The organism is Williamsia herbipolensis, assembly GCF_036153515.1.
Lineage (GTDB): Bacteria > Actinomycetota > Actinomycetes > Mycobacteriales > Mycobacteriaceae > Williamsia_A > Williamsia_A herbipolensis.
The window spans coordinates 1,266,800-1,728,172 of record NZ_CP108021.1; the positions used below are offsets into that span (position 1 = coordinate 1,266,800).

Annotated in this window: 391 protein-coding genes, 2 tRNA genes, 1 other RNA gene and 1 pseudogene (2 of these 395 only partly in view); 154 read left to right on the forward strand and 241 right to left on the reverse strand. The window is 69.7% G+C overall.

Annotation, left to right across the window (positions count from 1 at the left end):
• Positions 1–175, forward strand: partial view of a M13 family metallopeptidase gene (locus OG579_RS05765; RefSeq protein WP_328859167.1) — the 3' portion only. The gene continues 1,901 nt to the left of window position 1, outside the view; 175 of the gene's 2,076 nt are visible here — the last part of the coding sequence; its start codon lies beyond the left edge, outside the window; the stop codon is at positions 173–175.
• Positions 176–188: 13 nt separating this feature from the next.
• On the opposite strand, the gene OG579_RS05770 is transcribed toward OG579_RS05765, so the two are convergent.
• From OG579_RS05770 to ctaD, 6 genes are all read right to left on the reverse strand, one after another.
• Complete coding sequence (locus OG579_RS05770; RefSeq protein ID WP_328858407.1) at positions 189–1,016, reverse strand: NUDIX hydrolase; 828 nt, start codon at positions 1,014–1,016, stop codon at positions 189–191.
• Positions 1,013–1,882, reverse strand: coding sequence for an ABC transporter ATP-binding protein (locus tag OG579_RS05775; protein WP_328858408.1), 870 nt, complete (start codon positions 1,880–1,882; stop codon positions 1,013–1,015). The genes OG579_RS05770 and OG579_RS05775 overlap by 4 nt, the downstream gene beginning before the upstream one ends.
• A 75-nt stretch (positions 1,883–1,957) precedes the next feature.
• Positions 1,958–2,413, reverse strand: coding sequence for a cupin domain-containing protein (locus OG579_RS05780; protein ID WP_328858409.1), 456 nt, complete (start codon positions 2,411–2,413; stop codon positions 1,958–1,960).
• 13 nt (positions 2,414–2,426) lie between these two features.
• Positions 2,427–3,239, reverse strand: coding sequence for an aminoacyl-tRNA hydrolase (locus OG579_RS05785; RefSeq protein ID WP_328858410.1), 813 nt, complete (start codon positions 3,237–3,239; stop codon positions 2,427–2,429).
• Positions 3,240–3,257: 18 nt separating this feature from the next.
• A complete protein-coding gene (gene serB / locus OG579_RS05790; RefSeq protein ID WP_150116526.1) occupies positions 3,258–4,481 on the reverse strand; it encodes a phosphoserine phosphatase SerB in 1,224 nt (407 codons plus the stop codon).
• Between the two features lie 43 nt (positions 4,482–4,524).
• Positions 4,525–6,291: an aa3-type cytochrome oxidase subunit I gene (gene ctaD, locus OG579_RS05795; protein ID WP_045823411.1), complete on the reverse strand. Its 1,767-nt coding sequence runs from the start codon at positions 6,289–6,291 to the stop codon at positions 4,525–4,527.
• Positions 6,292–6,509: 218 nt separating this feature from the next.
• Between ctaD and OG579_RS05800 the strand changes: the two genes are divergently transcribed.
• From OG579_RS05800 to OG579_RS05810, 3 genes are all read left to right on the forward strand, one after another.
• A complete protein-coding gene (locus tag OG579_RS05800) occupies positions 6,510–7,490 on the forward strand; it encodes an ABC transporter substrate-binding protein (RefSeq protein ID WP_328858411.1) in 981 nt (326 codons plus the stop codon).
• A 63-nt stretch (positions 7,491–7,553) separates the two neighbouring features.
• On the forward strand, positions 7,554–8,045 hold the full coding sequence (locus tag OG579_RS05805) for a beta-class carbonic anhydrase (protein WP_045823447.1): 492 nt from the start codon (positions 7,554–7,556) through the stop codon (positions 8,043–8,045).
• Positions 8,046–8,176: 131 nt separating this feature from the next.
• Positions 8,177–8,515: a hypothetical protein gene (locus tag OG579_RS05810; RefSeq protein ID WP_328858412.1), complete on the forward strand. Its 339-nt coding sequence runs from the start codon at positions 8,177–8,179 to the stop codon at positions 8,513–8,515.
• A gap of 109 nt (positions 8,516–8,624) precedes the next feature.
• Here the strand turns inward: OG579_RS05810 and OG579_RS05815 are convergent, their stop codons facing one another.
• Complete coding sequence (locus OG579_RS05815; protein WP_328858413.1) at positions 8,625–9,065, reverse strand: MarR family winged helix-turn-helix transcriptional regulator; 441 nt, start codon at positions 9,063–9,065, stop codon at positions 8,625–8,627.
• A gap of 60 nt (positions 9,066–9,125) precedes the next feature.
• On the opposite strand from OG579_RS05815, the gene OG579_RS05820 reads away from it, so the two are divergent.
• Positions 9,126–9,866 carry an SDR family oxidoreductase gene (locus OG579_RS05820; protein WP_328858414.1) on the forward strand — a complete coding sequence of 247 codons (741 nt, stop codon included), beginning with the start codon at positions 9,126–9,128 and terminating at the stop codon, positions 9,864–9,866.
• Between the two features lie 111 nt (positions 9,867–9,977).
• Here OG579_RS05820 and nrdF read toward each other — a convergent pair whose 3' ends face one another.
• From nrdF to OG579_RS05845, 5 genes are all read right to left on the reverse strand, one after another.
• Positions 9,978–10,982 (reverse strand): class 1b ribonucleoside-diphosphate reductase subunit beta, encoded by a 1,005-nt coding sequence (gene nrdF / locus OG579_RS05825; protein ID WP_045823414.1) that lies wholly within the window; start codon positions 10,980–10,982, stop codon positions 9,978–9,980.
• A gap of 52 nt (positions 10,983–11,034) precedes the next feature.
• Positions 11,035–13,236: a class 1b ribonucleoside-diphosphate reductase subunit alpha gene (gene nrdE / locus OG579_RS05830; RefSeq protein WP_045823415.1), complete on the reverse strand. Its 2,202-nt coding sequence runs from the start codon at positions 13,234–13,236 to the stop codon at positions 11,035–11,037.
• A 124-nt stretch (positions 13,237–13,360) separates the two neighbouring features.
• A complete protein-coding gene (gene nrdI / locus OG579_RS05835) occupies positions 13,361–13,864 on the reverse strand; it encodes a class Ib ribonucleoside-diphosphate reductase assembly flavoprotein NrdI (protein WP_328858415.1) in 504 nt (167 codons plus the stop codon).
• Positions 13,865–13,908: 44 nt separating this feature from the next.
• Entirely contained in the window at positions 13,909–14,142 is a 234-nt protein-coding gene (locus tag OG579_RS05840) for a redoxin NrdH (RefSeq protein WP_045823416.1), read from the reverse strand.
• Between the two features lie 370 nt (positions 14,143–14,512).
• A complete protein-coding gene (locus tag OG579_RS05845) occupies positions 14,513–15,070 on the reverse strand; it encodes an NAD(P)H-dependent oxidoreductase (RefSeq protein ID WP_045823450.1) in 558 nt (185 codons plus the stop codon).
• 260 nt (positions 15,071–15,330) lie between these two features.
• Here OG579_RS05845 and OG579_RS05850 point away from each other — a divergent pair, with 260 nt between their 5' ends.
• Positions 15,331–15,915 carry a TetR/AcrR family transcriptional regulator gene (locus OG579_RS05850; RefSeq protein ID WP_045823451.1) on the forward strand — a complete coding sequence of 195 codons (585 nt, stop codon included), beginning with the start codon at positions 15,331–15,333 and terminating at the stop codon, positions 15,913–15,915.
• Here the strand turns inward: OG579_RS05850 and manA are convergent.
• The 3 genes from manA to OG579_RS05865 are packed head-to-tail and all read right to left on the reverse strand — an operon-like array spanning position 15,899 to position 19,747.
• A complete protein-coding gene (gene manA / locus OG579_RS05855) occupies positions 15,899–17,206 on the reverse strand; it encodes a mannose-6-phosphate isomerase, class I (RefSeq protein WP_328858416.1) in 1,308 nt (435 codons plus the stop codon). The two genes, OG579_RS05850 and manA, sit on opposite strands and share 17 nt — an antisense overlap.
• Positions 17,206–18,324, reverse strand: a complete 1,119-nt coding sequence (locus OG579_RS05860) for a hypothetical protein (protein ID WP_328858417.1) — start codon at positions 18,322–18,324, stop codon at positions 17,206–17,208. Before OG579_RS05860 ends, manA begins: the two co-directional genes overlap by 1 nt.
• Before the next feature lie 4 nt (positions 18,325–18,328).
• A complete protein-coding gene (locus tag OG579_RS05865; protein WP_328858418.1) occupies positions 18,329–19,747 on the reverse strand; it encodes a phosphomannomutase/phosphoglucomutase in 1,419 nt (472 codons plus the stop codon).
• 77 nt (positions 19,748–19,824) lie between these two features.
• Here OG579_RS05865 and OG579_RS05870 point away from each other — a divergent pair, with 77 nt between their 5' ends.
• The gene (locus OG579_RS05870) at positions 19,825–20,958 is read left to right on the forward strand and encodes a phosphatase PAP2 family protein (protein ID WP_328858419.1); all 1,134 of its coding nucleotides are present in this window, start codon (positions 19,825–19,827) and stop codon (positions 20,956–20,958) included.
• Here OG579_RS05870 and OG579_RS05875 read toward each other — a convergent pair.
• On the reverse strand, positions 20,938–21,393 hold the full coding sequence (locus OG579_RS05875) for a DUF3499 domain-containing protein (RefSeq protein WP_328858420.1): 456 nt from the start codon (positions 21,391–21,393) through the stop codon (positions 20,938–20,940). The genes OG579_RS05870 and OG579_RS05875 overlap by 21 nt on opposite strands.
• A gap of 97 nt (positions 21,394–21,490) precedes the next feature.
• On the opposite strand from OG579_RS05875, the gene OG579_RS05880 reads away from it, so the two are divergent.
• A complete protein-coding gene (locus OG579_RS05880) occupies positions 21,491–22,006 on the forward strand; it encodes a metallopeptidase family protein (RefSeq protein WP_082080275.1) in 516 nt (171 codons plus the stop codon).
• A 69-nt stretch (positions 22,007–22,075) separates the two neighbouring features.
• Here the strand turns inward: OG579_RS05880 and OG579_RS05885 are convergent, their stop codons facing one another.
• Positions 22,076–22,357, reverse strand: a complete 282-nt coding sequence (locus OG579_RS05885) for a WhiB family transcriptional regulator (RefSeq protein WP_055790977.1) — start codon at positions 22,355–22,357, stop codon at positions 22,076–22,078.
• A gap of 493 nt (positions 22,358–22,850) precedes the next feature.
• Here OG579_RS05885 and cofD point away from each other — a divergent pair, with 493 nt between their 5' ends.
• From cofD to OG579_RS05900, 3 genes are read left to right on the forward strand one after another with little or no spacing between them, the layout of a single operon-like run.
• Complete coding sequence (gene cofD / locus OG579_RS05890) at positions 22,851–23,858, forward strand: 2-phospho-L-lactate transferase (RefSeq protein ID WP_328858421.1); 1,008 nt, start codon at positions 22,851–22,853, stop codon at positions 23,856–23,858.
• Positions 23,848–25,218, forward strand: a complete 1,371-nt coding sequence (locus OG579_RS05895) for a coenzyme F420-0:L-glutamate ligase (protein ID WP_328858422.1) — start codon at positions 23,848–23,850, stop codon at positions 25,216–25,218. The genes cofD and OG579_RS05895 overlap by 11 nt, the downstream gene beginning before the upstream one ends.
• Positions 25,215–25,796, forward strand: coding sequence for an NUDIX hydrolase (locus OG579_RS05900; protein ID WP_328858423.1), 582 nt, complete (start codon positions 25,215–25,217; stop codon positions 25,794–25,796). Before OG579_RS05895 ends, OG579_RS05900 begins: the two co-directional genes overlap by 4 nt.
• On the opposite strand, the gene glgC is transcribed toward OG579_RS05900, so the two are convergent.
• Positions 25,783–27,000: a glucose-1-phosphate adenylyltransferase gene (glgC, locus tag OG579_RS05905; protein ID WP_082080278.1), complete on the reverse strand. Its 1,218-nt coding sequence runs from the start codon at positions 26,998–27,000 to the stop codon at positions 25,783–25,785. The genes OG579_RS05900 and glgC overlap by 14 nt on opposite strands.
• A 128-nt stretch (positions 27,001–27,128) precedes the next feature.
• Between glgC and glgA the strand changes: the two genes are divergently transcribed.
• Positions 27,129–28,301 carry a glycogen synthase gene (gene glgA, locus OG579_RS05910; RefSeq protein ID WP_328858424.1) on the forward strand — a complete coding sequence of 391 codons (1,173 nt, stop codon included), beginning with the start codon at positions 27,129–27,131 and terminating at the stop codon, positions 28,299–28,301.
• A gap of 25 nt (positions 28,302–28,326) precedes the next feature.
• On the opposite strand, the gene OG579_RS05915 is transcribed toward glgA, so the two are convergent.
• The 11 genes from OG579_RS05915 to dapE form a co-directional block, all read right to left on the reverse strand.
• Positions 28,327–29,151 carry a putative RNA methyltransferase gene (locus OG579_RS05915; RefSeq protein WP_328858425.1) on the reverse strand — a complete coding sequence of 275 codons (825 nt, stop codon included), beginning with the start codon at positions 29,149–29,151 and terminating at the stop codon, positions 28,327–28,329.
• 38 nt (positions 29,152–29,189) lie between these two features.
• The gene (locus OG579_RS05920; RefSeq protein WP_082501978.1) at positions 29,190–29,360 is read right to left on the reverse strand and encodes a DUF3117 domain-containing protein; all 171 of its coding nucleotides are present in this window, start codon (positions 29,358–29,360) and stop codon (positions 29,190–29,192) included.
• Positions 29,361–29,487: 127 nt separating this feature from the next.
• On the reverse strand, positions 29,488–29,829 hold the full coding sequence (locus OG579_RS05925; RefSeq protein WP_328858426.1) for a DivIVA domain-containing protein: 342 nt from the start codon (positions 29,827–29,829) through the stop codon (positions 29,488–29,490).
• Positions 29,830–29,836: 7 nt separating this feature from the next.
• Positions 29,837–30,571: an acetoacetate decarboxylase family protein gene (locus OG579_RS05930; protein WP_328859168.1), complete on the reverse strand. Its 735-nt coding sequence runs from the start codon at positions 30,569–30,571 to the stop codon at positions 29,837–29,839.
• A gap of 54 nt (positions 30,572–30,625) precedes the next feature.
• Positions 30,626–31,495: an SDR family oxidoreductase gene (locus OG579_RS05935; RefSeq protein ID WP_328858427.1), complete on the reverse strand. Its 870-nt coding sequence runs from the start codon at positions 31,493–31,495 to the stop codon at positions 30,626–30,628.
• 79 nt (positions 31,496–31,574) lie between these two features.
• On the reverse strand, positions 31,575–32,588 hold the full coding sequence (locus OG579_RS05940; RefSeq protein WP_408068753.1) for a glucosyl-3-phosphoglycerate synthase: 1,014 nt from the start codon (positions 32,586–32,588) through the stop codon (positions 31,575–31,577).
• A complete protein-coding gene (folP, locus tag OG579_RS05945) occupies positions 32,585–33,496 on the reverse strand; it encodes a dihydropteroate synthase (protein ID WP_328858428.1) in 912 nt (303 codons plus the stop codon). Before folP ends, OG579_RS05940 begins: the two co-directional genes overlap by 4 nt.
• A gap of 4 nt (positions 33,497–33,500) precedes the next feature.
• Complete coding sequence (locus OG579_RS05950; RefSeq protein ID WP_238981303.1) at positions 33,501–35,240, reverse strand: long-chain-acyl-CoA synthetase; 1,740 nt, start codon at positions 35,238–35,240, stop codon at positions 33,501–33,503.
• Positions 35,241–35,323: 83 nt separating this feature from the next.
• Positions 35,324–35,860 (reverse strand): LOG family protein, encoded by a 537-nt coding sequence (locus OG579_RS05955; protein WP_328858429.1) that lies wholly within the window; start codon positions 35,858–35,860, stop codon positions 35,324–35,326.
• On the reverse strand, positions 35,857–36,579 hold the full coding sequence (locus OG579_RS05960) for an LOG family protein (RefSeq protein ID WP_082080283.1): 723 nt from the start codon (positions 36,577–36,579) through the stop codon (positions 35,857–35,859). The genes OG579_RS05955 and OG579_RS05960 overlap by 4 nt, the downstream gene beginning before the upstream one ends.
• Positions 36,580–36,687: 108 nt before the next feature.
• Entirely contained in the window at positions 36,688–37,797 is a 1,110-nt protein-coding gene (gene dapE, locus OG579_RS05965) for a succinyl-diaminopimelate desuccinylase (protein WP_328858430.1), read from the reverse strand.
• On the opposite strand from dapE, the gene OG579_RS05970 reads away from it, so the two are divergent.
• The gene (locus OG579_RS05970) at positions 37,796–38,554 is read left to right on the forward strand and encodes an SDR family NAD(P)-dependent oxidoreductase (protein ID WP_328858431.1); all 759 of its coding nucleotides are present in this window, start codon (positions 37,796–37,798) and stop codon (positions 38,552–38,554) included. The genes dapE and OG579_RS05970 overlap by 2 nt on opposite strands.
• 69 nt (positions 38,555–38,623) lie before the next feature.
• Positions 38,624–39,022 (forward strand): VOC family protein, encoded by a 399-nt coding sequence (locus OG579_RS05975; protein ID WP_328858432.1) that lies wholly within the window; start codon positions 38,624–38,626, stop codon positions 39,020–39,022.
• On the opposite strand, the gene OG579_RS05980 is transcribed toward OG579_RS05975, so the two are convergent.
• A complete protein-coding gene (locus OG579_RS05980; RefSeq protein ID WP_328858433.1) occupies positions 38,956–39,723 on the reverse strand; it encodes a helix-turn-helix transcriptional regulator in 768 nt (255 codons plus the stop codon). The two genes, OG579_RS05975 and OG579_RS05980, sit on opposite strands and share 67 nt — an antisense overlap.
• Positions 39,724–39,754: 31 nt before the next feature.
• Between OG579_RS05980 and dapD the strand changes: the two genes are divergently transcribed.
• The gene (gene dapD, locus OG579_RS05985) at positions 39,755–40,711 is read left to right on the forward strand and encodes a 2,3,4,5-tetrahydropyridine-2,6-dicarboxylate N-succinyltransferase (RefSeq protein WP_328858434.1); all 957 of its coding nucleotides are present in this window, start codon (positions 39,755–39,757) and stop codon (positions 40,709–40,711) included.
• A 90-nt stretch (positions 40,712–40,801) separates the two neighbouring features.
• Here the strand turns inward: dapD and dapC are convergent, their stop codons facing one another.
• Both dapC and fdxA read right to left on the reverse strand, forming a co-directional pair.
• Entirely contained in the window at positions 40,802–41,920 is a 1,119-nt protein-coding gene (dapC, locus tag OG579_RS05990; RefSeq protein WP_328858435.1) for a succinyldiaminopimelate transaminase, read from the reverse strand.
• Positions 41,917–42,243, reverse strand: a complete 327-nt coding sequence (fdxA, locus tag OG579_RS05995; RefSeq protein WP_045823463.1) for a ferredoxin — start codon at positions 42,241–42,243, stop codon at positions 41,917–41,919. The genes dapC and fdxA overlap by 4 nt, the downstream gene beginning before the upstream one ends.
• Positions 42,244–42,433: 190 nt before the next feature.
• Between fdxA and OG579_RS06000 the strand changes: the two genes are divergently transcribed.
• The 4 genes from OG579_RS06000 (at position 42,434) to OG579_RS06015 (ending at position 45,472) form a co-directional block, all read left to right on the forward strand.
• Complete coding sequence (locus tag OG579_RS06000; RefSeq protein ID WP_328858436.1) at positions 42,434–43,657, forward strand: NupC/NupG family nucleoside CNT transporter; 1,224 nt, start codon at positions 42,434–42,436, stop codon at positions 43,655–43,657.
• Positions 43,658–43,838: 181 nt separating this feature from the next.
• Entirely contained in the window at positions 43,839–44,411 is a 573-nt protein-coding gene (locus OG579_RS06005; RefSeq protein WP_082080281.1) for a cysteine dioxygenase, read from the forward strand.
• A 42-nt stretch (positions 44,412–44,453) separates the two neighbouring features.
• Positions 44,454–44,816, forward strand: a complete 363-nt coding sequence (locus tag OG579_RS06010; protein WP_045823466.1) for a rhodanese-like domain-containing protein — start codon at positions 44,454–44,456, stop codon at positions 44,814–44,816.
• Complete coding sequence (locus OG579_RS06015) at positions 44,813–45,472, forward strand: hypothetical protein (RefSeq protein WP_328858437.1); 660 nt, start codon at positions 44,813–44,815, stop codon at positions 45,470–45,472. Before OG579_RS06010 ends, OG579_RS06015 begins: the two co-directional genes overlap by 4 nt.
• An 82-nt stretch (positions 45,473–45,554) precedes the next feature.
• Here the strand turns inward: OG579_RS06015 and OG579_RS06020 are convergent, their stop codons facing one another.
• Genes OG579_RS06020 through typA form a run of 6 tightly spaced genes read right to left on the reverse strand, consistent with a single transcriptional unit; the run spans position 45,555 to position 54,151 of the window.
• Positions 45,555–46,352 (reverse strand): hypothetical protein, encoded by a 798-nt coding sequence (locus OG579_RS06020; protein WP_328858438.1) that lies wholly within the window; start codon positions 46,350–46,352, stop codon positions 45,555–45,557.
• A gap of 16 nt (positions 46,353–46,368) precedes the next feature.
• Complete coding sequence (locus OG579_RS06025) at positions 46,369–48,990, reverse strand: bifunctional FO biosynthesis protein CofGH (protein ID WP_328858439.1); 2,622 nt, start codon at positions 48,988–48,990, stop codon at positions 46,369–46,371.
• 31 nt (positions 48,991–49,021) lie between these two features.
• Entirely contained in the window at positions 49,022–49,381 is a 360-nt protein-coding gene (locus OG579_RS06030) for a facilitated glucose transporter (RefSeq protein ID WP_328858440.1), read from the reverse strand.
• 5 nt (positions 49,382–49,386) lie between these two features.
• Positions 49,387–50,286 (reverse strand): N-acetyl-1-D-myo-inositol-2-amino-2-deoxy-alpha-D-glucopyranoside deacetylase, encoded by a 900-nt coding sequence (gene mshB, locus OG579_RS06035; RefSeq protein WP_328858441.1) that lies wholly within the window; start codon positions 50,284–50,286, stop codon positions 49,387–49,389.
• Positions 50,283–52,208: an ABC transporter family substrate-binding protein gene (locus tag OG579_RS06040; protein ID WP_328858442.1), complete on the reverse strand. Its 1,926-nt coding sequence runs from the start codon at positions 52,206–52,208 to the stop codon at positions 50,283–50,285. Before OG579_RS06040 ends, mshB begins: the two co-directional genes overlap by 4 nt.
• Positions 52,209–52,240: 32 nt before the next feature.
• A complete protein-coding gene (typA, locus tag OG579_RS06045; protein ID WP_045823470.1) occupies positions 52,241–54,151 on the reverse strand; it encodes a translational GTPase TypA in 1,911 nt (636 codons plus the stop codon).
• Between the two features lie 150 nt (positions 54,152–54,301).
• On the opposite strand from typA, the gene OG579_RS06050 reads away from it, so the two are divergent.
• From OG579_RS06050 to OG579_RS06060, 3 genes are all read left to right on the forward strand, one after another.
• Positions 54,302–54,481: a hypothetical protein gene (locus tag OG579_RS06050; RefSeq protein WP_055790494.1), complete on the forward strand. Its 180-nt coding sequence runs from the start codon at positions 54,302–54,304 to the stop codon at positions 54,479–54,481.
• A 102-nt stretch (positions 54,482–54,583) separates the two neighbouring features.
• Positions 54,584–55,813 (forward strand): DUF4185 domain-containing protein, encoded by a 1,230-nt coding sequence (locus OG579_RS06055; protein WP_328858443.1) that lies wholly within the window; start codon positions 54,584–54,586, stop codon positions 55,811–55,813.
• Between the two features lie 180 nt (positions 55,814–55,993).
• Entirely contained in the window at positions 55,994–57,292 is a 1,299-nt protein-coding gene (locus tag OG579_RS06060; RefSeq protein ID WP_045823472.1) for a DUF4185 domain-containing protein, read from the forward strand.
• 32 nt (positions 57,293–57,324) lie between these two features.
• Here OG579_RS06060 and OG579_RS06065 read toward each other — a convergent pair whose 3' ends face one another.
• Genes OG579_RS06065 through OG579_RS06085 form a run of 5 tightly spaced genes read right to left on the reverse strand, consistent with a single transcriptional unit; the run spans position 57,325 to position 62,039 of the window.
• Entirely contained in the window at positions 57,325–57,855 is a 531-nt protein-coding gene (locus OG579_RS06065) for a PASTA domain-containing protein (protein WP_328858444.1), read from the reverse strand.
• Positions 57,856–57,867: 12 nt separating this feature from the next.
• On the reverse strand, positions 57,868–58,278 hold the full coding sequence (locus tag OG579_RS06070) for a (deoxy)nucleoside triphosphate pyrophosphohydrolase (RefSeq protein WP_328858445.1): 411 nt from the start codon (positions 58,276–58,278) through the stop codon (positions 57,868–57,870).
• Positions 58,275–59,333, reverse strand: a complete 1,059-nt coding sequence (locus OG579_RS06075; protein ID WP_328858446.1) for an ABC transporter ATP-binding protein — start codon at positions 59,331–59,333, stop codon at positions 58,275–58,277. The genes OG579_RS06070 and OG579_RS06075 overlap by 4 nt, the downstream gene beginning before the upstream one ends.
• Complete coding sequence (locus tag OG579_RS06080; protein WP_408068754.1) at positions 59,330–60,991, reverse strand: ABC transporter permease; 1,662 nt, start codon at positions 60,989–60,991, stop codon at positions 59,330–59,332. Before OG579_RS06080 ends, OG579_RS06075 begins: the two co-directional genes overlap by 4 nt.
• Before the next feature lie 22 nt (positions 60,992–61,013).
• Complete coding sequence (locus tag OG579_RS06085; RefSeq protein WP_328858447.1) at positions 61,014–62,039, reverse strand: thiamine ABC transporter substrate-binding protein; 1,026 nt, start codon at positions 62,037–62,039, stop codon at positions 61,014–61,016.
• A 113-nt stretch (positions 62,040–62,152) separates the two neighbouring features.
• On the opposite strand from OG579_RS06085, the gene OG579_RS06090 reads away from it, so the two are divergent.
• From OG579_RS06090 to OG579_RS06100, 3 genes are all read left to right on the forward strand, one after another.
• Complete coding sequence (locus OG579_RS06090; RefSeq protein WP_328858448.1) at positions 62,153–62,473, forward strand: 4a-hydroxytetrahydrobiopterin dehydratase; 321 nt, start codon at positions 62,153–62,155, stop codon at positions 62,471–62,473.
• A gap of 292 nt (positions 62,474–62,765) precedes the next feature.
• Positions 62,766–63,533, forward strand: a complete 768-nt coding sequence (locus tag OG579_RS06095) for an Rv1157c family protein (RefSeq protein WP_328859171.1) — start codon at positions 62,766–62,768, stop codon at positions 63,531–63,533.
• Between the two features lie 222 nt (positions 63,534–63,755).
• Positions 63,756–64,583 (forward strand): hypothetical protein, encoded by an 828-nt coding sequence (locus OG579_RS06100; RefSeq protein WP_328858449.1) that lies wholly within the window; start codon positions 63,756–63,758, stop codon positions 64,581–64,583.
• 79 nt (positions 64,584–64,662) lie between these two features.
• On the opposite strand, the gene OG579_RS06105 is transcribed toward OG579_RS06100, so the two are convergent.
• Positions 64,663–66,111 (reverse strand): sugar porter family MFS transporter, encoded by a 1,449-nt coding sequence (locus OG579_RS06105; protein WP_328858450.1) that lies wholly within the window; start codon positions 66,109–66,111, stop codon positions 64,663–64,665.
• A 171-nt stretch (positions 66,112–66,282) separates the two neighbouring features.
• Here OG579_RS06105 and OG579_RS06110 point away from each other — a divergent pair, with 171 nt between their 5' ends.
• The 4 genes from OG579_RS06110 to OG579_RS06125 all read left to right on the forward strand — a co-directional run bounded on the left by OG579_RS06110 (position 66,283) and on the right by OG579_RS06125 (position 69,459).
• Positions 66,283–66,852 carry an HhH-GPD-type base excision DNA repair protein gene (locus OG579_RS06110; RefSeq protein ID WP_055790516.1) on the forward strand — a complete coding sequence of 190 codons (570 nt, stop codon included), beginning with the start codon at positions 66,283–66,285 and terminating at the stop codon, positions 66,850–66,852.
• A gap of 79 nt (positions 66,853–66,931) precedes the next feature.
• Positions 66,932–67,786, forward strand: coding sequence for a hypothetical protein (locus OG579_RS06115; RefSeq protein WP_045823480.1), 855 nt, complete (start codon positions 66,932–66,934; stop codon positions 67,784–67,786).
• A 51-nt stretch (positions 67,787–67,837) separates the two neighbouring features.
• Complete coding sequence (locus OG579_RS06120) at positions 67,838–68,524, forward strand: transketolase (protein ID WP_328858451.1); 687 nt, start codon at positions 67,838–67,840, stop codon at positions 68,522–68,524.
• Positions 68,521–69,459, forward strand: coding sequence for a transketolase family protein (locus OG579_RS06125; protein ID WP_328858452.1), 939 nt, complete (start codon positions 68,521–68,523; stop codon positions 69,457–69,459). The genes OG579_RS06120 and OG579_RS06125 overlap by 4 nt, the downstream gene beginning before the upstream one ends.
• 284 nt (positions 69,460–69,743) lie before the next feature.
• Here the strand turns inward: OG579_RS06125 and OG579_RS06130 are convergent, their stop codons facing one another.
• Together OG579_RS06130 and OG579_RS06135 are read right to left on the reverse strand one after the other, a co-directional pair.
• Positions 69,744–71,069, reverse strand: a complete 1,326-nt coding sequence (locus tag OG579_RS06130) for a WS/DGAT/MGAT family O-acyltransferase (RefSeq protein ID WP_328858453.1) — start codon at positions 71,067–71,069, stop codon at positions 69,744–69,746.
• Positions 71,070–71,099: 30 nt separating this feature from the next.
• Positions 71,100–72,341: an acyl-CoA dehydrogenase family protein gene (locus OG579_RS06135; protein ID WP_408068804.1), complete on the reverse strand. Its 1,242-nt coding sequence runs from the start codon at positions 72,339–72,341 to the stop codon at positions 71,100–71,102.
• A 91-nt stretch (positions 72,342–72,432) separates the two neighbouring features.
• Here OG579_RS06135 and OG579_RS06140 point away from each other — a divergent pair, with 91 nt between their 5' ends.
• Together OG579_RS06140 and OG579_RS06145 are read left to right on the forward strand one after the other, a co-directional pair.
• Positions 72,433–73,296 carry an LLM class flavin-dependent oxidoreductase gene (locus tag OG579_RS06140; RefSeq protein ID WP_328858455.1) on the forward strand — a complete coding sequence of 288 codons (864 nt, stop codon included), beginning with the start codon at positions 72,433–72,435 and terminating at the stop codon, positions 73,294–73,296.
• Positions 73,297–73,527: 231 nt separating this feature from the next.
• Positions 73,528–73,731, forward strand: coding sequence for a cold-shock protein (locus OG579_RS06145; RefSeq protein WP_045823485.1), 204 nt, complete (start codon positions 73,528–73,530; stop codon positions 73,729–73,731).
• Positions 73,732–73,811: 80 nt separating this feature from the next.
• Here OG579_RS06145 and OG579_RS06150 read toward each other — a convergent pair whose 3' ends face one another.
• A complete protein-coding gene (locus OG579_RS06150) occupies positions 73,812–74,765 on the reverse strand; it encodes an ROK family protein (RefSeq protein WP_328858456.1) in 954 nt (317 codons plus the stop codon).
• Positions 74,766–74,868: 103 nt separating this feature from the next.
• On the opposite strand from OG579_RS06150, the gene OG579_RS06155 reads away from it, so the two are divergent.
• On the forward strand, positions 74,869–76,971 hold the full coding sequence (locus OG579_RS06155) for a RecQ family ATP-dependent DNA helicase (RefSeq protein WP_328858457.1): 2,103 nt from the start codon (positions 74,869–74,871) through the stop codon (positions 76,969–76,971).
• A 26-nt stretch (positions 76,972–76,997) separates the two neighbouring features.
• On the opposite strand, the gene OG579_RS06160 is transcribed toward OG579_RS06155, so the two are convergent.
• From OG579_RS06160 to OG579_RS06170, 3 genes are all read right to left on the reverse strand, one after another.
• Positions 76,998–78,086, reverse strand: coding sequence for an NADH:flavin oxidoreductase/NADH oxidase (locus OG579_RS06160; protein WP_328858458.1), 1,089 nt, complete (start codon positions 78,084–78,086; stop codon positions 76,998–77,000).
• A gap of 87 nt (positions 78,087–78,173) precedes the next feature.
• Positions 78,174–78,551: a cupin domain-containing protein gene (locus OG579_RS06165; protein ID WP_045823489.1), complete on the reverse strand. Its 378-nt coding sequence runs from the start codon at positions 78,549–78,551 to the stop codon at positions 78,174–78,176.
• A 37-nt stretch (positions 78,552–78,588) separates the two neighbouring features.
• Positions 78,589–79,716, reverse strand: coding sequence for an FAD-dependent oxidoreductase (locus OG579_RS06170; protein ID WP_328858459.1), 1,128 nt, complete (start codon positions 79,714–79,716; stop codon positions 78,589–78,591).
• Between the two features lie 61 nt (positions 79,717–79,777).
• Between OG579_RS06170 and OG579_RS06175 the strand changes: the two genes are divergently transcribed.
• The gene (locus OG579_RS06175; protein ID WP_328858460.1) at positions 79,778–80,350 is read left to right on the forward strand and encodes a TetR/AcrR family transcriptional regulator; all 573 of its coding nucleotides are present in this window, start codon (positions 79,778–79,780) and stop codon (positions 80,348–80,350) included.
• 1 nt (position 80,351) lies between these two features.
• On the opposite strand, the gene OG579_RS06180 is transcribed toward OG579_RS06175, so the two are convergent.
• Complete coding sequence (locus OG579_RS06180; protein ID WP_328858461.1) at positions 80,352–80,897, reverse strand: hypothetical protein; 546 nt, start codon at positions 80,895–80,897, stop codon at positions 80,352–80,354.
• Positions 80,898–81,234: 337 nt separating this feature from the next.
• On the opposite strand from OG579_RS06180, the gene OG579_RS06185 reads away from it, so the two are divergent.
• Positions 81,235–81,711, forward strand: coding sequence for an NUDIX hydrolase (locus tag OG579_RS06185; protein WP_328858462.1), 477 nt, complete (start codon positions 81,235–81,237; stop codon positions 81,709–81,711).
• A gap of 10 nt (positions 81,712–81,721) precedes the next feature.
• Here OG579_RS06185 and OG579_RS06190 read toward each other — a convergent pair whose 3' ends face one another.
• From OG579_RS06190 to OG579_RS06215, 6 genes are all read right to left on the reverse strand, one after another.
• Positions 81,722–83,164, reverse strand: a complete 1,443-nt coding sequence (locus OG579_RS06190; protein WP_328858463.1) for an alpha/beta hydrolase — start codon at positions 83,162–83,164, stop codon at positions 81,722–81,724.
• A gap of 96 nt (positions 83,165–83,260) precedes the next feature.
• Entirely contained in the window at positions 83,261–83,920 is a 660-nt protein-coding gene (locus OG579_RS06195) for an isochorismatase family protein (RefSeq protein ID WP_328858464.1), read from the reverse strand.
• A gap of 37 nt (positions 83,921–83,957) precedes the next feature.
• Positions 83,958–85,847 carry a hydantoinase B/oxoprolinase family protein gene (locus OG579_RS06200; protein ID WP_328858465.1) on the reverse strand — a complete coding sequence of 630 codons (1,890 nt, stop codon included), beginning with the start codon at positions 85,845–85,847 and terminating at the stop codon, positions 83,958–83,960.
• 47 nt (positions 85,848–85,894) lie between these two features.
• Positions 85,895–87,952, reverse strand: coding sequence for a hydantoinase/oxoprolinase family protein (locus tag OG579_RS06205; RefSeq protein ID WP_328858466.1), 2,058 nt, complete (start codon positions 87,950–87,952; stop codon positions 85,895–85,897).
• Positions 87,953–88,002: 50 nt separating this feature from the next.
• Positions 88,003–89,238, reverse strand: coding sequence for a CaiB/BaiF CoA transferase family protein (locus OG579_RS06210; RefSeq protein ID WP_328858467.1), 1,236 nt, complete (start codon positions 89,236–89,238; stop codon positions 88,003–88,005).
• Entirely contained in the window at positions 89,235–89,975 is a 741-nt protein-coding gene (locus OG579_RS06215) for a GntR family transcriptional regulator (protein ID WP_328858468.1), read from the reverse strand. The genes OG579_RS06210 and OG579_RS06215 overlap by 4 nt, the downstream gene beginning before the upstream one ends.
• Positions 89,976–90,103: 128 nt before the next feature.
• Here OG579_RS06215 and OG579_RS06220 point away from each other — a divergent pair, with 128 nt between their 5' ends.
• The 3 genes from OG579_RS06220 to OG579_RS06230 all read left to right on the forward strand — a co-directional run bounded on the left by OG579_RS06220 (position 90,104) and on the right by OG579_RS06230 (position 92,579).
• Positions 90,104–91,012, forward strand: a complete 909-nt coding sequence (locus OG579_RS06220; RefSeq protein WP_328858469.1) for a hydroxymethylglutaryl-CoA lyase — start codon at positions 90,104–90,106, stop codon at positions 91,010–91,012.
• 30 nt (positions 91,013–91,042) lie between these two features.
• Positions 91,043–91,534 (forward strand): metallophosphoesterase family protein, encoded by a 492-nt coding sequence (locus OG579_RS06225; protein WP_328859172.1) that lies wholly within the window; start codon positions 91,043–91,045, stop codon positions 91,532–91,534.
• A gap of 73 nt (positions 91,535–91,607) precedes the next feature.
• Positions 91,608–92,579 (forward strand): homocysteine S-methyltransferase family protein, encoded by a 972-nt coding sequence (locus OG579_RS06230; RefSeq protein WP_328858470.1) that lies wholly within the window; start codon positions 91,608–91,610, stop codon positions 92,577–92,579.
• On the opposite strand, the gene OG579_RS06235 is transcribed toward OG579_RS06230, so the two are convergent.
• Together OG579_RS06235 and OG579_RS06240 are read right to left on the reverse strand one after the other, a co-directional pair.
• Positions 92,570–93,247, reverse strand: a complete 678-nt coding sequence (locus OG579_RS06235) for a hypothetical protein (RefSeq protein WP_328858471.1) — start codon at positions 93,245–93,247, stop codon at positions 92,570–92,572. The two genes, OG579_RS06230 and OG579_RS06235, sit on opposite strands and share 10 nt — an antisense overlap.
• Positions 93,248–93,402: 155 nt before the next feature.
• Complete coding sequence (locus OG579_RS06240) at positions 93,403–94,131, reverse strand: hypothetical protein (RefSeq protein WP_328858472.1); 729 nt, start codon at positions 94,129–94,131, stop codon at positions 93,403–93,405.
• A gap of 189 nt (positions 94,132–94,320) precedes the next feature.
• Between OG579_RS06240 and OG579_RS06245 the strand changes: the two genes are divergently transcribed.
• Positions 94,321–95,274 (forward strand): SDR family NAD(P)-dependent oxidoreductase, encoded by a 954-nt coding sequence (locus OG579_RS06245; protein ID WP_328858473.1) that lies wholly within the window; start codon positions 94,321–94,323, stop codon positions 95,272–95,274.
• Positions 95,275–95,287: 13 nt separating this feature from the next.
• Here OG579_RS06245 and OG579_RS06250 read toward each other — a convergent pair whose 3' ends face one another.
• From OG579_RS06250 to OG579_RS06270, 5 genes are read right to left on the reverse strand one after another with little or no spacing between them, the layout of a single operon-like run.
• The gene (locus tag OG579_RS06250; protein WP_328858474.1) at positions 95,288–95,698 is read right to left on the reverse strand and encodes a DUF6992 family protein; all 411 of its coding nucleotides are present in this window, start codon (positions 95,696–95,698) and stop codon (positions 95,288–95,290) included.
• Complete coding sequence (locus OG579_RS06255) at positions 95,695–96,987, reverse strand: MFS transporter (protein ID WP_408068755.1); 1,293 nt, start codon at positions 96,985–96,987, stop codon at positions 95,695–95,697. Before OG579_RS06255 ends, OG579_RS06250 begins: the two co-directional genes overlap by 4 nt.
• Positions 96,984–97,283: an MGMT family protein gene (locus OG579_RS06260; RefSeq protein ID WP_328858476.1), complete on the reverse strand. Its 300-nt coding sequence runs from the start codon at positions 97,281–97,283 to the stop codon at positions 96,984–96,986. Before OG579_RS06260 ends, OG579_RS06255 begins: the two co-directional genes overlap by 4 nt.
• Entirely contained in the window at positions 97,280–97,804 is a 525-nt protein-coding gene (locus OG579_RS06265; protein WP_328858477.1) for an AAA family ATPase, read from the reverse strand. Before OG579_RS06265 ends, OG579_RS06260 begins: the two co-directional genes overlap by 4 nt.
• 55 nt (positions 97,805–97,859) lie before the next feature.
• A complete protein-coding gene (locus OG579_RS06270; RefSeq protein WP_328858478.1) occupies positions 97,860–98,402 on the reverse strand; it encodes a putative immunity protein in 543 nt (180 codons plus the stop codon).
• Between the two features lie 70 nt (positions 98,403–98,472).
• Between OG579_RS06270 and OG579_RS06275 the strand changes: the two genes are divergently transcribed.
• On the forward strand, positions 98,473–98,967 hold the full coding sequence (locus OG579_RS06275) for a hypothetical protein (protein WP_328858479.1): 495 nt from the start codon (positions 98,473–98,475) through the stop codon (positions 98,965–98,967).
• Here the strand turns inward: OG579_RS06275 and OG579_RS06280 are convergent.
• Genes OG579_RS06280 through OG579_RS06305 form a run of 6 tightly spaced genes read right to left on the reverse strand, consistent with a single transcriptional unit; the run spans position 98,948 to position 103,379 of the window.
• A complete protein-coding gene (locus OG579_RS06280; RefSeq protein ID WP_328858480.1) occupies positions 98,948–99,118 on the reverse strand; it encodes a KOW domain-containing RNA-binding protein in 171 nt (56 codons plus the stop codon). The genes OG579_RS06275 and OG579_RS06280 overlap by 20 nt on opposite strands.
• A gap of 16 nt (positions 99,119–99,134) precedes the next feature.
• Positions 99,135–100,214 carry a redox-regulated ATPase YchF gene (ychF, locus tag OG579_RS06285; protein WP_328858481.1) on the reverse strand — a complete coding sequence of 360 codons (1,080 nt, stop codon included), beginning with the start codon at positions 100,212–100,214 and terminating at the stop codon, positions 99,135–99,137.
• A 56-nt stretch (positions 100,215–100,270) separates the two neighbouring features.
• The gene (locus OG579_RS06290) at positions 100,271–101,515 is read right to left on the reverse strand and encodes an AI-2E family transporter (protein WP_328858482.1); all 1,245 of its coding nucleotides are present in this window, start codon (positions 101,513–101,515) and stop codon (positions 100,271–100,273) included.
• A gap of 41 nt (positions 101,516–101,556) precedes the next feature.
• Positions 101,557–102,525 (reverse strand): TIGR03557 family F420-dependent LLM class oxidoreductase, encoded by a 969-nt coding sequence (locus OG579_RS06295; RefSeq protein ID WP_328858483.1) that lies wholly within the window; start codon positions 102,523–102,525, stop codon positions 101,557–101,559.
• Between the two features lie 5 nt (positions 102,526–102,530).
• Complete coding sequence (locus OG579_RS06300) at positions 102,531–103,088, reverse strand: type 1 glutamine amidotransferase domain-containing protein (protein ID WP_328858484.1); 558 nt, start codon at positions 103,086–103,088, stop codon at positions 102,531–102,533.
• 12 nt (positions 103,089–103,100) lie between these two features.
• The gene (locus OG579_RS06305; protein WP_328858485.1) at positions 103,101–103,379 is read right to left on the reverse strand and encodes a DUF7218 family protein; all 279 of its coding nucleotides are present in this window, start codon (positions 103,377–103,379) and stop codon (positions 103,101–103,103) included.
• A gap of 185 nt (positions 103,380–103,564) precedes the next feature.
• Here OG579_RS06305 and OG579_RS06310 point away from each other — a divergent pair, with 185 nt between their 5' ends.
• The gene (locus OG579_RS06310) at positions 103,565–104,758 is read left to right on the forward strand and encodes a PQQ-dependent sugar dehydrogenase (RefSeq protein ID WP_238981310.1); all 1,194 of its coding nucleotides are present in this window, start codon (positions 103,565–103,567) and stop codon (positions 104,756–104,758) included.
• A 4-nt stretch (positions 104,759–104,762) separates the two neighbouring features.
• On the opposite strand, the gene OG579_RS06315 is transcribed toward OG579_RS06310, so the two are convergent.
• Positions 104,763–105,026, reverse strand: a complete 264-nt coding sequence (locus tag OG579_RS06315; protein WP_328858486.1) for a hypothetical protein — start codon at positions 105,024–105,026, stop codon at positions 104,763–104,765.
• 168 nt (positions 105,027–105,194) lie between these two features.
• Between OG579_RS06315 and OG579_RS06320 the strand changes: the two genes are divergently transcribed.
• The 6 genes from OG579_RS06320 to OG579_RS06345 all read left to right on the forward strand — a co-directional run bounded on the left by OG579_RS06320 (position 105,195) and on the right by OG579_RS06345 (position 112,173).
• Positions 105,195–107,477: a carbon starvation CstA family protein gene (locus OG579_RS06320; protein ID WP_328858487.1), complete on the forward strand. Its 2,283-nt coding sequence runs from the start codon at positions 105,195–105,197 to the stop codon at positions 107,475–107,477.
• On the forward strand, positions 107,474–107,701 hold the full coding sequence (locus OG579_RS06325; protein ID WP_328858488.1) for a YbdD/YjiX family protein: 228 nt from the start codon (positions 107,474–107,476) through the stop codon (positions 107,699–107,701). Before OG579_RS06320 ends, OG579_RS06325 begins: the two co-directional genes overlap by 4 nt.
• Positions 107,702–107,780: 79 nt before the next feature.
• Positions 107,781–109,334: an AlkA N-terminal domain-containing protein gene (locus tag OG579_RS06330; RefSeq protein WP_328858489.1), complete on the forward strand. Its 1,554-nt coding sequence runs from the start codon at positions 107,781–107,783 to the stop codon at positions 109,332–109,334.
• Positions 109,331–109,849 (forward strand): methylated-DNA--[protein]-cysteine S-methyltransferase, encoded by a 519-nt coding sequence (locus OG579_RS06335; protein ID WP_328858490.1) that lies wholly within the window; start codon positions 109,331–109,333, stop codon positions 109,847–109,849. Before OG579_RS06330 ends, OG579_RS06335 begins: the two co-directional genes overlap by 4 nt.
• A 41-nt stretch (positions 109,850–109,890) precedes the next feature.
• On the forward strand, positions 109,891–111,006 hold the full coding sequence (locus tag OG579_RS06340; protein ID WP_045823514.1) for a DNA recombination protein RmuC: 1,116 nt from the start codon (positions 109,891–109,893) through the stop codon (positions 111,004–111,006).
• A gap of 87 nt (positions 111,007–111,093) precedes the next feature.
• Positions 111,094–112,173, forward strand: coding sequence for a DUF6542 domain-containing protein (locus OG579_RS06345; protein ID WP_328858491.1), 1,080 nt, complete (start codon positions 111,094–111,096; stop codon positions 112,171–112,173).
• A gap of 6 nt (positions 112,174–112,179) precedes the next feature.
• Here OG579_RS06345 and OG579_RS06350 read toward each other — a convergent pair whose 3' ends face one another.
• Complete coding sequence (locus OG579_RS06350) at positions 112,180–112,953, reverse strand: fructosamine kinase family protein (protein WP_328858492.1); 774 nt, start codon at positions 112,951–112,953, stop codon at positions 112,180–112,182.
• A 40-nt stretch (positions 112,954–112,993) separates the two neighbouring features.
• On the opposite strand from OG579_RS06350, the gene nadE reads away from it, so the two are divergent.
• Positions 112,994–113,824 (forward strand): ammonia-dependent NAD(+) synthetase, encoded by an 831-nt coding sequence (gene nadE / locus OG579_RS06355; protein WP_045823515.1) that lies wholly within the window; start codon positions 112,994–112,996, stop codon positions 113,822–113,824.
• Here the strand turns inward: nadE and OG579_RS06360 are convergent.
• The 4 genes from OG579_RS06360 to OG579_RS06375 all read right to left on the reverse strand — a co-directional run bounded on the left by OG579_RS06360 (position 113,810) and on the right by OG579_RS06375 (position 117,398).
• Positions 113,810–114,727 carry an SDR family oxidoreductase gene (locus OG579_RS06360; protein ID WP_328858493.1) on the reverse strand — a complete coding sequence of 306 codons (918 nt, stop codon included), beginning with the start codon at positions 114,725–114,727 and terminating at the stop codon, positions 113,810–113,812. The genes nadE and OG579_RS06360 overlap by 15 nt on opposite strands.
• A gap of 28 nt (positions 114,728–114,755) precedes the next feature.
• Positions 114,756–115,886 carry an N-acetylmuramoyl-L-alanine amidase gene (locus tag OG579_RS06365; RefSeq protein ID WP_328858494.1) on the reverse strand — a complete coding sequence of 377 codons (1,131 nt, stop codon included), beginning with the start codon at positions 115,884–115,886 and terminating at the stop codon, positions 114,756–114,758.
• A gap of 214 nt (positions 115,887–116,100) precedes the next feature.
• On the reverse strand, positions 116,101–116,361 hold the full coding sequence (locus OG579_RS06370) for a DUF3253 domain-containing protein (RefSeq protein ID WP_328858495.1): 261 nt from the start codon (positions 116,359–116,361) through the stop codon (positions 116,101–116,103).
• The gene (locus OG579_RS06375; protein ID WP_328858496.1) at positions 116,358–117,398 is read right to left on the reverse strand and encodes a CobW family GTP-binding protein; all 1,041 of its coding nucleotides are present in this window, start codon (positions 117,396–117,398) and stop codon (positions 116,358–116,360) included. The genes OG579_RS06370 and OG579_RS06375 overlap by 4 nt, the downstream gene beginning before the upstream one ends.
• Positions 117,399–117,478: 80 nt before the next feature.
• Here OG579_RS06375 and OG579_RS06380 point away from each other — a divergent pair, with 80 nt between their 5' ends.
• The gene (locus tag OG579_RS06380) at positions 117,479–118,021 is read left to right on the forward strand and encodes a DUF4190 domain-containing protein (RefSeq protein WP_328858497.1); all 543 of its coding nucleotides are present in this window, start codon (positions 117,479–117,481) and stop codon (positions 118,019–118,021) included.
• Positions 118,022–118,131: 110 nt separating this feature from the next.
• Here the strand turns inward: OG579_RS06380 and OG579_RS06385 are convergent, their stop codons facing one another.
• On the reverse strand, positions 118,132–119,523 hold the full coding sequence (locus OG579_RS06385; RefSeq protein ID WP_328858498.1) for a DEAD/DEAH box helicase: 1,392 nt from the start codon (positions 119,521–119,523) through the stop codon (positions 118,132–118,134).
• Positions 119,524–119,998: 475 nt separating this feature from the next.
• Here OG579_RS06385 and OG579_RS06390 point away from each other — a divergent pair, with 475 nt between their 5' ends.
• A complete protein-coding gene (locus OG579_RS06390) occupies positions 119,999–120,340 on the forward strand; it encodes a histone-like nucleoid-structuring protein Lsr2 (protein ID WP_045823520.1) in 342 nt (113 codons plus the stop codon).
• 280 nt (positions 120,341–120,620) lie between these two features.
• Here the strand turns inward: OG579_RS06390 and OG579_RS06395 are convergent.
• The 3 genes from OG579_RS06395 to pgm form a co-directional block, all read right to left on the reverse strand.
• Positions 120,621–120,693 (reverse strand) — tRNA-Ala (locus tag OG579_RS06395).
• 110 nt (positions 120,694–120,803) lie between these two features.
• Positions 120,804–121,550 carry a DsbA family protein gene (locus OG579_RS06400; protein ID WP_328858499.1) on the reverse strand — a complete coding sequence of 249 codons (747 nt, stop codon included), beginning with the start codon at positions 121,548–121,550 and terminating at the stop codon, positions 120,804–120,806.
• A 91-nt stretch (positions 121,551–121,641) separates the two neighbouring features.
• The gene (pgm, locus tag OG579_RS06405) at positions 121,642–123,282 is read right to left on the reverse strand and encodes a phosphoglucomutase (alpha-D-glucose-1,6-bisphosphate-dependent) (protein WP_328858500.1); all 1,641 of its coding nucleotides are present in this window, start codon (positions 123,280–123,282) and stop codon (positions 121,642–121,644) included.
• Between the two features lie 169 nt (positions 123,283–123,451).
• Between pgm and OG579_RS06410 the strand changes: the two genes are divergently transcribed.
• On the forward strand, positions 123,452–124,030 hold the full coding sequence (locus OG579_RS06410; protein ID WP_052688937.1) for an alpha/beta hydrolase: 579 nt from the start codon (positions 123,452–123,454) through the stop codon (positions 124,028–124,030).
• Between the two features lie 185 nt (positions 124,031–124,215).
• Positions 124,216–125,604 carry an alpha/beta hydrolase gene (locus OG579_RS06415; protein WP_328858501.1) on the forward strand — a complete coding sequence of 463 codons (1,389 nt, stop codon included), beginning with the start codon at positions 124,216–124,218 and terminating at the stop codon, positions 125,602–125,604.
• Positions 125,605–125,674: 70 nt separating this feature from the next.
• Here the strand turns inward: OG579_RS06415 and OG579_RS06420 are convergent, their stop codons facing one another.
• Both OG579_RS06420 and ssrA read right to left on the reverse strand, forming a co-directional pair.
• Positions 125,675–126,523 carry an aldo/keto reductase gene (locus OG579_RS06420; protein WP_045823524.1) on the reverse strand — a complete coding sequence of 283 codons (849 nt, stop codon included), beginning with the start codon at positions 126,521–126,523 and terminating at the stop codon, positions 125,675–125,677.
• Between the two features lie 150 nt (positions 126,524–126,673).
• Positions 126,674–127,041, reverse strand: a transfer-messenger RNA (tmRNA) gene (gene ssrA, locus OG579_RS06425).
• A gap of 218 nt (positions 127,042–127,259) precedes the next feature.
• Here ssrA and OG579_RS06430 point away from each other — a divergent pair.
• The gene (locus tag OG579_RS06430) at positions 127,260–127,778 is read left to right on the forward strand and encodes a GNAT family N-acetyltransferase (RefSeq protein WP_328859173.1); all 519 of its coding nucleotides are present in this window, start codon (positions 127,260–127,262) and stop codon (positions 127,776–127,778) included.
• 6 nt (positions 127,779–127,784) lie between these two features.
• On the opposite strand, the gene smpB is transcribed toward OG579_RS06430, so the two are convergent.
• Positions 127,785–128,264: an SsrA-binding protein SmpB gene (gene smpB, locus OG579_RS06435; RefSeq protein ID WP_045823588.1), complete on the reverse strand. Its 480-nt coding sequence runs from the start codon at positions 128,262–128,264 to the stop codon at positions 127,785–127,787.
• Positions 128,265–128,370: 106 nt separating this feature from the next.
• Here smpB and OG579_RS06440 point away from each other — a divergent pair, with 106 nt between their 5' ends.
• The gene (locus OG579_RS06440; protein ID WP_328858502.1) at positions 128,371–128,898 is read left to right on the forward strand and encodes a GNAT family N-acetyltransferase; all 528 of its coding nucleotides are present in this window, start codon (positions 128,371–128,373) and stop codon (positions 128,896–128,898) included.
• Here OG579_RS06440 and ftsX read toward each other — a convergent pair.
• The 6 genes from ftsX to OG579_RS06470 all read right to left on the reverse strand — a co-directional run bounded on the left by ftsX (position 128,895) and on the right by OG579_RS06470 (position 133,544).
• On the reverse strand, positions 128,895–129,800 hold the full coding sequence (gene ftsX, locus OG579_RS06445) for a permease-like cell division protein FtsX (RefSeq protein ID WP_045823526.1): 906 nt from the start codon (positions 129,798–129,800) through the stop codon (positions 128,895–128,897). The genes OG579_RS06440 and ftsX overlap by 4 nt on opposite strands.
• Positions 129,800–130,486, reverse strand: coding sequence for a cell division ATP-binding protein FtsE (ftsE, locus tag OG579_RS06450; RefSeq protein WP_045823527.1), 687 nt, complete (start codon positions 130,484–130,486; stop codon positions 129,800–129,802). The genes ftsX and ftsE overlap by 1 nt, the downstream gene beginning before the upstream one ends.
• Positions 130,487–130,565: 79 nt before the next feature.
• Entirely contained in the window at positions 130,566–131,042 is a 477-nt protein-coding gene (locus tag OG579_RS06455; protein WP_328858503.1) for a hypothetical protein, read from the reverse strand.
• Positions 131,039–131,965 (reverse strand): mechanosensitive ion channel family protein, encoded by a 927-nt coding sequence (locus OG579_RS06460; protein WP_328858504.1) that lies wholly within the window; start codon positions 131,963–131,965, stop codon positions 131,039–131,041. Before OG579_RS06460 ends, OG579_RS06455 begins: the two co-directional genes overlap by 4 nt.
• Before the next feature lie 8 nt (positions 131,966–131,973).
• Positions 131,974–133,089, reverse strand: a complete 1,116-nt coding sequence (gene prfB / locus OG579_RS06465; protein ID WP_045823529.1) for a peptide chain release factor 2 — start codon at positions 133,087–133,089, stop codon at positions 131,974–131,976.
• A gap of 74 nt (positions 133,090–133,163) precedes the next feature.
• Positions 133,164–133,544 (reverse strand): hypothetical protein, encoded by a 381-nt coding sequence (locus OG579_RS06470; RefSeq protein WP_045823530.1) that lies wholly within the window; start codon positions 133,542–133,544, stop codon positions 133,164–133,166.
• A 96-nt stretch (positions 133,545–133,640) separates the two neighbouring features.
• On the opposite strand from OG579_RS06470, the gene hisN reads away from it, so the two are divergent.
• Positions 133,641–134,441, forward strand: a complete 801-nt coding sequence (gene hisN / locus OG579_RS06475) for a histidinol-phosphatase (protein ID WP_328858505.1) — start codon at positions 133,641–133,643, stop codon at positions 134,439–134,441.
• Here hisN and OG579_RS06480 read toward each other — a convergent pair.
• Both OG579_RS06480 and OG579_RS06485 read right to left on the reverse strand, forming a co-directional pair.
• Complete coding sequence (locus tag OG579_RS06480; RefSeq protein ID WP_328858506.1) at positions 134,434–134,907, reverse strand: DUF2752 domain-containing protein; 474 nt, start codon at positions 134,905–134,907, stop codon at positions 134,434–134,436. The genes hisN and OG579_RS06480 overlap by 8 nt on opposite strands.
• On the reverse strand, positions 134,907–135,317 hold the full coding sequence (locus tag OG579_RS06485; protein WP_082501991.1) for an NINE protein: 411 nt from the start codon (positions 135,315–135,317) through the stop codon (positions 134,907–134,909). Before OG579_RS06485 ends, OG579_RS06480 begins: the two co-directional genes overlap by 1 nt.
• Before the next feature lie 226 nt (positions 135,318–135,543).
• On the opposite strand from OG579_RS06485, the gene OG579_RS06490 reads away from it, so the two are divergent.
• Both OG579_RS06490 and OG579_RS06495 read left to right on the forward strand, forming a co-directional pair.
• A complete protein-coding gene (locus OG579_RS06490) occupies positions 135,544–136,911 on the forward strand; it encodes an acyl-CoA dehydrogenase family protein (RefSeq protein WP_045823532.1) in 1,368 nt (455 codons plus the stop codon).
• A 45-nt stretch (positions 136,912–136,956) separates the two neighbouring features.
• Positions 136,957–138,174, forward strand: coding sequence for an acyl-CoA dehydrogenase family protein (locus OG579_RS06495; RefSeq protein ID WP_045823533.1), 1,218 nt, complete (start codon positions 136,957–136,959; stop codon positions 138,172–138,174).
• Between the two features lie 114 nt (positions 138,175–138,288).
• Here OG579_RS06495 and OG579_RS06500 read toward each other — a convergent pair whose 3' ends face one another.
• On the reverse strand, positions 138,289–139,776 hold the full coding sequence (locus tag OG579_RS06500) for an MFS transporter (protein WP_328858507.1): 1,488 nt from the start codon (positions 139,774–139,776) through the stop codon (positions 138,289–138,291).
• A gap of 124 nt (positions 139,777–139,900) precedes the next feature.
• Between OG579_RS06500 and OG579_RS06505 the strand changes: the two genes are divergently transcribed.
• The 3 genes from OG579_RS06505 (at position 139,901) to OG579_RS06515 (ending at position 142,016) form a co-directional block, all read left to right on the forward strand.
• On the forward strand, positions 139,901–140,482 hold the full coding sequence (locus tag OG579_RS06505; protein WP_162243428.1) for a TetR/AcrR family transcriptional regulator: 582 nt from the start codon (positions 139,901–139,903) through the stop codon (positions 140,480–140,482).
• A 412-nt stretch (positions 140,483–140,894) separates the two neighbouring features.
• Positions 140,895–141,224: a transglycosylase family protein gene (locus OG579_RS06510; protein ID WP_328858508.1), complete on the forward strand. Its 330-nt coding sequence runs from the start codon at positions 140,895–140,897 to the stop codon at positions 141,222–141,224.
• Between the two features lie 195 nt (positions 141,225–141,419).
• Positions 141,420–142,016 carry a TetR/AcrR family transcriptional regulator gene (locus OG579_RS06515; RefSeq protein ID WP_328858509.1) on the forward strand — a complete coding sequence of 199 codons (597 nt, stop codon included), beginning with the start codon at positions 141,420–141,422 and terminating at the stop codon, positions 142,014–142,016.
• Between the two features lie 30 nt (positions 142,017–142,046).
• Here OG579_RS06515 and OG579_RS06520 read toward each other — a convergent pair whose 3' ends face one another.
• Positions 142,047–142,505 carry a MaoC family dehydratase gene (locus tag OG579_RS06520; RefSeq protein ID WP_045823537.1) on the reverse strand — a complete coding sequence of 153 codons (459 nt, stop codon included), beginning with the start codon at positions 142,503–142,505 and terminating at the stop codon, positions 142,047–142,049.
• 39 nt (positions 142,506–142,544) lie between these two features.
• On the reverse strand, positions 142,545–143,270 hold the full coding sequence (locus OG579_RS06525; protein ID WP_408068756.1) for a glycoside hydrolase family 25 protein: 726 nt from the start codon (positions 143,268–143,270) through the stop codon (positions 142,545–142,547).
• A 78-nt stretch (positions 143,271–143,348) separates the two neighbouring features.
• On the opposite strand from OG579_RS06525, the gene OG579_RS06530 reads away from it, so the two are divergent.
• Positions 143,349–143,984 carry a class I SAM-dependent methyltransferase gene (locus OG579_RS06530; protein ID WP_328858510.1) on the forward strand — a complete coding sequence of 212 codons (636 nt, stop codon included), beginning with the start codon at positions 143,349–143,351 and terminating at the stop codon, positions 143,982–143,984.
• Between the two features lie 13 nt (positions 143,985–143,997).
• Here OG579_RS06530 and OG579_RS06535 read toward each other — a convergent pair whose 3' ends face one another.
• From OG579_RS06535 to OG579_RS06545, 3 genes are all read right to left on the reverse strand, one after another.
• Positions 143,998–144,861, reverse strand: coding sequence for an SDR family NAD(P)-dependent oxidoreductase (locus tag OG579_RS06535; RefSeq protein WP_045823539.1), 864 nt, complete (start codon positions 144,859–144,861; stop codon positions 143,998–144,000).
• 91 nt (positions 144,862–144,952) lie between these two features.
• Positions 144,953–145,660, reverse strand: a complete 708-nt coding sequence (locus OG579_RS06540; RefSeq protein WP_045823540.1) for a GntR family transcriptional regulator — start codon at positions 145,658–145,660, stop codon at positions 144,953–144,955.
• Complete coding sequence (locus tag OG579_RS06545) at positions 145,657–146,172, reverse strand: HD family phosphohydrolase (RefSeq protein WP_328858511.1); 516 nt, start codon at positions 146,170–146,172, stop codon at positions 145,657–145,659. The genes OG579_RS06540 and OG579_RS06545 overlap by 4 nt, the downstream gene beginning before the upstream one ends.
• Positions 146,173–146,268: 96 nt before the next feature.
• On the opposite strand from OG579_RS06545, the gene OG579_RS06550 reads away from it, so the two are divergent.
• The 7 genes from OG579_RS06550 to OG579_RS06580 are packed head-to-tail and all read left to right on the forward strand — an operon-like array spanning position 146,269 to position 152,727.
• Positions 146,269–147,396, forward strand: coding sequence for a TIGR03364 family FAD-dependent oxidoreductase (locus tag OG579_RS06550; protein ID WP_328858512.1), 1,128 nt, complete (start codon positions 146,269–146,271; stop codon positions 147,394–147,396).
• 41 nt (positions 147,397–147,437) lie between these two features.
• Positions 147,438–148,130, forward strand: coding sequence for a phosphonatase-like hydrolase (locus tag OG579_RS06555; RefSeq protein WP_328858513.1), 693 nt, complete (start codon positions 147,438–147,440; stop codon positions 148,128–148,130).
• Between the two features lie 33 nt (positions 148,131–148,163).
• Positions 148,164–149,213: a 2-aminoethylphosphonate ABC transporter substrate-binding protein gene (locus tag OG579_RS06560; RefSeq protein WP_328858514.1), complete on the forward strand. Its 1,050-nt coding sequence runs from the start codon at positions 148,164–148,166 to the stop codon at positions 149,211–149,213.
• 35 nt (positions 149,214–149,248) lie between these two features.
• A complete protein-coding gene (locus OG579_RS06565) occupies positions 149,249–150,400 on the forward strand; it encodes an ABC transporter ATP-binding protein (protein ID WP_328859175.1) in 1,152 nt (383 codons plus the stop codon).
• Positions 150,397–151,317: a 2-aminoethylphosphonate ABC transporter permease subunit gene (locus OG579_RS06570; RefSeq protein ID WP_328858515.1), complete on the forward strand. Its 921-nt coding sequence runs from the start codon at positions 150,397–150,399 to the stop codon at positions 151,315–151,317. Before OG579_RS06565 ends, OG579_RS06570 begins: the two co-directional genes overlap by 4 nt.
• Complete coding sequence (locus OG579_RS06575; RefSeq protein WP_328858516.1) at positions 151,295–152,092, forward strand: ABC transporter permease; 798 nt, start codon at positions 151,295–151,297, stop codon at positions 152,090–152,092. The genes OG579_RS06570 and OG579_RS06575 overlap by 23 nt, the downstream gene beginning before the upstream one ends.
• 20 nt (positions 152,093–152,112) lie before the next feature.
• Positions 152,113–152,727: a Type 1 glutamine amidotransferase-like domain-containing protein gene (locus OG579_RS06580; protein ID WP_328858517.1), complete on the forward strand. Its 615-nt coding sequence runs from the start codon at positions 152,113–152,115 to the stop codon at positions 152,725–152,727.
• An 8-nt stretch (positions 152,728–152,735) separates the two neighbouring features.
• Here the strand turns inward: OG579_RS06580 and OG579_RS06585 are convergent, their stop codons facing one another.
• The 4 genes from OG579_RS06585 to OG579_RS06600 all read right to left on the reverse strand — a co-directional run bounded on the left by OG579_RS06585 (position 152,736) and on the right by OG579_RS06600 (position 156,907).
• Entirely contained in the window at positions 152,736–154,124 is a 1,389-nt protein-coding gene (locus tag OG579_RS06585) for an ankyrin repeat domain-containing protein (protein ID WP_328858518.1), read from the reverse strand.
• 158 nt (positions 154,125–154,282) lie between these two features.
• On the reverse strand, positions 154,283–155,083 hold the full coding sequence (locus OG579_RS06590) for an alpha/beta fold hydrolase (RefSeq protein ID WP_328858519.1): 801 nt from the start codon (positions 155,081–155,083) through the stop codon (positions 154,283–154,285).
• A 43-nt stretch (positions 155,084–155,126) separates the two neighbouring features.
• On the reverse strand, positions 155,127–156,653 hold the full coding sequence (locus OG579_RS06595) for a DUF222 domain-containing protein (RefSeq protein ID WP_328858520.1): 1,527 nt from the start codon (positions 156,651–156,653) through the stop codon (positions 155,127–155,129).
• Positions 156,654–156,781: 128 nt separating this feature from the next.
• Positions 156,782–156,907: a hypothetical protein gene (locus OG579_RS06600; RefSeq protein WP_268810454.1), complete on the reverse strand. Its 126-nt coding sequence runs from the start codon at positions 156,905–156,907 to the stop codon at positions 156,782–156,784.
• Between the two features lie 132 nt (positions 156,908–157,039).
• On the opposite strand from OG579_RS06600, the gene OG579_RS06605 reads away from it, so the two are divergent.
• A complete protein-coding gene (locus OG579_RS06605) occupies positions 157,040–157,495 on the forward strand; it encodes a limonene-1,2-epoxide hydrolase family protein (RefSeq protein WP_328858521.1) in 456 nt (151 codons plus the stop codon).
• Between the two features lie 39 nt (positions 157,496–157,534).
• On the forward strand, positions 157,535–157,936 hold the full coding sequence (locus tag OG579_RS06610; protein WP_328858522.1) for a VOC family protein: 402 nt from the start codon (positions 157,535–157,537) through the stop codon (positions 157,934–157,936).
• A 65-nt stretch (positions 157,937–158,001) separates the two neighbouring features.
• Here the strand turns inward: OG579_RS06610 and OG579_RS06615 are convergent.
• The 3 genes from OG579_RS06615 to OG579_RS06625 form a co-directional block, all read right to left on the reverse strand.
• Positions 158,002–158,075: transfer RNA gene (locus tag OG579_RS06615), tRNA-Met, on the reverse strand.
• Between the two features lie 64 nt (positions 158,076–158,139).
• The gene (locus tag OG579_RS06620; RefSeq protein ID WP_328858523.1) at positions 158,140–159,105 is read right to left on the reverse strand and encodes a prenyltransferase/squalene oxidase repeat-containing protein; all 966 of its coding nucleotides are present in this window, start codon (positions 159,103–159,105) and stop codon (positions 158,140–158,142) included.
• A gap of 54 nt (positions 159,106–159,159) precedes the next feature.
• Positions 159,160–162,213 (reverse strand): UPF0182 family protein, encoded by a 3,054-nt coding sequence (locus tag OG579_RS06625; RefSeq protein ID WP_328858524.1) that lies wholly within the window; start codon positions 162,211–162,213, stop codon positions 159,160–159,162.
• Positions 162,214–162,359: 146 nt separating this feature from the next.
• Here OG579_RS06625 and OG579_RS06630 point away from each other — a divergent pair, with 146 nt between their 5' ends.
• A complete protein-coding gene (locus OG579_RS06630; RefSeq protein ID WP_045823555.1) occupies positions 162,360–162,962 on the forward strand; it encodes a PPA1309 family protein in 603 nt (200 codons plus the stop codon).
• 20 nt (positions 162,963–162,982) lie between these two features.
• Here OG579_RS06630 and OG579_RS06635 read toward each other — a convergent pair whose 3' ends face one another.
• The 5 genes from OG579_RS06635 to OG579_RS06655 form a co-directional block, all read right to left on the reverse strand.
• A complete protein-coding gene (locus OG579_RS06635; protein WP_328859176.1) occupies positions 162,983–164,020 on the reverse strand; it encodes a YlbL family protein in 1,038 nt (345 codons plus the stop codon).
• A 62-nt stretch (positions 164,021–164,082) separates the two neighbouring features.
• A complete protein-coding gene (locus OG579_RS06640; protein WP_328858525.1) occupies positions 164,083–165,024 on the reverse strand; it encodes a hypothetical protein in 942 nt (313 codons plus the stop codon).
• A gap of 53 nt (positions 165,025–165,077) precedes the next feature.
• Positions 165,078–165,938, reverse strand: coding sequence for a hypothetical protein (locus OG579_RS06645; protein WP_328858526.1), 861 nt, complete (start codon positions 165,936–165,938; stop codon positions 165,078–165,080).
• Complete coding sequence (locus tag OG579_RS06650) at positions 165,935–166,981, reverse strand: hypothetical protein (RefSeq protein WP_328858527.1); 1,047 nt, start codon at positions 166,979–166,981, stop codon at positions 165,935–165,937. The genes OG579_RS06645 and OG579_RS06650 overlap by 4 nt, the downstream gene beginning before the upstream one ends.
• Before the next feature lie 43 nt (positions 166,982–167,024).
• On the reverse strand, positions 167,025–167,996 hold the full coding sequence (locus tag OG579_RS06655) for a hypothetical protein (protein ID WP_408068805.1): 972 nt from the start codon (positions 167,994–167,996) through the stop codon (positions 167,025–167,027).
• A 282-nt stretch (positions 167,997–168,278) separates the two neighbouring features.
• On the opposite strand from OG579_RS06655, the gene OG579_RS06660 reads away from it, so the two are divergent.
• The 3 genes from OG579_RS06660 to OG579_RS06670 all read left to right on the forward strand — a co-directional run bounded on the left by OG579_RS06660 (position 168,279) and on the right by OG579_RS06670 (position 172,093).
• Entirely contained in the window at positions 168,279–169,745 is a 1,467-nt protein-coding gene (locus tag OG579_RS06660) for a zinc-dependent metalloprotease (RefSeq protein WP_328858529.1), read from the forward strand.
• A gap of 91 nt (positions 169,746–169,836) precedes the next feature.
• Positions 169,837–170,742 carry a hypothetical protein gene (locus OG579_RS06665; RefSeq protein WP_328858530.1) on the forward strand — a complete coding sequence of 302 codons (906 nt, stop codon included), beginning with the start codon at positions 169,837–169,839 and terminating at the stop codon, positions 170,740–170,742.
• A gap of 34 nt (positions 170,743–170,776) precedes the next feature.
• Complete coding sequence (locus OG579_RS06670; protein WP_045823559.1) at positions 170,777–172,093, forward strand: ABC1 kinase family protein; 1,317 nt, start codon at positions 170,777–170,779, stop codon at positions 172,091–172,093.
• A 69-nt stretch (positions 172,094–172,162) separates the two neighbouring features.
• On the opposite strand, the gene OG579_RS06675 is transcribed toward OG579_RS06670, so the two are convergent.
• Positions 172,163–172,489 carry a WhiB family transcriptional regulator gene (locus OG579_RS06675; RefSeq protein WP_082080300.1) on the reverse strand — a complete coding sequence of 109 codons (327 nt, stop codon included), beginning with the start codon at positions 172,487–172,489 and terminating at the stop codon, positions 172,163–172,165.
• A 516-nt stretch (positions 172,490–173,005) separates the two neighbouring features.
• The gene (locus tag OG579_RS06680) at positions 173,006–175,081 is read right to left on the reverse strand and encodes an ATP-dependent DNA helicase UvrD2 (RefSeq protein ID WP_328858531.1); all 2,076 of its coding nucleotides are present in this window, start codon (positions 175,079–175,081) and stop codon (positions 173,006–173,008) included.
• A gap of 83 nt (positions 175,082–175,164) precedes the next feature.
• Here OG579_RS06680 and OG579_RS06685 point away from each other — a divergent pair, with 83 nt between their 5' ends.
• The gene (locus tag OG579_RS06685; protein ID WP_045823561.1) at positions 175,165–175,416 is read left to right on the forward strand and encodes a mycoredoxin; all 252 of its coding nucleotides are present in this window, start codon (positions 175,165–175,167) and stop codon (positions 175,414–175,416) included.
• A gap of 31 nt (positions 175,417–175,447) precedes the next feature.
• On the opposite strand, the gene nudC is transcribed toward OG579_RS06685, so the two are convergent.
• A complete protein-coding gene (nudC, locus tag OG579_RS06690) occupies positions 175,448–176,395 on the reverse strand; it encodes an NAD(+) diphosphatase (protein WP_328858532.1) in 948 nt (315 codons plus the stop codon).
• A 9-nt stretch (positions 176,396–176,404) separates the two neighbouring features.
• Entirely contained in the window at positions 176,405–177,067 is a 663-nt protein-coding gene (locus OG579_RS06695) for a lysophospholipid acyltransferase family protein (protein ID WP_045823563.1), read from the reverse strand.
• A 36-nt stretch (positions 177,068–177,103) separates the two neighbouring features.
• On the opposite strand from OG579_RS06695, the gene OG579_RS06700 reads away from it, so the two are divergent.
• Complete coding sequence (locus OG579_RS06700) at positions 177,104–177,667, forward strand: TetR/AcrR family transcriptional regulator (protein WP_328858533.1); 564 nt, start codon at positions 177,104–177,106, stop codon at positions 177,665–177,667.
• On the opposite strand, the gene OG579_RS06705 is transcribed toward OG579_RS06700, so the two are convergent.
• Positions 177,643–178,707 (reverse strand): potassium channel family protein, encoded by a 1,065-nt coding sequence (locus tag OG579_RS06705; RefSeq protein ID WP_150116533.1) that lies wholly within the window; start codon positions 178,705–178,707, stop codon positions 177,643–177,645. The two genes, OG579_RS06700 and OG579_RS06705, sit on opposite strands and share 25 nt — an antisense overlap.
• Before the next feature lie 108 nt (positions 178,708–178,815).
• Here OG579_RS06705 and OG579_RS06710 point away from each other — a divergent pair, with 108 nt between their 5' ends.
• Complete coding sequence (locus OG579_RS06710) at positions 178,816–179,217, forward strand: DoxX family protein (protein WP_045823601.1); 402 nt, start codon at positions 178,816–178,818, stop codon at positions 179,215–179,217.
• Between the two features lie 22 nt (positions 179,218–179,239).
• Here OG579_RS06710 and OG579_RS06715 read toward each other — a convergent pair whose 3' ends face one another.
• Complete coding sequence (locus tag OG579_RS06715; RefSeq protein WP_045823566.1) at positions 179,240–180,274, reverse strand: aldo/keto reductase; 1,035 nt, start codon at positions 180,272–180,274, stop codon at positions 179,240–179,242.
• A gap of 164 nt (positions 180,275–180,438) precedes the next feature.
• On the opposite strand from OG579_RS06715, the gene OG579_RS06720 reads away from it, so the two are divergent.
• Positions 180,439–180,960 (forward strand): TetR/AcrR family transcriptional regulator, encoded by a 522-nt coding sequence (locus OG579_RS06720; RefSeq protein WP_408068806.1) that lies wholly within the window; start codon positions 180,439–180,441, stop codon positions 180,958–180,960.
• On the opposite strand, the gene OG579_RS06725 is transcribed toward OG579_RS06720, so the two are convergent.
• Both OG579_RS06725 and OG579_RS06730 read right to left on the reverse strand, forming a co-directional pair.
• A complete protein-coding gene (locus tag OG579_RS06725) occupies positions 180,950–184,429 on the reverse strand; it encodes an ATP-dependent helicase (protein ID WP_328858535.1) in 3,480 nt (1,159 codons plus the stop codon). The genes OG579_RS06720 and OG579_RS06725 overlap by 11 nt on opposite strands.
• A complete protein-coding gene (locus OG579_RS06730; RefSeq protein WP_328858536.1) occupies positions 184,422–187,808 on the reverse strand; it encodes an ATP-dependent helicase in 3,387 nt (1,128 codons plus the stop codon). Before OG579_RS06730 ends, OG579_RS06725 begins: the two co-directional genes overlap by 8 nt.
• Positions 187,809–187,966: 158 nt before the next feature.
• Between OG579_RS06730 and OG579_RS06735 the strand changes: the two genes are divergently transcribed.
• Entirely contained in the window at positions 187,967–188,758 is a 792-nt protein-coding gene (locus OG579_RS06735; protein WP_328858537.1) for an alpha/beta fold hydrolase, read from the forward strand.
• A 63-nt stretch (positions 188,759–188,821) separates the two neighbouring features.
• Here OG579_RS06735 and OG579_RS06740 read toward each other — a convergent pair whose 3' ends face one another.
• From OG579_RS06740 to OG579_RS06760, 5 genes are all read right to left on the reverse strand, one after another.
• A complete protein-coding gene (locus tag OG579_RS06740; protein ID WP_045823569.1) occupies positions 188,822–189,541 on the reverse strand; it encodes a sirohydrochlorin chelatase in 720 nt (239 codons plus the stop codon).
• Entirely contained in the window at positions 189,538–190,758 is a 1,221-nt protein-coding gene (locus OG579_RS06745; protein ID WP_275041755.1) for a uroporphyrinogen-III synthase, read from the reverse strand. The genes OG579_RS06740 and OG579_RS06745 overlap by 4 nt, the downstream gene beginning before the upstream one ends.
• Positions 190,752–191,117: a nitrite reductase small subunit NirD gene (nirD, locus tag OG579_RS06750; RefSeq protein WP_328858538.1), complete on the reverse strand. Its 366-nt coding sequence runs from the start codon at positions 191,115–191,117 to the stop codon at positions 190,752–190,754. The genes OG579_RS06745 and nirD overlap by 7 nt, the downstream gene beginning before the upstream one ends.
• A gap of 130 nt (positions 191,118–191,247) precedes the next feature.
• The gene (nirB, locus tag OG579_RS06755; protein WP_328858539.1) at positions 191,248–193,770 is read right to left on the reverse strand and encodes a nitrite reductase large subunit NirB; all 2,523 of its coding nucleotides are present in this window, start codon (positions 193,768–193,770) and stop codon (positions 191,248–191,250) included.
• A gap of 51 nt (positions 193,771–193,821) precedes the next feature.
• A complete protein-coding gene (locus tag OG579_RS06760; RefSeq protein ID WP_328858540.1) occupies positions 193,822–195,261 on the reverse strand; it encodes a nitrate/nitrite transporter in 1,440 nt (479 codons plus the stop codon).
• Positions 195,262–195,545: 284 nt separating this feature from the next.
• On the opposite strand from OG579_RS06760, the gene OG579_RS06765 reads away from it, so the two are divergent.
• Complete coding sequence (locus OG579_RS06765) at positions 195,546–196,379, forward strand: glycine-rich protein (protein WP_328858541.1); 834 nt, start codon at positions 195,546–195,548, stop codon at positions 196,377–196,379.
• A 33-nt stretch (positions 196,380–196,412) separates the two neighbouring features.
• On the opposite strand, the gene OG579_RS06770 is transcribed toward OG579_RS06765, so the two are convergent.
• Positions 196,413–197,087 (reverse strand): response regulator, encoded by a 675-nt coding sequence (locus tag OG579_RS06770; protein ID WP_045823572.1) that lies wholly within the window; start codon positions 197,085–197,087, stop codon positions 196,413–196,415.
• A gap of 51 nt (positions 197,088–197,138) precedes the next feature.
• Positions 197,139–198,398: a sensor histidine kinase gene (locus OG579_RS06775; RefSeq protein WP_328858542.1), complete on the reverse strand. Its 1,260-nt coding sequence runs from the start codon at positions 198,396–198,398 to the stop codon at positions 197,139–197,141.
• Positions 198,399–198,567: 169 nt separating this feature from the next.
• On the opposite strand from OG579_RS06775, the gene OG579_RS06780 reads away from it, so the two are divergent.
• Positions 198,568–199,248, forward strand: a complete 681-nt coding sequence (locus OG579_RS06780; protein ID WP_045823573.1) for a DUF4352 domain-containing protein — start codon at positions 198,568–198,570, stop codon at positions 199,246–199,248.
• 45 nt (positions 199,249–199,293) lie between these two features.
• Here the strand turns inward: OG579_RS06780 and OG579_RS06785 are convergent, their stop codons facing one another.
• The 5 genes from OG579_RS06785 to OG579_RS06805 all read right to left on the reverse strand — a co-directional run bounded on the left by OG579_RS06785 (position 199,294) and on the right by OG579_RS06805 (position 205,355).
• Positions 199,294–200,148, reverse strand: a complete 855-nt coding sequence (locus tag OG579_RS06785; protein WP_328858543.1) for a TIGR02569 family protein — start codon at positions 200,146–200,148, stop codon at positions 199,294–199,296.
• A 28-nt stretch (positions 200,149–200,176) separates the two neighbouring features.
• On the reverse strand, positions 200,177–201,688 hold the full coding sequence (locus OG579_RS06790; RefSeq protein WP_328858544.1) for an MFS transporter: 1,512 nt from the start codon (positions 201,686–201,688) through the stop codon (positions 200,177–200,179).
• Between the two features lie 2 nt (positions 201,689–201,690).
• Positions 201,691–202,899: an adenylyltransferase/sulfurtransferase MoeZ gene (gene moeZ / locus OG579_RS06795; RefSeq protein ID WP_328858545.1), complete on the reverse strand. Its 1,209-nt coding sequence runs from the start codon at positions 202,897–202,899 to the stop codon at positions 201,691–201,693.
• Between the two features lie 23 nt (positions 202,900–202,922).
• Positions 202,923–203,969, reverse strand: a complete 1,047-nt coding sequence (locus OG579_RS06800; RefSeq protein ID WP_408068757.1) for a DUF3152 domain-containing protein — start codon at positions 203,967–203,969, stop codon at positions 202,923–202,925.
• Between the two features lie 369 nt (positions 203,970–204,338).
• On the reverse strand, positions 204,339–205,355 hold the full coding sequence (locus tag OG579_RS06805) for an alpha/beta fold hydrolase (protein ID WP_328858546.1): 1,017 nt from the start codon (positions 205,353–205,355) through the stop codon (positions 204,339–204,341).
• 47 nt (positions 205,356–205,402) lie between these two features.
• On the opposite strand from OG579_RS06805, the gene OG579_RS06810 reads away from it, so the two are divergent.
• On the forward strand, positions 205,403–206,092 hold the full coding sequence (locus OG579_RS06810; protein ID WP_082080304.1) for a TetR/AcrR family transcriptional regulator: 690 nt from the start codon (positions 205,403–205,405) through the stop codon (positions 206,090–206,092).
• 155 nt (positions 206,093–206,247) lie between these two features.
• Here OG579_RS06810 and OG579_RS06815 read toward each other — a convergent pair whose 3' ends face one another.
• Both OG579_RS06815 and OG579_RS06820 read right to left on the reverse strand, forming a co-directional pair.
• Positions 206,248–206,487, reverse strand: coding sequence for a DUF3107 domain-containing protein (locus tag OG579_RS06815; protein ID WP_045823609.1), 240 nt, complete (start codon positions 206,485–206,487; stop codon positions 206,248–206,250).
• A 135-nt stretch (positions 206,488–206,622) separates the two neighbouring features.
• Positions 206,623–207,396 (reverse strand): ferritin-like fold-containing protein, encoded by a 774-nt coding sequence (locus OG579_RS06820; protein WP_408068758.1) that lies wholly within the window; start codon positions 207,394–207,396, stop codon positions 206,623–206,625.
• Between the two features lie 336 nt (positions 207,397–207,732).
• Between OG579_RS06820 and OG579_RS06825 the strand changes: the two genes are divergently transcribed.
• Together OG579_RS06825 and OG579_RS06830 are read left to right on the forward strand one after the other, a co-directional pair.
• A complete protein-coding gene (locus OG579_RS06825) occupies positions 207,733–209,358 on the forward strand; it encodes a DEAD/DEAH box helicase (RefSeq protein WP_328859178.1) in 1,626 nt (541 codons plus the stop codon).
• Positions 209,355–210,659 carry an Rv3212 family protein gene (locus OG579_RS06830; protein WP_328858547.1) on the forward strand — a complete coding sequence of 435 codons (1,305 nt, stop codon included), beginning with the start codon at positions 209,355–209,357 and terminating at the stop codon, positions 210,657–210,659. Before OG579_RS06825 ends, OG579_RS06830 begins: the two co-directional genes overlap by 4 nt.
• A 3-nt stretch (positions 210,660–210,662) precedes the next feature.
• Here the strand turns inward: OG579_RS06830 and OG579_RS06835 are convergent, their stop codons facing one another.
• Positions 210,663–211,457, reverse strand: coding sequence for a ParA family protein (locus OG579_RS06835; RefSeq protein WP_045823610.1), 795 nt, complete (start codon positions 211,455–211,457; stop codon positions 210,663–210,665).
• A 164-nt stretch (positions 211,458–211,621) separates the two neighbouring features.
• On the opposite strand from OG579_RS06835, the gene OG579_RS06840 reads away from it, so the two are divergent.
• Positions 211,622–212,260 carry an acid phosphatase gene (locus OG579_RS06840; protein ID WP_328858548.1) on the forward strand — a complete coding sequence of 213 codons (639 nt, stop codon included), beginning with the start codon at positions 211,622–211,624 and terminating at the stop codon, positions 212,258–212,260.
• Between the two features lies 1 nt (position 212,261).
• Here the strand turns inward: OG579_RS06840 and OG579_RS06845 are convergent, their stop codons facing one another.
• The gene (locus tag OG579_RS06845) at positions 212,262–213,764 is read right to left on the reverse strand and encodes an HNH endonuclease signature motif containing protein (RefSeq protein WP_328858549.1); all 1,503 of its coding nucleotides are present in this window, start codon (positions 213,762–213,764) and stop codon (positions 212,262–212,264) included.
• Positions 213,765–214,097: 333 nt separating this feature from the next.
• Positions 214,098–214,538: a hypothetical protein gene (locus tag OG579_RS06850; RefSeq protein ID WP_045823613.1), complete on the reverse strand. Its 441-nt coding sequence runs from the start codon at positions 214,536–214,538 to the stop codon at positions 214,098–214,100.
• Between the two features lie 113 nt (positions 214,539–214,651).
• On the opposite strand from OG579_RS06850, the gene OG579_RS06855 reads away from it, so the two are divergent.
• Together OG579_RS06855 and OG579_RS06860 are read left to right on the forward strand one after the other, a co-directional pair.
• Positions 214,652–215,647, forward strand: a complete 996-nt coding sequence (locus OG579_RS06855; RefSeq protein ID WP_328858550.1) for a diacylglycerol/lipid kinase family protein — start codon at positions 214,652–214,654, stop codon at positions 215,645–215,647.
• Between the two features lie 285 nt (positions 215,648–215,932).
• Positions 215,933–216,190 carry a WhiB family transcriptional regulator gene (locus OG579_RS06860; protein WP_045823614.1) on the forward strand — a complete coding sequence of 86 codons (258 nt, stop codon included), beginning with the start codon at positions 215,933–215,935 and terminating at the stop codon, positions 216,188–216,190.
• 79 nt (positions 216,191–216,269) lie between these two features.
• On the opposite strand, the gene OG579_RS06865 is transcribed toward OG579_RS06860, so the two are convergent.
• Complete coding sequence (locus OG579_RS06865; RefSeq protein WP_045823615.1) at positions 216,270–217,760, reverse strand: sensor histidine kinase; 1,491 nt, start codon at positions 217,758–217,760, stop codon at positions 216,270–216,272.
• 47 nt (positions 217,761–217,807) lie between these two features.
• Positions 217,808–218,023: a biotin/lipoyl-binding carrier protein gene (locus OG579_RS06870; RefSeq protein ID WP_045823616.1), complete on the reverse strand. Its 216-nt coding sequence runs from the start codon at positions 218,021–218,023 to the stop codon at positions 217,808–217,810.
• Between the two features lie 232 nt (positions 218,024–218,255).
• On the opposite strand from OG579_RS06870, the gene OG579_RS21960 reads away from it, so the two are divergent.
• Entirely contained in the window at positions 218,256–218,330 is a 75-nt protein-coding gene (locus OG579_RS21960) for a 50S ribosomal protein bL37 (RefSeq protein ID WP_369758845.1), read from the forward strand.
• An 85-nt stretch (positions 218,331–218,415) separates the two neighbouring features.
• On the opposite strand, the gene rsrA is transcribed toward OG579_RS21960, so the two are convergent.
• Together rsrA and OG579_RS06880 are read right to left on the reverse strand one after the other, a co-directional pair.
• Positions 218,416–218,730: a mycothiol system anti-sigma-R factor gene (gene rsrA, locus OG579_RS06875; RefSeq protein ID WP_082080308.1), complete on the reverse strand. Its 315-nt coding sequence runs from the start codon at positions 218,728–218,730 to the stop codon at positions 218,416–218,418.
• Positions 218,727–219,431 carry a sigma-70 family RNA polymerase sigma factor gene (locus tag OG579_RS06880; RefSeq protein WP_045823640.1) on the reverse strand — a complete coding sequence of 235 codons (705 nt, stop codon included), beginning with the start codon at positions 219,429–219,431 and terminating at the stop codon, positions 218,727–218,729. The genes rsrA and OG579_RS06880 overlap by 4 nt, the downstream gene beginning before the upstream one ends.
• A gap of 275 nt (positions 219,432–219,706) precedes the next feature.
• Here OG579_RS06880 and OG579_RS06885 point away from each other — a divergent pair, with 275 nt between their 5' ends.
• Positions 219,707–220,228, forward strand: a complete 522-nt coding sequence (locus OG579_RS06885) for a YbaK/EbsC family protein (RefSeq protein WP_328858551.1) — start codon at positions 219,707–219,709, stop codon at positions 220,226–220,228.
• 8 nt (positions 220,229–220,236) lie between these two features.
• On the opposite strand, the gene OG579_RS06890 is transcribed toward OG579_RS06885, so the two are convergent.
• Positions 220,237–221,088, reverse strand: coding sequence for an SOS response-associated peptidase (locus tag OG579_RS06890; protein WP_328858552.1), 852 nt, complete (start codon positions 221,086–221,088; stop codon positions 220,237–220,239).
• Between OG579_RS06890 and OG579_RS06895 the strand changes: the two genes are divergently transcribed.
• Together OG579_RS06895 and OG579_RS06900 are read left to right on the forward strand one after the other, a co-directional pair.
• Positions 221,087–221,659 (forward strand): hypothetical protein, encoded by a 573-nt coding sequence (locus tag OG579_RS06895; RefSeq protein WP_328858553.1) that lies wholly within the window; start codon positions 221,087–221,089, stop codon positions 221,657–221,659. The genes OG579_RS06890 and OG579_RS06895 overlap by 2 nt on opposite strands.
• A gap of 15 nt (positions 221,660–221,674) precedes the next feature.
• Positions 221,675–222,082 (forward strand): DUF5313 family protein, encoded by a 408-nt coding sequence (locus OG579_RS06900; RefSeq protein ID WP_328858554.1) that lies wholly within the window; start codon positions 221,675–221,677, stop codon positions 222,080–222,082.
• Between the two features lie 21 nt (positions 222,083–222,103).
• Here the strand turns inward: OG579_RS06900 and OG579_RS06905 are convergent, their stop codons facing one another.
• A complete protein-coding gene (locus OG579_RS06905) occupies positions 222,104–223,222 on the reverse strand; it encodes an SMP-30/gluconolactonase/LRE family protein (RefSeq protein ID WP_328858555.1) in 1,119 nt (372 codons plus the stop codon).
• Positions 223,223–223,382: 160 nt separating this feature from the next.
• Here OG579_RS06905 and OG579_RS06910 point away from each other — a divergent pair, with 160 nt between their 5' ends.
• Positions 223,383–224,498: a hypothetical protein gene (locus OG579_RS06910; RefSeq protein WP_328858556.1), complete on the forward strand. Its 1,116-nt coding sequence runs from the start codon at positions 223,383–223,385 to the stop codon at positions 224,496–224,498.
• A gap of 9 nt (positions 224,499–224,507) precedes the next feature.
• On the opposite strand, the gene soxR is transcribed toward OG579_RS06910, so the two are convergent.
• Positions 224,508–224,984 carry a redox-sensitive transcriptional activator SoxR gene (soxR, locus tag OG579_RS06915; protein ID WP_045823623.1) on the reverse strand — a complete coding sequence of 159 codons (477 nt, stop codon included), beginning with the start codon at positions 224,982–224,984 and terminating at the stop codon, positions 224,508–224,510.
• 90 nt (positions 224,985–225,074) lie between these two features.
• On the opposite strand from soxR, the gene aroA reads away from it, so the two are divergent.
• Positions 225,075–226,328: a 3-phosphoshikimate 1-carboxyvinyltransferase gene (gene aroA / locus OG579_RS06920; RefSeq protein ID WP_328859179.1), complete on the forward strand. Its 1,254-nt coding sequence runs from the start codon at positions 225,075–225,077 to the stop codon at positions 226,326–226,328.
• On the forward strand, positions 226,292–227,332 hold the full coding sequence (gene rsgA / locus OG579_RS06925; protein ID WP_238981326.1) for a ribosome small subunit-dependent GTPase A: 1,041 nt from the start codon (positions 226,292–226,294) through the stop codon (positions 227,330–227,332). Before aroA ends, rsgA begins: the two co-directional genes overlap by 37 nt.
• A 38-nt stretch (positions 227,333–227,370) precedes the next feature.
• Here the strand turns inward: rsgA and OG579_RS06930 are convergent, their stop codons facing one another.
• The 5 genes from OG579_RS06930 to OG579_RS06950 form a co-directional block, all read right to left on the reverse strand.
• Complete coding sequence (locus tag OG579_RS06930) at positions 227,371–228,612, reverse strand: fatty acid desaturase family protein (protein WP_328858557.1); 1,242 nt, start codon at positions 228,610–228,612, stop codon at positions 227,371–227,373.
• Between the two features lie 153 nt (positions 228,613–228,765).
• The gene (locus OG579_RS06935) at positions 228,766–230,076 is read right to left on the reverse strand and encodes a fatty acid desaturase family protein (RefSeq protein ID WP_328858558.1); all 1,311 of its coding nucleotides are present in this window, start codon (positions 230,074–230,076) and stop codon (positions 228,766–228,768) included.
• A gap of 194 nt (positions 230,077–230,270) precedes the next feature.
• Positions 230,271–230,786 (reverse strand): DUF6912 family protein, encoded by a 516-nt coding sequence (locus OG579_RS06940; protein ID WP_328858559.1) that lies wholly within the window; start codon positions 230,784–230,786, stop codon positions 230,271–230,273.
• A 31-nt stretch (positions 230,787–230,817) separates the two neighbouring features.
• Entirely contained in the window at positions 230,818–232,287 is a 1,470-nt protein-coding gene (locus OG579_RS06945) for a wax ester/triacylglycerol synthase family O-acyltransferase (RefSeq protein WP_328858560.1), read from the reverse strand.
• A 62-nt stretch (positions 232,288–232,349) separates the two neighbouring features.
• Positions 232,350–232,937 carry an Rv3235 family protein gene (locus OG579_RS06950; RefSeq protein ID WP_328858561.1) on the reverse strand — a complete coding sequence of 196 codons (588 nt, stop codon included), beginning with the start codon at positions 232,935–232,937 and terminating at the stop codon, positions 232,350–232,352.
• Between the two features lie 138 nt (positions 232,938–233,075).
• Here OG579_RS06950 and OG579_RS06955 point away from each other — a divergent pair, with 138 nt between their 5' ends.
• Positions 233,076–233,705 (forward strand): DUF4232 domain-containing protein, encoded by a 630-nt coding sequence (locus tag OG579_RS06955; protein WP_328858562.1) that lies wholly within the window; start codon positions 233,076–233,078, stop codon positions 233,703–233,705.
• A gap of 97 nt (positions 233,706–233,802) precedes the next feature.
• Here the strand turns inward: OG579_RS06955 and secA are convergent, their stop codons facing one another.
• From secA to mtrA, 7 genes are all read right to left on the reverse strand, one after another.
• The gene (gene secA, locus OG579_RS06960; protein ID WP_328858563.1) at positions 233,803–236,628 is read right to left on the reverse strand and encodes a preprotein translocase subunit SecA; all 2,826 of its coding nucleotides are present in this window, start codon (positions 236,626–236,628) and stop codon (positions 233,803–233,805) included.
• Between the two features lie 213 nt (positions 236,629–236,841).
• Positions 236,842–237,540, reverse strand: a complete 699-nt coding sequence (gene hpf / locus OG579_RS06965) for a ribosome hibernation-promoting factor, HPF/YfiA family (RefSeq protein WP_052688952.1) — start codon at positions 237,538–237,540, stop codon at positions 236,842–236,844.
• 610 nt (positions 237,541–238,150) lie between these two features.
• Entirely contained in the window at positions 238,151–238,861 is a 711-nt protein-coding gene (locus OG579_RS06970) for a ComF family protein (RefSeq protein ID WP_328858564.1), read from the reverse strand.
• A 92-nt stretch (positions 238,862–238,953) separates the two neighbouring features.
• Positions 238,954–239,328: a hypothetical protein gene (locus OG579_RS06975; RefSeq protein ID WP_328858565.1), complete on the reverse strand. Its 375-nt coding sequence runs from the start codon at positions 239,326–239,328 to the stop codon at positions 238,954–238,956.
• Positions 239,329–239,368: 40 nt separating this feature from the next.
• Positions 239,369–241,132, reverse strand: coding sequence for an MtrAB system accessory lipoprotein LpqB (gene lpqB / locus OG579_RS06980; RefSeq protein WP_328858566.1), 1,764 nt, complete (start codon positions 241,130–241,132; stop codon positions 239,369–239,371).
• On the reverse strand, positions 241,125–242,747 hold the full coding sequence (mtrB, locus tag OG579_RS06985) for an MtrAB system histidine kinase MtrB (RefSeq protein ID WP_045823648.1): 1,623 nt from the start codon (positions 242,745–242,747) through the stop codon (positions 241,125–241,127). The genes lpqB and mtrB overlap by 8 nt, the downstream gene beginning before the upstream one ends.
• 29 nt (positions 242,748–242,776) lie before the next feature.
• A complete protein-coding gene (gene mtrA / locus OG579_RS06990) occupies positions 242,777–243,463 on the reverse strand; it encodes an MtrAB system response regulator MtrA (protein WP_203225470.1) in 687 nt (228 codons plus the stop codon).
• Positions 243,464–243,605: 142 nt separating this feature from the next.
• On the opposite strand from mtrA, the gene OG579_RS06995 reads away from it, so the two are divergent.
• On the forward strand, positions 243,606–244,241 hold the full coding sequence (locus tag OG579_RS06995; RefSeq protein WP_045823649.1) for a dTMP kinase: 636 nt from the start codon (positions 243,606–243,608) through the stop codon (positions 244,239–244,241).
• On the opposite strand, the gene OG579_RS07000 is transcribed toward OG579_RS06995, so the two are convergent.
• On the reverse strand, positions 244,231–244,968 hold the full coding sequence (locus OG579_RS07000) for an SDR family oxidoreductase (protein WP_328858567.1): 738 nt from the start codon (positions 244,966–244,968) through the stop codon (positions 244,231–244,233). The two genes, OG579_RS06995 and OG579_RS07000, sit on opposite strands and share 11 nt — an antisense overlap.
• 74 nt (positions 244,969–245,042) lie before the next feature.
• On the opposite strand from OG579_RS07000, the gene OG579_RS07005 reads away from it, so the two are divergent.
• Positions 245,043–245,411: a MerR family transcriptional regulator gene (locus tag OG579_RS07005; RefSeq protein WP_328858568.1), complete on the forward strand. Its 369-nt coding sequence runs from the start codon at positions 245,043–245,045 to the stop codon at positions 245,409–245,411.
• A gap of 101 nt (positions 245,412–245,512) precedes the next feature.
• Here the strand turns inward: OG579_RS07005 and ahcY are convergent, their stop codons facing one another.
• The 3 genes from ahcY to OG579_RS07020 form a co-directional block, all read right to left on the reverse strand.
• The gene (gene ahcY, locus OG579_RS07010; protein ID WP_045823650.1) at positions 245,513–246,982 is read right to left on the reverse strand and encodes an adenosylhomocysteinase; all 1,470 of its coding nucleotides are present in this window, start codon (positions 246,980–246,982) and stop codon (positions 245,513–245,515) included.
• A gap of 205 nt (positions 246,983–247,187) precedes the next feature.
• Positions 247,188–248,669 (reverse strand): APC family permease, encoded by a 1,482-nt coding sequence (locus OG579_RS07015; protein ID WP_408068807.1) that lies wholly within the window; start codon positions 248,667–248,669, stop codon positions 247,188–247,190.
• A 168-nt stretch (positions 248,670–248,837) separates the two neighbouring features.
• Positions 248,838–249,752, reverse strand: coding sequence for a cation diffusion facilitator family transporter (locus OG579_RS07020; RefSeq protein WP_045823651.1), 915 nt, complete (start codon positions 249,750–249,752; stop codon positions 248,838–248,840).
• Between the two features lie 235 nt (positions 249,753–249,987).
• Here OG579_RS07020 and OG579_RS07025 point away from each other — a divergent pair, with 235 nt between their 5' ends.
• Positions 249,988–252,099, forward strand: coding sequence for a MinD/ParA family ATP-binding protein (locus OG579_RS07025; protein WP_328858569.1), 2,112 nt, complete (start codon positions 249,988–249,990; stop codon positions 252,097–252,099).
• Positions 252,100–252,115: 16 nt separating this feature from the next.
• Here OG579_RS07025 and OG579_RS07030 read toward each other — a convergent pair whose 3' ends face one another.
• On the reverse strand, positions 252,116–252,796 hold the full coding sequence (locus OG579_RS07030) for a DedA family protein (RefSeq protein ID WP_328858570.1): 681 nt from the start codon (positions 252,794–252,796) through the stop codon (positions 252,116–252,118).
• A 232-nt stretch (positions 252,797–253,028) separates the two neighbouring features.
• Between OG579_RS07030 and OG579_RS07035 the strand changes: the two genes are divergently transcribed.
• Complete coding sequence (locus tag OG579_RS07035) at positions 253,029–254,093, forward strand: alpha/beta fold hydrolase (RefSeq protein WP_045823652.1); 1,065 nt, start codon at positions 253,029–253,031, stop codon at positions 254,091–254,093.
• The gene (locus tag OG579_RS07040; protein WP_328858571.1) at positions 254,090–254,518 is read left to right on the forward strand and encodes a TM2 domain-containing protein; all 429 of its coding nucleotides are present in this window, start codon (positions 254,090–254,092) and stop codon (positions 254,516–254,518) included. The genes OG579_RS07035 and OG579_RS07040 overlap by 4 nt, the downstream gene beginning before the upstream one ends.
• 5 nt (positions 254,519–254,523) lie before the next feature.
• Here OG579_RS07040 and truA read toward each other — a convergent pair whose 3' ends face one another.
• The 10 genes from truA to OG579_RS07090 form a co-directional block, all read right to left on the reverse strand.
• On the reverse strand, positions 254,524–255,426 hold the full coding sequence (truA, locus tag OG579_RS07045) for a tRNA pseudouridine(38-40) synthase TruA (protein ID WP_328859181.1): 903 nt from the start codon (positions 255,424–255,426) through the stop codon (positions 254,524–254,526).
• 45 nt (positions 255,427–255,471) lie between these two features.
• On the reverse strand, positions 255,472–256,098 hold the full coding sequence (gene rplQ / locus OG579_RS07050) for a 50S ribosomal protein L17 (RefSeq protein ID WP_328858572.1): 627 nt from the start codon (positions 256,096–256,098) through the stop codon (positions 255,472–255,474).
• Positions 256,099–256,154: 56 nt separating this feature from the next.
• Positions 256,155–257,210 (reverse strand): DNA-directed RNA polymerase subunit alpha, encoded by a 1,056-nt coding sequence (locus tag OG579_RS07055; protein WP_045823654.1) that lies wholly within the window; start codon positions 257,208–257,210, stop codon positions 256,155–256,157.
• Positions 257,211–257,333: 123 nt separating this feature from the next.
• Positions 257,334–257,939, reverse strand: coding sequence for a 30S ribosomal protein S4 (gene rpsD, locus OG579_RS07060; protein WP_045823655.1), 606 nt, complete (start codon positions 257,937–257,939; stop codon positions 257,334–257,336).
• A gap of 23 nt (positions 257,940–257,962) precedes the next feature.
• A complete protein-coding gene (gene rpsK, locus OG579_RS07065) occupies positions 257,963–258,373 on the reverse strand; it encodes a 30S ribosomal protein S11 (RefSeq protein ID WP_045823656.1) in 411 nt (136 codons plus the stop codon).
• Positions 258,373–258,741 (reverse strand): 30S ribosomal protein S13, encoded by a 369-nt coding sequence (gene rpsM, locus OG579_RS07070; protein WP_045823657.1) that lies wholly within the window; start codon positions 258,739–258,741, stop codon positions 258,373–258,375. The genes rpsK and rpsM overlap by 1 nt, the downstream gene beginning before the upstream one ends.
• A gap of 200 nt (positions 258,742–258,941) precedes the next feature.
• Entirely contained in the window at positions 258,942–259,055 is a 114-nt protein-coding gene (gene rpmJ / locus OG579_RS07075) for a 50S ribosomal protein L36 (RefSeq protein WP_013127970.1), read from the reverse strand.
• 90 nt (positions 259,056–259,145) lie between these two features.
• Positions 259,146–259,367, reverse strand: coding sequence for a translation initiation factor IF-1 (infA, locus tag OG579_RS07080; protein WP_007616247.1), 222 nt, complete (start codon positions 259,365–259,367; stop codon positions 259,146–259,148).
• A gap of 215 nt (positions 259,368–259,582) precedes the next feature.
• Positions 259,583–260,416 carry an LLM class F420-dependent oxidoreductase gene (locus OG579_RS07085; protein WP_328858573.1) on the reverse strand — a complete coding sequence of 278 codons (834 nt, stop codon included), beginning with the start codon at positions 260,414–260,416 and terminating at the stop codon, positions 259,583–259,585.
• Between the two features lie 51 nt (positions 260,417–260,467).
• A complete protein-coding gene (locus tag OG579_RS07090) occupies positions 260,468–260,908 on the reverse strand; it encodes a hypothetical protein (protein ID WP_150116547.1) in 441 nt (146 codons plus the stop codon).
• Positions 260,909–261,024: 116 nt separating this feature from the next.
• Between OG579_RS07090 and dtd the strand changes: the two genes are divergently transcribed.
• Positions 261,025–261,462, forward strand: a complete 438-nt coding sequence (gene dtd / locus OG579_RS07095; RefSeq protein WP_328858574.1) for a D-aminoacyl-tRNA deacylase — start codon at positions 261,025–261,027, stop codon at positions 261,460–261,462.
• 8 nt (positions 261,463–261,470) lie between these two features.
• Positions 261,471–262,001, forward strand: coding sequence for a dihydrofolate reductase family protein (locus tag OG579_RS07100; protein WP_328858575.1), 531 nt, complete (start codon positions 261,471–261,473; stop codon positions 261,999–262,001).
• Positions 262,002–262,005: 4 nt separating this feature from the next.
• Here the strand turns inward: OG579_RS07100 and OG579_RS07105 are convergent, their stop codons facing one another.
• From OG579_RS07105 to OG579_RS07170, 14 genes are all read right to left on the reverse strand, one after another.
• The gene (locus OG579_RS07105; protein ID WP_328858576.1) at positions 262,006–263,088 is read right to left on the reverse strand and encodes an ABC transporter ATP-binding protein; all 1,083 of its coding nucleotides are present in this window, start codon (positions 263,086–263,088) and stop codon (positions 262,006–262,008) included.
• A gap of 3 nt (positions 263,089–263,091) precedes the next feature.
• Positions 263,092–264,408, reverse strand: coding sequence for an ABC transporter substrate-binding protein (locus tag OG579_RS07110; RefSeq protein WP_328858577.1), 1,317 nt, complete (start codon positions 264,406–264,408; stop codon positions 263,092–263,094).
• A 28-nt stretch (positions 264,409–264,436) separates the two neighbouring features.
• A complete protein-coding gene (locus tag OG579_RS07115; protein WP_328859182.1) occupies positions 264,437–265,222 on the reverse strand; it encodes a carbohydrate ABC transporter permease in 786 nt (261 codons plus the stop codon).
• Positions 265,223–265,260: 38 nt separating this feature from the next.
• Positions 265,261–266,217 carry a carbohydrate ABC transporter permease gene (locus tag OG579_RS07120; protein ID WP_408068759.1) on the reverse strand — a complete coding sequence of 319 codons (957 nt, stop codon included), beginning with the start codon at positions 266,215–266,217 and terminating at the stop codon, positions 265,261–265,263.
• Positions 266,218–266,328: 111 nt separating this feature from the next.
• Positions 266,329–267,120 carry a type I methionyl aminopeptidase gene (gene map / locus OG579_RS07125; protein ID WP_328858578.1) on the reverse strand — a complete coding sequence of 264 codons (792 nt, stop codon included), beginning with the start codon at positions 267,118–267,120 and terminating at the stop codon, positions 266,329–266,331.
• An 11-nt stretch (positions 267,121–267,131) separates the two neighbouring features.
• On the reverse strand, positions 267,132–267,677 hold the full coding sequence (locus tag OG579_RS07130) for an adenylate kinase (protein ID WP_045823663.1): 546 nt from the start codon (positions 267,675–267,677) through the stop codon (positions 267,132–267,134).
• Positions 267,674–268,999, reverse strand: coding sequence for a preprotein translocase subunit SecY (gene secY, locus OG579_RS07135; protein ID WP_045823664.1), 1,326 nt, complete (start codon positions 268,997–268,999; stop codon positions 267,674–267,676). Before secY ends, OG579_RS07130 begins: the two co-directional genes overlap by 4 nt.
• A 273-nt stretch (positions 269,000–269,272) precedes the next feature.
• On the reverse strand, positions 269,273–269,713 hold the full coding sequence (gene rplO, locus OG579_RS07140) for a 50S ribosomal protein L15 (protein WP_328858579.1): 441 nt from the start codon (positions 269,711–269,713) through the stop codon (positions 269,273–269,275).
• Positions 269,714–269,715: 2 nt separating this feature from the next.
• On the reverse strand, positions 269,716–269,895 hold the full coding sequence (rpmD, locus tag OG579_RS07145; RefSeq protein ID WP_045823666.1) for a 50S ribosomal protein L30: 180 nt from the start codon (positions 269,893–269,895) through the stop codon (positions 269,716–269,718).
• Positions 269,896–269,900: 5 nt separating this feature from the next.
• Complete coding sequence (gene rpsE, locus OG579_RS07150; protein WP_045823667.1) at positions 269,901–270,587, reverse strand: 30S ribosomal protein S5; 687 nt, start codon at positions 270,585–270,587, stop codon at positions 269,901–269,903.
• A 49-nt stretch (positions 270,588–270,636) separates the two neighbouring features.
• Complete coding sequence (gene rplR / locus OG579_RS07155) at positions 270,637–271,041, reverse strand: 50S ribosomal protein L18 (RefSeq protein WP_045823668.1); 405 nt, start codon at positions 271,039–271,041, stop codon at positions 270,637–270,639.
• A gap of 1 nt (position 271,042) precedes the next feature.
• Complete coding sequence (rplF, locus tag OG579_RS07160) at positions 271,043–271,579, reverse strand: 50S ribosomal protein L6 (protein ID WP_045823669.1); 537 nt, start codon at positions 271,577–271,579, stop codon at positions 271,043–271,045.
• 12 nt (positions 271,580–271,591) lie between these two features.
• The gene (gene rpsH / locus OG579_RS07165; protein ID WP_045823670.1) at positions 271,592–271,990 is read right to left on the reverse strand and encodes a 30S ribosomal protein S8; all 399 of its coding nucleotides are present in this window, start codon (positions 271,988–271,990) and stop codon (positions 271,592–271,594) included.
• Between the two features lie 320 nt (positions 271,991–272,310).
• Positions 272,311–272,976 carry a hypothetical protein gene (locus tag OG579_RS07170; RefSeq protein ID WP_328858580.1) on the reverse strand — a complete coding sequence of 222 codons (666 nt, stop codon included), beginning with the start codon at positions 272,974–272,976 and terminating at the stop codon, positions 272,311–272,313.
• Between the two features lie 199 nt (positions 272,977–273,175).
• Between OG579_RS07170 and OG579_RS07175 the strand changes: the two genes are divergently transcribed.
• On the forward strand, positions 273,176–273,769 hold the full coding sequence (locus OG579_RS07175) for a DUF4262 domain-containing protein (RefSeq protein ID WP_328858581.1): 594 nt from the start codon (positions 273,176–273,178) through the stop codon (positions 273,767–273,769).
• A 49-nt stretch (positions 273,770–273,818) separates the two neighbouring features.
• Here OG579_RS07175 and OG579_RS07180 read toward each other — a convergent pair whose 3' ends face one another.
• The 6 genes from OG579_RS07180 to rplN all read right to left on the reverse strand — a co-directional run bounded on the left by OG579_RS07180 (position 273,819) and on the right by rplN (position 276,259).
• Entirely contained in the window at positions 273,819–274,070 is a 252-nt protein-coding gene (locus OG579_RS07180; RefSeq protein ID WP_328858582.1) for a hypothetical protein, read from the reverse strand.
• Positions 274,071–274,134: 64 nt separating this feature from the next.
• Complete coding sequence (locus OG579_RS07185) at positions 274,135–274,596, reverse strand: type IV toxin-antitoxin system AbiEi family antitoxin domain-containing protein (protein ID WP_328858583.1); 462 nt, start codon at positions 274,594–274,596, stop codon at positions 274,135–274,137.
• Between the two features lie 205 nt (positions 274,597–274,801).
• A complete protein-coding gene (locus tag OG579_RS07190; RefSeq protein ID WP_045823673.1) occupies positions 274,802–274,987 on the reverse strand; it encodes a type Z 30S ribosomal protein S14 in 186 nt (61 codons plus the stop codon).
• A gap of 1 nt (position 274,988) precedes the next feature.
• Complete coding sequence (gene rplE, locus OG579_RS07195; protein WP_055792507.1) at positions 274,989–275,570, reverse strand: 50S ribosomal protein L5; 582 nt, start codon at positions 275,568–275,570, stop codon at positions 274,989–274,991.
• Position 275,571: 1 nt separating this feature from the next.
• Entirely contained in the window at positions 275,572–275,889 is a 318-nt protein-coding gene (rplX, locus tag OG579_RS07200) for a 50S ribosomal protein L24 (RefSeq protein WP_045823675.1), read from the reverse strand.
• 1 nt (position 275,890) lies between these two features.
• A complete protein-coding gene (rplN, locus tag OG579_RS07205) occupies positions 275,891–276,259 on the reverse strand; it encodes a 50S ribosomal protein L14 (RefSeq protein ID WP_045823676.1) in 369 nt (122 codons plus the stop codon).
• 269 nt (positions 276,260–276,528) lie between these two features.
• On the opposite strand from rplN, the gene OG579_RS07210 reads away from it, so the two are divergent.
• The 4 genes from OG579_RS07210 to OG579_RS07225 all read left to right on the forward strand — a co-directional run bounded on the left by OG579_RS07210 (position 276,529) and on the right by OG579_RS07225 (position 280,845).
• Positions 276,529–277,386 (forward strand): ABC transporter ATP-binding protein, encoded by an 858-nt coding sequence (locus tag OG579_RS07210; RefSeq protein ID WP_328858584.1) that lies wholly within the window; start codon positions 276,529–276,531, stop codon positions 277,384–277,386.
• Positions 277,383–279,002 carry a hypothetical protein gene (locus tag OG579_RS07215; RefSeq protein WP_328858585.1) on the forward strand — a complete coding sequence of 540 codons (1,620 nt, stop codon included), beginning with the start codon at positions 277,383–277,385 and terminating at the stop codon, positions 279,000–279,002. The genes OG579_RS07210 and OG579_RS07215 overlap by 4 nt, the downstream gene beginning before the upstream one ends.
• A gap of 121 nt (positions 279,003–279,123) precedes the next feature.
• A complete protein-coding gene (locus tag OG579_RS07220; protein ID WP_328858586.1) occupies positions 279,124–279,399 on the forward strand; it encodes an excalibur calcium-binding domain-containing protein in 276 nt (91 codons plus the stop codon).
• 78 nt (positions 279,400–279,477) lie between these two features.
• Positions 279,478–280,845 carry an AIM24 family protein gene (locus OG579_RS07225; protein ID WP_328858587.1) on the forward strand — a complete coding sequence of 456 codons (1,368 nt, stop codon included), beginning with the start codon at positions 279,478–279,480 and terminating at the stop codon, positions 280,843–280,845.
• Positions 280,846–280,912: 67 nt separating this feature from the next.
• Here OG579_RS07225 and OG579_RS07230 read toward each other — a convergent pair whose 3' ends face one another.
• The gene (locus OG579_RS07230; RefSeq protein ID WP_328858588.1) at positions 280,913–281,218 is read right to left on the reverse strand and encodes a hypothetical protein; all 306 of its coding nucleotides are present in this window, start codon (positions 281,216–281,218) and stop codon (positions 280,913–280,915) included.
• Positions 281,219–281,438: 220 nt separating this feature from the next.
• Here OG579_RS07230 and OG579_RS07235 point away from each other — a divergent pair, with 220 nt between their 5' ends.
• From OG579_RS07235 to OG579_RS07310, 16 genes are all read left to right on the forward strand, one after another.
• On the forward strand, positions 281,439–282,866 hold the full coding sequence (locus OG579_RS07235) for an O-antigen ligase family protein (RefSeq protein ID WP_408068760.1): 1,428 nt from the start codon (positions 281,439–281,441) through the stop codon (positions 282,864–282,866).
• A gap of 5 nt (positions 282,867–282,871) precedes the next feature.
• Positions 282,872–283,828: a glycosyltransferase family 4 protein gene (locus OG579_RS07240; RefSeq protein ID WP_328858590.1), complete on the forward strand. Its 957-nt coding sequence runs from the start codon at positions 282,872–282,874 to the stop codon at positions 283,826–283,828.
• A gap of 13 nt (positions 283,829–283,841) precedes the next feature.
• Positions 283,842–285,386 carry an oligosaccharide flippase family protein gene (locus tag OG579_RS07245; RefSeq protein WP_328858591.1) on the forward strand — a complete coding sequence of 515 codons (1,545 nt, stop codon included), beginning with the start codon at positions 283,842–283,844 and terminating at the stop codon, positions 285,384–285,386.
• A complete protein-coding gene (locus tag OG579_RS07250) occupies positions 285,383–286,486 on the forward strand; it encodes a glycosyltransferase family 4 protein (RefSeq protein ID WP_328858592.1) in 1,104 nt (367 codons plus the stop codon). Before OG579_RS07245 ends, OG579_RS07250 begins: the two co-directional genes overlap by 4 nt.
• A 127-nt stretch (positions 286,487–286,613) precedes the next feature.
• Entirely contained in the window at positions 286,614–287,813 is a 1,200-nt protein-coding gene (locus OG579_RS07255) for a YveK family protein (RefSeq protein ID WP_328858593.1), read from the forward strand.
• Positions 287,803–288,921 carry a glycosyltransferase gene (locus OG579_RS07260; protein WP_328858594.1) on the forward strand — a complete coding sequence of 373 codons (1,119 nt, stop codon included), beginning with the start codon at positions 287,803–287,805 and terminating at the stop codon, positions 288,919–288,921. Before OG579_RS07255 ends, OG579_RS07260 begins: the two co-directional genes overlap by 11 nt.
• A 31-nt stretch (positions 288,922–288,952) precedes the next feature.
• Entirely contained in the window at positions 288,953–290,218 is a 1,266-nt protein-coding gene (locus OG579_RS07265; RefSeq protein ID WP_328858595.1) for a hypothetical protein, read from the forward strand.
• A gap of 79 nt (positions 290,219–290,297) precedes the next feature.
• Positions 290,298–291,086: a GAF domain-containing protein gene (locus tag OG579_RS07270; RefSeq protein ID WP_328858596.1), complete on the forward strand. Its 789-nt coding sequence runs from the start codon at positions 290,298–290,300 to the stop codon at positions 291,084–291,086.
• Positions 291,087–291,158: 72 nt separating this feature from the next.
• Positions 291,159–292,649, forward strand: a complete 1,491-nt coding sequence (locus OG579_RS07275) for a sugar transferase (protein WP_328858597.1) — start codon at positions 291,159–291,161, stop codon at positions 292,647–292,649.
• A gap of 64 nt (positions 292,650–292,713) precedes the next feature.
• Positions 292,714–293,994, forward strand: coding sequence for a competence/damage-inducible protein A (locus OG579_RS07280; RefSeq protein WP_328858598.1), 1,281 nt, complete (start codon positions 292,714–292,716; stop codon positions 293,992–293,994).
• A 62-nt stretch (positions 293,995–294,056) separates the two neighbouring features.
• Positions 294,057–294,569 (forward strand): DUF4878 domain-containing protein, encoded by a 513-nt coding sequence (locus OG579_RS07285; RefSeq protein ID WP_328858599.1) that lies wholly within the window; start codon positions 294,057–294,059, stop codon positions 294,567–294,569.
• A gap of 5 nt (positions 294,570–294,574) precedes the next feature.
• Entirely contained in the window at positions 294,575–295,618 is a 1,044-nt protein-coding gene (locus tag OG579_RS07290) for a heme/hemin ABC transporter substrate-binding protein (protein ID WP_328858600.1), read from the forward strand.
• 71 nt (positions 295,619–295,689) lie between these two features.
• Entirely contained in the window at positions 295,690–296,709 is a 1,020-nt protein-coding gene (locus tag OG579_RS07295; protein ID WP_456243463.1) for a FecCD family ABC transporter permease, read from the forward strand.
• The gene (locus OG579_RS07300; RefSeq protein ID WP_328858601.1) at positions 296,706–297,503 is read left to right on the forward strand and encodes a heme ABC transporter ATP-binding protein; all 798 of its coding nucleotides are present in this window, start codon (positions 296,706–296,708) and stop codon (positions 297,501–297,503) included. Before OG579_RS07295 ends, OG579_RS07300 begins: the two co-directional genes overlap by 4 nt.
• Before the next feature lie 315 nt (positions 297,504–297,818).
• Positions 297,819–299,369 (forward strand): HNH endonuclease signature motif containing protein, encoded by a 1,551-nt coding sequence (locus tag OG579_RS07305; protein ID WP_328858602.1) that lies wholly within the window; start codon positions 297,819–297,821, stop codon positions 299,367–299,369.
• 205 nt (positions 299,370–299,574) lie between these two features.
• Complete coding sequence (locus OG579_RS07310; RefSeq protein ID WP_328858603.1) at positions 299,575–300,816, forward strand: glycoside hydrolase 5 family protein; 1,242 nt, start codon at positions 299,575–299,577, stop codon at positions 300,814–300,816.
• A gap of 34 nt (positions 300,817–300,850) precedes the next feature.
• Here OG579_RS07310 and OG579_RS07315 read toward each other — a convergent pair whose 3' ends face one another.
• The 3 genes from OG579_RS07315 to OG579_RS07325 all read right to left on the reverse strand — a co-directional run bounded on the left by OG579_RS07315 (position 300,851) and on the right by OG579_RS07325 (position 350,603).
• Positions 300,851–340,684, reverse strand: a complete 39,834-nt coding sequence (locus OG579_RS07315) for a non-ribosomal peptide synthase/polyketide synthase (RefSeq protein WP_328858604.1) — start codon at positions 340,682–340,684, stop codon at positions 300,851–300,853.
• A gap of 56 nt (positions 340,685–340,740) precedes the next feature.
• Entirely contained in the window at positions 340,741–348,885 is an 8,145-nt protein-coding gene (locus OG579_RS07320; RefSeq protein WP_328858605.1) for a non-ribosomal peptide synthetase, read from the reverse strand.
• 335 nt (positions 348,886–349,220) lie between these two features.
• Positions 349,221–350,603 carry a condensation domain-containing protein gene (locus OG579_RS07325; protein WP_328858606.1) on the reverse strand — a complete coding sequence of 461 codons (1,383 nt, stop codon included), beginning with the start codon at positions 350,601–350,603 and terminating at the stop codon, positions 349,221–349,223.
• Between the two features lie 102 nt (positions 350,604–350,705).
• Between OG579_RS07325 and OG579_RS07330 the strand changes: the two genes are divergently transcribed.
• Positions 350,706–351,326, forward strand: a complete 621-nt coding sequence (locus OG579_RS07330; RefSeq protein WP_328858607.1) for a DUF4190 domain-containing protein — start codon at positions 350,706–350,708, stop codon at positions 351,324–351,326.
• 97 nt (positions 351,327–351,423) lie between these two features.
• On the opposite strand, the pseudogene rpsQ reads toward OG579_RS07330, so the two are convergent.
• From rpsQ to rpsJ, 11 genes and pseudogenes are all read right to left on the reverse strand, one after another.
• Positions 351,424–351,690: pseudogene (gene rpsQ / locus OG579_RS07335) on the reverse strand (30S ribosomal protein S17); the annotation flags it as partial.
• A 23-nt stretch (positions 351,691–351,713) separates the two neighbouring features.
• Positions 351,714–351,962 (reverse strand): 50S ribosomal protein L29, encoded by a 249-nt coding sequence (rpmC, locus tag OG579_RS07340; protein WP_045823697.1) that lies wholly within the window; start codon positions 351,960–351,962, stop codon positions 351,714–351,716.
• Positions 351,962–352,378, reverse strand: coding sequence for a 50S ribosomal protein L16 (rplP, locus tag OG579_RS07345; RefSeq protein WP_045823698.1), 417 nt, complete (start codon positions 352,376–352,378; stop codon positions 351,962–351,964). Before rplP ends, rpmC begins: the two co-directional genes overlap by 1 nt.
• Positions 352,379–352,381: 3 nt before the next feature.
• Positions 352,382–353,221, reverse strand: coding sequence for a 30S ribosomal protein S3 (rpsC, locus tag OG579_RS07350; RefSeq protein WP_045823699.1), 840 nt, complete (start codon positions 353,219–353,221; stop codon positions 352,382–352,384).
• On the reverse strand, positions 353,221–353,679 hold the full coding sequence (gene rplV / locus OG579_RS07355; protein ID WP_328858608.1) for a 50S ribosomal protein L22: 459 nt from the start codon (positions 353,677–353,679) through the stop codon (positions 353,221–353,223). The genes rpsC and rplV overlap by 1 nt, the downstream gene beginning before the upstream one ends.
• Positions 353,676–353,957 carry a 30S ribosomal protein S19 gene (gene rpsS / locus OG579_RS07360; protein ID WP_045823701.1) on the reverse strand — a complete coding sequence of 94 codons (282 nt, stop codon included), beginning with the start codon at positions 353,955–353,957 and terminating at the stop codon, positions 353,676–353,678. The genes rplV and rpsS overlap by 4 nt, the downstream gene beginning before the upstream one ends.
• Positions 353,958–353,974: 17 nt before the next feature.
• Entirely contained in the window at positions 353,975–354,811 is an 837-nt protein-coding gene (gene rplB, locus OG579_RS07365; protein WP_045823702.1) for a 50S ribosomal protein L2, read from the reverse strand.
• 43 nt (positions 354,812–354,854) lie between these two features.
• Positions 354,855–355,160, reverse strand: a complete 306-nt coding sequence (gene rplW / locus OG579_RS07370; RefSeq protein WP_045823703.1) for a 50S ribosomal protein L23 — start codon at positions 355,158–355,160, stop codon at positions 354,855–354,857.
• A 1-nt stretch (position 355,161) separates the two neighbouring features.
• Positions 355,162–355,851, reverse strand: a complete 690-nt coding sequence (gene rplD / locus OG579_RS07375; protein ID WP_045823704.1) for a 50S ribosomal protein L4 — start codon at positions 355,849–355,851, stop codon at positions 355,162–355,164.
• Positions 355,848–356,504 carry a 50S ribosomal protein L3 gene (rplC, locus tag OG579_RS07380; protein WP_045823705.1) on the reverse strand — a complete coding sequence of 219 codons (657 nt, stop codon included), beginning with the start codon at positions 356,502–356,504 and terminating at the stop codon, positions 355,848–355,850. The genes rplD and rplC overlap by 4 nt, the downstream gene beginning before the upstream one ends.
• A gap of 35 nt (positions 356,505–356,539) precedes the next feature.
• Entirely contained in the window at positions 356,540–356,845 is a 306-nt protein-coding gene (gene rpsJ / locus OG579_RS07385; protein ID WP_003938093.1) for a 30S ribosomal protein S10, read from the reverse strand.
• Positions 356,846–357,423: 578 nt separating this feature from the next.
• On the opposite strand from rpsJ, the gene OG579_RS07390 reads away from it, so the two are divergent.
• The 10 genes from OG579_RS07390 to OG579_RS07435 all read left to right on the forward strand — a co-directional run bounded on the left by OG579_RS07390 (position 357,424) and on the right by OG579_RS07435 (position 367,482).
• Positions 357,424–358,170, forward strand: coding sequence for a response regulator transcription factor (locus OG579_RS07390; RefSeq protein ID WP_328858609.1), 747 nt, complete (start codon positions 357,424–357,426; stop codon positions 358,168–358,170).
• A 29-nt stretch (positions 358,171–358,199) separates the two neighbouring features.
• Positions 358,200–359,174 (forward strand): HAMP domain-containing sensor histidine kinase, encoded by a 975-nt coding sequence (locus OG579_RS07395; protein WP_328859185.1) that lies wholly within the window; start codon positions 358,200–358,202, stop codon positions 359,172–359,174.
• An 86-nt stretch (positions 359,175–359,260) separates the two neighbouring features.
• The gene (locus OG579_RS07400; RefSeq protein WP_328858610.1) at positions 359,261–360,787 is read left to right on the forward strand and encodes a DUF4153 domain-containing protein; all 1,527 of its coding nucleotides are present in this window, start codon (positions 359,261–359,263) and stop codon (positions 360,785–360,787) included.
• 17 nt (positions 360,788–360,804) lie between these two features.
• Positions 360,805–361,308, forward strand: a complete 504-nt coding sequence (locus OG579_RS07405; protein WP_328858611.1) for a hotdog fold domain-containing protein — start codon at positions 360,805–360,807, stop codon at positions 361,306–361,308.
• A gap of 159 nt (positions 361,309–361,467) precedes the next feature.
• On the forward strand, positions 361,468–362,181 hold the full coding sequence (locus OG579_RS07410) for a GntR family transcriptional regulator (RefSeq protein WP_328858612.1): 714 nt from the start codon (positions 361,468–361,470) through the stop codon (positions 362,179–362,181).
• Between the two features lie 99 nt (positions 362,182–362,280).
• On the forward strand, positions 362,281–363,846 hold the full coding sequence (locus OG579_RS07415; RefSeq protein ID WP_328858613.1) for an NCS1 family nucleobase:cation symporter-1: 1,566 nt from the start codon (positions 362,281–362,283) through the stop codon (positions 363,844–363,846).
• Between the two features lie 18 nt (positions 363,847–363,864).
• On the forward strand, positions 363,865–364,605 hold the full coding sequence (locus tag OG579_RS07420) for an aspartate/glutamate racemase family protein (protein WP_328858614.1): 741 nt from the start codon (positions 363,865–363,867) through the stop codon (positions 364,603–364,605).
• A gap of 101 nt (positions 364,606–364,706) precedes the next feature.
• On the forward strand, positions 364,707–365,504 hold the full coding sequence (locus OG579_RS07425; RefSeq protein WP_408068761.1) for a glycosyltransferase family protein: 798 nt from the start codon (positions 364,707–364,709) through the stop codon (positions 365,502–365,504).
• Between the two features lie 85 nt (positions 365,505–365,589).
• Positions 365,590–366,396, forward strand: coding sequence for a glycosyltransferase family protein (locus OG579_RS07430; RefSeq protein ID WP_328858616.1), 807 nt, complete (start codon positions 365,590–365,592; stop codon positions 366,394–366,396).
• A 183-nt stretch (positions 366,397–366,579) separates the two neighbouring features.
• Positions 366,580–367,482, forward strand: coding sequence for an esterase/lipase family protein (locus OG579_RS07435; protein WP_328858617.1), 903 nt, complete (start codon positions 366,580–366,582; stop codon positions 367,480–367,482).
• Between the two features lie 39 nt (positions 367,483–367,521).
• On the opposite strand, the gene OG579_RS07440 is transcribed toward OG579_RS07435, so the two are convergent.
• From OG579_RS07440 to OG579_RS07455, 4 genes are all read right to left on the reverse strand, one after another.
• Complete coding sequence (locus OG579_RS07440) at positions 367,522–401,574, reverse strand: non-ribosomal peptide synthase/polyketide synthase (RefSeq protein ID WP_328858618.1); 34,053 nt, start codon at positions 401,572–401,574, stop codon at positions 367,522–367,524.
• 313 nt (positions 401,575–401,887) lie between these two features.
• Positions 401,888–402,292, reverse strand: a complete 405-nt coding sequence (locus OG579_RS07445) for a hypothetical protein (protein WP_328858619.1) — start codon at positions 402,290–402,292, stop codon at positions 401,888–401,890.
• A 298-nt stretch (positions 402,293–402,590) separates the two neighbouring features.
• Positions 402,591–402,812, reverse strand: a complete 222-nt coding sequence (locus OG579_RS07450; RefSeq protein ID WP_045823710.1) for an MbtH family protein — start codon at positions 402,810–402,812, stop codon at positions 402,591–402,593.
• Positions 402,813–402,909: 97 nt separating this feature from the next.
• A complete protein-coding gene (locus tag OG579_RS07455) occupies positions 402,910–403,302 on the reverse strand; it encodes a hypothetical protein (RefSeq protein WP_150116551.1) in 393 nt (130 codons plus the stop codon).
• A gap of 271 nt (positions 403,303–403,573) precedes the next feature.
• Between OG579_RS07455 and OG579_RS07460 the strand changes: the two genes are divergently transcribed.
• The 4 genes from OG579_RS07460 to OG579_RS07475 are packed head-to-tail and all read left to right on the forward strand — an operon-like array spanning position 403,574 to position 407,571.
• On the forward strand, positions 403,574–404,623 hold the full coding sequence (locus OG579_RS07460) for an ATP-binding cassette domain-containing protein (RefSeq protein ID WP_328858620.1): 1,050 nt from the start codon (positions 403,574–403,576) through the stop codon (positions 404,621–404,623).
• Positions 404,620–405,435, forward strand: a complete 816-nt coding sequence (locus OG579_RS07465; RefSeq protein WP_045823712.1) for an ABC transporter permease — start codon at positions 404,620–404,622, stop codon at positions 405,433–405,435. Before OG579_RS07460 ends, OG579_RS07465 begins: the two co-directional genes overlap by 4 nt.
• Positions 405,432–406,667, forward strand: a complete 1,236-nt coding sequence (locus OG579_RS07470) for an ABC transporter permease (RefSeq protein ID WP_328858621.1) — start codon at positions 405,432–405,434, stop codon at positions 406,665–406,667. Before OG579_RS07465 ends, OG579_RS07470 begins: the two co-directional genes overlap by 4 nt.
• A gap of 40 nt (positions 406,668–406,707) precedes the next feature.
• On the forward strand, positions 406,708–407,571 hold the full coding sequence (locus OG579_RS07475) for a glycosyltransferase (RefSeq protein ID WP_328858622.1): 864 nt from the start codon (positions 406,708–406,710) through the stop codon (positions 407,569–407,571).
• 23 nt (positions 407,572–407,594) lie between these two features.
• On the opposite strand, the gene OG579_RS07480 is transcribed toward OG579_RS07475, so the two are convergent.
• Genes OG579_RS07480 through mftE form a run of 4 tightly spaced genes read right to left on the reverse strand, consistent with a single transcriptional unit; the run spans position 407,595 to position 411,742 of the window.
• Positions 407,595–408,047: a PPOX class F420-dependent oxidoreductase gene (locus OG579_RS07480; RefSeq protein ID WP_328858623.1), complete on the reverse strand. Its 453-nt coding sequence runs from the start codon at positions 408,045–408,047 to the stop codon at positions 407,595–407,597.
• Positions 408,044–409,390 (reverse strand): mycofactocin system GMC family oxidoreductase MftG, encoded by a 1,347-nt coding sequence (gene mftG, locus OG579_RS07485; protein ID WP_328858624.1) that lies wholly within the window; start codon positions 409,388–409,390, stop codon positions 408,044–408,046. Before mftG ends, OG579_RS07480 begins: the two co-directional genes overlap by 4 nt.
• Positions 409,391–409,397: 7 nt before the next feature.
• Positions 409,398–411,029: a mycofactocin biosynthesis glycosyltransferase MftF gene (gene mftF, locus OG579_RS07490; RefSeq protein ID WP_328858625.1), complete on the reverse strand. Its 1,632-nt coding sequence runs from the start codon at positions 411,027–411,029 to the stop codon at positions 409,398–409,400.
• Positions 411,026–411,742 carry a mycofactocin biosynthesis peptidyl-dipeptidase MftE gene (gene mftE / locus OG579_RS07495; protein WP_328858626.1) on the reverse strand — a complete coding sequence of 239 codons (717 nt, stop codon included), beginning with the start codon at positions 411,740–411,742 and terminating at the stop codon, positions 411,026–411,028. The genes mftF and mftE overlap by 4 nt, the downstream gene beginning before the upstream one ends.
• Positions 411,743–411,945: 203 nt before the next feature.
• Between mftE and OG579_RS07500 the strand changes: the two genes are divergently transcribed.
• On the forward strand, positions 411,946–413,064 hold the full coding sequence (locus OG579_RS07500) for a CaiB/BaiF CoA transferase family protein (protein ID WP_328858627.1): 1,119 nt from the start codon (positions 411,946–411,948) through the stop codon (positions 413,062–413,064).
• Positions 413,065–413,080: 16 nt separating this feature from the next.
• Here OG579_RS07500 and OG579_RS07505 read toward each other — a convergent pair whose 3' ends face one another.
• The 5 genes from OG579_RS07505 to mftA are packed head-to-tail and all read right to left on the reverse strand — an operon-like array spanning position 413,081 to position 416,744.
• Positions 413,081–413,893 (reverse strand): mycofactocin-coupled SDR family oxidoreductase, encoded by an 813-nt coding sequence (locus OG579_RS07505; protein WP_328858628.1) that lies wholly within the window; start codon positions 413,891–413,893, stop codon positions 413,081–413,083.
• Between the two features lie 31 nt (positions 413,894–413,924).
• Complete coding sequence (gene mftD, locus OG579_RS07510; RefSeq protein WP_328858629.1) at positions 413,925–415,145, reverse strand: pre-mycofactocin synthase MftD; 1,221 nt, start codon at positions 415,143–415,145, stop codon at positions 413,925–413,927.
• Between the two features lie 30 nt (positions 415,146–415,175).
• The gene (mftC, locus tag OG579_RS07515) at positions 415,176–416,381 is read right to left on the reverse strand and encodes a mycofactocin radical SAM maturase (RefSeq protein ID WP_328858630.1); all 1,206 of its coding nucleotides are present in this window, start codon (positions 416,379–416,381) and stop codon (positions 415,176–415,178) included.
• Positions 416,378–416,686: a mycofactocin biosynthesis chaperone MftB gene (gene mftB / locus OG579_RS07520; RefSeq protein WP_328858631.1), complete on the reverse strand. Its 309-nt coding sequence runs from the start codon at positions 416,684–416,686 to the stop codon at positions 416,378–416,380. The genes mftC and mftB overlap by 4 nt, the downstream gene beginning before the upstream one ends.
• A 1-nt stretch (position 416,687) precedes the next feature.
• Entirely contained in the window at positions 416,688–416,744 is a 57-nt protein-coding gene (gene mftA / locus OG579_RS21965; protein WP_408068809.1) for a mycofactocin precursor MftA, read from the reverse strand.
• A gap of 173 nt (positions 416,745–416,917) precedes the next feature.
• Here mftA and mftR point away from each other — a divergent pair, with 173 nt between their 5' ends.
• Both mftR and OG579_RS07535 read left to right on the forward strand, forming a co-directional pair.
• Entirely contained in the window at positions 416,918–417,511 is a 594-nt protein-coding gene (gene mftR / locus OG579_RS07530) for a mycofactocin system transcriptional regulator (RefSeq protein ID WP_408068762.1), read from the forward strand.
• 129 nt (positions 417,512–417,640) lie between these two features.
• On the forward strand, positions 417,641–418,693 hold the full coding sequence (locus OG579_RS07535; protein WP_328858632.1) for a ferredoxin--NADP reductase: 1,053 nt from the start codon (positions 417,641–417,643) through the stop codon (positions 418,691–418,693).
• Positions 418,694–418,702: 9 nt separating this feature from the next.
• Here OG579_RS07535 and OG579_RS07540 read toward each other — a convergent pair whose 3' ends face one another.
• From OG579_RS07540 to OG579_RS07570, 7 genes are all read right to left on the reverse strand, one after another.
• Positions 418,703–419,350: a hypothetical protein gene (locus OG579_RS07540; protein ID WP_328858633.1), complete on the reverse strand. Its 648-nt coding sequence runs from the start codon at positions 419,348–419,350 to the stop codon at positions 418,703–418,705.
• 88 nt (positions 419,351–419,438) lie between these two features.
• Positions 419,439–420,134: a DNA alkylation repair protein gene (locus OG579_RS07545; RefSeq protein WP_328859187.1), complete on the reverse strand. Its 696-nt coding sequence runs from the start codon at positions 420,132–420,134 to the stop codon at positions 419,439–419,441.
• 43 nt (positions 420,135–420,177) lie between these two features.
• Complete coding sequence (locus OG579_RS07550) at positions 420,178–421,371, reverse strand: NAD(P)/FAD-dependent oxidoreductase (RefSeq protein WP_328858634.1); 1,194 nt, start codon at positions 421,369–421,371, stop codon at positions 420,178–420,180.
• 50 nt (positions 421,372–421,421) lie between these two features.
• Positions 421,422–422,150 carry a hypothetical protein gene (locus OG579_RS07555; protein ID WP_328858635.1) on the reverse strand — a complete coding sequence of 243 codons (729 nt, stop codon included), beginning with the start codon at positions 422,148–422,150 and terminating at the stop codon, positions 421,422–421,424.
• On the reverse strand, positions 422,147–422,752 hold the full coding sequence (locus OG579_RS07560) for a hypothetical protein (protein ID WP_328858636.1): 606 nt from the start codon (positions 422,750–422,752) through the stop codon (positions 422,147–422,149). Before OG579_RS07560 ends, OG579_RS07555 begins: the two co-directional genes overlap by 4 nt.
• A complete protein-coding gene (locus OG579_RS07565; protein WP_328858637.1) occupies positions 422,749–423,384 on the reverse strand; it encodes a hypothetical protein in 636 nt (211 codons plus the stop codon). The genes OG579_RS07560 and OG579_RS07565 overlap by 4 nt, the downstream gene beginning before the upstream one ends.
• Complete coding sequence (locus OG579_RS07570) at positions 423,381–423,938, reverse strand: hypothetical protein (protein ID WP_328858638.1); 558 nt, start codon at positions 423,936–423,938, stop codon at positions 423,381–423,383. Before OG579_RS07570 ends, OG579_RS07565 begins: the two co-directional genes overlap by 4 nt.
• A gap of 246 nt (positions 423,939–424,184) precedes the next feature.
• Here OG579_RS07570 and OG579_RS07575 point away from each other — a divergent pair, with 246 nt between their 5' ends.
• Positions 424,185–425,600: an amino acid permease gene (locus tag OG579_RS07575; RefSeq protein WP_045823821.1), complete on the forward strand. Its 1,416-nt coding sequence runs from the start codon at positions 424,185–424,187 to the stop codon at positions 425,598–425,600.
• Entirely contained in the window at positions 425,597–426,478 is an 882-nt protein-coding gene (locus tag OG579_RS07580; protein WP_328858639.1) for a universal stress protein, read from the forward strand. Before OG579_RS07575 ends, OG579_RS07580 begins: the two co-directional genes overlap by 4 nt.
• 15 nt (positions 426,479–426,493) lie before the next feature.
• Here OG579_RS07580 and OG579_RS07585 read toward each other — a convergent pair whose 3' ends face one another.
• Positions 426,494–430,375, reverse strand: a complete 3,882-nt coding sequence (locus OG579_RS07585; RefSeq protein WP_328858640.1) for an nSTAND1 domain-containing NTPase — start codon at positions 430,373–430,375, stop codon at positions 426,494–426,496.
• A gap of 160 nt (positions 430,376–430,535) precedes the next feature.
• Here OG579_RS07585 and OG579_RS07590 point away from each other — a divergent pair, with 160 nt between their 5' ends.
• Positions 430,536–430,847, forward strand: coding sequence for a LuxR C-terminal-related transcriptional regulator (locus tag OG579_RS07590; protein ID WP_082080324.1), 312 nt, complete (start codon positions 430,536–430,538; stop codon positions 430,845–430,847).
• Positions 430,848–430,930: 83 nt separating this feature from the next.
• On the opposite strand, the gene OG579_RS07595 is transcribed toward OG579_RS07590, so the two are convergent.
• The 4 genes from OG579_RS07595 to OG579_RS07610 form a co-directional block, all read right to left on the reverse strand.
• A complete protein-coding gene (locus OG579_RS07595; protein WP_328858641.1) occupies positions 430,931–431,788 on the reverse strand; it encodes an SDR family oxidoreductase in 858 nt (285 codons plus the stop codon).
• A 97-nt stretch (positions 431,789–431,885) separates the two neighbouring features.
• On the reverse strand, positions 431,886–432,494 hold the full coding sequence (locus tag OG579_RS07600) for a TetR/AcrR family transcriptional regulator (protein WP_045823740.1): 609 nt from the start codon (positions 432,492–432,494) through the stop codon (positions 431,886–431,888).
• Entirely contained in the window at positions 432,491–433,828 is a 1,338-nt protein-coding gene (locus OG579_RS07605) for a cytochrome P450 (protein ID WP_328858642.1), read from the reverse strand. The genes OG579_RS07600 and OG579_RS07605 overlap by 4 nt, the downstream gene beginning before the upstream one ends.
• 72 nt (positions 433,829–433,900) lie before the next feature.
• Positions 433,901–434,812, reverse strand: coding sequence for an o-succinylbenzoate synthase (locus tag OG579_RS07610; protein ID WP_408068810.1), 912 nt, complete (start codon positions 434,810–434,812; stop codon positions 433,901–433,903).
• A 100-nt stretch (positions 434,813–434,912) separates the two neighbouring features.
• On the opposite strand from OG579_RS07610, the gene OG579_RS07615 reads away from it, so the two are divergent.
• Positions 434,913–435,857 carry an oxygenase MpaB family protein gene (locus OG579_RS07615; protein WP_328858644.1) on the forward strand — a complete coding sequence of 315 codons (945 nt, stop codon included), beginning with the start codon at positions 434,913–434,915 and terminating at the stop codon, positions 435,855–435,857.
• Positions 435,858–435,940: 83 nt separating this feature from the next.
• Here OG579_RS07615 and OG579_RS07620 read toward each other — a convergent pair whose 3' ends face one another.
• On the reverse strand, positions 435,941–437,446 hold the full coding sequence (locus OG579_RS07620) for a carboxylesterase/lipase family protein (RefSeq protein WP_408068811.1): 1,506 nt from the start codon (positions 437,444–437,446) through the stop codon (positions 435,941–435,943).
• Positions 437,447–437,495: 49 nt separating this feature from the next.
• Between OG579_RS07620 and OG579_RS07625 the strand changes: the two genes are divergently transcribed.
• Complete coding sequence (locus OG579_RS07625) at positions 437,496–437,792, forward strand: antibiotic biosynthesis monooxygenase family protein (RefSeq protein WP_328858646.1); 297 nt, start codon at positions 437,496–437,498, stop codon at positions 437,790–437,792.
• Here OG579_RS07625 and nicT read toward each other — a convergent pair.
• The 5 genes from nicT to rpsL all read right to left on the reverse strand — a co-directional run bounded on the left by nicT (position 437,765) and on the right by rpsL (position 443,401).
• Positions 437,765–438,907 (reverse strand): Nickel transporter NicT, encoded by a 1,143-nt coding sequence (gene nicT, locus OG579_RS07630; RefSeq protein WP_328858647.1) that lies wholly within the window; start codon positions 438,905–438,907, stop codon positions 437,765–437,767. The genes OG579_RS07625 and nicT overlap by 28 nt on opposite strands.
• A 190-nt stretch (positions 438,908–439,097) precedes the next feature.
• Complete coding sequence (gene tuf / locus OG579_RS07635; RefSeq protein ID WP_045823745.1) at positions 439,098–440,288, reverse strand: elongation factor Tu; 1,191 nt, start codon at positions 440,286–440,288, stop codon at positions 439,098–439,100.
• Between the two features lie 118 nt (positions 440,289–440,406).
• A complete protein-coding gene (gene fusA, locus OG579_RS07640) occupies positions 440,407–442,512 on the reverse strand; it encodes an elongation factor G (RefSeq protein ID WP_045823746.1) in 2,106 nt (701 codons plus the stop codon).
• A 44-nt stretch (positions 442,513–442,556) separates the two neighbouring features.
• Positions 442,557–443,027 (reverse strand): 30S ribosomal protein S7, encoded by a 471-nt coding sequence (rpsG, locus tag OG579_RS07645; RefSeq protein WP_045823747.1) that lies wholly within the window; start codon positions 443,025–443,027, stop codon positions 442,557–442,559.
• Complete coding sequence (gene rpsL, locus OG579_RS07650; RefSeq protein ID WP_045823748.1) at positions 443,027–443,401, reverse strand: 30S ribosomal protein S12; 375 nt, start codon at positions 443,399–443,401, stop codon at positions 443,027–443,029. The genes rpsG and rpsL overlap by 1 nt, the downstream gene beginning before the upstream one ends.
• A 374-nt stretch (positions 443,402–443,775) precedes the next feature.
• Between rpsL and OG579_RS07655 the strand changes: the two genes are divergently transcribed.
• The 6 genes from OG579_RS07655 to OG579_RS07680 all read left to right on the forward strand — a co-directional run bounded on the left by OG579_RS07655 (position 443,776) and on the right by OG579_RS07680 (position 449,801).
• Positions 443,776–444,768 carry a helix-turn-helix domain-containing protein gene (locus OG579_RS07655; RefSeq protein WP_328858648.1) on the forward strand — a complete coding sequence of 331 codons (993 nt, stop codon included), beginning with the start codon at positions 443,776–443,778 and terminating at the stop codon, positions 444,766–444,768.
• Positions 444,769–444,876: 108 nt separating this feature from the next.
• Complete coding sequence (locus tag OG579_RS07660; protein WP_045823749.1) at positions 444,877–445,989, forward strand: NDMA-dependent alcohol dehydrogenase; 1,113 nt, start codon at positions 444,877–444,879, stop codon at positions 445,987–445,989.
• Positions 445,990–446,116: 127 nt separating this feature from the next.
• Positions 446,117–447,904, forward strand: coding sequence for an N-acyl-D-amino-acid deacylase family protein (locus OG579_RS07665; protein WP_328858649.1), 1,788 nt, complete (start codon positions 446,117–446,119; stop codon positions 447,902–447,904).
• Entirely contained in the window at positions 447,894–448,343 is a 450-nt protein-coding gene (locus OG579_RS07670) for a nuclear transport factor 2 family protein (protein ID WP_045823751.1), read from the forward strand. Before OG579_RS07665 ends, OG579_RS07670 begins: the two co-directional genes overlap by 11 nt.
• Positions 448,344–448,352: 9 nt before the next feature.
• The gene (locus tag OG579_RS07675) at positions 448,353–448,724 is read left to right on the forward strand and encodes a DUF427 domain-containing protein (protein ID WP_328858650.1); all 372 of its coding nucleotides are present in this window, start codon (positions 448,353–448,355) and stop codon (positions 448,722–448,724) included.
• Positions 448,725–448,838: 114 nt separating this feature from the next.
• Positions 448,839–449,801: a DMT family transporter gene (locus OG579_RS07680; protein WP_328858651.1), complete on the forward strand. Its 963-nt coding sequence runs from the start codon at positions 448,839–448,841 to the stop codon at positions 449,799–449,801.
• 1 nt (position 449,802) lies between these two features.
• On the opposite strand, the gene OG579_RS07685 is transcribed toward OG579_RS07680, so the two are convergent.
• The gene (locus OG579_RS07685) at positions 449,803–451,185 is read right to left on the reverse strand and encodes an outer membrane protein assembly factor BamB family protein (RefSeq protein WP_328858652.1); all 1,383 of its coding nucleotides are present in this window, start codon (positions 451,183–451,185) and stop codon (positions 449,803–449,805) included.
• A gap of 66 nt (positions 451,186–451,251) precedes the next feature.
• Here OG579_RS07685 and OG579_RS07690 point away from each other — a divergent pair, with 66 nt between their 5' ends.
• From OG579_RS07690 to OG579_RS07700, 3 genes are all read left to right on the forward strand, one after another.
• Positions 451,252–452,028, forward strand: coding sequence for a phytanoyl-CoA dioxygenase family protein (locus OG579_RS07690; RefSeq protein WP_328858653.1), 777 nt, complete (start codon positions 451,252–451,254; stop codon positions 452,026–452,028).
• A gap of 113 nt (positions 452,029–452,141) precedes the next feature.
• On the forward strand, positions 452,142–453,452 hold the full coding sequence (locus OG579_RS07695; RefSeq protein ID WP_328858654.1) for an HNH endonuclease: 1,311 nt from the start codon (positions 452,142–452,144) through the stop codon (positions 453,450–453,452).
• Between the two features lie 28 nt (positions 453,453–453,480).
• A complete protein-coding gene (locus OG579_RS07700) occupies positions 453,481–454,629 on the forward strand; it encodes a glycosyltransferase (protein WP_328858655.1) in 1,149 nt (382 codons plus the stop codon).
• Here the strand turns inward: OG579_RS07700 and OG579_RS07705 are convergent.
• The 6 genes in view from OG579_RS07705 to OG579_RS07730 are tightly spaced (at most 8 nt apart) and all read right to left on the reverse strand, a layout consistent with a single transcriptional unit that may run on beyond the window.
• Entirely contained in the window at positions 454,592–455,209 is a 618-nt protein-coding gene (locus OG579_RS07705; RefSeq protein WP_045823756.1) for a TetR/AcrR family transcriptional regulator, read from the reverse strand. The two genes, OG579_RS07700 and OG579_RS07705, sit on opposite strands and share 38 nt — an antisense overlap.
• Positions 455,182–456,012: an enoyl-CoA hydratase family protein gene (locus tag OG579_RS07710; RefSeq protein WP_328858656.1), complete on the reverse strand. Its 831-nt coding sequence runs from the start codon at positions 456,010–456,012 to the stop codon at positions 455,182–455,184. Before OG579_RS07710 ends, OG579_RS07705 begins: the two co-directional genes overlap by 28 nt.
• Before the next feature lie 5 nt (positions 456,013–456,017).
• Positions 456,018–457,217 (reverse strand): acyl-CoA dehydrogenase family protein, encoded by a 1,200-nt coding sequence (locus OG579_RS07715; RefSeq protein WP_045823758.1) that lies wholly within the window; start codon positions 457,215–457,217, stop codon positions 456,018–456,020.
• A complete protein-coding gene (locus OG579_RS07720) occupies positions 457,214–459,262 on the reverse strand; it encodes an ATP-binding protein (protein WP_328859188.1) in 2,049 nt (682 codons plus the stop codon). The genes OG579_RS07715 and OG579_RS07720 overlap by 4 nt, the downstream gene beginning before the upstream one ends.
• A gap of 8 nt (positions 459,263–459,270) precedes the next feature.
• A complete protein-coding gene (locus OG579_RS07725) occupies positions 459,271–460,869 on the reverse strand; it encodes an acyl-CoA carboxylase subunit beta (RefSeq protein ID WP_328858657.1) in 1,599 nt (532 codons plus the stop codon).
• A protein-coding gene (locus tag OG579_RS07730) for an acyl-CoA dehydrogenase family protein (protein ID WP_328858658.1) crosses the window boundary here: on the reverse strand, positions 460,866–461,373 show its end. Its footprint extends 653 nt past the window's final position; only the last 508 of its 1,161 coding nucleotides appear in the window; its start codon lies off the right edge, out of view — the gene reads right to left on this strand; its stop codon occupies positions 460,866–460,868. The genes OG579_RS07725 and OG579_RS07730 overlap by 4 nt, the downstream gene beginning before the upstream one ends.

A 461,373-nucleotide genomic window follows, 5' to 3' on the forward strand; every position in this document is an offset into this window, starting at 1 on the left:
GAGCAAGGACCGGCCCGCCGCCCTGGCCGAGCAGCTCGCCACCGACCCGCACTCACCCGGCGAGTTCCGATGCAATCAGGTGGTGCGCAACCTCCCCGACTTCTACTCCACCTTCGGCGTGACCCCGAGTGACGCGCTGTATCTGCCCGAGGCGCAACGGGTTCGGATCTGGTGAGGAGTCTCCGGCGTCACAGGTCGCCGTAGCGGTCCGATCCGTCGAACTCGATGCGCACCGCGCTGCCGTCGGAGATCAGTGTCGGCGTGATGGTCTCGATCGTGCGGGGCGCGGCCATGAGATCGGCGACGGTGTCGAAGCGCGCGAGGTGATCGAGTTGGGCCCATGTCGGCGGTAGCAGGAACGCCTCGCGAGCCCGCCAGCGCGCCATGACGGTGTCGATGCGGTGCCAGCCGGCCGAGGCGGCCTCGGTGGTGCGGTCGTCGGCAACCTGTCCCGGCGGCAGCACGGCGAGGAAGAAGCGGGTGTCGTAGCGGCGCCGCTCCCCCAGCGGGGTGATCCAGTGCGCCAACGGCGCCAGGAGATCGGCCCGCAGCACGAGGTCGTTGTCGCGCAGGAACCCGGCCAGCGAGATCGTCTTGTCGACGAGGTCGCCGCGGGCCGGATCGTGGACCGAGGTGTCCGAGAGCACGTCGTGCGCACCCGAGCCGGCGAGCAGTACGCCGCACTCCTCGAATGTCTCGCGCACGGCCGCACACACCAGAGACTGGGCCAGCGGCTCGCTGTCGCCGGAGCCGAATTGCGCTGCCCACCAGTCAGGTTGGGGTCCAGACCAGGCGATGTCGGCCTCGGCGTCGCGCGGATCGACGCCGCCACCGGGGAACACCGTCATGCCACCGGCGAACGCCATCTGTGCCACCCGCTGGATCAGGAACACCTCGATGCCCGCACCGTGGGTGTCGTCGGCGGGAGCATCGCGCACGAGGACCACGGTCGCGGCGTCGCGCACCGGCACCGACTCGGGATCGTCGACGGGCCGGAAGTCGCCCGGGCCGCTCATTCGCGGGCCCGCCGATGGCCTCCCGCACGGCGGGCACGACGTGCGAACCACCGACCGTCGATGCGGTCGAGGGCGATCGTCTGACTGAAGGCGGCGGTCAGGTTCTCGGCCGTGAGCACGTCGTCGAGCAGTCCCTGCGCCACCACCGCGCCCTGCGAGAGCAGCATGGCGTGGGTGAAACCCTCGGGTATCTCCTCGACGTGGTGGGTGATGAGAACGGTCGCGGGCGCGTCGGGATCGGCGGCCAGGACACCGAGTCGGGCGACGAGTTCCTCGCGCCCGCCGAGGTCGAGTCCCGCGGCCGGTTCGTCGAGCAGGAGCAGCTCCGGATCGGTCATCAGTGCCCGGGCGATGAGGACCCGTTTGCGCTCCCCCTCCGACAGGGTGCCGAAGCGCCGGTCGGCGAGGTGCTCGGCACCCATCGACTCCAGCGTCTCGACCGCCTGGGAGCGGTCGACATCCTCGTACTGCTCGCGCCACCGGCCCAGCACCGAGTACCCGGCGGAGATGACCAGGTCGGTCACCACCTCGTCGTCGGGGATGCGTTCGGCCAGCATCGACGACGTGACGCCGATCCGGGTCGAGAGGTCACGGATGTCGGTGTGGCCGAGGCGTTCACCGAGCAGGTTCGCGGTACCCGAGGTCGGGTGCGTCTCGGCCGCGGCCATCCGCATCAGCGAGGTCTTGCCGGCACCGTTGGGTCCCAGGACGACCCATCGTTCGTCGAGTTCCACCTGCCAGGTGATGGGCCCGACGAGTGTCGTCCCACCCCGGACCAGCGTGACGTCGGTGAAGTCGACGAGCAGATCGGGATCGGGCGTGGGCGGCGGGGTGAGATCGGTGTGGGGCGCAGCGGGGTCGGGCACGTCCCCATCGTGCCGCACCGCGGCGCGTGTGTCGGGTTCCGACTCGGGTGGGCGGTGGTTTTCGCCGGTGGGTCGTCAGGCGAGGGCGAAGTCGGCGAAGTCGAACCCGGGGACCACGATGCAGCTCACCAGGGAGGCCTCGTCGTCACCCGAGCGCGCCCGTTGCCAGACGCCCGGGGGCACCACGTGCTGCGGGGTCTGGCCGCCGGCGATGTCGGGGCCGAGGAGCACCCTCGTCTCGTCCGCGGGGGCCTGCCCCGCCTCGCCGAGCACCAATTCCACCGGTGCGCCCCGGTGGTGCAGCCAGATCTCGGCGCCACGTACGGTGTGCCACGCCGATTCCTCGCCCGCGGGCAACAGGAACAGGATCGCGGTACCGGCGGCGCGGTCGCCGACGTATCCCCCGGGGGTGGCCGCGGCCAGGACCGATTCGGGCAGCACGAGGTCGCTGCGCCACGTCTCGCGGAACCAGCCGCCCTCCGGGTGTGGCTGCAGATCCAGGTGATGCGCCCAGTCGGGCAGTTCGCTCATGTCCCGAACCCTCTCATCCTCGAGGCGAGGATGTGTGGCCGCGGTCTGCGACGGGCATGAAGGCGCCACGCGCGGCGACGACGGTGACCGATCCGGGCTCCACCTCGGTGAACCCTGCGTCGCGCACCGCGATGGTGTCCCGGCCGTCGGCGTCGAGGGCACGCGCGAAGACCTCGGGTGTCGGGACGGCGACCGTGAGCGGACACCCTGCACGCCACCAGGTCTCGCAGTCGTCGACCGGGTACAACGCGGCCGCGAGCATTGCGCCGTGACCCACCTGGGCGGCGAGCTTGCCGACGGTCATGTCGAGACCGGGGTTGACCCACAGGACGAGGTCCTCGATGTCGGCGGTGACGGAGTCGAGGTCTCCCTCGACGTCGGTGCCGCCGATCTGCAGTCGGGCGATGCGGCGGTCGAGATCACCGACGGGTCCCGGCACGATCGCGCGGGCCTGCGCCGCACCGGAGGTGACGGTGAGCCCATCGACCTCCTGCGCCGCGATCCAGTGCGCGCCGCGGGCCCGGCGGCTGATCTTGCGGATTCTCGCCCCACACCAATCCGCGACGGGATCGTGCCACGGCCCCGGTCGAGGTGCGGTGTCGAAGTCAGCAGCAGGGTCGGGATCCGTCACGGGGTCGACGCGGTCGTCGAGGCAGAGCAGCACGCTCGCCCGTGCGGCCGCGGTGAGCAGGTCGCGGCGGGGCGGCGGATCACCCTTCTCGATACGCAGCACGAGCGGCATCGCGAGCACGCGGCTGGGGTCGGCGGGGTCGCGTGCGCCCCCGTGCCGCCGGGACACCAGTCGATACCGATCGGCGAAGGTCATGGGTCTGAGAGGGCCGTGTCAGGTGAGCGGGACGCGGCGCAGCATGCCGTCGAGGGCGTCGGCCGCCTCGATCTCGTCGCGGGTGACGCCGAGGATGAACAGGACGGCGTCGAGGAAGGGGTGCGACAGGGCGGCGTCGGCGACCTCCTGCAGCGCGGGTTTGGCGTTGAAGGCGATCCCGAGGCCGGCCACGGTCAACATGTCGATGTCGTTGGCGCCGTCGCCGACGGCGACGGTCTGCTCCATCGGCACGCCCACCTGATCGGCGAACGCACGCAACGCGATCGCTTTGCCGGGGCGGTCGATGATCTCGCCGATCACGCGTCCGGTGAGCTTGCCGTCGACGATCTCGAGGGTGTTCGCGCGCACGAAATCGAGTTCGAGGTCGTGGGCCAGCGGGTCGATCACCTGGCGGAAACCGCCCGAGACCACACCGCAGTGGTAGCCGAGGCGGTGCAGCGTGCGGATGGTGGTCCGCGCGCCCGGCGTGAGTTCCAGTGACGCCGCGACCTCGTCGATCACCGCGGCATCGAGCCCGGCCAGGGCCGCCACCCGCTGGTGCAGGGACTCAGCGAAGTCGAGTTCCCCGCGCATGGCGGCCTCGGTGACCGCGGCGACCTCGGCCTCACGACCGGCCTTCGCGGCGAGCATCTCGATGACCTCGCCCTGGATGAGCGTCGAGTCGACGTCGAACACGATGAGCCGCTTGGAGCGTCGCGCCAGCCCGGCGCGCTCCACGGCGACGTCGATGCCGTGACGCGTGGCGATCTTGGCCAGCCCCTTGCGCAGGGCCGCGTCGGCGGCCACGTCGTCGCGGCTGACGCTGATGAGCAGTTCGAGACCGGTCAGCGGGTAGTCGGCGATCCCGCGGATGGAGTCGATGTTGCCGCCCTGGGCGGCGAGATCGGTCGCGACGGCGCTGAACGCCCTGGCGGTGACCGGGTTGCCCAGCATCACCACCGCGTGCGACGACACCGTCCGTACACCGGGATCGGCACCGACATCGACGCTGACGTCCATGTCGATGGAACTCATCGCCTGCTCGACGGTGTCCTGCAGGCTCTCCGGGTCGCCGGAGCACAGCACCAGCACACCGAGGGTGAGGCGTCCGCGGATGACGACCTGCTCGACGTCGAGCAGGTCGACACCGTGCCGCGACAGCGCCCCGAGCAGCACCGAGGTGACGCCCCGACGATCCGGACCGGTCACGGTGATGAGCACGGCCGTACCCGGCGAGGTCATCGGAGTGTCTCCATCGGTGCCCGACGCGAGGTCGGGTGACATGTCAGCTCGGGTCGGAGTCCGCTGACGACTCGTGCGAGCCCACGGTGACCGGATCGCGCTTGGCCTCTTCCATGTGCTTGCTCGCCTGGCCGACGTGCGCCTCGGCGTGCATCCGCTCGATCATGTGCGGGTAGTGCAGCTCGAAGGCCGGACGCTCCGAACGGATCCGGGGCAGCTCGGTGAAGTTGTGACGCGGCGGCGGGCAGCTGGTGGCCCATTCGAGCGAGTTGCCGAAGCCCCACGGATCGTCGACGGTCACGACCTCGCCGTAGCGGTAGCTGCGGAACACGTTCCACAGGAAGGGCAGCGTGGACAGGCCCAGGATGAAGGCACCGACCGTGGACACGACGTTGAGCGTCGTGAACCCGTCCGACGGAAGGTAGTCGGCGTAGCGACGCGGCATGCCCTCGTTGCCCAGCCAGTGCTGCACCAGGAAGGTCGTGTGGAAGCCGATGAAGGTGAGCCAGAAGTGGATCTTGCCCAGCTTCTCGTCCATCATGCGGCCGGTCATCTTCGGGAACCAGAAGTAGATGCCCGCGTAGGTGGCGAACACGATGGTGCCGAAGAGGACGTAGTGGAAGTGCGCCACCACGAAGTAGCTGTCGGACAGGTGGAAGTCCAGCGGCGGGCTGGCGAGCAGCACACCGGTGAGGCCACCGAAGAGGAACGTTACGAGGAAGCCGACGGAGAAGAGCATCGGCGTCTCGAACGTCAGATGCCCCTTCCACATCGTGCCTATCCAGTTGAAGAACTTGACCCCGGTGGGCACCGCGATCACGAACGTCATGAAGGCGAAGAACGGCAGCAACACCGCGCCCGTGGCGTACATGTGGTGCGCCCACACCGCGACCGACAGCGCCGCGATGGCCAGCGTCGCGTAGATCAGCGTCGAGTACCCGAAGATCGGCTTGCGCGAGAACACCGGGAAGATCTCCGAGACGATGCCGAAGAACGGCAGCGCGATGATGTAGACCTCCGGGTGACCGAAGAACCAGAACAGGTGCTGCCACAGGATCACGCCACCGTTGGCGGGGTCATAGAGATGGGCGCCGAACTGTCGGTCGACCTCCAGGCCCATGAGCGCGGCGGTGAGCAGCGGGAACGCGAGCAGGATCAGGACGCTGGTCACGAGGATGTTCCACGTGAAGATCGGCATGCGGAACATCGTCATGCCGGGTGCACGGAGGCAGACCACGGTGGTGACCATGTTGACCGCGCCGAGGATGGTGCCGAGACCACCGACCGCGAGGCCCATGATCCACAGGTCGGCGCCCGCGCCGGGTGAGTGGATGGCGTCGGTCAGCGGGGTGTAGGCGGTCCAGCCGAAGTCGGCGGCACCACCGGGGGTGATGAAGCCGGCGAGCACGATGAGGCCACCGAAGAGGAACAGCCAGTAGCTGAAGGCGTTGAGGCGGGGGAACGCGACGTCGGGCGCGCCGATCTGCAGCGGCAGCACCACGTTGGCGAAGCCGATGACGATCGGGGTCGCGTACAGCAGCAGCATGATCGTGCCGTGCATCGTGAAGAGCTGGTTGTACTGCTCGGTGGAGAGGAACTGCATGCCCGGGTGGGCGAGCTCGCCACGGATCAGCAGGGCCATGAGGCCGCCGATCAGGAAGAACGCGAAACAGGTGACGAGGTACATGATGCCGAGCATCTTGTGGTCGGTCGTCGTGATCATCTTGTAGATGAACGACCCCTTGGCACCCGTGCGGTCGGGGTAGGCCCTAACCGGAGCCACCTGGGTGGGCTGGTCTACGGCGGTCACAGATCCTCCTGCCTGCGCGCGGCCCGAGAGCCCGCGACAACAAAGTGCACTGGGTTGATCGTAAACCCTCAGACCCCTCTGAGCCGAGCGGGTCCTACGTTCTGTCGTACTACGGAGGCGGCCCGCGCGGCGGAGCCACGGGACGATCCGGACACGGTGCTAGCGTGAGCGTCGACATGAGGGTGGTCGACCCTCGGGCCCGGAGCGGAAGACTGCAGGTGAACGGTATTTCCAAGCGTCGATCGACGATCGTGGCGGCACTCGCGGTCGCGACCGCGACGGCCCTGACCGTGACGGCGTGCGGCGACACCGGCACCCCGCCCGGAGAGGGCAACGTCACCACCACGACGACCAAGATCGCCAACGCGTACCTCGTGGCACCCGAACGCAACTTCGACAACGCCTGCGGCGCACCGTCGACACCCGACTCCGGGCAGTCCGATGTCGCCCGTATCGCGGTCACCGATCCTGCCCTGCTCGACGCCGTCTGCGCCCTCGGGATCCAGTCGAAGGTGGTGGCGGTCGCCGCCGAGCGCGGATCCATCGCCCGCAACCTCGGCCCCTCGGTGTTGTCGCTGCCCACGATCGGTACGAACCCGTCGCCCGCCGCGGCGCGCGCCGCCGACGCCGATGTCGTCCTCGGCTACGACGCGTCGCGCGCGACCGCGTTCGGTGGCCGGGCGGTCACCATCGACCGCAACCTGGGCTGGCGCGAACAGTTCGCCGCCGTCGCCGACGGCCTGGGCCGCGCCGAGACCGGGCAACGGCGCCTCGACACCTTCGCCGAGCAGGCCCGCCGCGCCGGACTGCGGGTCGACGCCTCGCACTCGCAGGTCGGGCTGGTGCGCTTCGGTGAGAACAGCGAGACCATCGAGGGCACCGGATCGTTCGCGGGCACCATCCTGTCGGCGATGGGTGTCCAACGCCCGGCGACGCAGCGCGGCGCCGGCGCGATCACGGTGAACGACGACAATTTCACCGACGCCGACGCCGACCTCATCTACGTCAGTTTCCGGACGAAGGCCGCCCAGGAACACGGCTCGTCGGTGATGCGCAGCGACCGCTGGCTCGACATGGGCGCCCCCGGCTACAGCCGTGTCCTCGTCGTCGACGACGACATCTGGTACGGCACCGGTGGACTCGCCGCGGCGGCGGTCGTGCTGGGCGACGCGACCCGTTCGCTGAACTCGTCGAGCTGACCCCTTAGACCCCCGGTGGGTCGAAGGGTGTTCCACGACACATGAGCCGATGAGCATGTGTGCATGACTGTCACCGATGACCTGCTGAGCAACAACGCCGACTACGCCGCCTCCTTCTCCGGACCTCTCCCCCTGCCGCCGAGCAAGCACGTCGCGGTGGTGGCCTGCATGGACGCGCGACTCAACGTCTACGGCATCCTCGGTCTGAACGAGGGTGAGGCGCACGTGATCCGCAACGCCGGTGGCGTCATCACCGACGACGAGATCCGCTCGCTCGCGATCAGCCAGCGACTGCTCGGGACCACCGAGATCATCCTGATCCACCACACCGACTGCGGGATGCTCACGTTCACCGACGACGAGTTCAAGCGCGGCATCCAGGACGAGATCGGTCAGAAGCCGAACTGGTCGGCCGAGGCGTTCCCCGACCTCGACGAGGACGTCAAGCAGTCCCTCACCCGTATCGAGAACAGCCCGTTCGTCACCAAGACCACCTCGCTGCGCGGTTTCGTCTTCGACGTCGCGACCGGCAAGCTCAATGAGGTCGTCCGCTGAGCCGACTCCCGCTCGCCGCACTCGGCGTCGGGGTCGGTACCGCGTGGGCCGCCGCGGCGTGGCTCGGCGCGGGGGCGTCCTCCGCGGATGTTCTGCAGCCGGATCCGACACAACCCGCGAACGGGCTCGGCGTGGCCGAACGCGTGGTGACGCCGTCGTTCTCGCCGATCCACGTCCCGGCGCCGGTGGTGACCCGTTCGGGAGAGTCGACCTCGGTCACCGCGCACCCCTACCTCTCACGCGCGGTGCATCAGGCAATAGTCGCGCCGCCGGGCACCGCGATCGAGCTCCGCGGGGCGGTCCGCGCCGATCTGAGGGCAGTTGGCGGTCCGATCGTGACCCTCTTCGGTCATTGCCTGTTCGACGACGCCCGCGGAACCACCACCGATCACACGGTGTCCCTCCCGCCACTGCGGGGGAGCACAGCGCCACTGTCGTTCGTGATCGAGCCTGTCGTGCATCGCCGCTGACAGAACGCATCGCGGGACCGGATCGGCGGGACGGCTCCCGGCGCTCCGCTTACACAGAGACGCTCCGCTTGTAAGCGGAGCATCTCCTCAGAAGTGGAGCGTGTGTCGTTCAGTCGGGGAGAAGCGACTCGAGAATTGACGCCAGTGCCGCTCGCTGATCCGCCGTCAGCTTCTCGGTGAGGTGTGCGCGGATCGATGTCGCGTGCGCAGGCCGGGCCGGACGCAGTGCACGCTCGCCGGTGTCGGTGATACCGACCGTGACCACCGACGAGCCCTCGGCCGTGCGGGTCACCAGACCTCGCTTCTCCATGCGGGTGATCTGATGCGACAGCCGGCTCTTGTTCCAGCGCATCGACATGGCCAACTCCCCCTGGCGCAGTGTGCCGTCGCCGAGATCGACCAGACGGGTCAGCACCCCGAACTCCGGTCCGGTGAGGTCGGATGCCGCGAGGATGTCGCGCTCCACCGCGGCGTTCACCTTCTCCCCCACCAGCTTGAACTGGTGCCACAGGGCGAGTTCCGTCGAGGTGAGGCGCGCGCTGGAGGTCATGGGGCCACCGTATCGACCGGCCGGTTGTCGTGACAACCGTACCGGTCTACCGTGGTTGTCATGACAACCAACGACTGCCCCGCGGCCATCGTCACCGGAGGATCCCGCTCGATCGGCCGCGCCATCGCAGAACGACTCGCCCGCGACGGACACCCGGTGCTGGTGAACTACGCCCACGGGGCGGCCGCTGCCGACGCCACCGTGCAATCCATCGTCGGGGCGGGTGGCAGGGCGATCGCCGCGCGGGGTGACGTGGCGTCGCCCGAGGACGTCGAGCAGCTGTTCGCTGCGGCGCGAACGGAATTCGGCGAGGTCGGGATCCTGGTCAACAACGCCGGCGTCAGCGTCCTGGGCGAACTGTCCGAACTCGACGACGACGCCTACGACCAAGTCTTCGACGTCAGCGCGCGCGGAACCTACAACGGGTTGCGGGCGGCGGCCCGCCATCTCGCCGACGGTGGGCGCATCGTGAACCTCTCGAGCACCGCGATCGCGGTGACCACTCCGCGGATGGGCGTCTACCTCGCCGCGAAGTCGGCGGTGGAGACGTTCACCCGAGTCGCGGCGAAGGAACTGGCGCCACGCGGGATCACGGTCAATGCCGTCGCACCGGGCCTGGTCCAGTCGGAGATGTTCGCCGATGGCAAGACCCTCCAGCAGCTGGCCGCGATCGAGAAAGCCTCTCCCGCAGGCCGACTCGGCCAAGTGAGCGAGATCGCCGACGCCGTCGCACTGCTCACGTCACCCGGGGCCAGCTGGATCAGTGGACAGATCATCCGCGTGAACGGCGGTGTCGTCTGAGTCCCTTCGCAGACGCTCCGGATACGAAGAGACGCTCCGCCTACAAGCGGAGCGTCTCGTCGAAAGTGGAGCGTGTGTCGCTGGGGCCTAGAAGTCCCAGCCGAAGGCTGCCTAGAAGTCCCAGTCGTCGTCTTCGGTGTTGACGGCCTTGCCGATGACGTACGAGCTGCCCGACCCCGAGAAGAAGTCGTGGTTCTCGTCGGCGTTGGGTGAGAGCGCCGAGAGGATCGCCGGGTTCACGTCGGTCTCGTCCCGCGGGAACATCGCCTCGTAACCCAGGTTCATCAGGGCCTTGTTGGCGTTGTAGCGCAGGAACTTCTTGACGTCCTCGGTGAGCCCGACCTCGTCGTAGAGGGTCTCGGTGTAGTCGGTCTCGTTGTCGTACAGCTCGAACAGCAGCTCGAAGGTGTAGTCCTTGAGCTCCTGGCGACGCTCGGGGGTGCACACCTCCAGCGCACGCTGGTACTTGTAGCCGATGTAGTAACCATGCACGGCCTCGTCGCGGATGATCAGACGGATGAGATCGGCTGTGTTGGTGAGCTTTGCGCGGCTCGACCAGTACATGGGCAGGTAGAAGCCCGAGTAGAACAGGAACGATTCGAGCAGCGTCGAGGCGACCTTGCGCTTGAGCGGGTCGTCGCCACGGTAGTAGTCCATGACGATGTTGGCCTTGCGCTGGACGTTGACGTTCTCCTCCGACCAGCGGAACGCCTCGTCGATGTCCTTGGTGGAGCACAACGTCGAGAAGATCGAGCTGTAGCTCTTGGCGTGCACCGACTCCATGAACGCGATGTTGGTAAGCACCGCCTCCTCGTGCGGGGTGGCCGCATCGGGGATCAGCGACACCGCGCCGACGGTGCCCTGGATGGTGTCGAGCAGCGTGAGGCCGGTGAACACCCGCATCGTGAGCTGCTTCTCGACCTCGGTGAGCGTGCCCCACGACGGGATGTCGTTGGACACCGGCACCTTCTCGGGCAGCCAGAAATTACCGGTCAGGCGCTCCCAGACCTCGGCGTCCTTCTCGTCGGGGACGCGGTTCCAGTTGATCGCCGAGACCCGGCTGACCAGCTTGATGGGCGCGCCATCGGCAGGCGAATGGCTCTGGGTGGACGTCATCGTGCGCTCCTGCTGATCGAGTCGGTGGTGAGAGTGGTTGCAGAACAAGCGGTCACAACATGCACGAGACGCAACCCTCCACCTCGGTGCCTTCCAGCGCGAGCTGGCGCAGGCGGATGTAATACAGCGTCTTGATGCCCTTGCGCCATGCGTAGATCTGCGCCTTGTTGACGTCACGCGTGGTGGCGGTGTCCTTGAAGAACAGGGTGAGGCTCAGGCCCTGATCGACGTGCTGCGTCGCCGCGGCGTAGGTGTCGATGATCTTCTCGTAGCCGATCTCGTACGCGTCCTGGTAGTAGTCCAGGTTGTCGTTGGTCATGTACGGCGCCGGGTAGTACACGCGGCCGATCTTGCCTTCCTTGCGGATCTCGACCTTCGCGGCCACCGGGTGGATCGAGCTGGTGGAGTGGTTGATGTAGCTGATCGATCCGGTCGGCGGCACGGCCTGCAGGTTCTGGTTGTAGATGCCGTGCTCGCGCACCGACGCCCGCAGCTGACGCCAGTCGTCCTGGGTCGGGATGTGCACGCCGGCCTCCGAGAACAGCTCGGCGACACGGGCGGTGGCCGGCTCCCAGGCGCGGTCGGTGTACTTGTCGAAGAACTCGCCGCTGGCGTACTTCGACTTCTCAAAGCCGCCGAACGCGTGTCCGCGCTCCTTGGCGATCAGGTTCGAGGCACGGATCGCGTGGAACAGCACCGTGTAGAAGTAGATGTTCGTGAAGTCGATGCCCTCCTCGCTGCCGTAGTGGACGCGCTCACGGGCGAGGTAGCCGTGCAGGTTCATCTGGCCGAGGCCGATCGCGTGAGAGCTGTTGTTGCCCTCCTGGATCGACGGGACCGAGGTGATCGCGGTCTGATCGCTCACCGCGGTGAGGCCGCGGATGGAGGTCTCGATGGTCTGCCCGAAGTCCGGCGAGTCCATCGTCTTCGCGATGTTCAGCGACCCGAGGTTGCACGAGATGTCCTTGCCCACAGTCGAGTACGACAGGTCGTCGTTGAACGTCGACGCGGTCGAGACCTGCAGGATCTCCGAGCACAGGTTCGAGTGGGTGATCTTGCCGTCGATCGGGTTGGCGCGGTTCACCGTGTCCTCGAACATGATGTACGGGTAGCCCGACTCGAACTGCAGCTCGGCCAGCGTCTGGAAGAACTCGCGCGCCTTGATCTTGGTCTTGCGGATCCGGCGGTCCTCGACCATCTCGTGGTACTTGTCGCTGACGTTGATGTCGGCGAACGGCACGCCGTAGACGCGCTCGACGTCGTACGGGCTGAAGAGGTACATGTCGTCGTTGCGCTTGGCGAGCTCGAAGGTGATGTCGGGGATCACGACACCCAGCGACAGCGTCTTGATGCGGATCTTCTCGTCGGCGTTCTCGCGCTTGGTGTCGAGGAAGCGGTAGATGTCGGGGTGGTGCGCGTGCAGGTACACCGCGCCGGCACCCTGACGGGCACCGAGCTGGTTGGCGTAGCTGAACGAGTCCTCGAGCAGCTTCATGATCGGGATGACGCCCGAGGACTGGTTCTCGATCTTCTTGATCGGCGCGCCGTGCTCACGGATGTTGCTGAGCAGCAGCGCGACTCCGCCGCCGCGCTTGGACAGCTGCAGCGCGGAGTTGATCGACCGACCGATCGACTCCATGTTGTCCTCGATGCGCAGCAGGAAGCACGAGACCGGCTCGCCGCGCTGCTTCTTGCCCGAGTTGAGGAAGGTCGGGGTGGCCGGCTGGAAGCGGCCGGAGATGATCTCGTCGACGAGGTTGCGCGCGAGGTCGGTGTCGCCGTCGGCCAGGGTCATCGCGACCATGCAGACGCGGTCCTCGAACCGCTCGAGGTAGCGCTTCCCGTCGAACGTCTTCAGCGTGTACGAGGTGTAGTACTTGAACGCCCCCAGGAACGTGGGGAACCGGAACTTCTTCTTGTAGGCGTAGCCGAAGAGGTCCTTCACGAACTCGCGGTCGTAGCGCTCGAGGACCTCGGGCTCGTAGTAGTTCTCCTCCACCAGGTAGTCGAGCTTCTCGTCCAGATCGTGGAAGAAGACGGTGTTCTGGTTGACGTGCTGCAGGAAGTACTGGTTGGCCGCCTCGCGATCCTTCTCGAACTGGATCTTCCCGTCCGCGTCGTACAGGTTCAGCATCGCGTTGAGCGAGTGGTAGTCCATCTCGGCCGGCTCGTGTCCGGCCGGACCGGGATGCACACCCGAACTGCTCGCCGAGGCGTCGGTCGCGTCTTTGACGGGGGTAACGGTTGGCGACACTGGAGAACTCCTGTTTTCGGGGATGGCGTACGAGGTCGGGGCATCACGCGGGGGGACGTGACAAGAAGCTGTGTGTGCGAGGCGATCTGATCGACGGCGGCCCTTCAGGGCGGGACGTCGGCGGTCAGCAGGCGGGCATCGGTTGCCGGTCGGCGGCGAAGCGCGCCAGACCGGCTCGGACGCGCTCGACGTCCTCGACGGTGCCCATCAGTTCGAAGCGATAGAGATACGGGACCCGGCACTTGGCCGAGATGACATCTCCGGCGTGGCAGAACTCCTCGCCGAAGTTCGTGTTCCCCGCGGCGATCACACCGCGGATCAACGAACGGTTGTGCTCGTCGTTCAGGAATCTGATGACCTGCTTGGGCACGAAGCCCCCGGTCGCACGGATCGGTCCGTCACCGGCGTCCGACGGCTTGCCGCCGCCGTAGGTCGGACAGATCAGCACGTACGGCTCGTCGACGGCGATGACGTCGGCGGTGACCGGGATCCGCATCGAGCGCATCCCCAGCTTCTCCACGAACCGATGCGTGTTCTCCGAGACGCTCGAGAAGTACACGATCAGCGGGTCGGGCGCGATCGCCGACGACTCGGTGATCACCGGGAGGTCGCGGGTCGTGACAGGCACGATGGACCTCCTCGAGCGGGTGGGGCGACGGACGTGGGGAGCGATCAGGCAGCGACGGTGGCGAGCGCCTTGATGCGATCGGGACGGAAACCCGACCAGTGATCGTCGCCGACCACCACGACGGGCGCCTGCAGGTAACCCAACGCCATCACGTAGTCGCGGGCCTCGTCGTCGACGCTGATGTCGACGATCTCGTACTCCAGGCCCTGCTTGTCCAACGCCTTGTAGGTGGCGTTGCACTGAACACATGCCGGCTTGGTGTAGACGGTGATGCCCATGGATTTCTCCTCGAGATAGTGACGCTGCGGTGGTCGCGACGGTGATGACAACGGCCCGGGGGTCTAGCGGTGATGACAGTTATGTGATTCGGGCGAGAGGGGGTCGTCGTGACGCGTGGCTGACGTGCTCTCTCGGTCTGCAAAACACTACACCTAGTGGGTGACATCTGTCAGCAACACAACAGGTTGCGAATGACATTCATGGAAGTCCCAGGTCGCAGCCCTTTCGCCCGACGCGCCTTCGGCGTGTCACGCGTCACAGTAGGCCGGACATACGACAGTGGCGGCACCACATGTCGTGATGCCGCCACAGCGTTCGCGTCGGCGACCCCCACCGCGTGCTGGTCGGGGGCCGCGAGGGGGCCTCGGGTCAGGCCGCGACACCCACCGCGCTGGTGAGGTCGGCGACCGCGCCGCGAACCTGCTCGACGATCTCGGGAACCTGCGAGACGGTCCGCTCACCCAACTCCGAGGTCGCGATGCCCACCTCGACGCTCTCGACGACGCGGCCACCCGCGACACCGAGCGACTTGCGCGCGTCGTCCTGCGACCACTTGCCGGCATAGCGCCCGAGTGAGGCGCCGATGGCCGCCACGGGCTTGCCCTTCAGCGCGCCCGCGCCGTAGGGCCGAGACGCCCAGTCGATGGCGTTCTTGACCACCGCGGGCATCGTGCCGTTGTACTCCGGGGTGACGATCAGCACCGCGTCGGCGGCGTCGATCGCCGCGCGCAGATCGGCCACGGCCGGGTCGAGGGGCTCGACGTCGAGGTCCTCGTTGTAGAACGGCACCGCCGCGAGACCCTCGACGATCTCGACCTGCACCGATTCCGGCGCGGTCGCCGCGGCGACCTCCGCCAGCTCCCGGTTGATCGACCCTGCCCGCAGGCTTCCCACCAACACCGCGATCCGCGTCGTGTTCTCCGACATCGTCACCACTCCTTCTCCTGCCGGTCGTCGTCCGGCCCGTCGTTCTCCGCTGTTCCTGATACGAGCGTGCCGCGTTGCACCGTCGTATAAACGGACTCGGGTCCGAATGCATTCCGCGTCGAGGTGCCCGATACGCTCGGGGTGTGTCAGGTGAACGCACGTCCAGTGCCCGGGGGGCCATGGGCGACCCCGCGGAGCGCCCTCGTGCGCGCTCCACGGCCCCGCTGCCGGACCTGCCGATCGGGGTCGCGGCGTTGCCGATGGCCGGGCCCGGCGAGGGAGAACGCGCCGACGCCGGTCGCAACCGACTGCTGCTCCTCGACGCCGCGAAGCGCCTGATCGACAACCACGGTGCCGCCGCGGTGACGATGGACGAGGTGGCCCGCGCCGCCGGGGTCGGCAAGGGCACGGTGTTCCGGCGTTTCGGCAGCCGCGCGGGCCTCATGCTCGCGCTCCTCGACCATTCCGAATCGGAGATGCAGCGGGCCTTCATGAGCGGACCCCCTCCCCTGGGGCCGGGTGCGGCACCACGCGAACGACTCGTCGCCTACGGCCTGGCCCGACTGGCGATGGTCTGCGCCCATCTCGACGTCCTGGTCGAGGCCGACGACGCGGCCGGACCCGACCGCCTGTCGCACCCCGCCCGACAGGTGTCGGTCATGCACGTCCGGGCCCTGTTGCGCGACATGGGTTTCGCACCGGTCGACGAGGCGTTGAGCCTCGCGGTGCTCGCCCCGCTGGAGGCGGCCGCGATCTTCCACCTGACCGAACACGAGGGACTGACCATCGACGAGATCGGTCACCAGTGGGAGCGGTTGGTCGGCTCGCTCACGCCCGCGAACTGAGCCCCGCACCGCCGGCGGACCGCTCGGCGTGGGCGGTGCCACCGAGGCCGTCCGCCACGGGACGTGGGGCGGGCACCAGCGCACGGAAGAACACCGCCGAACTCGACGCCGCGCGCACCACCACGTCGGGATCGGCGTCGCCCAGCCACAGTGAGTGCCCGGCCGAGACCGACACCACCTCACCGGTGTGCGACCGCACCTCGATCGTGCCGTCGATGACGGTGAGGATCTGTGGGCCCGCGGCGTCGAGGGAGATCGACGACGATCGCTGCAGACCGGTCCCGTCGAGATCGATCCGCGAGAGCCGGAACTCGGGAGCGGGTGTGCTGTAGATCTTCTCGGCGCCGAGCACGTGGATGTGCGGGTGCAGGTCGGCCGGGGCCGATGTCGCGAAGTCGAGGACCGCGAGCAACTCGGGCACGTCCATGTGTTTGGGGGTCAGCCCACCACGTAACACGTTGTCGGAGTTGGCCATCACCTCCACCGCCGTACCGCGGAGGTAGGCGTGCAGGTTGCCCGCCCCGAGGTACAACCCCTCGCCGGGGCTCAGCCGCAACCGGTTGAGCAGCAGGACGGTGAGGACACCGGGGTCCATCGGATAGGCCTCGCCGAGCTCGAGGACGGTCTGCAACTCGGTGGCGAACCGGCGGTCACCGCGGTTGAGGTAAGCGATCGCCCCGTCGAGGACGGCCGGGATGAGGGCGTGCAGAATCGCGTCGGGCAGGGTGATCCACGTGGTGAAGAGCGCACGCAGACCGTGCGAATCCGGCTGTCCCGCCAGCAGACCCAGGTAGGGGTCCAGCTCGGCGACCTGCAGGTCGCGCAGGAGGTCGACGGTCGTGGCGGGGTCCCGGAACCCGGCCAGGGCGTCGAACTCGGTGAGGGCCACCACCAGCTCGGGCTTGTGGTTGTCGTCGCGGTAGTTGCGGTCCGGTGCGTCGACGGGGATGCCGGCGGCGTTCTCGCGGGCGAATCCCGCGCGCGCCTGCGCGAGGGTGGGATGGGCCTGCAACGACAGGGGTTCGTCGGCCGCGAGCACCTTGAGCAGGAACGGCAACCGGTCGCCGAAGGTGTTCGCACACGCCGCACCCAGTTGCGCGGCGGGATCGGTCTCGATCACCGACAGCAGGTCCACGTCGTCGTCGACCGCGCGGGCCGGGGCGGCGGGATGGGCGCCGAACCACAGTTCGGCCTCGGGGTGCGCCGAGGGTGTCGGCAGACCGCGCAGTGCCGCCAGCGCGGTCCGCGACCCCCACGCGTAGGGCCGCACGACCCCTTCGAGCACGTGCATCACACCGCCCCGATCAGTCGGAGGTAGACCGCCGCCATCTCGATCCGCAACGCCGTCACCACCAGTGGCGCGATGTCCTCGGGCGTGTCGATCCCCTCGACACCGCCCGGCGCGCCGGGCTCGAGGGGGGCGGCGGGCCCGGCGCCGGTGGTGGGGCCGACCTCCACCACGTCGGCGTCGGCGAGCACCGACATCCGCTGATGCAGCGACCACTCGCGACCCGGGGTGGTGATGACCTGCACCCGTACCGCGGGACCGCCTGCGGGACCGTCGAACTCGGGATCGTGGAAGATCGAGTCGGCGACCGCGCCCGAGGACTCCGGTCGCGCGGCCTGGGCGGCGACGGCCTCGAGGAGATCGCATCCGACGCCGCCGACGCCGGCCACGGCGTGCAACGTCCGCGAGGCGTGCACGGCGAGCACCGTCGACGCCGGGGTGTCCCCCGCCCACGTGACGGGCCGCCCGGAGATCCGTGACGCGAGGCCCTTGGCCGCGTTGTGGAAGACCTCGTTGTCGGGGTGGGCGGCCCCCGCCTCGTCGTCGAGGGCCTCGGCCAGCGCCGAGAGGTCGAGGGCGGTGCCCGCGGTGCGTACCGCGCGCAGCGCGCGGATCACCGAACTCAGCGCGACGACGTGGCCGATGAAGCGGAACTCCGGGCGGACCGGGACCCGGGGCGACAGGTCGAGGGCCGAGCCCGCCGCGGCGTCGCGGATCGGGCCCTCCATCGGCGCGTCGACGACGACCTCGGCGCGTCGACGGACCGACCGCGCCACGGCATCGGCCAACGCCATGTCGCCCGCGTCGTCACCGGACACCACGACGACGTCGAGGGGACCGATCCATCCGGGGAGGCTGTCGGCGACCACGATCGGCACGTCGGTGCGGGCGGCGAGGGTGGCCACGATGAGGTCGGCGGCGCGGCGGGCGGTCCCGTGACCGGTCACGATCACCAGCGCGCGGGGCCGCAGATCGGCGAGCGGCGAGAGGACCTGTTCGTCGACGGCGGCCGCGACGGCCCGCACCTGCGCGCCGGCGAGCGCGGCGGCGCGCAGCAACCCGTGGACATCGGCGGACTGCAGCCGCGTGACGTCGTCGAGGTCGGGTGCGCCGGTGAGCATCAGATCAGCGTATCGGCGCGGTCGGGCGGACGATGGCGAGAATGCGGTCGACGAGCTGATCGACCCGCGCCGCGTCGGCGGCCTCGGCGTTGAGGCGCAGCAGGGGTTCGGTGTTCGAGGCACGCAGGTTGAACCACGATCCGTCGTCGAGGCTCACCGTGACACCGTCGAGCGAGTCGACGTCGGCGGTCTCGGCGGTGAAGTCGGCGACCACCGCCGCGGTGCTCGCGGCGGCGTCGGCGACGGTCGAGTTGATCTCACCGGAGGCGTGGTAGCGCTCGTAGGAGGCGAACAGCTGCGATGCGGGGACGTCGGTCTCACCCAGGGCGGCGAGCACGTGCATCGCGGCGAGCATGCCCGAGTCGGCGCCCCAGAAGTCGCGGAAGTAGTAGTGCGCGGAGTGTTCGCCGCCGAACACCGCGCCGGTCTGCGCCATCCGCGCCTTGATGAAGGAATGGCCGACCCGTGTCCGCACGGGCGTCCCCCCGAGTTCGGAGACGAGCTCGGGGACGGCGCGCGAGGTGATGAGGTTGTGGATGATCGTCGCGCCCGGGTTCTTGGCGAGTTCTCGCGCGGCGACGAGCCCGGTCACCGCCGACGGCGAGACGGGATCGCCCTTCTCGTCGACGACGAAGCATCGATCGGCGTCGCCGTCGAAGGCCAGCCCGATGTCGGCGCCGGTCTCACGGACGTAGGCCTGCAGGTCCACGAGGTTCGCCGGGTCGAGGGGGTTTGCCTCGTGGTTGGGAAAGGTGCCGTCGAGTTCGAAGTAGAGTGAACGCACGGTGAACACCGGGGAATCACCCAGGACCGCCGGGACGGTGTGTCCCCCCATGCCGTTCCCCGCGTCAACCGCGACCGTCAGCGGTCTACTACCGGAGAGATCGACGAGTTCGTGCAGATACGCCGCATAGTCCGTGAGGACGTCCTGCTCGCTGATGGTGCCGCGCGCACCGTCGTACGGGTCCGTCCCGGTGACAAGCTCGGCGGCGATCGTCGCCAGTCCCGTGTCCTGGCCGACCGGCTTGGCCCCGGCCCGGCAGAGCTTGATGCCGTTGTAGGCGGCGGGGTTGTGACTCGCGGTGAACATGGCGCCCGGTTGATCGAGGCGACCCGACGCGAAATACAGCTGATCGGTCGACGCGAGACCGATGAGGATCACGTCCACACCCTGCTCGCAGACCCCGTCGGCGAACGCCCGGGAGAGCTCGGGCGAGGAGTCGCGCATGTCGTGTCCGACGACGATCGACGTCGCGCCGTCGGCGCGCACCAGGCGGGCGAACGCGCGCCCCACGTCGGCGACGAACGGCGCGTCGATCTGCTCGCCGACCAGGCCACGGACGTCGTAGGCCTTCACCACCGCGGCGACGGACTCGGTGGTCCGGTCGGTGGCGACGCTGCGGTCCCCGGTCGGGTCAGGCACGGTGGCTCTCCTCGGTGTGACATCGGTGGTACGGACTTCGCACTCGCAGGGGTCAGCTTAGTCGCAGGGACCTGCCGGTGACCGACCTGCGATCCCCGACGCAGACCGGGACCGACACCACTACCGGGACATCGTCGCCGGGGGCGGTGAGGTTACGCCGGGCCGCGATCGCCGTGTGGGCGTTGGTCGTTGCGACCCTCGCCGGCACACGGGTGATGTCGTTCGGGTTCGTCCCGATCATGGTCGTGGTCGTCACCGGCCTCGCCGCCGCGAGCATCGGGCGCCGCAACCCGCTCCTGGTGGTGCGCGACTGGCTCCCGTTCGGTCTCGTGCTGTTCGCCTACGAGAGCACCCGCGGCACCGCGGCGTTCCTCGGGATGCCCACGCGATGGCATCTCGCCGTCGACGCCGATCGCTGGATGTTCGGTGTGGTCCCCACGGTGTGGCTGCAGGAACATCTCAAACACGCCGACCCGCAGTGGTGGGAGATCATCACCAGCGTCGTCTACATGTCCTACTTCATCGTCCCCTACGCCCTGGCGGGGTGGCTGTGGCTCCGCGACCGGACGGCGTGGAAGAAGTTCGTGACGCGTTTCGTCGCGCTGTTCTTCCTCGGTCTCGTCGGCTACATCCTGGTGCCTGCGGCGCCGCCGTGGGCCGCGGCGCAGTGCACGGCCGAACAGGTCGTCGGCGGCCCGGCGTTCCCACCGTGCATCACCGGTACACCCGAGAACGTTCCCGGCGGTGGGGTGTTGGGTCCGATGACCCCCGACGATCCGGCCGCGAAGCCCTTCATCGAGCGGATCTCCAGTCGCGGCTGGGACGTCCTGCACATCGGGCCGGTGCGCGACGTCATCGAGGTCGGCCAGGAGCGGTCGAACCAGGTCGCCGCCATCCCCTCGCTGCACGCCGGGCTGACCGGCCTGCTGGCGATGTTCATGTGGCGCCGGGTCGGTCCGCGCGGTCGGATCCTCTGGGTGGGCTACGCCGCGGCGATGGCGTTCACGCTGGTGTACTCCGCCGAGCACTATGTGTTCGACCTGATCCTGGGGTGGTCGCTGGCCGCGCTGGTGATGGTCGGGTGCGCGGCCGTCGAACGCCGATGGGCCCGACGCACGACACGACACGGCGTCGACGAGGGCCGTGACCAGGACGACCCCGTCGGTGCGACACAGGCCGCGGGGGAACCGTCAGTCGATCGGGTCGGGTAGCACCCTGAGATGACCGCGGCGGCCCGGGCGCGGCCGTGAGCGCGGCGTCCCGGTTCCGGCCGAGCCGGTGTGGGTCGACCCCGGCGATCCCGCCGCGGTGGTCGAGGACCCCACGAACGGCGACCACGAGCGGATCGATTCCGACGACGAGCCCGCGGCCCGCAGTCCACCGGCCTCGCGGACCGCCTCGGCGAGCGCGGTGAGATCGTCCTCGTCGGCGGCGGGGGTCGCCCACCCTCCGGCGCTGCGCATCATCTCCCAGCCACGTGGGACGGTGATGCGGCTGGCGTGGTCGTCGCAGAGATCCCACGAGTGCGGCTCGTCGGTCGACGCGAGCGGGCCGACGACGGCGACCGACTCGGCGTAGACGAAGGTCAACGTCGCGACAGCGGGTTGGGCACAGCCGGGCCTGCTGCACTGACGGGGGAGCCTCACCACGCGAGATTATCCCGACCGACCCCGACGGGGCAGCAGACACACCGCCGCGCGCCGTGTCGACAGGTCTCGATCACGGCACGCTTACACTCTCGCCATGGCACGCAGGGTCCCTCCGGTCGTCTCCCGGCATCGCGGCACCACATCGGGTCCGGGCCCCACGCGGCGCCGACGTCGTGACCGTCGCGGGCGGGGATTGCGATCGAGCCTCCTGCCGCCGCAGGTCCCCGCGGCGAACACACGCTCGGAATCGTTCGATCTCGTGGTGCTGGAGGCGTTCGCCGAGATCGACGCGCGCTGGCATGAACAGCTCGGTGATCTCGACCTCGCGGTCGACGAGATCCCGCGGGTCCTCCCCCGCGATCCCGAGACCGTGCAGTGGCCCGACGAGGTGACCGCCGACGGCGCCATCCCCCTGGCCCGGCTGCTGCCGGCGGGTATCGACGCGAACGGGCGTCCGTCACGGGCGCGGATCGTCATCTTCCGTCGGCCGTTGGAGAGTCGCGCGGACAAGGGAGCCGATCTGCTCGACCTCGTCCACGAGGTCCTGGTCCATCAGGTGGCCACACATCTCGGGCTCGACGAGGACACCATCGATCCCGAACCGCACTGACCCGAGAAGCACAGCCACGGAGAGGTTCTCGAGGCGGTCAGGCGCGCTGTCGCGGGACGCGGTGCCCGGTCAGATGATGCCGCGCTTGAGGCGGCGGCGCTCACGCTCGGACAGTCCGCCCCAGATGCCGAAGCGCTCGTCCTTGTGCAGTGCGTACTCGAGGCACTCGGCCTTCACCTCGCAGCCCGAGCAGATGCGCTTGGCCTCGCGGGTGGAGCCGCCCTTCTCCGGGAAGAACGCCTCGGGGTCGGTCTGCGCGCACAGCGCGCGGTCCTGCCACTGGTCCTCGATGTCGTCGAAGAGGGCATCGAAGTCGTCGGTGACGAGGCTCAGGTGCGGGGTGGACGGCATGGCGGGTGCGAACGCGGGCGCGGACTCCGCGGCGCTCTCCGCCGACGGGTAGGCGTGGTTCGACGGGAATCCGTCACCCATCCGGTGCTCGAAAGTCATCGCCGGGCTCCTCGTGAATTCGTTTGCGGCCGCAGGGCGACCGAGGTGGGTGATGACCGTCGCCGCAGGGGCGCAGCCGGTGCGAGAATCGTGGTGCATGGGTACAGCCGGTGCCACCGCGTACGAACCGGGCCGTCGGGCCTGTTCGAACGTGTGATCGAACACGAAGTCGCTCAACGATTCTCGATCACAAAACGCTAATGACACTGGTGTGATTAGACACGTACGCCGGTGTCTCGGTCAAGCGAAACGGCGAAATTGCCAATACCACTGCCGGTCCGGTATTCCGCGACACGACACCACCGGAGTGTCGCACCACTGGCGTGTCGGATGTCTCGGTCGGGTCTCGATGGCCACGGGCCGGTCGTCACCACGCCCATTAGAGTGGGCGGTCGTGAAGGCAACGGTTCTCGTCGGTGGCGTCGGTGGCGCCCGATTCCTGCAGGGTGCGCGCCATCTGTTCGGCCGCACCCCGTTTCCCGCCGGAGCCGAGTCCACGTCGTCGGACTCCGGCGTCACCGCCATCGTCAACGTCGGCGACGACGCGTGGATGCACGGGGTGCGCATCTGTCCCGATCTCGACACGTGCATGTACACCCTGGGCGGGGGCATCGATCTCGAACGCGGGTGGGGTCGCACCGACGAGACCTGGAACGCCAAGGAGGAGCTGGCCGCCTACGGCGCCGATCCGGACTGGTTCGGGCTGGGCGACCGCGATCTGGCCACCCATCTCATCCGCACGCAGATGCTCGACGCCGGCTACACCCTCACCGACATCACCGAGGCCCTGTGCAAGCGGTGGCAGCCCGGTGTGCGACTGCTCCCGGTGACCGACGATCGCCACGAGACCCACGTGGTGGTCAACCGCAGCGGCGACCCCGACGACGCGAAGGTGGCGATCCACTTCCAGGAGTGGTGGGTCCGTTACCGGGCCCAGATCCCCACCCACGGCTTCGCTCAGGTCGGTTCGGAGAAGGCGACGCCGGCCGCCGGCGTCCTCGAGGCGATCGCCGACGCCGACATCGTCTTGCTGGCGCCCAGCAACCCCGTCGTCAGCATCGGCGCCGTGATCAGCGTTCCCGGCATCCGCGCCGCCCTGCGCGCGACGAAGGCTCCGGTGGTGGGGATCTCGCCGGTGATCGGCGGGGCTCCCCTGCGCGGCATGGCCGACGAGTGCCTGTCGGTGATCGGGGTCGAGACCACGTCGGAGGCCATCGGCGCCCATTACGGCGCACGATCGGGCACCGGCATCCTCGACGGCTGGCTGGTCGCACCGGGCGACGGCGCCGACATCCCCGGCATCGCCACCCGCGAGGTGCCGTTGGTCATGAGTGATCCGGAGACGACGGCCCAGATGGTCCGCGACGCCTGCGATCTCGTCGGTGTCGCACATGACCGCTGATCCCCGCCCGCCTGCGACCGGCGATCACGCGGCCACCGGCACGCTCGAGATCATCGGGGTCCGTGGTCTCCCCCGCTTCGTCGAGGGGGACGATCTGGCCGCCGCGATCGCCGGCGCCGCACCGGATCTGCGCGACGACGACGTCGTGGTGGTGACGAGCAAGGTGTTCTCGAAGATCGAGGGCCGCATGGTCACCGCACCGATCGATCCCGAGGAACGGGACACGTTGCGGCGCACGCTGATCGACTCCGAATCGGTGCGCGTCCTGGCACGCAAGAACCGCACGCTGATCACGGAGAACGCGCTCGGCATCGTGCAGGCGGCGGCCGGGGTGGACGGCTCGAACATCGACACCGACCAGCTGGCGCTGCTGCCCGTCGATCCCGACGCCAGCGCCCGACGATTGCGCGACCGACTGGCCGCCGATCCCGGTGTGCGCGTCGCGGTGATCGTCACCGACACCATGGGACGCGCCTGGCGCAACGGCCAGATCGACGCGGCCATCGGCTCGGCCGGCATCGCGGTGACCCACCCCTATGACGGCAGCGTCGATCCGCACGGGAACCCGCTGATCGTCACCGACATCGCCGTGGCCGACGAGATCGCCGCGGCCGCGGATCTGGTGAAGGGCAAGCTGATCGAGACGCCCGTCGCCATCGTGCGCGGCCTGCGACCCCACGACGACGGCTCCGGCGCACGCGATCTCGTCCGCCCGGGTGACGAGGACCTGTTCTGGCTCGGGACCACCGAGGCCATCGACCTCGGTCGACGTCAGGCCCTCCTCACCCGCCGCTCGGTGCGCGCCTTCACCACCGAACCCGTGGAGCCGGAGGTCATGGACGCGGCGTTCGCCGAGGCGCTGACCGCCCCCGCGCCGCACCACACCCACCCGGTACGTCTGGTGTGGGTGCGTGACCGGGAACGTCGGATCCGCCTGCTCGACGCGATGGCCGATCGCTGGCGTCGGGACCTCGCGGCCGACGGACGTGACGAGGAGTCGATCGAACGCCGCGTCGCGCGCGGACAGCTGCTTTACGACGCCCCCGAACTCGTGATACCCATGCTCGCCCTCGACGGCGCACACGACTACCCCGACGCCGCACGCACGCGTGCCGAACACACCATGTTCACCGTTGCCGTCGGGGCCGCGGTGCAGGGGCTGCTCGTCGCGCTGTCGGTGCGCGGGGTGGGCAGCTGCTGGGTGGGGTCGACGATCTTCGCCGCCGACATCGTGACCGACATCCTCGAGGTGCCCGCCGACTGGGAACCGTTGGGCGCGATCGCGATCGGACACCCGCAGGATGCCGACACCGGCCCGCGTCCACCGGCCGACCCGACCACCGCGGTGGCGATCCGATGAGCGCGGCGAGCCTGCACCGCTCGGCGGTGGAGATGCTGACCGGGTGGTCGACGACCGACCCGCATCAGGATTCCATGCGCCACACCGTGCTCGCGTTCCTCGCCGCGCGCGACGACGCCTGCCTGCGCGCCTGCGCGCCCGGCCATCTCACCGCCTCGACGATGATCCTCGACCACACCGGGGCTTTCGCCCTCCTCACGCTGCACCCCCGCGTGGGCGCGTGGATCCAGGTCGGTGGGCACTGCGAGCCCGAGGACGACGGCATCGCCGACGCCGCCATGCGCGAGGCGACCGAGGAATCCGGGATCGCCGGACTGACGTTGTCGCATGAGCCGATCGCGCTGCACACCCACCCGATCACATGCTCGCTGGGAGTGCCCACCCGCCACCTCGACGTGCGATTCCTCGGGGTGGCCCCGCCCGGACCCGACGGCGGTCTGCCCGAGATCATCCGCAGCGACGAGTCGGTCGACCTGCGGTGGTGGCCGGTCGATGCGCTGCCCGAGGGCACCCACCACGCGGAGATGGCCGCGCTGGTCGCCACGGCGCGCCGGGCGAAGGGCCTCAGCCCAGCCTGACGCCCTTGCCGACGGCCACCACGCCGCCGGCGCTGATGGCGTACTTCTCGCGGTCCCGCTCGAGTTCGACCCCGAGGATCTCACCGGGGCCGACGACCACGTTCTTGTCCAGGATCGCCTTGCGCACGACCGCACCCCGGCCGATGCGCACACCGGGCATGAGGACGCTGCCCTCGACGGTAGCGCCGTCCTCGATGATGACGTTGGAGCTGAGCACCGAATTGCGCACGGTCGCAGCGGAGATGATCGACCCGGCGCCGACGACGGATTCCTGCGCGAGACCGCCGTGGACGAACTTGGCGGGTGCGAGGTTCTCGGCCGCACCACGGATCGGCCAGCGGCGGTTGTAGAGGTTGAACACCGGGTGCACCGACACGAGATCCATGTGGGCGTCGTAGAACGCGTCGAGGGTCCCGACGTCGCGCCAGTAGCCCTTGTCGCGCTCGGTGGCGCCGGGGACCTCGTTGTCCTTGAAGTCGTAGACGAACGCCTCGCCGCGGTTGACGAAGCCGGGGATGATGTCGCCGCCCATGTCGTGGTCGGAGTCGCTGTCCTCGGAGTCGGCGCGGATCGCCTCCACCAGCGCGGAGGTGGTGAAGACGTAGTTGCCCATCGAGGCGAAGGTGGCCTCGGGATCGTCGGGGGTACCCGGTGGGTCCTTGGGCTTCTCCAGGAACTGCGTGATGCGACCGGACTCGTCGGCGTCGATGCAGCCGAACGCGAACGCCTCGCTGCGCGGGACGCGGATCCCCGCGACGGTGGCCGCGGCACCCGAGGCGATGTGCGCCTCCACCATCTGCTCGGGATCCATCCGGTACACGTGGTCGGCGCCGAAGACCACGATGTAGTCGGGCTCCTCGTCGTAGACGAGGTTGAGCGACTGGAAGATCGCATCCGCGCTGCCGGTGTACCACCGCGGCCCGAGACGCTGCTGCGCCGGCACGGGCGTGATGTATTCGCCGTTGAAGCCCGACATGCGCCACGTCTGCGAGATGTGGCGGTCGAGGGAGTGCGACTTGTACTGGGTGAGCACGCACAACCGCTGGTATCCGGCGTTCACGAGGTTGCTCAGTACGAAATCGATGAGCCGGTACGCCCCGCCGAACGGGACCGCGGGCTTCGCCCGGTCCATGGTCAAAGGGAACAAGCGCTTTCCCTCACCGCCGGCGAGAACAATTCCGAGCACGTGCGGCTGTGATCTCACCCTCACAACCTATCCGCGTTCTGTGCGAACGGCCACCGGTTCGGCGCCCGGCGATCCGCCACACGTACCCGACGCCGAGACGACGGGCAGGGGTGCGGGTGACGGCGCGCGGGTCTAGCGTCGTCGGTATGCGAGTGGCGATGATGACCCGCGAGTACCCACCGGAGGTCTACGGCGGCGCCGGGGTCCACGTGACCGAACTGGTGCGGCATCTGCGACCGTTGGCCGAGGTCGACGTGCACTGCATGGGCGCGCCCCGCGATACCGCCCACGTCTACACCGCCGATCCCGGATTGACCGGTGCCAACGCGGCGTTGACGACGATGTCGGCCGATCTGCGGATGGTCGCCGGCGCGTCCGAGGCCGACATCATGCACTCGCACACCTGGTACACCGGGCTCGCCGGACACGTCGCCGCGCAGCTCTACGGGGTGCCCCACGTGCTTACCGCCCACTCACTGGAACCCCGGCGCCCGTGGAAGGCCGAGCAACTCGGCGGCGGGTACCGACTGTCGAGCTGGGCCGAGCGCAACGCCGTCGAGTACGCCGACGCGGTGATCGCGGTCAGCGCGGGCATGCGCGTCGACGTCTGCGACGCCTACCCCCGACTCGACCCGGCGCGAGTACACGTGGTGCGGAACGGCATCGACACCGCGACGTGGTTCCCCGCCGACGAACCGTTCGGCGAGCAGTCGGCGCTGCGGTCGCTCGGCGTCGACCCGGACCGCCCGATCGCGGTGTTCGTCGGCCGCATCACCCGGCAGAAGGGCGTGCGGCATCTCATCGCCGCGGCACACTCCTTCGATCCCGACCTGCAGCTCGTGCTGTGCGCGGGTGCGCCCGACACACCCGAGATCGGTGCGCAGACCGCCGAGGCCGTCGCCGAGCTCTCCCGGACGCGCGATGGCGTGTACTGGGTGCAGGAGATGCTGCCCACCGAACGGGTCCGCGAGATACTTTCCGCAGCAACGGTATTCGTATGTCCGTCGATCTACGAGCCGCTGGGGATCGTGAACCTCGAGGCCATGGCGTGTGGCACCGCGGTCGTGGCGTCCGACGTCGGCGGCATCCCGGAGGTGGTGCGCGACGAGGTCACCGGTCGCCTCGTCGCCTACGACGAGTCCGATGAGTCGGGCTTCGAGGCGGGACTCGCCGCCGCGGTGAACGCCGTCGTCGCCGACCCGACACGGGCCGCCGAGATGGGCGCCGCCGGACGGTCGCGCGCAATCGAGGAGTTCTCGTGGGAGTCGATCGCCGAGCAGACGATCGCGGTGTACCAGGCCGCGCTCGCGGGACGGTGACCGGAGCGGTCGTGGTGCGATGCGGTCAGACGCGCCGGTAGCGCGACACCGTCACCGAGCACGTCACCTCGACGAGCTCGGGCAACATCGTTGCGCGCGCAGCGATCTCGTCGACCGACGCGTGGTGCGCCGACGGTCCCATCGTGACGAGGTCGGCGACGTTTGACCGTCCGAGGGGCATCGTGTGCTCGACCGCGGTGCGGTCCTCCCGCTCGAACACCCCGGTGAGTGCGTTGCCGATCCGCTCGGGTTTGGTGGGGTCGACCCCGATCATGCCCATGGGGGTGACGATCTCGGCGAGGTGGCGCGGCGTGGGCGCGACCACCACGAGGACGCCGTCGTCGGTGAGCACGCGGGCGAACTCGGCGACGTTGCGGGGCGCGAACACCGACAGGACGGTGTCGATCACGCCGTCGGCGACGGGGAGCCGCTGCCAGGCGTCGGCGACGACCGACCCGATCCGATCGTCGGCACGTGCCGTGGCGCGGGCACACGACTTCGACAGGTCCAGACCGATCCCGCGGGCCGCGGGATCGGAGTCGTCGAGGGCGTGGGCGAGATAGTGACCGGTCCCCGCCCCCACGTCGAGGCAGACCGGTCCCGAGGACGCGTCGGCGACCGCGTCGGCGATCGGGGCGTAGAGACCGGCACCCAGGACGCGTTCACGCGCGGCGACCATCGCGGTCGTATCCGAACGCAGGCCCCCGGTGGAGCCTGCGAGCAGGGAGACATAGCCCTGACGGGCGATGTCGAAAGTGTGTCCACGGTCGCAGATCACCGTGCCCGCATCGATGTCGAGCTCGCCGGTGCACACCGGGCACGCGAGCAGATCGATGATCGCCGACAGCATCGGAATCGAGGTGCTATCGGCGGACCGTCGCGGCGGGGTCAGCCGGCGACGACGCCACGCAGTTCTTCGCCGAGGGCTGCTGCCTCGTCTGCGGTGAGCTCGACGACCAGACGGCCGCCGCCCTCGATGGGGATGCGTACGACGATTCCTCGCCCTTCCTTGGCTGCTTCAAGGGGACCGTCTCCGGTCCGTGGCTTCATCGCCGCCATGTCACAAGCTCCCTCCGACAACGTCGCCGACAATCGGCGCCGGTTCACGATTCTATGCGCTGCGCCACACTCGACGAATTCGGCCGTCGGACGCAGACGCAGGTCAACCTCACAACGATGATACGGCTCAGACGTCCTCGGCCCGGGACGCGTCGGTGTCGGCCCGCGAGAAATCGTTCGCGTCGCGCCCCTGGAGGTCGACGATGACCATGCGGAGTTCGTCGATCTCGCGGGCCAGTTTCTCGAGCGCCCAGTCGACTTCGGACTGCTTGTATCCCCGGGCCACGAGCGCGAACCGCAGGGCGCGGACGTCGTCGCCGGAGACCCCGGCGCGCGGCAACCGGGTGAGTGTCGCGTCGCGTTCGAGCGGCGGGAGGTCCTCGCCGCGTCCGAAGACGAACCACACCACGGCGAACACCGCACCGATGACGAGCACCATGACGACCAGGTAGAGCAAGAGGGTCTGCACCGTGCGATCATCCCAGACCGGATGCCGTGACCGGTCCCGACGCAGCCGACCCGGACACCACGACGGCGTCGCCGAAGGTCATCGACAACGCGCCGATCGACGACGCGAGCAGCGTGCGACCCGGCCGGAGCGCACGCAGTTCGTCGGCCATCGGGTGGTCGCCGAGCTCGAGCCGAGCGCCGCCGGGACGGGTCCGCACGCCGGCGGCACGCATGGTCCAGGGTGTCGCACGTGTGATGCCGTCGAGATGGGCGTAGGCGGTCAACGTGGTCGACGAGTCGGTGTCGGGCACGGCGACACCCTGGCGCACCCGCAGCGACAGCACGGTCGAGGAGTCGGCCCGCAGCGTCCCGGTACGGACCGGACCCCGGTGGTCGACCTCGAACGCGGCGAGCGTCTTCGGGAAGCCCCAGATGCCGCGGCCGGCCGCCAGGGTGAAGTCGCCGTCGACCGGGAGACGGTGGATGAGCGCACACGCCTCGTTGCGCATCACCGACCGGAGATCGCCGACGATCCCGCCGCGGCCGGCGTCGTGGGGACGGACCAGGAAGCAGACCCCGAACTCGTTGTACGGCCCGAGATCGCCGTCGACGTAGTCGACGAACACCAGCACGCACACCGCACGGCCGGGTCGCCACCGGATCACCGAGAGGCCGGTGTGGTCGATGGTCCGTTGCGCCGCGGCAGCCGACACCGACACCATCGCCGCGAACGCGGTCGCCGTCCGGATCTGCACCGGCATCGTGACCGTCCGGCCCGCCACCCGGTGGACGGCCGGGCCGGGGGATGCCACCCCTCAGCCTTCCGTCGCCGGGGCGACGACACCCCGCAACCCGTCGGCACCGAACACCGGCTCGAGCATCGACCCGTAGTCAGGACCCCGGCGCAGCATCTGACCGCCGTCGACGTTGATGACCTGACCGGTGATCCAGGTCGACGCGTCGCCGAGGAGGAACGCGGCCAGCTCGGCGATGTCGGTGACCTCGCCGACCCGCGGCAGCGGCGTCGCCTCGCGGTAGTCGGCGCTCAGTTCCGGCGAGTCGAGGACCAGCGCCACGAGTTCGGTACGTGTCAGGCCCGGTCGGATGCCGTTGACGCGGACGTTGCTCGCGCCGAGCTCGTCGGCGGCGAGCGCCACGAGGTGATCGACGGCGGACTTGGTGACCCCGTACGCCCCGAACCACCGGTGGGTGTTCGACGCGGCGATCGACGAGATGGCCACCATCGATCCACCGCCACCCGACACCAGTTCGCGGGCGGCGTGCTTGAAGGTGTACATCGTGCCGTTGACGTTCAGGTCGACGGTGTTGCGCCAGGCGTTGCTGTCGATCTGGGTGATCGGGCCGATGGTCTCGCTGCCCCCGGCGCACGCGACGACGCCGTCGAGCCGGCCGGTGTGGCCGACCGCGGTGGCGACCGCCGCGACGACCTGGTCCTCGTCGGTGATGTCGGCGACGGCCGCATGGACGCGACCCCCTCCGGTGATCCCCGAGGTGATCTCGTCCGCGGCCGCCTCGAGGCGGTCGCGGTTGCGACCGACGACGGTGACCACGGCGCCGTCGGCGGCGAGCATCTCGGCGATACCGCGACCGATGCCGCTACCCCCGCCGGTGACGAGGATCGACTTTCCCCGCACGGAACCGTCACTGACCGAACCACCGGGCATGCCGGCCTCCATCCGTCGCAGAACTAGAACACGTTCTACTCATGGAAGCACATCCGTCGGATCGACGGCACGGGTTGACCTAGGAGGCGCGGACCTTGTCCACCGCGCCGGGCCGCAGGGTGTCCATCGGCGGTCGGTCGGCGAGGTAGACCTCGGTCGTGTGCGGCGTGAAGGTGCCGTCGGTCTCGGCGGTGAACTGCGTGAGCCCGACCCCGGAGTCGGCGATCCCGCACCGGTTCATCAGGGTGCCCACGATCTGCCTGCTCATCACCCCGAGCTCGATCAGCGGTCGGTTGCGGTGGGTCCGCACACCCAGGTTGACCTGGCCGATACCGGCCATGCCGTAGCGGTCGTAGGTGTCGACCAGCAGACCGATCTCGACGCCGTAGCCGGGCGCGAACGGCACCGCCGACAACAGTTCCCGGGTGCCCGCGTACTCACCACCCAGTGGCTGCAGCACGGCGGTCAGATCGGGCTTGAGCGACGCCAGCAACGGGCGGGCGACGAGTTCGGTGACCCGGCCGCCCCCGTTGGGGTCCTGCGCGCCACCGGTGCGCAGCGGTCGACGGTAGTAGCCCTTCACGAGCTGGATCTCGGGGTTCATCAGCAGCGGACCGAGCAACTTCGGCACGAACATCGGGTCGGGATCGATGAGGTCGGAGTCGACGAAAGCGATGAGGTCACCGGTGGTCGCGGCGATCGACCGCCACAGCACCTCACCTTTGCCCTTGACCGGCGACAGCTCGGGGACGGCCTGCTCGCGGCTGACGACCCGCGCGCCCGCGGCGATCGCACGCTCGGCGGTGGCGTCGGTGGATCCGGAGTCGAGGACGATCAGTTCGTCGACGAGGGTGCCCAGCAGCGGTCGGATCGAGGCGATCACCTCGGCGACGGTCTCCTCCTCGTTCAGCGCGGGCAGCACCACCGAGACGGTGCGGCCACGCTTGTGGGCGACGAGCTCGTCGAGGTCGAACACGGGGTGCTCGAAGGTGTGTGTCTCCGACCAGGCGAGGGTGGTCGGGTCGGCGTCGGCCGGAGCGGGCCACATCTGCGTCGCGCGTCGCGGCGCGGACCCTGTGTGCTTGGCGGTCATGCGAGTCCCCTGACTGTTCGTTGGGGCGGACGGGTCCCCGCTATCGCGGCGACCATGTCCACCACACGCCGGGTGGCGGCAACCTCGTGGACCCGGAACACACGCGCGCCCTGTGCGGCGGCGAGTGCGGTCGCGGCCAGAGTTCCCTCCAGCCGGTCCTCCAGACCCACACCCAGAGTCTCCCCCACGAAATCCTTGTTGCTCAGTGCCATCAGCACCGGCCAGCCCGTATTAACGAGATTGTTCACATGCCGTAACAGGGCGAGCCCGTGGTGGGTGTTCTTGCCGAAATCGTGCGTCGGATCGATGAGGATGTCGGCGCGCGCGACCCCGGCCCGCTCGGCACGACGGGCACCGGCCACCACGTCGGTGACCACCGCGTCGACCACGTCGGGGTAGCGCACGCGGTGCGGTCGGGTGCGCGGTACCGCTCCCCCGGTGTGCGAACACACGATGCCCGCACCCGCGTCGGCGGCGGCGTGCACCAGATCGGGGTCGGTGCCCGCCCAGGTGTCGTTGATGAGGTCGGCGCCGGCCGCGCACGCGGTCACCGCGACCTCCGCCCGCCAGGTGTCGACGCTGATGATGACGTCGGGGTACGCCGAGCGCACCCACTCGATGAACGGCACCACACGGTCGGCCTCCTCCGCGGCGTCGACCGCCACCCCGGGACCGGCCTTCACACCGCCGATGTCGACGAGGTCGGCGCCCTCGGCGACCACCCGGTGCACGCGGTCCATCGCGGCGTCGTCACCGAAGTCCGCACCCCGGTCGTAGAACGAGTCGGGGGTGCGGTTGACGATCGCCATCACCAGCGCCCGGCCGGTGTCGACCGGTCGGCCGCACAGGGTCGGGAACCACGACGACGGCACCCCGAGATCGGGTGCGGCGACGGCCGCGTAGTCCATACGCCTAGTTGCGCGGGGCTTTGGCGCCCGACACGTCGTCGACGTATCCGTCGTAGTACTCGACGTATCCGTCGGACTTGCCCGCGAGGACGTACAGCGGGTCCTCGCCGACCTCGGAGTAGCCCTGATCGCGCAACTCCACCTTCATGGTCTTGAACGTCGAGGTCTGCTCGAGCTGCTCGACCACGCGCACGAACAGCGGCAGCGCGTACGAGGGCAGGGCGTCGTAGAGGTGCTTGGCCAGCTGCGACCCGTCGAGCTTGTCGCCGTTCTTCAGCGTGACCGCCGCCATGCCGGCCTTGCCGTCGGTGTCGGGGATCTCGACGCCGAACACCACCGACTGCCCGATCTGTCCGTCGGCGTCGAGCGCGCCCTCGACCTCGGTGGTCGCGACGTTCTCGCCCTTCCACCGGAAGGTGTCGCCGAGACGGTCGACGAAGGCCACATGCGAGAAGCCCTGATCGCGCACCAGGTCGCCGGTGTTGAACCACTGGTCGCCTTCGGCGAAGGCGTCCTTGATGATCTTCTTCTCGGTCGCCTTCGGGTCGGTGTAGCCGTCGAAGGGGATGCGGTCGTTGATCTCGGAGATCAGCAGACCCGGCTCACCCTTGGCGGCCTCCATCGCGCGGCCGGCGTCGTTGCGCAGCGGCTCACCGGTCTCGCCGTCGTACTGCACGATCTTGTACGGCAGCGGGCAGAAGCCGACGGTGCGCTTGACGTTGAAGATGTTGATGAACGCGAGGTTCGACTCGCTCGCCGCGTAGAACTCGACGATCCGGTCGATGCCGAAACGCTCGGCGAAGGTGTCCCAGATCTCCGCGCGCATGCCGTTGCCGACCGCGACGCGCACCGAGTGGGCCCGGTCGGTGTCCTTCTCGGGCTGCGCCAGCAGGTAGCGGCACAGCTCACCGATGTAGCAGAAGGCGGTGGCGCGGTTGAGGATGATGTCGTCCCAGAACTTCGACGCCGAGAACTGCTTGCCGATCGCGAGACAGGCACCCGCGCCGAGCACCGACGACAGCGACACCGTCAAGGCGTTGTTGTGATACAGCGGCAGACAGGCGTACATCGTGTCGTCGTGACGCAGACGGACACCCATGCCGCCGATGCCCGACAGTCCGGTGAGCCAGCGGAAGTGCGACATCACGCTGGCCTTGGGCATGCCCGTCGTGCCGGAGGTGAAGATGTAGAACGCCTTGGTCGACGCGGGCAGCGTCTCGGTGATCGAGGGGTTCTCCTGCGAGAGGTCCGCCGACTTCGCGTCGAGGTCGTCGAAGGAGAGCACGTTCTTCGGGACGGCCTTCTCGGGCACCGAGTCGAGCGCCTCGCGGGCGTCGGGATCGACGACGATCACGTCGGCCTCGAGTACCCCGAGGCTGTGTTCGAGCACAGCGCCGCGCTGGTTGTAGTTCAGCATCCCGGCGACGGCACCGAGCTTCACGATCGCGAGCATGGCGAGCACGGTGTCGGGCTTGTTCTTGGCGAGCACCCCCACCACGTCGCCGGCGACGACGCCGGAGTCGGCGAGCAGTGCCGAGTAGCGGTTGACCCGGCGGTTGCACTCGCCGTAGGTGAACGACTTGCCCTCGAAACGCAGGAACGGGCGATCGGGATGGGCCCCGGCCTTCTTCTGGAACAGGCTGCCGATCGTCATCGTGCTGGTCGGCTTGCGCAGCGCCAGCCCCGGCGCGTTGCGCAACATGACCGTCGCGTCGGAGGCCAGCCCGACGACCCCCTTGGCCATGTCCTTCAATCCGACGCGCGAACGAGACTCAGTGCTCACTAGTGCAGCTCCCCAGGGCAAAGGCGATTGGTGTCGAAGTGAGGTTACCGGCTGGTACACCATTCGATGGCGCGGGTCACAGAATCGGTGACCTGCAGGCGTTCGAGGGCGTGCGCGGAGACGAAACCGTCGCCCTGCAGCGTGGTCAACCACGACATCAGCGGGGCGTAGAAACCGAAGGGGTCGAGCACCACCACGGGCTTGGCGTGCATCCCGAGGTAGCCACCGGTCCAGGTCTCGAACAGCTCCTCCAACGTCCCGATGCCGCCGGGCAGCGTCACGAACGCGTCGGCACGTTCGTCCATCAGCTGCTTGCGCTGTCTCATGGTGTCGGTGACCACGAGTTCGTCGGCGTCGGTGTCGGCGACCTCACGGTCGACCAGCGCGCGGGGGATGATCCCGACGGTCCGGCCACCCGCCTCGCGCGTACCGCGCGCGACCGCACCCATCATCGACACGTTTCCGCCGCCGGAGACCAGGGTGTGTCCGCGCGCACCGATCGCCGCACCCACCTCCGACGCCAACGTCAGGTACCGCTCGTCGACCGGTCCCGATGCGCAGTAGACACAGATGGCGGTCATCGGGTCGAGGCCTCGATATGCGCGCCCGCACGGGTGATGATCTCGACGGTCTCGGCGACGCTGTCGGTGACGTGCAGCAGCGCGACGTCGCTCTGCGACACCGTGCCCGCGGGGACCAGCGTGCCGGTGATCCAGTCGAGCAGGCCCTGCCAGTAGTCGGCGCCGAGCAACACGATCGGGAAGCGGGTCACCTTCTTCGTCTGGACGAGGGTGAGTGCCTCGAACAGTTCGTCCATCGTCCCGAACCCCCCGGGCAGACACACGAACGCCTGCGCGTATTTGACGAACATCGTCTTACGGGCGAAGAAGTACCGGAAGTTCACCCCGAGGTCGACCCACTCGTTGAGCGACTGTTCGAACGGCAGCTCGATACCGAGACCGATCGACCGGCCACCGGCCTGCGCCGCACCACGATTGGCCGCCTCCATCGCCCCGGGACCGCCGCCGGTGATCACCGCATAGCCCGCGGCGGCCAGCGCCCCACCGAGCTCGACCCCGAGCGCGTACTCCGGCGAGTCGGGGGTGGTGCGCGCCGACCCGAACACCGTCACCGCGGCGGCGACGTCGGACATCGCGTCGAACCCGGCGACGAACTCGGACTGGATGCGCAGGACCCGCCACGGGTCGTGTTCGAGACGGTTCGCGCGACGCGCCCCGTCGGGATCGACGGGGTCGGGGTCGCCGGTGTCGAGCAACCGACGGTCGGTCGTCGACTCCATCGACTCGGGATCGAGACGTCTGCGGGTCGCGCCGGAGTAGCAGAGCGGCTGGTCGTGATCGTCGGCTGGCACGCCGCCGACGGTATCCGACACCGGCGTGGAACGAGATCAGGTGGGCGTGCGCAGGTGACGCCGCAGGATGTCGGTCACCTCGGTGATCTGCGCGGTCGGCACGCGCTCGTCGCGGCGGTGCGCGAGGTTCGGGTCCCCCGGACCGAGGTTGACCGCGGGGATGCCCAACGCCGCGAACCGGGCGACGTCGGTCCAGCCGTACTTGGCGCGAACACGACCACCGGCCGCCGCCACGAGCGCCTGCGCGGCGGGGTGCGACAGGCCGGGCAGGGCGCCGGGTGAGGAGTCGGTGAGTTCGAGACCGATTCGGCCGGAGGACAACTCGGCCGCGAACACCTCACGGACGTGGTCGAGCGCGGCGTCGACGGTGCGGTCGGGGGCGAAGCGGAAGTTGACGTCGACCGACGCGAGGTCGGGTACCACGTTCCCGGCCACACCGCCGTCGATGCGCACCGCCGAGAGCCCCTCCCGGTACTCGCATCCGTCGATGTCGACGCGACGGGGCGCATACGCCGACAATGTCGCCAGCACCCCAGACAGCGCGTGGATCGCGTTGTCGCCCATCCACGATCGCGCCGAGTGGGCGCGTGTCCCGGTGGCGGTGAGGCGCACCCGCAGTGTCCCCTGACAGCCCGCCTCGATCTGGCCCGCCGTCGGTTCGCCCAGGATCGCGACGTCACCCCGGAGCCAGTCCGGGAGTTCGCGTTCGATGAACCCGAGCCCGTTGTGGACCGCGGCGATCTCCTCGCAGTCGTAGAAGATCAACGTCAGGTCATGTGCGACATTGCTCATCGTCGCGGCGAGATGCAGGAACACCGCGTCGCCGGACTTCATGTCGACCGTGCCGCACCCGTGCAACACATCGCCCTCGACGTCGTCGACGGTGCGGCGGCTCGGGACGTTGTCGGCGATCGGGACGGTGTCGAGGTGGCCGGCGAGGATCACCCGCGACGGCAGTCCGCGATCGGTCCGCGCCAGCACACGGTCGCCGTGGCGGAGGATCTCGAAGCCCGTGGTCTGCGCGCGCAGTGCGTGTTCGACGGCGTCGGCGAGAGCGGCCTCGTGGTGCGATTCGCTCGCGATGTCGACCAGCGCCGCGGTCAGGTCGATCGGATCGGCGGTCAGATCCAGCGCGGCGGTACCCATGACCGTCGAGGATACGACGATCGGTCGCCGCCGGGCCTCTGCGGCGCCGCCGCCGGGAATAGTCGCCGTCGATCCACCCGTTGCACCGGGCATGACGACTCTCGCGATCATCGGTGCAGGAGCAGGACTCGGGGCGGCAGTGGCACGCAGGTTCGGTGCCGAGGGGTTCTCGGTGGGGCTCATCTCACGCAACCAGTCGAGGGTCGACGCGCTCGCCGACACCCTCGCGAAAGACGGTGTGTCGGCACGGGGTTTCGCCGCCGACGTGCGGGATCCGGCGTCGATCGCGTCGGCTCTGGAACAGGTGACCGAGACGCTCGGGCCGATCGAGGTGTTGCAGTACAGCCCTCTGCCGCAGAAAGACTTCATGCGACCGGTGCTCGAGACGACCCCGGCCGACATGGTGGGGCCGGTCGAGTTCTCCATCTACGGACCGATCGCTGCGGTGCACCAGGTGCTGCCCGGTATGCGGTTCCTCGGCGAGAACACGGGCACCATCCTCTTCGTCAACGGCGGTTCGGCGGTCAAGCCCGGTCGCGCCGTCACCGGCACGTCCATCGCGTTCGCCGGGCAGGCCGCCTACGCCCAACTGCTCCACGAGGAGTTGAAGCCCGAGGGTATCCATGTGTCGCAGTTGATCATCGGGGGTGCGATCTCCGCCGACGACCCGCGCAAGAGCCCCGAGGCGCTCGCCGATCACCTATGGGATCTGCACACCGGTCGCGACCGGTTCCGTCTGCAGGTCAGCGAGGACTGAGCACGCTCGCGCCGATGACGTCCGAAATGTTCATGACCGCGGGGTGCGGGCGGTCCTAACGTTCGTGGCATGACCACCTCCGCACACGTCATCGGCCTCTCCGTCGTCGTCTCCGACATGGCCCGGGCCCTCGCGTTCTACCGCGCCGTCGGCATCGATGTCCCTGACGACCAGGACGACGCCCCGCACGCCGAGGTCGCCCTCGCCGGCGGCTTCCGGTTGATGTTCGACACGGCCGAGGTGATCACCTCGTTCGACCCGGGCTGGACACCGCCCGCGGGCGGTCATCGGGCTGCGCTCGCCGTCGACTGCTCGGACCCCGCGTCGGTGGATTCTCTCTACGCATCGCTGGTCGACGACGGGCACCGGGGGCACCTCGCGCCGTTCGACGCCGTGTGGGGTCAGCGGTATGCGGTGGTGCTCGATCCGGACGGCAACCCGGTCGATCTCTGCGCGACACTCGCGTGACGCGGGGTCGGGCCGACGACGTCGGACGGCGTCGACCCGACCATCGCTCGGAACTCGCGGAACATGTGCGAATAGTCGGAGTATCCGTGGCGGTGCGCGGTGTCGGTGAACGAGAAACCCTCACGCAGTGAGCGACTCGCGTCCTCGACACGCAGGATGCGGTGCAGCGTCTTGGGTCCGTAGCCGAAGGCGTCGTCGGATCGGCGGCGCAGTTGCCGGGCGCTGAGTCCGAGCCGATCGGCGACGTCGTCGATGCGGTCGCCGGCCCGGATCGCGGCAACCGTCGGACCGATCCAGTCGGGCACGCCGTCGCGGCGGCACAGTGCCTCGGCGGCGAGCGACTCCAGCATCGCGCCGGGCGTCGTCGAACCCGCGACCGATTCCTCCCACCGCGATGCGTCCGCACCGAGGACGTCGGTCAGCGACAACTGTCGATCGCGCAGCTCGACCGCGGGCAGCCCCGTCACCACCGGCGCGACGCCGGGCGCGAACCGGATGGCCGTCAACATCACCGGCGCGGTCGTCTCGTGCCGCCGCGCGACGGTGTCGGGGCCCGCGACCAGGACACGCGAGCCGTCCCAGATCAGGTCGATGCAGCCATCGGGTCGCACGATCGACGGGCCCGGTTCGCACCAGCGATTCCACACGGTCGCGGGCAGCGCCGTGGAGCGTCGCTCGCGGTAGCCGGTGGCGTGATCCACCACCCCAGTATCGCCGGTAGGGTGTGCTCCCGTGAGTGAAGCGACATCAGCAGCCGGAACCGGGATCGCCACCATCACCGACAGCGGTCAGGTGCTCGACACCTGGTTCCCCGCTCCGGAACTGGGCGCGGGCGGCGAGTCGGGGACCGTGCAGCACAGCGGTGACGACATCCCCGCCGACCTGCGTCCCCTCGTCGGCAGCGATGAGGCCCGCGGCGTGCGGACCGTCGCGGTGACGACCACGATCGCCGATCTGTCGCAGGCCCCGACCGACGCACACGATGTCTACCTGCGCCTGCACCTGCTGTCGCATCGCCTCGTCGCGCCCCACGGCCTCAATCTCGACGGCCAGTTCGGGCTGCTCGCCAACGTCGTGTGGACCAACCACGGCCCATGTGCCGTCGAGGGTTTCGAGCTGACCCGCGCGCGGTTGCGCGCCCGTGGGCCGGTCGCGGTGAACAGCATCGACAAGTTCCCGCGCATGGTCGACTACGTGGTGCCGTCGGGTGTGCGGATCGGCGACGCCGACCGCGTCCGTCTCGGTGCGCACCTCGCGAGCGGCACGACGGTGATGCACGAGGGATTCGTGAACTTCAACGCCGGCACGCTCGGCAACTCGATGGTCGAGGGCCGTATCTCGGCCGGCGTCGTCGTCGGTGACGGTTCGGACGTCGGTGGCGGCGCGTCGATCATGGGCACGCTGTCCGGTGGTGGCACACAAGTGATCTCGCTCGGCGAGCGTTGTCTGCTGGGTGCCAACTCGGGCTGCGGGATCTCGCTCGGCGACGACTGCGTCATCGAGGCGGGGCTCTACGTCACCGCGGGTACCAAGGTCACCGGCCCCGACGGCACCGCGGTGAAGGCACGCGACCTCTCGGGCACGAACAACCTGCTGTTCCGCCGCAACAGTGTCAGCGGCGCGGTCGAGGTCGTGCCGTGGAAGGGCGACGGCATCGCCCTCAACGCGGCCCTGCACGCGAACGACTGACCCGGGCCCGGGGAGCATCACCGATCCGATGCGATTGTTCTCGCCGAGCGGGAGACATCGCATGGGATCGCGTGGTGGATCCTGCCGGTGTCAGTCGACGGTGAGGCGTGCGGCGGCAGCGGCGATCCGCTCGTCGGTCGCGGTGAGCGCCAGGCGCACGTGCTTCGTGCCGGCGGGGCCGTAGAACTCCCCCGGCGCGGCGAGGATGCCGCGCTCGGCCAGCCACGCGACGGTGTCGCGGCAGGGTTCGTCGCGGGTGGCCCACAGGTACAGACCGGCCTCGGAGTGATCGATCCGGAACCCGGCGTGGCGCACGGCGGTCGACAGCACGACACGACGGTTGAGGTAGCGCTCGCGTTGCACGGCGACGTGGTCGTCGTCGGTGAGTGCCGCCAGCATCGCGGTCTGCACGGGGTACGGGACGATCAGTCCCGCGTGCTTGCGCACCGCGAGCAGCTCGGCGACGAGCGCGGGGTCGCCGGCGAAGAACCCGGCCCGGTAGCCGGCCAGGTTGGAGATCTTCGACAACGAGTGCACGGCGAGCAGGCCGGTGGTGTCGCCGTCGGAGACGCGCGGATCGAGGATCGACACCGCCTCGGCGTCCCACGCGAGACCGAGATAGCACTCGTCGGAGATGACGATGGCGCCCCGTTCGCGGGCCCAGGCGACGACCTTGCGCAGGTGATCGACACCGAGAACCGCGCCGGTGGGGTTCGACGGCGAGTTGATGAAGACCGCACCGGGATTCGTCGGACCGAGGGCGAACAGCGAATCCGAGCGCACCGGACGGGCACCGGCGAGCAGGACCCCGACCTCGTAGGTCGGATAGGCGACCTCGGGGATCACGATGTCGTCGCCGGGGCCGAAGCCGAGGAGCGACACGACCGAGGCGATGGCCTCCTTGGTCCCGATGAGCGGCAGGATCGACGACGCGTCGACGTCGGCGATGCCGTACCGGCGGATCAGTGCGGCGGCCGCGGCGTCGCGCAGCGCGGAGGTACCCGAGGTGGTCGGGTAGCCGGGGAACCCGGCGCCGTCGTCGAGACCGCGACGGATGACGTCGGCGATCTCGTCGACAGGTGTCCCGACCGACAGGTCGACGATGCCGTCGGGATGCGCTGCCGCGGTGGCCTTGGCCTCGGTGAGGGTGTCCCACGGGAAGTCGGGCAGCGTCGTCGCCACCGACCGCCGCGCGGTCTTGTCGGTCACTCTTCGGTGTTCATGGGTGGCAGACCCTTGATGAACGACGGATCGTTCGAGGTCTTGCCGACCTTGCTGGCGCCGCCCGGCGACCCCAGATCGTCGAAGAAGTCGACGTTGGCCTTGACGTACGGCTCCCACTCGTCGGGGACGTCGTCCTCGTAGAAGATGGCCTCCACCGGGCAGACCGGTTCGCAGGCACCGCAGTCGACGCACTCGTCGGGCTGGATGTAGAGCATCCGGTCACCCTCGTAGATGCAATCCACCGGGCACTCCTCGACGCAGGCCCGATCCAGCAGGTCCACACACGGCTCGGCGATGATGTACGTCAACTCGGTCACTCCTTCACTCACGTGGTGCTCTCCGCACTCGCGTCGCGGCACCCGCCGCACGACACCTGAGCTCCAGTATCCCGCCTGACGGGCCCACGGTCACATCCGGGGCGACGGACCGGAGGGCAGCGCCGACACGATGCCCACGAGTTACTGAGCCCAACTAACCGCAAACGGTCAGAATGACCCCATGCACTACGTGATCGGGGTCGTCGGACTCCTCGTGTTCGGACTGCTCGCATGGCTGCCGAGCACGGACCGCTCCCAGGTGAAGCGCAAGCTCCGGCCCATCGCGGTCATGCTCCTCATCGAGGTCGCTCTGAGCCTGGCGCTGCTGAAGACCGGTGTCGGCACCGACGTCATCCGCGGGATCGAGAGCGGCTTCGACCACCTGCTGGGGTACGCCGCCGAGGGCACGACGTTCGTGTTCGGCGACCTCACCGATGTCGACAAGAACCCCTCCACGTCACCGCCGTTCCTGCTCAGCGTGCTGATGCCGATCGTGTTCATCTCGGCGCTGATCGGAATCCTGCAATACACGAAGATCCTGCCGTTGGTGGTCACCGTCATCGGCACCGCGCTGTCGAAGGTGAACGGCATGGGAAAGCTGGAGTCGTTCAACGCGGTCGCCTCGGCCCTGCTCGGCCAGTCCGAGGTGTTCATCTCGGTCAAGAAACTGCTGCCGGTGCTCCCGGCGCACCGGATGTACACCCTCGCCGCGTCGGCGATGTCGACGGTGTCCGCGTCGATCCTGGGCGCCTACCTCCAGCTCATCGACGCGCGGTTCGTCATCACCGCGATCGTGCTGAACCTCTTCGGCGCGTTCATCGTGGTGTCGTTGATCAACCCCTACGACCCCGCGCCCGACTCCGACGTCGACGCGCTGGTCGCCGGCGGTGGACGCGACACGCGGCCCCGGCAGTCGTTCTTCGAGATGCTCGGCGAGTACATCCTCGACGGGTTCAAGGTCGCGTTCACCGTCGGCGCGATGCTGATCGGGTTCATCGCGCTGATCGCGATGCTCAACGGCATCTTCTCGGGCCTGTTCGGCGGCACCACGTTCCAGGACGTCCTCGGCTACGCGTTCTCGCCGTTGGCCTGGCTGACCGGGATCCCGTGGGACGAGTCGGTGGCGGCGGGGAAGTTCATGGCCACCAAGCTCGTGGCCAACGAGGTCGTGGCGATGCTGCAACTCACCTCCGGCGACGACGACCTCTCGGCGCGGACGATCGCGATCGTCTCCACGTTCCTCGTGTCGTTCGCGAACTTCTCCTCGATCGGCATCATCGCCGGCGCCGTGCGCAGCCTCGACGAGAAGCAGGGCATCAACGTCGCCCGGTTCGGGCTGCGCCTGCTCTACGGGGCGACGCTGGTCAGTTTCATCAGCGCCACCATCGTCGGCCTCGTCGTCTGAGTTGTCCGGTTCTTCTGAGCGGTCCGGTCGCATCGAGTCCGCCTTCGAATCAGCGGGCCTGTAACCCTCCCCCGATGGGCGGATCGGCGGGATGGTGCATGGGTGCTTCATCACCCCACCTCCCGACGCTGTCGCGGCTGAGAACACCTCGCCCCCGACCCGCGACCTGAGGAGAACCCCGATGACCACGACCATCTCCCCCTTCACCGCCTCCCCTCTCACCGCCCGCACGCTCCCCCGTCGGCCGGTGCCGACGAGGGTGCTGCCGACGCGACTGTGCCCGGCTGACCTGCTGCGACTGACCGACCAGACCGCCGCCGACATCCTCGACGGCAAACACGACACCGCGTTGCCGGACCAGTGGGATGACGTCGCTCGCTGGTCGACCCGGCTGCACTCCGACGACGACGTCGACATCTGGCTGATCAGCTGGACCGAGGGCACCTCCACCGAACTCCACGACCACGCCGGCTCGCTCGGCGCGCTGACGGTGCTGTCGGGGTCGTTGACCGAGTCCCGCTGGACCGGGCGCGGGCTGCGGGATCGCGTACTCGACGCGGGCGATCAGGCCTCGTTTCCCCTGGGCTGGGTGCATGATGTGATGCGCACACCGGGCACCGCGCCCTCGGCCGACCCGACGTTGAGCGTGCACGCGTATTCGCCGCCGCTCAGCGCGATGAGCTACTACGAGGTCACCGCGGAACAGTCGCTGCGCCGGGTGCGCACCGAACTGACCGACGTGCCCGAGAAATGAGTGCTCACCCACGATGAGACGACACAGGACAGGTGTCACCCCGTGACGACGATCGACGACGTGCTCGCCGCGGCCCGCTCCCGCATCGACCGTCTGCCCGCCGAGCGGGTCGCCGACGAACTCGCCGCGGGCGCGATCCTCGTCGACATCCGACCCGCCGCGCAGCGCGCGGTCGAGGGCGAGTCCCCCGACGCGATCCTCATCGAGCGCAACGTGCTCGAGTGGCGCTGCGACCCGGCCAGCGACGCGCGCATCGACGCCGCGGTGGACCACGACGTGCGCTGGATCATCCTGTGCCAGCAGGGCTACACCTCGAGTCTCGCCGCAGCAGCCCTGCAGGAACTCGGGTTGCACCGTGCCACCGACGTCATCGGCGGTCACGAGGCGCTCGCCGCCCTGCGATGACGCCCACGGCGCCGCAATCGCTCGCGCAGGCGGCCACGCTGTCCTCGGCCGACCTCCTCGCGCTCCACCCCGATCTGCCCGCACCGACGATCGACGAGATCGTCGGCGAACACCCGAGCGCGTTCCCCCACGACACCGACGCCGACACACGGGCCTTCTTCGTGCGGCGGGGCCGTGGGCTCTGGCTCGGCAAGGCATACAGCGCCCCGTGTCACGACGCCGTCGACGGCATCGGCGAGGGCTACAACCTGTGGCGACGCGGGGACACGGTGGTGCGCGCGGAACGGTTCTCGTGGCGGATCGAGCCGTCGGCGACCGACGGGCGTGATGCCCTGGTGATGCGGTACCGGGCGTTCGGATCCGTCTCGGGCGCACTCGATCTCGTCGACGAGGTACGCACACTCGTCCCGGGGTCGTTGTTCCTCGGGATCTATCACACCCGGATCGCACTACCGGGTTTCACCGGTGCGCAGCGCGGCCCCCGCAGCGGGCCCGCGGTCTTCCTCCTCGGCCCCGCCACCGAGCCCACCCGAGGCGTCGACGACGCGTCGGCGGAGACCGGACACCGGTCGCTCGCCCACGTCGCACTGGGCGCGCTCACCGCGCCGCCGCGCATCCGACCGTGGGTCGCACGGGCGACGAGACGGCTCGTCTGACCGTCGGCGGCCGCGACCGCGGGAGAACGCGAGTGCGGCGCCGACAGGCCTCGTCGGTCAGGGTGTCGCCGAGGCGATCGGATCAGACACGCACGGGCGCACGGAGGCTGGCCACCGCGGCCTCGGTCGCGCGTCGCAACGCCGACTGCTCCCCCACGTAGTCCGCGACCGCGCCGACGACGGGCAGTGCACTCAGCAGGCGCCACGGTTGCTTCGGCGACGGGCGGTGCGAGAGGACGTCGGTGATCGAACGCAGCAGGCCGACCACCGACCCGACCGACCTCACCAGACCCATCGGGGTCAGGTCACGGTGCGGATCGGCGGCGACCCGCACCGCCTTCTCGACGCGGGCCACCCCGCGGGCGTCGGCGCCGGTCGGCTTCTGCGACAACACGACCCGCGAGTCGATGATCCGGTCGCACAGCACCGCGATGAGCTGATCGGTCTGATCGAAACGGTCGTGCACGCCGTGCACCCGCTGGACCGCGCAGATGATGAAGGCCTGGTGGGCGAAGCCGAGCAGATCCTGGACGGGCAGACGGTCGGCGAGCACGCCGAACACACCGGGATAGGCGACCAGTGCGGTGCTCAGGCGTCCCACCCGGCCGACCCACCACTCGGTGCGTTGCTCGACACTCCACTTCTCCCACGTCCGCGTCCCCGGGACGCCCGACGAGTCGGTGAACCACTGCAGGGCGCGTGTCGCCGTACCCAGCAGGGAGTCGTCTCCCGGCCGCGGGTCGAACGTCATCTGCTTGATGCCGAAGGCGTCCCAGTGCTCCACCGCGTCGAGCACCGGGTTGATCACGCCGGTCGCGGTGTAGAGGACTCGCGCGATGTCGTGGTCGGAGATCGACGGGTGCGGCGATGTGGGGGCCATGGGTCTCCTCGCGTGGTCAGGCCGCGGATTCGCGGCGCGCGTGCACGGTGGTCCGTTCGCGGGCGGGGCGCCCGATGTCGGTGGCGATCTTCCGGAGCTCGGCGACGGTCTTCTCCGACCCGTGCTGCGAACCGGCCATGCGCGAGATCGTCTCCTCCATCAGCGTGCCGCCCAGATCGTTCGCGCCGCCCTGCAGCATCACCTGCGTACCGGCGGTGCCGAGCTTGACCCAGCTCGTCTGGATGTTGTGGATCCGACCGTGCAGCATCACCCGCGCGAGCGCGTGCACCGCGCGGTTGTCGCGGTGCGTGGGTCCCGGCCGGGATGCGCCCGCGAGGTACAGCGGCGAGCTCTGGTGCACGAACGGCAGCGGCACGAACTCGGTGAAACCGCCTGTGCGATCCTGGATCCCGCGAAGGATGTTGAGGTGACCCACCCAGTGCTTCGGGGCGTCGACATGGCCGTACATCATCGTCGAACTCGAGCGCAGACCCACCTCGTGGGCGGTGGTCACCACCTCGATCCACTCCGCGGTGGGCAGTTTGCCCTTGGTGAGGACCCAGCGGACCTCGTCGTCGAGGATCTCCGCGGCGGTGCCGGGGATGGTGTCGAGGCCGGCCTCACGCAGCGCCGTCAGCCACTCCCGGATGCTCTGGCCACCCCGGGAGGCACCGTTGACGATCTCCATCGGCGAGAAGGCGTGCACGTGCATCGACGGCACGCGGGCCTTCACCGCGCGCACCAGGTCGGCGTACCCGGTGACGGGCAACTCGGGATCGATGCCGCCCTGCATGCAGACCTCGGTCGCCCCGGCCACATGGGCCTCCCAGGCGCGGTCGGCGACCTCCTCGGCCGCCAGTGTGTAGGCGTCGGCGTCCCCCTTGCGCTGGGCGAACGCACAGAACCGGCATCCGGTATAGCAGATGTTGGTGAAGTTGATGTTGCGGTTCACGACGTAGGTCACGTCGTCGCCGTTGACCTCCTTGCGCAGCGAGTCGGCCAGTGCCACAAGCGCTTCGAGGCCGTCGCCGTCGGCGGTGGCGAGCGCCAGGTAGTCCGCGTCGCTGCACGCCGCCGGGTCGGACTCGGCGTGGCGCAGCGCCGTGAGGACCTCGGAATCGAGGCGGGCGGGCGCACCCGCGGCGTCGGCCGACAGCGCGAGCACCTGCTCGCGCACGGTGTCCCAGTCACCGAAGGCGCTGCCGAGATCGCTGCGGGTCTCGGTGTTACGTCCGTCGGTGTCGATGGCGGTGTGCAGATCGACCCGTCCACTCGACTGCCAGTCCTCGTCGGGCTCCTGCCACGGCCGGCCCACGGGGATCACGTCGGCGGCGAGGCCGGTCACCGGGTCGGCCAGCGCCTGCACGTGGCCGGTGATGCGCGGATCGATCCACGGTTGTCCCGCCAGCACGTACTGCGGTTGCGCCGCAACACGTTCGGTGAGGCGGTACCCCGCGGCCGCGGTGATCTCGGCGAGCGCGTCGAGGTTGGGCCACGGCCGTTCGGGGTTCACGTGGTCGGGGGTCAACGGCGACACGCCGCCCCAGTCGTCGACCCCGGCACCGATCAGCGCTGCGCACTCGGCGGCGGAGACGAGGTTCGGCGGGGCCTGGATACGCATCGACGGACCGAGCAGGACGCGGGCGACGGCCACCGCGGCGACGAACTCGTCGATGTCGGCATCGGGTACCGACCGCATGGCGGTGTCGGACTTGGCCCGGAAGTTCTGGACGATCACCTCCTGGATGTGACCGAAGGCCTTGTGGGTCGACCGGATCTCGAGGATCGACTCGGCCCGCTCGAGGCGCGTCTCACCGATGCCGACGAGGATCCCGGTGGTGAACGGCACCGACAGACGTCCGGCGTCGACGAGTACCCGCTTACGGACCTCGGGATCCTTGTCTGGGCTGCCGAAGTGGCACTCACCCTTGTCGGTGAACAGTCGCCGCGAGGTGGTCTCGAGCATCATGCCCATCGACGGTGCAACGGGCTTGAGTCGTGAGATCTCCTGCCAGCTCATCACCCCGGGATTGAGGTGGGGCAGGAGCCCGGTCTCCTCGAGAACGCGGATCGACGCCGCACGCACGTAGTCGAGCGTCGAATCGTAGCCACGCTCGTCGAGCCACTGTGCCGCCTCCGGCCAGCGGTCCTCGGGACGGTCGCCGAGGGTGAACAACGCTTCTTTGCAACCGAGTTCGGCGCCGCGACGCGCGATGTCGAGGACCTCGTCCATCTCCAGGAACGGGCCGTGCCCGTCGCGCGCGAGCTTGCCGGGCACGGTGACGAAGGTGCAGTAGTGGCAGCGGTCGCGACACAGTCGGGTGAGCGGGATGAACACCTTGCGCGAGTAGGTGACCTGACGTTCGCGCCCGGCGGCCACCAGACCGGCGTCGCGCACGCGGGCCGCCGAGGCACACAGATCGGCGAGATCCTCGCCGCGCGCGGCGAGGAGCACCGCGGCCTCGTCGGCGTTGACCGTCGCACCGTCGCGCACCCGACGCAGTGCGCGGCGCATGGCCGAGGCGGTCGGCGCCGGTTCGGTGGGCGTCACCGCGGTCGCGGTGGCGTTCGGGAAGCTCGGAGCGGGCAGAGCGGTGGACTCTTGGTGTTCGGAAGTCACCTGACGATCATGCGCCATTCGCCGTCGACAGAGGCGGTCGAGGCCACCATCACCCTCGTCCCACGGGCAGTCGGCCACTCCAGGACAGCACGACGGGGACCCCGACACCCACCGCGACCAGCAACAACGTGCGCCAATCGCCGAAGAGAAGCGCGTCGCCGCCGGGGCCGCCGAGGAGCCCGACCGCCACGGCCAGCAGCCATCCGGCCAGCGGCAGGTAGCGCAGCGATCCACCGTCGAGGCCCGACGCCAGCCAGATGAGCAGGCCGTTGACCGCACCGCCGATCACCGCGGTGATCGGCATCGGCACCGACCCGACGTAGGAGTTGACGAACGCCAGCGACAGCAGGCCGACGACGAACCCGTCCACCGCGAGCGCGCCGAGCAGCAGTCGGTCCCGGGTGTCCACGGCGCTCACACCTCTCGCGTCGACGGCCCGAACAGGTCGTTCTCGCGTCCGCCCGGCCCGGTCGGCTCGAGGTCGCCGTCCACGAGGATCAGATGCTCCTCGGCGAAGATCGGCTGCAGGATGTTGTTCGACAGGGCGTATTCGGTGCGCGACGGCGACACCGTGACCTGGGTGGCGTGTGCGGCGAGGGCGTCGACCTTGCGGTCGAGGACCGTACTCACGTCGATGGCGGTGGTGATCTGGTCGTCGCGGTAGCGGGGCAGTTCGCCGTGCAGCGGCATCCGCCAGCCCGGGGGGACGCGGTCGACGGCCTCGTCGAGACCTTGCGCGAGTGCCGACGCCTCGGTCACCGACCAGTAGTGCTTGGCGACCGACCATCCCCGCTCGCGGGCCTCGGCGATCGCGGCTCCGCAGATCCGGTGGACCGTGAGGTGATCGGGGTGGCCGTAGGTCCCCGCGGGGTCGTAACCGACGACGACCTGCGGCCGCCGCTCCACGATGACGTCGGCCAGCGCCGAGACCGGTTCGGCGATCGGGGCACCGACGAAGGCCCGCGGGTGTGACGCCGAGGGCGCCCCGGCCATGCCGGAGTCGCGCCAGCGGCCGGCGCCACCGAGGAACAGCGGGGTGAGGGGTTCGGCACCGTCGGGGCTCAGTGCGGCGAGCGCGCGGGTGAGTTCGGCGATGCGGTAGCCGCCGAGCTGGTCGGCGCCGCCGTCGGCGGCGAGCATCGCCCACTGCTCGCCGATGACCTCGCCCTCCTCACCGAGCGTGCAGGTCACCACGGTGACCTCGGCGCCCTCGTCGAGGTACCGGGCGATGATCCCGCCGGTCATGATCGACTCGTCGTCGGGGTGGGCGTGCACCACCAGCAGGCGCGCTCCGGCGCGGTTCACGGTGCTCATCGGTCCGCGAGCCGCCAGCCGCCGGTGGCGCCGAAGATGGCCGTCCCGACCGGGCCCTGCAGCGGCACATCTCGCACGCCGGGCCCGATCGCGGTCAGCATCGAGTCCTGGTAGACGGGCAGATAGACGTGCTGCTCGGCGATCACCGCAGCGGCGGTGCGCAGATCGGCGATCGGGTCGACCGATCCCATCGCCCGGGCGGCGAGACCGACCAGGGTCGGGTCGCACAACCCCGACACGTTGCTGGGGAACCGCACCTGATCGCTGTCGTTGCGCCCGCCGCCCTGATCGGCGGTCGAGGTCCCGGTGGTGGTGGTCGGCACCGACGACGGCGTCGCGCTGCCCGATGCCGGGGCGCCGCTCGAGGCGGTGCCCGACGCGGGTGCGGCGTCGGTCTGGTCGCATTCCACGGCCGAGGCCAACCGCGTCGCGGGCGTCACCGACGCGGTGCGCCAGCCGACGACGAGGTCCACGTCGCCACCGGTGAGGGCGGGACCGTAGAGCTCCGCCGACGTCAGTGCGCGCACCTCGGTGGCGATGCCCGCCGCCCGGAGCTGGTCGGCGACGCTGTCGGCCGCGGCGCGGGTGCGCACGTCGCCGGCGACCACGCCGACGCGGACCGACAGCGTCGACCCGCCGCGCTGCAGCGGCACGACTCCGCTGGGCAGGGACGGTCCCGACGCGGCGTCGGTCGTCGAGGGTGTCGTGGTGGTGGTCGGGGTCGTCGTGGTGGGGGTGGTCGTTCCCGTCGTGGTGCCGCTGCCGGTGGGGGTCGTCGAGACCGCGGACGGCACGGGGAAGTACCCCGCCGACGACAGCAGCGACGAGATCGCCTCGGGAGATGGGCGTGTGGAATCGACGGGTACGTAGCCGGGGTCGGTGGGTACGAGGACCGCTCCCGCGAAGGGGGTCACGGTGGACTCCCCGGCACTGGCGTCGGTGAGCACCTGCGGGTCGATGATCCCCAGCACGGCCTGACGGACCGACGGCAGCGACATCGACGGGGTGCGCGTGTTCACCGTGACGCCCAGCGAACGGCCGACCGGGGTGCGCCCGGTGGCGACACCGGGGATCGCGGACAGGGTGCCCGCGAGCGCGGGTCCGCCGGCGAGGGCGACGACGCGGGTGTCGGTCGACCGGATCGACTCGGCGAGCTGGCTCGCGGTGCCGACGCGGTGCAGGACGATCTGATCGACCACGGCCGGTGTCCGCCAGAAGCGGTCGTTGCGTTGGAGACGGACCTCGTCGCGGCTCGTGTCGATGACGGTGATCGAGTAGCGCCCCGCCGACACCGGGAGACCCACGTCCATCCCGGTCTGGAACCCCTGGGGCACACCCCGCAACACGTGCGACGGCAGCATCGCCGAGAACAGTTCACGCCACGCCGGATACGGGGTGCGGAAGCGCACCACCGCCTCCTTGCCGCCGGCACGCGAGGCGACGTCGTCGATGAGTCGGTACCCGGCGGGGGCGATGGTGCCGGGCTGACGGGACATCTGCTGCCACAGATACGAGAAGTCGTCGGCGGTGACCGGGAGGCCGTCGGACCACTGCGCGTCCTGCGCGATGCGGTAGGTCACGGTGAACGGTGACTGTGAGGTGACCTCGGCGCCGTCGAGGACGGCGGTGTCGAGCGCCCACGACACGCCGCCGGGTCCGGCGCTCGGGATGAAGGCGCTGGGCAGGGTCATCGCCGCGACCGCCGCGGTGACCGGGCTCTGATCGGCCGACAGGTGCGGGTTGAGCCCCACGCCGATGCTGTCGGTCGCGACCGAGATGGTCTGTCCCTGCGGCACGTCGGTGGCCGGGGGCGGGGTCTCGGACTGTTGGACCGGCGGGGGCGGGTCGGCGGTGCACGCCGCGGTCGAGAGCACCGCGACGCAACCGAGCACCACCGCCCACCTGGGCGCGCGTCTGCGCATCGCTGCGACGTCCACCGCCACCGGCCTCGAGATCAGCTGACGCTCTGGTTGCGTGCCTTGGCGCGCGAACGCTCACGGCCGCGGGCGGTCGCGTCGAGCTCCACCTTGCGGACGCGCACGACCTCCGGCGTCACCTCCACGCACTCGTCGCCGGCACAGAACTCCATGGCCGCCTCGAGATCGAGCTGCATGGGCTTGGCGAGGGTCTCCATCACGTCGGCCGAGGACTGACGCATGTTGGTCAGCTTCTTCTCACGGGTGACGTTGATGTCGAGGTCCTCCTGGCGCGGGTTGATGCCCACCACCATGCCCTCGTAGGCGTCGGCGCCGGGCTCGACGAAGAACGTCCCGCGGTCGGCGAGCTGGATCATCGCGAACGGGGTCACCGAACCGGAGCGGTCGGAGACGAGCGATCCGGTGTGGCGTGCCCGGATCTCCCCGGCCCACGGTGCGTAGCCGTCGAAGACGGCGTTGGCGATGCCGGTGCCGCGGGTCTCGGTGAGGAAGTCGGTGCGGAAGCCGATGAGGCCGCGCGAGGGCACCACGAACTCCATGCGGACCCAGCCGCTGCCGTGGTTGGTCATCTCCCCCATGCGTCCCTTGCGGGCCGCCAGGAGCTGCGTGACCGCGCCCAGGTACTCCTCGGGCACGTCGACGGTGAGGTGCTCGAACGGCTCGTGCAGCTTGCCGTCGACCTGGCGGGTGACCACCTGCGGCTTGCCGACGGTCAGCTCGAAGCCCTCGCGACGCATCTGCTCGACGAGGATCGCCAGCGCGAGCTCGCCACGACCCTGGACCTCCCAGGCGTCCGGGCGACCGATGTCGAGCACACGCAGCGACACGTTGCCGACCAGTTCCTGGTCGAGGCGCGACTTGACCATGCGCGAGGTCAGCTTGTGGCCCTTGACCCGACCGACGAGGGGTGAGGTGTTGGTGCCGATGGTGACCGAGATGGCGGGCTCGTCGACGGTGATGCGCGGCAGGGCGACCGGGTTCTCGAGATCGGCGAGGGTGTCGCCGATCATGATCTCGGGCATGCCCGCGACGGCGACGATGTCGCCGGCGACGGCCTTCTCGGCCGGGGTGCGCTCGACGCCGACGGTGGCGAGCAGTTCGGTGATCTTGGACCGCTCGATGACCGGCGCGCCGTCGACCTCGCGCATCCACGACACGGTCTGTCCCTTGGTGAGGGTGCCGTTGTGGATGCGGACGAGTGCGAGGCGACCGAGGAAGGCCGAGGCGTCGAGGTTGGTGACGTGGGCCTGCAGCGGGGCGTTCACGTCGCCCTTGGGGGCGGGGACGTAGCTCATCAGCACGTCGAAGAACGGGTCGAGGTTCTCGCCCTCGGGCACGTTGCCGTTCTCGGGTGCGACGGTGCTGGCGATGCCCGCGCGGCCCGAGGCGTAGAGCACCGGCAGGTCGAGCGCGAGTTCGGCGGCCTCGGCGGCCTCGTCGTCGACGTCGGAGGCGAGATCGAGCAGCAGGTCGTGGCTCTCCTCGACGACCTCGGCGATGCGGGCGTCGGGACGGTCGGTCTTGTTGACCAGCAGGATGACGGGCAGCGACGCGGCGAGCGCCTTGCGCAGCACGAACCGGGTCTGCGGCAGGGGGCCCTCGGAGGCGTCGACGAGCAGCACGACGCCGTCGACCATGGACAGTCCGCGCTCGACCTCGCCGCCGAAGTCGGCGTGGCCGGGGGTGTCGATGACGTTGATGATCACCTCGGTGCCGTCGGGCTGGACCCGGTGCACCGCGGTGTTCTTCGCGAGGATGGTGATGCCCTTCTCGCGCTCGAGGTCACCGGAGTCCATCACCCGGTCGACCACTTCCTCACGCTCGGTGAACACGCCGGATTGGCGAAGCATCGCGTCGACCAGGGTGGTCTTGCCGTGGTCGACGTGGGCCACGATCGCGACGTTGCGGAAATTCGGAACAGCAGTCACTGAGATTTCTTTCGGGTGGTGGACTCGAGGGTCACGACATGGCAAAGAAGGCCGGACTGGTGCGCGACCGCATACCAGGGTATCGGTACCGCGGGTGAGATGACGCTCACGCCCACATCGCAAAGGTAAGGCTCTGCTAACCTGACGCTCGTGTCGAAGAAGATCACGCCGACGACGCTGCACACGGCGAAGTCCAAGAAGAAGTGCTGCCGCAAGTCCATGCGGTGCACCAGCTGCCCCGTCGTCCTGCACCGTCTGCGCAAGATCGACGCCGACGAGTTCACGAACAAACAGTTCTCGAAAGCCCTGAAGAAGGCACGCGCGGCCTGACCTCGGGCCGAAGTCCCCCGAGAAGCCCGTTCGCCTGGGTAACATCGCCCGGACGTTCTCGGGGAGGGTTTCACCGTGCGACCACGTTCGTTTCTCGCTGTCATGACCACCGCCTGCCTGACCGCATCACTCGCGGCGGCGATCGGCGTCGCCGCGCCGGCCTCGGCGGCCCCGTGCGGCAACAAGGGGATCTTCGGCTCCAGCCTGGCGTTCGGGAGCAGTTTCGGCGGGCTGCTGGGCAGCCGGAGCGACCAGAAACCGTTGCCGCGCATCAGCACCGGGACCAGCCGCACCATCGGATGGGTCACCGGCGCGCTGTCGAACAACCGCACCGACACCCGCTTCGGGATCTCCGGGACCGATCTCGGCATCTCGTGGGACAACGGCTCGGGTCAGACCCTCATGGCCTTCGGCGACACCTACGGCGATTGCAACGCGCCCGGTCAGCAGTGGCGCCACAACACGATCATGCGGACCACCGACACCGATCCCGACAACGGGCTCGTCATCGGCCCCGGTATCCCCGGTGACATCCGCTCGGGCGCATCGGTGTCGACGGCCGCGCCGCGTACGGCGTCGGAGGCCGTCGGCTCGCCCGGCGTACCGGGGGTGGCCATCACCTCCATCCCCACCGCGGGCATCGCCATCAACGGCATCCAGTTCATGAACTACATGTCGGTGCGGTCGTGGGGCGCGGCCGGGCGCTGGGTGACCAACTACTCGGCGATCGCGGTGTCGCGCGACAACGGGCAGACGTGGACCACGGCGCAGAGCACCGTGCGCCCCAACCTCCCCGCGCCGTCGCCGGGGGTGCGCGTCGTCGACGACAGCAACGGCAAGTTCCAGCAGAGCGCCTACGTCGACGGGCGCGACGGCTTCATCTACCAGTACGGCACACCCAACGGCCGTTTCGGCGCCGCCTTCCTGGCGCGCTTCCGTCCCGCGGACATCCTCGACCTCGGCAGGTACGAGTACTTCACCGGCGATCGCAAGACCCCGTGGTCGCCCGACAAGACGAAGTCGAACTCGGTGGTGCGCGAGCCGGTCGGCGAGTTGTCGGTGGCGTGGAACGCCCGGATCGGACGCTTCGTGATGCTGACCGGCGACGAGAACCGCGGATCGATCACCCTGCGCACCTCCCGGACGCCGCAGGGCCCGTGGAGCGGCCCGACCACGCTGCTCACCTCGGGGCAGCTCAGCGGCGTGTACGCCCCGTACATCTACGCCGGGACGTCGCCGGACAGCTCGTACCTCTACTTCACGGCGTCGCGGTGGCAGGACTACAACGTCATGATGATGCGCACCGATCTCTCGCTCATCCGGGTGCCCTGACCGAACCCTCACGGCCGTAACGATCCGATGACCGTTCGGCCGCAAACCGATCCTGGATTCCCGCTGCCGTACGGAAGTCGTGGATAGTCGGCGGGTAAACCCCACCCGCCTCACCAGTCACACGCGCACCATCATCGGTGTCGGCTCGTGGCCTGGGGATCCCGCCTCTCGAGGAGCGTCATGCCCGTCCTGCGCCGCAGTGCCGTCCTGTTGACCACCGTGTGCACCGCAGCGGCGACCCTGGTCGGCCTCGGGGTGGCGGGCACCGCGTCGGCGGCGCCGTGCGGCAACGCCGGACTGCTCGGATCGAGCCCGCTGGGCAACGCCATCGGCAACGCGTTCGGCAGCTTCGGCAGCAGCGGCGGCCCGCTGTTGGGCAAGAGCAGCTCGCAGGGGCCGCTGCCGACGGTCAACGGCGGCAACACCACACCGGTCGCATGGGTGACCGGGGCGAAGTCCCCGAACAACACCGAGGCGCGCTTCGGCATCTCCGGCACCGACCTCGGGATCGCCTGGGACAACGGCACGGGTCAGACCCTCATGGCCTTCGGCGACACGTTCGGCAACTGCAACGCCGCCGGCCAGCAGTGGCGCCACAACCTGATCCTGCGCACCACCGACACCAACCCGGCCGACGGCGTGACGATCGGCAACGGCGTCCCCGGTGACGTCCGCTCGGGCGCCGTGGTCGGTTCGGGCGCACCCACGTTCGCCACCGAGTCGATCCCCGCACTCGAGATCGCGGGGGTCGAGGTGACCACCATCCCGACCGCGGCCATCGCGATCGACGGCAAGCAGTACATGAACTACATGTCGGTGCGGCAGTGGGGCGGACCGGGGCGGTGGGTCACCAACTCCTCGGCCATCGCGGTGTCGAGCGACAACGGTCAGACGTGGGCGACACAACCGCAGACCGTGCGCCTGAACCTCCCGGTCACCGTTCCGGGGGTCGAGCAGGTCGACGACAGCAACGGCAAGTACCAGCAGAACGCGTACCTCCGCGGGCACGACGACCCGTACATCTACCAGTACGGGACACCCAACGGACGCTTCGGCGCCGCGTTCCTCTGCCGATTCCTGCCCGGGAACATCCTCGATCTGAGCAAGTACCAGTACTACACCGGCGACAGCGACCCCACCAAGACGTGGTCTCCCGACACCACGAAGTCGAAAGCCGTTGTCACCGAACCGGTCAGCGAACTGTCGGTGGCGTGGAACAACCGTCTCCAGCGTTACGTGATGCTCTACGGCAACGAGACCACCGGCAACCTCGTGATGCGCACCGCGACGGCACCGCAGGGACCGTTCAGCGCACCGACCACCCTGCTCACCAGCCAACAGCTCGGCGGGGTCTACGCGCCGTACATCTATCCCTCCAACGGCGGCAACGACCAGTACCTGTACTTCACCGCCTCGCGATGGCTCGACTACAACGTCATGATGATGCGCACCGACCTGTCGCGGATCCCCGTCGGCTGAACCGACGCCGACCTGTTCGGCGACAACCGTTCCTAGCAGGGGTTGGGCTCGTCGGTCTTGACCACCGACAGCACCGCGTCGCCCTCGCCGATGCGCGCACCGGCCGCCGGTGACTGCGCGACGACGATCCAGTTGCGGTCGACGATCTGCGCGCGCCCGGCGCCTGTCGCGTCGCGGCTCCGGGAGTAGAAGACACCGGTGCGCTGGATGAGATCCTGGGCCGCCTGAAGGTTCATGCACACGACCTGCGGCATGATGCCCTCGCCGGACGCCGCGGTCGTCGACCGTGGCGCGTCGGTGGTCGAGTCCGGGGACGCCGATGAGGGGGTCGACGACGGGGTGCTGACCGTGGTGCTCGGCGCGACGGTGACCGTGACCGGCGGCGCGGCGACCGGATCGTCGGATCCGCCCGTCCCCACCACCACGGCGATCACGATGACGAGCAGGATCACCGCCGCTCCCAGGATGATCCAGGCACCGGTGTTCGGCGACCGACTGGGGGGTTTCGCGAACGGATCGGTGTCGTCGCCGGGATCGAATCCACGTGTCGGGGGCAGGGACATGGTCGCTGATCCTTACTGGGCGTCGGGCGCGTCGAGGAGCGCGAGGAGGTCTGGGAGCCACGCGGTGTCGGCGGGGACCACCGCCCCGGCGTCGGCGAGGGCGCGCAGCCCGTCGGCGTCGACCCACCGGACGGCGAGATGTTCGGTCGCCGTGGGTGTCCCGTCGCGGAGCACGCAGCGCATCGCGATCAGGTCGACACCCGGCGCCACCTCGACGCGACCGCCCACCGTCTCGTGGACGGTCACCTCGATGCCGAGTTCCTCGCCAAGCTCGCGGGCCAGTGCCTCCTGCGGCGACTCCCCCGGCTCCACCTTGCCGCCGGGCAGCTCCCACAACCCCGCGAGCTCCGGTGGTCGGGAGCGCTGCGCGACGAGCAGCCGTGGTCCGTCGATCACCGCGCCGGCGACGACCGTGCGGGTCATCCGATCACCGCGATACGGTCGGGATCGATGGCGACCCCGACGGTCTCACCCACCGACAGAGCGGGTGTGGACACCGCCGACACGATCGTCCCGTCGTCGAGGGCGACCGACAGGAGGTGTTCCTCGGGCAATGCCGCGACGCTGCGCACGATCGCGCGCACCCCGCGCTCCTCGCCGCACACCACCACCGATCGAGGTCGCAGACCCACGACGACCTCCCCGCCCGCACCGTCGGATCCACCGTCGAACAGCCGCCCGGCGAGGGCGACGGTTCCGAGCACGGTCTGCACCGCCGTCGAACCGGTGTCGGCATCGCGCACGAGGTGCCCGCCGATCAGGGTGGTGCATCCGACGAACCGGGCCACCCACTCGTCGACCGGTCGACGCCAGATCGTGTCGGGCGCAGCGGATTGCACGATGCGACCCTCCGACATGACCGAGATCCGGTCGGCGATGACGGCGGCCTCCTGGTGATCGTGTGTCACGAGGATCGCCGGGGTCCCGGCGACGCGCAGGATCTCGGCGATCTCGGCGGCGAGCCGCTCACGCAGCCGGCGGTCGAGCGAGGAGAGCGGTTCGTCGAGCAGCAGCAACCGTGGGCGCGGCGCCAGCGCGCGGGCCAGCGCCACACGTTGGGCCTGCCCGCCGGACAACTCGGTGACCGCGCGGTCGGCGAGACCGGAGAGCCCGACGAGATCGAGCAACTCGGCGACCCGTTCCGCGGTCGCCGCGCGTGACCACCGGCGCGCGCGCAGGCCGTAGGCGATGTTCTGTCCGACCGTGCGTCCCGGCAGCAGCTGGCCGTCCTGGAAGACCACGCCGAAGTCGCGTCGGTGGGTCGGCACGGCGGCCAGGTCGACACCGTCGAATCGCACGGTGCCGCCGGCGATCGGTTCGATCCCCGCGATCGCCCGGATGAGCGTCGACTTCCCGCACCCCGACGGGCCGAGCAGAGCGGTCACCGGCGCATCGGCGGTGCCGATGTCGAGGTCGATGTCGTCGATGACCACCTCGTCGTCGTAGGTGACGCGCAGCGAACGCACCTCGAGCGTCACAGGTCACCGCCCGAGACGGTGCGGAACGACTCCATCACGACCACGGCGATCGCGGTGGCGACGATCATGAGCACCGAGCACGCCATCGCGGTCGCCAGATTGTCGGCGCCGGGGCGGTTGAGTGCCGAGCCGATCAGCACCGGCAGCGTGGTGGTGCCCGGCCGGGCCAGGAATCCGGTCGCCCCGAACTCGCCGACGGCGATGATGAAGGCGAACGCCCCCGACGCCGCCAGCGGACGCCAGATGAGCGGCAGGTCGACCGTGCGCCACACCCGCCACGGTCCGGCACCCAGGGTCGCCGCCGCATGGCGCAGCCGAGGCGGGATCGCCGCGAGCGCGGGGGCGATCACACGGATCACCACCGGTACCGCGATGAGTGCCTGTACGGCCGGGATCAACCCCGGCCACGACGCGACACCGGCGGGCAGCGAGGCGAGCACGATGAGATAGCCGAAACCGACGGTCACCGCACTGACACCGAGCGGGACCAGGGCGAGCGCCGAGCCCACCGTGGACGCCGTCCCCCGGGCGCGTTGCAGCGCGATCGCCGCGAGCAGGCCGATCACCACCGACAGCACCATCGCCCACAGTGCACTGACGACGCTGTACTGCAGTGTCTGCAGGGGTGTCTGACCGTTGACCGCGCGGGTCAGCGACCGATAACCCGACAGCGTCCACTCCCCTCCGGCGGTGGGACGCAGCGATCGGATCACCACCACCGACAGCGGTCCGACCAGGACGACCACCGCCCACACCGCGACGAGCGCGGCCACCGCCCGCGACGCCCGGCCGCGGACCCGCGCCGTGGCCTCGCGCGCGACGACCGCGACGGTCCGCGGCGTCACCCACCCGGAGATCGCGACGACGACGATCACCACGATGATCTGCAGCAGCGACAGGGTCACCGCCGCGGGGAGGTCGAAGTAGCCGATCGCCTGGGTGTAGACGGCGGTCTCGATGGTCTGCCAGCGGCCGTTGCCGAGGATGAGGACCACGCCGAAACTGGTGGAGCAGAACAGGAACACCAGCGCCGACGCGGACAGGATCGGGACGATCAGACGCGGCAGCACCACGGTGGTGAAGGCGCGCCACGGGGTGGCCCCGAGGGTGCGGGCGGCCAGTTCGGCGCGAGGATCCTGCGTGCGCCACGCCGACCCGACCACGCGAACCACGACGGCGATGTTGAGGAAGGCGTGGGCGGCGACGATCGAGGCGACGCTGCCGTCGAGGCCGAGACCCGACAGCGGCCCACCCGGGGACACGATGGCGCGAAACGCCATGCCCACCACCACCGTCGGCAGCACGAAGGGAATGGTCACCCCGACCATCAGCACGGTCGAGGTGCGCGCGCTGCAGGTGGCGACCAACCAGATGATCGGCGCCGCGACCACGAGGGTCACCAGCGTCGAGCCCGCGGCCTGGGCGAGGGTGAACCCGAGCAGACCCCAGGCGTCGGTGCGACGGGCCAGGTCGAGCAGACCCTCACCGTCGGACACCCTGACCGCGCGGACGACCAACGCTCCGACCGGCCACACGAAGAAGACGCCGATGAAGGCCAGGGGGATCACGGTCAGGACCGCGACGACGCGGCGGTGGCCGGTGTCGCCGGTCTCGCCGCGGCGGCGCCGGACCGGCCGCAGCCGTCCCGCGCCGGTCACCGCGTTCGCGGTGGCCGTGACCTCAACGCCCCAGGATCGTGCGCCACTGCTTCTGCCAGTCCTCGCGGTTCCGTGCGATCGAGGCCGCCGACAGCTCCACCGTCGAGGTGGGCAACGGCGCGTACTTCTGCCACGTCTCCGGCAACGTCACGCCGTCGCGGACGGGATAGACGTACATCGAGTCCGGCAGCGCCTGCTGCACCTGCGGACTCAACATGAAGTCGACCAGCTTCTTCGCCCCGTCGGTGTTGGCCGCACCCTTGAGCACGCCCACGTACTCGACCTGTCGGAAGCATCCGTCGAGCAGCGCCTTCGTCGCGGGGTTCGCCGCGGGCGACGAGGCGTACGACACGACGATGGGCTTGGGGCCCTTGCCTTCTCCGCCGGAGAACTGCTGGTTGTACCCGATCTCCCAGCCCGACACGACGGTGACGTCGTTGGCGCGCATGGCGCGCCAGTAGTCCCGCCAGTTCGACGGGTCGGCGGCGATCGTGGCGAGCAGGAAGCCCATGCCCGGCGACGAGGTCGCCGGGTCCATGACCACAGTGTCACCGCGGTAGCGGGCGTCGGTGAGCTGGGCGATCGAGGTCGGGGCGGGGATGTTGCGCTGCGCGAACCATGCCGTGTCGACGTTGACGCAGACGTCGCCGCGGTCGACCGGCGTCAGCTCGTCCTTGTCGCCGTTGAGCGCGTACTGCGCCGCGCCGCCGACCAGCGCCGGGGAGCGATAGGACTCGAGCGCGCCGGCCTCGATGGCGCGCGAGGCGAAGGTGTTGTCGATGCCGTAGACCGCGTCGGCCTTGGGCCGCCCCGGGGTCAGCGACACCTCCGAGGTCAGCTGTCCCGCGTCGCCCGACTGCGACACCTTCAGCTCCAGGCCGGTCTGCTTGCGGAAGTCCGCGATCACCGAGTCGGGCAGGGCGAAGGAATCGTGGGTGAGCAGCGTGACCGACGCCGTCGAGTCGGAGTCACCGCACGCGGTCGCCATCGACGCGGTCAGCGCCGCACCCATCACCACGATCATCGCCCTGCGACCCCACCGCTGCACCCCGATCGACCTCCTCCACCCACCAGCGCTCCGGACACGGCGTCCGGGCGCGGAGTTCTTCTTCCGCGATCTAACCAGCACGCTGCAGGCGGGGCGGGGTGCACCATGGATGCATGGCATCCGACGACTCCGCCACCGGACCTCGACCGCTCGATCCCGACGAGATCGAGGCAGCGCGCCCGACCCTGCCCCTGTGGGAGTGGGGCGACGGCGTGATCCGACGGTCGGTCGAGGCACCGTCGTTCCCCGCGGCGATCGATTTCGTGCGGCGGGTGGCCGAGGTGGCCGAGCGCCGCGACCACCATCCCGACATCGACATCCGCTGGCGCACGGTCACGCTGGCCCTGAGCACACACTCAGCGGGAGGATTGACCGTTCTCGACCTGGAATCGGCGCGGGAATACGACTCCCTCGCGCCGGAGCCGAGTGTCTGAACTGCCGGTGTCGATCGTGTGTGCAGCGCGTAACAATCGCATCACCAGTCACATGGGTCACTCTGGTATCACGCTATGGTCCCTGGACGGTTGTCGACACGCGGTGACCGCCTAGACTCACCCGCGGCGCCCCTCGAGGTCGCCGACGGGGACGACAAGATTCGACGGCGACCACGGTTGTGTCGCCACAGACGGGAAGTACCACGCTGTGAAGGGTGTTCTAGTGCGAAACGCAGGCGCGCGTCCCGGGTCGTTGACCCGTCGGGCCGTCTCCATCACGGCGTTCGCCGTGATGACCGCCCTGGCCGCACCGGCGGTCGCCACCGCCGCTCCGGTCGCCGCAGCTCCGGCCGCCGGCGCGCCGAAGGTCGACCAGCAGACGCTCGATTCGGTCGGCGCCTTCTTCCCCGCGATCATCGGATCGGTCGCCACCCCCGGTCCCGACGGCAAGGCCAACCCGGCCCTGATCTCGCAGGCCACCGCGCTCGCGACCGCGAAGGGTGTGCCCCCGCAGGTCGGGGCCATCTGGGACCAGGTCGTCGGATTCCTGAACAACACCGCCAAGCCGTCGCAGGTCGCCAAGGTCGCCGCCGCGAACAACAAGGCGGCGAACAACGATCCGATCATCCCGACGGGCCCCAACGCCCCGAAGATCCAGCAGTTCCTCTACCCCACCATCGGTTTCGGTTGCACCCCCGCCGGGAACTCGGTCGGCACCGCACTGGTGACCGCGGGTCCGCAAGCCGCCCCGGCTCCGGGCCCTGCCCGCGGACAGGCCGGCTACGTCTACACCAGCCTGGGCACCGGCCCCGCCGTCGACAACGCACGCAACCCGCTGATCGCGATCTGGATCAACATCGACACCGGCAGGACCGGGCAGATCAACCTCAAGCGCAACGCGAAGATCAACGCCGTCAACGGTCCCGGCACCTTCACCGCGATCGCCAACACCGGCCGGGGTCGCGTCCTCTCCGCCATCTACGGCGCGGTGACGACGAAGAACAACAACCGCGTGAACAGCTGCACCATCGTCCCGACCGTGGGCCTGTCCTACATCTGACCCAGCGCTCGACGAACTCCCATTCACCCGCCACGGCACACGCCGTCGGCGGGTGAATTGTTGTGCGCACCAGTACCAAACGCGATTCGGTCCCGGTCGCGTCTCATCTCGATCACGTGCGTTGCGGCTCGCGGACACTCGTGCGAATGTTCACTCGTACCCCCCTGGCCACTTCTGTCACACTCCCTCGGCGCGTCGACCGACACCTCGCCGAGACCGGCCATGAGCTTCGAGGAGCCCGACCCCATGCCGATCCACACCCGCGCGCGCCGCGCCGCTCTGCGCACCGGCGTCGCCGCCGCGATCAGTGCCGCGGCCATCGCCGTCGCAGCCGCACCGGCCGGCGCCGTGCCCACCACCACCACCGTGCCGGCCGGCCAGAGCACGCCCGTCGACTCGGTCGCCGCGGCTGCCCTCTCGGCGCTGACCGGCAACTCCACCGCGACCCAACAGCAGACCCCCACCGCATCGGGTCAGGACATCGGCGCACTCCTCGCCCAGGCCAACGACACCCTGCGCAAACTCGGCATCCAGCCGTTCCTCAACCCGTCGGTGGCGTTCAACTGCGTCGCGCCGACCTCGACCAACCCGTTCGGCCTCGCCCCCGCTGTGGGCGGCGCGGTCGCCGGGCCCTACTCGGCACCGGGGCTCCCGGCGCTGCCGATGATCAACGGGATCGACCCGAACATCGTCAAGAGTGGTGAGACGCTCTACGGCTTCGTGCCCGCCGGCATCACACCCGACGCGAACACCGCGGGCATGCAGGTCGCCTGGTTCAACATCAACTCCGGCAAGGGCGGCTTCGCCCAGATGGGTGACGCGTCGCAGACGATCATCGACCGGTACCTCGCGGGGGTCCCGGCCGGACCGATCCGCGACGTCGCCGTCGCCACGGTGAAGACCGTGCTCACCACCATCGCGCCCGCAGGAACCCGGCTGGCCCCGGTGGCCACCGGCAAGGGCACCGTTCTCTCCGCGGTGTTCGGAACGGTGAACAGCGGCGGCCGCAGCTGCTTCTTCCTCCCGATGGTGGGCATCACCAACGCCTGACGCACGACGACGACGGCCGGTCGAGGGAGCCCCTCGGCCGGCCGTCGTCGTGTCGGGAACGGGTCGCGTTGAACTCGGGTCAGGAGACCTCGGTCGGTATCGTCTTCCCGCTGCGGAGGTCGCCCATGTCCTCGAGTTCCATACCGTTCGTCTCGGGCACCTTGAACTGCACGTAGAAGTACGAGATCGCCGCGCACAGTGCGAAGAACCCGTACACGTAGGCCAGGCCCAGGCTCTGGCTCAGCTGCGGGAACAGCAGGGAGATCGCGAAGTTGGCGATCCAGTTCATCGCCGTGCACACACCGAGCGCGACACCGCGGATGCGGTTGGGGAACATCTCGCCGAGCATCACCCACATCACCGGGCCCCACGTCGCGGCGAAGGCGACCACGAAGAGGTTGGCGCCGATCAGGGCGAGGGTGCCGTAGGTGTCGGGCAGGGTGACCGAGTCACCCGAGCCCTGCTGCTGGGTGAACGCGATCGCCGCGAGCACCAGGCCGATGAACATGCCGACCGAGCCGATCTTCAGCAGACGGCGACGACCGATGCGGTCGACGAACAGGATGGCCCCGAAGGTCATCACGACGTTGATGACACCGGTGATCACCGATGTCTTGAACGACTCGCTCTCGGAGAACCCGACGGACTGCCACAGGGTGGTCGAGTAGTAGAAGATCGCGTTGATGCCGACGAACTGCTGCAGCACGGCGATCCAGATGCCCACCCACACCAGGGGGTGCAGACCGAACGACGGGCCGCGGATGTCCTTGAGCGACACGTTGGATTCACGCTTGAGCGTCAGGCGGATCTCCTTGACGCGGTTGAGCGGATCCTTCTCACCGGTCACCTCGCGCAGGATGCGGGCGGCCTCCTCGTCGAGGTTGTTGCCGACGAGGTAGCGCGGCGACTCGGGGATCATCAGGGCGAGGACGCCGTAGACGATCGCCGGGATGACGCCGACGAAGAACATCCAGCGCCAGGCCTCGATACCGAACCACAGGTCGTTGGACGCGCCGCCGGCACTGTCCTGCAGCAGGGAGTCCGAGAGCAGGGCGATGAAGATGCCGATGGTGATGGCGAGCTGCTGCATCGACCCCAGCGCGCCGCGGAACTTCGCGGGCGCGATCTCGGCGATGTAGGCCGGTGCGATCACCGAGGCGATACCGATGCCGAGGCCGCCGAGGATGCGCCAGACGATCAGATCCGGGACGCTCCAGGCGAATCCGGTCCCGATCGAGGAGATGAGAAACAGGAACGAGCCCACGAGCATCACCGGCTTGCGGCCCCACTTGTCGGCGAGGCGACCGGCGAACCACGCGCCGAGTGCGCAACCGAGCAGGGCCACGGCGACAGCGAAGCCCTTGAAGAACTCGCTCAGCTCGAAGTGTGACCCGATGGAGTCGACGGCGCCGTTGACCACGGAACTGTCGAACCCGAAGAGGAAGCCGCCGACCGCCGCGGCGACGGTGACGCCGATGACCTTGGCGACGTGTTGGTCTTGTTTGGTGTCCTGAGCCGATGTGCTCACCTGACCACCCCGATCTGCTTCGTGGAGAGTGGGATCGGCGCCGAGGGCCCCGCCGTTTCCGGACCACCCTGTGCCGTGGGGAACGCTACTCCCCACCCACCCCGCCGAGTCGGCGATCGACGCAGGTGTCGCGAGGCGGACCGGTGCGGCGGCAAAAGTTAGACTCCCGACATGGTCACACTGCAGATCGCCCAGGACCCGGCCGCCGACGAGCTGTTGTCGAACGATCCGTTCGCCCTGTTGGCCGGCATGCTGCTCGATCAGCAGTTCCCGATGGAACGTGCGTTCGCCGGGCCGGCGAAGGTCCTCGACCGGTTCGGCACGCTCGACCCGGAGAAGATCGCGACGGCCGATCCCGACGCGTTCGCCGACCTGTGTGCCACTCCACCGGCGATCCACCGCTACGGGCGGTCGATGGCCAAGCGACTGCAGGACCTGGCGAACGTGATCGTCGCCGAGTACGACGGCGACACCACGCGCATCTGGACCGAGGCCACCAGCGGCGCCGATCTGGTGAAGCGGATCAACGCACTACCCGGATTCGGTGAGCAGAAGGCCAAGATCTTCACCGCCCTGCTGGCCAAGCAGCTCGACGTCAAGCCCAAGGGCTGGACGACCGCGGTCGGCGACTACGGCAAGAAGGGATTCCGCTCGGTCGCTGACGTCGTCGACGAGGAGTCCCTGAACAAGGTCCGGGCGTTCAAGAAGGAACAGAAGGCCAAGGCGAAGTCGGAGGCCTGACCGCCCGCTTCGGCGAGCCCGGACAGGGGAACCCGGTGATGAGTTCTCCGTCACACCGCGATGGCATAACCTGTCATCCATGGATGTGAGAGTCGGTTACACGCTGCCGTTCAAGGTCGGCTTCGCCGTGACCGGTGTGGCACTGGCCGCGGTCGAGTCGAGCGTGACCATCGCGCGCCTGACCTTCGAGAACGTCGCCCACGAGGTCAACAACGTCTTCGGCGTCGAGGACACCACCAACTTCTCGGCGCGGACGCCGCTCGCCCTCATCGGGCAGATCGCCGAGATGCTCGGCCCCGACCGTCCCATCGGCAAGATGCTGGCGCAGGACGGCGCCCTCGACCGCCTGTTGTCGCCCGGCGGCGTCGTCGATCGGCTCACCGAGGCCGACGGCTCACTCGAACGCCTCACCGCCCGCGACGGTCTCCTCGACCAGATGGCCGAGGAGGACGGGATCCTCATCCGCCTGGCCTCCAAGGGCGGACCGCTGGATCGTCTGTCCCGCAAGGGCGGCGTCATCGACCAGTTCACCGAGAACGAGGGCATACTCGAACGCCTCACCGGCGAGGGCGGGGTGGTCGACAAGCTGACCGCCGAGAACGGGCTGCTCAACAAGATGACCGAGACCGGCGGCATCATCGACCGACTCGTCGACGACGGCGGACTCCTCGACCAGCTCGTCGGCGAGGGCGGTGCCGTCGAGCGCGCGATCGCCCCGGGCGGCACCATCGACCGCATCACCGAGCTGACCGAGGTCATCAGCCAGCTCGCCCCCAGCATCGTCGCGATCCAGGAGACGGTGCACGAACTGCGCGACGCCGTCGACGTGCTGAACAACGCGGTCACCCCGCTGTCCGACCTCGCCGGCCGCCTGCCCAAGCGCCTCGTCCGCGGCAACGGCAAGCAGGCCGAGCTCAACGGGCACCAGCACTGAATCGACGCGAGCGCTTGACCTGAACAAAGGTCGAGGTTGCATCGTGGTCGCATGACCACCACGACACCCCTGGGTCGTCGGGACCTGACCGCGCTGATGGCGCGGATGACCGGCGACGAGAAACACGACGCAGCCGCACTGTCCACCCTCGACGTGGTGTGGACGCTCTACCACCACGTCCTCGACATCTCCCCCGACCGCCTCGACGATCCCGACCGCGACCGGTTCTATCTGTCCAAAGGCCATGGGCCCATGGCGTTCTACGCGACGCTGGCCGCACACGGCTATTTCCCGGTCGAGTGGCTCGATCACTGGACGTCGGTCGACTCCCCGCTCGGTGCGCACCCCGACCGGGCGCTGATCCCCGGATGCGAGATCTCCTCGGGATCGCTCGGCCACGGGCTGCCGCTCGCCGTCGGCACCGCACTCGCGTTGCGTGCCCGCGGGAGCCGTGCCCGTGTGCTCGTCCTCGTCGGCGACGCCGAACTCGACGAGGGGTCCAACGACGAGGCCATCGCCTTCGCCGGCGCCATCGGGCTCGACGGTCTGACCGTCATCGTCATCGACAACGCCTCGGCCACCCATCGCCGACCGCACCGCCTCGCGGCGCGATTCGCGCTCGAATCGTGGTCGACCGCCGAGATCGACGGACACGATCCGACCGCGATCCTCGGCGCACTGCAGCCGTCCGAGCCGGGTCCGCGGGCGGTCGTCGCCAGGGTGGAGGCGAAGTCATGACCGATCCACGAACCCGATTCGCGGACACCGCCGTCGACCTCGTCGACCGCGACCCCGACACCGCACTCGTCTACGCCGAGATCGGCGGACAGTTCTTCGGCGGCGCAGCCGCGCGCCACCCCGACCGCGTCGTCAATGTCGGCATCCGGGAACAGCTCCTGGTGAATGTCGGTGCCGGGATGTCGCTGGCCGGCATGTTCCCGATCGTGCACACCTTCGCGCCTTTCCTCGTCGAACGCGCCTACGAGCAGATCAAGCTGGGCTTCGGCCACCAGGACGTCGACGGCCTCCTGGTCTCGACCGGCGGATCGGTCGACATGTCGACCACCGGACGCACCCACCAGACCGACGCCGACGTCGCGCTGATCGACGCGATCCCCGGCGTCGCGATCCACGTACCGGGCACCGCCGCCGAGGTCGAGGCGGTGATGCGTGCGGCCCACCGGCGCCGCGGACGCCACTACGTTCGCGTGACGGCACAGCAGAACTCGGCCACCTTCGACGCCGCCGACGGTCAGCTGCACATCGTGCGGCCCGGATCGTCGAACCTCGTGATCCTCGCCGTCGGCCCTGTTCTCGACGCCGCACTGGCCGCCGCGGCGGAGATCGCCCACACCGAGGGCGTCGAGGCGACCGTCTGCTACACCGCGACCGTCCGACCCCTCGACACCGACGGGCTGTCGAGAGCATTGGCGCACAACACATCCGGCAAACACCCCGACGTGGTGTTGGTCGAGCCGTACCTGGCCGGCACGTCGGCGCACGTCGTGTCGAGTGCCCTCCTCGACCGGCCGCACCGACTCCTGTCGTTGGGTCACGGCCGCGCCGAACGACGGCTCTACGGAACCCCCGAGCAGCACTTGCAGGTCTCCGGGCTCGACGCGGCAGGGGTGGCGCGATCCGTCCGGGCCCTGATCAGGGCACACGCGGCGTAGCGTGAACGGCACACGCCTGCGACGGGAGATGCACATGGGACAACCGATACCTGCGCCTTCGCCACCGGAACCGCCGGATCCCGGCCCGCCGATACCGACGCCCGTGCCCGTGCCCGAGCCCGGTCCCCCGATGCCGGACCCTCCTGCGCCCACTCCTCCTGGGCCCACTCCCCCTGCGCCCACTCCTCCCGGGCCCACTCCCCCCGGGCCCACTCCCCCTGCACCGCCTTCCCCGGGGCCGACGCCGGATCCGGCACGGCCGACGGTGATCTGACCGACGTGGTCTAGGTGTTCAGTCGCGCGGCCAGACGGTCTCGGTAGGCGTCGACGTCGGCGAGACCGGTCGGTGACGAACAGATCGAGATGACCACGCGGTCACCGATGCCGTGCACGCCGTGCGTCAGCGTCTGCATCGGCGACAGCGCCGGGAAACCCGTCGTGAACACCAGGCGCCCGCCGCCGAGAACGAGGTCGGCGGGTCCGCGGTTCACGCTGGACACCACGACATTGCCGGTCATCGTGTCGGGGACGACATCGGCGTCGAAACCCGCCACACCCCAGCGGATCAGTGCCGCCGGTACCGACGCCATGGCCCTCGACTCGGCCACGGTGGCGGGGTGGGCGGCGCGCAGGACCGCCGCGTCGATCTCGTCGCCGATGCGTCGCGCACGAACGGCACGGTCGGGCTCGGTGATCCACAGGTCGATTCCCGCATTGCGGAAGTGGTTGCGCGCCAGACGGACACCGGGTTTCGCGACGGTGATCTCCGCACGTAGACCGACCGACGGGTCGACGTCGAGGTGCTCGGCCAGGGCTTCGGAGATCACCACCAGGGCACCGCGGGTCACCGATCCACCGATCGCCCGCAGCGCGTCGCGGTCGGTGTGGACCGTCCGCAGCTCACGGCGGTGGTCAGGTCGGGTGTTGACGGCGACCAGCGGCCCGCCGGCGGGGGCGGCCGACACCCGCCCCTCGGCGATGTCGCGCTCGCGCCATCGATGCGCGCGGTGGGCGCCGACGGCGGCCACCGCCAGACGCCCGGCCCGTACCGGCATCGAGACCACCGCGCGTGCGACCGCCCTCGTGGGCGAGAAGGTCCCGATGTCCGCGACGGAGCCGAGGGAGTCGGACACGAGGGGGTCGGGGCCGAACAGTCGCCGGGCGATGTCGGAGGCGAGGGTGCCGTCGGCCAGGGCGTGCGCGATCTGCAGCACCGCGACGACCGTGGCGCCGTGCACCCCGGGGGCATCGGAGATCGGATCGAACAGATGTACCCGCCAGCCGTGGTCGGTGAGGTCGATCTGGTCCGCCATCTCGGCACCGAGGATGCGCAGACAGTCGTCCCATCCCTGGGCCCGATGCCGTCGCAGCTGCCGCGTCGACACCGGCGCGTGCACCCAGTACGGGAAGTCGAGACCGTGCGGGACCTCGACGATCCGCAGCATCAGATCGTCGATGCCGGCCGCCCGGCCGAGGAGCGCCGACCCGATCTCGTCGATCGAGTCGCCGGGTCCCACACCGCGATCGAAACAGTAGAGCAGGAACTGGTCGCTGGGGATCGTGGCCGACATCCAGTACGCCTGGGCGTCGGTCGCGGTCATCAACTCCACGCGCCGCACGCTAGCAGCGCGGTGAACCGATCAGCTGGTGGGACGCTTGCCGGCACTCCACGCGTACGGCAGGTCGTCGCCGTTGAGCTCGAACGCTCCGACCGCCTGCAGCTTGTAGATGAGCGGGTTGTGGGTGGCGATGGTCCGCGCGTTGCGCCAGTGCCGATCGAGACGCAGCCGCTCGGACACGATCGAGGCGCCGCCCACCTCGAACAGCTGCGTGGTGGCCTCGAGGACCTGTGGGATGACGGTGGCCTGCGCCTGCGACGACGCGAGTTCGGCCGCGTCGAGGAGGGCGTCGTCGAACTGCCCGCGGGTCTGCGCGTCGTCGAGCGCGGCGTCGAGGGTGTCGGCGACGGCGAGCACCGTGGCGCGCGCGGCGAAGGCGGCACTGGACAGGCGGCCGACCACCTGCTGGACCAACGGATCCTCGCGGGGCAGGTCGGCGGCGGCGTGGGTGTAGCTGCGGGTACGCGACCGCACCCAGTCGATCGCGTCGTCGGTCGCGCGGCGGGCGATGCCGGCGAGCACCGCGAGCTGCACCAACTGCAGGTACGAGGTGCCGTAGGTGCGGCCCGCCTGGCCGTAGCCGGCGCCCAGGAGGCGATCCTCCCCGACGCGGACGTCGGTGAACTCGGTTGTGCCGCTGGCGGTCAGGCGCTGGCCGAAGCCGTCCCAGTCGTCGTGCTGGCTCACGCCGTCGGCGTCACCGTCGACGAGCACCGACACCCGCTCGCCGTCGAGGTCGGCCGCGACGAGGATGTGGTCGGCGTAGAGGCTGCCGGTGCTGTAGTACTTCGTCCCGTTGACCACCAGCCCGTCACCGTCACGGCGCACGGTGGTGCGGTACCGGTCGACGGCCCCGACACCGGGCTCGGTGATGGCGTTGCCGACGAGTCGACCGTCGGCCACCGCCCGCAGCCAGCGTTCGCGCGCCTCGGTGTCGGTCGAGAGCCGCTGGTCCTCCACGAAGCTCCAGTGCACCCGAAGGGCCTGCGGCAGGTTCGATTCCGCGGCCGCGAGATCGATGAGCAACCGGAACAGCTGACGAACCGTCGCGCCCGAGCCGCCGAACTCGACCGGCACACGCAGCGCCCCGAATCCCGCCTCCTTGAGCCATCCCGCCTCGTCGAACGCGAGGCGGCGATCCACCTCGCGCTCGAGTGCACCCTCTGCGATGCGGGCGAAGACGGGTGCGAAGCGTGCGTCGAGATCGGCGTCGGACGTGGTGGTCGCGCTGGAGGCGAGAGAGCTGGTCACGCGGCCACTCAACTCCGGGCGCGCGGGCGCAGGAAGATCTGGACTCACGATGGGCCTAATCATCCGCACACCCCGAGCCGGCCGGGCGGTAGCGTCGGGACCCATGCGCCACGGAATCGCCATCCTGCCCGAACACCCCTGGCGCGAGGCCCGTCCACTGTGGGTCGAGGCCGAGGAACTCGGGTTCGATCACGCGTGGACCTACGACCACGTCGTGTGGGGCGGTCTCCCCGAATCGCGGTGGTTCGGGGCGATCCCCACCCTCACCGCCGCCGCGACGGCGACCTCGCGCATCGGGCTCGGCGTGTTCGTCGCGTCGCCCAACTACCGGCACCCCGCGCCGTTCGCGCGCGACCTGCAGGCGCTGGCCGACATCTCCGACGATCGACTCCTGCTCGGACTCGGTGCCGGTGGCGACCCCGACTCCACCCTCCTCGGCGGCCCGGCCCCCAGTCCCCGCGATCGCGTCGACCGCCTCCAGGAGTTCACCGATCTCCTCGACCGGGTGCTGTCGACCGACCACGTCACCACGAACGGACGGTGGTTCTCCACCACCGACATGCGACTGCGCGACGAGCCGATCCGACCTCGCAAACCGTTCCTGTTGGCGGGCAACGGCCCCCGATCGATCGACTACGCGGCACGCACAGGCGACGGCTGGATCACCACCGGACCGAAGGCCGACGACATCGAGGCGTGGTTCGCCGGCGTCGCGACCTCGGTGGGGCATCTCGAGGCGTCCCTGGAGCGGGCCGGTCGCGACCGAGCGTCGTTCCCGAGCTACCTGAGCATCGACACCTCACCCGCCGTCTCCCTGTCGAGCACCGAGCTCTACATCGAGATGGTCGGGCGGGCAGGGGAACTGGGCTTCAGCGACGTGATCTGTCACTGGCCGCGGGACACCGCGCCCTACGACGGCTCGCTCGAGGTGCTCCATGACATCGCCGACCGGGTCATCGGGAGGTGACACCGATCGGGTGTCGATGATTCCGCGACGCGCGGGCACATCGGGTTGACACGACCCCGCGTTACCTGTTGACTTGTCGTCGGTACAAGTTTTTGTGTTCGATAGTCGCTCGCAAGAATTTACACGCGAGGGCGTCGGGACATTCGCAAGATTTCCTTCCGCACCCGTAGTTGTAACCCGAGATGGCGTGAGCTGCGCCTTCTCGCACACTGGAAACAAAGGAAATCTCCCATGACTCAGGGAACTGTCAAGTGGTTCAACGCTGACAAGGGCTTCGGCTTCATCACCCCCGACGACGGCGGCAAGGATGTCTTCGTCCACTACAGCGAGATCCAGGGCGGCGGATTCCGCAGCCTGAACGAGAACGATCGCGTGAGCTTCGAGACCGAGCAGGGCAACAAGGGCCCGCAGGCCGTCGGCGTCACCGCGCTCTGATCTCCACCTGATCTCTTCCAGTCAGCCCCGTCCCGAACCGATCTCGATCGGTGGACGGGGCTGATTGCTGTTCGGGGTGCTCACCGCGCCGCGGGCAGCCGATCGGCCAGGTGGACGAAGGCCGCGGCGCCGGCGAGCGGCGCCTCGTCCTCCAGGCCGGCCTCGATCACCCGGACCCGTGACACGTAGTCCAACGGGTGTCGCGCGACGTGCGCCCCGATCCGGTCGATGAGATCCGGCGCCACCCGCGAGAACCCGCCCCCGATCGCGACGACCTCGATGTCGAGCAGCGCCGCGGCACTGCAGACGCCCTGGCCCACCAGCGCCGCCAACCGTTCCACGGCGCGCACCGCGACATCGTCGCCCGCGGCGAACGCGGCTGCCAACTCCTCACCGGTGGTCCCCGGCCACCCCTGGCCGCGAGCCCACGCCACGGTGTGCGGCCCCGAGGCGACCGATTCCAACGTCGTCCGACTCCCCAGGCTCAACTCCCCTGTCGCACCGGACACCTCGATCTGACCGATGTGCCCGGCATTGCCCGTGACGACCCGGCCGTCGAGTATGATGCCGCCGCCGATACCGGTCGAGATGACCATCCCGATCATGTTCGCCACACCGTGCGCCGCACCGACCCAGTGCGCGGCGAGCGCGATCGCCACGCCGTCGCGGTGGAACTCCAGCGGAACACCGGGTAGACGTTCGGCCTTGCGTGCGGCGATCACCGCGCGTAGCGGATGCTCGTGCCAGGCAGGGAGATTGATCGGGCTCACCGTTCCCGCCCGCTCGTCGATCGGCCCGGCGACACCGACCCCGACCCCCACGATCGAGTCCTCGGCGACCCCCGCGGCCGCCGCGCGATCGAGGGCACCGTCGACGACCTGGACCACCGACGTATCGAGCTCGGCCGCCGAGCGTTCTCCGCCGGTACCCGCCCGGCATCGCGTCGCACCGAGCACGGCGCCACGGTCGTCGACCAGCGCACCCTCCACCTTGGTCCCGCCGATGTCGATCGCCAGCGCCCACCGATCCGTCATGCGGCCCAGTCTCGCATCGCGACGTCCACCTGTGGACACAGAACATGGTGACCCCGGCGCCGGCACCGTCGGTGTCGTGCGTCGCCGGTAGCGTCGGAAGACGATGGACACCGAAGCGAACACCTGGACCACGGCACGCGCCGCCACCGCCACCACCGTCATCGAGGCCCTGGCCGGGCCGGGCGCCACCCTGCGCGAGGACCAGTTGACCGCGGTCTCGGCGCTCACGACACCGGGGTCGCGGGTCCTGGTGGTGCAGGCCACGGGCTGGGGCAAGTCGGCGGTGTACTGGGCGGCGACGGCCATCCTGCGCTCCGAGGGTGCCGGTCCGACGCTCATCGTCTCGCCCCTGCTGTCCCTGATGCGCGACCAGGTCGCCGCGGCCCACCGGGCGGGCCTGCGGGCGGCAACGGTCAACTCCGCCAACATCGGTGACTGGTCGGCCATCGAGGACGATCTCCGCAGCGGTGCGCTCGACGTGTTGTTGGTGTCGCCCGAACGCCTCGCCAACCCCGGCTTCGGTCGTCGGGTCCTCGACGCCGTCGCCGACACCCTCGGCCTGCTGGTGATCGACGAGGCGCACGCCATCTCCGACTGGGGCCATGATTTCCGTCCCGACTACCGCCGCGTCGCCGATGTCCTCAAGACGGTGAATCCCGCGATGCCGGTGTTGGCGACCACCGCCACCGCCAACGCCCGCGTCACCGACGACGTCGCCGGTCAGCTCGGTTCGGCCACCCTGGTGCTGCGCGGCCCCCTGGCGCGACGCTCGTTGCAGCTCAACGTTCTCGACGCGATGACGCCGATCGAGCGTTACGGCTGGGTGGTCGACCACATCGACCGGCTGCCCGGATCGGGCATCGTCTACGTGCTCACCGTCGCCGACGCGCAGCGGCTCGTCGACGCGATCGTCGCGGTGCACGGTGAGGGGATCGGTGTCGCCGCCTACACCGGGCAGCTCGATGCCGATCGTCGGCACGTCCTCGAGGACGGTCTGCGGGACAACGACCTCAAGGCGTTGGTCGCGACGTCGGCGCTCGGGATGGGCTACGACAAGCCCGATCTCGGGTTCGTCGTGCACGTCGGTTCGCCTCCGTCGCCGGTGTCGTATTACCAGCAGGTCGGTCGTGCCGGGCGCGCCATCGACGACGCCGTGGTGGCGCTGCTGCCATCCGGGGCGGACGCCGGAATCTGGGACCACTTCGCGACCGCGACGATCCCCGACCCGAAGCAGATGGCGGCGGTGCTCGACGAACTCGACCGCTCCGACGAGGCGCCGTCGGCGATCGCGATCGAGGCCTCGACCGGGATCCGGCGTACGCGAGTGGAGTTGATGCTCAAGCAGCTCGCGGTCGACGGCGCCGTCGACCGCGTCGACGGCGGGTGGCGATCGACGGGCACGCCGTGGTCCTACGACGCCGAGCACTACGACGGGATCATCGACACACGCCGTCGCGAGGCCGACATCATGCGCGCCTACACCCGCGGCGAACGCTGCCTGATGGCGCTGCTCGTGGAATCCCTCGACGACCCGGAGGTCGCCGCCTGCGGCCGGTGCTCGGTGTGTCGCGGAGCCCTGTCCGACGGCCTCACGGCGGCCGCCGATCCTGAGACGGTGCGCGCGGTGTCGGCCACCCTACGCTCGGGTGCCCACGATCTCGACCCGCGGAAGATGTGGCCGGGCGGTGCTTTCGGCGCCAAGGGACGCATTCCCGGCCATCTCGCGACCGAACCGGGGAAGGTCCTGGTCCACGCGGATGCACCGGAGTGGACCGACACCCTGACCGCGGCGCGCCGCGGTGACGCCGATGCCCTCGGGGAGATCTCCGCGGCGGCCGTGGCGGCTCTGTCGGCGTGGCGCACCACCTGGGTGCAGCGGCCCGAGATCGCGGTGTCCCTCACCACCGGCGGATCGGGACGGTCGATCGCCGACCACGTGGCCGACCACCTCGCGTCGGTCGGTTCGTTGGACCGCGCGACGCAACCGATCGACACCTCGGGCGATCCGGGTCGTGACGCGTCCGGCGCCGACGAGGCCGCCCACTGGCGGGCGGCGATGCAACCGGCGCCCGACGTGGCGGGCAGAACTGTTCTGCTCGTGGTCGATTCGTCACGGTCGGGGTGGCCCATCACCGTGGCGGGCGCGCACCTGCGTGACGCCGGCGCCGCGGCGGTCCTCCCGCTGCTCATCCACCGACCGGCCTGACCGGGCCCCGGCCCGACACGACACCGTCAGTCGCGCCAGGCGCCCCGCTGGTACTGCGGCCGGTACGGCGCGTCGTGGTGTCCGATGCCGAGTTCGTGGGCGGCGCGCAGCGGCCAGGCCGGGTCACGGAGTGCACCACGGGCGAGGAACACCGCGTCGGCCTGTCCGGTGGCCAGGATCGTCTCGGCCTGCTGCGGGTCGGTGATCATCCCGACGGCGGCGGTCGCGATCTGGGCCCCACCGCGGATCCGGGCGGCGAACTCGACCTGGTAACCCGGCCCGACCGGGATGTCGGCGATCACGTTGCCGCCGGTCGATGCGTCGACGAGGTCGACGCCGTGCTCACGCAGCATCTCGGCGAGCGTCACCGAATCCTCGGCGCTCCAGCCACCCTCGGTCCAGTCGGTCGCGGAGATGCGGAACAGCACCGGCACCGCGTCACCGACCGCGGCGCGCACTGCGTCGGCGATCTCGATCGCGAGTCGGGTGCGGCCGGCGACGTCGCCGCCGTAGGCGTCGTCGCGGTGATTCGACAGCGGCGAGAGGAACTCGTGGATCAGGTAGCCGTGGGCGGCGTGGATCTCGACGGTGTCGAAGCCGGCCGACGATGCCCGCCGGGCCGCGTCGCCGAATGCCGTCACCACGTCCCCGATCTCGTCGACGGTGAGCGCTCTCGGGGTGGCGTACCCGTCGAAGGCGACGGCCGACGGTGCCACCGCCTCCCAGCCACCCTCGGACTCCGGAACCGAACCCTCGCCATCGGCGAACGGCGAGTAGGTCGAGGCCTTGCGGCCCGCGTGCGCGAGCTGGACACCGATGAGCGAGTCCTGGGTGTGCACGAAATCGGTGACTCGACGCCACGCGGTGGCCTGCTCGTCGTTCCACAGACCCGCGTCCTCGGGGCTGATACGCCCGTCGGCGGTCACCGCGGCCGCCTCGGTCATGATCAGTCCGAAGCCACCGATGGCGTGCGATCCGAGATGCACGAGATGCCAGTCGGTGGGCACGCCGTCGCGGGCGAAGCAGCTGTACTGGCACATCGGCGACAGCCAGACACGGTTGGGGACGGTCAGCGATCGCAGGGTGAGGGGCTCGAACAGCGCGGGGGTGGTCACGGGAGAGATCAACGACGGCCGGGGCGACGATCATTCCGCCTGTGAGGGATCTCCCCTCGGACGTCCCCGCCGGGTGCGCCTGCGATCTCAGGCGTCGGCCCGGAACCCCACATCGGTGTCGTCGGCGAGCACGACGTAGGCGCGGCGCCACGCGGTGTCGGGGTCGAGATGCCACACGTGACCCGTGCCGGTGGTGTCCTCGGCCAGCAGCACCACCCCCGGGCGGAGCGTGAAGCCCTCGTCGTCGCGGGTCCGGAAGTGCAGCACGCCGCTGAGCGTGATGACGAGCTGGCGTCGCGGCGCCGGGTGCCACCCGAGGTCGGCCCCGGGAGCGGTCTCGGCGAAGTGCACACTCGTCGCCGACGCCGTGCTACTGGTGAGGTGCTCCGGGTGGAGGTCGATGACCCCGCGTTCGGTGTGCGAGTCACCGTCTTCGCCGGTCCACAGACGCCAGGTCTCGATCACGACTCTCCCCTTCGGACGACACTCGGGTGCGACGCGGTCAACGATAGGCGAGCTCCGAGATCTCCATCGCGATGCGGTGTCGGATGGGTGGGACGCTCAGGCCGGCGCGGATGACGGTGTTGCGGACGGCCCGGGCACCGGTCACGTCGACGGTCGCCGCGCGGGTCATCCGGTCGGTGAGTCGCAACACGCGGCGGGCAACCGGGCGACGACGGCGTTCGTAGGAGTCCGGATCGACTCCCGTGGTGAGGATCTCGGCGAGCACCAGCGCGTCCTGGATCCCGGTGTTCATCCCTTGCCCGCCTGCCGGCGAGTGGACGTGTGCGGCGTCGCCGGCCAGGAAGACCACGCCACGACGGTAGCTCTCGGCCAGACGGTGGTGGACCCGGAACCGACCGCTCCAGGCGACGTCCCCGACCTCCGCGGCGCCCGCGCGAGCGCGCAGCAACGACTCGATGTCGGCGCCGGCGGGGTGCTCGGACGGATCATCGGCCGTCGCGACGACGCGAAAGCGGTTGTCGGGCAGTGGCGCGACGACCGCGAGACCCTCGGGTGCGAAGGTCAACGACACGGTGTCGCGGGGAACCGGCCACGCCATCGACACGTCGGCGAGGACGAACGACTGCTCGTACCCCGATCCGGGGAAGCCGATCGCGACGGCGTCGCGCACCGCGCTGCGCATTCCGTCGGCACCGATCACCGCATCGAACCGCGTCGTCCGCGACACACCCGCGGGATCGCGCAGGCGGGCGTGCCCGTCGGCGTCGAGATCGTCGAGTCGGGTGTTCCACTCGACCGCGACACCGCTCTCGGCGAGCCGGTCGCGCAGGATCGCCTCGGTGTCGGCCTGGGAGATCATCGCGGTGAACGGGTAGTCGGTGCGCAGCGTCGAGAAATCGAGCTGCGCAATCGAGTTCGACCCGTCACGGATGTCGAAGCGGGGCACGCGTACGGCGCGTGCGAGGATCCGACGCGTCACGTCCACCGCCTCGAGCACCTCGAGGGTCCGAGGGTGCACCACCGCGGCGCGGGAGGTGTTGGCCCCCTCGCTCGCGGCGTCGACGATCCGGACGGTCACACCGCGTGCCGCCAGAGCCGTTGCCGCGGTCAGGCCGGTCGGGCCCGCGCCGACCACCAGAACCGACGACCGCATAGAAGTCAACATGCGTTGACTTTAGCTTCGGTCCACCGCCGGAGTCAACGGTCGTTGACATACACTTCTTCCCATGCCCGATCCGACCACTCGCGGCGACACCGCCCGCAACGCCGAGCGCACACGCGCCGCGCTGATGTCGGCGGCTCGGCGTCGATTCGCCTCCGAGGGATTCGCCGCGACGACCGTGCGGGCGGTCGCGGGCGACGTCGGCGTGGATCCCGCGCTGGTGATGCGCTACTTCGGCAGCAAGCGCGGTCTCTACGAGGCGGCGACGTCGGTCGACCTCCACCTGCCCGACTTCACCGAGGTCCACCGGCGCCGCCTCGGCGCGGTGATCGTCGAGACGTTCCTGGACCGCTGGGAGGGCCCGCACGGCGAGTCCTTGCAACTCCTGCTGGCGTCAGCGGCCACGGAACCGGCTGCGGCCGAACAGATGCGGACCATCTTCGCCGCGCAGGTGCGGCCGGCGGTCGACGCGGCGGGCGCCGACAGCGACGTATCGGTCGAGGTGATCGCCTCGACCCTCATCGGTATGGCGATGATGCGCTATGTGCTGCGCGTCCCCAGCATCGTCGACCTCACTCCGGCACAGGTGGTGTCGATGTACGGCCCGGCACTGCAACGCCTGCTGGCCCGGCGCTGATTCAGAGCTGGGGCCCCTTGGCCCGAAGGGTGTCCACGGAGTCCATCGCCTCCCGCAGTTCGGCGAGCCAGGCCTCGGTGTGCTCACCGACGAGCTTCACCGACCACACCACCGCGTCGGCACGCGACCGCGCCACGCCGGCGTCGACGAGGGTGTCGAGGACCTGCCGCTCGGACTGACGCAACCGCGTCATCACCGGAACGGCCAGATGGGTGAACAGGATTCGCTGCTCGCCGACCTGCACGCCCCACGACACCTTCCGGGCGTACCGGGCCTGAGCTTCGTCGGCGATGGTCATCCGCTGCTCACGGGTGTCCTCGCGGAACCGGGAGGCACGCCCTTCTGCGGCCGCGCTGCCCCCGTCACCGTTCGGCGCCGTCAGGGTGCCGACGACGGTGATCTCGTCACGATCGACGACGACCTCGGGCGCGCCGTCGAACCATTCGTCGGGCAGACGCCCGACGAACCATGCCGATGCGTCGCTCGCATCGGGCAGTTCGGCCTGTTGCCATCCGCCACGACGACCGCCGCGGTTGTGTTCCTTCATGTCTCCACTCCTTCGTTGGGTGATTACATGATTACATGATTACATGCTTACACACCACCTCGCCGTGGCTTCGCTCACAGCAGACCCCAGTTGGGCACGTAACGACCGCAGCTGGGCACGTAACGACCACAGTTGGGCACGAGATCACCGAGGCAGCCGACCCACCGGGACCGACGTGCCGTCGGGTGTCCAACCGGGGCATTGACGTGCCCAACCGGCGGGTTCAGGTGCCCAACTGGCGGGTTTACGTGCCCAACTGGCGGGTTTGCGTGCCCAATCGAGGGCCGGGACCGCACGTGAACGGTCATGTCGGGCGCGGCCGAATACAGTCGGCGCCATGCCCACTCCCGATTTCATCCTCGATCTCCGTGAACGGATCGGTCATGCACCCCTGTGGTTGTCCGGGGTGACCGCGGTCGTCCTCCGAGACGGGCACGTCCTGCTGGTCAAGCGCAGCGACAACGGGGCCTGGACCCCGGTCACCGGCATCATCGACCCCGGCGAGGAACCGGCCGTCGCGGCGGTGCGCGAGGTGCTCGAGGAGGCCGGGTGCGTGGTGGAACCCGAGCGGTTGGCCTCGACGCACGTGACGAAGCCGGTGACCTATCCCAACGGCGACGTGTCGCAGTACCTCGATCTGACGTTCCGGATGCGGTGGGTGTCGGGCGAACCGACGGTCAGCGACGACGAGAACACCGACTGCGGGTGGTTCCCGCTCGACGATCTACCGACCATGTCCGACGAGATGACCTACCGGCTCGACGCCGCCGTCGCCGACCGTCCCGACGCGCAGTTCCGCACCGGGCCGGCCTGACCTCGACGCGTCAGTTGACCGGCGCGCAGGTCGGCACCGCGGACGTGCTCGCAGCGGGGCTTGCCGACGGGTCGACCGAGGCGCACACCGGCGTGCTCGCCGGAGCCGAGGCAGGGGTCGACGCGTTCGACGGAGCCGGAGCGGCCGACGGGGTGGTGCTGACCGAGGACTCTGACGACGGTGCCGACGACGACGGCGCGGCCGACGATGACGCCGACGACGAGGCGGGCGAGGAGGACGAACTCGTCGACGGGGCGGCCGACGCACTGCTCGACGGCGCGGACGACGCCGCCGAGGAGGAGGACGCCGCCGACGACGACGCCGAGGCGATCCGCGCGGCGGCGAGCACCGTGGTCTTGTTCGTGACCGGCGGCGCGGCCTTCATGCCCTCGATGACGCTGGTCTTGCCTGCCTGCAGGGCACGGTTCCAGTTGTCCCAGTCGTGTCCGCCGTAGTTCGGGATGGTGATGACCGAGACGCCGGCCTGCGCGGCCTGCAGCTGGAAGAGCACCGTCGAGACCGCCGAGAGCGCCTCGAGCAGGATGGCACTGATCTGATCGGCGGGCTTGAGCTTGGCCATCTCCTGCGGCGACAGGAAGGCGTTGCCGGAGGAGACGATCAGGACCTGACCGTTCTCCTTGAGCTTGGCGAGGTTCTGCGAGGCGTCGTTCTGCTGCCACTGCGCGCTGCCCGGCGCACCCCACATGTTGATGATGCCGTTGGTGTAGTTCGACACCATCGTCTGTGTCGCGAAGACACCGAGCGCGCCCAGCGGGTTGTTGGTCTGGTAGTACCCCGACATGGCCTGCACGACCTTGAACTGCTCGGGATGCTTCTCGGCCAACGTCACCGCGGGACCGGCCGACATCGACAGACCGACGATCGCGTTCCCGCTCTTGGCGACACCGAACTCACGGTTGAGGTAATCGGGCAGCTCCGAGGTCAGGAAGGTCTCCTGCTTGATCGGGGTGTTCGCCGCGCCGGCGCCACCGTTCCAGTCGGTGTAGAACGACGACGCGCCACCGACCGGCATCACCAGCGTGGTGTCGGACTTGCCGTCGTAGACCTTGGCGGCCTGCACGTCGGTGGTCCAGGCCGAACGGTCGTCGCGGGCGCGCATACCGTCGAGCAGGTAGACGCCCTGGGTGCTGGTGTTCGAGGCGCGGATCTGCACGATGACCCACCGGTTGTTCGACGGCGACCACACCTTGCAGTTCTGGACGTAGTTGCCCGACGAATCCCACGTGCAGCCGGGGCGCAGCTTCTCCGGGTGTCCGATGAGCGCGCCCGCCTTGTTGTTGCTGACCAGCAGTGTGGCGAGCGCGAACAGGACGACACACACCGCGAGGACGATGGCCACCGGGCGAAGCACCGCCGGTCGCAGCCATGCCGGTCGCGTCGCGGCGCCCGAGGAGTCGGGTGCCGGGAAGTGGTCGGTGGGGATCCAAGCCATGCGTGGTGTCCTTCGAGATAGAGAACGCGTCGCACCTATCTCGTCGCGAGCCCGCAGAACGTTACCGACGAGATCGACACACCCTCCGCCCGCGGGTCAGCCGGTGGCGGTCCCCGCGAGCAACGACACGGCACGCTCGAGGTCGACGACGTCGGCGTACTTCGCCTGCAGGTCCATGAGGTTGGCGGCCTGGATCTCCGCCGTGCGGTCGCCGCAGGCGTCGGCGACGACGATCGGACGGAACCCGAGCTGCAGGGCGTCGGTCGCGGTCGCGCGGACGCAGCCGCTCGTCGACAGGCCACAGATCACGAGGGTGTCGATCCCCCGCGAACGCAGGGTCGCCGCGAGCGACGTTCCGCTGAACGCACTCGCGTACTGCTTGGTCACCACCACCTCGGCCCCGACCGGCCGCGGGTCGTCGACGAAGTCGGCCAGCGGCGAATTCTCGGCGAACACCCGCAGCGACGGGATCTTCTCGACGAACAGTCCGCCGTCGACGATCTCCCCGGTGTCGGGGTCGACGCGATAGCTCACGCGGGTGAAGACGACGGGGACCGACAACTCACGCGCGGCCGCGACCAGGCGGGCCGACGCCGCCACCGACGACTCCACCGGCGCACGCAGCGGCGAGGAGTCGTCGACATAGGCGCGGGCGAGGTCGATGGCCAGGACCGCGGGCCGCGCACCGAACCCCACCGAGCCAGCGAAACCGGACCGTCGGTAGTCGTCGAGCGGGTCGGCCCCCTCGGTGGTCATCGCGCCGCAGACCGGGCCACGCTCACCGGCGGCGCGCTCACCGGGCCGCCGACTTCGCGACGCTCACCGGCGGACGTGGGGCCGGCAGACCGGTCTCGGCCTCGCAGCGTTCCAGGATCTCCGGGATCGACGGACCCATGTCGAAGGTCTGCAGGGCACCGCGCCCGGCACGGATCTCGCCGCGACGGGAGTCGGTCGCCGCGGAGTCGACGACACCGCGCTCGTCGCACACCACCCCGTAGCCACCGACGGCCCCGTCCACGGTGACCAGTCCGCGGCGCACCTCGAGGGCGACCAACTCCGGATCGCGCTCGAGGGGATCGCCCCATCCCCCGCCACCCCAGGTGACGAAGTGCAGTACGTCACCGGGATACACCGGTGCGTCGTGGATCTTGCTGGGCAGGATGTCGACGTCGCCGTTCGCACGCACGATCCACTTGCGGCCGCGCGCACCGGGCTTGCCGCCGTTCACGCCCCACGGATAGGTCAGCCAGCGGTCGTCGTGGATGGCGATCGTGCCCGGCTGCTCGAAGTGGTAGGCCACGTCGACGCCGTTGCCGCCGCGGTGCACGCCCGCTCCGCCGGTGTCGGGCAACGTCTCCCACCGCTCGACCCGCAGTGGATAGTACGACTCGAGGTACTCGCAGGGGATGTTGACGAACGACGGCCACAGCGAGTGGCCGTCCGGGCCGTCACCGATCGGGCGGCCGGGGATACCGCCGAAGCCGATGGAGTACAGCTGGAACCACTCTCCGTCGCGTGGACCGCCGTCGTAGTGGCCGGAGTACATGAAGTGCGGTGACGACGAGAACCCGGCGGCGTTGAGGATCTCCGGGTTGTTCTGTCCGAGAAGCCCTCCGAACAGGTCGAAGACGCGACCGATGCCGTGGTTGCGGCCGTTGAGCGCCGCCGGGTAGGCCGGTTTCCAGAACGAGTTGTCCGGGATCGTCACGTCGATGAGCGGATAGAACCCGTCGTTCCACAGGATCTGCGGGTCGGCGATGGTGATCACGTAGATGCCGAAGAACATCCGGACGAGATTCTCGTTGATGAAGTAGTTGATCGGCCCCACCGCCTGCGGCGCGTGTTCGGAGAAGTCGAGGTGGATCTTCTCTCCGTGACGGGTCAGTTTGATGGTCAGTTCGTAGGGGCCGTAACCACATCCGTCGTCGCAGATGTAGTCGCTGAACTCGATGGTCTCGCCGTCGACGAACAACGTCGCGAGCAGCACCTTCATGGCCTGGTAGTTGCGGTCGAGCAGGGCGTCGAGAGCCGAGAGGTACACCTCGACGCCGAACCGGTCGCACAGCTCGACGATGCGTCGCGACGCTGTGGTGCACGCCGCGACCAGACCGTTGAGGTCGGCGCGGTTCCAGTCGGGCATGCGCACCTGGTTGAGGATGATGTCGAGCGCGGTCTCGTTGAGCGTGCCCTGGTCGTAGAGCTTGAACGGCGGGATCACCACGCCCTCTTCGAAGATGGTGCGCGCATCGGCGGGCATCGACGACGGCGTCTTGCCTCCCACGTCGGACATGTGGCCGAACATCGACGACCACCCGACGACCCGCCCGCTGTGGAAGATCGGCAGCACGATGAGCCAGTCGTTGGCGTGGCTGATGGCGGCGCCGCACGCGTACGGGTCGGAGGTGAGCAGGATGTCGCCGTCGCCGACGGTCCCGTCGAAGTTGTCGAGGAAGTCGGGAACCGACAGTCCGAACTGACCGACGACCATCTTGCCGCTGGGGTCGGCGATGAGCGGGAACTCGTCGTGCTGTTCCCGGATGCCCGGTGACAGCGCGGTGCGAAACAGCACCTCGTCCATCTCGTAGCGGGCGTTGCGCAGAGCATTCTCGATGATGTCGAGGGTGACCGGGTCGACCGTGGTCTTCTCGACAGGGTCGGTGGCGGTTTCGATGATGGTGGCCATCGTGGTTCTCCTGTGGTGGGAGGGGAGGTGTGTCGGTGCGGGGAGGGTCAGACCGGTCGGATGATGAGGCTGCCGCTGGGATCGACGGTGGCGGCGTGGCCGGAGAGCACCAGGGTGGTGGAGTCCATCTCGGTGACGATGGCCGGACCGGTGATCACGTTGCCCGCCAGCAGTTTCGCGCGATCGTAGATACCGGCGGTCGTGTGGGCGCCGTCCATCCACACCTGCGAGGAGTTCAGCAGCGCCGCCGAGGGATCCTCGGACCCCTGGTCCAGTTCGGTCCATGCCACCTCGGGGCGGGGACCGCTCACGGTGACGCGCAGGTTGATGACCTCACGCTCATTCTTGAGCAGGAATGAGAACAACCGCTTGTGCTCGGTGTCGAAGGCGGTGCCCAACTCCGCCAGCAGGTCTCCGCCGGCGGTCAGCACATCGGGATCGAGGTCGACGGGGATCTCGAATCCCTGTCCGTGGTAGCGCAGGTCGACCTGATAGGTCGCCGTCTGTTCGGCGCGCGGCACCCCCTCGGTCTCGAGCCGTTCGGTGGCCACCTCGGCGAGATCGGATATCACCGAACGCAGTTCGCCGCTGTCGAGTTCGTTGAAGGCCCGCACCAGGGTGCGCGCGCTCTCGGCACGCAGACAGGTCGTGGCGTCACCGTAGGCGCACAGCACCCCGGGTGACGGCGGGATGATGACCGGCCAGGCACCGGTGAGGCGGCCGAGTGCGTTGGCGTGCAGGGGTCCCGCGCCACCGAACGACACCAGCGCGAAATCACGCGGGTCGTAGCCCTGTTGGACACTGACGAGTCGCAGCGCGCCGAACATGTTCTCGTTGACGATGTCGATCACTCCGGACGCCGCCGCCTCCGGGGAGTCGAGACCCATGGCGTCGGAGATCGTCGCGACCGCGGTGCGGGCGGCGTCGACGTCGAGCGTCACCTCGCCGCCGGCGAGGTCGCTGGGCAGATAACCGAGCACGACGTTGGCGTCGGTGACCGTCGGCTCGGTGCCGCCGTTGCCGTAGGCGGCCGGGCCGGGATCGGCACCGGCCGACTGCGGTCCGACGCGCAGGGCCTTGGTCAGCTCCGGCACGTGGGCGACCGAACCGCCGCCGGCGCCGACGGTGCGGACGTCGACGCTGGTCGCACGCACCGCGAGGTCGCCCACCTTCGTCTCACGACCGATCCGGGGTTGACCGTCGAGGACCAGCGCGACGTCGGTGGAGGTGCCGCCCATGTCGAACGTGAGGAAGTCGGAATACCCGGCCTGCTGGGCGAACCACACCGCGCCGGTGACGCCGCCGGCCGGACCCGAGAGCAGCAGCGACACGGGGTCCTCGGCGGCCTTGCCCGCCTGCACCAGGCCGCCGTCGCTGCGCAGGATCGACAGCGGGGCATTGATCCCCTTCTCCTTGAGCGACGAGTCGAGGTTTCTGACGTAGCGCGAGACCTCGGGCTGCACATAGCTGTTGGCGACGGTGGTCAGTGTGCGTTCGTACTCGCGCATCTCCGGCAACACGTGCGACGACAACGAGATCGGGATGTCGGGCAGCTCCTCGGCGACCCACCTGCCGACCTGCTCCTCGTGGGCGCTGTTGGCGTAGGAGTTGATGAGCGACACCGTGATCGCCTCGACGTCGGCGCCTTTGAGCTTGCGCAGTTCGGCGCGGGTCTGCTGCTCGTCGAGCGGGGTGATCTCACCACCGTCGGCGCCGATGCGGCCGACCACCTGCACGGTGTGTTCGAGCTTGGCCAACGGCTCGGGTTTCGGCCAGATGATCCAGCCCGCGAGTCCACCCGGGACGAACGATCGTGCGATCTGCAGGACCTGGCGGAAGCCGTCGGTGGTCACCAACCCCACACGGGCGCCACGGCCCTGCAGGATCGCATTGGTCGCGACGGTGGTCCCGTGCAGCACCTGATCGATCTGTCCCGGGTCGATGCCGGCATCGGTGCACACCTTGGTGACGCCGTTGAGGACTCCGACGGACTGGTCGGCCGGCGTCGACGGGGTCTTCGCGCGGAAGGTGCTCCCCGAGGTCTCCTCCAGCAGCAGCACATCGGTGAACGTGCCGCCGACGTCCACTCCGAGTCGGTATCGCATGGGGTCTCCTAGGTGTCGTGTCGCCGGTGGTGGGGTCGAGGTGGGGTGGATCAGATGATGGATCGGGCGGTGAGATCGGCGGTGCGCTCGTCGGACAGACCGAGCAGACCGCGATAGATCTCGTCGTTGTGTTCGCCGAGTTCGGGTCCGAGGTGCCGCACCGCGCCGGGGGTGTCGGAGAGCTTCGGGAAGACGTTGTGTGTGGGGAACTCGCCGAAGTCGCGATGGGCCAGACGCACGATGGCGTCGCGGGCGGCGAAGTGCGGGTCGTCGAACATGTCGCGCGCGGTGTAGATCCGACCGGCGGGCACACCGCCGGCGTGAAGGGTCTCGAGCAGCTCGTCGGTCTCGAGGTCGGCCGTCCAGGCGGCGATGATGCCATCGAGTTCGACCATGTTCTCCCCGCGGGCGGCGTGATCGGCGAAGCGCGGCATCGACACCAGGTCGTCGCGCCCCATCACCGCGGCCAGGCGCGCGAAGACGGTGTCCTGGTTCGCGGCGATGAGGATCATCTCGCCGCCACGCGTGGGATAGACGTTGCTGGGTGAGACGTTCGGCAGCACCGATCCCGTGCGCTCGCGCTGATAGCCGGCCACCGCCCACTCGGGCAGCATGGACTCCATCATCGCCAGCACCGACTCGTAGATCGCCGCGTCGACGAGTTGTCCGCGACCGGTGACCGAGCGGCTGTGCAGCGCGGTGAGGACCCCGATGGTGGCGAACACCGCGGCGAGCGAGTCGCCGAGAGAGATCCCCGCCCGCGACGGGGCGTTGTCGGGATCACCCGTCACGTAACGGATCCCGCCCATGGCCTCGCCGATCGACCCGTATCCGGCGCGCGTGGAGTACGGACCGGTCTGTCCGTAGCCACTGACGCGCGCCATGATGAGCCCCGGGTTGTCGGCGCGGAGCTCGTCGAAGCCGAGATTCCATCGCTCCAGGGTCCCGGGCCGGAAGTTCTCGACGACGATGTCGGAGCGAGAGATGATGTCGCGGGCGAGTTCCTGACCGTCAGGGGTGCGCATGTTGCACGTGACCGACTTCTTGTTGCGGGCCACCACCGGCCACCACAGCGACTTACCGTAGGGCTTCTCCCGTCCCCACTGACGCATGGGATCCCCCGTTCCCGGGGCCTCGAGTTTGATGACCTCGGCCCCGAAGTCGGCGAGGAGCTGTCCGCAGAACGGTCCGGCGAGCAACTGGCCCATCTCGACGACCCGGAGATCGGCGAGCGGGCCGGCCGCGGCGACCATCGTGTCCGGTGTTGCCTCGGGGGCTGTGGTCATCGGAGGACTCCGCTCTGAGCCGGTGGGGCCGTTGTGTGCATCGGTGGGGCCGTCGTTGCCGCCGACTGTGCCGTGGTCGCCATCGGTCGGGCAGCCTCCTCGTCGGCGCGGATCGAGGCGAGCAGGACGGCCTTGGCCGCCCGGACATGCGACCGCATCACCGCATCGGCCCACACCTCGTCCCGGGCACGCAGGGCGGCGATCAGCTCGCGGTGATGCCCCGCGCTGCGCTGCAGATCCTCGGGCGCATAGCGGTGAAAGGTCCGCATCATCAGTGGCAGCTGAATCACGGCGCTGAGCATGGAGGTGAGTCGTGTACTCGCCGAGGCGGTTCGGACGATGCCGTGGAACTCCATGTTGGCCGTGGCGACCACCTCGAGGTCGTCGACGCGCGCGGCCGCCTCCATCCGATCGCACAGCCCGGCCATCTGATCGAGCTGCGCCTGCGTGATCCGCGACGCCGCACGACCGGCCGCCAGGGCCTCCAGCGTCATGCGCAGGTCGTAGATCTCCTCGAGATCGTCGGAGGTGAACTGGTAGACGCGGGCGCCGCGGTGCGGCAGCACCTCCACGAGCCCCTCGACCTCGAGTTGCCGCAGCGCCTCACGCACCGGTGTGCGGCTCGCGCCGGTCACCTCGGCGAGCTCCGCCTCACCGAGGCGATCGCCCGGCCGGTGCCGCCCGTCGAGAATGGCGGCACGGATGTGGGTGTACACCCGGTCGACTGCTCGTTCCACCGATTCCTCGTTTCCTCAGTTGTATGCAAAGTAGGCCACGATGAGCCATCGTGCGCGGCTTTATCCCAGAATTAACAGAGTCCGACCGCTTCCTTGTATGCAAAAGCTGCAGGGGCGATGATGGACACATGGCAACTGCAACGGGCTCGGTCGCGCATGTGGTGGAAGTGGGTCCCCGTGACGGACTCCAGAACGAACGCAAGGCGCTGTCGGTCGACACGCGCGTCGAGTTCATCCGTCGGGCGGTCTCGGCGGGGCTGAAGCGCATCGAGACCGTCAGCTTCGTCAACCCCGCGCGTGTACCGCAGATGGCAGGGGCCGAAGAGGTCATGGCCGCGCTCCCCCGACTCGACGACGTGAACTACATCGGGCTGGTCCTCAACGAACGCGGGCTCGACCGCGCGCTGGCCGCCGGCGTCGACGAGGTCAACGTCGTGGTCGTGTGCTCCGACGAGTTCAGCCTCCGCAACCAGGGCTGCGACGTCGCCGAGGGCCTCGCGCGATGGGAGCGGATCGCCGAGAGGTCCCGCGCTGCAGGCGTGTTCACCACCGCGACCCTGGCCGTGTCGTTCGGCTGCCCGTTCAGCGGCGAGGTACCCGCCTCACGCGTCATCGAGATCATGGACCGCGTGGCGCAATCGGGCCCCGACGAGATCGCGATCGCCGACACCATCGGGGTGGGTGTGCCCGCACAGGTGCGTGAACTCGGGGCCGGGCTCGCCCGTGTCGCACCGGGTGTCGCCCACCGCTGGCACTTCCACAACACCCGCAACACCGGATACGCGAACGCCCTCACCGCACTCGACCTCGGTGACTGTGCCCTCGATTCGAGCATCGGCGGGTTCGGTGGATGTCCGTTCGCCCCCGCCGCCACCGGCAACATCGCGACCGAGGATCTCCGCTACCAACTGGAGCGGTCGGGGGTGACCACGGGGATCGACGGCACCAAGGTGGTCGACACCGCGACGTGGATCAGCGCCGAGCTGGAGTCACCGGTGACCGCGCTGCTCGGCCGCGCCGGGCCGTTCCCCGGCTGAGCGATGTCGCCGACATCGGCCGCGGGGCCCATCGCTCTGGTGCTCACCGCCGACACCCATCTACCCAAGCGCGCCAAGCGGTTACCGTCCGCACTCCTCGAGGCGATGGACGCGGCCGACGTGGTGTTCCACGCCGGCGACTGGGTCGACGGGGCCACCCTCGACCTGTTCGAGTCACGCTCTGCGCGCCTCGTCGCGTGCTGGGGTAACAACGACGGCCCCGAACTGCGTGCCCGGATCCCCGAACGTGCCGACGTGACGCTCGGTGGTCTGCGGTTCACCGTGACGCACGAGACGGGTGCTGCGACCGGTCGCGACAGGCGCATGGCGGCGGCCTATCCCGACACCGACGTACTCGTCTTCGGGCACAGCCACATTCCGTGGGACACCCTCGCCGACAACGGGCTCCGCCTGCTGAACCCCGGTTCACCCACCGACCGGCGCCGGCAGCCCCACTGCACCTTCATGACCGCGACCGTCTCCGACGGGGCCCTGCACGACGTGCACGAGCACCAGCTCTGAGTTCGGCGCGGGACGACCCACCGGCACCCATGATGTGCGACAGTCGACTCCACCCGACCGGCGAAGGGGCATCATGGCCGCGCTGTTCCCCGAACCCACGCTCGGACTCACCTACCTCACCGAGGGCGGTCCGGAGACCGAGATCTCCTACGAGCACGGATTCGATCTGCCGCATTTCGTGATGTTCGGATTGCTCGACGACGACCGCGCGGTGGCCGTGCTCCGCGGGATGTACGAGCGATACCTCGACGTCGCGGTCCGCCACGGATTCGGCGTGTTGATGGCCGGGGTGGACTACCGGGCGAGCCCGGATTGGGCAGCGCTGCTGGGTTTCTCATCGCGGCAGTTGGCCGACCTGCAGCTCCGCGCCATCGACTTCCTCCGCGAGGTCGCCGAGCCCCGCCGCGCCGAGGTGCCCGCGTTGCTCTACGCAGGAGTGGTCGGTCCACGTTTCGACGCCTACGACCCCGCTCGGCAGATCACCGCCGTCGAGTCGCAGGCGTACCACTCCGAGCAGATCGCGACACTTGCCCGAGCCGGGGTCGACCTCGTGCAGACGCTGACGCTGAGCTCGATCCCCGAAGCGGTCGGAGTGTGTCGCGCCGCGGCCCGTGCCGGTCTGCCCGTCTCGGTGTCGTTCACCCTCGACAACACCACACACCGGTTGTCGTCGGGACCGTCGCTGCGCGACGCCGTCGAGACCGTCGACCTCGAGACCGGTCCCGACCGACCCGCGTTCTACGGCGTCAACTGCTCACACCCACTCGAGTTCATCCCCGCCGTCGAGCCCGGCGGGTGGTTCCGCCGCGTGCGCAGCCTCCGTCCCAACGCGGCGCTGCTGGACAAGATCGAACTGAGCTCGCTGGGCCACCTCGAACGAGGGAACCCCACGCAGCTCGGCGAACTGATGGGTGACCTGGCAAAACGCCATCCGCACATCGACATATGGGGTGGATGCTGCGGCACCTGGGACACCCACCTCGAGGAGATCGCCGCCAGGGTCGGACCGGCGCGCGAGGCGGGCGTCCCGGGCTCTCACTCCTGAATCGCTACGCGCTTGGCGTTGGTGAGCCGCACCGAGTACGTGTTGCCCGAACCCGCCAGCGCCGCGTTCACGATCGGTGTGAGTGCGCCGCAGTCGGCGAAGGTCGGGATGGTGACCGGCCCCGAAAACGTGGTGTCGATGTTGGGGGAATCGGTCAGCAGGTTCGCGGCGTTGATCGTGCCGGTGAGCGCCACCGTGACCGGTGCCGTGGTGCACGTGGCGGAGGTGGGCACCATGCCGAAGCCGGCGGAGCCGCTGCCCACGCCCGGCATGGTCATGCCGCTGACACGGATCGCGAACGACTGGGTCGCCGAGAGTGTGTAGTTCGTCGACCCCTCCGACACCGCGGTCGAGGTCCCGGTGATCTTCGAGGGGTCGACGAGGGAGAACGTGTACTGCATGCCGCCGACCGTCGCGATGGCGGCCGGCGGCGTGAACGTGCCGTCGAACTGCGCCACGTTGGTGGTGGCCGCCACGATCGAGGTCGGGAACGTGACCGGCTGGTGGCCCGGGCCGACGGTCAGCGTCGCTGCGCCGTCGAACGTGTAGGGCGCCGAGGGGATGTCAGGGAGGTCGTAGGCCGCGGCAGCGCCTGCCGCCACCGTTGCCAGCGCCGCAGCCACCGCAGCGGTTGCCGTGGCGGCAGAGATTCGCCGTGTCATGGTCATGTCATGTCCCCTCGTCCGCGGCGCCCCGCGGCACCGTCCTGACCGGAAACGTTAGCGACCGCACCGGTTGTGAGCGGCGAGATCACGAGAATCGGGACAGATGCCGGTCGATGCCGGTGATGCTTGTGCACCACCGGCATCGAGGAGTCTCGGGGTCAGCGGGCCAGACGTGCACGCAGGGCCGTCGCCGCGTCGGTCGAGTACCGCGGATTGGTCACATGGACGTCGAGGGTGTTGTTCGGCCCGGAGATGATGGCGTTGAGCACCCCGGTGAACAATCCGCAGTTCGCGAACGGCGGGATGGTGTACGTGCCGCGAATGTGGGCGTCGGCCGCCGGTACCTCGGCGAGCAGCTTCGCGGCGTCGATCGATCCCGCCAGCGTCGCCGTGGTCGGCGGCGTCACGCAGCTGCCGTTCGACGGAACCAGGTTGAGATCCACCGAACCGCTGTCGATGTTGAGTGGCTGCACCGAGTCGATGCGGATCTGGAAGGTCTGCGAGGCCTTGAGCTCCAGGGTCTGGCGTCCGTCGGCGGACGTACCCGGGGTGGTGGTGCCGGTCACCTGCGACGGGTTGATGATGGAGATCTTGAAATTGGCCAGCGTCAGCGGCAGGGGCCCGAGGTTCAGATTGGCCGCGGCCTGTGGGAGTTTGAGCGTGCCCTCGAGGATCTGCGTGTCGGTGCGCGCCGCGAGCGTGGTCCGCGGGAAGTTCACCGGCTGCTGGGTTTTCGAGATGATCGTCGTGGTGTCGGCGTCGAAATCGATCCCGATGCTGTTCGTGGGGTCGAGCGCGGCGTGGGCCTGGGTGGCCGAGACGGAGGCGAGTGCGGCCACCGAGAGGACAGACGCGACCGCGGTGGTCAGACGCTTGGCAAGGTTCATGTTCGGCGCTTTCGGATGTCGGGTCGGCGTCATCGTCGGCGCCGGATGCACCGGAAAGCTAGCAACGGCGTGTATCCCCGCTTGACTATTCGACACTATTATTTCTGTTAACTACAGTGATTGTTTGTCCGCTTTGGGGCATGTCACAGCAACCGACCCCGACCGGTGCGGCGACTATCGTCGGGACCTATGAGCCCCCTGACCCGCGCCGTCGACGCCGTCCTCGACCTCACCGTCGTACCGGGATACTCCCGGATCGGTTCGGCTGTGCGACGGCGCTTCTGGGCGCCTGATCCGGCGCCGTTCACCACCCCCACCGAGATCGTCGTCACCGGGGGCTCGTCCGGGCTCGGCGCGGCGACCGCGGTGGGGCTCTCCCGACTCGGAGCGCGGGTGCATCTGGTGGGACGGTCCGCGGAACGCCTCGAGTCGTCGGCCGACACCATCCGGGGCGAGGTGCGCGACGCCGACCTCGTGATCCGCGAGTGCGACATCAGTGACCTCGACGCCGTCGCCCGGCTCGTGACCGACCTGCGCGCCGATCTGACCGGTATCCACGCGGTGGTCCACTGCGCCGGGGTGATGCCACCGGAACGCACCGAGTCGAAGCAGGGCCACGAAGCCGCGTTCGCCACCCATGTGCTCGGGCCGGTCGCGATGACGATCGGCCTGCGCGAACTCTTCGACGCGGACTCCCGCGTGGTGTTCGTGTCGAGTGGCGGGATGTACCCGGTGCCGTTGACCACGACCGATCTCGAGTTCACCGAGGGTGACTACTCCGGACTCACCGCCTACGCACGGACCAAGCGGATGCAGGTGGTGATCACCGAGCAACTCGCACAGCATCTCTCACTCCCCGACGACCCGAAGGTGCACAGCATGCATCCGGGCTGGGCCGACACCCCCGGTGTCACCGACTCGATCCCGGGCTTCGGCAAGGTGATGAAGCCGATCCTGCGCACCGCGCACGACGGCGCCGACACCATCGTCTGGCTCGCCGCCTCCCCCGAGGCGACGAGCACGAACGGGAAGTTCTGGCACGACCGCGCACCCCGCCCCACGCACTACCCGTCGTGGCGCAAGGACTCACCGCACGCGCGAGAGGCACTGTGGCAGGCGGTTGTCGCCGCCACCGACATGTGACTCTGATCGTCGGTCAGGACAGGTCGCAGGCGTGTGTGAGGTCGAGGACGAACAGCGCCGCACCCTGCACCATCACCGCCGTACCGTGCCCCCGCGCCTGCTCGGCGGTGATCCGGCCACCGAAACTCGGCGTCCGTGCGACGAGATGCGCACCGCCCGCGACGTAGCCGACGTCGAGTCCGGTGTTGACGAGCAGCAACCGGCGCAGCTTCGATGACGTCGGCGGCGTCGACTGACGGGTCGAGATCGCGGCGATGGCAACGTCGATCGCGCCCCACATGGCGTTCTGGAGGCCGAAGGCACGCGACCGGGGAGTGGGGCCGGCCACCGCGAGCGCACCACCCGCCACCGTCGAGACCCCACCCCACACGGCGAGTCGACGGGCGAGACGTCGGGAGACCTCCGGGGCGCGATCGATGCTCATCGCTCCATCATGCCGCTCGACGCAGGCGACGTGACCTCGAGCGACGTACGCAGTTCGACGGGCCCGACCCCGCGCGCGAGTGCGGCCAGGAGCACCGCGCATCCGAGACCGGAGAGCACGAAGGCAGAACCGAACATCGCGGTGTAGCCGAACACATCGCCCACCACGCCGGCAGCGAACCCGGCTGCGCCCTGCGAGAACACGACCGCGCACGCCATGAGGGTGTAGTCGCTGCCCGCGTACTCGCGCTGACAGGCGTCCATCATGAGCGCGAACACGACCACCGTGGCGGCGCCGCCGAGGACGTGTTCGGCGACGCTCGCCGACACGAGCAGGGGCAGTCCGCCGACGTCGAACGACGCGACGAGATAGAGCACCAGCGCGACGGTCTGCGCGATCCCCGCGACGGCGAGGGCGTGCCTGCGGCCGTGCCGGAATGCGTACCACCCGCCGAGCGCCGCACCGAACAGCGCCGACACCGACGACAGCGCCCCCTCGATGAGCGCGATCTGCGACAACGAGAGGCCGGCGTCGGACAGGAACGGGCCCACCAGCGCCGATCCCATGGAGTTGCCGAACTTGTAGGCGGCGACCAGGAGGATGAACGCGATCATCCCGGGGCGACGAAGGCGCGCGATCCACGCCACCGACATCGCCGCGGCCGACGGCCTCGTCGCCTCCGTGCCGGCATCGTCGGCGGTGTCGGTCTGTGCGCGCAGGAACCACACCGGGATCGTCGACAGCACCAACAGTGCGGCCATCGCGACGAACAGCACGCGCCACCCGCCGAGGGAGAACAGCCACAGCAGCGCTCCGCCACCGACGATCATGCCGATGCGGTAGGCGCCGACCTGGATCGCGTTGCCGAGACCGCGTTCTCGAGCACCGAGCAACCGGACCGCGAGGCCGTCGGTGACGATGTCCTGCGTCGCGGAGAAGACGTTGACCACCGCGATGCCGATGAACAGCCATGTCAGCGTCGTGGAGAGATCCAGGCACGCGAGGATCAGAGCGACTGCGGCCGAGGCGGATTGGAGGGTGAGCAACCATCGACGACGAGATCCGTAGCGGTCGACGTAGGGCGCCCACAGGAACTTCAACGCCCAGGGCGCGAACAGGATGCCCGTCGCGCTGATGGTGACGAGTGAGTAGCCGGACCTGCGCAGCACCACCGGTAGCGCCTGGGTGAAGAACCCGAACGGCAGACCCTGCGCGAAGTACAGGGCGGTCAACAGCACCAGGGCGCCGGCGGTGAGCGATCGCGCCCCGGCTGCGGGCGTGACGGTCACTCCGGCCACCATCGCGCGGTCTCGATGTCGACGATCCCGCGGCGCAACGGCGTCCCCTCAGAATGCCAGTGCTCCTGTGCGTCGATCATCAGGTGCGCCGGCAGCGTCCCGTTCGCACGCACCACCCGCCACCACGTCACCGCCTCGCCGTCGCGGGCCATCACCCCGCCGACGCCCCGTGGACCGCCGCGCTGCAGGTGTTCGGCAATGGCGCCGTACGTCATCACCCGCCCGGGTGGGATCTGGTCGACGACATCGAGCACCGCCATGGCGAAGTCGTCGCGGTCGGCGCTCATGTCGCGATGACCGCTCTGGCAATGAGTTCGGCGACGACGACGGGGGCGAGCGCAGTGGTGTCGACCACCTCCGCTTCGCGGTGCAACCACGTCCCCGCAGCTTCCTCGTAGTCCGTCAGGTATCCGAGACGGAAAGCCGACGGCCCCAGCGTGGTGTCGTTCATGATCCTGCTGCGCAGGGTTTCACGATTGGCGTGGAGCACGAAGTGCCGCAACGGAATCGAGTATTCGGCCAGTCCGGCGCTGATCTCGCGCCAGTACTCCTCGACAAGGACCGTCATCGGCATGACCAGGACGCCGCCGGTGTAGTCGACCACGCGCCGAGCGGTCTCGACCACGAGCGGCCGCCACGGCGCCCAGTGTTGGAAGTTGTCCGTCTCGGGCAATCCCGGGGTGATGCTCATCAGTGTGGCACCGACCTTCTCGGCGTCGAGCACGCGCGACCCCGGCAACTTCTGCTGCACCAGCGCAGCTGTGGTGGTCTTGCCCACCCCGTGGGTGCCGTTGATCCATACGATCACGGCCCGAGACTAGCCTCCGATCCGGCCGCTGAGCACGGCCGCAGTGGGTGATCGATCACGTCGATGCCGAACCGACGCGCTCCTGGATCTCGCGGATCGTGTCGCCGAGGATGCCGCGCGTCATCAGCCCTGGCCCGAGCGGGCCACCGGATTCGGCGCCGACCGGTGGCAGCAGTCGCAGGATCGCACGCTCGCTCTCGGAGCACTGCGCCAGCTGCCAGTCGATCTCGTCGGCGACCGCGCCGTCGTCACCGGGGTGCGCCAGCGACACCGCCTTCACCGCGTAGGCCGCCGCGCCGTACGCGTGGGCACCCATGTGGGCGACCCCCGATGCCTGGGCCACCGACCGCGCGGCTGCGGCACCGGCGGGGGTCGTCGCGGCCGCGGCCGCCTTCACCGCGATCATCCGCTTCCCTATCTCGACGGCCGCACTGCTCTCCCCCGCACTGAACGCACGCGTTCGGGCCAGCGCGTCGTGGATCGCGTGCGCCGCCTCGGACTCGGCGTCGAACAACGGGAGCACACGCTCCGCGCAGGCGGCCGCCCACCGTGCGATCGCTCGCCTGTCGGCGTCGTCGAGGGTCTGCGTCGAGGTCACGTCTGTATGCGTAGCAGTTCCTCCCGCACAGCGGGAAGAACTGCTACGAATCTGTGTCAGGGTGGGGCGCATGGACGCCGAGCGAATCCTGACCGGTGCACGTCGCCTCCGACGGGCGGCGTGGTGGGTGTACGTGGTCGTCGCTCTGGCCGCTGGACGGGTGTCGTGGTTGGACCTCGGCAACGGACGGACGGTCACCTACCACGGTTCGTACGAACCGCTCGAGGGTGTCGAGATGTCGAAGGCCTACTCCACCTCACTCGAGATCAGCTACGCGGTGCGCGGCGGTATCGAATGGACCGGAATCGTGACCGCCTGTGCGGCAGCACTTGTGGTCGTCGCGGCGATCGTGCAGGCCGCCTACGCGAGACAGCGACCGATGGTGGCCGTCCTCACGGTGCTCGCGTCACCCGTCGCGATCCTCGCCGTGGCCGCCGCCGTGAACGGCATCGGCGGCATCACGTTCCGCCTGTCCCTGGCCGTGCTCATCGTCCTCGCCGCCGCTGCGGTGCACGAGTGCGCGACCTCGGTGGCGGCCGGTCGACTCAGGACGAGAACAACTTGAGGTCGTCGCCGGAGAAATAGTTCTGGGTGACGGCACCGACGCGGACGAGATAGCGACCCCGTCCCTCGTCGACGTCGACCACGGTGCCGACGTTTCCGGTCATCACACTGCCCGTGATCTGCACCGTGTCGCCGATCGCGAAAGCTGCCATGGGGTTGTCCGATCGATCAGACGTTGAAGCGGAACTCGACGACGTCGCCGTCGTGCATGACGTAGTCCTTGCCCTCCATGCGGACCTTGCCCGCGGCCTTGGCGGCGGCCATGGTGCCCGCGGCGTCGAGGTCGTCGAACGACACGATCTCGGCCTTGATGAAGCCCTTCTCGAAGTCGGTGTGGATGACGCCGGCGGCCTTGGGGGCGGTGTCGCCCTTGTGGATCGTCCACGCGCGCGACTCTTTCGGGCCCGCCGTGAGGTAGGTCTGCAGGCCGAGGGTGTGGAAGCCGGCACGGGCCAACGAGTGCAGGCCGGGCTCGGTCTGGCCGATCGAGTCCAGCAGTTCCTGTGCATCCTCGGCGTCGAGCTCGAGCAGCTCGCTCTCGACCTTGGCGTCGAGGAAGACCGCATCGGCCGGCGCGACCGCGGCCCGCAGTTCGTCCTTCTTGGCGTCGTCGGTGAGCACCGACTCGTCGGCGTTGAAGACGTAGAGGAACGGCTTGGTGGTCATCAGGTGCAGGTCACGCAGCGAGGCGAGATCGATCGAGTTCTGCTGCGAGAACAACGTCTTGCCGCTGTTGAGCAGCTCCTGCGCCTTCTGCGCGGCGGCCAACGAATCGGCGAGGCTCTTGTCCTTGCGCGCGTCCTTCTCCAGGCGCGGGATCGCCTTCTCGAGGGTCTGCATGTCGGCGAGGATCAGCTCGGTCTCGATGACCTCGATGTCGGCGAGCGGGTCGACACGCCCGTCGACGTGGACCACGTCGTCGTCGGCGAACACGCGCACCACCTGACAGATGGCCTCGGCCTCGCGGATGTTGGCGAGGAACTGGTTGCCCATCCCCTCACCCTCGGATGCACCCTTCACGATGCCGGCGATGTCGACGAACGACACCGTCGCGGGAAGGATCTTCTCGCTGGAGTGGATCTCGGCCAGGCGACCCAGACGGGAATCGGGCAGTTCGACCATCCCGACGTTCGGCTCGATGGTGGCGAACGGGTAGTTCGCGGCCAGCACATCGTTGCGGGTCAGGGCATTGAACAGGGTTGACTTGCCGACGTTGGGCAGTCCGACGATTCCAAGGGTGAGGCTCACGAGGGTCCAGTCTAGTTTTCGCCGGTCCCCCAGCTCACACCCGTGGGCGTCGGCGGCTACTCCGCGGGACCGTCGGCAGGCTTTTCTGCCCGATCGACGGTGTTATCTGCCCGATCGACGCCGTTATCTGCCCGATCGGTGGGGTCGGGGGTCGCGGCGTCGACGATGGCGGTGTCGTCGGCGAGAACCTTCACGTCGCCGGGGTCGGTCTCGCCGGTGCGCAACGACACCTGCTCGCCGTAGTACCGGATGATCACCGCGGCCGAGGCGGCGACGGGAACCGCGAGAAAGGCACCGATGACACCGAACAGGGTGCTGCCCAACGTCACCGACAGCAGCACGATGACGGCGTGGAGGTTCATCGACTTCGACTGCAGCCACGGCGAGAGCACGTTGCCCTCGAGTTGCTGCACCGCGAGGATGATCGCCAACACGATCAGCGCGGTGACGACCCCGTTGGAGACGAGCGCGATCAGCACCGCCAGGCCGCCGGCGACGAATGCGCCCACGATCGGCACGAAGCCGGCGATGAAGGTGATGACGGCCAGCGCGTAGGCCAGCGGCACCCCGAGGATGACAAGCCCCAGCCCGATGAAGAACGCGTCGACCAGGCTCACCAGGGCCTGCGTGCGGATGAACCCGCCGAGGGTCTTCCAGACGCGGGTCAGCATCTCTGCGAGATGCGGCGCGGCCGGGTTGCCCACCGATCGCCGCAGCCACGGGAGGAAACGCGGGCCGTCCTTGAGCAGGAAGAAGATCACCACGAGCATCGTGAAGACGGCGACCAGGGCGGAGGTGACCGCTCCGACCCCAGTGAACAGCCCCGAGGCGATCTGCTCGCTGCTCGACTGCAACCGATCGGTGAGTGCGCTGACCGCGGTGTCGAGTTGGTCGTCGCTGATCCGCAGTGGCGGGCCCTGCAGCCAGTCCTGCACCTGCACCACACCGGCGGTGGCGCGGTCACCCAGTTCGGTCGTCTGCTCGACGATGGAGGGGGCGATCGCGGCGACCACTCCGGCGATCACGAGCGCGGCCACCAGCAGCACGAGCAGCGCCGCGCCCGCGGGTGGGATGCCCTTGGAACGCAACCACCGCACCGGCGGCCACAGAACGGTGCAGGCGATGATCGCCAGCACCACCGGCAGGAGGATCACCCACAGCTCGCCAATCGACCATCCGACCAGCCACAGCGCCGCGGCGACGGCCACGATCTGCACGCCCACGACGGCGGCGAAGCGGAGATGCCGCGCGTACACCGAACCCCGAGTCGGACGGTCCCCTACCTCTGCGCCATGCGGCATGGGTCAATCGTCACATATCGCCCCACGCGCCACCGACTCGCTCAGCCCGCCACCGACCGGATCTTCCCGATCAGGTCGGACTCGCAGACGGCGAGGAACGCGTCGACATCGGGCCCGGCGTTGAGCAGGGTCAGATGATCGAACCCGGCGTCGGCGAACTCCTTCGCCGACGCGACGTGGGCGTCGATGTCGGGTCCACACGACATGGCATCGGCGACGTCGGAGGGGCGCACCAACGAGGTGGCCGCCTCGAAGTTGATCGGATTCGGCAACTCGGACTGCACCTTCCACCCCGTGAGGCCGAACCGGAACTTCTCGTGGGCCGAGGCCACGGCGGTGTCGACGTCGTCGGCCCACGACATCGGGACCTCGGTGTAGCGGGCTCCGGTGCCCCCGGCGTCGCGGTAGGCGGCGATCAGGTCGGCATCGGGCTCGGTGGTGAACAGCCCGTCACCGGAACGACCGGCGATCTCGGCGGCGTTGGTGCCACCGGCGGCCACGACGATCTCGGGCAACTCGTCGGGGAGGTCGAAGACGCGGGCGTCGTCGAGGGTGATGTGCGTGCCCTGGTAGGTGTGGTAGCCGCCCGACCACAGCAGACGGATCACCTCGATCGCCTCGCGCAGCATCTCGTGACGGATGTGCGCCGAGGGCCAGGTGGCCCCGGTGACGTGTTCGTTGAGACGCTCACCCGATCCGAGACCGAGGGTGAAGCGACCGTCGGACAACAGGGCCGTGGTCGCCGCGGCCTGCGCGATGATCGCCGGGTGGTACCGGATGAACGGGCACGTCACACCGGTTGCGAGACCGAGGGTCTCGGTCTGCACGGCGATCGCCGCGAGCATCGACCAGGCGAACCCGGAATGCTTGTGGCTGTAGAGCCAGGGGTGGTAGTGGTCGCTGATCTCGACGAAGTCGAAACCCGCGCGCTCGGCGGCCACGGCCTGGCGGACGATCTCCTTCGGATCGAACGTCTCGGCCATGAGCTTGAACCCGATCCGGGTGGCCATCGGTGTCAGCCCGCCGCGACGACCGCGGTGAGACGCTCACAGAACGCCGGCAGGTCGTCGGGGTTGCGGCTGGTGACCAGGGTGTTGGGGCCCGCGGTGCACTCGACGACCTCCTGATCGACCCAGGTCGCGCCGGAGTTGCGGATGTCGGTCTGCAGGCTCGGCCACGAGGTCAACGTCCGGCCGGCCAGGACCCCGGCCTCGATGAGAGTCCACGGCGCATGGCAGATGGCCGCGACGGGCTTGCCGAGATCGAAGAACTTCGCGGTGAACGCGACGGCGGACTCCACGGTGCGCAGGTAGTCGGGGTTGGCGACGCCGCCTGGCAGCACCAGGGCGTCGAAATCGGCGGCGCCGACCTCGCCGACGGTGGCGTCGACGTCGAAGGTGTCGGCCTTGTCGAGATGGTTGAACCCCTGCACAGTGCCCGGGTCGGTCGACACCAGCTTCGGGGTGCCCCCGGCCTGCTTCACCGCCTCCCAGGGCTGCGTGAGCTCCACCTGCTCGATGCCCTCGGGAGCCACCAGGAACGCGATCGTCTTGCCGGTCAGGTCATTCGACATGTGTTGTCTCCTCTAGTGCGAACGGAGCAGATCGATGAGATCGCTCTTGTTCTTGTCCGAATAGTTGTGCAGGCCCAGCTCTTTGGCCCGGTCGCGCAGTTCCGCCACGGTCCACTCGTCGTAGGCCGGTGATGTTCCGCCGGAATGCCCGACGGCCGAGCGCCCGCGCTTCGCCGCCGCATTGGAGATGCGCGCGGCCTTCTCCTTGGAATTGCCCTCGTCGCGCAATTCCTCGTACAGGTCAGGGTCTTTCAGCGACGAGTTGTCCTTCTCGGATTTCTTGTCGGCCATGAGGGGCCACCTCCACGACGGATGCGGTTCGACTTCGAGACATCGCTGCGCCGGGCGAGCCGGTCCGCGGACAGTCCTCAGCGCGGGTTCTCGGCTGCGTAGCCGACGCTACACGACGGGGCTCGACGCCCGGGCGCGGTTCGCGGCCACCCGGTCGACGGCCGCGCGCGTGTACCTTCGAGGAGGTGATCGCGTATCGGACAAAGCCGACCACCCAGTCCCGCCGGGCTCTGCCCGTCGCCGTCGCGGCCCTGTCCGCCGGCCTGCTCCTCGCCTCGTGCTCCGACGCGAACCCCACCTCGTCGTCGACCTCGAACGGCACCCCCGCCGCCGGGTCGTCGACCGCCGTGGTCGACGGCCAGGTGCGGGTCACCGAGCTCATGACCGGGCTCGACCATCCCTGGGATGTCGCGATCGACCGCGCCGGCAACATCGTCACCGGCGAACGCGGTGGCCGTATCGTCGTGCGACACAATGACGGTCGTGTCGCCGAGGTCTCCGCCGACACCTCCGATGTCCGTGCACGCGGCGAGGGCGGGTTGATGGCGCTGACGCTCGCCACCGACTTCGACACCTCACGCACCGTCTACACCTGCGCGGCGAGCAACGCCGGCGACGTCCGCGTGGTCCGCTGGAACGCCGCGGCCGACTGGTCGTCGATGCGACAGACCGGCACCGTCCTCCCCGGGATCCCGCTGGGCGCGTCCGGGCGACACAGCGGATGTCGCATCCTGCCCGCGCCCGACGGCACGCTCTGGGTGTCCACCGGTGACACCGCCGATCCCACCGCCCCGCAGGATCTCCGGAGCCTCGGCGGCAAGGTCCTCCACATCAACGCCGACGGGACACCGGCATCGGGGACCTTCCCCGGCACACCCGTCCACAGCCTCGGGCACCGCAACCCGCAGGGCCTCGCGTTCGCGCCCGGTACCGATCGGCTCTATACGACCGAACACGGGCCGACCATCGACGACGAGCTGAATCTGGAACGCCCGCAGGCGAACTACGGGTGGGATCCGAACACCGGCAGCGGTTCCTATGACGAGAACGTCCCCATGACCGACGAGACGCGCCACCCGGGATCGGTTCCGGCGGTGTGGTCCTCGGGAGATCCGACGCTCGCCGTCGCCGACCTCGAGTTCCTCGGCCCGTCGTGGCGGCAGTACAACGGGATGATCGCGGTGGCCACCCTCAAGGCACAGCGCCTGATGCTCCTGCGTCTCGATGCCGCCGGTACCTCGACCACCGAGCGCGTCGACCTCCTGCAGGGTTCGCAGGGGCGACTGCGGTCGATCACCACCGCGCCCGACGGATCACTGCTCATCACCACCGACAACGGTGACGACCAGGACAAGGTGCTGCGCGTGCGCCTCGGCTGACGCGTCAGCGACGACGCAGTCGGCGCACCCGCGCGAGCATCGAGGTGACCGCCTCGAACTCGGTCGCCTCCGTCGAGCCGACCTGCGTCGCGTGTTCGGCCGCGGTAGCCACATCGGAGACAGGCTGTCGCGGTGCATCGTCGGCACATTCGGCCGCGAGGGCGTCGCGCACCTGCTGTTCGCCGTAGAGACCCATCATGATCTCCAGGCCCCACCCCGGGAACTCCGCGAGAGGTCGCTCGTCCCTCTTCTTCCGTGTTACGCGCATGTTACGAGGATGACATGCCCAGCCGGTGGGTGTCCGCGATTTCGCGTCGCCTGGCCGAAATGCCCGCCCTCGTCGACGCCCGCCGGGCCGTCGGTATAGTGACGCGCGCCACACAATGGCCCGCGTCGATGCCCACGGCATCGGTTGCGACATCGGAGAGGACCCACGGTGACAACCACCCGAGAACGCCCGCACCACCCCGACATAGAGCTCATCACCAACGACCCCGCACTCCCGCCGGTCGCCATCGTCGACCGCTCCCCGATGACCGTCGGCAAGCGGATCCTCTTCGCGATCATCGGCCTCGTCGGCGCCGTCTCGTGGGCGGTGATCGCCATCGTGCGCGGCGAGAGTGTCAACGCCGTCTGGTTCGTCCTCGCCGCGGTGTGCACCTACGTCATCGCCTACCGCTTCTACGCGCGACTGATCGAGACCAAGGTCATCAAACCCCGCGATGACCACGCGACACCGGCGGAGATCCTCGACAACGCCAAGGACTACATGCCGACCGATCGGCGGGTCCTCTTCGGCCACCACTTCGCCGCCATCGCCGGCGCCGGCCCCCTCGTGGGACCCGTGCTCGCCGCGCAGATGGGGTATCTGCCGGGGACGATCTGGATCATCGTGGGCGTCGTCTTCGCCGGCGCCGTGCAGGACTACCTGGTGCTGTCGATCTCCACACGGCGTCGCGGCCGGAGCCTGGGCCAGATGGCGCGCGACGAGTTGGGCAACGTCGGCGGCATCGCAGCGATCGTCGCGGTCTTCGTCATCATGATCATCCTGATCGCCGTCCTCGGGCTCGTCGTCGTCAACGCACTGGCCGAGAGCCCGTGGGGCGTCTTCTCGCTCGCGATGACGCTGCCGATCGCGGTGTTCATGGGCGTGTACCTGCGCTACCTGCGACCGGGCCGGATCTCCGAGGTCTCCGCGATCGGGTTCGTCCTGTTGATGCTCGCCATCGTCTCCGGCGGCTGGGTCGCCGAGACCAGTTGGGGCGAGGACTGGTTCACGCTCTCGCCGGTCTTCCTGAGCTGGGCGATCATCATCTACGGATTCGCCGCGGCCGTGCTGCCGGTGTGGCTCGTGCTGGCACCGCGCGACTACCTGTCGACGTTCATGAAGGTCGGCACCATCGCGCTGCTCGCGGTCGGGATCCTCATCGCCCGACCGGTGATGAACGCACCCGCGGTCAGTGAGTTCGCCTCCAACGGTCAGGGTCCCGCGTTCGCGGGCTCGCTGTTCCCGTTCCTGTTCATCACCATCGCGTGCGGCGCGCTGTCGGGATTCCACGCGCTGATCGCCTCCGGTACCACCCCGAAGCTGCTGGAGAAGGAGAGCCAGGCGCGCATCATCGGCTACGGCGGCATGCTCGTCGAGTCGTTCGTGGCCATCATGGCGCTGATCACCGCCTGCATCCTCGACCAGCACCTCTACTTCGCGATGAACGCCCCCAAGGGTGTGACCGGTGGAACCGCCGAGACCGCAGCGCAGTACACGAACACCAAGCTCGGGCTGTCCGGGCCGCCGACCTCGGCCGAACAACTGCAGGCGTTCGCCGACGGCGTCGAGGAACCGTCGCTGATCTCCCGGACCGGTGGCGCGCCGACGCTGGCGATGGGTATGTCGGAGACGCTGCAGCAGGCGTTCGGCGGGTCGTCGCTGAAGGCGTTCTGGTATCACTTCGCGATCATGTTCGAGGCACTGTTCATCCTCACCACGGTCGACGCAGGTACCCGCGTCGCACGGTTCATGCTCTCCGACGGTCTGTCGAACGTGAAGGGCGGCAAACGGTTCGCCGACCCGTCGTGGCGGGTCGGGGCGTGGGTGTGCACGTTCATCGTGGTCGCCGGCTGGGGTTCGATCCTGCTGATGGGTGTGACCGATCCACTCGGTGGCATCAACACCCTGTTCCCGCTGTTCGGCATCGCCAATCAGCTGCTCGCCGCCGTCGCCCTCACCGTGGTGCTGGTGGTCGTGGTGAAGAAGGGCCTGTTCAAGTGGGCCTGGATCCCGGGCCTGCCCCTGGTCTGGGACCTCGCGGTGACCATGACCGCGTCGTACCAGAAGATCTTCTCCTCGAACCCGGCGATCGGGTACTGGGCGAACCACGACGCATTCCAGAACGCGAAAGACTCCGGCGCGACGTCGTTCAAGACGGCCACGACGCCGGAGCAGATGGATGCCGTCATCCGCAACACCTTCATCCAGGGCACTCTGTCGATCGTGTTCGCGGTGCTGGTCATCATCGTGGCGCTCGCCGGAGCGTGGGTGTGCATCAAGGCGTTCCGCGCCGGCGGACTGCCGACCACCGAGGACGAACCGGTCCCCTCGAAGCTGTTCGCGCCCAGCGGCATGATCCCGACCCCCACCGAGAAGGCGATCGAGAAGGAGTGGGCCGAACACCGCGCGTCACCGACACACGACGACCACCCCACGGAGTCGTTGCGGTGACGACACGGGGAGACCGAGCCGCGGGCAACGGGCAGGCGACGTTCGCCGCGGCGGTCCGCACGGCGTGGTCGTATATCGGCGCGGTGATGGGCGATCACGACTACCGCCGCTACGTCGCCCACCACACCGCCCGGCACCCGGAGACGCCCGCGCTGTCCGAACGCGCCTACTGGCGCATGCGGCACGACGAGCAGGAGGCGAACCCCCAGGGGCGGTGCTGCTGACAGACCCGCCCCACCGGGCCGCGACCCACGTGTCCGAAACCCGCCAGTGGGTGATCGGGCGGGCTGACACAGTGGAGTCATGACACCCGCGGTGGCCACCTCGCCCGATCTGGACTTCGAACGCTGCTATCGCGCGGTGTCGGCCCGCGACAGCAGGTTCGACGGTCAGTTCTTCGTCGCCGTCCGCACCACCGGTATCTACTGCCGTCCGTCGTGTCCGGCCGTCACGCCGCGCGCCGAGAACGTCGACTTCGTGGTCACCGCCGCCGCGGCCCAGCAGGGAGGGTTCCGCGCCTGCCGTCGATGTCTCCCCGACGCGGTACCGGGATCGCCGCGCTGGAACCTCTCCGGCGACCTCGCCGCGCGGGCCATGCGGCTCATCGGCGACGGGCTCGTCGACCGCGACGGCGTCGACGGGTTGTCGGCGGCCCTGGGCTACTCGCCGCGCCAGCTCAACCGGGTGCTCACCGAGGAACTCGGGGCCGGACCGCTGGCCCTGGCCCGCGCCAACCGGGCGACGAACGCGCGGATCCTCATCGAATGCACCGCGATGCCGATGGCCGACATCGCCTTCGCGTCGGGGTTCGCGAGCGTACGGCAGTTCAACGACACCGTGCGCGAGGTCTTCGCGAGCACACCCAGCGAGATGCGCCGCCGCCGTGCGGGCACCGTCGCCGCCACGCGTGACACGACAGTCGACACCGACCGCCCCGCCTTGAACGTGCGGCTCAAACTGTCCGTGCGGCAGCCGTTCTCACCGGAATGGCTCACCTGGTTCCTCGCCGGCCACGTGATCGAGGGCCTCGAACACTTCGACGGCACCACCTACCACCGGTCGCTGTCGCTGCCCGCGGGGGCGGCGACCGCGTCGCTGACCATGCACCCCGATCACGTGAGCGCCGACATCAGCGGAGTCGACGTCCGCGATCTCGGCACCGCGGTCCACCGCTTGCGACGGTTGCTCGACCTCGACGCCGACATCGTCGCAGTCGACGAGAGCCTGAGCGGCGACGCCGATCTCGCCCCGCTGGTGGCACGCCGCCCCGGCATCCGGGTACCCGGCGCGGTCGACGGATTCGAGACCCTGATGCGCACCATGCTCGGCCAACAGATCAGTCTCGCCGCCGCACGCACCCACGGTCGGCGACTCGTGGCCGCCCTCGGTGAACCCCTGGGCCCGGACATCGGGACCGCGCCGGTGACACACCTGTTCCCCACACCCGCCGCCGTCGCCGAACACGGCCACACCGTGCTCACCGGACCGAAACGACGCGTCGCGTCGATCATCGCCGTCGCCCAGGCGGTCGCGGAGGACGCGATCCCCCTGCACACCGGGGTCGCGGCCGACGAGATGCGCGAACACCTCATGGCCCTACCCGGCATCGGACGATGGACCGCCGACTACGTGGCGATGCGCGTGCTCGGTGATCCCGACGTCCTGCTCGACACCGACCTCATCCTGCGACGCAGGGCCGACCATCTCGGTCTCGATCTCACCGACGCGCGGCGATGGTCGCCGTGGCGGTCATACGTGTCGATGCACCTGTGGCACGACGCGCTCCGGGAGACGGAACCGTTGCTGCACGGCGAACGTCCGAGTACGACAACCACGACACACGAGGAGACATCATGACCACCGCCCACTGGTCGACCACCACCCTGAACACGGGCGCGTTCACCACCATCGTCCGCGCGGGCACCGTCCTCGCCTCGGGCTGGACCGAGGACCCTGAGTACCTGCTCGCGCTCATCAACACCGAGCTACGTCCCGACGAACTCATGCGCGTCGACGACCTGGGCGTCGTCACGACCGCCCTCCTCAGGTACGACGAGGGCGACCTCGCCGCGATCGACGAGATCCCGGTCCGCCAGGTGTCGGGCCCGTTCGTGACCCACGCGTGGGACGTACTACGCAAGGTCGCGCCCGGCGGCCAGGTGACCTACGCCGAGCTCGCCGAACGCGCCGGCAAGGGCTCCGCCCACCGGGCCGCGGCCGCCACCTGCGCGCGCAACGCCGCCGCGCTCTTCGTGCCGTGTCATCGCGTCCAACGCCGCGACGGCACCCTCGGCGGATTCCGCTACGGGCTCGACCGCAAGGCGGCACTCATCGCCCACGAGGCGAAGTACGCGAGCGTCGACGCGGCCTGAGTCGACCGGCCCTGTCGGACCCCTTGTGCACCATGTGACACATGAGTGTCAGCACAGTCGCCGCCGCCGTCGTCGGCATCGTCATCGGGTTCGCCGCCGGATGGTGGGTGTACGCGGCGCGCTCGGCGGCGATCCGCGAGAGTCACGCACTCCTCTCGCAGGCGCTGGCCGCCGCGAGCGAGGACGCCGCCCGCCGGCAGTCCGGCGCGATCGGCACGCAGGTCGCGTCCATCGTCGGACCCCTGCACGACACCCTCGGCCGTCTCGCCGAGGAGCTCGCACGCACCGAGCGTTCCCGCATCAGCTCGTTCGCCGGGCTGAGCGAGCAGGTGAGCGGGGTGCGGGCCGCGTCGACACAGTTGGGGTCGTACACGCAGCGACTGGCCAATGCCCTGCACACGCCACAGCTGCGCGGGCGGTGGGGCGAGATGCACCTGCAGAAGGTCGTCGAGGCGTCGGGCATGTCGCGCTACTGCGATTTCTCGCCGCAGTTCACCACCGAGTCGGGACTGCGCCCTGATCTCGTGGTGCACCTGCCGTCGGACCGCGACATCGTCGTCGACGCGAAAGTGCCCCTGCAGGCGTATCTCGACGCCGTCGCCACCGACGACGTGAGCCGCGAGCGACGCCTGCTCACCGATCACGCCGCGGCCCTGCGCGCCCATGTCACCGCCCTGGCGGGAAAGCAGTACTGGCGGGCGGTGGCCCGCACCCCCGAGATGGTGGTGCTGTTCGTCCCGGGTGACCCCATCCTGGAGGCCGCCTGTCGGATGGACCCGGACCTCGTCGAATACGCCTTCGGTCGCAACGTGGTGATCGCGACGCCGTCGAGCCTCATCGCACTGCTCAAGACCGTCGCGCTGACCTGGCGCGACGACGCCATGGCCCGCGACGCCGAGCAGATCCACGCCCTCGGCCGTGAGCTGTACCACCGACTGGGCACCCTCACCGGCCACCTCGACCGGCTCGGCGGCTCGATTGGGAAGGCGGTCGAGTCGTTCAACGCGACCGTCGGTGCGATGGAATCTCGCGTGCTGGTCACCGCACGCAAACTGGGCGAACTCGACGCCTTCTACGGCGCGGGCGACGACGCACCGCACACCACCCCGGCCGTCGACGCGACCATCCGGGCGGTGCGCAGCAGCGACGCGAGCTGACCGCGCACCGCGCCCCATGCCGCGAACGGCCACGCCACGCGGGTCGGCCGGAACCGTCATCGACGATCCACCCGGTACCGTCTACCTGTGTTCTCTGCCCAACAGACGCGTTCGGGGATCCCCACCGAACAGCAATCGGTACTGCCGACGGTCCGCGGTGTGCCCTGGTGGGGCGCGGTCCTGATCGCCCTGGTGCCGACCGTCGCGGGCGCGATCATCGACGCATCGAACACCGACGGACTCTCCACCACCTACCGGATCCTGTACTTCATCGGCTGCGTCGTCGCCGTGCTCGCGGTGCGTCGTCGTTCGCTGTTCACCGCGATCTCGCAGCCCCCGCTGATCGCTTTCGGCGTCGCGCTCATCACCCTCTACCTCCTCAAGGCCGACTCCGGTTCCGGCCTGCGGCAGCTGATCCTCAACGTCATGCTGCCCATCGCGAAGACCTTCCCGCTGATGGCCTGGACCTTCATCGCGGTCGCCGTGCTGGGAGTCGGCCGGGCTCTGTTGACCCGTGGCCGCACGGAATCGACCCCCAAGCGTTCGGCCCGCCACCACGCGGCGAAGGCGACCACGCGCACCCGGACCCGAACCGCCGCCACCGCGAAGAGCGATGGCGCGACGACCGAAGCCGGCGCCCGCGCGAGCCGTCGGCCCGGCGCCCGCGGCGCTGCACCCCGCTCGGACGAACCGGACCGGACGCGCGCACGGCGGATCGCCGACGAACCCACGCGCGTCACCAACCGCAGGCCGGGCGCCGAGCGCACCTCCCGCCCCGACCGCACCCCGCCCGAACGTGGACGGTCGACACCGGCACCCCTCGCCGGTCACCGCCGCACCGACGTCGCCCCGACACCGGCCTCGCGGTGGGACTCACCTGCACCACGACGACCCGCGACCGACGACGCCTCCGCGCGCCGCCGCGATGATGAGGCGGCCCGCCGCCGTGACGACGAGGCGGCCCGCCGCCGTGACGACGAGGCGGCCCGCCGTCGGCCGCCGCCGCGGGGAGAACGCGACCTGGCCGTCCCCCGGAGCGAACGCGAGGTCCCGCCGCGCAGCGACGGTACCGGTCGTCGTCGCCCCCCGCCGAGCCGCGACGAGTCACCACGGCCCGGCGATCTGCCTCCGATCCCCCGCGCCCGCTACCGCGGGGTCAATCCCTGATCGTGCTCACGACGTGAGCACCGCACGCGCCGCCTCGCCCAGCGCACGCCCGTAACCCGGCCCGTGCCCGGCGGCATGGACCGCGAGCGGGTGCATCTGGTGCAACGCGACCCGGTCGCGCCACCCCGCCCGCAGCGGATGCACCTGCTGATAGCCCTCGAGGATCGTCTCGAGCAGCGGGCACCCGAACAGCGACAGCATCGCCAGATCGGTCTCGCGATGACCCCCGTGCGCGGCCGGATCGATCATGACGACACCGTCGGGCGTCCACATGACGTTGCCGTTCCACAGGTCGCCGTGCAGACGCGCCGGGGTCTCGTCGTCGTCGAGGTCTCCCGAGGCGATGAGCTCGCAGGCCGCCCGCGTGTCCCGCTCGTCGGCGGCGGTGAGGTTGCCCGCCTCGACGGCGATGTCGAGGAAATCGGCCACCCGTTGGGTCGCGTAGAACTCACCCCACGATCGGGCGGGACGGCACGCCATCGGGCGGCTGCCGATGAACACCTGCCCCTCGAAACCGTCCGGCTTCGCTCCGAACGACACCGCTCCCGCATCGTGGACCGCCGCCAGTGCACGGCCGAACCGCTGCGCCGCGTCGCGGTCGGGTCGCGCCTGCGACAGGCGCGACAGCACGATCCGATCCCGCGCCACCTCCATCACCTCGACCACGGGCGCTCCGGCAGACCCGAGCCAGCGCAGTCCCGCGGCCTCGGCGGCGAAGAAGTCCGGGTGGGCGTCGGGGCGGGTCTTGGTGTGCACCGACGCCGGGTGATCTGCGTTCACGACCTCAGCGTGCCACGCCGACACTCGTTACCATGAAGTGATGCGGCCTCTCCAGAAGTCCATCATCGCCGAACTCGAGGTACTCCCCGAGATCGACCCCGACGCCGAGATCAGGCGCCGCGTCGATTTCCTCACGGGATACCTCGCAGCGAGCGGCGCAGCCGGTTTCGTGCTGGGAATCAGTGGCGGACAGGACAGTTCACTGGCCGGAAAACTGTGCCAACAGGCCGTCGAGGAGATCCGCGCCGGCGGTGGCGAGGCCACCTTCGTGGCGGTCCGCCTGCCCTACGGCGAGCAGGCCGACGAATCCGACGCACAGATAGCCCTGCGGTTCATCGAGCCCGACCGCACGGTCGTCACCAACATCAAACCCGGCTCCGACGCGATCGGTTCGGTCGCGGGCGACGCCCTCGGCGAACCGTTGCGAGACTTCGTGCGCGGCAACATCAAGGCGCGCGTGCGCATGGTGACCCAGTACGCCCTCGCCGGGCAGGACTCGCTGCTGGTGGTGGGCACCGACCACGCCGCCGAGGCGGTCAGCGGGTTCTTCACCAAGTTCGGCGACGGTGGTGTCGACCTCACCCCCCTGACGGGACTGAGCAAGCGGCAGGGCGCGCAGATCCTGCGCCACCTCGGAGCGCCGGACTCGGTGACCGCGAAGGTCCCGACCGCCGACCTCGAGGACGACCGCCCGGCCCTGCCCGACGAGGAGGCGCTGGGCGTGACCTACGCCCAGATCGACGACTACCTCGAGGGCCACGACGTGCCCGACGACGTCGCCGAGACCATCGAAGGACTGTTCGTCCGCACACGCCACAAGCGGACCGTCCCGGTCACACCGTTCGACACGTGGTGGTCAGCGCCGCACTGACCGGTCGCCCCGCGGCGCCGACGTCGCGGTGACGCGGGCGAGTCTGTCGAACTGGTCGTTGGCGATCCGCATGCCGATCTCGTAGGGCCACGCGAACTTTCGCGACAGCCAGTATCCGAGGCGGATGTCGGTCGAGGTGTAGACCATCCATCGGTTTCCGGTGACGCCGGCGATGATCGCCTCGGCCGCACGCTCGGGTGTCACCGCGCGCTTCTCGAAACGACGCACGGCGGCCACGATCCGGGGATCGCTGGTGTCGACGCCGGCGATGTCGACGGTGCCGACCAGCGGTGTGGCCACCGCTCCGGGACACACCAGCGAGACACCGATCCCGTGGCGGCGGAGGTCGAAGCGCAGGACCTCCGAGACGCCACGGATGCCGAACTTGCTGGCGCTGTAGGCGGCGTGCCACGGCAACGCCATGAGGCCCGCAGCCGACGACACGTTGACGAGATGACCACCGGATCCGCGTCGGACCATTTGCGGCACAAAGCATTCGATGATGTGGATGGGACCCATCAGGTTGATGTCCACCATCTTGCGCCACGTCTCGTGGCGGAGATTCTCCACCGTCCCCCACGCCGAGACCCCGGCGATGTTCATCACCACGTCCATCGTGCCGTGGTCGGTCTCGACCGCCGCGGCGAACGCGCTCACCCACTCGTGATCGCTGACGTCACCGGACTGCGAGAACAGGACACGTCCGCCGCGTCCGGTGATCTCGGAGACCGTATCGGCCAGGCGGGGCCCGTCGATGTCGGTGAGCACCATCCGCGCACCGGCATCGGCCGCGGCGATCGCGGTGGCCTTACCGATCCCGCTCGCCGCACCGGTGACGAGAACCGCGCGTCCGGCGAGGGTCGGAACGGGCGTGCGCATGACAAGCAGATCCCGGACGCTCATGGGCCCAGCCTATCGGCACCGATGGGCGTCAGAAGGGGAGCTTGCCGCCGAAGATCGAGTAGATCACCGACAGCAGCGACTTCAGGATCTGCGACGACGCGTCCTGTCCCTGGCCCTGCAACAGGGTGAGGATCGCGGTCGGGTCCTTGCTGTCGATGAGCTGACCGATGAGCGGGACGATCGCCTGCAAACCGCTGAGATCGATGCCGTTGGCATTCGGAGCGGCCGGCGTCTCGCCGGTGGAGGGCGGATTCTGGCTTCCCTGAGGGAGACTCGGGCTCAACCGGTTGGCCGACGGGGTGGACAGCAGGTACTTGACGATGCCGTCGATGATGGCCACCGCGTACTTGACCTGACCCGACTTCGCCGCCAGGGCGTCGGCCTCCTGCGGGTTCGAGAGGTTGCCCATCTCGATGAACACCGCCGGGACCTTCGTGAGGTTGACCGCGGCGATGTCGGCGCGGGTCTGGATGCCGTTGACGACACCGGCGTAGTTGGCGCCGGGGAAGCCGGCCTTCAGGAACGCGTCGCGCATCAGGTTCGCCGCGGCGCGACCGGTGGTCGCCTGCACGGCGCTGACCGTGGCGTCGGGCACCGGGAGCTGCGGCACGATGATGTGGAAGCCCTTCTTGGCCGGGTCGGCGGCCGCGGAGGTCGAATCGGCGTGCACGCTCACCGCGACGTCGGCCTTCGACGCGTTCGCCGCGGCGGCGCGCTCGTCGACGCAGCCGCCCCACCCGGTGTCATCGGGACGACTGAGCACGACCTTCGCGCCCTGGCTCTCGAGGCCCGCCTTCACCAGTGACACCACGTCCCAGTTCACGGTGTGCTCGGCGGCCTTGTTCACGCCGGTCGCACCGGTGGTCTGGCAGTCCTTCTTGCCGCCGCGTCCGTCGGAGACCTGCTTGCGCAGGTCGTGACCGGCCGCCGAACCCTGATGTCCGGGGTCGAGGAAGACGGTCTTGCCGGCGAGTGCATCCTTCTTCTCGGGCGCGGGTGCTGCCGGGGCCGGCGCCGGGCTCGAGGGCACCGGGGCGGGTGTGGCCGGGGCCGCCGACGCGATGGACGGTGCGCAGATCATGCTCGCGGTGATCATCACGGCGGCCGCACCGATCGCCGAACGTCGGGTGCGGGTGAGCTGGCGGGGGGAAGAGATCATGGGCGGGTGCGCAGCGACTCGAACACGGTCGACTGCGGCGCTCCTCTCGTCGATCACGGTTGCCGACGGCACGTATGAGTCACACGTGCCACATCAGTAACAGTGAACCAGTAGTCGAGAGTTACTCCCCCACCCGTTCGGCGACACCGGGTTTTCGTTGCCCGGACGTGACCGAGACGATGCACGATCGTTGGCCGGAGGCGAGGGATCGGCGTCAGTCGCGCGGTCGGCGGATGCGGATCGGACCGCGCGCGGTCGTCGGGTCGACGACCTCACCGCGCTGGGTGATCTGGACCTCGCCGGCCTCCATCAGCCGAGTCGCGGCCTGCCGAACCGGCTCCATCAGCGGTCGCCAGTCGTCCGGTCGCACCGCGCGGGCGACGTCGGACGGACAGATCGACGACGTGACGGCGCGACGGTCGAGCAGGTCGCGGATCGCCTGCTCGAGGTCCAGTTCCCCATCCGCGGAACTCACGACGCCCGCCTGCGTGGTGCGCGGTAGCGGGTGACGGCGAGCATCGACTGCCGGTCGACCGGATCGTCGCCGCGGACCACCGTCGCGAGGTCGCGGCGGACCGCGTCGACGTCGAGCCCGGACCCGATGACGATCAGGTCGGTCGACCGCGGGTGGTCGGCGGGCATGTCGGCCACGGTGACGTGGCCGCCGACGGCGTGGACCGAGAAGGCGCCGCGGTGGCCCGCGACATCGAAGTGCGTCACGCCCTTCACCCGGTAGGTCCCGGCCGGCGGGCGCTCGAGGAAGGCCGCGAGTCGACGGGGATCGAGCGGGTCGTCGACGGTCAGCGCGACGGACTGGTAGCCGTCGTGGAGGTGCCCGTGGTCGTGGGCGGTGTCGTCGAGGAGGTCGGCGAGCTCGAGCTGTCGCGGGCCTGTGTCGGCAGCGCGTTCGACCGGGTCGAACAGCATGGCCGCGTCGACGGCGGCGTGATCGGTCACGTGGAATGCCGCCGTGGGGTTCAGTTCCCGGAGTGAGGTCCTCACGCCGGCGAGCACCTCGGCCGCGACACGGTCGGACTTGTTGACCAGGACGAGATCGGCGATCGCGATGTGACGGTCGACCTCGGGGTGGCGGGCCCGCGTCTGCTCGACGTGTTCGGCATCGACCAGATAGATCAGACCGCCGTAGGCGATCCGGGGGCCGGCGGCGGCGGCCACCATCCGCACGAGCGTCGTCGGTTCGGCGAGTCCACTGGCCTCGATGACGACGGCGTCGAGTCCGGCCGACGGCGCCACCAGGCCGGCCAGCACGGTCTCGAGGGAATCGGCGTCGACGGTGCAGCAGATACACCCGTTGCCCAGAGTGACCGCGCCGTCGACGGCACCGGCGACCAACAGGGCGTCGATCGACACCGCCCCGAAGTCGTTGACCACCACGCCGATTCGGCGACCGTCAGCGGTCCGCAGTACATGGTTGAGCAGTGTCGTCTTGCCGGCGCCGAGGAATCCCGCGACCACGATCACCGGGACGGCCCGGTTCCTCTGCGCGCTCACAGGGTCGAGGATACAAACGACATCGGCCGTATGCTCGCAGGCACCAGACCAGGTCATCCACGACGTCCGAGGAGGACGACATGACATATCCGCCCTCCGACCCCGGGTCCGACGACGCGACGTATCGCCCGTCGCTGGACAAGCAGCCCGACGCCGGTCGCGACGAGCAGACGACCGAGCAAACCGGATACGGATATCCGCCACCTCCGCCGACCAATTACGGCTATCCGCAGAACCCCGGTGCCGGCCAACCGAACCCCGCCTACGGGCAGTCCCCCTACGGCCGGCCGTACGCGGGAACGCCGTATCAACAGGCCGGTGGCGGCGCCCCGGCGTACCTGACCCCCTATGGGGCACCGATGGGGACGACGACCAACGGCAAGGCGATCGCCGCGCTCGTCTGCGGCATCGCGTCGTTTCTCACGTGCCTGCTGTTCGTCGGCATCCCGGCGGTCATCCTCGGCAACATCGCGATCGCAGAGATCGACGCCTCGCAGGGGTCGCAGGAGGGCCGCGGCATGGCGGTGGCCGGTCGTGTGCTCGGGTGGGTCGCGATCGCGTTGACGATCATCGTGCTCGTCATCGTGTTGATCGCACTGATCGCGGCGTCGTCGAGCGCCTGAGCGCAGTGTCGTCGAGCGCCTGAGCGCGACGACCCGCCGACACAGACGACGAACGCCCGGACCCTCGCGGGGCCGGGCGTTCGTCATGCGATCTGTTCGCGGGCGATCGATCAGGCGGTACGGGCGTGATCGGGGCGACGCGAGCCCGATCCGCCGCCGTGCGACGAGGCCGACCGACGGCCACGGCCACCGGCCGAGGAACCGCCACCGCCGCCACCGCGACGACCGGAGCCACCGCGGGCGCCGTTGCGCGGCGCGCCGCCCTGACGGGGACCGCGACCGGCCGCGACCTGGGTCCGGATCGGCTCGGGGGTCGGTGCGATGCGCTCGGCGATGTCGCCCACGAGGTCGGTGACCGCGGCCGACGACGCGGTGACGCGACTCGGGGCGACGTCGATCGCGGCCCGCTTGAGCAGGCGACGCAGGTCGGCGCGCTGCTCGGGCAGGGCGATGGTGACCACGTCACCGGCGTTGCCGGCGCGCGCGGTACGACCCGAGCGGTGCAGGTAGGCCTTGTGCTCGGCCGGCGGGTCGACGTGGATGACGAGCTCGACGTCGTCGACGTGGACACCGCGGGCGGCGACGTCGGTCGCGACGAGCACCTTCACCGAACCCTCACCGAACGCGGCGAGGTTCCGGTCGCGCTGTGGCTGCGAGAGGTTCCCGTGCAGGTCGACGGCCGGGATGCCTGCGCTGGTGAGCTTCTTCGCGAGCTTCTTGGCCTGGTGCTTGGTGCGCATGAAGAGGATCCGGCGACCGGTTCCCGACGCGAGCACCTCCACGAGGTCGTTCTTGGCGCCGGTGTCGGCGACCTCGAACACGTGGTGGGTCATCGCCGCGACGGGCGAGTTCGCCTCGTCGACCGAGTGCATCACCTGGTTGTGCATGAAGCGCTTGACGAGCTTGTCGACCCCGTTGTCGAGGGTGGCCGAGAACAGCAGACGCTGTCCGTTCGACGGCGTCTTCGACAGGATGCGGGTGACCGCGGGCAGGAAGCCGAGGTCGGCCATGTGGTCGGCCTCGTCGATGACGGTCAGCTCGACCTCGTCGAGGGTGAGGTGCCGCTGCTCGAGGAGATCCTCGAGGCGCCCCGGGCAGGCGACGACGATGTCGACGCCGCCGTTGAGGGCATCGACCTGGCGCTTCTGGTTGATGCCGCCGAAGATCGTGGTGGCGCGCATCCCGTAGACGGCGGCGAGGGGCTCGACGACCGCCGAGATCTGGGTGGCGAGTTCACGGGTCGGCGCGAGCACCAGGGCGCGCGGGCGGCCACGACGACGGGTGCCACCGGTGCCGTCGGCCGCGATGCGGGCGACGAGCGGGATCGAGAACGCGAGGGTCTTGCCGGACCCGGTCTTGCCGCGGCCGAGGACGTCGCGGCCGGCGAGGGTGTCCGGGAGGGTGTCGACCTGGATCGGGAACGCGGTGGTCTTCCCGTCGGCCGCGAGAGCGGCGACGATCGGGGCGGGCACGCCGAGCGTGCTGAATTCGGTGTTGCTCACAAAATGCCTTTCGGGCAGTGGACTCCACGGCGGCGCAACGGTGCGCTGGTGCGCACATGAAGTCAGTGGCGAACACGCAGGTGTGCGCGTCCGTTCGCCGTACGAAGGAATCGACTCACCGAAGAATCGGCGGTGAAGAAGCGTTCTACGACGCAAGTCGCCCGGTGACGGGCGAAGCTTTCCTCACCACGATAGCCGACGATCGGCGCGCGCCGCGATCATCGGAGAGTCGCGTGCGACACACCGCGGCGCTCTGCACTATTTGCAAGAACTGATCATTGGTCCAGCTTTTCCCCACCGATTCGTACGATTCGTACGCACAAAGATCAATTGTTCCCGACCGTTGTCGCACACTTCTCCAGCAACATCTCGAACATCGGCGACGCGCGATAAAAGCAATTGATTGCCGAAATGATTGTGGTCATCTAATCTTTTCCAAGACAGACCGAAGAACTTCGAAGGGATTCACCCCAGCATGGCCAAGAAGCAGATAGTTCAGTTCATTGACGACATCGACGGCAAGGTTCTGGACGAATTCGAAACGGTGCGGTGGTCACTCGACGGTCGCCAGTACGAATTCGACACATCGCCCAAACACGCACAGCAGTTCCGTGATTCCCTCGAGAAGTACGCAGAGGTGTCGCGTTCGGTCGCGGGTCGGCGAGCACTGAAGCGTCCGACCGCCACCGGGGGCGCCGCACGTTCCAAGGAGCAGACGCAGGCTATTCGCGACTGGGCCAACAGCAATGGCTACGAGGTCAGCAATCGGGGCCGTATCCCCATCGAGGTCGTCGAGGCCTTCGAAGCCGCCCACTGAGCGACTCCGCACACCGCGACCGGTCGGCGAATGCCGTCGGCGCACACATCGGCCATCCGGCATCATCTCCTGATCCGGATGGCCTTTTTGTGGCGTGGCTGTCGTCGGCGTGGATGTCGGTGATCACAGATCAGTCCGACAATGCACCTGCGCACCGCGTCGGGAATCTCAACAGACGATGAGACCGACCGGGCGGAGTAAAAAGGAAACCCATCGACGAGCCACGCGGATGAACCACGGCGTACGAGTGGGTGAATCCGACGACAAAGAGTCGGAGAAGTGGAGCTAAGGGGACTCGAACCCCTGACCCCCACACTGCCAGTGTGGTGCGCTACCAGCTGCGCCATAGCCCCGTGTTCAGTTGTGTACACGCACCGTTTCCGTCGCCGTTGCGTCCGTGAAGAAATTACACCACCGCGAGTCGGGCGACCAAATCCCCGCCCCGGCGCGACCGCAGGTCTGCTCAGCTCTGGGATTTGCCGCCGACGAGCTGCGCCACCCACTGCGGACCGTCGAGGATGCCGGAGACGGCCTGGCCACCGGAGAGCACCGTCGGTGTACCAGCCTGCCCGCCCAGGGCCTTGCTGAGCTGTGTGAGCGACTGTTGGGCCGAGGTGTCGGCCTCGGCGACGGCAGACCCGTTCGCGATGCACTGCTGGGTCTGTGTCGAGGCACCGACCGCGGCCGCCTTCTGTGCGAGTGCGGCGTTGTCGGGGTCGTCACCGCCCTCGGCGGGCTGCTCGTCGTAGAGCTTGGTGTGGTACTTCAGGAACGTGTCCTGGTCGCCTGCGCGCGCCACACACAGCGCCGCTCCCGCCGCCCTCGACGAGTAGTCACCCGAGCCGGAGTTGCGGTTGAGGAAGGTGAGCAGGTGGTAGCGGATCCGCAGGGTTCCCGCGTTCGCGGCGTCGACCATGGCCTGGCCCGACGACGCCTCGAACTGCTTGCAGTACGGGCACTGGAAGTCCTCGAACACATCGATCGTGTGTGGCGCGTCGGCCCGTCCGATGATGAGGCTCGCGTTCTGAGCGAGCACGTTCTGATCGGCACTGCCCTTGTCGCGCTGGCTGTTCCAGATGACCCCGCCGATCACGACCACGGCGATGACGACCACCGCGACCGCGACCAGGAGGTACGTGCTGCGGCTCGATGTCGCGCTGGGCTTGTAGCTGGGACCCCGCTTGACCGGCGGCCGGTTGGGCTTGCTCATGCCCACACGATAGACAACGCCGACTGAGAAGAATCTGAGTCCTCGTCGACGACCGATCGGCACGAGTCGGCGGGGTCCCTCGGCGGACCGCTCAGGCCTGCAGCACCGAATCCACGAGCGCCTGCGCCTCGGACTGCACGGTGGCGAGATGGTCGGGACCGGTGAAGGATTCGGCGTAGATCTTGTACAGGTCCTCGGTGCCCGACGGTCGCGCGGCGAACCATGCGTTCTCGGTGACGACCTTGAGCCCTCCGATCGCGGCGCCGTTGCCGGGCGCCTCGGTGAGTATCGCGGTGATCGGTTCACCGGCCAGCGACGTCGCCGACACCTGTGAGGCCGACAGTCCGGCGAGCACCGCCTTCTGCGCGCGGCTCGCCGGCGCGTCGATCCGCGCGTAGGACGGGCTGCCGAACTCCTCGACCATCTCCGCGTACCGCTGTGACGGCGACTTCCCCGTCACGGCCAGGATCTCCGACGCCAGGAGCGCCATGATGATGCCGTCCTTGTCGGTCGACCACACACCGCCGTCGCGCTGCAAAAACGACGCGCCTGCGCTCTCCTCGCCGCCGAACGCGATGTCGCCGGAGATGAGTCCGGGGACGAACCACTTGAACCCGACGGGAACCTCCACGAGACGGCGGCCGATCGAGGCGACGACGCGGTCGATCATCGACGAGCTCACGAGGGTCTTGCCGACCGCGGCCGAGGAACTCCAGTCGGGTCGGTGGGTGAACAGGTAGTCGATGGCGACGGCCAGGAAGTGGTTCGGGTTCATCAACCCGCCGTCGGGGGTGACGATGCCGTGCCGGTCGGCGTCGGCGTCGTTGCCGGTGGCGATGTCGTAGGTGTCGCGGACGGCGATGAGCGAGGCCATCGCGTTCGGTGACGAGCAGTCCATCCGGATCTTGCCGTCGGTGTCGAGGGTCATGAACCCGAACTGCGGGTCGACGGTCGGGTTGACGACGGTCAGCTCGGCCAGGCTGTACATGAAGCCGATCTCGGCCCAGTAGCCCACCGAGGCACCGCCGAGCGGGTCGGCGCCGATCCGCACCCCCGCCGAGCGGATCGCGTCCATGTCGACGACCTTCTTCAGGTTGTCGACATAGGTGGTGCTGTACGGGTACTTCACGACCAGGTCGCCGGCGACCGCGCGTTCGAACGGGGTACGCGGCACCGCGTCGACGCCCGAGCGCAGCAACTCGTTGGCCCGAGCAGCGATCCGGGAGGTGATGGTGGAGTCGGCCGGCCCCCCGTCGGGCGGGTTGTACTTGAACCCACCGTCGCGGGGCGGGTTGTGCGACGGCGTCACCACGATGCCGTCGGCCCGCGGACCGGTGCCCGCGTTGTGCACGATGATGGCGTGGCTCAACGCCGGTGTGGGGGTGTAGCGGTCGAGGTCGTCGACCATGACCGTCACCCCGGCCGCGACGAGGACCTCGATGGCCGTACGCCACGCCGGGCGCGACAGGGCATGGGTGTCGAGCCCGATGAACAGCGGCCCGTCGATGCCCGCACCGCGCCGGTAGTCGACGATCGCCGCGGTGGTCGCGATGATGTGCGATTCGGTGAAGGCGGCGTCGAAGCTCGACCCGCGGTGGCCGGAGGTCCCGAACACGACCTGCTGCAGCGGGTCGTCCGGGTCGGGAATCGTCGAGTAGTAGGCATCCTCGAGCGCGCTGACGTCGACGAGATCTTCGGGGAGTGCCGGTGCGCCGGCCCGCTCGTGCGCCATGGGGAGTCTGGTTCCTTCGCTCGTCGTCCGCGCGCGAACACAGCTGCGCTGGCGAGGATTCTGCCAAAGATCGCCACTCGGTAGTGTCGGCACACGGATACTGTCCGGCCAACGACAACCGGGGATGGTTGTGATCGTTCACGGTCGGGCGCACACGAGGGGGGCGGCGATGGCGCCGGAGGCGATCGTTCTGGTGCTGCCGGGAGGCACCGATGTCAGCTACGCACCGTCGTCGTGGCGGTCGCCGTCGGCGCTGCGGATGTACCCGTTCACCGGCTCGATCGCCGCGCGGTTCGGCCGGCGGGTCGCGGTCCATCAGGTCCGCTATCGGGTCTACGGCTGGAACGGTCGACAGGACAGTCCGATGCCCTACGCACGTGCCGCGCTCGACCGCATGACGCAGCGTCACCCCGGTGTCCCCGTGCACCTCGTCGGGCACTCGATGGGTGGCCGGGTGGGCGCGCAGCTCGCCGCCGACGAGCGCGTCCACGGGCTCCTCGCACTGGCGCCGTGGTGGCAGTTCGCCGACTGGCGCCACATCCACGCCGGCGTCCGGGTGGTCGCGATGCACGGCACCGCCGACACCCGCACCTATCCCCACCGCACCGAACGCGGCGTCACCGAGCTGCGCGAACGAGGGATCGACGCGACGTACATCCCGGTCCCCGACGGCGGCCACGCGATGCTCGACCACCTGCTCTGGTGGCAGCGGACCGCGCTCGACTTCGTCACCGAGGCACTCGACTGACGCTTCTGCGGCACTCGACTGAGGCTTCTGCGGCACTCGGCTGACGCTTCTGCGGCACCCGACCGGGACTCCGAGGCGGGTGTCCGTCACCGACGACGCGCGGTGTGATCAGCCCCACCGGCGATGACCACGTTTCCTTCTCGGATTCACAGCATCCGGGCAGCTGACGGTTGCATCATCATCAGGTGAGTTCTGTGGTCACGGTCGGCGCCGACCGTTCGGTGTCGGGTGGTCCGACCAGCGTGCTGGCGTGGTCGTACACCCCACCGGGGCACAGTTCGGGCCTCGTGATCCACCTGCTGTCGGGCTGGTTCCCGACCGTCGTCGAGGTCGTGACCGTGGCGGTGGTCCTGGCCGCCATCGGTTGGCGAACTCGGCGGTGGCGTGTGCTGTGGGTGCCCGTCGCGGCTGCGGTCGGTGCGGTGGTCGCGGTCATCGTCTATGTGATCCTCGACGCGCGCGGCCTGTCACCGGATTCGGCGCCCACCCTGTTCTGGGTGTGGACCGTGGTCGGGTCGGCGGTGGTGATCCTGACCATCGTCGGTGTCCGATCGGGTCGGTGGTGGCAGCACGTGTCGATGGCGTTCGCGATCGTGCTGGCGGTGTTCTGTCTGGCGCTGTCGGTCAATCAGTGGTCGGGCTACTACCCCACCCTCGATCGCGCGGTCGCCGGCCTCACCGCGCAGCCGCTGCCGAACGAGACGACTGTCGCGAAGCTCGTCACCTTCCGGAATCGACCGGAGACGGTGAAGAACGGGCGGGTGGTCGCCATCCGCACCCCGAGTGCGATCAGTCGGTTCCACCCCCGCACCGAGTACGTGTACCTGCCGCCGGCGTGGTTCACCGGCGCGACTCCCCCGGCCCTGCCCGCGGTGATCATGATCGGCGGCGTCGTGAACACCCCGCAGGACTGGGTGCGCAGCGGTGACGCCCTCGCCATCTCCGATGCCTATGCCCGCGACCACGGTGGTCGGGCGCCGATCCTCGTGTTGGTCGATCCGAGCGGGAACCTCACCACCGACACCGAGTGTGTCGACGGTCCGCGCGGCAACGTAGACACCCACATCACCGACGAGGTGCGCCCGTATGTCATCTCGCATTTCGGGGCGGCCTCGGCGGCGCGGAACTGGGCGGTCGTCGGATGGTCGATGGGCGGGACCTGCGCGATCGATCTCGTGGTGCGCCACCCCGAGAAGTTCGCGACGTTCGTCGACATCTCCGGCGACATCGGTCCGAATGTCGGCAACAAACAGAGCACCATCAAGGCCCTCTACGGCGGCGACAGCCGGGCCTGGGACCGCTTCGACCCGGCCACGGTGATGCGCGCCCACGGTCGCTACACCGATGTCGCCGGATGGTTCCGCTCCGAGGGCCACCGCAGCAAGAAGGACGGCGCGATCGTCTCGAGCCAGGCCGAGGCTGCGCGAGAACTGTCGGCCATCGCCCGGTCGGTGGGCATCAGCACCTCCGAGCGCTACTCCGTCGGGCCGCACACATGGGCGTTCGGCGCGCAGTCGTTCGCCGAGGCGCTGCCCTGGCTGCACAACCGGATCGACCCCGGAACAGTGGGCTGATCCGGGGTCGATCGGTGGTGCGGGTCCTCTGACCTATAGGTCAGTCGGGGATGGGTCGGTCTGGGATGGGTCAGTCGGGGATGTAATCGAACGTGTCGGGGTTGGGGCCGGTGCGGCCGTCCTCACCCTTGTCGAGTCCGTCGAGCTTCGCGATGTCGTCGGAGGTCAGCTCGAAGTCGAAGATGTCGAAGTTGTCCTTCACGCGCGACTCGGTGACCGACTTCGGGAACACGATGTTGTCGTGCTGCAGGTGCCACCGCAGAGTGACCTGGGCGGTCGACTTGCCGACGCGCTCGGCGATGGCGCTGATCGTGTCGTCGTCGAGCACCTTGCCCTGAGCGATCGGCGACCATGCCTCGGTCGCGATGCCGTGGTCGGCGCCGTACTTCCGAGCCTCGGTGTTCGCGAAGTACGGGTGCACCTCGATCTGGTTGACCGCGGGCACGACGTCGGTCTCGGCGGCGAGGCGGTCGAGGTGCGCGGGCTGGAAGTTCGAGACGCCGATGGACTTGGCGCGCCCCTCCTTCTGGAACTCGATGAGGGTCTTCCAGGTGGTGACGAAGTCGCCGTCGTACTGCGTGGGCAGCGGCCAGTGGATGAGGAACAGGTCGACGTGATCGAGGCCGAGCTTCGACAGGCTCTCGTCGAACGAGCGCTTCGCGTCGTCGGGACGGTGGAAGCCGTTGTTGAGCTTGGTCGTGACCCAGATGTCGTCGCGGGCGATGCCCGAGTCCTTGATGCCCTCGCCGACCTGCTTCTCGTTGCCGTACATCTGCGCCGTGTCGATGTGGCGGTAGCCGGTCTCGAGCGCGAGGCGGGTCGCCTTCGCGGTGTCGTCCGGCTCGATCTGGAACACACCGAACCCGAGCTGCGGGATGTGGCGTCCGTCGTTGAGGGCAATGGTCGGGACCGAGGTCATGAAGCGTCCTCCAGCAATTCGTTGCCCGCACGGATCTCGCGGGGCACATGTGGTGCAACACGCGCAACCGCCCGGGACATTCCACCGCGGTGTCGAACGCCGGTGACGGAAATGCAGAACGGACCAGGACTGGTGTCCTGGTCCGTTCTGTGGTGGAGCTGCCGGGAATCGAACCCGGGTCCTTCGTCATGTCAGTAGGGCTTCTCCGTGTGCAGTTCGCTACGTCTCTACTCGGATCTCTCGGTCCCGCGAACAAGCCGAGATGACGATCCCAGTCGCTGTTGGTTGTCCCGTCCGACTCCGCGACCGAGCCGGACGGTGAGCCCCCTTGATGATGCCGGTACCCGGGGCGGGAGCACACCCGGGCCGACAGACCAGCACTCGCTCAGGCGGCGAGGGCGTAGTCGCGCTGATTGGAATCGGCGCTTAATTGGTTGCGATGACGCTCACGGTGGTCTCTCGCCTGCACCGACACGCTTCCCCTACTTAGATGAACCAAGTCGAAACCGTTCAGCCCCGTAGGTGTCCGCTCCTGACGCAGCGAACGCTTCATCCTAACAACCCGGAACGACGAATTCATTCCGATTTCACCGCCGGTCACACTCATCAGCCCCGCTTCGCGTGCCCACCGTTCGACCGCGCGCAGAGTTCGGCGCGCGGCTGAGCGCTCGGCGCGCGTTCGTGAGCGGAAAATTCTCTCGCCCGGGACGGGCCGTCCGGATACCGTCGCGGCGTGATGATCCGGCCTCCGGACCCCGTCGAGCAGACGAGCGCGCTGACCGTGATCGCGGCGGCGTTCGCCTCCGAGGCCTCCCCCGACTCCGAGCCGGCGGAGGTCGAACTCACCCGGCGCCTGCTCGCCGGGCCCGACGTCGTGGCCGGCCTGACCCTGGTGGCGGTCCGCCCCGACTCCGACATCGTCGGGGTGGTGGTCGGAACGCGGGCGCGCGTCGGCGATGTCGATGCGATCGGGCTCGGCCCTCTCGCGGTGAGGCCCGACGCCCAGTCGGCCGGCGTCGGCTCGGCACTGGTGCACGCGGTGGTCGCCGCGACCGACGCACTCGGATACCCGGTGGCCGCGCTGCTGGGCGATCCCGCCTACTACTCCCGATTCGGATTCAGCACCGCGGCCGACCTCGGCGTCGAGGCACCGGATCCACGGTGGGGCGAGCATTTCCAGGCCCGTCGCCTGAGTGCGTGGACCGACGCGGCGGTGGGCACCTTCCGGTACGCCGCACCGTTCACCGAGATGTGACGGCTCTCAGCCGGGCATGCCCTTGACGCGGCGACCGAGTTCACGTGTGACCTCGCGTGCGGCGGTGCGCTCGGCGATGGCGCGGCGTTTGTCGTGGGCCTGCTTGCCCTGGGCGAGCGCGAGTTCGACCTTCACCTTGCCGTCGTTGAAGTACATCGACAGCGGCACGAGGGTCAGGTTGCCGGTCTGGATCTTGCCGGTGAGACCGTCGATCTCGCGGCGGTGCAGAAGGAGCTTGCGGTTGCGGCGCACCGCGTGGTTCGTCCACGACCCGTTGCCGTACTCGGCGATGTGCAGCCCGCGCAGCCAGACCTCACCGTTGTCGATGGTCGCGAACGCGTCGACGAGCGAGGCCTTGCCCTCGCGCAGGCTCTTCACCTCGGTGCCGAGCAGCGCGACGCCCGCCTCATAGGTGTCGATGATCGAATAGTTGTGCCGCGCCTTACGATTCGTCGCGATGGCCTTGCGGCCCTTTTCCTTCGTCATCTCACCCACCTCTCGTCGTCGTGAACAGCCTTCCAGCCTACGGACACCGGCGCTGCGACGGTAATCGTTTTCGACTCGGCGGCGACGGCAGGAGACACTAACGCCCATGACCGAGCAGTCCATTCCCCGAGTTCCGCTGCCGACGATGCGCGCCGCCGTGGCCGACGATGCGCAGCCGATCGTCGATCTCCGCGATGATCTCGCTCGCTGGATCACCGCGGGCGGCATCCGACAGTGGGACGAGGGTGATCTGTCGCCGACCGAGGTCGGCGACGGCATCGCCCGCGGCGAGTGGCACGTGGCCGAGGTCGACCGACGGGTCGCGGCGTGCGTGCGGCTGGTCTGGTCGGATGCGGAGTTCTGGGGCGACGACGACGCGCCGGCGGGCTACGTCCACGGCCTCATGGTCGACCGCGCCCACGCCGGCCACGGATGGGGCCGGGCGATGGTCGAATGGTGCGTCGACCGCACCCGAGACGCCGGATACGACGTGATCCGCCTCGACACCGCCGCCCACAACCCGACGCTGGTGGCCTACTACCGGTCATTGGGCTTCGACCCGGTGCGCGAGACCGATCTGCCTGCTCGCTTCGGTCGCGACATGCGGGTGGTCCTGTTCGAACGGGCTGTCTAGATCCGTACGTAGAAGCGCAGTGTCGCGTAGCCGGTGATGGTCGCGAGCCCGATTCCGGCGATCACCAGCCACGGCGAGACGAACACGACGTCGCCGAGGGTGATGCGGGCGAGGATGTTGACGCCGTAGAGGTCGCCGAGTGCGCGGTCGAAGAAGAGGATCTTCGCCCCGAACAGTCCGGCGACGGCGAGCAACGACCCGACGAAGGCCGAGACCACGGCCTCCAGGAGGAACGGTAGCTGGGTGTACCACCGGGTCGCGCCGACGAGGCGCATGATGCCGACCTCGGTGCGCCGGGTGTACGCGGCCACCTGCACCATGTTGGCGATCAACAGGATCGCGGCGAGCGCGAGCACCAGCGCGATGGTGAAGGCGGCGTTGCGGGCACCGTCGAGCACGCTGAAGATCCGTTTGACGAGTTCTCGCTGGTCGAGCACCCCGTCGACCCCGTTGGCCGTCCGGAACTTGTCGAGGACCGCGCCGAACCGGTTCGGGTCGGACATGCGCACCTTGAACGACGCGGGCAGGGTGTTCTCGCGGATCATCGACGCGATGTCGGGACTGTTGGCGAAGGTCTTGGTCTTCGCGTCCCGGAACGCCGCGGCACGGTCGACGTACGACACCGACTCGACACCGGGTTCGTTCTCGATCTGCTTGCGCAGGCTCGCGCACGGATCGGCCCGGCACTCCGGGTCGGCGTCGGCGACGGTGTCGGAGATGAAGAACTGCATCTCGACGCGGTCGAGGAAGATGTCCTGGCTCTTGTCGGCCATCTGCACCACCAGGAGTCCCCCGCCGAACATGGCGAGGGTGATGGCGGTGGTGAGCATCATCGCCAACGTCATGGTGACGTTGCGGCGCAGACCGTTGAGGACCTCGCTGAGGATGAAACTGGCGCGCATCAGCCGACCCCGTAGACGCCGCGCTGGTCGTCGCGCACGAGCCGCCCCATGTCGAACTCGAGGACCCGCCGACGCATGGCGTCGACGATGTGGCGGTCGTGGGTCGCCATCACCACGGTGGTGCCGCGGCGGTTCACCCGGTCGAGCACGTCGACGATCTCCTCACTGGTGGTCGGGTCGAGGTTTCCGGTCGGCTCGTCGGCCAGCAGCAGCAGCGGGCGGTTGACGATGGCGCGGGCGATGGCCACGCGCTGCATCTCGCCACCGGACAGCTCGTAGGGCATGCGGTCGGCCTTGCCCGCGAGTCCGACGTACTCGAGGACCTCGGGGACCACGCGTTCGATGGTCGAGCGCGGTTTGCCGATCACCTCGAGTGCGAACGCCACGTTCGCGGCGACCGACTTCTGCTGGAGCAGCCGGAAGTCCTGGAAGACGCATCCGATCGACTGCCGCAGCAGCGGCACCCGGCGACTCGGCAGCTTGTTGACGTGGAACTGACCGACCTGGATGTCGCCGCTGGTGGGCTTGTCCTCCTTGAGCAGGAGCCGGAAGAAGGTCGACTTCCCCGATCCCGACGGGCCGATGAGGAAGGCGAATTCACCCTTGTCGACGTCGAGGGTCAGGCCCTGCAGGGCGGGTCGGCCGGAGGCCTTGTACTTCATCGTGACGTTGTCCAGGCTGATCACGGCGGCCAGTCTAGCCACAACAGTCACACCGACCCGGTGTCCCGCACCGTGCGGGCGTCGGGCGATCGGGGCGTGCGGGTCAGCGCACCGCCGTGGTGGTCGGTGTCTGCCCGGGCAACACGAGGCCGGGGATGGTGGGCAGCTTAAAACCCGGTGTCGTGGTCGTCGTGGACGGCGACCCGTCGGTCGGCGACGTCTGCTGTTCGCCGGTGGTCGACGAGCTCGACGGCGCACTGCTCGACGATCGCGGCGTGCTGCGTGTCGTGGTGGGCTCGGTGTACTGCTGCGTCTCCTCGGTGGTGCGCGGCGCCGCTGTGCGGGTCGCCGACGCCGCGGCGGCTTCCTCGTCCAGGCGGCTGTAGTAGTCGGCGCGCTGGCCGTAGAGCAGCAACAGTCCCAGGAACACGAGGAGGAGCACCACGGTGCTCGTCCGCGCGCGACCACCGAAGAGGTGGCGCGGCACCCGCGACAGCAGCGTGCGACGGGGAGGCACGGCCGGGTCGGCCTTCGTCAGCGACACCTGCTGACCCGAGGTGTCGGAGCGCTTCTCACTCATTCGCCGCCCTCCCGCTGCGTCGTGGAGACCATCGCGCCGGTCTCGATGCTCTCGCCGGGGGCCAGCGAGATGCCCGCCCGCCCGAAGGCCCGCACGATCCGGGCCCGCAGATCGCGACTCACCTCGAACTGTTTGCCCGGCAGGGTGCGCGCGACGATGCGCACTGTGACGCCGTCGACCTCCATCTCGGTGACGCCCATGGGCGTCGGCTCGTCGAGGAGCAGCGGCCGCATCCGGGGATCGGCGAACGCCTGCTGGCCGATCCGGTGGAGGATCTCGTTGACGCGGCTGATGTCGGCGCCCACCGGCAGCGGGATGTCGACCACCGACCGCGCCCAGTCCTTCGACAGGTTGGTGGCCTTCACGATCTGGCCGTTGGGGACGGTGATGACCTCACCGTCGGCGGAGCGGATCTTGGTGATGCGCAACGTGACGTCCTCGACGGTGCCCTCCGCGGTCGCGACCGACCCGACGATGGTCAGTTCCACCACGTCACCGAAGCCGTACTGCTTCTCGGTGATGATGAAGAACCCGGCGAGGAGATCCTGCACCACGCGCTGCGCGCCGAAACCGAGCGCAGCGCCGAGGACCGTGGCCGGCGCGACGAATCCGGTGATGGGCACGCCGAGTGCACGGATGATGTTGAACACCGCGATGACGTAGACGATCACGATGGCGACCCAGGAGATGACCTGGGCGACCGAGTGCCGGTGTTTGGCCGATTCGGAGCGGACGAGTTCGTCGCTCTCGGTGAACGACTGGTCGATCCGTCCGGTGATGCGGGCGGTGCCCCACTGGATGAACCGGGTCATGATCATCGCGCCGACGATGAACAGGGCGATCTGCACGCCCTGCAGCGACAGGAAGCGGATCAGTTTGTCGGTGCCTGCCGGGGTCGGGGCGGCGAGGAGAACTGTGTGCACCACGGCTCCTAGCTGTCCGCCGAGGCCATCCGCCACCGGATGCCCGACTCGATGAAACCGTCGAGATCGCCGTCGAGGACCGCGGTCGGGTTGTTGACCTCGTACTCGGTCCGCAGGTCCTTGACCATCTGGTACGGGTGCAGGACGTAGGAACGCATCTGGTTGCCCCAGCTGGAGCCGCCGTCGCCCTTGAGGGCATCCATCTCGGCGCGCTCCTCCTTGCGCTTGACCTCGAGCAGCTTGGCCTGCAACACCTTCATGGCGGCGACCTTGTTCTGCAGCTGACTCTTCTCGTTCTGACAGGTCACCACGATGCCGGTGGGGACGTGGGTCAGGCGTACCGCGGAGTCGGTGGTGTTGACCGACTGACCACCCGGACCCGACGACCGGTAGACGTCGACGCGCAGGTCGTTCTCGTCGATGTCGATGTGGTCGGTCGTCTCGACGACGGGGAGCACCTCGACCTCGGCGAAGGACGTCTGGCGCCGACCCTGGTTGTCGAACGGGCTGATCCGCACGAGGCGGTGGGTGCCCATCTCGATCGAGAGGGTGCCGTACATGTAGGGGCCCTTGACCGCGAAGGTCGCGCTCTTGAGCCCGGCCTCCTCGGCGTAGGAGGTGTCGTAGACCTCGACGCCGTAGTCGTGCTTCTCGGCCCACCGGATGTACATGCGCATGAGCATCTCGGCCCAGTCCGCGGCGTCGACGCCACCTGCGCCCGAGCGGATGTTGACCAGGGCGTCGCGGGCGTCGTACTCGCCGGCGAGCATGGTCTTGACCTCCATCGCCTCGATGTCGGCGCGCAGCGAGGCGCGCTCGGCGTCGGCGTCGGCGAGGCCGGTGGTGCGGTCGTCGCCCTCCTCGTCCTCGGCGAGTTCGTAGAGGACGGGCAGGTCGTCGAGTCGGCTGCGCAGCGCGGTGACCCGACGGAACTCACCCTGGGCGTGCGACAACTCGCTCGTCACCTGCTGGGCGTGTTCCTGGTTGTTCCACAGTTCGGGATCGGCCGCCTGGTGCTCGAGTTCGTCGATGCGGCGGGCGAGTTCCTCGAGATCGAGCACCTTCTCGACCGTGGTCAGGGTGGTGTCGAGGGAGTCGAGGTCGGTCTGTACGTCGGGTTGCACGGTTCACCAGGCTACGTGTTGGGCGGCGATGCCACGCCCACAGCGGGGTGAGGGGCGCGGGGACAACTGGAGACTCACGCGGCGGGCGGGACCTCGAGGCTGCCGAATCGCCAGCTGGTGTCGGTCTTGCCGGGCTTGTAGACCACCGGCATGTCGGCACCGATCTGGGGCCACGGCGTCTTGCCGGTGACCACCATGTGTCCGTAGACGTTCGTGGGCGCGGTGTCGGGGCCGATGATCGTTCCCGAGACGGTGCAGTACATCTGGTCGTTGCGGTCGCCCTCGTCGGGACGGTCGCTCACACCGGTGACCGTCAGGGTGCCCTGGACGAAGCCGGCACCGACTCCCCCGCCGCCGAACAGACCGCCGGTTCCGCCGGCGCGACCCCGTCGCCACTGGAGCACCATGAACGTGAGCAGCACCGCGAACATGACGAACAACACGACCGAGACCATCTGCGGGGTCCACCTCTCCTTCGTCCCACCGGCGCATCGCCGGTGGGGAGATTCGGACAATTCGCCTCGCCCGAACTGCCCAGTAGCCTACCGGGCATGGCATCGCACCCGTCTGATCTGCAGCTGGCCCTCGAGATGGCCGACCGCGCCGACGCGATCACCGCGGCCCGTTTCGGTGCACTGGATCTACAGGTCTCGGACAAACCCGATCTGACGCCGGTGTCGGACGCCGATCTCGCGGTGGAGACCGACGTGCGCGCCGTCCTCGCCGAGCGTCGACCCGACGACGCCGTGCTGGGCGAGGAATTCGGCGGTGCGGTCCGTCTCGCGGGTCGACAGTGGGTGGTCGACCCGATCGACGGGACGAAGAACTTCGTCCGCGGCGTCCCGGTGTGGGCCACGCTCATCAGCCTGCTCGTCGACGGCCGACCCGTACTCGGGGTGGTGTCGGCTCCGGCGCTGCACCGACGGTGGTGGGCGGCCGAGGGCGAGGGCGCGTTCGCGACGGTCGGCGCCGGTGAGCCGCGGCGACTCGCGGTGTCGGGGGTGGCCGAGATCGGCGCGTCGAGCCTGGCGTTCTCGAGCTTGAGCGGGTGGGCCGATCGCGGCGCCCGCGACCGGTTCATCGCCCTCACCGATGCGGTGTGGCGGGTCCGCGGCTACGGCGACTTCTTCAACTACTGCCTGGTGGCCGAGGGCGCGGTCGACGTGGCAGCCGAGCCGGAGGTGTCCCTGTGGGATCTCGCGGCGCTCGATGTGCTGGTCCGCGAGGCGGGCGGGGTGTTCACCGACCTCACCGGCGCGCCGGGACCGCACGGTGGCAGCGCGGTGGCCACGAACGGCCTGCTGCACCACGCGGTGATCGACGCCCTCGGTGTCACCGCACCGGTCACGTGACGGGCGGGAACCAGCCGGTGCCCATGCCCGCGTCGATCGCGCGCGCCACGCCGTAGGCGATCCAGAGCCCGGCGACGAGCCACACCACCGGATGGCGCGCGACCCCGGCGACCCGCCCGATGCGCGCGGGTCCGGCAGATGCGACCGCGAGGGTGAGCACGATCATCGCGGCGACGAACGCCATGCTGATCGGTCCGAAGACGTTGTAGGAGAACGCCGTCGCGACATCGCCGTGGCCGAGCGCGATCCAACTCCGCGTGAGGCCGCATCCGGGGCAGGGCAGACCGGTGACCACGCGGAACGGGCACAGCACCGGACCCGACGTGCTGATCGACCGCGGCAGCGCCACGGCGGCGACGATCGCCCCCGCACCGACGGCGGCCGCGATCAGCACCGACACCCTCGCGCCGACACCGTCGTCGCCCTCGGCGGATCGACGGGTGGGCGCAGTGGTCGGCGCGGACATCACCGCAGCGGGACGCCGTTCGAGTCGGGCACCTTGCGCAGGATGATCAGGATGAAATCGATCAGCGACCACACGCCGAGTCCACCACAGGTGATGAGCTTGAGGATGCCCAGACCGGTGTAGCCCAGCCAGAAGCGGTCGATGCCCAGGGACCCGAGGAAGAAGGAGATGAGGACGGTGGTGAGCCAGTCCTTGTCGGAGAACAGCCCCGGCACCTGCGAGACGGGGAACCACGAACTGGTGGTGGTGCGCACCTGCATCTCCGGCTTGAGCTGGCCGGTGCGGGTGAGGTTCTGCAGGTCGAAGTAGGTCATCGGACCCTGCTCCTGACCGAGGATCGCGGCGTAGAAGGTGTCGTTCTGGGGGCCCGACGGCGGCTGCATCGGCGTACCCATGGGTGGTTGCGTCATGCGCAACAGATTAGGTCACACAACCCGGCAAAACGGCCTGGACGACACATTGGATCCCACCCAGATCAGCGACGTCGCGGAAATGGGTGGTGACATCTTCCTTACCGGTCGGTAAGGTGCATCTTACTGCCGAGTAAGATCGGCATCGCCGCAAGTCGGAGCCCTCGGGCCACCCGACACTGCGTCGTCCAGCCCTGAACATCGACCACGAAACTGTAGGTGCGAAATGTCTACTCACACTGAGCCGCGCGACACCTCCGCGGTGGGCAAGAACGCCCCTAAGACGAACGCGATCGGTGCCGCGATGCGGTTCCTGACCGTTCTCACCGGATCGGACATCGCCGAGCGCTTCGGCCTCCGCGAGCCGATCAACCGCGTCGCCTACCAGGGCACCAAGAGCGGATTCCAGACCCTCGGCGCGGCCAGCCGCGCGTTCAAGACCGTGCAGGGCGGTGGCTCACCGAAGCGCCTGAGCACCCCGGGCAAGGACTACTTCAACATCGCCCCGGACGACGAGCAGAAGATGATCGCCGACACCGCGCGCGAGTTCTCCGAGGAGATCCTGCGCCCGGCCGCGCACGACGCCGACGAGGCCGCCACCGCGCCCGAGGAGCTGCTGACCCGGTTCGCCGAGCTCGGCATCACCACCATCAACGTGCCCGAGGAGTTCGACGGCGCGGCCAGCGAGCGCGGCGTGGTCACCAACGGCCTGGTCGCCGAGGCGATGGCCTACGGCGACATGGGGTTGGCCATCCCGCTCCTCGCACCGAGCGGTGTCGCGACCACGCTGACGCAGTACGGCAGCGACGCGCAGCAGAAGACCTTCCTCCCCGACTACGCCGGTGAGAACGTCCCGCAGTCGTCGGTGATCATCGCCGAGCCCCGTGCTCTGTTCGACGCCTTCGACATCAAGACCAAGGCGACCCGCGCGCCCAGCGGCTACAAGCTCGACGGCGTGAAGTCGTTCGTGCCCGCCGCCGGCTCGTCGGAGCTGTTCATCATCGGCGCGAACCTCGACGGCCGCCCGGCGCTGTTCCTCGTGGAGGCCGACTCCGAGGGCCTCATCGTCGAGGCCGATCCCGGCATGGGAGTGCGTGCGGCCGGAATGGGTCGCGTCGTGCTCAACAACGTGTCGGTCCCCAAGTCGGCTCTGCTCGGCGAGGAAGAAGGCGACGCGGCGTTCGCGGCCTACCGCGACGTGGTCCGGTTGTCCCGCCTCGGCTGGTCGTCGCTGGCCGTCGGCACCTCGCAGGCCGTGCTCGACTACGTGGTCCCCTACGTCAACGACCGTGTCGCCTTCGGCGAGCCGGTCTCCAACCGTCAGGGTGTCGCGTTCCCCGTCGCCGTGATGGCCACCGAGCTCGACGCACTGCGCCTGGTCACCCAGCGCGGCACCTCGCGCGCCGAGCAGGGACTGTCCTACGCCCGTGAGGCGGCACTCGCCCGGAAGCTGGTGTCCGACAAGGGCATGCAGATCGGTTCCGACGGCGTGCAGCTCCTCGGTGGACACGGCTTCACCAAGGAGCACCCCGTCGAGCGGTGGTACCGCGACCTGCGCGCGGCCTCCATCGGCGAGGGCATCGTCGTCCTGTAACCGTCCCGACTCCCCCAACGACTTCTTCCTCGAAAAGAGAAAACAATGGCAATCAATCTCGAACTGCCCAAGAAGCTCCTGGTGACCGTCGACCAGGCGCACCAGGCGGCGGCGAACATCTTCCGGCCCGTCTCGCGCAAGTACGACCTGCGCGAACACGATTACCCCATCGAGCTCGACACGTTGGCCAGCCTGTACGACGGTCTCACCGAGACCGGTCAAGCCGGTGCGGGCGCCGACGGCGGACGCAAGCAGCCGCAGAAGGAGCTGCCCGAGGGCGCCGTCGCCAACGGCGGCAACATGGCGGCCTGCCTCAACGTCCTCGAGACGTCCTGGGGTGACGTGGGTCTGGTGCTCAGCATGCCGTACCAGGGTCTCGGCAACGCCGCGATCTCGGCGGTCGCGACCGACGAGCAGCTCGAGAGCTTCGGCAAGGTGTGGGCCGCCATGGCCATCACCGAGCCCGGCTTCGGCTCCGACTCCGCCGCCGTGTCGACCACGGCCGTGCTCGACGGCGACGAGTACGTCATCAACGGCGAGAAGATCTATGTGACCGCCGGCTCGCGCGCCACCCACATCGTGGTGTGGGCGACAGTGGACAAGAGTGCCGGTCGCGCCGCGATCAAGAGCTTCGTGGTGCCGCGTGAGCACCCGGGTGTCACCATCGAGCGTCTCGAGCACAAGCTCGGCATCAAGGTCTCCGACACCGCGCAGATCCGGTTCGAGAACTGCCGCATCCCCAAGGAGAACCTGCTCGGTTCGCCCGAGGTGGACACCAAGAAGGGGTTCGGCGGCGTCATGCAGACGTTCGACAACACCCGTCCGATGGTGGCCGCGATGGCGGTGGGTGTCACCCGCGCCGCGCTCGAGGAGATCCGTCGTCTGCTCGAGGAGGCGGGTGTCGAGATCGACTACGACAAGCCCGCGCAGTCGCAGCACGCCGCGGCGGCGGAGTTCATCCGCCTCGAGTCCGACTTCGAGGGGGCGTACCTGCTGATGCTGCGCGCCGCCTGGATGGCCGACAACAAGGAGCCGAACTCCAAGGAGGCGTCGATGTCGAAGGCGAAGGCCGGACGCACCGTCGTCGACGTGACCACCCGCGCGGTGGAGCTGGCCGGCACCTTGGGCTACTCCGAGCACCTGCTGCTGGAGAAGTGGGCCCGCGACTCGAAGATCCTCGACATCTTCGAGGGCACCCAGCAGATCCAGAACCTCGTCATCGCGCGTCGCGTGCTCAACAAGACCAGCGCCGAACTGAAGTGAGGACGTGCTGTCACCGCTGCCGGTGACAGCAGCAGAGGGGCCCGGACACGCCGAGGGGTGCGTCCGGGCCCTTCTTCGTCTGCGCGCGAGGCGATCACACGCCCACGCGTCGGGTCAGCCGACCTCGACCGGCGTCGCGATCGGTTCGGGCGCGTTGTCGGCGGAGCGCTGACGCCGCTCCCCCTGCGTGAGGGCCATCAGCACCATCCCGGCGCCCAGCAGGATCGCCGAGGCCCAGAACGTCTGCTGCACACCGGCGGTGAAGGCGTGCAGCGGTGTGCCTCCGGCCGCCGCACTCGCCGACCCGAACACCGTCACCAGGACCGCGAGGCCCAGCGTGCCGCCGAGTTGCTGCATCGCGTTGACCATGCCCGAGGCCGCGCCGGCATCGGCCGGGGCCACCCCGCGCAGCGCCGCGGTGGTCAGCGACAGGAACGACGTCCCGCCGCCGAGGCCGATGAGGATCATCGGGCCGATCAGCTCGAGGTAGCTCGACCCCTGGTGGATCTGGGTCAGCCACAGCATCCCGGCGATCGCCAGACCGAAGCCCACCATCAGCAGTGCCCGCCCCGAGAACCGCACCGATGCGTACCGCGCCGAGAACTGGGTCGCGGCGAAGGTCGACGCGGTCATCGGCAGATACGCCAGACCGGTCTGCAGCGGGCCGTAGTGCAGCACGTCCTGCAGGAACTGCGTGAGGAAGAACATCATCCCCATGAAGCCCGCGACCATGACCAGACGTCCGGCGTACGACGCCGAGCGCGGCACGCTGGCGAACAGACGCAGAGGTGTGATCGGTTGGGCGGCCCGACGTTCGGCGACGACGAAGGCGCCCAGCAGGACGACGCCCACGATCAGGGAGACGAGGGTGACCGCGTCCGACCACCCCTTCTCCGCGGCGTTGACCAGGCCGTAGACGACCATGCCGATCCCGACCGTCGAGTAGAGCGCACCCTGCAGGTCGAACGGCTTGCGCGAACGCTCGGTGGCGGGCAGGGACAGCGCGCCGGCGATGAGCACAACGATGCCGATGGGCACGTTGACGAACAGCACCCAGCGCCAGTTCAACCACTGGGTGAGCGCACCACCGAGCACGAGGCCGATCGAGAAGCCGCCGATGGAGACGGCGGTGAACAGCCCCAGGGCCCGATTGCGTTCCCGCCCTTCGGGGAAACGCGTCATGAGCAGCGCGAGGGCCGCAGGCGCGGCGACCGCGGCGCCCACGCCCTGCGCCGCCCGGGCCACCAGGAGCGCGACACCGTCGACGGCGAACCCGCCGGCCATCGAGGCGACGACGAACAGCGCGAGCCCGCCGAGGAAGGTGCGGCGGCGTCCGAGGATGTCGCCCATGCGGGCCCCCAACAGCAGGAGCCCACCGAAGGTCAGGGTGTACGCGTTGAGCACCCACGACAGCGATGTCGACGAGAAGCCCAGTGCGCGTTGGATGTCGGGGAGTGCGACGTTGACGATGGTCGCATCGACGACCACCATCAGCTGGCACCCGAGCACGCTGATGAGCACCAGCGTGCCGAGGTGGCGGGACAGTGCGCCGGGCATCCGGCCCGATGGGGCCGGGGAACGGCGAACAGAGGGAATGGACATGTGTGGTCTCCCTAGAGGGTCGGAGTACACTCGAGCGCGAAACGGAAGCTTCCTCCGGATACGATACGGAGGCTCCCTCCGTTTTGCAACACCTCGTGCTGCCCGCATCGACAAGGAGGTCGGAGTGACGAAGGCGACCCCGGCCGTCTCCCGCGCCCCCCGCGCCGACGCCGTCCGCAATCGCGACAAGCTGGTCGCCGCGGCACGTGCACTGTTCGCCGAGGGTGGTGTCGACACACCGCTCGAGCGCGTGGCCGCCGACGCCGGTGTCGGGATCGGCACCCTGTACCGCAACTTCCCCAGTCGCCAGTCGCTGATCGAGGCCGTCTACCGCAGTCAGTCCGAGGAGATCGTCGCCAACGGCAAGCAGTTCGGCGAGACCATGGCTCCCGACGACGCGCTGGTCGCCGTCTTCGACGAGTACCTCCGCACGGCGGCGTCCAAGCGCGGGATGAAAGAGGTCATCCTCGCCGAGCTCGGTGCCGACGCCCCGGTGTTCGTCGACTCCCGGGAGAACTCCCGCGCCATGATCGAGACGATCCTGGTCGCGGGACAGGAACAGGGTCTGTTCCGTGACGACGTGACCGCCGATCAGGTCTTCCGGCTCATCGGCGGACTGTCGATGACCTGTCACGTCAACGGCGACATCGCCGACAGTCGCCCGCTTGTCCGCGTGGTCATCGACGGGCTCCGTCGCACGCGCTGAGCCTCGGATCGACAGGCTCGCGACCGTCGCCGACGCCGTTCCGGACCCTCGGTCGGGACGTGTCCCCGTTCACATTAACACGGTGTTCCTCGTCACGAGAACACCCGGCTGGGCACCCGTCCACCCCCTTTCCGACACGCCGAGATGACCTGCTCCGACGACGGCCCGACGGCGTCGCGAGCCCCGTCTCGCCGACCCCCCACCACCAGGTTTCTCGATGTGACCGCACGCCGTGTCGGTTTGTAGCGTCGCCTCCGGTTCGAGATCGAGTGCTCTCGTCGCCCTGCGATGACGGCCTGCCGAGCAGACCTGCAGTCGATCTCGACGACCGCCCGAGCGAGTCCACGGGCGGGAGAGAACACCCAGCGCCGCGCACACCGACATCTCGACCGCGGCGCGTTGAGGAGAAACCATGAGCACGACCATCCGCACCCTGACCCTGCGTGCAGGAGTCACCGGCGTCCTGGCCGCTGCATCGTTCGGCCTGATGGCCGGCACCGCGTCCGCCGAGGGCGGGCACAACTGGGACGCGGTCGCCGCCTGCGAGAGCGGCGGCAACTGGGCGATCAACACCGGTAACGGCTACTCCGGGGGCCTGCAGTTCACCCAGAGCACCTGGGAGGCCAACGGTGGCAGCGGCAGCCCGGCGGCCGCCAGCCGCGAGGAGCAGATCCGCGTCGCGGAGAACGTCCTCGCCTCGCAGGGACCGGGCGCGTGGCCGGTCTGCGGCAGCAACCTCTGATCCGAGGAACCGACGCCCGAACGGGCGACACGGGAACCCGGCTTCGCGCGCGGAGCCGGGTTCCTGCGTGTGTGGGGCAGAATGTGTGCAAGTGAGCAGTTCCCGGCGCACACTGTGGATCGATATTGATTCATTAGATATTGTCAACGTGGACCGCAGTCCACATCGGATTGCGTGAGGGTGAGGGATCGACAGATGAACACAGGCCGTTCCACGGTCGCGCGGGGTACCGGCCGCGATGTATTGCTCGAAGCCACGTTGCGGCTGATCGGCGAGCGGGGTCTCCACGCGATCACGCTGCGCGAGGTCGCGGCGGCGGCGGGCCTGTCGCTGGGGTCGACCACATATCACTTCGCCGACCGCGACGCCCTCCTCATCGCGGCCCTGTCGCGCTTCGCCGACTCGGTCGTCGAGCAGTGCGACACCGCGCTGGCCCGGCCCGAGCTCGACACCATGACGCCGCGCGAACTGATGACCGCGGTGTTCGCCGATTTCAGCGCCTCGTACTGCGAGCCGAACCGGATGCTGGCGCAACTCGAGATGTACACCGAGTCGGCGCGCAACCCGACCGTCGCCGCGATCTCGGACCGCTGCATGGCCGCCTACCGGCGTCTGCTGGTCCGCGCGTTCGCCGCAGCCGGTCTGCCCGACGCCGAGACCGACGCGCGTATCGCGCACGTGATGGTCTACGCCGACGGTCTCGCACTGCAGAGCGCCGCGAAGGGCACCCCCTGCGAGTTGCAGGCGGATGCACCGGCGGTCATCTGGGCGCTCGCGACCGCCTCCATCTGATCGGGGGCCGCGCCGCAGGGCGCGAGACGGTCAGAACGCGACGCGGGTGATGGTCTCGGCCACCAACGACGGCTTCGGTGCGTCGCGCACGGTCAGCGTCTGCGTGACCACCATCTCGACCATCCCGTCCTTCGTGGCCTGCGCCGAGGTCAGCACCGCGGTCAGGGAGACCTCGGAGCCGACCGGCACCGGAGCCGGGAAGCGCACCTTGTTCGAGCCGTAGTTGATACCCAGCTTCGCATTCTCGATGCTGTAGAGCTGCCACGCCAGCATCGGCACCAGCGACAGCGTGAGGTAGCCGTGGGCGATCGGCCCGCCGAACGGGCTCTCCGCCTTCGCGCGCTCGACGTCGACATGGATCCACTGGTGGTCGCCGGTCGCCTCGGCGAACTGGTTCACCCGCTCCTGGGTGATCGTCAACCAGTCGGTGGTACCCAGGGTCTCCCCTGCCGCACCGAGGATGTCGTCTGCTGATGTGAACACTCGCATGGGGCAAACCTACCGCCGCGACCGCAGGGCGACCGGTGATCAGCTGTTCGCGTAGGCGCGCAGCGGGCCCTGCGAACCGCTGTACCGGTTCATGTCGGTGCGCCCGGGGATCCCGGGGACCGACGCACTGCTCGTGTACTGCCAGAACGCCCACCGGGTCCAGCCCCCGGGCAGCGGCCCGGGCGCCGAGCGGCCGTTGTAGTCGGCGATCCACAGCGGGTAACCGCGGAAGACGTTCGTGTTGGCCATCGCGGTGCGCCAGAAGGCCGGATAGGTGTAGATGATCGGCATCCGGCCCGTCAGCAGGCGGACGGTGTCGAGGTACTGCTGCGTCCACGCGATGAGCGCGCCGGGCCCCAGGCCACCGGTCTTCTCCAGGTCGAGCACGGGTGGCAGGTCGCCGTATCCGTTGATGCCGAGGGTCACCGTGGCGAACAGAGCCGCCTGCGGCGCGGCGGGCAGAGCGGGGTCGGCGTAGTGGTACGACCCGCGAGCGACGCCGGCCAGCCGCATGCCGATCGAGTCGGGGACGAAGTACGGGTTGACGTAGCTCAGTCCCTCGGTGGCCTTGACCATGGCCATGTCCTGCCCCGATGCCTTCACTGCGAACCAGTTGATGAGGGTGCCGTTGACGTGCTGCCACGACGACACGTCAGGGCCGGTGTCGGCGGCTGCCACCGCCGCGGGTGCCGCCGCGACCATCGCCGTCGCCACAGAAATCGTCGCGACACACCGTCGCAGTCGTTGACTTCGCATCACTCGCATGCTGTGACGGTAGGGCATGAAGTGGCTCGAGGTACAGGTGTGACCCTCGGGCGGTCGCGTTCTCAGTAGGGTGACGGGATGGACGAGGACTTCTGGAACGCCCGGTACGACGAGGACGATCGCGTGTGGAGCGGCGATCCGAACGGCGCCCTGGTCGACGAGATGACCGACGTGGCGCCCGGCCGCGCACTCGATCTGGGCAGCGGTGAGGGCGACGACGCGCGTTGGCTCGCCGCCCGCGGGTGGGAGGTCACGGCGGTGGACATCTCGAGCGTCGCCATCGACCGGGCACGCGCACTGGGCGCGGCCGGCTCCATCACATGGGAGCGGCGCGACGTCGCCGTCGACGGTCCGCCGTCCGGCCCGTTCGATCTGGTGTCGATGCAGTACTTCCCGATGATGCGGGTCGAGGGCGACGGGCCGATGCGCGCCCTGCTCGACGTCGTCGCTCCCGGCGGCACCCTGCTGTGGGTCGCACACGACATGACCGACATCCACCGCCACCAGGCCGAGCACGCCGCGAACGCGGCCGACGACGAACCCCGTTGGCGTGGTCCCGATCTCGACAGCATCTACCACACCGATCACGTCGCGGCCCTTCTCGGCGACGAATGGGCAGTGGTGCGCAACGAGTTACGGCCGCGTAGACACAGTGGCGTCGGCGGCGGGGCCCATCACGTGAACGACGTGGTGCTGCGGGCCGCGCGCGCCTGACCCGGCGTATCGATCAGCCGAGCGGATTGGATCCCGGTGTCGCGGCCGACATGTCGGTGACGGTGGACCACTGCGCGCGCAGGTCGTCGACCGAGGGCGGGGTGTCGAAGTGCACGCCCGCGTTGTGGAAGATCTGCGCACGGGCCACCTGCCCACCGCCGACCTCGAAGATCGACCCGGTGTCGGTGCACTCCTCGCTCATCAGGTGCGCGACGACCGGTGCGACGAAAGCCGGGGAGAGCTTCTCGAGCATCTCCGCGGGCGCGATGTCCTCGGTCATACGCGTGGCGGCAAGCGGCGCAACCGCGTTCGCGGTGATGGAGTACTTGGCGCCCTCGACCGCCAGGGTGTTGATCAGCCCCACCAGTCCGAGTTTCGCGGCGCCGTAATTGGCCTGCCCGAAGTTGCCGTAGAGACCGCTGGTCGAGGTGGCGACCACCACGCGCCCGAAGCGCTGCTCCCGGAAGTGCGGCCACGCCGCGCGGGTCACGTTGTACCCGCCGTAGAGGTGGACCTTGATGACGGCGTCGAAGTTCTCGTCGCTCATCTTGTGGAACGAGCCGTCACGCAGGATGCCCGCGTTGTTCACGACGCCATGGATGGCGCCGTAGGTGTCGAGTGCGGTCTGCACCAGCGCCTGCGCGCCCTCGGCGGTGGCGACGGAGTCGTAGTTGGCGACGGCGCGGCCACCGGCGTCGGTGATCTCGGAGACGACGGTGTCGGCCATGGCCGAACCGCTGCCGGACCCGTCGCGAGCTCCGCCGAGGTCGTTGACCACCACCAGCGCACCCTCGGCGGCGAGCAGCGTCGCGTACTCACGCCCCAGCCCACCTCCGGCGCCGGTCACCACGACCACCCGGTCCTCGACTCCACTCACTGTTCGCTCCTGCCCTCGCCCGACATGTCGTCGCGACGTGTCTACCACCCGAGGTGACCGGCGACACCGACACCTCGCCGACCGCGGCGCGTCACTCGCGCAGGATTGCCTCGAATGCCACGCGATCTCCCCGGTAGAGCGAGCGCACCTTCTCGATCGGGCGTCCGTCGACGTCGAGACTGCGACGATGCATCAGCAGCATGGGCATCGCGGTGGTCGTCTCGAGCAGGGTCGCCTCGCGGGGTGAGGCCAGCACGGTCTCGATCCGCTCGTTCGCGCTGCCGAACGTCACCCCCGCCTCGCGGATCGCCGCGTAGAGCGACGTCGTCGGATCAAAGGTGTCGGTGAACGATCCGAACCGATCCCAGGGCAGGAAGGTGCTCTCCAGGCCCAGCTTCGCGCCGTCGGCGAGCAGTACCCGCTCGAGGTGCATCACCGTCGACCCGCGGGCGATCTGCAGTTCGCCGCAGAGTTCGTCGTCGCCGACGATGTCCTCCCACGTCACCAGCAGACGTCCGGGCACACGTCCGTGGCTGATCGCCCCCTCGGTGTAGGACAGCAGCGACAGCGGTTGGACGAGCTTGGGTGCGGCGACCACAGTTCCTCGACCCCGCCGCTCGATACGACCCTCCACCAGCAACTCGTGGAAGGCCTGGCGCACGGTCTCGCGCGACACCGCGAACCGTTCGGCAAGGTCTCGCTCGGCCGGGACCGCGTCGCCCACCTCGAGGGTGTCGACGATCCGCTCCAGCTCGGTCCGCACCGCGTAGTACTTGGGGACCTTGGGCGCGGCGGTCATCTCCGGGCCACCCGTCGCGCGACGTCCAACGCCTCGTCGATCGACAGCGCCTGTGCACCGGGCACTTTGGCGGCGTCGTCGTAGCGACGCAGCCGGAGCGCGTCGGGCCACCAGACGTGACCGGTGCGAGATGATGTCGCGAGTGCCCCACCCTGATACGCCAACGAGCTGACCGACGTCGGCGACAGCGCGCGCGCATAGTCCTCGTCGGTGGCGGCGAGATACTGCTTGGCCTCCACGTGCGCCCCGGCGAGCCAGCCGACACGAGCGCCGAACCGTGCGGTGAGCCATTCCTGCGCCGCGTCCTCGTGATGCACCGAGGGATCGGTGAGCACCACCGGACTGTGTCCGACGTCGTGCAGCACGCTCGCGAGGACCAGCTCGTCGTCGGCGTCGTCGTCGGCCGCCCGACGTCCCGCCTGGAGCGCGTGGTCGAGTTCATCGACCTCCACCTCGTCCCACACCCCGCGCAGCGACGCCAGCACCTGCGCCGTCTCGTCGATCACGTCCACTCCGTGAGCCTAGCGTATTGGTCTATACCAATTGTTAACCCAGCGTTATCGCCGCGGTCATTGATTGGTCTAGACCAATAATGCGGGCTGGCACCCATGAGAATCGTCATCGTCGGCGGAGGCATCCTCGGCACCTCCCACGCCCGCTCGGCCGTGCTACGCGGCCATCATGTGATCCACCTCGAGCGTGAGCCGGAGGCCCGCGGTGCGACCGTCCGCAACTTCGGCCTGGTCTGGGTGTCCGGGCGTTCCGCGGGAGAACTGGCCGTCGCCAACCGATCTCGCGACCTGTGGGAGGAGATCGGCCGCTCGGTCCCCGGCGTCGGTTTCCGTCCGGCCGGATCGATGACGCTGCTGCGCACCGCGGACGAGGTCGCCGTCGCCGAGGATGTCGTCGCCCGGGCCGACGCCGCCGACCGCGGGTTCCGGCTCCTCGATCCCGACGAGGTGATCGCCGTCAACCCCGCGCTGCGCGGCAAGTACCTCGCCGGGTTGCACTGCACCCGTGACGGGGCCGTCGAATCGCGCGTCGCGCTCCCGGCGATCCGAGATGCGCTGAGCGCCACCGGCCGCTACGAGTTCCATCCGGGGTGTGAGGCGCGCGAGGTGACGTCGTCATCGGACGGGGTGAGCGTGCGTGACGACGCCGGCCGGGTCCACCGCGGGGACGCCGTCGTGCTCTGCGCCGGCGCAGCGCACGGCGGGTTGGTGCGCGAGGTGGCGGGCGACCTGCCGGTGCGTCGCGTGCGACTGCAGATGATGCAGACCGCCCCGCTCGACGAACCCCTGACCACCGCCATCGCCGACGGCGACAGCTTCCGCTACTACCCCGCATTCGTCGGCGACACCCTCGACGACCTGCGAACACGCCAGCCGCAGCCCGAGGTCGCCGCCGAACACCGGATGCAGCTGCTGTGCGTCCAACGCCTGCACGGCGGACTCACCATCGGCGACACCCACCACTACGACGAGCCCTTCGACTTCGACGTCGCCGAGGCGCCCTACGACCACCTCCGCGGCGTCGTCGAGGAATTGCTGGGGCGCGATCTCCCGCCGATCGTCCGGCGCTGGGCCGGCGTCTATTCGCAATGCACCGATCCCGACGAGATCGTCTGTCGCCGTGAGGTGTCGCCCGGCATCTGGGTCGTCACCGGCCCGGGTGGCCGCGGCATGACGCTCGGTCCGGCCATCGGCGAGGACACCGCCGACGCCATGGCGCTCTGACGCATCTCCGATCCCCACTCCTCCCCGCGAAAGGGACACCCTTGTCCACCGCCACACCCCCAGCCATCGCACTCGCCGTGCTCGACATGGCCGGGACCACCGTCGAAGACGGTGGACTCGTCCTGGCGGCGTTCGACGTCGCCGCGACCGCCATCGGCATACCCGCCGACGGACCCGAGCGCGACCACGCGTGGCAGTACGTCATCGAGACGATGGGCCAGTCCAAGATCACCGTCTTCCGCGCCCTCACCGGCGACGACGAGGAGCGTGCCCAGCTCGGCAATCGCGCCTTCGAGGCGGCCTACGACGACCTGATCGGCACGGGCGACATCCGACCGATCGAGGGGGCCGAGAAGGCCATCGCCACACTGCGCGAAGCGGGCGTGAAGGTGGCTCTCACAACCGGTTTCAGTCGTGCGACCCAACACCGGCTGCTCGACGTGCTCGGATGGGCCGATGTCGCCGATCTGACGTTGTCACCCGAGGAGGTGGGCCGTGGGCGGCCTTACCCCGACCTCGTCCTGCGCGCGGTCATCGACCTCGAGATCGACGACGTCGGCGCTGTCGCCGTACTCGGCGACACCTCCAGCGACATCGTCAGCGGCCTCCGGGCCGGTGCGCGCATCGTCGCCGGAACGCTCACCGGCGCCCACGACCGACAGCAACTCGACGACGCCGGTGCGACCCACGTCGTCGACTCCGTCTCCGACTTCACCCATCTTGTTCTGCCCTGATCACCCGTCACACCACACCGCAAAGGACTTCCCATGTTCACTCCATCCCGCCGACTCCGACACGTCGCCGCCGCGATCTCCTCCACCGCCCTGGTTCTGGTCACCGCCACCGCCTGCGGCGGGACTGGGACGGCCACATCGGGCTCCGACACCGTCACCGTCTACAGCGCCGACGGCCTCGGCGACTGGTACAAGACGGAGTTCGCAAAGTTCACCGCCCAGACGAAGATCTCGGTGAACTACGTCGAGGCCGGCTCGGGCGAGGTGGTCTCCCGCGTCCAGAAGGAGCGCTCGAACCCACAGGCCGACCTCGTGGTGACCCTGCCCCCGTTCATCCAGAAGGCCGACGAGTCAGGCCTGCTCGCCGATTCCGGCGTCGACACCTCGGCCGTCGCTGCCGACAACAAGGACGAGGGCGGCAAGTACGTCTCCATCGTCGACAACTACCTGTCGTTCATCCGGAGCCCGCGGGCGACGCCCGCCCCCAGCACCTTCGACGATCTGCTCGATCCGCGCTTCGCGAGCAAGATCCAGTACTCGACCCCCGGCCAGGCCGGCGACGGCACCGCCGTCCTGCTGTTGCTGCAGCACCTGCGCGGACAGCAGGGTGGTCTGGACTACCTGAAACGCCTGCAGGCCAACAACGTCGGGCCGTCGAGCTCCACCGGCAAGCTGCAGCCCAAGGTGAGCAACGGTGAGATCATGGTCGCCAACGGCGACGTGCAGATGAACCTCACGTCCATCCGCGACGACAAATCGGCCTTCGAGGTGTTCTTCCCGGCCGAGGCGAACGGGACGCGCACGACGGTGTCGCTGCCGTATGTCGCCGGTGTGGCGACGGGCGCACCGCACTCCGAGAACGCCAAGAAGCTTCTCGAGTTCCTGCTGTCGGCCGATGTCCAGAAGACCGTCGGGCCCGACGCACTCGGCGTGTCGGTGCGCTCCGACGTCCCCGCCGACACCTCCGCGAACTCACCCGCGCGGGCCATCGCCGGGGTGACCGTCTGGCGACCGGACTGGAACTCGGTGCTCTCCGGTCTCGACGCGAACATCGCCGCGTACCAGAAGGCAACGGGGAGTTGATGATGTCCGACCCCAGAGTGTCGGTGACGCGGCGGATGCGTGGTTCGGTGTCCTCGACACCGACACCTCCCTCCTCGACGACGCCGGCGATCACCTTCGACCGTGTCACCGTGACCTATGGCCGCGGTCGATCCGCCTCGGAGGCGTTGTCGGACTTCAGTCTCCGGGTCGCACCGGGTGAGACGGTGGCCCTGCTCGGTCCGAGCGGGTCGGGCAAGTCGACCGCCCTCAAGGCTCTCGCCGGTTTCGTGCGCCCCTCCTCGGGTCGGGTCCGGCTCGGCGACCGCGACATCACCGATCTCCCACCGGCCCGACGCGGGATCGGTGTGGTCGTCCAGTCCTATGCACTGTTCCCGCACCTGCGTGTCCGCGACAACGTCGCGTTCGGGCTCCGCGCCCACCGTGTGGCCCGGTCGGAGATCGGCGACCGGGTGACCGACGCGCTGTCGATGGTGAGCATGTCGGCGTACGCCGATCGGTTGCCGCGGGAGCTGTCCGGCGGCCAACAACAGCGGGTGGCGATAGCCCGAGCGCTTGCCATCCGCCCCGGTGTGTTGCTGCTCGACGAACCGCTGGCCGCACTCGATGCCGCTCTACGACAGTCGATGCTGACCGAGCTGCAGCAGCTTCGGGCGGCACTGCCGGACACCGCGATGCTCTACGTCACCCACGATCAGAGCGAGGCGCTCGCGCTGGCCGACCGCGTCGCGGTCATGCGCGACGCCCACCTGGTCGATCTCGACACGGCCGACGCCCTCTGGGCGCGTCCGCCGTCGACGTTCACCGCCGCCTTCCTCGGCGGCGCGAACCTGGTCCCCTGCACCGTGGGCCGGGTCTCGGGAACGAGCGCGCTGGTGTCGGTGGGTGATCGCATGCTCAGTGTGACCGCACCACCGCGTCGCGTCGGTGCACCGGACTGGGCGCCGGGCACCTCGGCGATGGTGTGTATCCGACCGCATGAGATCACGGTTGCCGCGACGTCGGGTCATGGATCGATCCGCGCCCGGGTCACCGCCACCGTCTGGCAGGGGTCGACGACCCGGGTGACGCTGGCGGTCGACGGCCTCCCGGACGTGCTGCTCGACGCGGACCTCCCGGGACGCACCGAGCACGACATCGACTCGGCCGTGTGGGTGACCATCGCGCCCGGCACCGGGGTGTTGGTGTCGACGAACGGCGCGCCATGACAGCCGATCTGGCCGAACGCCCGCTCGAGGAGTCGACACCGGAACCCAACCCGGTGATCGGGCGCAGCGCGGCGGCGTGGTGGACGATCGGTCCGCTGGTGATCGTCGCCGTCGTGGCGGTGTATCCCCTCATCCGTGTCCTGGTCAACTCCACCGCGGGACACGGTGCGAGTTCGTGGTCGGGGGTGCTGTCGTCGGAGCTGTTCCAGAACTCTCTGCTCACCACGGCGCGGATCGCGGTCTGCGCGACGCTCGGGTGTCTCGTGCTCGGCACCTTCATCGCGGTGGTCCTCGCCTTCGTGCCGTTCCCCGGTTCACGGGTGGTGGGGCGTCTCATCGACACCGTGCTGACGTTGCCGTCGTTCCTCATCACCCTGGCCTTCACGTTCCTCTACGGCAGCGCGGGCATCGTCAACGCGGCCCTGTTCGAGATCATCGGCTCCCGCCCGGTGAACTTCCTGACCACCGAACTCGGTGTCATCGTGGCCGAGATCACCTTCTTCACCCCTTTCGTCGTGCGACCGCTGCTCGCCGCGTTCGCGATGGTCCCGCGCGATCAACTCGACGTGGCAGCCAGTCTCGGCGCATCGCCCTGGCGTGTGCTGCGTACGGTCGTGATGCCCGAGGCCTGGCCCGCACTGACCGCAGGCGGAGGCCTGGTGTTGCTCCTCACGCTCAACGAGTTCGGGATCGTCCTGTTCACCGGGGCCAAGGACGTCACCACGCTGCCGGTCCTCATCTACACCCGCGGGATCGTCACGTTCGACCTCCCCGGCGCCGCGGTGATCGCCACCGTGCAGATCGCGTTGTCGATCTGCCTCTATCTGCTCTACCGGCAGGCGTTCTCACGCCTGAGCTCGCGGCGCGGCGCGCCCCACCGAAAGGACGACAGCGATGCTGTTCTGGACCCGACGTAGTCGCGCCGCGGTATGGGCACTGTTCGGCGTCGTCGTGGCGATCGTCTTCGTCGCGCCGATCGCCACCGTGGTGCTGGCGGCCTTCTCGGGGTCGTGGAATGGTCCGCTACCCACCGATCTCGGGCTGGCGCGGTTCGGCGACGCGCTCTCCGGTGACGATCTCGCCAGCCTGTCGGTGAGCCTGCAGACCGCGGTGATCGCCGGTGCACTGGCGTTGATCGTCGGGACCTGGGCCGCACTGGCCGCGCGGTCGGCACCGTCGTGGCTGCGCCGCGTCACCGACGCGGCGTTCCACATCCCGATCGCCGTCCCGTCGGTGGCGATCGGTCTGGGACTGTTGATCTCGTTCAACTCGCGGCCGCTGCTGCTCGGGGGGACGAAGTGGATCGTCATCGTCGCCCACATGGTGTTGGTGCTGGCGTTCGCGTTCAGTTCGGTGTCCGCGGCCGCGGAACGTCTCGACCCCGCACTGCGTCAGGCCGCGGAGTCACTCGGCGCCGGCCCTGCGCGCGTGCTGTTCGGTGTCGAGTTGCCGCTGCTGTTGCCGGCACTGGGCGCGGCCGCCGGCCTGGCCATCGCGCTGTCCATGGGTGAGTTGGGGGCCACCATCATGGTCTATCCGCCGACCTGGAAGACACTTCCGGTCAGCATCTTCGGGCTGTCGGATCGCGGGCAGGCCCTCTCTGCGGCCGTGTTGACCACCACGCTGCTGGCGGTGACCCTGGTGGTGCTCGCCGCTGTGAGCAGAGTGCGCACTCGGGCATCTCTGCGCTGACGGTCGCTACATTCGTCGACATGCGACTGTTCCTGACGTGCCTCGGTGTCGATGGACACGACGACCTGCTGGTGTCGGTGACGGGACGCGGCGCGACGATCGGCGTGGTGCTCAACGCCATCGACGACCGACCGTCTGATCGCGCGCTCGCCGGGGAGATCGAGCACGCCGAGATGACCCGACTCGGTCTGCGGCCGGTGGAGCTGGACCTGCGCGAGCACGCCGATGTCGCGCGACTGGCCACCGTCGACGCGCTGTGGGTGCGCGGCGGGAACACCTTCGCCCTCCGGTCCGCGATGGCCGCACACGGCGCCGACACCGTGATCACGCGGCGCATCGGCGACGACTCGCTCGGGTACGCCGGCTACAGCGCGGGCGCCGCGGTCCTCTCGCCCGATCTGTCGGCCGTCGCCGAAGTGGACGACCCGTCGGTGGTCGCCTCCCCGATCACCATTGGACTCGGCGTGCTCGACCGACCGCTGATCCCCCACATCGGTGGGAGCTACGACGACGGCATCGCCTGCACCGCACTGAGTCGACGCCTCGCGGCCGAAGGCATCACGCACCACGCCCTGCGCGACGGCGAAGCCCTGGTCAGTCTCGGCGGCGAGCTGCGCCTCGTGCCCCGCCGCTGACCGACGGGTCAGCTCTCGAACAGCTCGGCGAGGTCGTCGTGGCCGAGATGGCGAGCCCACTGCGCAGGCATCGAGTCGAAGCGGGCGTCACGGATCGTGGGATCGGCACCGAGTTCGAGAAGACGGACGCACATGGCGGCGTCGTCGCGTTCGACGGCCGTGTGCAGGGCGGTCTGCCACGGTTGATCGACCTCGATGTCCGACCGTCCCATCGCGTCGATGTCGAACCCGTTGTCGCTCAGCAATTCCACGGCGGCGACCCGACCGTGGGCCGCGGCCCACACCATCAGGGCCGGGCGGGCGTCGCGCACGGCCGACACCACGTCGGCGGACGTGGCGGTGACCGCGCCCGCATCTCCCGCCAGCACCGCCGCGACGAACGACTCCTCCGGTGACAGCGTCGGCATCGCGGCACCCAGTGCGGTGAGGCGGTGGGCGAGCGCAGCGTGACCGTGTCCGACGGCCACATCGATGGGGAGTCGGCCGTCGGGAAGCGGCGCACCGACGTCGATGCCGTGGGAGGCGAGCAGGTCGACCCGGTCGCGTTGATCGTGGGTCACCGCCCACGCGAGCAGTCCGCCGACGATGTCGCGGGGTGCCGGCAGGACGTCGGGAAGTGCTGCGCGCCAGGGCCCCCCGTCGCCACGGCCGAGGCCGTGCTCGAACAGTAGCGCGTATACGCTGTCATCGGTGCCGAACATGCGGTTGTAGACGGTCTGGCCGTCGTTGGCCTCGGCACCCGCCTCGAGCAGCAGACGCGCGAGGTCGAGGACGTGTGGATGCGGCGGCTGGTCCCGCTCTCCCCCACCGCACACCCCGGTGAGGATCGTGAACGGGGTGGCCAGACCTGCGAAGAATCGCCCGTCGTTCGCATCCGCTCCGGCCTCGATCAGGAGCTGTGCGGCCGCGAGGCAGTCGTCGACGTCGGTGTCGAGGCGACCGTACGCGAGGTACATCAGGGGCGTCCAGCCGAACGGGCCCACTGGTTCGCGCGCCGCTGAGGTGTTGTCTGTCAACATCTCTCGCAGCGCAGCCACATCGGCGGTGACCGCCGCGGTCGCCGTGTTCGTCCGGCTCAGGCTCGGCTGCGCAGCGAGAAGCTCCTCTGCGCGGCCGGCGTTCTGCGACTCGTCGCGCTGATAGGTGAGGCACGCGAGGTCGAGGAACGCATCCGCGGCGGAGTCTGTGGTGCGGTCGGCGAGAGTCCATCGACGACCGGTGATGGCCTGCACGTGCCGTACGAGGCGCGGCCAACTGGCGAAGCCGTACTCGCGGGCCAGGTCGCGCTGCGCGGTGGTCAGCGGATACCCCGGGTCGTCGCGGCGCACCGCGCGCTGCAGTTCTCGTGCGCGCGTGCGCAGTTGATCGAGATCGGGGTTGTCGGGAAAGTGTGCCACGGCAGGCTCCTCTCGTTGCCTGCGGTCCGCGGGACAGGCCGAAAGGAGGTGGGTGGTCGATACTCCGGTGACGCCTACCGAGTGGGCTCAGCCCTGTCCGCGGACCCGGAGGCGCCTCGGCGAGCGCCTGGGATCGATGATAACCGGTGCGCGACCGGTTATCGAGGGCTCGCGGCGGGTTCGCTGCCGGCGAGCAGGATGGACGCGATCAGCTCCGGATTGTCCGACATGGGAACGTGTCCCACGCCGGGCACCGAGATGATGCGTGCGTGGGGGAAGTGTGTGGCCACGTTGTGGCGGTCGCGGTGCGGGAGGATCAGGTCGCGCGTCCCCCACGCGACGGTGACCGGCACCAGCGGTGAGGTGACCGGCGGCAGCTCGAACGGTGCATCGACACCGCCGGCGAGCGTCGTGTTGGTGAGCAGCGAGCCGACGTCGATCACCGCGTTCTCGTAGGAGATGCGGCTGGGGTGGGCAAAGAACGGTGCCAACGACGGGTAGCGAACCAACTTGCTGCGAAACGCCTTCGGCGCCTGATCCCCCATCGCGCCGGCGGCCGCACGCAACGCACGGAACTTGGCCAACCCGCGCGCCTGGGCCGCCGGGGTCTTCCAGAACCCGGCCGGCGACAGCGCGGTCGCCGAGGCGACGTCTCCGCGCGCGGCCAACGCCATGGCGAGGAAGCCGCCGAGTGAGTTCCCGGCGATGTGCACCGGCTCGTCGGGCCCGCCGACCTCGGTGACGAAGTCGGAGAGGCTCTCGATGAATGCGGCCAACCGCTCGGCTCCGAAGACATCGACGTCGTCGGATTCGCCGTGACCGGGCAGGTCGACGGTCACGACCCGCCGATATGGCGTCAGCAGGTCGAGCACCGGATCCCAGGCCTGCCTGCGATGGACCACTCCGTGGACCAAGACCAATGTGGGGCCGTCACCGGCCACGTCGTGTCGCAGACTCATGCGCAGAACAGTAGACGCACGGCTGTGCGCCACCTGCCGCACGTCAGAACGGTGGTGGGCTGTCGTCCTCGGCGTCGCGTGCGGCTTGCTCTTCCGCCTCTCGGGTGCGTCGGTTGTGTTCTCGTTCGGTCTGTCGGCGGGCGTGTTTGTCTGCCAGGCGTGGTCGGCGTCTGGTCGGTGCGGGTTCTGCTGTTGGGTTGGCCAGTGGTGGTGCGTTCTGTGGTGCGGTGAATTGGATGTCTTTGAGGGCGGGGAACAGGTCGGTGCCGTCGAATGCGGGCCCGTCGACGGTGAGGCCTTCGGGGGTGATGATCACCGATTGGATGCGTCCGTCGCGGCCGATGGTCTGGTCGTCGAGGAACGCGGTGTGGGTTTTGAGGTTGTGGTGCAGCCGGCATTTCGACCCGGTGTTGCCCGGGCACGTCTGCCCGCCATGGGCGGGATGGTCGTGGTCGTACTCGTGGATGTGGTCGATGTCGCAGACCCAGGCGGGTCGTTCGCATCCGGCGACGTCGCAGTACAACGACCGCGCCCGGACCACGGTGTCCAGTGCGGTCGACGGCCGATACGGATTCCCCGGGGTGTGTGGTGCGAGCGGATCGTCGGAGTGTCCGATCGGGGCGATCTGTACGCCGGGTTCGGTGAGGAGGTCGTCGAGGTGGGCTGGGGAGATCACCCCGTACCCGTCGAGAAAACACGGTGTCTCCCCGTCCCCGGCGACGGTCTCCAGATCACAGATGACATGCAGGGTCATGTGTGTCCCGGCGCCGGGTAGATCCCGCACTGCAGGCGCTTCGGGGTCGGGAACCGTAGGGGCATCGCACGACTCATCGCCGCCGCACTGGCATTCCCACGCCACCCCCATGACGAGACAGAAATGCGCATCCGACTTCCTCGCCGCCAACGACCGACCGTCCTTGTCGCAGACCGCGCGGGCCAAAGCGTCAACCCGTCGGGATATCTGGATGGCCTTCTCAGCGGTGGAGGTGGCCTCCACCCGCGCCATGCCGTCCTCGAGACGTTCGGTCCAGAACCCCCGCGCATCGACCGCCGCCTTGCGTCGAGCACGCACGGCGTCGGGGTCGACGCGGTAGACGCTGCGGTCAACCATGTCCCGGATCCGTGACGGCGACCACGACCCCCGACGACGCAACGCCGCCGCGATCTCGGTGTCGACGACCTGCTGGGCGTCACGGTCGATCAGCAGGTCGGTGCGTTCGACGATCACCCGCACATACCGCGGTGCGAGTTTCCCGTCCCGGAGACACTCAGCCACCTTCGGGAGCCGGTCACGTAACGCGACGGCGGTGTCGACGATCCGCTCCGCCGCGCCCTGGGAGATCGAGTGGGTGACCGCGATCCGGGCCGCGCACTGCATCGTCGCGTCGAACGTTCGACGATCCGACGCCTCATGGGGCACCACCAACTGCCGGTGCAGTTCACCGGCGTCGCGATACCGCGTCCACTCCAAATAGGCCTGTCCGGCGGCGGCGTGAACCATGTTGCCCAACAACGCGTTCACCGGCGCAGCGACGTGATCGGTGAGCAACCCCACCGACCCCGCATCCACCCCAGCCCAAGCTGTGACAACGGGGGTGGACGCGCCTTCGCTCCGAGCCTCGCTGCGCTCAATTCTCACTCGTCGCACCCCCGCGTCGCGCATGAATCAACCCTAGAACAGGGGTACGACAATCACCCTCAGCCGATGTGGAACACGTACCCGCCGATCAAGATCGCGATGCCCGCGGCAATCGCTCCGATGGCACCGATGCCGATGAACGGCGCTGCGATGATCTGCGCGATGGTGGTGGCGACACTTCCCATGACCGACTCCTCTCGATGAATCGGCGCCATGCCGGTCCGGTACCATAGCGTACCAAGATCCTTACCTCTCCGCACGACCGAATCCGGATCGAGACCTCGCGGGTCGCGCCATCGAAGTGCGATGGTGGACGCATGGACACCGACATAGTCACGGACACCACCGACCACGCGATGGTCGTCACCGATTTTCTCCACGCTCTTCGCGATGAGGACTTCGACGCCGCCGCAGCGCTTCTCGCCGACGACCTCGTGTACGAGAACGTCGGGTTGCCCACCATCCGCGGGTCCCGACGGGCGATGGCCCTCTTCCGACGGATGGAGGGCCGGGTCGCGTTCGACGTGATCGTGCATCGTTCGACGTCGAACGGATCGACGGTGATGAACGAGCGCACCGATGCGCTGACCTTCGGGCCGGTGCGGCTGCAGTTCTGGGTGTGCGGCGTCTTCGAGGTGACCGACGGACGAATCACACTGTGGCGCGATTACTTCGACCTGGCCGACATGACCAAGGGTCTCATCCGCGGCGTCCTCGGCGCTGCCGTGCCCGCTCTGGGGCGGACTCACCAGGGGACCCGGCGCCCAGCCTGACCGTGCCCCTGGGACCTACGCCGTCCCTAGGATGAGCTGATGCGAGCCCTCCCCTTCCTGACCTTCCAACCGTCGTCCGACAGTGTGGCGGCCGCCGCCATGTCCGCCTACGTCCACATCTTCGATGGTCGGGTCATCTCGGATCGTCGCCGAGGCGCGGACGAGCCCGGAGGCGAGGGCACGGTGTTCCTCGCCGAGTTCGAGGTGGCCGGGCTGCGGATCCGGTGCAGCGACTCGGCGATCACCCATGCATGGGATGTCACGCCGGCGATGTCGATCTGGGTCGACTGCCACACCGAGGACGATCAGCGTCGCGTGTTCACCGCGCTGTCAGAAGACGGCCAGGAGTTCATGCCGCTGGGCGACTACGGATTCGGGCCGTTCGGCTGGGTACAGGACCGCTTCGGCGTCAGCTGGCAGATCGGGGTCACCGCGGACTGACCGAGACCACCGATCACATAAACGAAAGAGACCCTCGGAGCGAACTCCGAGGGTCTCTTACCTAGTAGCGGGGACAGGATTTGAACCTGCGACCTCTGGGTTATGAGCCCAGCGAGCTACCGAGCTGCTCCACCCCGCGTCGGGTGAACACAACGTTACACAGCGGCTCGCGCAGACTGCAAATCGCGCCCTGAGCTGCGGCATCAGCGGTGATGGTCGTCCCACCAGGCCAGAACTCGGGTCCCGATGAGCGTCAGCCAGCGGGACGGTTCGCCGGGCGGGACGTCGGTCTGGAACCACACCGCGCCGGGATGCCGGCCACCCTGCAGCCACGTCCCGTCGTCGCGGCGGGCAGCGCGGATGAGAGCGATCGCGTCGGCCATCCGCGGGTCGGGACCGACGCCGTCCACGGAGGCGGCCATCCGGAGGTGATCGGCGGCGCCGAGCACGCTGTAGACCCACCGCGCCGGGTACACGAACCGGGTCGCCCACGGGCCGACGACCTCACCCGTGCTCGCCCTGCGGAACAGGTTGCGCGACAACAGGTACTCCTCGCCTGCTCGACGGATCGACGCGACGCGAATGTCGCCGGTGGCGATCTCGTAGGACAGCAGGCCGCGCAGCGAGTTCAGGGTCGAGTGGAACGAGGAACGCTGCGCGCCCTCGACCCATTCGCAGTTCCATCCCCCGTCGGCGAGCTGGTGTTCGGCGAACCAGTCGACGAGCGCTGCGACGTCGGCCCCGAGCCACTGTCCGTTGGCGAGCGTCATGGCGTTGATGCACGCATCCACCTCACCACCCCAGTAGGGCAGATCGTCGTACTCCCATCGGGCGTTTGCGGCGAGGAGCTCTGCGGTCCCGCGCCGTCGCAGCGGTTCGGCGTCGACGCCCCACTCCCGCAGGGTGGTCAGGCTCCACGTCGTCGCCGTCCACGGCTGGCCGTCACCACCACTGTCGACGAACCCGGCCGGGAAGAACGCACCGCCGGCCCACTGCCCGTCGTGGTCCTGCAGCGACAGCAGACGGGCCCCGTGGCCCTCGACCGTGGTGCGGGCACGTGTCGCCTCCCAGACGGCACTCGGCGCACCGACGACGTCGCGCTCGACCTGCCATCGCAGCGTGGGATCGGCGTCGAGCAGCCAGTCGACTCCGACGTCGGGCATCGCCATCGCAGGAACGCTAGTTCCCGGCCGCCGTCTGATCAACGACGACCGGGAAGGCGGTCACTTGGGGAGTGCTTCGTACCTCTCGGTCGCCGCACGGAGGCGATCGAGCGCCTGCCCGTACTGGGTGAAGTTGCCCGAGTTCTGCGCCTGCTGCAGCGCGTCGATGGCGCCGTTGAGCTCGGCGACCGCGGCGTCCCGGTCGGCGTTCGAGCCGCCGCTGGGTGCGGCGGTCGATGACGGCGGTGTCGAACTCGGGGCCGTGGTGGGCACCTGAGCCTGGCCGTTCTGGCCCGTCTGGCCGTTCTGACCCGTCTGGCCCGTCTGGCCGTTCTGCTCCCCGGTGTCCTGACCGTCCGGGACCGAGCTGGGATCGGTCGCGTTGGCGCGGCTGATGCCGGCCTGGGCGAGCGCCTCACCGATCGTCGGCGCGTAGCCGATGGTGATCGGCTGGTTGCTCGAGGCGCGGTAGCGGACGATCACGCGGTACAGGCGTGGGAACGTCGCGTCGTTCTTCGCCTGGGCGTAGAGGGGCACCACGTTGAGGATCCCGTTCTGCCCCACCGGGAGTGTGAGCAGATTGCCGAACCGGACGTTGGCCGAGCTCTGCAGGTTACGCAGATCCTCGTTGACCTGACCGAACGTCGACATCGCCGAGAACGCCTGCTTCGGGCCCTCGCGCTGTGGGTTGAGCGGGACCTCCCGCACGGTCATCTGCCCATAGCTGTCCGGGTTCGACGACACCGTCATGTACGACGCCAGGAAGTCCCGGTTGAGGGCGTTGAGCACGCTCGTCAGCTGGAAGGTCGCGTTGCCCGTCCGGGGGTCGGCCGCCACGAAGTAGTACGGCGGCTGATCGAGCCCCTGGGTGACGGCGTTCGGATCGGTCGGATCGGTCGGGACCGACCAGAAGGCGTTGCCCTGGAAGAACGTCTGCGGATCCTTCACGTGGTACTTCTCGAGCAGCGTCCGCTGGATCTTGAACAGGTCCTCCGGATACCGCACGTGCTCCACGAGGCTGGTGTTCTTGTCGAAGTCCGCGCGCGACTTGACCGAGCCCGGGAACACCTTCATCCAGGTCTTGAGGACCGGATCCTTGTCGTCGAACTGGTAGAGCGTCACCTTGCCGGTGTACGCGTCGACCGTGGCCTTCACCGAGTTGCGGACGTAGGCGATCTGCTTGTTGATCTGCGTACGACCGGTCTGGCCCTGGTTCAGTTCCTGGGCGTCGGTGGTGGCGTCCTGCAGCGACGTCTTCTGCGCGTACGGGTAGTTGTCGAGCGTGGTGTACCCGTCGACGATCCACTGGATCGACCCGTCGCTCATCACGGCCGGGTAGGTCTTCGAATCGACCGTGAGCCACGGCGCCGCCTTCTTCACACGGTCGCGGGGGTCGCGGTTGTAGATGATCTTCGAGTTCTTGTTGATCGCACCCGAGAGCAGGATATTCCGCTCGGTGTACTTGATGGAGTACGCGAGGCGGTTGAAGATGTTACCCAGCGAGACGCCGGCGTCGCCGGTGTAGGTGTAGCGCGGCGAGTTGGCGGTGTCGTACTCGACGCCCTGGCCGCCGTCCGACCCGACGATCGCGTAGTCGGGATTGACCTTGGAGATCAACTCGCCGAAGTAGATTCGTGGCTGTGTGACCTTGATGGGCGCGTTGGCCTTGTAGTCGGCGCTGTTGATGTTCTCGAGGTCGCTGACGTCGAACTCCGGCTGTCCGCCGTTGTTGACATCGGTGCCCGAGGACGCCGCCTGGGCGGTCCGGTTCGCCGGCGAGGCGACGAACCCGTTGCCGTGGGTGTAGACGGTGTGCTTGTTGATCCAGTTCTGCTGGTTCTCGGCGAACCGGCTCGGATCGAGTTCACGCACCGCGACGATGTAGTCGCGCAGTTCGTTGTTCACGCGGTAGCGGTCGATCGCGAGCTGCGATGGGAACCCGTAGAAGTTCGCGCCCTGCTGCAGCTGCGTGAACGCCTCGGAGATCACGTTCGGGTCGAGCAGGCGGATGTTCGACAGGGTCGCCCGGTCGTTGTCGACGGCCTGCTGCACCGCGGGCTGCTGGGTCCAGTCGGTCTGGTACTTGACGTTGTCGTCGCCGATCTTGTACGCCGCCTCGGTGGCGCTGATGTTGCGCCCGATGAACTCCGATTCCTTCTGCGCTGCGTTGGGCTTGACGGAGAACTGCTCCATCACCAACGGCCAACCGACACCGATCACCAACGCCGACAACAGCATCAACGCCGTCGCGAGGGCGGGGACACGGAGGTCGCGGAGCACGATGCCGCCGAAGAACGCGGCGGCACAGATGACCGCGATGGCCAACAGGATCAGCTTCGAGGGCAACACCGCGTTGATGTCGGTGTAGCTCGCACCGGTGAAGATCTCCTGCTTGCGGGTGCTCGAGAGCAGCGTGTACCGGTCGAACCAGTAGGCAACGGCCTTGAGCAGCAGGAAGAGTCCCGCGATGACGGCCAGCTGGATACGCGCGGCCTTGGTGAGCGTGCCGTTGCGCCCGTTGAGCGCGATGCCACCGAAGATGTAGTGCGTCACCAGACTCGCGATGAAAGCGACGACCAGCAGCACGAACAGGAAGTTCAGCACGAAACGGAAGAACGGCAGATCGAACGCGTAGAAACTGACGTCGTAGTTGAACTGCGGGTCCTTCACGCCGAACGACTCGCCGTGCAGGAACGTCTGGACCGTCGCCCACGACCCCTGCGCCACCAGACCCGAGAGCAGACCGATGATCAGCGCGGGCACGATCGCGAACCAGCGGATGCGGGTCATGACCACGGCGCGGTACCGCGCGATCGGGTCGCCCGGGCCACTCGTGGGCACGAAGACCGGGCGGGACCGATACGCCAGGGCAAGGGCGCCGAACACGATCGCCCCGGCGACGAACCCGACGATGAAGAACAACGCCACCCGCGTCCAGATGATGGTGGAGAAGACATTGCTGTAACCAAGATCGTCGAACCACAGCAGATCGGTGTACAGCCCGATCAGACGCGGCCCCACCAGCAGGATGACCAGGAGGGCGACGGCGACCCCGATCAGAATCTTGCTCCGCCTCGACAGTGTCGGCATTCCTGCCGGACCCCGTACGTTCACGTCTCACACTCCCACTCATGGTCCCGCGCCAGACGGCCACGGAGCTGCTTTGCCAACACTTTACTGACGGCCACCTCGGCGAGGAGGCCTCGTGCTCACGACCGCCGGTGACGGACCTGCCGCGTTCGCGGTGACAGGATGGGCCGGTGACCGACCACAGTCTGCCGCCACTGTCATCCGACGCCCTCGGCGTCGCCGTACGCGAGGTCGTCGAGTTCGTCGACGCCAACGGATGGGGACAGCCTCCCGTGCTGTTCGCGCTCGTGCCCACCGCGCTGGTGATGCAGGCACAGCCCGACCTCGTCGACTCCCTCGACGAGACCGAGTTGACGCTCGTCGAACAGGACCCGCTGCCGGTCTCCGAGGACAGCGGCATGACCGAGCTCGAACACGTCCTGGGCACCACCAGCTGGCCGGGCACCGTCGCGGGATGCGTGCTGGTGCAGGAGATCATCGTGTTGCCACCCGAGGCCGAGACCGATCTCGACGAGGCGCTCGTGCCCCTGCTGGCCGACCGCGACGCCGCCGACGAGGCCGCTCGCCAGACCGCGCTCGAACACCCCGAGGCGAACGAGGCGCGTCTGGTGGCCGCGGTCCTGCGCGGTGGTCAGAACCTGTGTCTGCTGCAGCTGCGGCCGCCGCTCGGCGAGGAGGACGCGCCCGTCGAGCTGCTCGCCCACCCCGAACTCGCGCCCAACCTCATCGCCGCGCTCACGACCACCCTCGAGAACGACCCCGAGGACTTCTGAACCCGGCACCCGCGGTGTGCTCAGCACCGGGTGACGTTCTTTCCGTCGCGGATCGCGGCGAGTTCGCCGATCGCGTCGGACAGGGTGTCGACCCGCACCAGGCGTAGGCCGTCGGGGACGTCGGATCGCGCCTCTGCGCAGTTCCCCGCGGGCACGAGGAAGTCGGTGGCGCCGGCCTCGCGGGCGGCGAGCGTCTTGTGGGTGATGCCGCCGATCTCGCCCACCTCGCCGGAATCGCTGATGGTGCCGGTACCGGCGATGAACTTGCCGCCGGTGAGATCGGTGGTGCCGAGCTTGTCGATGACGGCCAGGGTGAGCATCAGCCCGGCCGAGGGGCCGCCGATGTCGCCGACGTTGAAGTCGATCCGCAGCGACGGGTCGGCGTTGACGACCTCGGGGGTGACGCCCAGATAACCCTTGCCGGTGTCGCCGGGGCGCGCACCGAGGGTGACGCGCCGCTGCTCGACCGGCGTCGGGGTTCCCGCGGGCACGCTCGCGGCGGTGTTCGGCACACCGAGGGTGACCACGGCGCCGGGCTTCAGCTTCGAGACCGCGTCGCGCAGTTCGTCCGAGGTCGAGACCGCCGCGCCGTTCACGCTCACGACCCGGTCACCCGTCTTCAGGCTCGCCGCGGCCGGCCCCTTGGGGTCCACGGTCACCGTGAGCTCCGTCGGCCGCTTCAGGTAGCGCAGCGCGGCGATGGTGGCCGAGTCCTCCGACCCGCCCATCTGTTGCTGATCCTGGCGACGGGTCTCCTCGGTGCTCTGCCCCGGGGGGAAGACCTCTTCACGCGGCTGCAGCGAGTCACGGCCCGAGAACCACATCCCGATGGCCTGGAACAGGGTCAGCTGATCGGTCACCGACACCGTAGTGAGGTTGAGGTTGCCGTCGGTCGCGCGGACGGGGGCGCCGGAGATCTTCACCACGGGGGTCTGCCCGACGGCACCGAGGGTGTTCACGGTGGGGCCCGGTCCGAGGCTGACGTAGGGCACCCGGACGAACGCGCCGACGACGACCAACACCACCAGCAGCACCAGGGTGACGGCCAGCGTCACCATTCGCCGATTCGCCGGGACAACTCTCACGTCGACCACAGTAGAGGTTGCGCGGGACCCGCCCGTCAGCGTCGAGGTCCGAGGGTGACCACGCGCCCCGGGTGCGCCAGCGACGGCGCCGTCACCCGGTTCCCCTTCGCCGAACGGATCAACTGCCCCTCGAAGGCGGTGAGGCAGGCTGCGGCCGGCGACTGATAGGCCGAGGCGAGCGCCGGGGCGACGGCCGCAGCCCATCGCCCCTCGGCGGCGATGAACTGTTCCCGGTAGGGACCGTAGAACGGCAGGATCGCTTGCAGCACAACCGTTCCGGCGCCCGCGATCTGGTTCAGGATGGGGGTGAGCCACGGGAGGTTCTGGTGGATCACCGGTTCGAGTTCGGCGAGGAACGGACCGGCGAACTGCATGAGCGGCTGGATCGCCGGGCCGAGGGCGAAGACCTCGGACGCGAACGGCCCGAACATCGGCGAGAGCTCGACGATCGACGACAGACCGCCGGTCTTGTCGGGTTTCGGCAGTCCGATGGGGCACGCCGCCTGCTCGGTGATCGGTGCGACCGACAGACCCGCCCCGCCCGCACCGATCTGTGTCGATGATCCCGGGGCCCCGGCGCCGGGGGCGATGGGCGTGGCCGGGTTCGCGCCGGTACCGGGCGTGATGGCGGTGGCACCGGGCAGTGTCGCCCCACCGCCACCCGGGGTGATGGCCACCGCGGCGGCCGGGGCGTTCGCGGCAGGCGCCGCCGGTGCGGGCCTCGGCGATGTCGGCGTCGCGGCCCCCTGGGCAGCACCGGCAGGGGGTGACGCGGGCGCCACCATGGCCGCCTGCTGCGCGACGGCCGGTGTCGTGACCACCACCCGCCGACCGGCGTCGGCGTACCAGGTGGCCGAGGCCAGTACGGCGAGGACCGTGATGCCCGACAGCGCACGCACCACCGTCGGCGCCGACGGGCGGCGGCGGGCCGCGGGCTGGGCCGGGATCTCCTCGGTGATCGGGTCGTCGTGGCTCACGTCAAAGCTCTCTCTCGAGTGTTGGGCGGCGGCATCCACGTGGTCGGCGGGGCTCACGCGGACGGCGGTGCGGTCGACGGGGCGGCTGCCTGCGGTTCGTAGACACCCTCGAGGTGCCACACGCCGGTGAAGCCGTTGAACGGACCGCCTACGATGAGGCTGGTCCACTCCAGTGTGTATGCGAGCGTGCCGCTGTCGTAGGTGCCGGTGGCCGGAGGCCCGTCACCGGCCGAGACCGCGCTCTGCCCGAACCACTTCTGCGACACCCAGTCCCACGCGCGGGTGGCCTGCGCGACGCCGGGGACGGCCGGACCGGCTTTCGCCGGCGCCTTCGGGGCGCCCTGGTTGAACTCCTGGTTGTTCCACGACGCCGACCACGCGGTGAGGTTCGCCGTGAGCTTTCCGCCCTCGTTGCGCACCGAGGGCGCCACCACCGCGTTGCGGGTCTGGGGATCGATCGGGTTCGTCGAGGCACCGAACTCCACACCGAAGAACTTGGTGGGCGCCATGATCGACCCCGCGAGGGCGTTCCCGTCCCGGAATGCGGGGGTCGGTTCGGACTGGTAGCCGCCGACGCGCAGGCCGCCCTCGCTCCCCGGGGACAGGAGGGTGACGGTGCCGCCCTTCGCCGGCGAGTCCCCATTCGGCATGAACGGTCCCTTCTCGGGCGTACCGCCGGGTTGCACCATCGAGAACCACGATCCGGTGACCGTGTCGCCGGACACCGCGCCGGGCGTCAGCCGCAGCAGGCCCACGAGGTCGCCGGATTGCGCGGGCGCACCGGAATTCGATCCACATGCGGCGAGCAGGCCGGCGCCGAGCGCTAGCGCCACCACGAACGTCGGCAGCGATCGCCGTCGATGGCTCGTCCGGGCCGAACGCGGTCGCACCCGGGTGAGAAGGGAGAGGGTCATCGTGCTCCTGTCGTGCGTCGTGCGGTGCGCCCGAGCGCGCCCACCGCACCGAGAAGGCCGGCGAGCACGCCTGATCCGATGAGGAACCAGGGCAGCAGGGCGAATGCGCCGACGCCCAGGGCATCGGTGCGGTGGTCGAGCCGGGCGACGCCGGCGTAGTTCTTCACGTTGTCGTTCAGGGTCCCGATCAGACCTGCGAAATCCGACGACATCCGTTGCCACGAGGCGCTGAGATCGTCGACGCCGGCGAGATCGGCGCGCGACGAGACGGGGGTGTCGACCGCGGTGCGATAGCTGCTGTCGATCTGTCCGACCGCCCCGACGAGGACGACGAAGTAGTCCTGGACGTCGCGGACCTTCTCGGCGGTGACGACACCGTCGAAGCGATCGAGCAGCGGACTCGCGGCCCGCGAGTGCGACACCATCGACGTGGCCACCGGGTAGGCGACGAGGCCGACGGCGACCGCGAGGACGAGCGCGGCCGCGCCGATCCGGCCGGGCACGGTGTGTCCGCGACGCAGCCCCCACACCCCGGCCCCGATCAGCAGCAGTCCCGCGCCGACCGGCACGAACGGGATGACGTCCAACGGACGCATCGCCGCCAGGTTCCCGAAATCGCCACGCGCGGAATCGATCCGATCGAGCAGCCCGGTCATGTCGGCGTCGATGTCGCCGTACCGCGTCTGGAACCCGGCGACCTGCGGGAACCGTCCGGCGTCGATCCGGTTGGCCGCGTCAAGACGCACCGTGGCCGCACGTGCGACGGCGAGTCGGTCGAGGTCTGCGCGGAAGCCGTCGAGACGATCGGTCGTCATGTAGGGCTCGAAGGCGCCGATCATGGCCTGGCCCTGGGCTGCCGGGTAGAACATGCCCCCGGCCAGCGGCGCGATGGTCAGCACCGCACCGAGCAGCAGCACGAGAACCCATCGCCACCGGCGCAACCGTGCCCCCGCGTCGCCGGGGACCGGTGTCGGCACCGACTCCGCGTCGCCGCGCCCCTCCCCCGGATACGACGGCAGGACGGCGTCGTGCCGTTCGCTCACGCTCACCGCGGGTGGGCGGTCATCGGGCGCTGCGCGCGAGCGCTCATCGAGCACTGCGCCGGCGGAACAGCCGATCGGCGTTGGTGAGCAGCGCGGTCGCGATCGCGGTCACCACCACCAGCAGCGGCAACAGCCATCGGGGGCTCGACGAGTCCGACACCTCGATCGTCTTCGCCGCCAACGCGGGGTCACCGCTCACCGCCGCGGGTGCGGCTGCGGCTGCGGCCGGCGCGGCGGCCGCAGTGGCCCCGCCCGCCGCCGGTGCAGGCTGCCCGGGTGCCGGTGCAGCGGGTGCCGACGTCGTCGCGGGGGCGCCGGGTACAGGTGCGGAAGCGGGTGCGGCCGCCGCCGGCGCGCCACCGAGGCCCGAGCCCCGGTAGGTGCCGGCGAGGTGCCACAGGCCGGTGAAGTTGTTGAAGGGGCCTCCGACGATCTGGCTCGTCCACTCGATCACGAACGCACCGGTGGTGCGGTCGATGGTTCCGCGGACCGCGGAGGTCTTGCCCGGCAGTCCGCCGCCCGGCTTCGGTGCGCCCTGGTTGAACACCTGCTTGTTCCAGGTGACGCCGAAGCTGCTCAGGTCACCGGTGAGGCTGGTGCCGTCGGCGCGCAGTTGCGGGAGCGCGGCGGCCGAGCCGGTCTGCGGGTCGGTCGGGTTGGTGGCCGTCGCGAACCCGACGCCGTAGAACTTGACCGGCCGGGTGACGCGGCCCGACACGGCGTTGCCGCTGCCGTCGAACGCCTGCGCGGGCTGCGCCTGGTAGGTGCCCGAGGTCAGACCGCCGTCGGTGCCCGCGGCGAGCGGGGTCACCGTCTTGTCGGAGCACCCCGAGTCGCTGTTGGACAGGAAGGGACCGCTGGTGGAGCCGGCGGGCAGGATCATGCGGAAGAAGGAGCCGGTCACCGAACCGCCCGAGCACACGCCGCCGTCGAGGGCGAACAGGCCGTTCAGGGCGACCGGTTGCGCCGATGCCGCCGGGGCGAACAGCCCGGCCGAGGCCGAGACGATGGCCATCGCGGCGGCGAGCGCCGTCAGACGGCTACCCCGTCGGCCACGGGGGAGGTCGAAAAGGGTCTTCACGTGTGGTTCTCCGCCTATCGAGGCCGTCGATCGCGACGGCCTGGTGCACTTCGGCGCTGAAACTACGGACGCGTGCAGCCGGGCAGAACGGTTACGGTCAGCCCGCGCCGAAGGCGACCACCGGCCCGCGGGCGTCATCTCCGCTGACAGCGAAACCCCCGATTGCCGCCTGCTCGTGACCTCGGTGGCGGCGCTTCCGCCGGTACCGTGGACGGCATGAATGACCTGCCCTTCGGTTTCAGATCGTCCAGCGACGACGGCGACGACGACGCCGCGCGCAAACGCGGCGACTCCTCGTCGGGTGGCGCGCCGGGATCGGACCCGTTCGGGTTCGGCGGAGCCGGCGGCGGCGCAGGCGGTTTCGACCCGAATGCGCTGGGGCAGATGCTGTCTCAACTCGGGTCGATGATCAGCGGCATGGGCGCGGGATCGGGCTCGGGCGGCGGTGGACCGGTCAATTACCAGGTGGCCACCAGCCTCGCCCGACAGCAGATCGGCGACTTCACCCCGATCGACGCGGGCCAGGAGTCGGCGGTCACCGACGCCGTCCGTCTCGTGGAGGTCTGGCTCGACGGCGCCACCACCCTGCCCGCCGGTGTCACGACATCGGTCGCCTGGACGCCCGTGCAGTGGCTCGAGGAGACGCTTCCCACATGGAAGGTGCTGTGTGACCCGGTCGCCACACAGATCGCGGGCACGTTGAGTGCGGGTCTGCCCGCCGAGGCCCAGCAGTTCGCCGGCCCGATGATGGGCATGCTGAACCAGATGGGCGGCATGGCGTTCGGCACGCAGCTCGGCCAGGGTCTCGGCCAGCTGGCCAAAGAGGTGCTGACGTCGTCGGATGTGGGCCTGCCGCTCGCGCCGACCGGCACCGCGGTGCTGCTGCCCGAGGCGATCGCCGCGTTCGCCGACGGGCTCGAACAGCCGGCGCAGGAGATCATCGTCTTCTTCGCCGCGCGCGAGGCCGCGCACGTCCGCCTGTTCGCGCATGTGCCGTGGTTGCGCCAGCGTCTGCTCGCGACCGTCGAGGAGTACGCCCGCGGGATCACCGTCGATTTCTCCGGCATCCAGGAGGCCGCGAACGGCATCGACCCGACCGAACTGCTGTCGAACCCCGCCAAGATCGAGGAGTTGATGGCGTCGGGCACCTCGTTCGAGCCCACGACCACGCCCGAACAGAAGGCGGCTTTGGCGCGGCTCGAGACCTTGCTCGCGCTCATCGAGGGCTGGGTGGAACACGTCGTCGCCCACGCCCTCGCCGACCGCATCCCCGCCGCGGGAGCACTCGCCGAGACCGTGCGCCGTCGGCGTGCGAGCGGTGGGCCCGCCGAGCAGACCTTCGCGACGCTCGTCGGTCTGGAACTGCGCCCCCGCAAGCTCCGAGAGGCGGCCGACCTGTGGGAGAAGCTGCTCACCAGCAGCGACGTCGCCACCCGCGACGGCATCTGGGCCCACCCCGATCTCATGCCCGACGGCGACGACATCGACTCACCCGCCGGGTTCATCGACCGGGTCATCGGCGGCGACGTCAGCTCGTTCGACGACCCGATGGCCGAGCTCGAGAAGACGATGGCCGACGAGGCCGCTGCTCGCGAGGCGAAGGCGGAGTCGGAGTCGTCCGGGGAGAAGGACACCGACACCGACGGGGACGATCCGACGGGCTCGGGCGACACCGACCGCTAGCCCATCCACACCACCGGTCGGCGAACGTCGACCTGTGGATAACCCGTGCAGGTCGCGGCGTCGGGCCCGGCGGCGGTGACATCGTCTGCCCATGGCACGACACGACACCCTCACGGCGCTGCGGACGGGCACCCCGGTGGTCCACCGCGGCAACGGTTGTATCCAGATCGGCTGCGACCCCGACCGGGGTCTGGTGATCCAGCTGCCCACCACCCTGCGCGCCGACGACGTCGTCGCGTTCCTGCGGTTCCTCGCCACCGCGCGCACGCCCACCGAGATCCGACGGACCGCGGGCCGATGGGGGCTCGACGAGCAGGTCACGCGCGATCTGCTCGATCGCCTGCGTGACGCCGGGATGGTCGCCGAACCCGATGCCACCGAGCACGCCCGGTCGCTGCGGGTGCGGTTGCACGGCCGCGGCCCGCTCACCACGCGCCTGACGACGTTGCTGCGCGAGGCGTCCATCCCGATGACGGTGTCCGCGCAACGTCCGCGCACGGCCCAAGGGGCGGCCGACGCCCCGTTGGCGTCGTGGGACGAGGGCCTCGTCGTGCTCACCGACCACCTCTCCCACGACCCGGCCATCGTCGGCGGCCTCATGTCACGCGGCATCGCCCACATGCCCGTCCGTCTGCGCGACGGCAGCGGGATCATCGGTCCGCTGGTCCTGCCCGGCCGCACCAGCTGTCTGCGCTGTGCCGATCACCACCGGGCCGACCGTGATCCGGGGTGGCCGCTCGTCGCGGGTCAGATGATCGGCCAGGTGGGTCACGCGAGCGCGGCGACGGTCGCGGCCACAGCGGCCCTTGCGATGGAGCAGATCGAGCAGGTCGGGCACGGTCTGCGGCGGTCACCGCCCGCACCCGACGGTTCCCGCGTCGAGTCCACGGCACCGCAGATCATCGACCACACCCTCGAATACCTGCCGCAGCCTGCGCGATTACGCGTCCGACGCTGGGAGCCGCACCCGCTGTGCAGTTGCTTGTTTCGCCGGTGAACTATCCTGGGGGTCAGTCGGAAGGGATAGGTGCATGGCTGACATCACCGAGGGGCGCGGGCGGCGCAACGCCAAACTCGCGACGCTCCCGCTGGGCATGGCGGGTCGGGCCGCGGCCGGGTTCGGCAAGCGCCTCGCCGGCGGCGACAAGGACGAGATCAACCAGGAATTCATGGAGAAGGCCGCCGAACAGCTGTTCACGGTCCTCGGTGAACTCAAGGGCGGCGCCATGAAAGTGGGCCAGGCCCTGTCGGTGATGGAAGCCGCGGTCCCCGACGAGTACGGCGAGCCGTTCCGCGAGGCGCTGACGAAGCTGCAGGCCGAGGCTCCGCCGATGCCCATCAAGAAGGTGCACCAGGTTCTCGACTCCCAGCTCGGGACCGGGTGGCGCAAGCGCTTCACCGAGTTCTCCGACACGCCTGCCGCCTCCGCGAGCATCGGTCAGGTCCACCGCGGCACCTGGTCCGACGGCCGCGAGGTGGCGGTGAAGATCCAGTACCCCGGCGCCGATCACGCGTTGCGCGCGGACCTGAAGACGTTGTCGCGCATGTCGAGTCTGATGCAGCGGATGACGCCGGGCACCGACGTACGGGCGCTGGTCGACGAGCTCATCGCGCGCACCGAGGACGAACTCGACTACGTGGGTGAGGCGAACAACCAGCGGGCGTTCGCCGCCGAGTTCGACGGTGACCCCGACTTCGTGATCCCGAAGATCGTCGCAAGCGCCCCGAAGGTGGTCGTGAGCGAGTGGGTCACGGGAACCCCTCTGGCGCAGATCATCTCGTCGGGCACCAAGGAGCAGCGCGACGATGTCGCGGCCAAGCTCGCGGAGTTCGAGATCTCCTCACCGGCACGTGTGGGGCTGTTGCACGGCGATCCGCATCCCGGGAACTTCCAGATCCTCGACGACGGACGTCTCGCGGTCTTCGATTTCGGTGCGGTGGGCCACTATCCGAACGGATTGCCCGCGGAGACGGGGAAGATCCTGCGTCTCGCGCGTGATCAGGAATTCGACGGTCTCGTGCAGGCGATGATCGACGCGAAGTTCATCCTCGGCAGCAACCGCGACAAGGTGACGCCGCAGGACATCGAGCGCTATCTGAAGGCGTATGTCGATCCGTTGATGGCGGATTCGTTCCACTTCACGCGAAAGTGGTTGCAGCGCGCGGTCGGCAAGGCGACCGATCTGCGTGGAGATGTGTACAAGACCTCACGGCATCTGAACGTGCCGCCGGAGTACGTCATGGTGTTCCGTGTGCTGGGTGGCTGCGTCGGCATCGCCGCGCAGCTCGACGCCGAGGCGCCGTATCGCCGGATCATGGAGAAGTGGGTGCCCGGCCTGTCGGCCTGAGACATTTCTCGGCCTGTCGGCCTGAGACATTTCTCTGCCTGTCGGCCTGACACCCACTTCTGTGATCCCTCATGCGGCGACCGGGTGCTTGCGTGGCCGCCCACGCGGGCGCTTGCGGGCGATGACGACACCTTCGGAGAAGATCTCGCCACCCCATACGCCCCACGGCTCGCCCCGGTCGAGCGCCGAGTCGAGGCACTCACGCCGCAACGGGCACTCGGCGCAGAGGGCCTTCGCCTGCTCGAGATCGCTGGGGCTCTCGGCGAACCAGAGATCGGGGTCGGCCACCCGGCAGGGCAGACGGGTCTCGGTGACGATCGCGGCGCGGGCCACGGCGAGATCGCCGATCGGGTAGGTGCTGGTCGGATCGGTCGACGGGGTTGTCGGCGCGGTCATCGGTGTGTCCTCCACTGTGTGTGACGTGGTCGTTCGGTTGGATGTGGATTGCCAACCCGCGCGTCACTTGTGGGGTGTTCTCACCGGTTCACAAGAAAGGCCACGGGGTTCGCATCTGCGATTCGCCGTGGCCTCGTGTTCTCGGTCGAGCTGTGCTCAGCTCGTGAGAGGTGGTCGAGGTACGGGAATCGCGGGGCGCTCGGCTCGTGCGTCGTGGGCTGCGTGATTGCCTGCTGCCAGGGCGAAGCGCGGGGCGCCGGCGACGGCGTGTGCCGCCGCGCGAGGCGCGGACACCCAGGAGTAGACGTGACGATGACGCGTGCCTGCGATGCAGGGTTGTGCCGACGCGGTCGATGCCGCGGTGGTGACGATTGCGTTGTTCACTGATCCACTCCCTTCTGTGTGTTCGCTTCTACGCTCGACATCGCTGATGCAACCTCTCCCGTACTGATGTGAGAAAGACTAGAAGATCGTTCGCCGATCGCACAACCTTTTTTTGACCTGCGGTTTCGCCGGTCAACCAGTACTGGCGACCAACCCGAGCAACATCTCGCCGTACTGGTCGAGCTTCTTCGCCCCGATGCCCGGGATGGCGACGAGGGCCGCCACATCGGCCGGGCGCTGTTCGGCGATGGCGATGAGGGTGTTGTCGGAGAACACCACGAACGCGGGCACCTTCTGTTCCTTGGCCTGTTCGCTGCGCCACTCCTTCAGCGCGATGAACAGGTCCTCGTCGAGGTTGCTCGGGCAGCTCTCGCATCGACCGAGCAGTGACGCGGTCTTGCCGAGCAACTGTTTGCCGCACACTCGGCACTGTGGACGCTTGCGCTGGCGCACGGGTTCGGCGATCCGTGAGGCCGGCGAGTCGTCGGGGACGAGGTCGACCAGGAATCGGGATCGGCGGCGGCTCTTGCGTCCTCCCTCGGCACGCGACAGCGCCCAGGAGATGTGCAGGTGCTCACGCGCACGGGTGATCCCCACATAGAAGAGGCGTCGTTCCTCCTCGACGTCCTCGTCGGCGCCGTTGATGGCCTGGTTGATCGGCAGCGAGCCGTCGGTGACGTTGACGAGGAACACCGCGTCCCACTCGAGGCCCTTCGCCGCGTGCAACGACGACAGCGTCACGCCCTGGACGGTGGGCGGTTGCCGGGCCTGAGAGCGGGCGGCGAGCTCGGTGGCCAGGCCGGCGAGGTCGATGTCGGGTACGTCGGTGCGGAGGTCCTCGGCGAGGGTCACCAACGCGCGCAACGATTCCCACCGCTGACGCGCCTGGGTGCCGGTCGGCTCGGCGTCGGTGAGACCCAACGGCACCAGCACCGCACGGACCAGGGTGACCAGGTCGGCGTCCTCGGGCAGGTCATCGCGGGCCGCGGCCGAGGAGATCGCCCGCATCGCCTGTCGGATCTCGGCCCGCTGGAAGAACGCCTCGCCGCCGCGCACCTGGTAGGCGATCCCCGCCGCCGTCAGCGCGTCCTCATGGGCCTGCGACTGCGCGTTCACGCGGTAGAGGATGGCGATCTCCGCGGCCGGGACCCCCTGCGCCAGAAGTTTCTTGATCCGCGCCGTGACCCCGGCGGCCTCGGCCGGCTCATCGTCGTACTCGGCGAACTCGGGGTCGGGTCCCGGTGGGCGCTGACCGACCAGGGCCAGTCGCGTGCCCGCCACCCGACCGCGCGCCGCGCCGATCGCACGGTTGGCCAGCCCGACCACCTGCGGGGTGGAGCGGTAATCGCGTTCGAGGCGCACCATCTCGGCGTCGGGGAACCGACGGGTGAAGTCGAGGAGGTACTTCGGGCTGGCCCCGGTGAAGGTGTAGATGGTCTGGTTCGCGTCGCCGACGACGGTGAGGTCGTCGCGGGCGCCGAGCCACGCGTCGAGCAAGCCCTGCTGCGCGGGGGTGACGTCCTGGTACTCGTCGACGACGAAACAGCGGTAGCGGTCGCGGAACTCCTCGGCGACGCCGTCGTTCTCACGCAGGATGGCCGTCGTCATCAACAGCAGGTCGTCGAAGTCGAGCAGGCGGTCACCGTCGTGGGAGATCTTCGCCTCCTCGTAGGCCTCGTAGACGGCGGCCACCTTCTCCGGGGCCTGCGGCGTCTCGCGGCGGCGCGCCGCGACCGCCGAGGCGTACTCCTCGTAGCCGATGAGCGAGGCCTTGGCCCACTCGATCTCCGACGACAGGTCGCGCAGCGTCTCGGTGGAGGTGTCGAGTCCCGCGCGACGGGCGGCGCGGGAGACCACCGGGAACTTGTTGTCGAGCAGTTCCCAGCGGGTGTCGCCGATCGCCTGGGGCCAGAAATAGCGCAGTTGTCGCATCGCCGCGGCGTGGAAGGTCATCGCCTGCACGGTGTTGCCCGATTCGGCCAGGCCCAGCGACCGCAAACGACCGCGCATCTCCCCCGCTGCGCGTGCGGTGAACGTCACCGCGAGGACCTGACCACCGCGTACGTGTCCCTCGGTCACGAGGTGGGCGATGCGACGGGTGATGGTGCGGGTCTTGCCGGTCCCCGCGCCGGCCAGCACGCAGACCGGTCCGCGCGGTGCGAGGACTGCGGCCTGTTGTTCGGGATCGAGGCCGTCGAGCGTGCTCATGGCTCCCAGTATCGCAACGAGGTGCGACAGCCGGTGACGGCCCACCGGGAACAAGGACACCGTGCCGAGACGTTGGACCGGCCATGAGCAGCGAGAACTCCGCCCTGACCATGTACACGACCTCGTGGTGCGGCTTCTGCGCCCGGTTGAAGACCGGCCTGCGCAGCGAGGGCATCGAATGGACCGAGATCGACATCGAGGCCGATCCCTCGGCCGCCGAGTTCGTCGGCAGCGTCAACAACGGCAACCACGTGGTGCCGACGCTGAAGTTCGCCGACGGCTCCACCGCCACCAACCCCTCGGTGCGCGAGGTGAAGGCCAAGCTCGGCGTCTGAGCGACGCACCGGCCGACCCGCGCGGGGTCGGTCAGTCCTTGTCGTGCGCCCAGGCGGTGACCAGCTGGCGGGCGATCGAGATCGACCCGGGTAGACGCAGGCGCGGCGCATCAGGTCCTGCGTCGGCATCGCTCTGCCCCGGTTCGCCCTGACCGCGGAGCCACTCGTCCCCGCTGGCCAACGCGGCCAACACCTCCTCGCGCGGGAACCAGATGGCCTCGGTGATCTCACCGTCGAGGAAGTTCAGCGGCTGGTCGCGGTCGGCACGGGCCTCGAAGCCGAGCATGAGCGACCGCGGGAACGGCCAGGGCTGGCTGCCGAGGTACCGCGGCTCGAAGACGTCGAGGCCGGTCTCCTCGTGCAGTTCGCGGACCACGCACTGTTCGAGGGACTCACCCGGCTCGACGAAGCCCGCGAAGGTGGAGAACCACTTCTCGGGCCACCCCGACTGCCGGCCCAGCAGGACGTGGTCGGCGCCGTCGTGGACGACGGTGATGATGGCGGCGTCGGTACGGGGGAACTCCTCGCGGCCGGTGACGGTGTTGCGTCGGGTCCAGCCGGCCTTGACCGGCTCGGTGGGATTGCCGTCGACCGGCGAGAAGGCCGCGGCGTCATGCCAGTTCAGCATCCCCAACGCGGTGCTGACCAGGCCCGCTTCGTCACCGCTGAGCCTGCCCGCGCTGCGCCGTGCGTCGGCGGCGCGCCCCTCGACGGAGGGGACCCTGATCGTCCATAGGTACACGCCGTCGTCGATGCCCAACAGGACGGCGGTTGCGGGGATCTCGGGGGCGACATCGAGCGCGGGACGCCAGCGCAGTCCGTTCTCCCCCACGCCGTAGCGGCCATCGGGGTCGATCTCCAGAACCTTCGCCTGCGGCCACGCACCGGCCAACAACTCGGTGTCGTGCCGGATCTCGTCGGCCCTGTCGATCGTCGATCGGGACAGCAGAGGGGACTCGACGAACTCGAATGTGGCCACGCCGAGAGCTTAGTGATCGGAGATCGCGGCGGCGTCGGCGGCCGAGCGCGGACGCGCATACCGATCCACGTACGGCACCCCGACGGACGTCGCGATCATCCGCATGAGCTCGTCGGTCTTCTCGCGCACGTCGTCGGTGGGCGCCACCCGGATCGGGGGCAGCGCACGGATCGTCACGCGCCGTCGTCCCCACCTGCGACCGACGGTGCCGGAGATCGCCACGGGCACGATCGGAGCGCCGGTCAGTGCGGCGACACGGACGGCACCGGTCCGGCCGCGGTGCACCCGGCCGTCGGGCGACCGCGTCCCCTCGGGATGGATCGCCCAGGCCTCGCCGGCGGTGAGCACCTCCTGCGCCGCGGCGAGTGCCGGCGCCGAACCCGATCCACCGGAACGGTCGACGCGGATCTGACCGACCGCCAGAAAGAATCTGCGGCGTAGCGCGCCACCCGTCCCCGGCTGATCGAAGTAGTCGCTCTTCGCCAGGAAGAACACCGGTCGGCGCGCGGCGAGGGCGAGGTGGAACGAGTCGCAGGCGGCGAGGTGATTGGCCGCGAGGATCACCGCACCCCGCCGCCGGAGGTGTTGGCCCCCGATCACCCGGGGGCGATGCCACACCCGCAGCGCGGGCCCGACGAGGACGTGCCGACACCACCACTGAGCAGCATGCATAGACAGTGTCTACCAAAGGTGGTGGACACTGTCTACGTGAAGTCGACACGGGACCGCCTGGTGCGGGTGGGCGTGGAACTGCTGGAGGAGAGCGGGTCGGTCGACATCGGCCTGCGCGAGATCGCTCGACGCGCCGGGGTCTCACACGGCGCGCCCCGGCGATGGTTCCCGACCCATCGCGCGCTGCTGTCGGCGATCGCGGCCGCAGGGCTGTCCGATCTCGCGTCGGCGATCGAGACGTCGGGGCGAGACCTCGACGGCCGCGCGACGCTCGATGCCGCGGCCTACGCCTACGTCGACTTCGCCGCCCGTCGGCCTGCCATGTTCGCCCTGATGTTCCGACACGATCTGCTCGTCGGCGGCGGCGAGGATCTCCGGACCTCATCACGACCGCTGTTCACGTGGCTACGCCGGCAACTCGACGAGTTGGGCTTCGACGACACCGAGCGTCGCGCGGCCATGCTGTGGAGCGGCGTCCACGGAGTGGCGATAGTGCACTCGACCGGCGCGATGGGTGTCGTCGCGCCGGGGGTGGATCACCGAATGGTCGTGCGCGACGTCATCGACTCCGCCTGTCAGGCAGGACCTTTACGGACGTAGAGCAGGCGGTCGCCGGACTCTATGGCGTCGACCTCGCTGTCGTCGACGCGATGCAGCCGCCCCGAGCGCACCACACCGAGGACGATGTCGACGAGGTGCTGCGGCGAGGCCCCGAGCTCATCGTGCTCGACGTCGCGTTCGGCGATGGCGTAGCCCGCGTCGGGGGTCAGCAGATCCTCGATGACCTCGACGACAGCGGGGGTCGAGGTGGCCAGACCGAGAAGACGGCCGGCGGTCTCCGACGACACCACGACCGAGTTCGCACCGGACTGGCGGATGAGGTGGGTGTTCTCGGCCTCCCGGATCGAGGCGACGATCTTCGCGCGCGGCGCCAGTTCGCGCGCGGTGAGCGTGGCCAGCACGGCGGTGTCGTCACGGTTGGTGGCGATGACGATGGCCGAGGCGTGCTGGGCTCCGGCCAGCCGCAACACATCCGAGCGGGTGGCGTCGCCACGCACGGTGACGAGTCCGTTGGACGCCGCGGAGTCGAGGACGGTCTGATTCGAGTCGACGACGACGATCTCCGACGGCTTGGTGCCGTCACCGATCATCGCGTTCACCGCGGTCTTGCCCTTCGTGCCGTAGCCGACGACGACGGTGTGGTTGCGCACCTTGCTCCTCCAACGCTGGATCTTCAGGGCCTGCCGCGAACGTTCGGTGAGCACCTCGAGGGTCGTGCCGACCAAGACGATCAGGAACATCACCCGCAGGGGGGTGATGACGAGCACGTTGATCAGTCGTGCCTCGGGGGCGAACGGCGTGATATCGCCGTAGCCCGTCGTCGACAACGACACCGTCGCGTAGTAGAGGCAGTCGAGAAACGACAGCTCGTTGTCCTGGACGTCGCGGTAGCCGTCGCGGTCGAGGTAGACGATGAAGACCGCCGCGAACAGGGCACCGAGGGCGAACAGGACTCGTCGACTGATCGCCCGGACCGGGCTCTGCTGCATCTCGGGGATGCGCACCACGCCGACGAGAGCGTGATCGGGTTTACCGGTGAGGTCGTCGGACCGCAGACGGCGACGTAGTGGACCAGGCATCACGGCGACCATATATCGCGGCGGGGCGGACCGTGACCGCTCGTGTCCACATGGTCTGTGGACGCGTCATCGGCCACCGCGGCCGGGCGTTGTGCGACAGTGGTCGCCATGGCGACACTCCTCGACAGACTTCCCCACCGCCGCGACGCGGTACGCCGCGACGCCACCGTGATGGGCAGCGCGCTGATCGGCATGGGGACCCTGCACTTCGTGGTCCCGGGTCCCTTCGATTCGATCGTCCCGCAGGAGATCCCCGGTAACCCGCGCACACTGACCTACGCCTCGGGTGTCGCCGAGGCCGCGATCGGGGTCGGGCTGCTGGTCCCCCGCACCCGCAAGCGGGCAGCGCTCGCCGCGGTGGCCCTCTACGTCGCGGTGTTCCCGGCCAACATCAACTCGGTGCGCGTCATGTGGAAGAAGCCCTTGCTGCGCTACGGCGCGATCGCCCGCCTGCCCCTACAGGTGCCGATGATCACCCGCGCGCTGAAGATCTACCGCGCGACCCCCTGAGTCGGTTCGCGGACAACCGCTCTCACACCATCGGCGGCGACAGCCGCGCGAAGCCCTCCTGCCGTCGGTACGGAAAGTACGGATACGGCGCCTCGACGGCACTGACGTGGTCGAGCCGACGGATCTGTTCGGCGTCGAGTTCCCATCCGACCGCGCCCAGATTGTCCAGGAGTTGCGCCTCGGTGCGGGCACCGACGATGACGCTCGAGACCGTCGGGCGCCGCAGCAGCCAGTTCAGGGCGATCTGCGGGACGGTTCGGCCCGTCTCGGCCGCGATGTCGGTGAGGGTGTCGATGACCTCGTGCAGCAGGTCGTCGTCGACGGGAGGTCCGGCGTCGGCGGTGGTGTGCAGTCGACTCCCGGGCGGGATCGGTTGTCCCGCTGTGATTTTTCCCGTGAGGCGCCCCCAGCCCAGCGGACTCCACACGATGGCGCCGACGCCCTCGGCCGCACCCAGCGGCATCAGTTCCCATTCGTAGTCCCGACCCACCAGCGAGTAGTAGACCTGGTGGGCGATGTGTCGCGGCCGGCGGTCGCGATCTGCGTGGGCCAGCGACTGCATCACCTGCCACCCCGAGAAGTTGGACACCCCGGTGTAGCGGATCTTGCCCGCGGCGACGAGCGAGTCCAACGTCGCGAGGACCTCGTCGACCGGCGTGGAGGCGTCGAACCCGTGGAGCGAGAACAGGTCGATGTGATCGGTCCCGAGGCGCCGGAGTGCGTCGTCGACGACGCGGAGCAGTCGCGATCTCGACACTCCGACGTCGTCCGGACGATCCGACATCGGCAGCGCCGCCTTCGTGGACAGCACGAAGTCGTCGCGCCGACCGCGGATCGCCGCACCCAGCACCTCTTCGGATCGGCCCTGCGAATACACGTCGGCGGTGTCGAGGAGGGTGACCCCGGCGTCGCGACAGATGTCGATGAGGCGTCGGGCCTCGGTGACGTCGGTGGCACCCCATGCGCCGAAGAACTCGCCCACTCCCCCGAACGTGGCTGTCCCGAAGGCCAGTTCGGAGACCACCAAACCCGAATCGCCCACACGTCGGTACTCCATAATTTCTCCTTAACGGGTCTGTAGTTCCATTATCTGGATCGACGATAACACGCCTAAGAGAACTGTGAACCCGTTAAGATCGGGGCGTGACCGACCCAGGAACCGTTCGGCCCGGCGGGCGCACCGCGCAGGTGCGCGAGTCCGTCCTCCGCACGGTCGGCGACATGGTGGCCGACCGCGGCTTCGACGCCCTCGAGCTCCCCGTCGTGGCCGAGCGCGCCGGGGTCGGCAAGACGACCCTCTACCGGCGGTGGGGATCGGCGTCTGCGCTGGTGTCGGACCTCCTCGTGGAGATGGCAGCGTCCTCCCGTCCGCGCGCCGACACCGGATCACTGCGAGGTGACCTCACCGCCAACGCCGCACTGGTCGTCGACACCCTGGGGGACGCCCGACAGGGCCGACTGTTCCGGGCCATGTTCGCCGCCGCCGCCACGGATCCGACCACCGCCGAGTCGCTCGCCACGTTCTACGCGGTGCGGGTCACCGAGTGGGCACCGTGCGTCGACGACGCGATCATGCGCGGCGAGGCCCCGGCCGGCACCGACGCCCACGAGGTCATCCGCGCCGTGTCGGCGCCGCTCTACTACCGATTCCTGACGACACCGACGCCGCCGGACGGCGCTGATGCCGACCGCGCCGTCGCTGTCGTCCTCGCCGCGGTGGCGGCCGGCGCCTTCACCGCATGACGTCCCGTCGCCGGTCACCACCGTCGATCATCTGCGCGAGCCGCCGGCGGTCGGGGAGGTCGTCGGGTTCGACGGTGACACCCGAGCGGACGTAGTGGAACGCCGCTCGCACCCGTTCGATCGGAATGCCGCTCAGCTCGGCCCACGCGATGCGGTAGGCGGCGAGCTGGATCTGCACCGATGTCGCCTGTGCCGCATCGGGTTGCGCACCGGTCTTCCAGTCGACGACCACGGCGCCGCCGTCGGGTTCGGCGAACACGGCGTCGATCCGTCCGCGGATCACGGTGTCGCCGATGACCGTCTCGAACGGGACCTCGACCTCGACGGGGTTGCGCGCCGCCCAACCCGAGGCGAGGAACGCGTCGCGTAGGGTCGCGAGATCGGCGTCGGTGTCGGAGGTCTCGTCGGCGGCGCCGGGCAGCTCGTCCATGTCGAGCAGACGTGTAGCTCCGTAGCGGCGCTCCACCCACGCGTGGAACGCGGTGCCGCGACGGGCCAGACGGTTGGGTTTGAAGGGCATCGGTCGCCGCAGCCTGCGGGCGAACGCCGCCTCGTCACGGTCGAGTTCGACGAGATCGCTCACCGAGAGGTGATGCGGGAGCACCACCTCGAGATCGATCGAGTTCGCCGCCGCGCGCTCGGCCAGCAGCGCATCGACCTCGCGGCGCAACACGTCGGCGTCGAACTCGTCGGCGTCGGATCCCGATGTGGACCGATCACAATCGGCCGGCTCGTCACCCCGGGCCGACCCGACCGGTTCGAGGCCGCCGTCGAACAGCGTCGGCTGACCGCGATCGTGCAACGCCTCGAGGACGAGGTCGGCTCCCCTGCGCACCTGCGCACGCCGGTCACCGAGCGGATCGGGCGGCCACGACGCGGTCATCGCATGTGCCGAGAGCGGGTTCTCCGCACCGTCGGCGGGGTCGGGTGCCCACTCGACGAGATGCATCCCGGCCATCGCGCCAGGTCCGGCGGCGAGTTCGGTGACGATCTCTCCGATCTCGGTGAGGAACACCGAGGGGCCCTTCGGTTTGTCGTGCTTGGCCGTCCAGTGGTGACCCGAGATGAGCAGCCGCCGTTGGGTTCTGGTCAGCGCGACGTACAGCAGCCGACGATCCTCTTCGAGTTTGCGGTCGCGCAGGGCCTGTTTGTGGTCGGCGATGACCGTCTCGAGTTCCTTGCGATCGGTGACCGCGGAGGTGTCGAAGCGGGGGAACCCCACGCCGGAGGCATCGGCGAGGTCGCCGCGCAGCGCCGCCGGCAGCTCTCGCGCACTGCCGATCCACGTGCCGTCCGACCGCCCGCCCGGGAAGATGTCGGTGCACAGGTGCGGCACGGCGATCACCTCCCACTCGAGGCCTTTCGCCGCGTGCACGGTGAGGATCTGCACCCGGTCCTCGGCGATCTCGACCGCGCCGGGTTCGAGTCCCTTCTCGATGGCCGCGGCGGATTCGAGGAACGCGAGCAGGCCGGGCAGCGTCGCGGACGACCGTTCGGCGTAGGCCGACACGTGCTCGGCGAAGGCATCGAGATGCTCACGCCCGGTGATGGTCCCGCGCATCCGACGCGCCCGGATCTGGGTCTCGATCCCGACACCGAGCGTCGCCTCGACATCGGCCACGACATCGGGAAGAGACTGGCCGATACGCCGCCGCAGCCCGTCGAGCATGGCGGCGAACTCGACGATCCTGCGGTGGCCCTCCGCGCTGTACTGGGCCTTGTCACCCGGGTCGGCGATGGCGTCGCCCAGGCCGGCCTGATCGACCGCGTCGGTCGGCAAGGCCGAATCCAACGCGTCGTCGAGCGCGGCGAGATCGGCGACCACGCCCGTGACCGCGGCGAACTCGACCGCGGCGAGGTGTCGCGCACGACGCCACAGCGCCGCGAGGTCGGCGGCCCCCAACCGCCACCGCGCCCCGGTCAGCAATCGCATCGCCGCCGTGCCCGCCATGGGGTCGGCCATCAGCCGCAACATCGCGACGACGTCGGAGATCTCGGGCACGAAGAGCAACCCGCCGATGCCGACGACCTCCACCGGGATGCCACGGCTCTCCAACTCCGCGGCCAGAGGGGCCGAGTCCTCGTTGCGGCGCACCAGGATCGCCGTCGTCGGCGGGGACACACCGGCCTCCTCGGCGCGGGTGTACTCGGCAGAGATCTCGTCGGCCAACCACGTGCGCTCGTCGACCACGGTCGGGTGCACCGCCACGTCGACCGCACCGTCGGGGGCGTCGTCGCGGGGCCGCAGCACGCTGACCGGGATCCCGACCGCGCGCAGGTCTTCGGAGATCCGATTGGCCAGCTCGAGTGCCGTTCGTGGGTTACGCCAACTCGTCAGCAGCTCCATCTGCTGTGCAGGCGCCCCCGACGAATCCGGGAAGTCGTCGGCGAAACGCGGCAGATTCGCCGCCGACGCGCCGCGCCACCCGTAGATCGACTGGATCGGGTCGCCGACCGCGGTGACCGCGATCGACGACGCATGCGTGACCGTCGGGTCCTGGTCGGGCGAGGTCGTGTCGGGCGGGGCCTGCAACGGCCGTCCGAAGAGGGTGGAGAGCAGCACGCGCTGGGAGTGTCCGGTGTCCTGGTACTCGTCGAGCAGCACCGCGCGCACGGCCCTGCGTTCGGCGTGCGCGACCTCGGGATGATCGCGAACCAATCTGGCGGCCAACGACATCTGACTGCCGAAGTCGAGGACGTTCTGTTCACGCATGGTCGCCGCCAGGCGTTCGACGAGCGGGACGAAGCGGTGTCGTTCCAGGATCACCTCCTGGATCGCGCGCAACTCCTTCGACGGATCGGCGCGTTGGCGCGGACCCGGCGGCAGCGTGTCGATGAGTTGGTGGAGATCCATGCCGAAGCCGTCGATGTCGCCCGGATCGACGAGATGCTCGGCGGCGTCGGAGTAGAGCTTGAGCACCGATTCGGTGACCCCCAGCGGCGTCTTGGGGGTCTCGAGGTCGTCGGACCAGCCGGTCACGACCCCGAACGCGAGCTGCCACAGTTCGGTCTCCGACAGCAGCGTCGCGGCCGGCTCGACCGGCAGCAGCAGTCCGTAGTCGGCGATGAGGCGACCGGCGTAGGCGTGATAGGTGCTGACCTCGGGGTCGGCGCTGCGCAGCAGCGTGCGCATGGAACCGTCGGGGTCCCACCCGATCATCGCCGACGACGCGGCGAGCATCGCGAGACGGCGACGGATCCGCGCCGCGAGTTCGGCGGCCGCCTTGCGGGTGAAGGTGAGCCCGATGATCTCGTCGGGGCTCACCATGCGGTTGGCCACCAGCCACACCACCCGCGCGGCCATGGTCTCGGTCTTGCCCGCCCCCGCGCCGGCCACCACCAGTAGCGGTTCCATCGGAGCCTCGATGACCGCCACCTGCTCGTCGGTCGGAGCGGGCAACCCCAGTGCCGCCGACAGCGACCGGGCCGAGATGCGTGGGGAGATCGGTGACACCGTCGCGTCAGTCATCGGTCACCGCCTTGCCCGCGATCGACGCCGGGCACGACGCGGTGAGCGGGCACCGCACGCAGCCGCTGTTGACCGTCGCGACGAAACGCGGGCCGACGCTCGCCCGCGCCGCCGACCGGACGAGTCCGATCCACTCCTGGATCTGGTCGCCGGTGAGCGGCGGCTGGACCCGTTCGGTAGCACCGGTTTTCGTCGACGCGCTGTTGACGTAGACCAGTCGACCACCGCCGGGATCGGCCGGTCCGATCTCCGGGGCGCCCCCGAGATGCAGGGCGAGCTGATACGCGGCGAGCTGCGGATGGACGTGCGCGTCGTCGCGGCTGACGATGGTCTTGCCCGTCTTGACGTCGACGACCACCGGTCGTCCCTGCCCGTCGCGTTCGAGCCGGTCGATACGGCCCCGCAGTCGTACCGCGGGTTCGTCGCCGGTGTCGTCGGCGGGGACGACCGCGTCGACATCGACCTCGACCGAGACCTCCTCGAGCTCGTCGCGTGAGCGGGCGAGCCAGTCGGCGAAGTGGGTCAACATGCCTTCGACGCGATCGAGTTCGTGTGCCGAGAACCAGTGCGCGCCCACGTCGACCTGGTCCCACACGCGGTGCAGGGCCTCGGTGACGTGCGTCGGATCGATCTGCCCGGCGAGCGCCTGGACGAGGGTGTGCACCAGCGTCCCGGCCACCGCCGGCGCCGAATCGCCGTCGCGGCCTCCGTTGCGTTCGAGCATCCAGCGCAGCGAACACCGTTGCAGCGCCTCGATCGACGACGGCGACAGGGTCACCGGTCCTCGCTCGGGGTCCCACAGCCCGATGTCGCTGCTCGCCTCGGGCAACCCGAACCACTCGACCGGATGAGCTCCGGGGACACCGGCGTCGGCCAGCCGGGCGAGGAGATCTGCGGCGTGCGCCTTCTGGTCGGTGTTCTCGGCGCCGGGCGTCTCGGGTGCGCACACCTGGGCGCGCAGGGTGGCCACCAACGACGGCAGCGACAGGACGCGCCGGACCGCGGGTGCGACCTCGAGCAGTCCGTCGGCGGACACAGCGGTGTCGGGGTCGAGACCGTCTGCACCGGCGGCCATCTCGATGACGAAGCGGGACGGGGAGGAGTCGCCGCTCCCGTCGTCGACCGCCGACACCATCAGTCGCCGACGGGCCCGGGAACACGCCACGAGGAAGAGGCGGCGCTCCTCGGCGAGGGCCGACGCCGTCCGGGAGACGGTGTCGAGTGCCTCGGTCGCGACACCGTCGAGCAGGTCGACGAGCTGCGGGGTGGCGAGGATGCTGCCACGGCTGCGCAGACTGGGCCACAGTCCGTCGAGGACCCCGGCCACCGCGACGACGTCCCACTCCCGGCCCGCCGCGGCGTGCGCCGAGACGATGGTGACGGCCTCGGCGACCACCGCACGACGCGACTGCTCGCCGGGGATCTGCAGCTTCGCGACGTGATCGACGAAGGCACCGACGGTCGCGGCCGGCAGGTTGTCGGTGAAGCTCGCCGCGACGTCGAACAGCGCGACGACCGCGTCGAGGTCACGGTCGGCCTGATCGGCGGCGGGGCCGCCCCGCAGGGCCGTCGCCGCCCAGCGTCGGGCGGCGCCGGTCGACTGCCACGCCGCCCACAACACGTCCTCGACGCCACCGCCGCGTGCACGTTCGGTGCGCGCCGCCGCCAGCGCCTCGAGCACGCGGGTGAGCGGCGCGCGCTCGGTGGTGGTCAGCGCATCGGTGTGCGCGGCGGTCTCGGACAGGGGCCGCGACACGAGGTCGACGACGATGTCGAGCGAATCGCGTTGTGCCGCCGGATCGTCCGATGCCCCCTCGGTGACGCCGGTCGCGTCGGTGATCGCGGCGTCCACCCGTCGCAGACCGCGGCGGAGCCGACGCAGCGCGGTCGGGTCGGCCCCGCCGACGGGCCCCGACAACAGCATCAACGCATCGTCGGCGGTGAGGATGTCGTCGACACCGCGCATCACCGTCAGCAGCGCCGCGACCGCTCGCTGCCGGTGCAGCGGGATCTCGTTCGCGGGCGTCGCGACGGGCACACCCGCCGACCGCAGGGCGCGGCGCAACGGTGCGATCGCGCGCGGGACCGATCGGACGATGACGGCCATGTCCGACCACGCGACACCGTCGAAGAGGTGGGCTCGGCGCAGGGTGTCGGCGATCGCGGTCGCCTCCTTCGCCGCCGACGAGTACGCGGTGACGCTCACCGCGCCGGCGCTGCCGCCGGCCCCGACCGTCGGCCGCGGCGACCGTGTGCGCGGCAGTCGTGCGGCGATGTCGGCTGCGGCCGTGGCGATCTCGTCGACACTGCGGTGGTTGACCCGCAGCACGATGTCGCGGCGGTCGTCGCCGGCGGGCACCAGTTCGTCGAGGAATCGTGGACTGGCGCCGCGGAACCCGAAGACGGACTGGTCACCGTCGCCCGCGACGACGGTCTCGACCGTGCCGGTGCCGACGAGCCGGATGAGCGCCGCGGCGTGCGGGTCGAGGTGTTGGGCGTCGTCGACCAGGAGGTGTCGGATCCGGGCCCGTTCGCGTTCGAGGAGTACGTCGTCGGTCGAGAGTGCGGTGAGTGCCGATCCGATGAGTTCGGCGGCGTCGACTGCAGGTGCCGACGCCTGGGGTGCCTCGACGCCGACCGCACCGCGCAGCAGAGTCGTCTGCTCGTACTGCCGATAGGCGATGCCGGCCGACACCCACTCGTCGCGACCGTGTTCCCGTCCGAGTGCGATGAGCTGTTCGGGCCCCACCCCGCGTTCGGCCGCGCGCATCATGAGGTCGCGCAGCGCCTGCGCGAAGCCGTCGGTGCCCAGGGCCGGGCGCAGTCGCGCGGGCCAGTTGCGGGCGCCGTCGGCGATGTCGCCGGCCAGCAGTTCGCGGAGCACGGCGTCCTGTTCGGACCCGGTGATCAGGCGCGGCGGCGGGTTGCCCTGCGCCGAGGCCTGCAACCGCAGGACGGCGAACGCGTACGAGTGCACGGTGCGCACCAACGGTTCCCGCGTGGATCGCCGCAGCCCGCTGCCGTCTGTGTCGGATGCGCGCAGCACCCGCCCGCTGATCTCCTCGCGCAGACGCGCCGCGGCGCGGCGGTCCGAGGCGATGACGAGAACCGACTCGGGATCGACGCCGGGGTCGGTGAGACGGGCGACGGCGATGTCGACCAGCAACGACGACTTCCCCGTGCCCGGGCCACCGGTGACCCGTACCGGCTGCCAGGCGTCGCCGCGGTCGGTACCGGCGTGATGCTCGGAGCGCGGTCCGGCCACCAGAGCGGCCGCGGCGGGTTCCCATTCGTGGACGACCGTCGGCATCGGCGGTGCGGCGACGAGCGACGCACGGACCTCGGTCCGCTGTCGAGCCCGCGTCGCCTGCTCGGCCATGCCGCTCGCCTCCCCTGGTTCGTCGCCACCCATGCGTGTGTCGGGTCGATCAGATCATCCGACCCCGACAGCGCCCGGCGCGACCCGACCGTGAGAACGGGCGCGCGGAGACAGGACGCGGCGAACAGGGGGTGAACATCTCGGGCAAGATCGCGGGTATGAGCGAGATGGCGGTCACGATCTTCGGTCCGGCCGACGGGGACACCGTTCTGGCCGTGCACGGCATCACCGGACACGGTCGGCGGTGGCGCGACCTGGCGACCGGACATCTCCCCGAACTGCGGATCGTGGCGCCCGACCTCCTGGGGCACGGGCACGCGTCGTGGGCGGCGCCGTGGACCATCGAACGACAGGTGGGCGCGCTGATCGAGGTACTCGACGACGAGACCGGCGGACCGGTCGTCGTCGTCGGACACTCCTTCGGCGGAGCACTCGCGGTCCACCTCGCCCGGACCGCACCCGAACGGGTGCGGGGACTCGTGCTCCTCGATCCCGCGATCGGTCTCGACGGCGAACGCATGTCGGAGGTCGCCGCGGCGAGTCTCGACAGCTGGTACCTGCGCGACGCCCAGGACGCGTGGGACCGCAAGCGCGCCGAGGCCTGGTGGGAGGTCCCCGACGCCCTGTTGACCACGGAGATCGCCGAGCACCTCACCACCGACGGCCAGGGCCGTGTCACCTGGCGGGTGCATCCCTCGGCGGTGGCGGCGACGTGGAGCGAACTGGCGCGGCCGTTCGTGGTGCCGGCGGTCGCCGTTCCCACTCATCTGGTGATCGCCGACCGCGTGCAACCGCCGTATGTCCGGCCCGAATTCCTCGACGCGATGCACGTCGCGCTGGGCGACGACCTCACCGTGACCCATGAGGACTGCGACCACATGGTCCCGCTGTCGCGCCCGGAACTCACCGCACGACTCGTCCGCGACATCGTCGCCCGCACCGCATCCTGACCCGATCCGTCGATCGTGCACGTGCTCCAGTCGGCGTCGTCACCTGCCCAGTCGACGCGGGGTTCAGTGCACGGCTGCGGGGAGGGCCGCCGCGACGAGGCGGGCCACCACCAGGTCGGCGATCGCGGGATCGGCGCCGAGGGGTTCGGCCACCCCGTCGGCGCCGTAGCCGGCGAGCCGGGTGTGGAACAGGCCGGGCGCCAACAGATACGACGCGATGACCACCCGGCGCGCACCGCGACCCCGTGCGGCGGCGACCGCCTCGGGCACCGAGGGCGACGCGGTCGTGACGTACCCGACATCGACGCGGCCACCGGTGAGGTCGGCGAGCATGTCTGCCGCGCGTCGCACGTCGGCACAGGCGTCGGGGTCCGACGATCCCGCGGCCGCGAGCACGACGGCGTCGCGGGGTCGCCACCCCGCCTCGCGCAACCGGGCGAGCAGCACGCCGGCGATCACGGGATCGGGACCCAGAGCCGGTGCGACGGCGACGTTCTCCCGTCCCACGTCACGAATGTGTTCGGGGAGGTCGACGCGCACGTGGTACCCCGACGCGAGGAACGCCGGGACCACGACCGCGGGCCCGTCGAGATCACGCAGGACGTCGGTGGGGCTCGGTCCGAGGACGTCGACGAACGCGACGCGGGTGGGGCCGATGCGCTGCGCCACCAGGTCGGCGATGGCCGCCACGGTGGCCACACCCACCGGCGACCGCGTGCCGTGGGCGACGACGATCGGCGTCACACCGGCCGGCAGATGTTGTGGGAGAACGGGATCGGTCACCGGACGTCCTCGTCCTCGAGATCGACCGACAGCCGATAGCCGCGTTTCACCACCGTCTGCACCATCTTCGGGTCACCGAGCGCGGTGCGCAGTCGGGCCATCGCGGTCTCGACGGCATGGGTGTCGTCACCCCCACCGGGCAGTTCGGCCAGCAGCGCCTGCCGCGACACCACCCGACCGGGCGTGCGCGACAACCCCTTCAGCAGTGCGAGTCCGGCGGCGGTCAGGGTGCGGACCTCGCCGTCGACGACGACGCTGCGGCTCAGGATGGTGACGTCGTGGCCCGCGACGCGTAGCACCGTCGCGCGGCGCGGGAGCTCGTCGGCGATCAGACGGGCGAGGGCGCCGAGACGGAAACGGTTGGGCTGCACCGTCGGGACCTGCAGGGCGTGCAGCGGTCCCGCGGTGACCGCACCCACGCACATCGGCACCACGGACGTGCGCAGGGCGTGCAGCAGCGGTTCGAGGAGCCCGGTGTCGTGGGCACGTCCCAGCATCGAGGCGACCGCAGGCGCGCTGGTGAAGGTGATGGCGTCGATGCCGCAGCCGATGGCGGCGGCGATCATCTGGTCCATGGGCCCGGTGTCGGCGGGCGGGGTCCAGCGGTAGACGGGGATCGGCACCACGACGGCGCCGGCCTCGCGCAACACCTCGCAGAGGTCGGGCAGCGGCTCCCATTCGGTGGTGGCGCCGTGCAGCTGCACGCCGATCCGCTTGCCCTCCACGTCGCCGGCGAGCAGGTGATCGAGCACCTCGCTCGACGACTCGTTCGGCGGCGACCACTCCTCACGTAACCCGGCGGCGCGGATCGACCCCTTGGCCTTCGGGCCGCGCGCCAGCACGGTGGATCTCGTCAGCGACTCGACGAGGTCCTCGGCGATGCCCCAGCCGTCGGCGGCCTCCATCCATCCGCGGAAGCCGATACCGGTGGTCGCGATCACGACATCGGGCGGGTCGGCGACGATCTCGGCGGTGACGCGTTGCAGTTCGGCGTCGTCGGCGAGCGGGATGATGCGGATCGCCGGCGCGTGCATCACCTCGGCGCCCCGACGTACGAGCAGAGCCTCGAACTCGTCGGCACGACGCGCCGCGGTGATCCCGATGGTGAACCCGGCCAGTGGACGCTCGGCGACGGTGGTCGCCGACGCGGCCGGAGTCGAGGGGCCCGGTGTCGACGGGTCGGGGTCTGCGGTCACGTCGGGGCCGGAGGTCAACACGAACACACGTCGACGACGCCGTCGACCACGCGGACCGCGTGGGTGCCGAGCCCGACACCCTCGTCGTCCAGGCACAGACCTGTGCGCAGTGAGAACACCTGCTTGAGCAGCGGGCTGGCGATGGTGGGCTCACCGGCACGATCACCGACGAGACCCCGGCTCATGACCGCGGCGCGTCCGTACGGGTCGATGTTGCCCACGGCGTACAGCTCGTCGTCGGGCATGCGGAACAGGGCCACCTGCGTGGCATCGGGCAGCAGCACTGCCACACCTCGGCCGGGGACGAGGTCGGTCAGCGCGCACGCACGAGTCCAGGTGTGGGTGGCGATGTCGGGGCTCTGATGGTCGATGACGGTCATGGGGACGCTCCTGCTCGACTGTCGGATGGCCGGTTACCAGTGTGGTCAGGTCATGTGAATGTCGTGTTTCGGCGGTGTCGGTCGCCGGTAAACCCGCAGCTCACGGGGATGCCAGGGTGCCGATCACCACTCAGCTCCGCGCCGGCATGGTCGGCGAACCGAGCAGTACCGGCACCTTGCGACCGGTCGAGGAGTCGAAATCGATGGTCGGATCGGCCTCGGCGGGCGCGTTGACGAACGACACGAACCGCTTGAGTTTCTCGGAGTCGGAGAGCACTGCCGACCACTCGTCGCGGTAGCCGCTGACGTGTGCCTCCATCGCGGCCTCGAGCTGCTCGCAGATACCGAGGCTGTCCTCGACCACCACCTCACGCAGGTGGTCGAGACCGCCCTCGAGCGACTCGAGCCACGGTGCGGTGCGCTGCAGTCGGTCGGCGGTGCGGATGTAGAACATGAGGTAGCGGTCGATGTAGGCGACCAACGTGGCGTCGTCGAGCCCGGACGCCAGCAACTGCGCGTGCACCGGACTCTGTCCCCCGTTGCCGGCGACGTAGAGGTTCCAGCCCGACTCGGTGGCGATCACTCCGACATCCTTGCCGCGGGCCTCCGCGCACTCGCGGGCACAACCCGACACCCCGAACTTGATCTTGTGCGGCGATCGGAGCCCGCGGTAGCGCTTCTCGAGATCGACGGCCATGCCCACCGAGTCCTGGACCCCGTACCGGCACCACGTGCTGCCGACACAGCTCTTCACCGTGCGCAGGCTCTTGCCGTAGGCCTGTCCCGACTCCATCCCGGCCTCGACGAGCCGACGCCAGATCTCGGGCAGCTGCTCCACACGTGCGCCGAACATGTCGATGCGCTGGCCCCCGGTGATCTTGGTGTAGAGCTCGAAGTCCTTGGCCACCTGCCCGATCACGATCAACTGATCGGCGGTCACCTCGCCGCCGGGCATGCGCGGCACCACCGAGTACGAGCCGTTGCGCTGCAGGTTGGCCAGGAAGTGGTCGTTGGTGTCCTGCAGGGCGGCCTGCTCGCCGTCGAGGATGTGGTCGCTGGAGGTCGACGCGAGGATCGACGCCACCGTGGGTTTGCAGATGTCGCATCCGGTCCCGGTGCCGTATTGCGCGATGAGCCCGGAGAACGTGCGGATACCGGTCGCGGAGACGATCTCGAACAGTTCCGAGCGGGACTGGGCGAAGTGCTCGCACAGCGACTTGCTCAGCACCACACCGGATTCGGCGAGGAGCTTCTTGATGCTCGGCAGACACCCTCCGCAGGTGGTGCCCGCGCAGGTCTGCGCCTTCACGGCGGGGACGTCGCAGGCACCGTCGGCGATCGCCGAGCAGATCGTGCCCTTCGACACCGCGTTGCACGAACAGATCTCGGCGGCGTCGGGCAACGCGCCGAGACCGATCGCGGGTCCACCCGAGGGTGCGATGAGATCGGACGGGTCGCCCGGGATCGCCGAACCCACCATCGGTTTGAGCATCGCGTAGGCGTCGGCGTCACCGACGAGGATGCCGCCGAGAAGGGTGCGGGCGTCGTCGGAGACCACGACCTTGGCGTAGGTGCCGGCGACGGGATCGCTGAACACCACCTCGAGTGCCCCCTCGGTGGCGGCCATCGCGTCACCGAAACTGGCCACGTCGACGCCGAGCAACTTCAGCTTGGTGGACATGTCCGCACCGCTGAAGGTCGTCGATCCCCCGAGCAGTTGATCGACGACGACCTCGGCGGTGCTGTATCCCGGCGCCACGAGCCCGTAGCAGCGCCCCTCGATTGCGGCGACCTCGCCGATCGCGAAGATCTCCGGATCCTCGGTGCGGCAACCACTGTCGACCAGCACCCCGCCGCGCTCGGCGACGGGGAGTCCGATCTCGCGGGCGATCTCGTCGCGCGGACGGACGCCGGCGGAGAACACGACGAGAGCGGCGTCGATGTGCGAGTCGTCGCTGAGCGTGACACGCAGCGCCTCGGCGTCGGGTGCGTCGGTGCGTTCGGCGATCGAGGTGGTCGCGACGCCGGTGTGCACGGTGAGACCGAGGTCGGTGACGAGGCCCGCGAGCAGGGCTCCACCGCCCTCGTCGACCTGCAGCGGCATCAGCCGCGGCGCGAACTCGACGACATGTGGGGTGAGTCCCATGAGCTTCAGGGCGTTGGCGGCCTCGAGGCCCAGCAGCCCACCGCCGACGACGACGCCGACGGCACCGGCACCCGCGCGGTCGGCAGTGGTCCGGATGGCGTCGAGGTCCGACAGGGTCCGATAGACGAAGCAGCGGTCGCCGTCGTGTCCGTCGACCGGCGGGACGAACGGGTACGACCCGGTGGCCAGCACCACCGCGTCGTAGGCGACCCGGGCGCCGTCGGTGGCGGCGACGACGTGCGCGTCCCGGTCGATCGAGGCGGCACCCACACCAAGCCGCAGGTCGACGTGGGTGTCGCCGGCGTAGTCGTTGCCGGCCAGCGCCAGTGACGATCGATCCCAGGCGCCGACGTAGGACGACAACCCGACCCGGTCGTAGGCGGCGTCGTGTTCCTCGCCGAGGACGACGATGTGCCACTGGTCGGTGACGTCACGCTCGCGCAGGCCCTGGACGAATCGGTGCCCGACCATGCCGTGTCCGATGACGACGACGGTTTTGCTGCTCATCTTCGCGTTCTCCTCACGCACTGCTGTTCGACGGCCCGGCGACACCCGGGGTCAGGCGACGACCGTCGTACCCGAGGGCGCCTCGTCGGTCTCGTCCGCCGAATCGGATTCCGCGGCAAGGGCGTTGGTCGCCTTCTCGTTGCGGGCGTAGAACCACCATGTGACGACGCCGGCCACGACGTAGAAGGCGAGGAAGATCCAGAACGCGGTGGTGGCGGACTTGTTCTGCTTGTAGCTCTCGCGCAGCACCAGGTTGATGGCGACGCCGCCGAGCCCGCCGAACGCACCGGCGATGCCGATGAGGGCGCCCGACATCGACCGCGACCAGGTGATCTTGCCCAGCGCGTTGAGTCCCTTGTTGGCCTTGGCCTTCGCCTCGAACACGGCCGGGATGATCTTGTAGACCGAGCCGTTGGCGACACCCGAGATCAGGAACAGCAGGATGAAGCCGACGATGAACCCGGTGAGCTGTGCGCCGCCGATCTTGTGGTTGTTCGCATCGGCCGACATGCCGGCGACCACGAGGATCGACGAGGCCGCCACCATGGCCGCGAAACAGTACATCGTGACGCGACCGCCACCGACCTTGTCGGCGAGCTTGCCGCCGATCGGACGGGCCAGCGAGCCGAGAAGCGGACCGAGCCAGGCGATCTGAGCAGCAGCGAGTGCCGGCTTGGCCTCTCCCGACGCCGTGAAGCTGATGTTGAGAACCTGGCTGAAGGCGAACCCGAAGCCGATGAACGAACCGAAGGTGCCGATGTAGAGGAGCGAGATCAGCCAGGTGTCGCGGTACTTGAGGCAGTCGATCATCGCCTTGCCGCTGGAGGTCTGGTGGTCGAGGTTGTCCATGTAGATCGCCGCGCCGACGCCGGCCAGGGCCAGCAACACGAGGTAGATCGCACACACGATCTCGGGGCGGTCGGAGGCGACGGAGATGACGGCGAGTCCGACGAGCTGCACGGCGGGGACGCCGATGTTGCCGCCACCGGCGTTGAGTCCGAGTGCCCAGCCCTTGAGCCGCTGCGGGAAGAAGGCGTTGATGTTGGTCATCGACGACGCGAAGTTGCCGCCACCGAGACCGGTGAGCGCCGCGACCGTGAGGAACCAGCCGAACCCGAAGTCACCCGGGTTGAGCATCAGCATCATGGTGAGTCCGGTGGGTATCAACAGCACGACGGCACTGAAGATGGCCCAGTTGCGACCGCCGAAGCGGGCCGTGGCCTGCGTGTACGGGATGCGCAGGCACGCGCCGAAGAAGGTGGCCGTGGCGGCGATGACGAACTTCTGGTCGAGCGAGATGCCGTACGCCGGTCCCATGAACAGGGCCAGCACCGAGAACAGCGACCACACCGAGAAGCCGACGTGCTCGCAGATCACCGACCAGATGAGATTGCGGTTGGCGATCTTCGCGTTGCCGTTGTCCCAGGCCTCGCGGTCCTCGGGATCCCAATCGGTGATGTGGTGCGAACGTTGACGGGCCGGTGCGGTCACGACGGGGGTCCTCCCTACGGATTCCGACGGGGTGTCGGCTGTTGGTCGGAACAGTAGGAAGCCGGTGTTGCCGGGACTTGTCAGCGCGTGACTCGGCGATCACAGTGTGCTCACGTCCGGGCGGGAGGCCGTGTGAGACGGGTCGGCGGCGGGCCCGGCCGGGCGAGAACGCAGGTCGCGGATAGTTCGGCGCGGGCAAACGAGCGGAAATGCCGGGCGCGCTCGTGCGACATCGTAGAGTCACCGCGAGAGGCTTTGCCGGCACGCGAGGGAGAAACACGTAGATGTTCAGTCGTAGGCGGTTGTCGATGATCGCGGCCGGGATGGCGGCCCTGGCGGCCACGATCGTGACCGCGCCCAGCGCGTCGGCGGCCCCGCTGCCCCGCAACTGCACCCAGGCCCTGTTCCAGTCGACCGTGCTGTGCACCTGGAGCTACACCGGCGCCCAGCAGGTCTTCGTGGTGCCGCGCGGGCTGCGCACCGTCCTGGTGACGGCGGTCGGGGCCGGCGGCGCCGACACCCGGGCATCGGGCAACTACAAGACCCGCGCGCTGCAGATCAGCGCCTATGCGCCCGTGGTCGGCGGCCAGCGTCTCTACATCTACGTCGGCGGCAACGGGCAGCACAACGCGCCCGGCAGTCGCTTCGGCGCCGGCGGATACAACGGCGGCGGCCGCGGCATCCCCAACGGCGGCGGTGGCGCCAGCGACGTCCGCACGGTCGGCGGTCCCGCCCTGTCACCGGCCGGGCTGAACTCGCGGCTGGTCGTGGCGGGCGGTGCCGGCGGTTCGTCGACGACCCGCGGTGGCGACGGCGGTCGACCGGGAGAGAGCAACGGACTCATCGCCGGTGGCGGTGCGGGCAGTTCCGCCCGCGGCGGCACCCCCAGCGGTGACGCCTCGCCCGGTGGACTCGGGGTCGGTGGCAGCGCCTCGGCGTCGACATCCGGTGGCGGCGGTGGCGGCGGTTACTTCGGTGGCGCAGGCGGTTTCCGCGCCGGCGGCGGCGGTGGCGGCTCGGCGTTCCCGAGTGACGTCCCGCCCACGATCACACCGGGTGGCGCACGCGTCACCATCCGCTACAACGGACCCTGCAACGTCTTCTGCCTCGGCAGTTGATCCTCGCCCGGGGCGCGACGTCCCGACCGGGGCTCACGCCACGAGTCCGCCGCGGAGGGCCTCCATCGCCGCCTCGACCCTCGTGGTGACGCGCAGCTTCGTGTAGATGTGCGAGACATGGGTTTTCACCGTGGTCTCGCTCAGATAGAGATCGCCGGCGATGACGGCGTTCGTGGCGCCCGAGGCCAGCGCCCGGAGGATCTCCGACTCGCGAGCCGACAACGTCGTGATCGCCCGCACCGCATCCGCCCACGCGTCCGGCGTCGTCGGGGCGACCGACGTGCCGTCGGTGGCCGCCACGATCTCGCGGAGCGACTGCTCGCTGAACAGCGTCGTTCCCGCTGCGACGGCCCGGACGGCCATCCCGAACGACTGCGGTGGCTCGTCCTTGCGGATGAAGCTGTGCGCGCCCGCACGGATCGCCTCGAGGACCAGGTCGTCGACGTCGAGAGCGGTCATGGCCACCACCCGGGGTGGATCGGGCTGCAACATCAGCGCGGTGATGGCCTCGACACCGCCGACTCGGCGCATCTTGAGGTCCATGAGTACGACGCGCGGCCGGTGTAGCGCGACCTTCGACGGCACCTGATCACCGTCGTCGGCCTCGGCGACGACGCGGATGTCCCCCGCCGCGGTGAGGATGTCGAAGAGTCCGCGGCGGACGAAGGGGTCGTCGTCGACGACGAGGACGTCGATGGGTGTGGTCATGATGAGGAGATCGTAGGCATCGACCCCGACACACTCCTGCGAGGCGAGGCTTCAGGAGTACCAGGGCACCCAGGCGTGCACGACGAACTCGTCGCCGATGTGCTGCGCGCCGAATGTGCCACCGGCACCGCTGACCATCTCGTCGATCCCCTGCAGTCCGGTCCCCGTCCCTCTCGGCGTGGGGGCCGCCGCGGTCCGGCGGGTGCGGATCTCGACACGCAGCCCGCGGTCGGGCGTCCCGTGGACCGACAGGTGGACAGGTGACCCGAAGGCGTGCCGTGACGCGTTGGTGAGCGCTTCGCGCACCACCCGGTAGGCGACGTGTCCCGCCAGCGGGCCCAACGGTTCCGGGGGCACGTCGACGAGCATGGTCACGTGGGCCCCGGCCGATCGGGCTGCCGACACGAGGTCGGTGACGCCGTCGAGATCCTGTGCGCCCGAACCCACGTCGGCCACGGTGCCACCGCGGAGCACGCCGATGATCCGTTTGAGCTCGTCGAGGCCGTCGTGAGCGGTCTTCTGGATCAGCGACGCGGTGTTCGCGACCCGTTCCGGACCCTCGGCGCTGTTGACCTGCAGTCCCCCCGCGGTCAGCGAGATCCGGCTGAGCGTCGCGGCCAACGTGTCGTGCATGTCGCGGGCGATGCGGGCGCGGTCGGCGGCCACCGCCATCTCGGCACGCATCACCTCCGATTCACGCGTGCGGTCATCGAGAGCTGTTGCGACCACGGTCAACTGACTGCTGGTCCGGCGCAGCAGCGACACCACGACCACCAGGGCCACCAACGCCGCCGCGACGAGCGGGGCCACCCACACGGGGAGATTCCACTCCGGCACCGGCTCGCCCTCGGGGACCCGCACCCCGACGGTGAGCGCCGAGTAGTCACGACGGCGGAACGCATCGTAGATCAACGACACCGTGCAAGCCGCCCACACGACAACGGTTGCGGCGACGACCCGCCGGTCGCGGATCCGGGTGACGACCGCGAAGAGGGCGACGAGCGCCGCGGTGGCGTCGGTGGGGAAGAACAACGGCCCGGCGACGGCGACCGTGAGGACGAGCATCGGGTGTTCGTGCCGCCGCACGAGTGCCGCCGCCGCGACGACGTTGAGGATCAGGCCGCAGAAGATCAACCCGTCGGGGGTGCCGGCGCCGGCCGCGAGGCCCACGGTCATGAGGGTCGCGAACAGGCTGACGGTGACCAGCGCGACGGTCGTGAGACGGCGTCGCAGATGACCGGGCGACCCGTCCGGCGCCGGCAGCAGCCACGGCGGCAGCTGCGGTGGCGTGACCGGGATCGTGGGCATCATGGCGCCGACGGTACGGGCGGCCACCGACAGGACACCATCGGGCGATCGGGCCTCCCGGTGACCATCGATCCGACCGATGGGGTGAGCGTGACCGACCGGTCGGAGGATGCGCCGGGCCGGATGGACAGGCTGGAGTGATCGGGTACACCGACAACCGAAAGGCCCTCCCATGAGCCAGAACCCGCCCGATCAGCCCCAGTTCGATTCCTCGCGGACCTCCCCCTACGGATCGCCCTACCCGCCGCCGGCACCGAAGAAGAACGTGTTCGCGCGGCACAAGGTACTCACCGGCCTCGGCGTGCTCGTGCTGGCTGTCGTCGTGATCTCGGTCGCGTCGGGCGGGGGCGGGTCGTCGGACTCCTCGGACACCGCCGGGAGCACGACCACGGCTACCGCTACGGGGTCCGCACCCGGGGGATCGACCGCGGCAGAACGGCCGTCGGCCGCGGCCCCTCGGCCCGGGATCGGCGCCCCCGCGCGTGACGGCAAGTTCGAATTCATCGTGCGCGGGGTCCGCGACGGCGGGACGACCATCGGTCCCGACTTCATGGCCGAGCGCGCGCAGGGCCGCTTCGTGCTGGTCGACCTGACCGTCCGCAACATCGGCAACCGGGCGCAGAGCCTCGACGTCTCGTCACAGAAGGTGCTCTCGACGCAGGGGACACAGTTCTCCCCCAACACGACGGCCACGATCTCCGTCGATGACGCCGCGGTGTTCTACGAGCAGATCAACCCGGGCAACGCCCTGCAGCTCACGATCGCCTACGACCTGCCCGTCGGCGTCGACCCGGCCGAGATCGAGTTGCACGATTCGATCTTCTCCGGCGGGGTCACGGTCGCCCTGCGCTGATCCGCGGCTCGGCAACCGCGGGACACGCCCTGCGTCCGGTGGGGACTAGAGCAGCAACCGCACCACGTCGACGACGTGGGACAGTCCGGCGAGCGCGCCCGACGACGACCGCGGGTGCAGGGCGTGTACCGCGAGCCGGAACATGACCGCCCGCAACATCATCTGCGGCCACTCGGGCTGATCGGCCCAGCGGGAGACGAGGTCCTCGTCGGCCCCGCCCCAGGCCAACGCATCGACGACCACGACGGCCGCGGCCCACGGGGCGGGTCGCCAGTACGGCACGAGATCGGTGATGCCCGGCGCGGCCGCGCCCGCGAACAGCACGGTGCCGAAGAGGTCGCCGTGCACGAGCTGCGACGGTGACTCGATCGGCTTACGCAGGGTGGCAAGGGTTTTGAGCATCTCGATGCTCTTCACCCCGTCGGGCGACGTCGGCTCGCCGAAGCCGGCCGCACGGGCCGAGCGCAGCGGGGTGTCCTCCCACGCGGCGCGGTCGGCGGCGTTGAACACGTCGACGTCGGTGTAGGGCGGTGCCGGTGGTTGCAGCAGGAAACGCGGGCGCTCGAGATCGGCGGTCACCTGGTGCAGGCGGTTGGCGAGCGACACGACCTCGTCGTGACGGGGCTCGGGCGATCCGGCGATGTAGGTGTCGGCACGCCAGCCCGAGACCACGTAGCGACCATCGGTGCCGCGCAGCGGACGGGCGACGCGCACGCCGTCGACGTAGAGGTCCTCGCGGATCTTCGCCGACCACGCGGCGCGTGCGTGGTCGGGCACCAGCGACAGCACCACCTCGCCGATGCGCCAGCCGCCCTCCCACTCGCGGGTGAGGGCGATGGGGGTCGATCCGGCGAGACCGAACGTCGCGATGACGTGTTCGGGCGGATCGGGGGCATTCACGGTCCTGAGATTACCGACCTCGCGCCTGCTAACCGGGGAGGTGCGGGTCGGCCGTGTTCGGAGTCGCGGGCATCGCCCGACCGGCTCGTCGCGACCGATCGATCCTCGAGCCGGTCGGACGCAGGCCGACGAACGCCAGCAGCGCGGCGATCACGAGGGCACCGGCGAACACCGGTACCGCGCGGTCGAAGGTGTCGTCGAAGGCCGGTCCGAGTCCGGCATCGGCCGGGGTGCCGGTGATCAGCGGGATCGCGGCGACCGACAGCAATCCCGCGGCGCGGGCGACGGCGTTGTTCACCCCGCTCGCCAGACCGGCGTGGTCATCGGCCACCGCGGCCAGCACCGTCGAGGTGAGGGGCGCCACCAGCAACACCATCCCGACGCCGAGGGTCGCCGCGCCGGGCAACACGTCAGTCGGATAGAAGGCGTGCGGACCGATCCGCAGCATCAACAGCAACCCCGCCGCGCACAGGAGGGCGCCGACGGTGAGCGGCCCACGCGCGCCGACCCGGGCCGCGAACGCGCTCGACCGCGCAGAGAACAGCAGCATCAGCAGGGTGCCCGGGGTGAGCGCGGCACCGGCCCAGAACGCCGAGTAGCCGGCGACGACCTGCAGCTGCAACGCGGCGATGAAGAAATAGCCGCCGAAGGCGGCGTACACCGCGAACGTCATCACGTTGATGACGGTGAACGGCCGCGATGCGAACAGGGGCGGCGGCACCATCGGTTCGGGTTCTCGACGCTCCACCATCACGAACGCGACACCCGCCGCCACCGCGACGACCCCCACCACGGCGACCTCGACCACGCGGCCCCCGTCCGCGGCCCGGATCAGGGCCCACGTCGCGCCGGCGAGGGCGACCGCACCGAGCACGGCCCCGACGACGTCGAAGTGCTTCGACGCGTGCGGATCCCGCGTCTCGGGGACGTGACGTACGGCCACGGCGACGCACACCGCGGCGACCGGGACGTTGATGAGGAACGCCCACCGCCAGCCGGGACCGTCGGCCAGCCACCCTCCGAGGAACGGGCCGAGGGCCGCGGCGACGCCCCCGAGGCCCGACCAGGTACCGATCGCCCGGGCCCGGTCGGCGGGGCGCAGCGACGACTGGATCATCGCGAGCGACCCGGGTGTCAGCAGCGCGCCGCCGATCCCCTGCAGGCCGCGCGCACCGACGAGCACCTCCACGTTCGGCGCCAGTCCGCACAGCAGCGAGGCACCGGCGAAACCGATCACGCCGACGACGAACACCCGTCGACGGCCGAGTCGATCACCCAGCGATCCGCCCAGCAGGATGAGCGCCGACAGCGTCAACATGTAGGCGGTGACGGTCCACTGCAGGGGCGCGAGCCCGACATCGAAATCGTCGGCGATGCGCGGCAGCGCGACGTTGACCACCGTCGAGTCGAGCAACACCATCGACGACCCGAGCACGGCACAGGCCACCACCCAGCGCCCACGCGCCGACGAGAACTCCACCGACGCACCGGCCGAGGGGGCACCGGCCGGCGGGGAACCCTCGGGCGTGGGTGTGGCCACGATCAGTAGACCGGCATCGACGGGTCGGTCTGTCGCGCCCACTCCATGATCCCGCCGCGCAGGTGGCGCGCGTCGGCGAAACCGGCGCGGCGCAACACCGCCAGTGCCTCGGCCGATCGGATACCGGTCTTGCAGTAGAGCACGGTCGGCCGGTCCTGCGGCAGCGCGGCCAGCGCCTCGCCGGAGACCAACTCCCCCAGCGGGATCAGGGTCGCGCCGTCGATGTGGACGATGTCCCACTCGACGGGCTCGCGGACGTCGATCAGGGCGATCGGCTCACCCGCGTCGAGGAGCCGGCCGAGTTCCGCTGCGTCGATCTCCGAACCGGTGGTGGTCGCGCCCTCGTCGGCGACGATGCCGCAGAACGCCTCGTAGTCGACCAGTTCGGTGATCGGCTCGGCCTCGGGATCCTTGCGGATGCGGATGGTCCGGTACTCCATGGCGAGGGCGTCGTACATCATCAGCCGACCCAGCAGCGTCTGCCCGACGCCGGTGATGAGCTTGACGGCCTCGGTTCCCATGATGGAACCGACGGAGGCACACAGGATCCCGAGGACGCCGCCCTCGGCGCACGACGGCACCGTTCCCGGCGGCGGGGCCTGCGGGTAGAGGTCGCGGTAGTTCAGCCCGCGACCGTCGGGGGCGTCTTCCCAGAACACCGACGCCTGTCCCTCGAAGCGGTAGATCGACCCCCACACATACGGTTTGCGCGCCAGCACGGCGGCGTCGTTCACGAGATAGCGCGTCGCGAAGTTGTCGGTGCCGTCGACGATCAGGTCGTACCGCTCGAACAGGGCCACCGCGTGGTCGGCCTCGAGACGGTGCTCGTGCAGTTCGACGGTGACGAACGGGTTGATCTCGGCGATGGAGTCACGGGCACTCGCCGCCTTCGACCGCCCGACATCGGATTGTCCGTGGATGACCTGACGCTGCAGGTTCGACTCCTCGACGTCGTCGAACTCGACGATCCCGAGTGTGCCGACGCCCGCGGCGGCGAGGTAGAGCAGCGCCGGCGAACCGAGTCCGCCTGCCCCGATGACCAGTACCCGGGCGTTCTTCAACCGTCGCTGCCCGGTCATCCCGATGTCGGGGATGATCAGGTGCCTGCTGTACCGCGCGACCTCGGCGCGCGTCAGTTCCGCGGCCGGTTCGACGAGCGGCGGCAGAGGGGTCTGCGAGGGGGGCATCTGGGAGGTTCCGGTGGTCGCCATGATCACCGCAGACGCTACGCCGCTCAGCTACCGGGGAACGGCCAGGGATTGGCCCGGCACACCAGATCACGGTCGGCCTGCATGTCCGGGTCGATCGCCATGATGTCGCTGTTGGCGACGCCGAAGCTCTGCTGCATCATCACCGGGGCCAACGCGCCCTCCTGGCCACACGGTTGATGCTTCTCGAAGCCGATCGCGTGACCGATCTCGTGATTGATCGCGTACTGGCGGTACAGCAGATCGTCACCCTGATACGACACCGCGCCGCGTACCCATCGCGCCTCGTTGAGGGTCACGCGCGCCTCGGGCGGGTAGTAGCAGGAGGATTCGAGCTTGATCTGGTACCCGCACAGCTCGCGGGTCGTGCCGGTCGAGGTCAGCGACACCCGGAAGTCGGGGGTGCCGGTCTCGATCCGCCGGAACGACACCTTGCCGCCACCGATCCAGCTCTTCGGGTTGGCCAGCGTGGTGTCGACGAGTTTCGCGAAGATCGCGTCGCTGCCGTAATCGGCGGGTGCGAGGCCGTTCTCGACCTCGACGGTGTAGGTGTACACCCGCGGCGCGGTGCCCACGACCCCGGTGGTGCCGGGCACCACGCGCCACGATTTCGCGCCGTTGGTGGTGAACGATCCGCCGTCGGGCAGCTGACCCGCGGGCAGCGTGGCCGCGGCGGCGTCACCGGTCGGCGCGCCGATCGGCGAGGTCTCGGAGTTGACGTCGGTGTTGCGCGAGGCGGCGTCGGGCGCCGGTGCGGCCGGGGTGGGCGACGACGGGGTGCCGGTGAGGGTCACCGCCACGAGCACCACGGTGAGTATCGCGAGGACGGGCAGCGCATAGGCCCGCCAGCCGTAGGTCGCGACGAAGGCACCGATCCGGGTGCGCTTGCGGCGCTCCGGACGCGGACCCCGCCGGCCGCGCGGGTCCTCGGCCGTCGGATCCCAGTGCGCGCGCAGCGGCTGATCGTCGCCGGGCCGGCCGCGTTCGGCCACCTGGCGCGCGATCGGTCGGCGGTCGGGTCGGGGTGCGGTCGGGCGGTCGTACGGGGCGTCGGCGAGCAGATCGTGGTGCACGTCGCGCTGCGGCCGGCCCCGCCCATTCGAACCCCGCCCATTCGCAGTACGCGAAGAGCGTTCCCGCGACGACGGGCGGATCGGCGGCGACGCGCTACCGGGGGGCGCGTACTGCGGCGGCATACGCCCCGCGGGCAGCGGGCCCGACGGATGGGGCGCAAAGGAGTCGGGAACAGGAGGGTGCCCGGGCCCCGGGGCGCCGGCCATGGGCGCATCGCGCGGGTCGGGTCCACCGAATCCCGCTCCGGATCTGGGCGGTCCTCCCCCGCCTGGCGCACTCACGTGTTTCACCATCTCACAGCTCGGCGAGCGTTCCCGGGATGCGCGGCCACGTGCACACGTCCTCGTTCACCCAGGTGTCCCTGATTGTCAGCAGGCCACCAGCGAGGCGGGATCGGCGATCTCGACGTGGCGGGCGATCTCCCGCGCCGTCTCCAGTGGGATCTCCATCTGGCACACGTGCCCGACGGCGCCGAACATCACCAACCGCGACCCCTCGATGGTGCGGATGACGCGCGGTGCGATGGCCGCGCTCACGAGCTTGTCGCGGCCGCCCCACATCACCAGCGTCGGCGAGGTGATCATGCGGGCGCGCCGCCAGTGGTCCCGGCCCGACATCCACAGCCAGCTCGCGACCAGGGCGTTGAGGCTGCCCGACAACGCCGCCGGCGCCCACGGGAGCTCGGCGCGATCGACCGCGTGCTCGACGGCCTGCGCGATCCGGGTGGGCCCGAGGACCTGCGGACGCACCATGATCTCGCGCAGCGTCTGTGCCACCTGCCGTTCGGCATGCACCCGGCCCAGGTAGCCGAACACCGCGGGCCCGACCCGCGGGACCGTCGCCAGGGTCAGCGGCACGAAGGACAGGCGCTTGATCCGCGGCCGCAGATCCGGGAACGCCGGCGAGATGAGGGTGAGGGTGGTGACGAGGTCGGGCCGCTGGGCCGCGACGCGGGAGGCGATCGCCCCGCCGAGGGAGTTGCCGACCAGGTGGGCGCCCCCGAGGTGCTCGAGCACCGCGATCACCGAGTCGGTCATGGCCGTGAGCGAGTAGTCGCCGCCCGGCGGCGGATCGGAGAACCCGAACCCGGGCAGGTCCATCGCGTACCCGTCGAGCACCGGGGCCAACACCTCACCGAGATCGGTCCAGTTCAACGACGACCCGCCGAGTCCGTGCACATACAGCGCCCGGCCGACCGGGGCATCGATGCCCGCGTCACCGGAACCGGTGGGGGTCGGGCCGGGACGGGGCACATGTCGCAGGTGGATGCGCCATCCCGATGCCGTCACCTGCTCCCCCGGCCACAGCGGGGTCGTGCGATCGAGCGGTGCGAGCAGGTCGCGCAGCGAACGCGGTACGGACGGTGTCCGATCGGTGGTCGACACCGCTACAGCATGCCTCACCTCGAGGGGGTGACGCGTAGGGTCTACCCATGCCAGGCGCCGCTGATCGTGTACCCGTCGACTCGTCGGTGCACGCTGCCCCCGGCCGCACCCGCGGCGACGCCGGTCGCCGCAACACCCGTATGCCGCGCAGCGCCCGACGCGTGCAACTGCTCGACGCCGCCAGCGAGATCTTCGTCGAGCGCGGGTACCACTCGGCGGGCATGGACGAGATCGCGGTCCACGCCGGGGTCAGCAAACCCGTTCTCTACCAACACTTCCCCGGAAAGCTCGATCTGTACCTCGCGGTGCTCGAGGAGCACGCGGAGTCGCTCGTCTCCGAGGTGCGCAAGGCGCTCGAGACGACCACCGACAACAAGCAGCGCGTGCGGTCGGCGGTCGGCGCCTTCTTCGACTTCATCGACCAGGACCACCAGGGCTACCGGTTGATCTTCGAATCCGACGCCCTCGACCCCGCCGCGATCCGCCGCGTGGAGAGCGCCACCGAGGCCTGCGTCGACGCGGTCTACGGACTCGTCATGCACGACTCCGGTCTCGACCCCTACCGGTCGCGGATGCTCGCCGCCGGGCTCGTCGGCGCCAGCCAGGTCAACGCCCGCTACTGGCTCGACGCCAAACGCCCCATCAGCAAGCGCGACGCCGTGGAGACGACGGTCGAACTGCTGTGGGGCGGGCTGTCACACGTGCCGCTTCTCGAAGGCGGCGTCAGCGAGGCCTGACGTCAGCTGTTCTTGGCGCCGAATCCGACTTGCACACGAGAGGCGTCGGGATCCGGCGCATTCACGACGTCTGTGACGTCAGCTGTTCTTGGCGCCGAATCCGACTGTCAACACGACAGGCGTCGGGATCCGGCGCATTCACGACGTCTGTGACGTCAGCTGTTCTTGGCGCCGAATCCGACGCGCGGACGCTCGGAGGTGCCGACCTCGACGTAGGCGATCTTGGTGACCGGCACCAGGAATCGCGCACCCTTCTCGTCGGTGAGACGCAGCAGCGCCTCCTTGCCCGACAGCGCGGCCTCGACGGCGGCGTGGACGTCGTCACTGGTCTGCTCGGTCTGCACCACCAGCTCGCGCGGGCTGTCGGTGATGCCGATCTTCACGTCAACCGTCACGGTTGTCCTCCTGCTGTCGATGTCGGGCGCCTTCGACGCCAAGGCTAGTGGAGCGCCGACCCCGCACCGCACGCGCTCCGCTGTGGGCGGAAACGGACGTCGGAGAAGCCGGAGCGGGACGAGGTGGGGCCGAGCTCAGCCCAGTCCGAGTTCCTGCATCCGGGCGGCGTGGCGGTCCTGGATCGACTCGAAGAACGTGGAGATGCGTGTGAAGTCCGACGCCTCGCTGAACAGCAGTCCCGTCAGGTCCTCCTCGGAGGCCAACACGTGCTGGGCCTGCGTGATCGCCTCGCCCAGCAGGCGCCGCCCCCAGAGGCGCAGCGGTGAGGTCAGCGACGGATCGGCGGCGACGGCCGCACGCACCTCGGCGCAAGCGAACTCGGAGTGACCGGTCTCGGCCATCACGTCCTGCACGATGCCCTCCGCGTCGCCGGGAAGGGTGTGGGCGACCTCGAGGTAGAAGTCCGCGGCCAGCCCGTCACCGATGTACGCCTTCACCATCGACTCCAACCACGAATTGGGCGTCGTCGACCCGTGGTACTGGTCGAGGATCGGCGCGTAGTGCGCCACCGTGTCGACCACATCTCGCCCTCGACGCACGAGTTCGGCGGCCAGCACCTCGAAGTGGGCCATCTCGGCCCCGGCCATCTGTGCCATCGCCACCCGCCCGCGGATGTCGGGCGCCATCTGCGATTCCGCGGTCAACCGGTAGAACGCCGCGATCTCACCCGCGAGCAGCACCCCGAACAACGACGTGATCCCGGGGTGGTCGTCGGGCAGCGGCGGCAGCTGCGCGTCGTCGGCGATGTGGGTCGGCGCGAGGTCGGCAGTCGACGGGGGCAGGCCGCCCGGAGCGGGTGTCGCGGAGGTGGGCGTCACAGTGGTCTGGGTCACGGGATGGTCGGCCATGCGCCGATCGTAGGCGACGCGGTCAACCCGCGACGGGCCCCCGTGACCGGCACCGATGCGTGGTCGACACCCCTCACCACGTACCATCGAGGACGACGTGCAGTGCAGGCGCTGCCACTCGGCGGCGCCCCGCCCGCGCGTCCCCAGTAATGTGCGCGCACTTCTTGCCCGACCTCGAGCCGCGAAACACTTTTCGGCTCCCGCCCACCGCGTTCGTCGCCTGTGGCGGTGTGAAGCCTTTTCGTGCGTGCTCCGCGATATCGGAAGGCACCCATCATCAGTACCGACAGCCATACCCACAGCGAGACCACCGCTCCCACCGACCCGGTCGTCGTCATCGCCGAGACGCCCGACGCCGACGGTCCGCAGACCACCGTCGTCGACACCGAGACCCATGTGGCCCCCACCTTCGCCGAGCTCGGCGTCAGCGACGAGATCGTCGCCGCACTGGCCGCCGACGGCAAGACCCACACCTTCGCCATTCAGGAACTGACCCTGCCCCTGGCGCTCGCCGGTGACGACCTCATCGGCCAGGCCCGCACCGGCATGGGCAAGACGTTCGGCTTCGGCGTCCCGCTGATCCACCGCATCACCCAGGTCGCCCCCGGGTCGACCGGACCGTTGCGTCCCCTCGACGGCACGCCGCGCGCACTGATCATCGTCCCCACCCGCGAGCTGTGCATCCAGGTCACCGGTGATCTCCAGGTGGCCGGCGCGAACATCGACGTCGACCCGCAGCCCAACCCGCCGCGCAAGCTGTCGATCGCCTCGATCTACGGCGGTCGTCCCTACGAGTCGCAGATCGCCGACCTGCAGGCCGGTGTCGACGTCGTCGTCGGCACCCCCGGCCGTCTGCTCGACCTGGCCCAGCAGGGCCACCTCATCCTCGGCAAGGTGCAGATCCTCGTCCTCGACGAGGCCGACGAGATGCTCGACCTCGGGTTCCTGCCCGACATCGAGCGCATCATGCGGGCCCTGCCCGACGCCCGCCAGACGATGCTGTTCTCGGCGACCATGCCGGGCCCGATCGTCACCCTGGCCCGCACGTTCCTCAACCGGCCGACGCACATCCGCGCCGAGCACGCCGGCGACTCGGCGGTCCACGAACGCACCACCCAGCACGCCTACCGTGCCCACGCCCTCGACAAGGCCGAGGTGGTCGCGCGCATCCTGCAGGCCGAGGGTCGCGGCGCCACGATGATCTTCACCCGCACCAAGCGCACGGCGCAGAAGGTGGCCGACGATCTGGGCGAGCGCGGCTTCAAGGTCGGAGCCGTGCACGGCGATCTCGGTCAGGTCGCCCGCGAGAAGGCCCTCGGACGGTTCCGCGACGGCAGCATCGACGTGATCGTGGCGACCGACGTCGCCGCCCGTGGCATCGACATCGACGACGTCACCCACGTCATCAACTACCAGTGCCCCGAGGACGAGAAGGCCTACGTCCACCGCATCGGCCGTACCGGTCGCGCCGGACGCACCGGCATCGCGGTGACGCTCGTCGACTGGGACGAGCTGCACAAGTGGGCGGCCATCGACAAGGCGCTCGGACTCGGCATGCCCGAGCCCGTCGAGACCTACTCGAGCTCCGAGCACCTCCGCACCGATCTGAACATCCCCGCCGACGCCACCGGCCGCGTCCCCGGCGCGAAGCCCTCCGAGGACGAGCGGGCCGCACGCGGCGAGAAGCGTGAGCCGCGGGAGAAGCGTGAGCCGCGTGCCGACCGTCAGCGCCGCCGGACCCGTTCGGGCGGCGCGGCGATGGCCTCGGCCACCGCGCAGGCCGAGACCGAGTCGGCTGAGTCGGCCTCGTCGAGTGCCTCGGCGACCTCGAGCGCATCGGCTGACGGTGACACCGCGGGCGGCACGAAGCCGCGTCGCCGGCGTCGCCGCGGCCGCGGTGGTTCGGGTTCGTCGAACGCCGCGGCCGGCGAATCGACGTCTGCGGGTTCCGCCGAGCAGTGAGCGACGCCCGGACGGAGACCCAGACGCCCCCGGGCGGTTCCCCGCGGGGGCCGATCCGACCTGAGCGGCGCACCCGCCTCGACCTGGCGATCAGCGCGCTGATCGTCGTCGTGGTGATCGTCGTCGCCGCGGTCATCTGGTACGTCAGTCCGTCCCGGCACACCACCTCCGACCAGGCGGGGGTCCCGCTCACCGCGGTCACCCCGGCCGCGGTCGTCCCGGCCGGCTTCACCGAGGGATGGTCTGCGCCCTCGGGCGCGAGCACCACCGCGATCGTGACCGACAGTGCGGTCGTCACCGCCGACCGCGGCACCGTCGAGGCCCATGACCCGGCCACCGGGACGGTGCGGTGGAGCTATCGACGCAACCTCGACCTGTGCGGCGCGATCGCCGGCTGGGAGGCCTCCCCCGGTGTCGTCGCGGTGTACCGGAACAGCCGCGGGTGCGGCGAGGTCACCTCACTCGACCCCGACGACGGCCACCGCGCCGACACCCGCAGCAGCGACGCCGACGACAAGATCACGCTGTCCGCCAACGCCGACTACGTCGTCTCCCAGGGTCCGACGCGCCTCGAGTCCTGGGGGTCGACCCTGGTGCGCGGCGTCGAGTACGGCCGCGTCTCGGCGCCGGTGAAACCGGGCACCCAGCCCCGCGCGGGATGCCGGATGTCGTCCAGCGCCACCGGAGCCGACCAGATCGCGGTCATCGAACGGTGCGGCGACGAACCGGGATACCGCCTGTCGATCTTCTCCGCCGCCCAGGACAAGGACGAGAAGGTCAAACAGCTCGGGTCGCGGATCATCACCAGCGGCACCGCGTCACCGCCGCCTCGCGTGGTCGCGGTGTCGTCGTCGTCGGTCGCGGTGTACCTCGGTTCCGGTGGCGCCATCTCCGGCGGCAGCGGTGGCCCGCAGATCCAGGTGTTCACCACCGGCGCGGTGCTGAGCAGTTCGCACGAGGTGCTCGGTGACGTGCCGGCACCCGCCGACTCGGTTCCCGTCCGCAGCGATGGCCTGCTGTCGTTCTTCACGGGCAAGGGCACCGTCATCCTCGACGCCTCGGCTCTCACCCCGCGCTACCAGGTACCGGGCACCCTCGGCCCGGCCGCGGCCATGGGTACCGATCTCATCGTGCCCGGGCCGTCGGGGATCACCGTGCTCGAGGCGGCCACCGGGCGGCAGTCCCGCACGATCGCGCTGGCACGCCCGGGATACAACGGCGGCACGGTGACGCTCTCGCCCATCGGCGACGACGTCGCGATGTTCTACGGCGGCGCCGTGCACATGTTGATCGGGAGCTAGGCGCTACACCGCGGTCTCGAGGGTGGCGAGCGCCTTGCCGCCATCCCAGTGCTGCCACAGGTTGTCGGCGAGTTCGCGGTAGGCCTGCGATCCCTTGTTCTTGCGACCGGTCATCACCGTCGCGCCCGACGCGGACGCCTCGGCGAACCGCACGGTGCGCGGGATCGGTGGGCTCAGCACCGGCATCTCGTAGCGGTCGGAGACGTCGGCCAGCACGTCACGGCTGTGTGTGGTGCGCGAGTCGTAGAGCGTGGGGATCACACCGAGCAGCGTGAGCGCCGGGTTGGTGATCTGTTGGACCTCGGTGACCGTGCGCAGCAGCTGACCCACCCCGCGGTGGGCGAGGGTCTCGCACTGCAGCGGTACGGCGACCTCGTCGGCGGCGGTGAGACCGTTGAGGGTGAGCACCCCGAGCGACGGCGGGCAGTCGAGCAGGATCACGTCGTAGTCCTGCGTGACCTGCGCCAGCGCGCGCTTGAGCGCGTATTCGCGTCCCGGCCGCATCAGCAGCAGGGCCTCGGCGCCGGCGAGATCGATCGTCGCGGGCAACAGGGTCATGCCGTCGTCGGTGGACACCAGCGCGTCGACGATGTCGCTCTCGCCGAGCAGCACCTCGTGCACCGACACCTCGAGGTGGTCGGGGTCGTGGCCGAGGGAGAAGGTGAGACATCCCTGCGGATCGAGGTCGACCACCAGCACCGACAGGTCCATCGCGGCGAGAGCGGCGCCGATGGAGGCGACGGTGGTGGTCTTCGCGACGCCACCCTTCTGATTCGCGACGGCGAGGATCTTGCTCATCGGAGGGCCCGATCGGTGTGCAGGATGATCATGACTGTCCCATTCCCCTCGGTGGCCTCGTGGCGATGGCCGTGTGTGCGCACCGCGCACGTTCTCTGCGGCGGCTCGTGAGATGAGGATATGCCCCCGACGTCGCGGCGCGGCGGCGGTGGGAGGATGACGGCGTGGCCACAGCGACGCATCGACTCATCGTCATCCGACACGGCGAGACCGAGTGGTCCAAGAGCGGTAAGCACACCGGTTCCAGCGACATCGACCTCACCGACACCGGAGTCGAGCAGGCCCGCAGCCTGGCCGGTCGGGTGGAGGAGTTGTCGCTCACCGACCCGCAGGTCTTCAGCTCCCCGCGGTTGCGCGCCCGCCGCACCGCCGAGCTCGCCGGACTGCACGTCGACACCGTCGAACCGCTGCTCGTGGAATGGGACTACGGCGACTACGAGGGACTGACCAGCCCGCAGATCCACGAGACCGACCCCGGCTGGACGGTGTTCGCCGACGGCGGCCCCGACGGCGAGTCGCCCGACGAGATGAGCGACCGCGTCGACACCGTCATCGAGAAGCTCACCCCGCTGCTCGACCACGGCGACGTCGTGGTGGTGACACACGGACACTTCTCGCGATCGTTGCTGGCGCGATGGATCGGCTCGCCGATCGCGCGCGGACGCCACTTCACGATGCTGCCCGCGTCGATCGCCGTCCTCGGGTTCGACGGCGAGTCCCGTCAACTCACCGCACTGGGAATCACCGGCTACCGCAGCGCCGATTATGTCGACGCAGGTCGGCCGACGCGCCCCCTGAGCTGACTCAGGCCGCGTAGTCGATGGGGTGCCTTGACCAGACGACATCGACGCGCGGGGCACGCGGGAGCCGCTCGGCCACCAGCTGATGTTCGATGTCGAGGACCGGTGGCGATGGTGCCTCGTCGGTGTCTGGCGAATGCGGGTGCAGCAGTTCGTCGATGCGGTGTAGGTGGTTGGCGCGGAGTTTCTCCGGTGGGTCGGTGTTACGACGCCAGCCGTAGCGGCCCTTGTCGGGGCCGTCGGTGATCTTCTCGGTGCTCCATTGGTGGGGTTCGGGTCCGACGGCGCGGTTGTGGCGTCCGCAGGCGGGTGCCATGTCTGTGGCGTCGGTGAGTCCGCCGTCGGCCCAATCGGCGTGGTGCATTTCGGTGTGGGCGAACGGTGTCGCGCAGTCGTCTTTGCTACAGCCCCTGTACTGGGCGAAAGCCATCAACCGCTGCGCCTGCGACGCGAGACGCCGGCCGCGGCCGAAGAACAACGGTTCGCCTGTGACATCGCTGAACACCGCGAGGTGGGGCTGCGCGTCGGCGGCCAGTGTGATCACGTCGCTAATCGGCAAGTCGGCGCCGGTGGCGGTGCGCGCTACACCGGCGTGCTCACGAAGTTGTGCGTCGGTGATGGACACGATGATCTGTGGCGGCAACCCTCGATGCGACCCACCGAGGAGCCCACCGTTCACCGCGACATCCAGCAAAGCCTTCAACGCGTCGTGGTTCCGCTGACTCTGCGATCGATGGTCCCGATCCGCAGCTTCGCGGAGGAGGTTGGAGTCGATGTCACTGCCGTCACCGATCGGGGACAGCTCGTCATCGGGGTTGTTCATCCCGGGTGCGGCCCACTTCGCCAACACCACGTCGAACAATGCGCGAGTGATCGGATCCAACGTGGCCGTGAGTTTCGACATCAACTGCGAGTCCTGGCACCCGAGGTTCAGTTTCCGGTTCCGTGCGCGGTCGCGATCATCAGTCAGTTGTCCGTCGGGGTCGAGGTGCGCAAGGATTCGGACGCCGGCGGCGGTGATCTCTTTGGGCGTCAACGTCGTCGCGAACTCAGCGAGAGTCTGTTCGGCGAACGCCCGCTGTTCGGCACCGACCGCTGACGGGATCTTCTTCATTACGTCGAGGACCGCGTGGACATGGTCGGGGCCGATGGTTCCGGCGGCCAACTCGCGAGCGGTGTTCGAGCAGACGGGTGGCAGTTTCTCGCCGGTCATCGCGTGCATGGGTTCGAGCGATCGGACTGCGTCGAGGCGCTTCTTGGGGTGGGTGATGCGCAGTTTCGTCTGCAGGAACTCGGTGACGGTCACGCATCCCGCGGTCCGGTGGGCGTCGCGGTCGGAGACCTCGAGGATGCGCTGGTTGCCGATGGATTCCACTCGGCGGATGGTGTGTTCGTGGCGGATCGCCAGCTCGGTGACGGTCTCCTCGTCGCACGCTGTGGAGTCGGATGCAGCGATCTTGTCCAAGATCTGTTCCAGGGCAGCGTAATCCGCTACGAGATCGCTCACGGTGACGCTCCTCCCCAGGTGTGACTGTACGTCTATTCTAGCACGCGTGTTCGAAGGGTGGGAGGTTGATTATCGTGAATAGTGTTGAACGTGAGTGTATTTCGGGTGGGTGGTTGTGTTTTACTGCCGCTGACGGTGCGGAAGCCGGACGCCGAGTGTGCGTTGTCTCGTCGTCGGCGCGCGTGACGCCGTCAGCACACTCGACGACCGTTTCCACACAGTCAGCACCGCCAGGACAGTCGACGACCGTTTCCACACAGTCAGCAACCGCGGGTCAGGCACTCGACGGCCGTTTCCACACAGTCAGCACCACCGACGGTCTCAGCGGCTGTGTCAGTCCTTCGGGGGCTCCGCGTCGGGGGCGTAGTCGTCGGCGAGCCAGCGGACCGACTTCGGCGAGAACAGCAGACCCAGCACGATGACCACCACCACGAGCAGCGGCGCACCGAGCCAGGGCTGACCGCTGTCGGTGAGCAACGCGAAGGCGACGGGGATCAGCAGGATCTGTGCGACCACCGCGATGGCGCGACCCCACCGTCGGCCGGTGCACAGCGCGACGCCGCCGGCCACCACACCCGAGCCGAGGATCGCGAACCATCCGGCCGTTCCGTAACTGCTGATGAAGCTCTCGTCGGCGCCGGTGGCGCCGTGCACGGCGAGCACGATCGCGATGACCACGGCCACGACGCCCTCGAGCGCGACCACCACACCGGCGCGCCGCACGGCGGTGGGGGGACCGGTGTCCGGACGACGCTCGGCAGGTGTACGACTCACCGGTCCAGCGTAGTTCGTCGGGCGCCCACGCCGAGAGGCCGCCGATCGGCGGCGGTGTCGCGGCCCCCGACGATTGTGTCCCCCCTCGCGGCACCCTCTAGGCTCTGCAGATCGTGCGTGCCCTGCTGATCGTCAACCCGTTCGCGACGTCGACCACCGACGCGGGGCGCGACGCGCTGGCCGACACCCTCTCGGCGAAGATCGATCTCTCGGTCGAGCTGACGACCCACCGCGGCCACGCCGGGGAGATCGCGGCCCGCGCCCGGGCGCAGGGCTGCCCGATCGTGATCGTCCACGGCGGCGACGGCACGGTGAACGAGGTCGTCAACGGCCTGCTCGACGCCCCCGGCGACCCGATCGGTCCGAACCCGGCGCCGGCCCTGGCCGTCATCCCCGGCGGCAGCGCGAACGTGTTCGCGCGTTCGCTGGGCATCGACCCGGACCCCATGAAGGCGACGGCGCAGTTGCTGACGTTGCTCGCCGAGCGGTCACGGCGCCGGATCAGCCTCGGTCACCTCTCCGCCGAGGCCCCGAAGCGCCCGGGGTCCACGCCCTCCCCCGCCGCCGCGTCGGGCCGGTGGTTCCTGTTCAACGCGGGGATGGGTGTCGACGCGGAGGTGGTGGCCTCGATCGAGGACCAGCGCAACGCGGGGAAACCGGCCAGCGACGCACGCTACATCGCGACCACGGTGCGCCGTTTCATCAGCGCGTCCCGTCGCCCACCGCAGCTGTCGGTGTCACTGCCCGGTCGCGACACCATCGACGACGTCCACTTCGTCTTCGTCTGCAACGCCAACCCGTGGACCTTCATCGGCCCGCGGCCGGTGTGGACCAATCCCGACACCACCTACGAATGCGGTCTCGGCGTCTTCGCGTCCTCGTCGATGAGTGTCACGCGCAACCTCGGCATCTTCACCCAGCTGCTCACCGGTCGAAAGCCCCACGCGCGGCACGTCCTGACCGACGACGACGTCGCGTCGGTGCGCCTGACCGCGCGCGCCCCGACGGACGTGCAGATGGACGGCGACTATGTCGGCAAGGCGACGACCGCGGCGTTCGGGTGTGTAAGCGACCGACTCGAGGTCGTCGCACCACCGCTGTCCGCCTGAGCCGACACGAGCGCAGACCGACACGGTTCGAGGGTGTGAGTTTCTGCATGAATGTCGTGAAGACAGCGCAGGATGTTCCCGACAGTAGTACAACGGTGCAGGGAGTTCGCCACGGACCCCCGTTGTCGCAGTGACATTGCCCACGTGTTAACGCGACACCATTGACTTCATCGTGATTCGTGAAAGCATTCACAAGCAACAGTGCGGAAACATTGAGTACGCACAGATGAACGACAAGTGACAACCGGCGCGATCACACACGCGCGAAATCGAAGGAGCACGCACATGGACTGGCGTCACAATGCAATCTGTCGCGATGAGGACCCGGAGCTGTTCTTCCCCGTGGGGACCAGCGGACCGGCCATCGCCCAGATCGCCGACGCGAAGCTCGTCTGCAACCGCTGCCCGGTGACCGCCGACTGCCTCTCGTGGGCACTCGAGTCGGGCCAGGACGCAGGGGTCTGGGGCGGCATGAGCGAGGACGAGCGTCGCGCACTGAAGCGTCGCAACGCGCGCAACCGGACGCGCAGCACCACGGTCTGACGCGTTCACCACGCACCAGGGCCCGGCGGGAAACCGCCGGGCCCTGTGCTGTGTGGGGGCACCCGGCATCCGGCGGGTCTCAGCGCAGCGGCACCGTGAGGACCGCCGCCGTGCCGCCGCCGTCGGCGGGCGCGAGATCGAGGGTGCCGCCGAGTTCGATACGGACCAGCGTGTGCACGATCTGCAGTCCGAGACGTTCCGAGGCGCGGATGTCGAAGCCGGGCGGTAACCCGACCCCGTTGTCGCGCACGGTGACCACGAGTCGGCGGGTGTTGCGGTCGGCCTCGATCACCACCTCGCCGTCGCGGTGCTCATCGGTCCCGAAGCCGTGTTCGACGGCGTTCTGGATCAACTCGGTCAGCACCATCACCATCGGCATCGCGAGATCCGACGGCAGCACGCCGAGGGTGCCGCCTCGGCGGACCACGGCGTTGCTGTCCCCGGAGGCGACGTCGGCCATCACCGGCACCAGCTGATCGACGACGACGTCGAGATCGACCTCTTCGTCGACACTGCCCGACAACAGCTCGTGCACCAGGGCGATCGCGGCCACCCTGCGGACCGCCTCGGTGAGCGCTCCGCGCGCCTCCGGGTTCTCGGTGCGGCGGGCCTGCAGTCGCAGCAGCGCCGAGACGCTCTGCAGGTTGTTCTTCACCCGGTGGTGGATCTCGCGGATCGTCGCGTCCTTGCTGATGAGCGCGCGATCTCGGCGTTTGACCTCGGTGACGTCGCGCACGAGGACCGCCGCACCCGACGGTTGACCCCGCGGACGCAGCGGGACGGTGCGGATCAGAACGCTCGCCCGCCGCGCGTCGGCCTCGATCCGACGCCCCGAACCGCCGGCGACGGCCTCACGGATCATCGCCACCGTGTCGTCGGCCTCGAAACGATCGGTGAGCAGCTCACCGAGGACGTCGGTGAGGTGGTTGCCGGTCAGGTCGGTCGTCCACCCCATCCGGTGCACCGCCGACAGGGCGTTGGGACTCGCGAACACCACGACGCCCTCGTCGTCGACGCGGATGAAGCCGTCGCCGGCGCGCGGCGTCGACAGCCCGCGGGAATTGGCCTCGTTCTGCGGATACGCACCGTCGGACATCATCTGACACAGGTCGTTCGCGCAGTCCTGGTAGGCGAGCTCGAGATGCGAGGGCATCCGCAGCTGCGCCAGGTTCGCGGTCCGACTGATCGCGGCCACCACCTCGCCGGCGAACCGGACGGGCACGGCCTCGCGGCGGATCGCGGTGTGCCCCAACCACGTCGGGTCCTCCTCGCGGAGGATCCGTCCGCTGGTGAACGCCCGACGGACCTGCGGGTTGGCGTCGGGCGAGCGGTCGTCGTCCTCGACGACGACGCGACCGACCTGATCGAACGGGAACACCGTGGGAGCGGTGTTCGGCCGGCACTGGGCGACGCAGATCAGGTCACCGGACTCGGTGGGGACGTACATCAACAGATCGGCGAACGACAGATCCGCCATGAGTTGCCACTCGGCGACCACACGCTGCAGGTGTCCGGCATCGGCACCCGACAGCGAGGTGTGGTCGGCGAGGAGATCGGTGAGCGTCGACATCTACCGGGGTCCCGCGCCGCGGGAGGGCACCGACACGTGGCGGTGGATCAGTCGATGGTGGCGATGAGGTGGCCGGCCTGGATCACGTCGCCGACGGCGACCTTCACGTCGGTGACGGTGCCCGCCTCCTCGGCGAGGACCGGGATCTCCATCTTCATCGACTCGAGCAACACGATGGTGTCGCCGACCTCGATCTGCTGACCCGGTGACACGACCACCTCGAGCACGCTCGCGACGATCTCGGCCACGACCTCTTCTGCCATGACGACCTCCAGTGCTCTCGGCTCTCCGGTGGCGGCGACTCGGCTCTGCTCGCTGCCGAGGACAACCTATCGCAGTCCACGGCGGCACGATCGGAGCCGGGCATCCCCGTCGCGCGTCCGCGCGATTGGGGTCTCACGCGGTGGTCGTGGGAGAATCGATCCCCTGTACCCACCGACGCGGGTCGCGCCGCTCGGATGCCATCACATCGCAGTGCACGGGAAGGAGAACACCATGGGAAAACGTGGACGCAAGAAGCGCGCGCGCAAGAAGAATGCCGCCAACCACGGCAAGCGCCCCAACGCCTGACGGTTCGCACACGAACAGGGCCGGACGACCACCTCGCGGTGGTGTCCGGCCCTGTTCGTGTCTGTAGGTGCGTCCGTCTGGGCGATCAGCCCTCGACTGCACGCCCGATCACGGTCTTGCGGATCTCGAGGGTGAGTCGATCGCGCAACCCGCTGGGTGCCTGGTCGCCACCACACTTGCGGCTAATCAAACTCTTGAGCTGCGACTCGATGCCGTAGTGCTCGAGGCAGCTCGAGCATCCGTCGATGTGGGACTGCAGGCGACCACGCACCTGCTGGTCGCATTCGTTGTCGAGCAACAGCCACACGTCGGCGATGACCGCCGAGCAGTCGAGCTGCTCGAACTCGGCCGCCTCGTCCGCTGTCTGCTCATCGGGGCGGGCCCGTCCGGTGTCGCTCATCGGGTCGCCTCCTTCGCTGCGTCGGTGCCCACGGGATCGGCACGCCGGAATCCCCGCTCCAGGGCGACATCGGCCAGCAGCTCACGCAGCTGCTTGCGGCCACGGTGCAGGCGCGACATGACGGTCCCGATGGGGGTGTCCATGATCTGCGCGATCTCCTTGTAGGGCAGGCCTTCCACGTCGGCGTAGTAAACCGCCATCCGGAAGTCCTCGGGCAGCGCCTGCAGCGCCGACTTGATGTCGTCGTCGGGCAGGGCGTCGAGGGCCTCGATCTCCGCCGAACGCAGACCGGTCGAGGTGTGCTCGGCAGTGGCCGCGAGCTGCCAGTCGGTGATCTCGTCGGTCGGGTACTGCGCGGGCTGACGCTGACGCTTGCGGTAACCGTTGATGTAGGTGTTCGTGAGGATCCGGTACAGCCACGCCTTGAGGTTGGTGCCCGCCTTGAAGGAGTGGAAGGCCGAGAACGCCTTGACGTACGTCTCCTGGACGAGATCCTCGGCATCGGCGGGGTTGCGCGTCATCCGCAGGGCCGCGCCGTACATCTGATCCAACAGCGGCAACGCGTCGCGCTCGAAGCGGGCACCGCGCTCCTCGGTGGTCTCCGCAGGCGTCGAATCGCCGTCTGCCACCACCGATGGATCGGATTCGGTCACGAGGGTCCCTCCGCGATCTGCCCCGTAGCGGGACGTCCGAGGCGCCATGGTGTGCGGGCGCCCGTCGTCCGAGCCTACCGATGGGCTCGTCTCGACGAACATCAGCACCGGCGCACCCCCGCCCACGGGGCGTTCCAACACCTGCGTACTCATATGCTCCCTTTCGCGTCGACACGGTCACACATCTCGTTTCGATAACGGTGCGGTGAACGGATCGTCCGCGTTCGCCTCGAAACGGTGTCGATGGCTTCAACCCGTGCCCGCGCACGATTGTTCCGTTTCGGTTCACCCCGCGTGTAACCCCGGCGCTAGCGTTGCCGATCATGAGCGCGATGACCCCGGCGGTGGCCGCCGCCCGACGGGCCGGCGTCGAGCACCGCATCCACCGTTACCGAGCCGATCCGCGGGCCAGGTCGTACGGCGACGACGCCGTCGATCACCTCGCAGACACGCTCGGGGTCGATGCCGCTCAGATCTTCAAGACCCTGGTGCTGTCGCTGTCGGGCGGCGGGGACGCGGCCGGGTCGCGCGCACGATTCGCGGTCGCGGTGCTGCCCGTACCGCGGCGACTGTCGCCGAGAGCGGTGGTCGCGGCGCTGTCGGATCCGTCGGTCACCCGGGCAGCACTGGCCGAGCCCGCCGCGGCGCAGCGGGTGACCGGGTACGTGCTCGGCGGGGTGTCGCCCCTGGGCCAGCGCACGGCGTTGCCCACCGTGATCGACGCCTCGGCGCTCGCGTGGCCGACGATGCTGTGCAGCGCGGGACGCCGGGGACTCGAGATCGAACTCGCGCCCGCCGACCTGCGACTACTCACCGACGCGGTGGTCGCCGACATCTGCTCCTGAGAGGCCCGCTAGAGCAGCGTCCCCTGCTCGGGCAGATCCTGCGCCGAGCTGTCGACCGGATCGAGGAGTTCGGGTCCGTTGTTGGCCACGCGGTTCACCAGGGGAGCCACCTCGCGGCGGTCGATCGCGTCGACCAGTTGCGCCGACGGCGGTGCCAACAGGGCGGGCGGCGGCGGGTTGTCCGGGTCGAGCCAGGCGTCCCAGTGATCACTGGGCATCACCAGCGGCATGCGGTCGTGGATGTCGCGGAGCGGCCCGACCGCGTCGGTGGTGATGATCGTGCAACTCATCAGCGGGGGTGCGTCGCGGTCGGCGTCCTTCGGTCGCCACGTGGTCCACAACCCCGCCATGAACAGACGGGTCCCGTCGACCGGGGACATGAAGTACGGCGTCTTCGAGGGCTTGCCGTCGGGTCCGGTCCCCTTGCGCCACTCGTACCAGCCGTCCATCGGCACCAGGCACCGTCGGCCCTTCAACGAGGTCTTGAACGACGCCTTCTCGGCGACGCTCTCCGCGCGGGCGTTGAACAGCAGTGGGCTATTCGCGAGATCCTTCGTCCACGCCGGGACGAGACCCCATCGCATCGCGCGCACACGCAACGCGGGATCCCCAGAGGAATCCTCACCGTCGGGGTCGTCGTGACCATGACGCCGGACCACCGTCATCACCGTGGTGGTGGGCGCCACGTTGTAGTTCACCCCGGGCACCGAGCGAGATCGTGCGGTGTCGGGGTCTACTGCGTCGGAGTCACCGGGGTCGGAGTCACCGGGGTCGGGCCGGTGCGGGGTGACCTCGTCGATGGCGTCGAGTTCGGCCGCGAGCAGCGCGGGATCGGTCGTCACCGCATAACGTCCACACATGAGCTCCATGGTGTCACCACGACCGGGGAGTGTCCGCCGCAGATTCCTCGATCGCGCGGCGGGCCCGTTGTCCCCGGAACGGGCGTCGGCGCGCTTGTCGGCCTACATCTACGGCACCCTGCTGGCGTTGGCCGCGGTCGTGGTCGTCGGTCCCGCGGCCATCGAGAACGGCTCGGCGGTGCTCGTCGTCCTGGGCACCACCGCGACGACGTTCCTGGCGCACGTGTTCGCCGAGATCGTCGCGGGCCACAGCATCCCCGAGGCGACCGCCCACCTCGAGGAGCCGATGCGTCGCCGCCTGGCCCTCGAGGAGTTGCGCGACGCCGTGCCGATCGCTTCGGCCGGCGCCTTCCCCGCGTTCTTCCTCGCGCTGGGGTGGCTCGACGTGCTGAACCCGACCTGGGCGCTGGTACTGGCCGGGGCCGGCCCGATCCTGCGAATGGCGTTGCTGGAGATCATGATCCAACGTGTCCGCGGGCAGCGGGCGACCCTGCGCGTCCTCCTCGGCGGCATCGCGACCGCGGTGGTGGCCGCGGCGATCGTCGCGGTGAAGGTGATCCTCACGCACTGACGTATCGTTGCGCCGATGTCGGACACCGCATCGTCGCCCCCGCCCGCCCGTCCCGGGCCGGTGGCGTTCCTGCGATATCTCGCGGGACGACCGCTACCGGAATCGATGCGGGCCTGGGTGCGGCGCGACGTGGTGGGGCCGGGACACGTGCGGCGCTACGTCACCCGGGGGTTGCTCCCGTTCGTCCCGATCTTCGTCGCGTTCGCCTTCGTGCCCGGACCCGTCATCTACCGCCTCGGCATGATCGGCATCCTGCTGTTCCCACTGGTGTATTTCCAGATCGCCCTGACACCGTTCTATCGCCGACACCTGTTGCGCAGCAACGGACTCGATCCCGAGCTCGTCGGCGCCCGAGCACAACGCCGACGCGATGCCACGCGCGCGGACTACGACGCCATCTACCGCGACCGTCGCGCGCCCTGACCCGATCCGACCGGTCGCGCGTCAGGCGATGCCGACCGGGAAGTTCAGGGGCAGGCCGGTCTCGCCGACCCCGACCTCGATGAGCTCGTAGAGGCTGGGCAGCGGCGTGAAGTTCGCGTGGTTGGTGACGATCAACGAGGTCCCGCGGAAGGCGGCCGACGCCGGGGTGGAGAACGGTGTCGAACGCAGGTATCGCTGCGGCAGCGGCGGGAGGGCGTCGAGGGTCGCGCCGGTGTCCGGGTCGACCACGGTCACCGAGTTGTCCAGCGGATTCGAGATGGGCAGGTAGATCTTGCCGCTGCGCCCGATGACGAGCCCGTCCCCCAGTCCGGTGATCGCCACACGGTCGAGTCGCCCCGGGGCGCCGGAGGCGGTGACGGGGAGTCGGTACACCACGCCGTGACCGGCGGTCTGCAGACTCGACACCGACAGCGTGTTGACGAACACCAGACGACCGCGGGCATCGAACTGCATGCCGTTGAGACTGTAGATCGACGCGAAATCTGGGTTCTGATACCAGATCTGGGCCGCGCCACCGCCGGCCGGCACCTTCCAGATCGTCGCCTGATTCAGATCGGAGACGTACATGGAGCCGTCGGCGGCGAAGGTCGCCCAGTTGGGCCACGCCTGGCGGTCGAGTATCCCGGGCTCGCACGGCAGGCCCCGCGCCGCCGAGCACAGCGGGAGGTCGGCGAAGGTGGCGTACACCTTCTGCGCGCCTGTGGCCGGATCGATCCGCACCGCCCGCGCACCGCTGTAGTCCAGGGCGTAGACCCGACCGTCGCCGTCGAGGGTGATGCCGTTGACGCCGTGCTCGGCGGGGCGGTGACCGATGAGGCTGTAGGTCTGCAGGAGCCTGCCCGCGGCGTCGTAGTGCCACACGTCGGCCGAGGAGTTCGGCCGGTTGGAACCCGTCCACACGCTGCCGTCGGTGGGGTCGACGGCGATGCCCTCGGGCTGCCCCGGCGATGGCACGTGGGCGAAGTCGCGGGCCTGACCGTAGGCCGGCGGGGGGCCGAGGTCGGGCGACGCGGCCGCGGGTGCCGCACCGATGGCGAGCGAGGCCACGACGGAGATCGCTTCCGCGACAAGAGAAGTGGTGATCGAACCGAAGATTCGCTGGGCGCCTCGGAGAGTCATGGGGGCTGACGCTACCCCGGGTGTCGCCCCGCGGTCTCTGCGCCGACGCCCAGACATCGCGAGACCGTGTTGTGCTCTTTGACAGCTTTTCTCAACATCTGTCACGTATCTGGCATCGTGAGCGCGACCACTGTCCGGATCGAATGTCGGGAGACAAACAATGAGATCGCTGTCGCGCGCCGTCGTCGTCGTGGCGTTGTCCGTCATCACCATCGTCGGATCGGTGACCACGACCGCCTCCGCCGCGCCCACGGTCGCCCCGGCCACCGTGTTGGGCTCGATCTCCGACGGGCCGGGCAGCTTCAGCGTCTATCGCACCGTCGACTCCGGCAAGCAGGCCACCGCCGTCGACGACGACGCGTGCAACGCCTATTTCGGCTTCCCCCGGCGGTTCACCGTCCTCCAGCGCCTCGATGCCCGGCTCTACACCTTCGCCAACAGCGCCACCACCGGGTTCCTGACCGATCCGACGAGATCCGACGTCGGTCCGATCTACGTCTGCGGCACACTCGGTCTCGACGGCCAGTCGATCTACGAGCAGTACTCGCGGGCCACCGCGCCCGGCATCGGACCGCTGACCATGAGCGGGCCTTGCGGCCTCACGCCCTACATCGCCGAAGGTCGCGGCGGGGCCGACTGCGTGCAGCGCATCAACCCCAACGCCAACGGCGTGACCGGCGGTGTCGCGAGCAGCAACTCGGTCACCAACCCGATCCGCCTGCCCGGCGGTACCACCGGATCGTTGTGGACCTTCTACACCACCGGCACCCCCCGGGCGCCGGTGAACGCCCCCACCGCACCGCAGGCCCCCGACACCGGATCGGTGAAGTATTCCGTGGGCCGCGAGGTCGACTCGATCTCGGCCGGGACCAAGGCCGGCTGCCCCGGCGGTGTCCGCACCACCACGATCCATGCGATCTCCGTCGACGCGGCCACCGGCGCCATCGCCGGCGAACCCTCGGCGACCTCCGCCGCCGACGCCACGATCTGCTACCAGAAGGTGGGGCTCCCCGACTTCGGCGCGACGCTCACCATCTCCATCCGCGGCATCGCCCTGACCACCACGAACGGCGGCCACTGCCGACAGAGCGCGTTGCCCGGCACCGCGTCGCGCCAGCAGACCTGCGGCTTCGCCCTCCCGGCGAACTACGGCCGCGGCCTCACCGGCGGTCTGGTGACCCTCAACGGTGTGGTGCCGCCGAACGATCCGGCCGGTTCGGTCAACTCCGCGGTCTGGACCATCAGCGTGCTGGGATCGATCAAGCCGGCGTTCTAGACCGCGGTCTCAGACACCTCGACGATCGGGCTCCAGCGGGTCGAACACCCGCTGGGGCCCGATCGCGTTGTGGCCCAGGCGATCGCCCGGATTGGCCAGGGCGCAGGTGCTCAGGGACAGACATCCGCAGCCGATGCAGTCGGTGAGGTTGTCGCGCAGGCGGGTCATCTCGTCGATCCGCGCCGTCAGATCCGACTCCCACGACCGTGAGAGTCGGGCCCAGTCACGCTTCGTCGGCGACCGACCCGACGGGAGTTCGTCGAGTGCGGACCGGATCGACGCCAACGGGATGCCCACGCGCGCCGAGATCCGGATGAAGGCGATGCGGCGCAGCGTGTCGCGGCCGTAGCGACGCTGGTTACCCGACGTGCGCCGACTCGAGATGAGGCCCTCGCGCTCGTAGAAGTGCAGCGCCGACACCGCGACACCACTGCGGGCGGCGAGTTGCCCGACCGTGAATTCCTTGCTCTGCGCAGGTGTGCTCATCGGCGACGATGCTACGACTTCTCCCGCACCTGCGCGTGGGACAATCGGTTCGTGATCTCGACGAACCCGCGCGCCCCGTACACCGCACCGATGGCCGTTCGCCCGGTCGCCGCCACGGTGAGCGTGCCCGGTTCGAAGTCGATCACCAACCGCGCGGTCGTCATCGCCGCACTCGCCGACACCCCGAGCACCCTGACCGGCGTGCTGCGCAGCCGCGACACCGACCTCATGCTCGACGCGGTCGCCACGCTCGGCGTCGGGGTCTCCCCCGATCCGGCCGACCCGACCACCGTCACCATCACCCCCGACGCGCTGACCGGTGGACACGTCGACTGCGGGTTGGCCGGGACCGTCATGCGCTTCGTGCCGCCGATGGCCGCGCTCGCCCACGGCACGGTGACCGTCGACGGCGACGAGCAGATGCGCGCCCGTCCGGTCGACACCATCCTGTCGGCTCTGCGCGACCTGGGTGTCGCGGTCGAGGGGCGGACGCTGCCCTTCGGCATCGCGGGCACCGGCTCGGTACGCGGCGGCGAGGTGACCATCGACGCGTCGTCGTCGTCGCAGTTCGTCTCCGGGCTGCTCATCTCCGCGGCCCGGTTCGATGCGGGTGTCACCATCCACCACGTCGGGAAACCTGTTCCCTCCCAACCGCACATCGACATGACGATCGAGATGCTGCGGACGGCCGGGGTCACCGTCGACGCCGGTGTCGCGAACACGTGGCGCGTGGTCCCCGGACCCGTCGCGGCCGTCGACTGGCGGATCGAGCCCGACCTCTCCAACGCGGCGGCGTTCGTCGCCGCGGCGGCGGCCACCGGGGGCGAGGTCTCCATCCCGCTCTGGCCCGACCACACCACCCAACCGGGTGCGCAGATCGTCGACGTCCTCGTGGAGATGGGAGCCACCGCGCAGATCGACGGGGGCGTGCTGACCGTCCGCGGCCCGCACCAGCTGTCGGGTCTCACCGCCGACCTGCGCGACATCGGTGAACTGACGCCGACGATCGCGGCCCTGTGCGCGCTCGCCGACTCGACCTCGGTGCTGTCGGGGATCGCGCACCTGCGCGGTCACGAGACCGATCGACTGACCGCCCTCGCCACCGAGATCACCCGGCTGGGTGGTCGGTGCACCGAGACCGCCGACGGACTGCGCATCGAACCCGCCCCCCTGCACGGCGGTCTGTGGCACGCCTACGCCGATCACCGCATGGCCACGGCGGGAGCCCTGCTCGGCCTCGTCGTCGACGGCGTCGCCGTCGACGACATCGCCTGCACGGCCAAGACCATGCCGGACTTCCCCGCGATGTGGCAGCGGATGCTCGCCGGGACGGATCAGCCCTGAGCGGCCGCCAACTCGACGAGACCGACGTCCGGATACGTCCGGGCAAGGGCAGCCGACCGCGCACCAAGACGCGGCCGGCACACGACGACGCCCTCGAGGGGATGGTCATCTCCGTCGACCGCGGGCGCTGGGGCTGTGTCCTCGACGGACCCGACGCGACGCGCGTCGTCTGCATGCGCGCCCGCGAACTGGGCCGTACCCCGATCGTCGTCGGCGACCGCGTCGGGGTGGTCGGCGACCTCAGCGGAACCGTCGACACCCTCGCGCGGATCGTGCGCGTGGACGAACGCTCGTCGGTGCTGCGACGCACCGCCGACGACACCGATCCCTACGAGCGGGTCGTGGTCGCCAACGCCTCGCAACTGTTGATCGTCACCGCCCTCGCCGACCCGCCGCCGCGGACCGGCTTCGTCGAGCGCGCCCTCGTCGCGGCCTACGTCGGCGGGTTGTCGCCCATCCTCTGTCTCACCAAGTCCGACCTCGCCGACGCCGACGAGTTCCGCGCGGCGTTCGCCGACCTCGACCTGCCCGTGCTCATCGCCGGGCGTGACGATCCCCTCGAACCGGTCCTCGACACGCTGCGGGGCCACGTCAGCGCACTCATCGGTCACTCCGGGGTGGGCAAGTCGACACTGGTCAACCGGGTGGTGCCCGACGCCTATCGCGCGGTCGGGGTGGTGTCGGGGGTCGGCAAGGGACGGCACACCTCGACGCAGTCGGTCGCGCTGGAACTGCCCGGACGCCAGGGCTGGGTCATCGACACCCCCGGCATCCGATCCTTCGGACTGGCCAACGTCGCGCCCGACGACCTCGTGAACGCGTTCGGCGACTTACGCGACGCGATCGACGAATGTCCGCGCGGCTGTACGCATCTGGGGCCGCCGACCGATCCCGAGTGTGCGCTCGACACGTTGACCGGCGAGGCCGCACGGCGGGTCACCGCGGTGCGTGCGCTGCTCTCGGCGGTGGTGCACACCGACGGGCACGACTCCCCGCGCGGCTAGACCCCGCGGTCACCGGCGGTGGTGCCGCGGGGACGCCGTCAGGCCGAGGCGGCGACGGTGCGACGGCTTCGACGCGCGTCGGCGATGGCCGTCTTGAGACCACGGCGCAGGTTCCCGCCGTGTTCACCGACCGCCGCCGTGACGGCGGGCACCGCGAAGCGCCGCTCGGATGCGGTCTCGGGGGCGTCGTCGGCGGTGGCCGTGAGGAAGCGGTCGGGCAGCGCCAGCTTCCAGATGGTGCGCAGCGACAGCCAGTACTGCCGCGGCAGCGAACCCGTCGTGTAGGGCAGGTCGTAGCGGGCGCAGATCTCGCGGATCTCGCGGCTCATCTCCGCGTACCGGTTGCTCGGCAGGTCGGGGAAGAGGTGGTGCTCGATCTGGTAGCAGAGGTTGCCGCTCATGAACGCCATTGCCTTGCCGGCCTTGAAGTTGGCCGTCCCCAACATCTGACGGAGGTACCACTGACCCGGCGTCTCGTTCTCGATGGACTCGAGGGTGAACTTCTCCGCACCGTCGGGGAAGTGGCCGCAGAAGATCACGACGTAGGTCCACAGGTTGCGCGCGAGGTTGGCGGTCAGGTTCGCCGAGAGGGTGCGTCCGGCACGCTTGCCCGACAGCGCGGGGAACAACACGTAGTCCTTGGTGAGCTGGCGACGGACCTTGTGCAGGAACGGCATCACCTGGGGCTTCGCGTCGGCCCACGAGCGCTTGCCCGACACGACGTCCTTCAGGGCGAGATCGTGCAGGGCGATGCCCCACTCGAACGTCGCGGCGAGGAAGACGTTGATGAACGGACCGCCGAGGTGCTTGGCACGCCACGGTTCGTCACGGGTGATGCGCATGACGCCGTACCCGAGGTCCTCGTCCATGCCGATCACGTTCGTGTACTTGTGGTGGACGACGTTGTGCGAGTGCTTCCAGTCCGGCGCGGCGCACACCATGTCCCACTCCCAGGACGACGAGTGCACCTCGGGATCGTTCATCCAGTCCCACTGCCCGTGCATCACGTTGTGCCCGAGCTCCATGTTCTCGATCATCTTCGCGACGGCGAGCAACGCGGTGCCCACGACCCATTCCGACCGGGTCTTGTTGTTCCACAACACGAGTCGGCCGGCGGCCTCCACGAGGCGCTGCGCGGTGATGGTGCGACGGAGATACCGGGCATCGCGCTCGCCGCGGTCGGCCTCGATCCGGCGACGCATCGCGTCGAGCTCACGTCCGAGCTCGGCGACGTCGGCCTCGGAGAGGTGGGCGTAGGTGTTGATGTCGGTGATGGCCATGGGCCGGGCTACTCCTTGTGGCGTGCTCCGCACGGTGTGCTCGCACGCGGATCGGGTGCTCGATTCATTGTCCACACCGCGCGGTCGTTACGCCACCGTGACCTCGAGACGGCCGTGTCAACCTGCGGTGAGTTCGGGCGTGTCACGCCTCGGTCAGGCGGCGCGATCGGTGCCCCGGGCCGCCGGGACCAGACGCGACACCTTGGCGAGTGCGCCGTCACGTCGACGCGCCCGTGCGGTCGCCATGGCGCTGCGCAGACCCCGCCGCTTGCCGGTGACCGGGTCGATGGTGGCGACCAGACGGACGGCGGAGTCCTCGCGGAAGCGCTCCTCCGACGCGGTCTCCGGTGCATCGTCGCGGGTGTCGCGCAGGTATTTGTTCGGCAGCGACAGCTTCGCGATGGTCCGCCACGACTTGGCGTACTGCACCGGGAACGGGCCGATCGTGTACGGCAGGTCGTACTCCTCGCACAGCGCCTTGACCTCGTGGGAGATCTCGCGCAGACGGTTGCTGGGCAGGTCCGGGAACAGGTGGTGCTCGATCTGGAACGACAGGTTGCCGCTCATGAACGCCAGCACCGGGCCGCAGTGGAAGTTGGCGCTGCCCAGCATCTGCCGCAGGTACCACTCGCCCTGGGTCTCGGAGTCGACATCCTGCTTGACGAACTTCTCGGCGCCGTCGGGGAAGTGACCGCAGAAGATGATCGCGTTCGACCACACGTTGCGGATCGCGTTGCCCATCAGGTTCGCCGTGAGGGCGGCGCGCCATCCCGACCTCGACCGGGTGACCGCACCGGCGAGCGCCGGGTACACCACGTAGTCCTTGAGGATCTGGCGACCTACCTTCTCGCCGACCTCGCCGAGCTTGCGATCGAGTTCGGCGCGGTCGAAGTCCTTCCGACCGATCTTGCCGAGCTCGAGGTGCTGCAGCGCCACGCCGTATTCGAAGCCGAGCGCCAGGGCGGTGTTCGACAAGATGTTGGCGAGGTAGATCGGGTGCCACCGCTGGTCGCGGGTGACGCGCAGCAGGCCGTAGCCCACGTCGTCGTCCATGCCCAGCACGTTCGTGTACTTGTGATGCAGGTAGTTGTGGGTCTGCTTCCAGTGCTCGGACGGACCCGCGTTGTCCCACTCCCAGCCGGTCGAGTGGATCTCGGGATCGTTCATCCAGTCCCACTGGCCGTGCATGACGTTGTGGCCGATCTCCATGTTCTCGACGATCTTGGCGACACCGAGCGCCGAGGCGCCCAGCCACCACAGCGGCCGGCGTCGAGCGCCGACGGTCAGCGCGCGACCGGTGACCTCGAGGGCGCGCTGGAACCGGATGGTGTTGCGGATGTACTTCGCATCACGCTCTCCGCGGACCTCTTCGATGCGGGCACGGACGGCGTCGAGACGGCGTCCGAGTTCGGCGACGTCGCTTTCGCTGAGGTGCGCGTACTCGGGGACGTTCTTGACTGCCACGATGACTCCTTCGGCGCCGGAACTGCTGACCTACGAAAGCGTAGGTTACGGAACCGTAGGCGTCCAGGGGTTGTCGTGGATGTGTACGACAACACACCGTCCACGCAGGGTTCTTGGCGTCGAACCCAACCCCTTCGGCGTGCGTCGGTGCAGCCCGGGATGCACCCTGCATCCGCACCTGCAGAGGAGGGGCGTCAGAGGAGTTCGAGGAGGAACGGGAGCTCCTGCGTGGCGTACCAGGCCAGGTCGAAATCGTCGACGTCGCCGATCGCGAGCTCGGCGTCCTCGTCACCCAGGTCGGCGTCATCGATCACCTCGACCGCCGCGGCGACAGCGGTCTGGGCCTCGGCCACGTCGACGTGCACCGATGCGATCGCCGAGCGTGGAACCGACGGGTCGATCCTGACCACGGCGACGTCGAGGTCGGGGCGCAGGGTCACCGGTTCGATGTCGGCGGCGACCACCACCCGCCGCAGCGGCAACGCCGGCTCGTCGGGGGAACGCGTGTCCGCCTCGGCCGCCATCAGGCGCAGCGACGCCCGCGCGGCCTCCCGCATGGCGGCCTCGGAGAGTTCCTCGTCGTCACCGGCGGTGTAGGACTCCCGCAGCGCCGGGGTGAGGGCGAAGCCGGTGCCGCCGACGGACTCGAACCGCCCCGAGGACTCGATCGTGGCCACCATCGCCAACGTGGCCGGTAGGTACACCCTCACTCGACTGCTCTCCTCGCATCTGGTTGATCGGTCACCGGGTGGTCACCGGCAGCTCGTCGAACGACTCGGCGAGGAATTCGGTCATGGCACCGAGATCCCACATGATGTCGCGGTCGGCGTTGAAGGCGAAGAACACCTCGCCGTTGTAGGAGTTCAACCCGATCGCGAGCGCGCGCTGCGGTACCAGCGCCGGCACCGGGTAGATCTCGGTGATGCGGTTGCCCGCCAGGTACTGCGGGGCACCGGGGCCGCGCGCGATGCTGATCGGGACGTTGAACGATCGCCCCGACATCGACGCCGCGGCACGCGAACTCATCGCGTGGAACGTCGCCGGTCCCACGCGCTGAGTCGCCGCGACGGTGAACTCCGGCAACCAGGCGCGTGTCCCCATCGACATGCGGCGAGTCGAGTGGGAGTGCCGCTCGGTGAGGTGGGCGATCTGCGACAGACGCACGGTAGGGTTGGGCTCCCCCACAGGCAGATCGGTGACGAATCCGCGCAGACCCTCGGCCATCCACTCGGCGTCGCTGCTCAATTCGTCCGACCGCGAGGAACCGGCCTCGCCGCCGGCGGAGTACGCGCTCAGCGGCACCATCACCCGGACCGTGGCGTGGGCGTCGACGGCGAGATCACGCGACAGCAGCCAGCGACGCAGGGCACCGGCGATGGCCGCGAGCACGACGTCGTTCACGGCGCAGTCGTGCGCGCGGGCGATCTGGAGACATCGCACCGCGGGTATCGAGGCCACGGTGAACCGGCGGGTGCCGGTGGTCGCGCCGTTGAGCGGGCTGTCGGGCGCGGAATCGGTCGCCAGCTGCATCACCGAGCCGATGCGGCGCAGCGAACCGGCCACCACCGAGGTGACGGTCGCCACCGGAGCCGAGGCGACCCGCGCGACCGGCGCCGACCGCACCGTCTCGATCAACTCCCACGGCCGCGTGACCACGTCGGCGATCGCGTGCACGACCAGTGCGCCGCTGCTGGGTTCGGCGTCGGGCAGCCACAGGTCCTGCGGGGTCTCGGGGTGCACCGGTTCGTCGTCGACGATGACCTGGTTGATCTCGAGGGCGTCGCGACCGTCGACGAGGGCGCGGTGGGTCTTGGTCAGCACCGCCATCCGGTTGTCGGCCAACCCCTCGACGAGATACATCTCCCACAGCGGCCGGTGCCGGTCGAGCGGCCGCGACATGAGTCGCGCGACGAGGTCGTGGAGCTGGTCATCGGTCCCCGGGGTCGGCAGCGCCGAACGACGCACGTGGTAGGTGATGTCGAAGTCGTTGTCGTCCACCCACACCGGGCGGGCGAGGCCCAACGTCACCTCGCGGACGCGCTGCCGGTACCGCGGCACCGAGCCCAGGCGGCTCTCGACGGTGGCCAGCAGCCGGTGGTACTCGAGGTGGGTCGCACTGCGTTCGAGGACGAGCAGCGATCCGAGATGGGTCGTCGAGCCCTCTTCGTCGCGGTAGTAGAAGGTGGCGTCCTGGGGGGAGAGTCGGTTCACCGGGGTCCACACCGCCTTCCTGATCCTTGTGCGATCCCATCCTCCCAGATCGACCGCCCGGCTCAGACGGTGGTGACGTTGACCAACGTCCACCGCAGCTCGGTTACGCGCGGTCCGCCCGGGACCGTCGGACGGATCCGCGTCGGCACCCGCGCCACCCTCGCGGCGACGGCGTGGACCCGGTTGCCACGGCTGTAGCTCGCGGTCACCTCGGCGGCATCGGGACCCGACCACTGCAGATGCACCCGCAGGAGCGACGCCGTCGGCGGCCGCCGACCGCCCGGCGCCGACGACGCGGCGGATCGGTGCATCAGGGCCGTCACCTGATCGACGATGTGGGGCGCGGCCACCGCCGCGAGGTGGGCGACGGGGCGGCGGCGGTCGATGACCTCGAGCACGCGGGTGAGTGCGGAGACGGCGAACGCACGTGCCGAGGGGTCCACCCGGTCGGCGACCGGGGCGCCCACCGCGGGAGCCGGCGGGCGCTGCGGTGATGTCGCCGGACGACCGACGCGCGCGGTTCCCGCCCGCCGTGTCACCGGTGTCTCCGACAGCGGCTCGGGTTCGCACTGCGGGATGGGGCCGATCAACCATCCGGTGTCGGTCCCGACCTGCCGGTCGCGCACCGCGACGCCGCCTGAATCCGTCATGAGCCCCACCCATCGTCCGTGGCGAGCCGACCGGCAGGGTGTCTCCCGCCGACGAGTCGAGTTCGCGCACCTCTTACGACGCGGCGGCTGCGGCAACGGTTCCGGCAAGGGCCGGGAATTCTCGTTAGCATCGCGCACATGAAGGCACGTGTGACCCCCGCACTCGCGCTCTCGATCGCGGCGATCGGTGTCGTGGCCGGCTGCTCGTCCGGATCCGACACCGCGTCCACGACCACCACATCGACCGTGGTCGTCTCGTCGACGGCCGCGGCACCGCCGCGATCGACCGAGGACCCGGGCGGAGGGTCGGGCCAGGCCGGGGGCACGACCGCGCCCGGCGGCGGCCCCGACGCGGCGTGCCGCGCCGGCCAGTTGTCCGGCGCGGTCACCGCCGACCCCGACGGCGGCACGGCCGGAGCAACGCACTCGACGATCACACTGACCAACACGGGGTCCTCGACGTGCACCCTGACCGGCTACCCCGGGGTCTCCTTCGTCGGCGACGGCAACGGCACCCAGCTCGGCGCCGCCGCCCGTCGTGACGGCTCGACCGCGACCACGGTGACGGTGGACCCGGGCCGGTCGGCGAGCGCCGCGCTGCGGATCGCGCAGGCCGGCGCGGTCGGTGGATGCGACCCGGTCCGCGCGGACGGTCTGCGGATCTACCCTCCCGACGATCGCGCCGCCGTCTTCGTCCGCACCACGGCCTACACCGCCTGCCGGTCGACGACCGCACAACCGCTGCTCACCGTGGGGACCCTCCGCTGACCCGATCCGTCTGACGCCGGGACCCGTCCCGCCATACGACACCGCTCCCGCGACGCCGGTGGTGTCCGCGGGAGCGGATCGGTGATGCGGGAGGGCGTCAGCGCTTCTTGCGCGCCTTCGGCGGCTTGGTACCGGCCGTGCGGGTCCCCGACCGTGCGGCGGCACGACGCTCGCGACGACTCGCCGAGACGCCCGCTGTGTCGGCGCCGTCCGCGATCTGACGGGTGCTGCCGTCCTCGGCGGGACCGGTGTAGACCAGGTCCTGCTGCTCGTCGTCGAAGCCGCGTGCCCGCAGCGCCGTGGGGGCCGCCGACTTGGTCATCGCGACCGCGCTCTGCGCCTCCTCGGTGGGCAGGGGGCGCGGGGCGACCGGCGGGGCGACGGGCGCGGCGGCCGGCGCCGGGGCCTGCTCGGACGGCGCGGCCTCGACCGCGACGTTGAACAGGAAGCCCACCGACTCCTCCTTGAGGCCCTCGAGCATGCCGGAGAACATGTCGAAGCCCTCGCGCTGGTACTCCACGACCGGGTCGCGCTGGGCCATCGACCGCAGGTGGATGCCCTCGCGCAGGTAGTCCATCTCGTACAGGTGATCGCGCCACTTGCGGTCGAGGACGCTGAGCAGGATGGTCCGCTCGAGCTGACGCATCGCACCCTCGCCGGCCATCGCGTCGATCTCGGCCTCACGCTTGGCGTACGCCTCACGCGCGTCGGCGACCAGCTTCTCGGTCAGCTCCTCGGCCGAGACGTCCTCGCGCTCCCCGAACTCGTTCTCGCCGACGATCTCCTTGTAGTCGAGCTCGATCGGGTACAGCGTGCGCATCGCGGTCCACAGCTGCTCGAGATCCCAGTCCTCGACATATCCGACGGCGGTGGCACCGGCGACATACGCCGAGACCACGTCGTCGATCATCCGCAGCACCTGCTCGCGGTGGTCCTCGCCCTCGAGGATGGTGCGGCGCTCGCCGTAGATGACCTTGCGCTGCTCGTTCATCACCTCGTCGTACTTGAGGACGTTCTTGCGGACCTCGAAGTTCTGCTGCTCGACCTGGGTCTGCGCGCTGCGGATGGCCTTGCTGACCATCTTCGCCTCGATCGGGACGTCGTCGGGCAAGTTGACGCGGTTCATGATCGACTCGAGGGCGGCACCGTTGAACCGACGCATCAGCTCGTCGCCGAGGGACAGGTAGAACCGCGACTCACCCGGGTCGCCCTGACGACCCGAACGGCCGCGCAGCTGGTTGTCGATGCGGCGCGACTCGTGACGCTCGGTGCCCAGCACGTAGAGACCACCGGCCTCGCGGACCTTCTCGGCGTCGGCGGCGACCTCGGCCTTCACCGATTCGATGACCTCGTCCCACGCCGCCTCGTACTCCTCCGGCGTCTCCACCGGGTCGAGACGCTGCTTGCGCAGACGCACGTCGGCGATGACGTCGGGGTTGCCGCCGAGCACGACGTCGGTGCCACGACCGGCCATGTTGGTGGCGACGGTGACCGCGCCGGACCGGCCGGCCTCGGCGATGATCTGCGCCTCCTGCTCGTGGAACTTCGCGTTGAGGACCGTGTGCGGGATGCCGCGCTTGGTGAGCTGGCGCGCCAGGTACTCCGACCGCTCGACGCTGGTGGTACCGATCAGGACCGGCTGGCCCTTCTCGTGCCGCTCGGTGATGTCGTCGACGACCGCGGCGAACTTCGCCTCCTCGGTCTTGTAGATGAGGTCGGTCTGGTCGGCGCGGATCATCGGCTTGTTGGTCGGGATCGGCAGCACACCCAACTTGTAGATCTGGTCGAGCTCGGCGGCCTCGGTCTGCGCGGTACCGGTCATGCCGGCCAACTTCTCGTACATGCGGAAGTAGTTCTGCAGCGTGATGGTCGCCAGGGTCTGGTTCTCGGCCTTGATCTCGACGCCCTCTTTGGCCTCGATCGCCTGGTGCAGACCCTCGTTGAACCGGCGTCCGTCGAGCACACGGCCGGTGAACTCGTCGACGATGAGGACCTCGCCGTTGCGGACGATGTAGTCCTTGTCGCGCTCGAACAGCTCCTGGACCTTGATCGCGTTGTTCAGGTAGCTGACGAGCAGCGAGTTCGACGCGTCGTAGAGGTTCTCGATGCCGAGCTGGTCCTCGACGAACTCGACCCCGGCCTCGTGCACACCGATGGTCTTCTTGCGGATGTCGACCTCGTAGTGGACGTCCTTCTTGAGGTGCGGCGCGATGCGCGCGAACTCGGTGTACCACTTGCTCGAGCCGTCGGCCGGGCCCGAGATGATCAGCGGGGTGCGGGCCTCGTCGATGAGGATCGAGTCGACCTCGTCGACGATGGCGTAGGCGTGGCCGCGCTGCACCAGGTCGGCCAACGAGTGCGCCATGTTGTCGCGCAGGTAGTCGAACCCGAACTCGTTGTTGGTGCCGTAGGTGATGTCGGCGGCGTAGGCCTCGCGACGCTGGTCGGGCGTCATGCCGGTGAGGATGACCTCGGTCTGCAGGCCGAGGAAGCGGTGCACGCGTCCCATCCACTCGGCGTGGAACTTCGCGAGATAGTCGTTGGTGGTGACGACATGGACGCCCGCACCGGTCAGAGCGTTGAGGTAGGCCGGGAGAACACAGGTCAGGGTCTTTCCCTCACCGGTCTTCATCTCGGCGATGTTGCCGAAGTGCAGTGCCGCGCCGCCCATGATCTGGACGTGGAACGGCTTCTGGCCGAGGACGCGCCAGGCGGCCTCACGGGCGACGGCGAACGCCTCGGAGAGCATGTCGTCGAGCGCCTCACCCTCGCTGTAGCGCTCGGTGAACTCCGCGGTCTTGGCGCGCAGTTCGGCGTCGGTGAGCGCCTCGATCTCGTCGGACAGCGACTCGACGTGTGTCGCGATCGCGTCCAGACGTTTGACCATCCGGCCCTCGCCGACTCGCAGCATCCTGTTGAGCACTGTTGATCCCTCTGTCCGAATTTCGTGGCTGTGTGGGTATGTGGGTTGCGCGCGCACCCCGACGGGCGCGGCCGCAGATCCCCACCATGGTACTGACGGGGTCCCGGCACGACGCAGCCGCGACGGTTCTCACCGCCGCGGCTGCGTGTCAGGGGTGCTCAGGCCAGACGGACCGACACGAAGGCCGGAGGCCGGAGCTGGCGCTTCTCGCCGCTAGGCGAGACGGATCAGTCCGTAGTCGAAGGCGTGGCGGCGGTAGACCACCGAGGGTCGGTCGCTCTCCTTGTCGTGGAACAGGAAGAAGTCGTGGCCGACGAGTTCCATCTCGTAGAGCGCGTCGTCGACGGTCATCGGGACCGCCTCGTGTTCCTTGACGCGCACGACCTGTCCCGGCGCGTGGTCGGCCGTCGCGACACCATCTGCGGCCTCGGCGGGGTCGGTGGAGACGGAGGCAGCGGTGTCGGTGAGGTCGAGTGTCTCGATGTCGGCGGTCGCCTCGGCCACCGACACCGGGGTGCGCAGGCCGTGGTGGACGCGGCGGCGGTCCTTGGTGCGTCGCAGTCGCGACTGCAGCCGGTCGACCGCGGATTCGAGGGCGGCGTAGAAGTTCTCCGAGCACGCCTCGGCACGCACCACGGGGCCCTTGCCCCGCACGGTGATCTCCACGCGCTGGCAGACCTTGGCCTGACGGCGGTTGCGCTCGTGGTGCAGTTCGACGTCGAAGGCGTAGATCGTGGGGTCGAAACGCTCGACGCGGGAGAGCTTGTCGCCGACGTGCACACGGAAGTGGTCGGGTACCTCGACGTTGCGGCCGGTGACGGTGACGGTCGCGACCGGCTGACCGGGGATGTGGTCAGGGTCGGCGGACACGAAGGCCGAGCTGCGGTCGAAGGGGTCGGGGGCCGCGGGCACCTGATCGGCGCGGGGCGGGGTGTGCGGGGTGGACGGCTCACGGGGGGTCGGTACGGGACGCTGGGCGGGGTTGCTCGCCCGGGGCGCCGCATCAATACCTGCGCGGGGGGTCGTATTCAACACGGTCGACACTCGGTTACCTCCTGGTCTGGGGTGTTCCGCGGGCGTCGCGACTCGGGCGAACGAGATGTCGCCCGAAAGGGATCGCGGTCGGCCACGGTCGGGGTCGGTGCCGCTGCTCGGCGGGGCCGGTGTCCGACCTCCGTGGTCGCGCAGACGTCTCACGAACGGGCGTGAGATCGATTGCATCGCAACGACACTACTGGGGGGAGCGGCCTCACCTCCACAGGTCGGGCGATGGTGTTCGATCACCGCCGACGTGCACCACGCCGTCAGCGTGGGCTGGTCGTGAACACCGGCCGGCACGATGCGTGACGTCGACGAGTGTGATTCCTCAACGTAGTCGCTGCGCCATGGTGTCGCCATGATTTGCGGGTCAACATTTCATCGAGTTTTCATGTCGTTTCGTTGACCTCACCGCGTGTCGTGCGGTGTGTCGCGCCGGACATGTCGCGTTCGGGCGCAGTCACCGCTCGGCTCGGGACCCGGCTCAGGCGCCGGCGATCACGAGCACCGCATGGACCCCGACGCCGGCCGCGGCGAGCACCCGCAGCGATTCGGTCGCGGTGGCGCCGGTGGTGAGGACGTCGTCGAGCAGGACGACGGCGGTGTCGGGTGCACGCAGCCGGGCGAGCGAGGCCCGACGCGCGGTGAGGGAGATCGCGTGGGCGAGGTTGTCGACGCGGTCGCGCGCGGACAGCCCTGCCGAGTCCTGCGCCCACATCGACGTGCGGAGCGCACCGACGACGGCGACCCGCGGGCCGAGGAGGTCGGCCGCGGCCCGCGCGATGGCGGTCACCGGATCGCCGCCGCGGCGACGCGCCGCCCACCAGCGCGTCGGTGCCGGCACCAGGATGAGCGAACCGGTCGTGTGTGGCAGTTCCGACCACACCGCCAGCCGGACGAGATCGCGCGCCACGGCCGCGCCGAGGATCGGCACCAGGTCACCCCGGCCGTGTTCCTTGAGCGCCAGGACAGCGCCTCGACACGGTCCGACGTAGCGGCCGACGGCCCAGGTGCTCACCGGCGGCGGTACGCGCGGGGTCAGTGCGACCGGATCGTCGCGCAGGGTCGCCTCGCACCGGTCGCACCATCGCGTGCCCGGGCGCGAGCAGCCGCCGCAGTGCAGCGGCACCGCGAGATCGGCGGCGGCGTGGGCGACCGCGCGGCCACCGGCGAGCCAGGTGGACCATCGCGACATGGCTCGATCCTCGTCGCGCCGATCCGGCGGCCCTCTGCCGTCGGCCGCCGGCGCCGGGGGTTGTGCACAGATGCGTCCAGGACGTCGTCGGGTCACACGATCCAGCGGGCCGCGGCCTCGTAGGTCGTCGCGGGGCCGCTGTTGAAGGCGATCGCCGCGGAAGGGGCGTGGCGCCGAACGAGATCCACCACGAGTCCGAGCAGCTCGACGTGGTCGTCGGAGTGTCGCAGTCCCCCGCCGATGGTGACGCACTCGAACGGGTGGGCCCGGAGCGCCTCGGTCACCACCGCCTCGATGTCGTCGCTGCCGTCGAGACCGAACAGGCACGTCGTCACCGCGACACCGTGCTCGGCGAACGCGGCCAGACCGGCCTCGATCCCCTGCGCGACCGGCTCGGGATCCCACGATCCGCCGACCCGGTACGGGTCGAACCCGATCACCATGACGCGGGGCGCGGGGCTGCTCACACGCGGACGGTACCGCGCGCGACGACACCGACGAGAGCGATCACTGGGGCAGGACCGGGATGGCCTGCGACCCCATCGTCGGGGCGACCTCGTTCCAGTACTGGTCGGGTTGACCGTCGGTGCTGCCGAGTCGCAGGACGCCGCGGCTGTCGGCGGCGTAGAGCGTCGAACGATCCCCCACCACCGCCGTGACCGGCGGGGTCAGGTTGCCGCTGAGCAGACCGACCGCAGGCGTCCCGTCGACGCTCACCTGCACGATCGGCGAGTCGGTGGTGCCTCGTGCCACGACGACGGTGTCACCCGACACCCAGTCGAGGGAGACGGCCTGGCCCCCGATGTTGAACGCGGCGTCGCGCGCACCGGTCAGCGCCTGCGTGTCGGCGCCGGTGGTCGAGATGACGGCGAGAATCGGTGTGCCGCCCACGATCACGGCGGCGCGAGCACCGTCGCGCGACACCTGGACCTCGGTGATGTCGCCACGCGCCACGAGCGACAGTGCGCCGGTGTCGACGAGCTTCGGCGCCTGCAGGGCACCGGTGGCGTCCCGCGACCACCGCTGCAGGCGGCCGTCGACGACGGCCCACACCGTGTCGTCGTCGGGACCGAACGACGGCCGCGAGATCGTGCGTCCCGACGCCACCGTCACCGGTGTCGCCCCGAGATCGCCGAGTTGCAGCTGCATCGCCGGCCCGCCCGCGGCGCCGCGGGTGACGGCCGCGACACGCTTGCCGTCCGACGACACCGACGCCGAGAGAACGGCGCCGGAGGTACCGAGCGGTCCCTCGACAGGGGTGAGACCGGTGCCCGTCACGCGATCGAGCGATCCCGACCGGATGACCATGAGGCCCACCGAGGACTGCGCGGTGCCCGAGGGATCGAGCGACGCGACGTCGCCGGTGGTCCAGCCCGACGAGTACCGCTCGTTGAGCGGCGCGCCGTCGGCGTCGATGACATAGGGACCGGGGACGTCGGCGCGATCGAGGGTCCAGACGACCTGCGCGGCGAGCAGGGTGCGGTCGCGGTCGGACAGCGAGCTCACCCCGGTCAGCTGCAACCGCTTGCCGCCGGATCCGAGGGTCTCGATCGATCCGCGCAGTGCCGCCGCGGATCCGAAGGCGGAGTCGACCGCGCGGGACAGCTCATCGGAGGGGCCGGAGATCAGCATGTCGACCAGCTGGTCGCTGACGTCGTTGCCGGTGGAGTACAGCCACCGCGGATCGGCGACGAGCCGGTCACCCGACACCGACGGGAAGTAGACGTTGCGGGCGCGGTAGCTCGACACGAACTGGGTGCGGTCGACCATCGCCCCGGCGGGAAGCTGACCGTCGATTCGCCACTGCCCGTTGACCAGTCGCATGGTCAGACGCGACTCCACCTTGCCGGTGGCGGGGATGAGATGACCGTTGGGCTGCAGGACGCCGGTGTTGTCGGCGATCAGTCGCGCGGTGAAGGTGTCGTCGGTGCGGCCGTCGGTCAACACGCTGATGGAATCGAGGATCAGCGAGCCACCACGGTCGTCCCAGTTGTCCGACGCCGACGCCGTCAGGTACTGCCGGGCCGCCAGGTGACCCGAACCGGGGTTCGCCGAGGCCTTGAGGAAGTCGCGGACCAGGGCCTCAGGGCTCATCCCGGGTACCGGGCTCGGCACCGACACCGCCGGTGCCCGGCTGGGCAGCGTGCCGATCGGCTGCGGGCTCGAACTGGTCGGGATCGACACGCATCCGGCGCTCACGGTCACCGCGACGCAGATCGCAGCCAGCGCGGCGATCGGCGTGCGACGCCGACGTCGTGGGGCATCACTCACGGCCGGTGGCCTTCCGTGCACCGAGGGGCTTGAGCGGCAACGGACTTCCCAGCACCTTGTGCCCGCGCACCAAAGGCAGCGTCAGCCGGAAGCTGGCGCCGGCGCCCGGTTCGCCCCACGCCTCCAGTCGACCGTTGTGCAGGCGCGCGTCCTCGATGCTGATGGCCAGGCCCAGCCCGGTGCCGCCGGATCGACGGAAACGCGAGGGGTCCGAACGCCAGAACCGGTTGAAGACGAGCTTCTCCTCACCGGGCCGCAGACCGATGCCGCGGTCGCGGACGGTGATCGCCACCGCGTCGCCGTCGCTGCGCATCGTGAGCGTCACGGGCTTCTGTTCACCGTGATCGATGGCGTTGGCCAGCAGGTTGCGCAGGATGCGTTCCACACGGCGCGGATCGATCTCGGCCATCACCGGTTCGGTGGGCAGATCGAGGACCAACGGGGTGTCGGTGTCGGCGGCGAGGTGCCGGACGGTGGCGAGCGCACCGTCGATGGGGATGCTCATGGGGATCTTCTCGGCGGCCAGTTCGGCGACGCCGGCGTCGTGGCGGGAGATCTCGAGGAGTTCACCGAGCAGCGTCTCGAAGCGGTCGAGCTCGCTGTTCATCAGCTCCACCGACCGCTTGTTCACCGGGTCGAGGTCGTCGCGCGACTCGTAGAGGACGTCGGCGGCCATCCGCACGGTGGTGAGCGGGGTGCGCAGTTCGTGGCTGACGTCGGAGGTGAACTGCCGTTGCAGTCCGCCGAACTCCTCGAGGCTGCTGATCTGCTTGGACAGGCTCTCGGCCATGTCGTTGAACGACATCGCCAGCCGGGCCATGTCGTCCTCGCCGCGCACCGGCATGCGCTCTTTGAGTCGACCGTCGGCGAACCGCACCGCGATCCGCGACGCCGACCGGACCGGGATCACCACCTGCCGCGACACCAGCATGGCGATGGCCGCCAGCAACACGATCAGCACCAGACCGCCGGTGAACAGGGTGCCGCGGACCAGCGAGACGGTGCTCTCCTCGTTGGTCAGGGGGAACACCAGGTACAGCTCGAGCCCGGCCACACCGGTCGCCGTCGGTGTACCGATGATGAGCGCGGGTGACCGTTTGCCGCCGTTCTCGGCGACCGAGGAGTACCGATAGGCGATGCGACCGCCGCGGACCATGGCGCGCAGGTTGTCGGGGATCTCGTCGGCCGGGCCGACCGACGCCGAGTCCTGGGGACCGGCGGGCACCAGCAGGACGGTGTCGAAGGTGCCGACCACTCCCGACGCCGGGGTGGTGCCGACGTCGCGGTCGGTGAGGATCGACCGGGTCTGCTGCAGCCGGTTGGTGATCGAGGCGTTGGTGTCGCCGCCGGCGAGGTCGCGTTCGACCGAGGTGCGGGCCCGGTCGATCTCCTCGGTGGCCGCCCGCAGTTTCTGTTCGAGCAGCCGGTCGGTGATCTGGCTGGTCAGCACGAAACCCAGGATCAGCAGGACCACGAGCGAGAGCACCATGGTCGACACGACCACCCGCAGCTGCAGCGATCGACGCCAGAGACGTCCGGTGACCCGGCCGGCCGCCGACCACCGGCGCAGGAAACGCGGGAAGGTCGGGTTGATGCGGCGACGGCCGCGCCCCATGCGGGCCGGTCGGGAGGGGTGCGTACGGATCACGGCGGGCCGGCCTTGTAGCCGACCCCCCTCACCGTGAGCACGACCTCGGGATTCTCCGGGTCGAGCTCGACCTTGGCGCGCAGGCGCTGGACGTGGACGTTGACCAACCGGGTGTCGGCGGGATGCCGGTAGCCCCAGACCTGCTCGAGGAGCACGTCGCGGGTGAACACCTGGCGGGGTTTGCGGGCGAGCGCGACCAGCAGGTCGAACTCCAACGGCGTCAACGAGATCGGGTTGCCGTCACGGGTCACCTTGTGTGCGGGGACGTCGATCTCGATCGGGCCGATGGACAGCAGTTCGGCGGGCTCGTCGTCGGTGCGGCGCAGCCGGGCGCGCACGCGGGCGACGAGTTCCTTCGGCTTGAACGGCTTCACCATGTAGTCGTCGGCGCCGGATTCGAGGCCGAGGACGACATCCACGGTGTCGCTCTTCGCGGTGAGCATCACGATGGGGACGCCGGAATCGGCGCGCAGGACGCGGCACACATCGATGCCGTTCATCCCGGGCAACATCAGGTCGAGCAGCACCAGATCGGGCCGGATCTCGCGGACCGCGGCCAGCGCCTGGGTGCCGTCACCGACGACGAACGGTTCGAAGCCCTCACCGCGCAGCACGATCGTGAGCATCTCGGCGAGCGCCGCGTCGTCGTCGACGACGAGAATCCTGGGCTTCATGACACCCATGGTGACATTGCGACCGGTGAACCGGCGGGTGGCGCGCCGACGCCCACCGGTCCTCTGACCGGCACATCGCCACACGTCGCCGACGGCGCGCCCGTGTGCAGATGAGCGCAATTGCCGTGTGCGGCTGGCTAGCATCGGCGGTGTGGGAGTTCTCATCGCGGTGGAAGGGCTCGACGGCGCCGGCAAGCGCACGCTTGTCGACGGGTTGACCCAACGGTGGACCGCGACGGGTCACCGCGTGGCGACGATGGCGTTCCCCCGCTACGGGGAGTCGGTCCACGCCGACATCGCCGCGGAGGCGTTGCACGGCGAGCACGGCGACCTACGGTCGAGCCCCTACGCGATGGCGATGCTGTTCGCCCTCGACCGACGCGGCGCCGCCGGGCTGATCCGGGAACGTCTCGCCGGGTGCGACGTCCTGCTCCTCGACCGTTATGTCGCCTCGAACGCCGCCTACACCGCCGCGCGGTGCGAGCAGGACGCCGACGGGGAGGCCGTCGCCTGGGTGGCCGAGGTCGAGTACCACCGGTTCGGTCTGCCCGTCCCCGACCACCATCTGCTCATCGACGTCACCGCCGAGGTCGCGATGGGTCGCGCACGCTCACGCGCCGACCTGGACTCGTCGCGCGCCCGCGACGCCTACGAACGCGACGGCTCACTGCAGAACCGCGTCGACGAGCTGTATCGCGCTCTGGCACAGCGTGACTGGATGTCGCCGTGGACGGTGGTCGACAACGCAGGCGCGCTCGCCATCGCCGACGACCTCCTCACCGAGTAGACGTCGCCCCCTGCTCGGTACCCCGCACGAGGAACGGGTAGCGCTCGGACACCGACGCCGAGAGCAGCGCCTTCGCGGTCACACTCGTGTCGTCGGCGAACACCTCGTCGTCGCCCGCCTCGATGGCCCGGAGAACGGCCGTCGCGACGTCGGCCGGGTCGTTCATGGGGATGTCGTAGCCGGCCATCATGTCGGTGTCGGTGGCGCCGAGGAAGGCCGTGAGCACCCGGGTGCCCTGCGTCGCCAGCTCGATCCGCAGACCGTCCGCGGTGGACCAGGCCGCCGCCTTCGACGCCGAGTACGAGCCCGCGCCGGGGTAGGTCGCCAGCGCCAGGGCCGAGGTGAGGGTGACCACGACACCACCCCCACGTCGGGCCAGGGTGGGCGCGAACGCGCGGGTGACGATCAACGGGCCCCAGTGGTTGGTGTCCATCTCGCGACGCATGACGTCGAGGTCTCCGGTGAGCAGCGACTGGCCGCTGGTGACGCCCGCGTTGTTCACGACGATGTCGACGTCGTCGGCGACACTCGCGGCGGCCTCCACCGACGCGGGATCGGTGACGTCGAGGACCAGCGGGACGACGCGGTCGTCGTCGATCGGCACCTCGCCCGATCGTGACGTCGCGTAGACGCGGGGCGCACCGACGTCGAGGAGAGCGCGGACGAGGGATCGTCCGATCCCTCGGTTCGAACCGGTGACGAGGACTGTGGCGGTGGTGAGTTCCATGATTCGACCGTACGATCTGACATCGATGTGAGGTTCAAGGCCTCGCGTGGAGACGTGTGTCACAGGAGGCGACGATGCGGATCGGAGAACTGGCCGCGACGACGGGCGCGTCGGTGCGGTCACTGCGGTACTACGAGGAGCAGCAGTTGATCTGCTCGCGGCGTACCGACGGTGGCCACCGGGTGTTCGCCCCCGACACCACACCGAGGGTCGCCATGATCCGCTGCCTCATCGACGCGGGGGTGCCCACGCGCGACATCGGCGCGATGCTGCCGTGCGTCCACACGGGCACCACCACCCCGACCACGCTGTCGCTGCTCGCGACGGCCCACGCACGGCTGTCCGCCGAGATCGACGAACGCCTCGCGACCCGTGACCGTCTGGAGGCCATCATCGCGGGCGTGCGCGACAACGCCTGCACGTCGGCCTCGACCCCGGCCTGATCTCGTACTCCTGCGACAACGAAACGCTCCCGCGACTGTGAGCACAGTCGCGGGAGCGGATTCGTGTCGCGGGAGCGGTGTTCAGGCCGCGCCGGGGTGACTCAGTACCGGTAGTGGTCCGGCTTGTACGGGCCCTCGACGTCGACGTTGATGTACTCGGCCTGCTCCTTGGTGAGCTTGGTGAGCGTGCCACCGAGTGCCTCGACGTGGATCTTGGCGACCTTCTCGTCGAGGTGCTTGGGGAGGCGGTAGACCTCGTTGTCGTACTCGTCGTTCTTGGTCCAGACCTCGATCTGCGCGATGACCTGGTTCGAGAAGCTGTTGCTCATCACGAACGACGGGTGACCGGTGGCGTTGCCGAGGTTGAGCAGACGACCTTCCGAGAGCACGATGATCGACTTGCCGTTGTCGAAGATCCACTGATCGACCTGCGGCTTCACCACGACGCGCTTGGCGCCGGAGCTCTCGAGGCCGGCCATGTCGATCTCGTTGTCGAAGTGGCCGATGTTGCCCAGGATCGCCTTGTCCTTCATCTGGCGCATGTGATCGAGGGTGATGATGCCCAGGTTGCCGGTGGAGGTGATCACGATGTCGGCCTTGCCGATGGCGTCCTCGACGGTGACGACGTCGTAGCCGTCCATGAGCGCCTGCAGAGCGTTGATCGGGTCGATCTCGGTGACCTGGACGCGGGCGCCCTGGCCGGCGAGCGACTCGGCGCAGCCCTTGCCCACGTCGCCGTAGCCGGCGATGAGGACCTTCTTGCCGCCGATGAGGACGTCGGTGGCGCGGTTGATGCCGTCGATCAGCGAGTGGCGGGTGCCGTACTTGTTGTCGAACTTGCTCTTGGTGACCGAGTCGTTGACGTTGATCGCCGGGAACGCGAGCTCGCCGGCGGCGGCGAACTGGTACAGGCGCAGCACGCCGGTGGTGGTCTCCTCGGTGACACCCTTGACGGACTCCGCGATGGTCGACCACTTGGTCTTGTCGGTCTCGAAGCGCTCACGCAGCTGGTTGAGGAAGATCGTGTACTCGGCGGAGTCGTTGTCCTCGACCGGCGGGACGACGCCGGCCTTCTCGAACTGCGCGCCGCGCAGGACCATCATGGTGGCGTCGCCACCGTCGTCGAGGATCATGTTGCAGGGCTCGCTCGGCCAGGTGAGCATCTGCTCGGCGCACCACCAGTACTCCTCCAGACTCTCGCCCTTCCACGCGAACACCGGGATGCCCTTGGGCTCCTCAGGGGTGCCGTGCGGGCCGACGACGATGGCCGCGGCGGCGTGGTCCTGGGTGGAGAAGATGTTGCACGACGCCCAGCGCACCTCGGCGCCGAGCGAGGTCAGCGTCTCGATCAGCACCGCGGTCTGCGTGGTCATGTGCAGCGACCCGGAGATGCGGGCACCCTTGAGCGGCTGCACATCGGCGTATTCACGACGCAGCTCCATCAGGCCGGGCATCTCGGCCTCGGCGAGGTCGATCTCCAGCCGGCCGTACGCGGCGAGCGACAGGTCCGCGACCTTGAAGTCGATCCCGCCGAGATTGTCCGCACTGAGGCTTGTCTGCACCGATGTCATCTATCACTCCTGGTTGGCGATCGGACCGGTCGGGCCCGAGTGTCACGTATGAGGCTAACGAACTCGCCGCTCAAGCGCGAAAAACGGCCGGTGAACGACCGGATTCGCCGGTGATGATGACCGCGGACGGCCGACGGCCCTGTGAATCCCCACAACCGCGGGCCGCTGTCCGCGCGACCGCCCGGCCGAGCCGAGCCCGGACCGATCAGACCGGAGGCGACTTCGACAGCGCCTGCGAGTCGACCGACGCCACCTCTCCCCGCTCGCGCCGGCCGACCATCGAATGCCGTCGGCTGTAGAGGAAATAGAACGCGACACCGATCACCATCCAGATGACGAAACGGATCCAGGTGAGCGCCGAGAGGTTCAGCATCAGCCAGACACACGACACGATCGCGAGGATCGGGATGACCGGCATCCACGGCACGGTGAAGCCGCGCGACAGGTCCGGTCGTGTGCGTCGCAGCACGAGGACGCCCGCGGCGACGACGACGAACGCGAACAGCGTGCCGACGTTGACCATCTCCTCGAGCTTGTTGATCGGGAAGAACGCCGCGACGACCGCGACCACGCCACCGACGATGAGCTGAATGCGCGCCGGCGTACCGAACTTGCTGGTCTTCGACAGACCACGCGGCAGCAGACCGTCACGGGCCATCGCGAACAGCACCCGCGACTGGCCGAGCATCAGGACCATGACCACTGTCGTGAGACCCGCCAGGGCACCGATCGAGATCGCCTTCTCGGCCCAGGTGATGCCGTTCAGGCCGAATGCGTAGGCGAGGTTCTTGGCCTCACCGTTGCCGGCCGACGTCGCGAGGTCCTTGTAGCTGACCATGCCGGTGACCACGATCGTCACGAGGACGTACAGGACGGTGACGATGCCCAGCGAGAACAGGATGCCGCGCGGCACGTCGCGCTTGGGGTCCTTGGTCTCCTCGGCCGTGGTCGCGACCACGTCGAAGCCGATGAAGGCGAAGAACACGATCGACGCCGCGGCGAGCAGTCCGTACCAACCGTAGTTGGAGTCGCCGCCGCCGGTCATGAGCGAGAACAGGGTCGACTCGACCGAACTCCCGCCGCTCTCGGTCGGCTCGGACTTCGGGATGAACGGGCCGTAGTTCGAGGTCTTGATGTAGAAGAAGCCGACGACGATCACCAGCAGGACCACGGTGACCTTGATCGCGGTGATGACCGCGCTGACGCCCGACGACAACTTCGTGCCCAGCACCAACAGCGCGGTGATGGCCACGACGATCAGCAGTGCGCCCCAGTCGACGTCGAGTCCACCGATCTCGGCGGTGCCCCCGGAGAATCCGAACACCGTGCCGAGGTAGCTCGACCACCCCTTCGACACCACGGCCGCGCCGACGGCGAACTCGAGGATCAGGTCCCAGCCGAGGATCCAGGCGAGGAACTCACCGAACGTCGCGTAGCCGAAGGTGTAGGCCGATCCGGCGACCGGCACCGTCGAGGCGAACTCCGCGTAGCAGAGCGCGGCGAGACCGCAGGCGATCGCGGCCATGATGAACGAGACGGAGATGGCGGGCCCGGCCTTGTCGCCCGCGGTCGACGCGGTGATGGTGAAGATGCCGGCTCCGATGACGACCGAGACACCGAAGACGGTGAGGTCCCACCACGAAAGACTCTTCTTCAGCTGCGAACCGGGTTCGTCGGTGTCGGCCATGGACTGCTCGACCGACTTGGTCCGGGTGAGGGAGTGTCGCAGTGACCGCGACGGCTGGGAGGACTGCGATCGCGTCACGACGATCTCCTGACGGTAGTGCGAGCGAGAAGGGTGCGAAACGGACGGGACATGGTGTCGACGACACTGCCATGCCGAGCCCTCGCGGTGTCAGTTTCCGCGGTCGATATCGGGTTCCAGATAGATAACGCGCGCGATCGGCAGCGATGACCGGATGCGCGCCTCGGCGGAGTTGATGGTGTCGGCGATGGTCACCGCGGTCGCCCCGGCGGGGATGCCCAGCTTGGCCGCGACGAGCAACTCGTCGGGGCCGAGGTACTGCGTCTTCATGTGGATGACGCGATCGATGCCGGGTTCGGCCTCCAACGCCGCGAACAGCGCGGTCTCGTCGGCGGCGGTGGCGCCCTCGCCGATGAGCAGGCTGTGCATCTCGACGATGAGGATGACCGCGATGACGCCCAGCAGGATGCCGATGGCGAGGGTCCCGATGCCGTCCCAGACCGGGTCACCGGTCAGCGTCGCGAGCCCGACACCGCCGAGGGCGAACGCGAGGCCGATGAGCGCGCCGGTGTCCTCGAGCAGGACCACCGGCAGCTCGGGATTGCGGGAGTTGCGGATGAACCGCCACCACGACGCCGAGCCCTTCAGCGGCTTCGATTCACCGAAGGCGGTCCGAAAGCTGTAGCCCTCCAGACAGATCGCGACCGCCAGGATGATGACGGCCACGATCGGCGACTCGAGTTCGTGCGGGTGCACGATCTTCTCGTACCCCTCGTAGATCGCGAACAGCGAGCCGAGGGTGAACAGCACCATCGCCACGACGAACGAGTAGAAGTAGCGACTGCGGCCGTATCCGAAGGGGTGCAGCCGATCGGCCTTCTTGGCGGCCTCGCGCTGTCCGAGCAGGAGCAGTCCCTGGTTGGACGTGTCGGCCACGGAGTGCACCGCCTCGGCGAGCATCGACGACGAGCCCGTGACGGCGAAACCCACGAACTTCGCGACCGCGATCCCGGCGTTGGCGGCCAGCGCCGCCACGATCGCCTTCTTCGAACCCTCTGCCGACATCGACGTCCCTCCTGCGCACAGCGGACGCGCCCGCCCGTGGTGGCCGCCGCGACATGGGATGACCCTACTGCCGCGCGACGACCTGTCTCACTACACCGAGGGTGTGCGGTAGTAAACTGGCGGTCGCCTGTACGCGGAGCACGCTTCGCGGTACGGGCAGGGGAGGAACCGTGCGACGCGGTCGTCGAAGCCGACGGCGGCGTCGCCGATGACCGCACGACTTAGGGGATGTCCGTTGAGCTACGACAAGAGTGCTATCTCGTCGACCCCGCCGTGGCTGCAGCAGCCGCCGCGGGATGACGCCGATACCGATGACCCGGCCGCACGCGCCGCCGGGCGTCACACCGATCACGAACCGAACGACGACGCCGACGCGGCGGCCGCGGTGGGGCGCGGCACCGGTCACCGACCCCCGCCGCCCTCGTGGCTGGCCGGGTCGCCCGACCCCGCACCCGCCCAGGATGCGCGCACCGACGACGACGTCGCCGACGCGACGCGGTGGGTCACCACACCGGCGCCGCAGCCGCAGGTGCCCGGCGGCCACGACCGTCACGACGGGGGGCCCACCGAGGGCACTGCTCCCCCGCAGCCCGATCCGGCTGTCGCGCCGGCGCAGGGCTTCGGCCCCCCGCCGGGGGCACCGACCCAGCCGCCGTCGACCCCGCCGCCGTGGGCCGCACCCGACGCCGACCGGCAAACCGCGCAGACGCCACCCGCACCGTGGGGCCAGCCCTTCGCGCCCCCGCAGTTCGCGGGGCCGCCGCAGCAGTTCGACGGACCCCCGCACCAGGACGGGCCACCACCGTTCCAGGGACCCCCTGCGCAGTTCGGTGGACCGCAGCAGTTCGAGACGCCCCAGCAGTTCGAGGCACCGCAGCAGTTCGAGGCACCGCAGCAGTTCGGTGCCCCGGCGCCGTTCGACGGGCCGCCGCCGTTCCAGGGCGCGCCCCCGCAGTTCGGTGGGCAACCCCGGTTCGACCCGGCCCCGCCCCACGGTTCGCAGCAGTTCGACGGGCCCGCGCCCTACCAGAGCCCGCCGCAGCAGTTCGATCCCCAGCCCCGGTCGGGGCCGCCACAGCAGTTCGAGTCGCCCCGACAGTTCGAGGCACCCCAGCAGGGTCCGGCGCCCGAGCCACCCGCCAACCCGTGGCCCGCACCACCGGTGACGAACGGTGGGCCGCCCCCGATCAGTCCGGCGTCGGATCCCTTCGCCGCGCCGGGAGGCTTCGCACCCTCCGGTCCCCCGCCGGGGTACGCCCCACCCGGTTACGCGCCCAACGGGTACGGCGCGCCGCAGACCGATCATCACCCGAACGGTCACGGCCAGCCCGCTCCGTCCGGATACGGCCAGCCCGGCTTCACCCACACCACTCCCGGCGACGGCCCGTACCCGCCCGCGAACGGCACCGCGTCCCTCGATCAGGTCGCGCTGCTGCGCAAGGCGCGGCGCGCGCCGAACAGCGGATGGCGTCGTGCGGTGCACCGGATGTCGGCGGGTGCGATCAACCCGGGTGACTCCCCCGACGATCTCATCCACAACCAGCTCATCGAGCGGGTCAACCGCCCGGTGCGCGGCGATTACCGGATCGCGGTGCTGTCGCTCAAGGGCGGTGTCGGCAAGACGACGACCACCGTGGGTCTCGGTTCGGTGTTCGCGTCGCTGCGCGGCGATCGCGTGATCGCGGTCGACGCCAACCCCGACCTGGGAACACTGGCGCAACGCATCCCGCAGCAGACACGGTCGACGGTGCGCGATCTGCTCGCCGACAACTCGATCTACCGCTACAGCGACGTGCGCGCACACACCTCGCAGGCGCCGAGCCGCCTCGAGGTGCTCGCCTCCGAACGCGACCCCGCGGTCGCCGAGGCGTTCAGCGAGGACGACTACCGCGGCGTGATGAAGGTGTTGCAGCGCTTCTACAACATCATCATCACCGATTGCGGTACAGGACTGAGCCATTCGGCGATGAACGGCGTCCTCGACCTCGCCAACGCGCTGATCCTGGTGAGTTCGCCGGCCATCGACGGTGCGCGCAGTGCCGGGGCCACCCTCGACTGGTTGCAGGCCCACGGTTACGGCCACCTCGTCAGCCGCGCGGTCGTGGTGCTGAGCTCGTCGCGCTCGGGTGCGTCGACGATCGACACCAACCAGCTGAGCCAGCACTTCCTCACCCGCTGCCGGGCGGTGCAGTCGATCCCGTTCGACGACCACCTGGCCGAGGGCGCCGAGGTCGATCTGGACCTGTTGGGCAAGGGCGCCCACCGGGCGTTCGTCGAGTTGGCCGCCACGGTGGCCGACGATTTCTCGGCGACCAACCTGCGACGCGCGGAGCCCTACCTGCGCTAGCGGCTCGACGGAGAGGTCAGCGGCCGGCGTCGACGGTGACGTCGGCCGCTTCGCCGGGCGTCGACTGCGACGACGAGGCATCGGCACGGCGTGCGCGGCGACGCAGCACGGCGCGGCGGACGAGATGAGCCGACAGCGGGATGACCACGGTGCAGGCCGAGGCCAGGATCATCCAGTCGATGTTGTCGGCGATGAACGAGACGTTGCCGAGCAGGTAGCCGAGCACGATGATGCCCGCACCCCAGAACGCGCTCCCGAGCACGCTGAACACGGTGAACGCCGCCCACCGCATGCCGGTGAACCCGGCCAGGAGGGGGACGAGCGTGCGCACGACGCCGATGAAGCGACCGAAGAACACGGTCAGGGCGCCGTACCGGTCGAAGAAGCGACGGGTGCGGTCGACGGGTTCGGGCCCGATGAACCGCATGACCCGGCCCTGCATCACGCCCTCGCCGAGCCGGCGACCGATGAAGAAGCCGCACTGATCGCCCAGAGCCGCCGCGATCGGCACCACCACGCACGGCAGCCACAGCGGGGCATACGGATCGGGCGCGGCGGCGAGGATGCCGGCGGTGAACAGCAGCGAGTCACCGGGGAAGACGAACCCGATGAGCAACCCGGTCTCGAAGAACACCAGGACGCACAGGCCGATCAGGCCGCCCGTCGCCAGGAAGGAGTCCACGTCGAACGGGTTCACGTCCACCGACGATACGCACGCCCACACGCACTCCCCGGGCCGCGAGAGCGGTTTCACCGCCCGACCATCGGGAGTTCACCGCGTGTCCATCGGAGCCGAAACGACGCATGGGTCGGCGAAGTGGCCGAACCTGCGGTTTACTCGAAACACCCCGCCGCACACACGTGCTCCACGCCCGAACACCACGTGCTCCACACCCGAGAGGTCGTCGATGCAGCCCAGGAACCGAATCGTGACGCGCAAGCGGCGGTCGCCGCTGCGTCCGGTCCCGACGCGGGCGCAGACACAGCGGGTCGAATACCGCACGATCCACGGCTACCGCCGCGCCTACCGCACCGCGGGCAGCGGTCCGGCGGTCCTGCTCATCCACGGCATCGGCGACAACTCCTCGGCCTGGACCGAGGTGATCGACCTGCTCGCGCCGCACTTCACCGTCATCGCACCCGATCTGCTCGGCCACGGTCTCTCGGACAAGCCCCGCGCCGATTACTCGGTCGCCGCCTACGCCAACGGCATGCGCGATCTGATGTCGGTGCTGGGGGTGCGTCGGGTGACGGTGATCGGGCACTCTCTCGGCGGTGGTGTCGCGATGCAGTTCTGTTACCAGTTCCCTGACCTGGTGGAGCGACTCGTCCTGGTCGCCGCGGGCGGCGTGACCCGCGACGTCAGTCCCCTCCTGCGGGTTCTCGCCCTGCCCGGCGTACACCAGGTGATAGCCGGGCTGCGCATGCCCGGACTGTTGCCGGCCGCGCAGGCGGTGGGACGCCTCGCCCTCCTCGGGGCCGTCGTCGCCCGCGTACAAACGCTGCCCGCACCCACCGCGGTGCGGTCACAACTGCACGACGCGACCGAGGTGATGCGGATCGTCAACGGTCTCGTCGACCCGACCGCGCACGCCGCGTTCATGCGCACGCTGCGCGCGGTGGTCGACTGGCGTGGACAGGTCGTCACCATGCTCGACCGGTGCTACCTCACCGAGCGGTTGCCGGTGCTCCTGGTGTGGGGCACCGCCGACACCGTGATCCCATACGAGCACGCGCTTCTCGCGCACTCGGCGATGCCGCACTCCCTGCTCGAGACCTTTGAGGGCGCAGGCCATTTCCCGTACCACGATGATCCCGATCGATTCGTATCCGCGGTGGAGGCGTTCATCGCCGGGACCACGCCGATGGTGCACGACTCGAACGAGTGGAGCCGCCTGCTGGCGCAGGGTCCCGTCGACGACGACCTCACCGGCGGCGTCGCGGTCCAGATGGCGGTGCTCGACGCGATGGCCGACGAGCGCAGCGCGACATGAGCGATCGCGACGCCGACAGGGACGAGATCGACTGGGATCCGTGGTGGGACAGCCCGGAGTTCCCGCCACGGGCTCCGCGTAGCTCGAGTGGTTATGCGCTGCCCGGGCTGGCCGGTGTCGACGACCCCTGGGCCCCGTGGGGACGGGATCCGGCGACCGGCACGCCGCTGTCGTCGCGGTCGAAGCGCACCGCGGGACTCCTGCAGCTCACGCTCGGCGGTTTCGGTGCGGGTCGGTTCTACCTGGGGCACATGGTGATCGGGGTCTCGCAGCTGCTCAGCCTGATCCTGGCCTGGTATCTCGCGCTGACCTACCCGCTGGGCGTCTACGCCCTCCTGGGACTGGCCACCTGGACGCTCGTCGACTCCATCACGATGCTCTCCGGCGGCACCCGCGACGCCCACGGTCTGGTGCTACGCCCCTGACCGGGTCACTCTGACCGGACGTCGTCGCCTCGCGCATCGCCGCAGCACCCGACGGCGTCGCGGACGTCACGGGTGACCGCGCCGCGCGCCGCCCACTGATCCGGCGGCGGGTAGTCGACCCCGACCAACGTCAGACCGCACGCCGGGGCCACCGGTACCGCGCTCGCACGCGAGGTCTCCTCGAGCAGACCCGCACACCATTGCACCGAACGCCTGCCCTCTCCGACGGTGGCGACGGCCCCGACGAGCGAACGCACCATCGACCAGCAGAAGGCATCGGCGCTGACCTCGGCGACGGCGATGCCGGCCTCGTCTCGGCTCCACGAGAACCGTTGCAGGTCACGGACGGTGGTGGCGCCGTCGCGGCGTTTGCAGAACGCCGCGAAATCGTGCAGGCCGATCAACGTCGCACTGGCGTCGTTCATCGCCGACACGTCGAGCTGACGCGACCACGTGGCGGTGTCGCGCGCGGCCACCGGCTCGGCGCCCCACGCGGCATCGGTCAGTCGGTACCGGTAGTGCCGGCGCAGGGCCGCGAATCGGGCGTCGAAGTCGGTCGACACCACCGCGGCGGCCTTGATGCGGACGTCGGCGGGCAACATGCGGGCGGTGCGGCGGACCAGCTGTGCCGGGTCGTTCTGCAGAGATCGGGTGTCGAGCGCGGCCGCCGCGACGTCGCAGTGCGCGACCTGTCCGGTCGCGTGGACGCCGGCGTCGGTGCGGCCGGCCACGGTCAACACGACGGGTTCGCGCAGGATCACCGACAGCACCGCCTCGATCTCACCGCACACCGTGCGCTGACCGGGCTGGCGCGCCCACCCCGCGAAATCGGTTCCGTCGTAACCGATGTCGAATCGCAGTCGGAGGCGATCGGCTGCAGCGCCGACGACGAACCCGCCGCTGACCATGTCAACGGCGGGTTCGTCGGGATACATCATGTGTGAGCGATCAGCTCACTTGTCGTCGGCAGTTTTCTCGTCCGACTTCTCGTCAGCAGCCTTGCCGTCCTGGATCTCCGCGGCGCTCTCGGCCCACGACTCCTCGGTGGTGCCCTCGGCGACGGCGTCGGCGTTCTCGACCGCCGCGTCGTCGGCGTCGGCCTCGACCTGTGCCACCACGTTGTTGTCGTCGGCGGCAGCGGCCTCGGCGGCCTCGGCAGCCGGGGTCGCGGCCTTCTGCGACGCGGCCACACGGGTCGCGCGGCTGGCCTCACTCGACGCGGTGGCGCCGGTGACGAGCTCGATCACGGCCATGGGGGCGTTGTCGCCCTTGCGCGGCAGTGTCTTGATGATGCGGGTGTAGCCGCCCTCACGCTCGGCGAACGACGGACCGATCTCGGCGAACAGCTTGTGGACGACGTCCTTGTCACGGATGTCCTTGAGCACCTCGCGACGGTGGGCCAGGTTGCCCGCCTTCGCGTGGGTGATCAGCTTCTCCGCGTACGGACGCAGACGCTTGGCCTTCGACTCCGTGGTGGTGATCCGCTCGTGCTCGAAGAGCGACGTGGCCAGGTTGGCCAGCATCGCCTTCTGGTGCGAGGCCGAACCGCCGAGGCGGCGCCCCTTTGTGGGCTTGGGCATTGATATCTCCTGTAGGTCCGGTCTCCGCGCGTCACGCGCAGACCGAGAAAAGTGGGTTAGAGCTGCTCGGTCTCTGCGTAGTCTTCGCCGGAGTCCGCGTCGCCGAAGGCGGCGGGATCCGACCAGGTGCCGGTGGCGGCGTCGTATCCGGCGACCTGCGACGGATCGAAGCTGGCCGGGCTGTCCTTGAGTGCGAGGCCGAGCGCGTGCAGCTTGACCTTCACCTCGTCGATCGACTTCTGACCGAAGTTGCGGATGTCCAGGAGGTCGGACTCGGTGCGGGCGACGAGCTCACCCACGGTGTGCACACCCTCACGCTTGAGGCAGTTGTACGACCGGACGGTCAGCTCCAGATCCTCGATCGGGAGGCTGAACGACGCGATGTGGTCGGCCTCGGCGGGCGACGGGCCGATCTCGATGCCCTCCGCCTCGACGTTGAGCTCGCGAGCCAGACCGAACAGCTCCACCAGGGTCTTGCCGGCCGAGGCCAGCGCATCCCGTGCGGTGATGGAGTTCTTGGTCTCCACGTCGAGCACCAGACGGTCGAAGTCGGTGCGCTGCTCGACACGGGTGGCCTCGACCTTGTAGGTCACCTTGAGGACCGGCGAGTAGATCGAGTCGACCGGGATGCGGCCGATCTCGGCGCCGGACGCCTTGTTCTGCACGGCGGGGACGTAACCACGACCACGCTCGACGACGAGCTCGACCTCGAGCTTGCCCTTGTCGTTCAGGGTCGCGATGTGCAGATCGGGGTTGTGCACGGTGACACCGGCCGGGGGCACGATGTCGGCACCGGTGACAGCACCCGGTCCCTGCTTGCGCACGTACATGGTGACCGGCTCGTCCTCTTCGGAGCTCACCACGAGGCCCTTGAGGTTGAGGATGATGTCGGTGACATCCTCCTTGACCCCGGGGACGGTGGTGAACTCGTGGAGCACACCGTCGATGCGGATGCTGGTGACCGCTGCGCCGGGGATCGACGACAGCAGCGTGCGCCGCAGCGAGTTACCGAGGGTGTAGCCGAAACCGGGCTCGAGGGGCTCGATGACGAACTTCGAGCGATCCTCGGCGACGATCTCCTCGGAGAGTGTGGGTCGCTGTGAGATGAGCATGGGTGTTTCCTCCTGTGTGGACGACCGCTATATGACGCCCTCGCGGATGCCGGGCGGCGGTGTGCCGCCCGGCGGGTCAGGTCGAACCGACCTGTTGCAAACGGTGAGGTCTCCGACCTCGTGTTACTTCGAGTAGTACTCGACGATGAGCTGCTCGGTGAGCGGCACGTCGATCTGCGCACGCGACGGAACCGAGTGCACCAGGATCCGCAGCGTCGACGGGACGACCTGCAGCCAGCCCGGCACCACCCGATCGCCCTGGATCTCGCGGGCGATCTGGAACGGCACGGTCTGCAGCGACTTCGGGCGGACGTCGACGATGTCGTACTGCGACACCCGGTAGCTGGGCACGTCGACCTTCACACCGTTGACGGTGAGGTGGCCGTGGGTGACCATCTGACGCGCCTGACGACGGGTCCGCGCGAGGCCCGCACGGTACACGACGTTGTCGAGACGGGTCTCGAGGATGGCGAGCAACTCGTCACCGGTCTTGCCGTTGCGACGGTTGGCCTCTTCGTAGTAGCGACGGAACTGCTTCTCCATCACGCCGTAGGTGAAGCGGGCCTTCTGCTTCTCCTGCAGCTGCATCAGGTATTCGCTCTCCTTGATGCGCGCGCGGCCGTGCTGGCCCGGCGGGTAGGGGCGACGTTCGAATGCCTGGTCTCCGCCGATGAGGTCGACGCGCAGACGGCGCGACTTCTTGGTTGCGGGTCCGGTATAGCGAGCCATTGTTTTTCCTTAACCTTTCCCGCTTAGACGCGGCGCCGCTTGGGCGGGCGGCAGCCGTTGTGGGGGGCGGGGGTGACGTCGGAGATCGTGCCCACCTCGAGGCCGGCGGCCTGAAGCGAACGGATCGCGGTCTCTCGGCCCGAACCCGGGCCCTTCACGAAGACGTCGACCTTCTTGACGCCGTTCTCCTGGGCCTTGCGGGCAGCGTTCTCGGCAGCGAGCTGCGCGGCGAACGGGGTGCTCTTACGCGAACCCTTGAAGCCGACGTGGCCCGAGGACGCCCATGAGATGACGTTTCCGGCCGGGTCGGTGATCGACACGATCGTGTTGTTGAACGTGGACTTGATGTGCGCCTGCCCGAGCGGGACGTTCTTCTTCTCGCGGCGACGCGACGTGCCCTTCTTGGGGCCCGCGGTACGTGACTTGGGGGGCATTACTTCTTCTTCCCGGCGATGGTCTTCTTGGGTCCCTTACGGGTGCGGGCGTTGGTCTTGGTGCGCTGTCCACGGACGGGCAGACCGCGGCGATGCCGGATCCCCTGGTAGCAGCCGATCTCGATCTTGCGACGGATATCGCCCTGCACCTCGCGACGCAGGTCACCCTCGACCTTCACCGAGGCCTCGATGTACTCGCGAAGCTTCGCGACATCGGCGTCGGTCAGGTCCTTGGCGCGCAGGTCCGGGCTGAGCCCGGTGCCGGCCAAGATCTCCTTGGAAGTGGTACGACCCACCCCGTAGATGTAGGTCAGTGCGATCTCCAAGCGCTTCTCGCGCGGGAGATCGACACCAGAAACACGTGCCATCTGGCATTCCTTTTCGTTTCGAAGGTCTGCTCCCAGTCCGTCCCCGCGAGTCGAGATTCGGGGCTCCGGCCTTCGTTCCGGAGGTGGGCGAGGGCGCATGTGCCCTTGCTGGTGCTGGAAGTTTCATGGTGGTGCTCGATATTCAGTTGTTCGTACTCAAGCGATCTGTGATGCGACGCGGTGGTCGTATCGAGTGCAGATCAGCCCTGACGCTGCTTGTGGCGCAGGTTGTCGCAGATCACCATGACCCGGCCGTTGCGGCGGATCACCTTGCACTTCTCACAGATCGGCTTGACGCTCGGGTTGACCTTCACGTCGTTGTGCCTCTCGGTGGTGGGGTTCCTCGGGCACGCCGCAGCGAGCCGTCGGGGGTGGTGCCACCCGGGTGGATACCCGGGAAGTCGCTACTTGTAGCGGTAAACGATCCGACCGCGGGCGAGATCGTAGGGCGAGAGCTCCACGACCACGCGGTCCTCGGGCAGGATGCGGATGTAGTGCTGCCGCATCTTGCCGCTGATGTGCGCGAGCACCTTGTGACCGTTCTCCAGCTCGATGCGGAACATCGCATTCGGCAGGGGCTCGACCACGCGGCCTTCGACCTCGATGGCGCCGTCTTTCTTGGCCATGTCCTCCACAATCTCTGCCGCCGCACGAGGCGACGACATCTCGTTTACCGTGTCGGTACGCACGTCGGCCGGTGATGTGAGCGAGACTGCTGATCACCGAGCCGATTCGCCGGAACCGAGTCCACTGTCGACAACCTGTGGACACGGCAGTACCGGCGCGAAGCGCACCAGCGATCTACTTTACGCTCTCTGCGCGCGCCCCTCCAAATCGCAGGTCAGCCCGCGGGCAGCAACTCCAGCACATCGGTGATGTCGTCAGCACCGAGCACCTGGATCGCGACATGGTCGGCGCCGGCCGCGAGATGCGCGTCGACCTTGGCACGCACGGTGTCGGCGTCGCCGTGGGCGACCAGGTCGTCGATGAGGGCGTCGCTCCCGCCGTTGTCGATGTCGGCGTCGGTGTAGCCGAGTCGCTTGAGGTTGGCCACGTAGTTGCGCAGGTGCAGGTAGGGGTTCTCCACCGGCGGGCGACCGATCTCGCGGGCGGTGACCGCGTCGGTCTCGAGCACGATCTTCTGTTCGGGTGCGAGGAACGCGCCGTCACCCATCTGCTCGCGCGCGTACCGCGTGTGGTCGGGGGTCGTCAGGTACGGGTGGGCGCCCAGCGATCGGTCGGCGGCCAGGCGCAGCATCTTCGGTCCCAGCGCGGCGAGCACGCGACGCCCGACGGGCAGTCCGTTCGCGTCGAGGACGTCGAGGTAGTCGACCATCGAGTCGTACGGCGAGGCGTACTCCTGCGTGGCCTCGCGGTGGCCGACACCCACACCCAGGTAGAACCGGCCCGGGAAGTCCTTGTCGAGGTCGGCGAACTCCCTCGCGATGGCCGCGGGGTCGGTGTTCCAGATGTTGGTGATGCCGGTGGCCACCCGGATGCCCGACGTCGCCTCGAGCAGGCGCCGTGCGGGGGTCAGCGACGTCGGCGACCCGCCCAGCCAGATGGTGCCGTAGCCGAGTTGCTCGATGCGCCCGGCCTGATCGCCGGTGACCCCGGAGAAGGGGGCCCAGATGCCATGGGTGCCGAACGCGTGTCTTCCGGTCGCTGTGGTCATGTCATCACTCAACCCCGGGTCGGGTCGTTTGCTTCCGTCGCCGGCGTCGGGTCAACCGACGTGCAGGTGGGCGACGAGCACCTTCGGCGACGTGACCAGTGCGGCGTCGAGTGCGGTGGCCAGATCGGTCGACAACGCGTGGGCGTCGCCGGCCTCGGTCCCGTCGGCGAGGACCACCAGCAGATCGTCGACCGAACTCATCACGTGCACCCAGTCGGCGATGAGGGTCGCGGCCCGCTCGTGGGGTCGCGCGTCGATGATCACGAGGTCGACCAGCGGGTGCGCGGTCTGCCAGCACCGTCGCAGCTCCTGATGATCGGCACCGGCGGGACACACGTGCACCGCACGGACCATCCGACCGAAGCACCGTGCGCGCACGATGGCCTCGTGGCACGGCGCCGCGACGTCGTCGACGGGGACGACCACCACCCCGCGCGCCGACAGCGCGATGTCGGAGGTGCAGGTCGGACGGATGCGCTGCGCGGTGGTCACGGTCTCACGATCACCCCCGGCCCCGGGCGGGCGCCAGGATCTGAACGGGATCCTGACGCGGGGCCGCGCGATCTTGACGCGATCGGAGATTTCGACACGGGCTAGCGTCGGTTCCCATGCGCGCAGTGGTGACACGGGTGACGGCGGCACACGTCGAGGTCGACGATCAGATCGTCGGACGGCTCGACCTCGAGGGCGGCGCCCAGGGACTGGTGGCACTGGTGGGCGTCACCCACGACGACACCGACGACACCGCGAACGCGCTGGCCGACAAGGTCTGGCGGCTGCGCATCCTCGACGGCGAACGATCGGCGGCCGATCTCGACGCACCGATACTCGTGATCAGTCAGTTCACCCTGTACGCCAACGTGACGAAGGGGCGTCGACCATCGTGGAACGCCGCGGCCCCGGGCGCGGTGGCCGAGCCCGTCGTCGACCGATTCACGACCGCTTTGTCCGATCTCGGCGCTACGGTGGCCACCGGCCGGTTCGGTGCCCACATGCGCGTGCACAGCGTCAACGACGGACCGGTGACCATCCTGATCGAGATGTGAGGTCCCGTGTGTCGACGATCTACTACACCGCATCGAGCCTCGACGGCTTCATCGTCGACGACGACGTCAGCCTCGACTGGCTGACCTCGCGCGACATCGACACCGACGGGTTCGGCGGCTACACGCCGTTCATCGCCGGCATCGGCGCGATCGTGATGGGTGCGACGACGTATGAGTGGGTGGTCGAGCACGAGGACGGCGCCTGGCCGTACGAGATGCCTGCGTGGGTCGTGACGCACCGACCCGAGATCGTCCGCCGCGATCACGATGGCGTGCAGGCGTTCTCCGGCGCGGTCACCGACCTGCATCCCCGCCTACTCGAGGCCGCTGGGGAGAACAACGTGTGGGTGGTCGGCGGCGGCGACCTCGCCGCGCAGTACGTCGCGGCGGGTCTCATCGACGAGATGTGGGTGCACTTCGCACCCTGCACGCTCGGCTCCGGACGCCCGGTGTTGCCGGTGCGGTCGGAGTGGACTCTGGCCGACACCGGACGCAACCGCGACTTCGTCGGGGCACGGTGGCTACGGGCCACCGACTGACCGCTCAGCGGATGCGGTCTCCTGACGACGCGTCGAACCAGTAGCTCGTGTCCGCGTCGGGCACCTGCAGCCCGATCCTGTCGCCGACGGCGACGCTGCGGCGGTGGTCGATGCGCACGACGACCTTCCCGCCGCGTACCCCGACGGCACGGTCGAGCGGGGTGCAGTGCACGAACTGTTCTGCGCCCAGTTCTTCGACGAGATCGATGCGGCAGTCGAGGGTGTCGGTCGAGGGAGAGGTCAGCTCCCACGACTCCGGACGGACGCCGACCGTCACCGACGACGTCGCCACCGCCGACGGTGCGTGCAGGGCCAGCCCGCCCAGTGTCGCGGCTCCCTCGGTCACGACGACGTCGTCGAGCAGGTTCATCGCCGGCGATCCCATGAAGCCGGCCACGAACGCGTTGTCGGGATCGAGGTACAACTGCCGCGGCGGAGCCACCTGCTGCAGCACCCCGTCGCGGAGCACCGCCACCCTGTCCCCCATCGTCATCGCCTCCACCTGGTCGTGGGTGACGTAGACGGTGGTGGTCTCGAGACGTCGTTGCAGCGAGGCGATCTGGGCGCGTGTGCTCACCCGCAGCTTCGCGTCGAGGTTGCTCAGCGGCTCGTCCATGCAGAACACCTTGGGACGCCGAACGATCGCCCTACCCATCGCAACACGTTGCCGTTGACCGCCCGACAACGCCGACGGCTTCCGTCCGAGGACGTCGGTCAACTCCAGCATCCGCGCTGCCTCGTCGACGGCGGTCGCGGTGTCGCCCTTGCTCATCCCCGCGTTGCGCAGCGCGAAGCCCATGTTCTGCGCGACGGTCATGTTCGGGTACAGGGCGTAGTTCTGGAACACCATCGCCACGTCGCGGGACTTGAGTGCACGTCCACTCACGTCGACGCCGTCGATGAGGACGCGCCCCGACTGGATCGGCTCGAGGCCGGCGAGCATTCGCAGGCTGGTCGACTTGCCGCAACCGGACGGGCCCACGAGGACGAGGAACTCACCGTCGGTGATGTCCAGCGACAACTGGTCGACGGCAGGTCGTCCGGAGCCGAAGTCCCGGGTGACGGAGTCGAATTCGACGGATGCCACGGCTTACTTCGGCAGCTTCGGCGTGATCTGCCGGTCGATGATCTGCTGGATCTGCGACTGCACCGACGACATCGTCGAGTTCACGTCGGCGTTGCGCAGACCGATCTGCTCGAAACCGGTGCCGATGATCTTGTCGCCGCCCGGCACGAACACCCGGGCGTAGTCCTGCGACGTCGTCTTCGGCAACTGGTTCACCGCCGTCGCGAAGTTCGGGTTCTTCGCCAGGAACTGCTCCGTCGCCGACGACGACAGCGCCGACTTCCGCACCGGCATGTACCCGACCTTCTGCGAGAAGTACGCGGTGTTGTCGGTGTTGGTGATGAAGTCGATGAACTTCAGCGCGTTGAGCTTGCGCTCGTCACTGATCTTCGCCGGGATGGCGAGTCCGGTTCCACCGGTGACACATCCGGGGCCGTTCGGCGCCGGCAGGAACGCGGTCCCGACGTCGAACTTCGCGTTCTTCACGATGCCGGACAGGTCGCCGGTGGAGGCGATCGTCGACGCGATGATGCCCGCACCGAAGTCGTTGGCGATGTCGTTGGAGATCGCCGCGTACTTCTTCTCGTGGATGGAGCTGCGCAGATAGTTCGCCGCCGCGATACTGCCCGGCTCGGTGAACTTCAGATCGAAACCGTCCGAGTAGCGCCCGCCGAAGGTGCGGACCGGTCCCTGGAACGTCCAGCCGAGGTAGTCGGTGGCGTTGCCCCAGCCGTGCGCGAGCTTGCCCGACCCGACGACGTTCTGCAGCCGCGGGCCCCATTCGTCGAACTCCTGCCAGCTGGTCGGTCCCCGGTCGGGCAGTCCCGCCTGCTGCCACACGGCCTTGTCGTAGTAGAAGAGCGGGGTCGACCGCGCGTACGGCAGGGCCCAGTGCCTGTTGTTCCAGTTGTAGTCGCTGTACAGCGAGTCGACGTAGTCCGAGGTGTCGACCGACGCCTTCCCGAACAGGTCGTCGAGGGGCGCGATGGCGCCGATGAGCGCGAAGTTGAACCACCAGACGTCAGACAGCATCACGACGTCGGGGACGGCACCGCCGGAGAGCGCGGCGTTGAACTTCTGCGCCACCTCCTCGTAGTTCTTGCCACCGTCGACCAGCTGGACCTTCAACGAGGGGTTCGCCTGCTGGAACCGGTTGATGAGTTCTTTCTCGACATCGGTCGATTTACCGGGATGGCTCGACCACCAGGTGATCGTGTTCGCGTCGCCTCCGGACGACGATCCTCCGCCCGAGTTCCCGGACCCGACGCACGCGGTGAGCGCGGCGCCGGCGGCGGCGGTGATACCGGCGGCGAGGAAGCCGCGGCGACTCAATTCGACCATGTTCGTGTCACTTTCGTTGTGGGAGGTGTCATCCCTTGACGGCACCGGAGGTCAGACCACGGATCATCTGGCGCTGCAGCACCAGGAACACCGCCAGGACAGGGAGCATGGCGAGGACCGTCGCGGCCATCACCGGTCCCCAGTTGGTGAGCCCGTCACTGTTCTGCAGTTTGGTGAGTCCCACCGGCAGGGTCGCGACGGACGAGTCGTCGGCCATCAGGAACGGCCACAGGTACTCGTTCCACTCGTTGACGATGGTGATCACGGCGAAGGCGACCATCGTCGGACCCGACAGCGGTAGGACCACCCGCAGGAGCAGACGCAGGTGGCCCGCACCGTCCATCCGAGCGGCCTCGATGATCTCGGGCGGGATCGACAGGAAATGGTTGCGCATGAGGAAGGTGCCGAAGGCGACGCCCGCGAGCGGGATGATGATGCCCAGCAACGTGTTCCGATATCCGAGTTGGGCGACGAGCGAGTAGTTGACGATCACGGTGATCTGGTTGGGCACCATCAGCGCGGCGATGATCACGACGAAGATGAACCGCTTGAAGGGGAAGTGCAAGAACACCAGACCGTAGGCCGAGGCGATGCCGAGGACGAATTTGATGATCCCGAGGGCGCCGGTGACGATCACCGAGTTGAGGAGGAAGCGCCCGAACGGCACCGACGTCGTCGCGTCGGAGTAATTCGACGCCGCGAAGATCCTCGGCCACCAGATCGCGGGCTGCACGTAGATGTCGCCGCGCTCCTTGAACGAGGTCAGCACCACCCACGCCAGCGGCACCGCGATCAGGAGGACCACGAGCACCATCGCCGCGTACCCCGCGACCTGCGCTGTGCGCGTGCGGGTCACGCGTCCCGCCCGCGGTCCATGGTGCGCACCTGCGCCACCGTGACGACGAGAAGGACCACGAACATGACGGTGGCGACGGTCGCCCCGTATCCCGCGCGGAAGTTGACGAACGACTCCTCATAGACCTGGTAGACCATCGTCGTCGTCCCGGTGCCCAACGGCCCGCCGCGGGTCATGACGTTGATGATGTCGAACACCTGCAGCGAGTTCAGCATCACGGTGATGGAGAGGAAGTATGTCGTGGGCCGCAGCTGCGGCAGCAGGACGCGCCGGAAGTAGGTCCATGACGACGCGCCGTCGATCGAGGCGGCCTCGGCGAGATCGTCGCGACGCCCCTGGAGCGCAGCGAGGTAGATGACGAAGGCGTAACCGACGTTCTTCCACAGGTAGGTCACCGTGATCATGAACAGCGCCCAGTGCGGGTCCTGATAGAAGTCCGGTGGTGTACCGAGTCCGAGGCGGTGCATGAGATCGCGGATCAGGCCGAAGTTGGGGTCGAAGACGAACTGGAACGCGATACCGATCGCGGCGCCGGAGATCACGAACGGCGCGAACACGATCGACCGCACCAGGTTCCGGCCACGAAGAGCGCGGTCGAGCAGGAGCGCGAGAGCCAGTCCGACAGCCATGGATCCCAGAACCGCTGCGACGGTGAAGATCACGGTGTTCGCGACGATCGTGCGGGTGTCGTCGCGGGTGAACCACTCGACGTAATTGTCGACGCCCAGGAACCTGATGGTGTCCGACGAGATGTTCCAGTCGTAGAACGACAGTCGGATGTTCTCGATCAGCGGTCGGTAGGTGAAGACACCCAGAAGCGCCAGGTTCGGGCCGACGATGACGAGGAAGAGGACGTAATCGCGCCAGGGGCGACCGCGCCACCGGAACCGTCCGCGCGAGCCCGCCCCCACTGAACCCGCATCAGGCAGGGTTCGGTCGGTGACGGAAGGCACCCGCAGAGAGTCGCGGCCCGGAGAAAACGAACGGTGACGTCACGTGTGTTCACACGTGAACACTCGGTGCGCAGCCGGCTCGAATCGCTCGAACCGGTCGCAGACGACGCCCTACGGCCGCGGGGTGAGGATGCGCGGGCCGTCCTCGGTGACCGCGACGGTGTGCTCCCAGTGGGCGGCACGCGAGCCGTCGTCGGTGACGATGGTCCAGTCGTCGTCGAGGACCGAGGTCTCGACGGTGCCGAGGGTCAGCATCGGTTCGATGGCCAGCGTGCTGCCGACCACGAGCCCGGGGCCGCGGTTGGGCTTGCCCTCGTTGGCGAGGAACGGCTCCATGTGCATCTGCGTGCCGATGCCGTGTCCGCCGTAGCCCGCGACGATGCCGAACGGGCGGCCGTGGGTCTTCTCGGCCTCGCGCGTGGCGACCTCGATCGCGTGGGAGACGTCGGTGAGCTTGTTGCCCGGGATCATCGCGGCGATACCGGCGAGCATCGACGTCCGCGTCGCCTCGCTGAGCGCGGAGTCGGCCTCACTGAGGTCGCCGACGCCGAACGTCCACGCCGAATCGCCGTGCCAGCCGTCGAGGATCGCACCGCAGTCGATCGACACCAGATCGCCCTCGGCGAGCACGATGTCCTTCGAGGGGATGCCGTGCACGACGACGTCGTTCACCGAGCTGCAGATCGAGCCGGGGAACCCGTGGTAGCCCTTGAACGACGGGACGGCGTTCGCCTCGCGGATGACGGTCTCGGCGATCTCGTCGAGCTCGAGTGTGCTGACGCCGACCTTCGCGGCCTCACGGACCGCGACGAGCGCCTGTCCGACGATCCGGCCAGCCGCCTCCATGGCGTCGAGCTCACCGGCGGACTTGAACGGTACGACCTTCTGTTTGCGCAGACCCATGGCGTCGTGACTCAGGGGTTGAGCGCGCGCAGTACGCGCTGGTGGACCTCGCCGACGTCACCGATCGCGTCGATGACGGTGACCTGCTCGCCGTAGTAGTCGAGCAGCGGCGAGGTCTCCTTGAGGTAGACCTGCATGCGGTTGCGGATGACGTCCTCGGTGTCGTCGGCGCGACCGCGGGCGAGCATGCGCTCGACCACGACGTCCTCGTCGACCTCGAACGACAGCACGGCGTCGAGCTTCGAGCCCGCGTCGTCGAGGATCTGACCGAGGGCGTCGGCCTGCTCGGTCGAGCGGGGGAACCCGTCGAGGATGAAGCCACCCGTGGCGTCGGGCTCGGCGACCCGGGCACGCACCATGTCGACAGTGATCTCCGACGGCACCAGGTTGCCGGCGTCGAGGTACTTCTTGGCCTCGATGCCGACCGGCGTGCCCTCGGTGATGTTCGCGCGGAACAGATCACCGGTGGAGATGTGCGGGATGCCGAGGCTCTCCGAGAGCATCTCGGCCTGCGTTCCCTTGCCGGCGCCGGGAGGGCCCAGGATCACGAGTCTCACTTCAGGAACCCTTCGTACTTGCGCTGCATCAGCTGGCTGTTGATCTGCTTCACGGTGTCGAGTCCGACACCGACCATGATCAACACCGCGGTGCCACCGAACGGCAGGTTCTGCACACCGCCGCTGTTGCCGATCTCGAGGAACAGGTTGGGCAGGACCGCGATCACGCCCAGGTAGATGGAGCCGGGCAGCGTGATGCGGCTGAGCACGTAACCGAGGTAGTCGGCCGTGGGCTGGCCCGGACGGATGCCCGGGATGAAGCCGCCGTACTTCTTCATCTCGTCGGCACGTTCCTGCGGGTTGAACGTCACCGCCACGTAGAAGTACGTGAAGAAGATGATCATCAGGAAGTACACGGCGATGTAGACGCCGTTGCTGGGGTTGACCAGGTAGGTCTGGATCAGCCGCTGCCACGTGGGCTGCTCGCCGGTGCTGCTCTGCGTGAGCTGCACGATCAGGTTGGGGAGGTACAGCAGCGACGACGCGAAGATGACGGGGATGACGCCGGCCTGGTTCACCTTCAACGGCAGATAGGTCGAGGACCCGCCGTACATCTTCCGGCCGACCATGCGTTTGGCGTACTGCACGGGTATTCGGCGTTGACCCTGTTCGATGAACACCACGCCCGCGATGATGGCCAGGGCCGCGACGAGCACCAGCGCGAACACGAGGCCGCCACGGGTGTCGAGGATCTGCTTGCCCTCGGCGGGGATGCGTGCGGCGATGCCGGCGAAGATCATCAGCGACATGCCGTTGCCGATGCCGCGCTCGGTGATCAGCTCGCCGAACCACATGACGACACAGGCGCCCGCGGTCATGACGAGCACGATGATGATGAGGCCGAAGATCGACTTGTCGCGCAGGATCTCGCTGCCGGTGGAGCAGTCACGGAGCAGATCGCCACGATCGGCCAGGGCCACGATGCCGGTCGACTGCAGCAGCGCCAGCGCCACCGTGAGGTAGCGGGTGTACTGCGTCATCTTGGCCTGGCCGGACTGGCCTTCCTTGCGCAGCTGCTCGAACCGGGGGATCACCACGGTGAGGAGCTGCACGATGATGCTGGCGGTGATGTACGGCATGATGCCGATCGCGAACACCGACAGCTGCAGGAGAGCGCCGCCGGAGAACATGTTGATCAGCGAGTAGATGCCGGCCGAATCGCCGCGCGATACCTCGTCGAGGCAGGAACGCACCTGGCGGTAGTCGACACCGGGTGAAGGGATGGTCGCGCCCAGGCGGTACAGGATGATGATCCCGATGACGAAGAGGATCTTCCGTCTCAGGTCCTGTGTCCGGATGGCCGAGACAAAGGCGGAACGCACTAATTCCTCCTGCCGAACGAGCACGCGCCTGCCTGCGGCATCACGCCGGAGCCACGGGAAACCGTGGTCGACGCAGTCGCACAGGGGTGATCAGTCGTTATGGTCGGCCGAACTCCTTGCGCGGGGCGCGAGGACGATCGGCGGTGATCACGGTGGTCTCCGTTCCGGCCCCGAACGAGTCGGGTGTCGGGCGGTGACCGGACAACTCTTGAACTCTAACAGTGGTCCCCGTGGTGCCCGTCTGAACGTCGGACACCACGGGAGACCTCGGTGTCACAGCACCGTGGTGCTGCCACCTGCTGCGCTGATCTTCTCGGTTGCCGAGGAGGAGAACTTGTTGGCGGTGACCTGCACGGCAACCGACAGGTCGCCGTCGCCGAGGACCTTGACCAACTCGTTCTTGCGGACCGCACCCTTGGCGACGAGGTCGTCGACGCCGATGGAGCCCCCCTCGGGGAACAGCCGCGCGATGTCACCGAGGTTCACGACCTGGTACTCGACGCGGTTGCGGTTGGTGAAGCCCTTGAGCTTGGGCAGCCGCATGTGGATCGGCATCTGCCCGCCCTCGAAGGCGGCCGGGACGTTCTTGCGCGCTTTGGTGCCCTTGGTGCCGCGACCGGCGGTCTTACCCTTGGATCCCTCACCGCGACCGACGCGTGTCTTCTCGGTCTTCGCACCCGGAGCGGGGCGAAGGTGGTGGAGCTTGATGGTCATGACTAAACCTCTTCGACTGTCACGAGGTGGCGCACCACGTTGATGAGGCCGCGGTTGGCCGGGGTGTCCTCGCGGGTGACGGTCTGACGGATCTTCCTCAGTCCGAGGGTCCGCAGGCTGTCACGCTGGTTGCTCTTGGTTCCGACCGTGCCCTTGATCTGGGTGATCTTCAGCTCTGCCATGTCGGTCACACTCCCTGTCCGGCGCGCGCCCGCAGCATGCCCGCGGGTGCGACGTCTTCGATGGGCAGGCCGCGGCGGGCCGCGACCTCTTCGGGACGCTGCAGCATCTTCAGTGCGGCCACGGTGGCGTGGACGACGTTGATGGCGTTGTCACTGCCGAGGCTCTTGGCGAGGACGTCGTGGACGCCCGCGCACTCGAGCACGGCACGCACCGCGCCGCCGGCGATCACACCGGTACCGGGCGAGGCCGGACGCAGCATGACGACACCGGCAGCCGCCTCACCCTGGACCGGGTGGGTGACGGTGGAGCCGATCAGCGGGACGCGGAAGAAGTTCTTCTGAGCCTCTTCGACGCCCTTCTGGATGGCGGCCGGGACCTCTTTGGCCTTGCCGTAGCCGACGCCGACCATGCCCTGGCCGTCACCGACGACCACGAGGGCGGTGAAGGAGAACCGACGTCCACCCTTCACGACCTTGGAGACGCGGTTGATGGCGACGACGCGCTCGAGCCGGTTCTTGTCCTGCTCGCGTCCGCCGCGCTGGCCGTCGCGGCCACCGCCACGACGGTCGCCGCCGCCACCGCGACGGTCGCCGCCGCCTCGGTTGTCGGCTGCGCCCGCGGTCGCGGGTGCGTTCGGATCGGTGCTGGTGGCGGGTCCGGTTCCGCCGTCACGCCGTTGACGTCCCGGCATCAGATGGTCCTTCCGTGTGCACTGTGAGTGCTGGTGTGTGTGGTGGTCATCAGAACTGCAGGCCTCCCTCGCGGGCGGCGTCGGCGAGTGCCGCGATCCGTCCGTGGTAGTCGTGCCCGCCACGGTCGAAGACGACCGTCTCGACACCCGCGGCCTTGGCGCGGGCGGCGATCAGCTCGCCGACCTTGCGGCTCTGCGCCGACTTGTCGCCGCCGGCACTGCGCACGTCGGCCTCGATCGTCGACGCGGCGGCAAGGGTGTTGCCGGCCAGGTCGTCGATCAGCTGGACGTGGATGTGCCGCGACGACCGCTTGACCACGAGACGCGGTCGCTGCGGGGTGCCGCTGATCTTCTTGCGCAGCCGGAAGTGGCGACGGCTCGTGGACCGACGGCGGCGGGTCGACACATCTTTGCCGACCGGCACGCGCTTGGTGGTGGTGCTGGTTTCAGTCATGTCACTTACCCGTCTTTCCGACCTTGCGGCGGATCTGCTCACCCTCGTAGCGGATGCCCTTGCCCTTGTATGGGTCCGGACGCCGCAGGCGGCGAATGTTGGCCGAGATCTGCCCGACCTGCTGCTTGTCGATGCCCGAGACCGAGAACTTGGTCGGGGACTCCACCGCGAAGGTGATGCCCTCGGGGGCCTCGATCGGCACCGGATGGCTGTAACCGAGGGCGAACTCGAGGTCCTTGCCCTTCAGCTGCACGCGGTAACCGACACCGAAGATCTCCATCTTCGTGGTGTAGCCCTGGGTCACGCCGGTGACCAAGTTCGCCACCAGGGTGCGGCTCAGGCCGTGCAGCGAGCGGTTGCGGCGCTCGTCGTTGGGGCGGGTCACCACGATGGTGCCGTCCTCGTTGGCGATCGAGATGGGCTCGGCCACGGTCAGCGAGAGCTCACCCTTGGGGCCCTTGACCGAGACGGCCTGCCCGTCGATCTTCACGTCGACTCCGGCCGGGATGGCGACCGGGTTCTTTCCAATACGCGACATTGTGTTGGCCCCTTACCAGACGTAGGCGAGGACTTCGCCGCCGACGCCCTGGTTGGCTGCCTGGCGATCGGTCAGCAGGCCCGAGGACGTGGAGATGATGGCCACGCCGAGGCCGCCGAGCACCTTCGGCATGTTGGTGGACTTTGCGTAGACCCGCAGTCCGGGCTTGGAGACGCGGCGCAGGCCGGCGATGCTCCGCTCACGGCTGGGGCCGTACTTGAGGGTGACGACGAGGCTCTTGCCCACCGCCGCGTCCTCGGTACGGAACTCGGTGATGTAGCCCTCGCGCTTGAGGATCTCGGCGATGTTCACCTTGATCTTCGACGACGGCAGGGTCACCTCGTCATGGAACGCCGAGTTGGCGTTACGCAGACGTGTCAAGAAGTCTGCGATCGGATCAGTCATGGTCATGAGTGACCGTCAACCTTTCTCGTGGCGGTTCCCATGCAGCACGCGCGTGTCGGTTCCGTCGTCGCCCTCGGGGCGCCCGGCGGCCTCTCACGTCACGTCGTGGGCCTGCTACGAAGCGTGTTGTGCATGTCCTCACCGGCGATCGCCGGTGAGGGGTGGTACCCCGGTGGTGCGTGAGCACCACCGGCACTTTCGAGCTGTGACGTTCGAAAATTGTGTGGTCACCTCGAACGGTGGCGGGCACGCGAGAGCGCGCCCGAGTCCGGGCAACCGTTCTAGTGTAGGGATCGGCGCCGACCACGCCAAATCGCACGTCAGGACTAGAACACGGTACGCCGCGTCGGCACGACGTCGATGTTCTCGTGGGCGCCGATCCGGACGACGCTGTCGAGCATCGCGGTCATCCGGCGGGTGAGCTCGGCGTCGTCTCCTCCGCTGCCGTAGAACGCGTGGAGGTCGCGGGCCGCGGCGAGGGGGAACAGTTCCTCCACGATGGCGTCGACCTGTTCGGTGTCGGCGGTGACCGATCGCATCACGATGTTCTGGATGTAGCCGGAGGTGGCCTGGGTGGCGATCGCGACCGGCGTGTGGTCGTCGAGCCAGCGGCGGAGCCACTCGTCGCGGTCGACCGACGCCGGTCGTCGCAGGAAGGCGACGTTGGCCATCGCGTCGGCCGGTTCCCCGTCGGGTGTCGGCGGCGGTTCGATCGGCCGACGTTCGACGACCTCCCACCCGACGACGCGGTCGGACCGGCCGGCGAGAACGTCGGCCACCGGTGTCGGGTCGGCGTCGGTCCACACGCTCACCACGGCATCGATCGGCGGCGTGAAGGTCGACAGCGTCATCGCGCCATCGAGTTCCGGCGTGCCCCCGATGTTGATCTGCAGCCGCGTCGCACCCGCCGCCCGCAGCGCCGCGCGGGTGGCGGTATCGGTCAGGACCCCACCGACGCCACTCCCCCACACCACGTAGATCAGCTTGGCCATGGTCTGAACCTACGGAGATCGTCCGAGCAGCGGGCCGTTGTGGGCAACACAACCACGGCGTCGCACCGTTCGGACGATCTCCGCGCTGGATATCGACAACAGCCGATCTGTGGACAACCCGATCCGAACCGGCTGCCGGACGGTTCGATTCGTCGGTGGCCGATGGTCCGCTCGAGCTCCCCGAACGAAGGAGACCGACATGACCGACCCGCAACCGAGCTTGCCCGGAATGCCCCGCTGGCACGACGATCCCGTGGTGCGCGACACGATCAGCCGCATCCGGAACTTCGGCCTGGCGATCACCGTGGCCGAGGATCTGTGTGCAACGCACGCGAAGGATCCGGAAGCGCGCGCCGCCGCGTGTCCGTATGCGTACACCAGTGGCCGGTCGCTCATCGGCGAGCCGGAACTCGCGGTGTACGGACTCGGCGCCGAGGACGCCGTCGAGGTGCTCTGCGATGTCACCGAAGAACTCGACGTGCGGTCGTGGAAGCGCCTGGTGGCCGAGAAGACCGAGATCTACACCGAGAGCGTCGACCTCGCGGTGACACTCGTCGAGGCCGTCGACACCACCGATCTCCGCGTGCACCGTGCGCTCTTCCCGAACAGTCCTGTGCTGCAGGTGGTGTGGCCCGACGATCACGGGTTCTATCCCTGGGAGCAGCGGTACTCGCTGCGGCCGGCCGACCAGTATCTGAAGGGGGTCGAGGGATTCGCGCGTGACGTCGGCCCACGCGTCATCTCGAGGGCGACCGGCCCCAACCGCGCGCAGCGGCGCAAGAAAAAGCGCTGACGCAGGGCATCGCCGCGGAGAGTGTCGGCGATGCGGGCCGTCGTGGTCGTCATGGACACGCCGGCCCGCCCGTCGGACGATCCCGGTCACCGGATGCGATGACGGCGGGGGCGTAGACGACGTCCTCGTACGTCAGCCGCATCTTCAGCCACCCTCGAACCAGGGCACACCGGTCGCGGCGCCGATCATTGCGGTAATTCGCCATGCTCGTGTGGTGCGCCTTGCTGTCGCACTCGATGAGCAGCTTGCCCACCCGCAGGTCGACGCGCCCGACGCCCTCGATCCGAGGCTGCACGATCACCGAGAACCCCATCGCCCGCAATCGGACCCGGACCAACGACTCGGTTCCCGATTCCGCACGGGCCTCACAACGGTCCAGTAACCCGCGGCCCTGCGGTCCGAGCGGCAACGATGTCGGCGCGATCCGCGAGACGCAGGTGCAAGACCGAGTCGCAGACCGCGATCCAGTCCTCGGCGCTCATGCATCGCACGGCGCAGCCCAGGGCGATCGAGACCGGGTCGACCGCGGTGACTGTCGGTCGCGGTGATCCGACGCCCTTGCAGCCGGGACGCGCCCCGTCCTGGAGCGCCTTGCTCCGACGAACATGGAGTGCGGGATATCCGGGCGCCGTCCACACCCCGTGAAAGGCGAGCGCCGACACGCATCCGAGCACTCCGCCCGACGACACCGCCTCCTTCACGCCCGGATCCGCGTCGGGGCGGGCGTACCAGCCCGAACGGAGACGGAAGAGATCACCATCGGCCACCGCACGACGAAGCCGGTTCTCCGATGCGCCCACCGCCAGCAGCTCAGCCGTCGTGAACACCCCGTGGTCCATGACAGTACGACGGGGCGCGTCAACAATCGGATCCACCGAGATCGTCCGATTCGGGGCGGGGTGCGGCCGTAGTGTCCACGACGCCCCTGACTCCGGACGATTTCCGCGAGGCACCGACGACAAAGGCCCGAGTCCTCGTGGACTCGGGCCTTCGTCGGTCGATCAGTGGTGCGTGTCTACCGGTGGTGCGGTGTCACCAGCTCGACTTCTGCACACCGGGCAGCTCGCCGGCGTGCGCCATCTCGCGCAGGCAGATTCGGCACAGGCCGAACTTGCGGTACACCGAGTGCGGGCGGCCGCAGCGGTTGCACCGGGTGTAGCCGCGGACCTTGAACTTCGGCTTCGCGTTGGCCTTGTTGACCAGAGCCTTCTTTGCCATGTCAGTTGTCCTTCACGCTGTTGTCTTTGAACGGGAACCCGAGGTGACGGAGCAGCGCGCGGCCTTCGTCGTCGAGGGTTGCCGTGGTGACCACCGTGATGTCCATACCGCGGGGCCGGTCGATGTTGTCGATGTTGATCTCGTGGAACATCGACTGCTCGTTGAGACCGAACGTGTAGTTGCCGTTGCCGTCGAACTGACGGTCCGACAGGCCACGGAAGTCGCGGATACGGGGAAGCGCGATCGACACGAGCCGGTCGAGGAACTCCCACATGCGGTCGCCACGCAGGGTGACGCGCGCGCCGATGGGCATGCCCTCGCGCAGCTTGAACTGTGCGATCGACTTGCGGGCCTTGCGGATCTCCGGCTTCTGACCGGTGATCAGCTCGAGGTCCTTGACCGCGCCGTTGATCAGCTTGGCGTCACGGGCGGCGTCGCCGACACCCATGTTCACCACGACCTTGACCACGCCGGGGATCTGCATGACGTTGTCGTACTTGAACTCTTCGTTCAGCGCGTCCTTGATCTCGGCGCGGTAGCGCGCCTTGAGACGGGGCTGCACCTTGTTCTCGGTGGTGGTCATGTCAGATGTCCTTCCCGTTCTTGCGGGAAATGCGCACGCGCTTGCCGGTCTCGTCGTCCGTGCGGTAGCCGATGCGTGTCGGGGTCCCGTCGGCGTCGACGACCATCACGTTCGAGACGTGGATGGGGGCCTCGGTCACGACGATGCCGCCGGACGAGGCGCCGCGCTCGGACTGCGCTGCGGAGGTGTGCTTCTTGATGCGGTTGACGCCCTCGACGAGGACCTTGCTACGCGTGGGGTAGGACTCGATGACCTTGCCCTTCGCGCCCTTGTCCTTGCCCGAGATGACGATCACGGTGTCGCCCTTGTGAACCTTCATGTCAGAGCACCTCCGGGGCCAGCGAGACGATCTTCATGAAGCGCTTGTCGCGCAGCTCGCGGCCCACGGGGCCGAAGATGCGGGTTCCACGCGGATCGCTCTCGTTCTTGAGAATGACGGCGGCGTTCTCGTCGAAGCGGATGTAGGAACCATCCGCGCGACGGCGCTCCTTGGTGGTGCGCACGATGACGGCCTTGACGACCTCGCCGCGCTTGACGTTGCCGCCGGGGATAGCGTCCTTGACGGTGGCGACGATGACGTCGCCGATGCCGGCGTACCGGCGAGACGAGCCTCCGAGCACACGGATGCACAAGATTTCCTTGGCACCGGTGTTGTCGGCGACCCGCAGGCGTGACTCCTGCTGGATCACTGTTTGATCTCCTCAGACCTGGTGGGTGTGTACGCCGGATTCCGACCCGACGCACGCGGTCCGCTGCCACCGTTCGCACGCCTGACCACGGCCGATGAGGGCCGCGAAGGGTTCGCGCTCGGGTTCGCGACACAACCGTGCCGCAGGCAACCGATCAAGTGTAGGTGAACCTGCAGGTCGCGAACAAATCCCTCTCACCCCGCCCGGCCTGGTCGGCACATATGATTCGCCCAGCGAAAGATTCCGGTACGTCGACCGAGAGGCCACCTGTGTACCCCGATCATCCCCGCACCCCCGACGCGTCCGATGCCACCCCGGCCGCGGTCCCGGCACTCGAGACCCGCGAGCTCACCAAGGTGTACGGCACCGCGACGGCGATGTACGACGGACAGGTCGCGGTGTCCGGGGTGAGCCTGGCCATCCCGCGCGGATCGCTCTACGGACTGGTCGGTGCGAACGGCGCGGGGAAGACGACGTGGCTGTCGATGGCCACCGGTCTGCTGCGTCCGTCGCACGGGTCGGCGTTCCTCGACGGACACGACGTGTGGGCCGATCCGGTCGCCGCCCGTGGCCGCGTCGGACTGCTCCCCGACGGCCCCACGATGTCCGAGGCGCTGCCCGGCCACGTGGCCCTGCGTCACGTCGGGGTGTTGCAGGGACTCGCGACCGATGTCGCCGACGCCCGCGCAGCCGACCTGATGGCCGTCTTCGACATCGCCGGCAGCGCCGACAAACCTGTCAGCTCGTACTCGGCGGGCATGAAGAAGAAGATCGGCCTCGCCGCCGCGCTCATCCACTCCCCGCGGCTGCTGGTCCTCGACGAGCCGCTCGAGGCGGTCGACCCGGTCTCGGCGGTCACCATCCGCGAGATCCTGCAACGCTTCACCGCCACCGGCGGCACGGTGGTGCTCTCGAGCCACTCGATGACTCTGATCGAACAGATCTGCACGCACGTCGCGATCCTCGACAAGGGGCGACTGGTCACCGCGGGCGAGACCGCCGCGGTGCGTGCGGGCACGAGCCTCGAATCGATCCTCGTCGACACGGTGAACAAATCCGCGGCGGACGGTGCGGACACCGCTGCGCCCGGACTCGACTGGCTCGACGGCGGGAACGGCGTCCGATGAGCAGCGACACGTCACGGCCGGCCTCGGACCCGGTGTCGAGCCCGACCCGCGACACCGTCGCCGCGCTGCTCGATCTCGACCGCGCCATCCGCGGCGCCTCGCCCACGCCCGTCGCGCTGCGGATCCTGGTGGGCGCGTTCGCCTTCCTGCTACTTGTCGCGATGGTGGGGCTCACGATGGCCACCGACGCCGGTGCGCCTCGCCGCACCACCGCGGCCCTGTGTGCCCTCGTCGTGATCGGGGCGCTCGCGATCGCACCGCTCATCGCGAGTCGACCGGCCGGTGTCGCGCCGACCGATGTCCGACATCTGCCGGTGTCCGCGGACGCGCTGCGCACCGCGTCCGGACGGGCGATGCTGCGCGGCCCCGGGCTCTGGTTCGCGATCGTCGCGCTGCTGCTCGTGCCTCTCGCGCTCGCCACCGGACCCGACCTCGACGTGGCCGCGATCGTCGTCGCCGTCGTCGCGATCCCACCCACCGCGGCGATCGGGGTGATCGGTTCGCGCGTGGTGGGACTGACCTACGCGCAGGCCATGCGGTCGCAGACCGGACGCATCGTGGCCACCGTGACCAGTGTCGTGGCGGTCGCGGCGATCTATGTCGTGTATCTGCTGCTGTCGCAGGGCGTCATCGATCCACGCAACCAGGCGCTGCAGGTGGCCGCGCGCGTGCTCCCGACCGGCTGGCCCGTCGTGGCCGGCGAGTCGATCCCCTCGAGTCGGTGGTGGCTCGCGGTGCTGGTCGTCGGGGGCCTGTTCCTCCTGGCCGGCGCCCTCTACGTGACGTGGTCACGACGGATCGATCAGGCGATGTACTCCGACGCGGTCTCGGCGGCGACGAGCACGCGGCGCGGTGAGAGCCCTCGACGGGTCACCGCGTCCCCGACCGTGCTCGTGTTGCGCACCGAGGCACGCATGCTCGTCACCGATCCCCAGCGACTCGGCCTCGCCATCCTGCCGTTGGCGTTCATCGTGATCGGTGTGGTGCTGATGCTCTCGGGCACCGACGCCTATGGCATGCAGTTCGGCGCACCGCTCGTGGTGTTCATGTGCGGGTCGATGCTGGCCAACACCTTCGGTCTCGACAGGTGGGCGTTCGCGGTGTTGATCACGGCTCCCGCGGCCGCGGCCCTGGTCATCCGCGCCCGCATGACGCTGGCGGCATCGCTGGCCCTGACCGTCGGCGTCGTCGGCACCGTGGTCGCACGCATCGTGCGGCACACCGACCCGGCCACCTGGCCGGTCGCGGTGTCGGTCATCGTCGGCGGCGCGGCGACCGCGGCATCGGTCGCGGCCTTGCTCCCCGCCCTCGCCCCCTACCGTGTGCCACCGGGTTCGTCGATCTCGTCGATGAACTCGCGCGGCTCGATGTCGGGGGCCAGCGTGCGCTGGTCCCTGACCGCCATTCCCGCCATGGCTCTCATCTGTGCCCCCGGCATCGCGATCGGACTACTGCTCCCGACCCCGCTGTCGTACCTCGCGGTGGTGGTCGAGGTGGTCGTCGCGATCCCTCTGCTGGCCTGGGCGCATCGCCGTGCGGTCTCCCTTGTCGCCGAGCACGGTCCGGAGATCCTCGCCGCGGTCACCGCCACGGCCCCGGTCGCCACCGACGCCTGAGCGGCCGATACGTCGGTCGATCGCACGAACCGATCACGAATCGGACATCGTCGACCGCGTCCGGGGGCTACGTTCTCGTCGCGCATGGTGACGCCACGCCCGACGAGAAGCGAGCACGTTCATGACCTCCACCCGCACCACCCGAGTCCTCCTGACCGCAGCCGTGTCCGGCGTCCTCGCCCTCGGCAGTGTGTGGGGTGCGGCCCCCGCATCGGCCCAGGCGTACGGCAACTGCGCCGCGCTGAACGCCGACTACCCGCACGGCGTCGGCAAACCGGGCGCCGTCGACGCGACCTCCGGCACGCCGGTGACGACCTTCGAGGTCGACGCCGCCGTGTACTCCGACAACACGAAGAGCGATCGCGACAAAGACGGCATCGCCTGCGAGAAGAAGTAGCGCGACAGCCGTCGCCGATTCACCCGACCCACCGGGTGGGGATTCTGTAAGACTGGTCGCCGTGATGGGGAACCGATCGTGACCGCGCTCGCCCGCGGTGAGAACCGTCCGCTGCCGGCCGCGGCGGTGGCCGTCACCGTCACGTCGGCGAACTCCGTCGACGTCTCGGCCCTCCTGCTCGGCGAGAACGGGAAGGTCCGCTCCGACGCCGATCTGGTGTTCTTCAACAACCCCCTCGGGCCGGGCGTCGAGTACCGCCATGGTCGCGGCGCGGGCGACATCGTCGCCGTCGACACCAGCGCGCTGCCCGCCGACGTGAGCACCGTCGTCGTGACCGCGAGCCTCGACGGTTCGGGTCCGGCCACCTTCGCCGGCGCAGGGGAGATCACCGCCACGGTGACCTCGGGCGGCGAACCACTCACCTTCGCGATGTCGGGCCTCACCACCGAGGCCGCACTGGTCTGCGTGGAGATCTACCGCCGCAACGACGCCTGGAAGGTCCGCGCCGTGGGCCAGGGCTACGACGACGGTCTCGCCGGCATAGCGACCGCCTTCGGCATCGACATCGATGACGAGCCCGCGCCACCGCCCACCCCACCCGCGGCGCAACCGGCGGCGCCGACGCCGGTTGCCGCGCCGGTCTCCCCACCGCCTGCCGCACACACGCCATCACCTGCCCCATCCATGGGCTCGAACCCCGGAGGACCTCCCATGCAGAGCGAACTGTTCGCACCCCAGTACGCCGAGGCCAGCGCGCCGGGCATCCAGAAGCAGGGCAGCAAGATGTGCAAGGTCGCCCTGAACGGGGACGTCATGGCACGGACCGGATCGATGGTCGCCTACCAGGGCGACCTGAAGTTCGAGGCCCTCGGATCGGGCGGCATCGGCAACATGATCCGACAGCGACTCTCCGGCGAGGGCGTGCCGCTGATGAAGGTCGTCGGACGCGGAGATCTCTTCCTCGCCAACGCATCCACCGATGTCCACCTCATCGATCTCGACGGCACCGACGGCCTCACCATCAACGGGGCCAACGTCCTCGCCTTCGAGTCGACGCTGACCTACAACATCGCACGGGTGCAGGGTGCGGCGATGGCCAGCAACGCGGGTCTGTTCAACTGCGTCTTCACCGGCCGAGGGCGGATCGCGATCACCACCGACGGGACGCCGGTGGTGCTCAACGTCGACCAGCCGACCTACGCCGATCCCCAGGCCGCGGTGGCGTGGTCGTCGAGCCTGCGCACCGGGGTCAAACAGAACGACTCGTTCAACCTCGGCACGCTCATCGGTCGCAGCACCGGCGAGCGGTTCACGCTCTCGTTCTCCGGTCAGGGCTTCGTCATCGTGCAGCCCTCGGAGCTCCCGCCGGGCGGGATGATCGGCGGCACGGGCGCCGGTGAGCAGTCGGGGGTCGGCGGCGCGCTCGGGGGACTGCTCGGCCGCTGAGGCACAGCACCGCAACGAGGCCGGGCACCCGACAGGCACCCGGCCCCGCGCACGGAGGATGCGCGACCTAGAGGGCCAGCGGCACCCAGAAGCCGAAGAACCAGAAGCCCCAGCCGTGGTGGTCGGCGCGGAACTGCGGCGTCACGCGCTGGCCGCGGAACTCGAACGGTCGGGTGTCGGGCCGGCGGACCGGTCCCGGGGCCACCGTCGGCCGTGACGGCGACGCGTAGCCGATCTGCTCGTGGTTCTGTGTCTGTTGATGGCTCGCGACCGCGGTCGGTGCCGCCGACGCGACCCCTGCACCGGCACCCAACGACGCCAGTCCGATACCGCCCGCGGCCACCGTGCCGATCAGGATCTTCTTGATACGCATCGCGTTCCACCCACCTTCGTTGTCGTGTCGCGTCGTCCGACGTTCTCGCCGGGCGACAACCACGAAGCTACGAATCGACGCTGGCAGTTCCCTGGCGCAGGACCTGCCGATTGCCTGTACGCCGGTGTCGCCCGCGAAGCGACGCGGGCCGTGAAGCGCCGAACTCCCTCGAACTGTCGAAAAATTCGCGATGATGGAGATTCGCGATGATGAACAACGAATGCAGACCGGTCCGTCGGAGAGGTGGTGCGCGGTGCGTCTCGTCGCCTACGGCGCCGCCGCGGTCGTCGCCCTCGTGCTGGCCGTGTTCGTGGTCCGATTCATCTGGCAGCGACCCCAGCGTGGGCTGCTGCTGCTCGCCGCCCTCACCCCGTTGAGTGGCCTGCTCGTGATCGCGCCCGTGCCCGGGGTCGCGGCCGCGTGGAAAGAGGGGCTCCTCGCGGTGACGCTGGTGTGCGCCTTCGCCCGGCGTGGCGTCCGCCGCACCTCACCACCGGTGCACATCCCCTACTGGCCCGCGATCGTCGTGTTCGTCGCCTTCGGACTCGTCTCGGCGCTCGTGGTCTACGGACCGATCGGACTGGTCGGCGCCAAGGTGACGTTCTTCTACCTGCTGGTCCTGGTGGTGCTGTGGTGGGCGCCGTTCGACACCCGCGACCGCGACCACCTCGTCACCGTGCTGATGGTCATGTGCGTCGTGACCTGCGCGGTCGGTATTTTCCAGCAGATCGTCGGACCGGCCCGGCTCGTGCAGTTCGGCTACGACTTCGGCACCCAGGTGCGCACCAGCGGGCCCCTGTTCCGGACGTTCAGCACGTTCAACCAGCCGTTCGGGTTCGGGCTGTACGTGATGGTCGGGCTGCTCGTCGGCGGCGCGGTGGCGCTGGCCGAACCCCGCCGACGCCGCAACCGGATCTTCCTCTGGCTCGCGCCGGTGATGGCGGTGGTGATGGCGACGTCGGTCGTCCGCGCGGCGATCCTCGGCCTTCTCGTCGGGATCATCTGGCTCGCCGTGATCCGGTTCCGATACCTGTTCGCGCCCCTCGGGGCACTGCTGGCGATGGCGGTGGCGGCGTTCCCTTTCCTGCCGTCGTCGACGACGTCGGTGTTCTTCTCCTCCAGCAGCCTCGGTCAACGCGGGGCCGGGTGGAGCGAGATCATCTCCAGCATCCTGGTGCACCCACTGGGACGCGGCCTGGGGTCGAGCGGTGCTGCCGCCGACCGCATCTCGACGGCCCAGGGCCAGTCACCGGAGACGGTCACCGCGTCGGCAGGCGGACTGACGCAGTCGACGTCGGCGAACTATCAGCCCGACAACTACTACGTCAAGACGCTGCTCGAACTCGGACCGATCGGGCTCTGGGCCTTCCTCGCGGTGATCCTCACCGCGCTGGTGTGGTGCGTGCAGTCCGCGCGCCGCCTGCCGGGCCGCGACGGGGCGTTGGCGCTCGGGGTCAGCGCGTCGATCGTGGCGGCGATGGCCGCGAGCCTCGTCGCGACCTACTTCGAGATCTTTCCGCTCGACCTTCATTTTTGGCTTCTCCTGGGAGTGGTGGGATGCGCAACAGCACAGCAGGATTCACGTTCGGCGCGCTCGCACTCCGACCGGGCGGAAGCGGTGTACAGACCTACATCCGCGAGCTCCTGAGGCACATGCCCGACCTGCTCGCCCCGACACCGACCACCGCACTCGTCCAGTCCGACGCGGTGGCGGAGCTGCCCCGCGGGATGGCGGCGGTCACGCGCCCGGTGTCCGACGGCGCCCGCCGCGCCGTCTACGGCGCCGCCCCCATGCGGGCGTCGGTCTTCCACGGTCTCGACGTCGACCTGCCGCTGGCCGGACCGTCGACCACCGTCGCCACGGTGCACGACCTGTCGGTGATCGACATGCCGTCGGCGTCGAGCCGGTTCCGCGCCGCCGGCGAGAACGTGCTCGTCCGCCGTTCGCTGCGCCGGGCCGACGTCCTCATCGCGGTGTCGGCGTTCACCGCCGAGCGCATCCACGCGGTCACCGGCCGCGACGCGCACGTGGTGGAACTCGCCCCCGCGGGGTGGGCCCGACCGCCGTCGCAGGCCGAGGTGGACCGTGTGCGTGCGGCGCATCGGCTACCCGAGGAGTTCGTGCTGCAGGTGGGCACGGTCGAGCCGCGCAAGAACGTGGCCCTGGTCGCGGCGGCGGCCGACGAACTGGGGATCCCCTGCGTCCTCGCGGGCGCCGGGTCGACCGGACCCGACGCCCCCGCCTCGGCGATCGGGCTCGGATACGTCGACGTCGCCGACCTCCCCGCGCTGTACGCCGCGGCGACGGTGACCGCATACGCGTCGTACTACGAGGGATACGGCCTGCCACCGGTCGAGGCCATGGCGTGCGGCGGCGCGGTCGTCGCGAGCGCGGTCGGCGCGCTCCCCGAGGTGGTCGGCGACGGCGCGCGCCTCGTGGCCACCGACGACGTCGCCGACTGGGTCGCCGCCATGGCGCCACTGGTGCACGACCCGTCGGCGCGCGCCGAGCTGAGCCGCGCCGCGGTATCGGTGATGGCGTCGGTGACGTGGGAACGCACCGCCCGCGCGACGGTGGACGTGTACCGGGCGGAGGGGATCTGCCCATGAGAGCGAGATCGCTGTGAGCACGGAATCGGCCGACCGGGTGGCGACCCCGACGCCCGATCCGCATGTCGTCACACCGGAGCCGACGAATCCCGGCTCGGCGCAGGGCGCGGCCTCGGACGGTCGCGCCGCGGCGAAGGCGACCGGCGCGATGCTCGCCAGTCGTGTCGTGATCGCCGCCCTCGGGTGGACCGGCAGCGTGATCATCGCCCGCATCCTGTCGCCGGAGGCGTGGGGGCACTACACATTCGTCTTCGCGCTGCTCGGACTGATGGCGATCTTCACCGATCTCGGCGTGGGACGCGCGGTGATGGCGCGGCTCATCGTCGACGACCCCGACGAGGTCGCGCGCACCGCATCGGCCTTCATCGCGCTGCGGCTGCTGCTCGGACTCGGCGGATACGCCATCGCCCTGATCTACGTGGTCGCGCTGGGCTACCCCGGCGAGGTCATCCGCGCGACCGCGGTCGCGGGCCTCGTCGTCGTGGTCGCCACCCCCGGCCACGCCCTGACCGTCGTGTTCCAGAGCCGCCACCGACTCCTGCTCTCGGCGATGGCCGAGAGTCTCGGACAGACAGTGCAACTGGCCCTCACCATCGCCGCCGCCCTGTTCGCGCCCTACCTGCTGCTGTTCGTGTTGGCGCCGGTCGTCAACGAGGTCCTCGCCCTGGTGATCAAGGCGGTGGGGATCAGCCGACGCGACGGCGGGCTGCGACCGTCGCGGCACGTCGAGTTCGCCCGGTGGCGACCGATGCTGCTCGACGCCGCGCCGCTCGCCATCGGTTTCGCCCTCACCGTGGCCCTGCAGAAGGTGGACATGCTGTTGCTGAGCATCCTCGACACGTTCGACGCGGTCGGCGTGTACGGCATCGGCTACAAGTTCTCCGACATCCTCGACACCTTCGTGCTGGCCGCCGCCGGTCCGGTCGCGACGTTGTTGGTGGCGGCGTGGCCGCACGAACCCGGGGTGTTCCGCCGCCGCTGCCGCGGGGCGGCCGCCGCGTTCGGTGCGGGCGGTGCGGTCGCGGTGGCGGCGTTCTGGCCGTCGGCGCCACAGGTGATCGGTCTGCTCTACGGCGAACGCTTCGTGGTCGGCGCGTTCGCCGCGCGCATGCTCGTGCTCGGGGCGACCTTCACCGCATTGATCGTGCTGGGCATCTACCTGCTGGCCTCGGCAGGTCAGGCCCGTAGCTACCCCCTGGTCGCCTTCGGCGGACTGGTGCTCAACGTCGTGATGAACGTGATCCTCATCCCGCGCATGTCCTACGACGGCGCGGCGATCGCGACCGTCGCCACGCTGGGTTCGGTCCTCGTGGTGCTGTGGATCGTGATCGTGCGGACGTTGCCGATCGTCGGGTTGTTCCCACTCGGGTCGGTGATGACCCTCGCCGCGGTCACGGCCCTCGCGTGCGCCGTCGGGACGCCGGCCGCGCGGATCATCCCGTGGCCGGTGGTGTCGGTGTCGACGGCGCTCGTCGTCGCCCTCGTGGCGCTGCCCCTGGTCCGCGCGTCCGCGCGGGCACCCGGCCGACACGCCAAGGTGCACGGGGTGACGTCATGACCGAGTCGACGACGAAGCCGTCGGTGGGACGCGTCGTCTTCGTCGCGCACTCCGGGCAGGTGTCGGGGGCCGAGAAGGTGATGCTCGACCTCGCGCGACAGGCATTGCGCGACGGCCACGACGTCACCGTGGCGTGCCCCGCGGGCCCGCTCGTCGACCGCCTCCCGCCGACGGTCGAGCACCTGGCCATCGACCACCTCGGACTCACCGGCGAGAGCGGCGCGGCGCGGATCGCCGGTGGCGCGCGGCTGGTCGCCCGCTGGTTCCGCACGGGCCGTCGACTGCGCGCGGCGGCCGCCGAGCCGGGTGTCGCCGTCGTCGTCAACTCCCTCAACGCGTTGCCGGCGGCGCGGTTGGCCGCCGGCCCGCGCGGGGTGTCGTGGCTGGTTCACGACACCGTCATCACCGGACGTCAACGGGCCGTCATCCGCCTCGCCCGCCCCGGGATCCGTCGCGCCGTGGCGGTGTCCGACGCGACGGCGCAACCGCTGCGGGCACTGGGCGTCCCGGTCGTCGTCCGACACAACGGCGTCGCGTGGCCCGTCGACGCCCTGCCCCAGGTCCTGCACACCCCGCCCGTGGTGGGGATGTTGGCGCTGCTCACCCCGTGGAAGGGACACCGCGTGCTGCTCGACGCCGTCGCCGAGCTGCCCGGGGTGCGGGTCGAGTTCGCCGGCGGCCACTTCCCCGGCGACGTCGACCACGTCGCCGCACTGCGGGCACGCGCCGCCGAACCCGATCTCGACGGCCGCGTGGAGTTCCTCGGCCACCGCGACCTGTGCGAGGCGTTGACCCGGTTCGACATCGTCGTCTCGGCGAGCGTCGAACCCGAGGCCGGCCCGCTCTCGGTGCTCGAGGCGATGGCCTACGGCAGGCCCGTGATCGGCACCGACCACGGCGGCACCACCGAGTTCCTCGCCGACGACGCCGGTGTGCTCGTGCCGCCGGGCGATCCCGTCGCGATGGCGCGCGCGATCTCCCGGGTCCTCTCCGATCCCACGCTGCGGGCCGACGTCGTCGCCGGCGCACGCCGTCGGGTGGCGCAGCATCACGACCTGTCGGTCACGGTGCCGGCCATGCTCGGGGCGCTGATCGGGTGACCGCACGTGAGGTTCACCTCCGGCCGCGGTGTGGCGGTTCGGCGATCTCCAGGGTCGAGCATCGTTATGCTTGGCAAACTTTTGGTTTGAAATACTGCACCGCGCGACGACCCGAAGGAGTCCAACGGTGACCGTCGAGTCCGCGACGACCCATCGCGACGCCCCACCGCCCATCGACCTCGCCGGACACTTCCGCGACCTGGCCCGCGTCCTGCTGCCGGCCCTGGTGATCGGCGCCCTCGTCGGCGCCGGGGTCTTCATCGCACGGTCGACCCTGGTCGACAAGGAGTACTCGGCGTCGGTCGTCACGCAGATCACGACGTCGGGGGAGATCGTCGCCGGTGATGCGTTCGTCGAGCAGCTACGCGCACCGTTCGAGGAGCTCGCGAGCGACGACGGCGTCCTCACGCAGGCGCTCACCACCGTCGACACCGGCTGGGACACGGGCACATTGCGCAGTCACCTCACGCTGACCCCCGGCACCTCCCCCGCTCTGCTGACCTTCACCGTCACCGCGGGGAACCCCCGCATGGCCCAGCAGGTGGCGCGGGCCGTGGTCGACGCCGTCGCGCAGGCCAACCAGAGCAACGCCGAGCGCGACGTGTCACGCCGGGTCGGCCAGATCGACACCTCCATCGACAGCGAGCAGGCCCGCAACGCGCGACTGCCCGCCAACAGCAGCGCCCGCACCGCCTCCGACGTCCGGCTGGCCGAACTGCGGGCCCAACGCGACCAGGCCGCCGCCTCGGGCGGCAACCAGCTGACGGTGCTGTCGGTGCCCGACGCGTCCTCGACGCCCATCTCGCCCAAGCCGGTGTCGGAGGCGCTGGTGGCCGCAGTCGTGGCGTTCATCGTGGCGGCCGAACTGCTCGTCCTCGCCCGGGGCCGACTCGGTCGGCGCAACAACCGCATCTGGGCTCGGCGCGTCGCCCACCGGCACGGCGCCCGACTACAGGTCGTGGACGGCGGTCGGTTCGACCCGTCGAAGGTCCTCTACGGCGAACTGGCACACCGCCACCGCCGCGGACGGTCGGCGATCATCCTGCTCGGCGAACAGACCGACGTCGCGTCGGTCACGGTCCCCGCCGGGCCCGCCGAGCAGAGCGCACAGGACATCGACCACCACGACCTGCACGACGAATGGTGGCGGACCGCCGATCTCGGGGATCTGGTCGTCGCCGTCGTGGTCCTGTCGACACGCGGGCGCGATCGTGCCGCCACCGAGGCCGCGCTGGCCCAACTCGCCGACCTGGGCGTCAGCCGCCACGTCGTCCTGCAGGGGAGACGGCCGCGACGTGGGTCGACGGGGGCCTCCGATGCCGACTGAGCGCGTAGCCGTCGTCCACGAACGGCTCACCGAGATCGCGGGCTCGGAACACGTGGTCGAACAGCTCGCCCTCGAATGGCCGCGCGGCGGCGTCCACACGCCGATCGCCCGCGCGCAGGGCATCCCCCGCGACCTGCCCAGCCCACCGAACACCACATGGCTCAACGGTCTCTACCGCGCCCTCGGCCACCGCTCGTACGCCCCGACCTTGCCGTTCATGCCGATCGCGTTCCGCGGGATGGACCTCCGCGGCCCCGGCGGCGAACCCGAGGTCGTCGTGACCAGCCACCATGCGTTCGCCACCCAGGTGGTGTTCGCCACCGAGGCACCGGTGATCGCGTATGTGCACAGCCCCGCGCGGTGGGCCTGGGACGCCAGCCTGCGCGCGGGCGAGGGCGGCGGCGCGGTGGGAGCGGGCATCCTCACCGCACTGTCGGTGGTGGCACGCCGCTGCGAGGTGGCGGCCGCTCCCCGACTGCACACCGTCGTCGCGAACTCGTCGGCCGTGGCCGACCGCATCCAATCCTGGTGGGGCCGCGACGCCGTCGTGGTGCACCCACCGGTCGACACCGAGGGCTTCACACCCGACCCGTCGGTCGAGCGCGAGGACTTCTTCCTGCTCGCCGGACGCCTGGTGCCCTACAAGCGCCCCGACATCGCCATCCGCGCCGCCGCCGAGGCCGACGTGCCGCTCGTCGTCGCCGGCGACGGACGCGCGATGGAGGCCTGCCGCGCGATCGCCGGGCCGCGGACGGAGTTCCTCGGACGCGTCCCGCACGCGGAGCTCCTCGCCCTGCATCGCCGCACGCGCGCGCTGGTCATGCCCGGCATCGAGGACTTCGGCATCGTGCCGGTCGAATCGATGGCCACCGGCACCCCGGTCATCGCGCTCGGCGAGGGCGGGGCGCTCGACTCGGTGCGACCGGGCGAGACGGGGCTGCTCGTGGAACCCGGCACCGACGACGAGATCGTCGACCGCTTCGCCGCCGCGATGCGCGGGTTCGACCCGGCGGATTTCGATCGCGATGCCATCCGTCGCTGGGCGGAGGGGTTCTCCCGCAGCGAGTTCCGGCGCCGCATGCGGGAGGTCGTCGATGGGGTGGTCTGATCGACCGGGAACGCGGCCCGATCGCCGGGCCGTGCGCTCCGACACCGAGATCGCCGCCCACCGGCCGAGTGCCCTCGATCGAGCGCTCGCGAACTCCCGCACCATCGCGATCTTCGGACCGCTCCCCGCACTCGACCGGGACCTGCTGACCGTTCGCCTTCGATCGGTCGCCGCGCAGGTTCCGCGTCTGCGGCTGGACCCCTTCGCCCCGGACGGTGCGTGGACGCGACGAACCGACACGCTGCTCGTCGAGGACCTCGCCCCACCGACGGCGCCGCGCGATCTCCCCGACACCCCAGGCGGATACCTCGGCGTGATCGCCACCCATGTGCGACAGCTGGATCCGGCGCCGCTGCGCGTCGCCGTCTGTCACGACCATCTCGTCGTCGACCACTCGCATGGCCTCGGCGACGGTCGGCTCGCGCCCGCGCTGCAGGCGGTCCTCCTCGACTCCGCCTCGCCCGCCGTGCAGGCCGCGCTGGCCCATGACGCACCGGCCGGCTCGGTCCGACGCGCGCTCGCCGATCAGATCCTCCGCCATCCCCGCCGGCTCGGTGAGGTCCACCGATTGCGCTCCGAGAACGCCCGCACCGACACCGTCGCCGAGCCGACCGCCGTCGATCCGCGACGGGTCCGGACCATGTCGGCGACCATGTCGCCCGACCGCGTCGCCGCACTACGCGAGCGGGTCTCGGCGGTGCAGGGTGCGTCCGACGCGTCGGCGACGGTCGCGATGTGGGTGTCGGCGCTGCGCCGCGCGGGCGTCACCAACGACGACATCGTGCAGGTGCTCGTCGACTGTCGGCGCTATCTGCGCCGCGACGACGCCGGCATGGGCAACCTGGCCATCGCACTCCCCATCCGGATGCCCGACCCGGTGACGGCGGCCTCGGTGCGACAGCGCGTGCGCGCGGCCACCGAATCCGCCTGGCCGCTGGCCGTTCTCGGCATCAACGCCACGCGGGCACGACTGCACCGCGGAATCCCTGATCCCGGTGCGGACACGGCGGTGTCGGTCCGCACCTCGTCCCGGATCCGGCTGTCGGTGAGCGACATCGGTCGGCTCCCGCTCTACGACGGCGTCCTGCCCGGCCCGTCGGAAGCGCTCCCCCAACTCGGCGCCGGTATCGACCCCGACGGCCCCGAGGCGCTCACCCTGCTCGTCAGCGAGATCGGCGGTGCGCGAACCCTGTCGGCGACGTTCCATCCCGAGGTCGTCGCACCCACCGCGGTGCACGCGGCGCTGGTCGACATCTGCCGCGACCCGATCGCCGTCCTCGAGGCGTCGGAGTCGTGAACAGGCGCCGGGCACGGACCCCGCGTCGTTACGCGACCGACGCACTCGCCACCAGGCCCGATTCGCTATCGTGAAGCCCATGTCCGGTATCTCGCCCACGGTCGACCCGACGATCACCGAGGTGCTGGCACACGCCTCGCGGTCGGCGGGTGAGAGTGTCGACGTCTACATCGGGCGGGCCGTCGCCGCCCGCCTCGCCGCCGACCTCCTCGGGTCCGACGTCCCCGGCCTCTCCGCCGCCGTCACCGCACTGCGGCGCGACGGCCTCACCGCTGACGGTGATGCGGCATCGGACGACGCAGCGTCGGACGGTCTGTTCCCCGATGGCCAGCCCACTCCCGCTCCGCCCGTCATCGCGACCGACCCCGTCATCCGCGACCCGGCGCGGTTACGGGCGCTGTTCGACACCGGTCTCATGGACTCCGGAAAGGGCGCCGCCTACGACCGCATCGCCCAGATGGCCGTCGACGCGCTGGACGTGCCGAGCGCGGGCGTCTCGCTGGTCTCCGACGAGAAGCAGTGGTTCTGCAGTGCAGCGGGCCTGTCCGGCGATCTCGCCGAGACACGCACCGTCCCGCTGGATCGCTCGCTGTGTCAGTACGCGGTGTCCGCCGGGTCCCCACTCGTCGTCGACGACGCCCGCACCCACCCGACGTTGAAGGACCATCCGATCGTGGCCGACGGCACGGTGGTCGCCTACGCGGGTGTCCCCCTGGCCGACGCGGCAGGCAATGCCATCGGCACGCTGTGCGCCTGGGACGGAAAGCCGAAACTGTGGACGGCGGGGCACGTGCAGATCCTCGAGGACCTCGCGACCATCGTGCGGGAACGGATCTTCGACACCATCGACCTCGGTGACATGTCCTGAATGTTGCACAGCAAATCTGTTAATTCACTACAGTGAATCGTATGACAGGCACTCGGTACTGAGCGGCCTGCCATGGCCCTGCAGACCTCCCCGACGACGATCCCGATCTCCGAACCGCCGGGGGACGCGGCACCATCGGCGTTCCTCCGCAGCATCCGCAGGGATCCCGGGCATTCCATCGTCACGGTCGTCGTCGACGTCCTCGCCGCCTCGGCGGCCGTGGCCCTCGGCTCGCTCTGGGCCGACGCCACACAGGACCAGCACCCACCGCTGTGGTCGGTGTGGCTGTTCGTCCCCACGATGATCATGACGTTCGCGCTGCAGCAGATGTACCGCAAACAGCTGCGCCGCAACTTCCTCGACGAGCTCCCCCGTGTGCAGACCACCCTGGCCGTCGCCGCGGTCCTCACCCTCGGCTTCATCGTCACGTTCCTCACGCAGGCCTCCCAGACCGGCGTCACGACGACGAAGGTGTGGGCCTGCGCGGTCGTGCTCGTCACCGGCGGTCGTTTCGCGCGCGTCGTGATCCAACGCAATCTGCGCATCCGGCACGGGTCCCTCGCACCGACTCTCGTCGTCGGCGACGGACTGATCGCACACCAACTCATCCAACGCATGCGCGACATGCCCGAGTACGGCCTGCGGCCGGTGGGGATCCTCGCCGCGACCCCACTGCGGCTCACCGCAGACGTCGCGACGGAGGAACCCGACTCCTACGGCGTGCCCCGACTCGGCCCTCCGCAGGCCATCGCCGATGCGATCGCGGCGACACATGCCGAGGAGGTCGTCGTCGCGGCCGAGGACATCGACGACGCAGAACTCGCCCGCGTCGTCCGCGCGGCGCACCGACGCGGTATCCGGGCGTGGGTGCTGCCCCGCGCGCACGACGCCGTCGGGGCCCGGGCACGCATCGATCATCTCGGCGGCGTGCCCCTGCTGATCCTTCCCCGCGTCAACCCTCGCAGTTGGCAGTTCGCGGTGAAGCACACCGTCGATCGCGTGGCCGCGACACTCGGACTCCTCCTCATCTCCCCGCTCTTCCTCACCCTGATGCTGCTGGTCAAGCTGAGCTCACCCGGACCGATCTTCTTCTCACAGGACCGCGTGGGGCGCAACGGAAAGGTGTTCGGCTGCCTCAAGTTCCGATCGATGCGCCCACCGACCGAGGCCGACGCCGCGTTCGAGCTCACCGCCGGTGCCGCGCCGGGCGGGATCGAGGGTGTCGACCGACGGACCAAGATCGGCAGGATCATGCGATCGACGTCGATGGACGAACTGCCCCAGCTGATCAACGTCGCGCTCGGGGACATGAGCCTCGTCGGCCCCCGTCCCGAACGCCCCGAGTTCGTCGAACTGTTCGACATGCAGATCCGCCGCTACGGTGAACGCCACCGCGTGAAGGCCGGCGTCACCGGATGGGCTCAGGTCCACGGCCTGCGGGGCCAGACCTCCATCGCCGACCGCGCGGAGTGGGACAACTATTACATCGAGAACTGGTCGGTCCTGCTCGACCTCAAGATCCTCGCCCTCACCGTGTTGACCTTCCTGCATCGCGCGGAGTGACATCGCCCTGGCCGGACGGGAACGCCGGCGATCGGTCCGGTCCCACCCCGTAGGCTCGGCAATCGTGAGTGTGCGCGCAGGAATCGTGGTGACCGGGACCGAGGTGCTGACCGGACGGGTGGCCGACGCGAACGGTCCGTGGCTGGCGGGACGGTTGGGTGACGCGGGCATCGAACTGGCCCACATCACCGTCTGCGGCGACCGACCCGCCGACATGGAGGCGCAACTGCGGTTCCTCGCCGACGACGGTGTCGACCTGATCCTCACCAGCGGCGGACTCGGTCCCACCGCCGACGACCTGACCGTCGAGATCGTCGCCCGCTTCACCGGACGCGAACTCGTGCTCGACACCGCGCTCGAGGAGACCATCAGCGCCATCGTGAACCGTTGGATGGCGGCGCGCGGTGACACGACCGGACTCGATTCCGTCGCCGCGGCGACGCGCAAACAGGCGATGATCCCCGCCGGCGCGCAGTGGGTCACCCCGACCGGCACCGCTCCCGGCGTCGTCGTCTCCGGCACCGACACCCTCCCGACCGTGGTGGTGCTGCCCGGTCCGCCGCCGGAACTGCAGGCGATGTGGCCCGCGGTCGTCGAGGTGCCCGCCGTGGCCGCGATCCTGGCCTCGGCCCCGCAGCAGCGCCAGGAGACCGTCCGCATGATCGGCGTCCCCGAGTCCGAGCTCGCCGTCACGTTGCGGACCGCCGAGTCGACCATCTCCGGGTTCGACCGCCTCGAGATCACCACGTGCCTGCGCCGCGCCGAACTCGAGATCGTCACCCGCATCGACACCGGCGCCGATGACGCCTACGCCGCGCTGCTCGACCTGCTGCGGGCCGAACACGGTCGCGCGATCTTCTCCGTCGACGGGTCCACCGTCGACGACCAGGTCGCCGGGCTGCTCTCGGGCCGCCTCATCGCCACGGCCGAATCGTGCACCGCGGGACTGGTCGCCGGGCGCCTCACCGATCGCGCGGGGTCCTCGGCGTACGTGGTCGGCGGCGCCGTCGCCTACTCCAACGAGATCAAGACCGATGTCCTCGGCGTCGACGCAGACCTCATCGCCGCACACGGCGCGGTGTCCGAACAGGTCGCCGCGGCCATGGCGACCGGCGCGCTGCGGCGCTTCGGCGCCGACACCGCGATCTCGACCACCGGCATCGCCGGACCCGGGGGCGGTACGCCCGAGAAGCCGGTCGGCACCGTGTGTTTCGGGATCGCGCTGGGTGACGGCACCGTGGTGACCCGCACCCTCGTGCTCCCGGGGTCACGTGCCGACGTGCGCGACCGCTCCACCAGTGTCGCCCTGCATCTCCTCCGGCAGGTGCTCACCGCGCAGCCCTGATCAGTCGGGATGGTCGAGAGGTTAGTATTGCCTTACTCGACATCGGACAGGGAGCGAAACACATGCAGATCCGGAGACTCGCGATCGGTGCCGTCATCGCCGGAGCGGTGGTGATCGGTGCGACCGCCTGCGGCAGCGACGACTCGTCGACCACCGCGTCGAGCAGCGTGGCCGCGACCACGTCGGCGAGCAGCACGGGGTCCGGTACGACCGCGCAGGCGCCGGCCGATCTCGACGCCGCCGCGGCCCAGCAGATCCTGCGCACCGTCGTCGACCCGGCCAGTTCTCCCGAACAGGTTGCCGGACTCGTCGATTCGACCGATCCCGCGATCGGGCAGAAGCTCAACGGATTCGCCCAGGGCGCGAGCGCCGGCGGTTACACCCCGAGCGTGTTCACCGTGACCTCGGTCGCTGCCGACGGCACCGACAAGGCCACCGCCACGGTGTCGGTCGCCAGCCCGCACACACCGGCCCCGGTCGCGATCCCCTACGGCTACACCAAGTCCGGCGGGGCCTGGAAGCTTTCGTCGTCTGCGGTGACCGCACTGCTGAGCATGGCGAGCGGGCCACGCTGACGACGATGTCGAGGCGGGCCGCCGCCTCGATCCTCGTACTGACGGTCGTCGTGGCGACGGCCATCGGTGCGTGCTCCACCGCACCGCTCGACGTCGGGTCATCGGATACGTCGCCGACGTCGGTGCCGCTGCCCGACGGTCCGCGCACCGCACGGCTGCCCTCGGCCGATCCGATCCCGGTGTCGCCCACGCCGACCCCGCAACTGCCCGTCACCGTGACCACCGCCGACAACCGGCGCGTGACGATCACCGACGTCAGTCGGATCGTTGCCCTCGACCGCTACGGGACGTACGGCACGGCGGTGTTCGCGCTCGGGCTCGGTCGCAACCTGGTGGGCCGCGACATCGCGACGAAGTTCCCTGCGGCCGCATCGATCCCGGTGGTGACCACCGGCGGCACCGACGCGAACGCCGAGGCGATCATCGCCCTGCGACCCACCGTGGTGCTGACCGACGCGTCGCTGCCGTCGGCGAACGTGCTGACCGGTCAGCTCACCGCCGCGGGGATCCCCGTGGTCACCGGGAGCGCCGGACGCACCGTCGCCGGGACCGACGCACAGCTGCGAGCGGTCGCGACCGCGCTCGGGATCCCCGCGGCCGGTGACGCTCTCGTCGCCCGCACCGACTCCCAGATCGCCGCGGCCCGCGCGATGGTCCCCCGCGACGCCGATCGGCCGCGGATCGCGTTCGTCTACGCCCGCGGTACGGGCCTGCTCATCCTGGGCGGCCCCGGCTCGGGCGCGGACTCCCTCATCGACACCGTCGGCGGACAGGACGCGGGCACCGCGGCCGGGCTCACCGACGCCTTCACCTCGCTCACGTCCGAGGGACTCATCAAGTCCCGACCCGATGTGCTGCTGATGATGACCGACGGACTGGCGTCGGTCGGGGGTGTCGACGGCCTCGAGAAGATCCCCGGGGTGAGCGAGACGCCGGCCGGCCGCGATCGACGCATCATCGACATGGACGATGGCGAACTGCTGTCGTTCGGGGCCCGCACGGGCGATGTGGCGGTGGCGCTCGCGCGCACCCTCTTCGGACGCCCGTGAGTCCCGCCCTCGCCGAGCGGCTGCGGACGATCCGCGACGGAGATCGCTCACCGAAGCTGCGGCGGATACCCCTGGTCGTCGTGGCACCGGTCGGTCTGACGATCCTCGCCGTCGCGGTCGTCGTCGCCGCGGGGATCGGGCAGAACCACATCCCGCCGCTGCAGGTGCTCGGTTCGCTGCTGCACCACCTTCACATCGCACTCGGCCCGCTGCCCGATCAAGTGGGTGAGAACACGCTGTGGAACGTCCGCCTGCCGCGAGTGATGTTGGCGCTGGTGGTCGGCGCCGCACTGGGCTGCGCGGGTGCGGTCCTGCAGGGCGTGTTCGCCAACCCGCTCGCCGAACCTGGGGTGATCGGGGTGTCGTCGGGTGCCGCTGCCGGCGCGTCGGGTGTCATCGCCGTGGGCGGGCTCGGGGTCGCCGGGTACGCGGTCGCCGGCGGCGCCTTCGCGGCCGGACTCCTCACGACCGGCATCGTGTATCTGCTGTCGCGATCCGCGGGACGGACCGAGGTCGTCACCCTGGTGCTGACGGGCATCGCGGTCAACGCCTTCGCCGGCGGGTTGATCGCGTTCTTCACGTTCTCCGCCAGCCCCACCGCGCGCGACCAGATCGTGTTCTGGCAGTTGGGAAGCCTGAACCGGGCGACGTGGGATCAGGTGTACCTGGTGGTCGGGCTCGTCGTGGTCGGCATCATCGCGTCGATGACGATCGCGCGGCGGATGGACCTGCTGGCCCTCGGCGAGTACTCGGCCCGGCACCTCGGTGTCGACGTCGAGGGGCTGCGGCGGGTCGCCGTCGTGATCGTCGCGGTGCTGACCGCGGCGGCGGTGTCGTTCTGCGGCATCATCCTGTTCGTCGGCCTCGTGATCCCGCACCTGATGCGCATCGTCGTCGGACCCGCACATCGCGTGCTGGTACCGGCCAGCGCCCTGGCCGGGGCGATCCTGCTGGTGCTCGCCGATCTCGCCGCGCGCACCCTCGTCGACTACGCAGATCTCCCGATCGGCATGCTGACCGCTCTCGTCGGCGGTCCGGTGTTCCTGCTGCTGTTGCGCCGCACCCGTTCCCGTCAGGGCGGGTGGGCATGACAGGCGCTGCGGCTGCCGTTCGCCCGCTGATCAGCGCGGAGTCGGTGTCGGTGAGCCGCGCCGGACGGCAGGTCCTGCACGGTGTGGATCTCGCGGTCGGGGCGGGCGAGGTGCTGTGCATCGTCGGCCCGAACGGGGCGGGGAAGTCGACCCTCCTCTCGGCGTTGGCCGGATCGGTGGACCTCGACGCGGGACACGTTGCACTGCAGGGCGACCCGATCGAGCGTCTGTCGACGCTCGAACAGGCGCGCCGTCGAGCGGTGCTTCCGCAGGACCACGTGGTGGGAGGCTCGTTCAGCTGTCGCGAGGTGGTGCAGATGGCACGGCACCCGTGGAACCGCACGCCGGCCAACGCCGACGACGAGACCGCGGTCGCCGAGGCCATGGCGCAGTGCGACGTCGTCGATTTCGCCGATCGGCCGTTCGCGACCCTGTCGGGCGGTGAACGTGCACGTGTCGCGCTGGCGCGAGTCCTCGCCCAGCAGACCCCGGTGCTCCTGCTCGATGAACCGACCGCGGCGCTCGACCCGCACTTCCAGGAGACCGTGATGGCCCTGGTCACCGCGCGCGCCGCCCGGGGGGACGCCGTCGTCGCGGTGGTCCACGACCTCACCATGGCCGCGGCCTACAGCGACACCGTCGTGGTGATCGCCGACGGACAGGTCGTCGCGAGCGGTCCACCCCGTACCACCCTCACCGCCGAACTCCTCACCACCACATACGGTCTCCCGATGACGGTCTCCCTCCTCGACGACCAGCAGGTGATCCTCCCCCACCGACCCCCGAAGCCGTAACGGTTGCGCTGACTGTGTAGAAACGGTCGCCGAGTGTGCCGCTCGTGCTGACTGTGTGGAAACGGCCGTCGAGTGCCTGACCCGCGGTTGCTGACTGTGTGGAAACGGTCGTCGAGTGTGCTGACAGCTCACCGCACGCCGACGACGAGACAACGCACACTCGGCGTCCGGCTTCCGCACCGTCAGCGGCAGGAGAACTCAACCACACACCCGAAATACACCCACGTTCAACATTATTCGCGACAATCAATCCCCCACTCCTCGAACACACGTGCTAGAATAAACGTACAGTCACACCTGGGGAGGGGGCAGCCGGTGAGCGATCTCGTGGCGAAATACGCTGCCCTGCAGGACCTCCTCGACGAGATCGCGAAAGAGACCGCAGACGCCCACGACGACGAGACCGTCGCACAACTGTCCATCACTCACGAAACCGTTGTCCGCCAGTTCGAGTCCATCGGCAATCGGCGGATTCTCGAGGTCTCCGACCGCGACGCCCACCGGACCGTGGGATGCGTGACCGTCACCGAGTTCCTCCAGACCAAACTACGGATCACCCACCCAAAGAAACGCCTTCAAGCCGTCCGAGCGTTGGAACCCATGCACGCGATGACCGGTGAGAAACTGCCACCGGTGTGCCCGAACACCGCTCGTGAACTCGCCGCCGGAACGGTCGGGCCCGATCACGTCTACGCGGTCCTCGACGTGATGAAGAAGATCCCGTCAGCCGTCGACCTGGAACAGCGGGCGCGGGCAGAGAAGGTCCTGGCCGAATTCGCGACGACGTTGACGCCGAAAGAGATCACCGCCGCCGGTGTGCGGATCCTGGCGCACCTCGATCCCGATGGACAACTGACCGATGACCGCGACCGCGCACGCAACCGGAAACTGAACCTCGGTTGCCAGGACTCGCAGTTGATGTCGACACTCACTGCGACATTGGATCCGATCACTCGCGCTCTGTTCGACGTGGTGTTGGCGAAATGGGCGGCGCCGGGGATGAACAACCCCGACGACGACCAGTCACCCAAAGGCGATCACGGCGATGCCGACCCGCAGTTGCTGAAAGAGGCAGCCGACCGGGACCATCGATCGCAGAGTCAGCGGAACCACGACGCGTTCAAGGCCCTCTTGGATGCCGCGGTCAACGGTGGCCTGCTCGGCGGCTCGCATCGTGGATTGCCGCCACAGATCATCGTCTCCATCACCGACGCACAGCTCCGGGAGCACGCAGGCGTCGCACGCACCGCCACCGGTTCTGACCTCCCGATCAGCGACGTCGTGAAACTCGCTGCCGACGCCCAGCCGCATCTCGCTGTGTTCAGTGACGTCACGAACGAACCGCTGTTCTTCGGCCGCAATCGTCGCCTCGCCTCACAGGCGCAACGGTTGATGGCCTTCGCGCAGTACAAGGGATGCAGCAAAGACGACTGCGGTGTTCCGTTCGCCCACACCGAAATGCATCACGCCGAAGCAGATTGGGCCGACGGCGGACTCACCGACTCGCCGCACATGGCACCCGCCTGTGGTCGCCACAATCGGGCCGTCGGCAGCGAACCGCACCAATGGTCGACGGAGAAGATCACCGACGGCCCCGACCGGGGACGGTATGGCTGGCGCCGCAACGCCGACCCGCCCGAGAGACTCCGCGCCAACCACGAACACCGGATCGACGAACTACTTCAGCAGCATTCGGCGAGCGACGACCCGTGCGCGGACCCGCCAGACATCGAAGAGCCACCGACGGTCCTCGGCATCGAACACCGGCTCGCCTGCATCGCGGTCGAGCGGCTCCCTCGTGCCCCGGAATTCGCTCAGCGATTCGACATCAGCTGGCCACAAAACATGGTCATCGACGCAGCCTGAACGAGGGTGCGCACTCCGACCGCGCCCGGTCGAGGTAACGAAACGCTCTCGGATCGGCTCAGCTTTGGTCACTGACACGGTGATGTCGTGTGACTGGTGTGACTATTGCGTTCGTTCGAGAAGGTTGTGGCCTGCGTGTTCGGGGGGACTGCGCCACAACCTCTGCAGTAGACGCCCATGCAGCCGCACCGGAGAGGTCCCCCGAATGTCCACTGCACGACCCGCTCGTTCTCGCCGTTCTCTCCTCGCCCGCGCCGCCGTCGTCGTGGCGTTGACCGTCGGCGCCGCAACCGTTCTCGTGCCCACTGCGCACACCGCCGCTCCCGCGGCCTGCCAGGGATCGGCCGCCAAGGGCCGCGTCGGGGTGTCACCCGGCGCTGGCATCCTCGGCCTCAACGACTCCGACCTCACCCGGGAACTCACCGCCGCCCGCGACGCCGGCGTCGGACTCGTTCGCGTCGACGTCGACTGGTCGGTGATCGAACCGCAGCGCGGAACCCGTACGTGGACAGCGCTCGACCGCGTCGTCAACAAGATCACCAGCCTCGGGATGTGTCCGACAGGCGTGGTCGCCTACACACCGCGGTGGGCACAGAACTCTGCCGACAACCCCACCGACAGCCATTTCCGGCCCGCCGACCCGGCGACCTTCGCCGCCTTCGCCAGAGACGCCGCCATCCACTACCAGAACTCGATCGGGGTCTGGGAGATCTGGAATGAGCCGAACCTCAACATCTTCTACAAGCCCGCACCGGACACCGCCGGTTACGGCCGGCTGCTGGCCGCGGCCTCGGCGGCGATCCGGACGCTGTCACCGGCGCCCACGGTCATCAGCGGCGGCCTAGCGCCGGCCGTCGACAACGGCCATGACATCGCACCGCTGACCTTCCTCAAGGCGCTCTACACCCTGAACCTCAAGAGCTCGTTCGACGCGGTCGCGGTCCACCCGTACACCTTCCCCGCGTTGCCCAACGATCCGTCGACCCGCTCCTACAGCACCTTTCAACGCATGTGGGACATGCACGACTTCATGACCGCCAACGGCGACGGCGGCAAACTCCTGTGGATGACCGAATCGGGCGCCCCCACCGGGACCAACCCGGTGGCAGTGAGCGAAGACGTGCAGGCGCAGACGGTCCAGATCCTGCTCGCCTCGGCACGCGACACCGCCTGGGTCGGCCCCGCGTTCATCTACAACATCCGCGACACCGGGACGAACACCAACGACATCGAGCAGAACTTCGGGCTCCTGCGGAACAACTTCACGCCGAAGAAGTCCTATCAGACGGTCAAGGACTTCACGGCCGCGAGCACTCCCCCGTCCACCTCGACACCCCCGTCCACCTCCACCCCGCCGAGCACATCGACGCCACCCAGCACGCCGACGCAGCCGACCACACCGGTCGCCTCGACGCCCACCACGGCACCGAAGTTCGGCAGCAGCTGACCCCGACCCGTCCGGCACGAAGCCCCGGGGTGGCTCAGTCGGTCCCGGCGTCGAGTCGACGGGCGACCTCGGGTCCGATCACCCGCAACGAGGCGGCGTCGGCCATGCCGAGGTGATGGGTGTCGACATCGACCGTGGTGACCGTCCCGGCGACATACGGACGCCAACTCTCGCCCACCGCAGCCGGATCGTCCTTGTCGGCGGTGGCGACGAAGACCAGCATCGAGCCGTCGAACACCTCGGGGCGGTGCGCCGCGACGATGCGCGCAGAGGTGTCGAAGCTCGACATGATGCGGTCGACCTGATCGCTCGACAGCAGACCCAACCCGGCGATCTGGTCGCGGACCACGGTCGCCACCTGATCGGTGTCCGCGGCCGAGATCGATTCGTCGATGTCGAACAACGTGCGCCATCCGCCCAACAGGTCCGCGACACCCGACGTCGACACGGCTTCGGCGACCGACGGATCGGAGGCGGTGGCGTGCGGGGCAGGCGCATCCGGATCGTCGACAGCCGCGTCCATCACCCCGAGGAATGCGACGTCGTCGCCCGCGGAACGTAGTTGGGTCGCCATCGCCTGGGCGATGTATCCCCCGACCGACCACCCCAGCAGGTGGTAGGGACCGTTCGGCGCGACCCGTCGGATCTCGGCGACGTAGCGCGCCGCAAGATCGGCGACCGACGCCTCGGACGGCTCACCGCCGATCACATGCGGGTCCTGCAGGCCGAAGATCGGACGGTCGGCCAGGTACGGCGCGAGGCCACCGTAGAACCAGGCGAGGCCGCCGGCAGGGTGTACGCAGAACAGCGGCGGACGGGATCCGTTCGCGCGCAATGCGATGAGAACCTCATCGGTCAGCCGCGGCCCCGCGGTGTCGGCCATCCGTGCGGCCAGACCACGACTGGTCGGGTCGGCGAACATCCACGGCAACTCCACCTCGAGACCGGTGCGCCGCCGGATCAGTGCGGCGGCGCGAGCGGCCGCCAGAGAGTTGCCACCGAGGTCGAAGAAGCTGTCGGTCGCACCGACCCGCACCGCACCGGTGACCTCGGCCATGACGCCCGCGATCAGTTCCTCCAGATGCCCTGCGGGCACCACGAACTCGGTGTGCGTCTCCGGCTCGACCGGTGTCGCCGCCACCGTGTCGCGGTGCGCGTCGACCGGGACGCCCGGGGTCAGCACCGCGTCCGGATCCGCGGTCATCGTGTCGATCGTGGCCATCAGGGCGGCAGCGAGATCGCGCACCGTCGTCTCGTCGAACAGCGCGGTGGCGTAGGTGATGGAGCCATCGATCTCGACGACGCCGTCGGCGGAGCGCTGGGCGAATCCCACCGCGAGATCGACCTTGGCGGGCTCGGATCCGACGTCGACCGGGACCACGGTCAGACCCGCGTCGGCTGACCCGACGACGAGTTCCTCACCGGCGGTGACGCTGTCGACGAGGTAGTTCAGTGCGATCTGGTAGATCGGGGCATGTGCGGTCGATCGTGTCGGCGTCACCAGGTCGACGAGCACCTCGAACGGCAGATCCGCGTGGGCGAAGGCGTCGACGTCGTCGCGGCGCACACGCGCGAGCAAGGTCGTCGCGGTGTCGTCGCGGCGGTGCTCGGTGCGTAGCGCGAGGGTGTTGACGAACATGCCGACCACGTCGGCGGTCGCGACGTGACCACGCCCGGCGACCGGTGTGCCGATGACGACATCGGACACATCGGCGCGGGCGGCGACGGTCGCCGACAACGCCGCGTGCGCGACCATGAACGTCGTCGTGCCGGTCCGCCGCGCGAGATCGACCATGCGGGCGCTGCGATCGGGCCCCAACCGCAACGGGATCCGACCGCCGGTCGTGTCCATCACCGGAGGGCGGGGACGGTCGGCGGGGAGGTCGATGCGGTCGGGGATCCCCGCCAGCCGCCGCGACCAGTAGTGCGCCTGGGCGGCGAGGATCGATGTGGGGTCGTCGAGGTCACCGAGCGTGTCGTGTTGCCACAGCGTGTGATCGGCGTAGCCGATCGAGGTCGGGTCTGCGGGCGGGGCCCCGGTGATGCGCCGGCGGTAGGCGTCGAAGACGTCGTGGGCCAGGACCTGCAGCGACACCGCGTCGCCGGCGATGTGGTGGATCACGACGACCAGTCGATGCGTGTCGACGTCGGTGCGGATCACCGCGCCGCGGATCGGGAGGTCGGTGGTGACGTCGAAACCGCGGTGGCACAGCGCCATCGCACGGTCGACGGCCGACCGGCTCTCCCCCGGTGCGGGATCGAGCGCGGTCCACTCGAACACCCGCTCGGCGTCCTCCCGGGAGGCGATCCGCTGTACCGGTCGCCCGTCGTCGGTGAGCGGGTAGGTGGTCCGTAGGGCCTCGTGTCGCCCGACGACGTCGATCACCGCGTGCCGCAGCGTCTCCGGGTCGAGGGCTCCATGGACATCGAGCACGACCGGCATGGTGTAGACGTCGGAGGTGACGTCGAACTGGTTGATGAACCAGATGCGGCGTTGGGCGAACGACAGCGGGATGTCGTCGGGGCGAGGACCGCGTCGCAGTTCCCCGACCGCCGGACGCGAGGTCTGCAGACGCGGTGCGAGCTCGCGCACCGTGGGGTGGTCGAAGAGCTCGCGCACACCGAGATCGGTGCCGAACATCTCGTCGATGCGCGCGATCACGCGCATCGCGGCCAACGAGTTCCCGCCGAGGTCGAAGAAACTGTCGGTCACCGACACCGCGGGGAGCCCGAGCACCTCGCCGACGATCGTGGCAACGGCCTGCTCGACGGCATCGGCGGGTGGTGTCGGTGCCGTATCGACCACTCCGGGTGTGGGCAGGGCGCGACGGTCGACCTTGCCCGAGCTCGTCAGCGGGAACTCGTCGAGGCGCACCCACCGCGTGGGCCGCATGTACCCGGGCAGCAGGCGGGCCACCTCGTCGGTGACCGAGGAGAGATCGGCGGTGCCGGAGATGTAGCCGACCAGCATGTCCCCCGCCGTGGTGGTGGCCACCGCGACGGCGGCATGGGTGACGCCGGCGACCCCGGCGAGCACGGCCTCGATCTCACCGAGTTCGAGGCGCTGTCCGCGCAGCTTCACCTGGAAGTCGCTGCGGCCCAGGTACTCCAGCTCGCCGTCGCGGTTCCATCGGACGAGGTCGCCGGTGCGGTAGAGCCTGTCCCCGCCGGCGCCGAACGGGTTCGCGACGAAGCGATCGGCGGTGAGGTCGGGGCGGGCGGCGTATCCGCGGGCGAGCTGGACGCCACCGAGGTAGAGCTCGCCGGTGACACCGATGGGGACCGGTCGGAGTCGCGCGTCGAGCACCCAGGTGGTCGTCGCGGTGACCGGGGTGCCGATAGGCGTGGACATCTCGCCGTCGAGAACGGTGTGTCGGGTGACGTCGACGGCGGCCTCGGTGGGGCCGTAGAGGTTGTGCACGCGGGCGTGCGGGGCCACCGCGGCCATCGCGTGCGCCGTGGCCGACGGCAGGGCCTCCCCCGAGGCGAACACCTGGCGCAGCGAGTCGAGCTCCGTCGCCGCGCTCTCGTCGCCGTGCGGAGCCGGGAGCACATCGACGAACAGGGCCATCATCGACGGGACGAAGTGCAGCGTGGTCACCCGTTGCCGGGCCACCAGATGAGAGATGTGAGCGGGATCGCCGTGTCGACCCGGCTCGGCGAGCACGAGGTGCGCGCCGGTGACCAGGGGCCAGAACAGTTCCCACACCGACACGTCGAAGGTGATCGGCGTCTTCTGCAGCACCACGTCGCCGCCGTCGATCGGATGGTCGGACTGCATCCACCGCAACCTGTTCACGATCGCCCGGTGCGACACCGTGACGCCCTTGGGGCGACCGGTCGAGCCGGAGGTGAACAGCGTGTAGGCGCCGCTGTCGGCGGCGACACGGCTGTAGGGGGTGTGCGGTCGCGATGCAGCGACGCCGACGCCGCACTCGATCGCGAGCACCGGTATCTCATCGCACATCGCGATCGCGGGCATCGTGACGCCCTCGACGACGATCAGGGCCACCACCGCCGCCGTGTCGAGCATCGACCGGACCCGCTCGGCGGGGGTCGCGACGTCGATCGGCACGTACTGCGCACCTGCGGTCACCACGGCGTGGATCGCCACCATCATCTCCACCGACCGGTCGATGCCGACGGCGACGGCGTCGTCACGCCGCACACCGTGTGCCCACAGGCGCGCACGCAGCGCGTCGACGTGGACGCCGAACTCCTCGTAGGTGAGCGTCCGGTCGCCGAGGGTGACGGCAGGGGCGTCGGGGGTGGCGGCGCGCTGCGCGGCGAGAAGGTCGATCAGTGTGTCGCCCGAACCGTCGTCCGGGGCGCTCGGGCCGGTCGAGAACTCCGCGATGCGCGACCGCTCGTCGGCGTCGAGCAGGTCGATGTCGCCGACTGCGACGTAGGTGTGTGACGGCGCGGTCATCACCGCGAGGACGGCGAGGAATCGATCGGCCATCGCACGCACGGTGTCGTGGTCGAACAGGTCGGTGGCGTAGAGCATCTCGCCGGTCCACGTGCCGCCGCCGGGGGCAGTGGTCAGTGACACCGAGAGGTCGAGTCGCGCGGCGGGATCGCCGGGGTCGACCTCCTCGATCACGAGTCCGCCGGTCGATACGGGTTCGTGCACACCGGGACCGACAGAATGGATGAGCGACAGCATGACCTGTGCGAGGGGGGCGAACGCCTCCGACCGGGTCGGGGCGAGCCGGTCGACGAGGAGCTCGAACGGGACGTCGGCGTGGGCGAACGCATCGATGTCGTTCTCGCGCAGCGACTCGAGGAGTTCCGACGGGGTGACCGACGGATCGACGTGCGTGCGCAGCGCGAGGGTGTTCACGAACATGCCGACGAGGGCGTCGAGCTCGGCACGCCCGCGGCCCGCGACCGGCGTGGCCACCACGACGTCGTCGGTGGCGGTGAGACGGGCGAGCAGCACCGTCAGCGCCGCGTGGACCACCATGAACTCGGTGGCGCGGTGCGCGCGAGCAGTGCGACGGACCGCGTCGGCGAGTGCGGCCGGCACGGTGAACGCGACCCGCCGCCCGCGGTGGGTCGCGACCGGCGGGCGCGGTCGATCGGCCGGGAGTTCGATGCTGTCGGCGACACCCGCGAGTCGCTGAGTCCACCAGTCGATCTGGCGCGCCAGGGTCGACTGCGGGTCGTCCGCGGCACCGAGGACCCGCTGCTGCCACACCGCGTGATCGGCGAACTGGACCGGCAACCGCTCCCACATCGGCGGGGTGCCCGCCGCCCGCGCGGTGTACGCCGCGACGAGGTCGGCCACGAGGGGTCGGATCGATTCGCCGTCGACCGCGATGTGGTGCATGGCGAGCGCGACGAGGTGCTCATCGGTGCCGGGGTCCGCGCGGACGGCTCCGACAGCCACCACTCGGGCGCGAACAGGTAGGTCGGTCGTGACGTCGAATCCGCGTGCGAGGAGTGCGCTGACGGCGGTCTCGTCGTCGGCGACCTGCCAGTCGAGACTCTTTGCGGCGGTGTCGATGTCGAGGATCTGCTGACGCGGCGACCCCCCGCTCGCCGGGTAGATCGTGCGCAACACCTCGTGGCGTCCGACGACGTCGAGCAACGCCCTGCGCAGGGCATCGGTATCCAGCGGGCCGCGCAGTCGCAGCACCACGGGGATCGTGTAGGCCGTCGACGCGGGATCGAACCGGTTGAGGAACCAGATCCGCTGCTGCGCGTTCGACAGCGGGATGTGGGCGGGGCGCGGCTCGGCGACCAGCGGCATCGCGATCGCGCCGGCACGGTGGTCGGAACGGATGACGCCGAGCAGCCCGCGGACGTCGGGGTGCTCGAACAGGTCGCGGACACCGACGGCGGTCCCGAATGCCTCGGAGGCGCGTGCCGTGACGCGGGTCGCCGACAGGGAGTTGCCGCCCAGGTCGAAGAAGGCTGTGGTGACACCGATCTCGGCGACCGGCCTCCCGAGCACGTCGGCGACGATGCCGGCGAGCAGACGCTCGTCACCGTCGGCAGGCGGTTCCACGGGCAGGTCGTGAGCGCGACCGACGTCGAGGGCTGCGAGCGCCGATCGGTCGAGTTTCCCGACCGGCGTGCGGGGTAGCGCGTCGAGGACCGTCAGCGTCGCCGGGACCAGGTGGCCGGGCAGTCGCTCGGCGAGATGCGCCCGCAGGGTCTCGGCGGTGACGTCGGGATCGGTCGTCTCCACGAAACCGGCGAGTGCGGTCACCGGGTCCCCCACCCCGACGACACCCGCGGTCCGCACCGCCGGGTGCGAGCGCAGGGCCTCCTCGATCTCGCCGAGTTCGATCCGCAGGCCGCGCATCGCGATCTGGAAGTCGGTGCGTCCCGCGTAGATCAGTTCTCCGGAGCGGGTGCGGCGGACCAGGTCGCCGGTGCGGTACATCCGCGCGCCGAGGCGATCGTCGAACGGGTCCGGCACGAACCGTTCGGCGGTGAGGTCGGGACGTCCCGCGTAGCCGCGGGCCAACGCCGCACCGCGGACGTACAGCTCGCCGACGACACCGACGGGGACCGGGCGCAGCGCGTCGTCGAGCACCACGACCGCCGATCCCGGCATCGGATGACCGAGGGGCACGGTGTCCTCGGGCGCGATCGGATTCGAGGTGAGGCACGCCATCGTGGTCTCGGTCGGACCGTAGGAGTCGTAGAACGCCCGGGTCGACGCCCACCGTCGCATCTCGGCGTCGGGGACACCCTCGCCGCCGGCGAGGACATGCCGCAGCGACACCCGCGCGGGGTCGGGCATCGAGGCGAGCACGCTGGTGACGATGGCCGTGTGGGTGACGTCGTGGTCGGTGATCCACTGTGCGAGTTCGGTTCCGCCGATGATGTCGGGCGGGGTCACCACGAGCGTGCCGGCACCGCCGAAGGCGCCGAGCACCTCGAGCATGGCGACGTCGAAGCTCGGTGAGCTGATACCGAGCCACCGCGCGTCGGCGTCGCTGTGGTGGCGATCGCGCAGCGTGGCAGCCATACCGGCGATCCCGCTGTGGGTCACGCACACACCCTTGGGCACGCCGGTCGAACCGGAGGTGAAGACCAGATAGGCGGCGTTGTGTTCGCGGAGCGGCGCGCGGCGATCGGTGTCGGTCAGGGGTGCCGCGATCGACGGATCCAGCGCCGCCCGCGCCCGCAGGTTCTCGATCATGGTGTCGTCGAGAGTGATCCACTCGACGCCCGCCTGCTCCATTGGCAGCGGCTCGATGCACAGCGCGAGGGTGGCCCCACTGTCGGCGAGGGTGCGCGCGATCCGCGCCGCCGGGTACCGCGGGTCGATCGGGCAGTATACCGCGCCGGTTTTGGCGATGGCCCACAACGACACCTGCACCAGCGCGGTCCGGGGCAGCACACTCGCCACGACGGCCTCGGGGCCGATCCCGCGCGCGATGAGGTCGCGTGCGAGGACCGACGTCAGGGCGTCGAGCTCGGCGTAGGTCATCGACCGCTGTGCGTCGAGGACGGCGACCGCCTCGGGTCGCCGCGCGGCCGCCGAGGCGAGCAGGTCGGGCAGCAGCACCGGGTCAGCTGCCGGTTCCCGTGCCGCGACGAGGCCGGGCATCTCCTCGGGGCGCAGGATGTCGAGGGCGCCGACACGAGCGGTCGGATCGGCGACGATGCCTGCGAGAACCCGCACGAGGCGGTCGGCGAAATCGGCGACGGTCGGCTCGTCGAACAGATCGGTCGCGAAGACGATCGTCCCCCGCCACGGCCCGGCGTCACCCGTGGTGATGCCGACGGTGAGATCGACCTTGGCGCTGGTGGTCTCGGTGGTGACGATCTCGACCTCGAGGCCGGTCGATGCCGACAGCCGCTCGGCATCGGAGGGGCCGTCACCCGCGGCGACGGTGAGCAGCACCTGCGCGAGAGGCGCGAACGCACCCGAACGGACCGCACCGGCGCGAGAGCCCTCGACCCGGTCGACCAGGTCCTCGAAGGGGACGTCGGCGTGGGCGATCGCGTCGAGATCGGTGCGGCGGACGTCGGCGAGCACGTCGCTGATCCGCGCGGACCCGCGGACCGGGGTGCGGAGCACCAGGGTGTTGACGAACATGCCGACGATGTCGTCGAGTTCGCGCCGACCGCGGCCGGCGACCGCGGTGCCCACCACGATGTCGTCGGTGCCGCTCAGGCGCGACAGCAGTACGGCGAGGGCGGTGTGCAGCAGCATGAACGGTGTGAGCCCGTACCGTCGCGCGACGACCCGGGCTGCGTGCGACACCTCGGACGGGATCGTGACCACGACCTCGGCACCGCGCATCGACGCCGTCGCCGGGCGTGGACGGTCGGTGGGCAGTTCCAGCAGCGGGGGGATCCCGGCGAGCTGGGTGTCCCAGTAGTCCATCTGTGCCGCCACGGATTCCGCGGCGGATGCGCCCTCGTGGCCGAGTACCCGGTTCTGCCAGATGGCGTGGTCGGCGTACTGGATCGGCAGCGGCGGCCACTGCGGTGCTCGACCGGCGCGACGGGAGGCGTACGCGGCGAACAGGTCACGCGCGAGAACGGGGGTCGACTCGCCGTCGGCGGCGATGTGGTGGACGGTGACGACGAGCAGCGACTCCTGCTCGGTCGTCCGCGCGAGACGGGCGCGCAGTGGCATCTCGGTCCGGGTGTCGACGCCCTGCCCGGTGATGGCGAGCGCATCGGCATCGTCGGCGACCACGGCCCAGTCGATCGCCGCCATCGCACGGCCGACGGGCCAGATCTCCTGCCACACCGCACCGTCGGGACCCTGCGGGTAGGTGGTGCGCAGGGTTTCGTGCCGGGACACGAGGTCACCGACGGCCGAGGCGAGCGCGTCGACGTCGAGCGTCCCGCGCACGCGCAGCACGAACGGGATGAGGTACACCGGCGACGTCGGGTCGAAGGCGTTGATGAACCACATGCGACGTTGGGCGTCCGAGAGCGGGATGCGGTCGGGGCGCGGGCCGGCCACCAACGGTTCCCCGAGCCGCGACGACCCCGCCGACGCCCGGGCCCGGCGGGCGAGGTCGCGCACCGTGGGTGCCTCGAACACGTCGCGCACCCCGATCTCGGCCTCCAGCGCGTCGGCAACACGTGCGGCCACGCGGGTCGCCGACAGCGAGTTGCCGCCGAGGTCGAAGAAGGAGGCGGTCGCCGACACGGATTCGTGCCCCACCACGTCGGCGAACACCTGCGCGACCACGGCCTCGGTCGCGTCCTCGGGGGCGATCTCCTCGGCGTCGCGCGGGCCGGGCGCCGGGAGGCGACGGCGGTCGACCTTGCCCGACGCGGTCAGCGGCAACGCGTCGAGCACCACCCAGTCAGCGGGACGCATCACGGCGGGCAACAGCCTCGCGACCTGCGCACGTAGGTCGTCGACATCGACGGCGCCGGCGACGTGGGCGACGAGCCGGTCGTCGCGGACCGAGGCGACCGCGCCGGTGACGCCCGGTAGCGCTGCCAGCACGGACTCGATCTCGCCGAGTTCGATGCGCTGACCGCGGATCTTGGTCTGCGAGTCGTTGCGGCCGAGGTAGTCGAGGTCGCCGTCGCGGGTCCATCGGACGCGGTCGCCGGTGCGGTAGAGGCGCGCGCCGGGGGCGCCGAACGGGTCGGCGACGAATCGTTCGGCGGTCAGGTCGGGACGGCGGGCGTATCCGCGGGCGAGCTGCACGCCGCCGAGATAGAGCTCGCCGACGACACCGGGACCGACCGGACGCAGCCGGGCGTCGAGGACGCGGGTGTCGGTGTTCCACACGGGGCGCCCGATCGGGATGACCGTCGCTCCGTCACGGACCTCGTGCCAGGTGACGTCGACGGCCGCCTCGGTCGGTCCGTAGAGGTTGTGCAGCAACGTCCGTGGCATGAGATCGACGGCCGCGGCCGCGGTCGCCGCGGGCAGGGCCTCGCCCGAGGCGAACACCGCGCGCACCGAGGTGAGGTCTGCACCCGTCGCCGGTCCCGCGATGCCGAGCGACTCGGTGAACGCGGCGAGCATCGACGGCACGAAGTGCGTGATCGACACCCGCTCGCGCGCGATCAGGTCGGCGAGATAGCGCGGGTCGCGGTGACCATCGGGCCGTGCGACGACCATGGTCGCGCCGGACATGATGGGCCAGAACAGCTCCCACACCGACACGTCGAACGTGGTGGGTGTCTTGTGCAGCACCACGTCGGATCCGGTCAGCATGAACGTCGCCTGCATCCACGACAGACGGTTGACGATGGCGGCGTGTGAGACCGTCACGCCCTTGGGGCGTCCGGTCGAGCCGGAGGTGAACAGCGTGTAGGCGGCCGAGTCGGGTGTGACGACGCCGAGTCGTTCCATCGGGGACAGCGGTCGAATGTCCCCTACCGGCGGTGCGCAGTCGACGGTGAGCCGCGGAACGGGGCTGTCCCGCAGCGCCGTCGGCTCCGCACCCGCGGCGACGAGGATCAGCGACACCGCTGCGGTGTCGGTCATGTCGACGACGCGCTGCGGCGGGGCGTCGGTGTCGACCGGGACGAACCGGCCTCCGGCGGCGATCACCGCATGCACGGCGACGATCGACTCCACCGACCGGTCGATGCAGATCGCCACGCCCACATCGGGTCCCACACCGTGGGCGATCAGCTCCCGGGCCATTGTGGCGACGTGGGCGGCGAGGTCACGGCGGGTGAGGCGCCGGTCGTCGACGACCAGCGCCACCTGGTCGGGAGCCTCGGCGCCCGCACGGACCACGATGTCGGCGAGCGTCTCGCGCGGTACCGACACCCGCGCACCGCGTGACCAGACCTCCACCGCGGCGCGTTGTGCCGGCGACACCGGATCGATGTCACCGACCGCGGTCCGGGTGTCGGTCGTCATGGCCCGCAGCACCTCGACGTAGGCGCGGGCGATCGTGGTCGCGGTCTCGGCGTCGAAGAGGTCGGTGGCGTAGACCAATCGGCCGTCGAGCGCGGTCAGCGTTCCGTCGGTGGCCCGCGTGGTCGACAGGCCGACGGTGAGATCGAACCGGGCGGGCGGCGCACCGGGGCTCTCGGGCGTCACGGTGAGCCCGGGGACCTCAATCGTGTCCTCGCCGCGCTGGGCGAGGGTCAGCATCACCTGCGCGAGCGGCGCGAACGACTCCGAGCGCACCGGGGACAGGACATCGACGAGGTGCTCGAACGGGACGTCGGCCGCGGCGAACGCGTCGAGATCGACCTCGCGGCACCGGGCGATGAGCGCGGCGAGGTCGTCGGTGGGCGCGACGGAGGTGCGGAGCACCAGCGTGTTGACGAACATGCCGATGAGGCCGTCGAGTTCGGTGCGGCCGCGCCCCGCGACCGGTGTCGCGACGGCGATGTCGTCGGATCCGCTGAGTGTCGCCAGCATCGCGGCGAGTGCGGCGTGGGCGACCATGAACAGGGTCGCGTCGTGGTCGCGGGCCAGTCGGTCGAGGGCGGAGGCGAGCTCGTCGTCGACGGTGATCGCGACGTCGGCACCCCGCAGCGACGCGACGGCGGGACGGCGTCGGTCGGTCGGCAGGTCGAGGACGTCGGGCAGTCCGGCGAGCCGCTCGCGCCAGTGCTCGGTCTGCGCACCGAGGACCGACGTCGGGTCGTCGGCCGCGCCGAGCACCTCGCGCTGCCAGAGGGCCACGTCGGCGTACTGCACGGGCAGGGGGTCCCAGGCCGGTGCCGTGCCCGCGACCCGCGCCGCGTAGGCGGTGAGCAGGTCGGTGACGAGCGGGGTGATCGACTCGCCGTCGGAGGCGATGTGGTGGGCCACCACCACCAGCAGGTGCTCCCCCGCGCCGGTCGCGACGACGCCGGCACGGATCGGTGTCTCGCGGGTGACGTCGAACGGCTCCGACGGCAGGTCCGCGACACCCTCGGTGCGCCACACGAGGTCGTCGGTGACGTCGTTCGGGTCGAGGATTTGCTGGTACGCGACACCCTCGGCATCGGCCGGGAAGACGGTGCGCAGTGTCTCGTGGCGGGCGATCACGTCGTGCACCGCGGCCCGCAGGGCGTGCACGTCGAGGTCGCCGTGCAGACGCAGCGCGAACGGGATGTTGTAGGCCGGTGACGTCGGGTCGAAGACGTTGATGAACCACATCCGCTGCTGCGCCGGCGACAGGGGGATCCGATCGGGACGGATCCCTGCGACCAACGGCACTGCGTCGACCGTGGCTGCATCAGAGGCGGATTCGGTTCGAGTCGCGTCGATGCGGTGGGCGAGCGTGCGCACCGACCGGTGGTCGAAGAGATCGCGCACCCCGACGCGCACGCCGAGGGCGTCGGACACCCGCGCCACCACCCGGGTCGCCGACAGCGAGTTGCCGCCGATGGCGAAGAAGCTCGCGGTCACCGACACGCGGTCGACGCCGAGGACATCGGCGACGATCCCCGCGATCACCGTCTCCGTCGGTGTGGCCGGCGCGTTGTCGGCTGACCCGCCGTCGGAGCCCGAGGTGGGGTCGGGTGCCGGGAGGGCCCGACGATCGATCTTGCCTGCCGCACTGCGCGGCATCTCGTCGACGACGACGTAGGTGTCCGGGCACATGTAGGCCGGGAGCTCGGCGCGCACATGCCGTTCCACCGCGCCGAGGTCGATGTCGCCGGCGAGGTATGCGACGAGACGTTCGTCCCCGCCCGTGCCGACGACCGTCGCGGCGGCGACCGACACACCCGGCACCGCGGCCAGGACGGCCTCCACCTCGCCGAGTTCGAGCCGCTGACCGCGGATCTTCACCTGGAAGTCGCTGCGTCCCAAATAGTCCAGTTCACCGTCAGGTGTCCAGCGCACGAGATCCCCGGTGCGGTAGAGCCGTTCGCCGGGCCCGCCGATCGGGTCGGCGACGAAGCGGTCGGCGGTGAGGTCGGGTCGCGAGGCGTAGCCCCGGGCGAGCTGAGTTCCCCCGAGGTAGAGCTCGCCGACGATGCCCGGCGCCACCGGTCGCAGACGGGCGTCGAGCACCCGGGTCACGGTGTTCCAGCCGGGACGCCCGATCGGGACGGAGACGTCGTCGGCCGACACCTCGTGGTGGGTGACGTCGACGGCGGCCTCGGTCGGACCGTACAGGTTGTGCAGCCGCGCATTCGGCGTGATCGCCCGCATGGCGTGGGCGGTGGCCGGGGTCAGCGCCTCGCCGGAGGCGAACACCTGCCGTACCGACACCAGGGATGTCGCGTCTCGATGGACATCGACGAACGCCGCCATCATCGACGGCACGAAGTGCGCCGTGGTGATCTGCTCGCGGTCGATCAGGTCGGCGAGGTATCGGGGATCGCGGTGGCCGTCGGGGTCGGCGATCACCATGGTCGCCCCGGTGGTCAACGGCCAGAACAGTTCCCACACCGACACGTCGAACGTCACCGGGGTCTTCAGCAGGACGGCGTCGTCGTCGCCGATCGGGTAGCGGTCCTGCATCCAGGCCAGACGGTTGGCGATCGCGGCATGGGAAACCGTGACCCCCTTGGGGCGTCCGGTCGATCCGGAGGTGAAGAGGGTGTACGCGGCCTCCGCTCCGCGCACCGCATGACCGTCGAGGCCGTCGGAGTCTCCCGACGCGTGACCGGCCGCGTCGACGTCGATGGGTGTGCTCGCGTCGACGACGAGCGCGTCGCCCGACGCGCCGATCGCGGCCGGGACGCCGCCCGGCCCGACCAGGACGATCGAGGCGCCGGCGGTTTCGCGCATGTACGCGATGCGATCCTGCGGGGCGTCGGTGTCGAGGGGGACGTAGTGGCCGCCGGCGGCGACGACGGCGTGCACGGCGACGACCATCTCGATCGACCGCGGGATGGCCACGGCCACCGCGTCTCCGGCACCCACCCCGCGGGTGCGCAGGGTCGTCGCCAGTGCGCCGACGCGCGCCCCGAACTCGCCGTAGGTGACCGCGCGTCCATCGGCCCGCAGCGCGATCGCGGCCGGGGTGTCGCGGATCTGCCGCCGCACACCGGCGATGACCGAGGCGGTCGCCATGGACGGGGCCGGCGTGATCGGCCCCGTCGACCAGGCATCGACGCGGGCGGCGAGGTCAGGGGTCATCAGGTCGAGGTCGGCGATGAGCGCGGTGGGGCGGTGGGCGACGGCGTCGACGAGCGTCGCGACCGCGTCGGTGATCTGTGCGATCCGGGCGTCGTCGAACACCGATGGGAGGTACTTGACCCGGACGACCATCTCGTCGCCCTCGGGCACGGCCACGAGGGTCAGCGGGTAGTGCGTGGCGTCGGCGGAGGTGACACCCCGGATGGCGAGTCCCGATGTGGGCGCCCCGGCCGCGGCGACCGCGGCGCGATCGACCGGGAACGATTCGTAGACGACGAGGGTGTCGAACACCGCGGCGTCGCCGGTGGCCGAGGCGATCTCGGCCAGTCCGACGTGCTGGTGGTCGAGGAGCCGCGCCTTCGACTGCTGCAGCGCACCGAGGAGATCGCCCACGGTGTCATCGGCGCCGACCGTCACCGGGACGGGCAGGGTGTTGATGAACAGACCGATCATCGACTCGACGCCGTCGATCTCCGGCGGGCGGCCCGACACGGTCTCGCCGAACACGACGGTCTCGCGGCCCGTCATGCGGGCGAGGAGGATCGCCCAGACCGCCTGCAGCACCGTCGAGGTGGTGGCACCGGCGCGTCGACCCGCCGCGGTCAGACCGCGCACGGTCTCCGCCGTCAGGTGCAGGGACCGCTCCGCGGGCGGCACATCGGTGCGCGGCCGGGCACCGGGGGCGACAAGGGTCGACCCCTCGACCGGCGCGAGGGCGTCGCGCCACGCCGTCAGTGCGGCGTCGCGGTCGCGGCGGGACAACCAGTCGAGGTACACGTCGAAGTCACGCCCACCCGCGCGGCGTGTGTCGACGCCGTGGCGCGCGGCGAGCAGTTCGGTGAGCACCAGGGGCGCCGACCACCCGTCGAGCAGGAGGTGGTGGGCCGAGATGATCAGCGATGCGCCCGTCTCCGGCGCGGTCGTGTCGGCATGCCCGCCGAGGCGGTGCCGGACCCACACGAAACGCATCAGACCCGGCACGGCGAGGTCGAAACGGGTGGCCTGCTCCGCGCGGGCGATGCGCGCCACCTCGACGGCTGCATCGTCGGGTGTGCGATCGGTGAGATCGACGACCCGCCAGTCCGGTTCGACGCTGGCCGGCAGAACGGCGACGACGTGCCCGGCCGGGGTGCGGCGGAACGACGAGCGCAGCACGCGGTGGCGGTCCAGCAGGAGTCGGGCGGCCGCGTGCATCGCCTCGTCGGCGTCGTCGGCGGTCGCGTTCGGACCACCGAAGGTGATGACCGACTGCGTGACGTAAACGTCGACCTCGTCGTGCGGGGAGTCGGCGAGGTGCGCGCCGGCGGCGATCTCGGCCTGGAAGTACAGGCCATGCTGCAGCGGGGTGAGCGGCCAGAGCGTCGCACCGGGTTCGGTCGCGCGCAGGGTGTCGATCTCGGACTGCGTCATCGCGGTGGCGGCGAGATCGGTCTCGCTGGGGCCGGGGTCGCCGACGGCGCGGACGTGCGCGGCGATCGCCGTGAGTGCCGACGACCACCGCGCGGCGATCCCGGAGACGTCGTCGCGGCCGAGGATGCCTGCGGGGTGGGCGAAGTCGGCGTGCAGCACGCGTCCGTCGGCGGTGGCGATCGTGCTGACCGACACGGTGAGCGCAGCCGTCGCCACCATCGCGCCCGTGACCGACGGCGGCAGGGACGGGCCTTCGGTCACCGGTGTGAAGTCGACGACGCCGCTCCCGGCGGTGTCGGTTCCCGTGTTGCCGAAGTAGTTCAGCGTCACCGGGGGCAGGGCCGCGGTACGCAGCGGTGACCCGGGGCGCAGGTATCGCAGGGGTCCGAAGGCGATGCCGCGGTCGGGCATCCGTGCCAGCGCGTCCTTGACCGCCTTGACGGTGAGGTCGACCGACCCGCGGTGTCCCGACACCGACACCGGCGCGAACGCCGTGAACCAGCCGACGGTGCCCGCGAGATCGGCACCGGGAGCGACCTGCTCCTCGCGTCCGTGGTTCTCCAGCAGCACTGAGACGCGCGTCTCGTCGGGGAACGACTCCGTCAGCGCGTCGACCAGCGCGGCGACGAGGACGGCGTCGACGCCCGTGCGGTAGGCGTCGGCGACGGCTCCGAGGATCGCGTCGGTCACGTCGACGGGGACGTCGACGGTGGTCGAGATGACGGTCGACTGTCGGTCGCGTCGGCGATCGAGAGCGAGGCGACCGTGCGACCGGGTCGCCACGGCCAGATGCTCTGCCCACAGGGGGATCTCGCCGTCCCGCTCGGCCAGGTCGGTCAGCACGCCTGTCCACCGCCGCATCGAGGTGGCCGGCGGGGTCAACCGGATCGGCGCGCCGGATGTGCGCTGCCACCACGCCGTCGCCACCCCGGTCAGCACCGTCGTCCACGAGACGGCGTCGACGCCGATGTGGTGGACGGCCAGCACCAGCCGCCCGGGGCGCGACGGATCGGCGTCGCGTACGCCCACGGCGGCGACGAGCCGACCCGCCTCGGGATCGAGCGCGGCGAGGGCGATCTCGTGCGCCGCGCGGACGGCGCCGGAGAGGTCGGCGTCGGCGTGGTGGGGGACGGGCTCCTCGAGGATGCGGACCAGTACGGCGTCGGGTGATCCGGCGCCCGCGGTGAGCTGCCACTCCCCCGCGACGCGCCGCAGGCTCGCCGAGAGCATGGCGTGCGTCGCCACGAGCGCGGTGATGATGGCACGTACGTCGGCCTCGGTCGCCTCGGTGGGCAGCGACAAAACTGCCGACTGCGAGAAGTCGAGGTGGTCGCGGGGGTCGTCGACGAGGTCGAGCATCCATGCGATCGCCGGCCCGATGGGCATCGGACCGACCGCACCGCCGGGGAGTTCGTCGAGGAGTGCCGAGGCGGCCGTCGCGGCGGCGAGCGCACGGACGGTGCGGTGTTCGAAGATCATGCGGGGGCTGATCGCGAAACCGGCCGCGCGCAGCATCGACGACAGGCGGATCGACATGATCGAGTCGCCGCCGAGGGCGAAGAACGACGCGGTGACCGAGACCCGCTCGGAGCCCAGGGTGGCGGCGACGATCTCGCCGATCACCCGTTCGTCGGGTGTCGCCGGGGGCACGTGGTCGGCGTCGGCGTCGGTGAACTGCGGTCGCGGGAGCGCGCGGCGGTCGAGTTTGCCTGCGGTGTTCAGCACGACGTCGTCGAGGGGCACCCACATCGACGGCCACATGTATTCGGGCAGAGCCGCTTCGACGGCGGTACGCACCGCGTCGACGTCGACCGGCGTCCCCGGGGTGCCCGCGACGTGGGCCACGAGGTGCTGGGTCGCGTTCTCGCCTGCCGGGCTCACGGTGTCGCCGGTGACCACGGATGCGGCGGCGTGCACGATCCCGGGCACCGAGGTCATCACCGCCTCGATCTCGCCGAGTTCGATGCGCTGGCCGCGGAGCTTCACCTGGAAGTCGGTGCGCCCGAGGTACTCCAGCGCCCCGTCTCCTCGCCACCGGACGAGGTCGCCGGTGCGGTAGAGGCGGGTGCCGGACGGGCCCTGCGGGTCGGCGACGAACCGTTCGGAGGTGAGGTCGGGACGGGCGGCGTATCCCCGCGCCACCTGCACGCCACCGAGATACAGCTCGCCGGGGACGCCGACCGGCAGCGGACGCAACCGGTCGTCGAGGACACGGGTGACGGTGTTGTCGATCGGGCGCCCGATGGGGACGACCGGACCGACGGCGTCGAGGGCCTGGTGGGCGACCTCCACGGCCGCCTCCGTCGGTCCGAAGAGATCGTGCAGGCCGGCCCACGGGAGCCGGTCGCGCACCTGGGCCGCCACACCCGGTGACAGCGCCTCGCCCGAGGCGAACACGAACCGCAGTGCGGTGAGGTGGGCGAGCCGGTGTGCGTCGACCACGTCGAGGAACACCGACAGCATCGAGGGCACGAAGTGCACCGACGTCACGCGGTGGCGGGCGAGGACGTCGGCGAGGTGGTCGGGGTCGGTGTGACCACCGGGCCGGGTGACGAGCAGTCGCGCGCCTGCCATCAGCGGCGCGAACAGTTCGGGCACCGAGACGTCGAAGGTGGTGGGCGTCTTGAGGATCACCGTGTCGGTCGCGTCGAGCGGGAAGGTCGCCAGCCCCCACCGCAGGCGGTTGAGCACCGCCCGGTGCGACACCGTGACGCCCTTGGGGCGGCCGGTGGATCCCGAGGTGAAGAGCGTGTAGGCGGCATGGTCGGGCCGCAGCGGTGCGCGGCGCTCGGCGTCGGTGACCGGACCGGCGATCATGGCTTCGGCCGTGTCGTCGAGGTCCACCGTCATCGTCGGGACACCGGCGACCGACGGCACGGGCGCATCGGTGAGGACGAGACGGACCCCGGCGGTGTCGATCATGTAGCCGACGCGGTCGGCGGGCGCGTCGGGATCGATCGGCACGTACTGGCCGCCGGCCGCGATCACCGCGTGGACGGCGACGACCATCGCCGGTGTCCGGTCCATCCGGATGCCCACGGCCGTCTCCGGACCGATCCCGGCGGCGATGAGGTCACGGGCCAATCGGTACACGTGGCCACCGAAGGTCCTGTAGTCCATGGCGTCGCCGGCGTGGTCGTCGTCGGGAACCAGGGCGACCGCGGCGGGGCTCGCGGTGATCTGGCCTGCGACGACGTCGGCCAGCGTCTCCGCGGGCAGCGCGACGTCGGGACCGACGCTGCGCGCGGCGATCATGTGGCGTTCGGTGTCGGTCAGCAGATCGATGTCGCCGACCGCGTCGTCGGGGCGGGCCACGGCCTGCAGCATTCGGACGAACCGACCGGCCAGGGTCTCCACGGTCGTCGCGTCGAACAGGTCGGTGGCGTAGACGATCTCGCCCTGCCAGTCCGATCCGGTCGGGCCGGTGCCGACGCTGACCGCGAGATCGAGTCGGGCGGGCGGTGTCCCGGTATCGGCCAGGTCGATACGCAGCCCACCGGCCGTGATGCCGTCCGACCGGTCACCGGTCGGCGCGACCGACAGCATCACCTGGCTCAGCGGCGCGAACGCCTCCGAGCGGGTGGGAGCCAGTCGCTCCACGAGGTACTCGAAGGAGACGTCGGAGCGGGCGAACGCGTCGAGGTCGGTGGCGCGGATCTCGTCGAGCACCGCGCCGATCGACTCGTGGCCGCGAATGCGGTTGCGCAGCACGAGGGTGTTGACGAACATGCCGACCATCGGGTCGAGGGCGGCCTGCCCGCGTCCGGCGACGGGCGTGGTGACGGCGATGTCGTCGGTCGCCGACAACCGTGCGAGAAGTACTGCGAGCGCGGCGTGCACGGCCATGAAGTCGGTCGCGCCGCGGGCGCTGGCGGCCGCACGGACGGTGTCGGCGGTGTCGGCGGGGATCGAGAACCTGATCCGCCCACCGTCGTGCGAGGCCGCCGCGGGTCGCGGCCGATCCGCGGGGAGGGTGAGCACATCGGGTAGGTCGGCGAGGTGGGTGAGCCAGTATCCGACCTGCTGCCCCAGAGCCGACGTCGGGTCGTCGGCGGACCCCAGTACCGCCTGCTGCCACAGCGCCACGTCGGCGAACTGCACCGGCAGCGGGGGCAGGGTCGGGCGACGCCTGTCCGCGCGTGCCGCGTAGGCCGCGGCGAGATCGTTGACGAGCGGGCTCAGCGACTCGCCGTCGACGGCGATGTGGTGCAGCGACAACACCAGCAGATGGTGACCGGGCTCGATGCGCACCAGGCGTGCCCGCACCGGCAGATCGACCGTGACATCGAACCCGGCCGGCAGGAACTCGGCTGGGAGGAACCCGGCTGGGAGGAACCCGTCGACCTCGACGTGGGCGTCGGTCTCCGTCCAGTCGAGCATCGACGCGGCGGTGTCGAGGTCGTGGATCCGTTGTCCCGGGCGGCCGTTCGTCTCCGGGTAGGTGGTGCGCAGCACCTCGTGACGGTCGAGCACGTCGAGCAGTGACTGCCGCAGCGCGGCGGTGTCCAGTGGGCCGTGGAGGTGGGCGAGCACCGGGATGACGTACGCCGTCGACGTCGGTTCGAAGCGGTTGAGGAACCAGATGCGCTGCTGCGCGATGGACAGGGGGATGTGCGCCGGGCGCGACATCGGCTGCAGCGGTGGTGCGGTCACGCCCGCTCCGGCCACGGTCGTCGACGCGCGCAGACGCTGTACCAGGCCACGCACCGTCGGCGCCTCGAACAGGTCCCGCACGCCGACGCGAACACCGAGGGCGTCGGCGACGCGCGCGGTGACCCGCGTGGCCGACAGCGAGTTGCCGCCCAGGGCGAAGAAGTCAGCGGTCACGCCGGTGGCGTCGGCGTCGATGCCGAGGACCTCGGCCACGACGGCACGGACGGCGACCTCGTCGTCTCCGCGCGGCGGTTCGACGACCTCGTCGGCGGCGCGGCGGGGTTCGGGGGTGGGCAGCGCGGCGCGGTCGATCTTGCCGACCGGTGTCAGCGGCATCGCGCCGAGGACGGTGATGGTGCTCGGCACCATGTGGGCGGGCAGCGATTCGGCCAGGTGTGCGCGGATGTCGGCGGCGTCGGGTGCCGAGCCGTCGTACTCGACGTAGCCCGCCAGCGCCGTGATCGCACCCCCGTCGGGGTCTGCGGCACCGACGACGACGGCGCGTCGTACCCGCGGGTGCGTCAGCAGCACCGACTCGATCTCGCCGAGCTCGATGCGCTGGCCGCGCAGCTTCACCTGGAAATCCGACCGCCCGGCGTAGGACAGTTCGCCGGTCGCGCTGCGGCGCACCAGATCTCCGGTGCGGTACATCCGGCTGCCCGGTGTCCCGAAGGGCGCCGCGACGAACCGCTCCGCCGACAGACCCGGGCGCCGGTGATAACCGCGGGCGAGCGACGGTCCCATCAGGTACAGCTCTCCCAGGACCCCGGTCGGCACCGGCCGCAGGCGTTCGTCGAGCACGACCGCGTGGGTTCCGGGCATCGGGAGACCCAGCGGCACCGGCGATCCCGGCGTCAACGGCGCCGAGGTGACGCAGATGATCGTCGCCTCGGTCGGGCCGTAGGCGTCGAAGAAGTCCCGGGTGCCGGCCCAGCGGGCCATCTCGGCGTCGGTGACGGCCTCGCCGCCCGCGAGCAGGTGGGTCAACGACACCCGCGTGGGGTCGGGAAGCGACGCGGCGACCGACGGGACGAGGAACGCGTGCGTGGCCCCGTGCGCGGTGATCCAGTCGGCGAGTTCGACACCGCCGACGATGTCGGGTGGTGTCACCACCATGGTCGCCCCGGCGATGTAGGTGCCGAGCACCTCGAGCATCGCCGCGTCGAACGCTGGGGAACTGATGCCCAGCCACCGCGACGACGGTTCGCTGCGGTGATGGTCCCGCAGGGTCTGTGCGACGCCGGCGAGGCCGGTGTGGGTGACGAGCACACCCTTCGGCACGCCGGTCGATCCGGACGTGAAGATCATGTAGGCGCCGTTGTCGGGCCGCAGCGGCGCGATCCGGTCGGCGTCGACGACCGGGGCGGCCGAGATCCGACCGGCATCGATCCGGTCGCCGGTCGCGGCGATCATGGTGTCGTCGAGGGTGATCCACCGCGGACCCGTCGGCATCGGCTCGGCGCCCGAGGCGACGTCGGCGCCGACGAACCCGATGGTCGCGGAACTGTCGGTGACGACCTGGCGGATGCGGTCGGCGGGGTAGCGCGGATCGATCGGGCAGTACACCGCACCGGCCTTGGCGACCGCCCACAGCGCGATCTGCACCGCGGCGGATCGGCGGATGGCGCTGACGACCACGTCGTCGGGGCCGACGCCGGCGGCGATGAGGTCGCGGGCCACGGCCGAGCTCAGCCGGTCGAGCTCGGCGTAGGTCAGCGACATCGCGTCGTCGACGACGGCGATCGTGTGCGGTTCGCGAGCGGCGGCGCGGGCGAGTATGTCGGGCAGCAGCATCGGTGCGGGTACCGGGTCGATGCCGCGCACCGCGAGATGCTCGGCCTCGGTGAGGATGTCGACCTCACCTGTCGGCGTCTGCGGGGCGTCGAGAACGATCGCGAGCAGGCGCATCCACCGGTCGGCGAGTGCGCGCACAGTCGTCTCGTCGAACAGCGCGGTGGCGTAGGTGATGGTCCCTCTCCACGCCCGGGCACCATCGGTCCCCGCGGGTGGCGCCTGCACGCCGATGGTGAGATCGACCTTGGCCGTGATGATCTCGAGGTCGACCGGTTCCACGATGATGCCGTCCGTGTGGAGGGCGGCGGGGTGGAGGGCGTCCGGATAGTCCGGCGTGGTGCCGTCGCCGACGGTGAACAGGACCTGCACGAGGGGGGCGAACGCCTCCGAGCGCACGAGATCGAGTCGGTCGACGATGTCGTCGAAGTCGACGTCGGCGTGGGCGAGTGCGTCGAGGTCGATGCGGCGCACTCGGGCCAGCAGGTCGGTGAACGGCACGGTCGGGTCGACGGGCGTGCGCAGCACCACGGTGTTGACGAACATGCCGATGAGATCGTCGAGTTCGGCGCGGCCCCGACCGGCCACCGGCGTACCGACGACCACGTCGTCGGTGGCGGCGAGGCGCGCCAGCACCGCGGCCAGGGATGCGTGGAGCAGCATGAACACCGTCACGCCGTGCTCACGCGCGAACCGCGTTGCCGCCGCGGCGATGTCGGCGGGGATGTCGACGTCGACGCTCGCACCGTCGGTCGAGACGACCGCGGGTCGGGGGCGGTCGGTGGGGAGGTCGATGACGGGCGCGACGCCGGTGAGCACCTGCGCCCAGTGGTCGAGTCGTGTGCGGTGGGGTCCGTCGACGTTCGCGGCGTCGAGGGTGTCGCGTTCGAGCTGCCACAGGGTGTGGTCGGCGTACTGCACCGACAGCGGCGCCCAGTCGGGTGCGGCACCGCGGCGACGGGCCGCGTAGGCGGTCATCAGGTCGCGGGCCACCACGGGCATCGACTCGCCGTCGGCGGCGATGTGGTGCAACGTGATCACCAGCAGGGCCTGCTGCCCCACCGGCACGAGGCGCGCACGCAGCGGGAGGTCGACGGTGAGGTCGAATCCGCTCCGCGCGATCGCCATGGCCTCGTCGTCGGTGTCGACGATCCGCACGTCGAGGGTGCGCGCCCCGTCGGTGACCGCGGCGGGGGTGAGGATCTGCTGGTGGACGACGCCGTCGGCGCCGATCGGATAGAGGGTGCGCAGCACCTCGTGGCGGGTGACGAGATCGGTGAACGCCGCACGCAGGGCGTCGATGTCGAGATCACCGTGCAGGCGCAGCGCCAGCGGGATCGTGTAGGTGGGTTGCGACGGGTCCCAGGAGTTGATGAACCACATCCGCTGTTGCGCGGCCGACAGCGGGATCGGATCGGGCCGGACCATCGGCCGCAGCGGCGGCGCCGAGCGACCCTCGCGACGGGCGGTGTCGGCCACGCGCCGCGCGAGCTCCCGCACCGACGGTGCCTCGAACACGTCACGGACCCCGACCTCGGTACCGAGCGCATCGGCCACCCGGGCGGCGACCCGTGTCGCAGACAGCGAGGTGCCGCCGAGATCGAAGAACCCGTCGGTCACCGACACCCTGTCCAGACCCAGCACCGTGGCCACGACCGCGGCGACGATCTCCTCGGTCGCGTCGACCGGCGGTGTGTACTCCCCCGCGTCCGGAAGGAGGTCGGAGGCCGGCAGCGCCCGGCGGTCGACCTTGCCGCTCGACGTCAGCGGCAGCGTGTCGAGGACGACCCACCGGGTGGGCCGCATGTGCGCGGGCAGCGCCCGGACCGCGTCGAGGACGGCCGTCGGCGCCCCCGTGGCAGGGTCGAGCGCCACACCGTCGACATCGCCGGTGATGTGGGCGACCAGGTGGGCGTCACCGGTGGTGTCGGTCCGCGCCGACACCACCGCACCTCGGACACCGGGCGCGGCGGCGAGGACTGCCTCGATCTCGCCCAACTCGATGCGTTGGCCGCGCAGCTTCACCTGGAAATCGCTGCGTCCCAGGTACTCCAGGTCGCCGGCGCGGTTCCACCGGACGCGGTCGCCGGTCCGGTAGAGCCGTTTCCCGAAGCCGTGGGGGTCGGCCACGAAGCGTTCCGCGGTGAGGTCGGGCCGCGATTGGTAGCCGCGGGCGAGCTGCACGCCGCCGAGGTACAACTCGCCGGCGACGCCGACGGGTACGGGCCGCAGCCGGTCGTCGAGGACCACCGTCGTGGTGCCGGGCACCGGACGGCCGATCGGCACCGGGGCCTCGGTGCCGGTGACCGCGTGGTGGGTGACGTCGACGGCGGCCTCGGTGGGTCCGTACAGGTTGTGCAGGGTCGCGGCGGGAAGGGCGGCAAGCGTCGCGCGGGCGGTGGGCGCGGCGAGCGCCTCGCCGGAGGTGACCACCAGACGCAGGCTCGCCGGCGCCGCGGTGCCCGACGTCGCGAGGACGTCGAGGAACGCCGAGAGCATCGACGGCACGAAGTGGGCGACGGTGACCGACCAGCGGTCGGCGAGCGCGCACAGGTGGACGGGATCGCCGTGTCGGCCGGGCTCGGCGAGCACGAGTCGTGCGCCGCTCATCAACGGCCAGAACAGTTCCCACACCGAGACGTCGAAGGTGACCGGGGTCTTCTGCACCACGGTGTCGTCGGCGGTGAGCGCGAAGCGGTCCTGCATCCACGCCAGGCGCGCCACGATCGCACGATGGGAGACGGTGACGCCCTTGGGTTCTCCGGTCGATCCTGACGTGAACAGGGTGTAGGCGGCGTCGTCGGGATGCAGGGGTGCACGTCGGTCGCTGTCGCGAACGGGGTGGCTGTCATCGTCGATCGGCCCGGAGCAGTCCACGACGAGACGCGCGACGGGGTGCTCGACGAGCGCCTCGGGCGTGTCGCCCGCGGCCACGACGGCGAGCGACACTCCTCCGGTGGCGAGCATCGACGCCGTGCGCGCGACCGGCGCGTCGGGGTCGACCGGGACCCAGCGTGCGCCCGCGGCGACGATCGCGTGCACCGCGACGAGCATCTCCGCCGAGCGCGGGAGGCAGATCGCCACGGCGGCGCCGGGACCGATCCCCCGGGCGATCAGAACGCGCGCGAGACCGGAGACTCGGGCGCCGAATTCGCCGTAGGAGATCTCGCGGTCGCCGTCGATGATCGCCGTGGCCGTCGGCGTCGCCGCGATCTGCCGCGCCACCGCCGAGGCGAGATCGGTTGCCTCGGGGAGGATCCGGGGCGCGGGTCCACCGTCGGAGAACTCCGCGACCCGACGGGCCTCGGCGGCGTCGACGATGTCGATGTCACCGACCGGGACCGTGGGTGTCGCGACACCGGCGACGAGGACCGCGCGCAGGCGGTCGGCGAGACGTCGGGCGGTGTCCTCGGTGAACAGGTCGGTGGCGTAGATGAGCGTGCCGCTCAACGATGTCAGGGCGCCCCGGTCGTCGCGGGCGGCGGTGAACCCGACGGTGAGGTCGTAACGCGCGGGTGGGTCGCCGAGGTCGACGGGCGTGATCTCCACCCCGGCGACGTCGATGGCGGTGGTGGCAGACTGCTCGAGGGTCAGCAGCACCTGTGCGAGCGGCGCGAACGCTTCCGACCGTGTGGGCGCGAGAACGTCCACGAGGTGTTCGAAGGGGACGTCGGCGTGCGCGAACGCGTCGAGGTCGACGTCGCGGACGGAGTCGAGGAGTTCGGCGAATGTCGCCGCGGGATCGATCTCGGTCCGCAGCACCAGGGTGTTGACGAACATCCCCACGAGCGGGTCGAGTTCGGCCCGGCCGCGTCCGGCGACCGGTGTCCCCACGGCGATGTCGGTGCTCGCCGACGACCGCGCGAGAACCACCGCGAGGGCGGCGTGCAGCACCATGAACAGCGTGACGCGGTGTCGCGCGGCGAGCGCCTCGAGGGCGGCGAGCATGTCGACGCCGGGGAGCACATCGGAGCCCAGGGGGATGTCCACCGCGGCGCCGCGCATCGACGCCGTCGGCGGACGCGGGGTGTCGGTCGGCAGGTCACCGACGGCGGGCAGTCCCGCGAGGCGTTCGCGCCAGTGATCGACCTGGGCGCCGAGCGGTGAGGCCGGGTCGTCGACCGCGCCGAGAACACGCTGCTGCCACAGGGTGACGTCGGCGTACTGCACGGCCAGCGGCTCGAACGCCGGGGCCGCGCCGCTCACGCGGGCCGCGTACGCGGTCACGAGGTCGGCGACGAGGGGCGCGATGGACTCACCGTCGGAGGCGATGTGGTGGATCACCACGTGCAGCAGATGGCCGTCGCCGCTCGCGGTGCCCGTCGGGACGAGGCCCACCCGGATGGGCACCTCCACGGCGAGATCGAAGGGGCGCGTGGGCAGCGCGGCGACATCGGCGTCGCACCACCACCGGTCGTCATCGATCGATCCGGGGTCGCCGATCACCTGGTGAGCGGTGCCGTCGGCGTCCTGGGCGTAGGTGGTCCGCAGCGTCTCGTGGCGCCCGATCACGTCCCGCACCGCGGCGCGCAGCGCGGCGGTGTCGAGGTCGCCGCGCAACCGGAGCGCGAAGGCGATGTTGTAGGCGGGCGACGTCGGGTCGAACCGGTTGATGAACCACATCCGCTGCTGCGCCGGCGACAGCGGGATGCGATCGGGACGGATCTGCGGGAGGAGCGGTGCCACGTCCGCAACCGCGGTGTCGCCTCGCCTGTCACCGACGAGCGCGGCCAGTGCGCGGACGGCGGGCGCGGAGAACACGTCACGGACCCCGACCCGCGTCGCGAGGGCGTCGGACACGCGCGCCGAGACCCGCGTCGCCGACAGCGAGTTGCCACCGATGTCGAAGAAGCTGTCGGTCACCGACACCGCGTCGACACCGAGGACGTCGGCGTACACCTCGGCCACGATCGCCTCGAGATCGTCGGCCGGAGCGACGATCTCGTGGTCGGCTCCGGCGCCGGGGAAGGTCGGCTCGGGCAGGGCGCGACGGTCGATCTTGCCCGAGACGGTGGTCGGCAACGTCTCGGACACCGTGAACAGGGTGGGGCGCATGAACGCCGGGAGGGACTGCGCGACTTGGGCGATGACCGCGTCGAGGTCACCCTGGGCCGCCACCGATCCCGCGAGGTGGGCGACGAGGTGGTCGCCGCCGTCGGGACCTCCTGCGACGGTGACCGCGGCGGCCACGACACCGGGCGCGGCGGCGAGAACGGCCTCGATCTCCCCGAGTTCGATCCGCTGACCGCGCAGCTTGATCTGCGTGTCCGCGCGTCCGACGTAGTCGATCTCGCCGCGTGCGGTCCAGCGGACGAGGTCACCGGTGCGGTAGAGGCGCGCCCCCGGCGGGCCATACGGGTCGGCGACGAACCGTTCGGCGGTGAGGTCGGGGCGGGAGGCGTACCCGCGGGCGAGTTGCACACCGCCCAGGTGCAGTTCGCCGACGACACCCGGGGCCACGGGACGCAGCCGGTCGTCGAGGATCCGGGTGACGGTGCCCGCGATGGGTGTTCCGATGTGCACGGTGCGCTCACCGCGCAGCACCTCGTGCCAGGTGACGTCGACTGCCGCCTCGGTGGGTCCGTACAGGTTGTGCAGACGGGCGTTCGGCAGCACGGCGAGCGCGGAGGCGGCCACCGCGGGCGCCAACGCCTCGCCGGAGGCGAACACCGCACGCAGGTGGTGGAGATCGACCGCCGACGGGCCGGAGTCGAGGAGGTCGGCGAAGGTCGACAGCATCGACGGCACGAAGTGCGCCACCGTCACCCGTTCCGCGGCCATCAGGTCGGCGAGATGTCGGGGGTCGCGGTGGCCTTCGGGATCGACCACGACGAGGGTGGCGCCGGTCATCAGCGGCCAGAACAGTTCCCACACCGACACGTCGAAGGTGACCGGGGTCTTCTGCACGGCGACATCGGTGTCGGTGAGCGCGAACTCCTCCTGCATCCACAGCAGACGGTTGACGATGGCGGTGTGGGAGACCGTGACGCCCTTGGGGCGTCCGGTCGATCCCGACGTGAACAGGGTGTAGGCCGCGTGGTCGGGGCGCAGGCCGCGACGGTGCTCGGTAACGGTCCGCGACACCGCCGGGTCCGGCACGGCCGTGGTGGCGCAGTCGATCTCGACGATCGTGCGGCCGTCCGCGTCCACCGGTCGGTGTTCACGCGCAACCAACACGATCTGCGCGCCGGCGGTGGTGAGCATGTGGTCGATGCGATCGCCGGGCGCATCGGGGTCGAGGGGCACGTACTGCCCGCCCGCGGCGACGACCGCGTGGATCGCGACGAGCAACTCGGTCGATCGCGGGATGGCCACGGCGACAGCGACATCGGGACCAACACCGCGCCCGACGAGATCGGCCGCGACGCGGTCGACGTGGGCACCGAACTCGCCGTAGGTCACCGACGCGCCCTCGACGCGCAGCGCGACCGCGTCCGGCGTCCGGGCCACCTGAGTCGCGACGAGATCCGGTAGCAGGGCGAGGGTCGGGGATCCCGGGGGCAACGGGGAACCCGTCGTCCACCCCTGCATCCGGTCGATCACCGCGGGCGAGCGCAGGTCGATGTCGCCGACACGGATCTGCGGGTCGTGCGCGATCGCGGTGAGCAGCACCACCATGGCGTCGGCGACCACGGCGATCATGTCCTCGTCGAACGCCGACGGCAGGTACTTGAGGGTCAGGGTCAGACCGTCGTCGGAGTCCTCGGGGCCGGGTGCGGCGACGAGGTTGAGCGGGTAGTGCGTGGCGTCGGTGGACGAGACCGCGCGCACCGGGCCCTCTCCCCCGCCGGCCGCGGCGGCGACGGCCGCGTCGACCGGGTACGACTCGTAGACCGTGAGGGTGTCGAACAGGACCGGGTGCCCGATCGCATCGGCGATGTCGGCGAGGCCGACGTACTGGTGGTCGAGGACCGCGGCCTTCGATCGGTGCAGGGCGTCGGCGAGCTCGGCGGCCGTCGTGCCGGGGTCGACGTGCGCGGTGACCGGCAGCGTGTTGATGAACAGCCCGATCATCCCGGTGACGCCGGGCTCGTCGGGCGACCGTCCCGACACCGTCTCGCCGAACACCACCGACGTGCGTCCGGTCATGCGACTCAGCAGGATCGACCACGCGGCCTGCAGCACCGTCGCCATGGTGGCGTCGAGGTCACGCACCCGCCCGGCCAACGCCGACGTGAGATCGGCGCCGAGACGCACCCGCAGATCGCGCGGCGGGGCGTCCGCACTCGGCGTGTGCCCCGGCGCCACCAGCGTCGGACCGTCGACCCCGGCGAGGGCCTCGCGCCAGACGTCGAGTGCGCCCGCGTGATCACGGGTCGCGAGCCAGTCGAGGTGATCGCCGAAATCGGGGCGCACCGGCTCGCTCGTCTCGGGGAGACCGCCGAACAGCGGGGCCAGCAACTCGCCCAGCAGGATCGGCGCCGACCAGCCGTCGATGACGAGGTGATGGGCGGTGACGACGAGCGACACCGCGGGACGGGCCTCGGCGTCGAGATGACGGACGTGCACGAACCGGATGGGCTCGCCGTCGGCGAGGTCGAACCCCGCGACCCGCTCGTCGTGGGCGATCCGCTCGAGACCCCGGGCCGCATCCCCGGGCGCGAGGTCGCCGAGGTCGACGGTCTGCCACCGGGGCGTCGCGTCTGGCGCGACGACGGCGACCGCGCGACCGGATGTGCTGCGCACGAACGCGGTCCGCAGCACACGATGCCGGGCGACGAGCGCGTGGGCGGCACGGCGGGCGGTGGCGGCGTCGAAGGCGTGGGTGACGGTGATCGTCGACTGCGTGACGTAGACGTCGGCGCCGCCGGCGAACTCCGACTCGAAGAACAGGCCCTGCTGCAGCGGGGTGAGAGGCCAGAGTTCGGCCCCGGGATGCGCGGAGAGCACCGCGTCCATCTCGGACTGGGTGAGTCCGGTCGCCGCGATGTCGGTCTCGCTGGGTCCCACGGGACCCTCACGCAGTGTCTCGACGACGGTCTGCAGGTGCGTCGCCCATCGGTCGGCGATCGCGGCGACCTGCGAACGGTCGATCGCTCCCGGCGCGAAGGTGAACTCCGCCTGGAGTTCTCGATCCCCGACGGTCGGGACGACCGCGCCGATGGTGACGGTGAGTGCCGCGAGCGCCGCCATGTCACCGCGCACCGACGGGGGCAGGGTCGGTGTGCCCGCGACCGGCGCGAACGGTGACTCGGTCCGGTCCGGACCGGACCGTGCGCCCAGGTAGTTGACGCTCACCGACGGCAGGGGGCGCTCGCGCAGCGGCGACCCGGGTCGCAGATACCGCAGCGGCCCGAACGCGATGCCCCCGTCAGGCATCCGCGCGACGGCGTCCTTGACCGCCTTCACCGTCGCGATGACCGATGTGCCGTGTTCTGCGTCGGGGCCCACGGGCGACACCTGCAGCGTCAGCGGGACGAAGCTGGTGAACCACCCCACGGTCTCCGACAGGTCCGCTCCGGGGGCGAGATGTTCCTCGCGCCCGTGGTTCTCGATGAGCACCGACACACCCGGATCGGATCTGTCGGGGGTGTTCGGTGACAACACATCGGCGAGCGACTGCATCAACGCCGCGATCAGTGCGGTGTCGACGCGGGTGCGCAGCACCTCGGGGACCGAGGTGAGGATGGGGTCGGCGATCGCGGCGGGGATGGCCACGCTGATGGTCTCCACCGTCGCGAGACGGTCACGGTCGTGGTCGGTCGCGATCATCGTCGACACACCGTGCGCGGGCAGGTGTCGATCCCACAGCGCCAGTTCCGATTCGCGCTCGGCGAGGTCGGCGAGGACCCCGGCCCACCGGCGGAACGAGGTGCCGGCGGCGGACACGGTCGGCGGCTCGCCGGAGCGCACCTGCCACCACGCCGTACCGATCCCCGACACGATGGTCGGCCACGACACGGCGTCGACGCCGAGGTGGTGGATGACGACGACGAGACGACCGATCCCCCTCGCGTCGCGGACGCCGACCGCGGCGACGAGACGACCGGTCGACGGGTCGAGGCCGCCGGAGGCCCGGCGGTGTGCATCGAGGAGCGCGGTGTCGGAGGTCGCCCCGTCGGCGGCGTCGAGTTCGACGATCTCGATGCGGATGTCGGCGACGTCGCCCGCCCCCGCGATGACCGTCGGGTGTCCGTCGTCGACGGTGAGCGATGCGGTGAGCATCGGATGGGCGGTGGCGACCGCGCCGATCACCGCGCGCAGCTCGGCGACCTCGGCGTCGGGCGGGAGCACCAGGACCGCGGACTGGGAGAAGTCGGCGATCTGCTCGGGATCGTCGACGAGGTCGAGCATCCATCCGACGCCCGGGGTCGGTGCGACAGGTCCGACTGCGCCGCCCTCGTATTCGGTGAGTGCATCGGCGGTGTCACGGACTGCGTTGTGTGCCAACGCTCGGACGGTGCGGTGGGTGAAGATGTCGCGCGGGCTGATCGCGTAGCCCACGCCGCGGAGCAACGACGTCAGCCGGATCGAGAGGATCGAGTCGCCACCGAGTGCGAAGAACGAGTCGGTCACCGAGACGCGGTCCACGCCGAGCACGGCGGCGACGATGTCGGCGATGACGCGTTCGTCGTCGGTGGCGGGTGCGACGTGATCAGCCACGGCCGCACCGAAATCGGGGGCCGGTAGCGCCCGTCGGTCGAGCTTGCCCGCGGCGTTGCGCGGGATGTCGTCGAGGGTGATCCAGATGCCGGGCCGCATGTACTCGGCGAGCGAGGAGTCGGCCTCCGCGCGGGCCGCGGCCACCATCGCGTCGCCGTCGCGTCCGGCGAGGTAGGCGACGAGATGCTGGGACCCGCCCGGAGCGGTCACGACCGACGCGGCGGCGTGCACGACGCCGGGCGCGGCGGCCAGTACGGCCTCGATCTCACCGAGCTCGATGCGCTGCCCGCGCAGCTTCACCTGGAAGTCGCTGCGTCCCAGGTATTCCAGCTCACCCGCGGGGTTGCGGCGGACGAGATCGCCGGTCCGGTACAGCCGCTCGCCCCCGCCCGCGGGGTCGGCGACGAACCGTTCGGCGGTGAGGTCGGGGCGTGCGGCGTATCCGCGCGCGAGTTGCGGTCCGCCGAGGTACAGCTCGCCGACGACACCCGGACCAACCACCTGCAGCCGCGTGTCGAGGACTGTCGTGCGCGTGTTCCACACCGGTCGTCCGATCGGGACAGCCTCGCCCACGACGTCGACGGGATGGTGGGCGACCTCGACGGCAGCCTCGGTGGGGCCGAACAGGTCGTGGAGTCCGGCCCGCGGCAGCGCTGCGCGTGCGGCGCGCGCGAGACCCGGTGACAAGGCCTCGCCGGAACAGAACAGGTAGCGGACCGACGACATCCGGGCCAGGTCCGCCGGGTCGACGACGTCGAGGAACACCGACAGCATCGACGGGACGAAGTGCACCGAGGTCACCGCGTGGGTCGTCAGCACGTCGGCGAGGAGCTCGGGGTCGGTGTGCCCGCCGTCGGCGGCGATCACCATCCGGGCCCCGGACATCAGGGGCGCGAACAACTCCGGGACCGAGACGTCGAAGCTGTACGGCGTCTTGAGCAGGACGGCGTCGTCGGACCCCAGGGGGAAGGTCGCCAGTCCCCACCGCAGCCGGTTGAGCACGGCGCGGTGTGACACCGTCACACCCTTGGGGCGGCCGGTCGAACCCGAGGTGAACAGCGTGTAGGCGGCGTGGTCGGGGCGCAGCGGGTGCCGTCGGTCGGCGTCGGTGACCGGCGCGGCGCGATCGGCGACATCGCCTTCACCGATCACCATCTCGGCCGTGGTGTCGACGATCAGCACCGCGAGACGGTCGTCGGCCGCGACAGACACCCAGTCGGGGCGTCGGTCGCGGCCGACGAGCACGACGGCGGCGCCGGAGGTGGCGATCATGTACGCGGCGCGGTCGGCGGGGGTCGCGATGTCGAGGGGCACGTACTGGCCGCCGGCGGCGAGGACGGCGTGGACGGCGACGACCAGTTCCGGCGACCGCGGCAGGCACAGCGCGACGGCGACGTCGGGACCGACACCGGCGTCGATGAGGTCGCGGGCCAGCATCGACACCCGCGCCCAGAACTCACCGTGGGTCAGGGCGCGCCCGGACCCGTCGGTCGTCACCAGGGCGATGGCGTCGGGGCGGGTGTCCCCGTGGCGACGGCTCTCGTCGACGAGCGTGGTCGCCGGCAGCATCACCTCCGGTCCGCACGATGCGGCCACCTGCTCGGCGATCGCCGTCCCGGGGAGGATCGCGATGTCGCCCACCGGACGCGCCGGGTCGGCTGCGAACGCGGTCAGGAGGCGGCGGAAACCGTCGGCGAAACGCGCGACGGTGTCGTGGTCGAACAGTGCTGCGGCGTAGATGAACACACCCGTCAGCGCGGTGTCGTTGTCGGTGACGCCGACGGTGAGGTCGAACTTGGCGACGTCGTCGCCGACCCGCTCGAGGTCCATCCTGACGTCGCCGAGGTCGGCCGACACCGGGCGGTCGGTGTCGTACACGAGGAGCACCGCGGCCAACGGTTCGAAGGCCTCCGACCGCACCGGGTCCACGGCGTCGACCACGCGCTCGAACGGCACCTCGGCGTGCGCGAACGCGTCGAGGTCGACGCGACGGACGTCTCCCAGTAGGTCGGTGACGTCGGCGGCGGGGTCGATCTCGGTCCGCAGCACCAGGGTGTTGACGAACATGCCGACGAGCGGGTCGAGTTCGGCGTGGCCTCGACCGGCCACCGGGATGGCGACGGCGATGTCGGTTGACGACGACAGGCGCGCGAGCAATGCCGCCAGGGCCGCGTGCACCACCATGAACGTGGTGACGCCGGCGTCGGTCGCGAGGTGTCGCACCGCGCGGGTGGTCTCGGCGTCGAGGGCGACGTCGACGGTGCCGCTCACGCCGTCGGGTGCGGGAGGACGCGTCCGGTCGGTGGGCAGTCCGAGCACCTCGGGCAATCCGCCGAGGGTGGAGCGCCACCAGGCGAGGTCGCGTGCCATCGGCGACCCGGGATCGTCGACCGATCCGAGCCGGTCGCGTTGCCACAGTGCGTAATCGGCGTACTGGACGTGCAGAGGGGTCCACTGCGGCGCAGCTCCGCCGACCCGCGCGGTGTAGGCGAGTGCGATGTCGCGGGCGAGGACCGGTGCGGACTGACCGTCGGCCGCGATGTGGTGGACGACGACCACCAGCAGGTGGTGTGTGGCGTCGACGCTGTGGAGTCGCACCCGCAGCGGCAGGTCCGTCGCGACGTCGAACCCCCGGCCGATGATCGATCGGGCCGCGTCATCGGACGAGGCGACCGTCCAGTCGAGCCGATCGCGCGCGTGGTCGGGTGTGTCGATGACCTGGACCGGTGCGCCGTCGCCGCCGGTCGGATAGGTGGTGCGCAGCACCTCGTGCCGGGCGACCACGTCGCCGACGGCGGCGCGCAGCGCGTCGACGTCGAGGGGTCCGCGCAGGGCGGCGACGACAGGGATGTTGTAGGCGGCCGACGTCGGGTCGAACTGGTTGATGAACCACATGCGGCGCTGCGCGTAGGACAGGGGGATCTCGGTCGGGCGTTCGCGGGGCACCGGGGGTGTCGCGGTCGCGAGGTCGTCCGTACCCAAATCGGTTGTACCGGAGTCGATCGCTGCCGCCCAGCCGCGCGGGGTGGGGTGGTCGAACAGGTCGCGGACGCGCAGGTCACGACCCAGACCCTGTCCGACCCGGGCCACCACACGGGTCGCGGCGAGAGAGTTCCCGCCCAGGCCGAAGAAGTCCGCCGTCACCGACACCTCGTCGAGACCGAGGACCTCGGCGTACACGCCACTGATGAGTCGTTCGGTGTCGGTGGCCGGTGCCACGACATCGGCACTGTCGAAGACAGGTTCAGGCAGCGCGCGGCGATCGAGTTTGCCGGTGGGCGACAGCGGTACCGACGCGAGCACCATGATCGACGACGGCACGAGGTGGCGCGGGAGGCGCTGGGCGACACGGGCCCCGAGATCGGCGGTGTCGAGCGCGCACCCGGGCCTCGGGTGCACGTACGACACCAGCATCATCTGCCCGGACTGCGGATGCGTTCGGGCCAGCGTGGTCGCGAACGCGACGTCGGGATGGGCGCCGAGGACGGCGTCGACCTCGCCGGGCTCGATGCGGAAGCCCCGGATCTTGACCTGGAAGTCGTTGCGGCCCCGGAACTCCAGTTCGTGGGACGATGCACCGTCGACATCGGGGGCCCCGCGGCGCAGACGCACCAGGTCGCCGGTGCGGTACAGGCGGCCACCGGGCGGACCGAAGGGGTCGGCGACGAAGCGTTCGGAGGTCTGCCCCGGCCGGCCGAGGTAGCCGCGGGCCAGCGCGGGACCGGAGAGGTAGAGCTCGCCGCTGACCCCGAGCGGAACCGGGCGCAATCGGTCGTCGAGGACATGGGCGCGTACCCCGGTGACGGAGACGCCGATGGGGACGGTCCGCGGCGCCCCCGCGAGCCGATCGTCGGTGGGCATCGCGCGGAGCGGGGCCGTCGACGTCGACCAGATCGTCGCCTCCGACGGGCCGTAGAGGTTGAACATCGCCCGGCCCGGCGCCCACCGCTGCACCAGTTCGGGCGGGCAGGTGTCGCCGGCGACGCAGAGGACGGCCAGCTCATCGAGCCCGTCGGCGGGGACGGTCGCGAGCGCGGCGGGTGTGACGAAGGCGTGGGTGATGCGTTCAGCGGCGAGGAAACTCGCCAGCTCGTCGCCTCCGACGATGTCGGTCGGCGCGATCACCTGGGTCGAGGCGGCGGCGACCGCGAGGAGCGTCTCGAAGACGGATGCGTCGAAACTCGGTGAGGCGAAGGCCAGGACCCGCGCGGTCGGGGTGAGGGCGAACCGACCGCTCATCTCCGCCACGACGTTCGCGAGTCCACGATGGGTGACCGCGACGCCCTTGGGGCGCCCGGTCGATCCCGAGGTGAAGATGACGTACGCGATGTCGCCGATGCGGGCCGCGGTCGGCGCCTCGCCGTCGGCGGGGGCCGACTGTGCCAGGGCCTCGAGATCGAGCCAGTCGACATGCGGGGGCAGCGCACTCGCCGTGCCGCCGGACACCGTCACACCGATGCGCGCGTCGCTGTCGGCGAGCATCTGCGCGATGCGGTCGGTGGGGTGATCGCGGTCGATCGGCAGCACCGCCCCGCCCGCGCGGACCACGCCCCACAGCGTGAGTGTCGCCGCCGGGGATCGCGGTATCGCACACGCCACCACGTCTCCCGGACGCACCCCGCGGCGATGTAGTTGGGCGGCAACGTGATCGGCGCGCGTGGCGAGCTCGCGATACGTCCAGCGTGTCGTGGCGTCGGAGACCGCGATGCCGTCGGGATTCGAGGCGACGGCGGCGTCGAGGATCTCGGCGAACGTCCGCGGCGTGACGCCCCCGCCCGCGTCGAGCGCTGCGGTGATCTGCCGGTCGATCCGCGGGTCGGATCCGGTCAGGTCGAGGTCGCCGACGGGTCGGCCGGGGTCGGCGACCGCGGCGGCGGCCAGGGCGACGAACCGGTCGGCGAGATCGGCGATGGTGGCCTCGTCGAAGAGGTCGGTGGCGTAGGTGAACATCATCCGCGGGGTGCCTGCCGCCTCGGCGTCGCCGGTGGACACGGTGAGCGACAGGTCGAATTGCGTTGTCGTGACCGGTGGGTCGACGGTGCGGACGTCGACACCGGGCAGGGAGAAGGCGGACCGGTCGGCGTCGACGAGGTTGAGGGCGACCTGGAACAGCGGCGAGTGGGCGGAGCTGCGGTCGGGCGACAGTTCTTCGACGAGCCGCTCGAACGGCAGGTCGGTGTGGGTGAGCGCCGCGACGTCGGTGGCCCGCACGTGCTCGAGCAGGGTGGCGAAGTCCGCCGACCGGTCGACGCGGGTGCGCAGCACCAGGGTGTTGACGAACATCCCGATGAGGTCGTCGAGAGCGGCGTCGCCTCGGCCGGCGACGGCGGTGCCGATCGCGATGTCGTCGTCGGTGCCCGACCGCGCGAGCAGGGCCGCGAACACCGCGTGCACCGCCATGAACGGCGTCGCGCCCCGGGCCTGCGCCAGGCCGAACAGACCGTCGACGACGTCCGGGGCGGGGTCGAGGTGGTACTGCGCCCCACGTCCGGATGCCACCGCCGGGCGGGGCCGGTCGACGGGGAGGTCGGTCACCTCGGGCAGGTCGGCGAGCTGCTCGCGCCAGTAGTGCCACTGCCGTGCCGCCGTCGACGTCGGATCGTCGATGTCGCCGAGCAGTGTGTGTTGCCACACGGTGTAGTCGGCGTACTGCACCGGCAGCGGGGCGAGGTCGGGTGCGCCTCCCTCGACCCAAGCGACGTAGGCCGCCATCAGGTCTCGTGCGAGCGGTGCGAGTGACGCCCCGTCGGCGATCACGTGGTGGGCGACGAGGACGAACACGAACTCGTCTCCCCCGCCCTCTGCGGCCCTGGAGTCGGGCGCGACGCGGAGCAGCCGGGCGCGCACCGGTGGGTGCGCCTCGAGATCGAAAGGTGTGGTGACGATCCCGGTGATCTCGCGCTCGACGGACTGCGCGTCGACGGCGGTGAGATCGCGTGGCGGGTCGATGAGTGTGTCGCTGCGGTGTCCCGCGGCAGGGACCACGACCTGTGCGGGAACACCGTCGGTGGTGACGAACCGCGTGCGCAGGGACTCGTGGCGGGCGATCACGTCGTCGACGGCGGCGGCGAGGGCCGACGGTCGCAGGTCACCGGAGAAGCGCAGCACCAACGGGATCGCGTAGGCGGCGCTGTCGGGATCGAGCCGGGACAGGAACCAGATCCGGCGCTGGGCGTCGGACAGTCCGACCGTGTCGTGGCGTTCCACCGGCAGCAACACGGGCCGGTCGGCGGCGCCTCGATCGGTCACCACGCCGGCGAGGCCGCGCACGGTCGGCTGGGCGAAGACGTCGCGCACGGTGATGTCGACGTCGAGCTGCCGCGCCACCTGGGCGGCGATCCGAGCGACCGCCAGCGACGTCCCCCCGAGATCGAACAACGATGTGGTGACACCGATCCCGTCGAGTCCGAGCACCTCGGCGACGACCGCGGCGATCACCCGTTCGGTGTCGGTGGCGGGTGGTTCGGTGCGGCCGACCTCGACCGGTGCATCCGGTGTCGGCAGTGCATCGCGGTCGATCTTGCCGTTGACGGTCAGCGGGATCGCATCGACGATCATGACCACCGACGGCACCATGTACTCCGGCACCCGTGCCGCGACCGCGGCTCGTGCCGCGGCGGCCACCGCGGCATCCCGGTCGACGTCGCGTGGATCCTGTTCGGCCACAGCGCCCTCGAGGTCGGGGCCGGTACCCGTGACGATGTAGCCGACGAGCTGTTCGGGCTGGTCGTCGCGGGCGCGGACGGCGGCCGCGGCGGCGTCGACACCGTCCACGGCGGCGAGCGCGGCCTCGATCTCGCCCAGTTCGATGCGGAAGCCACGCAGTTTGACCTGGTCGTCGCCCCGGCCGAGGAACTCCAGCGATCCGTTGCGCTCGAGCACGAGATCACCGGTGCGGTACATCCGCGCACCCGGCGGACCGAACGGGTCGGCCACGAACCGGCCCGCGGTGAGGTCACCGCGGCCCAGATAGCCGCGGGCGACCTGGGGCCCGGACACGTAGAGCTCGCCGGGTACACCCTCGGGCACGGCGGCCAGGCGCGCGTCGAGGACGACCGTCCTGGTCCCGGGGAACGGTCCCCCGATGTCGGACACGGTTGTCGCCACGGCGAACTCGGGTGTCGCCGCCCGTCGCGTCATGTACACGGTGGTCTCGGTGGGCCCGTACATGTTGTTCAGTGCGGGACCGGTGCGGCCGTCGACGGCGATGCGGTCGCGATACCAGCGGCGCACCTGGTCGAAGTCGAGTCGCTCACCGGCGAACATGATCTCGCGCACCGACTCCGACAGACGGGGTGTGCTCGCCTCGTCCCGACCGCCACCGCGCAGCGCGGCGGCGAGCTGGTAGAACGCCGACGGGGTCAGGTTGAGGATGGTGACCTGTTCACGCATCAGGACCGCGACCATGTCGTCGGGTGATCGCGTGGTCAGGTGGTCGAGGACGACGAGGCGCCCTCCCGCGGCGAGCGCCGGCCAGATCTCGCCGACCGACACGTCGAAGGCGTAGGAGGCGAACATCGTCCACACGTCGTCGGCGGAGGTCTCGTAGATCTCGTCGAGGGCGTTCAGCATCGCCACGATCTGCTCGTGGGTGATCACGACACCCTTGGGCACACCGGTCGATCCGGACGTGAAGATCACGTAGGCGGCGTTGCGACTGTCGATGATCTCGGGCAGCGTCGGCGCCGATTCGTCTGTACCGCTGACGATCTCCGCGACCGTGGCGGTGGGCGCGCCGATCTCCTCGCGCCACTGCGACGCGGTGTCGTCGGCGGTGAGGATGATCAGCGGGCGCGCCGCGGCGACGATGGTCTGTGAGCGGCGTACCGGGTGGGTGCGGTCCAGCGGGAGGTAGGCGGCACCGGATTTCAGCACGCCGAGCAGGGCGACGATGAGGTCGACGTCGCGCGGCAGGGCCACACCGATGAGTGTCTCGGGGCCCGCGCCCGCCCGGATCAGGCCACGGGCCAGACGGTCGGACCGTTCGTCGAGTTCGGGATAGGTCAGCGCCACGCCACGCAGGTCCGACACCGCCACCCGGCCCGCCCCGTGCACCCCGCCCCCGTGCGCATGCATCGCCGATCGGCGCACCGCGGCCCGGAAGCGGCCCGGGACCGAGCCCCAATCGGAGGTGCCGGCGACCTCGTCGACCGTCGCGGCGATCCGCGCGAGAGCCTCGGCGGTCGCCGCACCGATCTGTGCCGGGGGCAGGCCCGTCCGCGGGAGCAGCCCGGTGACCGTGGCACTCACGGCCGCCTCGGTGCCGATGCCCCGCGCGGTCAACATCGGGACGGTCGCCGCGATCTTGGCCGAGAGTGCGGCCAGCGTGACCGGTCCGGTGGCACCGTCGAACACCACCCGATCGGGCGCGAGATCTGCGGCGAGCGCCACGAGGTGCGGCGTCGACGGGCGGGCTGTCATGCGGTGGGCGACGCGACGAGGGGGCGACGCGCCGGGCACGTCCGGTCCGGTGGTCGTCACTCCCGGCCGGTTCCGTCCGACGGTTGCGTCTGCGCGGAAGGACCGGACGCGGCGGGCGCGCCGCCGACTCCGGCGACGCGGCGGGCGTTGGACTGCAACTGGTCGAGCGCTTCGTCGAGGATCCTGACGTCACCGTCGCCGAGAACCGGCACCACCGTCGTCAGCGCCACGGTGAGTGCGGTGTAGGCGTCCCCGTCGGGCAGCGTGATCTGCATGGCCGCCGCCATGGAGTCGATCTCCCCGAAACTGACCGTGGTCCCGTCGAGGTCGACGGCGATCGCATCGGGATCGACCGACGACGCGACGGCCACGAGATCCGGCAGCGCCCCGATCTCGGAGATCGGTTCGGGCACAGGCGCGTCCTCGAGTACGAGGTCACCGACCACCCGGTCGGGATGTGACGCGATGTCGGCGAGCAGACGCACCCAGCGGTCGACGAGACGCCGCACCGTCTCGGCGTCGAAGAGGTCGGTCGCGTAGATCATGCGCCCGGTCATCGCGCCGTCGGTCGTGTGTCCGGTGGGGTCGGTCGGGAACAGGATGAGCTCGAGATCGACCTTCGCCGAGACGGTGTCGGCGACGCGCGGCGTGATGCGCAGGCCCTCGACCTCCACCACCGGGAACTCGAGGTTCTGGAACGCGAGCATGACCGAGAACAGGGGGTTGTGCGTGCCCGCCCCCGATCCCGTTCCCGACACCCGCGTGACGACGTCGTCGAACGCGACGTCGGCGTGGGCCATGTCGGCGAGGTCGTCGGCGCGGACGCGTCCGAGGAGATCGGTGAACCGCTCCCCCGGCTCCACCGCCGTGCGCAGGGCGAGGGTGTTGACGAACATGCCGACGACGTCGTCGAGGGCCTCGTCCCCGCGGCCGTGCAGCGGTGTGCCGATGACGATGTCGCCGCGCCCGCTCAACCGGGACAGCAGCACCGCAAAGGCGGCGTGGACGACCATGAACAGCGTGGTGCCGGTCTCGCGCGCGACGGTCGAGAGCGTCGAGACGACGTCGGCCGGGATCGTGAGGTCGACCGCCGCGGCGGACGACGTCGGTACGGGCGGACGCGGACGATCGGTCGGCAGCGCGACCGGTCCGGGAGCGCCCCGCAGACGTCGCGCCCAGTGGTCGAGTTGGCGCTGCGCCCGCGACACCCCGTCGGCATCCGGTGCGGCGAGTCGCTCGCGGTGCCACGACGCGTAGTCGGCGTACTGCAGCGACAACGCCGGCAAACGCGGCGGTGTCCCGTCGCGGCGGGCGAGGTAGGCGTGCACCAGATCCCGTCCGAGGGGGCGCAGCGACACACCGTCGGCGCTGATGTGGTGCACCACGAACACGAGCTCGTGGTCGTCGGTCCCCCGACGCACGACCGCCGCCCGCACCGGCAACTCCGCGGTCAGATCGAATCCCCCGGTGCACAGTTCGGCGACCGCGACGTCACCGGCCGAATCGTCGGCTGGTTCGATCACCGACACCTCGAACTGGGATGCGACGAGCTCGGCGGGCAGGATCACCTGTGCCGGTTCCGATCCCACGAGTGGGTAGATCGTGCGCAGCGTCTCGTGTCGGGCGACGAGGTCGACGACGGCCGCACGCAGCGCATCGACGTCGAGCGCGCCCGCGAGGTGCAGCGACAACGAGATGTTGTGCGCCCCGGACGTGGGATCGGCGCCGTTGACCAGCCACATGCCCCGCTGAGCGCCGGAGACCGGAACCACCTCGGAGCGACGCCGGGTGGTCAGCGGCGCGCCGTCTCCCGCGACCGACGCCCCCGACCCGGGTGCGCCCGACCCCAACGCACCGACGAGTGTTGCGACGCTGGGGTTCTCGAACAGGACCCGCAGCGCCAGGCGGCGATCGAGCAGTCGCTCGAGGCGCGAGATCACCTTGGTCGCCGACAACGAATTGCCCCCGATGGCGAAGAAGTCGTCGTGGACACCCACCTGGTCGACCCCGACGACCGACGCGAACACGCCGGCCACGATCGTCTCGAGTTCGCTGCGGGGAGCGACGAAGTCGTGCCCGGAGTGCAGCTCCACCGGGGGAAGCGCCGACCGGTCGACCTTGCCGGAGCGGTTGCGCGGCAGGTCGTCGATCACCATCACGGTGTGTGGCACGAGGTGCGCGGGGAGGTGTCGACGGGCGTGCTCGACGATCTGCTCGGGGACCAGCACCGCGCCGGCACGCGGCGTGACGTAGGTGACGAGCACGGTGTCGCCGTGACCGGTCGTGGCACCGACGCTCACCGCACGGTCGATGCCCGGGTGGCGACGCAGGACGCCGTCGACCTCGCCGGGCTCGATCCGCATGCCGCGGAGCTTGATCTGGAAGTCGTTGCGGCCGTGGTAGACGAGGGCGCCGTCGCGGTTGCGGGAGACAAGGTCGCCGGTGCGGTACATCCGCGCGCCGGCCAGGAACGGGTGCGCGACGAAGCGCGTCGCGGTCAGCGCCGGGCGCTCGTGGTAGCCGCGGCCCACGCCGGCGCCGGCGAGGTAGAGCTCGCCGATCACCCCGGTGGCCACGGGGCGCAGCCAGTCGTCGAGGACGAGTGCGGCGAACCCGGGGACCGGCCGGCCGATGGTGACGGGGGTGTCGGGTCGCAGACGCGCGACCGTGGTCCAGATGGTGGCCTCGCTGGGCCCGTACATGTTGAACAGCGACCGGTGCGGGGCGTCGAAGGTCTCGACCAGTTCCGGCGGGACCTTCTCGCCCGCGAAACCCATCAGGGTCAGCTCGGTGAGAGCGGCCGGGTCGAGGGTCGCGGCGACCAGTGGTGTCACCACGGCGTGGGTCACCCGATGCCGGACGAGCAGTGCGGTCAGCTCGTCGCCGGCGAACACCTCGGGCGGACTGATCACGAGTTCGCCACCGGCACACAGGGCCATGAGGATCTCGTACACCGACACGTCGAAGCTCGGCGACGCCACGTGCAGATAACGGCCGCCCGGGTGCGCGCCCATGATGGAGCGCTGTCCGTCGACCATCGCGGTGAGTCCGGCGTGGGTGATCGCGGCGGCCTTGGGTCGCCCGGTGGATCCGGAGGTGTAGAGCAGGTACGCGAGGTCGTCGATGTGGACCGGGCGTCGGATCTCGTCGTCGCCGACCGGCGCGCCGCTGTAGCCCGCGAGCGCCAGCTCGAAGGCGACGTCGTCGATCGCGACCCACGACACGGTGTCGTCCCCCGGCGCCTCCGGGAGGGCGGCACGCACCGACAGTCCGAGCACCGCCGCGCTGTCGGCGACGAGCTGGGTCCGCCGGGCCGGCGGGTGGGCGGGGTCGATCGTGACGAACGCGGCCCCGGTCTTGGCCACCGCGACGAGTGCGGCGACCGAATGTGCCGAGCGACCGATGCTGATGGCGACGACATCGCCGGGTCCGATGCCGCGGGCGATGAGTTCCCGGGCCATCTGGTTGGTCCATGCCTCGAACACCGACCACGCCATGGTGATCTCCCCCGACACGGCGGGCGCGTCGTCGTCGGCGACGCGCGCACCGGTCGCGAGGAGTCTGCGGAGCGGCTGCGGAGACGGCGACACCAGGGGCGGCGCGGCCAGCGCACCGATGCGATCCGGCGCGACGAGATCGATGCGTCCGACCGGACCGGTGGGCGCGTCGACCATGGTCTGCAGCACCCGGTGCAGCTGCCGGCCGAGCTCGACGGCGGTCGTGCGGTCGAACAGGTCGGTGGCGTAGGCGATCTCGAGGCGATAGGCGGCGTCGGAACGTCGGTCCGCCGACTCGGTCAGCGTGAGCGTCAGATCGTATTTCGCGGCGCGGACGCGTGATTGCGTGATGAGCGGGATCGCGCCGACCTCGGCGAGCGCGGCCAGCGGGTCGACCTGCATCGTCAGGGCGACGCCGACGAGCGGCGGATGCGCGGATCCGCGTCGCTGGGCGACGGCGTCGACGACGCGCTCGAACGGGATGTCGCCGTGGGCGATCGCCCGTGCCGCGGTGCGGTGCGAGGCGGCGATGTGGTCGGCGACCGAGACCGACGGATCGATCCGGCTGCGCAACACGACGGTGTTGACGAACATGCCGATCAGTCCGGCGGTGGCCGGGTCGTCACGACCGGCGACGGCGGTGCCGATGCACACGTCGTCGGTGCCGGCGAGACGGCCGAGGACGACGGCGAGCGCGCTGTGCACCACGGCGAACGGTGTCACCGACAGGCCGCGAGCCAGGTCACGGACAGCGGTGGCGAGCTCGGCGGGGATGACGGCGTCGACGTGATCGCCGATGCCGCTGGGGATCTGTGGGCGCGGGCGGTCGGTCGGCAGGGTGAGGATCTCGGGGGCGCCGTCGAGTTCGGCACGCCAGAAGTCCAGTGCGGCACGGGCCGCGGGCGTCGGGTGCTCCGCGTCACCGAGGCGTGCACGGGCGCGCAGGGTGACGTCGGCGTACTGGAACGCGAGCGGCGCGAAGTCCGGTGCGCGGTGTGCACGGCGCGCGGTGTACGCCGCCATCAGGTCGGCCAACAGAGGCGGCAGCGACTGGCCGTCGGCCGCGATGTGGTGCACCACGAGGACCACGACGAGATCCGCTGCGGTGGCGGAATTCTCGTCGGAGATCGTGGTGGCGATGTCGGCGACGCCGGGGTGGTCGACGACGCCGGGGGTGGGGACCCGCAGCAACCGCGCACGGACGGGCAGCTCACGGGTGAGATCGAAACCGCGGGACACGATCTCGCCGATCGCGTGGTCGAGCCGGTCGGCCGCGACGGTCACGACCTCGCCGATGTCGGCGGTGACGGCGTCGACCGCATCCGCGGTGGCGGCGACCTCCTGCGTCGGCTCGCCGTCGACCGACGGGAACCGGGTGCGCAGGATCTCGTGGCGCGCCAGGACATCTCCGAGCGCGGCGACGATCGCGTCGGCGTCGGCGTCACCGGGCAGGCGGAGAGCACCGGGCATGTTGTAGGTCGGCTCGTGCGGCGCCATCCGGTTGATGAACCACAGGCGGGTCTGCGCCGGCGACAACGGCAGGACCGCGGGCCGTGTCGTCACGGCCGCCACCTCGGACTCGTTCGCGCCGGGGACCGCGTCGGTGACACGCAGGGTCCTCTCGGCCAGTTCGCCGATGGTCGCGGCGTCGAAGACGTCGGTGAGCGCGAGATCGAGACCGTGTCGGGACCGCATCGTCGACACCAGTCGTGCGGCGACCAGCGAGTCGGCGCCGAGCGCGAACAGGTTGTCGCGCATGCCCACCCGCTCACGGTCGAGGAGTTCGGCGATCGCCGCGGCGAGGGCGATCTCGGTATCCGTCCGGGCCTCGGCGTGCTCGACCCCGGTTCGGATGATCGGATCGGGTAGCGCGCGACGGTCGACCTTGCCCGAGGAGGTGACCGGGAACTCGTCGAGCACGACCACGGCACCGGGCACCATGTGGGCGGGCAGTCTGCGCCGGGCCAGGGCCAGCACCCGGTGGTCGTCCTCGTCGAGTGCGCTGCCACGCAGGTAGGCGACCAGCAGGGGCGCAGGCCCGAGGTCGGTGCGCGCGATGACCGTCGCCGCATCGACGCCCTCGACGGACTCGAGCACCGACTCGATCTCGCCGAGCTCGACGCGTTGGCCGCGGATCTTCACCTGGTGATCGCCCCGCCCGAGGTACTCCAGTTCACCTGAGTCGTTCCAGCGCACCAGGTCACCGGTCCGGTACATGCGATCACCGGGCGCGCCGTACGGGTCGGCGACGAAGCGTTCGGCGGTGCGGTCCGGGGCGGCGACGTAACCGAGGGCGAGTTGGCGGCCGGCGATGTGCAGTTCGCCGACGACGCCGACCGGGACCACCCGCAGCGCGGGGTCGAGGACGTAGACGTCGGTGCCGGTGACGGGCCGACCGATGGGCACGGTGTCGGCGCGCGCGTCCACGGCGTGGGCGGTGACGTCGACGGCGGCCTCGGTGGGGCCGTAGAGGTTCGTCAGCGTGGCCGACGAGCCCATGAGCAGGCGCCGCGCCGCAGTGACCGACAGGGCCTCACCGGAGGTGAAGACCTGGCGCACCGACGCCGGCAGGGCCTGCTCGGCGTCGAGGTAGACGTCGAGCATGGCGGGGACGAAGTGGACGGTGGTGACACCGTGGCGGGTCATGGCGTCGTGCAGGTACCGCGGGTCGCGGTGGCCCCCCGGTCGGGCGATGACCATGCGGGCGCCGGTCATCAACGGCCAGAACAGTTCCCAGACGGAGACGTCGAACGTGGTCGGCGTCTTGTGCAGGATCGCGTCCGCCGTCGACACCGGGTGGTCGTCCTGCATCCACCGCAGCCGCGTAAGGACCGCGGCGTGGTCGACCACGACACCCTTGGGGGTCCCGGTCGATCCCGAGGTGAAGATGACGTACGCGGGCCCGACCGTGACGAGCCGATCCGCCACTCGACGCGCGTGATCGCTGGGTATGCGCCCCGACGTCGACGCATCCGCGGTCCACGCACGATCGACGGTCACCCGGGGCGCCACGATCCCGGCGATCGCGGCCCGGCGGTCGGCGGCCTCGTCGGGATCGACCGGGATGTACACCGCCCCCAGTCCGAGCACCGCGTACACCGCGCACACCTGGTCGACGCCGCGGTCGAGCGCGATGATCACGCGGTCACCCGGCACGACACCGGAGTCGACGAGCAGGGCGGCCAGTGCGCGCCGCCTGTCGTCGACGTCGCGGTAGGTCAGCACGGCGTCGTCGGTCTCCAGCGCCGGCGCATCCGGGGTGCGCTCGACCTGACGCAGGAAAGGCATCAGTAGATGCCCGTCAGACGACGGATCATGCTGCGACGCAGCGTCGGTGCGTCCGAGCGCGAGGACCGCGTCGCGTTCCCCGGGCAGGAGCAGCTCGACGTCGCGCACCGGCCGGTCGAGATCGGCGAGCAGACGCTCGACGACGACGAGCAGTCGCGTGAGATGGTCGTCGAGTTCCTTGCGGAAGTATAGGTTCGGGTTGCCGTGGAGGTCGACGACGAGCCGCTCACCGGGTCCGGCCGAGTACAGGTTGACCCGGAGGTCGTCGAGGATCCCCGACGACAGGATCTGGTAGTCGGTGCGCGCCCCGTCGATCGCGATCGGTCGGTCGAAGAACACGAGGTTCACGATCGGGCCGAAGGAGGCCGCGCTCGCGTCGGTGAGTCCGGCGTGGCCGCGGATGTCCTCGTAGCGGTAGCGCTGGTGTCGGAGCACACCGGTCAGTTCGGTCTGGACGTCGCGGATCAACGCACGCCCGGAGATGGTGGCGAGGTCGCGGGCGCGGACGGGCAGCATGTTCGACACCATGCTGCTGGCGCGCTTCATCTTCGCCGCGGCCCGGCCGGTGACGGGCAGGCTCAGCACGACGTCGTCGGTGCCGGTGACCGCGGCGAGGTAGGCCGCGAAGGCCGCGGTGAGCACGGTCGCAACGGAACTCGAGGTCTGCGCCGCCGCGGACTCGAGGGCCTTCTGCGCGTGCAGGGTCAGGCGGGTACTCGCCACCACGTTCGCCGGGGAGAGTCGGGCCGATGTCGCGCGACGGGCCAGGGTGACCCGTTCGGGCAGGTCCGCCGCGCGGTCGACCCAGTGCGCGCGATCACCGGCGCGACGGCTGCTGTCGGCGTAGGCGGCGTCGTCCGCGGCGACCTCGGCCAGCGATGCACGGGGCGGGTGGACGTACTCCTCCCCGCGGCACATCGCGTTGTAGCGGTGCACCGCCTCGTGCAGGCTGTTCAGCGCGGAGTAGCCGTCGAAGGCGATGTGATGGCCGCGGAGGTACCACAGCGCCCGGTCGTCGGCGACGCGGATCAGGACCGAGATCGCGATCGGGTCGCGCAGGAGATCCATCGGCCGACGGTGGTCGTCGGCCATCCACGCCTGCGCGGCGGCCATGGGGTCGGGCTCGGCACGCAGATCCATCTCGGTGACGTCGAAGTCGATGTCGGGGTCGACGACCACCATCGGCACGTCGTCGACGAGTTCGATGCGGGTGAACGCCGACTCCAGCGAACGGGCGGCGTCACGGACGGCGCGGCGGAACAGGTCGCGGTCGAGCGGGCGGTCGACATCGACGATGTCGAGGTAGTGGGCCACGGTGACCGAATAGTCCCGTTGCAGGCTCTCGGCGAACCACATCCCACGCTGCGCCGCGGTCAACGGGATGCGGTCACCGCGACCGCTGGTGCCGGGGCTCACACCCCCATCGCTGTACGCACACATGGTTTGTTCATCGTTTCTGTCGGGACCTACGTAACCGATTGCTCGGGTCGATTTCTGTACGCATGCCCCCGCCTGCGCTTTCCGGCACGGTCAGCATACCGAGCGCGACTGTGCAGTTGTCCAAGGTTCACCCGTTCGCAGGACGTGTTCACGGTGAAAATGGTGTGATCGGTTCCTACCCGTTCGCGGGGCGAAACATATTGCGCCACATGCGTATCTCCAGCCCCAACACCCCCGTGTGCACCGAGCGCTCGATCTGTGCACATGGGCGTTGTCCGGCAATCCGGTCCGCACCGATTGACAGGTGACTCTCAGCGGACGGTCAGGCCACCTCTGATCATCGACCCGATGGTGGCGATCGGATCGCCGGGGCGGGCGAGGAACTCGTCGAGGAACACCAGGAAGGCGTCGAGGTGCGCGGCGATCTCGGCCTGGGAGTACATGGTCGAGTTGCCGTGCAGATCCACGCGGATCGGCAGACCCGCACCCGCCTGGTAGAGGTTGATCCGCAGGTCCTCGAGGATGCCGGAGGACACGATGTGGTAGCTCACCCGGGCGCCGTGCAGCTGCAGCGGTTTCTCGAAGAACACCAGATTCACGATGGGGCCGAACGTGACCCGTCGCTCGTCGAGACCGGCGATCCGGGCGATGTCGGCGAACCGGTACCTCTGGTGGCGCAGACATCCGGTGAGCTCCGAACCGACCACGGCCACCAGGGATTCGGGCGTGTGACGCGCGACGGCGTCGACACGCACCGGCAGCATGTTGGCCACCATTCCACCCGCACGTTTGATCTTCGCCGTGACCCGCCCGGTGATGGGCAGCGTCAGCACGACGTCGTCGCGGTCGGCGGCCACCGCGAGGAAGGCACCGAACGCCGACGCGAGCAGCGGCGCGGCCGACCCGCCGAACTGCTCGGCGCGCGCGTCGAGCATGGTGCGGGTGTCGGCCGAGAGCTCGCGGCCGGCGATCGCGTGATCGGGATGGAGCCGACCGGATTGCGCGGGTGCCAACGACACCGGCGCCGGGAGATCGGCCACCCGCTCCGACCAGTGGGCCGCGTCGGCGTCGCGGCGCGACCCCGATCGGTACCGCTCGTCGTCGGCCGTCACCTCGGCCAGGGTGGCCCGCGGGGCCACCTCGTAGGTCTCGCCCGACAGGGCGGCGTTGTAGCGGTCGACGCCCTCGTGCAGGCAGGTCAGTGCCGCGAACCCGTCGAAGGCGATGTGGTGACCCCGCAGATACCAGAAGGTGCGGTCATCGGCCACGCGGATGAAGGCCGACACCGCCATCGGGTCGGCGGTGAGGTCCATCGTCGCGGTGTGGTCGGCGCGCATCCACTCGTGCGCCGCGGCGAGCGGATCGGGCTCGGAACGCAGATCGACCGTCGTGACGTCGAAGGCGACGTCGGGGTCGGGGTCGACGAACTGTCGTGGTTCGCCGTCGACGAGCACGAACCGGGAGTACGCCGTCTCGAGCAGCCGCGCACCCTCGATGACGCCGCGGCGGAACACCTCGGGATCGAAGGGGTGGCCATCATCGGTGATGTCGAGATAGTGGGCGACGGTGACCGAGTAGTCGTCCTGCAACTGCTCGGCGGCCCACATCTCCTCCTGGGCGGCCGTCAATCCGAAGGTCCTCTGCTCGACCACGCCGGGCTCCCCCGGTCCGTCCACGACCTCGGTCACAGCCATCCCCTCCTGCGCCGACTCCCCCGTCGGCACGAGGAACGATGGTAACCGACGACGCTCCGGCGGAACCGGTGTCGGTCATCTGTCCTGTGGTACAACGCTTCGATGAGCACACCCCACGAGCCCTGGTCGAACGGCGACGAGAAGCCCGACCTCCAGAAATCCACTCCGCCGCCGTATCCCGGCGCCTCGGACCCGGCGTATCCGCCGCCGCCCGTCCAGTCCCCGTACGGACAACCCCAGTACGAGCAACCTCAGTACGAGCAACCTCAGTACGAGCAACCCCAGTACGAGCAACCCCAGTACGGACAGCAGCCGCCCTACGGACAGCCGCAGTACGGACAGCCCCCGCACGGGCAGCCCCCGCACGGGCAGCAGCCGCCGTATGGCCAACCCCAGTACGGACAGGCCCCCTACGGTCAAGCGCAGTTCGGTGCGCCCGCTTTCGGTGCACCACAGAACAACACGCTCGCCGTGGTCTCGCTGGTCACGGGCATCCTGTCGATCCCCGCGCTGCTGCTCTGCTACCTCGGGGTGCCGCTGGCGATCGCGGCGCTCATCACCGGTTTCCTCGCCCGAGGTCAGATCACCCGCGAGCCCGCGCGCTTCCGCGGTACCGGTCAGGCGACGGCCGGGATCATCTGCGGCGCCATCAGTCTCGTATTGCTGGTGCTGCTGATCGTCCTCATCGTCGCGGTCGGACTGAGTTCACCCACCGACTTCTGAGGTCGGTCGCGACACCGGTTCGCACACACAGAACGACCCGCCACCGGAATCCGGTGGCGGGTCGTTCCGCTCTACGTGGGTCGTGATGCGAGAGGGCTTACTTGGCCTTCTCGAGGACCTCGACGAGGCGCCAGCGCTTGGTGGCGCTCAGCGGGCGGGTCTCCATGAGACGCACGCGGTCGCCGATGCCGGCGATCTCCTGCTCGTCATGGGCCTTCACCTTCGAGGTGGTGCGGATGATCTTGCCGTAGAGGGGATGCTTCACGCGGTCCTCGAGCTCGACCACGATCGTCTTCTGCATCTTGTCGCTCACGACATAACCGACGCGCACCTTGCGCTGTGCGCGCGGCTTCGTTTCGGGTGTTGTCACAGTGGTGTCCTTCTCGCTCATGCGTCGTCACCGACCGTCGCGTCGGAGTCCGGGCCGCCGGCGAGTCCGAGCTCGCGCTCACGCATCACGGTGTAGACGCGTGCGATCTCACGACGGACCAGCCGCAGACGGCGGTTGTTGTCGAGCTGTCCGGTCGCCATCTGGAAGCGCAGGTTGAACAGCTCTTCCTTCGACTCGCGCAGACGCTCGAGGAGTTCTGTGTCACCGAGCTCGCGGAGCTCGGCGGCAGCGATACCGAGTGCCATCAGAACGACTCCTCTCGTGTCACGATGCGGGTCTTGATGGGCAGCTTGTGCTGCGCGCGGCGCAGGGCCTCGCGAGCGGTGTGCTCATCGGGGTAGCTCATCTCGAACAGCACGCGACCGGGCTTGACCGGCGCGACCCACCACTCGGGCGAACCCTTACCGGAACCCATGCGGGTCTCGGCGGGTTTCTTGGTCAGCGGGCGGTCGGGGAAGATGTTGATCCACACCTTGCCGCCACGCTTGATGTGCCGGTTGATCGCGATACGCGCGGACTCGATCTGACGGTTGGTGATGTACGCGCTCTCCAGTGCCTGGATGCCGTAGTCACCGAACGTCACCTTGGTGCCGCCCTTGGCCTGCCCCTTGAGGCTGGGGTGGTGCTGCTTGCGGTGCTTGACCCGGCGTGGGATCAGCATGGGTCAGCCCTCCTGGTTCTCTGTCGGCGCCGTGGCGGTGTCGACCGCGACCGGGGCCTCGGTGGCGACCGCGGTGGCGGTGTCGGCCGCTGCGCGGCCGGCCTCGGTGCTGGTCGCGGTGGTGCCCGAGGCACCGCTGCGGCGCGGACGGGCCGGACGCTCACGACGGGGACGGTCGCCGGCCGGGGCCGACGCGGCGGTGAGCTCGCGCTTGCCGCCGACGATGTCGCCCTTGTAGATCCAGACCTTCACGCCGATACGGCCGAAGGTGGTCTTGGCCTCGTACAGCCCGTAGTCGATGTCGGCACGCAGCGTGTGCAGGGGCACGCGGCCCTCGCGGTAGAACTCGCTGCGGCTCATCTCGGCACCGCCCAGACGACCCGAGCACTGCACCCGGATCCCCTTGACGTTGGGCTGACGCATGGCCGACTGGATCGCCTTGCGCATGGCGCGACGGAACGCGACGCGGTTCGAGAGCTGCTCGGCGACACCCTGTGCCACCAGCTGCGCCTCGGACTCGGCGTTCTTGACCTCGAGGATGTTGAGCTGCACCTGCTTGCCGGTCAGCTTCTCCAGGTCGCCACGGATCCGGTCGGCCTCGGCGCCGCGGCGACCGATGACGATGCCCGGACGGGCGGTGTGGATGTCGACGCGGACGCGGTCACGCGTGCGCTCGATCTCCACCTTGGCGATGCCGGCGCGCTCGAGGCCGGTGGCCAGGAGCTTGCGGATGGCGACATCCTCTTTCACGTAGTCCGCGTACTGCTTGTCGGCGTACCACCGCGACTTCCAGTCGGTGGTGATACCCAGACGGAAGCCGTGCGGGTTGATCTTCTGGCCCACTACTGAGCTCCCTTGCTTGTCTTCGCGGCGGCCTTCTGCGACACGGCCTTCTTGGGTGTCTTCGACCGGCTGCGACCCGACGGGGCCGAGGCGGTGACGCTCTCGACGACCACGGTGATGTGGCTGGTGCGCTTGCGGATCCGGAACGCGCGCCCCTGGGCACGCGGACGGAAACGCTTCATCGTGGGGCCCTCGTCGGCGAACGCCTGCGAGACGACCAGCGTGCGCCGGTCGAGTCCCAGGTTGTTCTCCGCGTTGGCCGCGGCACTCGCGACGACCTTGGCGACGGGCTCGCTCGCGGCCTGCGGCGCGAACAGCAGGATGTCGAGCGCCTCGTCGACGTTCTTGCCGCGGACGAGATCGATGACGCGGCGGGCCTTCATCGGCGTGACGCGAACGAACTTCGCGGTGGCCTTGGCCGTCGGGTTCAGAGTCTCCGGGCTCTTGGCTGCACTCATCGCCTCTTCGCCTTCCGGTCGTCCTTGATGTGTCCCTTGAACGTGCGCGTCGGTGCGAACTCACCGAGCTTGTGTCCGACCATCGAATCCGAGACGAACACCGGCACGTGCTTGCGACCGTCGTGGACGGCGAAGGTGTGACCGATGAAGTCGGGGATGATCGTCGAGCGGCGCGACCAGGTCTTGATGACCTGCTTGGTGCCCTTCTCGTTCTGGACGTCCACCTTCTTCAGGAGGTGGTCGTCGACGAACGGGCCTTTCTTCAGACTGCGTGGCATCTGCTACTCCCTCCTGCTTATCGCTTGTTCTTGCCGGTACGGCGGCGGCGGACGATCAACTGATCACTGGGCTTGTTGCGGCGGGTGCGGCCTTCCGGCTGTCCCCACGGGCTGACCGGGTGGCGACCACCGGAGGTCTTGCCCTCACCACCACCGTGCGGGTGGTCGACCGGGTTCATGACGACACCACGGACGGTGGGGCGCTTGCCCTTCCAGCGCATACGGCCGGCCTTGCCCCAGTTGATGTTGCTCTGCTCGGCGTTGCCGACCTCGCCGACGGTGGCGCGGCAGCGCACGTCGACGCGGCGGATCTCACCCGAGGGCATGCGCAGGGTGGCGTGTGCACCCTCCTTGCCCAGCAGCTGGATCGAGGCGCCGGCACTGCGGGCCATCTTCGCGCCACCACCGGGACGCAGTTCCACGGCGTGGATCTGGGTACCGGTCGGGATGTTGCGGAGCGGCAGGTTGTTGCCGGGCTTGATGTCGGCGGTTGCCCCCGACTCCACGACGTCGCCCTGGTTGAGCCCCTTCGGCGCGATGATGTAGCGCTTCTCGCCGTCGAGGTAGTGCAGGAGCGCGATGCGCGCGGTGCGGTTGGGGTCGTACTCGATGTGAGCGACCTTGGCGTTGACGCCGTCCTTGTCGTTGCGACGGAAGTCGATCAGTCGGTAGGCGCGCTTGTGCCCGCCACCCTTGTGCCGGGTGGTGATGCGTCCGTGCGCGTTACGACCGCCGCGACCGTGCAGCGGGCGGACGAGCGACTTCTCCGGGTGGTCACGGGTGACCTCGGCGAAGTCGGCGCCACTGGCGCCGCGGCGGCCCGGTGTCGTCGGCTTGTACTTACGAATGGCCATGAGTCTTCTTGTCCTCTACTTCTTCCCAGGGGTACCGGCGGCGTCAGCCGACCGGCCCTCCGAAGATCTCGATGGGCTTGCTGTCTGCGGTCAGCGTGACGATGGCGCGCTTGGTGTCCTTGCGCTTGCCGTAGCCCGACCGGGTGCGCTTGCGCTTGCCCTGACGGTTGGCGGTGTTCACGCTCACGACCGAGACATCGAAGATCTTCTCGATGGCGATCTTGATCTGGGTCTTGTTGGACTCCGGGTGCACGATGAACGTGTACACGTTGTCCTCGATCAGTCCGTAGGACTTCTCCGAGATCACCGGCGCGAGGATGATGTCGCGCGGATCTGCCTCAACAGTCATCTCAGGCCTCCTTCTCGTCTGTCTTCACCGCGCGCGAGACGAACGCGTTGAGCGCCTCGACGCTGAACACGACCTCGTCTGAATCGAGCACGTCGTAGGTGTTGAGCTGATCGGGCGTGATCGGCAGCACGTACTGCAGGTTCGCGACCGACTTCCACGCCGCGGTGTCCTCGCGGCCGATGACGACCAGGAACTTGCGGCGATCCGACAGCGCCTCGAGGAACGTCCGCGCGGCCTTCGTCGACGGGTCCTGCCCGGCGACGAGTTCGGTGATCACGTGGATGCGCTCGTTGCGCGCCCGGTCCGAGAGGGCTCCGCGCAGGGCGGCGGCCTTCATCTTCTTGGGGGTGCGCTGGCTGTAGTCACGCGGCTTCGGGCCGTGCACGACGCCACCACCGGTGAACTGCGGGGCGCGGGTCGAGCCCTGACGGGCGCGGCCGGTTCCCTTCTGGCGGTACGGCTTCGCGCCACCGCCGGAGACCTCGGCGCGGGTCTTGGCCGAATGCGTGCCCTGCCGTGCGGCGGCCTGCTGCGCGATGACCACCTGGTGCATCAGCGCGATGTTGGCCGGCGCGTCGAAGATCTCGGCGGGGAGCTCGACGGTGCCGTCGGTCTTGCCGTCGGCGGTCTTGACGTCGAGGGTCAGCTTGGTGGCTGCGTCGCCCGTCGACTTCGTGGTGTTGACGCTCATACGGTCACACCGCCTTTCACTGCGTCGCGGACGATCACGACGCCGCCCTTGCGACCCGGGATCGCTCCCTTGATCAGCAGGAGGCCGGCCTCGGCATCGACCTTGTGCACGGTCAGGTTCTGGGTGGTGACGCGCTCGTTGCCCATGCGTCCGGCCATCCGCATGCCCTTGAACACGCGACCCGGGGTGGCGCAGCCACCGATCGAGCCGGGTGCGCGGTGCACGCGGTGGGCACCGTGGCTCGCGCCCAGGCCCTTGAAGCCGTGGCGCTTCATGACGCCCGCGAAGCCCTTGCCCTTCGAGGTGCCGGTCACGTCGACGACGGCGCCGTCGGCGAAGATCTCGGCGGTGAGCTCCTGGCCCACGGTGAAGGAGGACGCGTCGTCGACGCGGAGTTCGGCCAGGTGGCGGCGCGGCGTGACGCCGGCCTTGGCGAACTGTCCTGCGACCGGCTTGGTCACCTTCCGCGGATCGATCGCACCGAAGGCGAGCTGGACGGCGACGTAGCCGTCGGTCTCCTTCGTGCGGATCTGCGTGATCACGTTCGGTCCGGCCTTCACGACGGTCACCGGCACGACCCGGTTGTTCTCGTCGAAGACCTGGGTCATCCCGAGCTTGGTGCCCAGGATTCCCTTTCCGTTCTTCTGTGTCATATCTGTGTCAGTCCCTCTTCGGCGCTCTGGCTCGTCTACTGGATGTTGACGTCGACGCTGGCCGGCAGATCGATGCGCATCAGGGCGTCAACGGTCTTGGGCGTGGGGTCGAGGATGTCGATCAGACGCTTGTGCGTCCGCATCTCGAAGTGCTCGCGAGAGTCCTTGTACTTGTGCGGCGAACGAATCACGCAGTACACGTTCTTCTCGGTGGGCAACGGCACCGGGCCGACCACGCGAGCCCCGGTACGGGTCACGGTCTCCACGATCTTGCGCGCCGAAGCGTCGATCGCCTCATGGTCATAGGCCTTGAGCCTGATGCGGATCTTTTGTCCCGCCACGCTGTGTCCTCTTCCGTCTGGTGTCTAGTCGGCAGATCGCCGCGCGAGCGCGGCCACAGATGACCACCGCACGCAGGCGTCCTGCGCGCTACCGGCGAACCCTCGCCGGAGGTGATCGACACTGTTCATCTGTCGTTGTGCGTTCGACCCGTCACGACGTGCGTCGATACGGGCCTGGTCGAGCTGGCCGGGTGCGGATCTCTCCGACACCCGAGGTCGGGCGTGTCGTTTGCTCGAACACATCTGTGGCGACATGTCCGGGCCATTGCGTCATCTGCCGTGAACCTCACCGATCCGGCCACTTGGTGGCGCCGAGATCGGACATCCGTGCTTGTCGAACGAGTGCGGTCCGATGCCCCGAGCAGTTCGTCTCCGCTTGCTCCGTCAGCCACACTCGTACCCGATCGAGGCCGCACGAGAGCGCGTACCCGATCAGGGCAACCCGAACAGTATGCAACAGATGCCGGGCGGGGCCAAATTGCCTCCCGTGGGCGGACCACCCGGCGACAGCGGGGTCTTCACAGAGTCTGCACATGATCTGCGCGGCATGTGGACAACCGGTCACTACCGTCTCAGCCATGGAGCCAGCGGAGAACGGGACAGGCGAGATCGGGGCGGGCCCGTCGGTGCTCGTGGTCGACGACGAACCGGTCATCCGGACGTCCATCGCCGAGCGGATGCGCGCGGAGGGGTTCGTCGTCCGCACCGCCGACACCGGCCCCGACGCCCTCGACCGCCACCGCGAGTCGGTGCCCGACGTGGTGATCCTCGACCTGATGCTCCCCGGGATCGACGGCCTCGAGGTGTGCCGGCAGATGCAGACCCACACCCCGACCCCGGTGTTGATGCTGACCGCGCGCTCGGAGGAGACCGACCTCGTCATCGGGCTGGGGGTGGGCGCCGACGACTACCTGGCCAAGCCGTTCTCCATGCGCGAGCTCGTCGCCCGCACCCGTGCGCTACTGCGTCGGGTGGAGCGCTACCCCTCGCCCGACACCTCCGCCTCGGCCGAGGCTGACGTCGCGACGTTCGGGAATCTCCGCATCGACCACAGCGCCCGACAGGTCACGGTCGCCGCCGCGGCCGTGCATCTCACGCGCACCGAGTTCGACCTGCTCGCCACCCTCGCGCGCCATCCCGGTGCGGTCCTCAGTCGTGGGCAGCTGCTGGAGACGGTGTGGGGATGGGCCGAGGCCGGCGAGACACGCACCGTCGACTCCCACATTCGCTCGCTGCGTCAGAAGGTGGGCGCCCACCATATCCGGACCGTGCACGGGGTCGGCTATGCGCTCGACGCCCGCCCCGACGCGACCGGCCGGCCGTGACGCCCGGCCTGCCGCGACCGCTCGACGCGATGCGGTCGTTCAAGTTCAAGACCGCCGTGGTGGTCGGCACCGCACTGTTCACCTCGAGCGTGTCGTTCTGGGTGACCGCGCAGTGGCAATTCCGGTACGCGTTGCTGATGGCCCTGGCCGTCGCGTTCGTGGTGACGTGGGTGCTGGCCCACGGCATGACCTCGCCCCTGCGGGAGATGACCGGTGCGGTGCGGCGGATGTCGCAGGGCGACTACACCGGTCGGGTGCGGGCCACCTCGCGTGACGAGATCGGCACCCTCGCCACGGCGTTCAACCAGATGGCCGCCGACCTCGCCGAGACCGACACCTACCGCCGGGAGGTCATCGGCAACGTCGCCCACGAGCTGCGCACCCCGGTCGCGGCGTTGCACGCCGTGTTGGAGAACCTCGTCGACGGCGTGGCGACCCCCGACCGCGAGACCCTCGACCTGGCACTGAACCAGACCGAGCGGCTGGGGCGACTCATCACCGACCTCCTCGACCTCTCCCGTGTCGAGGGCGGCGCGGTCGCCCTGCACCGGGGTCCGGTCCACCTACACGGCTTCGCCTCCGACGCCGTCGCCGAGTGTCGCCTGCGCAACCGCAGCAGCGGATCCCGCACCGACGTCACCTTCCACAACGCCGTCCCCACCGACCTCACGGTCGAGGCCGACGAGGCGCGACTGCACCAGGTGTTCGCCAACCTCCTCGACAACGCGACCCGCCATTCCCCTCCGGGCGGCACCGTCGCGATCGCGGCGCGGTCCGAACCGACGGCCACGGTCATCGAGGTGGCCGACCAGGGTCCCGGCGTCGCACCCGCCGAGCGCAGCCGCATCTTCGAGCGGTTCACCCGCGGCGGTTCGCGCGACGGCCAGACCGGGTTGGGACTGGCCATCGCACGCTGGGCGATCGCCCTCCACGACGGCGAGATCGACGTCGTCGACGACCCCGACGGCTGCCGGATCCGCGTGCGACTCCCGGCCGCCCGCTGACCGCACTCCCCTGATCTCGCTCACCTCCTCCTGAGACCGCGCCGCCCGGCGCACACCACACCCGTTCGACGAGAGGCGATACCCCCATGCCCGAATCAGTCCAGCCCGACACGACGCCGCCCTCGCCGGGCCTGCCGTGGGGAGACGAACCGTACGACGACACGCGGTGGTGGATGGTCGACACCGAGCCCGACACCCCGGTCGCCGCCCCACGCCGCGTGCTCGTCGTGGTGGTCCTCACCGCCATCGCGGCGGCGGTGTCGATGCCGTCGCAGGCCTCGGGGATCGGGGTGCCGCTCATCGGCATCACGGTCATCGCCGCGGTGCTGGTCGGATCGCCGCGTCGCCCCTCGGTCGCCGGCATCCTCGCCGTCGTCGCGGTCGTGGCCCTGCTGTCGGTGGCGGCGTGGCGCAGCGCCGGGTGGGTGAGCGCGACGTGCCTCGCGCTCGCCGTCGTCACCGCTCTCGCGGTGGTGGTCGACGCGCGGTCTGTGCGGGAGACGGCATTGGGAGCGGTCCTGCCGATCGTGTTCGCGCCGCAGGCCGTGTGGTGGGTGTCGCGCACCGTGGCCGACGCGCGGGCCGGGCGACGTATCGACAACGTCCGCGGAGTCGCGGCCGTCGCCGCACTGACGGTCGTGCTGGCCGTGGTCTTCGGCGCCCTGTTCGCGACCGCCGACACGAGGTTCGCCGACCTCCTCGACGACGTCACCCCCGACCTCGGCCCGGTGAGCGTCGGGCCGCAGGTCGTGGTGGGGCTCGCGGCGGCACTCGTCGTCGCGGTCGGTGCCCACCTGCGCTGGGTGCGGCCGCGGTCACCGCATCGACCGGCGGCACCGCGCCCACTGGGCGACACCTGGATGTGGGCCGTCCCCGCGGGCACGGTCCTGGGAATCAGCGTCGCCTTCCTCCTCACCCAGGCCCCGTCGCTGTTCGGGGGCGACGACTACGTCCAGACCACCGCCGGGCTCACCTACGCCGACTACGCCCGCTCGGGCTTCTGGCAGCTGTTCGTCGTCACGGCCCTCACCATCGTCGTGGTCTCGGTCGCGTGGCGCCGCAGCGCCCGCGACACCCGCACCGAGCGGGCCCTCGCCCGGGGGATCCTCGGCGGACTGTGCCTCGCGACGCTGGCCGTCGTCGCCTCGGCACTGCACCGCATGGACCTCTACACCGAGGCGTTCGGTGCAACCCGGCTGCGAGTCGGGGCGAGCGCCGTCGAATGGTGGTTCGCGGCCGTGGTGGTCGTGCTCATGGCCGCGGGCGTCGGGCTCCGGACCCGACACCTGCCCCGGATCATCGCTGCGGTGACGATCGGCGCCGCCCTGGCCTTCGCGGTGTCGAACCCCGATGCCCGCATCGCCGCGACGAACGTCGACCGCTTCGCCGACACCGGCCGCATCGACATCGACTACCTCGCCGGACTGTCACCCGACGCGACCGAGGAACTGCTGCACCTGCCGCGACCGGTGCGCGACTGCGCACTCGCCGCCATCGCCGCCGACGTCGCGCACACCGGGCGGTGGACCGACCTCGACCTCGGACGGGCTCACGCGCGCAGCGCGCTCGACGGCGCCGGCATCGCACCGACGGCCACGTGCCCTCCGCGGTGAGCGGTACGGTGTCGGCCATGACCGAGGCCTCCACCACCCCCCGCCCCGCGAGCACGAACCCGACCTACGCGCTGTGGCGCCGGCTGCCGCAGAACGCGATCGGCGCCGCCGTGTTCTCGCTCGGCATGGTCGCGCGCGTCCCCTACTTCGGCACCATCCTCCCCTCGGTGAAGGAGCTGTCCCCGGGACGCTGCGTCGTCACCGCGCCCAAGTGGTTCGGCGTGCACAACCACATCGGCACCTTCCACGCCATCGCCGCCTGCAACCTCGCCGAGTGCGCCATGGGCATGCTGATGGAGGCCACCGTGCCTGACGGTCTGCGCTGGCTGCCCAAGGGCATGCAGTCGCAGTACCTCGCCAAGGCGACCACCGGGCTGCGGGCCGTGGCCACCCTCGACGAGCCGATCGATCCCGCGACCATCGGCAGCGGAGCCGACGTCGTGGTCGCCATCGCCATCACCGACAAGGCCGGCCTCGAGGTCGTGCACTGTGACATCACCTGCTGGGTGACGCCGAAGTAGAGTCCGGCACCCACCCCACGAGCACGAACGGCATCCCCAGCGGACATCACCTGCTGGGTGACCCCTAAGTAGCACCCGCTTCACCCGGCGACCGACGGCGGGAGTTGCGACAATCGTCGTGTGTGCGGCGGGGTGGTCGTCGCGACGGGAGGAGCGCAGATGCTGCCGGGACGAGGGCGCCACATCGTGTTGCTCGATGCTCTGTCGGCCATCCCGACGGGGCCCTCGCAGGCGAGCGTCCTCGACGGGTTGCGGCGGGTCATCCTCGACGGTGTCGCGGTGCCCGGGTCACCGATCCCGGTCGGTGAGGTCGCGGGAGTCTTCGGCGTCAGCCCCATCCCGGTCCGCGAGGCGCTCAAGACGCTCGTCGGCGAGGGCCTGGTGGGACACGAGACGAACGGCGGATACTTCGTCGCCCAGCTGACCGGCGACGAGCTCCGCGAGATCTATTACGTACGAGGCGTTCTCGAGCGGGCGGCACTGGGGCGGGCGATCGAGCGGGCGACCGCCGACGACCTCGACGCCGCACGCGCGGCCAACGATGCCCTCCTCGAGGCGACAATGACCGCGGATCTTCGTGCCTACCAGGTCAATTCGCGCCGCTTCCACCAGGCGCTGATCGCGCCGTGCGGAATGCACCGCCTCATCAACATGTTCGAGTCGACCTGGAACATCACCGAACCGTTCCAACTCATGCGGACCGCGACCCCGCAGATGCAGACACGTCTGCACGCCGACCACCAGGCCATGATGACGGCGATGGCGCAGCGGGACACCGCCTCGTTGCTCGCCGCCGCCGGCGACCACCACGCACGACTGGAGACGATGATCGTCGGCACCGCAGGCGATCCGGACACCGCCGACCAGCGATGACACCGGCCGACGCGGCCGGCGAAAATATACTCTCGAAGTAACCCGTCAGAAATAACGCGGCCCTAACCTCAGTGGAATTCCACGAATCCAGGAGATGCCATGACCGACGTCGGGACAACGAATGCGGTGGTCGAACCGACGCGCACCAGCGCGGCCGGTGAGAGCGTCATCAAGATCGGCTACCACCAGAACCTCACCAACGAAGACCTCGCGCCGCTGAAGAAGCAGCACTGGACCTCCTACAACATCTTCGCGTTCTGGATGTCGGACGTGCACAGCGTCGGCGGCTACGTGTTCGCGGGAAGCCTGTTCGCACTGGGCATCTCGGCGTGGCAGGTGCTCATCGCACTGCTCGTCGGCATCTTCATGGTGTATTTCCTGTGCAACCTCGTGGCCCGCCCCTCCCAGCAGGCAGGTGTGCCCTACCCGGTGACCACCCGCATCGCCTTCGGCGTACGCGGCGCCAACCTCCCCGCCATCCTGCGCGGCCTCATCGCCGTCGCCTGGTACGGCATCCAGACCTACCTCGCGTCGGTCGCGTTCGGCCTGCTGGCCCTGAAGTTCTGGCCGTCGCTGGCGAGGTTCGACTCGGTCGACGACTACGGCTTCCTCGGCCTGTCGCTGCTCGGTTGGGGCGGGTTCGTCCTGATGTGGGTGCTGCAGGCGATCGTGTTCTGGAACGGCATGGAGACCATCCGCAAGTTCATCGACTTCTGCGGACCAGCGGTCTACGTCGTGATGGTGATCCTCGCCGGCTACCTGATCTACAAGGCCGGCTGGAGCAACGTGCACTTCGATCTCTCGTCGGGCCCGAACAAGAGCGGTTGGGCGTCGATCACGGCGCTGATCAGTGCGATCGCCCTGGTGGTGTCGTACTTCTCCGGACCGATGCTGAACTTCGGCGACTTCTCCCGCTACGGACGCACCTTCGCCGACGTGAAGAAGGGCAACTTCCTCGGACTGCCGGTGAACTTCCTGTTCTTCTCGATCCTCGTGGTCTGCACGGTCTCCGCCGGCGCCACGGTCATCGGCCGCGACAGCGACGGCAACATCATCACCGACCCGGTGCACATCGTCGACCGCATCGACAACACCACCGCTGCGGTCCTGGGCGTGCTGACCTTCGCCATCGCGACCATCGGCATCAACATCGTCGCGAACTTCGTCTCCCCCGCGTTCGACTTCTCCAACGTGGCGCCGACGAAGATCACCTGGCGCATGGGCGGCATGATCGCCGCGATCGGTTCGGTGCTGATCACCCCGTGGAACCTGTTCAACAACCCCTCGGCGATCCACTACACACTCGACACCCTCGGCGCGGTCATCGGACCGCTGTTCGGCGTGCTCATCGCCGACTTCTACCTGGTGAAGAAGAAGCAGATCGTCGTCGACGACCTGTTCAGCATGTCGCCGACCGGGCGGTACTGGTTCCGCAGTGGCGTGAACCCGGTGGCCGTCATCGCCACCGTCGTGGCCGCGGCCGCGGGCATCGCGATCGTCATCGAGGGCACCACCTACATGGCGAGCTACACCTGGTTCGTCGGTGCCGGGCTCGGCTTCGCGATCTACTCGCTGGGGATGCGTCTGCTGCCGCCGAGCTTCATCCACGACAACCCGCCCGCGCCGGTGGCGTCGGCCGCACCCGCCGCCGACGTGTCGGCCTGAGGGAGCAGACTCCAGTACATGCGGATCTGCCTGATCAACCCGAACACCACCACGTCGATGACCGATCTGATGGTCCGCGCCGCGCAGGCGGCCGCCGGATCGGGCACCGAGATCGTCGGGGTCACCTCGTCGATGGGCCCGGCGTCGATCGAGAGCCACTACGACGAGGCCCTGGCGGTGCCGGGTGTGCTCGCGGCCATCACCGCCGATCGCGTCGCCGAGACGCCGTGCGACGCCTACGTGCTGGCGTGTTTCGGCGACCCGGGCCTCGACGCGGCCCGCGAGATCGCCGACGCGCCGGTACTGGGCATCGCACAGGCCGCCATGGCTCTGGCCGCCCTCGTCGGCGGCGGTTTCTCGGTGGTGACCACGCTGTCGCGGACCATCGGTCGCGCCGACGAGCTGACCCATCGGTACGGGGTCGCCGGCCTGTGCCGTGGCCTGCACGCCTGCGACATCCCGGTTCTCGAGCTCGAGACCGACCCCGACACCGAGGCCGTCCTCACCGATGCCTGCGCGCGTGCTCTCACCGACGACGGTTCGGAGTCGGTCGTCCTGGGGTGCGGCGGGATGGCCGACCTGGCCGCACGCATCTCGGCGAAGATCGGGGCACCGGTGATCGACGGTGTCGCGGCCGCCGTGCGCCTGGCCGAGGCTCTCGTCCCGGTCGCCGGGTTCCCCGGACCGGCCAGTGGCGAGTACTCGCGACCCCCCGCCAAGCGGTACACCGGGATGCTCGCCGGCTTCGAACGGTTGTGAGACGTCAAGGTTTCTTCGCCTGTTCAGATGAACATTGCTAATTTGCAACACTTACGGTGCGCATGTACGAAACAATGTGCAATATGTCGAAGTCTCTCCTTGTGACCGTTCCCGTGTACGGCCAGATCGAGTACACCCACGCTCTGGTGGAAGACCTCGAGCAGGAGAAGGCCGACTATCTGATCGTCGACAACAAGGGTGACTACGAACCGGTCGGTGACGAGCGGGTGGTCACACCGGGTCACAACACCGGCTGGGCCGGCGGTTCCAACCTCGGTCTGCGGACGGCGTTCGTCGAGGGCTACGACGCCGCGATGACCCTGAACAACGACGTCCGGCTCTCGCACGGCTACTTCGACGGGCTGCTCGACGACCGCCTCCCCTCCGACGCGGGCGCGGTCGTGGGCCTCTACGACGACGCCGGCGCCCACCCGGCCCTGCTCGCCGACTACGAGGGTCCGGCGCAGGACTACACACCGCGTGACGCCTACCGCCGACTGCCCGCCGTCGACGGCACGGCGCTGATGCTCACCCGCGATGCGTTCGTGGCGACGGGCGGACTCGACGAGCGCAGCTTCGGACGCTTCGGATGGGGCGCCGATCTCGACCTGTGCATGCGGCTGCGCGCCGCCGGCTTCGGCATCTACGCGACCGAGCGGAGCTTCCTCAACCACTTCGGTCGCAAGACCGCCGATGCCGTCGCCGGACGCCGCCGCTACCAGTTCTTCGGCGGCAAGGAGATGGCCCGCGGCCTCAAGAAGCTCTACGGCAACAAGTGGCGCAACGACGTCGTCACCCAGCGTTTCGAGGTCCGCAGTCTCGACGACCACTCGGTCCTGCGCACCGAGACGCCCCGCATGGTGTTCAAGGCCGACCCGGTTCCCGCAGGCGCCCACTAGGCATCGTGATGCCGGGTGAGCCGAACATGCATCACCCGAGGCGAAAACGTCCTCGCAGCCCTCTCATCACGGCGATGATCGGCGTGTGAACAGACCACTGCTGGTGTGTGTGCCGGTGTTCGGTCAGATCGAGTACACCCATGCCCTCATCGGAGATCTCGACCGTGAGGGCGTGGATTTCGTCATCATCGACAATCGTGGCGACTACCGGCCCCTCGGCGGCGAGCGGGTCGTCACACCCGGGACCAACCTGGGATGGGCCGGTGGATCGAATCTGGGATTCCGCACCGCGTTCGCCGAGGGGTACCGCAACGCGGTGACGTTGAACAACGACACACGCCTCTCGCGGGGCTACTTCGACGGGTTGCTCGACGAGCGACTGCCCGACGGCGTCGGGGCGGTGTGCGGCGTCTACGACGATCGCGGCGCGCATCCGGCGTTGCTGTCCGAACACACCGGGGATGCGGCCGACTACACACCTCGCGACGTCTACCGCGACCTGCGGGTGGTGGACGGCACCGGCCTGCTGCTGACCCGCGACGCGTTCATCCGGATCGGCGAACTCGACGAACGCACCTTCGGCCGATTCGCCTGGGGTGCCGATGTCGACCTCTGCATGCGGCTGCGCACCGCGGGCATGTCGGTGGTCGCCACCGAACGCAGCTTCCTCAACCATTTCGGCAGGAAGACCGCATCGGCCGAGATCGGCCGCCTGCGCTACGGCGTCCGTGGCTTCCTCGGCATGTCACGCGGACTGACCCGCGTCCACGGACGCGGCTGGACACACCAGACGAACACCGTGTCGTTCGAGCGCTACGACCTCGACACCCACCGACTCCTGGGCACCGACACGCCCCGTCGGCTCCTCGAGGTCACCAAGCCCGCGGCCTGACGGGACCGGGATGTCCGGCCGGACGCCACATCACACCCCGGCAACCATCCGGTAGCGAAACGACGCACCACCGGGCCGTCGGTGGGCAGCTCTCCCCCGTGTCGGTAGCCTCGATGTCGGTTGGGGCTGATGTTGCTGGAGGTACTGATGAGGCGTGTGAGCCTCGCAATGGATCGTGTGCGCGTGTCCCGACTCCTCGTGATCGCCCTGCTGACGATCGCTGCACCGCTCGGTGCGATCGGTTCCGCCGGCGCGGCCCCGGCCCCGGTGACCCCCACGACCGGTGGGTACAACTCCCCCTCGTGTCGGCCCGCACCCGCACATCCGCGCCCGGTGATCCTGGTGCACGGGACCTGGACCGATTCGGCGCAGACCTGGCAGACCCTCGCGCCGGCACTCGCCGGTCAGGGCTACTGCGTGTTCGCGATCGACTACGGCCGACACGCGGCCGGCAGCACCGAGAACCTGATGGACCTCGTGGGTGGCGACACCATCACCCGCTCGGCCACCACGTTGGCGCGCTTCGTCGACCGCTTGCGCCGCGAGACCGGCAGCGCGCGCGTCGACATGGTCGGCCACTCGCAGGGCGCACTCGTCATCCGGCAATACCTGAAGTTCGACGGCGGTGCCCCGGGCGACCCCGCCCGCAACACCGTGAACACGGTGGTCACGTTGGCGGGCACCAACCACGGCACCACGTTCGACCTCAACCAGACCATCGGCGCCATCGGCGAGATGCTCGGTATCCCGGTGGTGCGCCTCGCCGCCACCACCGTCGGCCCGTCGTATGTCGAGCAGATGGTGGGGTCACCGTTCCTCGATCGGCTCAACGCCGGCGGCGACACCCGACCCGGGATCCGCTACGTCGTGGGCGGCACCCGCGACGACACGGTGGTCACCCCGCCCGAACGCACCTTCCTGCGTGCCGGGCCGGGCGCGACGGTCCGCAACACCTGGGTACAGGACGGCTGCGGAACGCGACAGGTCGACCACATGCAGATGACGAGCGATGCCCGCGCGGTGTGGATCGTGCTCGACGCACTCGACCCGACCTATCGGGCGACGCACCCCTCGCCCTGCCGCTGACGCCGTCGGACTCCCCGGGCGGTCGCGACGCCTGACCGGTCAGCTCCGGTCGTCGTGGGGGTGCTCGCCCGCGCTGCGATCGGCGATGGCGCGCAGCGCCAACATCCAGTGCTCGAACAGCTCATCGAGGTCACCGGAGTCGATGGCGTCGTCGAGGTAGGTCACCAACGCCCGCACGACCGGACCGTCGGGGGTGGCGGTCGACAGCGACTGGATGTCGATCTCGGCCTGCGCGGGCATGCGGTTGCCACGGGCCAGGGCCTCGGGATCGTGCACGTCGAGCAGTTCCGGCCCGCGCATGTCGGGGAACCACGGCACCTCGTCGACATCTGCTGTGACATCGGATCCGGGGACGGCTCCGATGTAGTTGAAGACGATCTGCGGGTCGGCGAACCCACCGAGACGCTCGCGACCCTCGGGATCGAGGTGGCGCAGCATGCCGTACCCGACGCCGCGGTCGGGGTGCGCGGCCATCGCGGCGCGGGTGCGCGCGACGACCTCCTCGGCGACCTCGGGGCGATCGAAGATCTCCGGCAGTGCCAGCCCGTCGAGGTCGACACGGGTGGGGAACATCGAGGTGAACCAGCCGACGGTCCGCGAGAGGTCGGCGCCGTCGACGACGGCCTCCTCCCGGCCGTGGCCCTCGAGGGTCAGCAGCGTCGAGGTGACGTCGTAGCCGCGGTCACGGCGCCAACCGACGACCGCGGTGGCGAGACCCGCGACGAGCAGGGCGGCCAGCGTGATGCCCTCCTGACCCGGTGTCCCGCGCGTCGCATCGAGACTCGCGGCGAGCGGGGCGACGATCTCGGCGGGCAGCACCAGCTCGGCGCGGGCGAGACGGTCGACGCGGTCGGTCGTGAGGTCGAGGCGACGGGTGCCCAACGCCGGGTCGGGTCCGTCGAGAACGGAGACCCAGTGGTCGAGTTCGGCGCGTCGCCCGGCGGCCGCGGCCAGCTGGCCCGCACTCCATGCGATCCAGCTCGTACCTGCGTCGGGGAGGTCGACGGCGTGTCCGGCCGACACCTGACTGCCCGCGACGGCGATGTCGGACTGCAGGATCCGCCACGACACCGCGTCGACGACGAGGTGGTGGGCGACCACGGCCAGCCGTCCCGTCTGTCCCTGCGACGCGGGGGCCAGCCACACCAGCCGCAGCATCGCACCGGCCTCGGGATCGACGTCGTCGATCGCGTCGGCGACGGCGGTGCGCAGGCGCGCGGTGTGGGCGTCACTGCCCGGCACCTCGTCGGCATCGAGATCGATCCGGGTGAGCGCGGCGGAGAGATCGACCGTGCCCGCCGCACCGATCTCCAGGGTCCGGGAGGCGATGTCGAGCCGTGAGCGCATCACGTCGTGTCGGTCGACGACGGCGGTCATCGCCGCGACGATCTGCTCGGAGGTCACCTCGGCGGGAACGGTGAACACCATCGGCATCACGAAGCGGTTGATGTCCCCGCCGCGCTCGAGGAGCTTCTCGATGACCGGCGTCAGCGGCGCCGAACCGGCGTGCGCGTCAACACGATCGGCGGCCGTGCCCGATCCGTGCGTGGACGCGACGGCCGCGAGCGCGGCGATCGTGCGCTTCTCGAGCACATCCCGGGCGGTGAACCGGATCCCGGCCGAGCGCGCCCTGGTCACCAACTGCATCGCGCCGATGCTGTCGCCGCCGATGTCGAAGAACGAGTCGTCGGCGCCGACGTCGGCGCCCAGGAGATCGGCGACGATCCCGCACAGGATCGCCTCGGACTCGGTGGCCGGTGCCCGCCGCGCCGCGTGCTCGATCTGCGGCAGCGGGAGTTCGCGGCGCGCGATCTTGCCCGAGCGGCCGCGCGGGAACTCGTCGAGGACCACGATCACGTCGGGCACCATGTACGGCGGCAGCACCCGACCGGCGTGGTCCCGGACACCGACGGCGTCGACGTCGGCATCGCCGTGGCCGATCACGTATCCGATGAGTCGGGTACGCCCCTCGGTCTCGTGGGCGATCACCGCCGACTGCGCCACCGAATCATGCTGCGCGAGAACGGTCTCGATCTCCTCGAGCTCGATGCGCAACCCGCGGACCTTCACCTGGAAGTCGACGCGTCCGACGTAGTCGAGCGTCCCGTCGGGCAGACGCCGCACCAGGTCGCCGGTCCGGTACATCTGGGCGCCCGCAGGACCGAACACGCTGGGCACGAACCGTTCCGCGGTGAGGTCGGCGCGTCCCAGGTATCCGCGGGCCAACTGGTCGCCGGAGAGGTACAGCTCGCCGACGGCGCCGAGCACACACGGGCGCAGCCACCGGTCGAGGACCCAGCCCCGGGTGTTCCACACCGGTCGGCCGATCGGCACCACGTCGGATGTCGTGGCCGTCGAGGTCGTGCCGGCCGCGACGACCACAGCCGACGTCGCGTCGACGGTGACCTCGGTGGGTCCGTAGAGGTTGACGACCTGGGCACCCGAGGTCGACGCCACCTGCTGGGCCAGCGAGATCGGCAGGGCCTCACCACCGGAGAAGACCGTGCGCAGGGAGTCGAGGGAATCGGGTCCCGCGGATTCGGCGAAGACCGCCAGCACCGACGGGACGAACTGCACGACGGTGACGGCGTGGTCGGAGACGAGCGAGACGAGTTCGGTGGCGTCGGTGTGCGCACGCGGTCCGGCGATGACGGTGCGGGCACCGGCCAGTGCCGGCGCGAACATCTCCCACACCGAGGCGTCGAAGGTGAACGGCGTCTTGAGGAGGACGACGTCGTCGCGGCCGAGTCGGTATTCCTCGGCGATCCACCGCACCTGGTTGGCCAGGGCGCGCTGGGTGATCGCGACCCCCTTGGGTCGACCGGTCGATCCCGAGGTGAACAGGACATAGGCCAGCGATGCCGCACGGACGCGGCCTCGCGTCTCGGTCGGTTGGATCGGCGCGTCGGAGATGTGGCGCAGGCCCGGTGCCGCGAGGTCGAGGCACGCGACCGGCGCCACGAGCGTCCGGATGGCGGCGAGGCGACCGGCGTCGGTGACGACGCAGCGCACCCCGGCCTCGGCGACGAGGGTGGTCATGCGGTCGGCGGGGGCGTCGACATCGATGGGCAGGTACGCCGCACCGGCCTTGCCGACGCCGTAGACGGTGGCGACCTGCTCCAACGACCGCGGCATCGCCACGGCGACGAGGTCGTCGGGGCCCACGCCGTAGGCGATCAGCACGCGGGCACGGCGGTTGGCCATGGCGTCGAACTCGGCGAAGGTCACCGTCCGCTCGCCGTCGGTGAACGCGATGTCGTCCGGCGTCTCGCGCACACGGCGGGCGAACATCTCGGTCACCGTCGCGTCACCGACCGCGACGGAGGTGTCGTTCCACGACTCGAGTTGTCCGGCGACCTCGTCGGCGTCGAGCAGGTGCAGGTCGCGCACCGGGGTCGCACCGGCGCGGGCGAAGGCGCGCAGCACCCGCAGCACCCGCTGTCCGAGATCGTCGGCCCGGTCGTGACCGATCAGCGCGGGGATGTACTTCAGGGAGACCGACAGGTGCGGATCGGACTGCGCGAGAACGGTCATCGGGTAGTGCGAGGCGTCGTTGATCTGCGCGCCGTCGACCGACATGCCGTCGATCTGCGATCCGTTCTCCAGCGCCTCGCGGTCCACCGGATACGACTCGAACACCACGAGGGTGTCGAACAACGCCGGTACCCCGAGGTCGCGCTGGATGGCCGGGAGCCCGATGTGGTGGGCCTCGAGGAGCCCGGCCTGTTCGGACTGCACGCGCTCGAGCAGACCGATCACCGTCTCGCGCTGGTCGAGACGCACGCGCGCCGGGATGGTGTTGATGAACAGACCGAGCATCCCGCCGATACCGGGCAGTTCGGGGGGACGACCCGACACCGTGACACCGAACACGACGTCGTCGGCGCCGGTGGAACGGGCCAACACCAGGCCCCACGCGGTCTGCACCATCGTGTTCATGGTGAGTCCGCGCTCGCGGGACAGCTCGGCGAGGCCGGCCGCGGTCTCGGGGTCGATCGCGAGCAGGTACTCCACCGGGACGATGTCGTCGGGCCGCAGCTGCTCGGGGTCGGCCGGGCGTTCGACGAGCAGGGTCGGGCCCTCGAGGTCGGCGAGGGCGTGCCGCCACGAGGTCATCGCGGCCTCGGGGTCGCGGCGCGACAACCACCGCAGGAAGTCGCGGTAGTCGGTGTCGGCCACGGGCAGATGGTCGACGCCGCCCATCGCGTAGAGCGCGAACAACTGCTGCAGCAGGATCGGTCCCGACCACCCGTCGAGCAGGATGTGGTGGTTGGTCATCGACAGTCGCGCCAACGGGGTCCCGTCGGCACCGGCAGGCACCTGCAGCATGAGGAACCGCATGAGCGGGGGCGCCGACATGTCGAACCGGTCGAGGCGGTGGGCGCGCAGGAGTCGGTCGGCCTCGGCGTCGGCGTCGGGGTGGCCGGTGAGATCGACGACGCGCCACGGCACCTCGACCACGTCGGCGATCGCGGTCACCGGGGTGCCGTCACCGGCGGTGTGGAAGGCGCTGCGCAGCACCGGGTTGTGCGCGACGAGGGCGCTGACCGCGGCACTCATCCGGTCGGCGTCGACGGGCCCGCGCAGTTCCAAGACCACCTGCGCGGTGTAGATGTCGACGGCGTCGTCGCCGGCGAGTTGGGCGTGGTAGAGCAGACCGGCCTGCAGCGGGGCGAGCGGCCAGATGTCCTCGACACCACCGTGTGCGGCCTCGATGACGTCGATGTCGTTCTGCGACAACGGCACCAACGGGACGTCCGAGGGCGTCAACCCGCCGGCGTCGGCACTGGTCCCGTGGGCCACGAGACCCGCCGCCGCACGCTTCCACTCGTCGGCCAGCGCCACGACCTCGTCGTGGTCGAGGAGTTCACCGGCGTAGGCGAACGACGCCGACAACCGCGGGCCGTCGGGGGTCTCGTCGGTGACGGCGTTGATCGTCAGCACCGCCGGGACCACCATGGCGTCGTCCATCGCACCGCCGAGGGGGCCGCCGTCGTCGGCCGCCTGCCACCCGAAGTCGGCGTCACCCGCGGCCGACTCGGTGCCGGATTCGTTGCGGCCCAGGTAGTTGAAGGCGATCTGCGGTTCGGGGCGGCTGCGGAGCGCGTCGGCCTCGGGCCCGCCGAAGGTGGTGAGCAATCCGAAGCCGATGCCGTTGTCGGGGACCGACGCCAGCTGCTCCTTGACCGCCTTGAAGGCCGTGCCCGCGGCCGGGCCACCGGCGAGGGCGTCGTCGACGTCGATGCCGTCGAGATCGATCCGCACCGGGTACTTCGAGGTGAACCATCCGACGGTGCGGAACAGGTCGGCTCGCGCGCCGTCGGCGGTGTCGGCGACGACGTCCTCCTCGCGGCCGTGGCCCTCGAGTTCGATCAGCAGCGACGACGCGTCGACTCCCCGTGCCTGTCGTCGTCGCCGCACGGCCAGCGCCAGCGCGGTGAGCAGCGCGTCGTCGGTGCCGGCACGGTAGGTCGCGGTGACGCCGCTGAGCAGCGACCGCGTGACGTCGGCGTCGAATGCGACCTCGACACGGCGCAGCGTCGCCGCCACATCGCGCGCGGGATCCAGGGGCCGGTCACCGAGGTCCGGGTCGTCGGCGGCGGCGACGGCGGTCCAGTGGGGCAGTTCGTCGTGACGGGTCGCCACGGCCGCGGGCAGGGCGTGGGCCCAGGTCCGCAACGACGTCCCGATCGGGCGGACGGCGTCGGGTGGCGTGCCGTCCGGTCCCGTCAGTCCCCACGCCACGGCGAGGTCGGGCAGCAGGATCCGCCACGAGACGCCGTCGACGACCAGGTGATGGATGACGACGTAGAGACGTCCGCGCGCATCGGGTCCGAGCTCGTCGGCGGGGTCGAACCAGACGACCGAGATCATGCGACCGGCCGCCGGGTCGAGGCGGTCGACGGCGTGGGCCGCCGCGGCCTGCACCGTCGCGGTGAACGCGTCGGTGCCCGGCAGGTCGTCGACCACGACGCGGGTCAGGACGTCGCTCGCGACCACCGATCGCGCCGGCGGGATCTCGAGGCGGTGCTTGCCGTCGAGGACGAGACGTGCCCGCAGCGCGTCGTGACGGTCGAGGACCGCGTCGAGGGCCGCGAGGAGACGGTCGTGTCCGGGATCGGCGGGCAGGGTCAGGAACGTCGCCTGCGAGAAGGTGCGGTACTCCCCGCGGGTGTCGACGAGCCACCGCATGATCGGCGTCAACGGCAGCGATCCCACGCCGCCACCGTCGAGTTCGGGCAGCACCGCGTCGGCGGCCCCGCCCTCGGTGTCGACGATCGGCGCGAGTTCGGCGACCGTGCGGCGGTCGAACACGTCGCGCGGGGCGAAGGTGAGGCCGGCGTCGCGAGCCCGCGACACCAGTCCGATGGCCATGATCGAGTCGCCGCCGAGCGCGAAGAAGGAGTCGTCGACCCCGACCTCGGGCACCCCGAGCGTCTCGGCGAACAGCGCACACAGGCGTTCCTCGATCTCCGAGACCGGCGCCCGGGAGGGACGGTCGGCCGCGACGAACGTCGGCGCGGGCAACGCCTTGCGGTCGAACTTGCCCGCGGGGGTCAGCGGGACGGTGTCGAGTACGACGATCGCCGTCGGCACCATGTGCGACGGGAGACGCTGCGCGATCCGCGCGGTGAGATCGGCGGTGTCGACCTCACGCCCGTCGTGACCGTGGACGTAGGACACCAGCATGGTCTGGCCCGACACCGGGTGCGGCACACCGAGCGTCGTGGTGAACCCGATGTCGGGTTCGCGGCCGATGACGGCGTCGATCTCACCGAGCTCGATGCGGAACCCGCGCACCTTCACCTGGAAGTCGCTGCGACCGTTGAACTCCAGTTCCCATCGGCCGTCGCCCCCGGCGCGCCAGCGGACGAGGTCTCCGGTCCGGTACATCCGCGATCCGGGCGGGCCGAACGGGTCGGCGACGAACGACGCCGAGGTCTGCGCGGTGCGGGTCAGGTAGCCCAGGGCCACCGAGGGGCCCGACACGTACAGCTCGCCGGGGACACCGGGCGGCACCAACTGCAGTCGCTCGTCGAGGACGGTGGCCCGGACACCGCTGATGGGTCCGCCGATGGTCAGCGGCAGCGCGGGGTCCATCGCGGCGCTGCGTGTCGACCAGATCGTCGCCTCCGACGGCCCGTAGAGGTTGTACATCGAGCGCCCGACGGCCCAGCGCCGCACCAGATCCGGCGGGCAGGTGTCGCCGCCGACGCAGATGACGCGCAGCGCGTCGACGCCGTCGGTGGGCACGGTGGCCAGCGCCGCCGGGGTGACGAACGCGTGGGTCACGCGATGCTCCACGAGCAGCCGGGCCAGTTCGTCGCCGCCGAACGTGTCGGCGGGCGCGATCACCTGGGTCGACGCCGCGGCCACGGCCAGCAGCATCTCGAAGACCGACGCGTCGAAACTCGGAGAGGCGAAGTGCAGCACCGTCGAATCGGAGCCGAGGTCGAAGGTGTTCGTCATCTCCGCCACGACGTCGGCGAGCCCACGGTGGGGTACGGCGACACCCTTCGGGCGACCGGTCGACCCGGAGGTGAAGATGACGTACGCGGTCGCGTCGAGGTGCGCGACGGACACGGCGTCACCGATGTCGACCCTGTCGGTGTCACCGATGTCGACCCTGTCGAGCGCGAGCCACTGCGCGGTGTCGGGCAGGCGGTCACGCAACGCGTCGACGGTGAGGCCGATCCGGATGGCCGCGTCGGCGACCATGAAGCCGATGCGGTCGGCCGGGTAGTTGGGATCGATGGGCACCACGGCCCCGCCGGCACGCACGATCGACCAGAAGCCGACGACCGAGTCGATCGAGCGTCCGATCGCCAGCCCCACCGGCGAGCCCGTCCGCACTCCTCGTGCGTGCAGCACGGCGGCGAGATCGGTGATGCGGCGGTCGAGTTCGGAATAGGTGATCGTCTCCTCGCCGGCGACGACGGCGATGCCGTCGGGGTTCGCGGCGATCGCGTCGTCGAGGATCTCGCCGAACGTGCGTGACGGGGCGGGGGGCGTGCCGGTCATCGACGCCAGCTGCGCGGTCCGAGCCGGCGACAGCAGCGCGATGTCGCCCACCGGCACCGTCGGGTCGCTCACCGCGGCCCGCAGGACTGCGACGAACCGCTCGGCCATGGCCTCGACGGTCTCGCGCTCGAACAGCGCGCTCGCGTAGGTGAAGATCGCGTCGAGGCCGCCGGGGGCGTCCGATGTCGGCGCGACCGTCAGCTGCAGGTCGAACTTGGTCGTCGTGATGTCGGTGTCGAGTCCCGAGACGGTCAGCCCGGGCAGCTCGAACTCGGCGTCGCTCGCGGTGTTGCCGAACGCCAGGACCACCTGGAACAGCGGCGAATAGGCGGTGGTGCGTTCGGGCGCGAGCTTCTCCACCAGTCGCTCGAACGGGATCTCGGTGTGGGTGAACGCCGCGATGTCGGTGCTGCGGATCCGGTCGAGCAGATCCCCGAATCCCTCGGCCGGGTCGATCTCGCTGCGCAGCACGAGCGTGTTGACGAACATGCCGACGAGGTCGTCGAGATCGGCGTCGCCGCGACCGGCGATGGCGGTGCCGATGGCGATGTCGTCGGTGGTACCCGAACGCGCGAGCAGCACCGCCAGCGCCGCGTGCACCACCATGAACAGCGTCGCGCCGTGCGCACCGGCCAGGCGCGTCAGCCCGGCGTGGGTCTCGGCGTCGACGGAGAACTCGACGTTCGCGCCCGCGGTGGAGGCGACCGCGGGGCGGGGATGGTCGGTCGGCAGGTCGATCACGTCGGGCAGACCGTCCAGATGCGTGGTCCAGTAGTCGATCTGGCGCGAGGCGAGGGATTCGGGATCGTCCTCCGAACCGAGCAGCTCGCGCTGCCACAGCGCGTAGTCGGCGTACTGGACGGGCAGCGGCGGCCAGCCGGGTGCGTCGCCGCCGCGGCGTGCGCTGTAGGCGGTCATCACGTCGCGGGCGAGCGGGGTCACCGACGACCCGTCCCCGCTGATGTGGTGCACGACGACCACCAGGACGTGTTCGTCGCGACGCGGGGCGTCGGCACCCGCTCCGGGGGACCCATGCGCGTCGGGGGTCACGGCCGCGTCGGCGCCGGATGCGACCGACAGCAGCGCCATCCGCAGCGGCACCTGCGCGGCGACGTCGAAACCGGTGGAGACGAGACGGATCAGCTCGGTGTGCAGCGCGTCGTGGTCGGCGACCGATGCCACCGTCAGCAGGGCCCGGGCGGCGGCGTCGTCGTGGTCGGCGATCGACTGGCGCGGGGCGCGGTCGTTGCCGCCGATCTGCGCGTCGGCCGGGTAGTGCGTACGCAGGATCTCGTGTCGGGCGACGACGTCGGCCACCGCGGCCCGCAACGCGTCGACGTCGAGATCGCCGACGAGGCGGATGACCGACGGGATGTTGTAGGCGGGCGAGGTGGTGTCGAACTGGTTGATGAACCACATGCGACTCTGCGCCGGCGACAACGGGATCTGCGCCGGGCGCGGTCCGGCGACGAGGCGCGGGCGGTCCGACGACGCGCTGCGTTCGGCGGCCGCGGCGACCCCGGCGACGGTCGGGTCGGTGAACAGGTCGCGCACCGTCAGGTCGGTTCCCAGCGCCGCGTTGATGCGTGCGATCGCCCGCGTGGCCGAGAGCGAGTTGCCGCCGATGGCGAAGAAGCTGTCGTGGGCACCCACGGTCTCGACACCGGTGAGGTCGGCGTAGAGACCGGCCACGATCTCCTCCACCGGTCCGCTCGGTGGCGTGTGGTCGGTCCCGCCGCGCAGGTCGGGCTCGGGCAGGGCTCGGCGGTCGAGTTTGCCGTTGATGTTGAGCGGCAACGACTCCAGGACCACCGTGACGGTGGGGACCATGTAGGACGGCAGGTCGGCGGCGGCCGCGTCGAGGACGGCACGCTCGTCGATGGCCGCCCCGGGTGCGGACACCAGGTAGGCGACGAGGTGTTCGCCCGAACGCGGGTCGCGGTGCACGGTGACGACGGCGCTGCGCACCGACGGTGCGGCACCGAGCACGCGCTCGATCTCCTCGAGCTCGATGCGCAGTCCACGCACCTTCACCTGGAAGTCGCTGCGCCCCATGTAGACCAGGGTCGGGACGGGGTCGTCGCCCACACGCGCCCACCGCACGAGGTCGCCGGTGCGATACATCCGTGTGCCCGCCGGTCCGGACGGGTCGGCGACGAAGCGGTCGGCGGACAGGTCCGGGCGGGCGAGATATCCGCGGGCCAGCTGGTCGCCGGCGAGGTACAGCTCGCCGGTGACGCCGTCGGGAACCGGGTGCAACCGGTCGTCGAGGACGTGCACGCGGGTGTTCCACTCGGGCCGACCGATTCCCACCACGGACTCGACGTGTGCGGGCACGGGCTGGTGGGTGACGCTGACCGCGGCCTCGGTCGGACCGTAGAGGTTGTGCACCCGCGCCGACGACACCGCGCGGAGCCGGTGGACGACGTCGGCGGTCAGCGCCTCACCGATGCAGAGGATCTGGCGCAGCCCGGCGATCTGTTCGGGCCGCACGTCGGCGAGGAACGCCGCGAGCAGCGACGGCACGAATGTGGTCACGGTGACGCGGCGTCGCTCGATGAGGTCGGCGAGGACGGCGGGGTCGCGGTGCGCCGTCGGCCCGGCCACCACCAGGCGGACACCGGCGGTGACGGCCCACCAGAACTCCCACACCGACAGGTCGAAGGTGGCCTGGGTGCGCAGGAGCAGCGCGTCGTCGGAGGCGAGGCGGAACTCCACCGACAGCCAGTTGAGCTGGTTGACGATCGCCGAGTGCGGCACCGCGACACCCTTGGGTCGCCCGGTCGAGCCCGACGTGTAGATCACGTAGGCGGTGTTCCACGGACGCAGTGTCTGCAGGCGTTCGGAGTCGTCGACCTCGGTCGCGGCGTAGGCGCCGAGATCGACCTCGGCGAGATCGATGACGTCGGCGTGACCCGCGACCACCTCGGGGGTGCCCTCGGAGACCACCACCACCGACGGTGCGGCGTGGTCGAGGATGTAGGCCACGCGGTCGGCGGGATGGTCGGGATCGATGGGCAGGTACGCGCCACCGGCGACGGTGACGGCGTACATCGCGACGACCAGGTCGATCGACCGGTGCATGGCCAGTCCGACGACGACCTCGGGCCCGACCCCGTGGTCGATGAGCGCACGGGCGAGGCGGTTGACGCGGGCGGCGAGCGCGGCGTGGTCGAGCGACCCGCTCTCGGAGTCCAGGGCCACCCGTGTCGGGTAGGCCGCGAACGACGACGCGAGGATGTCGGCGAGCGTGGTGGGGGCCAACACGACGGCGGTGTTGTTGCGGCCGACGACGACGTCCTCGACCTCCGTGGGCGACATCAGTGCCAGATCGCCGACGGGGGTGGCAGGCGCCTCGAGGAGCGAGGTGAGCAGGGTGGTGAAACGCTCCGCCACCGCACGCACGGTGTCGCGGTCGAAGAGGTCGTCGGCGAAGGTGAGGACCGCCTCGACCGCGGCCGGGGCGCCGTGCTCGTCGTACTCCGGCGACAGGATCAGGTGCAGGTCGAACTGCGCCACACCGTCGGGCAGCTCGACGGGTTCGATGCGCAGGCCGGCGAGCTCGAGCGCGGCGCGGTCGATGTTCTGGAACGACAGACCCACCTGGAAGATCGGGTGGCGCGCGGTGGACCGCACCGGGTTGATGACCTCGACGAGCCGCTCGAACGGGACGTCGGAGTGGCTGAACGCCTCCGCGTCACGGTCGCGGGTCGTCTCCAGCAGGCGGTCGAACGGTGTGGCGGGATCGACGTCGACGCGCAGGGCGAGGGTGTTGACGAACATGCCGATGACGCCGTCGAGTTCGCGTTCGGTGCGCCCGGCCATCGGTGTGCCGACGATGATGTCGCGACTGCGCGAGAGCCGTCCGAGCAACACCGCGAACGCGGTGTGGAACGCCATGAACGTGCTCGCGTTGTGGGTGCGGGCGAGGTCGGCCATGCGACGGTGGACGTCGGCGGGGACGGTGAACGCGTGCTGACTGCCGCGCAACGACTGCACGGGCGGTCGCGGACGGTCGACGGGCAGCTCGAGCTGATCGGGCAGCGCCGCGAGAGTCGTCTTCCAGAAGGCGATCTGGGCGCTGAGCAGGCTGGTCGGGTCGTCCTCGTCGCCGAGCAGCTCGCGCTGCCAGATCGCGAAGTCGGCGTACTGCACCGGGAGTCGGTGCCACGCCGGTTCGGTCGCCTCGACGCGCGCGGCGTAGGCCAGGGCCAGATCGGTCACGAACGGCACCATCGACTCGCCGTCGGCGACCACGTGGTGCACGGCCATCGCCAGCACGTGCTGGTCGTCGGCGACGCGGAGCACGGTGATCCGGACGGGGACCGAGTCGGTGACGGTGAACCCGGCCGACAGGAACTCCCGCAAACGCTCCGGCACGTCGGCGATGTCGACGTCGGTGACGGACACGTCCGGGATCGCCTGCTCGGCGGGCAGGATCACCTGGTGCGGGCCGGCGGCGGAGTCGGGGTACACCGTCCGCAGCGACTCGTGCCGGGCGATGACGTCGCCGATCGCCGCCCGCAGGGCGTCGAGGTCGAGGTTCCCGCGCAGCGTCACCGCGGCCGGGATGTTGTACGCCGCCGACTCGGGGTCGAACTGGTTGAGGAACCACATGCGGGTCTGCGCCAGCGACAACGGGATCCGCTCCGGACGGGGCCGGGCGACGAGCGGCGGACGGGCCGGTCGACCGACCTCGCCGGCGGCGAGGCGCTCGGCGAGCCCGGCGACGGTCGGCGCGGCGAACAGCTCACGGACCCCGATGGCGGTGTCGAGTGCGGCCGACGCGCGGCCGACGACCTTCGTCGCGCTCAGCGAGTTCCCGCCGAGATCGAAGAAGCTGTCGTCGACGCCGACGGTGTCGACTCCGAGGACCTCGGCGAACACCTCCGCCAGGGTCTGCTCGACCGCGGTGCGCGGTGCCCGGTACTCCCGTTCGACGACGACGAACTCCGGTGCGGGCAGTGCGCGTCGGTCGAGCTTGCCGATCGGGGTCAGCGGGATCTCGTCGAGCACGGTGATCACGGCGGGCACCATGTGCTGCGGCAATCGCGCCGCGACGGCCTCGCGCAGGGCGTCGGTATCCGGTGTCGTACCGGGCGCCCCGAGGACGTAGGACGCCAGCGCCGTCTGACCGTCGGGTCCGGTGGCGCCGATCGTCACGGCGTACTCGACGTCGGCGGAATCGGCGAGGGCACGGTCGATCTCGCCGAGTTCGACGCGGAACCCGCGCACCTTCACCTGGAAGTCGCCGCGGCCCACGTATTCCAGCGAGGTGGCCGGCAGCGCGGGATCGATGCTCACCCGCACGAGGTCGCCGGTCCGGTACATCCGCGCCCCCGGGGCGCCGAAGGGATCGGCGACGAAACGTTCGGCGGTGACGCCGGGGCGCTCGTGGTAGGCGCGGGCCAGGCCGGGGCCGGCGAGGTAGAGGTCACCGACGATGCCCTTGGGCACCAGGCGCATCCGGGCGTCGAGGACACGCACGCTCACCCCGCGCAGCGGTGACCCGATGGTCACACGATCCCCGGGGTGCAGACCGGGGGTGATGGTGGTGATGACGGTGGTCTCGGTGGGGCCGTAGGCGTTGCGCAGACGGCCCGTCCACCGGGCGGCGAGCTCGGGCGGACACACGTCACCGCCCACCACGACGGAGGTGACCTCGTCGAGCCCGCCGGGGTCGACGGTCATCAGCGCGGTGGGGGTCATGACGACCGTGGTCACCGATTCCGCGGCGATGAGTGCCGCGAGTTCGTCGCCGCCGAACACGTCCTGCGGCGCGACGACGAGTGTGGCGCCGGCGGAGAGCGCGGCGAGCAGCTCGCCCACGGAGGTGTCGAAGCTCGGCGAGGCGACGTGGAGCACCCGCGAGTTCTCGTCGGTGTCGTAGTGCTCGCGGACGTCGGCGGCGAGGTTCGCCAGACCGGCGTGGGTGACGACGACGGCCTTCGGCGTCCCCGTCGAACCCGAGGTGTAGATCAGGTACGCGGGGTGATCGGTTCGGAGCACCTCGGTGCGATCGGCGTCGGTGACCGGCGCGGGGTCCAGATCGGCTGTGGCCGAGGCGATCTCGTCGAGATCACGCCATGCGACGGTGTCGGGGAGATCGGCGACGTCGGCGGCGACGGTGATGCCGAACAGCGCGCGGGAGTCGGTCAGCATGCCCGCGATGCGCTCGGCGGGGTACTCGGGGTTGATCGGCAGGTAGGCCGCACCGGTCTTGGCGATCGCGATCGTGCCCACCACCGACGACAGGCTGCGTCGCATCCCCAGCGCCACCACGGTCTCGGGACCCGCACCGTGCGAGATCAGGTCGCGGGCGACGCGATTGCACAGCTCGTCGAGTTCACGATGGGTCAGCGACGTGCCGTCGAAGGTGATCGCGGTGCGGTCGGGGTCGATGTGGGCGCCGCGGGTCAACAGGTCGGGCAGCAGCGCGTCGGCAACCGGTTCGCCGCCGGTGAGGGCGAGCAGGTCACGTCGTTCCGACGGGCCGAGGATGTCGATGGCGCCGATCGTGGTCGTCGTGTCGTCGGCGATCGCGGTGAGGATCCGCAGGAATCGGTCGGCGAAGGTCGCGACGGTCGACTGGTCGAACAGGTCGGTGGCGTAGGTGAACATCGCCGGGGCCGCCTCGTCGGGCGGGGCGGAGTCGCCGACCGACAACTGCAGATCGAACTTGGCGACCTCGAACTCCGCCTCGACGACCTGCACGCGCAGATCGGGCAGCGTGAGATCGGGGGCCTCGTTGTTGTCGAACGACAGCGCCACGGTGAAGAGCGGGTGGTGTGCCGTGGAGCGCGGGACGTCGAGCACCTCGACGAGACGCTCGAACGGGATGTCGGCGTGCGCCATCGCGTCGACGTCGGCGGCACGCACCGCGGCGAGCATCTCGGCGGCATCGGCCTCGGGGTCGACCTCGGTGCGCAACACGACGGTGTTGACGAACATGCCCACGAGATCGTCGAGGGCCTCCTCGCCGCGACCGGCGACCGGGGTGCCGATCACGATGTCGCGCGACCCGGACAGGCGTTCGAGCAGGATCGCCAGTGCGGCGTGCAGGACCATGAACAGGCTGACGTCGTGGGTGCGGGCCACGGTCGCCAGGCGGGCCCGCAGGTCGGCCTCGATCTCGAAACGGACCATGTCGCCGCGCAGCGACTGCACCGCCGGACGCGGCCGGTCGGTCGGCAGGTCGAGCGACTCCCCCACTCCGGCCAGGGTGGTGCGCCAGTGCTCGATCTGCTGCGCGGCCACCGACGTCGGATCGGATTCGTCGCCGAGGAGGTCGCGCTGCCACAGCGAGAAGTCGGCGTACTGCACCGGCAGTGGTGGCCGCGGCGCCACGGCACCCGACCGTCGCGACTCGTAGGCCACCACGAGATCCCGGAAGAGCGGGGCGAGCGACGACCCGTCGGCGCTGATGTGGTGGGCGACCACCATCAGCAGATGCTCCTCGGCGGCATCGGCCGGGGACGCCTCGCCGCGTCCGATGGTCATCAGCACGATGCGCACGGGGAAACCGGTGGTGACGTCGAAGCCTGCCACCGCCATGCGGGTGACCTCGTCGGTGACCGACTCGGGGGCGACGGTGGTCTCGGAGAAGATCTGCGGCACCGCGGAATCGGTCGGATGGATGACCTGACGCGGGCCGTCGGCGGAGTCGGGGTGGGTGGTGCGCAGCGACTCGTGCCGCTCGAGGACGTCACCGACCGCCGTGCGCAGCGCGTCGAGGTCGAGGGTGCCGGTCAGCCGCAGCGGCAGCGGCAGGTTGTAGGCCGGTGACGAGGTGTCGAACTGGTTGATGAACCACATGCGCGCCTGTGCCGGCGACAACGGGATGTGGTCCGGACGGGGGCGGGCGGCCAGGACCGGCCGCGTGGTGTTCCGGTCGCGGTCGCCGATCGCGGCGGCGAGTTCGGCCACCGTCGGGTGGTCGAAGACGTCGCGGACGCCGACCGACACCCCGAGTGCGGCCTGCACGCGCGCGGCCACCCGTGTGGCGCCGAGCGAGGTGCCGCCGATGTCGAAGAACGAGTCGTTCGCCCCGACCCGGTCGCGGCGGGCGATGTCGGCGAACACCTGCGCCACGGCGCGCTGCGCGTCGGTGCTCGGCTCGACGTAGGCGACCTCGGTGGAGGCGAAGTCGGGCACCGGGAGCGCGCGGCGGTCTAGTTTGCCGTTGGGGGTGAGCGGGAAGTGCGGCAGCACGATGATCGCCGCGGGCACCATGTATGCGGGCAGACGCCTGCGCAGGGTGGCCGCGACCGCGGTCACATCCGGCTCCGCGCCGCCGGTCCCGACGACGTAGGCGACGAGCTGCTGGTCGCCGGCCGCGTCCACCACCACGGCGACGGCGTCGGAGATCTCCGGATCGTCGAGGAGGGCCGCCTCGATCTCGGTCAGCTCGATGCGCAGCCCGCGCAGCTTCACCTGGAAGTCGGTGCGTCCGATGTAGTCGATCTCCCCGTCGGGACGCCGCCGCACGAGATCGCCGGTGCGGTACATCCGTTCGCCGGTCGCCGAGGTGATGTCGGCGACGAAGCGGTCGGCGGTGAGATCGGGTCGGCCGACGTAGGCGCGGGCCAGCTGCACACCGGTGATGTACAGCTCGCCGGCGACACTCGGCGGGACCGGGCGCAGACGTTCGTCGAGGACGTGGACGCCTGTGTTGGCGACCGGACGGCCGATCGGGACCGTCTCGGTGTCGGCCGCGGAGTAGTGGTGGTAGGTGACGTCGACCGCCGCCTCGGTCGGACCGTAGAGGTTGTCGACAGAGATCGAGGTCAGTGCGGCGAGCCGGGCCGCGACGGTCGGGGGCAGCGCCTCGCCGCTGGCGAACACGCGGCGCAGCGACGCGAGCCTGCGGTCCCCGCGATCGCGATCACCGAGCGCGGCGGTGAAGGCCGACAGCATCGACGGCACGAAATGCGCCACGGTGACGTCGTTCTCGGTGATCACGCGGGCGACCTCGGCGGGGTCGCGGTGGGCGTCGGGTGCGGCGATGACGAGTCGGGCACCGACCTGCAGCGGCCAGAAGAACTCCCACACCGACACGTCGAAGGTGGCCGGCGTCTTCTGCACAACGGCGTCGGTGGCGTCCATCGGGTACTCGGCCTGCATCCACCGCAGTCGGTTCACGATGGCGCGGTGGGTGATCGCGACGCCCTTGGGCCGCCCGGTGGACCCGCTGGTGTAGATCACGTATGCGGTGTTGTCGGCGTGCAGCGGACCTCGTCGGTCGGCATCGGTGACCACCGCGCCGGAGACCCCGGACAGGTCGAGGGTGTCGACGGCGAGAACCGTCCGACCCCCGTGACCCACCGCGTCAGCGCGCTCGACGGTCGTGGTGAGCACCAGCAGCGGATCGGCGCTGTCGAGGATGTAGGCGATTCGGTCGGCGGGGTGGTCGAGGTCGATCGGCACGTAGGCGCCACCGGCACCGACGATCGCGTACATACCCACCAGGAGGTCGATCGATCGTCGCATCGCCAGTGCCACATGGACCTCGGGTCCGACGCCGACGTCGATGAGGTGCCGCGTCAACCGGTGCACGCGGTCGGCGAACTCGGCGTAGGTGAGTTCCTGCGGCGCGGACCCGACGGGCGCGAAACGCAGCGCGGGCGCGTCGGGGGTGCGTCCGACCTGTTCGACGAACAGATCGACGAGGGTGAGGTTGTCCTCGGCCGGCGCCTGCCCCGATTCGGCGATGACCGCGGCGAGCATGCCGGAGAACCGCTGCGCGAAGGCGCCGCCCGAGCCGTCGTCGAGCAGGCCCGGCAGCAGCGTCGACAGCGCCACGGTGACCGCGGCCTCGGGACCGATGCCCACCGACCCCAGCGTGGCCGCCATCTCCGCCGATTTCGCCTGCAGTGCACCGTAGGTGACGTCGACACCGTTGTGCGACAGCGCGATCCCATCGGGGTTGATGCGTGCGGCCGTCGCGAGCAGCTGGTCGAGGGAGCGGGCATCGGTGTCGACGGGCCGCACGTCGGCCGCCACCGGGTCGCCGGTGCTGGAGTCGGCCAGCTCGTCGCGTTCGGCCGCGGTGAGGATGTCGATGTCGCCGATGACGACGTTCTCGTCGTCGGCGACGGCGGTGAGGATGGTGAGGAACCGCTCGGCCATGGCCTCCACGGTGGTGTGGTCGAAGATGTCGACGGTGAAGTCGAGGACCGCCTCGATGCCGCGGCCACGACCGTCGGCGCCGAAACTCTCCGAGATCGTGAGGCCGAGATCGGATTTCGCGACCCGGATCGGCAGGTCGAGCGCACTCACCTCGAGCCCCGGGAGGGTGACGGTGGGGACCTCGATGTTCTGCATGGTCAGCGTGGCCTGCACCAGCGGGGCGTACTTCCGCGACCGGGCGGGGGCGAGGACCTCCACGACCTGTTCGAACGGCAGATCGGCGTTGCCGAAGGCCGCGAGGTCGGATTGTCGTGTGGCGGCGAGTGATTCGACGAAGGTCGCCGAGCTCGGCACCGTGGTGCGCAACACCAGGGTGTTGACGAACATGCCGACGAGTCCCTCGGTCGCCGAGGCGGTGCGGCCGGCGATGGGTGTGCCGACGGCGACGTCGCCGGTGCCCGACATGCGCGACAGCAGGGCCGCGTACGCGGCGTGCAGCACCATGAACATGGTGGCGTCGTGCTCGCGTGCGAGCTGGGCGAGCCGCTGCTGGAGTTCGGCGTCGACGGTGAAGGTGACCTCACCGCCCTCGATGGAACGGCGGTCGGTGCGCGGCCGGTCGGTGGGGATCGCCAGCAGCTCCGGCAGACCGGCGAGGTGCTCGCGCCAGAACGCGATCTGCCTGCTCGCCGGGGACTCCGGGTCGTTCTCGTCACCCATCATCGCGCGCTGCCAGATCGCGTAGTCGGCGTACTGCACCGACAGCGGGCGCAGGTGCGGGCGGTCCCCGGCGGCCCGCGCGGTGTACGCCGACATCAGATCGGTCGCCAGCGGTACCAGCGACGATCCGTCGGCGGCGATGTGGTGGATCACCAGGAGCAGCACGTGGTCGTCGTCGGACAGGCGGAACAGGCCGGCGCGCAACGGCGGTGCCGCGGTGACGTCGAACCCGGCCGAGGCGGTCGCGAGCGCGGCCGCGAGCAGGTCGTCCTCGCCGGCCACCTCGACGATCTCGAGTTCCGGGGTGTACTCGTCGACGCCGAGGACCCGCTGGAACGGTTCGTCGTCGGAGTCGGGGTAGACCGTCCGCAGGATCTCCTGACGGGCCAGCAGATCGGCCAGGGCGGCGTGGAGCGCGTCGAGGTCGAGCGTGCCTCGCAGCCGGAGTCCGAGCGGGATGTTGTAGTCGGCGACGTCGGGGTTGAGGCGGTTGAGGAACCACATCCGCTGCTGCGCGAGTGACAGCGGCACCCGGTCGGGGCGGGGTCCCGCGGTGAGCGGGAGGGCGGTGATGCCGTCGGCGGAGTCGAGTGCGGCGACCGCGGCGGCGAGGTCGGCGACCGTGGACGACTCGAACAGGACCCGCACGCCGAGGCGCACGTTGAGGTTCTCGTTGATGCGCGCGATGACCCGGGTGGCGGCCAGCGAGTTGCCGCCGAGATCGAAGAACGAGTCGTCGGCGCCCACGCGGTCGAGGTCGAGCACCTCGGCGAAGGCGTGCGCGATCGCGCGTTCCAGCGGCGTCTCGGGGTCACGGGCCGAGGTGGCGGCCGCGACGAACTCCGGCGTCGGCAGCACCCGCCGGTCCAACTTCCCGGTCGGCGTCAGCGGGACCTCGTCGAGGACGGTCACCGCACTGGGCACCATGTACTGCGGCAGGAACCGCGCCGCGTACGAGGTCAGGTCGCTCGGCCCGACCGTCGAACCCGCCACCAGCGTCACGTAACTCGCCAGCGCCGTGCCACCGCCCGGTCCGTCGACGCCGAGCGTGGCGGCGAACTCGACCGCCGGGTGCGCGGCGAGCACGGAGTCGATCTCGCCGAGCTCGATGCGGAACCCGCGGACCTTCACCTGGTGGTCCGAGCGCGACAGGTAGACGATCTCGAGGCCCCGGTCGGCGGTGCGCACCCACCGGACGACGTCACCGGTGCGGTACATCCGCTCGCCCGGCTCGGCCGGGTTGGCGACGAAACGTTCGGCGGTGAGTCCAGGGCGGTCGTGGTAGGCGCGGGCGACTCCCGGTCCGCTGACGTAGAGCTCGCCCGGGACGCCGACGGGCACCGGCTGCAACCTCGCGTCGAGCACCAGTGCGCTGACGCCGGTGATCGGACCGCCGATCGTGATCTGCTCGCCGGGCACGACCGGAGCGCTGATGTTGGTCATGATGGTGGCCTCGGTCGGTCCGTAGCCGTTGTAGACGTTGCGCCCGGGTGCCCAGCGCGCGAACAGCTCTGCCGGTACGGCCTCGCCGCCGACGGCGATCTCGGTGAAGTCGGGCAACCCCTCCGGGTTCACCGACGCCAGCGCGGCCGGGGTGATGAAGGCGTGCGTGACGCGCTCGCGGGCCAACAGGTCGTGGAGTTCCTCGCCGCCGTAGACCGTGGTGGGGACGATGACCATCGTCGCCCCGACGCAGGTGGCGAGGAGCAGCTCGAGAACCGAGGCGTCGAAGCTCGGCGACGCGACGTGCAGGGTTCGCGAGGCGGGCGTGATGCGGTACCGGTCGGCGATCTCGGCGGCGTACGGCGCCATCCCCCGGTGGGTGAGCTCGGCGCCCTTGGGCTTCCCGGTGGTCCCCGAGGTGTAGATGATGTAGGCGCAGTTCTCCGGTCGCGGGGCGCGCAGCAGTTCCCCGGGACGGATCGGTGCATCGTCGTGCCGGTCGAAGGCGGGGTCGTCGATGTCGATCGACGCGACACCGTCGGGGAGCACGAGGTCGCCGTCGGCGGCCCGCGTGATCACCAGTCGCGCACCGGAATCGGTGAGCATGTGGGCGACGCGGTCGGCCGGGTAGTTGGGGTCGACGGGCACGAACGCGGCGCCGCTGCGCACCACTCCCCACACCCCGAGCACCGAGGAGATGCTGCGCCCGATGGCGAGGGCGACCACGTCCTCGGTTCCCAGACCGCGATCGATGAGCTCGCGGGCGATCCGGTTCGAGCGCGCGTCGAGCTCGCGGTACGACATCGACTCCTCGCCGCACACCAGCGCCGTGGCGTCGGGGTCGACGCGTGCGGCCTCGTCGAGGATCTCCGAGAGCAGACGCAGCGGCGGCGCGGGCCGGCCGCGCACAGGGGTGACCTCCGTGCGCTCGGCGGCGGTCATGATGGGGATCTCCCCCACCGGTCTGCCCGCGGCGTCGGCGTCGACGAAGCCGGTGAGGATGGCGGTGAGCCGTGCACCCATCGTGGCGGCGGTGCCCGCGTCGAAGATGTCGGTCGCGTAGCCCACGAAGCCGGTGACCCCGGCCGGGGCACCGTCGTCGGTGAACTGTTCGCCGAGATCGATCGTCAGGTCGAACTTGCTGTACTCGGTGTCGATCGAGCCCAGCGCCACGCCGAGACCGTCGATGTCGAGAGTGGTTGCCGCGGCGCCGTTCACACCGATCACGACCTGGAAGATCGGGGTGTGCGAGGCGGTGCGTGTCGGGGCCAGGGCATCGACGACACGCTCGAACGGGACGTCGCTGTGCCCGAATGCGTCGAGGTCGGTGTCACGCGCGGCGATCAACAGGTCGGCGACGGTCATCGCCGGGTCGACCTCGAGCCGCAGCGCGAGGGTGTTGACGAACATGCCGACCAGCGCGTCGAGTTCGGGACTCCCGCGGCCTCCGATCGGTGCGCCGACCACGATGTCGGTGTCGCCGCTGTGCCGTGCGAGCAGCGCGGCCAGGGCGGCGTGGAACACCATGAACCGCGACACCCCATGGGAGTTGGCGGTCGCGACGATCGCGCGGTGCAGTTCCGGCGACAGCTCGAACACCTCGGTGGCCCCGATACCGGTGCGGCTCTGGCCTCGCGGGCGATCGGTGGGGATGCCGGTGATCTCCGGGGCGCCGGCGAGCACGGTGCGCCAGTGCTCGAGTTGCCGCGCGGCGATCGAGTCGGGATCGGTCTCGTCACCGAACGTCGCGGACTGCCAGATCGCGAAGTCGGTGTAGTGGGCGGCCAGCGGGGCGAGCGCAGGTCGGTCACCGCGCAGCCGGGCCTCGTAGGCGCCCAACAGGTCTGCCGCGAGCGGCTGCATCGACAACCCGTCGGCGGCGATGTGGTGGATGACGAACACCAGGATGTGCTCGGGTGCCTCGTCGGGCCGGTCCTCGTTGAGGCGCCACAGCGCGGTGCGCACCGGGACGGTGGTCGTCACATCGAAGCCGGGTCCCGCGAACTCGCGCAGGCGACCCCACAGCTCGTCGCGGCGGATCGAGTCGAGCCGCACCGGCGGCAGGGCGTCGATGGTGGGGACGACGACCTGATGCGGACCGTCGGCCGTCGAGGGGTAGATCGTGCGGAGCACACGCTGACGGTCGACGAGATCGACCAGCGCGGCGCTGAGTGCATCGATGTCGAGGTCGCCGGTGAACACGAACGTCAACGGGATGTTGTACGCGCCCGAGGTCGGGTCGTAGGTGTTGATGAACCACAACCGCTGCTGCGCCAACGACAGTGGCACGGGCAGGGACTCGTCGTGGGCGATCGGCCGGAAGCGGGCGACCATCGCCGAACCGGACTCGCCCGAGTCGCGCCGCTGCGTGATCAGGCGGGCGAGCTGCGCGACGGTCTGCGCCTCGAACAGGTCGCGGATGCCGATCGCGACGCCGAGGGTGTCGTGGACGCGGACCGAGAGCTGCGCGGCCATCAGAGAGTTGCCGCCCAGTTCGAAGAACGAGCGCACGGTGCTGACGCGGTCGACGCCGAGCATGTCGCCGAACAGCCCGGCGACGATCTCCTCCACCGGGTCGGTCGGCGCCACGTACTCGGCGTCGTCGGTGTCGGGGACCTCGATCTGCGCGAGCGCCGTCCGGTCGAGCTTGCCGTTGGCGTTGACCGGCATCTCGGGCACGGACACGAGGACCGCGGGGACCATGTACTCCGGCAGCACCGCCGTCAACGCGACGCGCGTCGCCTCGACGTCGACGACCGCGCCCGGGGCGGGGACGACGTAGCCGACGAGCCGGGCCCCGACACGGTGTTCGGCCACGAGAACAGCGGCGGAGGCGACCGTGTCGAGCGCCGTCAACGCCGTCTCGATCTCCCCGAGCTCGATGCGCAGTCCGTGCAGTTTGACCTGGAAGTCGGTGCGCCCCAGATAGTCCAGCTCGCCGTCGGACCGCATCCGCACCAGGTCGCCGGTGCGGTACATCCGCTCGCCGGGCGCCACGGCGATCGTGGCGGGCGCGGCCAGGAACCGATCGGCGGACAGGTCGGCGCGGCCGAGATACCCACGCGCCAACTGCACGCCGAGCAGGTACAGCTCACCGGCCACCCCCGCGGGGACCTGGCGCAGACGACGGTCGAGAACCGCGACGCGGGTGTTGGCGACGGGCACGCCGATCGGGACGGTGACCTCGTCGGCGGGAACCCACTGGTGGTGGGTGACGTCCACGGCGGCCTCGGTGGGACCGTAGAGGTTGTGGATCTCGGCGGACGAGGCCTCGCTCATCGCGCGCGCGACATCGGCGCCCAGTGCCTCGCCGCTGGTGAAGACCAGACGCAGCGATCCCAACGCGGTCGGGTCGGTCCCGGTGACGAACACACCCAGCATCGAGGGCACGAAGTGGATGGTGGTGATCGACTCGGCGGCGATCAGACCGGTCAGGTAGGCGACGTCACGGTGGCCGCCGGGTTCGGCGACGACGAGACGCGCACCGATCTGCAACGGCCAGAAGAACTCCCACACCGACACGTCGAAGGTCGCGGGGGTCTTCTGCACGACGACGTCGTCGGGGGTCAGCCGGTAGCGGTCCTGCATCCACCGCAGGCGGTTGACGATCGCACGGTGGCTGACCGCCACGCCCTTGGGCATGCCGGTCGAACCGGAGGTGAAGATGACATACGCGATGTTGTCGGCGCGCAGCGGCGATGTCCGCTCGGTGTCGGTGACCGGCGTCGCCGACAGCGGTTCCAGATCGAGTGTGTCGATCGCGATCTGGGGGATGTCGGGTCCCGGCGCGTCGGCGTCGGAGGCGAGTGCGGCGGCGGGCAGCGGTGCGCCGGTCACGGTCAGCACGCACGCGGGACGGGAGGTGCGCAGGATGTGGGCGATGCGGGTCGGCGGGTGTTCGAGGTCGATCGGGACATACGCACCGCCGGCGGCGACCACGGCGTACATGCCCACGAGCAGGTCGACACTGCGACCGATCGCGAGTCCGACGGTGACGTCGGGGCCGACGCCGATCGAGATCAGATGCCGCGCCAGTCGATTCGACCGTGCCGAGAACTCGGCGTAGGTGAGCGACTGCACACCCACGGTCTGAGCACCCACGGTCAGGGCGATCGCGTCGGGTGTCTCCCGGACGCGATCGGCGAAGATCTCCGCGAGCGTGTCCGACGAGTCCGGGGACCACGTGGACTCCGGGGTCACGGGCGCGACGTCACCGGCGGCCCGGCGCGCGGCGGTGTGCACCTCGTCGATCAGCTCGACGAGACTGCCGCCGGATCCCGGGGCGGCAGCGGCGGCCGCCGGGATCATCGTCGACAGCGCCACCGACAGCACCGCGTCGGGGCTCAGTCCGCCGGCCGCCATCGGCGCCAACGGCACGAGGCGCTCGGCGATGTCGGCGAAGGTGAAGCGGTCCTGGTCCTGTCCCGATCCGACGTCGATCGCGACCGTGTCCGGTTGCGCCGCCGCCGCCGCAGCGATGAGGTCGAGCAGGTCGTCGCGGTCGGGTGCGACCGCGACCGGCCGTGCAGGAGGGGCGATCTCGGGGGTGGACGCCTCGATCGCGGGTGCGCTCGCGCCCCAGATGTCGATGTCGGCGACGGCCGCTCCGGTGTCGGCGATCATCGACCGCAGGGTCGAGGTGAACCGGTCGGCGAGGGTCCGAGCGGTCGCCGGGTCGAACAGGTCGGTCGCGAAGGTCAGCGAGCCGGCCAGGGCGACCACGCCCGACCCGTCGGCGGCCGTGACCTCGGACAGGTTGACCGCGATGTCGAACTGCGCTGTGCCGGTGAGGCTGTCGGCGTTGATCTCGGCGTCGAGACCGGCGAGCGAGAACCGCACCGGTTCGGTGTTCTGGAACGACAGCAGCACCTGGAAGACCGGGGAGTACGCGGCGGTGCGAGGGCGACCGAGCGCGTCGACGACGGCCTCGAAGGGCAGATCGGCATGGTCGAGCGCATCGAGGTCGACGGTGCGGACGCGGGTGAGGAAGTCCCCGACCGTCGCGGCCTCGTCGACGGTGACCCGCAGCGGCACGCTGTTGACGAAGACGCCGACGACGTCGGCGATCTCGGGGACACCGCGGCCGGCGACCGGGGTTCCGATGACCACGTCGTCGCTGCCGGTGGTGCGCGCCAGCATCGCCGTGAGAGCGGCGTGGACGACCATGAACACCGATGTGCCGGTGTCGCGGGCGACCGCGGCGACCTCGGGGTACGTGGTCTCGTCGATCGCGAAGTGCACGATGTCGCCGCGCAGGCTGCGCGTCGGCGGCCGCGGGCGGTCGAGCGGGAGGTCGATGATCTCGGGGCTGCCCGCCAGGGTGCCGCGCCAGAACTCGATCGAGCGTGCCGCCGTCGACCCGGGATCGCCGGCGTCGCCGAGGGTGGCGCGGAACCACGCCGCGTAATCGACATACTGCACCGGCAGATGCGCCCAGGCCGGCTCGTCACCGGTGGTGCGCGCGGCGTAGGCGGTCATCACGTCGCGTGCGAGTGGGGCCATCGAGGAGCCGTCGGCGCTGATGTGGTGGACGACGACGACCACGTGGACGTCATGAGGCGCGACCTCGAACAGCGCGAACCGCACCGGGAACTCGCGGGTGAGATCGAATCCGGTTGTCGCGGCTCCGGTGACGGCGGCCTCGACCGAGTCGGCGGTGACCGGCTGGGGGGTCAGGTCGATCTCGACCTCGTCGGCGTCGCGCACGTCCTGGTACGGCCCGGTGGCGGTCTCAGGGAAGATGGTGCGCAGCGTGCTGTGCCGTCCGACGACGTCGCGTGCGGCCGCGGCCAACGCCGATCGGTCGAGGGGTCCGCGCAGGTGCACGACCATGGCGATGTTGTAGGCCGCGCTCTGCGGGTCGATCCGGTTGAGCAGCCACATCTGCTGCTGGGTTGGGGACAGGACCGGTCGCGATGCCGCGAGACCGGGGCGCAGGGCCGGGAGGTCTCCGTGGCCCGGGGGGGTCGGTGCCGCGGACTCCGCGGCGGACCCGTCGTCCCCGAGGTGCGCGGCGAGCGCCGCGACGGTCGGGTGGTCGAACAGTTCACGGACCGCGACCCGGCGCCCGACCGCCGACCCGATCCGCGCGGCGGCCTTGGTCGCCAGCAGCGAGTTGCCGCCGACGTCGAAGAAGGAGTCGGTGACACCGACCGCGGGCAGACCGACGACGTCGGCGACGATCTCGGCCAGCGTCCGCTCGAGATCGGTTCGGGGCTCGACGGATTCGGCGGCCAGCTCGGTCAGGTCGGGTGCGGGCAGTGCCGCGCGGTCGAGTTTGCCGGTGCGGGTGAGCGGGATGGTGTCGAGGGTGACGATGATCGACGGCACCATGTGCGGCGCCAGCCGGCCGGCCACGAAGTCCTTCAGCGAGGCCGCGGTGACACCCTCGGCGTCGCCCGCGGGGACGACATAGGTGACGAGCGCGGTCGCGCCCGAGGGCAGAGCGGTGCCGACGGTGGTGGCGAACGTGATGTCGGGATGCGCGGCCAGCGCCGCGTCGATCTCGCCCAGTTCGATGCGGAACCCGCGGATCTTGACCTGGAAATCGCGACGCCCGACGTAGAACACCTCGAGGCCGGAGTCGGTCCGGACCCAGCGCACGACGTCGCCGGTGCGGTACATCCGATCGCCGGGGACACCGTGCGGGTTCGCGACGAACCGGTCGGCGGTCAGCCCCGGTCGCCGATGGTAACCGCGCGCGACGGCGGCACCGGAGAGGTAGAGCTCGCCGTCGACCCCCTCGGCGACCGGCTGCAGGCGACGGTCGAGCACGAGGGAGGTGAGGCCGCGGACGGGGCGTCCGATGGTGATGTCGCGCCCGGGCTCCATGGGTCCGGCGATGTCGGCGAAACACGTTGCCTCGGTGGGGCCGTAGCCGTTGAACATGCGTCGACCCGGAGCCCAGCGCGCCACGAGTTCCGGCGGGCAGGCCTCGCCGCCGACGACGACGGTCTCGAACTCGTCGAGGCCGTCGGGGTCGACCGACGCCAGCGCGGCCGGGGTCACGAAGCCGTGGGTGACGCCGTGGTCGGCGAGCAGGTCGTGGAGCTCCTCGCCGCCGTAGATCTCCGAGGGCGCGATCACCATGGTCGACCCGTGTGCCAGGGCCAGCAGCATCTCCAGCACCGATGCGTCGAAGCTGGGCGACGCGAAATGCAGGGTGCGCGACGACGGTGTGAGGACGAAACGTTCGGACTGCTCGGCCATCAGCGCGGCGAGCCCACCGTGGGTGACCGCGACACCCTTCGGCAGTCCGGTCGTGCCCGACGTGTAGATCATGTAGGCGAGGTTCGCGACCGTCACCGGACGCAGACGGTCGGCATCGCGCACCGGTGCCGACGCACTCGCGTCGGTGACGCCGGGGACGTCGATGTCGAGCCACTCCACCGTCGTCGGGCGCACGTCGCGCCACGACGAGGTCGACAGGCCGTACACCGCACCGGAATCGGTGAGCATGTGTTCGATACGCGCTGTCGGATAGCGCATGTCGACGGGTAGGTACGCCGCGCCGGTCTTCGCGACAGCCCACAGTCCCAGGACGAACTCGACCGAACGGTTCATGCCGAGGGCCACGATCTGTTCGGTGCCGATGCCCTGCGCGATCAGACGGCGCGCGAGCGCGTCGGATCGGCGGTCGAGCTCGGCGTAGGTGATCGAGCCCGTCGGGGACACGACGGCATCGCGCGCACCACCGGCGGAGGCCGCGGCGGCCAGCAGATCGGGCAGCGGCGGCGCGGGAGCCGGGAGACGATCGACGCTGCCGGCCTGCTGCAGGAGCCGGGTGCGGGTGTCGGCGTCGAGGACGTCGACGTCGAGCACCCGCATCTCGCGGTCGTGCGCGATCTGCTCGAGCACCGAGGTGAGCATCGCGAGGATCTCGGCCGCACGATCGGCGTCGACCATCGACGGCAGGTACTTCACCGACAACCGCAGGTCCGGGTCGGTGATCGCGATGACGGTCAGCGGGTAGTGCGTCGCGTCGACCACGTCGGCGTCGGTGACGGTCATCCCGTCCACCGATGCCGCGGCGGCCAGTGCCTCACGGTCGAGCGGGTAGGACTCGTAGACCATCATCGTGTCGAACAGGACGTCGAGATCGACCGCGGCGGTGATGTCGGCGAGCCCGGCGGTGTGGTGGTCGAGGAGGTCGGCCTGCTCGTGGGCGACCCGCTTGCACAGGGCGGCGACGTCGTCGGAGTCGTGCATCGTGACGCGCACGGGCACGGTGTTGATGAACAGTCCGAGCATCGTCTCGACGCCGGGCACCTCGGGCGGGCGACCGGACACCGTGGTGCCGAACACGATGTCGTCGCGTCCCACGAGTCGGGCGAGGACGATCGCCCAGCTCACCTGCAGCATGGTGTTGAAGGTGATGCCGGTCTCGCGGGCGTGCTCGGTGAGACGCTCGGTCACCTCCGCCGCGATCGTGATCTCGACCTGACCGGGGACCTCGATCTGACCGGGGACCTCCGACACGCCGGTCGAGTGCGTGCCGCGGTCGCCGTCCCCGACGAGCAGTGTCGGTTCGTCGAACCCACCGAGCGCGGTCGACCACGCCGCGATCGACGCCGCGGTGTCCTGCGCCGCCAGCCACGAGAGGTAGGTCCGGTAGGCCGGTGGTGCGGGAAGGGCCCTCGCCTCGCCGCCTGCGGCGTAGAGGGTGAACAGGTCGCCCATGAACACCGGCATCGACCAGCCGTCGAGCAGGATGTGGTGATTGGTCGCGATCATGCGGAAACGGTTGTCGCCGAACGCGATCATGGCGAAGCGCAGCAGTGGGGGCGCCGCCATGTCGAAGGCGGTGACCCGATCGGTGTGCGCGATCTCGGCGGCAAGGGCGGGGGCGTCGTCTCCGGCGCCGGAGAGGTGGTGGACCACGAACGCGACGGGCGCCGACGCGGAGACCACCGAGACGGGGGTCCCGTCGGCGGCGGTCACGAACCCCGTGCGCAGAGTGGGATGACGATCGACGAGAGCCTGCGCGCTGCGACGCATCCGGTCGACGTCGACGCCGGAGAGATCGAGGACCATCTGCGCGGTGTACAAGTCGACCGAACCGACCGACATCTCCGAGTGGAAGAGCAGTCCGGTCTGCAGGGGGGCCAGCGGCCACACGTCGACGACGTCGTAGCGCGCCTCGACGGAGTCGACGTCGGCCTGGGTGAGCGAGACGAGATCGAGGTCCGACGGTGTCAATCCGCCCGCGTCGGCCGACGCCGCGTGGCGTGCGACGGCCTCGAGTGCGCGGTGCCAGAGGTCGGCGAGCTCGTCGGCCTCCTCGTCGGTGAGGACACCGTCGGGGTGGTCGAGGGTGGCGTGCAGCTGGGGTCCCGCAGCGGTCTCGACGACCGAGGCGTTGATGTCGAGGGCATGGCGCACGGGCACATTCGCGCCGCGGCAGCCGCGCAGCGCCTGGTCACCCTCGGGTACCCAGGGGCCCGACGCGCCCGTTCCGGCGAGACGGCCGAGGTAGTTGACGCTGATCGACGGCTCGGGCGCCTCGGCGAGCACCTGCGCACCCTCGACGTCGAGATGACGCAGCAATCCGTACCCCACGCCGCGGCGCGGGACGGAGGCGAGCTGTTCCTTGACCGTCTTGACGGCCACCCCGGCGGCCTCTCCGCCGGAGAGCGCGGCCGCGACGTCGATCCCGGTGAGGTCCAGCGCGACGGGATAGACGGTGGTGAACCACCCGACGGTGCGCGACAGGTCCGAGCCGGCCAGCAACTCCTCCTCGCGGCCGTGCGCCTCCATGCTCACGAGGAACCGTCGCCCGGCGGCGGCATCGGGGCTCCGCCACGCGGAGACGGCCAGCGCCAGCGCCGCTAGCAGGCCGTCGTTCACACCGGCGTGGAAGGCCTGGGGCACCCGGGTCAGCAGGGTCTCGGTCAGCTCCGGGGTCAGGTGGAGTTCGCGGCGCTGCAGCGTGGCGACGACGTGACGTCGCGGATCGAGCGGCAGCGCAACGGAGTTGGGCCCCTCGGTCACCGCGCGCCAATGCGCGAGCTCGGACCGGATCGCCGGCGTCGCGGCCAGTTCGGTCATCCCCCGTGCCCACCGACGCATCGAGGTGCCCACCGGCGCGAGGTCGACGGCGACGCCCGCGCTGTGCTGCGCCCAGGCGGTCGCGAGGTCGGGCAGCAGGATGCGCCACGACACGCCGTCCACGACGAGATGGTGCAGCACGATGACCAGACGCCGTGCGCCGGTGTCGGATCCGGCCGCGAGCGACTGGGCCGTGTGGGACTGCATCAGGACGAACTGGGCGACGCGTCCGGCCTCCGGGTCGAGGGAGTCGGTGGCCGCGCGGACTGCGGCGTCGACGCCCGCGGCGAACGCGACGGTGCCGGGCTCGGCCATCACGTCGACGGTGGTGATCTCGGGCATGTCGGTCTGCGCGGTCGCCTCGTCGACGACGTGGTGCCACCGCCCGTCGTCGTCGACCGACAACCGCGAGCGCAGGATGTCGTGACGGTCGACGACCGCGCTAACCGCGACCCGCAGGGTGTCGGGATCGTACGGCTCGGGCAGCGGCACCTCGACCGACTGGGCGAAGGGGCCGACCGATTCCGGGATCTCGGTCATCGACCGCACGATGGGCGTGAGGTCGACCTCACCGACCGCCCCACCGGGCAGTTCCACGGCCGCGACGGCGTCGTCGTCGGTGCGGACGACCGCGGTGAGATCCCCGATCGTCTTGTGCTCGAACACCTGTCGGGAGGTGAAGTGCAGTCCGGCGGCACGGGCACGGGAGACGAGCTGGATCGACATGATGCTGTCGCCGCCGAGTCCGAAGAACGAGTCGTCGAGGCCGACACCGTCGCGTCCGAGCAGGTCCTCGACGAGGCCCACCACGGCGCGCTCGACATCGGTGGTCGGTGCCCGGAACGGCGCCGCGTGCGCCGAGAAATCCGGTTCGGGCAACGCCTTCCGGTCGACCTTGCCGCTGGTGCCCAGCGGCATCTCCTCGAGCGTGACGACGGCGTCGGGGACCATGTAGGCGGGAACGCGGCCGCGCACGGCTCCGACGACGGCCGCGGTGTCGACGGTCTGGCCCACCGCGGGGACCACGTAGGCGACCAGCCGTTGACCCTGCGCGCTCTGGTGGACCGTCACGACGGTCTCGCGGACCCCGGGGGCCCCGAGCACGGCCGCCTCGATCTCGCCGAGCTCGATCCGCAGACCGCGGACCTTCACCTGGAAGTCGCTGCGCCCCACGTAGTCCAGTGAACCGTCGGGTGTCCAGCGGACGAGGTCGCCGGTGCGATACATCCGCGCGGGACCCGGCTCGAACGGACACGCCACGAACCGTCCGGAGGTCTGCACCGGGTCGCCGACATATCCCCGGGCCAGTTGCACGCCACCGAGATACAGCTCCCCGACCGCCCCCACCGGCACCGGGCGCAGCGCACGGTCGAGCACCCACACCCGTGTGTTCCAGACAGGTCGGCCGATGGGCACCGAGTCGACGTCGTCGGCGCTGTGTCGGTGGTAGGTGACGTCGACGGCGGCCTCGGTGGGGCCGTACAGGTTGTGCAGCGCGGCATCGGTGATGGCCCCGAGACGCCCGGCGACCGACGGCGTCAGGGCCTCGCCGCTCGCGAACACCGCGCGCAGACTCGTCAACGACTGCGCAGGCGCCGACTCGACGAACAACGCCAGCATCGAGGGCACGAAGTGCACCGCGGTGACGCCGCGGTCGGCGATGAGGCCGGCGAGGTACTCGGGGTCGCGGTGCCCGTCGGGCACGGCGATCGCCACCGAGGCGCCGACCTGCAGGGCCCACAACAGTTCCCACACCGACACGTCGAACGTGACCGGCGTCTTGTGCAGCACGACGTCGTCGCCGCCGAGGGGATACTCCGCCTGCATCCAGCGCAGCCGGTTGACGATGGCCCGATGGCTCACCGCGACACCCTTGGGCGCACCGGTGGAGCCGGAGGTGTAGATGACGTAGGCGGTGTTGTCGGGGTGCAGCGTGCCGTGTCGCTCGTCGGGCGACACCGGTGTGTCGGCGTGGTCGTCGAGGTCCACCGCATCGACCTCGACGACGGTCGGGGTCTCGGGCAGTCCCTCGGGGACCACGAAACCCTCGGCGCGGGTGGTGAGCACGACCGGTGCGGCACTGCCGCGCAGGACCGCGGCCTGGCGCCCACCGGGGCTGTCGAGATCGATCGGGACATACGCGCCGCCGGCCTCGAGTACCGCGTGGACGGCGACGAAGAGGTCGAACGAACGGCGCATGGCGATCGCGACATGGCGATCGGGGCCGATCCCCAGCGCGATCAGATGACGGGCGAGGCGGGCGACGTCGGCGCCGAATTCGCCGTACGACCGCGTCTGCGCACCGAAGTGCAGGGCGGGCGCGTCGGGGGTGGCCCGCGCCTGACGGCGCCAGATGTCGCCGAGCACCTCGGACTCGACCGGGTGGTCGGTCGCGTTCCATTCGTCGGTGATCATCGCGATCTCGTCGGCCGAGCCGACGGTGATCTCGCCGAGCGGCGTCGTACGGTCGCTCCCGAGCATCCGCTCGACGAGGTCGACGAAGCGGTCGAGATGCCGTCGCAGGTCGTCGTCGGAGTACAGGCGGGGGTTGGCCTCGAGGTCGAGGCGCAGGGCGTTCCCGTCGGCGCCGGGGTAGATGTTGACCGCGAGGTCCTCCACGGGGCCGGTCGTGAGGACGTGCATCTGCCCGACGGTCTCGCCGAGGTTCACCTCGGACTGGAACATCATGAGGTTGACCGACGGTCCGAAGAGCCCGCGTTCGCCGGTGCCCTGACCGATGTCGCGGCGCATGTCCTCGTGGCGATACAGCTGGCGGCGCAGTGCGCCGGTCAGCGCGGTCTGGGCGTCGGTGATCAACCGACCGATCGCCATGTCGTCGGACACCCCGACGCGCAGCGGGACCACGTTGGAGACCATGCCCGCCGCCGACCGCAACTTCGCGGTGTTCCGGGCCGACACCGGCAGGCTGAGGACCACGTCGTCGATGTCGGTCATCCGCGACAGGTAGGTCGCGAACGCGGCGATGACGGCCGGCGCCGCGCTCCCCGAGGACTCCGCGGCGGCGGCGTCGACCAGCTCACCGACGCGGCCGCGGAGCTCGACCGAGGCCAGGCGGGAGAACGCGCCGGGCGGTTCACGACGCGCCGCGAGCGACACGGCGCCGGGGAGTCCCGCGTTGCGTTCGGCCCAGTAGGCACGATCGTTCTCGAACCGCGTGGAGTCGCGGTAGGTGCGCTCCCCCTCGACGAGGTCGGTCAGCGACGCTCCCCGCCAGGTCGGGGGCTCGTCGCCGCCCAGACGTGCGGTGTAGATGGCGGCGACCCGGGCCAGCATCGCGGTGGCGCCGAACCCGTCGGTGGCGATGTGATGGGCGCGCCAGTACCAGAAGTGCCGATCGGGTCCGACGCGGATGAGGGCGCTGACGGTCAGGCGGTCGGTGAGGACGTCGATGGGACGGCTGTACTCCGCGCGCATCCATTCCAGTGCACGCTCGACGGCGTCGGGTTGGTCGGAGAAGTCGAGACGGGAGATCGAGTCGTCGTGGTCGGCCTCGACGACCTGCATCGGCACGTCGCCGGTGTCGACGAGGCGGAGGAACCCGGATCCGGCCTCGCGGCCGGCGGCGTTCGACGCCGCGGTCAGGGCCTCGGCGTCGACCGGCCCGACGAGATCGACGTATTCGGCGATGTTGATCGGGATGGAACCGAGTGCCTGCTGGGCGAACCAGATCCCCCGCTGGGCCGCCGAGAGCTCGAACGCGCCTGCCGGCATCTGCGCCCGACCGTCGGAGCCACCCGCAACCAAGATTCTCGTGCTCCGATCCCGTCTGAAGGCCGCCGTGACATCCACCGGCGATGACTGCGGACTGTCATCCGCATCACCTCACGATGGTTTCACCAACGCACCTCGCCGGGCGTGGTGACACGCCTGACGTGGACGGGCGATTTCGCCGACTTCTCGAGCTGTCATCGCGGGTCGTCATGCCAGAATTCACGATGGCAAAACGACTTCCGATGTTACACGAGCATGAACGAGCGATGGAGTGGTGCCGACCCCGGACCGGGGTCGTGACAGGGCCGGGCGCTCAGGCTCCGGTGAGCCGGCTGGCGATCCCCCGCAGGTCGATCTCACTCGTCCGCATGGTGCGGACGGGGGTTGCGGCGGCGGCGATCTCGAGTTCGGCGAGGTCGGCCATGATGCGGGCGAAGGTACCGTCGACGACGGAGGCGACGGTGGCGGGATCCCGCTCGGTGGACAACGCGGGCATACCGGCGAAGACGGCGGCCACGATGGCGGCGCGGTCGTCCATCTGCTGGCTACGGGTGACCGGCACCATCAGTTCGATGGCGGCATCGAGTTCCCGGTAGTTGAGCGACCGGTAGTGGTAACGGCACACGACCCGGTTGGGCGCGGACTCCGCGATTCGGCGAACCGTGCCGATCAGGTCCGAGGGGGCGATGCCGCGCGCCTCGACGAGATCGTGCTCCACGGTCGTTCCCCCCGACCGAACTGCTGCGAATGCCATCTTGAACCCCTGATTCCCGGTCACCGTGCTTGGTGTAGGGACACATTAACGGGTGGTGTGGGTCGCTGGGGTATCTGTTTCGTTACAGACTGGAACGGTAAACGCTGGCACTTCTCCACAAAAGGCGCTCTGAGCTGCACTTTCGCGTCTAAGAACGATGTCGATCGCGTTACATTGACAGGTGATCCGTGTCACATTCGAGCGCGATTCGTGTCCCGACACGGGCGTGTCGGCCGCCGGGCGAGGTGCCGGCGGGTGGAGATCACTGCGCCGAATCGGCCTCCATGGCCTCGATCAGGCTCTTGGGCCGCAGGTCGGTCCAGTGCTCGTTGACGTAGTCGAGGCACTCCGCACGCGACGCCTCGCCGAACACCTTGTCCCAGCCCGCGGGGATGTCGACGAAGGTGGGCCACAGGGAGTGCTGGTTCTCCGCGTTCACCAGCACGAAGAAGCGGCCGTTCTCGTCGTCGAAGGGATTGCTCATGGATGCGGTCCCACTCTCTGTCTGGTCGGAGCCGGCGCACCGGGCGCGGCGGACGGTTCTGAAGGGCTCGGGCGGTGTCGGGCGAACCCGGTCGGTCTCAGACGCGCTCGGCGCCCGCGAGGGCCACCGACGCCTGCACACGCAACGAGATCAATGTAGCGGCCAGGCCGGCCGGACCCGACAGGGCGAGGCCGGGCACGTTCATCATCAGGGCGACGGTGAGCGCGGAGTCGTCGATCACGTCACCGCCCGACATCGCTCCGACGGCGCCGAACGCCGAGGTGGCCAGCTGACCGAAGGTGATGGTGAGACCGGGCTTGCAGATCGCGGGCTGTCCCGGGGCGATCGCCGCGGCCGCCCCGACGAGCTGACCCAGGGTGCGCGTGTCGTCGATCTGGCTGACACGGACGCGATCGGTGGTGCTCGCCTTCTGCGAACGAAGCTGCATCGCCACGTTGCTCTCCCATTCTCCCGCCGCGGGTCCGATCACCGGTCGTCGGTGGTCACACATCACGGTTGCCGATCTCCGCACGCGGGCCGATAAAAGCGTACCGGTAATCCCACGTCCCAAAACTAATCGGTCATGACTTTCTTTTTCCGATTTCGATATCGGCGAAATGTCACGGAGCGTTACACACCGCGTCGATCGCACGGAACACGTTCACCGGACGAATACACTCGCCACCGGGTCGGCGGGAGTCGACCCGGCGGGACGCCGTCGACCCCGCGTTCCCCGTCACTCCCCGACGACAGGACCACACATGCAGGGCAGCCAGTCCGGTGGATGGACCGCGTCCGGCGGCATCGACCACACGGGGACGCGACCGAGTGTCGTCGCCGACGGTCTCGTGAAGCGGTTCGGCGACTTCACCGCCGTCGACGGCGTGTCGTTCGAGGTCGCCCCGGGAACGGTGCTCGGACTGCTCGGACCCAACGGCGCCGGCAAGACCACGACGGTGAACATGCTGGCCACCCTGCTGATACCCGACGCCGGATCGGCCCGCATCGCCGGTCACGACGTGGTGCACGACCGCGCCCAAGTGCGTCGCTCGATCATGTTGACCGGCCAGTTCGCGGCCCTCGACGAATCCCTGACCGGCCAGGAGAACCTCGTGCTCTTCGGCAGGCTGATGGGCCTGGACAAGAAGGCGGCCCGACTCCGCGCGGCGGAACTGCTCGAGGCGTTCAATCTCACCGAGGCAGCCGGGCGCCGCGTCGGCAAGTTCTCCGGCGGCATGCGGCGACGCATCGACATCGCCTGCGGACTCGTGGTCCGACCCGAGGTGGTGTTCCTCGACGAACCGACGACGGGGCTCGACCCGCGCAGCCGCCAGGACGTGTGGAACATCGTCACGAACCTCCGCGACCTCGGCATCACGACGCTGCTGACCACGCAGTACCTCGAGGAGGCCGACCTCCTCAGCGACAACATCGTGGTCATCGACAAGGGGCGGGTGATCGCCGAGGGCACCGCCGACGAGTTGAAGGAACGCGTCAGCGGGACCTTCTGCGAGGTCATCCCCAGCTATCCCGACGACATCGAGAAGATCACCGAACTGCTCGCCGACCTCGTCCCGCGCGACCAGATCCGCAGCGCCTCGGGCGGGACCGCGCTGACCGTCCCCGCGGTCCGCGGCACCGCGACCCTGGTCGAGATCGTCCGGCGTCTCGACGACGCCGAGATCGAACTGTCGGATGTCGGTCTGCGACGCCCGTCCCTCGACGACGTCTTCCTCAAGCTCACCGCGCCGGCGGACACCGAGGCCCCGACACCCACGGGGGTCGCGTCGGAGCGCGAGGGGGCGCGGTGACGACCACGGCCCCACGGCCGCTGGTGATCGGCGGGCTCGCGGCCGGGACCATCAACCCGGTGGGCCAGACGCTGGCGCTCACCGAGCGATCGCTGCGCGGGATGCTCCGCCAGGGCGAATTCGTGCTGGGAATCGTCGCCCCGGTGATGTTGACCATTTGTTTCTACGTGCCGTTGCGCAGCATTTTCGACGCTTTTCCCGGTGTCAACTACGCACAGTTCCTGATGCCGGTCATCCTTTTGCAATCGGTGGGTTTCGTGGCGACCTCGGCGGCGATGCGCGCCGCCACCGACGGCAGCGCCGGCATCACCGACCGGCTGCGCAGCATGCCGGTCAACGCGGTGATCCCGATGTTCGCGCGCCTGGTCGCCAACGCGATCCTGCTGGTCATCTCGCTGTTCTGGGCGGTCGTCTCCGGACTCGTCATCGGGTGGCGGCCCGAACACGGCCTCTTCTACATGGCCGGGTTCCTCGGGGTCGCCTTCGTCGTCGGCCTGCTGCTCGCGCTCGGAGCCGACGCGATCGGCGTCGTCGCCAGCAACCCCGAGGCCACCAGCCAGGCCCTGGCACTCCCGCAGCTCATCCTCGGCATGCTCTCGACCGGGTTCGTGCCCGAGGCGTCGTTCCCCGAGTGGATCCGCCCGTTCGCGCGGAACCAGCCCATCTCGCAGTTCACCGAGTTGATGCGGGCCTTCGACAACGGTCGCGTGACCTGGGATGTCGCGCAGGCACCGCTCATCTGGGCCGGCAGTGTCGCGGCACTCGCCGTCGCCGGCGGCGCGTACGTGATCGTGCGGGGTGCGCGCCGATGAACTGGGAGATCACCGGGACACCGTCGGGCGACGAGCCCACCACCCGTCTCCCGCGCCGACCGCGCCACCGATCGCCCGGGCAGACCGACAACGACCACTGGTGGCGGTCGGAGAAACGACCGGTCTCGCGCAGGTCGGTCGACCCCGACGACACCGAGACCCGCCGCACCGACATGACGCCCGGTCGGCAGGTGCTGTTCCCGGGTACCGGGTCGATCCGCGCGGTGGTCGGTCCCTGGACGGTGCTGGCCCCCGAGTCGGCCGACCGGCCGACGACGCGGATCCCGGTGCGCGACCGCGGCACCACCGCCGTCGAGGACGCACCCACGACCCGTCTGCCCTCGGTCCGTCTGCCCACGGCACCGGCCGACCCGATCGACGCCGTCGCGCCACGGGCCGACGGTACCGGCAACCTGATGGTGACGCGCTTCCCCGAGGTGGGCCGCCACAGCGAACGCGGGTTGCGCGCGTGGTTCACCCACACCGGCATCCTCACCGGTCGACAGACCCTCGTCGTCCTGCGTGACCGGGTCACCCTGCTGCAGACCCTGCTGTTCCCGGCCCTGAGCATGATCATGTTCAAGGTCGTGCTCGGCGACGCCATCGGTCAGGCGACCGGGCAGAACAGTGCGTTCGGCACCGTGCCGCTGGTGGTCCTCGTCGGTGCGATGTTCGGTTCCATGGCCGGCGGCGTGCGGCTGACGACCGAACGCAAGTCCGGACTGCTCACCCGCCTCTATGTCCTCCCTGTCCACCGCGGAGCCGACTTCAGCTCCCGGATCGCGGCCGAACTCATGCGCATACTGGTCGGCACGGTGATCCTGACCCTGTTCGGGATGATCATCGGCTGGCGCTTCAACCAGGGCTTCGTGCCGGCGCTGGGCATCTTCGCGGTCGCACTGCTCTACGGGGCCGCGTTCTTCACGATCGTGCTGGCGTTGGCGCTGTCGTCGTCGAACATCCCGCTCGTACCGATCCTGTCGCTGATCGCGAGCCTGTTCATGTTCTTCAACTCCGGCTTCTCCCCGGTCAGCGCCTACCCCGGAGTCCTGCAGCCGCTTGTCGCGAATCAGCCGATGACATGCGCGATCGACACCATGCGCGCGCTGGCGATCGGTGGTCCGGTGACCGACAGCCTCATCAAGACGGTGCTGTGGGCCGTCGGCGGTCTCGTCGTGTTCGGCTATCCCGCACTCCGCGCCTACCGCCGGGCGGCCGTGTCGCGGGATTGACGACATTGACCTATCCGTTCGTCTGGGTAAACATGCACCTGTGTCTCACCCAGCGATCTCGGTGATCATCCCCGCCTACAACGAGGAAGCGGACATCGCGGCCTGCCTCGATGCTCTGCTGGCCCAGGACGAACCCGTCGCCGAGGTCGTCGTCATCGACAACAACTCCACCGACGACACCGCCGCGATCGTCGGCTCGTTCGTGCGGGAGTCCCCGACCGTCCGGCTGGTCACCGAGCACCAGCAGGGGGCACTGCACGCCGCCGCTCGAGGGGTGCGGGAGGCCACGGGTGAACTGGTCGCGAAGATCGACGCCGACACCGTCGTCACCCCGCAGTGGACCGCGGCGATCCGCCGCTTCTTCGAGGCGGTGCCGCCCACCGTCGCCGGCGGCAGCGGTCTGTGCTCCATGCACGACATGCCCGCCCAATGGCTCTTCCGGTCGGCGCAGGCCCGGTTCACCGAGAAACTCGAGGCCGGCATGCGTGAGGGGTCCATCACCGAGATGGCCGACACCTTCGGCGCGAACTGCGTGATGCGGGCGGCGGTGTGGGCCGACATCGCGGCCCACACCAGCACGCGAGACGACATCCAGGACGACCTCGACATCGGGATCACCGTGGTGAGCCGGGGATGGCAGCTCGCGTGGGTACCGGGCATGGACGCCCGGATCTCGGGCCGCCGACTGTGCACGACTCCGGCCAGCTACTGGAAGTACACCGCGCGCACGCCACGCACCTTCCGCATGCACGGCAGGCGCAAGCAGTGGGCGGGATCATTGATCGGCATCCAGTTCGCCCGACTCGCCCAGGCCCTGGCCTGGCCCGTGCTGGCGTTCTGGGATCCGCGTGAGCGCACCTTCGCCGTCACACCGCGTCGCGAGGAGCAGCGCGTTCTCCCCTGACGCGTGCTGCGCCGGCAGCGACGTCAGGCGCTGACGTCGAGGGAGGCGATCACCTTCGTCGGTTCGATCCACACCACGAGTTCCCCGGGGACCCCGTTGCGCGCGCCGAACTCCTCGGCGCGGTCGGCACCCATGTAGCGACCGCCCGCCGCCGTGGCGATGCGTCGCACCTCGTCGAGGTCGTCGCTGATCTGCACACGCCCCTGCACCTGGACGAAGGCGTACGGCGGCTCGGGGAGGTCGACGCACAGCACCACACGCGGATCACGCTGCAGCGCCCGACCTTTCGCCGTGTCGGCGCCGGTGTTGAAGGCGATGCGCAGGTCGGCCCCGCCGTCGCCGGAGGTGCGTTCGTCGAGCACGAACCACACCGGCGCGATGAGCGGACGTCCGTCGGATGCGGTGAATCCCAGCATGCCGGTACGGGTTCCGGTGGACAGGAACTCCCGGACCGCCGGGTCGCCTAGTGAGGTCACGACCCGACGATACCGCTGCGCGCCGAGAGCGGTTCGGCAATGGCGTCGGCGATCCGGGCCGCCATCATCATCGTCGTCGCGTGCGGTCCGCTCGACAGGGCGCTCGGGAGGATCGATCCGTCGACCACACGCAGACCCTCGACGCCGATCACCCCGCCGAGCGCGTCGGTGGCCGCACCCATCGGCATCGTGCCCCAGGCGTGGTGCGACGTCGCGAGCACCGGGTCGATCGTCACGCTGCCCTCCTCCACGAGGTCGGCGTGCGCGGCTCCCTCGAGCATCTCCACGACCCGGTGCGACCACCGCCGCATGCCGTCGCCCACGGCCTCGGCGGCGCCGATGTCGATACCGACGGCACCGTCGGCGTCGACGGTCAGGTGTCCGCTCGCTCCCGGGACCATGCCCGCCACCCCGACGGCCGGGCCCGAGCGTGCCACACCGGTGATGTGGTCGGCGAAATCAGCGTTGTAGCAGCGGATCTCGAAACCGTCCTCGGTGTGCAGAACGGTCGGGAGCAGGGGGACGCCGGCGCGGGTGCGGGGCGCCGGGGTCCGTTCGCGGTAGCGGACCAGGATCTCGCGGTGTTCACCCAGCGGGAAGGTCGACGGTGTCCGGCCGACCGAGCGGGCGAGGAGCGTCGCGCTCGCCAGGGTGCCCGCGCAGAGGATCACCTCGTCGGCGGGGATCGTCTCCCCACCGGCGCGGACACCGGTCGCCGTGCCGTCGGACACCAGCACCTCGTCGACCGTGGTGTCGGCGAGGACCCGTAACGACGGTCGGGCGCGGACGGCGGCGGTGAGGAACGCCCGGTCGGCGGACACCCGTCGGACGCGGTCGGCGTTGACACGCACCCGGTTGACGCCGACGGTCGGCCATTCCGTGCCGACGAGGTCGTATCCTGTTCTGTGCCAATATCTCTCGAAGGCCACGGCGCGCGGGTGGAGCTCGGTGTCGTCGACGCGGCGGACCGACATCACACCGCCGGACCCGCCGCCGTCGAGGATGCGGTGGAATCGCTCGACGGTGTCGATGTCCCACCAGCGTCGATCCCAGCCGTCGAGGTCGGTGCGGTGACCGCGCAGGAAGTAGCCGCCGTTGACGACCGACGACCCGCCCACCCCGGAGCCGCGGACGAGATCGAGACCGTCGACCGTGCGATGCCGTCGCACCCGGTGCGCATCGGGTCCCACGGGGAGACGGGACACACGGAGGTCGGCGTCGGTCGGGGTGTCGCGGCCCGCCTCGACGAGGGTCACGAGAACGTCGTCACCGCGCGAGAGACGCTCGGCCACCACGCATCCGCAGCTGCCCGCACCGACCACCACGACACGACGCGGTGTCACGAGCGGCTCACGAATGCGATGGCGCGGCCCCCTCGACGACCGCACGCCTCTCCGCGATCCGCCCTGACGTCGCGTGCCGCTCCGCGATCCGCCCGGACGTCGCGTGCCGCTCCGCGGCGTGGACGGATCCGATGACCGGTCGCAGCGCACCCGCCGCCCGTGCGGCGAGCACGCCCTCCCACAGACCGGCACCGTAGGCGAGGTCGTCGAGGCGCTTGAGGATCACGAACCGGGCGACACCGAGGCGCTGCACCGGGTCGGGGTTGAGCATCTCCGAGCGCACCCATTCGACGAGGCCGTCGGCGAGGGCGACGGCGAGCAGCACCTGACGGAACCGGGCCGAGAACACCGCGAGCACGACCGACAGCGGCCAGTAGTGGCGACACAGCGCCGAGGCGAACTGCAGGAACCCGAACCCCATCGACTGTGCGGTCAGCTTCGCCGCCACCGAGAACGCGTCGGGGACGTGCGACACCCGGCCGTGCAGACGTCGTCCGATGATCGCGATCATCGCCACCAGCAGGCCCAGCCCCCACCGTGAGCGGGTCAGCACGCCGAGTGCCGCCACGGCCATGGGGACCGTCATCACGATCGGCGCCGCGAGGGTGGGATGGCGATCGCTCAGCAGGGCGGCCCCGGTCCCGTAGAAGCGTCGGCGTCGCAGCGCCGGACCGAGCCGGTCGCGGTGATCGTGCGCCGCGACGGCGATGGGGTCGTACCGGATGACCCAGCCCGCAGACGTGATGCGCCAGCAGAGGTCGACGTCCTCGGCCACGTGCAGCGACTCGTCGAACCCGCCCGTCGACACCTCGCGGAACACGCTGCGGCGCACTATGATCGCAGCGCTCGGCACGTACGGGACACGCGTACCCGGCGCCACCGCGCTCTCCCGACGCCCCATGTCGAGCGACGAGCACAGCGCCTCGTAGCGCGCCATCGGGCCGCCGTCGGGGGTCATCGCGACGATGCGTGGCGCCACCATCGCGACGCGGTCGTCGGAGAAATGCGCGAGAAGCTTGAACAGCCAACCGGATTCGGGGACTACGTCGGAGTCGACGAAGGCGATGAGATCGGTCTCGACGCGACGGGCCCCGTGGTTGCGCGCGGCGGCCGGACCGACGCTGTGATCGAGACGGAGGAGCTCGACGTCTCCCCCACGCCCCGCGTCGCCGACGACGACCGGTGTCGCGGATCCGTCGTCGACGACGACGACACGGACCCCGACCAGTGCGGCGAGCAACCGATCGACCCCGGATTGGTTGTCGCGCACCGGGATGACCACGGTCACGTCCCCGGTGTCGGGCCCGAACATGGGCCGCGGATGGGCGACCCCGGCGTCGAGCAGACGACGACCCAGGGTCGCCGAGGAGGGACCCGAGACCACCAGTCGGCCGTCGGTGTCGATCATGTCGACCGCCGCGGGGGACAGGGTCAGCAGGCGGATCGGCGATCCGCCCAGGAAGTGCCGGCGCGTTGCGGGGTTGACGACGGTGCCCAGGTCGAGCTGCACCTGGAACCCGTCGGGCAGTTCCTGCGGCGTGCGCACCGGCGCGTTCTCCGTCGCCTCCTCGGACCCGCCGTCGGCCGTGGCCTCGGGATCGGTCGCGTCGGTGTCGGCACCCTCGGTTCGACGGGTCATCGCAGGACGCCGTGTTCGTCGGGCGACCATCGACGCACCGCGTCGGCCAGTCGCGTCGCCATCGCGGCGAGGTGGGCGCGCCCGTCGTCGGGATGTCCACGGCGCGGGTCGCCGAGCACCCCGTTCGGGCTCACCGCACGCACACCCGATGATCGCAGGGTGGGCATGAGATCGGCGACGGCGGCGGTGGTGCCGACCGCGACGGCGTCCGATCGCACGGTCTCCGGCGAGATGTGCAGCAGGAGTGCGGTTTCGGTGGCACCAGCGTGCGCGTCGGCGCCGGCCACGGCGCATGGGAACCAGGCCGCGTCGCGCCCCTCGACCCGGAGCAGGCCGACCGCGTCGATCAGGGTGGCGACGTTGCCGCCGTGGCCGTTGACGAAGACGATGCGCGCGGCCCACCGGCAGGCGCTGCGGCCGTACTCGACGAGGACCTGACGCAGCGCCTCGTGTCCGATGGAGATCGTGCCGGGGAAGTCCTCGTGCTCGCCGCTGGCGCCGTAGGCCAGCGCCGGGGCCATCAGCGTCGGCCCGTCGTCGGCCCCGAGCGTGGCGCAGGCACCGTCGGCCACGGCACCGGCGATACGCGTGTCGGTGTCGAGGGGCAGATGCGGGCCGTGCTGCTCGACCGACCCGACAGGGACCACGAGCGTGACCTGCCGGTCGTCGAGTTCGGTCCAGGTCGCCGCGCCGAGCCCACCGGAGCAGATCATTCGGACAATGCTAGCCACCGCAAGCGCTTCTGAACACACGAAGCGGCGAACGCTTTTCACCCTTCCCGGCGTTTCGCGGACCGGCGCGCCGCGCCCGCGGGCAAACCACCCGGTGACAGCGATCACCGGGGCGACATGCGATGCTGGAAGTGACGGAGCGAGCGCTCGGTCAATCCATCGGCAACCGACGACGAGGTACTTCGATGAGTTCGAGTGAACAGCCGCGCGAGGAGCGACGCCAGGGCCCGCTGACGGGCATCCGGGTCGTGGAGTTCGCCGGCATCGGGCCCGGTCCGCACGCAGCGATGATGCTGGCCGATCTCGGGGCCGATGTGGTGCGAGTCCAACGGTCCGGGACGCTCCCCGCGGCGGGTCGCAACGCCGATCAGCTCCTGCGCGGGCGGTCGGCGGTCGTGGAGGCCGACCTCAAGTCGGCCGACGACAAGACCGAGGTGATCCGACTCGTCGCCCGCGCCGACGTCCTCCTCGAGGGTTTCCGGCCCGGGGTGATGGAGCGCCTGGGCCTCGGACCCGACGACCTGCTCGCGGTGAACCCTCGACTCGTCTACGGCCGCATGACCGGCTGGGGTCAGGACGGCCCGATGGCCGACCGCGCCGGACACGACATCAACTACATCTCGATGACCGGCATGCTGCACGCGATCGGCCGGGCGGGCGAGCGGCCGGTGCCGCCGCTCAACCTCGTCGGCGATTTCGGCGGCGGGTCGATGTTCCTCGTCCAGGGGGTGCTGGCCGCGCTCGTCGAGCGTGGGGTCTCGGGCGCCGGACAGGTCGTCGACGCGGCGATGGTCGATGGCGCTTCGGTTCTGGGACAGATGATGTGGGCATTCCGCGGCACCGGTCTGTGGCGCGACGAGCGTGGCGTGAACATGCTCGACACCGGCGCACCCTGGTACGAGGTCTACGAGACCTCCGACGGGAAGTACATGGCCGTGGGTGCGATCGAGCCCCAGTTCTACGCGCAGTTGATCACCGGCCTCGGTCTCGAGGGGGCCGACATCCCCGACCAGAACGACATCGCCCGCTGGGACGAGCTGCGCGCGGTGTTCACCGAGACGTTCGCCTCGCGCACCCGGGACGACTGGGCGACGGTCTTCGCCGGCACCGACGCCTGCACCACCCCGGTGCTCACCTTCGCCGAGGCCCCGGCCGACCCGCACATGGCCGCACGTGCGAACCTGCAGGAGTTGGACGGCGTGATGCAAGCCGCTCCCGCACCGCGTTTCTCGCGCACCGAGACCGGCGCACCGGTGGCGCCGGCGCGCACCGCGACCGAGCTCGCGAGCGTCTGGACCGACTGACCCGGGGCGGGACGGTCTAGACCTTCACGCTCCCCTGGTCCATCGAGAAGGTGGACGCGGTGATGGTGCGCGCGTCGTCGCTGCACAGGTACATCACGAGCGAGGTCACCTCGTCGCGGGTGGAGAAGAACGGTTCGTTGAGGATCGGCGCGAAATGCGGCTGGTACTTCTCGATGGTGAAGGCGTGCTGGGCGGAGGTGTCCTCGAACGCCATCGGGGTGTCGACCGCGTAGGGGTGGATGGTGTTGACACGGATCTTGTACTCCCCCACCTCTTTCGCCACCGTCTGCGCCATACCGGTGAGCGCGAACTTCGAGGCGGTGTACGAGGCCTGCAGCGGCATGGCCTTGAGGCCCGCCGACGAACTGACCACCACGATCGAGCCACCGTTGCCCGCGGCGATCATCGTCGGCAGGGTCGCCCGGAGGGTCTTCCACGTACCGCCGACGTTCACGTCCATCACGTCGGCGAACTGCGCCTCGGTGAGCTCCCACGACTGGCCCCAGGTGAGGATGCCGGCGTTCGCGATGACGAGATCGATGGACCCGAACTGCTCGACCCCGTCGGCCACAAGTTGCTCCTGGAAGGCGAGGTCGCGTGTGTCGCCCTGGCGCGCAAGGATCTTGCCGCCCACGCCCTCGACCGCGGCGATGGTCTCGGCGAGGTCGGCGGCGGTCGCGTGCGGATAGGTCGTGTGATCGGCCACCGGCCCGGCGATGTCGAGGCCGATGACCGCGGCACCCTGCTCGGCGAAACGGATCGCGTGGTTTCGACCCTGCCCACGGGCGATACCGGTGATGTAGACGACCTTGCCGTCGAAACGTCCCATCGCGTCAGACTACCCCAAACTGAAACGTGTTCTAGTTTCTTTCCGCGGAGACGTCCGCGGTCTCCCGGTCGGTGGTGTCACCGAAACGACGTTCGAATCCCTCGGGGATGATGATGTCGCCGCGGGTGAGCTCGTGGATGCTCTTGCGACCCAGCCCCATCAGGGCTGAGTCGATGCCGCCGCGCAGGATGTCGAGGACGTTCTCGACGCCGGTCTGACCGTTGGCGGCCAGACCCCACAGATAGGCCCGGCCGATCATCACCGCGTCGGCGCCCAGGGCGAGGGCCTTGACCACATCGCTGCCGCGACGGATGCCGCCGTCGAGCAGGACCTGCATGTCGCCGCCGACCGCGTCGGCGATGGGTCCCAGCATGCGGATGGTGGCCGGCGTGCCGTCGAGGTTGTTGCCACCGTGATTCGACACCGACAGCGCCGTGGCACCGATGTCGCGCGCACGTTTCGCGTCGTCGAGACGGGTGATGCCCTTGACCATGAACGGCCCACCCCACTGCTCCCGCAGCCACGCGAGATCCTCCCACGACGGTGGCGCGGTCGCCATCCACTGTCCGTAGGCCCCGAAGAACGTGGGGCCGGTCTGCCCCTTGTCGACGACATTGGGGGCGGTGAGATCCGGGATGATGGGCTTGCCCCTGTTGAACCAGTCCCACGCGTAGCGCGGACGCATCGCGATCTCGGGCGCCAACTTCAGCAGCGCCCTGAGGTCGACCTTCTCGGGGATCTCCGGCGAACCCCAGTCGCGGCCCATCGAGAACGACCAGTCTGTCGTCACGATCAGCCCCTTCGCGCCCGCCGCGCGAGCGCGTTCGGCGCGCTTGAGGATGTCCTCACGCGAGTTCAGCCAATAGGCCTGGAAGAAGATCTTGTCGTTGACCGCGGTCACGTCCTCGATGGGCTTGCTGGCGAAGCTCGACAGCCCCATCGCGGTGCCCCGGGCCGCCGCGGCACGGGCGACGGCCACCTCCCCCTCCTTGTCGACGGCCTGCACTCCCGTCGGCGAGATGAGGACGGGCATCGAGATCTCCTGACCCATGATCGATGTCGCCTGCTCACGCTCGGCGTGCGCGCCGACGACGTGCGGGGCGAAACCGATCTCGCCGAACGCCTCGACGTTGTCGTGCAGCGTGATGCCCTTCTCGCTGCCGGCCACCAGCGATGAGTACACCGACTTCGGTAGCCGCTTCTTCGCGCGACGCTGCGCCTCGAGGACGGTCTCGAACCAGGGATTGACCATGTGGATCAACTACTTTCGTGTACGACGGAGTCAGACGGGCGCGAACCCGGCGAGCGGATTCTCGTCGCAGTCGCGGCTCGGGGGCCGAGTCATCAGGGTGAGTGGCACTCCACGGGAGTGGTCCTTGTTCGCCGTCGGGGCCGTGCGTTCGCCGGCGAGCAACTGCTCGCCGAAACCCTGCACGCACTCGGGGTCCGGACCGGCGAGCGGCAGGCCGGTGAAGAACTTTGCCGCCATGCAGCCACCGCGGCAGGCATCGAAGTGCGCACACTTCGTGCACGCACCGGCGTTCTGCGGTTCGCGGAGCTCCAAGAACAGATCCGACTGCTGCCAGATGGTCCGGAAACCGCCGTCGGACAGGATGTTCCCCGCGAGGAAGTTCTCGTGGATCGCGAACGGGCAGGCGTAGACGTCGCCGATCGGGTCGATCAGACACACCACCCGGCCGGCGCCACACAGGTTCAGACCGGGCAGTCCACCCTGTCCGGGCTCGGCGAACGCCGCGAGGTGGAAGAACGAGTCGCCGGTCAGCACACCATCGCCGTGCGCCACGAGCCAGTCGTAGAGCTCACGCTGCTGAGACGGCAACGGGTGCAGGTCATCCCACACATCGGCACCACGCCCCGACGGCCGCAGGCGCGTGATCCGCAGCGTTGCACCGAATTTATCGGCCAGCGCCTTGAACTCATCGAGCTGGGAGACGTTGTGGCGGGTGACGACCACACTGATCTTCGCGTCGGAGAAGCCGGCCTTGGCGAGGTTCTCCAACGCGCGGATGGCCATGTCGAACGACCCCGGCCCACGCACGGCGTCGTTGACCTCGGCGGTCGCGCCGTCGAGCGAGATCTGCACATCGACGTAATCCGACGCCGCGAGCCGGGCGGCGACGGCCTTGTCGATCTTCAGACCGTTGGTCGAGAACTTCACGCCCACCTGGTGCGACGTCGCGTAGTCGACGAGCTCCCAGAAATCCGACCGGACCGTCGGCTCACCGCCGCCGATGTTCACGTAGAACACCTGCATCCGCTGTAACTCGTCGATGATCGCCTTGCACTGTTCGGTGCTCAGTTCGCGCGGATCACGTTTGCCCGACGACGACAGACAGTGCACACACGACAGGTTGCAGGCGTAGGTGAGCTCCCACGTCAGGCAGATCGGGGCATCGAGCCCCTTCTCGAACTGATCGACGAGGCGGCCCACCGGTGCCGGTGCGGGGCGGCCGAGCGTGGCGGTCATGCGGACTCCCGGGGAAGGTCGGCGGGCACGATCGTCGCGGACGCCGCGAGCGAGGTGAGCGCCTGGAGGTAGAGGGGGCGATCGGCGTCGGCGATCGGCGCCGCGGCGAGCGCCGACTCGGCACTCGGGTGGTCGGCGAGCGACCGCACGAGGTCGACGACCGTCAGGTTCTTCAGGAACGACAGCTTGCGCGTCCCGAAGTGGTACAGCAACGCCCCGAACGGCTCCGGTCGCAGCGCCACACTGGGATTGAGCATCCAGGGGGCACTCAGATCGAACTTCTCGGTCGTGACGGCGGCCGTCATGTCAGTAGACGCCGCACATGCCGTCGATCGAGACCTCTTCGACAAGACTCTCGGTCACGAGTTCTGCGTCGTCGGTGACAGGCGCGGTGACGTCGGCGGACGGGACGGTGGTGTTCTCGCTCATGATGTCCTCTCGATGGTGACGTGGGTCACGTCGGACTATAATGGCACCGAGTGCAGAAAAGCTAGACCCGAGCGATCACTCGCACGGATTCGGACGCGGCGAAAGGTATGGGCGTGGTGTCTCCGCAGCTCGGACGCCGTCCGAGTACGACGCGTGCGGTGATCAGCGAGGTCGCGATCGACCTCTTCACCCGCCGGGGATTCGACGAGACGAGCGTCGACGATGTCGCCGAGGCCGCGGGGATCGCCCGCCGTACCCTGTTCCGCTACTACCCGTCGAAGAACGCGATCCCCTGGGGTGACTTCGACGTGCACCTCGAGGCGATGCGCACCCACCTCGACGCGCTCGGCGACGACCTGCCCGTGGCGGTCGCCCTGCAGACGGCGCTGGTCGAGTTCAACCGCGTCGACGCAGATCATCTGGACAGCCATCGGCGTCGCATGCGGCTCCTGTTGGAGGTACCTGCACTGCAGGCACATTCGATGCTGATGTACACCGGGTGGCGCGACGTGATCGCCGACTTCGTGGCGCGGCGCACCGGGGCGTCGCGCGACGACCACCTCCCGCAGACCGCCGGGTGGCTGATGCTGGGCGTGGCGCTCGCCGCCTACGAGCAGTGGTTGACCGACCCCGCGGCCGACCTCGCAGCCCTGCTGACCGACGGCAGCCGTATTCTCGATCGGGGTCTGCGGGCGCTGTAGTCGACGGCGCCGGCGGTGGTCGGCGGCGCTCGTGTCGATCGGGCCCGCGGACCGCCGGTGGCGGATGCCACCGCACGGTGGGTATCCTCAAAACTAGAACGTGTTCTCATTTTGCGAGAGAGGTGGCCGATGACGGCGATCACGCCCCACAGCACCAGGAGCGTCGTCCTCACGATCGCCGAGGTGATCGAGGAGACCGCCGACGCCCGGTCGCTCGTCTTCGACGTACCCGCCGAGCACACCGACCGCTTCGGCTACAAGCCCGGCCAGTTCCTCACGCTGCGGATCCCCAGCGACCGGACCGGATCGGTGGCGCGGTGCTACTCGCTGGCGTCGTCGCCGACGACCGACGCCAAGCCGAAGGTGACCGTCAAACGCACCGCCGACGGATACGGGTCGAACTGGCTGTGCGACAACGCCTCCCCCGGCGACGAGGTCGAGGTGCTCCCACCGTCGGGTGTCTTCACCCCCGCCGACCTCGACGCACCTCTGCTCCTGCTGGCCGCGGGCAGCGGAATCACGCCGATCGTGTCGATCCTCAAGGCCGCGCTCGCGACCGGATCGGGACCGGTGGTGCTGTTCTACGCCAACCGCAGCCAGGACGACGTGATCTTCGCCGAGGAGATCCGGACCCTGCACGCGGCACACCCGGAACGCCTCACCGTCATCCACTGGCTCGAGACCGTCCAGGGTCTGCCGGGAGTCGCCGCGCTCACCGCGCTGCTGCGTCCCTACGCCGCCCACCACGCGTACATGTGCGGGCCCGGACCGTTCATGGACGCCGTGCACACCGCGCTCGCCGACGCCGGGTTCGGCCACAAACAGGTCCACGCCGAGGTCTTCACCTCGCTGTCCGGAGACCCGTTCGACGATCCCGACGTCGCCGTCGTCAGTGCCGAGGAGACCGCTGACGCCGCGTCGGTGTCGGTGGCGCTCGACGGCACCGTCCACGAACTATCGTGGCCCCGCAGCCAGACACTCGTCGACATCATGATGGCCGCCGGACTCGACGTGCCGTACTCGTGCCGTGAGGGCGAATGTGGTTCCTGCGCATGCACCGTCGTCGACGGCACCGTCGAGATGGCCAATGTCGGCGCCCTCGATCAGGAGGACATCGACGACGGCTACATCCTGGGCTGCCAGGCCCGCCCCACCTCAGACCACCTCACGATTGAATTCTGAGCCGACAGCTCAGCGGGTGGTGAGCCAGGTCAGCACGGACTGCGCGGCCTTCGGGTCGCCGTACTGCGTGCCGATCGCGCCGGCCACGGTCGCGCCGATCGCGGCACCGGCGGCGGCCGCGGGGATGATCAGGAGACAGGCACCGAGGACAGAACAGCCCACGACGAGCCCCACCGCGGCACCCACGACCGTGCCGACACCCGCTCCGGCGGCGGCCGACACGGTGCCCGCACGGTTGAGTCCGTTCGCGACGTGGAACAGCATGGCGTAGTAGGCGCGGTCCTTGCGCGCCGAGACCGGGTGGGCGCCCCGCTTGATCGCGGCGGTCACCGTCGGTGTGAGGTCCGGTGCGATCGTCGCGCTACGACCGTCCGCGGCGACCGTCGTCCGCATCGGGACATCGACCCCGTCGAGCGGGATCGACGCGGGGACGCGGTCGATGGCGCGACCGCGGTCGTCGGTGACGACGAGGCCATCGGGCGTGCGCGTGAACGCGGCGCCGGACAGCGTCGACGTCATCGCACCGCCCTGGCCGACCGTCACCCGGTAGCTCGGAACCGGGTCGGCGTTCGCCACCGCCGTCGCGCCACCGGACACCGCCAAGACCGCGGTGACCACGAGCGCGGCGATAGAACCCGCCCGCCCGGTCACATGCACGAGTCCACCCCGCATGATTCCCCCTCAGACATACCCTCGGATCGGATGTTATCCGACGCGACGAGCGCCGGTGGGGACGCGACGCGAACTATCGCATCGCCCGCAGCGCGGCACGGTGATCGGCATCGAGGTGCTCGGTCGCGTACGACAGTGCGGTGCGACCCATCGCGGCAGCATGGGTCTCGAGAAAACGCACCAGTTCGTCTCGATCGCACCGTTTCCCGGCCTCCCGCAGCATCCAGCCGAACGCCTTCTGGATGAGATCGCGGCGATCGGCGACGACCAGCGGCGCGATCTCGTACAGCGCCGAGGGGTCACCCCGCCGGATGAACGCGAACGTGGCGACGATGCCGACGCGTCGACACCACAGGTCGTCGTCGGAGGCGAACCGCCCCAGCAGGTCCCGCGGACGGTCGAGGAGCCACACGCCGAGGATCGGATCGGCGGAACTGTCCACGAGATCCCAGTTGTTCACCCGGCCGCGTGTGACGGCGTCGAGATAGAGCTCGACCCAGTCCCGCCGCGCGGCCTCGGTGTCGCTGCGCTCGAAGCCGTCGCGCAGCAGGAACAGGCCCATCAGTCGGTGTTCGTGCATCGGACTGTCGAGCAGGTCGACGACCCCGCGCGCATCGAGGCCGCGGAACGACGCCACCAGGGAGCGCAACCGTGGCACCGGTACCCCGACGAATCGGTCCCCCTCGCCGTACTGCCCGGGACCGGACTTGAAGAACCGCGCCGACCCGGCGGCCCGCTCGGGGTCGGCGAGGGCATCGACCGCGGCCATCACCGACGGCGCGTCCACCCGATCGGCGACCACCGCTGCGGTCCTAGGAGATGAGGTCGGCGATCGGGGTGTCGGCGGCGACGGTGGCGCGCATCTTCATGACCGCGCCCGCGCGGCCCGCACCCACGACGCCGGTGAGAACGCCGTCGCGACTGAAATAGGCGAGGAACTTGTCGCCGTCGGAGTCGACCATGTGCACGTCGTCGTCGGCGGCGGGGGTACCGAGGCACTGGATCTTGATGTCGAACTGGTCGGTCCAGAAGTAGTGCACCACCGGGGTCGTCGAGGCCCGGTCGCCCCCGACGAGCGTGTCGGCGAGCACCTTCGCCTGCTCCACCACGTGATTCCAGTGCTCGACCCGGTGGCCGAACACGCCCGACTCGTCGGACCAGATGGCGACGTCGCCGAGCGCGTAGATCCCGTCGACCGACGTCGCCCCCCGTGCGTCGCAGGCGATCCCACCACCGTGCGCGCGATCGGCGAGATCGAGACCGATCGACTCCGCGAGTCCCGTCATCGGGGTGGACCCGATGCCCAGGACCACGATGTCGGTCTCGATCCGGGTGCCGTCGTCGAGCGCGACCGCGGTCACGCGACCGGACTCGGCGACGATCTCGTCGACACCGACCCCGGTGCGCACGGTGACGCCGCGGTCGGTGTGCAGCTTCTCCACGCGCTTGCCGATCACCGGTCCGAGCGCCGCGTTCAGCGCGGTCTCGGCGGGTTCGACGATGGTCACCGTCGCGCCGGCGGTCGACAGACTCGCGGCGACCTCGCAGCCGATGAAGCCGGCCCCGACGACCACCACGCGCGCGCCGTCGCTCGCCGCGGCGCGCAGGGCGACGGCGTCGTCGTAGGTGCGCAGTACGTGCACGCCGGTCAGATCCGCGGTCCCCGGGAGCATGCGCGGGTCGAGACCTGTTGCCAACACCAGGGAGTCGTAGTCGACGGTGACGCCGCCGCCGACCGACACCGTGCGGGCCTCCGGGTCCACGTCGGTCACCTCGACGCCCAGGGTGAGGGTGACGTAGTTGTCGGCGTACCACTGCTCGGGCTTGAGTTCCACGAGGTCACGGTCGCCGCGCAGCACGGCCTTCGACAGCGGCGGACGGTCGTACGGGATGTGCTCCTCGCGACCGATCAGCGTGATGGCGTCGGAGAATCCCGCCTGCCGAAGGTTTTCCGCGAGACGGGCACCCGCGAGTCCCGCACCGACAACGACCACTCCACCGCTCATGCGCGTCTCCTCGAATCGGGGGCGTGCGCACGACTCACCCGACCATCGGCTCATCCATCGACACCGACGGGGTACAGATCGGCCATGCGCCACCCGTCTCCGACTCTACGCATCACGACCCACCGCGCGATCGGCACCGTGGCGCGTGACGGTGAGGCCGTGGGGATGTCGATCGTCTGGGTGGCGAACACCAACAGCCGCATGGTCTCGCCTCCGGTGGTGGCGGCCGGGGCGACCCCGACCCCGGTCACCGCGATCGACGACGAGGCGCCGGTCTCGACAGCCGAGGCCAGCGCGACATTCGGTCCCTGGCTGCGGTAGTCGGCGAGCAACCGGCCCGTCAGCAGCGGCGTGATCCGTGCGGCGCGGCGGGTGGCGGGGTCGGCGGCGAAATCGGCCGGGCCGAAGTCGAACAGCGCGGTCATCGTCGACCGCGCCGCGCCGAGCAGGGTCGGATCGGGTCCGGCGTCGTCGCGGGTGGGGCGCAACGACGCGCCCGCGAGGGTGGTCGCCAGAGCCACCAGCGCGACGGCCGCGACCACCGCATCGCGTCGGTGGACGGGGACCCGATCAATGGGGCCCTGATCTGACGGGTGCCGCCGCACGACACCGGTCCACAGGTGCGCGAGCACCCCGAGCGCGACGGCGACCGCGGGCGGCCACACCCAGGTCGGCGCACCGAGGACGACCAGCGCGGAGACGATGCCCGCGACCGCGGCCAGGCAGATCACGCCGCGGGCGGCGCGGGTCGGGGTCGACGCCGATGTGGCGGCGGTCATCGCAGCTGCGCCCGGTCGATGGTCCACCCGCGCGCGCCGTGGATCATGCGGACGTCGAGCACGAGTCGTCCGTCGGTCGCCGATCCGCCGAGCAGCGCGGGGTTGGTGGCCTCGGCCACGACGAGCAGGTCGACCGGAGAGCGGGCCGCATCGCCGACGACGCCGGCCGCGACGACCTGTCCGGTACCCGGTAGCCGTTGTGCCGCAACCGCTGCGGTGATCTCGGCGGCCGAATCGTCGATCCGGCGGAGGAAATCCCCGCTGCTCACCCGGCGGACCGACGCGAGATACCCCTCGGGGTCGGTGGGGTCGGCGGTGAGCACTGTGGCCACGGCCGCGCGCGTCGCGGCGACCACGGCCTCGGCCCGGCCGCGTTCGTCGTCGGCCCGGACCGAGAAGACGCAGACGACGATCCCCGCGACGGTCGCGGCGACCACCACGACGATCGCGATCAGGACCGCGACGCGGCGTGTGCGCCGAGTGCCACCATCGTCGCTCGACCGCCCCGGCCCCGTGTGGACCTCCGTCGCCGCCACCGCGGCCTCGGCTCGTTCCAGGCGTTCGCGCGCGGCGGTGACCCGGGCCGATTCGGATGCGCTCACCGCAGCACCTCCAGCGTCGCGACCCGCCAGCGATCGTCCACGCGGCGCAGGTGCGCGGCGAGAACCCTTCCCACCGTGGACGTGTCGGTCCCCTGCCGCTCGGTGACGTTCACCGCGACCACCACATCCGCACCCGCGCCGGACACGGCGGTGACTCCGGTCTCGACGGGTACGCACCCGGCGGTGACGTCGGCACCGGACGGCTGCGGCCCGTCGAGGGCGCCCGCGCCCGACCGCAGTCGGTCGGCCAGATCCGCGGTCGCGGCATCGAGGGCCGCGGCGCGGGCGGCGGCGGTTCCGCGGTCGACGACCCGGCACACCAGCGGCCCGGCGTCGCGCGCTGCGGTGTCGGCCGCGTGATCGACCGCACGTCGGTCGACAAGGTGCGTCGCGCTCACCGCGACCACCGCTGCGAGGGTCACCGCGAGCACGAGAGTCGTTGTCGCGAGCAGGTTCCGACGTCGGCGGGACACCGAACCGATGCCGACGACGACGGCCGCGACAGCGACGACCGTCACGACCGACGACACCCACCACGGGGCCCACCCGACCAACGCCCCGAGCCACACCGCCGCCGCACCCGCCGCGATCACCGTGCCGGGCAGCGACAGCCGGGACCCGACGCCGGTCACGGGAGGAACTCCACGCGCGACAGTTTCAGCTCGCCCGCGTTCGGTGTGCTCGAGTCGGGTTCGATGCGCACCATGAGTCGGAAGCGATTCGGCGCCGTCGCCGTGTCCGCCTCTCCCGGGGTGGATTCGCCTGTCCCGGAACGGGTGAGGACCACGGCGGTGACCAGGACCTCGGCGGTGTCGCCGTCACGACCGGCCAGAGCGACTCCGTCGACACTGCCGGTCGCAACGGTGCCGAGGCGGGTCACGAGGGTGCGGTAGGCACCGGTCGACTGCGCGAACTCGTCGCGGAACGACCCGGTCGAGGAGTCCAGGATCTGCCGCGCGCGATCGGGGTCCCGCGCGTCGGGCAGCAGGAGCGCCGACACCGTGGTCTGTGCGGCGGTGGTGAAGTCGACGTCGCGGTAGCGGGTCTGCGTGCCCCGCACCGCGAGGACGACGACGGTGGCGATCACGAGCGCGACCACGACGACACCCGCGGCGAGAAACCATCGGGGGGTGCGGGCGGGCGGATCGCCGGTGCCGAGGAGTCGGTCGAGGTCTCTACGTGCCACCGTCAACTCGCGTCGCGCCTGTCGGCGGGCAGAACGAGACGAACGCGTCACGATCACCTCCACGCCCACCTGCGGTACCGACCCCGCGCCAAGAGTAGCGGCGCGGGGCGCACCCACTGTCGCATCCACACCGCGCCGACGTCCCCGCGATGCTTTGATGGTCTCTCGACCGTCGTCGAGCTTCCCGTCGGAGGAGTCGCAGTGGCCACACGATCACCCCACCCCGCACCCCTCACGCGCGCGACGTTGCTGCGCCGCAAACCGATCCCCACCGGATGGAAGGCCGAGGCCGACACCGGCCTCAAGCGGAACATCACCACCGTGCAGCTCGCGAGCTTCGGCATCGGCTCGACCATCGGCACCGGCATCTTCTTCGTCATGGCCGAGGCCGTGCCCGAGGCCGGACCGTCGGTCATCATCTCGTTCGTGTTCGCGGGTATCGCCGCCGGGCTCGCCGCGCTCTGCTACGCCGAGATGGCGTCGTCGGTGCCGGTCTCGGGGTCGACCTACTCCTACGCCTACGCGACGCTCGGCGAGTTCGCCGGCATGGCCGTCGCCGGCTGCCTCCTCCTCGAGTACGGGGTGTCGACGGCGGCGGTGTCGGTCGGCTGGAGTGGCTATCTCAACGAACTCCTCGGCGACCTGCACATACCGCAGATCCCGCACGCCCTCACCGCGGCACCCTTCGACGACGATCCCGGCGCGATCAACCTCCCGGCGATGATCCTCGTGGGGATGTGCGCGATCCTGCTGATCCGCGGGGCCAGCGAATCGGCCCGCGCCAACGCGATCATGGTGTTCATCAAGATCGGTGTCCTCGCGATGTTCGCGGTCATCGCCTTCACCGCGTTCAACGACGACAACCTGACGCCGTTCTTCGCCGACGGGGCGCACGGGGTGACCCTCGCGGCGGGCACCATCTTCTTCTCCTTCATCGGACTCGACACCATCTCGACCGCCGGCGAGGAGGTGAAGGATCCGCAGAGGACGATGCCGCGCGCGCTGATCGCGGCGCTGATCACCGTCGTCCTCGTCTACGTGCTGGTGTCACTGGCCGCCGTCGCGGCCCAGCCGTCGAGCGAGTTCGCCGCCCAGCAGGACGCCGGCCTCGCCCAGATCCTCAACAACGTCACCGGGGCGACCTGGCCGTCGCTGGTCCTCTCCGCGGGTGCGGTCATCTCGATCTTCTCGGTCACCCTCGTGACGCTGTACGGCCAGACCCGCATCCTGTTCGCGATGGGTCGCGACGGCATGCTGCCGGAGTTCTTCACCCGCGTGAACCCGCGGACCCTGACCCCGGTGAACAACACCATCGTCGTCGCGATCGTCGTGGCGATCCTCGCCGGCTTCATCCCGCTGGACTACCTCGCCGACATGGTGTCCATCGGCACCCTCGTCGCCTTCATCGTGGTGAGCCTCGGCGTGATCATCCTGCGTCGCCGCGAACCGGACCTGGACCGACCGTTCCGGGTGCCGCTCTACCCACTCACCCCGATCCTCGCCATCGCCGCGTGCGGCTACATCCTCTACGGATTGCACTGGTACACCTTCGTGTTCTTCGGACTGTGGGTGTCGGCGGTGCTCGTGTTCTACCTGGTGTGGGGGCGTCACCACTCCGCACTCAACACCGGCCGTCCCGATCCCCTGCAGGCCGCGCCGTGACGGTCGTCGTCGGGTACCGACCGGGGGTCGGCGGCGAGGCCGGTCTCGCGCTGGCGACCGAGCTGTGCCGGTCGCTGCGGCGCGACCTGGCCGTCGTGATCGCGCTCCCCCGCCCCTGGTCGGTGCCGTCGATGGCCAAGGTCGATGCCGAGTTCGCCGCCTACGCACAACGTCTGGGCGACGACGCCGAATCGTCGGCACGCGCCGCCCTGGAACGGCACCCGGTCCCGACGGCGGTCACGGTGCACCGCGTCGCCGAACGGTCGGTGAGCGCGGCCCTGGCCACCGCCACCCGCCGACTCGGCGCGACGATGCTCGTGATGGGCACACGACGCCAGACCGGCGGCCACATCACGCTCGGCTCGACGACGGGGCGGATGGTGCACTCCAGCGAGATCCCGCTCGCGCTCGCCCCGCCCGGACACGAGGTGGCGCCCGATCGACCGGGCATCGCCGGCATCACGTGCGCCTACTCGGCGACGTCGGAGGGCGACCAGGCCGTCGCCCGCGCCGCGGAGATGGCGGCCGACGCCGGGGTTCGCCTGCGGGTGGCCAGCTTCGGCGTCGCGCCGACCGACATGTATCCACCCGAGGTCGGTCTCGGGGCCGAACGCGGCGTGCTCGCCGCATGGCGAGAACAGGCGGGTGTCGCTCTGGCGCGGCTGGTCTCGTCCGGCGTCGTCGACGCCGACACCGAGACCGTCGTCGCCACCGGCACCGATTACGCGGCCGCCCTCGCCGCCGTCGACTGGCCCGCCGGGGAGGTGCTTGCGCTGGGCACCACCCCGCGCAGCGGCGTCAAGCGGGTCTTCCTCGGATCGACCGCTACCCGGATCCTGGGCGGTGCAACGGTTCCCACGATCGTGCTGCCCGGCTGACGAGCGGCCGGCCCGTCAGCGACAGGTCGGTCGGTAGGTGTCGACCGGGAGGAACCGTGACCACTCGGCCTCGGTGATCGGCGCCGTGCCCGACGCGCAGACCTGATCCACGATGGCGTCGGGATCCATACCCCAGGCCTGGATGATCCCGCGTGCGCCGGTGGCGAGCACCGTGCGGTCGTCGGGGCCGAACATCACGTCGTAGATCCGTCCCGGGTAGGCCTGCAGTTGCGCCCGCACCTGCGCGTGCCCCGGCCGGCGCACGTCCCAGATCCACACCTTCCCGTCGGCGCCACCGGCGGCGACCTGCGTCCCGTCGCGAGAGAAGGCGCCACCGTAGATGGTGCTGCTGGGTCCGGTCATGGTGTCGGTGACCACCGGCTTCCGGGGGTCACCGAGGTCGAGGACCTTCACCTCCTTCGTCGAGGAGGTGACCACCAGACGACCCTGGTCGGGACTGAACCGCGCGGCGAGTGCATACGACGCGAACAGTCGGGTACTCGACAGGATGCTCGGCCTCGCCGGATCAGAGAGGTCGACGAGGACCGCGTCGCCGTTCGTGGTCGAGACCACCGCTCGGCGACCGTCGGGGGCGAAGGCCGTCCACGCCACCGCCGACCCGACGTCGACCGCCGACACCCGACGGGGGCGGGCGCGATCGGCGACGTCGATGACGACGAGCGAATTCGACGCCAGCGTCCCGACCACCGCCAGGCGCGACCGGTCGCTGACATCGACGGTCTCGGTGAGACCGCCGAGCGCGGGTGCAGTCGCGCCGACGATGCGCGGACGAGCGGGGTCGGAGTAGTCGCCGAGATAGAACTGTCCGTCGCCGGAACCGATGGCGGCCGTGGCGCCGTCGGCGGTGTACGACAGCGACGTGAACTTCTGGCCGGGCGGCGCGGCGAGGAGCGGCCCGCGGCGGGTGATGGTCACGCCGGGACCGACCGTCCACTGACTCACCGAGCCGTCGACGGCTGCGTTGGTGGTGACGAAGTGCGAACCGTCGGCGTCGAAGGCGAACTGGAACGTCGAGTCGACGCCCGCCTGCACCGACGGGTGACCGGGCGGCCACACCTTCACCGTCCCGTCCTCCGACGCCGCGACCACCGTGTTCCCCACGAACACCGCGGAGTCGACCACGGCCCCGCTGCGCAGCACCCGGGGGTCCTCACCACCGGTGAGGTCGAAGACGCGGGTGGTGTTGTCCGAGCTGGCGCCGAGCACATATCGGCCGTCGGCGCTGAAATCGACCCCGTTGACGTAACTCTCGAACGACGTCAGATCACGGGTCAGGCTGGGGCGGGCGGGATCGGCGAGAGAGTAGATCTTGACGTCACGGCTGTTGATCCCCACCGCGAGGTCGCCCGAGGGAGAGAACGCGACGTCGGTCGCGGTGACGTTGATCGCCCCCGGCAGGACCACCGAGGCAACACTTCTCACGCTCGGGGTGTCGAGGGAGTAGATGTCGAACCGGTTCTTGCCGCTGGCCGCGGCGAGGAGACGACCGTCGGGCGAGAACGCGACCGTTGTCCCGTCCCCGACGACGCTGTCGGGCAGGGTCACCGGGTCCCAGCGCGTCCGCGAGACCGTCGCCGCCGGCGTCGAGCTCGCCGGGAGGGCCGCCGAGAGCCGGAACAGCTGCACCCCCGCGCCGTCGACGGCGACTGCGAGGAGATTCCCCCGGCGGTTGACGGCGATGTCGCGGATGACACCGCTGACCGGCGGGGCGTCGGTGGTGAGCCGCGGAGCGGTCGGGTTCGACAGGTCCCACAGCGTCAGGGTGTCGCTGCCCCCGACGAACAGCTGACGGGAATCGGCGCTGAAGGCGACGCCGTAGAGCGGCTTGTCCTTCCGCGCACTGCCGAACATCGCGATCTGTCGGTCGATCCCCCGGGAGGCGGTGCGGTAGAGCCGGATTCGGTCATCGGAGCCGACGACCGCGACGAGCGATCCGTCGGGGGATGCCGCGACCTTGGCGGGCCCCTCGGCGGTGAGCAGTCGGGTCGGGATGGGCGCGGCGGTGTTGTCGATCAGTGCCGATCGCGCCTCGACCGTCGGCGAGATGCGGTAGGCGACCATGGCCAGCTGCATCGACAACGCGGGGTCGATGAGGCGCTGCTGGTCGGACTGCACTGCGAGGCGCGTCGACAACGCGTCCTGCCGCAGCGTCTCGGCGGTCTCCTTCTGGTCGACGGCGTCGGTGCGGGCGACGACGGCGACCACCGCGGCCAGCATCGCGACGACCGCGAACACCGTCGCTGCGGCGGCGTAGGTGCGGAGCTGTCGGATGCGTCGGCGATCGACCGACTGCAGGCGGACGCTGCGGGCGTTGGCGAGATCGAGGAAGCGCTGTTCGTCCGCACTGATCCGCGCACCGTTCTCCGGCGACCGCGCGAACTCGTTGAACAGGTCCAGGCGACCGCCGTACGGGAGCAGCTCGGGGGCCTCGTCGGCGTCGGACCACACCGCCAGCACCGCCTGCAGGCGTCGGTGCTCGAGCAGGTTGTCACGATCCTCGGAGATCCACTGGCGCAGGCGTGGCCACGCCGACAGCAGCGCCTCGTGGGTGAACTCGGCGTAGGTGTCGCCGACGGTGACCAGTCGGGCGGCGGCGAACCGGTCGAGAACCGCGGCCGCACGTCGTTCTCGGACGTCTCGCCGCGTCTCGGGCAGTTCGACGTTCGGTGGGAACCCGAGTTCGGACAGTGGTGCCCGGCGGCGTGACGCGGAGTCCTCGTCGACGTGGGCCATGGCGAGCAGCTGACGTCGCGCGACGCCCTTCTCGGCGTAGTCGAGTTCGGCGTACACCCGCTCGGCGGTCTGCTCCACCGCGCCGCTGATCCGACCGGTGGCGAGATAGTCGCCGACGGTCAGGGTCCGTTTGTCCGACTGCGTCCAGGTCGACAGCAGCGCGTGCGACAGCAGCGGCAGCGACCCCGCACCGATCCCCGCGGCCCCGGGACGAACATCGCTCAGCAGGAGGTCGACGAGGTCGTCGGCGACCTGGAGTCCGGCCACCCGAGCCGGTTCGAGGATGACCTCACGAACCTGCCTCTCCGCGAGGGCGGGTACCAGGATGTGTGCGTTCTGCAGCGGGCGCGTGAACCGGGGCAGGGAGGCCAGGACGCCGTAGAAGTCGGCGCGCATCGTGGCGACCACCACCAGTACCTCGCACTGCGTGCTCAGCTCGACCAGACCCGCCTCGAACCGGCTGCGGCGGGCGACGTCGTCGGAGAGCGTCCACACCTCCTCGGCCTGGTCGACGGCGAGGAGCACCGGACCGTCGCCCGGCGGCAGCTCCGCGATCGCGGTCTCGAGGGACCCGACGGGGTCGGCGCCAGGGGTCATCAGCAGGTGCCGCCAGCCCGCGAAACCGCTCTCGGTCTCCAGCTGGGCGAGCATTCCGGCCCGCAGCACCGACGACTTGCCCGCGCCCGACGGACCCATCAGGGTGACGATCGGCATGCGGTCGGCGCCCGGCATCGTCGCCGTCGGGTGGTCGGCCTGCTCGAGGACGGTGCCGATCACGAGATCGGTGATGTCCTCACGCCCGAAGAACCAGTCGTGGTCCTCCACGCCGAAGGCGGCGAACCCGAGATACGGGGTGGGGGTGGACGCCGCCCGTCGTCCACCCGGTCGGCGGGCGCGTTCGGCGGCGGCGATCCACGGCGCCTGGTCCTCGGGCCCCTCGACACCGCAGACCGCCAGCACTTTGCGCAGGACGGGCTCGCTCGACGCCGTCGGGGCGTGCTGGCCGGAGAACCACCCGCCCACCGTGGGGGTCAGGGCCCCCGCCCTCGCCGCGGTCTCACGGATCGAGAGACCGGCCGCCGAGCGGATCTCGGTGAGGGCGCGGGCGAGGTCCTCACGTGTACGGACATCGTCTGGTCTCATGACCCACCCTCCCCTGACGTGCAGCGTTCCCGCAGGAGACGTATGGACCTTCGTATGGACTTGGCGTCAAACAAGCGTCCAGCTGGCGCCTCGAACGACCTCGAAGGATCATTTCCCCATCGCACATGTGTGCAGCAGAACAATCGGGAGGATCGTACCCATGTCCGTCGCTCACGACTTCGACGACCAGGATTCCAGCGCGGAGGCGCACCGGCCCCAGCGCACCCTGCGCGTCGTCACCGATGACCGCCCGGCGCTCTCGCGCCGCGAGATCGAGGTGCTCCTCGGCTGGCTGGCCGCGGACTCGAAGGCCGAGGCCGCCGAGCGCCTCTACATCACCGCATCGACGGTCAACACCCACCTGACGCGTATCCGCGCGAAGTACACCGCCGCCGGTCGTCCGGCGCGCTCGAAGGCCAACCTGTTCGCCCGAGCGATCCAGGACGGGTACACCACCCTCGATCAGTGGTGACGCTCCGGCGCTGACGCACACGCAGACGAGGCCCCCTCCCGATGTCCGGGAGGGGGCCTCGTCTGTCGCGATGGTGCGTGCGGTCAGGACTTGCCGGGGGAGGCGGGGACGCCGTTGACCCGCTTGAGGTACTCGGCACGCTCGACGTCGTCGTAGCTGAGGAACATGCGGTCCATCCCGGTCAGCTTGCTCGAGGAGCGCTTCATCGCCGGCGGCATCACCGCGTTCGCGTGGACCCATGCCATCGACCGCGGGACGGTGAGGTGGGTCTTGGTGCCCTCGATGCTGTTGACGACCTGTTCGGCGACCTGCTCGGGTCCCACGGTCTGCACGAAACGGTTCGTGGTGATCCCGGAGATGAGTGCAGTGCGGGTGAACGTCGGGTTGACGGTCTTCACCCGGACGCCCTGCGGCGACAGCTCGTTGTCGCACGCCTCGGAGAAGACGATGACGCCCGCCTTCGCGGCGTTGTAGATGGTGAGTCCGGGCACGGGCAGCCGGCCGGCCACCGATCCGATGTTGATGATCTGGCCGCCGCCGCGCGCGATCATCCGCTTGGCCGCCTCCTGGGTGCCGATGACGACACCGAGCAGGTCGATGTCGAAGTTGCGCTTGACGACGTTGAGGTCGTAACTCAGGAGCGGACCGGTCGGCATGATGCCCGCGTTGTTGATGAGGACGTCGATGGGTCCCGCGGCGGCCTCGGCGGAGTCGAGGAACGCGGCGAACGAGGCCGGGTCGGTGACGTCGAGGGAGAAACCGTCGTGACCGAGATCGGCGGCCGCCTTGCCGACCGCCTCCTCGTCGATGTCGCCGATGACGACGGTCGCGCCGAGGTCGCGCAGCCGGGTCGCCGTCTCGAACCCGATGCCGCGGGCGGCGCCGGTGATCGCGATGACGAGGCCGCGTACGTCGGTCGTCTTCTTGTTCCTACGTGCCATGGGTGACTCCTTGTTCGGCGCGCGACGACGCGTCGCGCGCGGTGGGGTGGGTGAGGGTGCGGTCGTCCGGTGGGACCGGCGGGTCAGGTTCGGCAGGTCACCAGATCATCGGCGCGAGGTGCGTGGCCGCGAAGGCACGGACCCATTCGGGCTCCTGCTTCATCGGGTCCGACGCCGGGACCTCCAGTTGCGAGATCACCAACCGCACCACGATCTCGACCGCATCGCGCAGGTCGGGATCGGGACGCGTCGCACCGACGCTGCGCAACGCGCGGACGGTGCGGTCGGTGACCGCGTCGATGAACATCGACGTCACCGACGACGACGTGATGCCCTTCATGTCGGCGTCCTCGATCACGAGGCGATGCATCAGCGGATCCTTCTGGATCAGCTGCGCCCCGACCGAGAACGCCTCGGCGATGGCCTCTTTCGGTGACAGCCCGGTGATCGAGAGTTCCAGCGCGTGCATCCCGTCCTGATAGAGACGCGTCGCGACCGCGAGCAGCAGCGACTCCTTGTTCGGGAACCGCCGGTACAGCGTGCTGCGACTGACGCCCGCGCGCTTGGCGATCTCGTCGACCGAGGCGCGCCGCACACCGGTCTCGGTGAACTCCGCGGCCGCGGCGGAGAGGATCGCGTCCTCCTGATCGCCCGGACTGTCGGTGTTGCGGGTCTTGCGACCGGACGCCGAGACGTCCGAGCTCACCGGCGGCGCAGGGTGACGGGGAGCCGATCCTTCGGGATCGGCAGCGAGCTGTAGTCCATCGGCATCTCGTAGTCGGCGGGGACCGACCACTCGAAGTCGCGGACCAGCTGATGCATGATCGTCTTGATCTCCATCTGCCCGAAGTAGAGGCCGATGCACTTGTGCACGCCACCGCCGAAGGGGCTCCACCCCATGCGGAACTTCTTGTCCTCCGCGCGGTCGGGTCCGAAGCGCTCCGGATCGAAGGTCCACGGGTCGGTGTAGATGCGCTCGTCGTAGTGGTTGAACAGCGACGGCACCGTCACCATCGACCCCTCGGGCACGAAGTAGCCCTGGATCTCGGTGTCGGCCACGGCCATCCGCGGATGCGCGGGCACCGGGGTGCACATGCGCAGCGACTCCTTGAACACCGCGTCGAGCACGGTCAGCGATCCGAGGTCGTCGTAGGTGAGTTCGGAGTCGAGGGTCATCGACTGCTCATGTGCCTTCGCCTGCCACTCCCGCGATTTCGCCATGCGGTAGCACATCTGGGTCATCGAGATCGTCGAGGTGTCGTGCGCGGCCATGAGGATGAAGATCATGTGGTTCACGATGTCCTCGTCGGAGAACGTCGCGCCCTCGTCGCTTTCCGCGTGACACAGCACCGAGAACAGGTCGGGGGTCGCGGTGGCGCGCTTCGCGGGGATGTGGGAGTAGAAGAACTCCTCGAGGACCTTGCGCGAGCGGATGCCCTTCCACCACCGCGTACCGGGGACCGGCTTGCGGATCACGGCGACGCCGGCCTGCACGGTGTCGAGGAAGGCACCGTTGATGCGGTCGGCCTCGGCCTTGGGCAGTTCGAGTCCGAGGAACACCTCCAGAGCGACGTCGAGGGTGAGGGCCTTGAACTCCTTGAACAGCAGGATCTTCCCGGTCGGGAAGTCCTGCATCCGCTTGGCGATCATCGGCTGCATGAGATCCATGTACTGCCGGATCGCGACCGGGCTGAAACCCTGCTGCAGGATGAGCCGATGGCTGCGGTGCTCCTCGAAGTCCATCAGCATCACGCCGCGGTTGAAGAACGGGCCGATGAGGTACGACCACGCCGGCGCGTTGGCGAAGGAGCGCTTCTTGTTCATCAGCACCTCCTCGGCCGCCTCGGGACCGGACGCGACGACCCACTTGCGACCGAACGCGCTCATGCCGGACACCTCGCCGAACTCGGCGACACGCTTCTCGTGGAAACCGAAGGGGTCGCGGCGCATTCCGAGCACCGTCCCGATGCCGCTGCGGGTCGAGAACGGCACCTTCTTCAGTTCGCTTCCGGCCGGGACGTCCGAGTCAACCGTTGTCATCGCTGTGCACCTCCATTGGAACAGATACCAGCAACTGTATCTTTGGGCCCGGCGAATGTCTACTGGGTCACATCACGACCGCGCGGCCGGATGGCCGTCGGCGAGCAGCGCGTGCACCCGGCGGACCCGGTAGATCCACCAGTCACGACGGTGCTGCGCAGCCAAGGGGGCGCGTCCGTCGGGCACGACGGTGCGGGTCGCGAGCACTCCCCCGACCGACGGCGGCGTCGCCGCGACGTCGACCTCGAACAGGCTCCCGGTGCCGAGACCGCACGCGGGCGGGGCGGTCGGGAGGGCGGCCGCGGTCGCGATGCCCGCCGAGATCCCGACGGCGGTGTCGAGCGCACTGGAGATCACGATGTCGAGGTCGATCTGTTCGGCGAGCGCCAGCACACGGCGCATGCCCCCGAGTGGCGCCACCTTGAGGACCGCGACATCGGCCGCCCCGGCACGCACCACACGCAGCGGATCCTCGGCACGACGGATGCTCTCGTCGGCCGCGATGCGGGTCGTGACCGCGGCGCGCACGGCGGCCAGTTCCTCGATCGACGCACACGGCTGCTCGACGTACTCGAGCTCACCCAGCGCACGGATCGCGGTGATCGCCTGCGACACCGACCATTTCCCGTTCGCGTCGACCCGGACGGTCGGCACGACCGCGCGCACGGCCTCGATGCGCGCCACCTCGTCGTCGAGGGTGTCACCGGGTTCGGCCACCTTGACCTTGGCCGTCGTCACGCCGGGGTGACGAGCCAGGATCGCCGCCACCTCGTCGGCCGCGACCGCCGGCACGGTCGCGTTGATCGCCACCTCGTCGCGCAATGCGGCGGGAGGGCCCTGGTGTGCGGCCTCGATGCCGGCGGCGAGCCACCACGCCGCCTCGGCGTCGTCGTATTCGGTGAACGCACCGAACTCCCCCCAGCCCCGGGGGCCCTCGAACAGCAGGGCCTCGCGCACGGTGATGCCGCGGAACCGTTGCCGCATCGGGAGGGCCACGACGACCGCGGTGTCGAGGATCGCCTCGACCGGGGGGATGTTCACACCGCCCACGCTGCCACATGAGACGAATGCTAGGATTCGTCTCATGAGCGACGGTGTGGCCTCGGCACGCAGTGACTTCGACACACGGATCCGCGAGGCGGAACCGGTGCTCGCCGATGGGGGCGCGCAGTCACCCACGGCGACACGCCTCGCTCCGGACACCCTGATCTGGAAGTTCTACGGCGACATGCGCGGACTGCTGGGTTTCCAGCGACTCGCCGGCACCGAGAACTGCATCGAACAGCTCGGACAGGGCGTCGCCGACCACTCGGTGATCTTCGACGACTTCCTCGGTCGGGCACGACGCACCGGACCACCGATCATGCGCACGGTCTATGCCGCCGACGCACAGCACTGGGGTGCGACGGTGCGTGATTTCCACCGCGACATCAAGGGCACCATCAGCGACGGGTCGCGCTATCACGCGCTCAATCCCGAGTTGTTCTACTGGGCGCACGCGACATTCGTCGATCAGGTGCTCTACGTGACCGACACCTTCATCCGGCGCCTGTCGTACGAGGAGAAGTGCCGGATCTTCGACGAGAGCAAGACCTGGTACGCGCTCTACGGGATCAGCGCCCGCGACCAACCCCAGACCTATGACGAGTTCTGCGCCTACTGGGATCGCATGTGCGAACGATTCGTCCCGCACAAGACGATCGTGTACGCGACCGGCTATCTGCGACAGGGCCTTCCACGACCGCGTCGAGTACCGGCGCCGGTCTGGCGGGTGCTGTCGGTGCCGCTGAACTCCGCACTGCGCACGATCGTCATCGGGACACTGCCGCAGCAGATGCGGACGGTCTGCCGTCTGGACTGGTCACCCCGTCAGGAACGTCGGTTCCGACGATTCGCCGCGTTCATGCGCGCGATCAACCCCGTCGTGAACCGACTGCCGCAGAAGTGGCTCTACACGCCCTGGGCCCACGAGGCCTGGACCGCGGCCGGTATCGACCCGCGCCCCCTGCACAATCGCGCCGACACCTGATCGACGCGCGCCCACCGTTCGCCCGCACGCCCGGCTCGGCGCGCGTCGGAACATTCGGCGCGGTCGGCGCGGTCGGCGCAGGCTCATCCCTGCCGGAACACCGCGAGCTCGTCGGCCCGCGGATCGGTCACGACGGCGTCGGCGCCGAGTGACGCGTCGCCGAAGGTCCGCACCGGGCGCGTGTCGCCGACACGGTCCCACCCCGGGTCGCCGGTGGCGGCGAAGCGCACCCAGGTGGCGTGCATGTCGTCGGCGAGGTCCTGCGGCGGAGTGGGGCCGGTGAGCTGCGCCGATCCGCCGAGGTTGTCGAAGACGAAGGCCAATTCCAGTGCGTGACAGGCGCGCAGATCGCGGACCGGGGTGGGCCACGCGAACTCGTACTGCCAGGCCGACTGGTCTCGAGCCGCGATCGCGTCGACGAGATCGGCTGTGCCAGAACGGAACGAGTAGTCGGTGAACATCGCACACATCACGTCACCGGGCGATTCGTCGGGTCGGTTGCGGGTGTAGGTCGCCACCGCATCGGATCCCACGCCGAGTCGACCGACGATCCCCGGCAGCATCTCGGCGGTCACCACCGCGGCCAGGCCGCTGGGGACGAGGAAGAAGCGCATCTCCTCCCGTGTCGTGCCCGCGAGCACCTCGACACCGCGGCCGGCCCCCGCGCGGATCGCATCGATCGGGAGCGCGGGCAGGATGTCGCCGTCGACGGTCGGGAACATGCTCATCACCCCGAGTCCGCGAGCGACGGTGCTCGCGCCCCATCGGTTCGGGTTCGGGTCGCCGACGAGTGCGAGACCCACCGCGTCCTGCGCCCTCTGCAGGGCGTCGGTGGGCAGGTCGGCGACACCGACGACGGTGGGCGGCAGGCCCAGCGTCTCGGTGAACTCGCTCGCGACGAGCCGCGCGTCGCCCAGATCCGACGCCGACACCGCGTTGCCGCTCTGCACGATCGCGCGACGGAACAAGCCGTCGGCGTACGGCGACGACAGCAGCGCCGCGATGCTCATCGCGCCCGCCGATTCGCCGAACACGGTGACCTGGTCGGGGTCGCCACCGAAGGCGGCGACGTTGTCGCGCACCCATTCCAGGGCCTTGATCTGATCACGCAGTCCGCGGTTGTCGGGCGCCCCGGCGAGGCTCAGGAACCCCAGCGCCCCGAGCCGGTAGTTGATCCCGACCACCACGACACCGTCGCGGGCGAACGCGGCGCCGTCGTAGGTGGGCAACCGGTGCGTGCCGCGGGTGAACGCACCGCCGTGGATCCACACCATGACCGGCAGTCGACCGGTACCCGGTTCGGGTGTCCACACCGACAGGTTGAGCGATGCGTCGCCGTCGACGATCACGCTGGGCAGCAACTCCGAGGTGGGCGCCGGGTAGGGCCCCTGCGGCGGGGTCGGGCCGTGCTCGGTCGCGGGACGTTCGCCTTCCCAGGGATCGACCGCGCTCGGCGCCGCGAATCGGGCGGCACCGACCAGCGGCCCCGCGTACGGGATGCCGAGGAAGGCATGCACCTCGGCGTCGCCGGTGCGGACGCGGCGACCCCGCACCACACCTGCCGTCGTGGACACGCGGACACCGGTCATCGTCTCGTCATCGCTCACACGGTCCAGCCTGCCATGCGAGAGTGACCCGATGATCGTCGAACACGCTCTGCTGCAGGTGACACCGGCCCGTGGCGAGGAGTTCCTCGCGGCGTTCGCGGAGGCGAAGTCCATCATCTCCGCCATGCCCGGGTTCTCCGGTCTGCGACTGTCACGCGGCATCGAGAGCCCCGACACCTACCTGCTCCTCGTCGAGTGGGCCACGCTCGCCGACCACACCGAGGGGTTCCGCGGCTCACCCGAGTACGCGCGGTGGCGCGAACTGCTGCACCACTTCTACGACCCGTTCCCCGAGGTCACTCACTTCGACCCCGTCGTCGCGGTCTGATCGCGCGACTCGGTGAAGCGCCGGTCGACGCGAGCGAGACGGTAGTAGAGCAGCGCGCCGATCCACACGACGACGAACGTGCCGACGACGAGCTGTCCGATGCGCTCGAGATCGAACGACGCGACCACGTCGAAGACTCCGCCGGCGAGACCGAGTTCGTCGGCCAGCAGCGTGAGGATCTGCAGTGTCCCGACGACGAGGGCGAGGAACACCGTGAGCCCGGTCATGGTGATGTTGTAGTAGATCTTGCGGGCCGGCGTCACGAACGCCCAGCCGTAGGCCTTCGACATGAACACGCCGTCGATGGTGTCCATCGTGGTCATCCCGGCGGCGAACAACACCGGTAGTGCGATGATCGCCAGCGGCGGGAGCCCGCCGGCGATGGCGGTGGTGCCGGCGATCGCGAGCAGCCCCACCTGGGTGGCGGTGTCGAAGCCCAGCCCGAACAGCAGTCCGAGCGGGTACATCTGCCACGAATGGTTGATCAGCCTGTCGTAGCGTCCCCGGAACAGGCGGTTCATCAGGCCGCGCCGGGCCAGCAGTTCGTCGAGCGACGACTCCGAGAACTGGCCGCGCCGCGCCCGTCGCCACACCCGCACGATGCCCACGAGCACGACGATGTTCAGCGCGGCCACGAGATAGAGGAACGTCCCCGACACCAGCGTCCCGATGATCCCGCCGGGACCGGCGAACGCCTCCCCGACAGCGGTGGCGCGGCTGGCGAGGAAGGCGATGGCCGTGACGAACACGAGGACCACCGTGGAGTGCCCGAGGGAGAAGAACATGCCCACGGCCAGGGGCCGCCTGCCCTTCTGGAGGAGGAAGCGGGTGGTGTCGTCGATGGCGGCGATGTGGTCGGCGTCGAAGGCGTGCCGCATGCCGAGCGTGTAGGCGAGGAGGCCGGCACCGGCGTAGACGAGCCCACCGTCGGGGCCGGTGAGGTGATGGATCCGCGGGACCGCGTTGTAGTGGGCGAACAGCCCCCACCCGAGGAGGTGCAGCACGACGAGCACGCCGAGGAGGGCGAGCAGACGCGGTACCTCGTCACGCGTGAAGCGGCCCACCGATGGCGTGATGACACCCACCTCGGGGCCGTCGACGTCGGAGAGGGTCACGGTTGTCGACACTATTCGACGTCGCCGTCGTCGGCGCGGCGTCGGCCCCGACGCACAAGAACGCCCGACCCCTCGGAAGGGATCGGGCGTTCTCGGTGGTGCGTTCCCGCGTCAGGCGCGGGAGGGTGTCACGTGTCGAGCTGTGTCACTTGTTGATCCGTGACTCAGGTCCGCGCCAGCGGACCTGACGTCACTTGTTGATCTTGGTGACGCGGCCGGCACCGACGGTGCGGCCACCCTCACGGATCGCGAAGCGCAGGCCCTCGTCCATGGCGACCGGCTGGATCAGCTTGACGCTCATCTCGGTGTTGTCACCGGGCATGACCATCTCGGTGCCCTCGGGCAGGGTCACGACGCCCGTCACGTCCGTCGTACGGAAGTAGAACTGCGGACGGTAGTTGTTGAAGAACGGGGTGTGGCGACCGCCCTCGTCCTTCGACAGGATGTACGCCTGGCCCTCGAACTCGGTGTGCGGGGTGGTGGTACCCGGCTTGATGATGACCTGGCCACGCTCGACGTCCTCGCGCTTGAGGCCACGCAGCAGCAGACCGGCGTTGTCGCCCGCCTCGGCCGAATCGAGCAGCTTGTGGAACATCTCGATACCGGTGACGGTGGTCTTGGTCGACTTCTCGCGGATGCCGACGATCTCGACGTCCTCGTTCACGTTGACCGAACCACGCTCGACACGACCGGTGACGACGGTGCCACGACCGGTGATCGTGAAGACGTCCTCGACGGGCATGAGGAAGGGCTTCTCGGTCTCGCGGACGGGGTCCGGCACCGAGTCGTCCACGGCCTGCATCAGCTCGGCGATCGACTCGCCCCACTTCTCGTCACCCTCGAGGGCCTTGAGAGCGGAGACCTTCACGACCGGAGCGTCCTCGTCGAAGTCCTGGGCGGCCAGCAGTTCGCGGACCTCCATCTCGACGAGCTCGATGATCTCCTCGTCGTCGACCATGTCGGCCTTGTTCAGCGCGACCAGGATGTAGGGCACGCCGACCTGGCGGGCGAGCAGCACGTGCTCACGCGTCTGGGGCATCGGGCCGTCGGTGGCCGCCACGACCAGGATCGCGCCGTCCATCTGGGCGGCACCGGTGATCATGTTCTTGATGTAGTCGGCGTGACCGGGGGCGTCGACGTGCGCGTAGTGACGCTTCTCGGTCTGGTACTCGACGTGGGAGATGTTGATCGTGATACCACGAGCCTTCTCCTCCGGCGCCTTGTCGATCTGGTCGAACGCGAACGCGGCGTTGAGGTCCGGGTACTTGTCGTGCAGAACCTTGGTGATGGCCGCGGTCAGCGTGGTCTTGCCGTGGTCGACGTGACCGATGGTGCCGATGTTGACGTGCGGCTTGGTCCGCTCGAACTTCGCCTTACCCACTTGATGTCCTCCTGGACTGTCATGCGCCTGAGGCTTTCTCAGCCGCAAAGTTTGTGTTTGATAACTGGTGCGCCGCGACGGGTGTCACGACACGGTGCGAGTGCTCGCGTGTCGCGAACTACTCGCCGGTCGCCTTCGCGATGATCTCCTTCGACACGTTCGCGGGAACCTCCGCGTACGAATCGAACACCATGGAGTAGTTCGCCCGGCCCTGGGTCTTCGACCGGAGGTCTCCGATGTAGCCGAACATCTCCGACAGCGGGACCTGCGCCTTGACGACACGGGCACCGCTGCGCTCCTCCATGGCCTGGATCTGGCCACGGCGCGAGTTGAGGTCGCCGATCACGTCACCCATGTAGTCCTCGGGTGTGATGACCTCGACGGCCATCAGCGGTTCGAGGATCACGGGGCCGGCCATGCGGGCGGCCTCCTTGAGTGCCTGCGAACCGGCGATCTTGAACGCCATCTCCGAGGAGTCGACGTCGTGGTACTGGCCGTCGAGAAGCGTGAACTTCAGGTTGACCAGCGGGTAGCCGGCCAGCACGCCGTACTGCATGGCGTCCTGGGCTCCGGCGTCGACCGACGGGATGTACTCGCGGGGCACGCGACCACCGGTGACGGCGTTGACGAACTCGTAGGTCGCACCGTCCTCGGCGTCGACCAGCGGCTCGAGCTTGACGATGACCTTCGCGAACTGGCCCGATCCACCCGTCTGCTTCTTGTGGGTGAAGTCGTGCTTCTCGACGGTCTTGCGGATCGTCTCGCGGTAGGCCACCTGCGGCTTGCCGACGTTGGCCTCGACCTTGAACTCCCGCTTCATGCGGTCGACCAGGATGTCGAGGTGGAGCTCGCCCATGCCGCCGATGACGGTCTGGCCGGTGTCCTCGTCGAGCTTGACCGAGAAGGTCGGGTCCTCTTCGGCGAGCTTCTGGATCGCGGTGCCCAGCTTCTCCTGGTCGGACTTGGTCTTGGGCTCGATCGAGACCTGGATGACCGGGTCCGGGAAGCTCATCGACTCCAGGATCACCTGATCCTGGGGATCGCACAGGGTGTCACCGGTGGTGGTGTCCTTCAGTCCGATCACGGCGTAGATGTGTCCGGCGGACGCGGTCGGGACCGCGTTCTCCTTGTTGGAGTGCATCTGGAAGAGCTTGCCCAGACGCTCCTTCTTGCCCTTGGTCGAGTTGATGACCTGGGCACCGGAGTCGACCTTGCCCGAGTACACCCGGACGTAGGTCAGCTTGCCGAAGAAGGGGTGCGTGGCGATCTTGAACGCCAGCGCCGCGAACGGCTCGTCCGACGACGGCTTGCGGGTGAGGAGCTTCTCCTCGTCGCCCACGGCGTGGCCGGTGACCGACTCGACGTCGAGAGGCGACGGGAGGTAGTCGATGACCGCGTCGAGCATGGGCTGCACGCCCTTGTTCTTGAACGCCGAGCCGCACAGCACCGGGTAGATCTCGGAGTTGACCGTCATCTTGCGGATGGCGCCCTTGATCTCCTCGATCGTCAGCGGCTCGCCGCCGAAGTGCTTCTCGAGAAGCTCCTCGTCGGACTCGGCCACCGTCTCGAGCAGCTCCTCGCGGTACTGCTCGGCCCGCTCGACCAGGTCGGCCGGGATGTCCTGGGTGTCGTACTTCTCGCCCAGCTTGGTCTCGCCCGACCAGACCTTCGCCTTCATCTCGACCAGGTCGACGATGCCCTCGAAGTCGTTCTCGGCACCGATGGGCAGCTGGATGACCAGCGGCTTGGCGCCGAGGCGGTCCTTGATGGTCTGCACCGTGAAGTAGAAGTCGGCGCCGAGCTTGTCCATCTTGTTGACGAAGCAGATACGCGGCACGTCGTACTTGTCGGCCTGACGCCACACCTGCTCGGACTGCGGCTCGACACCCTCTTTGCCGTCGAACACCGCGACCGCGCCGTCGAGGACGCGCAACGAGCGCTCGACCTCGACGGTGAAGTCGACGTGGCCCGGGGTGTCGATGATGTTGATCTGGTTGTCGTTCCAGAAGCAGGTGGTGGCAGCAGAGGTGATCGTGATGCCACGCTCCTGCTCCTGCTCCATCCAGTCCATGGTGGCTGCGCCGTCGTGGACCTCACCGATCTTGTACGAGATACCGGTGTAGAAGAGGATGCGCTCGGTGGTGGTGGTCTTGCCGGCATCGATGTGGGCCATGATGCCGATGTTGCGGACCTTGTTCAGGTCGGTCAGCACGTCCTGTGCCACTTATCTGCCTCGCTCTTTCGCGTAGAAGATGTTGATAGGGATTGTCACCAGCGGTAGTGCGCGAACGCCCGGTTGGCCTCGGCCATCTTGTGGGTGTCCTCGCGACGCTTGACTGCTGCGCCGAGACCGTTGCTGGCGTCGAGCAGCTCGTTGGCCAGACGCTCGACCATGGTCTTCTCGCGACGCTGCCGGCTGAAGGTGACCAGCCAGCGCAGGGCGAGGGTGTTCGCACGGTTGGGCTTGACCTCGATGGGCACCTGGTAAGTGGCACCACCGACGCGGCGGCTCTTGACCTCGAGCGCGGGCTTCACGTTGTCGAGAGCGCGCTTGAGGGTGATGACCGGATCGGTGCCGGTCTTCTCGCGTGCCTGCTCGAGTGCGCGGTAGACGATGCGCTCCGCGGTCGACTTCTTGCCGTCGAGGAGGATCTTGTTCACCAGCTGGGTGACCAGCGGCGACCCATAGACCGGGTCGTTGATGAGGGGACGCTTCGGGGCGGGTCCTTTACGTGGCATCAGCCCTTCTCCTTCTTCGCGCCGTACTTGCTGCGTCCCTGCTTGCGGCCCTTGACACCCTGGGTGTCGAGCGAGCCGCGGATGACCTTGTACCGCACACCCGGGAGGTCCTTCACACGACCACCGCGGACGAGCACCATCGAGTGCTCCTGCAGGTTGTGACCCTCACCGGGGATGTAGGCGGTGACCTCGACCGAGCTCGTCAGGCGCACGCGGGCGACCTTGCGGAGCGCGGAGTTCGGCTTCTTGGGGGTGGTGGTGTACACGCGGGTGCACACGCCACGCCGCTGCGGGCTGCCCTTCAGCGCTGCCGTCTTCTGCTTGGCAGGCTTGTCGTGGCGGCCCTTGCGGACCAACTGATTGATTGTTGGCACTGGTTGTTCGTCCTTAGGTTCGGCGGTGTTCGTTGTCCACTGTGGTTGGTGCTCCGGGCAGGTGAACCGGAGATGAACTCCGACGCAACTCCACAGTTCGCCCCACCAGGCTCGAAAGCGCTGGTCAGTACTAGTTTGTTCACCCCACTGTCGGGCGTGTCGAATCTGCCGACAGGTGGTGGTCGTGTCACCCGCACACTGCCCTCGCCGGCGGAAACAGACCGGCGATCGATGGCATACGGATCAGCCCGGCTGTTGCCAGGCACCAGCGGTCAACTGTACCGACCGCATCAGGTCAGGTCAAAAACGATCCCCCGACCCCTCCGCGCCCGATTCCACCTCGGCGTATGCGCTGTTGGACGTATGTTTCGGACATGTCGGAGATCGTGCGCGCCGAGATCGCCAGCTCGTGGCAGCGGGCGCGTCGGGCGGGGTTGCGGCCCGCCGACTCGGCGACCCTGTTCAGTGTCTCCGAAGTCGACCGGCGCAGTCGACTCCTCGCGGCCGCGACGCCGGTGCTCGACCGGATGGAGAACATGCTCGCCGGCACCGGGTTCTGCGTGCTGCTCGCCGACCGGGACGCCCGCCTGGTCGACATGCGGTTCGGCTCCCACCAGGTCCACGATGTGGTCGCCGAGGTCGGTGTCCAGATCGGGCGGTCGTTCACCGAGGAGACCTCGGGGACCAACTCGATCGCCACGGTGCACGCGCTGCGGTCGCCGATCGCCGTACGAGGCGGCGAGCACTACATCGACGAACTGAAACGCTTCAGCTGCTACGGCCACCCGCTGCACCACCCGGTGAGCCACCGCATCGAGGGCATCCTCGACATCACCTTCCTGCAGTCCGACGACAACCCGCTGCTGGCTCCCCTGCTCGCGCAGGCCGCCCACGACATCACCGAGCGCCTGCTCGAGCAGACACAGACCGGCGAGCACCTGCTGCTCCGACACTTCCAACGCGCCGGCGCACGGCGGCGGGGCGCACCGGTCGTCGCGATCGCCGACGAGGTCGTCCTCGAGAACGCCTCGGCGGGCCAGCTGGTCGGTCCGGCGGACCACACCGCCCTGCGGGCCCTCACCGACGGCGCCATGAACCGCCGCGGACACGTCCCCCGCGTGATGCTGAGCTCGGGATATGCGGCGTCGTTGCGGTGGGAGCGTCCCGAAGGCGGTGGCTTCGTCATCGAGATCGACCTCCTCGACGACGGGACCGCGGTGCTCAACGCACTCGATCGCGCGACGCGCGACGCCATCGTCTCCGAACTCGACCGCCACGAGGGCAACAAGCGCGGCACCGCCGAGGCCCTGGGGATGAGTCGCACCACCCTCTACAAGCGGATGCACGAACTCGGCATCGACGGCTGAGCCGACCTGTCCAGAAGTTGGACACCTCACGACAGTGACGCGCGTCACCATGGGCTGCAGAGCGCGCACACGACACCGCCGGTGCGCCGATGAGGAGGGACTTCGACGATGAAGACCAAGGCAGCCGTTCTGTACGACGCGGGCAAACCGTTCGAGATCATCGAGCTCGACCTGGACAAGCCGAAGGAGGGCGAGGTCCTCATCAAGTTCGTCGCCGCGGGCCTGTGCCACTCCGATCTCCACCTCACCGACGGCGACCTCCCGCCGCGCTTCCCGATGGTCGGCGGCCACGAGGGCGCCGGGATCATCGAGGAGGTCGGCGCGGGCGTCACGAAGGTCAAGCCCGGCGACCACGTGGTGTGCAGCTTCATCCCGAACTGCGGGACGTGTCGCTACTGCTCGACCGGACGGCAGTCGCTGTGCGACGTCGGCGCGACCATCCTCGACGGCTGCCTGCCGGACGGCACCTACCGGTTCCACGCCGGCGACGACGATTTCGGCGGCATGTGCATGCTCGGGACGTTCTCCGAACGCGCGGTCATCTCGCAGTACTCGGTGGTGAAGGTCGACGACTGGCTGCCCCTGGACAAGGCCGTCCTCGTCGGATGCGGCGTGCCCACCGGCTGGGGGTCGGTCGTCTACGCGGGCAACGTGCGCGCCGGCGACACCGTCGTCATCTACGGCATCGGCGGCATCGGCATCAACTCGGTGCAGGGTGCCGTGCACGCCGGAGCCAAGTACGTCGTGGTGGTCGACCCCATCGCGTTCAAACGCGAGACGGCCACGAAATTCGGTGCGACGCACACCTTCGCCGATCCCGCCGAGGCGCAGGAGAAGATCACCGAACTCACCTGGGGGCAGGGTGCCGACTGCGCGATCGTCACCGTCGGCACCGTCGAGGAGGACGTCGTGTCGGCGGCCATCGGCGCGGTCGGCAAGGGCGGCACGGTCGTCCTGACCGGGTTGTCGAGTCCCGAGAAGTTCACGGTGCACTGGCCCGGGATCGACCTCACCCTCAACGAGAAGACGATCAAGGGGTCGCTGTTCGGGTCGGCCAACCCGCAGTACGACATCGTGCGGCTGCTGCGCCTCTACGACGCCGGTCAGCTCAAACTCGACGAGCTGGTGACCTCGACCTACACGCTGGAGCAGGTCAACGAGGGCTATCAGGATCTGCGCGACGGCAAGAACATCCGCGGGGTCATCCTGCACGACAGCTAGACCGCGACCACCCGATCCCCCGCGGGGTTGTGTGCCCCGGGACCACCCACGGGTTCCGGGGCACATTCCTGACACCTGTCCAGACACCGTTATTGACACCTGTGCGGATCAGCGGTTCCATGGCGGTGTGACCTACGACACGATCATCCGCCGCGGCCGGTGGTTCGACGGGACCGGTGGCCCCTCCGGCGTCCGTGACATCGGCATCAGCGACGGTCGGGTCGCGGCGATCAGCACCGACCCGCTCGACGATCCGGGTTGTCCGCATGTCGTCGACGCCGAGGGGCGGTGGGTGTTGCCCGGGATGGTCGACATCCACACCCACTACGACGTGGAGATTCTCGACGGTCCGGCGCTGTCGGAGTCGTTGAGGCACGGTGTCACCACGATCATGGTCGGTTCGTGTTCGCTGTCGACGATCCACGTCGACGCGACCGATGCGGGCGACCTGTTCGGACGCGTCGAGGCGATACCCCGGGAGCACGTCATCGGCGCGGTCGACAGACACAAGACCTGGTCGAACTGCGAGGAGTACATCGCCGCGCTCGAGGCGCGTCCGCTCGGGCCGAATGTCGCGGCGTTCATAGGCCACTCCGACATGCGTGCGGCGACAATGGGTCTCGACCGCGCGACCCGGAACCGTCAGCGGCCCACCGGCGCGGAACAACGCCAGATGGAACGGTGGCTGGAGGAGGCACTCGACGCCGGGTTCGTCGGCATGTCGTCGCAGCAACTGCTGTTCGACAAGCTCGACGGGGAGACCTGCCGGTCGCGGACGCTGCCGTCGACCTACGCCGGACCCCGCGAGCTGCGGCGGCTGAAGTCGGCACTGCGCAGGCGCGGCCGCGTGCTGCAGTCGGGCCCGGACCTGACCCACCCGCTCGATGTCGCCTCCCAGCTGGTGCAGTCCCTGGGCATCGGCCGCAGACCCCTCAAGACCAGCCTTCTCTCCGCCGCCGACATCAAGGCCAACCCGCAGGCGATCCGGATCATCGGCCCGCTCGCCCGGCTGATCAACCGCCTCGGCGGCAACTTCCGCTGGCAGCATCTGCCGGTACCGTTCGAGGTCTACGCCGACGGCATCGATCTCGTCATCTTCGAGGAATTCGGTTCCGGCGCAGCCGCTCTGCACCTCAGCGACGAGATGGCGCGCAACGAGTTGTTGCGGGACGAGGGCTACCGCCGCCGGTTCCGCAAGGACTACGAGAGCAGGTTCGGCACCCGCGTGTGGCACCGCGACTTCTTCGACGCCGAGATCGTCGAGTGCCCGGATCCCGCGGTGATCGGGAAGTCGTTCGGACAGGTCGGACTCGACCGCGGCGGGATCCATCCCGTCGACGCGTTCCTCGACCTGGCCCTCGAACACGGCAAGGCGCTGCGTTGGCGGACGACGATCTCCAACCACCGTCCCGAACTGCTGAAGAAGATGGCCGCCGAGCCGGGCATCCAGATGGGCTTCTCCGACGCCGGCGCGCATCTGCGCAACATGGCGTTCTACAACTTCGGACTCCGGCTGCTGCGCCACGTGCGAGACGCACAGGCCGCGGGGACGCCGTTCCTGTCGATGGAGCAGGCGGTCCATCGACTCACCGGAGAACTCGCCGACTGGTATCGCATCGACGCCGGGCACCTCCGGATCGGGGATCGCGCAGACCTGATGGTCCTCGACCCGACCCGACTCGACGAGTCCCTCGACTCCTACCACGAGGATCCCGTCGAGCAGTTCGGTGGACTGTCACGCATGGTCAACCGCAATGACCCGACCGTCGAGGCCGTGTTCGTGGCGGGCGAACCGGTCTTCGTCGACGGTGCACCGACCGATGTCGTCGGTCGGCGTCGGACCGGTCGCTTCCTCCGCGCCGACGCCACGCCGGCGCGCGCCTCCGCGAAGAAAGTGGTGACGAATGTCGGTTGACGACACCGTGCTGGGTCTGTGGAACGCGCTGTCGCAGCGGGATTGGGACGGCGTGAAGACGTTCCTCTCCGATGACTGCATCTACATCGACATGCCCGTGGGCCCGACACTCGCCGCGCGTGGCCCCGACGACATCGTCAAGCGGCTCAAGGTCGGCCTCGAGTCGCTGGCGACGTACGAGAACCACCCGGGACTGCTCGTCAGCAATGGCGCGGACGTGATGTTCGAGCACTCGGAGTCGTGGGCGTGGACCACCGGCGAGACCGCCGAACTGCCGTTCGTGTCGGTGCACCGGGTCGTCGACGGCCGGGTGTCGCTGTGGAAGGACTACTGGGATTTCAACGCCATCCTCGGCAGCGCACCCTCGTCGTGGATGGACGACTTCGCCGACGCCGACGTCTCCTGGGTGTTCGATGCCACCGACCACATCCGCGCTTAGAGTCGGGTGATGGCACCCACCCCGCTCGTTCCCGGTCCCGATCACCCCATCACCGTCGAGCCCACCGGTCACCATGTGACCGTGAGTGTCGACGGGAGGCAGATCGCCGCGTCCGACAGCGCGCTCACGTTGCGCGAGGCGAGCTACCCACCCGTGCAGTACATCCCGATCGCCGACGTGGATCCGGAGGTGCTGCGGGCATCGGACGCGCACACCCACTGCCCCTACAAGGGTGACGCCTCGTACTACGACATCGTCGTCGACGGCACCGAGCGATCCGACACCGTCTGGGTCTACCGCGAGCCCTATCCGGCCGTGGCCGACATCGTCGACCACGTCGCGTTCTACGCCGATCGCGTGACCATCACCGTCGGCGTCTGAGCTCGACCCCGTCACCGCGCGGGAAGGTTCGACAGCGCCCCGACGTTCTCCCCACTGTCGCGTCCTCCAGGACGTGGCCTGTACGTCCGTCGACCAACCGCGAGGGGACCTCCAGTGAGTCAGACGGTCATCGTCGCCGGCACCGACCGGTCGAGTCCGCGCGCCCACCGGGACGCGACCTGGTTGGTCGCCGTCTCGGCAGCGCTGTGGGGTCTCGACGGACTGCTGCGCAAGCCCCTCGCCTCCGACCTCGCCGCCGGGACGATCGTGCTGTGGGAACACATCATCCCGATCGTGGTGCTCGCACCGTTCCTGCCGGCCGCGATCCGCGCGTTCGCTCGACTCGGTCTGCGGGACAAGGCCGCGGTGGTGGTCATCGGCATCGGGTCGTCGGCGGTCGCGACGGCGCTGTTCACCCGGGCGTTCACGATCGCCGGGAGCAGCGGCGACTTCATCACCCCGCTCGTCCTGCAGAAGTTGCAGCCAGTGCTCGCGATCGCCCTGGCGGTACTGCTCCTCGGTGAACGCCTGCGCCCGCGCTTCGCGCTCTACGCGGTGCCCGCCCTCGTCGGCGCCTGGCTGCTCTCGTTCGCCGACCCACTGCACCTGAGCGTGTCCGAGCTCGAGCCGGCACTCCTGGCGCTGGGCGCCGCCGCCCTGTGGGCGGTCGGGACGGTCCTCGGGCGGCTCGTGTCGCCGTCAGTGACACCGCGCGACCTCACCACCCTGCGGCTCGGTTTCGGCACGGTCGGGGCGTTCGGCGTCGTCGGCGTCACCGGTGCGCCCGTGCTGCCGGCGTGGGGCGATGCGGTCGGTCTGGTCCTCCTGGCTCTCATCCCCGGTCTGCTCGCGCTCACGCTGTACTACCGGGCGTTGCAGTCGACCCCGGCGTCGCGGGCGACGCTTGGCGAGCTCGCCTTCCCGGCCACCGCCGCCGTGATCGGGGTGCTGGTGCTGGGCACCAGCCTGGCCTGGTCGCAGTGGGTGGGGCTGGCGATCGTCGCCGTGACGGTCACCGCGATGGGCGTACGCGAGGCCCGCGCCCGACACCGCGGGCCCGCAACCGTCGACCGGTGAATCAGGTCGGATCCGGACCGGTGCGCGCGCGCCACACCGAGATCGAATTCCCCTCCGCGCGAACGATGTCGCCGTCGGAACCCGAGACCGAGGTCAGGCTGATCGCGCCCGGGGACGACGACCGCGACGCCACCGACCACACGATCCGACCGCTGACCGCGTCGATCGAGTGCATACCGGTGGTGTCGCCGAAGACGAAGAAGCGCCCGTCGGTGATCCCGGACCGGACGTAGAAGGCAACCGGTAACGGAGTGGTCCACATCCGACGGCCGGTGCGGGTGTCGAGACCGATCAGGTTCCCGTCCAGCGACGCCGCGATCAGCGTGGAGCCGACGACGGCCGGGCTGATGCCGCCGTCCCGCTTACCCCAGTCGAGGACCGGGTCGCGCCAGAGGAGCGCACCGGTGCGCGGGTCGAACACCCCGTTCCCCATCACCACAGGGGCGAAATCCGTTGCCGTCACCTGGGGTTGGAAGGAGCCGTCGGGAAGGCTCAGGCGCTGGGTCACGACGGGCGCGCCGGTGTCGTCGAGCAGCCGTTCGATCCCCTGGGGATAGGTCTCCGAGCGGAACAGTGTGTCGCCGATTGCGGTGACGGCGCCGTCAACGGCGAAACGTCGCACACCGCTGTCGAGGGAGTACACCGCAGATCGGGACCCGATGTCGTCCTGCGTCGGAGCTCCGACGACGAACACGTCCCGGTCGGGCACCACATCGCTGATCGACGCCCCCGGTGTGGCATCGGCGATGGTCCGGATGCTCGCGATCGGCGCGCCGACAGTGCCCGTGGCCAGGACCATCGATGCCGCGAATCCGGTCCCCCGGGTGCCGCTCACGTAGGTCGCGTCGCCGGCCACCGTCACACTCGCGACCGTGAAGTCCGTTGTCGCAGAGCCCCGTACGTCACCGGTCGCGGTGTCGACGATGGTCACCTTCGTCGGCGACCAGCAGGCGATCGACTCCGTGACGGGATCGTCGGTGCAGTTCGCCACCGGTCCGACGGGGCGCCTCCAGATCGGATGCCCGTCGGCGCGATCGATCCCCACGAGCGTGACGTCGGCGACCTCGTTGAACGCTCGCGGTCGACCCACCGCTGCGATCAGGTTGTCGTCCGTGTCGACGAGGAGCCCGTACCCGTTGGTGTCGGTGCCCGGGTTCGCCACCGAGAGGAGCACCTCACCCGGCCCGGTCGCCACGCGCGCGGTGTCGAGCGTCCAGAGCGGGGTCGGTCGGACGCCGAATCCGAGCGAGCGCATCGCCTTCGCCTCACGGCGCTCGTCATAGTGATGGCCGACCACGTAACTGGTCACGCCGGAGGCGACGGTGGCCAGCGCGACGAGAGAGATCGCGAGGACACGTTTCGTACGCACGGACAGTGTCGTCATGTCGGTGAACCTAGCCGGTGAAAACCGATTGCCCGGCCAGGGTCGGCGTGTCCACACTGTTCGGCGATGACACTCAGTGAACGCGAACTCGAGACCTTCGCCCGCGACGGGTACGTCGTGATCCGCGGCGCGGTCGACCGCGCGACCATCGACGACTGTCGAGCGCAGCTGTGGGATCTCCTCGACGAGTCCCCCGACGACCCGACGTCCTGGACGGAACCGGTGCGTCGCGTCGACAGTCCGATGACGCCGTCGTTCGCGGCCGCGGCGCGCGCGTCGGCGCTGACCGAGGCCTACGACCAACTCGTCGGCCGGGGGCGCTGGACCCAGCGGATCGAACTCGGCAACGTCGCGATCCGCTTCCCCACCGGTACCGACGCCGGCGACACCGGGTGGCACATCGACGCGAGCTACCTGCCGCCCGGCGCGAGCCGGTACTTCGTCAACGTGTCGTCGCGCGACCGCGGACTGCTGATGCTGTTCCTGCTGTCCGACGTGGGCGACGACGACGCGCCCACCCGGATCCGGGCGGGCTCGCACCACGACATCCCCTCGGTGCTCGCGCCGTTTGGCGAGACCGGTCTCGACATGTTCGACATCGTCGACGAGCTCGACGCGATCGGCTCCCACGATGCGCCCGAACGTCCCGAGGTCCTGGCCACCGGCACCGCAGGCGACGTGTTCCTCTGCCATCCGTTTCTCGTCCACGCGGCGCAACCCCATCGCGGCACGCAGCCACGCTTCATGTCGCAACCGGGGCTGATGCTCACGGAGCAGTTCGATCTCGACCACCCGCGGTCACCAGTCGAACGCACGATCGCCGCGGCGCTCGCACAGCACTGACGAAGCCGAACCACCTGTGGACAAACAGGTTTCGCCAACATCGTTGTCCACAGACCTGCTCGAGCAGAGAGTGTTGTCGGAGTGATCCGCTAGAATCGTACCTACGTTCGACGATGAGGGATCGTGTGGATGCGGGGGCGAGAAAGTCCGACACCGAGCTGGGTGCCGTTGCGTTGCAACTGATGCTGTCGTCAATCGGCGAGCTGACCCCCGCCTCCACCGAAGCCGACGCTGTCGATCAGATCGCGACCCTGGAGTCGATGAAATCGGCATGTGCTGCAGCGCAGGCGAAGCAGACGATGCGACTCGAAGAACTACGCATCGAATCGGAGTCCGCAGCGGGTGTGCCGGTCGCCCGGCAGGGGCGCGGATTGGCCGTCGAGGTGGCGCTGGCCCGCAAGGCATCGGGGTCTACCGGTGGCAGGCACCTCGGGTTCGCTCGCGCGGTGATGCGCGAGATGCCGCACACGCGAGCCGCGTTGGCTTCCGGTGCGCTCACCGAATGGCGCGCCACCATCCTGGTCCGCGAGACCGCGCACCTCACGCCACGCGATCGCGGCGAGATCGACCGTCGCATCTGTGCTGATGTATCCGCACTGGAGGGCGTCGGGGACCGGGCGCTCGATGCTGAGGTCAAACGGCTGGCCTACGAACTCGACCCGCAGGCCGTGGTCGACCGGCACGCCCAGGCAGCGAAAGACCGTCGCGTGTCGACCCGTCCCGCTCCGGACGGGATGGTGCGCTTGTCCGCGCTCTTGCCGTTGGTGTCGGGGATCTCGGTCTATGCCGCGCTGAAGAGGCACGCCGACGCGACCGCCGGCGGCGATGACCGGACCCACGCGCAGGTGATGGCGGACGCTCTCGTCGAACGGGTGACTGGTACCGCGACGGTCGGCGCCCTACCGATCGCGGTGAACGTGGTTGTGCCCGATGAGGTCCTCCTCGGAGACAGCACCGCCGCTGCCCACGTGAGCGGCTACGGCCCGATTCCTGCAGACACCGCTCGCGGCCTCATCTCCGATTCCCTCGACGCCGACGCGACCACCACCCTGCGACGCCTCTACAAGTCCCCGACGAGCGGCGCCCTGGTCGCGATGGACTCGACCGCACGCTTGTTCCCGACCGGACTCAAGCTCTTCCTCGATCTACGCGATGAGTCGTGCCGCATCCCCTATTGCGATGCACCGATCGCCGAATACGACCACGCCGACCCCCACTCACGAGGCGGTGACACCTCGGCTTCGAACGGCGGCGGTATGTGCCTTCACCACAACCGCGCCAAACAGAACCCCGGCTGGCAGATGACCACCGCCGACCACACCGACTCCACCCGGCACACCGCGACCGTGGTCACGCCCACCGGGCACAGTCACGTTTCACGCGCCCCCGCACCACCAGGCCACCACGACTCCCAGGCTGCATGATCACTTAGTGCCGCTAAGCTTTGACGTCATGCGGATCCTGTTCTCGTCACTCGAGGCCTACGGCCACACCTTTCCGCTCGTCCCGTTGGCGCTCGCCGCGCAGCGCGCGGGTCACACGGTGCACTGGGCGGTCGGCGAGCGAATGCATCCCGTGCTGGCCGAACAGGGCTTCACCCCGTGGGCGGCGGGGATGTCGATACGCGCCGCCTTCGATCAGGCCGTCTCCCAGGACCCCTCGGTGTCCTCGACCGAGGCGGTCAAAGCCGACACGGTGGCGCACCGCGACCTGGTACGGCGGGCGTTCACCGAACTCATCCCGCAGGCGTTCGAGACCGACCTGGTCCCCGTCATCGATCGGGTCGCACCCGATCTCGTCGTGTCGGAGGCCGCGTCGTTCGGCGCCGTCAAGGCTGCGCAGGTCGCCGGGATCGGCGTGGTCACGCACGGGTTCGGTCGTGGGATCGCCTTCGACCGCGACACCCCCGAGGTGACACTTCTCGACATCTGCCCACCCTCGCTGCAGGAACCCGAGGTGCTCACACGTCGCGGTCGTGTGCCACTGCGTCCCGTCGCCTTCGCCGCCGACGGTCCGCTACCGCCCATCGCCGCCGACGGTGACGACCACCGGCCGCTCGTCTACGTGACCCTCGGCACCGAATTCGGCAATGCGCGCGTCCTCGGCGAGGTGGCCACCGGGATCGCGTCGCTGGGCACACGGGTCCTTGTCGCACTGGGTCCGTCGGTGCCGGTCGACGCGCTGGGGCCACTCCCCGATGGGGTCGTCGTCGAGGCGTGGGTGCCGCAGGCCGCGGTGCTCCCCCACGCATCGGCGATCGTCCACCATGGCGGGTCGGGCACCACGCTGGCCGCACTCGCCGCGGGACTCCCCCAGTTGCTCCTACCGCAGGGCGCCGACCAGTTCGACAACGCCGCCGCACTCGTCGCCGCCGGCCTGGCCACACAGCTGGTCGGGCCGCAGGCCCACCCGGAATCCATCCGAGCCGCCGTCGCCGAGCTCCTCGCACCGACGGCCGCGGCGGCGGAACGTCGCCGCGCCGTGGTCACCGAGATCGACGCGATGCCGTCGCCCGACGCGATCGTCGCCGATCTGCGCGACCTGGCGAGACCCGTCACCGACCTCAGTTCAGTGCCGCGGCAAGAACTTCCGACCACGTAGCGATGACCTGCTTGCGGCGTGCCGAATCGTCGGACAGCGTGTCCGCGAGGCCCAGGCCACGCGCCATGTCGAGGGTGGCCTGAACGAGCCGGTGCACGGCCGGGTCGGTGGAACCACCCGCCAGCGACTGCATCGTGAGTCGGTGTGCGGCGCGGGCGAACTTCCGTTCCATCGGCAGGATCGTCTCGCGCAGAGCGGGATCGGACGCCGCAGCACTCCACACCTGCAGGAGCGCCTTGAACTGCGTACCGGTGTAGACCTCCACGGCGCGGGTCACCACGGCCTCGACCCGCCCCGGCCCCTCGGGCAGGGTCTCCTCGCCGTCGGCCGCACGCGTGGTCAGCTCGTCGAAGGTCTGCTCCAGGGTCGCGATCACCAGTGACTCGCGCGTCGGGAAGTGGTGCTGCGCCGCACCGCGCGACACCCCGGCACGTTCGGCGATCACCGACACCGTCGCCGCGGCCCATCCGTCGGACGCGAGGACGTCGATCGTCGAGGCGATCAGTCGCTCCCGGGTCGCGCGCGACCGATCCTGTTGGGGAAGCCGGGTGTTCACGACACCGCCGGGTCGAGTGCCCATCGAGGCGAGCGCTTCTCGAGGAACGCCGACATGCCCTCGCGGGCCTCGTCGGAGGCGAACAGCTCGGCCGATTCGGCGCGTCGCTGATCGGCATACCGCTCGAACATCTCGGTCACCACGCTGTTGACGACCTTCTTCGACTCGCGCAGACCCTGGGGCGAGGCCTTCGCGATGTCGGCGGTCAATCGTTCGACCGTCGCCGCGACAGCAGAGGATTCGGATTCCGCGATGGTCACCAGACCGATCTCGGCGGCCTCGCGCGGCCCGAACTTCTCCCCGGTGAGGAAGTAGCGGCTCGCGGCTCGCGAGTCCATCTTCGTCAGCAGGGTCAGCGAGATCATCGACGGAGCGAGGCCCAACCGCGCCTCTGTCAGCGCGAATGTCGTCGCGGGACCGACGACGACGATGTCGCAGGCCCCCACGATCCCGAGGCCACCGGCGCGTACGTGGCCGTCGATGCGGGCGATCACGGGTTTGGTCGACGTGATGATCGCCCGGAGGATGGCGATCATCGCCTCGGTGCCGGCCGCCGACGCCTCCTGCGGGGAGAGACCCGACGAGATGGCCGCGGCGAGATCGGCTCCGGCACAGAAGGTCCCACCGCTATGGGTGAGCGCCACCGATCGCACCGACGGATCGGTGTCGACCGCCGCGAGGTGCTCGCGCAGCTGACCGGTCAGCGACGGTGAGAGCGCGTTGCGGTTGGCCGGCGAGTCCAGCGTGATGGTCGCGACGCCGGACTCGTCGGAGCGAGTGACGACGACCTGGGTCTCGGCGGTGGCGGTCGAGGGTGTGGTCGACACGGCGCTCAGTACGACTTCGGCAGGCCCAGGCTGGTCTGCGCGACGAAGTTGAGGACCATCTCACGGCTCACCGGGGCCACCCGGGCGACGCGACAGAGGTTGAGCAGCGGAGCGATGCCGTACTCGGTGGACAACCCGTTGCCGCCCATCGACTGCACCGCCTGGTCGACGATCTTCACGCACGCCTCGGCCGCGGCGTACTTGCTCATGTTGGCCGGCTCCGCGGCACCCCAGTCGTCGCCCGCGTCGTACATGGTGGCGGCCTTCTGCATCATCAGCTTCGCCATCTCGAGCTCGATCTTGCCCTGTGCCAACGGATGTGCGATCGCCTGGTGCGCACCGATGGGGGTCTTCCACACCGTGCGGTTGTTGACGTAGTCGACGGCCTTGCCCAGCGCGAAGCGCGCCATACCGATCGCCGACGCGGCCGCCATGATGCGTTCGGGGTTCAATCCGGCGAAGAGCTGGCCGAGCGCGGCGTCCTCCGACCCCACGAGCGCATCCGACGGCAGCCGCACGTCGTCGAGGAACAGCTGGAACTGCTTCTCGGGGTTGATCAGCTCCATGGCGATCTGCTTGTACTCGAAGTTCTCCGCGTCGGTCGGCACGATGAACAAAGCGGGCTTGAGCTTGCCGGTCTTCGCGTCCTCGGTGCGCGCGACGATGAGCACAGCGTCGGCCTGGTCGACCCCGGAGATCCACACCTTGCGGCCGGTCAGCAGCCAGTCGGACCCGTCGCGGCGGGCGGTGGTGGTGATCTGGTGCGAGTTCGATCCCGCCTCGGGTTCGGTGATGCCGAACGCCATGGTGATCGACCCGTCGGACAGGCCGGGCAGCCAGCGCTGCTTCTGGTCATCGGTGCCGAAACGGGCGATGATGTTGCCGCAGATGGCCGGTGAGACCACCATCATGAGCAGCCCCACACCCGACGCGGACATTTCCTCCATCACGATGGCGAGCTCGTACATGCCTGCGCCACCGCCGCCGTACTCCTCGGGCAGGTTCACCCCGAGGAACCCGAGCTGTCCTGCCTCACGCCACAGTTCGTCGGTCTTCTTGCCGGTCCGGGCGCACTCCATGAAGTACTCCTGGCCGTACCGCTTGGCCAGGGCGGCCACCGAGGCGCGCAGCGCGGCGCGCTCGGCGGTCTCGACGAACGGGTTCACCGGTGCGGCGTCGGTCGGGGTCTCGGCGAATGTGGTCATGGGGTCTCCTTCGGGTCGGACTGTTCGATACTGCCTGATGCCTCGTGTGCGCGGTCGCCGATCACGGCCAGGACGTCACCGACGGCGAGTTGTTGCCCGGCGGTCACGGCCAACTCGGTGACCACCCCGTCGGACGGGGCTGCCACGGTGTGTTCCATCTTCATCGCCTCCAGCCACAGCAGGGGCTGGCCCTGGGTCACCTCGTCACCGACGGCCACCGCGATCCGGATCACCGACCCCGGCATGGGGGCCAGCAGCGAACCCGGTGCGCCCACCGCCGACGGGTCGACGAACCGGGGGCGGGCGACGAGCGTGACCGACGACGTGTCGGAGTCGACGAACCACACCGTGCGGCGCTGGGAGTCGGTGTGGCGATCGGAGGTGAACCGTGTGCGCACACCGTCGATCTCGAGGGTCACCGCGGTCGGCTGCACGTCGACGACCGTCACGGTCGGGTCGTCGGGCAGCTCGACGCCGGATCGGGCGAACCGATACCGCACCTCGATGTCGGTGTCGGGGTCGGCGGGGTCGACGAAACGCTTCGACGCATACTGGGAGAACAGGTTCCGCCACCCGGCGGGGACCCGTGGTTGCACCGACGCCTGCTCGCGGTTGGCCTGTGCGGCGGCCACGGTCGCCGCGACCGCGGCGAGGCGGACCGCGGCGGCATCGGCACGGGGACGTGCGAGCACGTCGAGACCGACCTGGTCGATGAAGCCGGTGTCGGTGTCGCCGCCGAGGAACTGCGGATGCCGCAGGATCGTCACCAGCAGATCGCGGTTCGTTCCCGGACCGTGCACGCGGGCGCGACCCAGCGCCCCGGCGAGCATGGCGCTCGCCCGCCGTCGATCGGGTGCCCAGCTGATGACCTTGGCCACCATGGGGTCGTAGAACACCGAGATCTCGCTGCCCGACTCGATTCCGGAGTCGACGCGGACACCCGCGCGCGGCAGCGGTCCGAAGCGGACGTCGGCCGGCAGGTCGAGATCGAACACGGTGCCCGACTGCGGAGCCCACCCGTTCGCCGGGTCCTCGGCGTAGAGACGCGCCTCGATGGCGTGGCCGGTGGTGGGCGGGGGCGTCTCACCGAGCCGCTCACCGTCGGCGATCCGGATCTGCAACTCCACCAGATCGAGCCCGGTGGTCGCCTCGGTCACCGGGTGCTCGACCTGCAGGCGGGTGTTGGTCTCGAGGAAGTAGAACCGTCCGGTGCCGTCGGCCAGGAACTCGACCGTGCCGGCGCCGACATAACCGATGGCGGTCGCCGCCGCACGCGCGGCGTCGTAGAGCCGCTCACGCAGGTCGCCGCCGAGTCGTTCGACCAGGGGGGCCGGCGCCTCCTCGATGATCTTCTGGTGTCGGCGCTGGATCGAGCACTCGCGCTCGCCGACCGCCCACACCCCGCCGTGCGTGTCGGCGAGGATCTGCACCTCGATGTGGTGGCCGCGTTCGACGTAGGGCTCGCAGAACACCGTGTCGTCGCCGAACGCCGAGCCTGCCTCGCGGGCGGCCGCGGTCAGTTCGCCGGTCAGCGCGCCGATCTCGCGGACGATGCGCATGCCGCGTCCGCCACCTCCGGCCGAGGCCTTGATGAGGACGGGCAGGTCCGAGGGTTCGAGGGTGTCGGGGTCGAGATCACCGAGGACGGGAACATCCGAGCCCGCCATGATCTCCTTGGCGTTCACCTTCGACCCCATGGCCGCGATCGACTCCGGCGGCGGCCCGATCCAGGCGAGTCCGGCGTCGATCACCGCCTGCGCGAAAGCGGAGTTCTCGGAGAGGAATCCGTATCCGGGGTGGATGGCGTCGGCTCCGGCCGCGATCGCGGCGGCGATGATCGCCGAGCCGTCGAGGTAGGTCTGCGCCGAGGTCTCCCCGGGAAGGCGGACCGCGCGGTCGGCGGCGGTGACGTGCGGGGCGTGCGCGTCGGGGTCGGAGAAGACCGCGACGGTCGACAGCCCCATCCGCGTACATGTGGCGAAGACGCGTCGGGCGATCTCGCCTCGGTTGGCGACGAGCACGGAGGTGATCGCAGAGGAGTCCATCACGGCGCTCACATTCGGAAGACGCCGAAGTTCGACGTCCCCTCGACCGGCGCGGAGTCGATGGCCGACAACGCGATCCCCAGGATCGTGCGGGTGTCCCGGGGGTCGATGACCCCGTCGTCGTAGAGCATGCCCGAGAGGAACGCGGGTACCGACTGCGCCTCGATCTGCGCTTCGATCATCGCCCGCATCCCCTTGTCGGCCTCCTCGTCGACCACGCCGCCCCGGGCCTCTGTCGCCGCCCGCGACACCATCGAGATGACACCGGAGAGCTGGGCGGCGCCCATGACCGCCGATTTCGCACTCGGCCAGGCGAACAGGAAGCGCGGGTTGAAGGCGCGCCCGCACATGCCGTAGTGGCCGGCGCCGTAACTCGCACCGACCAGCAAGGAGATGTGCGGCACGGTCGAGTTCGACACGGCGTTGATCATCATCGACCCGTGTTTGATGATGCCGCCCTGTTCGTACTCCTTGCCGACCATGTAGCCGGTGGTGTTGTGCAGGAACAGCAGCGGCGTGTTCGATCGGTTCGCCAGCTGGATGAACTGGGTGGCCTTCTGCGCCTCGGCGGAGAACAGCACGCCCTGGGCGTTGGCGAGGATGCCGACGGGATAGCCGTGCACGCGGGCCCAACCGGTGCACAGCGACGAGCCGTACTCGGCCTTGAACTCGTCGAAGTCGCTGTCGTCGACGACCCGGGCGATGACCTCGCGTGGATCGAACGGGATCTTCAGATCGCCCGGCACGATGCCGACGAGTTCCTCTGCGTCGAAACGGGGTTCGATCGGCTCGGCGACCGGTCCAGGTCCGGCCTTGCGCCAGTTGAGCCGTTCGACGATGCGGCGGCCGATGCGGATGGCGTCCTGTTCGTCGCGGGCGAAGTAGTCGGCGAGTCCGGATTGGCGGGCGTGCATGCCCGCGCCGCCGAGTGACTCGTCGTCGCTGTCCTCACCGGTCGCCATCTTCACCAGCGGCGGACCGCCGAGGAACACCTTCGACTGGTTCTCGATCATCACGACGTGATCGGACATGCCCGGAACATAGGCGCCACCGGCGGTCGAGTTGCCGAAGACCAGCGCGATGGTGGGGATCCCGGCCGCCGACAGCTGGGTGAGATCGCGGAACATGCGTCCGCCGGGGATGAACACGTCCTTCTGCGTCGGGAGATCGGCGCCACCGGATTCCACCAGCGAGATGCACGGCAGACGGTTCTCCATGGCGATCTCGTTGGCGCGGAACCCCTTGCGCAAAGTCCAGGGGTTCGAGGTGCCACCGCGCACGGTCGGGTCGTTGGCGACGATCATGCACTCGACACCGGCGACCACGCCGATGCCGGTGATGATCGATGCACCGACCTGGAAGTCCGAGCCGTACGCCGCGAGCGGGCACAGCTCGAGGAACGCCGAGTCGGGATCGATGAGCATCTCGATGCGTTCGCGGGCGAGCATCTTGCCGCGTTCGTGGTGGCGAGCGACCTTTTTCGTGCCGCCGCCCTCGAGCGCCGTCGCGAACTCCGCCTCCAGTTCGGCGAGTTTGCTCTCCATCGTCGCCGCGGCGTCGATGTATCCGGGGTCGGCGGGGTCGAGCCCGGAACGCAGTGCGGTCATGCCTGATATCCGAGTCGTTTCGCGGCGAGGCCGGTGAGGATCTCGGTGGTGCCGCCGCCGATGCCGATGATGCGCATGTCGCGATACTGCCGTTCGATCTCCGACTCGGCCATGTAGCCCAGCCCGCCGAACAACTGGACCGCCTTGTTGGCCACCCATTCGCCCGCCTCCACGGCGGTGTTCTTGGCGAAGCAGACCTCGGCGATGAGATCGTCGGAACTGCTGACCTTCCGGTCGACGACGGCGCGGGTGTAGGTCCGGGCGATGTCGATGCGGCGTGCCATCTCGGTCACGCTGTCCTGCACCGACTGTCGGGCGATCAGCGGTTTGCCGAAGGTCTCGCGCGTGCGGACCCATTCGAGGGTGATGTCGAGGCACCGTTGCGCGCTGGCGTAGGCCTGGGTGGCGAGCCCCGCGCGTTCGGTGACGAACGCCGCGGCGATCTGGGTGAAGCCGCTGTTCTCGGCGCCGACCAGATTGGTCACCGGGACGCGGACATCGACA

Coding starts and splice junctions, on each gene's coding strand:
- OG579_RS05770 (WP_328858407.1), bottom strand. CDS start 1,016: ATGAGCGGCCCGGGCGACTTCCGGCCCGTCGACGATCCCGAGTCGGTG.
- OG579_RS05780 (WP_328858409.1), bottom strand. CDS start 2,413: ATGAGCGAACTGCCCGACTGGGCGCATCACCTGGATCTGCAGCCACAC.
- OG579_RS05785 (WP_328858410.1), bottom strand. CDS start 3,239: ATGACCTTCGCCGATCGGTATCGACTGGTGTCCCGGCGGCACGGGGGC.
- serB (WP_150116526.1), bottom strand. CDS start 4,481: ATGACCTCGCCGGGTACGGCCGTGCTCATCACCGTGACCGGTCCGGAT.
- OG579_RS05805 (WP_045823447.1), top strand. CDS start 7,554: ATGACTGTCACCGATGACCTGCTGAGCAACAACGCCGACTACGCCGCC.
- OG579_RS05815 (WP_328858413.1), bottom strand. CDS start 9,065: ATGACCTCCAGCGCGCGCCTCACCTCGACGGAACTCGCCCTGTGGCAC.
- OG579_RS05820 (WP_328858414.1), top strand. CDS start 9,126: ATGACAACCAACGACTGCCCCGCGGCCATCGTCACCGGAGGATCCCGC.
- nrdF (WP_045823414.1), bottom strand. CDS start 10,982: ATGACGTCCACCCAGAGCCATTCGCCTGCCGATGGCGCGCCCATCAAG.
- OG579_RS05840 (WP_045823416.1), bottom strand. CDS start 14,142: ATGGGCATCACCGTCTACACCAAGCCGGCATGTGTTCAGTGCAACGCC.
- OG579_RS05845 (WP_045823450.1), bottom strand. CDS start 15,070: ATGTCGGAGAACACGACGCGGATCGCGGTGTTGGTGGGAAGCCTGCGG.
- OG579_RS05850 (WP_045823451.1), top strand. CDS start 15,331: ATGGCCGGGCCCGGCGAGGGAGAACGCGCCGACGCCGGTCGCAACCGA.
- manA (WP_328858416.1), bottom strand. CDS start 17,206: ATGCACGTGCTCGAAGGGGTCGTGCGGCCCTACGCGTGGGGGTCGCGG.
- OG579_RS05860 (WP_328858417.1), bottom strand. CDS start 18,324: ATGCTCACCGGCGCACCCGACCTCGACGACGTCACGCGGCTGCAGTCC.
- OG579_RS05880 (WP_082080275.1), top strand. CDS start 21,491: ATGGCACGCAGGGTCCCTCCGGTCGTCTCCCGGCATCGCGGCACCACA.
- OG579_RS05885 (WP_055790977.1), bottom strand. CDS start 22,357: ATGCCGTCCACCCCGCACCTGAGCCTCGTCACCGACGACTTCGATGCC.
- OG579_RS05895 (WP_328858422.1), top strand. CDS start 23,848: ATGACCGCTGATCCCCGCCCGCCTGCGACCGGCGATCACGCGGCCACC.
- OG579_RS05900 (WP_328858423.1), top strand. CDS start 25,215: ATGAGCGCGGCGAGCCTGCACCGCTCGGCGGTGGAGATGCTGACCGGG.
- glgA (WP_328858424.1), top strand. CDS start 27,129: ATGCGAGTGGCGATGATGACCCGCGAGTACCCACCGGAGGTCTACGGC.
- OG579_RS05915 (WP_328858425.1), bottom strand. CDS start 29,151: ATGCTGTCGGCGATCATCGATCTGCTCGCGTGCCCGGTGTGCACCGGC.
- OG579_RS05920 (WP_082501978.1), bottom strand. CDS start 29,360: ATGGCGGCGATGAAGCCACGGACCGGAGACGGTCCCCTTGAAGCAGCC.
- OG579_RS05930 (WP_328859168.1), bottom strand. CDS start 30,571: ATGCCGGTGCAGATCCGGACGGCGACCGCGTTCGCGGCGATGGTGTCG.
- OG579_RS05935 (WP_328858427.1), bottom strand. CDS start 31,495: ATGCCCGGTGGTTCGGTCAGTGACGGTTCCGTGCGGGGAAAGTCGATC.
- OG579_RS05940 (WP_408068753.1), bottom strand. CDS start 32,588: ATGACCGCCAAGCACACAGGGTCCGCGCCGCGACGCGCGACGCAGATG.
- folP (WP_328858428.1), bottom strand. CDS start 33,496: ATGGACTACGCGGCCGTCGCCGCACCCGATCTCGGGGTGCCGTCGTCG.
- OG579_RS05950 (WP_238981303.1), bottom strand. CDS start 35,240: ATGGCCAAGGGGGTCGTCGGGCTGGCCTCCGACGCGACGGTCATGTTG.
- OG579_RS05955 (WP_328858429.1), bottom strand. CDS start 35,860: ATGACCGCCATCTGTGTCTACTGCGCATCGGGACCGGTCGACGAGCGG.
- OG579_RS05960 (WP_082080283.1), bottom strand. CDS start 36,579: ATGGAGTCGACGACCGACCGTCGGTTGCTCGACACCGGCGACCCCGAC.
- OG579_RS05970 (WP_328858431.1), top strand. CDS start 37,796: ATGACCGTCGAGGATACGACGATCGGTCGCCGCCGGGCCTCTGCGGCG.
- dapE (WP_328858430.1), bottom strand. CDS start 37,797: ATGGGTACCGCCGCGCTGGATCTGACCGCCGATCCGATCGACCTGACC.
- OG579_RS05975 (WP_328858432.1), top strand. CDS start 38,624: ATGACCACCTCCGCACACGTCATCGGCCTCTCCGTCGTCGTCTCCGAC.
- OG579_RS06000 (WP_328858436.1), top strand. CDS start 42,434: ATGCACTACGTGATCGGGGTCGTCGGACTCCTCGTGTTCGGACTGCTC.
- OG579_RS06005 (WP_082080281.1), top strand. CDS start 43,839: ATGACCACGACCATCTCCCCCTTCACCGCCTCCCCTCTCACCGCCCGC.
- OG579_RS06015 (WP_328858437.1), top strand. CDS start 44,813: ATGACGCCCACGGCGCCGCAATCGCTCGCGCAGGCGGCCACGCTGTCC.
- OG579_RS06020 (WP_328858438.1), bottom strand. CDS start 46,352: ATGGCCCCCACATCGCCGCACCCGTCGATCTCCGACCACGACATCGCG.
- OG579_RS06025 (WP_328858439.1), bottom strand. CDS start 48,990: ATGGCGCATGATCGTCAGGTGACTTCCGAACACCAAGAGTCCACCGCT.
- mshB (WP_328858441.1), bottom strand. CDS start 50,286: ATGAGCACCGTGAACCGCGCCGGAGCGCGCCTGCTGGTGGTGCACGCC.
- OG579_RS06040 (WP_328858442.1), bottom strand. CDS start 52,208: ATGCGCAGACGCGCGCCCAGGTGGGCGGTGGTGCTCGGTTGCGTCGCG.
- OG579_RS06055 (WP_328858443.1), top strand. CDS start 54,584: ATGACCACCGCCTGCCTGACCGCATCACTCGCGGCGGCGATCGGCGTC.
- OG579_RS06060 (WP_045823472.1), top strand. CDS start 55,994: ATGCCCGTCCTGCGCCGCAGTGCCGTCCTGTTGACCACCGTGTGCACC.
- OG579_RS06065 (WP_328858444.1), bottom strand. CDS start 57,855: ATGTCCCTGCCCCCGACACGTGGATTCGATCCCGGCGACGACACCGAT.
- OG579_RS06070 (WP_328858445.1), bottom strand. CDS start 58,278: ATGACCCGCACGGTCGTCGCCGGCGCGGTGATCGACGGACCACGGCTG.
- OG579_RS06090 (WP_328858448.1), top strand. CDS start 62,153: ATGGCATCCGACGACTCCGCCACCGGACCTCGACCGCTCGATCCCGAC.
- OG579_RS06095 (WP_328859171.1), top strand. CDS start 62,766: ATGACCGCCCTGGCCGCACCGGCGGTCGCCACCGCCGCTCCGGTCGCC.
- OG579_RS06100 (WP_328858449.1), top strand. CDS start 63,756: ATGAGCTTCGAGGAGCCCGACCCCATGCCGATCCACACCCGCGCGCGC.
- OG579_RS06110 (WP_055790516.1), top strand. CDS start 66,283: ATGGTCACACTGCAGATCGCCCAGGACCCGGCCGCCGACGAGCTGTTG.
- OG579_RS06115 (WP_045823480.1), top strand. CDS start 66,932: ATGGATGTGAGAGTCGGTTACACGCTGCCGTTCAAGGTCGGCTTCGCC.
- OG579_RS06120 (WP_328858451.1), top strand. CDS start 67,838: ATGACCACCACGACACCCCTGGGTCGTCGGGACCTGACCGCGCTGATG.
- OG579_RS06125 (WP_328858452.1), top strand. CDS start 68,521: ATGACCGATCCACGAACCCGATTCGCGGACACCGCCGTCGACCTCGTC.
- OG579_RS06140 (WP_328858455.1), top strand. CDS start 72,433: ATGCGCCACGGAATCGCCATCCTGCCCGAACACCCCTGGCGCGAGGCC.
- OG579_RS06145 (WP_045823485.1), top strand. CDS start 73,528: ATGACTCAGGGAACTGTCAAGTGGTTCAACGCTGACAAGGGCTTCGGC.
- OG579_RS06150 (WP_328858456.1), bottom strand. CDS start 74,765: ATGACGGATCGGTGGGCGCTGGCGATCGACATCGGCGGGACCAAGGTG.
- OG579_RS06155 (WP_328858457.1), top strand. CDS start 74,869: ATGGACACCGAAGCGAACACCTGGACCACGGCACGCGCCGCCACCGCC.
- OG579_RS06170 (WP_328858459.1), bottom strand. CDS start 79,716: ATGTTGACTTCTATGCGGTCGTCGGTTCTGGTGGTCGGCGCGGGCCCG.
- OG579_RS06175 (WP_328858460.1), top strand. CDS start 79,778: ATGCCCGATCCGACCACTCGCGGCGACACCGCCCGCAACGCCGAGCGC.
- OG579_RS06180 (WP_328858461.1), bottom strand. CDS start 80,897: ATGAAGGAACACAACCGCGGCGGTCGTCGTGGCGGATGGCAACAGGCC.
- OG579_RS06185 (WP_328858462.1), top strand. CDS start 81,235: ATGCCCACTCCCGATTTCATCCTCGATCTCCGTGAACGGATCGGTCAT.
- OG579_RS06190 (WP_328858463.1), bottom strand. CDS start 83,164: ATGGCTTGGATCCCCACCGACCACTTCCCGGCACCCGACTCCTCGGGC.
- OG579_RS06195 (WP_328858464.1), bottom strand. CDS start 83,920: ATGACCACCGAGGGGGCCGACCCGCTCGACGACTACCGACGGTCCGGT.
- OG579_RS06200 (WP_328858465.1), bottom strand. CDS start 85,847: ATGGCCACCATCATCGAAACCGCCACCGACCCTGTCGAGAAGACCACG.
- OG579_RS06205 (WP_328858466.1), bottom strand. CDS start 87,952: ATGCGATACCGACTCGGAGTGGACGTCGGCGGCACGTTCACCGATGTG.
- OG579_RS06210 (WP_328858467.1), bottom strand. CDS start 89,238: ATGACCACAGCCCCCGAGGCAACACCGGACACGATGGTCGCCGCGGCC.
- OG579_RS06220 (WP_328858469.1), top strand. CDS start 90,104: ATGGCAACTGCAACGGGCTCGGTCGCGCATGTGGTGGAAGTGGGTCCC.
- OG579_RS06230 (WP_328858470.1), top strand. CDS start 91,608: ATGGCCGCGCTGTTCCCCGAACCCACGCTCGGACTCACCTACCTCACC.
- OG579_RS06235 (WP_328858471.1), bottom strand. CDS start 93,247: ATGACCATGACACGGCGAATCTCTGCCGCCACGGCAACCGCTGCGGTG.
- OG579_RS06240 (WP_328858472.1), bottom strand. CDS start 94,131: ATGAACCTTGCCAAGCGTCTGACCACCGCGGTCGCGTCTGTCCTCTCG.
- OG579_RS06245 (WP_328858473.1), top strand. CDS start 94,321: ATGAGCCCCCTGACCCGCGCCGTCGACGCCGTCCTCGACCTCACCGTC.
- OG579_RS06250 (WP_328858474.1), bottom strand. CDS start 95,698: ATGAGCATCGATCGCGCCCCGGAGGTCTCCCGACGTCTCGCCCGTCGA.
- OG579_RS06260 (WP_328858476.1), bottom strand. CDS start 97,283: ATGAGCGCCGACCGCGACGACTTCGCCATGGCGGTGCTCGATGTCGTC.
- OG579_RS06275 (WP_328858479.1), top strand. CDS start 98,473: ATGGACGCCGAGCGAATCCTGACCGGTGCACGTCGCCTCCGACGGGCG.
- OG579_RS06280 (WP_328858480.1), bottom strand. CDS start 99,118: ATGGCAGCTTTCGCGATCGGCGACACGGTGCAGATCACGGGCAGTGTG.
- OG579_RS06290 (WP_328858482.1), bottom strand. CDS start 101,515: ATGCCGCATGGCGCAGAGGTAGGGGACCGTCCGACTCGGGGTTCGGTG.
- OG579_RS06295 (WP_328858483.1), bottom strand. CDS start 102,525: ATGGCCACCCGGATCGGGTTCAAGCTCATGGCCGAGACGTTCGATCCG.
- OG579_RS06300 (WP_328858484.1), bottom strand. CDS start 103,088: ATGTCGAATGACCTGACCGGCAAGACGATCGCGTTCCTGGTGGCTCCC.
- OG579_RS06305 (WP_328858485.1), bottom strand. CDS start 103,379: ATGGCCGACAAGAAATCCGAGAAGGACAACTCGTCGCTGAAAGACCCT.
- OG579_RS06315 (WP_328858486.1), bottom strand. CDS start 105,026: ATGCGCGTAACACGGAAGAAGAGGGACGAGCGACCTCTCGCGGAGTTC.
- OG579_RS06330 (WP_328858489.1), top strand. CDS start 107,781: ATGACACCCGCGGTGGCCACCTCGCCCGATCTGGACTTCGAACGCTGC.
- OG579_RS06335 (WP_328858490.1), top strand. CDS start 109,331: ATGACCACCGCCCACTGGTCGACCACCACCCTGAACACGGGCGCGTTC.
- OG579_RS06340 (WP_045823514.1), top strand. CDS start 109,891: ATGAGTGTCAGCACAGTCGCCGCCGCCGTCGTCGGCATCGTCATCGGG.
- nadE (WP_045823515.1), top strand. CDS start 112,994: ATGCGGCCTCTCCAGAAGTCCATCATCGCCGAACTCGAGGTACTCCCC.
- OG579_RS06360 (WP_328858493.1), bottom strand. CDS start 114,727: ATGAGCGTCCGGGATCTGCTTGTCATGCGCACGCCCGTTCCGACCCTC.
- OG579_RS06365 (WP_328858494.1), bottom strand. CDS start 115,886: ATGATCTCTTCCCCCCGCCAGCTCACCCGCACCCGACGTTCGGCGATC.
- OG579_RS06380 (WP_328858497.1), top strand. CDS start 117,479: ATGACATATCCGCCCTCCGACCCCGGGTCCGACGACGCGACGTATCGC.
- OG579_RS06390 (WP_045823520.1), top strand. CDS start 119,999: ATGGCCAAGAAGCAGATAGTTCAGTTCATTGACGACATCGACGGCAAG.
- OG579_RS06400 (WP_328858499.1), bottom strand. CDS start 121,550: ATGAGCAAGCCCAACCGGCCGCCGGTCAAGCGGGGTCCCAGCTACAAG.
- pgm (WP_328858500.1), bottom strand. CDS start 123,282: ATGGCGCACGAGCGGGCCGGCGCACCGGCACTCCCCGAAGATCTCGTC.
- OG579_RS06410 (WP_052688937.1), top strand. CDS start 123,452: ATGGCGCCGGAGGCGATCGTTCTGGTGCTGCCGGGAGGCACCGATGTC.
- OG579_RS06420 (WP_045823524.1), bottom strand. CDS start 126,523: ATGACCTCGGTCCCGACCATTGCCCTCAACGACGGACGCCACATCCCG.
- OG579_RS06430 (WP_328859173.1), top strand. CDS start 127,260: ATGATCCGGCCTCCGGACCCCGTCGAGCAGACGAGCGCGCTGACCGTG.
- smpB (WP_045823588.1), bottom strand. CDS start 128,264: ATGACGAAGGAAAAGGGCCGCAAGGCCATCGCGACGAATCGTAAGGCG.
- OG579_RS06440 (WP_328858502.1), top strand. CDS start 128,371: ATGACCGAGCAGTCCATTCCCCGAGTTCCGCTGCCGACGATGCGCGCC.
- ftsX (WP_045823526.1), bottom strand. CDS start 129,800: ATGCGCGCCAGTTTCATCCTCAGCGAGGTCCTCAACGGTCTGCGCCGC.
- OG579_RS06455 (WP_328858503.1), bottom strand. CDS start 131,042: ATGAGTGAGAAGCGCTCCGACACCTCGGGTCAGCAGGTGTCGCTGACG.
- OG579_RS06470 (WP_045823530.1), bottom strand. CDS start 133,544: ATGGTCTCGGTCGTGTTGTTCGTCATGTTCGCGGTGCTGCTCACGTTC.
- hisN (WP_328858505.1), top strand. CDS start 133,641: ATGGCATCGCACCCGTCTGATCTGCAGCTGGCCCTCGAGATGGCCGAC.
- OG579_RS06480 (WP_328858506.1), bottom strand. CDS start 134,907: ATGTCCGCGCCGACCACTGCGCCCACCCGTCGATCCGCCGAGGGCGAC.
- OG579_RS06485 (WP_082501991.1), bottom strand. CDS start 135,317: ATGACGCAACCACCCATGGGTACGCCGATGCAGCCGCCGTCGGGCCCC.
- OG579_RS06490 (WP_045823532.1), top strand. CDS start 135,544: ATGTCTACTCACACTGAGCCGCGCGACACCTCCGCGGTGGGCAAGAAC.
- OG579_RS06495 (WP_045823533.1), top strand. CDS start 136,957: ATGGCAATCAATCTCGAACTGCCCAAGAAGCTCCTGGTGACCGTCGAC.
- OG579_RS06500 (WP_328858507.1), bottom strand. CDS start 139,776: ATGTCCATTCCCTCTGTTCGCCGTTCCCCGGCCCCATCGGGCCGGATG.
- OG579_RS06510 (WP_328858508.1), top strand. CDS start 140,895: ATGAGCACGACCATCCGCACCCTGACCCTGCGTGCAGGAGTCACCGGC.
- OG579_RS06515 (WP_328858509.1), top strand. CDS start 141,420: ATGAACACAGGCCGTTCCACGGTCGCGCGGGGTACCGGCCGCGATGTA.
- OG579_RS06520 (WP_045823537.1), bottom strand. CDS start 142,505: ATGCGAGTGTTCACATCAGCAGACGACATCCTCGGTGCGGCAGGGGAG.
- OG579_RS06525 (WP_408068756.1), bottom strand. CDS start 143,270: ATGCGAGTGATGCGAAGTCAACGACTGCGACGGTGTGTCGCGACGATT.
- OG579_RS06530 (WP_328858510.1), top strand. CDS start 143,349: ATGGACGAGGACTTCTGGAACGCCCGGTACGACGAGGACGATCGCGTG.
- OG579_RS06540 (WP_045823540.1), bottom strand. CDS start 145,660: ATGACCGCCGCGCCCAAGGTCCCCAAGTACTACGCGGTGCGGACCGAG.
- OG579_RS06550 (WP_328858512.1), top strand. CDS start 146,269: ATGAGAATCGTCATCGTCGGCGGAGGCATCCTCGGCACCTCCCACGCC.
- OG579_RS06560 (WP_328858514.1), top strand. CDS start 148,164: ATGTTCACTCCATCCCGCCGACTCCGACACGTCGCCGCCGCGATCTCC.
- OG579_RS06565 (WP_328859175.1), top strand. CDS start 149,249: ATGCGTGGTTCGGTGTCCTCGACACCGACACCTCCCTCCTCGACGACG.
- OG579_RS06570 (WP_328858515.1), top strand. CDS start 150,397: ATGACAGCCGATCTGGCCGAACGCCCGCTCGAGGAGTCGACACCGGAA.
- OG579_RS06575 (WP_328858516.1), top strand. CDS start 151,295: ATGCTGTTCTGGACCCGACGTAGTCGCGCCGCGGTATGGGCACTGTTC.
- OG579_RS06580 (WP_328858517.1), top strand. CDS start 152,113: ATGCGACTGTTCCTGACGTGCCTCGGTGTCGATGGACACGACGACCTG.
- OG579_RS06590 (WP_328858519.1), bottom strand. CDS start 155,083: ATGAGTCTGCGACACGACGTGGCCGGTGACGGCCCCACATTGGTCTTG.
- OG579_RS06600 (WP_268810454.1), bottom strand. CDS start 156,907: ATGGGAAGTGTCGCCACCACCATCGCGCAGATCATCGCAGCGCCGTTC.
- OG579_RS06605 (WP_328858521.1), top strand. CDS start 157,040: ATGGACACCGACATAGTCACGGACACCACCGACCACGCGATGGTCGTC.
- OG579_RS06610 (WP_328858522.1), top strand. CDS start 157,535: ATGCGAGCCCTCCCCTTCCTGACCTTCCAACCGTCGTCCGACAGTGTG.
- OG579_RS06620 (WP_328858523.1), bottom strand. CDS start 159,105: ATGGCGATGCCCGACGTCGGAGTCGACTGGCTGCTCGACGCCGATCCC.
- OG579_RS06635 (WP_328859176.1), bottom strand. CDS start 164,020: ATGGTGACGCTGGCCGTCACCCTGGTGCTGCTGGTGGTGTTGGTCGTC.
- OG579_RS06645 (WP_328858526.1), bottom strand. CDS start 165,938: ATGACCCTCTCCCTTCTCACCCGGGTGCGACCGCGTTCGGCCCGGACG.
- OG579_RS06655 (WP_408068805.1), bottom strand. CDS start 167,996: ATGGCCATCGTCTCGGCCTCGGCCGGGCTGTTCGCCCCGGCGGCATCG.
- OG579_RS06660 (WP_328858529.1), top strand. CDS start 168,279: ATGAATGACCTGCCCTTCGGTTTCAGATCGTCCAGCGACGACGGCGAC.
- OG579_RS06665 (WP_328858530.1), top strand. CDS start 169,837: ATGGCACGACACGACACCCTCACGGCGCTGCGGACGGGCACCCCGGTG.
- OG579_RS06670 (WP_045823559.1), top strand. CDS start 170,777: ATGGCTGACATCACCGAGGGGCGCGGGCGGCGCAACGCCAAACTCGCG.
- OG579_RS06675 (WP_082080300.1), bottom strand. CDS start 172,489: ATGACCGCGCCGACAACCCCGTCGACCGATCCGACCAGCACCTACCCG.
- OG579_RS06680 (WP_328858531.1), bottom strand. CDS start 175,081: ATGAGCACGCTCGACGGCCTCGATCCCGAACAACAGGCCGCAGTCCTC.
- OG579_RS06685 (WP_045823561.1), top strand. CDS start 175,165: ATGAGCAGCGAGAACTCCGCCCTGACCATGTACACGACCTCGTGGTGC.
- OG579_RS06695 (WP_045823563.1), bottom strand. CDS start 177,067: ATGCATGCTGCTCAGTGGTGGTGTCGGCACGTCCTCGTCGGGCCCGCG.
- OG579_RS06705 (WP_150116533.1), bottom strand. CDS start 178,707: ATGCCTGGTCCACTACGTCGCCGTCTGCGGTCCGACGACCTCACCGGT.
- OG579_RS06710 (WP_045823601.1), top strand. CDS start 178,816: ATGGCGACACTCCTCGACAGACTTCCCCACCGCCGCGACGCGGTACGC.
- OG579_RS06715 (WP_045823566.1), bottom strand. CDS start 180,274: ATGGAGTACCGACGTGTGGGCGATTCGGGTTTGGTGGTCTCCGAACTG.
- OG579_RS06720 (WP_408068806.1), top strand. CDS start 180,439: ATGGTGGCCGACCGCGGCTTCGACGCCCTCGAGCTCCCCGTCGTGGCC.
- OG579_RS06725 (WP_328858535.1), bottom strand. CDS start 184,429: ATGACTGACGCGACGGTGTCACCGATCTCCCCACGCATCTCGGCCCGG.
- OG579_RS06730 (WP_328858536.1), bottom strand. CDS start 187,808: ATGGCCGAGCAGGCGACGCGGGCTCGACAGCGGACCGAGGTCCGTGCG.
- OG579_RS06735 (WP_328858537.1), top strand. CDS start 187,967: ATGAGCGAGATGGCGGTCACGATCTTCGGTCCGGCCGACGGGGACACC.
- nirD (WP_328858538.1), bottom strand. CDS start 191,117: ATGACCGTCATCGACCATCAGAGCCCCGACATCGCCACCCACACCTGG.
- nirB (WP_328858539.1), bottom strand. CDS start 193,770: ATGAGCAGCAAAACCGTCGTCGTCATCGGACACGGCATGGTCGGGCAC.
- OG579_RS06765 (WP_328858541.1), top strand. CDS start 195,546: ATGTTCAGTCGTAGGCGGTTGTCGATGATCGCGGCCGGGATGGCGGCC.
- OG579_RS06770 (WP_045823572.1), bottom strand. CDS start 197,087: ATGACCACACCCATCGACGTCCTCGTCGTCGACGACGACCCCTTCGTC.
- OG579_RS06775 (WP_328858542.1), bottom strand. CDS start 198,398: ATGATGCCCACGATCCCGGTCACGCCACCGCAGCTGCCGCCGTGGCTG.
- OG579_RS06780 (WP_045823573.1), top strand. CDS start 198,568: ATGAGCCAGAACCCGCCCGATCAGCCCCAGTTCGATTCCTCGCGGACC.
- moeZ (WP_328858545.1), bottom strand. CDS start 202,899: ATGGCGACCACCGGAACCTCCCAGATGCCCCCCTCGCAGACCCCTCTG.
- OG579_RS06810 (WP_082080304.1), top strand. CDS start 205,403: ATGCCAGGCGCCGCTGATCGTGTACCCGTCGACTCGTCGGTGCACGCT.
- OG579_RS06820 (WP_408068758.1), bottom strand. CDS start 207,396: ATGGCCGACCATCCCGTGACCCAGACCACTGTGACGCCCACCTCCGCG.
- OG579_RS06835 (WP_045823610.1), bottom strand. CDS start 211,457: ATGAGCAAGATCCTCGCCGTCGCGAATCAGAAGGGTGGCGTCGCGAAG.
- OG579_RS06860 (WP_045823614.1), top strand. CDS start 215,933: ATGGACTGGCGTCACAATGCAATCTGTCGCGATGAGGACCCGGAGCTG.
- OG579_RS06865 (WP_045823615.1), bottom strand. CDS start 217,760: ATGTCGACGCTCACCGATCTCCTCGCCGACCACACCTCGCTGTCGGGT.
- OG579_RS06870 (WP_045823616.1), bottom strand. CDS start 218,023: ATGGCAGAAGAGGTCGTGGCCGAGATCGTCGCGAGCGTGCTCGAGGTG.
- rsrA (WP_082080308.1), bottom strand. CDS start 218,730: ATGAGCGACACCGGACGGGCCCGCCCCGATGAGCAGACAGCGGACGAG.
- OG579_RS06880 (WP_045823640.1), bottom strand. CDS start 219,431: ATGGCGCCTCGGACGTCCCGCTACGGGGCAGATCGCGGAGGGACCCTC.
- OG579_RS06885 (WP_328858551.1), top strand. CDS start 219,707: ATGAGCGCGATGACCCCGGCGGTGGCCGCCGCCCGACGGGCCGGCGTC.
- OG579_RS06895 (WP_328858553.1), top strand. CDS start 221,087: ATGAGCTCCATGGTGTCACCACGACCGGGGAGTGTCCGCCGCAGATTC.
- OG579_RS06890 (WP_328858552.1), bottom strand. CDS start 221,088: ATGTGTGGACGTTATGCGGTGACGACCGATCCCGCGCTGCTCGCGGCC.
- OG579_RS06900 (WP_328858554.1), top strand. CDS start 221,675: ATGTCGGACACCGCATCGTCGCCCCCGCCCGCCCGTCCCGGGCCGGTG.
- OG579_RS06905 (WP_328858555.1), bottom strand. CDS start 223,222: ATGACTCTCCGAGGCGCCCAGCGAATCTTCGGTTCGATCACCACTTCT.
- OG579_RS06910 (WP_328858556.1), top strand. CDS start 223,383: ATGAGATCGCTGTCGCGCGCCGTCGTCGTCGTGGCGTTGTCCGTCATC.
- soxR (WP_045823623.1), bottom strand. CDS start 224,984: ATGAGCACACCTGCGCAGAGCAAGGAATTCACGGTCGGGCAACTCGCC.
- aroA (WP_328859179.1), top strand. CDS start 225,075: ATGGCCGTTCGCCCGGTCGCCGCCACGGTGAGCGTGCCCGGTTCGAAG.
- OG579_RS06930 (WP_328858557.1), bottom strand. CDS start 228,612: ATGGCCATCACCGACATCAACACCTACGCCCACCTCTCCGAGGCCGAC.
- OG579_RS06950 (WP_328858561.1), bottom strand. CDS start 232,937: ATGACGGATTCAGGCGGCGTCGCGGTGCGCGACCGGCAGGTCGGGACC.
- OG579_RS06955 (WP_328858562.1), top strand. CDS start 233,076: ATGAAGGCACGTGTGACCCCCGCACTCGCGCTCTCGATCGCGGCGATC.
- OG579_RS06970 (WP_328858564.1), bottom strand. CDS start 238,861: ATGTCGCGATGGTCCACCTGGCTCGCCGGTGGCCGCGCGGTCGCCCAC.
- mtrB (WP_045823648.1), bottom strand. CDS start 242,747: ATGGGGCGCGGCCGTCGCCGCATCAACCCGACCTTCCCGCGTTTCCTG.
- mtrA (WP_203225470.1), bottom strand. CDS start 243,463: ATGGGTGTCATGAAGCCCAGGATTCTCGTCGTCGACGACGACGCGGCG.
- OG579_RS07000 (WP_328858567.1), bottom strand. CDS start 244,968: ATGGAACTCACCACCGCCACAGTCCTCGTCACCGGTTCGAACCGAGGG.
- OG579_RS07005 (WP_328858568.1), top strand. CDS start 245,043: ATGCGGATCGGAGAACTGGCCGCGACGACGGGCGCGTCGGTGCGGTCA.
- ahcY (WP_045823650.1), bottom strand. CDS start 246,982: ATGACATCGGTGCAGACAAGCCTCAGTGCGGACAATCTCGGCGGGATC.
- OG579_RS07015 (WP_408068807.1), bottom strand. CDS start 248,669: ATGGCCGACACCGACGAACCCGGTTCGCAGCTGAAGAAGAGTCTTTCG.
- OG579_RS07020 (WP_045823651.1), bottom strand. CDS start 249,752: ATGTCGGCAGAGGGTTCGAAGAAGGCGATCGTGGCGGCGCTGGCCGCC.
- OG579_RS07040 (WP_328858571.1), top strand. CDS start 254,090: ATGAGCGATCGCGACGCCGACAGGGACGAGATCGACTGGGATCCGTGG.
- truA (WP_328859181.1), bottom strand. CDS start 255,426: ATGGTCAGCGGCGGGTTCGTCGTCGGCGCTGCAGCCGATCGCCTCCGA.
- rplQ (WP_328858572.1), bottom strand. CDS start 256,098: ATGCCCAAGCCCACAAAGGGGCGCCGCCTCGGCGGTTCGGCCTCGCAC.
- OG579_RS07055 (WP_045823654.1), bottom strand. CDS start 257,210: ATGCTCATCTCACAGCGACCCACACTCTCCGAGGAGATCGTCGCCGAG.
- rpsD (WP_045823655.1), bottom strand. CDS start 257,939: ATGGCTCGCTATACCGGACCCGCAACCAAGAAGTCGCGCCGTCTGCGC.
- rpsK (WP_045823656.1), bottom strand. CDS start 258,373: ATGCCCCCCAAGTCACGTACCGCGGGCCCCAAGAAGGGCACGTCGCGT.
- rpsM (WP_045823657.1), bottom strand. CDS start 258,741: ATGGCACGTGTTTCTGGTGTCGATCTCCCGCGCGAGAAGCGCTTGGAG.
- infA (WP_007616247.1), bottom strand. CDS start 259,367: ATGGCCAAGAAAGACGGCGCCATCGAGGTCGAAGGCCGCGTGGTCGAG.
- OG579_RS07085 (WP_328858573.1), bottom strand. CDS start 260,416: ATGACCACAGCGACCGGAAGACACGCGTTCGGCACCCATGGCATCTGG.
- dtd (WP_328858574.1), top strand. CDS start 261,025: ATGCGCGCAGTGGTGACACGGGTGACGGCGGCACACGTCGAGGTCGAC.
- OG579_RS07110 (WP_328858577.1), bottom strand. CDS start 264,408: ATGGTCGAATTGAGTCGCCGCGGCTTCCTCGCCGCCGGTATCACCGCC.
- OG579_RS07115 (WP_328859182.1), bottom strand. CDS start 265,222: ATGGTGCTCGTGGTCCTCCTGATCGCGGTGCCGCTGGCGTGGGTGGTG.
- map (WP_328858578.1), bottom strand. CDS start 267,120: ATGGGTCTGCGCAAACAGAAGGTCGTACCGTTCAAGTCCGCCGGTGAG.
- rplO (WP_328858579.1), bottom strand. CDS start 269,713: ATGACCATCAAGCTCCACCACCTTCGCCCCGCTCCGGGTGCGAAGACC.
- rpmD (WP_045823666.1), bottom strand. CDS start 269,895: ATGGCAGAGCTGAAGATCACCCAGATCAAGGGCACGGTCGGAACCAAG.
- rpsE (WP_045823667.1), bottom strand. CDS start 270,587: ATGCCGGGACGTCAACGGCGTGACGGCGGAACCGGACCCGCCACCAGC.
- rplR (WP_045823668.1), bottom strand. CDS start 271,041: ATGACTGAAACCAGCACCACCACCAAGCGCGTGCCGGTCGGCAAAGAT.
- rplF (WP_045823669.1), bottom strand. CDS start 271,579: ATGTCGCGTATTGGAAAGAACCCGGTCGCCATCCCGGCCGGAGTCGAC.
- rpsH (WP_045823670.1), bottom strand. CDS start 271,990: ATGACCATGACTGATCCGATCGCAGACTTCTTGACACGTCTGCGTAAC.
- OG579_RS07170 (WP_328858580.1), bottom strand. CDS start 272,976: ATGGCCAAGCTGATCTACGTGGTGTGGGGGAGTGGCGTCGGTGGGGTC.
- OG579_RS07175 (WP_328858581.1), top strand. CDS start 273,176: ATGACCGACCCGCAACCGAGCTTGCCCGGAATGCCCCGCTGGCACGAC.
- OG579_RS07190 (WP_045823673.1), bottom strand. CDS start 274,987: ATGGCAAAGAAGGCTCTGGTCAACAAGGCCAACGCGAAGCCGAAGTTC.
- rplE (WP_055792507.1), bottom strand. CDS start 275,570: ATGACCACCACCGAGAACAAGGTGCAGCCCCGTCTCAAGGCGCGCTAC.
- rplX (WP_045823675.1), bottom strand. CDS start 275,889: ATGAAGGTTCACAAGGGCGACACCGTGATCGTCATCTCGGGCAAGGAC.
- OG579_RS07215 (WP_328858585.1), top strand. CDS start 277,383: ATGAGCAGCGACACGTCACGGCCGGCCTCGGACCCGGTGTCGAGCCCG.
- OG579_RS07220 (WP_328858586.1), top strand. CDS start 279,124: ATGACCTCCACCCGCACCACCCGAGTCCTCCTGACCGCAGCCGTGTCC.
- OG579_RS07230 (WP_328858588.1), bottom strand. CDS start 281,218: ATGCGTATCAAGAAGATCCTGATCGGCACGGTGGCCGCGGGCGGTATC.
- OG579_RS07235 (WP_408068760.1), top strand. CDS start 281,439: ATGCAGACCGGTCCGTCGGAGAGGTGGTGCGCGGTGCGTCTCGTCGCC.
- OG579_RS07240 (WP_328858590.1), top strand. CDS start 282,872: ATGCCCGACCTGCTCGCCCCGACACCGACCACCGCACTCGTCCAGTCC.
- OG579_RS07250 (WP_328858592.1), top strand. CDS start 285,383: ATGACCGAGTCGACGACGAAGCCGTCGGTGGGACGCGTCGTCTTCGTC.
- OG579_RS07260 (WP_328858594.1), top strand. CDS start 287,803: ATGCCGACTGAGCGCGTAGCCGTCGTCCACGAACGGCTCACCGAGATC.
- OG579_RS07270 (WP_328858596.1), top strand. CDS start 290,298: ATGTCCGGTATCTCGCCCACGGTCGACCCGACGATCACCGAGGTGCTG.
- OG579_RS07275 (WP_328858597.1), top strand. CDS start 291,159: ATGGCCCTGCAGACCTCCCCGACGACGATCCCGATCTCCGAACCGCCG.
- OG579_RS07285 (WP_328858599.1), top strand. CDS start 294,057: ATGCAGATCCGGAGACTCGCGATCGGTGCCGTCATCGCCGGAGCGGTG.
- OG579_RS07290 (WP_328858600.1), top strand. CDS start 294,575: ATGTCGAGGCGGGCCGCCGCCTCGATCCTCGTACTGACGGTCGTCGTG.
- OG579_RS07300 (WP_328858601.1), top strand. CDS start 296,706: ATGACAGGCGCTGCGGCTGCCGTTCGCCCGCTGATCAGCGCGGAGTCG.
- OG579_RS07310 (WP_328858603.1), top strand. CDS start 299,575: ATGTCCACTGCACGACCCGCTCGTTCTCGCCGTTCTCTCCTCGCCCGC.
- OG579_RS07315 (WP_328858604.1), bottom strand. CDS start 340,684: ATGACAGCCCGCCCGTCGACGCCGCACCTCGTGGCGCTCGCCGCAGAT.
- OG579_RS07325 (WP_328858606.1), bottom strand. CDS start 350,603: ATGGCTGTGACCGAGGTCGTGGACGGACCGGGGGAGCCCGGCGTGGTC.
- OG579_RS07330 (WP_328858607.1), top strand. CDS start 350,706: ATGAGCACACCCCACGAGCCCTGGTCGAACGGCGACGAGAAGCCCGAC.
- rpmC (WP_045823697.1), bottom strand. CDS start 351,962: ATGGCACTCGGTATCGCTGCCGCCGAGCTCCGCGAGCTCGGTGACACA.
- rplP (WP_045823698.1), bottom strand. CDS start 352,378: ATGCTGATCCCACGCCGGGTCAAGCACCGCAAGCAGCACCACCCCAGC.
- rplV (WP_328858608.1), bottom strand. CDS start 353,679: ATGAGTGCAGCCAAGAGCCCGGAGACTCTGAACCCGACGGCCAAGGCC.
- rpsS (WP_045823701.1), bottom strand. CDS start 353,957: ATGCCACGCAGTCTGAAGAAAGGCCCGTTCGTCGACGACCACCTCCTG.
- rplB (WP_045823702.1), bottom strand. CDS start 354,811: ATGGCCATTCGTAAGTACAAGCCGACGACACCGGGCCGCCGCGGCGCC.
- rplW (WP_045823703.1), bottom strand. CDS start 355,160: ATGACTGTTGAGGCAGATCCGCGCGACATCATCCTCGCGCCGGTGATC.
- rplD (WP_045823704.1), bottom strand. CDS start 355,851: ATGAGCGTCAACACCACGAAGTCGACGGGCGACGCAGCCACCAAGCTG.
- rplC (WP_045823705.1), bottom strand. CDS start 356,504: ATGACACAGAAGAACGGAAAGGGAATCCTGGGCACCAAGCTCGGGATG.
- OG579_RS07390 (WP_328858609.1), top strand. CDS start 357,424: ATGGAGCCAGCGGAGAACGGGACAGGCGAGATCGGGGCGGGCCCGTCG.
- OG579_RS07395 (WP_328859185.1), top strand. CDS start 358,200: ATGCGGTCGTTCAAGTTCAAGACCGCCGTGGTGGTCGGCACCGCACTG.
- OG579_RS07400 (WP_328858610.1), top strand. CDS start 359,261: ATGCCCGAATCAGTCCAGCCCGACACGACGCCGCCCTCGCCGGGCCTG.
- OG579_RS07405 (WP_328858611.1), top strand. CDS start 360,805: ATGACCGAGGCCTCCACCACCCCCCGCCCCGCGAGCACGAACCCGACC.
- OG579_RS07410 (WP_328858612.1), top strand. CDS start 361,468: ATGCTGCCGGGACGAGGGCGCCACATCGTGTTGCTCGATGCTCTGTCG.
- OG579_RS07415 (WP_328858613.1), top strand. CDS start 362,281: ATGACCGACGTCGGGACAACGAATGCGGTGGTCGAACCGACGCGCACC.
- OG579_RS07420 (WP_328858614.1), top strand. CDS start 363,865: ATGCGGATCTGCCTGATCAACCCGAACACCACCACGTCGATGACCGAT.
- OG579_RS07440 (WP_328858618.1), bottom strand. CDS start 401,574: ATGCCGGCAGGCGCGTTCGAGCTCTCGGCGGCCCAGCGGGGGATCTGG.
- OG579_RS07450 (WP_045823710.1), bottom strand. CDS start 402,812: ATGAGCAATCCCTTCGACGACGAGAACGGCCGCTTCTTCGTGCTGGTG.
- OG579_RS07460 (WP_328858620.1), top strand. CDS start 403,574: ATGCAGGGCAGCCAGTCCGGTGGATGGACCGCGTCCGGCGGCATCGAC.
- OG579_RS07470 (WP_328858621.1), top strand. CDS start 405,432: ATGAACTGGGAGATCACCGGGACACCGTCGGGCGACGAGCCCACCACC.
- mftF (WP_328858625.1), bottom strand. CDS start 411,029: ATGACCCGTCGAACCGAGGGTGCCGACACCGACGCGACCGATCCCGAG.
- mftE (WP_328858626.1), bottom strand. CDS start 411,742: ATGATCTGCTCCGGTGGGCTCGGCGCGGCGACCTGGACCGAACTCGAC.
- OG579_RS07500 (WP_328858627.1), top strand. CDS start 411,946: ATGAGTTCGAGTGAACAGCCGCGCGAGGAGCGACGCCAGGGCCCGCTG.
- OG579_RS07505 (WP_328858628.1), bottom strand. CDS start 413,893: ATGGGACGTTTCGACGGCAAGGTCGTCTACATCACCGGTATCGCCCGT.
- mftD (WP_328858629.1), bottom strand. CDS start 415,145: ATGGTCAATCCCTGGTTCGAGACCGTCCTCGAGGCGCAGCGTCGCGCG.
- mftC (WP_328858630.1), bottom strand. CDS start 416,381: ATGACCGCCACGCTCGGCCGCCCCGCACCGGCACCGGTGGGCCGCCTC.
- mftB (WP_328858631.1), bottom strand. CDS start 416,686: ATGACGGCCGCCGTCACGACCGAGAAGTTCGATCTGAGTGCCCCCTGG.
- mftR (WP_408068762.1), top strand. CDS start 416,918: ATGGGCGTGGTGTCTCCGCAGCTCGGACGCCGTCCGAGTACGACGCGT.
- OG579_RS07535 (WP_328858632.1), top strand. CDS start 417,641: ATGACGGCGATCACGCCCCACAGCACCAGGAGCGTCGTCCTCACGATC.
- OG579_RS07545 (WP_328859187.1), bottom strand. CDS start 420,134: ATGGCCGCGGTCGATGCCCTCGCCGACCCCGAGCGGGCCGCCGGGTCG.
- OG579_RS07550 (WP_328858634.1), bottom strand. CDS start 421,371: ATGAGCGGTGGAGTGGTCGTTGTCGGTGCGGGACTCGCGGGTGCCCGT.
- OG579_RS07555 (WP_328858635.1), bottom strand. CDS start 422,150: ATGACCGCCGCCACATCGGCGTCGACCCCGACCCGCGCCGCCCGCGGC.
- OG579_RS07585 (WP_328858640.1), bottom strand. CDS start 430,375: ATGAGACCAGACGATGTCCGTACACGTGAGGACCTCGCCCGCGCCCTC.
- OG579_RS07590 (WP_082080324.1), top strand. CDS start 430,536: ATGTCCGTCGCTCACGACTTCGACGACCAGGATTCCAGCGCGGAGGCG.
- OG579_RS07595 (WP_328858641.1), bottom strand. CDS start 431,788: ATGGCACGTAGGAACAAGAAGACGACCGACGTACGCGGCCTCGTCATC.
- OG579_RS07605 (WP_328858642.1), bottom strand. CDS start 433,828: ATGACAACGGTTGACTCGGACGTCCCGGCCGGAAGCGAACTGAAGAAG.
- OG579_RS07610 (WP_408068810.1), bottom strand. CDS start 434,812: ATGCGGCAACGGTTCCGCGGCATCACCGTGCGCGAGGCCCTGCTGTTC.
- OG579_RS07615 (WP_328858644.1), top strand. CDS start 434,913: ATGAGCGACGGTGTGGCCTCGGCACGCAGTGACTTCGACACACGGATC.
- OG579_RS07620 (WP_408068811.1), bottom strand. CDS start 437,446: ATGACCGGTGTCCGCGTGTCCACGACGGCAGGTGTGGTGCGGGGTCGC.
- OG579_RS07625 (WP_328858646.1), top strand. CDS start 437,496: ATGATCGTCGAACACGCTCTGCTGCAGGTGACACCGGCCCGTGGCGAG.
- rpsG (WP_045823747.1), bottom strand. CDS start 443,027: ATGCCACGTAAAGGACCCGCCCCGAAGCGTCCCCTCATCAACGACCCG.
- OG579_RS07655 (WP_328858648.1), top strand. CDS start 443,776: ATGTCGGAGATCGTGCGCGCCGAGATCGCCAGCTCGTGGCAGCGGGCG.
- OG579_RS07660 (WP_045823749.1), top strand. CDS start 444,877: ATGAAGACCAAGGCAGCCGTTCTGTACGACGCGGGCAAACCGTTCGAG.
- OG579_RS07670 (WP_045823751.1), top strand. CDS start 447,894: ATGTCGGTTGACGACACCGTGCTGGGTCTGTGGAACGCGCTGTCGCAG.
- OG579_RS07675 (WP_328858650.1), top strand. CDS start 448,353: ATGGCACCCACCCCGCTCGTTCCCGGTCCCGATCACCCCATCACCGTC.
- OG579_RS07685 (WP_328858652.1), bottom strand. CDS start 451,185: ATGACGACACTGTCCGTGCGTACGAAACGTGTCCTCGCGATCTCTCTC.
- OG579_RS07690 (WP_328858653.1), top strand. CDS start 451,252: ATGACACTCAGTGAACGCGAACTCGAGACCTTCGCCCGCGACGGGTAC.
- OG579_RS07695 (WP_328858654.1), top strand. CDS start 452,142: ATGAGGGATCGTGTGGATGCGGGGGCGAGAAAGTCCGACACCGAGCTG.
- OG579_RS07700 (WP_328858655.1), top strand. CDS start 453,481: ATGCGGATCCTGTTCTCGTCACTCGAGGCCTACGGCCACACCTTTCCG.
- OG579_RS07705 (WP_045823756.1), bottom strand. CDS start 455,209: ATGGGCACTCGACCCGGCGGTGTCGTGAACACCCGGCTTCCCCAACAG.
- OG579_RS07715 (WP_045823758.1), bottom strand. CDS start 457,217: ATGACCACATTCGCCGAGACCCCGACCGACGCCGCACCGGTGAACCCG.
- OG579_RS07720 (WP_328859188.1), bottom strand. CDS start 459,262: ATGGACTCCTCTGCGATCACCTCCGTGCTCGTCGCCAACCGAGGCGAG.
- OG579_RS07725 (WP_328858657.1), bottom strand. CDS start 460,869: ATGACCGCACTGCGTTCCGGGCTCGACCCCGCCGACCCCGGATACATC.